The sequence below is a fragment of the Leifsonia sp. GW821-FHT13C05 genome (assembly GCF_058806515.1).
The window spans coordinates 227,493-681,648 of sequence record NZ_JBXAPT010000001.1 but is presented as its reverse complement, the minus strand read 5'-3'; the positions used below and the strand labels follow the sequence as shown (position 1 = coordinate 681,648).

General features: G+C 69.4%; 436 protein-coding genes, 9 tRNA genes and 1 other RNA gene (1 of these 446 running past the window's edge). 203 read left to right on the top strand and 243 right to left on the bottom strand.

The annotated features are described in order from the left end of the window. Positions 1-387: 387 nt before the first annotated feature. The 6 genes from AC1ROC_RS03290 (at position 388) to AC1ROC_RS03265 (ending at position 7,389) form a co-directional block, all read left to right on the top strand. Positions 388-2,037 (top strand): glycoside hydrolase family 13 protein, encoded by a 1,650-nt coding sequence (locus AC1ROC_RS03290; protein ID WP_492998912.1) that lies wholly within the window; start codon positions 388-390, stop codon positions 2,035-2,037. Continuing rightward, positions 2,034-3,413, top strand: a complete 1,380-nt coding sequence (locus AC1ROC_RS03285) for an extracellular solute-binding protein (RefSeq protein ID WP_492998073.1) — start codon at positions 2,034-2,036, stop codon at positions 3,411-3,413. The genes AC1ROC_RS03290 and AC1ROC_RS03285 overlap by 4 nt, the downstream gene beginning before the upstream one ends. Before the next feature lie 85 nt (positions 3,414-3,498). Beyond that, positions 3,499-4,440, top strand: a complete 942-nt coding sequence (locus AC1ROC_RS03280) for a carbohydrate ABC transporter permease (protein WP_247597386.1) — start codon at positions 3,499-3,501, stop codon at positions 4,438-4,440. After that, positions 4,437-5,483, top strand: coding sequence for a carbohydrate ABC transporter permease (locus AC1ROC_RS03275; protein WP_247597387.1), 1,047 nt, complete (start codon positions 4,437-4,439; stop codon positions 5,481-5,483). The genes AC1ROC_RS03280 and AC1ROC_RS03275 overlap by 4 nt, the downstream gene beginning before the upstream one ends. Before the next feature lie 47 nt (positions 5,484-5,530). Continuing rightward, complete coding sequence (locus tag AC1ROC_RS03270) at positions 5,531-6,730, top strand: glycoside hydrolase family 3 N-terminal domain-containing protein (protein WP_168689368.1); 1,200 nt, start codon at positions 5,531-5,533, stop codon at positions 6,728-6,730. 107 nt (positions 6,731-6,837) lie between these two features. Then, the gene (locus AC1ROC_RS03265) at positions 6,838-7,389 is read left to right on the top strand and encodes a YceI family protein (protein WP_085368439.1); all 552 of its coding nucleotides are present in this window, start codon (positions 6,838-6,840) and stop codon (positions 7,387-7,389) included. Positions 7,390-7,478: 89 nt separating this feature from the next. Here the strand turns inward: AC1ROC_RS03265 and AC1ROC_RS03260 are convergent, their stop codons facing one another. From AC1ROC_RS03260 to AC1ROC_RS03245, 4 genes are read right to left on the bottom strand one after another with little or no spacing between them, the layout of a single operon-like run. Beyond that, positions 7,479-8,156 (bottom strand): TMEM175 family protein, encoded by a 678-nt coding sequence (locus tag AC1ROC_RS03260; protein ID WP_168689369.1) that lies wholly within the window; start codon positions 8,154-8,156, stop codon positions 7,479-7,481. 28 nt (positions 8,157-8,184) lie between these two features. Then, positions 8,185-9,255 carry an FUSC family protein gene (locus tag AC1ROC_RS03255; RefSeq protein WP_247597388.1) on the bottom strand — a complete coding sequence of 357 codons (1,071 nt, stop codon included), beginning with the start codon at positions 9,253-9,255 and terminating at the stop codon, positions 8,185-8,187. An 18-nt stretch (positions 9,256-9,273) separates the two neighbouring features. Beyond that, positions 9,274-10,404, bottom strand: coding sequence for a winged helix DNA-binding domain-containing protein (locus AC1ROC_RS03250; protein ID WP_492998069.1), 1,131 nt, complete (start codon positions 10,402-10,404; stop codon positions 9,274-9,276). Between the two features lie 55 nt (positions 10,405-10,459). Further along, positions 10,460-11,527, bottom strand: a complete 1,068-nt coding sequence (locus tag AC1ROC_RS03245) for an App1 family protein phosphatidate phosphatase (RefSeq protein WP_085368436.1) — start codon at positions 11,525-11,527, stop codon at positions 10,460-10,462. A gap of 204 nt (positions 11,528-11,731) precedes the next feature. Here AC1ROC_RS03245 and AC1ROC_RS03240 point away from each other — a divergent pair, with 204 nt between their 5' ends. The 5 genes from AC1ROC_RS03240 to AC1ROC_RS03220 all read left to right on the top strand — a co-directional run bounded on the left by AC1ROC_RS03240 (position 11,732) and on the right by AC1ROC_RS03220 (position 15,933). Further along, positions 11,732-12,391 (top strand): TetR/AcrR family transcriptional regulator, encoded by a 660-nt coding sequence (locus AC1ROC_RS03240; RefSeq protein ID WP_492998067.1) that lies wholly within the window; start codon positions 11,732-11,734, stop codon positions 12,389-12,391. Positions 12,392-12,631: 240 nt separating this feature from the next. Then, complete coding sequence (locus tag AC1ROC_RS03235; RefSeq protein ID WP_434948511.1) at positions 12,632-13,522, top strand: ABC transporter ATP-binding protein; 891 nt, start codon at positions 12,632-12,634, stop codon at positions 13,520-13,522. Continuing rightward, entirely contained in the window at positions 13,519-14,205 is a 687-nt protein-coding gene (locus AC1ROC_RS03230; protein ID WP_168689373.1) for an ABC transporter permease, read from the top strand. The genes AC1ROC_RS03235 and AC1ROC_RS03230 overlap by 4 nt, the downstream gene beginning before the upstream one ends. Next, complete coding sequence (locus AC1ROC_RS03225; RefSeq protein WP_168689374.1) at positions 14,202-14,951, top strand: ABC transporter permease; 750 nt, start codon at positions 14,202-14,204, stop codon at positions 14,949-14,951. The genes AC1ROC_RS03230 and AC1ROC_RS03225 overlap by 4 nt, the downstream gene beginning before the upstream one ends. A 49-nt stretch (positions 14,952-15,000) precedes the next feature. After that, a complete protein-coding gene (locus tag AC1ROC_RS03220; protein ID WP_168689375.1) occupies positions 15,001-15,933 on the top strand; it encodes an ABC transporter substrate-binding protein in 933 nt (310 codons plus the stop codon). Positions 15,934-15,961: 28 nt separating this feature from the next. Here AC1ROC_RS03220 and AC1ROC_RS03215 read toward each other — a convergent pair whose 3' ends face one another. The 4 genes from AC1ROC_RS03215 to AC1ROC_RS03200 are packed head-to-tail and all read right to left on the bottom strand — an operon-like array spanning position 15,962 to position 18,629. Further along, entirely contained in the window at positions 15,962-16,654 is a 693-nt protein-coding gene (locus AC1ROC_RS03215; protein WP_085368428.1) for a DedA family protein, read from the bottom strand. After that, positions 16,651-17,268 carry a TetR/AcrR family transcriptional regulator gene (locus AC1ROC_RS03210; RefSeq protein ID WP_085368427.1) on the bottom strand — a complete coding sequence of 206 codons (618 nt, stop codon included), beginning with the start codon at positions 17,266-17,268 and terminating at the stop codon, positions 16,651-16,653. The genes AC1ROC_RS03215 and AC1ROC_RS03210 overlap by 4 nt, the downstream gene beginning before the upstream one ends. A 41-nt stretch (positions 17,269-17,309) precedes the next feature. After that, a complete protein-coding gene (locus AC1ROC_RS03205; RefSeq protein ID WP_434948514.1) occupies positions 17,310-18,254 on the bottom strand; it encodes a M56 family metallopeptidase in 945 nt (314 codons plus the stop codon). 6 nt (positions 18,255-18,260) lie between these two features. After that, on the bottom strand, positions 18,261-18,629 hold the full coding sequence (locus tag AC1ROC_RS03200) for a BlaI/MecI/CopY family transcriptional regulator (protein WP_085368425.1): 369 nt from the start codon (positions 18,627-18,629) through the stop codon (positions 18,261-18,263). A gap of 96 nt (positions 18,630-18,725) precedes the next feature. On the opposite strand from AC1ROC_RS03200, the gene AC1ROC_RS03195 reads away from it, so the two are divergent. Genes AC1ROC_RS03195 through cydC form a run of 4 tightly spaced genes read left to right on the top strand, consistent with a single transcriptional unit; the run spans position 18,726 to position 24,540 of the window. Next, positions 18,726-20,138 (top strand): cytochrome ubiquinol oxidase subunit I, encoded by a 1,413-nt coding sequence (locus AC1ROC_RS03195; RefSeq protein WP_168689378.1) that lies wholly within the window; start codon positions 18,726-18,728, stop codon positions 20,136-20,138. A gap of 9 nt (positions 20,139-20,147) precedes the next feature. Next, positions 20,148-21,170, top strand: coding sequence for a cytochrome d ubiquinol oxidase subunit II (cydB, locus tag AC1ROC_RS03190; protein ID WP_492998061.1), 1,023 nt, complete (start codon positions 20,148-20,150; stop codon positions 21,168-21,170). Between the two features lie 3 nt (positions 21,171-21,173). Continuing rightward, positions 21,174-22,823, top strand: a complete 1,650-nt coding sequence (gene cydD / locus AC1ROC_RS03185) for a thiol reductant ABC exporter subunit CydD (protein WP_492998059.1) — start codon at positions 21,174-21,176, stop codon at positions 22,821-22,823. A 7-nt stretch (positions 22,824-22,830) separates the two neighbouring features. Beyond that, complete coding sequence (gene cydC, locus AC1ROC_RS03180) at positions 22,831-24,540, top strand: thiol reductant ABC exporter subunit CydC (protein ID WP_492998910.1); 1,710 nt, start codon at positions 22,831-22,833, stop codon at positions 24,538-24,540. A 245-nt stretch (positions 24,541-24,785) separates the two neighbouring features. On the opposite strand, the gene AC1ROC_RS03175 is transcribed toward cydC, so the two are convergent. From AC1ROC_RS03175 to AC1ROC_RS03165, 3 genes are all read right to left on the bottom strand, one after another. Beyond that, on the bottom strand, positions 24,786-25,025 hold the full coding sequence (locus AC1ROC_RS03175) for a hypothetical protein (protein ID WP_168689380.1): 240 nt from the start codon (positions 25,023-25,025) through the stop codon (positions 24,786-24,788). Continuing rightward, positions 25,022-25,423 (bottom strand): hypothetical protein, encoded by a 402-nt coding sequence (locus AC1ROC_RS03170; protein WP_168689381.1) that lies wholly within the window; start codon positions 25,421-25,423, stop codon positions 25,022-25,024. The genes AC1ROC_RS03175 and AC1ROC_RS03170 overlap by 4 nt, the downstream gene beginning before the upstream one ends. Positions 25,424-25,564: 141 nt before the next feature. Then, positions 25,565-26,347 carry an aminotransferase class IV gene (locus AC1ROC_RS03165; RefSeq protein WP_492998056.1) on the bottom strand — a complete coding sequence of 261 codons (783 nt, stop codon included), beginning with the start codon at positions 26,345-26,347 and terminating at the stop codon, positions 25,565-25,567. A 17-nt stretch (positions 26,348-26,364) separates the two neighbouring features. Here AC1ROC_RS03165 and pabB point away from each other — a divergent pair, with 17 nt between their 5' ends. The 4 genes from pabB to AC1ROC_RS03145 all read left to right on the top strand — a co-directional run bounded on the left by pabB (position 26,365) and on the right by AC1ROC_RS03145 (position 33,855). After that, the gene (gene pabB / locus AC1ROC_RS03160; protein ID WP_492998054.1) at positions 26,365-27,807 is read left to right on the top strand and encodes an aminodeoxychorismate synthase component I; all 1,443 of its coding nucleotides are present in this window, start codon (positions 26,365-26,367) and stop codon (positions 27,805-27,807) included. 8 nt (positions 27,808-27,815) lie between these two features. After that, a complete protein-coding gene (leuS, locus tag AC1ROC_RS03155; protein ID WP_492998052.1) occupies positions 27,816-30,485 on the top strand; it encodes a leucine--tRNA ligase in 2,670 nt (889 codons plus the stop codon). Between the two features lie 251 nt (positions 30,486-30,736). Beyond that, the gene (locus tag AC1ROC_RS03150) at positions 30,737-31,279 is read left to right on the top strand and encodes a helix-hairpin-helix domain-containing protein (protein WP_492998050.1); all 543 of its coding nucleotides are present in this window, start codon (positions 30,737-30,739) and stop codon (positions 31,277-31,279) included. After that, positions 31,276-33,855, top strand: a complete 2,580-nt coding sequence (locus AC1ROC_RS03145) for a ComEC/Rec2 family competence protein (protein ID WP_492998048.1) — start codon at positions 31,276-31,278, stop codon at positions 33,853-33,855. The genes AC1ROC_RS03150 and AC1ROC_RS03145 overlap by 4 nt, the downstream gene beginning before the upstream one ends. A gap of 295 nt (positions 33,856-34,150) precedes the next feature. Here AC1ROC_RS03145 and AC1ROC_RS03140 read toward each other — a convergent pair whose 3' ends face one another. From AC1ROC_RS03140 to AC1ROC_RS03125, 4 genes are all read right to left on the bottom strand, one after another. Beyond that, a complete protein-coding gene (locus AC1ROC_RS03140) occupies positions 34,151-34,342 on the bottom strand; it encodes a hypothetical protein (RefSeq protein ID WP_143466101.1) in 192 nt (63 codons plus the stop codon). 25 nt (positions 34,343-34,367) lie between these two features. Beyond that, positions 34,368-35,330 carry a sporulation-delaying protein SdpB family protein gene (locus AC1ROC_RS03135; RefSeq protein ID WP_085371420.1) on the bottom strand — a complete coding sequence of 321 codons (963 nt, stop codon included), beginning with the start codon at positions 35,328-35,330 and terminating at the stop codon, positions 34,368-34,370. Continuing rightward, complete coding sequence (locus AC1ROC_RS03130; protein ID WP_085371419.1) at positions 35,324-35,866, bottom strand: SdpA family antimicrobial peptide system protein; 543 nt, start codon at positions 35,864-35,866, stop codon at positions 35,324-35,326. The genes AC1ROC_RS03135 and AC1ROC_RS03130 overlap by 7 nt, the downstream gene beginning before the upstream one ends. Before the next feature lie 70 nt (positions 35,867-35,936). Then, positions 35,937-36,545: a sporulation delaying protein family toxin gene (locus AC1ROC_RS03125; protein WP_492998045.1), complete on the bottom strand. Its 609-nt coding sequence runs from the start codon at positions 36,543-36,545 to the stop codon at positions 35,937-35,939. A 227-nt stretch (positions 36,546-36,772) separates the two neighbouring features. On the opposite strand from AC1ROC_RS03125, the gene holA reads away from it, so the two are divergent. After that, positions 36,773-37,816, top strand: a complete 1,044-nt coding sequence (holA, locus tag AC1ROC_RS03120) for a DNA polymerase III subunit delta (RefSeq protein WP_492998043.1) — start codon at positions 36,773-36,775, stop codon at positions 37,814-37,816. Between the two features lie 207 nt (positions 37,817-38,023). On the opposite strand, the gene rpsT is transcribed toward holA, so the two are convergent. Next, complete coding sequence (rpsT, locus tag AC1ROC_RS03115) at positions 38,024-38,284, bottom strand: 30S ribosomal protein S20 (RefSeq protein WP_085371417.1); 261 nt, start codon at positions 38,282-38,284, stop codon at positions 38,024-38,026. Between the two features lie 198 nt (positions 38,285-38,482). After that, the gene (locus AC1ROC_RS03110) at positions 38,483-39,382 is read right to left on the bottom strand and encodes an NAD-dependent epimerase/dehydratase family protein (protein ID WP_085371416.1); all 900 of its coding nucleotides are present in this window, start codon (positions 39,380-39,382) and stop codon (positions 38,483-38,485) included. A 180-nt stretch (positions 39,383-39,562) separates the two neighbouring features. On the opposite strand from AC1ROC_RS03110, the gene AC1ROC_RS03105 reads away from it, so the two are divergent. The 4 genes from AC1ROC_RS03105 to hemW all read left to right on the top strand — a co-directional run bounded on the left by AC1ROC_RS03105 (position 39,563) and on the right by hemW (position 44,630). Next, positions 39,563-40,786 carry an amidohydrolase gene (locus tag AC1ROC_RS03105; protein WP_492998040.1) on the top strand — a complete coding sequence of 408 codons (1,224 nt, stop codon included), beginning with the start codon at positions 39,563-39,565 and terminating at the stop codon, positions 40,784-40,786. Between the two features lie 47 nt (positions 40,787-40,833). Continuing rightward, positions 40,834-42,687, top strand: a complete 1,854-nt coding sequence (gene lepA, locus AC1ROC_RS03100) for a translation elongation factor 4 (protein WP_085371236.1) — start codon at positions 40,834-40,836, stop codon at positions 42,685-42,687. A gap of 67 nt (positions 42,688-42,754) precedes the next feature. Next, positions 42,755-43,402: a DUF1990 domain-containing protein gene (locus AC1ROC_RS03095; RefSeq protein ID WP_492998038.1), complete on the top strand. Its 648-nt coding sequence runs from the start codon at positions 42,755-42,757 to the stop codon at positions 43,400-43,402. Position 43,403: 1 nt separating this feature from the next. Next, positions 43,404-44,630, top strand: a complete 1,227-nt coding sequence (gene hemW, locus AC1ROC_RS03090) for a radical SAM family heme chaperone HemW (protein WP_492998036.1) — start codon at positions 43,404-43,406, stop codon at positions 44,628-44,630. A gap of 99 nt (positions 44,631-44,729) precedes the next feature. On the opposite strand, the gene AC1ROC_RS03085 is transcribed toward hemW, so the two are convergent. Both AC1ROC_RS03085 and AC1ROC_RS03080 read right to left on the bottom strand, forming a co-directional pair. Further along, a complete protein-coding gene (locus tag AC1ROC_RS03085; protein ID WP_492998034.1) occupies positions 44,730-45,110 on the bottom strand; it encodes a DUF4870 domain-containing protein in 381 nt (126 codons plus the stop codon). Between the two features lie 151 nt (positions 45,111-45,261). Then, a complete protein-coding gene (locus AC1ROC_RS03080; RefSeq protein ID WP_492998032.1) occupies positions 45,262-45,816 on the bottom strand; it encodes a DUF4870 domain-containing protein in 555 nt (184 codons plus the stop codon). Positions 45,817-45,974: 158 nt separating this feature from the next. Here AC1ROC_RS03080 and hrcA point away from each other — a divergent pair, with 158 nt between their 5' ends. The 15 genes from hrcA (at position 45,975) to leuA (ending at position 63,850) form a co-directional block, all read left to right on the top strand. Next, on the top strand, positions 45,975-46,994 hold the full coding sequence (gene hrcA / locus AC1ROC_RS03075) for a heat-inducible transcriptional repressor HrcA (protein ID WP_085371231.1): 1,020 nt from the start codon (positions 45,975-45,977) through the stop codon (positions 46,992-46,994). A 28-nt stretch (positions 46,995-47,022) separates the two neighbouring features. Beyond that, positions 47,023-48,129 carry a molecular chaperone DnaJ gene (gene dnaJ, locus AC1ROC_RS03070; RefSeq protein ID WP_085371230.1) on the top strand — a complete coding sequence of 369 codons (1,107 nt, stop codon included), beginning with the start codon at positions 47,023-47,025 and terminating at the stop codon, positions 48,127-48,129. Positions 48,130-48,136: 7 nt separating this feature from the next. Next, positions 48,137-48,865: a 16S rRNA (uracil(1498)-N(3))-methyltransferase gene (locus AC1ROC_RS03065; RefSeq protein WP_492998030.1), complete on the top strand. Its 729-nt coding sequence runs from the start codon at positions 48,137-48,139 to the stop codon at positions 48,863-48,865. Between the two features lie 24 nt (positions 48,866-48,889). After that, positions 48,890-49,243 carry a histidine triad nucleotide-binding protein gene (locus AC1ROC_RS03060; protein WP_085371228.1) on the top strand — a complete coding sequence of 118 codons (354 nt, stop codon included), beginning with the start codon at positions 48,890-48,892 and terminating at the stop codon, positions 49,241-49,243. Next, complete coding sequence (locus AC1ROC_RS03055) at positions 49,233-50,318, top strand: PhoH family protein (RefSeq protein ID WP_434948530.1); 1,086 nt, start codon at positions 49,233-49,235, stop codon at positions 50,316-50,318. The genes AC1ROC_RS03060 and AC1ROC_RS03055 overlap by 11 nt, the downstream gene beginning before the upstream one ends. A gap of 9 nt (positions 50,319-50,327) precedes the next feature. Next, positions 50,328-50,789: an rRNA maturation RNase YbeY gene (ybeY, locus tag AC1ROC_RS03050; RefSeq protein ID WP_085371226.1), complete on the top strand. Its 462-nt coding sequence runs from the start codon at positions 50,328-50,330 to the stop codon at positions 50,787-50,789. A gap of 7 nt (positions 50,790-50,796) precedes the next feature. Continuing rightward, a complete protein-coding gene (locus tag AC1ROC_RS03045; protein ID WP_492998027.1) occupies positions 50,797-52,095 on the top strand; it encodes a hemolysin family protein in 1,299 nt (432 codons plus the stop codon). Then, complete coding sequence (era, locus tag AC1ROC_RS03040) at positions 52,092-52,985, top strand: GTPase Era (protein WP_085371224.1); 894 nt, start codon at positions 52,092-52,094, stop codon at positions 52,983-52,985. The genes AC1ROC_RS03045 and era overlap by 4 nt, the downstream gene beginning before the upstream one ends. An 80-nt stretch (positions 52,986-53,065) precedes the next feature. Further along, positions 53,066-54,967 carry a sensor histidine kinase gene (locus AC1ROC_RS03035; RefSeq protein WP_492998025.1) on the top strand — a complete coding sequence of 634 codons (1,902 nt, stop codon included), beginning with the start codon at positions 53,066-53,068 and terminating at the stop codon, positions 54,965-54,967. After that, entirely contained in the window at positions 54,964-55,674 is a 711-nt protein-coding gene (locus AC1ROC_RS03030; protein WP_492998023.1) for a response regulator, read from the top strand. The genes AC1ROC_RS03035 and AC1ROC_RS03030 overlap by 4 nt, the downstream gene beginning before the upstream one ends. A 91-nt stretch (positions 55,675-55,765) precedes the next feature. Continuing rightward, a complete protein-coding gene (locus tag AC1ROC_RS03025) occupies positions 55,766-56,563 on the top strand; it encodes an ABC transporter ATP-binding protein (protein ID WP_492998021.1) in 798 nt (265 codons plus the stop codon). After that, positions 56,560-57,999 carry an ABC transporter permease gene (locus tag AC1ROC_RS03020; protein ID WP_492998019.1) on the top strand — a complete coding sequence of 480 codons (1,440 nt, stop codon included), beginning with the start codon at positions 56,560-56,562 and terminating at the stop codon, positions 57,997-57,999. The genes AC1ROC_RS03025 and AC1ROC_RS03020 overlap by 4 nt, the downstream gene beginning before the upstream one ends. Before the next feature lie 129 nt (positions 58,000-58,128). Beyond that, on the top strand, positions 58,129-59,415 hold the full coding sequence (locus AC1ROC_RS03015) for an alpha/beta hydrolase (RefSeq protein ID WP_492998017.1): 1,287 nt from the start codon (positions 58,129-58,131) through the stop codon (positions 59,413-59,415). Then, on the top strand, positions 59,412-61,916 hold the full coding sequence (locus AC1ROC_RS03010) for a phosphatidylglycerol lysyltransferase domain-containing protein (protein WP_492998015.1): 2,505 nt from the start codon (positions 59,412-59,414) through the stop codon (positions 61,914-61,916). The genes AC1ROC_RS03015 and AC1ROC_RS03010 overlap by 4 nt, the downstream gene beginning before the upstream one ends. Positions 61,917-62,074: 158 nt before the next feature. Continuing rightward, the gene (gene leuA, locus AC1ROC_RS03005) at positions 62,075-63,850 is read left to right on the top strand and encodes a 2-isopropylmalate synthase (protein ID WP_168689396.1); all 1,776 of its coding nucleotides are present in this window, start codon (positions 62,075-62,077) and stop codon (positions 63,848-63,850) included. Positions 63,851-63,953: 103 nt separating this feature from the next. Here the strand turns inward: leuA and AC1ROC_RS03000 are convergent, their stop codons facing one another. Then, positions 63,954-64,706: a trimeric intracellular cation channel family protein gene (locus tag AC1ROC_RS03000; RefSeq protein WP_085371218.1), complete on the bottom strand. Its 753-nt coding sequence runs from the start codon at positions 64,704-64,706 to the stop codon at positions 63,954-63,956. A 60-nt stretch (positions 64,707-64,766) separates the two neighbouring features. Here AC1ROC_RS03000 and recO point away from each other — a divergent pair, with 60 nt between their 5' ends. The 4 genes from recO to AC1ROC_RS02980 are packed head-to-tail and all read left to right on the top strand — an operon-like array spanning position 64,767 to position 67,148. After that, the gene (gene recO, locus AC1ROC_RS02995; RefSeq protein ID WP_085371217.1) at positions 64,767-65,507 is read left to right on the top strand and encodes a DNA repair protein RecO; all 741 of its coding nucleotides are present in this window, start codon (positions 64,767-64,769) and stop codon (positions 65,505-65,507) included. Next, positions 65,504-66,313 carry an isoprenyl transferase gene (locus AC1ROC_RS02990; protein ID WP_492998011.1) on the top strand — a complete coding sequence of 270 codons (810 nt, stop codon included), beginning with the start codon at positions 65,504-65,506 and terminating at the stop codon, positions 66,311-66,313. The genes recO and AC1ROC_RS02990 overlap by 4 nt, the downstream gene beginning before the upstream one ends. A gap of 20 nt (positions 66,314-66,333) precedes the next feature. Further along, on the top strand, positions 66,334-67,005 hold the full coding sequence (locus AC1ROC_RS02985) for a DsbA family oxidoreductase (RefSeq protein WP_492998009.1): 672 nt from the start codon (positions 66,334-66,336) through the stop codon (positions 67,003-67,005). Continuing rightward, positions 67,002-67,148, top strand: coding sequence for a hypothetical protein (locus tag AC1ROC_RS02980; protein ID WP_168689399.1), 147 nt, complete (start codon positions 67,002-67,004; stop codon positions 67,146-67,148). Before AC1ROC_RS02985 ends, AC1ROC_RS02980 begins: the two co-directional genes overlap by 4 nt. On the opposite strand, the gene AC1ROC_RS02975 is transcribed toward AC1ROC_RS02980, so the two are convergent. After that, complete coding sequence (locus AC1ROC_RS02975) at positions 67,132-67,674, bottom strand: aminoacyl-tRNA deacylase (protein WP_492998005.1); 543 nt, start codon at positions 67,672-67,674, stop codon at positions 67,132-67,134. The two genes, AC1ROC_RS02980 and AC1ROC_RS02975, sit on opposite strands and share 17 nt — an antisense overlap. A 32-nt stretch (positions 67,675-67,706) precedes the next feature. On the opposite strand from AC1ROC_RS02975, the gene dusB reads away from it, so the two are divergent. Beyond that, positions 67,707-68,897 (top strand): tRNA dihydrouridine synthase DusB, encoded by a 1,191-nt coding sequence (gene dusB / locus AC1ROC_RS02970; RefSeq protein WP_085371213.1) that lies wholly within the window; start codon positions 67,707-67,709, stop codon positions 68,895-68,897. Continuing rightward, on the top strand, positions 68,890-70,218 hold the full coding sequence (locus AC1ROC_RS02965) for a deoxyguanosinetriphosphate triphosphohydrolase (protein ID WP_492998002.1): 1,329 nt from the start codon (positions 68,890-68,892) through the stop codon (positions 70,216-70,218). The genes dusB and AC1ROC_RS02965 overlap by 8 nt, the downstream gene beginning before the upstream one ends. Before the next feature lie 17 nt (positions 70,219-70,235). Here the strand turns inward: AC1ROC_RS02965 and AC1ROC_RS02960 are convergent, their stop codons facing one another. After that, positions 70,236-70,670: a hypothetical protein gene (locus AC1ROC_RS02960; protein ID WP_492998000.1), complete on the bottom strand. Its 435-nt coding sequence runs from the start codon at positions 70,668-70,670 to the stop codon at positions 70,236-70,238. Here AC1ROC_RS02960 and AC1ROC_RS02955 point away from each other — a divergent pair. From AC1ROC_RS02955 to AC1ROC_RS02895, 13 genes are all read left to right on the top strand, one after another. Further along, a complete protein-coding gene (locus AC1ROC_RS02955; protein ID WP_492997998.1) occupies positions 70,657-71,520 on the top strand; it encodes a DUF4282 domain-containing protein in 864 nt (287 codons plus the stop codon). The genes AC1ROC_RS02960 and AC1ROC_RS02955 overlap by 14 nt on opposite strands. Before the next feature lie 45 nt (positions 71,521-71,565). After that, a complete protein-coding gene (gene dnaG / locus AC1ROC_RS02950) occupies positions 71,566-73,479 on the top strand; it encodes a DNA primase (RefSeq protein WP_492997996.1) in 1,914 nt (637 codons plus the stop codon). A 199-nt stretch (positions 73,480-73,678) separates the two neighbouring features. Continuing rightward, positions 73,679-75,313: an ABC transporter substrate-binding protein gene (locus AC1ROC_RS02945; RefSeq protein WP_085370857.1), complete on the top strand. Its 1,635-nt coding sequence runs from the start codon at positions 73,679-73,681 to the stop codon at positions 75,311-75,313. Between the two features lie 88 nt (positions 75,314-75,401). Then, positions 75,402-76,502 carry an ABC transporter permease gene (locus tag AC1ROC_RS02940; protein ID WP_085370856.1) on the top strand — a complete coding sequence of 367 codons (1,101 nt, stop codon included), beginning with the start codon at positions 75,402-75,404 and terminating at the stop codon, positions 76,500-76,502. Position 76,503: 1 nt separating this feature from the next. Beyond that, a complete protein-coding gene (locus AC1ROC_RS02935) occupies positions 76,504-77,553 on the top strand; it encodes an ABC transporter permease (RefSeq protein WP_085370855.1) in 1,050 nt (349 codons plus the stop codon). Next, on the top strand, positions 77,550-79,241 hold the full coding sequence (locus tag AC1ROC_RS02930) for a dipeptide ABC transporter ATP-binding protein (protein ID WP_434948544.1): 1,692 nt from the start codon (positions 77,550-77,552) through the stop codon (positions 79,239-79,241). Before AC1ROC_RS02935 ends, AC1ROC_RS02930 begins: the two co-directional genes overlap by 4 nt. A gap of 9 nt (positions 79,242-79,250) precedes the next feature. Further along, positions 79,251-80,105, top strand: coding sequence for an ATP-binding cassette domain-containing protein (locus tag AC1ROC_RS02925; RefSeq protein ID WP_492997992.1), 855 nt, complete (start codon positions 79,251-79,253; stop codon positions 80,103-80,105). Next, positions 80,102-81,136: a D-isomer specific 2-hydroxyacid dehydrogenase family protein gene (locus AC1ROC_RS02920; RefSeq protein ID WP_492997989.1), complete on the top strand. Its 1,035-nt coding sequence runs from the start codon at positions 80,102-80,104 to the stop codon at positions 81,134-81,136. Before AC1ROC_RS02925 ends, AC1ROC_RS02920 begins: the two co-directional genes overlap by 4 nt. Positions 81,137-81,232: 96 nt before the next feature. Beyond that, positions 81,233-81,305: transfer RNA gene (locus AC1ROC_RS02915), tRNA-Asn, on the top strand. A gap of 177 nt (positions 81,306-81,482) precedes the next feature. Further along, positions 81,483-82,682 (top strand): sensor histidine kinase, encoded by a 1,200-nt coding sequence (locus AC1ROC_RS02910; RefSeq protein ID WP_492997987.1) that lies wholly within the window; start codon positions 81,483-81,485, stop codon positions 82,680-82,682. Then, positions 82,679-83,341, top strand: a complete 663-nt coding sequence (locus AC1ROC_RS02905) for a response regulator (RefSeq protein ID WP_492997984.1) — start codon at positions 82,679-82,681, stop codon at positions 83,339-83,341. Before AC1ROC_RS02910 ends, AC1ROC_RS02905 begins: the two co-directional genes overlap by 4 nt. A gap of 141 nt (positions 83,342-83,482) precedes the next feature. Beyond that, a complete protein-coding gene (locus AC1ROC_RS02900; RefSeq protein WP_085370849.1) occupies positions 83,483-83,803 on the top strand; it encodes an SHOCT domain-containing protein in 321 nt (106 codons plus the stop codon). A 112-nt stretch (positions 83,804-83,915) separates the two neighbouring features. Further along, complete coding sequence (locus AC1ROC_RS02895) at positions 83,916-84,827, top strand: sensor histidine kinase (RefSeq protein ID WP_434948550.1); 912 nt, start codon at positions 83,916-83,918, stop codon at positions 84,825-84,827. 38 nt (positions 84,828-84,865) lie between these two features. On the opposite strand, the gene def is transcribed toward AC1ROC_RS02895, so the two are convergent. Beyond that, complete coding sequence (def, locus tag AC1ROC_RS02890; RefSeq protein WP_492997981.1) at positions 84,866-85,432, bottom strand: peptide deformylase; 567 nt, start codon at positions 85,430-85,432, stop codon at positions 84,866-84,868. Between the two features lie 40 nt (positions 85,433-85,472). On the opposite strand from def, the gene AC1ROC_RS02885 reads away from it, so the two are divergent. The 4 genes from AC1ROC_RS02885 (at position 85,473) to AC1ROC_RS02870 (ending at position 88,538) form a co-directional block, all read left to right on the top strand. Next, the gene (locus AC1ROC_RS02885) at positions 85,473-86,441 is read left to right on the top strand and encodes a DMT family transporter (protein WP_085370847.1); all 969 of its coding nucleotides are present in this window, start codon (positions 85,473-85,475) and stop codon (positions 86,439-86,441) included. Positions 86,442-86,531: 90 nt separating this feature from the next. Next, a complete protein-coding gene (locus AC1ROC_RS02880) occupies positions 86,532-87,794 on the top strand; it encodes a glycosyltransferase (RefSeq protein WP_085370846.1) in 1,263 nt (420 codons plus the stop codon). Positions 87,795-87,803: 9 nt separating this feature from the next. After that, positions 87,804-87,877: transfer RNA gene (locus AC1ROC_RS02875), tRNA-Ile, on the top strand. A 67-nt stretch (positions 87,878-87,944) separates the two neighbouring features. Further along, positions 87,945-88,538: a hypothetical protein gene (locus AC1ROC_RS02870; RefSeq protein WP_492997976.1), complete on the top strand. Its 594-nt coding sequence runs from the start codon at positions 87,945-87,947 to the stop codon at positions 88,536-88,538. 66 nt (positions 88,539-88,604) lie between these two features. On the opposite strand, the gene AC1ROC_RS02865 is transcribed toward AC1ROC_RS02870, so the two are convergent. After that, positions 88,605-89,042 (bottom strand): VOC family protein, encoded by a 438-nt coding sequence (locus AC1ROC_RS02865; protein WP_492997973.1) that lies wholly within the window; start codon positions 89,040-89,042, stop codon positions 88,605-88,607. Positions 89,043-89,111: 69 nt separating this feature from the next. After that, positions 89,112-89,585, bottom strand: coding sequence for an NUDIX hydrolase (locus AC1ROC_RS02860; protein ID WP_492997971.1), 474 nt, complete (start codon positions 89,583-89,585; stop codon positions 89,112-89,114). A 91-nt stretch (positions 89,586-89,676) separates the two neighbouring features. On the opposite strand from AC1ROC_RS02860, the gene AC1ROC_RS02855 reads away from it, so the two are divergent. After that, positions 89,677-90,135, top strand: coding sequence for an NUDIX hydrolase (locus AC1ROC_RS02855; protein ID WP_168689413.1), 459 nt, complete (start codon positions 89,677-89,679; stop codon positions 90,133-90,135). A gap of 45 nt (positions 90,136-90,180) precedes the next feature. On the opposite strand, the gene AC1ROC_RS02850 is transcribed toward AC1ROC_RS02855, so the two are convergent. Then, positions 90,181-90,516, bottom strand: coding sequence for a hypothetical protein (locus AC1ROC_RS02850; protein WP_085370840.1), 336 nt, complete (start codon positions 90,514-90,516; stop codon positions 90,181-90,183). A 109-nt stretch (positions 90,517-90,625) separates the two neighbouring features. Here AC1ROC_RS02850 and AC1ROC_RS02845 point away from each other — a divergent pair, with 109 nt between their 5' ends. Together AC1ROC_RS02845 and AC1ROC_RS02840 are read left to right on the top strand one after the other, a co-directional pair. Next, complete coding sequence (locus tag AC1ROC_RS02845; protein ID WP_085370839.1) at positions 90,626-92,314, top strand: bifunctional 3'-5' exonuclease/DNA polymerase; 1,689 nt, start codon at positions 90,626-90,628, stop codon at positions 92,312-92,314. Between the two features lie 76 nt (positions 92,315-92,390). After that, entirely contained in the window at positions 92,391-93,239 is an 849-nt protein-coding gene (locus AC1ROC_RS02840; protein ID WP_085370862.1) for a DUF1684 domain-containing protein, read from the top strand. An 11-nt stretch (positions 93,240-93,250) separates the two neighbouring features. Here the strand turns inward: AC1ROC_RS02840 and AC1ROC_RS02835 are convergent, their stop codons facing one another. After that, a complete protein-coding gene (locus AC1ROC_RS02835) occupies positions 93,251-93,814 on the bottom strand; it encodes a PadR family transcriptional regulator (protein WP_492997968.1) in 564 nt (187 codons plus the stop codon). Positions 93,815-93,997: 183 nt separating this feature from the next. Here AC1ROC_RS02835 and AC1ROC_RS02830 point away from each other — a divergent pair, with 183 nt between their 5' ends. Then, positions 93,998-94,501, top strand: a complete 504-nt coding sequence (locus AC1ROC_RS02830; protein ID WP_085370837.1) for a DUF3145 domain-containing protein — start codon at positions 93,998-94,000, stop codon at positions 94,499-94,501. 142 nt (positions 94,502-94,643) lie between these two features. Here AC1ROC_RS02830 and AC1ROC_RS02825 read toward each other — a convergent pair whose 3' ends face one another. The 6 genes from AC1ROC_RS02825 to aceE form a co-directional block, all read right to left on the bottom strand. Further along, positions 94,644-95,879, bottom strand: coding sequence for a beta-ketoacyl-[acyl-carrier-protein] synthase family protein (locus AC1ROC_RS02825; protein ID WP_168689415.1), 1,236 nt, complete (start codon positions 95,877-95,879; stop codon positions 94,644-94,646). 119 nt (positions 95,880-95,998) lie between these two features. Continuing rightward, positions 95,999-96,247: an acyl carrier protein gene (locus AC1ROC_RS02820; RefSeq protein WP_055893767.1), complete on the bottom strand. Its 249-nt coding sequence runs from the start codon at positions 96,245-96,247 to the stop codon at positions 95,999-96,001. Between the two features lie 42 nt (positions 96,248-96,289). Next, on the bottom strand, positions 96,290-97,294 hold the full coding sequence (locus AC1ROC_RS02815) for a beta-ketoacyl-ACP synthase III (RefSeq protein ID WP_085370835.1): 1,005 nt from the start codon (positions 97,292-97,294) through the stop codon (positions 96,290-96,292). A 9-nt stretch (positions 97,295-97,303) separates the two neighbouring features. After that, a complete protein-coding gene (locus tag AC1ROC_RS02810) occupies positions 97,304-98,224 on the bottom strand; it encodes an ACP S-malonyltransferase (protein WP_085370834.1) in 921 nt (306 codons plus the stop codon). Positions 98,225-98,313: 89 nt separating this feature from the next. Beyond that, on the bottom strand, positions 98,314-99,522 hold the full coding sequence (locus AC1ROC_RS02805; protein ID WP_085370833.1) for a PucR family transcriptional regulator: 1,209 nt from the start codon (positions 99,520-99,522) through the stop codon (positions 98,314-98,316). A 32-nt stretch (positions 99,523-99,554) separates the two neighbouring features. Next, a complete protein-coding gene (gene aceE, locus AC1ROC_RS02800) occupies positions 99,555-102,281 on the bottom strand; it encodes a pyruvate dehydrogenase (acetyl-transferring), homodimeric type (protein WP_085370832.1) in 2,727 nt (908 codons plus the stop codon). A 203-nt stretch (positions 102,282-102,484) separates the two neighbouring features. Here aceE and AC1ROC_RS02795 point away from each other — a divergent pair, with 203 nt between their 5' ends. The 7 genes from AC1ROC_RS02795 (at position 102,485) to AC1ROC_RS02765 (ending at position 107,017) form a co-directional block, all read left to right on the top strand. After that, positions 102,485-102,958, top strand: a complete 474-nt coding sequence (locus tag AC1ROC_RS02795) for a peroxiredoxin (RefSeq protein WP_085370831.1) — start codon at positions 102,485-102,487, stop codon at positions 102,956-102,958. A 14-nt stretch (positions 102,959-102,972) separates the two neighbouring features. Then, positions 102,973-103,045, top strand: a tRNA-Val gene (locus AC1ROC_RS02790). A gap of 208 nt (positions 103,046-103,253) precedes the next feature. Continuing rightward, the gene (locus tag AC1ROC_RS02785) at positions 103,254-104,036 is read left to right on the top strand and encodes a DUF1295 domain-containing protein (protein WP_492997963.1); all 783 of its coding nucleotides are present in this window, start codon (positions 103,254-103,256) and stop codon (positions 104,034-104,036) included. A gap of 45 nt (positions 104,037-104,081) precedes the next feature. Then, positions 104,082-105,149 carry a zinc-ribbon domain-containing protein gene (locus AC1ROC_RS02780; RefSeq protein WP_492997960.1) on the top strand — a complete coding sequence of 356 codons (1,068 nt, stop codon included), beginning with the start codon at positions 104,082-104,084 and terminating at the stop codon, positions 105,147-105,149. A 132-nt stretch (positions 105,150-105,281) separates the two neighbouring features. Beyond that, positions 105,282-105,710, top strand: coding sequence for a VOC family protein (locus AC1ROC_RS02775; RefSeq protein ID WP_492997959.1), 429 nt, complete (start codon positions 105,282-105,284; stop codon positions 105,708-105,710). Positions 105,711-105,778: 68 nt separating this feature from the next. Continuing rightward, positions 105,779-106,396 (top strand): universal stress protein, encoded by a 618-nt coding sequence (locus AC1ROC_RS02770; RefSeq protein WP_492997957.1) that lies wholly within the window; start codon positions 105,779-105,781, stop codon positions 106,394-106,396. A gap of 66 nt (positions 106,397-106,462) precedes the next feature. Beyond that, the gene (locus tag AC1ROC_RS02765) at positions 106,463-107,017 is read left to right on the top strand and encodes an isochorismatase family protein (RefSeq protein ID WP_492997954.1); all 555 of its coding nucleotides are present in this window, start codon (positions 106,463-106,465) and stop codon (positions 107,015-107,017) included. On the opposite strand, the gene AC1ROC_RS02760 is transcribed toward AC1ROC_RS02765, so the two are convergent. Then, entirely contained in the window at positions 107,007-107,966 is a 960-nt protein-coding gene (locus AC1ROC_RS02760; RefSeq protein WP_492997952.1) for a zinc-binding dehydrogenase, read from the bottom strand. The genes AC1ROC_RS02765 and AC1ROC_RS02760 overlap by 11 nt on opposite strands. A 73-nt stretch (positions 107,967-108,039) precedes the next feature. On the opposite strand from AC1ROC_RS02760, the gene AC1ROC_RS02755 reads away from it, so the two are divergent. From AC1ROC_RS02755 to AC1ROC_RS02710, 10 genes are all read left to right on the top strand, one after another. Continuing rightward, positions 108,040-108,492, top strand: a complete 453-nt coding sequence (locus AC1ROC_RS02755; RefSeq protein WP_168689423.1) for a MarR family winged helix-turn-helix transcriptional regulator — start codon at positions 108,040-108,042, stop codon at positions 108,490-108,492. Positions 108,493-108,539: 47 nt separating this feature from the next. Further along, positions 108,540-108,791, top strand: a complete 252-nt coding sequence (locus AC1ROC_RS02750; RefSeq protein WP_492997949.1) for a hypothetical protein — start codon at positions 108,540-108,542, stop codon at positions 108,789-108,791. A 25-nt stretch (positions 108,792-108,816) separates the two neighbouring features. Beyond that, the gene (locus tag AC1ROC_RS02745) at positions 108,817-109,824 is read left to right on the top strand and encodes a prenyltransferase/squalene oxidase repeat-containing protein (RefSeq protein ID WP_492997947.1); all 1,008 of its coding nucleotides are present in this window, start codon (positions 108,817-108,819) and stop codon (positions 109,822-109,824) included. A gap of 171 nt (positions 109,825-109,995) precedes the next feature. Beyond that, positions 109,996-110,358, top strand: coding sequence for a hypothetical protein (locus AC1ROC_RS02740; RefSeq protein WP_492997945.1), 363 nt, complete (start codon positions 109,996-109,998; stop codon positions 110,356-110,358). A 32-nt stretch (positions 110,359-110,390) separates the two neighbouring features. Next, positions 110,391-110,636 (top strand): hypothetical protein, encoded by a 246-nt coding sequence (locus AC1ROC_RS02735; protein WP_168689427.1) that lies wholly within the window; start codon positions 110,391-110,393, stop codon positions 110,634-110,636. Between the two features lie 5 nt (positions 110,637-110,641). Beyond that, on the top strand, positions 110,642-111,535 hold the full coding sequence (locus AC1ROC_RS02730) for an alpha/beta fold hydrolase (protein WP_492997943.1): 894 nt from the start codon (positions 110,642-110,644) through the stop codon (positions 111,533-111,535). A 47-nt stretch (positions 111,536-111,582) separates the two neighbouring features. Further along, the gene (locus tag AC1ROC_RS02725; protein WP_492997940.1) at positions 111,583-112,023 is read left to right on the top strand and encodes a hypothetical protein; all 441 of its coding nucleotides are present in this window, start codon (positions 111,583-111,585) and stop codon (positions 112,021-112,023) included. Then, positions 112,020-113,249: an NRAMP family divalent metal transporter gene (locus AC1ROC_RS02720; RefSeq protein WP_492997937.1), complete on the top strand. Its 1,230-nt coding sequence runs from the start codon at positions 112,020-112,022 to the stop codon at positions 113,247-113,249. The genes AC1ROC_RS02725 and AC1ROC_RS02720 overlap by 4 nt, the downstream gene beginning before the upstream one ends. Then, positions 113,246-113,647 carry a hypothetical protein gene (locus AC1ROC_RS02715; RefSeq protein ID WP_492997936.1) on the top strand — a complete coding sequence of 134 codons (402 nt, stop codon included), beginning with the start codon at positions 113,246-113,248 and terminating at the stop codon, positions 113,645-113,647. The genes AC1ROC_RS02720 and AC1ROC_RS02715 overlap by 4 nt, the downstream gene beginning before the upstream one ends. After that, complete coding sequence (locus tag AC1ROC_RS02710; protein WP_492997935.1) at positions 113,634-113,981, top strand: PRC-barrel domain-containing protein; 348 nt, start codon at positions 113,634-113,636, stop codon at positions 113,979-113,981. The genes AC1ROC_RS02715 and AC1ROC_RS02710 overlap by 14 nt, the downstream gene beginning before the upstream one ends. 4 nt (positions 113,982-113,985) lie before the next feature. On the opposite strand, the gene AC1ROC_RS02705 is transcribed toward AC1ROC_RS02710, so the two are convergent. Together AC1ROC_RS02705 and AC1ROC_RS02700 are read right to left on the bottom strand one after the other, a co-directional pair. Then, the gene (locus tag AC1ROC_RS02705) at positions 113,986-114,792 is read right to left on the bottom strand and encodes an SDR family oxidoreductase (RefSeq protein ID WP_492997933.1); all 807 of its coding nucleotides are present in this window, start codon (positions 114,790-114,792) and stop codon (positions 113,986-113,988) included. Positions 114,793-114,797: 5 nt separating this feature from the next. Further along, a complete protein-coding gene (locus AC1ROC_RS02700; RefSeq protein ID WP_492997932.1) occupies positions 114,798-115,052 on the bottom strand; it encodes a hypothetical protein in 255 nt (84 codons plus the stop codon). A 76-nt stretch (positions 115,053-115,128) separates the two neighbouring features. Between AC1ROC_RS02700 and AC1ROC_RS02695 the strand changes: the two genes are divergently transcribed. Beyond that, positions 115,129-115,851 (top strand): histidine phosphatase family protein, encoded by a 723-nt coding sequence (locus AC1ROC_RS02695; protein WP_492997931.1) that lies wholly within the window; start codon positions 115,129-115,131, stop codon positions 115,849-115,851. Positions 115,852-115,861: 10 nt separating this feature from the next. Then, positions 115,862-116,764 carry an ADP-dependent NAD(P)H-hydrate dehydratase gene (locus AC1ROC_RS02690; protein WP_492998907.1) on the top strand — a complete coding sequence of 301 codons (903 nt, stop codon included), beginning with the start codon at positions 115,862-115,864 and terminating at the stop codon, positions 116,762-116,764. 29 nt (positions 116,765-116,793) lie between these two features. Here the strand turns inward: AC1ROC_RS02690 and AC1ROC_RS02685 are convergent, their stop codons facing one another. From AC1ROC_RS02685 to AC1ROC_RS02670, 4 genes are all read right to left on the bottom strand, one after another. Further along, entirely contained in the window at positions 116,794-117,375 is a 582-nt protein-coding gene (locus tag AC1ROC_RS02685) for an isochorismatase family protein (protein WP_085370816.1), read from the bottom strand. A 41-nt stretch (positions 117,376-117,416) separates the two neighbouring features. Continuing rightward, positions 117,417-117,611: a multidrug transporter gene (locus tag AC1ROC_RS02680; RefSeq protein WP_492997929.1), complete on the bottom strand. Its 195-nt coding sequence runs from the start codon at positions 117,609-117,611 to the stop codon at positions 117,417-117,419. Positions 117,612-117,702: 91 nt separating this feature from the next. Further along, entirely contained in the window at positions 117,703-118,341 is a 639-nt protein-coding gene (locus AC1ROC_RS02675) for a GyrI-like domain-containing protein (RefSeq protein ID WP_492997928.1), read from the bottom strand. Continuing rightward, positions 118,338-118,736 carry a hypothetical protein gene (locus AC1ROC_RS02670; protein ID WP_085370813.1) on the bottom strand — a complete coding sequence of 133 codons (399 nt, stop codon included), beginning with the start codon at positions 118,734-118,736 and terminating at the stop codon, positions 118,338-118,340. Before AC1ROC_RS02670 ends, AC1ROC_RS02675 begins: the two co-directional genes overlap by 4 nt. A gap of 271 nt (positions 118,737-119,007) precedes the next feature. Between AC1ROC_RS02670 and AC1ROC_RS02665 the strand changes: the two genes are divergently transcribed. After that, a complete protein-coding gene (locus tag AC1ROC_RS02665) occupies positions 119,008-120,612 on the top strand; it encodes an ABC-F family ATP-binding cassette domain-containing protein (RefSeq protein ID WP_492997926.1) in 1,605 nt (534 codons plus the stop codon). Positions 120,613-120,614: 2 nt separating this feature from the next. On the opposite strand, the gene AC1ROC_RS02660 is transcribed toward AC1ROC_RS02665, so the two are convergent. Next, positions 120,615-121,160 (bottom strand): putative immunity protein, encoded by a 546-nt coding sequence (locus AC1ROC_RS02660; RefSeq protein WP_492997924.1) that lies wholly within the window; start codon positions 121,158-121,160, stop codon positions 120,615-120,617. Positions 121,161-121,537: 377 nt separating this feature from the next. Between AC1ROC_RS02660 and AC1ROC_RS02655 the strand changes: the two genes are divergently transcribed. The 5 genes from AC1ROC_RS02655 to AC1ROC_RS02635 all read left to right on the top strand — a co-directional run bounded on the left by AC1ROC_RS02655 (position 121,538) and on the right by AC1ROC_RS02635 (position 131,464). Then, complete coding sequence (locus AC1ROC_RS02655) at positions 121,538-122,194, top strand: hypothetical protein (RefSeq protein WP_247597069.1); 657 nt, start codon at positions 121,538-121,540, stop codon at positions 122,192-122,194. A 176-nt stretch (positions 122,195-122,370) separates the two neighbouring features. Further along, positions 122,371-129,306, top strand: coding sequence for a DUF5979 domain-containing protein (locus tag AC1ROC_RS02650; RefSeq protein WP_492997922.1), 6,936 nt, complete (start codon positions 122,371-122,373; stop codon positions 129,304-129,306). Further along, the gene (locus AC1ROC_RS02645) at positions 129,303-129,509 is read left to right on the top strand and encodes a hypothetical protein (RefSeq protein ID WP_168689439.1); all 207 of its coding nucleotides are present in this window, start codon (positions 129,303-129,305) and stop codon (positions 129,507-129,509) included. The genes AC1ROC_RS02650 and AC1ROC_RS02645 overlap by 4 nt, the downstream gene beginning before the upstream one ends. A 12-nt stretch (positions 129,510-129,521) precedes the next feature. Further along, the gene (locus AC1ROC_RS02640) at positions 129,522-130,022 is read left to right on the top strand and encodes a DUF6941 family protein (protein ID WP_492997920.1); all 501 of its coding nucleotides are present in this window, start codon (positions 129,522-129,524) and stop codon (positions 130,020-130,022) included. 11 nt (positions 130,023-130,033) lie between these two features. Continuing rightward, positions 130,034-131,464 carry a DUF1254 domain-containing protein gene (locus AC1ROC_RS02635; RefSeq protein ID WP_492997918.1) on the top strand — a complete coding sequence of 477 codons (1,431 nt, stop codon included), beginning with the start codon at positions 130,034-130,036 and terminating at the stop codon, positions 131,462-131,464. On the opposite strand, the gene AC1ROC_RS02630 is transcribed toward AC1ROC_RS02635, so the two are convergent. Then, positions 131,447-132,652, bottom strand: coding sequence for a low temperature requirement protein A (locus AC1ROC_RS02630; RefSeq protein WP_492997915.1), 1,206 nt, complete (start codon positions 132,650-132,652; stop codon positions 131,447-131,449). The two genes, AC1ROC_RS02635 and AC1ROC_RS02630, sit on opposite strands and share 18 nt — an antisense overlap. Before the next feature lie 85 nt (positions 132,653-132,737). Here AC1ROC_RS02630 and AC1ROC_RS02625 point away from each other — a divergent pair, with 85 nt between their 5' ends. Continuing rightward, positions 132,738-133,367: a septum formation family protein gene (locus tag AC1ROC_RS02625; protein WP_492997914.1), complete on the top strand. Its 630-nt coding sequence runs from the start codon at positions 132,738-132,740 to the stop codon at positions 133,365-133,367. Between the two features lie 25 nt (positions 133,368-133,392). Here the strand turns inward: AC1ROC_RS02625 and AC1ROC_RS02620 are convergent, their stop codons facing one another. Continuing rightward, entirely contained in the window at positions 133,393-134,655 is a 1,263-nt protein-coding gene (locus AC1ROC_RS02620; protein ID WP_492997912.1) for an APC family permease, read from the bottom strand. A gap of 162 nt (positions 134,656-134,817) precedes the next feature. Here AC1ROC_RS02620 and AC1ROC_RS02615 point away from each other — a divergent pair, with 162 nt between their 5' ends. The 3 genes from AC1ROC_RS02615 (at position 134,818) to AC1ROC_RS02605 (ending at position 136,468) form a co-directional block, all read left to right on the top strand. Continuing rightward, positions 134,818-135,123, top strand: coding sequence for a hypothetical protein (locus AC1ROC_RS02615; RefSeq protein ID WP_085370803.1), 306 nt, complete (start codon positions 134,818-134,820; stop codon positions 135,121-135,123). Positions 135,124-135,186: 63 nt separating this feature from the next. Beyond that, positions 135,187-135,459 (top strand): hypothetical protein, encoded by a 273-nt coding sequence (locus AC1ROC_RS02610; protein WP_492997910.1) that lies wholly within the window; start codon positions 135,187-135,189, stop codon positions 135,457-135,459. 70 nt (positions 135,460-135,529) lie between these two features. Next, entirely contained in the window at positions 135,530-136,468 is a 939-nt protein-coding gene (locus AC1ROC_RS02605; protein ID WP_492997908.1) for an SDR family oxidoreductase, read from the top strand. 39 nt (positions 136,469-136,507) lie between these two features. On the opposite strand, the gene AC1ROC_RS02600 is transcribed toward AC1ROC_RS02605, so the two are convergent. Further along, positions 136,508-137,287, bottom strand: a complete 780-nt coding sequence (locus AC1ROC_RS02600; RefSeq protein WP_492997906.1) for an SDR family NAD(P)-dependent oxidoreductase — start codon at positions 137,285-137,287, stop codon at positions 136,508-136,510. Then, positions 137,284-137,988 carry a hypothetical protein gene (locus AC1ROC_RS02595; RefSeq protein ID WP_492997904.1) on the bottom strand — a complete coding sequence of 235 codons (705 nt, stop codon included), beginning with the start codon at positions 137,986-137,988 and terminating at the stop codon, positions 137,284-137,286. The genes AC1ROC_RS02600 and AC1ROC_RS02595 overlap by 4 nt, the downstream gene beginning before the upstream one ends. A gap of 53 nt (positions 137,989-138,041) precedes the next feature. Between AC1ROC_RS02595 and AC1ROC_RS02590 the strand changes: the two genes are divergently transcribed. The 3 genes from AC1ROC_RS02590 to AC1ROC_RS02580 all read left to right on the top strand — a co-directional run bounded on the left by AC1ROC_RS02590 (position 138,042) and on the right by AC1ROC_RS02580 (position 141,279). Continuing rightward, positions 138,042-138,509: a MarR family winged helix-turn-helix transcriptional regulator gene (locus AC1ROC_RS02590; RefSeq protein ID WP_492997901.1), complete on the top strand. Its 468-nt coding sequence runs from the start codon at positions 138,042-138,044 to the stop codon at positions 138,507-138,509. Positions 138,510-138,589: 80 nt separating this feature from the next. Next, positions 138,590-140,287: a SulP family inorganic anion transporter gene (locus tag AC1ROC_RS02585; RefSeq protein ID WP_492997900.1), complete on the top strand. Its 1,698-nt coding sequence runs from the start codon at positions 138,590-138,592 to the stop codon at positions 140,285-140,287. Then, positions 140,284-141,279 carry a DUF389 domain-containing protein gene (locus AC1ROC_RS02580; protein ID WP_492997898.1) on the top strand — a complete coding sequence of 332 codons (996 nt, stop codon included), beginning with the start codon at positions 140,284-140,286 and terminating at the stop codon, positions 141,277-141,279. Before AC1ROC_RS02585 ends, AC1ROC_RS02580 begins: the two co-directional genes overlap by 4 nt. A 67-nt stretch (positions 141,280-141,346) precedes the next feature. On the opposite strand, the gene AC1ROC_RS02575 is transcribed toward AC1ROC_RS02580, so the two are convergent. The 4 genes from AC1ROC_RS02575 to AC1ROC_RS02560 all read right to left on the bottom strand — a co-directional run bounded on the left by AC1ROC_RS02575 (position 141,347) and on the right by AC1ROC_RS02560 (position 145,190). Next, on the bottom strand, positions 141,347-143,596 hold the full coding sequence (locus tag AC1ROC_RS02575) for a cell wall-binding repeat-containing protein (protein ID WP_492997896.1): 2,250 nt from the start codon (positions 143,594-143,596) through the stop codon (positions 141,347-141,349). Between the two features lie 135 nt (positions 143,597-143,731). Further along, on the bottom strand, positions 143,732-144,196 hold the full coding sequence (locus tag AC1ROC_RS02570; RefSeq protein ID WP_085370586.1) for an SRPBCC domain-containing protein: 465 nt from the start codon (positions 144,194-144,196) through the stop codon (positions 143,732-143,734). Positions 144,197-144,205: 9 nt separating this feature from the next. Then, complete coding sequence (locus AC1ROC_RS02565; RefSeq protein ID WP_492997893.1) at positions 144,206-144,850, bottom strand: dihydrofolate reductase family protein; 645 nt, start codon at positions 144,848-144,850, stop codon at positions 144,206-144,208. A gap of 1 nt (position 144,851) precedes the next feature. After that, entirely contained in the window at positions 144,852-145,190 is a 339-nt protein-coding gene (locus AC1ROC_RS02560) for an ArsR/SmtB family transcription factor (RefSeq protein WP_492997891.1), read from the bottom strand. Between the two features lie 117 nt (positions 145,191-145,307). Between AC1ROC_RS02560 and AC1ROC_RS02555 the strand changes: the two genes are divergently transcribed. Beyond that, positions 145,308-145,481, top strand: coding sequence for a hypothetical protein (locus AC1ROC_RS02555; RefSeq protein WP_492997889.1), 174 nt, complete (start codon positions 145,308-145,310; stop codon positions 145,479-145,481). Between the two features lie 4 nt (positions 145,482-145,485). Here AC1ROC_RS02555 and AC1ROC_RS02550 read toward each other — a convergent pair whose 3' ends face one another. After that, entirely contained in the window at positions 145,486-145,995 is a 510-nt protein-coding gene (locus AC1ROC_RS02550) for a hypothetical protein (RefSeq protein ID WP_492997887.1), read from the bottom strand. Between the two features lie 120 nt (positions 145,996-146,115). Beyond that, positions 146,116-146,589 carry an iron chaperone gene (locus AC1ROC_RS02545; protein ID WP_492997885.1) on the bottom strand — a complete coding sequence of 158 codons (474 nt, stop codon included), beginning with the start codon at positions 146,587-146,589 and terminating at the stop codon, positions 146,116-146,118. 165 nt (positions 146,590-146,754) lie between these two features. Here AC1ROC_RS02545 and AC1ROC_RS02540 point away from each other — a divergent pair, with 165 nt between their 5' ends. Then, complete coding sequence (locus tag AC1ROC_RS02540; protein ID WP_492997883.1) at positions 146,755-147,390, top strand: HdeD family acid-resistance protein; 636 nt, start codon at positions 146,755-146,757, stop codon at positions 147,388-147,390. A 101-nt stretch (positions 147,391-147,491) separates the two neighbouring features. Here AC1ROC_RS02540 and AC1ROC_RS02535 read toward each other — a convergent pair whose 3' ends face one another. Then, on the bottom strand, positions 147,492-149,489 hold the full coding sequence (locus AC1ROC_RS02535; RefSeq protein ID WP_492997881.1) for a S9 family peptidase: 1,998 nt from the start codon (positions 149,487-149,489) through the stop codon (positions 147,492-147,494). Beyond that, positions 149,486-150,256, bottom strand: coding sequence for an SDR family oxidoreductase (locus tag AC1ROC_RS02530; RefSeq protein ID WP_492997879.1), 771 nt, complete (start codon positions 150,254-150,256; stop codon positions 149,486-149,488). The genes AC1ROC_RS02535 and AC1ROC_RS02530 overlap by 4 nt, the downstream gene beginning before the upstream one ends. 109 nt (positions 150,257-150,365) lie before the next feature. Here AC1ROC_RS02530 and AC1ROC_RS02525 point away from each other — a divergent pair, with 109 nt between their 5' ends. From AC1ROC_RS02525 to AC1ROC_RS02510, 4 genes are all read left to right on the top strand, one after another. Then, entirely contained in the window at positions 150,366-150,869 is a 504-nt protein-coding gene (locus AC1ROC_RS02525) for an NfeD family protein (RefSeq protein ID WP_085370594.1), read from the top strand. Continuing rightward, positions 150,866-152,002, top strand: coding sequence for an SPFH domain-containing protein (locus AC1ROC_RS02520; protein ID WP_492997877.1), 1,137 nt, complete (start codon positions 150,866-150,868; stop codon positions 152,000-152,002). The genes AC1ROC_RS02525 and AC1ROC_RS02520 overlap by 4 nt, the downstream gene beginning before the upstream one ends. Next, complete coding sequence (locus tag AC1ROC_RS02515) at positions 151,999-152,748, top strand: glycerophosphodiester phosphodiesterase family protein (RefSeq protein WP_492997875.1); 750 nt, start codon at positions 151,999-152,001, stop codon at positions 152,746-152,748. Before AC1ROC_RS02520 ends, AC1ROC_RS02515 begins: the two co-directional genes overlap by 4 nt. 98 nt (positions 152,749-152,846) lie before the next feature. After that, positions 152,847-153,218, top strand: coding sequence for an RNA polymerase-binding protein RbpA (locus AC1ROC_RS02510; RefSeq protein WP_085370597.1), 372 nt, complete (start codon positions 152,847-152,849; stop codon positions 153,216-153,218). A 22-nt stretch (positions 153,219-153,240) separates the two neighbouring features. On the opposite strand, the gene lnt is transcribed toward AC1ROC_RS02510, so the two are convergent. From lnt to AC1ROC_RS02460, 10 genes are all read right to left on the bottom strand, one after another. After that, positions 153,241-154,770, bottom strand: a complete 1,530-nt coding sequence (gene lnt, locus AC1ROC_RS02505) for an apolipoprotein N-acyltransferase (protein WP_492997872.1) — start codon at positions 154,768-154,770, stop codon at positions 153,241-153,243. Between the two features lie 46 nt (positions 154,771-154,816). Continuing rightward, complete coding sequence (locus tag AC1ROC_RS02500) at positions 154,817-157,246, bottom strand: DEAD/DEAH box helicase (protein ID WP_492997870.1); 2,430 nt, start codon at positions 157,244-157,246, stop codon at positions 154,817-154,819. Between the two features lie 10 nt (positions 157,247-157,256). Then, a complete protein-coding gene (tatC, locus tag AC1ROC_RS02495; protein ID WP_085370600.1) occupies positions 157,257-158,009 on the bottom strand; it encodes a twin-arginine translocase subunit TatC in 753 nt (250 codons plus the stop codon). Between the two features lie 42 nt (positions 158,010-158,051). Then, on the bottom strand, positions 158,052-158,282 hold the full coding sequence (gene tatA, locus AC1ROC_RS02490) for a Sec-independent protein translocase subunit TatA (RefSeq protein ID WP_168689466.1): 231 nt from the start codon (positions 158,280-158,282) through the stop codon (positions 158,052-158,054). A 3-nt stretch (positions 158,283-158,285) separates the two neighbouring features. Beyond that, positions 158,286-158,636 (bottom strand): hypothetical protein, encoded by a 351-nt coding sequence (locus tag AC1ROC_RS02485; RefSeq protein ID WP_492997865.1) that lies wholly within the window; start codon positions 158,634-158,636, stop codon positions 158,286-158,288. 29 nt (positions 158,637-158,665) lie between these two features. Continuing rightward, positions 158,666-159,640 carry a helix-turn-helix transcriptional regulator gene (locus AC1ROC_RS02480; protein ID WP_492997863.1) on the bottom strand — a complete coding sequence of 325 codons (975 nt, stop codon included), beginning with the start codon at positions 159,638-159,640 and terminating at the stop codon, positions 158,666-158,668. Further along, positions 159,633-160,661: a helix-turn-helix transcriptional regulator gene (locus AC1ROC_RS02475; protein ID WP_492997861.1), complete on the bottom strand. Its 1,029-nt coding sequence runs from the start codon at positions 160,659-160,661 to the stop codon at positions 159,633-159,635. The genes AC1ROC_RS02480 and AC1ROC_RS02475 overlap by 8 nt, the downstream gene beginning before the upstream one ends. A gap of 17 nt (positions 160,662-160,678) precedes the next feature. Next, on the bottom strand, positions 160,679-161,584 hold the full coding sequence (locus tag AC1ROC_RS02470; RefSeq protein WP_085370605.1) for an FKBP-type peptidyl-prolyl cis-trans isomerase: 906 nt from the start codon (positions 161,582-161,584) through the stop codon (positions 160,679-160,681). A 63-nt stretch (positions 161,585-161,647) separates the two neighbouring features. Continuing rightward, the gene (locus tag AC1ROC_RS02465; protein WP_492997859.1) at positions 161,648-162,709 is read right to left on the bottom strand and encodes a tRNA (adenine-N1)-methyltransferase; all 1,062 of its coding nucleotides are present in this window, start codon (positions 162,707-162,709) and stop codon (positions 161,648-161,650) included. Beyond that, on the bottom strand, positions 162,706-163,392 hold the full coding sequence (locus AC1ROC_RS02460; RefSeq protein WP_492997856.1) for an HAD family hydrolase: 687 nt from the start codon (positions 163,390-163,392) through the stop codon (positions 162,706-162,708). The genes AC1ROC_RS02465 and AC1ROC_RS02460 overlap by 4 nt, the downstream gene beginning before the upstream one ends. A gap of 88 nt (positions 163,393-163,480) precedes the next feature. Between AC1ROC_RS02460 and AC1ROC_RS02455 the strand changes: the two genes are divergently transcribed. Further along, complete coding sequence (locus tag AC1ROC_RS02455; protein ID WP_085370608.1) at positions 163,481-164,422, top strand: proteasome assembly chaperone family protein; 942 nt, start codon at positions 163,481-163,483, stop codon at positions 164,420-164,422. 31 nt (positions 164,423-164,453) lie between these two features. Here the strand turns inward: AC1ROC_RS02455 and AC1ROC_RS02450 are convergent, their stop codons facing one another. Further along, positions 164,454-165,317, bottom strand: coding sequence for an undecaprenyl-diphosphate phosphatase (locus AC1ROC_RS02450; RefSeq protein WP_085370609.1), 864 nt, complete (start codon positions 165,315-165,317; stop codon positions 164,454-164,456). A gap of 36 nt (positions 165,318-165,353) precedes the next feature. Further along, positions 165,354-166,667, bottom strand: a complete 1,314-nt coding sequence (locus AC1ROC_RS02445) for a M20/M25/M40 family metallo-hydrolase (protein WP_492997854.1) — start codon at positions 166,665-166,667, stop codon at positions 165,354-165,356. Between the two features lie 145 nt (positions 166,668-166,812). Here AC1ROC_RS02445 and AC1ROC_RS02440 point away from each other — a divergent pair. The 4 genes from AC1ROC_RS02440 to AC1ROC_RS02425 all read left to right on the top strand — a co-directional run bounded on the left by AC1ROC_RS02440 (position 166,813) and on the right by AC1ROC_RS02425 (position 170,040). Next, a tRNA-Leu gene (locus tag AC1ROC_RS02440) sits at positions 166,813-166,897 on the top strand. A gap of 83 nt (positions 166,898-166,980) precedes the next feature. Then, positions 166,981-167,922 (top strand): cation diffusion facilitator family transporter, encoded by a 942-nt coding sequence (locus tag AC1ROC_RS02435; RefSeq protein ID WP_492997852.1) that lies wholly within the window; start codon positions 166,981-166,983, stop codon positions 167,920-167,922. Positions 167,923-167,968: 46 nt separating this feature from the next. Then, positions 167,969-168,925: a helix-turn-helix transcriptional regulator gene (locus AC1ROC_RS02430; RefSeq protein WP_085370612.1), complete on the top strand. Its 957-nt coding sequence runs from the start codon at positions 167,969-167,971 to the stop codon at positions 168,923-168,925. 14 nt (positions 168,926-168,939) lie between these two features. Continuing rightward, complete coding sequence (locus AC1ROC_RS02425) at positions 168,940-170,040, top strand: VIT1/CCC1 transporter family protein (RefSeq protein ID WP_085370613.1); 1,101 nt, start codon at positions 168,940-168,942, stop codon at positions 170,038-170,040. On the opposite strand, the gene AC1ROC_RS02420 is transcribed toward AC1ROC_RS02425, so the two are convergent. Further along, the gene (locus tag AC1ROC_RS02420) at positions 170,037-170,549 is read right to left on the bottom strand and encodes a DUF1707 SHOCT-like domain-containing protein (protein WP_492997849.1); all 513 of its coding nucleotides are present in this window, start codon (positions 170,547-170,549) and stop codon (positions 170,037-170,039) included. The two genes, AC1ROC_RS02425 and AC1ROC_RS02420, sit on opposite strands and share 4 nt — an antisense overlap. Positions 170,550-170,636: 87 nt before the next feature. Between AC1ROC_RS02420 and AC1ROC_RS02415 the strand changes: the two genes are divergently transcribed. From AC1ROC_RS02415 to AC1ROC_RS02385, 7 genes are all read left to right on the top strand, one after another. Further along, on the top strand, positions 170,637-170,927 hold the full coding sequence (locus AC1ROC_RS02415; RefSeq protein WP_085370615.1) for a DUF6504 family protein: 291 nt from the start codon (positions 170,637-170,639) through the stop codon (positions 170,925-170,927). A gap of 47 nt (positions 170,928-170,974) precedes the next feature. Next, a complete protein-coding gene (locus AC1ROC_RS02410; protein WP_492997847.1) occupies positions 170,975-171,811 on the top strand; it encodes a DUF3097 domain-containing protein in 837 nt (278 codons plus the stop codon). Between the two features lie 195 nt (positions 171,812-172,006). Further along, positions 172,007-172,210, top strand: coding sequence for a cold-shock protein (locus tag AC1ROC_RS02405; RefSeq protein WP_055893908.1), 204 nt, complete (start codon positions 172,007-172,009; stop codon positions 172,208-172,210). A gap of 363 nt (positions 172,211-172,573) precedes the next feature. Further along, entirely contained in the window at positions 172,574-173,269 is a 696-nt protein-coding gene (gene imuA', locus AC1ROC_RS02400; RefSeq protein WP_492997845.1) for a DnaE2-dependent mutagenesis accessory factor ImuA', read from the top strand. A 1-nt stretch (position 173,270) separates the two neighbouring features. Next, positions 173,271-174,821 carry a DNA polymerase Y family protein gene (locus tag AC1ROC_RS02395; protein ID WP_085370618.1) on the top strand — a complete coding sequence of 517 codons (1,551 nt, stop codon included), beginning with the start codon at positions 173,271-173,273 and terminating at the stop codon, positions 174,819-174,821. 90 nt (positions 174,822-174,911) lie between these two features. Further along, positions 174,912-178,304, top strand: coding sequence for an error-prone DNA polymerase (locus tag AC1ROC_RS02390; RefSeq protein WP_492997843.1), 3,393 nt, complete (start codon positions 174,912-174,914; stop codon positions 178,302-178,304). A 135-nt stretch (positions 178,305-178,439) separates the two neighbouring features. Then, complete coding sequence (locus tag AC1ROC_RS02385; protein WP_492997842.1) at positions 178,440-179,165, top strand: tyrosine-protein phosphatase; 726 nt, start codon at positions 178,440-178,442, stop codon at positions 179,163-179,165. A gap of 27 nt (positions 179,166-179,192) precedes the next feature. On the opposite strand, the gene AC1ROC_RS02380 is transcribed toward AC1ROC_RS02385, so the two are convergent. After that, positions 179,193-179,981, bottom strand: coding sequence for an AMP nucleosidase (locus tag AC1ROC_RS02380; RefSeq protein ID WP_492997840.1), 789 nt, complete (start codon positions 179,979-179,981; stop codon positions 179,193-179,195). Positions 179,982-179,998: 17 nt separating this feature from the next. Beyond that, on the bottom strand, positions 179,999-180,727 hold the full coding sequence (locus AC1ROC_RS02375) for a VIT1/CCC1 transporter family protein (RefSeq protein WP_085370622.1): 729 nt from the start codon (positions 180,725-180,727) through the stop codon (positions 179,999-180,001). Positions 180,728-180,905: 178 nt separating this feature from the next. On the opposite strand from AC1ROC_RS02375, the gene gdhA reads away from it, so the two are divergent. Continuing rightward, positions 180,906-182,258, top strand: coding sequence for an NADP-specific glutamate dehydrogenase (gene gdhA, locus AC1ROC_RS02370; protein ID WP_492997837.1), 1,353 nt, complete (start codon positions 180,906-180,908; stop codon positions 182,256-182,258). A gap of 93 nt (positions 182,259-182,351) precedes the next feature. Then, on the top strand, positions 182,352-182,939 hold the full coding sequence (locus AC1ROC_RS02365) for a dihydrofolate reductase family protein (protein ID WP_492997835.1): 588 nt from the start codon (positions 182,352-182,354) through the stop codon (positions 182,937-182,939). Between the two features lie 10 nt (positions 182,940-182,949). On the opposite strand, the gene AC1ROC_RS02360 is transcribed toward AC1ROC_RS02365, so the two are convergent. Next, positions 182,950-184,767: a DEAD/DEAH box helicase gene (locus tag AC1ROC_RS02360; protein WP_085370625.1), complete on the bottom strand. Its 1,818-nt coding sequence runs from the start codon at positions 184,765-184,767 to the stop codon at positions 182,950-182,952. A gap of 138 nt (positions 184,768-184,905) precedes the next feature. On the opposite strand from AC1ROC_RS02360, the gene AC1ROC_RS02355 reads away from it, so the two are divergent. Then, positions 184,906-185,688, top strand: a complete 783-nt coding sequence (locus AC1ROC_RS02355; protein ID WP_492997833.1) for an SGNH/GDSL hydrolase family protein — start codon at positions 184,906-184,908, stop codon at positions 185,686-185,688. Between the two features lie 25 nt (positions 185,689-185,713). Here the strand turns inward: AC1ROC_RS02355 and AC1ROC_RS02350 are convergent, their stop codons facing one another. Continuing rightward, positions 185,714-186,955 carry a D-alanyl-D-alanine carboxypeptidase family protein gene (locus AC1ROC_RS02350; RefSeq protein ID WP_492997831.1) on the bottom strand — a complete coding sequence of 414 codons (1,242 nt, stop codon included), beginning with the start codon at positions 186,953-186,955 and terminating at the stop codon, positions 185,714-185,716. Between the two features lie 48 nt (positions 186,956-187,003). Next, positions 187,004-187,807 (bottom strand): TrmH family RNA methyltransferase, encoded by an 804-nt coding sequence (locus tag AC1ROC_RS02345; RefSeq protein WP_492997829.1) that lies wholly within the window; start codon positions 187,805-187,807, stop codon positions 187,004-187,006. Positions 187,808-187,928: 121 nt separating this feature from the next. On the opposite strand from AC1ROC_RS02345, the gene AC1ROC_RS02340 reads away from it, so the two are divergent. Further along, positions 187,929-188,774, top strand: coding sequence for a Sir2 family NAD-dependent protein deacetylase (locus AC1ROC_RS02340; RefSeq protein ID WP_492997828.1), 846 nt, complete (start codon positions 187,929-187,931; stop codon positions 188,772-188,774). Between the two features lie 38 nt (positions 188,775-188,812). Then, positions 188,813-189,412 carry a histidine phosphatase family protein gene (locus tag AC1ROC_RS02335; protein WP_492997826.1) on the top strand — a complete coding sequence of 200 codons (600 nt, stop codon included), beginning with the start codon at positions 188,813-188,815 and terminating at the stop codon, positions 189,410-189,412. An 18-nt stretch (positions 189,413-189,430) separates the two neighbouring features. Here AC1ROC_RS02335 and AC1ROC_RS02330 read toward each other — a convergent pair whose 3' ends face one another. The 3 genes from AC1ROC_RS02330 to AC1ROC_RS02320 are packed head-to-tail and all read right to left on the bottom strand — an operon-like array spanning position 189,431 to position 193,539. Further along, a complete protein-coding gene (locus AC1ROC_RS02330; RefSeq protein WP_492997824.1) occupies positions 189,431-191,482 on the bottom strand; it encodes a cell wall-binding repeat-containing protein in 2,052 nt (683 codons plus the stop codon). 54 nt (positions 191,483-191,536) lie between these two features. Then, positions 191,537-192,628, bottom strand: a complete 1,092-nt coding sequence (locus AC1ROC_RS02325; RefSeq protein WP_492997822.1) for a glycosyltransferase family 4 protein — start codon at positions 192,626-192,628, stop codon at positions 191,537-191,539. Continuing rightward, a complete protein-coding gene (locus AC1ROC_RS02320) occupies positions 192,625-193,539 on the bottom strand; it encodes an alpha/beta fold hydrolase (RefSeq protein WP_492997821.1) in 915 nt (304 codons plus the stop codon). The genes AC1ROC_RS02325 and AC1ROC_RS02320 overlap by 4 nt, the downstream gene beginning before the upstream one ends. 134 nt (positions 193,540-193,673) lie before the next feature. Here AC1ROC_RS02320 and treS point away from each other — a divergent pair, with 134 nt between their 5' ends. The 3 genes from treS (at position 193,674) to AC1ROC_RS02305 (ending at position 196,530) form a co-directional block, all read left to right on the top strand. Beyond that, positions 193,674-195,383 (top strand): maltose alpha-D-glucosyltransferase, encoded by a 1,710-nt coding sequence (gene treS / locus AC1ROC_RS02315; protein ID WP_085370634.1) that lies wholly within the window; start codon positions 193,674-193,676, stop codon positions 195,381-195,383. A 61-nt stretch (positions 195,384-195,444) separates the two neighbouring features. Then, on the top strand, positions 195,445-196,131 hold the full coding sequence (locus AC1ROC_RS02310; protein WP_168689489.1) for a 3'-5' exonuclease: 687 nt from the start codon (positions 195,445-195,447) through the stop codon (positions 196,129-196,131). A gap of 66 nt (positions 196,132-196,197) precedes the next feature. Beyond that, positions 196,198-196,530 (top strand): DUF4190 domain-containing protein, encoded by a 333-nt coding sequence (locus AC1ROC_RS02305; RefSeq protein ID WP_085370636.1) that lies wholly within the window; start codon positions 196,198-196,200, stop codon positions 196,528-196,530. Positions 196,531-196,593: 63 nt separating this feature from the next. Here the strand turns inward: AC1ROC_RS02305 and AC1ROC_RS02300 are convergent, their stop codons facing one another. From AC1ROC_RS02300 to glgA, 3 genes are all read right to left on the bottom strand, one after another. Then, on the bottom strand, positions 196,594-196,845 hold the full coding sequence (locus AC1ROC_RS02300) for a type B 50S ribosomal protein L31 (RefSeq protein WP_085370637.1): 252 nt from the start codon (positions 196,843-196,845) through the stop codon (positions 196,594-196,596). Positions 196,846-196,963: 118 nt separating this feature from the next. Beyond that, positions 196,964-197,761, bottom strand: a complete 798-nt coding sequence (locus AC1ROC_RS02295; protein WP_434948647.1) for an ABC transporter ATP-binding protein — start codon at positions 197,759-197,761, stop codon at positions 196,964-196,966. A 22-nt stretch (positions 197,762-197,783) separates the two neighbouring features. Then, positions 197,784-198,968, bottom strand: coding sequence for a glycogen synthase (gene glgA / locus AC1ROC_RS02290; RefSeq protein ID WP_492997816.1), 1,185 nt, complete (start codon positions 198,966-198,968; stop codon positions 197,784-197,786). Positions 198,969-199,014: 46 nt separating this feature from the next. Here glgA and AC1ROC_RS02285 point away from each other — a divergent pair, with 46 nt between their 5' ends. Further along, complete coding sequence (locus AC1ROC_RS02285; RefSeq protein ID WP_492997814.1) at positions 199,015-200,256, top strand: glucose-1-phosphate adenylyltransferase; 1,242 nt, start codon at positions 199,015-199,017, stop codon at positions 200,254-200,256. Then, positions 200,253-200,921 carry a phosphoserine phosphatase SerB gene (gene serB / locus AC1ROC_RS02280; RefSeq protein WP_492997812.1) on the top strand — a complete coding sequence of 223 codons (669 nt, stop codon included), beginning with the start codon at positions 200,253-200,255 and terminating at the stop codon, positions 200,919-200,921. The genes AC1ROC_RS02285 and serB overlap by 4 nt, the downstream gene beginning before the upstream one ends. Here the strand turns inward: serB and AC1ROC_RS02275 are convergent. The 5 genes from AC1ROC_RS02275 to fabG form a co-directional block, all read right to left on the bottom strand. Continuing rightward, entirely contained in the window at positions 200,827-201,462 is a 636-nt protein-coding gene (locus AC1ROC_RS02275; RefSeq protein ID WP_492997811.1) for a S24/S26 family peptidase, read from the bottom strand. The two genes, serB and AC1ROC_RS02275, sit on opposite strands and share 95 nt — an antisense overlap. Beyond that, a complete protein-coding gene (locus AC1ROC_RS02270; protein ID WP_492997809.1) occupies positions 201,462-202,631 on the bottom strand; it encodes an RCC1 domain-containing protein in 1,170 nt (389 codons plus the stop codon). Before AC1ROC_RS02270 ends, AC1ROC_RS02275 begins: the two co-directional genes overlap by 1 nt. Next, positions 202,631-203,188 carry an LPXTG cell wall anchor domain-containing protein gene (locus AC1ROC_RS02265; protein WP_492997808.1) on the bottom strand — a complete coding sequence of 186 codons (558 nt, stop codon included), beginning with the start codon at positions 203,186-203,188 and terminating at the stop codon, positions 202,631-202,633. The genes AC1ROC_RS02270 and AC1ROC_RS02265 overlap by 1 nt, the downstream gene beginning before the upstream one ends. 30 nt (positions 203,189-203,218) lie before the next feature. Then, on the bottom strand, positions 203,219-203,773 hold the full coding sequence (locus AC1ROC_RS02260; protein ID WP_492997806.1) for a TasA family protein: 555 nt from the start codon (positions 203,771-203,773) through the stop codon (positions 203,219-203,221). A 160-nt stretch (positions 203,774-203,933) separates the two neighbouring features. Then, complete coding sequence (gene fabG, locus AC1ROC_RS02255; protein WP_168689496.1) at positions 203,934-204,644, bottom strand: 3-oxoacyl-ACP reductase FabG; 711 nt, start codon at positions 204,642-204,644, stop codon at positions 203,934-203,936. 60 nt (positions 204,645-204,704) lie between these two features. Between fabG and AC1ROC_RS02250 the strand changes: the two genes are divergently transcribed. The 3 genes from AC1ROC_RS02250 to AC1ROC_RS02240 are packed head-to-tail and all read left to right on the top strand — an operon-like array spanning position 204,705 to position 206,103. Beyond that, positions 204,705-205,019 (top strand): DUF3099 domain-containing protein, encoded by a 315-nt coding sequence (locus AC1ROC_RS02250; RefSeq protein ID WP_085371178.1) that lies wholly within the window; start codon positions 204,705-204,707, stop codon positions 205,017-205,019. Then, the gene (locus AC1ROC_RS02245) at positions 205,016-205,249 is read left to right on the top strand and encodes a hypothetical protein (RefSeq protein WP_085371177.1); all 234 of its coding nucleotides are present in this window, start codon (positions 205,016-205,018) and stop codon (positions 205,247-205,249) included. The genes AC1ROC_RS02250 and AC1ROC_RS02245 overlap by 4 nt, the downstream gene beginning before the upstream one ends. After that, on the top strand, positions 205,246-206,103 hold the full coding sequence (locus AC1ROC_RS02240; RefSeq protein WP_085371176.1) for an SURF1 family cytochrome oxidase biogenesis protein: 858 nt from the start codon (positions 205,246-205,248) through the stop codon (positions 206,101-206,103). Before AC1ROC_RS02245 ends, AC1ROC_RS02240 begins: the two co-directional genes overlap by 4 nt. 10 nt (positions 206,104-206,113) lie before the next feature. On the opposite strand, the gene AC1ROC_RS02235 is transcribed toward AC1ROC_RS02240, so the two are convergent. The 6 genes from AC1ROC_RS02235 to sufB form a co-directional block, all read right to left on the bottom strand. Then, positions 206,114-207,712, bottom strand: a complete 1,599-nt coding sequence (locus AC1ROC_RS02235) for an ABC-F family ATP-binding cassette domain-containing protein (protein ID WP_492997803.1) — start codon at positions 207,710-207,712, stop codon at positions 206,114-206,116. A 121-nt stretch (positions 207,713-207,833) separates the two neighbouring features. After that, on the bottom strand, positions 207,834-208,163 hold the full coding sequence (locus tag AC1ROC_RS02230) for a metal-sulfur cluster assembly factor (protein ID WP_055893974.1): 330 nt from the start codon (positions 208,161-208,163) through the stop codon (positions 207,834-207,836). A 9-nt stretch (positions 208,164-208,172) separates the two neighbouring features. Further along, positions 208,173-208,967, bottom strand: a complete 795-nt coding sequence (gene sufC / locus AC1ROC_RS02225) for a Fe-S cluster assembly ATPase SufC (RefSeq protein WP_085371174.1) — start codon at positions 208,965-208,967, stop codon at positions 208,173-208,175. A gap of 3 nt (positions 208,968-208,970) precedes the next feature. Continuing rightward, positions 208,971-209,294: a non-heme iron oxygenase ferredoxin subunit gene (locus AC1ROC_RS02220; protein WP_373270206.1), complete on the bottom strand. Its 324-nt coding sequence runs from the start codon at positions 209,292-209,294 to the stop codon at positions 208,971-208,973. Next, positions 209,294-210,481, bottom strand: a complete 1,188-nt coding sequence (gene sufD / locus AC1ROC_RS02215; RefSeq protein ID WP_492997800.1) for a Fe-S cluster assembly protein SufD — start codon at positions 210,479-210,481, stop codon at positions 209,294-209,296. The genes AC1ROC_RS02220 and sufD overlap by 1 nt, the downstream gene beginning before the upstream one ends. Beyond that, complete coding sequence (gene sufB, locus AC1ROC_RS02210) at positions 210,482-211,900, bottom strand: Fe-S cluster assembly protein SufB (protein ID WP_168689502.1); 1,419 nt, start codon at positions 211,898-211,900, stop codon at positions 210,482-210,484. A 292-nt stretch (positions 211,901-212,192) separates the two neighbouring features. Between sufB and AC1ROC_RS02205 the strand changes: the two genes are divergently transcribed. Further along, positions 212,193-213,140 carry a COX15/CtaA family protein gene (locus tag AC1ROC_RS02205; RefSeq protein ID WP_492997798.1) on the top strand — a complete coding sequence of 316 codons (948 nt, stop codon included), beginning with the start codon at positions 212,193-212,195 and terminating at the stop codon, positions 213,138-213,140. Here the strand turns inward: AC1ROC_RS02205 and AC1ROC_RS02200 are convergent. Together AC1ROC_RS02200 and AC1ROC_RS02195 are read right to left on the bottom strand one after the other, a co-directional pair. Beyond that, a complete protein-coding gene (locus AC1ROC_RS02200) occupies positions 213,111-213,668 on the bottom strand; it encodes a GNAT family N-acetyltransferase (protein ID WP_085371169.1) in 558 nt (185 codons plus the stop codon). The two genes, AC1ROC_RS02205 and AC1ROC_RS02200, sit on opposite strands and share 30 nt — an antisense overlap. 2 nt (positions 213,669-213,670) lie before the next feature. Next, a complete protein-coding gene (locus AC1ROC_RS02195) occupies positions 213,671-214,591 on the bottom strand; it encodes a heme o synthase (protein ID WP_085371168.1) in 921 nt (306 codons plus the stop codon). Positions 214,592-214,886: 295 nt separating this feature from the next. Here AC1ROC_RS02195 and tkt point away from each other — a divergent pair, with 295 nt between their 5' ends. The 6 genes from tkt to pgl are packed head-to-tail and all read left to right on the top strand — an operon-like array spanning position 214,887 to position 223,022. Then, a complete protein-coding gene (tkt, locus tag AC1ROC_RS02190) occupies positions 214,887-216,980 on the top strand; it encodes a transketolase (RefSeq protein ID WP_085371167.1) in 2,094 nt (697 codons plus the stop codon). A gap of 26 nt (positions 216,981-217,006) precedes the next feature. Further along, entirely contained in the window at positions 217,007-218,119 is a 1,113-nt protein-coding gene (gene tal / locus AC1ROC_RS02185) for a transaldolase (protein WP_085371166.1), read from the top strand. Beyond that, positions 218,116-219,726, top strand: a complete 1,611-nt coding sequence (locus AC1ROC_RS02180; RefSeq protein WP_085371165.1) for a phosphoglucose isomerase-related protein — start codon at positions 218,116-218,118, stop codon at positions 219,724-219,726. Before tal ends, AC1ROC_RS02180 begins: the two co-directional genes overlap by 4 nt. Before the next feature lie 28 nt (positions 219,727-219,754). Continuing rightward, on the top strand, positions 219,755-221,296 hold the full coding sequence (gene zwf, locus AC1ROC_RS02175; RefSeq protein WP_085371164.1) for a glucose-6-phosphate dehydrogenase: 1,542 nt from the start codon (positions 219,755-219,757) through the stop codon (positions 221,294-221,296). Next, the gene (locus AC1ROC_RS02170; protein ID WP_085371163.1) at positions 221,293-222,255 is read left to right on the top strand and encodes a glucose-6-phosphate dehydrogenase assembly protein OpcA; all 963 of its coding nucleotides are present in this window, start codon (positions 221,293-221,295) and stop codon (positions 222,253-222,255) included. Before zwf ends, AC1ROC_RS02170 begins: the two co-directional genes overlap by 4 nt. Further along, complete coding sequence (gene pgl, locus AC1ROC_RS02165) at positions 222,252-223,022, top strand: 6-phosphogluconolactonase (protein ID WP_085371162.1); 771 nt, start codon at positions 222,252-222,254, stop codon at positions 223,020-223,022. Before AC1ROC_RS02170 ends, pgl begins: the two co-directional genes overlap by 4 nt. Positions 223,023-223,100: 78 nt before the next feature. Here the strand turns inward: pgl and AC1ROC_RS02160 are convergent, their stop codons facing one another. The 22 genes from AC1ROC_RS02160 to polA all read right to left on the bottom strand — a co-directional run bounded on the left by AC1ROC_RS02160 (position 223,101) and on the right by polA (position 249,739). Then, the gene (locus AC1ROC_RS02160; RefSeq protein WP_085371161.1) at positions 223,101-223,469 is read right to left on the bottom strand and encodes an RNA polymerase-binding protein RbpA; all 369 of its coding nucleotides are present in this window, start codon (positions 223,467-223,469) and stop codon (positions 223,101-223,103) included. 28 nt (positions 223,470-223,497) lie between these two features. After that, the gene (secG, locus tag AC1ROC_RS02155) at positions 223,498-223,749 is read right to left on the bottom strand and encodes a preprotein translocase subunit SecG (RefSeq protein ID WP_055894015.1); all 252 of its coding nucleotides are present in this window, start codon (positions 223,747-223,749) and stop codon (positions 223,498-223,500) included. A gap of 69 nt (positions 223,750-223,818) precedes the next feature. Further along, positions 223,819-224,622, bottom strand: a complete 804-nt coding sequence (tpiA, locus tag AC1ROC_RS02150) for a triose-phosphate isomerase (protein WP_085371160.1) — start codon at positions 224,620-224,622, stop codon at positions 223,819-223,821. Further along, positions 224,610-225,827, bottom strand: coding sequence for a phosphoglycerate kinase (locus AC1ROC_RS02145; protein WP_085371159.1), 1,218 nt, complete (start codon positions 225,825-225,827; stop codon positions 224,610-224,612). The genes tpiA and AC1ROC_RS02145 overlap by 13 nt, the downstream gene beginning before the upstream one ends. Before the next feature lie 15 nt (positions 225,828-225,842). Next, the gene (gap, locus tag AC1ROC_RS02140; RefSeq protein ID WP_085371158.1) at positions 225,843-226,853 is read right to left on the bottom strand and encodes a type I glyceraldehyde-3-phosphate dehydrogenase; all 1,011 of its coding nucleotides are present in this window, start codon (positions 226,851-226,853) and stop codon (positions 225,843-225,845) included. A 103-nt stretch (positions 226,854-226,956) separates the two neighbouring features. Then, on the bottom strand, positions 226,957-227,583 hold the full coding sequence (locus tag AC1ROC_RS02135) for a superoxide dismutase (protein WP_055894023.1): 627 nt from the start codon (positions 227,581-227,583) through the stop codon (positions 226,957-226,959). Positions 227,584-227,699: 116 nt separating this feature from the next. Further along, positions 227,700-228,680, bottom strand: coding sequence for a DNA-binding protein WhiA (gene whiA, locus AC1ROC_RS02130; RefSeq protein WP_085371157.1), 981 nt, complete (start codon positions 228,678-228,680; stop codon positions 227,700-227,702). A gap of 58 nt (positions 228,681-228,738) precedes the next feature. Beyond that, positions 228,739-229,614, bottom strand: a complete 876-nt coding sequence (gene rapZ / locus AC1ROC_RS02125) for an RNase adapter RapZ (protein WP_085371156.1) — start codon at positions 229,612-229,614, stop codon at positions 228,739-228,741. A gap of 36 nt (positions 229,615-229,650) precedes the next feature. Further along, positions 229,651-231,657 carry an excinuclease ABC subunit UvrC gene (uvrC, locus tag AC1ROC_RS02120; RefSeq protein ID WP_085371155.1) on the bottom strand — a complete coding sequence of 669 codons (2,007 nt, stop codon included), beginning with the start codon at positions 231,655-231,657 and terminating at the stop codon, positions 229,651-229,653. A gap of 9 nt (positions 231,658-231,666) precedes the next feature. Continuing rightward, complete coding sequence (uvrA, locus tag AC1ROC_RS02115; RefSeq protein WP_492998905.1) at positions 231,667-234,543, bottom strand: excinuclease ABC subunit UvrA; 2,877 nt, start codon at positions 234,541-234,543, stop codon at positions 231,667-231,669. A 179-nt stretch (positions 234,544-234,722) separates the two neighbouring features. Continuing rightward, the gene (locus AC1ROC_RS02110) at positions 234,723-235,280 is read right to left on the bottom strand and encodes a hypothetical protein (RefSeq protein WP_085371153.1); all 558 of its coding nucleotides are present in this window, start codon (positions 235,278-235,280) and stop codon (positions 234,723-234,725) included. Further along, positions 235,277-236,728, bottom strand: a complete 1,452-nt coding sequence (locus AC1ROC_RS02105) for a DUF58 domain-containing protein (RefSeq protein ID WP_492997785.1) — start codon at positions 236,726-236,728, stop codon at positions 235,277-235,279. The genes AC1ROC_RS02110 and AC1ROC_RS02105 overlap by 4 nt, the downstream gene beginning before the upstream one ends. Continuing rightward, positions 236,725-237,795, bottom strand: coding sequence for an AAA family ATPase (locus AC1ROC_RS02100; protein ID WP_085371452.1), 1,071 nt, complete (start codon positions 237,793-237,795; stop codon positions 236,725-236,727). The genes AC1ROC_RS02105 and AC1ROC_RS02100 overlap by 4 nt, the downstream gene beginning before the upstream one ends. Then, the gene (locus AC1ROC_RS02095; protein ID WP_492997782.1) at positions 237,792-238,460 is read right to left on the bottom strand and encodes a hypothetical protein; all 669 of its coding nucleotides are present in this window, start codon (positions 238,458-238,460) and stop codon (positions 237,792-237,794) included. The genes AC1ROC_RS02100 and AC1ROC_RS02095 overlap by 4 nt, the downstream gene beginning before the upstream one ends. Then, complete coding sequence (locus tag AC1ROC_RS02090) at positions 238,457-239,176, bottom strand: DUF4129 domain-containing protein (RefSeq protein WP_256921833.1); 720 nt, start codon at positions 239,174-239,176, stop codon at positions 238,457-238,459. The genes AC1ROC_RS02095 and AC1ROC_RS02090 overlap by 4 nt, the downstream gene beginning before the upstream one ends. A gap of 70 nt (positions 239,177-239,246) precedes the next feature. Further along, on the bottom strand, positions 239,247-241,313 hold the full coding sequence (gene uvrB / locus AC1ROC_RS02085) for an excinuclease ABC subunit UvrB (RefSeq protein ID WP_085367679.1): 2,067 nt from the start codon (positions 241,311-241,313) through the stop codon (positions 239,247-239,249). Positions 241,314-241,375: 62 nt separating this feature from the next. Next, positions 241,376-241,972 (bottom strand): dephospho-CoA kinase, encoded by a 597-nt coding sequence (gene coaE / locus AC1ROC_RS02080; protein WP_085367680.1) that lies wholly within the window; start codon positions 241,970-241,972, stop codon positions 241,376-241,378. Between the two features lie 96 nt (positions 241,973-242,068). Beyond that, entirely contained in the window at positions 242,069-243,523 is a 1,455-nt protein-coding gene (gene rpsA, locus AC1ROC_RS02075) for a 30S ribosomal protein S1 (protein WP_085367681.1), read from the bottom strand. A 108-nt stretch (positions 243,524-243,631) separates the two neighbouring features. Further along, the gene (locus tag AC1ROC_RS02070; RefSeq protein WP_492997779.1) at positions 243,632-244,615 is read right to left on the bottom strand and encodes an epimerase; all 984 of its coding nucleotides are present in this window, start codon (positions 244,613-244,615) and stop codon (positions 243,632-243,634) included. Beyond that, positions 244,612-245,241, bottom strand: a complete 630-nt coding sequence (locus AC1ROC_RS02065; protein WP_085367683.1) for a DUF4166 domain-containing protein — start codon at positions 245,239-245,241, stop codon at positions 244,612-244,614. The genes AC1ROC_RS02070 and AC1ROC_RS02065 overlap by 4 nt, the downstream gene beginning before the upstream one ends. A gap of 7 nt (positions 245,242-245,248) precedes the next feature. Continuing rightward, entirely contained in the window at positions 245,249-246,919 is a 1,671-nt protein-coding gene (locus tag AC1ROC_RS02060; protein WP_085367684.1) for a DUF885 domain-containing protein, read from the bottom strand. Between the two features lie 147 nt (positions 246,920-247,066). Then, positions 247,067-249,739: a DNA polymerase I gene (gene polA / locus AC1ROC_RS02055; RefSeq protein ID WP_085367685.1), complete on the bottom strand. Its 2,673-nt coding sequence runs from the start codon at positions 249,737-249,739 to the stop codon at positions 247,067-247,069. Between the two features lie 67 nt (positions 249,740-249,806). Between polA and AC1ROC_RS02050 the strand changes: the two genes are divergently transcribed. Next, the gene (locus AC1ROC_RS02050) at positions 249,807-250,211 is read left to right on the top strand and encodes a hotdog fold thioesterase (RefSeq protein ID WP_085367686.1); all 405 of its coding nucleotides are present in this window, start codon (positions 249,807-249,809) and stop codon (positions 250,209-250,211) included. Positions 250,212-250,290: 79 nt separating this feature from the next. Here AC1ROC_RS02050 and AC1ROC_RS02045 read toward each other — a convergent pair whose 3' ends face one another. Further along, positions 250,291-250,896 (bottom strand): ANTAR domain-containing response regulator, encoded by a 606-nt coding sequence (locus AC1ROC_RS02045; RefSeq protein WP_055894059.1) that lies wholly within the window; start codon positions 250,894-250,896, stop codon positions 250,291-250,293. Positions 250,897-250,934: 38 nt separating this feature from the next. On the opposite strand from AC1ROC_RS02045, the gene AC1ROC_RS02040 reads away from it, so the two are divergent. Together AC1ROC_RS02040 and AC1ROC_RS02035 are read left to right on the top strand one after the other, a co-directional pair. Next, a tRNA-Leu gene (locus tag AC1ROC_RS02040) sits at positions 250,935-251,017 on the top strand. 127 nt (positions 251,018-251,144) lie between these two features. Further along, a complete protein-coding gene (locus tag AC1ROC_RS02035) occupies positions 251,145-253,148 on the top strand; it encodes a cell wall-binding repeat-containing protein (protein WP_143465541.1) in 2,004 nt (667 codons plus the stop codon). Between the two features lie 127 nt (positions 253,149-253,275). Here AC1ROC_RS02035 and AC1ROC_RS02030 read toward each other — a convergent pair whose 3' ends face one another. Next, entirely contained in the window at positions 253,276-253,776 is a 501-nt protein-coding gene (locus tag AC1ROC_RS02030; protein ID WP_085367689.1) for an FBP domain-containing protein, read from the bottom strand. Between the two features lie 68 nt (positions 253,777-253,844). Between AC1ROC_RS02030 and trxA the strand changes: the two genes are divergently transcribed. Next, on the top strand, positions 253,845-254,171 hold the full coding sequence (gene trxA / locus AC1ROC_RS02025; protein ID WP_085367690.1) for a thioredoxin: 327 nt from the start codon (positions 253,845-253,847) through the stop codon (positions 254,169-254,171). An 8-nt stretch (positions 254,172-254,179) separates the two neighbouring features. On the opposite strand, the gene AC1ROC_RS02020 is transcribed toward trxA, so the two are convergent. Continuing rightward, complete coding sequence (locus AC1ROC_RS02020) at positions 254,180-254,989, bottom strand: MBL fold metallo-hydrolase (protein WP_492997770.1); 810 nt, start codon at positions 254,987-254,989, stop codon at positions 254,180-254,182. 52 nt (positions 254,990-255,041) lie between these two features. On the opposite strand from AC1ROC_RS02020, the gene AC1ROC_RS02015 reads away from it, so the two are divergent. Further along, positions 255,042-256,076, top strand: a complete 1,035-nt coding sequence (locus tag AC1ROC_RS02015; protein WP_492997768.1) for an LLM class flavin-dependent oxidoreductase — start codon at positions 255,042-255,044, stop codon at positions 256,074-256,076. A 24-nt stretch (positions 256,077-256,100) separates the two neighbouring features. Beyond that, entirely contained in the window at positions 256,101-256,643 is a 543-nt protein-coding gene (locus AC1ROC_RS02010; protein ID WP_492997766.1) for a sugar O-acetyltransferase, read from the top strand. Between the two features lie 16 nt (positions 256,644-256,659). On the opposite strand, the gene AC1ROC_RS02005 is transcribed toward AC1ROC_RS02010, so the two are convergent. Genes AC1ROC_RS02005 through AC1ROC_RS01995 form a run of 3 tightly spaced genes read right to left on the bottom strand, consistent with a single transcriptional unit; the run spans position 256,660 to position 258,700 of the window. Continuing rightward, positions 256,660-257,430 (bottom strand): ABC transporter permease, encoded by a 771-nt coding sequence (locus tag AC1ROC_RS02005; protein WP_492998903.1) that lies wholly within the window; start codon positions 257,428-257,430, stop codon positions 256,660-256,662. Further along, on the bottom strand, positions 257,430-258,356 hold the full coding sequence (locus AC1ROC_RS02000) for an ABC transporter ATP-binding protein (RefSeq protein WP_085367695.1): 927 nt from the start codon (positions 258,354-258,356) through the stop codon (positions 257,430-257,432). Before AC1ROC_RS02000 ends, AC1ROC_RS02005 begins: the two co-directional genes overlap by 1 nt. After that, a complete protein-coding gene (locus AC1ROC_RS01995; protein ID WP_218775125.1) occupies positions 258,353-258,700 on the bottom strand; it encodes a PLD nuclease N-terminal domain-containing protein in 348 nt (115 codons plus the stop codon). The genes AC1ROC_RS02000 and AC1ROC_RS01995 overlap by 4 nt, the downstream gene beginning before the upstream one ends. Before the next feature lie 75 nt (positions 258,701-258,775). Here AC1ROC_RS01995 and AC1ROC_RS01990 point away from each other — a divergent pair, with 75 nt between their 5' ends. Together AC1ROC_RS01990 and AC1ROC_RS01985 are read left to right on the top strand one after the other, a co-directional pair. Beyond that, entirely contained in the window at positions 258,776-259,318 is a 543-nt protein-coding gene (locus tag AC1ROC_RS01990) for a helix-turn-helix domain-containing protein (protein ID WP_492997764.1), read from the top strand. Between the two features lie 89 nt (positions 259,319-259,407). Then, on the top strand, positions 259,408-260,340 hold the full coding sequence (locus AC1ROC_RS01985) for a hypothetical protein (protein ID WP_492997762.1): 933 nt from the start codon (positions 259,408-259,410) through the stop codon (positions 260,338-260,340). A 33-nt stretch (positions 260,341-260,373) separates the two neighbouring features. Here AC1ROC_RS01985 and AC1ROC_RS01980 read toward each other — a convergent pair whose 3' ends face one another. Next, positions 260,374-260,847, bottom strand: a complete 474-nt coding sequence (locus AC1ROC_RS01980; protein WP_492997760.1) for a VOC family protein — start codon at positions 260,845-260,847, stop codon at positions 260,374-260,376. 72 nt (positions 260,848-260,919) lie between these two features. On the opposite strand from AC1ROC_RS01980, the gene AC1ROC_RS01975 reads away from it, so the two are divergent. Beyond that, on the top strand, positions 260,920-261,705 hold the full coding sequence (locus AC1ROC_RS01975) for an SGNH/GDSL hydrolase family protein (protein WP_492997758.1): 786 nt from the start codon (positions 260,920-260,922) through the stop codon (positions 261,703-261,705). A 22-nt stretch (positions 261,706-261,727) separates the two neighbouring features. Here the strand turns inward: AC1ROC_RS01975 and AC1ROC_RS01970 are convergent, their stop codons facing one another. Then, the gene (locus AC1ROC_RS01970) at positions 261,728-264,157 is read right to left on the bottom strand and encodes a phosphoketolase family protein (RefSeq protein WP_492997756.1); all 2,430 of its coding nucleotides are present in this window, start codon (positions 264,155-264,157) and stop codon (positions 261,728-261,730) included. Between the two features lie 55 nt (positions 264,158-264,212). On the opposite strand from AC1ROC_RS01970, the gene AC1ROC_RS01965 reads away from it, so the two are divergent. From AC1ROC_RS01965 to AC1ROC_RS01955, 3 genes are read left to right on the top strand one after another with little or no spacing between them, the layout of a single operon-like run. Beyond that, a complete protein-coding gene (locus AC1ROC_RS01965; RefSeq protein ID WP_492997754.1) occupies positions 264,213-265,061 on the top strand; it encodes an alpha/beta fold hydrolase in 849 nt (282 codons plus the stop codon). 9 nt (positions 265,062-265,070) lie between these two features. Continuing rightward, positions 265,071-265,652, top strand: a complete 582-nt coding sequence (locus AC1ROC_RS01960) for a GNAT family N-acetyltransferase (protein WP_492997752.1) — start codon at positions 265,071-265,073, stop codon at positions 265,650-265,652. A gap of 17 nt (positions 265,653-265,669) precedes the next feature. Next, the gene (locus AC1ROC_RS01955) at positions 265,670-266,554 is read left to right on the top strand and encodes an EamA family transporter (protein WP_492997750.1); all 885 of its coding nucleotides are present in this window, start codon (positions 265,670-265,672) and stop codon (positions 266,552-266,554) included. Positions 266,555-266,563: 9 nt separating this feature from the next. Here the strand turns inward: AC1ROC_RS01955 and AC1ROC_RS01950 are convergent, their stop codons facing one another. The 27 genes from AC1ROC_RS01950 to AC1ROC_RS01820 form a co-directional block, all read right to left on the bottom strand. Continuing rightward, positions 266,564-267,469, bottom strand: a complete 906-nt coding sequence (locus AC1ROC_RS01950; RefSeq protein WP_492997748.1) for an ABC transporter permease — start codon at positions 267,467-267,469, stop codon at positions 266,564-266,566. Further along, entirely contained in the window at positions 267,456-268,436 is a 981-nt protein-coding gene (locus AC1ROC_RS01945) for an ABC transporter ATP-binding protein (protein ID WP_492997746.1), read from the bottom strand. Before AC1ROC_RS01945 ends, AC1ROC_RS01950 begins: the two co-directional genes overlap by 14 nt. Beyond that, positions 268,433-269,530, bottom strand: coding sequence for a LolA family protein (locus tag AC1ROC_RS01940; RefSeq protein WP_492997744.1), 1,098 nt, complete (start codon positions 269,528-269,530; stop codon positions 268,433-268,435). The genes AC1ROC_RS01945 and AC1ROC_RS01940 overlap by 4 nt, the downstream gene beginning before the upstream one ends. A 115-nt stretch (positions 269,531-269,645) precedes the next feature. Next, the gene (pyk, locus tag AC1ROC_RS01935) at positions 269,646-271,061 is read right to left on the bottom strand and encodes a pyruvate kinase (protein WP_492997742.1); all 1,416 of its coding nucleotides are present in this window, start codon (positions 271,059-271,061) and stop codon (positions 269,646-269,648) included. Between the two features lie 85 nt (positions 271,062-271,146). Next, positions 271,147-272,604 (bottom strand): glutamate synthase subunit beta, encoded by a 1,458-nt coding sequence (locus tag AC1ROC_RS01930; protein ID WP_085367708.1) that lies wholly within the window; start codon positions 272,602-272,604, stop codon positions 271,147-271,149. Beyond that, complete coding sequence (gene gltB, locus AC1ROC_RS01925) at positions 272,597-277,174, bottom strand: glutamate synthase large subunit (protein WP_492997740.1); 4,578 nt, start codon at positions 277,172-277,174, stop codon at positions 272,597-272,599. Before gltB ends, AC1ROC_RS01930 begins: the two co-directional genes overlap by 8 nt. Positions 277,175-277,320: 146 nt before the next feature. Next, positions 277,321-278,310, bottom strand: coding sequence for a prolipoprotein diacylglyceryl transferase (lgt, locus tag AC1ROC_RS01920; RefSeq protein ID WP_492997738.1), 990 nt, complete (start codon positions 278,308-278,310; stop codon positions 277,321-277,323). A gap of 100 nt (positions 278,311-278,410) precedes the next feature. Beyond that, complete coding sequence (trpA, locus tag AC1ROC_RS01915) at positions 278,411-279,205, bottom strand: tryptophan synthase subunit alpha (RefSeq protein WP_492997736.1); 795 nt, start codon at positions 279,203-279,205, stop codon at positions 278,411-278,413. Next, the gene (gene trpB, locus AC1ROC_RS01910) at positions 279,202-280,413 is read right to left on the bottom strand and encodes a tryptophan synthase subunit beta (protein WP_168689538.1); all 1,212 of its coding nucleotides are present in this window, start codon (positions 280,411-280,413) and stop codon (positions 279,202-279,204) included. The genes trpA and trpB overlap by 4 nt, the downstream gene beginning before the upstream one ends. Next, positions 280,413-281,183 carry an indole-3-glycerol phosphate synthase TrpC gene (trpC, locus tag AC1ROC_RS01905; protein ID WP_085367713.1) on the bottom strand — a complete coding sequence of 257 codons (771 nt, stop codon included), beginning with the start codon at positions 281,181-281,183 and terminating at the stop codon, positions 280,413-280,415. The genes trpB and trpC overlap by 1 nt, the downstream gene beginning before the upstream one ends. Positions 281,184-281,186: 3 nt before the next feature. Further along, positions 281,187-281,417, bottom strand: a complete 231-nt coding sequence (locus AC1ROC_RS01900; RefSeq protein ID WP_085367714.1) for a DUF6704 family protein — start codon at positions 281,415-281,417, stop codon at positions 281,187-281,189. Between the two features lie 82 nt (positions 281,418-281,499). Further along, positions 281,500-282,234 carry a Trp biosynthesis-associated membrane protein gene (locus tag AC1ROC_RS01895; RefSeq protein ID WP_492997732.1) on the bottom strand — a complete coding sequence of 245 codons (735 nt, stop codon included), beginning with the start codon at positions 282,232-282,234 and terminating at the stop codon, positions 281,500-281,502. Continuing rightward, entirely contained in the window at positions 282,218-283,765 is a 1,548-nt protein-coding gene (locus AC1ROC_RS01890) for an anthranilate synthase component I (protein ID WP_492997730.1), read from the bottom strand. Before AC1ROC_RS01890 ends, AC1ROC_RS01895 begins: the two co-directional genes overlap by 17 nt. Further along, complete coding sequence (gene hisI, locus AC1ROC_RS01885) at positions 283,762-284,142, bottom strand: phosphoribosyl-AMP cyclohydrolase (RefSeq protein WP_085367717.1); 381 nt, start codon at positions 284,140-284,142, stop codon at positions 283,762-283,764. Before hisI ends, AC1ROC_RS01890 begins: the two co-directional genes overlap by 4 nt. Continuing rightward, positions 284,139-284,903: an imidazole glycerol phosphate synthase subunit HisF gene (gene hisF / locus AC1ROC_RS01880; RefSeq protein WP_085367718.1), complete on the bottom strand. Its 765-nt coding sequence runs from the start codon at positions 284,901-284,903 to the stop codon at positions 284,139-284,141. Before hisF ends, hisI begins: the two co-directional genes overlap by 4 nt. Further along, positions 284,903-285,742 carry an ATP phosphoribosyltransferase gene (hisG, locus tag AC1ROC_RS01875; protein WP_492997727.1) on the bottom strand — a complete coding sequence of 280 codons (840 nt, stop codon included), beginning with the start codon at positions 285,740-285,742 and terminating at the stop codon, positions 284,903-284,905. The genes hisF and hisG overlap by 1 nt, the downstream gene beginning before the upstream one ends. 48 nt (positions 285,743-285,790) lie before the next feature. Next, positions 285,791-286,054, bottom strand: a complete 264-nt coding sequence (locus AC1ROC_RS01870; protein WP_055894116.1) for a phosphoribosyl-ATP diphosphatase — start codon at positions 286,052-286,054, stop codon at positions 285,791-285,793. Positions 286,055-286,066: 12 nt separating this feature from the next. After that, complete coding sequence (locus AC1ROC_RS01865; protein ID WP_492997725.1) at positions 286,067-286,906, bottom strand: IclR family transcriptional regulator domain-containing protein; 840 nt, start codon at positions 286,904-286,906, stop codon at positions 286,067-286,069. A 54-nt stretch (positions 286,907-286,960) separates the two neighbouring features. Beyond that, positions 286,961-287,617, bottom strand: coding sequence for a 3-oxoacid CoA-transferase subunit B (locus tag AC1ROC_RS01860; RefSeq protein WP_492997723.1), 657 nt, complete (start codon positions 287,615-287,617; stop codon positions 286,961-286,963). Beyond that, positions 287,614-288,282, bottom strand: coding sequence for a 3-oxoacid CoA-transferase subunit A (locus AC1ROC_RS01855; protein WP_492997721.1), 669 nt, complete (start codon positions 288,280-288,282; stop codon positions 287,614-287,616). Before AC1ROC_RS01855 ends, AC1ROC_RS01860 begins: the two co-directional genes overlap by 4 nt. After that, positions 288,279-289,559 carry a thiolase family protein gene (locus AC1ROC_RS01850; RefSeq protein ID WP_492997719.1) on the bottom strand — a complete coding sequence of 427 codons (1,281 nt, stop codon included), beginning with the start codon at positions 289,557-289,559 and terminating at the stop codon, positions 288,279-288,281. The genes AC1ROC_RS01855 and AC1ROC_RS01850 overlap by 4 nt, the downstream gene beginning before the upstream one ends. A gap of 54 nt (positions 289,560-289,613) precedes the next feature. Beyond that, a complete protein-coding gene (gene pcaDC, locus AC1ROC_RS01845; protein ID WP_492997717.1) occupies positions 289,614-290,813 on the bottom strand; it encodes a bifunctional 3-oxoadipate enol-lactonase/4-carboxymuconolactone decarboxylase PcaDC in 1,200 nt (399 codons plus the stop codon). Further along, on the bottom strand, positions 290,810-292,225 hold the full coding sequence (locus AC1ROC_RS01840) for a lyase family protein (RefSeq protein WP_492997715.1): 1,416 nt from the start codon (positions 292,223-292,225) through the stop codon (positions 290,810-290,812). The genes pcaDC and AC1ROC_RS01840 overlap by 4 nt, the downstream gene beginning before the upstream one ends. Further along, on the bottom strand, positions 292,222-292,791 hold the full coding sequence (pcaG, locus tag AC1ROC_RS01835) for a protocatechuate 3,4-dioxygenase subunit alpha (RefSeq protein WP_168689544.1): 570 nt from the start codon (positions 292,789-292,791) through the stop codon (positions 292,222-292,224). The genes AC1ROC_RS01840 and pcaG overlap by 4 nt, the downstream gene beginning before the upstream one ends. Next, entirely contained in the window at positions 292,788-293,603 is an 816-nt protein-coding gene (pcaH, locus tag AC1ROC_RS01830) for a protocatechuate 3,4-dioxygenase subunit beta (protein WP_168689545.1), read from the bottom strand. Before pcaH ends, pcaG begins: the two co-directional genes overlap by 4 nt. 32 nt (positions 293,604-293,635) lie before the next feature. Then, positions 293,636-294,844, bottom strand: coding sequence for a 4-hydroxybenzoate 3-monooxygenase (locus tag AC1ROC_RS01825; RefSeq protein WP_168689546.1), 1,209 nt, complete (start codon positions 294,842-294,844; stop codon positions 293,636-293,638). A gap of 43 nt (positions 294,845-294,887) precedes the next feature. Beyond that, entirely contained in the window at positions 294,888-295,676 is a 789-nt protein-coding gene (locus AC1ROC_RS01820; protein ID WP_492997711.1) for an IclR family transcriptional regulator, read from the bottom strand. A gap of 160 nt (positions 295,677-295,836) precedes the next feature. Here AC1ROC_RS01820 and AC1ROC_RS01815 point away from each other — a divergent pair, with 160 nt between their 5' ends. Further along, a complete protein-coding gene (locus AC1ROC_RS01815; RefSeq protein WP_492997709.1) occupies positions 295,837-297,069 on the top strand; it encodes an MFS transporter in 1,233 nt (410 codons plus the stop codon). On the opposite strand, the gene rpe is transcribed toward AC1ROC_RS01815, so the two are convergent. From rpe to AC1ROC_RS01665, 30 genes are all read right to left on the bottom strand, one after another. Then, positions 297,059-297,733 (bottom strand): ribulose-phosphate 3-epimerase, encoded by a 675-nt coding sequence (gene rpe / locus AC1ROC_RS01810; RefSeq protein ID WP_085367730.1) that lies wholly within the window; start codon positions 297,731-297,733, stop codon positions 297,059-297,061. The two genes, AC1ROC_RS01815 and rpe, sit on opposite strands and share 11 nt — an antisense overlap. 35 nt (positions 297,734-297,768) lie before the next feature. Beyond that, positions 297,769-299,214 (bottom strand): RsmB/NOP family class I SAM-dependent RNA methyltransferase, encoded by a 1,446-nt coding sequence (locus AC1ROC_RS01805; protein ID WP_492997707.1) that lies wholly within the window; start codon positions 299,212-299,214, stop codon positions 297,769-297,771. Next, positions 299,211-300,128: a methionyl-tRNA formyltransferase gene (locus AC1ROC_RS01800; protein ID WP_492997705.1), complete on the bottom strand. Its 918-nt coding sequence runs from the start codon at positions 300,126-300,128 to the stop codon at positions 299,211-299,213. The genes AC1ROC_RS01805 and AC1ROC_RS01800 overlap by 4 nt, the downstream gene beginning before the upstream one ends. A 142-nt stretch (positions 300,129-300,270) precedes the next feature. Then, on the bottom strand, positions 300,271-302,304 hold the full coding sequence (locus tag AC1ROC_RS01795; RefSeq protein WP_492997704.1) for a primosomal protein N' family DNA-binding protein: 2,034 nt from the start codon (positions 302,302-302,304) through the stop codon (positions 300,271-300,273). A gap of 2 nt (positions 302,305-302,306) precedes the next feature. Next, positions 302,307-303,500 carry a methionine adenosyltransferase gene (metK, locus tag AC1ROC_RS01790; RefSeq protein ID WP_085367734.1) on the bottom strand — a complete coding sequence of 398 codons (1,194 nt, stop codon included), beginning with the start codon at positions 303,498-303,500 and terminating at the stop codon, positions 302,307-302,309. Positions 303,501-303,550: 50 nt separating this feature from the next. Next, the gene (locus tag AC1ROC_RS01785; protein WP_492998901.1) at positions 303,551-304,909 is read right to left on the bottom strand and encodes a bifunctional phosphopantothenoylcysteine decarboxylase/phosphopantothenate synthase; all 1,359 of its coding nucleotides are present in this window, start codon (positions 304,907-304,909) and stop codon (positions 303,551-303,553) included. 102 nt (positions 304,910-305,011) lie between these two features. Next, positions 305,012-305,269: a DNA-directed RNA polymerase subunit omega gene (gene rpoZ / locus AC1ROC_RS01780; protein WP_085367736.1), complete on the bottom strand. Its 258-nt coding sequence runs from the start codon at positions 305,267-305,269 to the stop codon at positions 305,012-305,014. Positions 305,270-305,351: 82 nt separating this feature from the next. Beyond that, complete coding sequence (gene gmk / locus AC1ROC_RS01775) at positions 305,352-306,314, bottom strand: guanylate kinase (protein ID WP_085367737.1); 963 nt, start codon at positions 306,312-306,314, stop codon at positions 305,352-305,354. Next, a complete protein-coding gene (pyrF, locus tag AC1ROC_RS01770) occupies positions 306,307-307,164 on the bottom strand; it encodes an orotidine-5'-phosphate decarboxylase (RefSeq protein WP_085367738.1) in 858 nt (285 codons plus the stop codon). The genes gmk and pyrF overlap by 8 nt, the downstream gene beginning before the upstream one ends. Continuing rightward, positions 307,161-310,448, bottom strand: coding sequence for a carbamoyl-phosphate synthase large subunit (gene carB / locus AC1ROC_RS01765; protein ID WP_492997700.1), 3,288 nt, complete (start codon positions 310,446-310,448; stop codon positions 307,161-307,163). Before carB ends, pyrF begins: the two co-directional genes overlap by 4 nt. After that, positions 310,448-311,611 (bottom strand): glutamine-hydrolyzing carbamoyl-phosphate synthase small subunit, encoded by a 1,164-nt coding sequence (gene carA / locus AC1ROC_RS01760; protein ID WP_247597075.1) that lies wholly within the window; start codon positions 311,609-311,611, stop codon positions 310,448-310,450. The genes carB and carA overlap by 1 nt, the downstream gene beginning before the upstream one ends. Before the next feature lies 1 nt (position 311,612). Next, on the bottom strand, positions 311,613-312,149 hold the full coding sequence (locus tag AC1ROC_RS01755; RefSeq protein ID WP_434948748.1) for a PH-like domain-containing protein: 537 nt from the start codon (positions 312,147-312,149) through the stop codon (positions 311,613-311,615). Beyond that, positions 312,142-313,497 (bottom strand): dihydroorotase, encoded by a 1,356-nt coding sequence (locus AC1ROC_RS01750; protein ID WP_492997698.1) that lies wholly within the window; start codon positions 313,495-313,497, stop codon positions 312,142-312,144. Before AC1ROC_RS01750 ends, AC1ROC_RS01755 begins: the two co-directional genes overlap by 8 nt. Continuing rightward, positions 313,494-314,450 (bottom strand): aspartate carbamoyltransferase catalytic subunit, encoded by a 957-nt coding sequence (locus AC1ROC_RS01745; protein ID WP_168689556.1) that lies wholly within the window; start codon positions 314,448-314,450, stop codon positions 313,494-313,496. The genes AC1ROC_RS01750 and AC1ROC_RS01745 overlap by 4 nt, the downstream gene beginning before the upstream one ends. Further along, the gene (pyrR, locus tag AC1ROC_RS01740) at positions 314,447-315,037 is read right to left on the bottom strand and encodes a bifunctional pyr operon transcriptional regulator/uracil phosphoribosyltransferase PyrR (RefSeq protein WP_492997696.1); all 591 of its coding nucleotides are present in this window, start codon (positions 315,035-315,037) and stop codon (positions 314,447-314,449) included. The genes AC1ROC_RS01745 and pyrR overlap by 4 nt, the downstream gene beginning before the upstream one ends. A gap of 79 nt (positions 315,038-315,116) precedes the next feature. Then, entirely contained in the window at positions 315,117-315,863 is a 747-nt protein-coding gene (locus AC1ROC_RS01735) for a DsbA family protein (protein WP_492997694.1), read from the bottom strand. Positions 315,864-315,941: 78 nt separating this feature from the next. After that, complete coding sequence (gene nusB, locus AC1ROC_RS01730; protein WP_085367746.1) at positions 315,942-316,358, bottom strand: transcription antitermination factor NusB; 417 nt, start codon at positions 316,356-316,358, stop codon at positions 315,942-315,944. Next, the gene (gene efp, locus AC1ROC_RS01725) at positions 316,359-316,922 is read right to left on the bottom strand and encodes an elongation factor P (protein WP_085367747.1); all 564 of its coding nucleotides are present in this window, start codon (positions 316,920-316,922) and stop codon (positions 316,359-316,361) included. A gap of 113 nt (positions 316,923-317,035) precedes the next feature. Next, on the bottom strand, positions 317,036-317,473 hold the full coding sequence (locus AC1ROC_RS01720; RefSeq protein WP_492997691.1) for a type II 3-dehydroquinate dehydratase: 438 nt from the start codon (positions 317,471-317,473) through the stop codon (positions 317,036-317,038). A 77-nt stretch (positions 317,474-317,550) separates the two neighbouring features. Further along, on the bottom strand, positions 317,551-318,678 hold the full coding sequence (gene aroB / locus AC1ROC_RS01715) for a 3-dehydroquinate synthase (RefSeq protein ID WP_492997689.1): 1,128 nt from the start codon (positions 318,676-318,678) through the stop codon (positions 317,551-317,553). Then, entirely contained in the window at positions 318,675-319,166 is a 492-nt protein-coding gene (locus tag AC1ROC_RS01710; RefSeq protein WP_085367750.1) for a shikimate kinase, read from the bottom strand. The genes aroB and AC1ROC_RS01710 overlap by 4 nt, the downstream gene beginning before the upstream one ends. Positions 319,167-319,177: 11 nt before the next feature. Further along, positions 319,178-320,386 (bottom strand): chorismate synthase, encoded by a 1,209-nt coding sequence (aroC, locus tag AC1ROC_RS01705; protein WP_492997686.1) that lies wholly within the window; start codon positions 320,384-320,386, stop codon positions 319,178-319,180. A gap of 29 nt (positions 320,387-320,415) precedes the next feature. Beyond that, entirely contained in the window at positions 320,416-321,561 is a 1,146-nt protein-coding gene (locus tag AC1ROC_RS01700) for a shikimate dehydrogenase (protein ID WP_492997684.1), read from the bottom strand. After that, positions 321,554-323,167: an endolytic transglycosylase MltG gene (mltG, locus tag AC1ROC_RS01695; RefSeq protein ID WP_492997682.1), complete on the bottom strand. Its 1,614-nt coding sequence runs from the start codon at positions 323,165-323,167 to the stop codon at positions 321,554-321,556. Before mltG ends, AC1ROC_RS01700 begins: the two co-directional genes overlap by 8 nt. Before the next feature lies 1 nt (position 323,168). Next, entirely contained in the window at positions 323,169-323,636 is a 468-nt protein-coding gene (gene ruvX / locus AC1ROC_RS01690; RefSeq protein WP_179150701.1) for a Holliday junction resolvase RuvX, read from the bottom strand. A gap of 6 nt (positions 323,637-323,642) precedes the next feature. Further along, positions 323,643-326,300 carry an alanine--tRNA ligase gene (gene alaS, locus AC1ROC_RS01685; RefSeq protein WP_085367755.1) on the bottom strand — a complete coding sequence of 886 codons (2,658 nt, stop codon included), beginning with the start codon at positions 326,298-326,300 and terminating at the stop codon, positions 323,643-323,645. Positions 326,301-326,342: 42 nt separating this feature from the next. Next, complete coding sequence (locus AC1ROC_RS01680) at positions 326,343-326,534, bottom strand: hypothetical protein (protein WP_055894169.1); 192 nt, start codon at positions 326,532-326,534, stop codon at positions 326,343-326,345. Between the two features lie 75 nt (positions 326,535-326,609). Next, positions 326,610-326,987, bottom strand: coding sequence for a DUF948 domain-containing protein (locus AC1ROC_RS01675; protein ID WP_085367756.1), 378 nt, complete (start codon positions 326,985-326,987; stop codon positions 326,610-326,612). 144 nt (positions 326,988-327,131) lie between these two features. Beyond that, positions 327,132-327,761 carry a 30S ribosomal protein S4 gene (gene rpsD, locus AC1ROC_RS01670; protein ID WP_085367757.1) on the bottom strand — a complete coding sequence of 210 codons (630 nt, stop codon included), beginning with the start codon at positions 327,759-327,761 and terminating at the stop codon, positions 327,132-327,134. 174 nt (positions 327,762-327,935) lie between these two features. Next, a complete protein-coding gene (locus tag AC1ROC_RS01665; RefSeq protein ID WP_085367758.1) occupies positions 327,936-329,276 on the bottom strand; it encodes a replication-associated recombination protein A in 1,341 nt (446 codons plus the stop codon). 171 nt (positions 329,277-329,447) lie between these two features. On the opposite strand from AC1ROC_RS01665, the gene AC1ROC_RS01660 reads away from it, so the two are divergent. The 3 genes from AC1ROC_RS01660 (at position 329,448) to AC1ROC_RS01650 (ending at position 332,255) form a co-directional block, all read left to right on the top strand. Further along, entirely contained in the window at positions 329,448-330,221 is a 774-nt protein-coding gene (locus AC1ROC_RS01660) for a peptidylprolyl isomerase (RefSeq protein WP_085367759.1), read from the top strand. 106 nt (positions 330,222-330,327) lie between these two features. Next, a complete protein-coding gene (locus AC1ROC_RS01655) occupies positions 330,328-331,557 on the top strand; it encodes a DUF349 domain-containing protein (protein ID WP_168689565.1) in 1,230 nt (409 codons plus the stop codon). A gap of 86 nt (positions 331,558-331,643) precedes the next feature. After that, on the top strand, positions 331,644-332,255 hold the full coding sequence (locus tag AC1ROC_RS01650) for a type IV toxin-antitoxin system AbiEi family antitoxin (RefSeq protein WP_492997677.1): 612 nt from the start codon (positions 331,644-331,646) through the stop codon (positions 332,253-332,255). On the opposite strand, the gene AC1ROC_RS01645 is transcribed toward AC1ROC_RS01650, so the two are convergent. The 11 genes from AC1ROC_RS01645 to pdxS form a co-directional block, all read right to left on the bottom strand. After that, complete coding sequence (locus tag AC1ROC_RS01645) at positions 332,242-334,494, bottom strand: RelA/SpoT family protein (RefSeq protein ID WP_085367762.1); 2,253 nt, start codon at positions 334,492-334,494, stop codon at positions 332,242-332,244. The two genes, AC1ROC_RS01650 and AC1ROC_RS01645, sit on opposite strands and share 14 nt — an antisense overlap. A gap of 69 nt (positions 334,495-334,563) precedes the next feature. Beyond that, entirely contained in the window at positions 334,564-334,917 is a 354-nt protein-coding gene (locus AC1ROC_RS01640) for a rhodanese-like domain-containing protein (RefSeq protein ID WP_085367763.1), read from the bottom strand. Positions 334,918-334,926: 9 nt separating this feature from the next. After that, on the bottom strand, positions 334,927-335,946 hold the full coding sequence (secF, locus tag AC1ROC_RS01635) for a protein translocase subunit SecF (protein WP_085367764.1): 1,020 nt from the start codon (positions 335,944-335,946) through the stop codon (positions 334,927-334,929). Continuing rightward, entirely contained in the window at positions 335,946-337,691 is a 1,746-nt protein-coding gene (gene secD, locus AC1ROC_RS01630) for a protein translocase subunit SecD (protein WP_492997673.1), read from the bottom strand. The genes secF and secD overlap by 1 nt, the downstream gene beginning before the upstream one ends. Positions 337,692-337,760: 69 nt before the next feature. Next, positions 337,761-338,168, bottom strand: a complete 408-nt coding sequence (gene yajC, locus AC1ROC_RS01625) for a preprotein translocase subunit YajC (protein ID WP_085367766.1) — start codon at positions 338,166-338,168, stop codon at positions 337,761-337,763. 57 nt (positions 338,169-338,225) lie between these two features. Beyond that, positions 338,226-339,266, bottom strand: coding sequence for a Holliday junction branch migration DNA helicase RuvB (gene ruvB, locus AC1ROC_RS01620; protein ID WP_168689567.1), 1,041 nt, complete (start codon positions 339,264-339,266; stop codon positions 338,226-338,228). Beyond that, entirely contained in the window at positions 339,263-339,910 is a 648-nt protein-coding gene (ruvA, locus tag AC1ROC_RS01615; RefSeq protein ID WP_085367768.1) for a Holliday junction branch migration protein RuvA, read from the bottom strand. Before ruvA ends, ruvB begins: the two co-directional genes overlap by 4 nt. Further along, positions 339,907-340,500 carry a crossover junction endodeoxyribonuclease RuvC gene (gene ruvC / locus AC1ROC_RS01610; protein ID WP_179150707.1) on the bottom strand — a complete coding sequence of 198 codons (594 nt, stop codon included), beginning with the start codon at positions 340,498-340,500 and terminating at the stop codon, positions 339,907-339,909. Before ruvC ends, ruvA begins: the two co-directional genes overlap by 4 nt. Before the next feature lie 15 nt (positions 340,501-340,515). Then, entirely contained in the window at positions 340,516-341,277 is a 762-nt protein-coding gene (locus tag AC1ROC_RS01605; protein ID WP_085367770.1) for a YebC/PmpR family DNA-binding transcriptional regulator, read from the bottom strand. A gap of 109 nt (positions 341,278-341,386) precedes the next feature. After that, on the bottom strand, positions 341,387-342,001 hold the full coding sequence (gene pdxT, locus AC1ROC_RS01600) for a pyridoxal 5'-phosphate synthase glutaminase subunit PdxT (protein WP_085367771.1): 615 nt from the start codon (positions 341,999-342,001) through the stop codon (positions 341,387-341,389). Beyond that, positions 342,002-342,904: a pyridoxal 5'-phosphate synthase lyase subunit PdxS gene (gene pdxS / locus AC1ROC_RS01595; RefSeq protein WP_492997670.1), complete on the bottom strand. Its 903-nt coding sequence runs from the start codon at positions 342,902-342,904 to the stop codon at positions 342,002-342,004. It abuts the gene before it with no gap. An 87-nt stretch (positions 342,905-342,991) separates the two neighbouring features. Here pdxS and AC1ROC_RS01590 point away from each other — a divergent pair, with 87 nt between their 5' ends. After that, positions 342,992-344,299, top strand: a complete 1,308-nt coding sequence (locus tag AC1ROC_RS01590; protein ID WP_492997668.1) for an aminotransferase class I/II-fold pyridoxal phosphate-dependent enzyme — start codon at positions 342,992-342,994, stop codon at positions 344,297-344,299. A gap of 48 nt (positions 344,300-344,347) precedes the next feature. Further along, a complete protein-coding gene (gene pdxY, locus AC1ROC_RS01585) occupies positions 344,348-345,199 on the top strand; it encodes a pyridoxal kinase PdxY (protein ID WP_492997666.1) in 852 nt (283 codons plus the stop codon). Positions 345,200-345,212: 13 nt separating this feature from the next. Here the strand turns inward: pdxY and AC1ROC_RS01580 are convergent, their stop codons facing one another. From AC1ROC_RS01580 to AC1ROC_RS01570, 3 genes are all read right to left on the bottom strand, one after another. Then, complete coding sequence (locus tag AC1ROC_RS01580) at positions 345,213-345,836, bottom strand: HIT family protein (protein ID WP_492997664.1); 624 nt, start codon at positions 345,834-345,836, stop codon at positions 345,213-345,215. Then, entirely contained in the window at positions 345,824-347,806 is a 1,983-nt protein-coding gene (thrS, locus tag AC1ROC_RS01575) for a threonine--tRNA ligase (RefSeq protein WP_492997662.1), read from the bottom strand. Before thrS ends, AC1ROC_RS01580 begins: the two co-directional genes overlap by 13 nt. Positions 347,807-347,879: 73 nt before the next feature. Next, positions 347,880-348,158: a hypothetical protein gene (locus AC1ROC_RS01570; protein ID WP_492997660.1), complete on the bottom strand. Its 279-nt coding sequence runs from the start codon at positions 348,156-348,158 to the stop codon at positions 347,880-347,882. Between the two features lie 104 nt (positions 348,159-348,262). Here AC1ROC_RS01570 and AC1ROC_RS01565 point away from each other — a divergent pair, with 104 nt between their 5' ends. Then, the gene (locus AC1ROC_RS01565; RefSeq protein ID WP_492997658.1) at positions 348,263-348,649 is read left to right on the top strand and encodes a hypothetical protein; all 387 of its coding nucleotides are present in this window, start codon (positions 348,263-348,265) and stop codon (positions 348,647-348,649) included. A 58-nt stretch (positions 348,650-348,707) separates the two neighbouring features. Here the strand turns inward: AC1ROC_RS01565 and AC1ROC_RS01560 are convergent, their stop codons facing one another. The 3 genes from AC1ROC_RS01560 to AC1ROC_RS01550 form a co-directional block, all read right to left on the bottom strand. Beyond that, a complete protein-coding gene (locus AC1ROC_RS01560; protein ID WP_492997656.1) occupies positions 348,708-349,121 on the bottom strand; it encodes a MarR family winged helix-turn-helix transcriptional regulator in 414 nt (137 codons plus the stop codon). A gap of 22 nt (positions 349,122-349,143) precedes the next feature. After that, a complete protein-coding gene (locus AC1ROC_RS01555; protein WP_085367779.1) occupies positions 349,144-349,794 on the bottom strand; it encodes an MBL fold metallo-hydrolase in 651 nt (216 codons plus the stop codon). A 66-nt stretch (positions 349,795-349,860) separates the two neighbouring features. Continuing rightward, the gene (locus AC1ROC_RS01550) at positions 349,861-350,703 is read right to left on the bottom strand and encodes a helix-turn-helix transcriptional regulator (protein ID WP_492997653.1); all 843 of its coding nucleotides are present in this window, start codon (positions 350,701-350,703) and stop codon (positions 349,861-349,863) included. A 58-nt stretch (positions 350,704-350,761) separates the two neighbouring features. Here AC1ROC_RS01550 and AC1ROC_RS01545 point away from each other — a divergent pair, with 58 nt between their 5' ends. Next, the gene (locus AC1ROC_RS01545) at positions 350,762-351,838 is read left to right on the top strand and encodes a zinc-binding dehydrogenase (RefSeq protein WP_492997651.1); all 1,077 of its coding nucleotides are present in this window, start codon (positions 350,762-350,764) and stop codon (positions 351,836-351,838) included. A gap of 91 nt (positions 351,839-351,929) precedes the next feature. On the opposite strand, the gene AC1ROC_RS01540 is transcribed toward AC1ROC_RS01545, so the two are convergent. The 3 genes from AC1ROC_RS01540 to AC1ROC_RS01530 all read right to left on the bottom strand — a co-directional run bounded on the left by AC1ROC_RS01540 (position 351,930) and on the right by AC1ROC_RS01530 (position 352,221). Then, a tRNA-Val gene (locus AC1ROC_RS01540) sits at positions 351,930-352,001 on the bottom strand. 20 nt (positions 352,002-352,021) lie between these two features. Beyond that, positions 352,022-352,095: transfer RNA gene (locus AC1ROC_RS01535), tRNA-Cys, on the bottom strand. Between the two features lie 53 nt (positions 352,096-352,148). Then, positions 352,149-352,221, bottom strand: a tRNA-Gly gene (locus AC1ROC_RS01530). A gap of 164 nt (positions 352,222-352,385) precedes the next feature. Between AC1ROC_RS01530 and AC1ROC_RS01525 the strand changes: the two genes are divergently transcribed. Beyond that, positions 352,386-352,458 (top strand) — tRNA-Val (locus AC1ROC_RS01525). Positions 352,459-352,521: 63 nt separating this feature from the next. On the opposite strand, the gene AC1ROC_RS01520 is transcribed toward AC1ROC_RS01525, so the two are convergent. Further along, positions 352,522-353,067: a type II toxin-antitoxin system PemK/MazF family toxin gene (locus AC1ROC_RS01520; RefSeq protein WP_492997650.1), complete on the bottom strand. Its 546-nt coding sequence runs from the start codon at positions 353,065-353,067 to the stop codon at positions 352,522-352,524. Between the two features lie 102 nt (positions 353,068-353,169). Between AC1ROC_RS01520 and AC1ROC_RS01515 the strand changes: the two genes are divergently transcribed. Further along, the gene (locus AC1ROC_RS01515; protein ID WP_492997649.1) at positions 353,170-353,805 is read left to right on the top strand and encodes a hypothetical protein; all 636 of its coding nucleotides are present in this window, start codon (positions 353,170-353,172) and stop codon (positions 353,803-353,805) included. Positions 353,806-354,130: 325 nt separating this feature from the next. On the opposite strand, the gene AC1ROC_RS01510 is transcribed toward AC1ROC_RS01515, so the two are convergent. From AC1ROC_RS01510 to zapE, 3 genes are all read right to left on the bottom strand, one after another. Further along, positions 354,131-355,372, bottom strand: a complete 1,242-nt coding sequence (locus tag AC1ROC_RS01510; protein ID WP_492997647.1) for an ammonium transporter — start codon at positions 355,370-355,372, stop codon at positions 354,131-354,133. A 122-nt stretch (positions 355,373-355,494) separates the two neighbouring features. Next, positions 355,495-356,769, bottom strand: coding sequence for an ammonium transporter (locus AC1ROC_RS01505; protein ID WP_085367784.1), 1,275 nt, complete (start codon positions 356,767-356,769; stop codon positions 355,495-355,497). Positions 356,770-356,968: 199 nt separating this feature from the next. Next, complete coding sequence (gene zapE, locus AC1ROC_RS01500) at positions 356,969-358,018, bottom strand: cell division protein ZapE (RefSeq protein ID WP_085367785.1); 1,050 nt, start codon at positions 358,016-358,018, stop codon at positions 356,969-356,971. A gap of 154 nt (positions 358,019-358,172) precedes the next feature. Between zapE and AC1ROC_RS01495 the strand changes: the two genes are divergently transcribed. Both AC1ROC_RS01495 and AC1ROC_RS01490 read left to right on the top strand, forming a co-directional pair. Continuing rightward, entirely contained in the window at positions 358,173-359,072 is a 900-nt protein-coding gene (locus tag AC1ROC_RS01495) for a sulfurtransferase (RefSeq protein ID WP_492997644.1), read from the top strand. A gap of 9 nt (positions 359,073-359,081) precedes the next feature. Then, entirely contained in the window at positions 359,082-359,537 is a 456-nt protein-coding gene (locus AC1ROC_RS01490) for a SufE family protein (RefSeq protein ID WP_085367787.1), read from the top strand. On the opposite strand, the gene AC1ROC_RS01485 is transcribed toward AC1ROC_RS01490, so the two are convergent. Further along, the gene (locus AC1ROC_RS01485; RefSeq protein ID WP_492997642.1) at positions 359,534-360,754 is read right to left on the bottom strand and encodes an alpha/beta hydrolase family protein; all 1,221 of its coding nucleotides are present in this window, start codon (positions 360,752-360,754) and stop codon (positions 359,534-359,536) included. The two genes, AC1ROC_RS01490 and AC1ROC_RS01485, sit on opposite strands and share 4 nt — an antisense overlap. Before the next feature lie 100 nt (positions 360,755-360,854). Between AC1ROC_RS01485 and AC1ROC_RS01480 the strand changes: the two genes are divergently transcribed. From AC1ROC_RS01480 to AC1ROC_RS01470, 3 genes are all read left to right on the top strand, one after another. Then, positions 360,855-361,448, top strand: a complete 594-nt coding sequence (locus AC1ROC_RS01480; protein ID WP_085367789.1) for a DUF3000 domain-containing protein — start codon at positions 360,855-360,857, stop codon at positions 361,446-361,448. Continuing rightward, the gene (locus tag AC1ROC_RS01475; protein WP_492997639.1) at positions 361,441-362,637 is read left to right on the top strand and encodes an HRDC domain-containing protein; all 1,197 of its coding nucleotides are present in this window, start codon (positions 361,441-361,443) and stop codon (positions 362,635-362,637) included. The genes AC1ROC_RS01480 and AC1ROC_RS01475 overlap by 8 nt, the downstream gene beginning before the upstream one ends. A 71-nt stretch (positions 362,638-362,708) precedes the next feature. Then, on the top strand, positions 362,709-363,899 hold the full coding sequence (locus AC1ROC_RS01470; protein ID WP_168689583.1) for a thiolase family protein: 1,191 nt from the start codon (positions 362,709-362,711) through the stop codon (positions 363,897-363,899). Between the two features lie 84 nt (positions 363,900-363,983). On the opposite strand, the gene AC1ROC_RS01465 is transcribed toward AC1ROC_RS01470, so the two are convergent. Continuing rightward, entirely contained in the window at positions 363,984-364,199 is a 216-nt protein-coding gene (locus tag AC1ROC_RS01465) for a PLDc N-terminal domain-containing protein (protein WP_492997637.1), read from the bottom strand. A gap of 35 nt (positions 364,200-364,234) precedes the next feature. Beyond that, positions 364,235-364,963, bottom strand: a complete 729-nt coding sequence (locus AC1ROC_RS01460; RefSeq protein ID WP_492997635.1) for a hypothetical protein — start codon at positions 364,961-364,963, stop codon at positions 364,235-364,237. A 322-nt stretch (positions 364,964-365,285) separates the two neighbouring features. Between AC1ROC_RS01460 and AC1ROC_RS01455 the strand changes: the two genes are divergently transcribed. After that, positions 365,286-367,424: a 3-hydroxyacyl-CoA dehydrogenase NAD-binding domain-containing protein gene (locus AC1ROC_RS01455; protein WP_085367794.1), complete on the top strand. Its 2,139-nt coding sequence runs from the start codon at positions 365,286-365,288 to the stop codon at positions 367,422-367,424. Between the two features lie 57 nt (positions 367,425-367,481). Here the strand turns inward: AC1ROC_RS01455 and AC1ROC_RS01450 are convergent, their stop codons facing one another. Beyond that, on the bottom strand, positions 367,482-368,102 hold the full coding sequence (locus AC1ROC_RS01450; RefSeq protein ID WP_085367795.1) for a TetR/AcrR family transcriptional regulator: 621 nt from the start codon (positions 368,100-368,102) through the stop codon (positions 367,482-367,484). Between the two features lie 77 nt (positions 368,103-368,179). Here AC1ROC_RS01450 and AC1ROC_RS01445 point away from each other — a divergent pair, with 77 nt between their 5' ends. Genes AC1ROC_RS01445 through AC1ROC_RS01430 form a run of 4 tightly spaced genes read left to right on the top strand, consistent with a single transcriptional unit; the run spans position 368,180 to position 374,392 of the window. After that, on the top strand, positions 368,180-369,529 hold the full coding sequence (locus AC1ROC_RS01445; RefSeq protein ID WP_085367796.1) for an extracellular solute-binding protein: 1,350 nt from the start codon (positions 368,180-368,182) through the stop codon (positions 369,527-369,529). After that, the gene (locus AC1ROC_RS01440) at positions 369,526-370,467 is read left to right on the top strand and encodes a carbohydrate ABC transporter permease (RefSeq protein ID WP_085367797.1); all 942 of its coding nucleotides are present in this window, start codon (positions 369,526-369,528) and stop codon (positions 370,465-370,467) included. Before AC1ROC_RS01445 ends, AC1ROC_RS01440 begins: the two co-directional genes overlap by 4 nt. Next, positions 370,464-371,402 (top strand): carbohydrate ABC transporter permease, encoded by a 939-nt coding sequence (locus AC1ROC_RS01435; protein ID WP_085367798.1) that lies wholly within the window; start codon positions 370,464-370,466, stop codon positions 371,400-371,402. The genes AC1ROC_RS01440 and AC1ROC_RS01435 overlap by 4 nt, the downstream gene beginning before the upstream one ends. Before the next feature lie 2 nt (positions 371,403-371,404). Next, complete coding sequence (locus tag AC1ROC_RS01430) at positions 371,405-374,392, top strand: glycoside hydrolase family 2 TIM barrel-domain containing protein (protein WP_492998899.1); 2,988 nt, start codon at positions 371,405-371,407, stop codon at positions 374,390-374,392. Positions 374,393-374,464: 72 nt separating this feature from the next. On the opposite strand, the gene AC1ROC_RS01425 is transcribed toward AC1ROC_RS01430, so the two are convergent. Further along, the gene (locus AC1ROC_RS01425) at positions 374,465-375,442 is read right to left on the bottom strand and encodes an aldo/keto reductase (protein WP_168689590.1); all 978 of its coding nucleotides are present in this window, start codon (positions 375,440-375,442) and stop codon (positions 374,465-374,467) included. After that, positions 375,439-375,819 (bottom strand): MerR family transcriptional regulator, encoded by a 381-nt coding sequence (locus tag AC1ROC_RS01420; protein ID WP_085367800.1) that lies wholly within the window; start codon positions 375,817-375,819, stop codon positions 375,439-375,441. The genes AC1ROC_RS01425 and AC1ROC_RS01420 overlap by 4 nt, the downstream gene beginning before the upstream one ends. 72 nt (positions 375,820-375,891) lie before the next feature. Between AC1ROC_RS01420 and AC1ROC_RS01415 the strand changes: the two genes are divergently transcribed. Continuing rightward, positions 375,892-376,428, top strand: coding sequence for a dihydrofolate reductase family protein (locus AC1ROC_RS01415; protein ID WP_085367802.1), 537 nt, complete (start codon positions 375,892-375,894; stop codon positions 376,426-376,428). Positions 376,429-376,472: 44 nt separating this feature from the next. Here AC1ROC_RS01415 and dxs read toward each other — a convergent pair whose 3' ends face one another. Next, positions 376,473-378,410: a 1-deoxy-D-xylulose-5-phosphate synthase gene (dxs, locus tag AC1ROC_RS01410; protein ID WP_085367804.1), complete on the bottom strand. Its 1,938-nt coding sequence runs from the start codon at positions 378,408-378,410 to the stop codon at positions 376,473-376,475. Between the two features lie 135 nt (positions 378,411-378,545). On the opposite strand from dxs, the gene AC1ROC_RS01405 reads away from it, so the two are divergent. Then, positions 378,546-379,235: a DsbA family oxidoreductase gene (locus AC1ROC_RS01405; protein ID WP_492997630.1), complete on the top strand. Its 690-nt coding sequence runs from the start codon at positions 378,546-378,548 to the stop codon at positions 379,233-379,235. Here AC1ROC_RS01405 and AC1ROC_RS01400 read toward each other — a convergent pair. After that, positions 379,198-379,641 (bottom strand): winged helix-turn-helix transcriptional regulator, encoded by a 444-nt coding sequence (locus AC1ROC_RS01400; protein ID WP_492997628.1) that lies wholly within the window; start codon positions 379,639-379,641, stop codon positions 379,198-379,200. The genes AC1ROC_RS01405 and AC1ROC_RS01400 overlap by 38 nt on opposite strands. Positions 379,642-379,726: 85 nt before the next feature. Between AC1ROC_RS01400 and AC1ROC_RS01395 the strand changes: the two genes are divergently transcribed. Further along, the gene (locus AC1ROC_RS01395; protein ID WP_085367809.1) at positions 379,727-380,407 is read left to right on the top strand and encodes an SDR family NAD(P)-dependent oxidoreductase; all 681 of its coding nucleotides are present in this window, start codon (positions 379,727-379,729) and stop codon (positions 380,405-380,407) included. Between the two features lie 67 nt (positions 380,408-380,474). Here the strand turns inward: AC1ROC_RS01395 and acnA are convergent, their stop codons facing one another. The 5 genes from acnA to dut form a co-directional block, all read right to left on the bottom strand. After that, positions 380,475-383,288, bottom strand: a complete 2,814-nt coding sequence (acnA, locus tag AC1ROC_RS01390) for an aconitate hydratase AcnA (protein WP_085367811.1) — start codon at positions 383,286-383,288, stop codon at positions 380,475-380,477. A gap of 145 nt (positions 383,289-383,433) precedes the next feature. Next, a complete protein-coding gene (locus AC1ROC_RS01385; RefSeq protein WP_492997625.1) occupies positions 383,434-385,809 on the bottom strand; it encodes an HAD-IC family P-type ATPase in 2,376 nt (791 codons plus the stop codon). 3 nt (positions 385,810-385,812) lie between these two features. Next, positions 385,813-386,586, bottom strand: coding sequence for a DUF3159 domain-containing protein (locus tag AC1ROC_RS01380; protein WP_492997623.1), 774 nt, complete (start codon positions 386,584-386,586; stop codon positions 385,813-385,815). 10 nt (positions 386,587-386,596) lie between these two features. Then, the gene (locus AC1ROC_RS01375) at positions 386,597-387,223 is read right to left on the bottom strand and encodes a DUF3710 domain-containing protein (RefSeq protein ID WP_085367818.1); all 627 of its coding nucleotides are present in this window, start codon (positions 387,221-387,223) and stop codon (positions 386,597-386,599) included. Continuing rightward, positions 387,220-387,678, bottom strand: coding sequence for a dUTP diphosphatase (dut, locus tag AC1ROC_RS01370; RefSeq protein ID WP_492997621.1), 459 nt, complete (start codon positions 387,676-387,678; stop codon positions 387,220-387,222). Before dut ends, AC1ROC_RS01375 begins: the two co-directional genes overlap by 4 nt. 38 nt (positions 387,679-387,716) lie before the next feature. On the opposite strand from dut, the gene AC1ROC_RS01365 reads away from it, so the two are divergent. Beyond that, positions 387,717-388,163 (top strand): DUF3093 domain-containing protein, encoded by a 447-nt coding sequence (locus tag AC1ROC_RS01365; RefSeq protein ID WP_168689598.1) that lies wholly within the window; start codon positions 387,717-387,719, stop codon positions 388,161-388,163. A gap of 10 nt (positions 388,164-388,173) precedes the next feature. Here the strand turns inward: AC1ROC_RS01365 and AC1ROC_RS01360 are convergent, their stop codons facing one another. Next, positions 388,174-388,467, bottom strand: coding sequence for a DUF4193 domain-containing protein (locus AC1ROC_RS01360; protein ID WP_026307201.1), 294 nt, complete (start codon positions 388,465-388,467; stop codon positions 388,174-388,176). Positions 388,468-388,673: 206 nt separating this feature from the next. On the opposite strand from AC1ROC_RS01360, the gene sepH reads away from it, so the two are divergent. Together sepH and AC1ROC_RS01350 are read left to right on the top strand one after the other, a co-directional pair. Further along, positions 388,674-389,819, top strand: coding sequence for a septation protein SepH (gene sepH, locus AC1ROC_RS01355; RefSeq protein ID WP_492997617.1), 1,146 nt, complete (start codon positions 388,674-388,676; stop codon positions 389,817-389,819). Positions 389,820-389,872: 53 nt separating this feature from the next. Further along, positions 389,873-391,153: an acyltransferase family protein gene (locus AC1ROC_RS01350; RefSeq protein WP_492997615.1), complete on the top strand. Its 1,281-nt coding sequence runs from the start codon at positions 389,873-389,875 to the stop codon at positions 391,151-391,153. On the opposite strand, the gene AC1ROC_RS01345 is transcribed toward AC1ROC_RS01350, so the two are convergent. Further along, the gene (locus AC1ROC_RS01345; protein WP_492997613.1) at positions 391,101-392,237 is read right to left on the bottom strand and encodes an alkaline phosphatase family protein; all 1,137 of its coding nucleotides are present in this window, start codon (positions 392,235-392,237) and stop codon (positions 391,101-391,103) included. The two genes, AC1ROC_RS01350 and AC1ROC_RS01345, sit on opposite strands and share 53 nt — an antisense overlap. Positions 392,238-392,302: 65 nt before the next feature. Between AC1ROC_RS01345 and AC1ROC_RS01340 the strand changes: the two genes are divergently transcribed. After that, on the top strand, positions 392,303-394,780 hold the full coding sequence (locus AC1ROC_RS01340; protein ID WP_434948794.1) for a DNA gyrase/topoisomerase IV subunit A: 2,478 nt from the start codon (positions 392,303-392,305) through the stop codon (positions 394,778-394,780). Positions 394,781-394,870: 90 nt separating this feature from the next. On the opposite strand, the gene AC1ROC_RS01335 is transcribed toward AC1ROC_RS01340, so the two are convergent. Continuing rightward, complete coding sequence (locus AC1ROC_RS01335; protein ID WP_085367832.1) at positions 394,871-396,955, bottom strand: DNA gyrase/topoisomerase IV subunit B; 2,085 nt, start codon at positions 396,953-396,955, stop codon at positions 394,871-394,873. 212 nt (positions 396,956-397,167) lie between these two features. On the opposite strand from AC1ROC_RS01335, the gene AC1ROC_RS01330 reads away from it, so the two are divergent. Genes AC1ROC_RS01330 through AC1ROC_RS01320 form a run of 3 tightly spaced genes read left to right on the top strand, consistent with a single transcriptional unit; the run spans position 397,168 to position 399,215 of the window. Then, positions 397,168-397,404, top strand: a complete 237-nt coding sequence (locus AC1ROC_RS01330; protein ID WP_055896232.1) for a DUF7455 domain-containing protein — start codon at positions 397,168-397,170, stop codon at positions 397,402-397,404. Between the two features lie 54 nt (positions 397,405-397,458). Beyond that, complete coding sequence (locus AC1ROC_RS01325) at positions 397,459-398,142, top strand: alanine racemase C-terminal domain-containing protein (RefSeq protein WP_085367835.1); 684 nt, start codon at positions 397,459-397,461, stop codon at positions 398,140-398,142. Beyond that, on the top strand, positions 398,139-399,215 hold the full coding sequence (locus tag AC1ROC_RS01320) for an alanine racemase (RefSeq protein WP_492997610.1): 1,077 nt from the start codon (positions 398,139-398,141) through the stop codon (positions 399,213-399,215). Before AC1ROC_RS01325 ends, AC1ROC_RS01320 begins: the two co-directional genes overlap by 4 nt. Positions 399,216-399,554: 339 nt before the next feature. Here the strand turns inward: AC1ROC_RS01320 and AC1ROC_RS01315 are convergent, their stop codons facing one another. The 5 genes from AC1ROC_RS01315 to AC1ROC_RS01295 all read right to left on the bottom strand — a co-directional run bounded on the left by AC1ROC_RS01315 (position 399,555) and on the right by AC1ROC_RS01295 (position 405,420). After that, positions 399,555-400,271: a type 1 glutamine amidotransferase gene (locus tag AC1ROC_RS01315; protein ID WP_492997608.1), complete on the bottom strand. Its 717-nt coding sequence runs from the start codon at positions 400,269-400,271 to the stop codon at positions 399,555-399,557. Beyond that, positions 400,268-401,542: a MurT ligase domain-containing protein gene (locus AC1ROC_RS01310; RefSeq protein ID WP_492997606.1), complete on the bottom strand. Its 1,275-nt coding sequence runs from the start codon at positions 401,540-401,542 to the stop codon at positions 400,268-400,270. The genes AC1ROC_RS01315 and AC1ROC_RS01310 overlap by 4 nt, the downstream gene beginning before the upstream one ends. A gap of 9 nt (positions 401,543-401,551) precedes the next feature. Continuing rightward, the gene (locus AC1ROC_RS01305) at positions 401,552-402,883 is read right to left on the bottom strand and encodes an RNA polymerase sigma factor (protein ID WP_492997604.1); all 1,332 of its coding nucleotides are present in this window, start codon (positions 402,881-402,883) and stop codon (positions 401,552-401,554) included. Between the two features lie 223 nt (positions 402,884-403,106). Further along, positions 403,107-404,447, bottom strand: a complete 1,341-nt coding sequence (locus AC1ROC_RS01300) for an MFS transporter (protein ID WP_168689609.1) — start codon at positions 404,445-404,447, stop codon at positions 403,107-403,109. A gap of 40 nt (positions 404,448-404,487) precedes the next feature. Continuing rightward, a complete protein-coding gene (locus AC1ROC_RS01295) occupies positions 404,488-405,420 on the bottom strand; it encodes a proteasome assembly chaperone family protein (protein ID WP_085367847.1) in 933 nt (310 codons plus the stop codon). Positions 405,421-405,529: 109 nt separating this feature from the next. Here AC1ROC_RS01295 and AC1ROC_RS01290 point away from each other — a divergent pair, with 109 nt between their 5' ends. The 3 genes from AC1ROC_RS01290 (at position 405,530) to sucB (ending at position 410,193) form a co-directional block, all read left to right on the top strand. After that, a complete protein-coding gene (locus tag AC1ROC_RS01290) occupies positions 405,530-407,056 on the top strand; it encodes a leucyl aminopeptidase (protein WP_492997600.1) in 1,527 nt (508 codons plus the stop codon). A gap of 109 nt (positions 407,057-407,165) precedes the next feature. Then, on the top strand, positions 407,166-408,539 hold the full coding sequence (lpdA, locus tag AC1ROC_RS01285) for a dihydrolipoyl dehydrogenase (RefSeq protein ID WP_085367851.1): 1,374 nt from the start codon (positions 407,166-407,168) through the stop codon (positions 408,537-408,539). A gap of 64 nt (positions 408,540-408,603) precedes the next feature. Beyond that, positions 408,604-410,193: a 2-oxoglutarate dehydrogenase, E2 component, dihydrolipoamide succinyltransferase gene (sucB, locus tag AC1ROC_RS01280; RefSeq protein WP_492997598.1), complete on the top strand. Its 1,590-nt coding sequence runs from the start codon at positions 408,604-408,606 to the stop codon at positions 410,191-410,193. 6 nt (positions 410,194-410,199) lie between these two features. On the opposite strand, the gene AC1ROC_RS01275 is transcribed toward sucB, so the two are convergent. After that, positions 410,200-412,125 carry a hypothetical protein gene (locus AC1ROC_RS01275; protein ID WP_492997596.1) on the bottom strand — a complete coding sequence of 642 codons (1,926 nt, stop codon included), beginning with the start codon at positions 412,123-412,125 and terminating at the stop codon, positions 410,200-410,202. A 110-nt stretch (positions 412,126-412,235) separates the two neighbouring features. On the opposite strand from AC1ROC_RS01275, the gene lipB reads away from it, so the two are divergent. Genes lipB through AC1ROC_RS01260 form a run of 3 tightly spaced genes read left to right on the top strand, consistent with a single transcriptional unit; the run spans position 412,236 to position 414,617 of the window. After that, on the top strand, positions 412,236-412,883 hold the full coding sequence (gene lipB / locus AC1ROC_RS01270; protein WP_492997594.1) for a lipoyl(octanoyl) transferase LipB: 648 nt from the start codon (positions 412,236-412,238) through the stop codon (positions 412,881-412,883). Then, positions 412,880-413,869 (top strand): lipoyl synthase, encoded by a 990-nt coding sequence (gene lipA / locus AC1ROC_RS01265; protein ID WP_168689615.1) that lies wholly within the window; start codon positions 412,880-412,882, stop codon positions 413,867-413,869. The genes lipB and lipA overlap by 4 nt, the downstream gene beginning before the upstream one ends. Before the next feature lie 49 nt (positions 413,870-413,918). Beyond that, on the top strand, positions 413,919-414,617 hold the full coding sequence (locus tag AC1ROC_RS01260) for a DUF4191 domain-containing protein (RefSeq protein WP_085367860.1): 699 nt from the start codon (positions 413,919-413,921) through the stop codon (positions 414,615-414,617). A 137-nt stretch (positions 414,618-414,754) separates the two neighbouring features. Here the strand turns inward: AC1ROC_RS01260 and AC1ROC_RS01255 are convergent, their stop codons facing one another. Continuing rightward, a complete protein-coding gene (locus AC1ROC_RS01255; protein ID WP_085367861.1) occupies positions 414,755-415,192 on the bottom strand; it encodes an RDD family protein in 438 nt (145 codons plus the stop codon). Positions 415,193-415,331: 139 nt separating this feature from the next. On the opposite strand from AC1ROC_RS01255, the gene glnA (AC1ROC_RS01250) reads away from it, so the two are divergent. Further along, positions 415,332-416,756 carry a type I glutamate--ammonia ligase gene (gene glnA, locus AC1ROC_RS01250; RefSeq protein ID WP_085367863.1) on the top strand — a complete coding sequence of 475 codons (1,425 nt, stop codon included), beginning with the start codon at positions 415,332-415,334 and terminating at the stop codon, positions 416,754-416,756. 94 nt (positions 416,757-416,850) lie between these two features. On the opposite strand, the gene AC1ROC_RS01245 is transcribed toward glnA (AC1ROC_RS01250), so the two are convergent. From AC1ROC_RS01245 to glnA (AC1ROC_RS01235), 3 genes are all read right to left on the bottom strand, one after another. Continuing rightward, positions 416,851-417,180, bottom strand: a complete 330-nt coding sequence (locus AC1ROC_RS01245) for a hypothetical protein (RefSeq protein ID WP_256921840.1) — start codon at positions 417,178-417,180, stop codon at positions 416,851-416,853. A 121-nt stretch (positions 417,181-417,301) separates the two neighbouring features. Next, positions 417,302-420,325: a bifunctional [glutamine synthetase] adenylyltransferase/[glutamine synthetase]-adenylyl-L-tyrosine phosphorylase gene (locus AC1ROC_RS01240; RefSeq protein ID WP_492997589.1), complete on the bottom strand. Its 3,024-nt coding sequence runs from the start codon at positions 420,323-420,325 to the stop codon at positions 417,302-417,304. Between the two features lie 5 nt (positions 420,326-420,330). Further along, entirely contained in the window at positions 420,331-421,668 is a 1,338-nt protein-coding gene (gene glnA / locus AC1ROC_RS01235) for a type I glutamate--ammonia ligase (RefSeq protein ID WP_085367867.1), read from the bottom strand. 104 nt (positions 421,669-421,772) lie between these two features. On the opposite strand from glnA (AC1ROC_RS01235), the gene panB reads away from it, so the two are divergent. Further along, a complete protein-coding gene (gene panB, locus AC1ROC_RS01230) occupies positions 421,773-422,624 on the top strand; it encodes a 3-methyl-2-oxobutanoate hydroxymethyltransferase (protein ID WP_085367869.1) in 852 nt (283 codons plus the stop codon). A 4-nt stretch (positions 422,625-422,628) separates the two neighbouring features. Here panB and AC1ROC_RS01225 read toward each other — a convergent pair whose 3' ends face one another. Next, the gene (locus AC1ROC_RS01225) at positions 422,629-422,841 is read right to left on the bottom strand and encodes an SPOR domain-containing protein (protein WP_085367872.1); all 213 of its coding nucleotides are present in this window, start codon (positions 422,839-422,841) and stop codon (positions 422,629-422,631) included. Between the two features lie 12 nt (positions 422,842-422,853). Here AC1ROC_RS01225 and map point away from each other — a divergent pair, with 12 nt between their 5' ends. The 8 genes from map to AC1ROC_RS01185 all read left to right on the top strand — a co-directional run bounded on the left by map (position 422,854) and on the right by AC1ROC_RS01185 (position 432,421). Further along, complete coding sequence (gene map / locus AC1ROC_RS01220) at positions 422,854-423,720, top strand: type I methionyl aminopeptidase (protein WP_492997585.1); 867 nt, start codon at positions 422,854-422,856, stop codon at positions 423,718-423,720. 38 nt (positions 423,721-423,758) lie between these two features. Beyond that, entirely contained in the window at positions 423,759-424,511 is a 753-nt protein-coding gene (ppgK, locus tag AC1ROC_RS01215; protein ID WP_085367876.1) for a polyphosphate--glucose phosphotransferase, read from the top strand. 206 nt (positions 424,512-424,717) lie between these two features. Then, the gene (kdpF, locus tag AC1ROC_RS01210) at positions 424,718-424,807 is read left to right on the top strand and encodes a K(+)-transporting ATPase subunit F (protein WP_247597084.1); all 90 of its coding nucleotides are present in this window, start codon (positions 424,718-424,720) and stop codon (positions 424,805-424,807) included. Between the two features lie 2 nt (positions 424,808-424,809). After that, a complete protein-coding gene (kdpA, locus tag AC1ROC_RS01205) occupies positions 424,810-426,453 on the top strand; it encodes a potassium-transporting ATPase subunit KdpA (protein WP_492998897.1) in 1,644 nt (547 codons plus the stop codon). A gap of 3 nt (positions 426,454-426,456) precedes the next feature. Next, the gene (kdpB, locus tag AC1ROC_RS01200) at positions 426,457-428,586 is read left to right on the top strand and encodes a potassium-transporting ATPase subunit KdpB (RefSeq protein ID WP_492997581.1); all 2,130 of its coding nucleotides are present in this window, start codon (positions 426,457-426,459) and stop codon (positions 428,584-428,586) included. 30 nt (positions 428,587-428,616) lie between these two features. Next, positions 428,617-429,225 (top strand): potassium-transporting ATPase subunit KdpC, encoded by a 609-nt coding sequence (gene kdpC / locus AC1ROC_RS01195; protein ID WP_085367882.1) that lies wholly within the window; start codon positions 428,617-428,619, stop codon positions 429,223-429,225. 5 nt (positions 429,226-429,230) lie between these two features. After that, entirely contained in the window at positions 429,231-431,732 is a 2,502-nt protein-coding gene (locus AC1ROC_RS01190) for a DUF4118 domain-containing protein (protein WP_492997579.1), read from the top strand. Next, positions 431,729-432,421 carry a response regulator gene (locus tag AC1ROC_RS01185; RefSeq protein ID WP_492997577.1) on the top strand — a complete coding sequence of 231 codons (693 nt, stop codon included), beginning with the start codon at positions 431,729-431,731 and terminating at the stop codon, positions 432,419-432,421. The genes AC1ROC_RS01190 and AC1ROC_RS01185 overlap by 4 nt, the downstream gene beginning before the upstream one ends. Here the strand turns inward: AC1ROC_RS01185 and AC1ROC_RS01180 are convergent. From AC1ROC_RS01180 to AC1ROC_RS01160, 5 genes are all read right to left on the bottom strand, one after another. Further along, the gene (locus tag AC1ROC_RS01180; protein WP_085367887.1) at positions 432,394-432,798 is read right to left on the bottom strand and encodes a hypothetical protein; all 405 of its coding nucleotides are present in this window, start codon (positions 432,796-432,798) and stop codon (positions 432,394-432,396) included. The two genes, AC1ROC_RS01185 and AC1ROC_RS01180, sit on opposite strands and share 28 nt — an antisense overlap. A gap of 49 nt (positions 432,799-432,847) precedes the next feature. Continuing rightward, an RNA gene (gene rnpB / locus AC1ROC_RS01175) (RNase P RNA component class A) lies at positions 432,848-433,230 on the bottom strand. 24 nt (positions 433,231-433,254) lie between these two features. Continuing rightward, positions 433,255-433,989 carry a zinc ribbon domain-containing protein gene (locus AC1ROC_RS01170; protein WP_492997575.1) on the bottom strand — a complete coding sequence of 245 codons (735 nt, stop codon included), beginning with the start codon at positions 433,987-433,989 and terminating at the stop codon, positions 433,255-433,257. A gap of 46 nt (positions 433,990-434,035) precedes the next feature. Next, positions 434,036-434,860 (bottom strand): Nif3-like dinuclear metal center hexameric protein, encoded by an 825-nt coding sequence (locus AC1ROC_RS01165; RefSeq protein WP_492997573.1) that lies wholly within the window; start codon positions 434,858-434,860, stop codon positions 434,036-434,038. A 10-nt stretch (positions 434,861-434,870) separates the two neighbouring features. Beyond that, a complete protein-coding gene (locus AC1ROC_RS01160; protein WP_492997571.1) occupies positions 434,871-437,000 on the bottom strand; it encodes a purine-cytosine permease family protein in 2,130 nt (709 codons plus the stop codon). Between the two features lie 58 nt (positions 437,001-437,058). Here AC1ROC_RS01160 and AC1ROC_RS01155 point away from each other — a divergent pair, with 58 nt between their 5' ends. Together AC1ROC_RS01155 and AC1ROC_RS01150 are read left to right on the top strand one after the other, a co-directional pair. Next, on the top strand, positions 437,059-437,868 hold the full coding sequence (locus AC1ROC_RS01155; protein WP_085367895.1) for a thymidylate synthase: 810 nt from the start codon (positions 437,059-437,061) through the stop codon (positions 437,866-437,868). Next, positions 437,865-438,347, top strand: coding sequence for a dihydrofolate reductase (locus AC1ROC_RS01150; protein ID WP_085367897.1), 483 nt, complete (start codon positions 437,865-437,867; stop codon positions 438,345-438,347). Before AC1ROC_RS01155 ends, AC1ROC_RS01150 begins: the two co-directional genes overlap by 4 nt. On the opposite strand, the gene AC1ROC_RS01145 is transcribed toward AC1ROC_RS01150, so the two are convergent. After that, positions 438,340-438,942: a DUF1345 domain-containing protein gene (locus AC1ROC_RS01145; protein WP_085367898.1), complete on the bottom strand. Its 603-nt coding sequence runs from the start codon at positions 438,940-438,942 to the stop codon at positions 438,340-438,342. The two genes, AC1ROC_RS01150 and AC1ROC_RS01145, sit on opposite strands and share 8 nt — an antisense overlap. A 107-nt stretch (positions 438,943-439,049) precedes the next feature. On the opposite strand from AC1ROC_RS01145, the gene AC1ROC_RS01140 reads away from it, so the two are divergent. Both AC1ROC_RS01140 and AC1ROC_RS01135 read left to right on the top strand, forming a co-directional pair. After that, positions 439,050-440,354: an aspartate aminotransferase type Ic gene (locus AC1ROC_RS01140; protein WP_492997566.1), complete on the top strand. Its 1,305-nt coding sequence runs from the start codon at positions 439,050-439,052 to the stop codon at positions 440,352-440,354. Next, a complete protein-coding gene (locus AC1ROC_RS01135) occupies positions 440,351-440,857 on the top strand; it encodes a GNAT family N-acetyltransferase (RefSeq protein WP_492997564.1) in 507 nt (168 codons plus the stop codon). The genes AC1ROC_RS01140 and AC1ROC_RS01135 overlap by 4 nt, the downstream gene beginning before the upstream one ends. Positions 440,858-440,936: 79 nt before the next feature. Here AC1ROC_RS01135 and AC1ROC_RS01130 read toward each other — a convergent pair whose 3' ends face one another. The 6 genes from AC1ROC_RS01130 to trpD all read right to left on the bottom strand — a co-directional run bounded on the left by AC1ROC_RS01130 (position 440,937) and on the right by trpD (position 447,738). Further along, the gene (locus tag AC1ROC_RS01130) at positions 440,937-442,457 is read right to left on the bottom strand and encodes a leucyl aminopeptidase (RefSeq protein WP_492997562.1); all 1,521 of its coding nucleotides are present in this window, start codon (positions 442,455-442,457) and stop codon (positions 440,937-440,939) included. A gap of 4 nt (positions 442,458-442,461) precedes the next feature. Beyond that, entirely contained in the window at positions 442,462-444,174 is a 1,713-nt protein-coding gene (locus tag AC1ROC_RS01125) for an MFS transporter (RefSeq protein WP_492997560.1), read from the bottom strand. 100 nt (positions 444,175-444,274) lie between these two features. Then, positions 444,275-445,009 carry a dihydroxyacetone kinase phosphoryl donor subunit DhaM gene (gene dhaM, locus AC1ROC_RS01120; protein ID WP_492997558.1) on the bottom strand — a complete coding sequence of 245 codons (735 nt, stop codon included), beginning with the start codon at positions 445,007-445,009 and terminating at the stop codon, positions 444,275-444,277. Further along, entirely contained in the window at positions 445,002-445,640 is a 639-nt protein-coding gene (gene dhaL, locus AC1ROC_RS01115) for a dihydroxyacetone kinase subunit DhaL (RefSeq protein ID WP_492997556.1), read from the bottom strand. Before dhaL ends, dhaM begins: the two co-directional genes overlap by 8 nt. A 26-nt stretch (positions 445,641-445,666) precedes the next feature. Then, a complete protein-coding gene (dhaK, locus tag AC1ROC_RS01110) occupies positions 445,667-446,668 on the bottom strand; it encodes a dihydroxyacetone kinase subunit DhaK (protein WP_168689634.1) in 1,002 nt (333 codons plus the stop codon). A gap of 20 nt (positions 446,669-446,688) precedes the next feature. Beyond that, on the bottom strand, positions 446,689-447,738 hold the full coding sequence (gene trpD, locus AC1ROC_RS01105) for an anthranilate phosphoribosyltransferase (RefSeq protein WP_492997555.1): 1,050 nt from the start codon (positions 447,736-447,738) through the stop codon (positions 446,689-446,691). A gap of 132 nt (positions 447,739-447,870) precedes the next feature. Here trpD and ctaE point away from each other — a divergent pair, with 132 nt between their 5' ends. The 5 genes from ctaE (at position 447,871) to AC1ROC_RS01080 (ending at position 452,998) form a co-directional block, all read left to right on the top strand. Further along, positions 447,871-448,509 (top strand): aa3-type cytochrome oxidase subunit III, encoded by a 639-nt coding sequence (gene ctaE / locus AC1ROC_RS01100; protein ID WP_179150703.1) that lies wholly within the window; start codon positions 447,871-447,873, stop codon positions 448,507-448,509. Between the two features lie 25 nt (positions 448,510-448,534). Further along, positions 448,535-449,356 carry a cytochrome bc1 complex diheme cytochrome c subunit gene (gene qcrC, locus AC1ROC_RS01095; protein WP_085367918.1) on the top strand — a complete coding sequence of 274 codons (822 nt, stop codon included), beginning with the start codon at positions 448,535-448,537 and terminating at the stop codon, positions 449,354-449,356. A gap of 39 nt (positions 449,357-449,395) precedes the next feature. Beyond that, positions 449,396-450,469 (top strand): cytochrome bc1 complex Rieske iron-sulfur subunit, encoded by a 1,074-nt coding sequence (gene qcrA, locus AC1ROC_RS01090; protein WP_085367920.1) that lies wholly within the window; start codon positions 449,396-449,398, stop codon positions 450,467-450,469. Continuing rightward, positions 450,466-452,085 carry a cytochrome bc1 complex cytochrome b subunit gene (gene qcrB, locus AC1ROC_RS01085; RefSeq protein ID WP_085367922.1) on the top strand — a complete coding sequence of 540 codons (1,620 nt, stop codon included), beginning with the start codon at positions 450,466-450,468 and terminating at the stop codon, positions 452,083-452,085. Before qcrA ends, qcrB begins: the two co-directional genes overlap by 4 nt. An 82-nt stretch (positions 452,086-452,167) precedes the next feature. Beyond that, complete coding sequence (locus AC1ROC_RS01080; RefSeq protein WP_492997552.1) at positions 452,168-452,998, top strand: methyltransferase domain-containing protein; 831 nt, start codon at positions 452,168-452,170, stop codon at positions 452,996-452,998. Here the strand turns inward: AC1ROC_RS01080 and AC1ROC_RS01075 are convergent. From AC1ROC_RS01075 to ctaD, 3 genes are all read right to left on the bottom strand, one after another. Beyond that, entirely contained in the window at positions 452,995-453,468 is a 474-nt protein-coding gene (locus AC1ROC_RS01075; protein ID WP_492997548.1) for a DUF6194 family protein, read from the bottom strand. The two genes, AC1ROC_RS01080 and AC1ROC_RS01075, sit on opposite strands and share 4 nt — an antisense overlap. Before the next feature lie 92 nt (positions 453,469-453,560). Then, the gene (locus tag AC1ROC_RS01070) at positions 453,561-453,983 is read right to left on the bottom strand and encodes a cytochrome c oxidase subunit 4 (protein WP_085367928.1); all 423 of its coding nucleotides are present in this window, start codon (positions 453,981-453,983) and stop codon (positions 453,561-453,563) included. Between the two features lie 3 nt (positions 453,984-453,986). Then, positions 453,987-454,156: the 3' portion of an aa3-type cytochrome oxidase subunit I gene (gene ctaD / locus AC1ROC_RS01065; RefSeq protein ID WP_085367930.1), read on the bottom strand. It continues 1,582 nt past the right edge of the window; only the last 170 of its 1,752 coding nucleotides appear in the window; the start codon falls outside the window, past its right edge; the stop codon is at positions 453,987-453,989.

Genomic DNA, 454,156 nt, shown 5'->3' with positions numbered 1-454,156 from the left:
TGTTGTGCAATTCAATGCAAATGTGCGCAAACGAATTACTCAGTGTCGCGTTCTTGCAGTGAACTGTCATTAACGCTACATTCGGCTCCACGACGACGGAGCCGGCAGTTCGGACACGTCATCGCGACGACCGAACCGCCGACCTGAGCGGCGCGGACGCGCCACGGATGATCGGTGCGCGCCGCACCGCGGGAGGTCGCCCGACCGAAGGGCACATCCGTGGACCTCCCCGTGCTGAGCGCGCAGCCCACCGCCCCCACCGCTGATGCTGCAGACGCCGCCGCTGCTGACGCCGTAGAGACCGCCGACGCCGCCGAGCAGGCCGCAGGCCCCGCCGCGCCAGCGCTCTCGCCGTCCACGGCCGACCCGCTCTGGTGGCGCAGCGCGGTGATCTACCAGATCTACCTCCGCAGCTTCGCCGACGGCAACGGAGACGGCATCGGAGACCTCGCCGGTGTCAGGAAGCACCTCGGCTACCTGCGCGACCTCGGGGTCGACGCGATCTGGTTCACGCCCTGGTACGAGTCGCCGCTCGCCGACGGCGGCTACGACGTGGCCGACTACCGCACCATCAACCCGGCGTTCGGCGACCTGGCGGAGGCGGAGACGCTGATCCAGGAGGCGCTCACCCTCGGGATCCGCACGATCGTCGACGTCGTCCCCAACCACATCTCCGACCAGCACCCGTGGTTCCAGGCCGCGCTGGCCGCCGGTCCAGGCTCTCCGGAGCGCGAACGCTTCTGGTTCCGCCCCGGCCGCGGCGAGAACGGCGACGAGCTCCCCACCGGCTGGGTGTCCAACTTCTCCGGGGAGACCTGGACCCGCACCACCAACCCGGACGGCACGCCGGGCGAGTGGTACCTGCACCTGTTCACGCCGCAGCAGCCCGACCTCAACTGGAACCATCCGGATGTGCGTGCCGAGCACGAGGCGATCCTGCGGTTCTGGTTCGACAGGGGCGTCGCGGGTGTCCGCATCGACTCGGCCGCGCTGCTCGTGAAGGACGAGAGCTTGCCGGAGGTGCCCGAGCATCCGGGGCCGGGGGAGCACCCCAACCAGGACAGGGACGAGCTGCACGACATCTACCGGGGCTGGCGCGCCATCGCGGATTCCTACCCGGGCACCCGCGTGCTGGTCGGCGAGATCTGGCTGCCCGAGATCGACCGGTTCGCGATGTACCTGCGGCCGGACGAGCTGCACACAGCGTTCAACTTCGACTTCCTGGCGAGGCCCTGGGATGCGCGCGAGCTCCGCGCATCCATCGACCAGACGCTCGCCGCACACGCCCCCGTGGATGCGCCGAGCACCTGGGTGCTGTCGAACCACGACGTGACGCGGCCGGTCACCCGCTACGGCCGGGCAGACTCGTCGTTCGCGTTCGCGAAGAAGCGCGTCGGCACGCCGACGGATCTGGCGCTCGGCCGTCGCCGTGCCCGTGCCGCCGCCCTGCTGACCGCCGCACTGCCCGGCTCGCTGTACCTCTACCAGGGCGACGAGCTCGGCCTCCCGGAGGTCGAGGACCTGCCGGCGGACCGGCTCGAAGACCCGATGCACTTCCGTTCCGGCGGGGTGGATCCCGGCCGCGACGGCTGCCGCGTTCCTCTGCCGTGGCGGGGCGTGCATCCACCGTTCGGATTCAGTCCGCGTGAGGCGTCCGCCGAACCGTGGCTGCCGCAGCCGGAGGCGTGGGCGGGCCTGACCGTCGAGGCCCAGCAGTCCGACGCCAGCTCGATGCTGTGGCTGTACCGCAACGCCCTGCGGCTGCGGCGGTCGGAGCCCGGGCTCGGCGACGGACCCCTGCGCTGGATCGACGGCCCTCCCGGCACCCTGGCGTTCTCCCGCGGCGACCAGTTCGTCAGCGTCACCAACCTCTCCACCGACGCGGTGGCTCTGCCGGAACACACCGCCATCCTGCTCAGCAGCGACCCGCTCGTCGACGGTCTGCTGCCCCCGGACTCCACAGCCTGGCTGCGCACGCAGCTTCCATCCCCGCACCACACCGCATCACACCACACCACCGAAAGGAACCGACAATGAGGTCACCACGAACGATCGCAGCACTCGCAGCGATCACGATCGCCGGGGTCGGCCTGCTCGCAGGATGCTCAGGCTCCGGCAGCGGCGATTCGAGCGACGGGAAGGTGCACATCACCGTTGCCAGTCTCATCCCCGGCAGCGACAAGGCCGCGTTCAAGGCGTTCGACGACCGCGTGAAGGAGTTCGAGAAGGCGAACCCGAACATCGTGGTCAAGTCGGAGGAGTACCAGTGGACCGGGCCGACGTTCTCGACCCAGCTCGCCGGCGGCACCCTCCCCGACGTCTTCAACGTGCCGTTCACCGACTCGCAGTCCCTGCTGCAGGCCGGCCAGCTCGCCGACATCACCAAAGAAGTCTCGGCTCTCTCCTACGCGGGCAAGTTCAACGAGAACGTGCTCGCCGTGGCGAAGAGCGGCGACAAGATCTACGGCATCCCGTACGGTCCGTACGCGATGGGCCTCTCGTACAACAGGGAGATCTTCCAGAAGGCCGGGCTCGACCCGGACAAGCCCCCGACGACGTGGGACGAGGTCCGCAAGGACGCGAAGACCATCTCCGAGAAGGTGCCTGGAGTCGCCGGATACATGCAGATGACGCAGGGCAACACCGGCGGCTGGGAGCTGACCACCACGACGTACGCGCGCGGCGGCCGGATGGAGACCACCGACGGCGGGAAGACGAAGGTCACCACCAACAACCCGGTCACCAAGGACGCTCTGCAGTTCCTGCACGACCTGCGCTGGGAGGACAACTCGGTCGGCAGCAACTTCCTGCTCGACTGGAGCGGCATCAACCAGGCGTTCGGTGCCGGGCAGATCGCCATGTACCCGTCCGGCTCCGACGTGCTCACCGCGCTGGTGCAGCAGAACAACGTCGACCCGAAGAACTACGGGCTCACCATGCTGCCGATCGACGCGAGCAACAAGGATGCCGGTGTGCTGGTCGGCGGCAACGTCGCGGCGGTCAGCCCCAAGTCGAACGAGGCGCAGAAGACGGCTGCCGTGAAGTGGATCGACTTCTACTACATGCAGAAGCTGCTCAACGAGGACCAGGCCGTCGCGGACGCGAAGGTGCTCGCGAAGTCGAACCAGCCGGTCGGCGTCCCGACGCTGCCGGTGTTCGACAAGGCCACGTACGACCAGACGATGTCGTGGATCAAGCCGGAGGTGAACATCCCGCTGGAGAACGTCGCGCCGTTCACCGACAAGATCTTCGACGCGAACCTCGTGCCGGAGCCGAACAAGCACACCCAGGAGCTCTACGGAGCACTGGATGCGGTCGTCCAGGCCGTGCTGACCGACAAGAACGCGAACATCGATCAGCTGCTGACCAAGGTCGACTCCGACATCCAGAAACTGGTCGACGCCGACAAGTAGTGCACCAGGCCGGTCGGCGGGACGCAGCACGCGTCCCGCCGACCGTGCAGCCCGCCGACCGACACCGACAGAAAGCACCGACCCCATGACAGCGATCGACCGCCAGCGACCGACAGCGCGCCGCGTGGCGCGGCGCACCCCGATCACCTGGCTGCGCGGAGGAGGCCTCAGCAACCTCCTCTTCCTGCTGCCGATGATCGTCATCTTCGGCGTCTTCTCCTGGTGGCCGATCGTGCGCAGCGTGGTGATGAGCTTCCAGCACACCAATCTGGTCTCCGCCCCCACCTTCGTCGGCTGGGACAACTTCGTGCAGGTCGTCAACGACCCGCTGTTCTGGACCGCGATCGGCAACACGGCCTGGTTCGCGTTTCTCGCGCTCCTCCTGGGCTACCCGATCCCGCTGATTGCCGCCGTGCTGATGAGCGAGGTCAAGCGCGCGAAAGGGCTCTACAGCGCCCTGGCGTATCTGCCAGTGGTCGTGCCGCCGGTGGTGGCCGTGCTGCTGTGGAAGTTCTTCTACGACGCGAGCCCGACCGGCGTGTTCAACACGATCCTCGGCTGGGTGGGCATCCCGCCGCAGCCCTGGATCCAGGATGCGACCCAGGCGATGCCGTCGCTGGTGGTCGAGGCGACCTGGGCGGCCGCCGGCGGCACCATCATCATCTACCTGGCGGCGATCACCGGCGTCGCGCCGGAACTCTACGACGCCGCCGAAGTGGACGGCGCGAACATCTGGCAGAAGATCTGGCACGTAACGATGCCGCAGCTGAGGAGCATCCTGCTGATCACCCTCATCCTGCAGATCATCGGCACGGCGCAGGTGTTCCTGGAGCCGTACCTGTTCACCGGCGGCGGCCCGGTCAACTCGACCGTGACCGTACTGCTGCTCATCTACCGCTACGCGTTCCAGAACTCGCTGGGCGGCGACTACGGGGCGGCGACCGCCCTCAGTCTGATGCTCGCCGCGTTCCTCGCCGTGCTCTCGCTCGTGTACTTCCGCCTCACCAAGTCTTGGAGCCAGAATTGACCACCTCGACCGATTTCACGCCGGAGGTCATGAACGTCATGACCGACGAACTCGACGACGCCGGGCTGCAGCAGGGCGGCCGGAGAGGCGGAGGGCGTCGCGGGCGCGGTGGCCGCGGCAGGCGCGGCCAGGGGCGACGGGGCCAGGCGCGATGCGGTGACGCTGCGGGGGACCGCGGCATCCTGTCGCCGTCCGACTGGCGCAAGCCGGGCATCCGGTGGGGGACGCGCATCACCCATCTAGTGCTGTTGCTGCTGCTGATCGTCGTCGGGCTCGGGCCGCTGCTCTGGCTCGCGAAGTCGGCGATCACGCCGACGCAGGACACGCTCAGGACCCCGATGGCGCTGTTCCCGAACGGCGTCGACTGGGCCAACATCTCCACCGCGTGGTCGACGGTGCACATCGACGTGCAGTTCATGAACACGATCTGGGTGGCGCTCGGCTCCTGGGTGATGCAGATCGTGGTGGCGACGACGGCCGGATACGCGCTGAGCGTGCTCCGGCCGAAGTACGGCAAGGTGCTCTACGGACTGATCCTCGGCACCCTGTTCGTGCCGTCGGTGGTGCTGCTCGTCCCGCTGTACCTCACCATCCTGAACCCGCCGCTGCTCGGCCAGTCGCTGATCAACACGTTCTGGGCGGTGTGGCTGCCGGCGGGCGCGAGCGCGTTCAATGTGGTGCTGATCAAGCGGTTCTTCGACAACCTGCCTCGCGAGGTGTTCGAGGCGGCGCGGACGGACGGCGCCGGACCGTTCCGGTTGTTCTGGTCGATCGTGCTGCCGATGTCGAAGCCGATCCTCGGTGTGGTGTCCGTGTTCGCGATCATCGCGGCATGGAAAGACTACCTCTGGCCATTGCTCGTGCTGCGCGATCCGGCCATCCAGCCGCTGTCCGTGCGCCTGCCGACGTTGCAGGCGGCGATCCAGCTGGACGTGTACCTCGCGGCGCTGGCGATCTCCACGCTGATCCCGATCGTGCTGTTCCTGGTGTTCCAGGGGCTGTTCCTGCGCTCGGCGGGACTAGGCGGCGCCGTGAAGGGCTGACCGGCGGCCGACCGGCGGCCGCCCCGCTGCGCGACTACCATCGAGAGGTGAGGAGTCGACGAGGAACCCGGACGGCAGCGCTTGCGCTGACGGTCGCGGCCGCCGTCGCCGTCACGGGATGCGCGACCGGCGCGCCATCCGGAGCAGCGGGTCGCACAGCGTCCGCCGCACACAGCTCCACGGCCACGCCGTCGCCGACAGCCACCGCCGATCCGGTGGCCGCGTACGCGCGGGCGCGGCTGGCGAACATGACGCTCCGGCAGAAGGTCGCGAGCCTCCTGATGCTGCACCAGCCCGGCACGGACGGGTCCGCTCTGCGCGGCTTCGTCGACCGGTACGGCGTCGGCGGCATGATCCTGATGGGCGACAACATCCCGGCGAGCCCGGCCGCCCTGGCCGCCCAGAACGCGACGATGACGGCCTCCGATCCGGAGCTGCCCCCGCTGGTGGCGATCGACGAGGAGGGTGGAGACGTCACCCGGCTGCCCTGGGATTCGCTGCCCGGCGCCGACGCGCTGAAGTCCGAGCCGCCGGCGGCGACCCAGACGGCGTTCGCCCAGCGCGGCGCCCTGCTGAAGCAGGCGGGCGTCACGGTCAACTTCGGCACGGTCGCCGACACGACGGCCGACCCCGGCTCGTTCATCTTCGACCGCGTGCTCGGCACGACGCCCGCCGCGGCCGCCGAGCGCGTCTCGGCGTCGGTGACCGGGGAGCGCGGCCAGGTCTACAGCACGCTCAAGCACTTCCCTGGGCACGGCGAGACGGAGGCGGACTCGCACACGAGCATCCCGGCCACCGGCCTCAGCGTCGCCGACTGGCAGACCAGGGATGCTCCACCCTTCGCCGCAGGGATCACGGCGGGGGCCGAGCTGGTCATGTTCGGCCATCTCGTCTACAGCGCGGTGGATGCGGCTCCCGCGTCGCTCTCCGCGCCCTGGCACCGCATCCTGAGCGACCGGCTGGGCTATCGAGGGGTGACGATCACCGACGACATGCGGATGCTCCAGGACTCCGGCCTCGCGCAGTACGCCGACCAGCGGGAGAACGCGATCCAGGCGCTTGCCGCCGGCAACACGATGCTGCTCTACGTGCTCCCCGCCGATCCAGCGGCGGCCGGCCTCGACCCGGATGCGCTGGTGGATGCCGTCGTGGCGGCCGTCGGTTCCGGCCGCATCCCAGCCGCCCAGATCGATGCGGATGCCAGGAAACTCCTGGAACTGCGGCGCTCGCTCGCGGTAAAAGAGTGACGCGTCAACTTTTTTTCGGATTTCCGGAATAGCGGAACGGTCCATACGCTTGCATGTACCTGTACGGCGTGCGGAGCGCCGCAGACAAACTTCAAGGAGATCAACGAATGACCATCGACATCCCCGGATACAAGGCAGGCACCTGGACCATCGACCCCGCTCACTCGGAGGTCGGCTTCAGCATCCGTCACCTCATGATCAGCAAGGTCAAGGGCGTCTTCGAGAACTTCGACGCCACCTTCGTCACGGCGGAGAACCCGCTCGAGTCCACCGTGACCGCCAAGGCCGACGTCGCCTCTGTCAACACCAAGGACAAGAACCGCGACGCGCACCTGCGCACCGGTGACTTCTTCCTCGCGGACGAGTTCCCGACCATCGACTTCGTGTCCACCGGCGTCCGCCACGAGGGTGGCGACTTCCTCGTCGACGGAAACCTCACCATCAAGGGCGTCACCAAGCCGGTCACCTTCGACTTCGACTTCGGCGGCTTCGGCCAGGACCCGTACGGCAACTACAAGGCCGGCGCGACCGCCAAGGCCACGATCAACCGCGAGGACTTCGGCCTCACCTACAACGCGGCCCTCGAGACCGGCGGCGTGCTCCTCGGCGAGCAGGTCACCATCACGCTCGAGCTCCAGGCGGTCCTCGCCGACGCGTAAGCGCCGCGACACCGTACAGACAGGGACTCCGCTTCGGCGGGGTCCCTGTCGTCGTTTCGGGTCAATGGTGCCGGGTCAATGACGCCACATCAGTGGTGCCGCTTCCGCACACCGGGCGGCCTCGCAGCACGGAAGCGGTCGAACACCGGGTTGAGGAACTGCACCAGGAAGGCGAGCGAGCCGAACCACGGCGCGAGCGCGACCGTCAATGCCGCCAGGACCAGGGCGACGATGGTGCCAGCTCTCGTCGAGTGCACAGCGGCGGGGGAGAGGCCGGCGACCAGTGAGCGCTTCGGCGACGTGAGATAGAACCAGTGCAGCGCCGTGAGACCGATCACGAACAGGAAGTTGATGGGCAGCAGGATGCGCCCGGCGACGAAGCCGTTGTACTCGCTGGCCAGGCTCGTGGTGAACGGGATCAGCACGACGCCGAGCAGCCGCACCGTGTTGAGGAGCGTGGCGCGCGGGTCCACCTTGACCACGTACTCGAACTGCCAGACGTGGATGCGCCACAGCGTCGCCAGCAGCAGGAAGCTGATGATGAGGCTGACGAACCCGAACGACTGATCGCCGAGGGCGGCCCAGAGTTGCGCATCCGTGTGGATGTCGCCGAGCTTCGTGACGTCGAGGTCGAGGACCAGCAGCGTCGCCGCGATGGCGAAGACGCCGTCGGTGAACGCTTCGAGTCTTCTGGTGGAGACCGGGGCGTCGTCGGTGTCGGCCACCTCGGCCGCCGAGCCTCGAGGAGGGCTGCTGTCAGCGGACATGCGGCCATGCTACGGCCACACTCGCCGATCAGGCGGTCTCTTCCCCGGTGATCTCGTCGTGCACGCGGCGCAGGTCTTCCATCAGCGAGCCGAGCAGCACCCAGTGGCGCGGGTCGGGCGTCGCGATGACGAGGGGAGCGGTGAGCACGGGCAGCCCTGCGGTCTCCGTGCCGGGTTCGACGACCGGCGCATCCGGATCGCGGGCGAGCAGCCGCAGGTCGTGCGCCGACCTCCGCAGCTCCTCCGCGATGGCCTGGATGGTGGGCTCGCCCGCGAGCGTGTCGTCGTAGTGATCGCGGTAGGCGCGCGTCATGCCGAGCGCGCGCGTGATGATCGGCCGGAACCGGGCGAACAGCTCGAGGTCGTGGTCGAGGGCCACCCGGTGCTTGCCCTGTCGTGGATTGAGGGTGAGGCTGTCCTCCGCCTGGGCGACGGCGGCGTCCGCCTTCTTCTCCATCGGGCGCAGCAGCCGCGCCTCGATGAGCAGCGCGTTCAGCTGCGACGGGGTCTGCGGGGTGGTGAGCGCGGTCGCCAGCCGGTCGAGGGTCGCCGCCAGTTCGGAGCCGAGCCCCAGGATGGCGCGGTGAGCGGGCTCCCACTGCACAGGGGGCACGATCGCGATGTTGATGATCACGCCGATGACGGCGCCGATGATCGTCTCCACGATGCGCGCGAGGGCGTACTCCGGGTTGGACGCGCCGACCGCGAGCACGAGCATCGCGGTGATCGGCACCTGGTTGGCGGTGCCCGGCGTGAGCTTCAGCGCCCAGGCCAGGATGATCGACACGACGACCGCCACCAGCACGATCCAGCTGTTGGTGCCGAACGCGAGGCCGATGCCGTACGCGATCAGCACCCCGACGATCACGCCGATGCTGCGCTCGATGGCCTTGCCGACCGACTGGTTCACGCTCGGCTGCACGACCAGCAGCGCCGCGATCGTCGCGAACACGGGAAGCTCGCCGGGGAGCAGCAGACTCGCGATCACCCACGACAGGATCATGGCGACCGCGGTCTTCGCCACCTGCAGGAAGGGAACCCTGCTCGCTGTCCTGATGTTGGCAGGGATGCGGATGCTGGCGGGAAGTCGTGGAGCCACGATCCCAGGCTACCGGCGTCAGCCCTCCGCGGTGACCGTCGCTGGCAGGCCGAGGAAGCGCCCGTACGCCGTCGCCGCGCGCTTCACGCCGGCGCGCTCGGCCGCGGTCAGCCGCCCGAACGGCAGCGGCTCGACGGCCACCGACGTGGATGCCGTCGTGCGCCTCCACGTGCCGGCCACCCGTCCTTTGGAGACCAGGATGGGCGCGAACACCCCGTTCTTGCCCGGCACGACCACGGTGAAGTGCGCGTCGTCGATCACCGGCGACCTGTCCTGGTAGCCGAGCAGGTATTCGTCGAACGCGGGCAGCAGGTCGACGGCGGCACGGGATGCGCCGCGTCTTTCGTTCGCGTGTTCCGCGTGCTCCCCGCCGTCCGCGTGCTCCGCCGCGACCAGGTACTCGACGCCGTCCACCTCCAGCCGGCCGATGCGGTCACCGAGCACCGCGATGGCTGTCTTGGCGCCCGCCATCGTGCCCTTGGTCCACCAGACGAAGTCTTTGACGGTCGCCGGGCCGTGCCCGAGCAGATACTGCAGCAGGAACTCGCCGAGGGCCTCGTCCGGCTCCAGCTGCCTGGCTGTGGCGGGCGGCGCCCACTCGTCCAGCAGCACGAGCGCCTGCTGCGTCTTGTGCGTCGGGCCCCAGCAGAGCACGCCGGTCTGGGCCAGGAAGTAGATGAGGTGATAGCCGCGCTGCCCGGCCGTCGCGATGCCGTTCGCCTCCCACAGCGCCATCAGCTCCGCTCTGCCGATGCGTCCTCCGCCCGCGAGGGCGTCGGTCACGATGTCGCGCGCACGGACGAAGTCGGCGGACTCGAGCTCCAGCTGCCGGTGTCTGGCCGTGAGACCGGCGACCATGCGCGTGGTCGTGACCCCGAGCATCCAGCGCAGGTCGGCGGGAGGGACGAAGTGGAGCGTGCCGCGCATCGGCCAGGACCGGATGATGCTGCCGGCGTCGAGCGCGGCGAGCACGTCGTCGCGCGTGCTGCCCGGGCTGCGGGCGCCGAGCGCCCAGCACGCGGCGCCGAAGTCCTGTGCCTGGACTGCGAGCATCCGGTGCACGACGGCGGTCGGATCGCCCGCTGCGGGAGGATCAAGCAGTTGCGCGCGTCTGCGCATCCTGAGCAGGTCGGCGCGGCGTGCTGTCATGGCCCCAGTATCCCGGACACCGCCGACACGCCAGGCGCAGCCACGGAAGGCCTGACTAGTGCAGCAGCCCGAGGTCGTTGAGCTGCTCGCTGAGTCCGGCGCCGTCCGGTGCGTACACCCACGGCGCGCCACTCAGCTCGGTGTGCTTCTCGGCCTTCGACCGGCCACCGGCGAGGACCGCCTCGCTGTTGGACAGCTGCCGGATCGCGACGGCGGTGACGCTGTCCGGGTGCGCGGTCGTGAACTCGCCGTACAGGATCTCGTCATGCTGGCCGTCGTCGCCGATCAGCAGCCACTTGAGGCCGGGGAACTCATGGGCCAGCCGTTCCAGGCTGACGCGCTTGTGCTCGCGCCCGCTGCGGAACCAGCGGTCGTGCGTCGGTCCCCAGTCGGTCAGCAGCAGGGGACCGGCCGGGAACAGGTTGCGGGAGAGGAAGCGGGTGAGCGTCGGAGCGACGTTCCACGCCCCCGTCGACAGGTAGATCACCGGCGTGCCGGGATGCGTGGCCGCCAGCCGTTCGAGCAGCACGGACATGCCGGGCGTGGCGACGCGGGCGTGCTCGTCGAGCACGAAGGTGTTCCAGGCGGCGAGCAGCGGGCGGGGGAGCGCCGTGACCATGACGGTGTCGTCCACGTCGGAGATGATGCCGAAGGTCGCCTTCGGGTCGACGATGAAGACCGGGGCCTCGAACACGCGCGTCGACTGCTCGGTGAACATCCTGACCGTGTGCCAGCCGGGCGTGAGCTGCACGGGGATGACCGTGTCGATCACGCCGCCGCGGTCAGGCATCACCGTGTGCCGGTCGCCCTCGATCTCGATGGTGACCGGGGTGTCGGAGACGGGGACGCTGGTGAACGACCGCCAGCCCCGGATGCTCTCCTCGCGCTTGCGGTGCTTGCGCTCCGCCCTGCTGCCCGGCTTCGGCTCCTTGGCGAGAACCACCCTGCCCAGGATGCGCGCCCAGGTCGGAGCTCCGTAGCCCGCGTACGGCACGACGGTCGCCAGATATCCGCGCTTGCGGGCGCGGCGGGCGCGGAAATCGTGGAACGCATCCTCGATGCGCGCCGCGCGATGCATGATGGGCTCGACGCTCGCGCCGCGTTTGTCAGGGGTGGCGGGCATATCTGACTAGTTTCTCATGGACGCTGGACACCCGTGTGCGCATCCCCCAGATCTGGGGATGCAGTATGCGGCGAGTCGGAGCGAATTCCCCGGCATAAATGAGGTTTCCCCGAATATGATCCGATTATCACGGTACTGAACGCCGTGGGGCTGGGGACCCGACAGACGTATTGTTGATCTGCAGGAAAAAAAGGAGTAGCCCTCGTGCCCATCAACGACCTCGTGGCCGGTCAGAACACATCCGGAGCACCACTGGTGCGAACCGAACCCATCCAGGAGCGGAGCGCAGCACGCATCGACGCGCTGCTCGATGCCGCTGCGGAGGTGGTGGACGAGATCGGTTTCGACCGCCTCACCACCGCGATGGTGGCCGAGCGGGCCGGCGCATCCATCGGAACCGTCTACCGCTACTTCCCGGACCGCATCGTGCTGCTCCAGGCGCTGCGCGACCGCGCTGTGGTGCGCTACCGCCAGGCGGTCGTGCAGGGCATCAGGGCGCAAGAGCCCGAGCACTGGTGGATGGCCGTCGAGTGCGCGATCGACGCGTTCGTCGGCATGTTCCGCGCAGAGCCCGGCTTCCGCATCATCCGCTTCACCGACGCGGAGCGCTCGGGAGCGCCTGAGGACGAGCAGGGCCAGGACGACGACTTCTTCGCCCACCGCTTCGCCGAGATCCTCTCCGACGAGTTCGGCCTCCCGGCCGGCGACGAGCTCACCTTCCACCTCGAAGTCGTGGTGGAGATGATGGACTCCCTCATCAACAGGGCCTTCGTGCTCGACCCCGCCGGTGACGAGCGCTTCATCGCCGAGGCCAGGGTCGTCGCCCGCGAGTACCTCGAGAAGCGCTACGGCGACAAGGCCTGAGTAGTTCGCAACACCTCCTCTAGTTGGGAATGTCAGTGGGTGGTGGCATGTTGCCATCCGATACGTCCTCCACACCGAACAGAGTGTGCAGTGCCACTGACACGGAAAGGGGGTTCGGTTGTTCCGGACCGCCCGCGCCACATTTCGACGCAATCCTTTGCCAAAGCGCCTCAATCGTGTTTGGCTGAAAGGACAGGCCTGTGTCGATCCGATGCCAACTTCGAGGAATGAGCCGCACACATGATCGAGTTCCGCTCGGTAACGAAGCAGTTCCCCGACGGTACGGTCGCTGTCGAAGACTTCTCCCTCGTCATCCCGTCGCGTGAGATCACGGTGCTGGTCGGTTCGTCCGGCAGCGGCAAGACGACCATCCTGCGCATGATCAACCGGATGGTCGACCCCACCAGCGGCACCGTCGAGATCGACGGCCAGGACGTGATGTCGCTGAAGCCCGTGCAGCTGCGCCGCAGCATCGGCTACGTGATGCAGAACTCCGGGCTGCTGCCGCACAGGAAGGTGGTCGACAACATCGCAACCGTTCCTCTGCTGCGCGGCGACAAGAAACGGGATGCTCGGCAGCGCGCCCTCGAACTCATGGACACGGTCGGTCTGGAACGCTCCCTGGCCGACAAGTACCCCAGCCAGCTCTCCGGCGGCCAGCAGCAGCGCGTTGGCGTCGCCCGCGGGCTCGCGGTCGACCCGAACATCCTGTTGATGGACGAGCCGTTCGGCGCGGTCGACCCGATCGTGCGCGACGAACTGCAGAATGAGCTGATCCACCTGCAGCGGGAGCTGGACAAGACCGTCGTGTTCGTGACCCACGACATCGACGAGGCGTTCCGGCTCGGCACGCAGGTGGTCATCTTCCGGAAGGGCGGCATCGTCGCGCAGAAGGGCACGCCCGCCGAGATCCTGGCCAACCCCGCCGACGAGTTCGTCGCGTCGTTCGTCGGCGCAGACAGGGGCAAGCGCGCCCTGCACATCGAGGAGACCCCGACGGGCAGCGTGCTCGTGGACAGCGACGGCCGCACGGCCGGTGTGCTGCGTTCGGAGGGCTCGGCCCTCCCCGAGGCAAAGGCCACGACCGCACAGGTCGTGGGTGCTCCGGCGCAGGGTGAGGAAGCGTCGTGAGTTGGCTGTGGTCGAACATCGGCCTGGTCTGGGACCTCACGGTCGCTCACGTCACGCTGAGCGTCTTCCCGATCATCATCGGGTTCATCGTCTCGTTGCCGATCGGCTGGGTGGCGAACCGCTACCGGGGAGCCCGGGGCCTGGTGCTGACCCTCGGCGGCATCCTCTACGCGATCCCGTCGCTTCCGCTGTTCGTGGCGATGCCGGCGCTGATCGGCACGAAGATCCTAGATCCGAAGAACGTGGTCGTCGCGCTCAGTCTCTACGCTCTCGCGCTGATGGTGCGCACGACCGCTGATGCACTGGCAAGCGTGCCAGGAGACGTCATGCAGTCGGCGACGGCGATCGGCTTCAGCACCTGGCGCCGATTCTGGGCTGTCGAGCTGCCGCTCTCCGGACCGGTGCTCCTCGCCGGGCTGCGGGTGGTGTCGGTCAGCACGGTGAGCCTGGTGAGCGTCGGGTCGCTCGTCGGAGTGAGCAACCTCGGAACCATGTTCATCCAAGGCCTCAACCAGTACAACAACGCCGAGGTCGTCACGGGCATCGTCGGCATCATCGTGATCGCCCTCGTCTTCGACCTCGCCCTCGTACTGCTCGGCAGGCTGCTGATGCCGTGGACGAGGCTCGGAACGACCAAGCGCGCCGCCCGCCGGGCGGCGCTGAAGGCGGTGACCGGCGCATGACCGACATCCTCGCGGCATTCGCCTGGGTCTTCGATCCCGCGAACTGGGCAGGGCCGAGCGGGATCGCCGCCCGGCTGGGGGAGCACGTCTGGTATTCGCTGCTCACCCTCATCCTGGCCGCGGTGATCGCTCTGCCGATCGGGTTCGCCATCGGGCACACCGGCCGGTTCCGCGGGCTCGCGATCGGCGTCTCGGGTGCGCTCCGCGCCATCCCGACCCTCGGTCTGGTGGTCTACCTGGCGCTGATCACGCTCAACCTGAGCATCGTCCCCCCGCTGATCGCGCTGACCATCCTGGCGATCCCTCCTGTTCTCGCCGGAGCGTACTCTGGCCTCGAATCCGTCGACAGGCGCACTATCGACGCGGCGCGCGGCATGGGGATGACCGAGCTGCAGATCCTGTTCAAGGTCGAGCTCCCGCTGTCGCTGCCGCTGATCATCGGTGGCCTGCGTTCTGCTGCGCTGCAGGTGGTCGCCACCTGGACGGTCGCCGCGATCCTGCCGGTCGGCGGCCTCGGCCGCTACCTGTTCGACGGGCTGGCCGTGCAGAAGTACGACGAAATGCTCGGCGGCTCGATCCTGGTGATCGCGCTCGCCCTCGTCACCGACGGGCTGTTCGCCATCGTGCAGCGGCTCGTCGTGCCCCGCGGCGTCGCGGCCGGCAAGGTCCAGGATGTGCGCACGAAGGACCCCTGGCGTCCGCTCGGGCCGTCCGTCCCGAACCGCCCGCTCGGCACCAACCTCTGATTTTTCCATCCCACAGTCCCAACGCACCCACCGAAAGAGAGAAACGAACATGTTCGCATCGAAGAGAGGCCGCATCGCGGCCGGCGTCCTCGCGGCGGGAGCCCTGCTGGCTCTCAGCGCGTGCTCGTCCGGCGGCGGAGCACTGGACAATTCGTCCACGTCGTCGTCGTCCGGCGACACCGTCACCATCGGCTCCGCCGCGTTCGGCGAGTCCGAGATCCTCATGCAGATCTACGGCCAGGCTCTCGAGGCCAACGGCGTGAAGGTCAACCTGAAGCCCAGCATCGGCCAGCGCGACGTCTACCTGAAGGCGCTGCAGGACGGCTCGATCGACCTCATCCCCGAATACTCCGGCAACCTGCTGCAGTTCTACGACAAGTCCAGCACGGACACCTCCAGCGACGACGTGTACGCGGCGCTCTCTAAGGCGCTGCCGTCCGGCTTCGAGGTGCTCGACCAGGCCAAGGCGCAGGACGCGGACTCGTACAACGTCACCAAGGAGTTCTCGGAGAAGTGGGGCGTGAAGAGCCTCTCCGACCTGTCCAAGGTCACCGAGCCGCTCACGGTCGGTGCCAACCCCGAGTTCGGTGAGCGCCCGTACGGCATCCCCGGGCTCAAGAGCGCGTACGGCGTGACCGCCACGCTCAAGCCGATCAGCGACTCCGGCGGCCCGCTGACCGTCGCAGCCCTCAAGAACGGCGACGTGCAGCTGGCGGACATCTACACCACGACGCCCGCGATCAAGGACAACGGCTTCGTCACGCTGGAAGACCCGAAGAGCCTGATCGCCGCGCAGAACATCGTGCCGCTGATCAACTCCAAGAAGGCCAGCTCCACGGTGAAGGACGTGCTGAACAAGGTGTCGGCCGAGCTCACCACCGAGGACCTGATCGACCTCAACGGCAAGAACCAGGGCGCGAGCAAGACCCAGCCGGATGCGCTGGCGAAGGAGTGGCTGTCCAGCCACCCCATCAAGAAGTAGCAGGAGCGCCGGAAGGCGACAGGCGGGGTTAGGCCTCGTCGAGGTGCGGCGGTTCGGGTTCCCGGACCGCCGCATCCGTGTGTCCGGCGTCCATGTGCCTGGCCTCGCGCTTCTGCAGCACCTTCTTGACGATGTACGCCAGCACGATGAAGGCGGCGATGATGGCGACGAACACGTAGCCGGCGCCGTGCAGCTCCTGCGACAGCTCGCGATAGCTGCCGGCGGCGGCAGACCCGACGGAGACGTAGGCGAACGCCCAGATCACGCAGGCCGGAGCCGTCCAAGCCATGAAGGTGCGGTAGCGCATCGGGCTCATGCCGACGGTGAGCGGGATGAGGGAGTGCAGCACCGGCAGGAAGCGGGACAGGAACACCGCGATCCCTCCGCGCTTGGCGAGGTAGGCCTCCGCCTTGTCCCAGTTGCTCTGGCCGAGCTTCAGGCCGAGTCTGCTCGCCCGGATCTTCGGGCCGAAGTACCGGCCGAGGGCGAAGCCGATGCTCTCCCCGGCCAGCGCTCCGATGATCACGACGACCACGAGCGCGAAGTACTCGATCGGGCTCGCTACGGCGGTGCTGGCGACCAGCACGATGGTGTCGCCCGGCACGATCAGGCCGATCAGGATCGAGGTCTCCAACAGGATTCCGACACCGGCGAGGAGGGTGCGGAGCACGGGGTCGACGCTCTGGACGATGTCCAGGATCCAGGTCAGCGCCTCGTTCACGGCGTCGCCGTCCGCGCATCCCGGGGCTCGCGCCGGATGAGGGTGAAGAAGTACTCGAGGGTGGCCGCCATGTCCGCGCTGTCGTCGAGCATCCACTGCACCTGCATCCCGTCGGCGACGGCGATGGCCAGGCGCGCCACCTGCAGCGGGTCGAGCGACGGGTCGATGCGGTCTGCGCTCTGCTCGGCGCGCACGTGCTCCTCGATGGCGCGGATCAGCATGGCGTAGCGCTCGACGAAGTATGCGTGGCCGGGGTGGTCCTCGTCCGCCGCCTCCGCGGAGATGGTCGCGTACAGCTGGACGAGGCCGGGCACGTCGGCGTTGTGGCGCACGATGTCGACGAGCGTGTCGAAGCCGCGGACGCTGCCGCCCTCCGGATGCGCGTGCTCGTCCACCTCGTCGCGCTTGCGGAGCACCTCGGCGAACAGCTCCTCCTTCGACGAGAAGTGGTGCAGGAGCCCGGCCTGGCTGAGGCCGACGGAGCTCGCGATCTCACGGAGAGACGCGCCGCGGTAGCCCTTCTGGGCGAAGACGTCGAGCGCCGTCGTGAGGATCTCCTCGCGCTTGGCGATTCCCTTGGCGTACGAGCCCTTCTGCGGCCCCTTCTTCGGCATGGGGAAATGCTACTGGGCGCGGGCTGAACGAACGCGCAGTGTCAGCTGGTGAGCACCAGGACGGGCGGCACGATCACCAGGGCGGCGGTGAGCACGACCACGGTCAGCCGGAGCGCGGGGCTCACGGGCCGGTTCGCCGAATCGAGGCGCTCGACCCGCGCAGCGATGGCGTGCCTGCGCTCCTCCGGGGTGCGGCTGTCCTTGGGCGCGCCGAGCACAGCTCCGGCCGTGCCGGTGTCGTCGACGACCCGGATGGCGTCGGCGAGCACCCGGTCGCCGGCCGCCGGCCTGGCGGCGTCGTCGGCCAGCATCTCGATCAGCAGGGCGACGGCATCCTGAGCCCTGTTGGCGATGGGGAACCAGGGGAGCGCCCGCTTCCAGGAGCGGAACGCGTCGAGCAGCAGGTGGTGCTTCTGGCGCAGGTGGGCGTGCTCGTGGGCGACCACCGCATCCAGTTGCTCCGGGGTGAGCAGCGCGATCATGCCCTCGGACAGCACGGTCACGCTCTTCGCGCCCGGCAGGCAGTACGCCGCGGGGGCCGGGTGGTCGATGATGCGCGTGCTCGGTGTGTCCGGCAGCGGTTCGCTGAGCAGGCTGAGGAGTTCCCGGTGGCGGTGGCGCTGGCGTCTGCTGCGCGCCGAGGTGAGTGCGAGGTTGAGCAGCAGGTGCACGGTGAGGAGGACGGCTGCGCTCAGGGCGAAGGTGTTGAGCAGCGACGCCCCGGCGGGCAGCGGGCCGGAGAACACGGTCGAGGCCGCACCCTGGATGCGCGACCAGAGGTCGTGCCCGAACGGCTGCAGCCCGTAGAGCAGCAGGGAGCCGATCATCGAGATGCCACCGGCGAGCGCGATTGACTGCCAGAGCGCGAGGGCGAGCACCGGGGCGGACGCCGGCCACTTCGCGCGGGCGAGGAGCACCGGGACGGGCCAGGCGAGGGCGACGGCGAGCACGCCGAGCAGCACGGCGATCTCGTTGACGGGTGGCACGGGAGGCTAGGAGGTGCGGGCGTCGAGGAGGTGGCGCAGCGTCTCCGCCTCCGACTCGTCGACCGAGCCGACGAAGTACGCGAGCGCCGCGTTGCGGTCGCTGGAGGTCTCGAGGACTTCGCGCATCAGGTCGGCGACGTGGCCGGCACGGGAGACCGCTGCGGTGTAGAGGTGCGGGCGCGCATCCCTGTCTCGTTCGGCGAAGCCCTTCTGCTCCAGCCGGGACAGCACGGTGAGCACGGTGGTGAGGGCGGGAGTCTTGCCGTCGGTTCTGGATGCCGCTAGCTTGTCGCGTAGTTCGTTGGCGGAGAGCGGGGCTCCGCTGTTCCACAGAGCGTCCATGATCGCTCGTTCCAGTTCTCCGAGATTGGCCACGGATCCAGGGTACCGCGGCACGCTGAGAATGTTCTACACTTTGTAGAAGTTGAGTTCTACAGAGCGTAGAAATCGACGAGGAAGGTGGACACACCCGTGCACGAACTCCTTGACCCGCTTCTGCTCTCACGGTGGCAGTTCGGGCTGACGACGATCTACCACTTCCTGTTCGTCCCCTTGACGATCGGGCTGGTCACCTCCGTCGCGATCTTCCAGACGGCCTGGTACCGCACGGGGAAGGTGCACTACCTGCAGCTGACCCACTTCTTCGGGAAGCTGTTCCTGATCAACTTCGCGATGGGTGTCGTCACCGGCATCGTGCAAGAGTTCCAGTTCGGGATGAACTGGTCCAACTACTCCCGCTTCGTCGGAGACGTCTTCGGCGCACCGCTCGCGCTGGAAGGCCTGCTCGCCTTCTTCCTGGAGGCGACCTTCATCGGGCTCTGGATCTTCGGCTGGGACAAGCTCCCGCGGGGCCTGCACCTGGCGACCATCTGGGTCACGGCCGCCGGCAGCATCCTGTCGGCCTACTTCATCATCGCGGCCAACGCGTTCATGCAGAACCCGGTCGGATACAGCATCAACGCCGAGAAAGGGAGGGCGGAGCTCACCGACATCGGCGCCGTGCTGACCAACAAGGTGGCCCTCGCCGCCTTCCCGCACACGATCTTCGCCTGCTTCATGGTGTCCGCCGGCCTCATCATCACGGTGGCGGCCTGGCACCTGTCGAGGAACCAGCACCTCGACACGATGCGCCCGGCCCTCAAGTTCGGCCTGTGGGTGATGGTGGGCGCCGGTGCGCTGACCGTGCTGAGCGGCGACCAGCTCGGCCTCGCGATGGTCCAGACCCAGCCGATGAAGATGGCGGCGGCGGAAGCGCTCTACAAGACCTCCACCGGCGCGGACGCGTCATTCTCGATCTTCACCCTCGGCACCCCGGACGGGGTGCACGAACTGTTCTCGATCCGCATCCCGTATCTGCTGTCGTTCCTCTCGACGCACACCCTGAACGGCACGGTCGAGGGCATCAACGACCTGCAGGCGCAGTACGTGCAGCTCTACGGCCCCGGTGACTACACGCCGACCATCTGGATCACCTACTGGGCGTTCCGCTGGATGATCGGCCTCGGGATGCTCCACGTCCTGGTCGCGGTCGTGGGCCTCTGGCTCACCCGCAAGGGCAGGATGCCCACCAACAAGTGGGTCTGGAAGGCCGCGATCTGGGCGTTCCCGCTCTCGATGCTCGCCATGATCGTCGGCTGGGTCTTCACCGAGATGGGCAGGCAGCCCTGGATCGTGTTCAGCCTGATGAAGACGGAGGACGGGGTGTCGCCCGGGGTCACCGGCCTCACCGTGCTGATCTCGCTGATCGCGTTCACCGCGGTCTACGGCACGCTCGCCGTCGTCGAGTTCTCGCTGATGAAGCGCGCGGCCCAGAAGGGTCCTGCTCCCGCGGAGGAGCACGTCGACGACGACGGCAACCACGTCCCTGTCACGACGGTCTACTAGGAGTCTCTGATGGATCTCGCAATTCTCTGGTTCGGTATCGTCGCGTTCTTCTTCGTCGGATACTTCGTGCTCGACGGTTTCGACTTCGGCGTCGGGATGGCGCTGCCGTTCCTCAGCAAGGACGACGTCGACCGCCGCGTGATGATCAACACCATCGGCCCGGTCTGGGACCTCAACGAGACCTGGGTGATCGTGGGCGGGGCTGCGCTGTTCGCGGCGTTCCCCGAGTGGTACGCCACCCTGTTCAGCGGGTTCTACCTGGCCCTGCTGCTCATCCTGCTCGCGCTGATCGTGCGCGGCGTCTCGTTCGAGTACCGGCACCAGCGACCGGACTCGCGCTGGAAGAAGTGGTTCGACGGCATGATCTTCGTCGGCTCGCTGCTGCCTGCACTGCTCTGGGGCGTCGCGTTCGCGAACATCGTGCAGGGCGTCGCACTGGATGCGCAGTACAACTACACCGGAACGCTCTTCGACCTGCTCAACCCGTATGCGCTGCTCGGCGGGCTGACCACGCTCCTGCTGTTCTTCACGCACGGGGTCGTGTTCATCTCGCTCAAGACGGACGGCGAGATCCGCGAGCGTGCCAGGAAGCTGGCGGTGAAGTCCGGGCTCGCCGCGATCGTGGTGGCCGCAACGTTCCTGCTCTGGACGGCCATCGCTCACTTCTCGGTGGTGTTCGTGGTGTTGGCCCTGCTCGCCGCCCTGGCGCTGATCGCATCCTGGGTCGCGAACCTGCGCGGGGCGGAGGGCTGGTCGTTCACGTTCATGGCCGTCACCATCGCGCTGGCGGTGGTGTCGCTGTTCGCCGCGCTGTTCCCGAACGTGATGCCGTCGTCGCCGAACCCGGAGAACAGCCTGACGATCGCGAACGCGTCCAGCTCGCAGACGACGCTGACGGTGATGACCTGGGTCGCGGCGATCTTCCTGCCGCTGATCCTGCTCTACCAGGCGTTCACGTACTGGATCTTCCGCAAGCGCGTCACCCGGGCGAGCATCCCGGCCGAGGCGCCGGTGCCCGTCGAGGCCGGCTGACCCGTGCGTCCCCTCGATCCCCGGCTGCTGCGCTACGCGGCGGCGGCGCGCACCACTCTCGCGGTAGGCGGCGTGCTCGCCGTGGCGCAGACGGCGTGCGTGGTGCTGTTCGCCTGGCTGGTGACGCAGCTGGTGGTGCGCGGCGTCGCGGGGGAGCAGCCGGCGGCGCTGGCCGGGCTGCTGGGCTGGCTGGCGCTGGTGGTGCTCGTGCGCGGGGCGGTGGGCTGGCTTGCGGAGTCCGCCGCCGCTCGCGGAGGGGCGACAGTGGTCGGTCAGTTGCGCAGCGCGCTGGTCGCGGCCATCGGCCGACTCGGTCCTGGCTGGCTGCGCACGCGGAGCACGGCCGACGTGACCGTGACGGTCGGCCGCGGCCTGGATGCGCTGGACGGCTACTTCACCAAGTACGTTCCCCAGCTGATCCTGACGGCCATCGCCACGCCCATCCTGGTGCTGGTGATCTTCTGGCAGGACCCGACCAGCGGGCTGATCGTCGTGATCACGCTGCCGCTCATCCCGGTGTTCATGATGCTCGTCGGCTGGGCGACCCAGGCTGCGCAGAGCAAGCAGTGGTCCGCGCTGTCCCGGCTGTCGCGCGGCTTCCTCGACGTCGTCGACGGACTCTCGACGCTCAAGCTGTTCGGACGTCAGCACCGGCAGGAGGCGCGCATCCGGTCGGTGAGCGACGACTACCGGGTGCACACCATGAAGGTGCTGCGCATGTCGTTCCTCTCCGGCTTCGTGCTGGAGCTCGCCGCGAGCCTGTCGGTGGCGCTGGTGGCTGTGGCCATCGGGCTGCGGCTGCTGAACGGGCAGCTGGACCTGTCCGTCGGCCTGTTCGTGCTGCTGCTCGCTCCGGAGGCGTTCCTGCCGCTGCGGAACGTGGGCGCGAGCTTCCACGCGGCGACGGAGGGGATCGAGGCGGCGCAGGCGGCGTTCGCGGTGCTGGATGAGGACAGGGCGGCTGCGGGTGCTGCGGCCGGTGCTGCTTCGTCATCCGGACGGCCCGGACTCGTGTTCGACGACGTGACCATCTCCTACGACGACCGGGAGGTGGTGACCGGCTTCTCCGCGGACATCCCGCCCGGCACCCTCGCCGTGCTGGCCGCGCCGAGCGGCAGCGGGAAGTCCTCGCTGCTCGCCGCGGTGCTCGGGTTCGTGCCGTTCACCGGGAGCATCAGCGCGGGCGGAGCAGTGGATGCGGCCGGTCGCCGCGATGCCGTCGCCTGGGCCGCGCAGACCCCGGGCCTGATCGCGGGCACGATCGCATCGAACGTGGCGCTCGGCTCCGCGCATCCCGACCCGGCGCTGGTCGTCGAGGCGTTGCGGCTGGCCGCCGCGGACGAGCTGGCGCCGGAGACGGCGCTGGGCGTCGGGGGCGCCGGGCTGTCCGGAGGGCAGGCGCAGCGGGTGGCCGTCGCGCGTGCGGTGTACCGGTTGCGCGCATCCGGTGCCTCTGTATCTTCTGGCGGGACTGTGCTGCTTCTGGACGAGCCGACCTCGGCCCTGGATGAGGCCGCTGAGGCGCGGCTGCTCGGCACGCTGCGCAGGATCGCCGACGACGGTGTGGCCGTGCTCGTGGTGAGCCACCGAGAACAGGTGGCCGACGCCGCCGACCTGGTGCTGAGGATGGAGGCCGGAAGCCGTGTCGAGTGAACGAGTGATGGAGGCGGGTGTCCCGTCCTCCGCTGGCCTGCACCGCGCGTCGCCTGGCGCCCGCCGGGTGTTGCGGCTCGCGCTGCCTCCCGTGCGGCGGCTGTGGTCGGCCATCGCGCTCGGCGTGCTGAGCGGCGGCAGCGCCGTGGCGCTGCTCGCGTCGTCGGCCTGGCTGATCGCGCGCGCCGCCGAACAGCCGGCGTTGATGTACATCTCGCTCGCCGTCGTCGGGGTGCGGGCGTTCGCCCTCGGGCGCGCGTTCTTCCGCTACCTCGAACGGCTGGCCGGGCACGACGCCGCCTTCCGGCAGCTGCCGGAGGTGCGCACGGAGCTGTACCGGCGGCTCGTGCCGCTCGCACCGGACGGCCTCGGCGGCACGCGCCGCGGCGACCTGCTCTCCCGGCTGGCGAACGACGTGGACGAGCTGCAGAACTACCCGCTGCGGGTCGTCCAGCCGCTGGCGACGTCCGGCCTGATCGCGCTGCTCACGGTCGTGGGAACGTTCCTGCTGCTCCCGGAGGCGGCGCTCGGCCTGCTCCTGACGCTCGCGCTCGCGTTCGTCGTCGGCACCCTCGTGAACACCTGGGCGTCCGGCCGGGCGGAGCGGAGGCTCGCCCCGCTGCGCGCCGACCTCAGCGATGCCGTCAGCGATCTCGTGCGCAACCTCGACGTCCTCACCGCCTTCGGCGCGCTCGACACCGCGCGCAGGAGGGTCGACGACGCGAGCGCCGCCCTCACCGCGGCCGTGCGTTCGCGGGCGGTCGGGGTGGCGCTGACCGGCGCTGTCGTCTCCGTGCTGGCGGGCGCCGCCACGGCGATCGCCCTGGCCACGGGCATCCCGGCCCTGGGCGCCGGACGGATCGACGGCCCGGAGCTCGCGGTCGTCGCGCTGCTCCCTCTCGCGGTGTTCGAGGTCTTCGGGATGGTGCCGCTCGCGCTCGGTTCGTGGCGTCAGGTCGTCGCGAGCGCCGAACGCATCGCGGAGACGGCCCCGGAGACGCTTCCCTCCGGCATCCCCGTCGACCGGGATGCGCCGGTCGAACTCGTGGTGCGGTCGGTCCCCGAGCTGCGCCTGACCGGGGTCGGCGCGCACTGGCCCGGCGCATCCATCCCGGTGCTGACCGACGTGGATGTGCGGATCGCGCCCGGAGAGCGGGTGCTGCTCACCGGGCCGACGGGCGCGGGCAAGACCGCCATCGCCCACGTCCTCACCCGTCTCATCGATTACTCGGGCAGCTACACGATCGACGGCGTCGAGGCCTCTTCGGCGCGGCAGGACGATGTGCGCCGGATCGTCGGCCTCTGCGAGCAGCAGCCGTTCCTGTTCGACGCCGACCTCCGCCAGAACCTTCTGTTCGCGAGGGACACCGCGACGGACGCCGACCTCCTGGCCGTCCTCGACCGCGTCGGCCTCGGCGAGTGGACGGCCGAACGCGGCGGCCTCGACGCGCCGGTGGGGGAGCGCGGCGCGCTCGTCTCCGGCGGTCAGGCGCAGCGCATCGCGCTCGCCCGCGCCATCCTGGCCGACTTCCCCGTGCTCATCGTGGACGAGCCGACGGCCAACGTCGACGGCGCTGTGGCCGACACGGTCGTGCGCGACATCCTCACGACCGCGGCCCAGGACGGGCGCAGCGTCCTGATGATCTCGCACACGCGGGTGCCGTCCGAGCTGGTCGACAGGAGCGTCAGGATCGAGGACGGGCGGGTGGTGGCGTAGGAGATTCTGGTATCCGGAAGGCTGCGTCTCGAGGGGCGGCTAGGCTGGTGCGAGACGCCGAGCGGATCGAGGAATCAATGAGTCGACCCAATCGAGTGACCGGAGTGGCTTTCCGGCATTGGCTCTCGAGAGTCGGCGAAGTCTGTGTTGCTGTTGCGGACAGTTTCCTCGGCAATTTCCGCCGCTAGCGAAGGGTGACGAACGGAGAGGCGCGGACGTGCGCCTCTCCGATACGCCTTTCCTGTTCAGTCCCCGCGACGCTGCGTAGCCACCGCATCCCGTCCGGCCCAGAAGTTACCCAGGGCGAGGAAGATCGTTCCGTCGACAGCGAGCACAACGAGCCAGATCCACCACGGAACGACCGCTCCGAAGGTGAACGCCAGAACAACCAGCAGGAGCATCGATGCGAACGATGCGACCTTGCGCGGCATCGTGGCGTTGAGTGCTTGCCGCACCTCGGGTCGGAACGCGTCGACGATGGTCACTTGCAGTAGCCACCCGAATACGCGAGGCTCCCGATGACGCCGGGGCCGATCAAGAGCTGTTCGCACTTGCCAGCGTTGTATGCGCGCTGACTGTTGACCAGGATGGACCCGGCGTTCGCTCCACACAGCGCTCCTCCGACATAGCCTGTGAGCCGCGTCACCCAGCCGCAGACGGTTGCCATTCCGGTCATGGTCGTCGCGGTTTTGGTCTCGGCACGATTGAGCTTGACCGAAGGGAGACCCATCTCCCACACGAACGCCGGATCGGCCACGATCGGGTAGTTCGCTGTGCCCCTGTGGTCGACAACCTGGGTGAGCGTCGTGTCGTTCAGCTCATAGTGTGTCGGTACGGCAACGCCGCGTGCGTCCTTGGCCCACGGCTCAGCGATAAAGGTCACCGGGTCACCCTCCCCATTGACCACGAAATAGCCTCGCCCTGCAGGAACGATCTGACCGCCGGACGGGAGGGTCAGCTGGTAGCTGTAGCGCGAAGGGGCATTACAGCGACAATGCACGGGGCGTAGCGAGCGGCGCTCCGCTCACACCTCCCGCGCCAGCGCGGCCAGCCGGGTGCGCCAGGCGGTCGCGCGGGCGGCATCCTGAGCCAGCTGCGGCCCGTCCACCCACGACGTCACCGCCCGGATGCCGTGCAGCGCGTTCACGGCCCAGACCACCGTTCCCTTGAGTTCGGCGGGGGTCACGGCCTCCTCGTCGACAGGGATGCGCAGCGCAGCCGCCACCCCGCGGACCGTGCGCGCCGCCACGCTGTCGACCTTCGCGAAGGTCAGCGGAGGGGTGGCGAGCGTGTCGCCGCGCCACCACAGCAGGGCCGTGGTCGTTCCGTCGGAGATGAGGCCGTTGTCGAGGATGACCGCCTCGTCGGCTCCGACCTGCTGGGCGCGCTGGCGGAGCACGCCGAGCTGGGCGATGTCCGGACCCTTGATGTCCGGCACGCGGCGGGGGTCGCCGTCGGCCGTCGCGAGGACGACGGAGTCGGTCAGCGGGGGAGCGGGACGCAGGCGGAAGCGGAGGCGGTGCGCATCCCGGATCGTCGCCAGCTCGAACCGCGGGAACCAGGCGCCGGTGCGGGGGATCGTCGCGACGGCGGCGTCCCAGAAGCGTTCGGTCTCGGCGCGGTCGCGGAAACCCTGCTCGCGGGCGGAGTCGAGGAACCGGGAGCGGTGCAGGCCGAGCGCGAGCACCCGGCCGTCGTCCACCAGGAACGAGTCGGCCACGTCGAGCGTCTGCTCCACCACCTCGCAGTCGTCGAGTGCGACGAGTTCGCCGTCGCGCCAATCGGAGAGGGTGGTGCGCGCATCCATTCGCCTAGGCTAATGCAGTGCCAACCCGTCTCCGTGTGCAGCAGTTCGACGGGCGACCGGACGCCGCAGACGCCTTCGTCGCGCTGTTCGCCGACGCGCCGGATGCGGTCTGGCTGGACGCCGGACCGGATGCGGAGAGCGGGCGGAGCATCCTCGCGACCGGGACGATCGTGGCGACGGCCGCGTTGGACAGCGGCTCGGTGCAGGTGACGGACGGCGACGGGTCCACGACGCGTCCTGGCACCATGCTCGACCTGCTTCGCGCCGACCTCTCCACCCGTGAGCTGGTTCCGGCGCGCACGCGCGAACCGTCGTTCGCGCTCGGCTGGGTGGGCTGGCTGGGCTACGAGACCGGGGCAGCGGCGCTCGGGGTGCCGTTCGCGGCGGAGGACGGGCCTGTGGCAGCGATGTTGTTCGCCGACCGTGCCGTCGTGTTCGACCACGGCACCGGAGGCGTGGAACTGCTGGTGCTGGAGGACGCGGACGGACAGGATGCAGACCGCTGGCTCGCCGAGTCGGCCGAACGCCTGCACGCGGCCGACGGCGCAGCGGCGCGCTACGCGGACGCGCATCCACTGCCCGAGCGCACAGCGGCGCACTGGCGGCACGACGACGCCGCATACCTCGCCATGATCCGCTCCTGCCAGGACTCCATCCGCGCGGGCGACGCCTACCAGCTCTGCCTCACCAACCGGGCCGACGCCGTCAGCGACGCCGACCCGCTCGCCGTGCACCTGCGGCTGCGCAGCGCCAGCCCGGCACACCACGCCGGGTTCGTGCGCATCGGGGGCACGACGCTGGTGAGCTCGTCGCCCGAGCAGTTCCTCGCGGTGACCGCCTCCGGCGGGGTGCTCAGCAAGCCGATCAAGGGCACCAGGCCGCGTGGCGCCACCGTCGCCGCCGACATCGCCCTGCGCGCCGAGCTGGAGGCCAGTGAGAAAGAGCGCGCGGAGAACGTGATGATCGTGGACCTGATGCGCAACGACATCGGCCGGGTGAGCGAGGTCGGGTCCGTCGGCGTGCGGCACCTGCTGGCCGTCGAGAGCTACGCGCAGGTGCACCAGCTGGTCAGCACGGTCGAGGGGAGGCTGCGCGCCGGCCTCGGCGCGGTCGACGCGGTGGCGGCGTGCTTCCCGGCCGGTTCGATGACGGGAGCTCCAAAGCTCAGCGCCATGCGCATCCTGGCCGGGCTGGAACGCGGCCCGCGCGGCGTCTACTCGGGATGCTTCGGCTACCTCGGCCTCGACGGCGCCGCCGACCTCGCGATGGTCATCAGGAGCGTCGTGTTCCGCGACGGGCGGGTGAGCATCGGCGCAGGCGGCGGGATCACGGCGCTGTCCGTGCCGGAGGAGGAACTGGAGGAGGTGCGGATCAAAGCGCGGGCGTTGTTCGCCGCCGCCGGGCTGTTCGCAGCGGACGCACAGCCACCAGGGAACGGATCGGCCGACCGCAACGTTTAGTAGTGTGGATGTTTGGGCGCACGCCGCCCGACGTCTTCCCGGCCGCATCCACTCGACAGCGGCCAAGCACCTTCAAGAATGAGAGTCACGTGGCACACGAGCACGATTCAGCGAACGCGCCGGCCGAGGGCGCGCACTACGACTTCGCCGCCATCCAGGACAAGTGGCTTCCGGTCTGGGACGACCTGAAGCCGTTCGCCACGGACGACCCGGCGGACACCCGTCCGCGCAAATACGTGCTCGACATGTTCCCCTACCCGTCCGGCGACCTGCACATGGGTCACGCCGAGGCGTACGCGCTGGGCGACGTGATCGCCCGCTACTGGCGTCAGCAGGGCTTCAACGTGCTGCACCCGATCGGCTGGGACTCCTTCGGTCTGCCGGCGGAGAACGCCGCGATCAAGCGCGGGCTCGACCCGAATGGCTGGACCAACGACAACATCGCGCAGCAGAAGGCCAGCATGCGCCGTTACGCGCCCAGCTTCGACTGGGATCGCGTGCTGCAGACCAGCGATCCGGAGTATTACCGCTGGAACCAGTGGCTGTTCCTGAAGCTGTACGAGAAGGGGCTGGCGTACCGCAAGGCCAGCTCGGTCAACTGGTGCCCGTTCGACCAGACCGTGCTGGCGAACGAGCAGGTCGTCAACGGCCGCTGCGAGCGCTGCGACAACCTGGTCACCAAGAAGAAGCTGACCCAGTGGTACTTCCGGATCACCGACTACGCCGACCGCCTGCTGGACGACCTGAACCAGCTGGAGGGCGCGTGGCCGTCCAAGGTGCTGTCGATGCAGCGCAACTGGATCGGCCGCTCCACCGGCGCGGACGTGCAGTTCGCGATCGAGGGACGCGACGAGCCGGTGACGGTGTACACGACGCGTCCTGACACGCTCTACGGTGCGACGTTCATGGTGGTCGCCCCCGACTCCGACCTGGCCGCCGAGCTGGTGAAGGATGCGCGTCCGGAGGTCAAGCAGCGTTTCGACGACTACCTGGATGCTGTCCGCGGCACCACGGAGATGGACCGCCTCTCCACCGAGCGCGAGAAGACCGGCGTCTTCCTGGAACGCCACGCGATCAACCCGCTGACCGGCGAGAAGCTGCCGATCTGGGCGGCGGACTACGTGCTGGCCGACTACGGTCACGGCGCGATCATGGCCGTGCCGGCGCACGACCAGCGCGACCTGGACTTCGCCCGCGCCTTCGACCTGCCGGTGCGCGTGGTCGTCGACACGAACCAGCCCGTCACCGGCGCCATCCCGGTCATCCACACCGACCCGGAGACCGGCGAGCCGATCCTGCCGGACGACCTGCCCCTGCAGAACCCATCGGAGACCGGCGTTGCGCTGACCGGCGAGGGCCGTCTGATCAACTCCGGGCCGTTCGACGGGCTGAGCAAGTCGAACGCGATCCGTCGCGTCACCGAGGCGCTGCAGGCGAGCAGCCTGGGCGTGCCGGCGAAGAACTTCCGCCTGCGCGACTGGCTGATCTCGCGCCAGCGGTACTGGGGCACCCCCATCCCGATCATCCACTGCGAGGTCTGCGGCGAGGTTCCCGTGCCGGAGTCCGACCTGCCGGTGCTGCTGCCGCCCGCGGAGGGCCTCGACCTGCAGCCGAAGGGCACCAGCCCGCTGGGAGCGGCGTCGGACTGGGTCAACGTGGCCTGCCCGAACTGCGGTGGCCCTGCCACGCGCGACACGGACACGATGGACACGTTCGTGGACAGCTCGTGGTATTTCCTGCGCTTCCTGTCCGCCCGTGACTCCACGCAGGCGTTCGACCCGGCAGAGGCGGAGAAGTGGGCGCCCGTCGACCAGTACGTCGGCGGCGTGACCCACGCCATCCTGCACCTTCTGTACTCCCGGTTCATCACCAAGGTGCTGTTCGACCAGGGCTACCTGAGCTTCACTGAGCCGTTCACGGCGCTGCTGAACCAGGGCATGGTACTGATGGACGGCTCCGCGATGAGCAAATCGCGCGGCAACCTGGTCAAGCTGTCCGAGCAGCTCGACGAGCACGGCGTGGATGCGGTCCGCCTCACCATGTCGTTCGCCGGACCGCCGGAGGACGACATCGACTGGGCGGACGTCTCGCCGTCCGGCAGCGCCAAGTTCCTGGCCCGCGCCTGGCGCGTCGCCCACGACGTGACCAGCAGCCCGGACGCGGTCTGGAAGAACGGGGACACGGCCCTGCGCCGCGTCACCCACCGCTTCCTCGCCGACGCGCCCGGACTGGTCGAGGCGTTCAAGTTCAACGTCGTCGTCGCGCGCCTGATGGAGCTGGTGAACGCCACCCGCAAGACCATCGACAGCGGCGCGGGCCCCGCCGACCCCGCCGTGCGCGAGGCGGCAGAGGTCACGGCGATGGCCCTGAACCTGTTCGCGCCGTACGCGGCGGAAGACATGTGGTCGATGCTCGGCTACGAGCCCGCGGTCGCGCTGGCCCAGTGGCGCAAGCCGGACCCGACGCTGCTGATCGAGGAGTCGGTCACCGCGGTCATCCAGGTCGACGGCAAGGTCCGCGACCGCCTCGAGGTCTCCCCGAAGATCTCGACGGACGAGCTGGAAGCCCTCGGACGCGCCTCCGAGGCCGTGAAGCGCTCGGTGGGCGACCGCGAGATCGTGAACGTGATCGTGCGCGCGCCGCGCCTCGTGAACATCGCGACGCGGGCGCGCGGGTAGTACGTTCGCGCAGGCTTCGACGGCCGCTCTCCACAGGGAGGGCGGCCGTCGGTGTTTTCCACGGGTTTTTCGTGGGGCGCTGGGGGAGTGTGCCTAGTTCGTAGCGTGAGGGGATGCGGGAGACGGATGCGGATGGTGACGCGGGTGCTGCGGGTGTTGCGGAGGACGTGGCGGATGTCGTTGTGCCACGGTCGGGGCGGGTTCGTCTCGGGGTAGGCGCTGCGGTCGTCCTGCTGCTGGGAGCTCTGGTGGTGACGGTCGTCGTGTCGGCGTTCGGCCAGCAGGGCTCCACGACCACGGTCGATGCGCCTGCACCGTCTCCGTCAAGTGCTGGTGACCCTTCGCCCACGCCGGGCAGGGAACTGCTGGTGCACGTGCTCGGAGCCGTCGCCAACCCGGGGCTGGTCACCCTCGCAGCGGGAGCGCGCGTGCTCGACGCGGTTGCCGCGGCGGGCGGTCTCACCGAGGATGCCGACCTCAGCACCGTCAACCTCGCCCGCCCTGTCACCGACGGCGAGCAGCTCGCGGTCCCGCGCGTCGGGGAGCCGCTTCCGCCGCCGCCCGCTGCCGGTTCGGGTGCTGCCGCGTCTGGCTCGTCCGCGTCCACGGTCAACCTCAACACCGCCACGCAATCCGACCTCGAGACCCTCCCACGCATCGGCCCCGCCCTCGCCTCCCGCATCCTCGACTGGCGCGCCGCGAACGGCCGCTTCACCTCGCCCGCCGACCTCCTCGCCATCACCGGCATCGGCCAGAAACTCTTCGACGGCCTCAAAGACCGGGTGACCGTATGAGGCCCGACCTCCGCCTGATCCCACCGGCGGTCTCCCTCTGGGTCGCCGCCGCGCTCACCATCGGAGCCCCGGATGCCGCCCGCCCGCTCGCGGTCGCCTGCTGGATGCTCGCCGCCGGCGCCCTGCTCGTCGCGGTGTTGGTCGGGCGCGCGCGGGCGACCGCTCGACGGCGTCCGCCTCGAGCGCGCACGAACCACCGCGCAGCGCTCCTCGCAACGCTCTGCAGCGTGTCCTTCGCGTCCGTCGCTCTGGTTACCAGCGTGGTCGCCACGCAGGCTCAGACGAGAACGCCGCCGATCCTCACCGACGGTGCCGACCGTCAGCGAGTCACCATGACCGTGCGCGTCGACAGTACCCCGCACCACATCTCACCCGGCTTCGACGGTGCCGAGCGCGCGCGCTGGCGCGGAACCGCCCAATCGGTTCTTTTACCTTCACCCACACCCACCCCCATCTCCGCCCCCGTCACCGTCATCGCCCCACTCCCACTATTCGCACCCCCACCACCGTTCGGCGCCCTCGTCCGTGTCACCGGCACCCTCACCTCGAACGCCCCAGGCGAGCCCACCGCCTTCACCCTCTCCGCCACCGCGCCCACCACCCCGCTCGACGACCCACCCTGGTGGCTCGCCTGGACAGAGCAGGTCCGGCACCGTTTCGCCGCCGCCTCCTCCACCACCCCTGGCAACGGAGGCGCGCTCCTCCCCGGTCTCGCGATCGGCGACGAGACGGCCGTCCCCGCCGACCTCGACACCGCCATGAAGGCCGCCTCCCTCAGCCACCTCACCGCGGTCAGCGGCGCGAATTGCGCGATGATCACCGCCGTCGCCTTCTTCGTCTCCGCACGACTCGGACTCGGGCGCCGCACCCGCGTCCTCGTCGCCCTCCTCGCGCTGGCCGCATTCGTCATCCTCGTGACCCCGGGCGGAAGCGTCATCCGTGCATCCACGATGGCCGTGGTGGTCCTCGTCGGCATCGCCCGGGGACGCCCCTCCCAGGGACTCCCGCTGCTCGCACTCGCGGTCATCGTCCTCCTCGTGCACGACCCCTGGCTCGCCCGCGACTACGGCTTCGCACTGTCGGTCCTGGCCACAGGGGGGCTGATGCTGCTCGCCGGCCCGCTCGCGCGCATCCTGAGCAGGTGGCTGCCGCGAACCCTGGCGGTCGCACTCGCGGTACCCGTGGCGGCCCAGCTCGCCTGTCAACCGGTCCTCATCCTGCTCTCGCCGACCCTTCCGCTCTACGGCGTCGCCGCCAACCTCCTGGCCGCACCAGCGGCACCGGTGGCGACGCTCCTCGGCTGCCTCGCCTGCGTAGCGTTGCCGTTCATCCCCGCGCTCGGTCAGGCGCTCGTCTGGGCGGCGTGGGCGCCGTCCGCCTGGATCGCCCAGGTCGCGACCGCCACCAGTGCCCTCCCGGGCAGCGCGCTCCCGTGGGCCGACGGCATCGTCGGCGTCCTACTCTGCGCGGCGGCCCTGGTCGCGGTCACGGTCCTGGCGCTGGCGCGCCCACGTGTCGGACGGGGGATGCTCGCCACCGTGGCCGCCATCTCCCTCGTTCTCGGCACCGTCGGCTACCTGGGCATCCTCGGCGGAACCGTCGTCGGCCGCGCCGTCGCTCTTCCGGACACCTGGCAGCTCGCCGCCTGCGATGTCGGGCAGGGTGACGCACTCCTCGTCCGGGACGGCGACCATGTCGCCATGATCGACGTCGGACGCGAACCCGCCCTCGCCACCGCCTGCCTCGACACTCTCGGCATCGCACACATCGACCTGCTGATCCTCACCCACTTCGACGTCGACCACGTCGGCGGCCTCCCTGGCGTCCTCGGCCGGGTGGAGCGCGCACTCGTCGGGGAGCCGGGCCGAGAGCTCGACACCCGCGCCCTGGACTCCCTCCGCGAATCGGGCGCGACGGTCGAGCAGGTCGTCGCCGGCGCGCACGGAACGCTCGGCGCCGCCACCTGGACGGTCCTCTGGCCGCCCCAGCCGCCACCGGGAACACCGGCGCTGGCCGGCAATCCCGGCAGCATCACGGTCGCCCTCGATGGCCACGGGATGCGCTCGATCTTCCTCGGCGACCTCGGCGAGACCAGCCAGGATGCGCTTCTCGCCACGGGAGACGTCCGCCCGGTCGACGTCGTCAAAGTCGCCCATCATGGCTCCGCTGACCAAAGCCCACGCTTGTACTCGGCCCTGAACGCGAGCCTCGCCCTCGTCTCGGTCGGCGCGGACAACGGCTACGGACACCCCACCCGCTCCGCCCTCGGGATGCTCGCCGCCACGGGCAGCACCGTCGCCCGCACCGACCACTCCGGCCTCCTCCTCGTCTCACCCGGCCCCGTCCCCGGCCGCGTCGATCTCTGGACAGAACGCGAACTCGCACCATCGCCCACCACCAGCGATGCCGCGCGTGACGTCCCTCCCCGTGTTCGCAGTCGCACCCGAACACCCCGCTCACAGCGCGCTGCACCCGTCGCGGAAGGCCCGGCGTCGTATCCCAGGCACTGGTCGGCGCGCCGCGGCTCACCAAGCTTCGCGCGAACATCCTCGGCGTGTCGGTCACCGCCGAGCTGAGTTCACGACCGCCGTGTCTGCGCAGGATGCTCGACACGTGCAGGCAAATGAACGAGATGCTGCGCGATCGGCCGCGTTTTTCGGCACCGTATCTGTGCGGAGGATTCGATTCCGTGAGCGTCGGTCAAGAGGTTTGCGTGCGGCAGAGTATCGATGGCGCGTTTCGCTCGGTGGGTCCGTGCCGGGTTGAGGTGACAACGACGCGAAAACGTCGCCTCGTTTATCTGGCAGAGTCACTGCGTTTTCAGCCCATGCGGATGCACGCGTCGTTACGGTTGTGTGGCCCTCGCCGAGGCTACCCGACGGTATCCTTCACGTCGTTCGCGCCCTTCCGCACCTCATAACGGATCCCAAGCTGGGTGATCACTCCGATGAGGCCGAGAGCCATGAAGATCCATCCTTGGCGCGGGCTGTCTGAGAAGCAGAGCACGATGAGCCCGAACATAAGCAGCGCGGCACAGACGCTGTAGGAGATCCACCTGATCATGTAGAGGAACCGCAACCACATCTTCTTATGCTCCGCGTCTGCTCAGTCTTATTTTGGGACGCCAAGTACTGAACAGCTTTGGTCTCCTGAGCGGGGAATCCCATGGGTGGAGCGAGACGATGTTGAGCGCAATCATCACCATCGAGAAACTGGTCAAGCCCATGGTCAGGGCAATACCGAGATGGAACACTACCGCCAAGGGAAGCATGACGAGCCGGACCCTCGCAGTTGCGAAAAGCATGAAAGCGAGAGCGATTTCAAACGCGATCGTTCCCCACGAAAGGAGAGCAAGTATGGTCGCACTTTGCTGAATCGGTGTCAGGAACGGTTGTAGCCAGCCGGGAGCGCCAAATACGGGGTGCCCCATCCAGTAATAGAGCGCAGTTCCGTTCTGCCAATCGGTTTCTGCGACCTTCGCTACGCCTGCTACGAGGTAGATGATGGATGCTTGGAGCCGAACCATGAACAAGAAACTCAAGGCGAGCAGCCGTCCGGTCTCCGTGTCAGCCAGTTTGGAGCCTCCCGGAAGCCAGTGATTCCATCGCCCGTCAATGATTGATGGAACGATGATGAGGAGTGCGACGATAGATGCGACCTGGTCGCCGCCCTCGATTGTGCTTGCAGACTGTTGATAGCTCAACAGCACCCACCAGAAGGGAACTGCGGTCCACCTCGGGGAGATCCCAACCAGCACGAGACTGAGAACGAGCACCGCAATGATGCGGCCAAGCTCAAGAGACGGGGCAACACAGTACAGCGACGTTGCTGTGAACCCCTCACACTTCATAGAAGCGGTCCCCGCCGAGGTTCTTACGAACAGGTTGTCGAGAGGATTGAGAGCCAGGGTAAGAAGGGCGGCGAGCGCGATCAAGGAGCGTGCGGCACCGTAGACGTTGGTGAGCGGATTGTGAGCAACCAGGACCCTGAGCCAAACTTCAGTTGGCCATGGAGTTTGGAGCCTTGTGAGCGCCGTGTCTGATCTCAGCATGCGACGTTATATCTCTGCAGAGACACGGGCATTATCTCGTCCGCCCCCTTGGAAGCCCACACCCAGGGAAGTGGCTTCTGAAGCACCAGAGCAAACTCACCGCAGGTCTTCCACGCCAGTGCCTTCCGGTTCAGCCTTATTGCCACCGCGTTTGTGAGGCACTCGTGCACGGTGATTACGAACGTGCTCTTGGGATCGCACTGAGTGGCCACTTTCGACGCGGCCTCAAGATCAGCCCCCTGCTGGATCGCGTTCGCCCGGGGGCCGCGACCAAGGCCGAGGAACTCGGACGGCGAGGCGTTGGGGATGGTCTGCTCCGCTGCCCACGTGCCGTCCAGTTCTCTCCAAACGCTGATCTGCTCTTCCTGGGCGTCTCGCGTGAAGAAGGCCCAACCCTGAGGGGCTATCTTTTGCGTATCGATGATCTGAGCTGCTGGGGGTTGAATTATCGCATCGGGGACAAGGCTCTTTGCCACGTAGATGCCGAGCACTGCAAGCACAACGCACAGTGCTGCACTGATGAGTGAGAGCTTCATATGATTTGCCGCATTGTTAGCCGATGCGTGAGCCAGGGGCAGATTCCCCTAACCCACGCGCAGGATAGAGCTAGGTACGACCAACCTCTTCCTTCAAGTTGAAAACGAGTTCCTGAAGCGCGATGTCACCGGCCGGGCTGACCCGAGCCATTTGGTAGTTCCGCGGTTTGCTCTGGTCGATGTCCACCGTCACCCAGACAGAAACGACGACGGTCGCGGCTGCAACGATGAACACGACCAGGCACCGACCATTAGCGTCGGAGTTCACAACTTCACCGGAGTCACCGATGACATCAACCAGTGCAGCAGACGTCGAGCGGATCTCGTTCCTGATATCGGTCAGGGACCCAGTTGTGGCTGCGGCGTGGAGCCTCTCGATCCTCTCTGGGGAGTGCTCGAGCACCTTCTGGTACAGCGCGTCTTGAGCCTTCTTCTCGCCCGCGCTTCGGTTCGTGTCGACACGTCCGTGCTCCGGCGCGATCTTCTTCCCGAGGTCGCCTCGCCCGAAGAAGACTGCTGAGAAGACATCTTCTTTGGTCGGCCCGGACGCGGCGGCGGACTCAGTCCGCGCTTCAATGGTTGATGGAGTCGTCGGCAACACAGCGTTGGCGATCCCAGGCGTCGTGAACGCCAATCCGGCGGCAACAGTCGCCGCTGTGATGATTCTGGCCTTCTTCATGAGTCTCCTCCAGGTTGGGGCGCTGACGGAAGCCAACTCGTTCAGCCTATAAGCGACATATGGATTGAACGTACAATATTACAGATATGTTACTGTACTGACACCTGTATTCCCCTCGCCCGCATCGCCCGCACCGCTCGCGCGCTCTCGCGCGTCAGCGCCCCTTCACCCACCCCGGCGCCCGGTGACGGTGGCCGCCCGTACACTGGAATGGACCGAGGAGGAACGTGGCGGCACGAGGCGGCAGCAGGGCGAGCGCGAGCAAGGGGCGAGCGCCGAGCGCTGTCATCCCGCAGCTCGCGTGGAACCAGATCAGGACGGCGCCGGTGGTGCTGGTGTCCGGTCCGGAGGGGTTCCTCGCCGACCGGTCCATCCGGATGCTGCGCGACGCTCTCAAGGCCGAGGACGCGAGTCTCGAGATCAGCGACATCAACGCGGCGGACTACGCGCCGGGGGAGTTGCTCACGCTTGCGAGCCCCTCCCTGTTCGGCGAGCCCCGACTGATCAGGGTCGAGGCGGTCGAGAAGTGCAACGACGCGTTCCTCAGCGACATGCTCGACTACTTGCCGAGCACCGCCGACGGCACGGTCGTGGTTCTCCGCCACGGCGGCGGCGTGCGCGGCAAGAAGCTGCTTGACGCCATCCGGGCCGGCGGCGGCGGCGGGATCGAAGTGGTGTGCACCGAGCTGAAGAAGGACTCCGACAAGTACGACTTCGCCCAGGCGGAGTTCCGGAACGCCGGCAAGAAGATCACGGCAGGAGCGTTGCGCGCGGTCACCTCCGCGTTCGCCGACGATCTGGCCGAACTGGCTGCGGCGTGCCAGCAACTCATCTCCGACACCGCCGCGGAGGTCACCGAGGCGACGGTCGACAAGTATTACGGAGGCCGCGTCGAGACGAACGCCTTCCACGTCGCAGATGCTGCGATCGCCGGACGCTACGGAGAGGCCCTGGTCACGATGCGGCACGCCCTCGCGTCCGGCGCCGACCCTGTACCGATGGTCGCGGCATTCGCGAGCAAGGTCCGGACGATGGCGAAGCTGTCCGGCGCGCGCGGAGGCTCCGGCCAGCTCGCGCAGCAGCTCGGCCTCGCCCCCTGGCAGGTCGACCGCGCCAAACGCGACCTCCAGGGCTGGACGGAAGACGGCCTCGGCCGCTGCATCGAGGTCCTCGCCGAAACCGACGCCAATGTCAAGGGCGGCGGCCGCGACCCGGTCTTCGCCCTCGAACGCATGATCCGCATCGTCAGCGCCCGCGGCCGCGGCGCCTGACGCAGCGCGCCACGCCCGGCTGAGCCCGCGTCCGACCCATCCTGCACGTCCGGCCGATCCACCACATCCCCCGTTTCCTCAGGCGCGGCCGTGTGATCCCACCACCCGATCCCACGCGCCCCGACCCACCCACCACAAACGCGAAGAGCCCCCGTCGTCACGACGGGGGCTCTTCGCTGCCGGACGAGTCCGGGATGCTGGTGCTGCTTAGAGGGCTGCGACCTGCTTGGCGATCGCCGACTTCTTGTTGGCGGCCTGGTTCTTGTGGATGACGCCCTTGCTGGCCGCCTTGTCGAGCTTCTTCGTAGCGAGCTTCAGCGCCGAAGTCGCCTTGTCCTTGTCGCCGGCTGCAACGGCCTCGCGGGTCGCGCGGACCGCGGTCTTGACCTCGCTCTTGACAGCCTTGTTGCGCTCCTGGGCCTTCTTGTTGGTGCCGATGCGCTTGATCTGCGACTTGATGTTTGCCACGTGGTTACTTTCGTTCGAAGTGAGTTTCGGATGAGCCGCTCAGCGAGAGAGGGCGCCTTGCGGCAGTCGTGCGGAAGAACCCACACGCAAGCCAACAAACAACTTTACCAGCGAGCGGGCTCTGCGCCAAACCGGTCCGGGGGCGCTGCACGCGAGGTCAGGCAGGCGGAGCACCCCCGGAGTCGATGAGGCGGACGCTCAGTCCGCCGTGCCCGCTCCGACGGCGGCCGGAGCGTACGACCCGCTCACCAGCTCGTCGAGCAGGGTCGGCCCGTTCGGCTCCCAGCCGAGGTCGATGCGGGCCTTCGTTCCGCGTGCCTGCTGGTCGAGGAACAGCGCGTCGGCGAAGTCCGCGCCGAGGCGGGCGCGCGTCTCGTCCGCGCTCTCCGGCTCAACGCCGCCGGAGACACCGGCCGCCGACGCCGCTGCCTCGCCGAGCTCGCGCACGGTCGGGTTCGCGCCGCTCGCGCCGAGGTAGACCGCGCCGGCGTCGCCGTTCTCGAACACCAGCACGTACAGCGCGGCCAGGTCGTCCACGTGCACCGTCGTCCAGTGCTGCTCGCCGTCGCCGACCAGGCGGATGGCGGGTGCGACGCCGGAGCCGCGGGGCGCATCCACGAGCACGTTGGCGATTCCTGCGCCGTGGCCGTAGACGACGGCGGGCACGACGACCGCCGTGCGGATGCCCTCTGCGGCGAGGACGCGCTCCTCCGTCGCCCGGCGCCACGCGGTCAGCGCTGGCGGGGCGGAGGGGGAGTCCTCGGTGATGTCCGGGTTGGAGCCGTACGACCAGATGCCTCCGGTGTGCACGAACGGCTTGCCGCTTCCCTCGAGGCCGCGCAGGACGGCGTCGACGAAGACCGGGTCGACGTCCTTGGCCGATGCGAGGTGGATGACCCCGTCGCTCTCGCGCGCCGCCCGCTCGACGAGCTCGGCGTCGCTCGCATCGCCGATGAGCGCGGTCGCCCCGGCTGCCTCGACTCGCGCGGCCTTCTCCTCGTCGCGCACCAGTGCGGTCACGCTGTGACCCTCCTCGAGGAGGCGGGGGAGGACGGATGATCCGATGAAGCCGGTCGCGCCGGTCAGGAGAATGCTCATGCTCCCGTGAAACGCCGTCGCCGCCGATCCATTCCCGCCACGTGATATTCATTCGCCGGCCTCGCCCGTCTCGGCGCACGCCACCGCACCGCCCGTGGTCCCGCCCACTCCGACGCCCCGCTCCACGCCACCCGCGGCCACCCGCCTCACCACCCCCACCCCAGGCGTATGGTCGAAGCCATGACCACAACCTCTTCCGTCGCCATCGTCAACGCATACCTCGTCCCGGTCGCCGGTGACCCGATCGAGAACGGCACCGTCCTCATCCAGGATGGGAAGATCGCCGCCGTCGGCACCAGCGCGGACATCGCGATCCCGGATGGCGTCCGCACGGTCGACGCGAGCGGCAAGTGGGTGCTTCCCGGTTTCATCGAGTCGCACGGTCATGTCGGCATCCACGAGGAGGCCAATGGCCCCGCCGGCGACGACACGAACGAGATGACGACCCCGAACACGGCCGCGGTGCGCGCCATCGACGCCATCAACATCGACGACGAGGGGTTCCGGGATGCGCTGTCCGGCGGCGTCACGTCCATCGTCGTGAAGCCGGGGTCCGGCAACCCGATCGGCGGCCAGACCGTCGCGATCAAGTCGTGGGGCGGCCGCACCATCGACGAGCAGGTGCTGCGTGAGGCCGTGAGCGTGAAGTCCGCGCTCGGCGAGAACCCGAAGCGGGTCTACGGCGGCAAGAACGTCACCCCGAGTACGCGGCTCGGCGTCGCGATGATCATCCGCGAGGCGTTCGTCGACGCCCAGAACTACCGCGCCCAGCGCGACGACGCCGAGAAGGAGGGCAAGCCGTTCGCCCGCGACCTCGGCAAGGAGACGCTGGTGCGCGTGCTCGACGGCGAGCTCGCCTGGGACCAGCACACCCACCGCCACGACGACATCGCCACCGCCATGCGCCTCGCCGACGAGTTCGGCTACCGGCTCGTCATCAACCACGGCACGGAGGCGCACAAGCTCGCCGACGTGATCGCCGACCGCGACATCCCGGTGATCTTCGGCCCGATGTTCACCTCCCGCTCGAAGGTGGAGCTGCGCGACAGGGCCATCGCCAACCTCGCGAAGATCGCCGCGGCGGGCGTGCGCGTCGCCATCACGACCGACCACCCGGTCGTGCCGATCAACTTCCTGGTGCACCAGGCGTCGCTCGCGGTGAAGGAGGGCCTCCCGCGCGAGACCGCGTTGGAGGCGCTGACCGTGAACCCGGCGTCGTTCCTGAAACTGGACGACCGCGTCGGCTCCCTCACGCCCGGCCTCGACGGCGACGTGGTGGTCTGGTCCGGCGACCCGCTCGACGTCAACTCGCGGGCCGAGCGCGTCTTCATCGAGGGCACGGAGGTCTACCGCTGGGAGGACGGCGCCGGCGTCGTGGTCGAGCGCTCCGAGCGCTTCGCCTGAACCTCGAATAGGAGACGCGCCGGTCCGCATGGGAGAATCGCAGCACAATGTCACCACGAGCTCTGAAGGCCCTCGAGCCCGCCGCGACCGATCCGGCGTTCATCCGCAATTTCTGCATCATCGCCCACATCGACCACGGCAAGTCCACCCTGGCCGACAGGATGCTGCAGATCACCGGCGTCGTCGCCGAGCGCGACATGCGCGCGCAGTACCTGGACCGCATGGACATCGAGCGTGAGCGTGGCATCACGATCAAGAGCCAGGCCGTGCGCATGCCGTGGGGCGACGACGACGGTCAGGCGTTCACGCTCAACATGATCGACACGCCTGGACACGTCGACTTCACCTACGAGGTGTCCCGGTCGCTCGCCGCGTGCGAGGGCGCGATCCTGCTGGTCGACGCCGCGCAGGGAATCGAGGCCCAGACGCTCGCGAACCTCTACCTGGCGCTCGAGAACGATCTCACGATCATCCCGGTGCTGAACAAGATCGACCTGCCCGCCGCAGATCCGGACAAGTACGCCGCAGAGCTCGCCAGTCTCATCGGCGGCAAGCCGGAGGACGTGCTCCGCGTGTCCGGCAAGACCGGGATGGGCGTGGATGCGCTGCTCGACCGGGTCGTGGACCTCATCCCGGCCCCGGTGGGCGTCAAGGACGCTCCGCCGCGCGCGATGATCTTCGATTCCGTGTACGACAGCTACCGCGGCGTCGTCACCTACGTGCGCATGATCGACGGCAAGCTGTCCCCGCGCGAGCGCATCCAGATGATGTCGACCAAGGCCACCCACGAGATCCTGGAGATCGGCGTCTCCGCACCGGAGCCGACCCCCTCGAAGGGTCTGGGCGTCGGTGAGGTCGGCTACCTGATCACCGGCGTGAAGGATGTCCGCCAGTCGAAGGTCGGTGACACCGTCACGTCGGCCGCGAAGCCCGCGACCGAAGCGCTGCCCGGCTACACCGAGCCGAAGCCGATGGTCTTCTCCGGCCTCTACCCGATCGACGGCAGCGACTATCCGGAGCTGCGCGAGGCGCTCGACAAGCTCAAGCTGTCGGATGCCGCCCTCGTCTACGAGCCGGAGACCTCCGTCGCCCTTGGCTTCGGGTTCCGCTGCGGCTTCCTCGGTCTGCTACACCTGGAGATCGTCACCGAGCGCCTCGAACGCGAGTTCGGCCTCGACCTCATCACCACCGCTCCGAGCGTGATCTACGAGGTGACCACCGAGGACAAGAAGGTCATCACGGTCACCAACCCGAGCGAGTTCCCCGGCGGCAAGATCGCCAAGGTCGAGGAGCCGATGGTGAAGGCCGCGATCCTCGCACCCAAGGACTACGTCGGCGTCATCATGGAGCTCTGCCAGAGCCGCCGAGGCTCGCTGCTCGGGATGGAGTACCTCGGCGAGGACCGCGTCGAGATCCGCTACACGATGCCCCTCGGCGAGATCGTCTTCGACTTCTTCGACCAGCTGAAGAGCCGCACCGCCGGCTACGCCTCTCTCGACTACGAGCCCACCGGCCAGCAGGAGGCCGACCTGGTCAAGGTCGACATCCTGCTGCAGGGCGAACAGGTGGATGCGTTCAGCGCCATCGTCCACCGCGACAAGGCGTACGCGTACGGCGTGCTCATGACCGGCCGGCTGCGCGAGCTGATCCCGCGCCAGCAGTTCGAGGTCCCCATCCAGGCCGCGATCGGCGCCCGCATCATCGCCCGCGAGAGCATCCGGGCGATGCGCAAGGACGTGCTCGCCAAGTGCTACGGCGGCGACATCACCCGCAAGCGCAAACTCCTCGAGAAGCAGAAGGAGGGCAAGAAGCGCATGAAGATGGTCGGCCGCGTGGAAGTGCCCCAGGAGGCGTTCATCGCGGCGCTGAGTGGCGACGTGGAGAAGAAGGACAAGAAGTAGGCCATCGTCGCCCGCACCCGATCCGCAGCGTTTTCCCGCACGCAACGCGCCAAGTAAAGTTGTCACCATGCGTCGCTCCACGTTCACCGATGAGCCGGTCACCTATGGTGCGGTCGGTGGGACGCAGGCTGCCGACCTGCTTTACTACCCGCCGAAGGGCTACAAGTCGTTCATCCGCCAGGCGCGCATCGGCAGCGGGGAGGAGCGGTTCGCGTCGACCGTCACTGCGCTGATGACCTGGGGTGTGCAGCGGGGGAGCGGCATCAAGGTCACCGAGACCCACGAGGGCACCGGCGTCCAGTATGAGGGTGTCGTGTTCAACCCGGACGGCACGCCGGCGAAGATGCAGGAGCACCGGCCGTCCGAGGCGACCTTCGCCGACGACGGGTCGCCGTATATCGCCAACGGGATGACCGCCGTGCTGAAGATTCCGTTCTGGCCGCTGACCGTGTCCGCGCCGGTCAGGGTGGTGTACGTCATCGACGAGCCGCAGCGGGCCGGGTTCGCGTATGGGACGCTGCACGGGCATCCGGAGTCCGGCGAGGAGGCGTTCATCGTCGAGCTGAGGGATGACGGGTCGGTGTGGTTCGTCGTGCGGGCGTTCTACCGGCCGTCGACCACGTTCTACCGGCTGGCGTCGCCCGTTCTTCGGCTGGCGCAGCGGCGGTACACCGCCCGGTATCTGCGGTCGTTGCTTCCCGCCAGGGCGGCCTGAGGTGCCGAGCGCTCTTCCCCTCGGCGACCCTGCACCCGCCGACGGACTGCTGCCGTCCAGCGTGCTCGACGGTGTCGGCGAGCGTGCGTTCGGGGTGTACCTGCACGTTCCGTTCTGCCGCGTGCGCTGCGGGTACTGCGACTTCAACACGTACACCGCCACCGAACTGCGCGGCGTCTCCCAGTCCGAATACGCCGGCCACGCCCAGCGGGAGGTCGCGTTCGCGGCCGCAGCGCTCGACGGCAGCGGACTGCCCGCCCGCTCCGTGTCGACCGTGTTCTTCGGCGGGGGAACGCCGACCATGCTGCCCGCCTCCGACCTGGCCGGGATGCTCGGCGCGGTCCGGGATGCCTGGGGGCTCGCACCGGGGGCCGAGATCACCACGGAGGCCAACCCGGACTCGGTCGACGCCGACTACCTGCGCAGCCTCGCCGACGCCGGATTCACGCGCGTCTCGTTCGGGATGCAGTCGGCCGTGCCGCACGTGCTGGCGACGCTCGAGCGCACCCACGATCCGGAGCGGGTGCCGCTTGTGGTCGAGTGGGCGAGGGACGCCGGGCTGCAGGTGAGCCTCGACCTCATCTACGGGACGCCGGGGGAGTCGCTGGCCGACTGGGAGCGGTCGCTCGACTCGGCCGTCGCCTGCCGTCCTGACCACCTCTCGGCGTACTCGCTGATCGTGGAGACCGGCACCAAGCTGGCCAGGCAGATCAAGTCCGGCGTCGTCGCCGAGCCGGACGAAGACCTGCAGGCGGACATGTACGAGCTCGCGGATGCCCGCCTCGCTGCTGCCGGATACGGCTGGTACGAGGTGAGCAACTGGGCGACCGACGACGACCACCGGTCCCGCCACAATCTCGCGTACTGGCAGGGCCACGACTGGTGGGGCGTCGGACCGGGCGCGCACAGCCACGTCGGCGGCGTCCGCTGGTGGAACGTGAAGCATCCCGCCGCCTACGCGGGCCGCGTGCTCGCCGGGGAGTCGCCCGCAGCGGGCCGCGAGACCCTGGATGCGGAGACCAGGCGCGTGGAGCGCGTGCTGCTGCTCACGCGCATCCGGGACGGGATCGCGACCGCCGAGCTCGACCAGTACGGCCGCACGGCGGTGGCCGGGCTGATCGCCGACGGACTGGTGGATGCGCGGGCCGCGCTCCGCGGGACCATCGAGCTCACGCTGTCCGGCCGCCTCCTCGCCGACGCGGTCGTCCGCAGGCTGCTCGACGACTGACACCGGCGCCCGGCGCCGACGACACGCGCCCGGCACACACCCCGGAAACGACGAACGCCCCGGCTCGGAAGCCGGGGCGCACGACGGAGCGGTCGAACGTCAGCTGACGAACTTGATCGCCACCGGGTAGACGTAGTACTGACCCTGGTTGGCCTTGATCGCCGCGATGATGCTGAAGACGATGTTCAGGATGGCCGCAGCAGCGATGATCAGCACGCCGACGAACACGATCGTCAGGATTCCGCCCACGATGTACGCGATGAAGATCGTGATCTGGAAGTTCAGCGCCGTCGCGGTGTGCGCGCGGACGAACGGGCCCTTGTCCTTGAGGACGAGGTAGCCGACGAGCGCCGGGATCCAGTTGAAGATGATGCCACCGATGTGGACCAGGGTCGCCCACAGCTTCTCATCCGAGGGGCTGAGCTGCTGGGCCTGGCCTCCGTACGGTGCACCAGGCGGCGGCGGGGGCGTTGCGGACATGTTCTCTCCTTGGCTGCGCCCGGGGTCCGGGCGGGTCGTGGACGGGATCGTCAGCCATAACAGTAGGGCAAACATGCCGAAACTGGGAAGACGCCGAGAGACCTGGTCCCTCGGCGTCCTCCGGCGGTGCTCTGCGGACGCGGTCTGCGCGCTACTTGATGAACCGGAAGTTGACCGGGTAGCGGTAGGTTCCTCCGCTGTTCACCTTCACGAATCCGAGAATCGAGAACACGAGGTTCACGACGTAGAGGATCCACGGGATGAGCAGGCCGAAGATCAGCCAGCCGAAACCGGTGAACGCCAGGACGGCGCCGACGATCTGGGAGGCGATCCAGACGATGATCCAGGTGATCTGCCAGTTGAGGGCTTCCTTCGACTCCTGGTTGGTCAGCTGACCGCGGTCTTTGAAGACGAGGAAGATGATCAGCGACGGCAGGATCCAGAGGATGCCGCCGAGGTGCGCGAACGACGCCCACTGCTTGTCGGACGCCGCGTCGAGCGGAGCGGCGGCAGGAGCGCCTGCGCCGCCGTACGGCTGCTGCGGTTGCTGACCGTACGGCTGCTGCGGCTGCGCCGGAGGAACGTTCGGCTGCTGCGGCGGGACCTGACCGTATGGCTGCTGCGGCTGCGCCGGGGGGACGTTCGGCTGCTGCGGGGGAACGCCGTTGCCTTCCGGGTTGACCGGCGGCTGGTTCGGGTCACTCATGGTCGGAGCCTTTCGTGAGGGGCAGGCACGTATTCGGACCTGTGCGCATACCGTACTGCCGCCGCTCCCGGCGGGGCAATGATCGTGTGGGCGTGTCAGCGCGTTATGATTAGCACTCAGGTTCAGTGAGTGCTAAAGGTCTTCGGGAGGCGGGTCGCATGGTTTCTGAGCGGAGCCTCGAGGTGCTGCGCGTCATCGTGCAGGACTACGTCGCGTCACGCGAACCGGTCGGCTCGAAGAGCATCGTCGAGCGGCACGCGTTCGGCGTGTCGGCGGCGACGATCCGCAACGACATGGCCGCGCTCGAAGAGGAAGACCTGATCGCAGCCCCGCACACCTCGTCCGGGCGCGTCCCCACCGACAAGGGCTACCGGCTGTTCGTCGACCACCTCGCCGAGATGCGTCCGCTCAGTCAGGCGCAGCGGCAGGCGATCGAGGTGTTCCTCGGCGAGTCCGTCGACCTCGACGACGTGCTGGCGCGCACCGTGCGGCTGCTGTCGCAACTGACCAACCAGGTCGCGCTCGTGCAGTATCCGTCTGTGACAAGGTCGCGCATCCGGCACATCGAGCTGGTGACGCTGGCGCCGCGCAGGCTGCTCAGCGTGCTGATCACCGATTCCGGCGCCGTCGAGCAGCGCGTGATCGAGCTCGGCGCCGAGCTGTCGGACGAAGAGGTCGCCGAGATCCGCGGCGCCATCAACGGCGCTGCGGCCGGACTGTCGCTCAGCGACGCGACCGCCAGGCTCTCCCAGCTCCCGGATGCGCTGACCGAGCGCACCAGGGCGCTGGTCGACCCCGTCGCGACGGCGCTCATGGAGCAGATCGCCGCGAACCGCCAGGACAAGCTGGTGATGGCCGGAGCCGCGAACCTCGTGCGTACCGAGCACGACTTCACGGGGAGCATCTTCCCCGTCCTCGAAGCCATCGAGGAGCAGGTCGTGCTGTTGAAGCTGTTCGGCGAGATGGCCGGCGATCAGCACGGGGTGGCGGTGAGCATCGGGCGCGAGAACGCGTCGTTCGGGCTCGCGGAGACCTCCGTGCTGTCGAGCGGCTACACCGCATCCGGGTCGGAGCTGGCGCGTCTCGGCGTGCTCGGCCCGCTCCGCATGGACTATTCGAGCAACATGGCCGCCGTGCGAGCGGTGGCCCGCTACCTCTCCCGCCTGCTCGGCGAATAAGACAACGAACGAGAAGGAAAAGCCGTCTGTGGCCGACCACTACGAAGTCCTGGGCGTTGAGCGCAACGCCACCCCCGATGAGATCAAGAAGGCGTACCGCCGCCTCGCCCGCGAACTGCACCCGGATGTGAACCCGTCCGCCGAGGCGTCCGAGCGTTTCAAGCTGGTCACCCACGCGTACGACGTGCTGAGCGACCCGCAGCAGCGCGAGCAGTACGACCTCGGCCCGCAGGCCGGCTTCGGCGGAGGCGGCCAGAACTTCGGCGGCTTCGGCGACATCTTCGAGACGTTCTTCGGAGGGGGCGGCCAGACCAGAGGGCCGAAGTCCCGCCGCGAGCGCGGCCAGGATGCGCTGCTGCGCGTCGAGGTGGACCTCGACGAGGTCATCTTCGGCACCCACCGCGACCTCGAGGTCGACACCGCCATCGTCTGCGAGACCTGCAACGGCTCGTGCTGCCAGCCGGGCACCGCTCCGGTGACCTGTGACATCTGCCACGGCACCGGCAGCATCCAGCGCTCCGTGCGTTCGCTGCTCGGCAACGTGATGACCTCCACCCCCTGCGGCACCTGCCGTGGCTACGGCACCGTCATCGCGACGCCGTGCGTCACCTGCCAGGGCCAGGGCCGCGTGCGCGCCCGCCGCACGGTTCCCGTGGACATCCCCGCCGGTGTCGACACCGGCCTCCGGCTGCAGATGCCGGGCAGCGGCGAGGCCGGTCCCGCCGGCGGCCCGAACGGCGACCTCTACCTGGAGATCAAGGTCAAGCACCACGACGTGTTCAGCCGCGACGGCGACGACCTGCTCTGCACGCTCGAAGTGGCGATGACGGATGCGATCCTCGGCACCACGGCCACGGTCAAGGCGCTCGACGGCGACATCAAGCTGGAGCTGAAGGCGGGCATCCAGAGCGCGGACATCATCACGGTGAAGGATCGCGGCATCACGCACCTGCGCGGCAGCGGCCGCGGCGACCTGCGGGTCGGCATCCAGGTGGTCACCCCGACGAAGCTCGACCACAAGGAGCGTGAGCTGATCAAGCAGTTCGCCTCGACGCACAAGCAGGAGGAGCCGTCGCTGGCCCGCTTCCAGCAGGGTCTCTTCGCCAAGCTGCGCGACCGCTTCCTGAACGTCTGATCCCGGCATGAGCTCGCTCTACCTGCGGGAGGACCTGGAGACGGCGACGGTCGGGGAGCGCCTGTCGATCACCGGTGCTGAGGCGAAGCACGCGGCGACGGTCAACCGCACCCGGCCTGGCCAGTCGGTGATGATCGGCAACGGCCGGGGTCTCGTGGCGACGGGCGAGGTGGTGGAGGCGACCAACGCCGCGCTGACCATCGACGTGGCCACGGTGCAGCAAGTCGAGCGCGGTGCGCCGGCGATCACGCTCGTGCAGGCCCTCGCGAAGGGCGACCGTGACGAGCTCGCCATCCAGGCCGCGACCGAATTGGGCGTGGATGCGGTGATCCCGTGGGCGGCATCCCGCTCCGTCTCCCGCTGGGAGGGCCAGAAGGTCGCCAAGGGCCGCGAGCGCTGGGCGACCATCGTGCGCGAGGCGGCGAAGCAGTCGATCCGGGCCTGGGTGCCGGAGGTCGGGGAGCTGGCGTCGACCAAGCAGGTCGCTGCACACTGCGCCGACGCGCGCGTGCTCGTGCTGGAGCCGGACGCGGATGTGCCGCTCACGTCGCTGCAGCCGGATGCGCGCCCTCTCGTGCTGGTGGTCGGCCCGGAGGGCGGCATCGCGCCGTCCGAGCTCGACGCGTTCCGCGGCGCGGGCGCCGAGCTCGTGCGCCTCGGCTCGACCGTGCTGCGCACCTCGACGGCCGGGCCGGCGGCCCTGGCCGTGCTGAACGCATCCATCGGCCGTTGGTGAGGCGTGGCGCTTAAGATGGGAGACATGGAAACCGAGCAGCCTTCGATCTTCTCCCGCATCATCGCGGGCGAGATCCCGGCCGACATCGTCTACGACGGCGAGCGCATCATCGCGTTCAGGGACATCGCGCCCAAGGCGCCCGTGCACCTCCTGGTCGTACCCAAGACGCAGCAGTACCGCGACGTGACCGAGTTGGCGGCGGGGGATCCCGCCCTGCTGGCCGAGCTGGTCGCGACGGCGAAATCGCTGGCGGAGGAACACTCCGACGGTGATTTCCGTTTGATCTTCAATACCGGGGCCAATGCGGGACAGACCGTGTTCCATGTGCACGCCCACGTTCTGAGCGGAGAGCTCGAGGAAGGAAGCCTTGCCGACTAGCGAATCAACGCCTGCAGCGGGAGCATCGGAGTCCGAAGCGCGCCTGCACGTCGACGGCGTGCAGATGGTGCGGTTGCTCGGCCCGCAGGATCGTCTGCTCACCACGTTGGAGCGGCAGTACCCGCAGGTCAGCGTGCACGTTCGCGGCAACGAGATCTCGCTCACCGGCGACGCGTCCCAGGTGGATGCGGCCCGCCGGCTGATCGAGGAGCTGCTGCTGATGGTGCGCAACGGCCAGGAGATCAGCCCCGCCGAGGTGACCAGTTCGGCGAAGATGCTGGACACCGGCCTGAACCTGAGCCCGTCCGACGTGCTCAGCCAGGCCATCCTGACCGCGCGCGGCAAGGCGATCCGGCCGAAGACCCTCGGTCAGAAGCAGTACGTCGACGCCATCGACCACAACACCATCGTGTTCGGCATCGGACCGGCAGGCACGGGCAAGACCTATCTGGCGATGGCGAAGGCCGTGCAGGCCCTGCAGCGCAAAGAGGTCAACAGGATCATCCTGACCCGCCCGGCCGTCGAGGCCGGCGAGCGGCTCGGCTACCTGCCTGGCACGCTCACTGACAAGATCGACCCGTACCTGCGTCCGCTGTACGACGCGCTCAACGAGATGATGGACCCGGACATCGTGCCGAAGCTGCTCGCGGCCGGCACGATCGAGGTCGCTCCGCTGGCGTACATGCGCGGACGCACGCTGAACGACTCGTTCATCGTGCTCGACGAGGCGCAGAACACCACGCCGGAGCAGATGAAGATGTTCCTCACCAGGCTCGGCTTCGGCTCGCGGATGGTCGTCACCGGCGACATCACGCAGGTGGACCTGCCGACGGCGGCCAGCGGCCTCCGGCTGGTGACGCGGGTGCTGAAGGACATCGACGACATCTACTTCGCGCGTCTCACCAGCGACGACGTCGTCCGGCACACGCTGGTCGGCCGCATCGTCGACGCATACACCGAGTACGACGCGCAGAAGCAGGCGCTGCACTACGAGCGCGAGCAGGCGGCCGAGTTCGCCAACCGCGCAGAGCGCCGCTCCGCCGTCCCGCGCGACCGCTTCCCGAAACGACGTTAGGCCCGGCCCATGAGTATCGAAGTCAACAACGAGTCGGCCATCGAGGTGGACGAAGCTGCACTGCAGCGGCTCGCCGGGTACGCGTTCGACATCATGCACGTGCATCCGGATGCCGAGCTCGCCATCGTCCTGGTGGACGAGGCGGCGATGGAGCAGCTGCACGTGCAGTGGATGGACGAGCCTGGGCCGACCGACGTGCTGAGCTTCCCGATGGACGAGCTGCGCCCCGGCACGGAGGAGGAGCCTGCTCCCGCCGGGCTGCTCGGCGATGTCGTGCTCTGCCCACAGGTCGCTCAGGCCCAGGCGGAGACGGCCGGGCACTCCCTGATGGAGGAGCTGCTGCTCCTGACGACGCACGGCATCCTGCACCTGCTCGGCTTCGACCACGCCGAGCCGGCCGAGGAGCGCGAGATGTTCGGCATCCAGCGCGACATCCTGGTGGGCTTCTCCCGCTACGACCGACAGCGATAGGCGCCGGATGCTCGCAACGCTGTTCTTCATCGTCGCGTTCCTGCTCGTCGCGTTCGGCGGCCTGATGGCCGCCGTGGACTCCGCCCTGTCCGTGCAGTCCAGGAACGACATCGCCGAGCTGGCCGAGACCTCGCGGTCGAAGACGTCGCTGCTGGCGATCGCCGCCGATCCTGGTGCGTACTTCAACGCGATCAACTTCAGCCGCATCACCGCGGAGACCACCGCGGCCGTGCTCGTGACGCTCGCCTTCGAGCAGACCTTCGACGAGTGGTGGATCTCGCTGCTGCTGTCCGCGCTCATCATGACGGCCGTGTCGTTCGTGCTGGTCGGGGCGAGCCCGCGCAGCGTCGGACGCGCCAACTCCACGATGCTGTTGCGGCTGACCGCGCCGCTCGTGCGGTTCATCCGGGTGCTGCTCGGCCCGATCGCCGGCGGCCTGGTGGCCCTCGGCAACCGGGTGACGCCGTCGCGGGCGCGCTCCGCGCCGGTCGCGAGCGAGGAGCAGCTGCTCAGCATCGTCGACGAAGCCACCGAGTTCGACGTGCTGGAAGAGGACGACCGCGAGCTCATCCACTCGATCTTCGAGTTCAACGAGACGGTGGTGCGCGAGGTGATGATCCCGCGCACCGACATGGTCGCCATCGACAAATCGGCCGGACTCGGCACCGCGATGGGCCTGTTCTTCAGCAAGGGCGTGTCCAGGATGCCCGTGATCGACGGCGACCCCGACGAGGTCGTGGGTGTGCTGTACCTGCGGGATGTGGCCAAGCTCAGCTTCGAGAGCCCGCTCGGCGCCGACGAGCTGACGATGGGCGACATCGTGCGGCCCGCGCTGTTCGTGCCGGAGTCGCAGAAGGCGGACGCGCTGCTGCGGCAGATGCAGCTGGAGTCCAACCACCTGGCGATGGTGGTGGACGAGTACGGCGGCATCGCCGGGCTGGTGACCCTGGAAGACCTGATCGAGGAACTGGTCGGAGACATCTCCGACGAGTACGACCACGAGGTGGAACTGGTGCAGCAGGTGGGCGAGGGGCGCTATCGCGTGAGTACCCGCCTCCCCATCGACGAACTGGGCGAGCTGTTCGACCTGGAACTGGACGACGACGACGTCGACAGCGTCGGTGGCCTCGTCGCCAAGGCGCTCGGCCGCCTGCCGGAGGTCGGCTCGACCGCATCCACTCACGGACTGCGGTTCACGGTCGACCGCACAGAGGGCCGCCGCAAACACGTCAGCACCGTGCTCGTCGAACGCGACGCAGCACTGATCTCGGCGCCTGGCGCGCCGGAAGAGGAGAACCACTCGTGAACGACTTCCACGCCGGCTTCGCGTCGTTCGTCGGCCGCCCCAACGTCGGCAAGTCCACGCTGACCAACGCGCTCGTCGGCGAGAAGGTCGCGATCACGTCCTCCAAGCCGCAGACCACGCGCCGCGCCATCCGCGGCATCGTGCACCAGAAGAACGGGCAGCTGATCCTGGTGGACACGCCGGGCATCCACCGGCCGCGCACCCTGCTCGGCGAACGGCTCAACTCGCTCGTGCAGTCGACCCTCGGCGACGTGGATGTGATCGGCTTCTGCATCCCCGCCGACGAGAAGATCGGCCCGGGCGACCGGTTCATCAACGAGCAGCTGGATGAGTACCCGCGCGCCAAGAAGGTCGCGATCGTGACAAAGATCGACGCGGCGAGCAAGGCGGCTGTGGCCGAGCAGCTGCTCGCGGTCTCCGCGCTGCGCGAGTGGGAGGCGATCGTGCCGCTGTCGGCGACCAGCCACATTCAGCTGGACACGCTGACCACCGAGCTGATGCGTCTGCTCCCGGTCTCTCCCGCACCGCTGTACCCGTCGGATGCCGTCACCGACGAGGGCCTGGAGGACCGCATCTCCGAGTACATCCGCGAGGCCGTGCTGGAAGGCGTCGAGGACGAGCTGCCGCACTCGCTGGCCGTGACCATCGACGACATCATCGAGCGCGACGACAAAGACCTGGTGGAGGTCTACGCCAACCTGTTCGTCGAGCGCGACAGCCAGAAGGCGATCGTGATCGGCAAGGGCGGCAGCCGCATCCGGGAGGTCGGCGCCACCGCGCGCAAGCCGATCGAGGAGCTGCTCGGCAAGCACGTGTTCCTGTCGATCAGGGTGAAGGTGGCGAAGGACTGGCAGCGCGACCCGAAGCAGCTCGGCCGGCTCGGGTTCTAGGAGCGCCGCGGCGTACATCCCTGGGATGAAATCGGCCGTTCGAGGCGGTGCGGCGCCCGTCGGCCCCGTACCGTAGAGGGATGCCGTACCGTACCCGCCTGGTGGAGAGGATCGTCCCGTACCGCTGGGTCCTCGAACCTGCGCTCGGTGTGGTCCTCTTCCTCTCGTGGGTGATCGCCGGACTTCCGTTCGAGTTCCAGTCGGCGCTCGCGCTCACGTTCTACTGCGCGGCGGTCGCCGTCTCCCGGGTGCTTCCGCCCGTCTCGCTCGGGCTGCTCTGGCTCGCGGTGCTGGGGGAGGCGACGGAGTCGGTCTCGATGCCGATGCCGTTCCGGGTGCTGTCCGCCGTGGCCGTGCTGATCGCGGTGTTCGGCATCGCCGCGCACTCCGGGCCGGTGGTGCGCTGGCTCGACTTCGCGTCCGCCATCCTGGTCGCGCCGATGCTGGCCTACCTCTTCACGGTGCGCGGCGAGCTGAAGTTCCCGCTGATCGGGCCGGTGATCGGCGGCTACTACACCAGCCAAGGTGTCGGGCTGCTGCTGATGAGTCTGCTGCTCGCGGTGACCTTCGTGGCGGGCTGGCTGCTCGGCTTCCTCGTCGCCCGGCAGCGCGCGAGCAGTGTCGGCGCCGGTGCGGAGGAGGGTGCAGTTCCGGGTGCCGAGACGGGCAACCACTCCGTGCTCGTCTGGCTCGCCTCCTCCGGCGGCACCCCCGTTCCCGAGAGCGACCCCAACCGCACGGGCCTCGTGCGCCGCCTCACCAGACGGCAGTTGACGTTCGACATCGCCGGCGCCGTGCTGTTCGCCGTGCTGTGCCTGCCGTTCGACTCGGCGGGGCTGTTCGGCATCTCCGGAGACGGCGGAGCCCGGTCGGCGATCGTGGTGGTGATCGGCTTCACGGTCGCGGTCGCCGTCCGCCGCATCTCCCCGGCCGTGGCCCTCGCCATCGCCTGGCTGACCGCGGTGCTGCAGATGACCACCGGCCACAGCATCCAGTTCAGCGATGTGGCCATCCTGGTCGTGCTGTACGCGACGGCGGCGTACGGGGACAGGATCGTGCGCTGGTCCGGTCTCATCTCCGCCGGGCTCGGCGCGGTGGTCGCCGCGCTCTACCTCTCGCTCACCGCCGCCCTCAACCAGAGCTACCTCGACCTGCTCTCCGGTGCCATCTCGCGGCTGGCGCTCGAGTTCGTCTTCCTCGTGGTGGTCAGCGCCACCGTGCTCGGCCTGTCCTGGGTGCTCGGCCTGCTCATGCGCACCTGGCGCAACGCCAGGATGTCCAGGCGCGCCCAGGTGGTCGCGGAGTTCGACCGGGCGCGCGCCGTCGAGGACGTGGTGGTCGAGCAGGAGCGCACCCGCATCGCCCGCGACATGCACGACGTGGTCGCGCACTCGCTCGCGGTGGTGATCGCGCAAGCGGACGGCGCACGCTACGCCCGGCACGCCGACCCGGATGCGGTCGACGTCGCGCTCAAGACCATCGCATCCACCGCCCGGTCCGCACTCGGCGACGTACGGGTGCTGCTCGCCGAACTGCGCCACGCCCAGCCGGAGGGTCCGCAGCCGTCCCTCGACGACCTCGACCGAACGGTCGAGCAGGTGCGCGCGGCCGGGCTCGACGTCACCGTCGAACGCATCGGCGGCTACCGGATGCTCGGCTCGGCCCAGCAGATCGCCGCGTACCGCATCGTGCAGGAGGCGCTCACCAACGCCCTCCGGCACGGAGACACCAGTATGCCGGCCACCGTCGTCCTCGCCGAGGTCGCGCAGCGCGACGGAGGACCCGGCATCACCATCACCGTGAGGAACACCATGAAGACCGTCCTGACCGACACCCCGGCCACCGGAGCGCTTCCGCGCGTCGGCCATGGCCTGCCAGGGATGCGCGAGCGGGCGACGCTCGCCGGAGGGAGCCTCGCGGCCGGCCCGGCCGGCGGCGAGTTCCTGGTGAACGCGTTCCTGCCGGCGGGGGAGACGGCGTGAGCGGCGACCAGCTGACGGAAGCCGTCGAGGCCGCGACCGGGCGCATCCGGGTGCTGCTGGTCGACGACCAGCCGTTGTTCCGCGCCGGGGTCAGGATGCTCGTGGGGTCGCAGGCCGACCTGGAGTTCGTCGGGGAGGCGGCCAACGGGGCGGAGGGCGTGCAGCTCGCCAGGGACACCGCGCCGGACGTGGTGCTGATGGACATCCGGATGCCCGTGATGGACGGGATCGCGGCGACGACCGAGATCATCGAGAGCGCGGCCCGCGAGGCCAGGAGTGCGCCGCGGATCGTGGTGCTGACCACCTTCGACCTCGACGAGGCGGCCGCCCGTGCCATCCGGGGCGGGGCGAGCGGCTTCGTGCTGAAGGATGCGGAGCCGGAGTTCCTGCTCGCGGCGATCCGCACGGTGCACGCGGGGAGCGCCGTGATCGCGGCGGGGGCGACGCGCGAGCTGTTCCAGTACTTCTCGTCCAGCGAGCCGGTCAAGCCGGAGCCGGAGGAGTTCGGCAGCCTCACCGCGCGGGAGCGGGAGATCTTCGTGCTCGCGGCGCGCGGTCTCAGCAACGCGGAGATCGCGGCGACGGAGTACCTGAGCGAGGCGACGGTGAAGACGCACATAAGCCGCATCCTGAGCAAGCTCGGGCTGCGAGATCGCGTGCAGATGGTCGTCTACGCGTTCGAGCACGGCCTCACCGCGGCGGAGTAAGGAACGGGCGCAAGAATCATCCTTCCGGCTGATCGCGGATAGCCCTGCCGCCCGATCCGGAGACCCTGCCCGCGTCCCTAGCGTGGTGAGCATGGACAACATCACCACCGAGACCGTGACCTCCGCCTCTCCGATCACACCGCCGGAGGAGCCGCTCGTGGCCCGCGTGGTCGATGCGACCAAGTCGTACGGCACGGGTGCTGGACGGGTGAACGCGCTCGACGGCGTCTCGCTCGGCATCCCGGCCGGCCGTTTCACCGCCATCATGGGCCCGAGCGGATCGGGCAAGTCGACGCTGATGCACGTCATGGCCGGACTCGACACGGTCACCGGCGGCCAGGTGTTCCTCGGTGACACCGACATCACCCGGCTCGGGGATGCGGAACTCACCGTCCTGCGGCGCCGTCGCGTCGGTTTCGTGTTCCAGTCGTTCAACCTTGTGCCGACGCTCGACGTCGCCGCGAACATCCGGTTGCCGTTCGAACTCGACGGCCGCCGCCCGACGCGCACCCAGGGCGAGTGGATCGACCACCTGATCAACTCCCTCGGCCTGCGCGCCCGGCTCACCCACCGCCCGCACGAGCTGTCCGGCGGCCAGCAGCAGCGCGTGGCCATCGTGCGCGCGCTCGCCACCCGCCCCGACCTGATCTTCGCCGACGAGCCGACGGGCAACCTCGACTCGCGCACCGGCCGCGAGGTGCTCACCCTGCTCGCCGAGGCGAGCCGCACATACGGGCAGAGCATCGCAATGGTCACCCACGACCCCATCGCGGCGAGCTACGCCGACCGCATCGTGTTCCTGGCCGACGGCCGCGTCGCCGCCGAGCGCGGGCGCTCCGCGGCGGAAGAGATCTCGTCGTACATGCTGGGAATGGAGCAGCACGCGTGAGCCGCCCGTTCTCCGCGTTCCGCGCGAACGCCCGCGACCACCGCGCGAGCATCCTGGTCGCCGCCCTCAGCGCCGCGTTCGGCGTCGCCCTGCTGTCCACCACGAGCGTGCTGTCCGCATACATCGCCGACAGCCCGGTCGCCGAGCACGGCGCCGTCGGGGTCGCCCTCGGGATCGTCGCCGGGGTGTTCTTCATCATCGCCGTCTACGTCGGAGCCATCGTCACCACGAACACCTTCGCGACGGTGATCGCCGGGCGCACGCGGACCATCGCGCTGCTGCGCCTGATCGGGTCGAGCGCCCGCGCGCAGCGTCGCTCGGTGGCGAGCGAGGGGCTCGCGGTCGGACTCGTCGGCGCGAGCATCGGCGGTGTCGCTGCAGCGGTGCTGTCGCTCGCGGCGGTGCGTCTCTTCGTCGCCGTCGGGGTGCTGCCGGATGTGCTCTATCCGGTGATCACGCCCGCGCTGCTCGCGCCGGTCGCCGTGGTGATCGTCACCACCTGGCTCGCCTCCTGGGTCGGCAGCCGCCGCGTGCTCACCGTCACGCCGGTGCAAGCGCTCGGTGCCGCGGAGGAGCGTCCGGCCGCCGCCGTGCGCCAGCGTGGTCGCCTCGTCGTCGCGATCGTCCTGCTCGTCTCCGGCGTCGGGTTGCTCGTGTTCGGCCTGCTGCTCGGGCTGGGCGTCCTCGCCACGAGCGGGATCCCGATCGCCAGCGGGTACGGTGTGCTGATCGCGCTGCCCGGCGGGGTGCTGTCGTTCACCGGGATCGTGCTGTCGGCTCCGTTCTTCATGCCGGGCGTGCTGCGCGCGGTCGGGCTGCTGTTCGGCCGGGGAGCGGCGGGCAGGCTCGCCGCCGCCAACGCCGTCAGGAACCCGGAGCGCAGCTCGCGCACCACCATCGGGCTCGTCATCGGCGTCACTCTCATCACGATGTTCGTGGTGGCCGCGCAGTCCTACCTCCAGATGATCCGTGAGGCGGCGAAGAACGAGCCCGGGATGTACGAGGGAGCTGAAAGTGTCCTCACGGTCACGATGCTGATCTTCACCGTGCTCGTCGGGTTCTCGGCGATCATCGCCGGGGTCGGTGTGATCAACAGCCTGTCGCTCAGCGTGCTGCAGCGGCGGCGCGAACTCGGCCTGCTGCGCGCGCTCGGCTTCAGTGCCGCCCAGGTGCGCAGGATGATCCTCGCCGAGAGCGCCCAGCTGACCATCGCGGCCGTGGTCACCGGGCTGGTGCTCGGCACGGCGTACGGCTGGGTGGGCGCGCAGTCTCTGCTGGGGAGCATCCCGGGCGGCGGGCTGCTTGCTCCGGTGCTGCCCTGGCCGTTCCTCGTGATCATCGTGGTGGCGGCCGCGGCCCTCGCCCTGCTCGCCTCGCTCGCGCCGACACGGCGGGCCACCGCGGTCGCGCCGGTCGCCGCCCTGGCGGTCGACTGAACGAGCGCTCAGGCTGCGAAGCCTCGGAGTCGGCTGAATGTCAGCCCGGCTACAGCTTTCCGCAGCCTGAGCGCTCCATAATCGAACCGCTTTGCATGCTTTTGGAGAGGAACGGCCCTGAACTGGCTCATGACCCTGCGCATCGACAAGCCGCCGTTCCTGGTGGCCGTCGATGTGCTCTCCGCCGTCCTCGTGCTCTATCTGCTGGTGCGGCCGACGCTGCGCCGAACCGTCGCCGGGCTCCTCTCCGCCGCCGCGGGCGCGCTGATCGGCTGGCTCGTCTCCTGGCTGCTCGTCGACGTGTTCGACGTGTTCGGGGTGACGCTCACCCCCGTGACCAGGATGTGGGCGATCCTGGCATTCGCGGGGATCGGGCTCGCCATCGCGAACCTGTTCCGCTCGCGCTGGTGGAGAAAGGTCGTCGCGGTGCTGAGCATCCCGGTCTTCGTGCTGACGGCCGGCGCGGGGATCAACGTCGACTTCGGCGAGTACCGCGACCTCAACGACGTGCTCGGCGTCGTGCCGTACCCGGCGCTGTCCTTCCACGCCGAGAAGGGTGAAGTGGCGGACATCGGGACCGACTACGCCTCCACCTGGACGCCGCCCGCCTCCATCCCCGCGAAGGGGAAGGTCGGCGTCGTGCGCATCCCGGCCACCGAGTCCGGATTCGCCGCGCGCAAGGCCGTCGTCTACCTCCCGCCCGCCGCACTCACCGCGCACCCTCCCGTGCTTCCCGTGCTCTACGCGTTCCCCGGCCAGCCGGGCGCTCCCGCCGACGTGTTCACCGCGGGACGGATCAACCAGACGATGGATGCGTTCGCCGCCCAGCACCACGGCATCGCGCCCATCGTGGTGGCGGCCGACCAGCTCGGCGGCCCCGGGCGCAACCCGATGTGCGTGAACTCGGCAGCGTTCGGCAACTCGGCGACCTACCTGCTGAAGGACGTGCCCGCCTGGATCACGGCGCATTTCCGGGTGAGCAGCGACCCGGCCGCCTGGGGCGTGTTCGGCTACTCGCAAGGCGCCACCTGCGCCGTGCAGTTCGCGACGGGACACCCCGAGCGGTTCGGATCGGCCCTCGCGTCGTCGAGCGAGCTCGGACCGACCCTCGGCGACCGCGCCACGACCATCCGGATGGGCTTCGGCGGGTCCGCGCAGGCGTTCGAGGACGCCCAGCCCGCCCACCAGCTGGCGCAGCACGCTCCGTACCGCAACTCGACCATCGTGCTCGGCGTCGGCCAGAACGACGCGAAGTACACGGCGTTCGCCCGTACCCTGGAGGCGGACGCGACGAAGGCCGGTGTCCGCGCCACCCTGCTCATCTCGCCGGGAACGGCCCACGATTGGAACACGGTGCGTCACACCCTGCAGTACGGCTTCCCGCTCATCGCGGCGCAGATGGGACTCACCTCGTGAAGGACGCATCCGCACGGCTCGGCAGGCTCGGCCGGCGCACGGGCGCACTGATCGCGACCCACCCGTTCACCACGGCGATGACCGGGCTGATCCTCGTGCTCGCCCTCGTCACCGGCCCCATCCACGGCCCTCGGCGTCCGCTGCACATCTGGCTCGGCACCGGGCCCGGCCCGCTCATCGACGGGCACTGGTGGACCCCGATCACCTCCGTGCTGTTCACCGACGACCTCGCCGAGCTGATCGTGGCGCTCATCCTCACCGTCGTGCTGGTCGGGGCCGCCGAGCAACTGATGGGCACCTGGCGGACGGCGCTGGCGTACTTCGCCACCGCTGTGGTCGGGACGGTCGGCGGCGTCGCACTGCAGCTGCTCGCCTCGACGACGGGGGAGATGTGGGCGCGCAACGTCCACAACCTCGTCGTGCTCGACGTCGTCACCGCCCTCGGCGGAACGATCATGACCGCGAGCGCGTTCGCCGGCGCCCTCTGGCGGAGGCGCATCCGGGTGCTGACTGTGCTGATCGCGGTGATGTACGTGCTCTACTCTGGGATGCCGTCCGACGTCTACCGGCTGCTGGCCGTGCTCGCCGGGCTGGGGCTCGGCGTGCTGCTGCGACCGGGGGCGCGGCTCGCCGGCTGGGTGCGCAGTTCACACCACGAGATCCGGGTGCTGCTCGCCTCCGCCGTCACGATCACCGCGGTCGGGCCGGTGATCGGACTGCTCACCACGTCGCGCTACGGCCTGCTGTCGCCGATCGCGCTGCTGTTCACCTCCGACGTGCCGGACCGCGGCTCGCTGCTCGAACGCTGCCAGGCGTTCGCCGTGACCAGGCAGTGCGTCCACGACCTCACCATCGAGCGGATCAACGGGCTCGGCCCGATCCTGCTCTCCGTGCTGCCGCTCCTCGTGCTGCTGGTCGCCGCATACGGTCTGCTGCGCGGCAACCGCTTCGCACTCTGGCTCGCCGTCGCGGTGAACGCGCTGCTCGCCCTGCTCTCCGCGCTCTACTTCGGCATCCTCCCGCTCGGCGCAGCGCCGCGGCCGCACGTCGGCGCCCGCTACTGGGAGGTGACGGCGATCCTGGCGCTCTCGGCGCTGCTGCCGCTCGCCATCGCCATCCTGCTGATCGCCTTCCGGCAGCACTTCCCTGTGCGTCCGCCGGCGAAGAGCGTGCGCCGCTACGTGCTCACGGTGCTGGTCTCCGGCGTCGTGCTCGCCGGTCTCTACGTGCTCATCGGCTACCTGCAGAAGGACACCGGGTTCACCAGGCCGCTCGACCTGAGCGACCTGCTGGACGATGTGCTCGAACGGTTCGTGCCCGTCAGCTTCCTGCGCAGGGAGCCCGTGCAGTACCTGCCGACCACCCCGCTCGCGATCTTCGTCTACCGCAACATCGGCACCGTGTTCTGGCTCATCGTGATCCTCGGCGCCCTGCCCGTGATGCGCGGCCGCGCATCCTGGCGCAAGGGGGCGACGGACGCCGGCCGCGTGCGCAGCCTGCTCGAACGCGGAGGGGGAGACCCGATCTCGTTCATGGCCACCTGGCCGGGGAACGACTACTGGTTCGACCCCGTCGACGGCCGGGCCATCGCATACCGGGTGGTTGGCAGGGTCGCCATCACCCTGGGAGGCCCGTTCGGCGGGCAGCCCCCGCACGACCGCTCCATCGACCGGTTCGCCCGGTTCTGCGACGACAACGGCTGGACGCCCGTGTTCTACAGCGTGGACGCCGGCCTGCAGCCGCTCTTCGACGAGATGGGCTGGTCGACGATGGTGGTGGCGGAGGAGACCGTCATCCGCCCGCAGCAGTGGGAGACGACGGGCAAGAAGTGGCAGGACGTCCGCAGCTCCATCAACCGGGCGCAGCGGGCGGGCATCCGGGCGGAGTGGACGACGTTCCAGGCTCTGCCGCTCAGCGCCGCCGTGCAGCTCTCCGACATCTCCGAGCAGTGGGTTGCCGAGAAGGACCTGCCGGAGATGGGCTTCACCCTCGGCGGCCTCGACGAACTCCGCGACCCGGCCGTGATGCTGATGCTCGCCGTCGACGAGGCGGGCAGGATCGAAGCGGTGACCAGCTGGCTGCCCAGCTACCGCGACGGGCTCGTGGTCGGCTGGACCCTCGACTTCATGCGCAGGCGTCCCGGCAGCATCAACGGCGTGATGGAGTTCCTGATCGCCGAGGCCGCCACCCGGATGCGCGACGAGGGGGTCGAGTTCATGAGCCTGTCCGCCGCACCGCTTGCGCACACCGCGGCGGGAGGCGAGGCGGATGCGCGCGGCATGGACCGCATCCTGAACTTCCTGAGCGTGTCGCTGGAGCCGGTGTACGGGTTCCGGTCGCTGCTGAAGTTCAAGCGGAAGTTCCAGCCGGAGCTGCACCCGCTGATCATGGCGTACCCGGATCCTGTGGCTCTTCCCGCCATCGGGATCGCGCTGGTGCGGGCATACCTGCCGCAGCTGTCCGTGCGGCAGGCGGTGGCGCTGGCGAGCGGGCGGAGCTGACCGAGGCGGCCGTTCCGCGCTCCGGGGCCCGTGCTACGCTTGTTTCTGTGTACGGTCTGCTCCTCCTTAGCTGCCGCGACGAGTCCTAGTTCTGGGCCTCACTCGTCGCGGAGTTCGTCGTTGGCTCTCCACCACACCTCGCGAGGAGAAGACAGACCATGAAGAACACTCAGGCGCCGAGCGCCATGCCGATCCACAAATACCGCCCGTTCCATGAGCAGATCCGGGTGGAGCTGCCCGATCGCACCTGGCCGGACAACCGCATCACGGTCGCACCGCGCTGGTGCGCCGTCGACCTGCGCGACGGCAACCAGGCACTCATCGACCCGATGAGTCCCGAGCGCAAGCGCATCATGTTCGACCTGCTGGTCCGGATGGGCTACAAGGAGATCGAGGTCGGCTTCCCGTCGGCCAGCCAGACCGACTTCGACTTCGTGCGCAGCCTCATCGAAGAGGGCGCCATCCCGGACGACGTCACCATCCAGGTGCTGACCCAGGCCCGAGAGCACCTCATCAAGCGCACGTACGAATCGCTGGTCGGCGCCAAGCAGGCCATCGTGCACCTCTACAACTCCACGAGCATCCTGCAGCGGGATGTGGTCTTCCGCACCGACAAGCAGGGCATCGTCGACATCGCGCTGGAAGGCGCGCGCCTGTGCCGTCAGATGGAGTCCGTGGTCCCCGGCACGCAGATCTACTACGAGTACTCGCCCGAGAGCTACACCGGCACCGAGCTGGAGTTCGCCGCGGACATCTGCAACCAGGTGCTCGAGATCTTCGAGCCCACCCCGGAACGCAAGGTCATCATCAACCTGCCGGCCACCGTCGAGATGGCCACCCCGAACGTCTACGCCGACTCGATCGAGTGGATGTCCCGCCACCTGAACCACCGCGAGAACGTCATCCTGTCGCTGCACCCGCACAACGACCGCGGCACCGCCGTCGCCGCCGCCGAGCTCGGCTACATGGCCGGAGCCGACCGCATCGAGGGCTGCCTGTTCGGCAACGGGGAGCGCACGGGCAACGTCGACCTGGTGACTCTGGGCGTGAACCTGTTCACGCAGGGCATCGACCCGCAGATCGACTTCAGCGACATCGACTCGATCAAGCGCACCGTCGAGCACTGCAACCAGCTGCCGGTCGGCGAGCGCAGCCCGTGGGGCGGCGACCTGGTGTTCACCGCGTTCAGCGGCTCGCACCAGGATGCGATCAAGAAGGGCTTCGAGGCGATGGCCGCGCAGGCCGAGCGCGAGGGCGTCTCGGTCGACGACCTCGTCTGGGCCGTTCCATACCTGCCGGTCGACCCGAAAGACCTGGGCCGCAGCTACGAGGCGGTCATCCGGGTCAACTCGCAGTCCGGCAAGGGCGGCGTCGCCTACCTGCTGAAGACGGACCACGCGCTCGACCTGCCGCGCAAGCTGCAGATCGAGTTCTCCGGCGTCGTGCAGGCGAAGACCGACGCGGAGGGTGGAGAGGTGTCGAGCGACGACATCTGGGCCATCTTCCAGGACGAGTACCTTCCGGCACCTGTCTCCGACGCGGACGCCAAGTGGGGCCGCTTCGAGCTGGGCAGCACCAGCACCACCAACGAGACCGGCGACCACGTGGCTCTCACGGTGACGCTGCGCGACGGGGATACCGTCTCCAAGGCATCCGGCGAGGGCAACGGCCCGATCGCGGCGTTCTTCGACATCCTCAACGATCGCGGCATCAACGTGCACCTGTACGACTACTCGCAGCACACGCTGTCCGCGAGCGAGTCCGCTCTGGCCGCCGCGTACGTCGAGGTCGATGTCGACGGCACCCGCCTCTGGGGCGTCGGCATCGACGCGGACACGACCACCGCCTCCTTCAAGGCCGTCGTCTCCGCCGTCAACCGCGCGATCCGCGCCACCTCCGGGTCCGCGGCCCCCGCCGACCTCGTCTCGGCCTGACCCACCCGCCCGCGCACACACACACACACAATCGAGTCCGAAGTTATTCACGCGACACGCCGGTCGTGACCGTGAACAACTTCGGACTCGATTGCGTCGGGCGTCAGTCGGGGCGGTCGAGCTTGTAACGGGGGATCGAGCCCGTCTCTGTGCGCTCGGCGGTGCGGGCTTCGGCGGTGCGACGGCCGAGCGGGATGCGCGGCCAGCGTGGACGCGGGATGCGCCCCAGCTCGCGCTGCTCGGGCAGGCTCCAGCCGAACCGCACCGCCAGCAGCCGGATCACCAGGGTGACGGCGACGCAGACCGCCGCGGCCACCGTGAGCGGCACGCCGAGGTCCACCAGCACCACGAGCACCACCGTGCCCGCACCCGCGGCGACGGCGTAGAGCGAGCCGACGTGCATCAGCGCGATCGGCAGGTTCAGCAGCATGTCGCGCAGGATCGACCCGCCCACCGCGGACACCACGCCGACGAACACCGCCGGCACCTCCGGCAGCCCGAGCGCGAGGGCCTTGCTCGCACCGATCGCGCCGAACAGCCCGATGGTGAGCGCGTCGAGGAAGGTGATGATCGGGTCGAGCCTCCGGAACAGCCGGATGAGCAGCATCCCGAGCAGTGCGGCGACGACGGTGGTCAGGAGGTACCAGTTGGAGAGCAGCGCGACGGGCCGGGTGACCAGCAGCAGATCACGCAGCAGACCACCGCCGACGCCGGTCGCGACGCCGATGATGGCGACGCCCAGCAGGTCGAGCTTACGGTCGCGGAACCCGGAGGCGAACATCGCACCCTGCAGGCTGCCGACGCCGACGGCCACCAGGTCGGCCCACAGCGGAATCGTGAAGGCCGTCGTGCTCATAGGTCACTTCTACCATGCGCGGCTTGACGGGACTGTCGGCGTTACGCGGGATACTGGAGTGTGCCTGTCTACCGTGATGAAGCCGTCGTGCTCCGCACCCACAAACTGGGGGAAGCCGACCGCATCGTCACCATGCTCACCCGGCAGCACGGCAAGGTCCGTGCGGTCGCGAAGGGCGTGCGGCGCACCGCATCCAAGTTCGGGTCGCGGCTGGAGCCGTTCATGGTCGCCGACGTGCAGCTGTACGAGGGCCGCAGCCTGGATGTGGTCACGCAGGCCGAGTCGCTCGGAGCGTACGGCGCGCTGATCGCCGACGACTACGCCAGCTACACGGCGGCGAACGCGATGGTGGAGACGGCGGACAGGCTTACCGAGGCCGAGGCGTCCCTGCAGCAGTACCTCCTGCTGGTCGGCGCCCTGCGGTCGCTGTCCAAGCGCGAGCACGGCGCATCCCTGACTCTCGACTCCTACCTGCTGCGCGCGCTGTCGCTGGCCGGCTGGGCGCCGAGCTTCCTCGACTGCTCGCGTTGCGGAGCGCCCGGACCGCACGACCACCTCGTCGTGCAGCTCGGCGGCGTAGTCTGCGACGACTGCGCCCCGCAGGGCGCTCCCCGGCTGGATGCGCAGACCATCGCGCTGCTCGGCGCCCTTCTCACCGGGGACTGGGCCTCGGCGGACGAGACGGACGACGCAACGCGGTCGAAGGCGAGCGGCGTGGTCGCCGCGTACACGCAGTGGCACCTGGAGCGCGGCCTGCGCTCGCTCCAGCACGTGCAGCACGAACGGAAAGCGAACGGATGAGCCCCAAGCCTTACACGCACAAGGATGCGGTGGAGTTCCGCCCGCTCGACTGGACCGGCCTGTACCCGCCCGCGATTCCCGTCGCGGCGGTGCCGAACCACGTCGCCATCGTGATGGACGGCAACGGACGCTGGGCGAACGGCAGAGGGCTCACCAGGATCGAAGGCCACAAGGCCGGCGAGGCGTCGCTGCTCGACGTCGTCGCGGGCGCCATCCAGCTCGGCGTGAAGCACCTCAGCGTCTACGCGTTCTCGACCGAGAACTGGAAACGGTCGCCCGACGAGGTGCGCTTCCTGATGGGCTTCAACAGGGATGTGCTGCACCGCCGCCGCGACCAGCTCAACGAGTGGGGAGTGCGAGTGCGCTGGGCGGGGAGGAAGCCGCGCCTCTGGTCGTCGGTGATCAAGGAGCTGCAGTTCGCCGAGCAGCTGACCGCGGGGAACGACGTGCTCACCCTGACCATGTGCGTCAACTACGGCGGCCGCACCGAGATCGCGGATGCGGTGCGCAGCATCGCGGAGGAGGTGGCCGCCGGCCGGCTCAAGCCGTCCGCGGTGAGCGAGAAGAGCATCCAGCACCACCTGTACGCGCCCGACCTTCCGGACGTCGACCTGTTCGTGCGGAGTTCAGGGGAGCAGCGCACGAGCAACTTCATGCTGTGGCAGAGCGCGTACGCCGAGATGGTCTTCCTCGACACGCTCTGGCCGGACTTCAGCCGCACCGACCTGTGGAACGCCGTCGACATCTACGCCAGCCGCAACCGGCGCTTCGGCGGGGCAGTGGATGCTCCGGGAATGAAGGCGTGACCGCATCCGTTGGCCCTGGTGTGAGTGAACCCATCAAGATCGACATCTGGTCCGACATCGCCTGCCCGTGGTGCTACATCGGCAAGCGCAAATTCGAAGCGGGGAGCGGCCTGTTCGCCGGTGGCGGCGACGACCGCGCCGTCGAGGTCGAGTACCATTCCTTCGAGCTCTCTCCGGACACCCCCGTCGACTTCGACGGCAGCGAGATCGACTTCCTCGCCGGGCACAAGGGCATGCAGGCCGAGCAGGTCACCCAGATGCTGGAGCGCGTCACGGGCATCGCATCGTCGGTGGGCCTGGACTACGACTTCGACATCCTCAAGCACACCAACACCGTCAAGGCGCACGAGCTGCTGCACTTCGCGAAGGCGAACGGCAAGCAGCTGGAGCTCGCGGAGCGCCTGTTCAAGGCGTACTTCGTGGAGGGACGCCACGTCGGCAGGATCGACGACCTGGCCGACCTCGCCGCAGAGGTCGGGCTCGACCGCGCGGCGGCCGTCGCAGCGCTGGAGTCGGAGGAGTTCCTCTCCGACGTGCGCGGCGACCAGGCGCTGGCGCAGGAGTACGGCATCCAGGGCGTCCCGTTCTTCGTGATCGACGGACGCTACGGCGTCTCCGGCGCGCAGGACGCGGCCACCTTCGCGCAGGTGCTCGAACAGGTGTGGACCGAGCGCGCGGAGGTCACGGCGTGAGCGCGGCGGAGCCGGTCGAGGCGACCGCCTCGGACGCACCGAAGTTCCCGCTGATCGCGTTCGGCGACGTGAACGCCGCCGCCTGCGAGGGCGATTCGTGCCTCATTCCCGGCGCGACCGGTCAGGTCACTCCGGGTCTGTGATGTCGGCGACGGTCGCCGCGTATGCGGCGACCACGTCGTCGGCGTCGACGAACAGCGAGTATCCGTGCTCGCCCGCACCCATCGAGACGGTGCGGCCCTGGACGCTCGTGTCCGCGACGACCGGCCACGCGGTGGTGGAGCCGAACGGGGTGATGGTGCCGCGTTCGTAGCCCGTCGCCTCGAGGGCGACCGCAGCATCCGGAAGCTGCAGCTTGTTGACGTGCAGCACGGCGCGCAGCTTGGGCCAGGAGATCTTGCGGCCGCCGGGCACCAGCGCGAACACGAAGGTGTCGTCGCTGCGCTTGACCACCAGGGTCTTGACGATGTCGGACGGCTGGATGCCGAGCAGCTGGGCCGCTTCCTCGAGACTGCGGGCTGCGGGACGCTCGATCACCCGGATGCTGACCCCGCGCGCTGCGGCGTCGGCCTCGACGCGGGCCCGGCCGGTGGGTGCCGTGCCTGCTCCGTCGCCCTGCACAGCTGCGTCTCCGCCGTGATTCTCCACAGCTTCTGGTCCGTCGGTCATGCTGCTCCGCTCTATCTGGGAGAATTGGGGAAATGTCTACTACAGCAACGATAAGCCACGCGCCACAGCTGACCATCGGTCCGCTGGCCCTCGACGTGCCCGTCGTGCTGGCGCCGATGGCCGGGATCACGAACACCGCGTTCCGCAGGCTCTGCCGCGAATTCGGCGCCGGTCTCTACGTGAGCGAGATGATCACCTCGCGCGCCCTCGTCGAGCGCACCCCGGAATCGCTCCGCCTGATCACCCACCACGAGTCGGAGACGCCGCGCTCCATCCAGCTCTACGGGGTCGACCCGAAGACCGTCCGCGAGGCGGTCACCATGCTGGTCGCGGAAGATCGCGCCGACCACATCGACCTCAACTTCGGCTGCCCGGTGCCCAAGGTCACCCGCAAGGGCGGGGGAGCTGCACTGCCGTGGAAGCTCGGACTGTTCCGCGAGATCGTCGAGGGAGCAGTGCAGGCGGCCGGGTCCATCCCGCTCACGGTCAAGATGCGCAAGGGCATCGACAGCGACCACCTCACCTACCTCGAAGCGGCGAAGGCCGCTGAGGGCGCGGGAGTCGCCTCCATCGCGCTGCACGCCAGGACGGCCGCGGAGTTCTACTCCGGCCACGCGGACTGGTCCGCCATCGCCAAACTCAAAGAGACCATCACCGGCACCCCCGTGCTCGGCAACGGCGACATCTGGTCGGCGGCAGACGCCATCCGGATGGTCGAGGAGACCGGGTGCGACGGTGTCGTCGTCGGGCGCGGCTGCCTCGGCCGGCCGTGGCTGTTCGGCGACCTCGCCGCGGCGTTCCGCGCTCGGGCAGGGCAGATCGACGCCGCCGAGGCGGAGCGGGCGCAGGCGCATCCCTCGCTCGGACAGGTCGCCGCGACGTTCCGCAGGCACGCCGAGCTGCTCGTCGAGTTCTTCGACAGCGAGGAGCGGGGCTGCCGCGACATCCGCAAGCACGTCGCGTGGTACTTCAAGGGATACCCGGTGGGCGGCGACCTGCGGGCGAGCCTTGCGACGGTCGACACGCTCGCGCACCTCGACGACCTGCTCGCCACGCTCGACTGGGATCAGGAGTACCCGGGCGAGGCGGCAGAGGGCCAGCGCGGACGCGCAGGCACCCCGAAGAAGCCGGCGCTGCCGGACGGCTGGCTCGCTAGCCGCGACCTCGACGGGTTCGAGCGCGCAGAGGTCGCGGACGCGGAGGTGCACAACAGTGGTGGATAGTCCGGTGGGGCACGGCGCGGGCGATAGCCACGACAGCCACGCGGGTCATGATGGCCGCGCGTCTGGCCAGGTTGCGGAGGCGTCCGGGTACAGCGAGCACGACCGTGAGCGCTGGCTGCCCGAGCAGCATTCCAGCAGGCGCAGCGACTTCGCACGCGACCGCGCGCGGCTGCTGCACTCCAGCGCGCTGCGGCGGCTGGCGGCGAAGACCCAGGTGCTCAGCCCGACCGCCGGCCTCGATTTCGCCAGGAACCGGCTGACGCACTCGCTCGAAGTCGCCCAGGTGGGCCGGGAGCTGGCCAACAGTCTCGGTCTCGATCCGGACATCGTCGACACCGCCTGCCTCGCGCACGACATCGGCCACCCGCCGTTCGGTCACAACGGCGAGCGCGCGCTCAACAGCTGGGCCGACGACATCGGCGGCTTCGAGGGCAACGCGCAGACGCTGCGGCTGCTCAGCAGGCTGGAGCCCAAGGTGTTCGGCCGCGACGGCCGGCCATACGGGCTCAACCTCACCAGGGCCAGTCTCGACGCCAGCTGCAAGTACCCGTGGCCCGACAGCTCCTCCGTCGCCGACCCGAGCGGCAGGGCCAAGTTCGGCTTCTACGCCGACGACCGCGCTGTCTTCGAGTGGATGCGCGCCGGTGCACCCGACCGCGTGCGCTGCATCGAGGCCCAGGTGATGGACCTCAGCGACGACATCGCATACTCGGTGCACGACTTCGAAGACGCCGTGGTGAACGGCTACATCGACGTCGCCGCCCTCGGCAGCAGGGTCGACCACGACGACCTGGTGCGCTCGATGTACGACTGGATCGGCGGAGAGTTCAGCCACGACGAGCTGATCGCGGCGTTCGACCGGCTCGACAACCTCGACATCTGGCTCGACGGGTGGGACGGCAGCCGCCGGTCACAGGCGAGGCTGAAGAACCTCACCAGCCAGCTGATCGGCCGGTTCGCCCACGCCGCTGTGCACGCCACCAAGGAGACGTCGGGCAGCACGGATCTCATCCGGTTCGGTGCGGACGTGGTCGTCCCGTCCGCCATCCAGGCCGAGATCGCGGTGCTCAAGGGCATCGTCGCCACCTTCGTGATGTCGCGGAACACCCGGCAGCCGATCTACGCGCAGCAGCGCCAGATCCTCACCACCCTCGCCGACCTGCTCTACTCGCGCGGACCGGCCGAACTGGACCCCGGCTTCGCCGAGGACTGGAAGGACGCAGACGACGACACCCAGCGCAAACGCGTGATCGTCGACCAGGTTGCCAGCCTCACCGACCAGTCTGCGCTCAGCTGGTACGAACGGCTGGTGCAGCACTGAGTCGCCGATGAGTTCACTCAGCGGGCTTGAAACGCCGACCCCAGTGCAGAATGCTGGTGTTCTCGGCATCGAGAGGAAAAGATGAGCACCCCACTACCCCCGGCGGACGGCGACCAGCCGACCCCACCCGATGCCACCACCCCGGCGCCCGCCAAGCGAGCACCCCGGTCCCCGCGCGCCACCACGCCGAAGACGACGACGCCGGCGGCGGGTGCGCCCGAGCCGACGACGCCGCAGACGGCAACGCCGCCGACTCCTGCCTCGAAGACCACCACGCCGCGCGCCTCGGCGGCCAGACCGGCCACCGGCACGAAAGCCTCCGCGACTGCGAAATCCGCAGCCGCGAAGCCGGCGGCAGCGAAGTCCGCAACGGCGAAGCCTGCCTCGGCGAAGCCTGCCACGGCGAAGCCTGCCACGGCGAAGCCTGCGGCCGCGAAGGTGCCGTCCGCCACGCGCACCAGGCGTGCCGCCGCGAACAAGCCGGCTCCGGCCGCGCCCCAGGGCGAGGCTCCCTCGATCATGGATGCTGCGCTCGGCGCCGCGAACCCCATCGCCGACACCTCGTCGTCGCCCGTCGAGCCGCTGTCCGAGGCTGAGGCTTCGCCATCCGCGACCAGTGCTCCAGGTGTCGACGCGCCTGCCGCTGCCGACCAGCCTGTCCTGGGCGCTGTCCACCCCACCGCAGTGATGGAGCCCACGGCGACCGTTGAGCCCACCCCCGCTGTCGAAGCAACGCCGGTGGTAAGTCCCACCGCGCCCGCCGCCACCGCCGAACCCACCGCCGAGACCGTCCGTCTCCCGGAGGCGACCGCAGCCGAGCCGACCTTCACCCCCGGAACCACACCTCCCGCGCCTCCGGCTCCACCCATCCCTCCCACCGGCCCCACCGGCGGCACTTACCCGCCGCCCACCCCGGGCTCGGGCGTAGGCGCGGGCGCACCCTCCGCCGCGCACGGGCGCACCGTCACCGACTTTGCCGACCGGCTCGATGACACCCGGTTCTTCTCGTCGCTGTTCGACTTCACGTTCACGAACTACGTCACGAGGAAGCTGGCAGGGCCCGTCTACGTCGTCGGGCTCGTGCTGATCGGGCTGAGCACGCTGCTGTCGCTGATCTACAGCCTCACGCTCGCCATCGGCACGCACTCCGTCGTCGGCGCGTTCGTGTTCCTGTTCGGCGTCATCATCACCCTCGTCGGCGCCATGCTGAGCGTGCTGCTGCTGAGAGTCGGGATCGAAGTGTTCGTCGCCATCATCGAGATCGCGCAGAACACGCGGAAACGGTCCAAGCAGCGCGACTGACGGCGACGCGACAGGAGAGTCGGCGCGGATCACTAGAATCGTTGTATGGCCGGCCGAATTCGACAGAGTGACATCGAAGAGGTCAAAGCCCGCACCAACATCGCCGACATCGTCGGCGACTACGTGAGCCTCAAGTCCGCCGGCGTCGGATCGCTGAAGGGGCTGTGCCCGTTCCACGACGAGAAGAGTCCCAGCTTCACCGTCCGGTCCGCCGTCGGCCGGTACCACTGCTTCGGCTGCGGCGAGGGCGGCGACGTCTACGAGTTCCTGCAGAAGCTGGACCACGTCTCGTTCACCGAGGCCGTCGAGCGGCTGGCCGCGCGGATCGGCTACCAGCTGCGCTACGAAGACGGCACGGGCGGACCGTCCGAGCACGGCAACCGGGCGCGCATCCTGGCCGCCAACGGAGCTGCTGAGGAGTTCTTCCGCAGCAAGCTCGGCTCTCCGGAGGCCGAGATCGGCCGCCGGTTCCTCGGCGAGCGCGGCTTCGACGCCATCGCCGCCGGCCGGTTCGGGGTCGGCTTCGCGCCGAAGAGCTGGGACGAACTCACCAAGCACCTGCGCAGCAAAGGCTTCACCACGGAGGAACTCACCACCGCCGGGCTGGTCTCGCAGGGTGACCGCGGCGTCTACGACCGGTTCCGCGGGCGGCTGATCTGGCCCATCCGGGATGTCACCGGCCAGACCATCGGGTTCGGCGCGCGCCGTCTGCTCGACGACGATAAGGGCCCCAAATACCTCAACACCCCGGAGACACCGGTCTACAAGAAGGCCCAGGTGCTCTACGGGCTCGACCTCGCCAAGCGGGACGTGTCCAAGCTCGACCAGGTGGTCGTCGTCGAGGGCTACACGGACGTGATGGCCTGCCACCTCGCGGGCATCACCACCGCCGTCGCCACCTGCGGAACCGCGTTCGGCGTCGACCACATCAAGGTCATCCGGCGCATCATGGGCGACGACAACAGCCAGGGCTCCGTCATCTTCACCTTCGACCCGGATGCGGCCGGCCAGAAAGCCGCGACGCGCGCGTTCGGCGAAGAGCAGCGGTTCTCCGCCCAGACCTACGTCGCCGTCGGTCCGGAGGGCCTCGACCCCTGCGATCTGCGCCTCGCCAAGGGCGACGACGCCGTGCGCCGGATGATCGACGCCAAGAAGCCGATGTTCGAGTTCATGATCAGGCAGGTCGTCGAGAAGTACGACCTGGACACCGTCGAGGGCCGCACCTCCGCCATGCGCAGCGGGGCGCCCATCGTCGCCACCATCCGCGACCCAGCGTCCCAGAACGGCTACGCCCGCGAACTCGCCCGGCTCTCCGGCGCCGACCTGCAGGACACCCTCCGCGCCGTCCAGGCGGCCCGCAGGGGAGAGCAGAGGGCCGAGCAGCGCGGGCAGGCCGACCGCGGCCAGGCGGACCGCAGCCAGGGCGGCGGCGGCAATGGGCAGGCAGGCGGCGGAGGCAACGGCCAGGGCGACGGAGCAGCATCCACGCCGGTCGTGCAGCAGGCAGACCTCCGCGATCCCGCCCAGCGCACGGAGCGCGAGTCGCTGATGGTGATGCTGCAGCTACCCGCCGAGGTCGGCCAGGAGCGGGCGGCCCGCGCCGTGCAGGTGCCGTTCGTGAATCCGACGCACGCCGTGATCCGGGATGCGATCGCCAGCCAGCTCACGACCATGACCGATCCTGGCTGGGTCGACAGGGTGATGGCGGAGGTCCCACAGGGCTACCGTCCCACCGTGAACGCCCTCGCCGTTGCCGCCCTCCCGCAGGCGGCGGGCGACGTGTCGCGCTACGCCCGCTCGATCGTCGACGGCCTGATCGACCGCGACCTGCTCAGGGAGAAGGCGGAGCTGACCAACCGCCTCGCCCGCACCGACCAGCAGGAGGTCGAGCTGCGACGCTCCCTTCAGGTGGCGATGGCGTCGATCGACGCCGAGCGCATGCGGTTGCGCGGAGAATAGGGCACAAAAGCTCGATTCCTGTGCACGGTGCGCGCATGAGCGCAGTTATGTTGCACTAACGTAAAGATCTCGCTACGAAGTGCAGCAGGATTCCTCGATCGCGCGCATTTCGTGTTAGGACATACCTACGCGATTCGGCACAGCTGCAGATCTCTGCGCGCCGAGTCGGTGACCCCACACCAGGAAGAGGTACTCGGATATGAGATCCGCACACATCAGCGGCAAGCGCCTGCTGGCCGTGTCCGCCGCACTCGCGGCGACGGCGTTGGTGCTCGCCGGCTGTTCAGGGAGCAACAACAACGGCTCCAGCGGCGGCGGTGGAGCACTGACCATCGGAACGACGGACAAGATCACCTCGATCGACCCGGCCGGTTCGTACGACAACGGTTCGTTCGCCGTGATGAACCAGGTTTACCCGTTCCTCCTGAACTCGCCGTACGGCAGCCCGGATGTGAAGCCCGACATCGCCGAGAGCGCCGACTTCACCTCGCCGAACGAGTACACGGTGAAGCTGAAGCCCGGACTCAAGTTCGCGAACGGCCACGACCTGACCTCCTCCGACGTCAAGTTCACCTTCGACCGTCAGAAGAAGATCAACGACCCGAACGGCCCGGCCTCGCTGCTGGCGAACCTGGACAGCGTCTCGACGCCGGACAAGACCACGGTCGTGTTCAAGCTCAAGATCGCCAACGACCAGACCTTCGCGCAGGTGCTGTCGAGCCCGGCAGGCCCGATCGTCGACGAGCAGGTCTTCTCCGCCGACAAGGTGACGCCGGACCAGACCATCGTCAAGGGCCACGCGTTCGCCGGCCAGTACGACATCACCAGCTACGACTTCAACAACCTGATCGCGTACAAGGCGAACCCGGACTACAAGGGTCTTCTCGGCAAGGCTGCCACCGACAAGGTGAACGTCAAGTACTACGCCGAGTCGTCGAACCTCAAGCTCGACATCCAGAAGGGCGCGATCGACGTCGCGTTCCGCAGCCTCACGGCGACCGACATCGACAGCCTCTCCGGCGACAAGAACGTCAAGGTCGTGAAGGGACCGGGTGGCGAGACCCGCTACATCGTGTTCAACTTCAACACCATGCCGTACGGCGCGACCACGCCGGAGGCCGACGCGAAGAAGTCGCTCGCCGTCCGTCAGGCGGCCGCCGACCTCGTCGACCGCGAGACCATCGCCAAGCAGGTGTACAAGGACACGTACACGCCGCTCTACTCCTACGTGCCCCAGGGCCTGACCGGCGCGACCACCGTGCTCAAGGACCTCTACGGCGACGGAAACGGCGGACCGAGCCTCGACAAGGCGAAGGCGGCCCTCCAGGCAGCAGGCGTCACCACGCCCGTCGCACTGAACCTCCAGTACAGCCCCGACCACTACGGCCCGTCCTCCGGTGACGAGTACGCCCTGGTCAAGGAGCAGCTGGAAGCCGGCGGCCTGTTCAAGGTCAACCTGCAGTCCACCGAGTGGGTCCAGTACTCCAAGGACCGCACGGCCGACGTGTACCCGGCGTACCAGCTCGGCTGGTTCCCGGACTACTCCGACGCTGACAACTACCTGTCGCCGTTCTTCATCAAGGAGAACTTCCTTGCGAACCACTACGACAACCCGGAGGTCCAGGCCCTCATCGAGAAGCAGCTCGGCGAGACCGACGCCGCCGCGCGCACCAAGCTGATCGAAGAGATCCAGGCGAAGGTCGGAGCCGACCTGTCCACCCTGCCGCTGCTGCAGGGCGCACAGGTCGCCGTGGTCGGAAAGACCGTGAACGGCACGGACAAGACGCTCGACCCGTCGTTCAAGTTCCGCTACGCTGCCCTTTCCAAGGGCTGACAGCCGAGGCTAGCCGGCTAGCCGAACCGGGGGGCGGACCGCAGCGTGCGGTCCGCCCCCGCTCTCGAAACACCCACGATTGGCTCCCATGACATTCACTGTCACCGGTGCGGCCGCGCCCGGAGCGCCCGCGCCAGAACAAGCGAAGACGAAGCAGCGACGATCGGGGGGCGGTCTCGGCCGTTACCTCGTGGTCCGTGCCGTCCTCATCATCCCGACGATCTTCATCCTCGTCACCCTCGTCTTCTTCCTGATGCGCTCGACCGGTGACCCCATCACCGCCGCGCTCGGCGGCAAGCTGCCTCCCGCGCAGCTGCAGCAGCGCATCCACGAGGCCGGATACGACCGGCCGCTCATCGTGCAGTACTTCGACTACCTCGGGCAGATCCTGCGGGGCGATTTCGGCACGAGCTTCACCGACCACCAGCCGGTCACCCAGATCCTGCTCACCTACGGGGCGGCGACGCTGGAGCTCGCGTTCTACGCGCTCATCGTCGCGTTCATCGTCGGAATCCCGCTCGGCATGGTCGCCGCGTACTTCCGCGACAAGGGCCAGGATGCGTCCCTCCGCGTCTTCGCGATCCTCTGCTACGCAACGCCGGTGTTCTTCGCCGGCATGCTGCTCAAGCTGGTGTTCTCGATCTGGCTGAACTGGCTGCCTGTCGCCGGCCGCGCATCCACCAGCTCCGAGCTGGAGATGCAACTGTTGCCCAACAAGACGGGCATCTACCTGATCGACGCGTTCCAGACCGGCGATCCCGCGGTGGTGAGCGATGTGCTCATGCACGCGATCCTGCCCGCGGTCGCGCTCGGCCTGCTCACCGCCGGCGTCTTCCTCCGCCTGGTGCGCACGAACGTGATCGGCACGCTCTCCACCGACTACGTGGATGCGGCGAGGTCGCGCGGAGTGAGCGAGTACCGGCTCGTGCGCAAGCACGCGTACCGGCCGGCCCTCATCCCGATCATCACGGTCATCGGCCTGCAGATCGCGCTGCTCCTCGGCGGAGCGGTGCTGACCGAGACGACCTTCGAGTGGAAGGGCCTCGGCTTCCAGCTGGCGCACTACCTGCAGGCGCGCGACTTCGTCGCCGTGCAGGGCATGGTCGCCCTGCTCGCTGTGGTGGTGGCGCTCACGAACTTCATCGTCGACGTGATCGCGGCGCTCATCGACCCGAGAGTGAGGTACTGAGATGGCCAAGCGCAGCATCATGGACAGGCTGCCTATCGTCCACCAGCTCCGGCAGAGCGTCGGCCTCCAGCGCGGGATGCTCGTGGCCGGCCTCGTCATCACCGGCATCTTCATCCTGGTCGCCATCTTCGCCCCGCTGATCGCGCCGTACGGTTTCGCGCAGCTGCGGGATGCGAACGGCCAGTTCGGTTCGCAGCAGCCGCCGAACGGCGCCCACATCTGGGGCACTACCGTCGGCGGGTACGACGTGTTCTCGCGCACCATCTGGGGCGCGCAGACCGCGATCTCGGTGATCATCGTCGCGGTGATCCTGTCGATCTTCATCGGCATCTTCCTCGGCCTGGTCTCCGGCTACCTCGGCGGCTGGCTGGACAGGGTGCTCGTGGTGGTCTGCGACGCGATCTACGCGTTCCCGTCTCTGCTGCTCGCCATCGTCATGGCCATCGTCATCTCCGGCGGCCAGTCGAACCTGTGGGGCGGCATCCTGGCGGCGGCGATCTCGATCACCGTCGTGTTCATCCCGCAGTACTTCCGGGTGATCCGTGCGGAGGCCGTGCGGATCAAGGCGGAGGCGTACGTCGAGTCGGCGAAGGTGGTCGGTGCGAGCAACACCCGCATCATGTTCCGCCACGTGCTTCGGAACTCCACGCGCACGCTGCCGCTGATCTTCACCCTGAACTCGTCGGAGGCGATCCTGACGCTGGCGGGCCTCGGCTTCCTCGGCTTCGGCATCGAGCCGACCGCCGCCGCCGAGTGGGGCTACGACCTCAACAAAGCGCTGTCCGACGTGACGAGCGGCATCTGGTGGACCTCGGTGTTCCCCGGCGTCGCCATCGTGCTGGTGGTGCTCGGCATCACGCTCGTCGGCGAGAGCCTGAACGACCTGGCCGACCCGCGCCTGCGCGGACGCAGGGCCGTCGCCAAGGCGTCCGGCCTGGTGGCCGAGACCTCCGTGGTCCCCGGGGGCACGCTCTCCGCCGGACCGGGCGGGGTGGACGGCCTCGAGGGCGGGGAATCATTCGACGAACACGGAATCGAGGTCAAGCCATGAGCGACGTCGTACAGATCGACAACCTGATGGTCTCGTTCTCCACCGACGCCGGCGCCGTCAAGGCGGTCGACGACGTGAGCCTGCGCGTCGCCCCCGGCGAGGTGCTGGCGATCGTCGGAGAGTCCGGAAGCGGCAAGACCGTCACGGCCAAGACCATCCTCGGGCTGCTCCCGGAGACCGCGACCGCTTCCGGCGCCGTCATTCTGCGCAGCAGGGACGGCCAGAGCGAGGCCGACGTGATCAGCCTCAGCAAGCGCCAGCTCCGCGAGGTGCGCGGCACGGATGTCGCGATGGTGTTCCAGGAGCCGTCCACCGCGCTCAACCCGGTGTATCCGGTGGGCTGGCAGATCGCGGAGGGCCTGCGCGCCCACAGCAACATCTCCAAGAAGGCCGCCCAGCAGCAGGCGATCGAGATCCTCGAACGCGTCGGCATCCCGGAGCCGGAGAAGCGGGTCAAGTACTACCCGCACCAGTTCTCCGGCGGCCAGAAGCAGCGCATCGTCATCGCGATGGCACTGGTGCTGAACCCGGGCCTGATCGTCGCGGACGAACCGACGACGGCACTGGATGTGACGGTGCAGGCCGAGATCCTCGACCTGCTGCGCCGCTGCCGCGACGAGTTCGGCGCCGCCATCGTGCTCATCACGCACAACATGGGCGTCGTGGCCGACCTGGCGGACAGGGTGGCCGTGATGTACCAGGGCAAGCTGGTCGAGGAGGCGGACGCGCGCACGCTGTTCGCGTCCCCGCAGGCCGAATACACCAAGAAGCTGCTGGCGTCCGTTCCGAAGGTGGGACAGGGCCTGTCGTCCACGCAGGACAGGGCCGCCTCGCGCGGCGACGAGTGGGCGAAGGCCGTCCCGGTGGTCAAGGCGGACGGCCTGCGCATCCAGTACCCCGGCAGGCTCGGGCGTCCAGGGTTCGTGGCGGTCGACGGCGTCGACTTCGAGATCCGCGCCGGCGAGGTGCTCGGCCTCGTGGGAGAGAGCGGATCGGGCAAGACGACGATCGGGCGTGCCATCGGCGGCCTGAACAAGGTCACCGGCGGATCGCTCTCCGTGCTCGGGATCGAGATGAACGGCGTGAAGGAGCGGCAGTTCAAGCCGGTCCGCAGCGACATCGGGTTCGTCTTCCAGGACCCGGCGTCGAGCTTCAACCCGCTGCTGACCATCGCGGACTGCGTCGCTGAGCCGCTCGTGGTGCACGGGCGCGCATCCAGCCCGTCGGATGCGCGGGGCAGGGTGGACGACCTTCTGGAGGCCGTGCAGCTGCCGAAGAGCTACGGCGACCGGTTCCCGCACGAGCTGAGCGGTGGCCAGCGTCAGCGCGCCAGCCTCGCGCGCGCCCTCGCGCTCGAACCGACCCTCCTGATCGCGGACGAGCCGACCTCGGCGCTCGACGTGTCCGTGCAGGCGCGCGTGCTCGAGCTGTTCGCCGAGCTGCAGAAGGAGTTCGGCTTCGCCGCCCTGTTCATCAGCCACGACCTCGCCGTGGTCGACCTGCTGGCCGACCGCATCGCGGTGCTGCACCGCGGCAAGTTGGTGGAGGAGGGCACGGGAGCGCAGGTGCTCGGCAATCCGCAGCAGGCGTACACGCAGCGGCTCCTCGCCTCCCTTCCGGTGCCGGACCCGGTCGAACAGGCCGACCGGCGGGAGGCGCTGCGCGTTTTGCGGGCGGAGAGCGCCTAGGGTCGTTGTGTGAGTTCCAACCCCGCCATCGTCGTCAGCGACCTGTCCGTCGAATACCCAGCGCGGGGCCCGAGCGCCTCCTGCGTCGCCCTCCGCGGAATCAACGTCCGCGTGGAGACGGGGGAGGTGCTCGGCGTGCTCGGCGAGACGGGCTCCGGCAAGTCGACGCTGGCGGCGATCCTGGCTGGACGCGGCCTGCCGCTGCGCGCCTCTGAGCCCGGTCCGAGGATCAGCGGGGGAGACGCCACCGTTCTCGGCAAGTCGCTCCGCAAGGCGAAGAAGCGCGACCTGGCCGAGGTCACCTTCCACGTCGGCTACCTGGCTCAGGATGCGGCGAACACGCTCGAGCCGTCGCTCACCATCTCCGACAACGTCGCTCTGCCGATCTTCGAGCGCGACGAGCACTACAGCAGGAGGGCGGCGGGCGCCAGGGCGGCGACGATGCTCGACACCGTCCACCTGCCGCTCAGCGTGCTGAGCAAATACCCGTACGAGCTGAGCGCCGGCCAGCGGCAACGCGTCGCCCTGGCCCGCGCCCTGGTGCTCGGGCCGTCCGTGCTCGTCGCCGACGAGCCGACTGCGGGCATCGACGCGACCGTGCGGGATGCGGTGATCGACCTGCTCGCGCAGCTGCGCGACCACGTGGGGTTCTCCGCCGTGATCGTCAGCCACGACCTATCCGTGCTGCGCAGGGCGAGCGACAACACGATCGTGCTGCAGGGCGGCCGCGTCGTCGGCTACGGTCCGATCGAGGACGTGCTCGCCGACCCGCAGCATCCCTTCGTCGACGGGCTCGCGAAGGCACTCAAACCACCGCAGCGGCGCACCGAGCGTCGCACGAGACGTACGGAGAAGAACCGATGACAGGATCAGCGTCCGCCCAGTCAGGTCAGGCGTCGCAGGCCGCCCAGCAGCACCGCGCCGTCCTCGCCGTCGAGGCAGATCCGGTGCCTGCGGACCGGCGGCCGGAGCCCGGCCCCATCGCCGTCCTGCCGGAGCCGGAGCAGACGTTCGTCGACGCCGTGCACGCCGGGGGAGGCACGGTCGCAGAGCTCTCCGACGAGACGCGCGGCCTGGTGTGGCTCACCTACCGGGATGCGCACGGTCTCGCCGACGTGCTGGAGACGCATCCACAGATCGGCTGGGTGCAGCTGCCGTACGCCGGGGTCGACGCGTTCGCCGACGTGCTCGCCGCCGAGGACAGGCCGGGCCTGCTCTGGACGAGCGCCAAGGGCGCGTACGCCCAGCCGGTCGCCGAGCACGCCCTCGCGCTCACTCTCGCCCTGCTGCGGGTGCTGCCGAAGCGCGTCGTCGCCCGCTCCTGGGCCACCGAGCAGGAGGGCAGGTCGCTCTACGGGCTGCGCGTGGTGATCGTCGGGGCCGGCGGAATCGCGCTGGAGCTCATCCGGCTGCTCGAACCGTTCGGCGCGGACATCACCATCGTCCGCCGGTCGCCGGAGCCCGTCGTCGGGGCGTCCAGCACGGTGACCGCCGACCGGCTCGGCGATGTGCTGCCGGACGCGGACGTCGTGGTGGTCGCCGCAGCCCTCACCGGCGGCACCAGGCACCTGTTCGGCGCTCCGGAGTTCGCCGCGATGAAGGACACCGCGTATCTGGTGAACATCGCGCGCGGCGGGCTGGTCGACAGCGACGCACTCGTGACGGCCCTCGCCGACGGCACGATCGCCGGGGCGGGGATCGACGTCACGGATCCGGAGCCGCTCCCGGACGGCCACCCGCTCTGGGACGAGCCGAACTGCCTGATCACCCCGCACCAGGCGGACACGCCGGAGATGACGGCGCCGCTGCTGGCGGAGCGCATCCGGCTGAACGTGCGCGCCTTCCTCGACGACGGACGGTTCGTCGGGGTGGTCGATCCCGCCGAAGGCTACTGACCGTCGACGCCGATCGGCCGCGACGCGCGCGGGCGTCACGCTCGATTTTTGTGGGGCGATGATTCCTTGCTAGAGTAGCTACGCTGATTCAAGCATTCCTCGATAGCTCAATTGGCAGAGCAGCCGGCTGTTAACCGGCAGGTTGATGGTTCGAGTCCATCTCGGGGAGCAGTATCCAGAGCAGTGAAACCCCCGGACTTCCACGGAAGTCCGGGGGTTTCCTCGTTTCCGCACGCGTGTATGTCCGCGACGGCATACGCGCCGGCGGGTGTGTACTCCCGGGGGAGTACCCGTGAACCTCCCACCGGCGGTCGTGGCGCCCAGGTGCGCTCGTTAGCATGGACGGATGGCCTGGACCGCGGACGAGCAAGCGCGGCTCTCGCGCGCCGAACGCGGCTGGGCCAACCGGCCCCGGCCACCGGCGGCCCGCTGGTTCCCGGTGATCCTGTCCGCGATCATCCAGGTGCCCGGCGTCATCATCGCCCTGCACGACGCGCGCCAGGATGCGCTCTCCCTGGTCTTCGTGCTCGTCGCCTTCGCTGCGTCGTTCGTCCTGCTGGCCGCCCGCGAGCATCCCGGTGTCGTGGTGGCCGTGATCGGCCTGCTCTGCGCCCCGGCCATCGCGGTCAGCGCCGGACCGCCGTTCGCGGCCGTCCCGCTCGCCCTCGCGGTGGTGAGCGCCGTCGTGCGCGGCGCGAGGGTCTGGGCGTGGGGGACACTCGCCGGGCTGGCGGTGCTCGGCCCGCTCGCGGCGTATCTGCTGAGCGCGCAGCCGACCGCGAGCATTCGGCCGTTGATCGTCGCGCTCATCCTGCTGCTGCTCGTGGGCGTCGGGGAGGCCATCCGGAACAGGCGCGACCGCTACCGGGAACTGTCGCGGACGATCGCCGCGCGGCGGGAGAGCGCCGCGGAGGCCGAGCGTCTGCGCATCGCCAGGGAGCTGCACGACGTGCTCGCGCACTCTCTGTCGCAGATCAGCGTGCAGGCAGGGGTCGGCCTTCACCTGTTCGAATCCCGGCCGGAGAAGGCAAGGGAGAGCCTGGAGGCGATCAAGGCCACCAGCAGTCAGGCCCTCGAGGAGGTGCGCGGCGTGCTCGGCTTCCTGCGGTCGGAGGGCGACGGCGCCGCGCGCGCCCCCGAGCCGGACATCGACCGCATCCCGTCGCTGGTGGAGACCTACCAGCGCGCAGGGCTCGACGTCCGCTACGACAACGCGCTCACCAGCGTCCCCGCTCCCGCCATCCAGCTCGCGATCTACCGCATCGTGCAGGAGTCGCTGACCAACGTCGGGCGTCACGCCCAGGCGAGCACCGTCCACGTCTCGCTGCGCCAGGACGACCGCGACTACATCGTCTCGGTCGCCGACGACGGCCGGGGACTGCCGGAGGGCATCGAGGAGCCGGGCGGCAAGGGCGTGCTCGGGATGCGCGAACGCGCGGAACTGCTCGGCGGCCGGTTCGAGGCGGTGCCCGGCGGTCCGGCCGGCGCGGCCAGAGGCGTCACCGTGACCGCCCGCATCCCGATCCGCACGGCGGCGACCCCGTGATCCGGGTGCTCCTGGCCGACGACCAGCACCTCGTCCGCGCGGGCTTCCGGGCGCTGCTCGAAGCGGAGGACGGCATCGACGTCGTCGGCGAGGCGGCGACGGGCAGAGACGCCGTGGCCCTGGTGAAGCAGCAGCATCCGGATGTGGTGCTCATGGACATCCGGATGCCGGACGGCGACGGGCTGTGGGCGACGGAGGAGATCGTGCGCGACCCCGAGCTGGGAGGCACGCACATCGTGATCGTGACCACCTTCGAGCTGGACGAGTACGTTGCGCAGGCCATCACGGCGGGCGCGAGCGGCTTCCTGGTGAAGGACACGGAGCCGGTCGACCTGATCCGGGCCGTGCGGGTCGCGGCGGCGGGGGATGCGCTGCTGTCTCCCGGGGTCACCCGGCGGCTGCTGGAGCGCGTCGCCGGCGGCCTGCGCCCAGCCCCTCCGACCGCTGCGCTCGACGCGCTCACCGAACGCGAGCGCGAGGTGCTCGCCCTGGTCGGCCAGGGACTCAGCAACGGCGAGATCGGCGAGCGGCTCTTCCTCAGCCCGCTGACTGCGAAGACGCACGTGTCCCGCATCATGCAGAAACTGGATGCGCGCGACAGGGTGCACCTCGTGGTGCTGGCGTACGAGAGCGGTCTCGTGCAGCCGGGGTGGCAGTGAGCGCAACCCGCTCGGCCACTGCTGCTCCCGCCGGAGTACGGCGATTCACTCCGCCGGGCGGATTCGCGGAACAGCGGAGACGGCGAGGCTGATGGTGACGGTTCGCATCCGACGCGGGCCGCACTCACGATTGGAATCATCATGCTCAGCACCATCGCCGCGACCACCGTCGCCGCCCACTGGGTCGGCCCGTGGGCGGGAGGGTTCGGCTTCCTGTTCCTGCTCATCCCGTTGTTCTGGATCGCCTTCTTCGTGCTCCTCTTCGTCTTCCTCGGGCGCCGCTGGCGTCGAGCGGCCGCAGCGGGCTACGGCCCTGGCTACGGCCGCGGCTGGGGTCACGACGGCGGCACACGCTCCGCGGAGGCCACCCTCGCCGAGCGCTTCGCCCAGGGCGACATCGACGAGGTGGAGTACCGCGCCAGGCTCGAAGTCCTGCGCGCCAACCGCCCGTCCGGGCAGTAGCGGCAGGGCGGCAGCAACGCGGACCGGCGACGGCGGCACGACAGCGCGGGGGCGGGCGGACGGATATGATCGTCCGGGCCGGAGACCCCCGTCACGGCCGGAAGGATAGGCCATGAACGCTCTGTCAGCGACAGAGGCCAGGAGCCTCGTGCTCGTGCTCGCCATCGCCGGAGCCGTGCTGCTCGTCGCCGCCGTCGTCTTCCTCGTGCTGTGGCTGCTCGCCCGCGGTTCCCGCGCCAGGCTCAGCAACCAGCGCGAGGAGAGCGAGTGGGACAGGATCGACCGCGAACTGGAGTTGGCCGAGCAGGCCGGCCGGTTCCGCATCGTGCGTGAACTCGGCGACGTGGCCATCCAGTCGGTGTCGAGGCTCGCATCGCAGGCCGAGGGCATCCGGTACGCGGCCGCCACCGACCGGGAGGCGGCCGACCGCTCCGTCGCCGCTCTGGAGACGTCCGCCCGGGATGCGCTCGGCGACCTGCGGCGCATCCAGACCGTCGTGCGCGACGGGGAGAGCGCCGCGATGCCGCAGCCGAGTCTGCACTCCGCCCGCGACCTGTTCCGGGTGATGCGGGATGCGGGACTCGACGTGACGTTCACCGAGAACGGCGACCGGTTCGAGCTGCGTCAGGGCGCCGAGCTCGCCGTGTTCCGCATCCTGCAGTCGAGCCTCGAGAATGCGCTCAAGCACGGCGGGCCCGGCACCGCCGTCGCCATCGCCTTCACCTGGACGGGCGACGGCCTGCAGGTCAGCGTCGACGACGACGGCATCCGCTCCGCCGCCCGCAGGATGGGCCTCGACGGCGCCGCCGTCGACCAGGCGACGCAGTACACGATCGAGGAGGACCTGCGCGCCCTCACCGAGACGTACGACGGCGCCGGCCTCACCGGGATGCGTGAACGCGCGGCACTGTTCGGGGGAGTGCTGAACGCATCCACCGTTCCTGGCGTCGGTTTCTCGCTGTCTGTGGTGTTCCCCGCGCTCAAGTTCCACAACGGGGTGCACGGGGTCGACCTGGGCAAGTAGCCCGCGTCAGGGCCCGGACGTCCGGGGCCAGGCGGCGGTCAGTCGTCCAGGTGATCGCGGCCGGGCAGCCAGCTCAGCCCGGGCACGCCCCAGCTGTTCTTCTTCTGCACCTTTCTGGCGGCCTTGCCGTACGGGTGGTCGAGCCTGTCGACGTAGAGGATGCCGTCCAGGTGGTCGAACTCGTGCTGGAAGATGCGGGCAAGCCAGCCGTCCGCGTGCACCTCGAACGGCTCACCGGCCAGGTCGACCGCCTGCAGGATGGCGCTCTCGGCGCGGCGCAGCGGGAATCGCTCGCCGGGGAACGACAGGCAGCCCTCCGCCTCCGCGTCCTCGTCGAGCTCGTCGATGGTCGCCGGGCTGATCCAGAGCACCGGGTTGATCGCCACACCGCGGTGCACGACGTCGTCGTCGTCCGTCCAGCCGTAGACGAACAGGCGGAGCGGGACACCCACCTGCGGGCCGGCCAGACCGACGCCGGGCGCAGCATCCATCGTCTCGAACATGTCGTCGACGAGGGTGTGCAGGGCGTCGTCGAACTCCGTGACGGGAGCGGCGGGCGTGTGCAGAACAGGGTCTCCGGTGATCCGGATGGGAAGGACGGCCATTCAGCAAGAATATCGGGGTGAAACTGGATAGGGTCGTGGGGTGGGTACGGAACTGATGGATGCGCTCGACCTGGCCTATGAGCCGAGTCAGCTCCTCGGCATCCCGATCGCGCTCATCGGCGCGTGCTTCCTGTCCATCGGCGCGCAGTTGCAGCACCACGGCGTCGCCAAGGTCGAGGCCAACACGCAGGGGTCGCAGCAGTCCGGCCTGAACCTGCGCCAGCTCGGCCTGCTGCTCGCGCGGCCCTCCTGGGTCATCGGCACGGTGCTGCTCGGGCTCGCCATCGTCTTCCAGCTGGTCAGCCTGAAACTGTCCCCGATCATCCTGGTGCAGCCGCTCGGCGTCGTCGGGCTCGTCATCACGAGCATCCTGAACGCCAGGGTCAGTGGGGTGAAGCTCAACCACCGGTCGGTGATCGCGGTGAGCCTGTGCGTGGGCGGTGTCGGAGCGTTCGTGCTGATCGCGGCGGTGTTCGCGCGCGACCGGCCGGTCACCTCGCGGGCGCTGATCGAGATCCTGATCATCCTCGCCGTCGTACTGCTGGCCTTCGCGGTGATGTTCTACTTCTTCCGCAGCCGGTTCAAGGCGATCATGTACATCATCGGCGCCGGCGTGCTCTACGGTTTCGTGGCGACGCTCGCGAAGGTGGTCATCGACCGCATCTCCCGGCAGGAGTGGGACTGGCTGCTGGTGCTGTGTATCGTCGCGCTGCTCGCTGCAGCGATCCTGGGCGCCTACTTCGTGCAGAACGCGTACTCGTCCGGCCCTCCGGACCTGGTGATCGCCGGGCTCACCGTGGTGGATCCACTGGTCGCCGTGACCATCGGCATCGTCATCCTGGACGAGGCGGCGGGCGCCCCGTGGTGGGCGATGGTCGGCTTCGTGCTCTCCGGCGCCGTGGCCATCTACGGCGTGTTCCAGCTCGCCAAACACCACCCGCAGGCGGCGTCCGCCGCGCCGGTGGCCGCCGCTGTTACCGACAAAGCAGCGGAATCCGGCTTAGACTAGGCCGTTGAATCAGCCGGTCGGGCCCCGATCGGCGAGCGAAGACCGTCGCCGGATTCACCATCCCGGCCCACTAACGTAGGGATTCACCACGTGCCCGATACGAGCGGACAGCCGAGCAGTACGCCCGCCCAGCCTTCCGACACGACGAAGAAACCGCTGACCGTCGTCATCGGGGCTGACACTTTCGCCCCCGATGTGAACGGCGCAGCCCGCTTCGCGGAGCGCCTCGCAGCCGGTCTCGTCGAGCGCGGCCACAACGTGCACATCGTCGCTCCCGCGGCGAGCCGCAAGCACGGGACGTGGACGGAGGAGCACGAGGGCCAGAAGATGACGGCCCACCGGCTCTACAGCTGGCGCTGGTACCCGCACGACTGGCTGCGGTTCGCCATCCCGTGGCGGATCAAGCAGAACAGCGCGCGCATCCTGGACGAGGTGAAGCCGGACGTCGTGCATTTCCAGTCGCACATCGTCGTGGGCCGCGGCCTGTCCCAGGAGGCCCAGAAGCGCGGCATCCGGATCATCGGCACCAACCACTTCATGCCGGAGAACATGCTGGAGTTCACCCTCCTGCCGCGGTTCATCCAGGACTACGCGATCGGACTCGCCTGGAAGGCGGCCCGCCGCACCTTCGGTCGCGCAGAGGCCGTGACGACGCCGACCGCGAAGGCCGCGCAGTTCCTCGAGAAGTACACCGGCCTCCGCAACGTGCACGCGATCTCCTGCGGCATCGAGGCCCACAACTACACGCCGGACTTCACCCCGCGCACCGAGAACCGCATCCTGTTCGTCGGCCGCGTCACCGGCGAGAAGCAGATCGACGTGCTGCTCAAGGCGGTCTCCCTGCTCCCGTCCGACCTGGATGCGAAACTCGAGATCGTCGGTGGCGGCGACCAGCTGAAGAACCTGCAGTCCCTCGCCGAACAGCTCGGGATCGCCGACCGCGTCACCTTCACCGGCTACGTCACCGACGAGGAACTGCGCCAGGCGTACACCCGCGCCACGGTGTTCGGGATGCCGTCGATCGCCGAACTGCAGTCGATCGCGACGATGGAGGCGATGGCCTCGGCCCTCCCCGTCGTCGCCGCCGACGCGATGGCGCTCCCGCACCTCGTCCACGACGGAGAGAACGGCTACCTGTTCGAGCCCGGCAACGCCCAGAACCTCGCCGACCGCCTGCAGCACGTGCTCACGATGCCGCAGGAAGAGCTGGATGTGCTCAAGAACGCGTCGCTCCGCATCGTCGCCGCGCACGACATCCAGCGCACGATCAGCACCTTCGAAAGCCTGTATCGTGGGGAACCGGTGGCCGACCCTGTGACGGACGCGGCCCCACCGGTGCCCAGCAGCGACTGACGGGCACACGGGGCGGTAGCTCAGCTGGTTAGAGCATCGGACTCATAATCCGCCGGTCACGGGTTCAAGTCCCGTCCGCCCTACTGCAGTGCGAGGGGGAGTTCGTTGTTCGCTACTGAGCCGATGCCGGGAAACCCGTGGCCGCGGGACATGCTGATCACTGTAGAGGACGACCTGCAGTCTCCGCTGGAGTTGCTGTGGATCAGGGAGGCGTGGCGCCTCGATCCGCACGGCGATGATCTGCCGCCTCTGCTGGTCGACGCACCTACCCTCCTGGGAGCCACGCAGCGGGAGTCTGCGCCGATCGCAGCCTGGGAGGAGGCGTGGCCCGACGTCTGGGAGCAGGTGCTGCGCCACGCGGGCACCGTCCGCGACCCGGATGTCTTCGATCGATTGCAGGCGACCGCGAACGGGTCGGACGAGCGTGCCGAACTCCTCCGCGAGCTCGTCGGTCCGTCCTGGAGAGACGAGCTCGGCGACGAGGCGATCACGCACGACGCGGAGCAGTGGATTCACGCTCAGTTCGAGCGTCGAAAGGCTCGGCTGACCGACCCGGGAGCGCAGCCGGAGCGCTCCTCTCTTGCGGCGCTGGTCGATGCGTGGAAAGGCGGCTTGACGAAGGTCGTGGAGATCCCCTGCAGCGGTACTTTCACTCGACGCATCGGCTCTCACGCGATCCTCGTCACCGCGGAAACGCGCGCAAGCCCGGAGCGGTACAGCGCCGCCCTGCGGGAGTTCGCCTGAGAGATTCTAGGGCGCATCCGGGTGGCGACGGCGCCGAGGGCGGCGACGGAGTGCTGCGCCGCCCGCTCAGCCCTTCCGCAGGTCCTCGGCGAACATCACGATGATGCCGCTCGGGCCGCGCACGTAGCTGAGCTTGTAGACGTCCTCATACGTGGCGATGCCGCGCAGCGGGTGGAAGCCGTGCTTCGCGGCGGTGGCGATGGCGGCGTCGATGTCGTCGACGGAGAAGGCGACGCGGTGCATCCCGATCTCGTTGGGCAGCGTCGGCTCCGTCTGGATCGCGTCGGGGTGGATGTACTCGAACAGTTCCAGCTGGCCGCTGCCGTCCGGGGTCTGCAGCATGGCGATCTTGGCGTGGTTGCCGTCGAGGCCGACGGCGGTGTCCGCCCACTCGCCGCTGATCGTGTCGCGGCCGACGACCGTGAGGCCGAGGTCGGTGAAGAAGGAGATGGTCGCTTCGAGGTCGCGCACGGCGATCCCCACGTTCTCGAATCTGATGGCCATGTGCGGCATGCTACGCCCACCCGGTGACGGGAGCGGGCGCGCAGGTTCGTGGGCGGCGGCACCCGCGCGTCACGACCCGAGGTGCGCGACCAGGGCGTCGAGGATCGGGCGCTGGCCCTTGGTGAGCTTCGCATGCGCCAGTTCGAGCGGCATCCAGCGGGCGTCGTCGATCTCCGGGAACGACTGGATGCGCCCGGAGCGCGGCGGCCACTCCAGTTCGAAGGCGTTGCTGGTGACCGACTCCGGATCGAACCCGTCGGCCTCCGCGGCGAACACCACGACCTTCTTGCCCGACGAGAGCGGGAAGTCGCCGAGCGATACGTAGTCCGTCTCGGGCGGCGGCGAGCCGATCTCCTCCTCGAACTCGCGCATGGCGGCGGCGAGCTCGCCCGAGACGTCCGTGGCCTCCACGATGCCTTTCGGGATCGACCACGCCCCCTCGTCCTTCCGCGCCCAGAACGGGCCGCCCATGTGCGCTATCCACACCTCCACCGCATCCCGTCGGCGGTAGAGGAGGATGCCCGCGCTGCGCACGGCGGGCATCAGGCCGGCATCCGGGGACTCGTCATGGCACCACTGTAGAACGGTGACAGCGTGTGACAAGGCCCGGCCGAACGGCGACTAACGTTGAACCGTGAACAGTGGCGATGCGTGGGTCGAGGGTCCGGACGGTCAGCGGTTCTGGGGCCGGTTCGGGGCGGCGGGGCTGCTGGTCCACGACAGCCGCAGGGGCATCCTGTTGCAGCACAGGGCCGACTGGAGTCACTTCGGCGGCACCTGGGGGCTGCCGGGCGGCGCGAGGCACGACGGGGAGTCGGCGGTGGACGGCGCGCTGCGCGAGGCGGCGGAGGAGGCGTCTGTGCCCCGGGATGCGGTGAGCGTGCTTTTCACGAGCGTGCTCGACCTGGGGTTCTGGTCGTACACGACCGTGGTCGCGGAGGCCGTGCGCCCGTTCGAGGCGCTGGTGGCCGACCCGGAGAGCATCGAGCTGCGGTGGGTGGACGTGGGCGGCGTGACCGAGCTGCCGCTGCATCCGGGGTTCGCGGCGTCCTGGCCGGAGCTGCGGGCACGGCTTGCGGGTCTCGCGGACTGAGGCTCGGGCGGAGGCGCAGACTGACTCAGCGACCACCGACGACGCTCAGGATGCGATGCGCGGCCACAGCAGCGCGCCCGCCACATCCTGGTACCCCACGGGCATGCTCACGAAGGCGGCGGCTCCCGGATAGCTGACCTGGCCGGGGTAACGCGGCGCGCCCGGATAGTCCGGCGTCCCGCGGAAGCGGCGGTCGTCCTGGGCGAGCAGCCGGTCGCCAACGACGGTGCCGAGGTAGCGGCCGTCCGGGGTGGTCGCCTCGTCGTCGCCCCAGGGGAACCAGCCGATCCAGTCGCCGTCCGGGTTGAACAGGAAGCGTCCGCCGTCGCCGGCGCGGAACGCGATCCAGGTGCCCTGGCTGTCGTGCAGGTATGCGGTCATCGTCGATCGCCTTTCGGGTTGGCATCGTCGCTGACTGAATTATCCTCACCTTGACGACCGGGGGCAAGACACGGCGGGGAATGTCGCACGAGGGCCGCAGAATGGATGGGTGCACCTCGTTCTCGACCGGCCGTCGCCCGGCAGCGTCCTGGCGACCAGGGTCGACGGCGACGGCACGGTGATCGGCGAGCAGACCATCCCGGCGGGGGAGCTCGCCGCGTTCGTCGCGGCGGAAGAGGCGGACAAGGCCGACCGCCCGCGCTGGGTGTGGAGCGACACCCGCAGCTGGTATCCGCCACTGCTCGCCGCCGGCGTCCGGGTGGAGCGCTGCGACGACCTGCAGCTCAGCCACACGATCCTCCGGCTCTCCACACTGTCCGCCGGTTCCGCGCTCGCGACCGCGCCGCTCGGAGCCTGGGATGCGCAGCCCGCCTTCGCCGAGGAGCAGCCGGCCTCGCACACCGCCCTGTTCGACCTGGACGAGCAGGCCCACGGCGAGCAGGCGCCGTCCGCGCTGGAGGAGTTCCAGGCGCAGCGGGCCGCCGTCGCAGGCAGCACAGCGCCGGGCCGCCTGCGGTTGCTGCTCGCCGCCGAGTCGGCCGGGGCGCTGATCGCGGTCGAGATGCGCGCCGCCGGGCTGCCGTACAGCGCGGAACGGCACGACGCCCTGCTGACCGGCCTGTTCGGTCCTCGCCCGCCGGCGAACGGACGGCCCGGCGTGCTCGAAGACCTGGCCGCCGAACTCCGCGCCGCGCTGGAGAGCCCGGACCTCAACCCGGACAGCCCGCCGGAGGTGCTCAAGGCGCTCAAGCGCGCAGGGCTCATGGTCACCTCCACCCGCTCCTGGGAGCTGCGGGAGATCGACCACCCGGCCATCGCCCCGCTGCTGCGGTACAAGAAGCTCTCCCGCCTGCTCTCCGCGAACGGCTGGACCTGGCTCGACACCTGGGTGCAGGATGGGCGCTTCCACCCGGACTACGTGCCAGGCGGCGTGGTCACCGGGCGCTGGGCGACCCGCGGCGGCGGCGCGCTGCAGCTTCCGCGGCAGGTGCGCGGAGCGGTGGTCGCCGACCCCGGCTGGAAGCTCGTCGTGGCCGACGCCGCCCAGCTGGAGCCCCGCATCCTGACCGGGCTGGCGGGCGATCAGGCGATGGCGGCGGCCGGACGGGGGAAAGACCTGTACGAGGGCATCGTCGCGTCCGGGGCCGTCGAGGAGCGCTCTCAGGCGAAGGTGGCGATGCTCGGAGCGATGTACGGAGCGACCACGGGGGAGAGCGGCAGGCTGATGCCGCGGCTCACCCGGGCATTCCCGCGCGCGATCCGGCTCGTCGAGGAGGCGGCGCGGGCCGGTGAGCGCGGTGAGGTGGTCACGTCGCGGCTGGGACGCAGTTCCCCGCGGCCGGGAGGCAGCTGGGCGCAGACGCAGGCTGCGGCGTCCGCACCGGACTCGACGGAGGCCGACGAGCGCAGGGCGCGCAGCCAGGCGCGCGACTGGGGGCGGTTCACCCGCAACTTCGTGGTGCAGGGGAGTGCGGCCGAGTGGGCGCTGTGCTGGATGGCCGACCTCCGTCAGCGGCTCACGGCGCTCGGCGGGGACGCACCCCTGCTGCAGAGCCCGCACCTGGTCTACTTCCTGCACGACGAGGTGATCGTGCACGCTCCCGCCGAGCTCGCCGAGCAAGCCGCTGCTGCGGTGGTCGCCTCCGCGGAGGCAGCGGGACGGCTGCTGTTCGGCACGTTCCCCGTCGAGTTCCCGGTGACGGCGGCCGTGGTCGACACATACGCGGAGGCCAAGTGAGCCTCACGGCCGTCGGCACGGAATGAAGCTGTGTCGGAGTTGGTTGTGGAGGGTGATCTGACCGAGGATGGAGACCATGACAGACACCGCCACAGCGCCAGCAGACCCCCGCGACATCCTGGCGAGGTACCGGCAGCGCCGCGAACAGGCCGTGACGGCGCCGAAGGGCAACCTGGCGCTCGTGAACACGCAGTGGATCACTGGCGACCCGGAGGCGGCGGCGCAGCCGGTGTGGGGCGTCCCCGGCCTGTGGGCTCCACTGCCGAAGGGGCAGTCCGGCCTCAAGGTGGTCGCGACGGCGGCCGACGGCATCGTGGTCGACGGCACGCCGGTCGACGGCGAGGCCATCGTGCGCGGCAAGGACGACGCGAACCCGAGCGAGATCGTCTTCAGCGACACGGTCACCGGGTTCGTCATCGCCAGCGAGGACGGCGACTATGCGCTGCGGGTCTGGGACGCGAACTCGGAGGCCATCCAGGAGTTCGGCTCCATCGACGCCTTCGACTTCAACCCGGAGTGGATCATCCAGGCGCAGTTCACCCCGATCGAGGGCGGCAAGACGCTCGGCTTCGAGCACCTCAAAGACGACGGGAGCACCCGCGAGAAGGTGATCCCGGGCGAGATCACGTTCAGCAAGGACGGCGTCGACTACAACCTCGCCGCGTTCAAGGCGGGCAGGGCGCTGCAGCTGGTCTTCGCCGACAGCACCAACGGCGACTCCACGTACTCGGTCGGCCGCTTCCTCTTCGTGGCCCCGAACCCGGACGGCACGGTGACGCTCGACTTCAACCTCGCCGTCCTGCCGCCGTGCGCGTTCAGCTACAACTTCAACTGCCCGCTGCCGCCCGCGCAGAACCGCTTCGCCGTCCCCATCGAGGCCGGCGAGAAGAACGTCCTCGCCAAGTCCGGCGACCTCCTGCACTGACCCCGAGCGGGTCAGGAGGCGTCGGCCGGGCGGCGGCCACGGCGGGGACGGTCGGGGGAGCGGTGCTGCAGCAGCGCATCCGGATGCGCGGTGAGGGTGGAGGCGACCTCGTCCAGCCACTCGATGGCGGCGAGGGCGCCCAGCTCGGCCGCGCGGTTGGCGGCGAGTACGGCGCGCGAGTCCGCGTCGTGGGTCAGTTCCCGGATCTTCTCGGCGAACGCCCGGCGGTAGTCGGCCACCACGGCGGGCGCGTCTGCACCGGTGAGGGAGGCCGCGATCAGCACCTGGTCCTGCATCTCGTCCCAGTCCGGGCGCGCATCCACCGGCCCGGAGGTGAGCCAGTCCTCGGCGGCGGCCGCGCCGTCGGCGGTCAGCGCGTAGAGCGGCAGGCCGTCATCCGTGGTGCCCGCGGGCTGCACGAGCCCCTGGTCGACCATCCGATCGAGCGTGGAGTAGACCTGCCCGGCGTTGAGCTGGCGGCGGTGGGCCGCCCGCGCGAGGAACTCGCCCTGCAACTGCGAGCCGTATGCGGCGCCCTGGGTGAGCAGGGCGAGAAAACCGTTCTGGACCGACATACTCAGTATGCTATTCCGTTTCGCCGCCACGCCGCTGCAAAACCGTTGCAATCTTGTGACATCCGATAGTTCTACGGCATAATTCACAAGAGCAGCCCTCGGGCTGCGGCAAACTTCATACCGTGCCGGTGAGACCGCCGATTGGTCGTTGGGGAAGACGCATCCAATCGAACGGAGGACATCATGGCGGCACACGCAAGTCGAGGAGTGCTCTACGTGCACTCTTCCCCTGGCGCGCTCTGCCCCCACATCGAGTGGGCGGCGGGACGCGCTATCGGTCGCGCCGTGAACTTCACCTGGGAGGCGCAGCCGGTGCTGAAGGGCGCCCAGCGCACCGAGTTCTTCTGGGAGGGCCCCCAGGGCACGGGCGCAGCCATCGCGTCCGCCCTGCGCGGCTGGGAGCACCTCCGCTACGAGGTGACGGAGGACGCCGGCCTCGGCAGCGACGGCGGCCGGTGGATGCACACCCCCGACCTCGGGATCTTCTTCGCCCAGACCGACACGGCGGGCAACATGGTCATCCCCGAGGACCGGGTGCGCTACGCGATGGAGATCGCCGGGGCGAACGCCCGCGAACTGCACCGCGAGTTGCGGCTTGCGCTCGGCCAGGCGTGGGACGACGAACTGGAGCCCTTCCGGCACGCCAGCGACGAGACCAGCGTGGTCTGGCTGCACAAGGTCGGCTGAGGCACCGGCTCTCAGAGGCACGAGACTCCCGCGGCGGGCCGGCCCAGGCATCATGCGCTGCCGCCCGCACGCGGTGAAACGCGAAAGGCCCCGACCGGTGTTGACCGGTCGAGGCCTTCGTGCGTGCTGCGCAGGGTCCGGATCAGACCGAGCGGAACGCCACGACGGCGTTGTGGCCGCCGAAACCGAACGAGTTGCTGATGGCGAGCAGGTCGCCACCGCCCAGCGCGCGCGGCGCGGTGACCACATCCAGTGGGATCTCCGGGTCTTTCTCGGTGAGGTTGATCGTCGGCGGTGCGACGCGCTCGTGCAGCGCCATGACCGTGAACAGGGCCTCGATCGCCCCGGCGCCACCGAGCAGGTGACCGGTGGAGGCCTTGGTCGCGGACACCGGGATGCCGTCGAGCAGGTCGCCGAACACGCGGCGCAGCGCGTTGTACTCCGCGATGTCGCCGACCGGCGTGCTCGTGGCGTGCGCGTTGATGTGCGCGACGTCGGACAGCGACGCTCCTGCACCCTCGACGGCGGCGATCATCGCGCGCGCTGCGGCAGAGCCCTCGGGGTCGGGAGCGGTGATGTGGTAGGCGTCGCTGGTGACGGAGCCGCCGACCAGTTCGGCGTAGATCTTGGCGCCGCGGGCCTTGGCGTGCTCCTCGGTCTCGAGCACCAGGGCTGCTGCGCCCTCGCCGAGGACGAAGCCGTCACGGGTGACGTCGTACGGCCGGGATGCGGTGGCCGGGTCGTCGTTGCGCTTCGACAGCGCCTGCATCGCGGCGAACGACGCGATCGGCAGCGGGTGGATGGCCGCCTCGGAGCCACCGGCGATGACGACGTCGGCGAGGCCCTGCTGCAGGTGGTCGTACGCGTTGGCGATGGACTCGGTGGACGACGCGCAGGCGGACACGACGGTGCGGATGCCGGCACGGGCGTGCAGGTCCATTCCGATCGCCGCGCCCGGGCCGTTCGGCATGAGCATCGGCACGGTCATCGGCATGACGCGGCGCGGGCCGCGCTCGCGCAGGGTGTCCCACGCGTCGATGAGGGTCCAGACGCCGCCGATGCCGGTGGCCCAGTCCACGGCGAGACGCTCGGGCTCGACCTCAGGGGAGCCGGCGTCCGCGTATGCCTCACGTCCGGCGATGAGCGCGAACTGGCTGGACGGGTCGAGGCGCTTCACCTCGTGGCGTTCGAGCACGGAGGCTGCGTCGACCCTCGCCTGCGCGGCGAACGTGACGGGGAGCTCCAGCTCGGAGACCCACTCCTTCTCGATGGTGCTGGCGCCGGATTCGCCGGCGAGCAGCGCCTTCCAGCTCTCAGCGGCTGTGCCACCGAGAGGCGACGCTGCGCCCACGCCGGTGACGACGATCTTCTTGGTCATAACGGCAACTCTCCGTAGATGGAACACGGCACGCGCTCGTGGCGCGGCCAACCGCGGGGGACCGGACACCGGGGATGCCGGGCCGGTCCCGACCGCGAAGGACGTTTCTCGTGCGGGGTTTAGGCCTGAGCCTTGACGATGAACTCGACGGCGTCGCCGACAGTCTTGAGGTTCTTGACCTCTTCGTCCGGGATCTTGACGTCGAACTTGTCCTCGGCGTTGACCACGATGGTCATCATCGAGATGGAGTCGATGTCGAGGTCGTCGGTGAACGACTTGCCCAGCTCGACAGTGTCGGTCGCGATGCCGGTCTCGTCGTTGATGAGCTCGGCCAGGCCGGCGAGAACTTCTTCGGTGGACAATGCCATGGTGTTTTCTCCTTGAGGGGTGTCGTTTGACCGTTGAACAGTTTAGGGCAGCACGACGACCTGTGCGCCGAACACGAGGCCCGCGCCGAAGCCGATCTGCAATGCCAGTCCACCGGACAGCTCGGGATTCTCCTGCAGCAACCGGTGGGTCGCCAGCGGGATGGAGGCGGCCGAGGTGTTCCCGGTCGTCTCGATGTCACGCGCGATGGCGACGGTCTCCGGCAGCTTGAGCTGCTTGGCGAACTCGTCGACGATGCGCATGTTGGCCTGGTGGGGGATGAAGGCGGCGAGCTGGTCCGGGGTGACCCCGGCGGCATCCAGTGCCTGCTTGGCGACCTTGGCCATCTCCCAGACCGCCCAGCGGAAGACCGTCTGACCTTCCTGGCGGAGTGTCGGCCACGGCTTCTCGCCGTCGCGGAACTCGACCAGGGTGCCGTCCATCCCGACCGCGTCGGCCTTCGAGCCGTCGGAGCCCCAGATGGTCTTCGAGATGCCCGGGTACTCGCTCGGTCCGATGACGACGGCTCCGGCGCCGTCCCCGAGGAGGAACGAGATGGTGCGGTCGGTCGGGTCGACGACGTCGGAGAGCTTCTCGGCGCCGACGACGAGGGCGTAGTGGGCGACGCCCGTGCGGATGAGGGCGTCGGCCTGCGCGACGGCGTACGCGTATCCAGCGCATGCGGCATTCATGTCGTATGCGGCTGCAGGGTTCGCACCGACCCGGTCGGCGAGCACAGCGGCGAGCGACGGCGTCTGGCGGGCGTTGCTGATGGTGGCGACGATCACGAGGTCGATCAGCGCGGGGTCGACACCGGATGCGGTGATCGCCTCCTTCGACGCCTCGGTCGCGAGATCGACGGCGAGCACGTCGTGGCTCGCCCTGGTGCGGGTCACGATGCCGGTGCGCTGCCTGATCCACTCGTCTGAGGAGTTGATCGGGCCGACCAGGTCGTCGTTCGGCACGACGAGGTCGCCGCGTGCTGCGCCGATCGACAGGATGCGGGTGTACTGCGGGCCGTGGGCCTGCTGCAGGGTTGGCTTGGTCATCTGCGTCTCCTAGGCGGCCTGGTCGATGAGCTCGAACGCGGCGGGCAGGTCGTCCGGCGTCTTGACGGCGACGCTCGGGATGCCCTTCAGCCCGCGCTTGGCGAGGCCGACGAGAGCGCCGGCCGGGGCCACCTCGACGATACCCGTCACACCGGCGGCCTGGAACGCCTCCATGCAGAGATCCCAGCGCACGGGGGAGGAGACCTGGCCGACCAGCAGGCGCAGGAACTCGGCGCCGGAGGAGACGAGCGAGCCGTCCTTGTTGGTCCAGAGCGGGAGGGTGGGGTCGCTCGTCGCAAGGGTGGCCGCGAACGCTTCGAGAGCGGGGACGGCCGGGGCCATGTAGCGGGTGTGGAACGCGCCGGCGACCTGCAGCGGGATGACGCGTGCGCGGGCGGGCGGGTTCTCGGAGAGCGCCGCGAGCGCATCCAGTGCACCGGCGACGACGATCTGGCCGCCGCCGTTGTAGTTGGCGGGGGAGAGGCCGAGCTCGTCGAGCTTCGCGAGCAGCTCGGTCTCGTCGGCGCCGATGACGGCGCTCATGCCGGTGGGCGTCTGCGCGGCGGCCGCGGCCATCGCGGCACCCCGCTCGCGGACGAACGCGACGGCGTCGGTCTCGCTGAGCACGCCGGCGCCGGCCGCAGCCGTCAGCTCGCCGACCGAGTGACCGGCGATGCCGCCGATGCGCTCACGGCGGCCGTCGGCGAAGAGCGCGGACAGAGTGAGGAGGCCGGCCGACACGATGAGCGGCTGAGCGACGGCCGTGTCGCGGATCGTGTCTGCGTCGCTGACCGTTCCATGTGCGACCAGGTCGATGCCGACGGCGTCAGAGATGCCGGTGAGCTGGTCGCGGAACCGCGGCTCGGTGAGCCAGGGGTCGAGGAATCCAGGGGTTTGGGAGCCCTGCCCAGGGCACACGATGACGATCACGGGTTCCAGTCTGCCAATCTTCCGCGCGGCGGATGTGTCGAGGAGGTACTAAGTATCTTGGAAACGTTTGTTTGAACGAGACAAGCCGGTCAGGCGCGGCGGGGCGCATCCGGTTCGTTGATGGAACCCACGATGAGCGCCGCCTGCAGGATGAGCGCCTCGCGCGCCCCCGTGGCGTCCCAGCCGATGACCTCGGAGACGCGCTTCAACCGGTAGCGGACCGTGTTGGGATGCACGAACAGCTCGCGCGCCGTCGCCTCCAGGGACCGTCCGTTGTCGAGGTAGCACCAGAGGGTGGTCAGCAGCTCGGTCGAGTGCGCCTGCAACGGCCGGTAGATGCGGTTGATCAGTGTCGCTCGCGCGAGCCCGTCGCCCGCGAGGGCACGCTCCGGCAGCAGGTCGTCCGCGTGCACGGGACGCGGGCAGTTGCGCCAGGCGCGAGCTACCGCGAAACCGGCGAGGGCCGCCTTCGCACTCTTCGACGCATCCACCAGGCTCGGGACCTCGTGGCCGAGCACCAGGTGCCCTGCACCGAAGCCGGGCTCCAGCTGCTGCGCGATCTCGAGGAAGCCGACGACCGGGGTGGCCCCGATGGCGTCGTCCGGCGTGGAGGCGCTCGGCCAGGCGCGCCCGATCACGAGCACCAGCCTGCTGCCCTGCACACCGATCAGCACGTCCGCCGACATGTGCCGCGCCGTGCGGCGCAGCTGGTCGACGTCGAGGAGCTTCGGCGCTGTGCCGACGAGCACGCTGACCTCGCCGTGGCCGTGCCAGCCGAGCGCGGCGATCCTGCTGGGCAGCTCGTCGTCGTACTCGCCGGTCAGGATGCTGTCGACCACCAGGGCCTCCAGACGCGCATCCCACAGCCCGCGTGCCTCGGCGGCGCGGGCGTAGACGTCCGCCGCTCCGAACGCGATCTCGCGCGAGTAGAGCAGGATCGCCTCGCGGAGAGCCTCCCCGCCGTTCTTCACGCGGTCTTCGACGACCTCGACCGTCACCTTGATCAGCTGCAGCGTCTGCTGCAGGCTGACGCTCCGGAGCAGCTCACGAGGAGCCGCCCCGAAGACGTCAGCGGCGATCCACGGCGTCGACCGCGGATCGTCGAACCAGGAGATGAACGATGAGATGCCTGCCTGCGCCACGAGGCCCACCGCGGACCGCCTGCCCGGAGGCATGTCGCGGTACCACGGCAGGGTGTCCTCGAGGCGCTTCAGCGTTGCGGTGGCGAGTTCGCCGGAGATCTTGCGCAGCCAGGCCAGCGTGTCGGCCTTCGACCTCTCCGCGGGCTTGCCCGGCACCCGATCCGGCGTCTTCGGCACGGTGCCCGGCGTCAGCTCTCGCCGCCGGCGCTGCCGGTGGTGCCCGCGTTGACGTCGTGCAGCAGGTACTTCTCGATCGCCCACGCCGGAGCGTTCGGGTCGACCTGACCGCGGGCCGCAAGCAGCTCCAGGGTCCGGACGACCATCGACGGGCCGTCGATCTTGAAGAACCGGCGCGCGGCGGGACGGGTGTCGGAGAAGCCGAAACCGTCTGCACCGAGCGTCGCGTACTCGCCGGGGACGAACTGCCTGATCTGGTCGGGGACCGCGTGCATGAAGTCGGTCACGGCGACGAACGGGCCGTCGGCATCCTGCAGCTTGCGGGTGACGTACGGCACCTGCTTCTCCTGCTGCGGGTAGAGGAAGTTGTGCTCCTCCGCTGCCAGGCCGTCGCGGCGCAGCTCCGACCACGAGGTGACGGACCAGACGTCGGCGGACACGCCCCAGTCCTGCGCGAGCAGGTGCTGGGCCTCGAGCGCCCACGGCACGGCGACACCGGATGCGAGCAGCTGCGCCTTGGGGCCGGCCACGTCGGACGCGCGCAGGCGGTGGATGCCCCGCACGATCCCGTCGGCGTCGACGCCCTCCGGCTCCGCCGGCTGCACGATCGGCTCGTTGTACACCGTGAGGTAGTACATGACGTTGGGATCCGGGTGGTTCCCTCCGTACATCCGCTCCAGACCGCTGCGGACGATGTGGCCGATCTCGTAGCCGTACGCCGGATCGTACGAGACGACGGCCGGGTTCGTGTTCGAGAGGACGAGCGAGTGGCCGTCCGCGTGCTGCAGGCCCTCGCCGGTCAGCGTGGTGCGGCCGGCGGTCGCGCCGATCATGAACCCGCGCGCCATCTGGTCGCCCGCCGCCCACATGGCGTCGCCGGTGCGCTGGAAGCCGAACATCGAGTAGAAGACGTACACCGGGATGAGCGGCTCACCCTGCGTGGCGTACGACGTGCCGACGTTGGTGAACGCCGCGAGGGCGCCCGCCTCGTTGATGCCGACGTGGATGATCTGACCCTGCGGGCTCTCCTTGTACGCCAGGAGCAGCTCACGGTCGACCGAGGTGTAGTGCTGGCCGTTCGGGTTGTAGATCTTCGCGTTCGGGAAGAACGCGTCCATGCCGAAGGTGCGTGCCTCGTCCGGGATGATCGGGACGATGCGGTGGCCGAAGTCCTTCGACCGCAGCAGGTCCTTCAGCAGACGGACGAACGCCATGGTGGTGGCGATCTCCTGCGTGCCGGAGCCCTTCTTGGAGATGGCGTACGCCGAGTCGTCCGGGAGGTTCAGCTGCGTGTACTTGCTGCGACGCTCAGGGACGTAGCCGCCGAGCGCGCGGCGGCGGTCGTGCAGGTACTGGATGGCCTCGTCGTCCGCGCCGGGGTTGTAGTACGGCGGGAGGTACGGGTTCTCCTCGAGCTGCGCATCCGTCACCGGGATGCGCATGGCGTCGCGGAACGTCTTCAGGTTGTCGAGCGTCATCTTCTTCATCTGGTGGGTCGCGTTGCGGCCCTCGAAGCTCGGACCGAGGCCGTAGCCCTTGATGGTCTTGGCGATGATGACGGTGGGCTGGCCCTTGTGCTCGGTGGCCGCCTTGAACGCCGCGTAGACCTTGCGGTAGTCGTGGCCGCCGCGCTTGAGGCCCCACACCTGGTCGTCGGTGTAGTCCTTGACGAGCTCCAGCGTGCGCGGGTCGCGGCCGAAGAAGTTCTCGCGCACGTATGCGCCGTTCTCCGTCTTGTACGTCTGGTAGTCGCCATCCGGGGTCTGGTTCATCAGGTTGACCAGCGCGCCGTCGGTGTCGCGGGCGAGCAGGTCGTCCCACTCGCGGCCCCAGATCACCTTGATGACGTTCCAGCCTGCGCCGCGGAAGTAGCTCTCGAGCTCCTGGATGATCTTGCCGTTGCCGCGCACAGGGCCATCGAGGCGCTGCAGGTTGGCGTTGACGACGAAGGTCAGGTTGTCGAGCTTCTCGTTCGCTGCGACCTGCAGCTGGCCGCGGCTCTCGACCTCGTCCATCTCGCCGTCGCCGAGGAACGCCCAGACGTGCTGGTCGCTCGCGTCCTTGATGCCGCGGTTGGTGAGGTACTTGTTGAGCTGCGCCTGGTAGATCGCGTTGATCGGTCCGAGACCCATCGACACGGTCGGGAACTGCCAGAACTCCGGCATGAGGCGCGGGTGCGGGTACGAGGACAGCCCGCCGCCCGCGTGCGACTTCTCCTGGCGGAAGCCGTCGAGCTGGTCGGCGCTGAGGCGGCCTTCGAGGAAGGCACGGGCGTACGGGCCGGGGGAGGCGTGACCCTGGAAGAAGACCTGGTCTCCTCCGCCTGGGTGGTCCTGGCCGCGGAAGAAATGGTTGAAGCCGATCTCGTAGAGCGTCGCGCTGGACGCGTAGCTCGAGAGGTGGCCGCCGACGGCGATGCCGGGGCGCTGTGCGCGGTGCACCATGACGGCCGCGTTCCAGCGGATCCAGGCACGGTACTTGCGCTCGATCTCCTCGTCGCCGGGGAATTCCGGCTCGTTCTCGGGGGAGATGGTGTTGATGTAGTCCGTTGTCGGGACCATCGGAACACCGAGCTGCAGTTCTTTGGAGCGCTTGAGCAGGCTCAGCATGATCTCACGAGCGCGCTCGTGGCCATGGGCCGCAACCAGTGCGTCGAGGGATTCCTGCCATTCGGCGGTCTCCTCCGGGTCCGAATCGATGTGATTCACCGAGTACGGGTCCTGGTCGTTTACAGTCACCCTCGACCTCTTTCTTGTGTCGGATAGATGGTAGACGGAGCTGATCGCTGTCGGGTCACAACAAGGGCGATGGCACCATCTGCCAGCCTAGCCTCACTCCGAGCCTCCCGGTGACCGTGGCATTTGACTCCACGGGCACGAGGTCTAAGCTGTGTCCTCGTGCGTGCGCGGCATTCCGGGCCGCGAGCGTGAAAGGACACACAATGGCTCTGGAGAACGACACCCAGGCACCCGACTTCGAACTCGTCAACCAGTACGGCGAGACGGTCAGACTCAGCGACTTCCGTGGAAAGAAGGCGGTAGCGCTCGTCTTCTTCCCCCTCGCGTTCTCCGGAACGTGCACCGGAGAACTGTGCGCGCTCCGCGACAACCTCAACCTGTTCAAGGACCACGCCGTCGAGCTCATCGGTATCTCCGTCGACTCGAAGTACACGCTGCGCGCGTGGGCGGAGCAGGAGGACTACGACTTCGCGCTGCTGGCCGACTTCTGGCCGCACGGCGAGATCGCCAAGGAGTACGGCGTCTTCCTGCAGGAGAAGGGATTCGCCAACCGGGCGACCTTCGTGATCGACGAATCCGGCATCATCCGCGCCTCGTTCATCACCGCGCCGGGAGAGGCCCGCTCGATCGAGGCGTACCGCGCCGCACTGGAATTGCTGCCCGCCCACGTCGGCTAGGCTGACGCGTTGAAGGGCCTTTAGCTCAGCTGGTAGAGCGCCACGTTTACACCGTGGATGTCGTCGGTTCGATCCCGGCAGGGCCCACCCTCCACTTTTCTCGCACGCCTCTGGCGCAAACCGGCTGATCCCGCGGCGCGAAACGGCTTTTTGCGCGCATTGCACCCGCATACGGTTGCAGGACCGAGGCTTTCTGGCTCCTTCCGAGCGGCTTCGTTCGGTGGTGGTGTGCTGATCGGGTCGGCGCGCCACCACCACCCCTGCCCGCTGCGCGCGCCGCCGCTAGACTCCCGGCATGCCCGACGGCCCATACCGCTGGTTCGTGTACGCCGAGATCGCCCTCGCCGGCGTCACGTTCGTGGCCCTGTGTTTCATCGTCGCCCCGTACGGACGGCACGGCCGCTCCGGATGGGGTCCGACCGTGCCGGCGAGGGTCGGCTGGGTGGTCATGGAGAGCCCCGCGTCGATCGTCTTCCTGCTGTTCTTCCTGCTCGGCGACCACCGTTCCGAGCTGGTGCCGCTGCTGTTCCTCGCGCTCTGGCAGCTGCACTACGTGCAGCGCGCGTTCGTCTACCCGTTCCTGATGCGGACGGGCTCGCGGATGCCGGTGTCCGTGGTGGCGATGGCCATCCTGTTCAACCTGCTCAACGCGTGGGTGAACGCGCGCTGGATCTCGCAGTACGGGGAGTACGCGAACAGCTGGCTGGCCGACCCGCGGTTCTGGATCGGGGTGGCCGTGTTCCTCGCCGGGTTCGCGCTGAACATCGGCTCCGACCGCATCCTGCGCCGGTTGCGGGATGCGCGGGGCCGGGATGCGCGGGACGGCGGGGCCTCGGCCGGCGGCTACCGCATCCCGCACGGCGGCGGGTATCGCTGGGTGTCCAGCCCGAACTACCTGGGCGAGATGGTGGAGTGGACGGGCTGGGCGATCGCGACCTGGTCGCTGGCCGGGCTGGCGTTCGCGCTGTACACGATCGCGAACCTCGCACCGCGGGCGATGGCGAACCACCGCTGGTACCGCGAGACGTTCGCCGACTATCCGCCGGAGCGGAAGGCGATCGTCCCGTACCTGCTCTGACGGTGGTGCCGCGTACGCTGACGGCAGTGGTCGGAGGGAGTTGGCGTGCCGGAGAGCGTCGAGCAGTGGTGGGCGCGCCGCCAGTGGTCGAAGGGCGAGGCGACGCCGTACCCGATCGGTCGCTACCGCACGGACTGGGAGCGGTACCCGATGCTGATCCGGCAGTACCACCCCGACCTCAACCACGGCATCGTGCTCAGCCAGGTGCCGCCCGCCGCCGAGGTCTACCTGCTCTGGGAGTGCGACTCCGGGCACCGCTTCGTCGCGACCCCGGAGGAGCAGCGGTCCCGGCCGGGCGGCACCAGACGGCGCTCGGCGTGGTGCCCGGCCTGCGCCGAGGGAGCGGCCCCGCGCCGCATCCGGCAGCCGCAGCCCGACGACGGGATGCACGCCTGCGGTCACGCGCGCGACCCGCGCAGGATCGAGCACGAGCCGGGCGATGACCGCTGCTTCCTCTGCCGCAGGCTCGACACCGGGCGGCTCACCCGCGAAGAACTGGTCACTCTGGCGGCTCCGGGGTCGCGGGTGGCCGTGTCGGAGGAGAACGGCACGGCGGCGAAGCACTCCTGGCAGTGCGACAATGGGCATCCGGTGTACCAGGCGAGCATCGAGCGCATTCTGGGCGGCCGGCGCTGCCCGGTGTGCCGGCACGCCGCGGCGGGCGCGGATGCCGTGGCCGTCGGCGAGGCGTTCGTGAGCAGGTGGGCGCCGCGCCCAGCCTCCGCCGCCGAGCCGGCGCTCAAGCAGCGCATCGCCGACCGGCTCGACGTGGACCTCGGCAGGAACGCCGTGCGCGTGGCGCGGCCATTCTTCTCGCACCTGGAGGTCTGGCCCGACATCGTGATCCCCGAGCTGCGCGTCGCGATCGAATACGACACCACCGGGCGGCACGGTCTGGAGCACGTCGGTCCGCGGGAGGCGACGGACAGGAAGAAGGACAGGCTGCTGCGGGCGTCCGGCTGGGAGGTCGTGCGCATCCGGTGCGGCAAGCTGCAGCCGATCGGGCCGTACGACCTGATGGCGGGGTCGGTGAACGCCGCGCTGGTCGCGCGCATCCTGGATCGGCTGGGGGAGATCAGGGGCGAGCTGATCGTCGGGGCGTATCTGCGCTGACCGCTGCACACCCGGCCAAATGCCAGTAATTCAGCGGGAAATCTGCACTCATGCAACGTCGGTGGCCGTGGCTACGCTGAACCCGTACCGGCCCTTCGGCGGCCGGACGCACTCGACAGAAAGACAAGGCTCATGGCTTCCACGCTCAACCCATACATCAACTTCCGCACCCAGGCGCGCGAGGCGATGGACTTCTACCAGTCGGTGTTCGGGGGCGAAGTGCAGCGGAGCACGTTCGCCGAGTTCCAGGTCAGCACAGACCCGGACGAGAAAGACCTCATCATGCACTCCCAGCTGACCACCCCGTCGGGTTTCACGCTGATGGTGGCCGACGTGCCGAAGCACATGGACCTCGCGGAAGGCTCCAATATCTCGGTCTCGCTGAGCGGCGGCGACGAAGCCGAGCTCTCCGGATACTTCGCCAAGCTCATCGAGGGCGGCACGGTCATCGAGCCCCTCTCGAAGGCGCCGTGGGGAGACAGCTTCGGGATGGCGGTCGACAAGTTCGGCGTGTCCTGGCTGGTGAACATCGCAGGGTCAGCGCCCGCTCAGCAGGGCTGACCGGCGCATCCGGGGTCGCCCCGCCGCCGCACGGTTGCCCCGTCGCGGCGGCGAGGCGACAATGAGGCATGAGCGTGTCGACGATGACCGGCCCGATCGTCGCCGGGGTGTACCCGGGACAGCCGGTCGCGGTCGTGCAGGAGGCCGCGCTGGCCGCGCGCCTCGACCGGGCTCTGCTCTGCGGCTACGTGACGCCGGACAGCTACCTGACCGAGTGGGAGCGCGCCGACCTGCGCAGGGAGGCGTCGCTGCATCCCGAGGGTGTCGGACCGGACGACGAGCGGCTGGCCATCGACCTGGCGGCGGCGATCACGGATGCGCTGGCGGACACCCGGGTGGATGCCGCGGAGGCGGACGGTGATGCGGAGGCGGAGGCGTCCAGGGCCGGAGAGCCGGGTGGCTGGGCGGCGGGTGCAGGACCGTCGGGCGGCGGGATGGGGCGCGGCCTCAGCAACGGGTGGGTGCTGCGCATCCTGGCCGGGGACCCATCGCGGGCGCTCGCGCGGGTGGCCGAGGAGGTGGATGCTCCGCTGATCGTGGTCGGAACGCACCAGTCGGGATTCGGGCACGCGGTGGAGGAGTGGCTGTCCGGGTCGGTGGCGGTGCAGCTGACGCGGGCGCAGCATCGGTCGGTGGTGGTCGTGCCGATCGGGCACGCGAGCAGACGGACGCGGACGCTGGGCTAGCGCTGTCGGTAGCTGGGCGTAGCGTCTGGCACGAAGGCCGACGGCGGATTCGGGGAAGGGGCGGCAATGTCGACACTCGAGGGACGGGATGCGTCCGCACTGCTGGTGATCGACGTGCAGAACGGCGTCATCGGCGGGGCATACCGGAGGGACGAGGTGGTCGGCACGATCCGGTCGCTCGTCGACAGGGCGCGTGCCGAAGGGGTGCCGGTGGTGTGGATCCAGCACTCCGACGAGAACATCGAAGAGGGCACCGACGCCTGGCAATACGTCCCGGAGCTGGTGCGTGCCGAGAGCGAGCCGCTCGTGCCGAAGCACTACGCCGACGCGTTCGAGGAGACCGCGCTCGAACAGGTGCTCGCGGATGCGGGCGTCGACCGCATCGTCGTGACGGGCTCGCAGACGGACGAGTGCATCCGGTCGACCATCCACGGCGGCCTCACCCGCGGCTACGACGTGACGCTGGTCGGCGACGCGCACACCACGGAAGACCTCAGCGAGTGGGGCGCGCCGACGCCCGACCTGGTGGTGGCGCACACGAACCTGTACTGGGGCAACCACCGGGCGCCGGGGCGCGAGGCTGCGGTCGTGGATGCGGCGGACGTGCGGTTCACGGGGTGAGCACGATGCGCCTCGTCGTGGTCGCGGCGTCCGACCAGGCGGACGTGACCTCGGAGAGCGGCACGGCGACCGCATCCAGGTCGAACGCACCGGCAGTGATGAGGGATGCAAGCTCGGGGAGCGACGCGAGGATGTCGCGGGGCGGGACGGAGCCTTGGCCGCTGCCGATGATCCGCAGGTTCGCGGCGCGCAGGGCGGCGGACGGGATCGGGGCTGTGCTGCCCGCGACCGAGCCGATCTGGATCCAGGCGATTGCGCGACCTCTGTCCGGCCGGGCGGTGATCAGGCCCGTGAGCGCAGCGGCGGCGAGCTCTCCCCAGAGGTAGTCGAGGACCACGTCGACCTCGGCGGCCGACCGTCCGATGGTCTCGGCGATTCCGGCGGGGTCGCCGTCGAGCGACACGACGTCGGTGGCACCGAGGGCGGGGAGTGCCGCAAGTTTCGCGGCGTCGCGTCCGGCCGCGACGATCCGGGATGCGCCCAGGCGCTTCGCGAGCTGCACGGCCAGTCCGCCCGCGCTTCCGGTGGCGCCGAGCACCAGGACGCTCTGGCCTGGCTCGAACCGCATCCGGCTGCGGAGGGCGAGCCACGACGACATCGCGGGGTTCATGGCGGCGGCGACGGCGATCGGGTCGGCATCCGGGGCGAGGACGATGCTGCGGCGGCGATCGATCACGGTGCGTTCGGCCATCGAGCCGGCGGTGGTGTCTGCCAGGACGAAGTAGTGGAGCGCTCCGGACGCGTCGCGGCCCACTCCGTCGATGCCGGGGATCAGCGGGAGCTCGTCGGTGCTGGTGTAGTGGCTGCCGTCCGCCTGCGACCGCACGCGGGGGTGGAGCCCGGCGGCGATGACGTCGACGACCAGGTCGTCGGGAGAGGACGCCGAGGGATCGGGGACGTCGGCGTAGCTGGGTGGCGCGTCGAACGATGAGACGAGTGCTGCTTTCATGGGGACCTCCGTCGTATAGTTGGTAACACGAAGTATTATTAGTTCGTATTACCACCTATGTCAAGGAGGCGCGATGACGGCGACGGATCGGGAGAGCGGTGGCGGCGTTGGCGACCAGGATGCGCTGGTCGACGCCCTCGTGCAGTTCTCCTACCGGACGATGGGGGTGCTCAGCAGGCTCGCTGCCGAGAACGACCTGTCGCTGACGCAGTTGCGGGTGCTCGGCATCCTGCGCGACCGCCGGCTGCGCATCACCGCCATCGCCGACTATCTGGGCCTGGAGAAGTCCACGCTGTCCGGACTGGTCGACCGCGCGGAGAAGCGCGGCCTGGTCGAACGCGCCCCGTCCGCCACCGACCGGCGCGCCGTGGACGTGCTCCTCACGGCCAGCGGGCACGACCTGTCCTCCCGCCTCACGGCCGAGCTCAGGACCGAGCTGACGCCGTACACCTCGACGCTCGCGGCCGACGAGCAGCAGCAGGTGCGTTCGCTGCTCGAACGGATGCTCGGCGGGGACGCGCTCTGACCATCCCGCCCCTCCCGCCGCTCGGGCGACGGTGGCAGACTGCGGGCATGGGTATCGAGGAGTGGTGGGGGAGACTGGGCCCCTCCGAGCAGCAGTGGCTCATCGACAACAACGGCGACGCGCTCCCGGATGCGCTGGTCGCGTCGATCCTGGAAGCGGGCGGCGTGGTGCAGGTGGTCGGGGCCGAGGATGTGGCCGAGGACGTTCCTCCGGGCAGTTACCTCGCCGACGACGACGTGGACTGGATCGAGGAGACGGCGAACGAGGACGACGGCGCCGACCTCGACGAAGAAGAGTGACCGCCGCAGGTGTACCTTGCTGGGCATGAGCACGGACACCGCTGTTCTCGACTGGATGCTCGACTCCGATCCTGCGTTGCGCTGGCGGGTGGAGCGCGATCTGCTCGGCGCCCCGCCGGAGGTGTGGGCCGCCACGCGGGCCAGGGTCGCCACCGAGGGGTTCGGCGCGCGGCTGCTGGCCGAGCAGGACGCCGACGGGCAGTGGGCCGGAGGCGCGTACTTCCCCGGGGACGCCGTGTTCGACCATCCCGATGAGCGTGACGAGGGCGGCCAGCCGTACACCGCCACCACTTGGAGTCTGAACGCGCTGCGCGAGTGGGGTGTCGACGCAGACGCGCTTGCGGGCACCGCCGAGCTGCTGGCCGCGAACAGCCGGTGGGAGTACGAGGACCTGCCCTATTGGGGAGGCGAGGTCGACTGCTGCATCAACGCGTTCACCCTCGCCAACGGAGCCTGGCTGGGCGCCGATGTCTCGGGGATCGCGCCGTGGTTCCTCGAGCACCGGATGGCCGACGGCGGGTGGAACTGCGACTGGGTGGAAGGCTCGACGCGGTCCTCGTTCCACTCGACCCTCAACTCGCTCGACGGGCTCCTCTATTACGAAGGCGCGACGGGAGGCAGCGACGCACTCCGCGAGGCCAGGCACGCCGGAGAGGAGTACCTGCTCGAACGCCGTCTGCTGCGGAAGCAGTCGACGGGCGAGCTGGTCGCTCCGTGGGTGGCCAGGTTCGCGTATCCGTTCCGCTGGAAGTACAGCGCCCTGCACGCCGCGGACTACTTCCGCGCCGCCACCCTGCACGACGACACCCCGCCCGACCCGCGGCTGGCCGAGGCCGTGGAGCTGATCCGCGCATCCCGCACCCCGGAGGGGACCTGGCTGCAGGGGTACCGGCACCCTGGCAGGGTGTGGTTCGAGATCGACGCGGCTCCGGGCGAACCGTCGAAATGGCTGACGTTCCACGCGACGCGCGTGCTGGACTGGTGGGACGGGGCCGCACAAGGCACCCGCGGATCGGCCTCGCCAGGGGATTGACGGCGCGTCGTCCTGGGGGCACGGTGATCGGCGAGCCGGATGGCGGGTCGATCCGACGACAGGGGCGGCCGACGATACCGCACCCCCGGCTCCGGCGGCGACCGTGCCCCGACCGCACGGTCGCCGTTGCACCGCACGTCGGCGGCCGGGCGAGAGACGAGGGAGAACGCAGTGACGATTCAGCTCAACGAGAAGGCGCTCACGCACGCGCGCGGCTTGCTGCGCCGCGGCGAACTGGTGGCCGACGAGCGGGACGACTGGAGCGAGCACGCCCCGTCGGCCGACGAGGAGAACGCGTTCATCGAGAAGCACGGGATCGCCGAGTACGCCCAGTGGCATCTGGGCGAGGACCCTTCCAAGAACGAGGGCACGAAAGGCAGGTACTCGTTCCCGTACGGCGACTTCAAGAAACTGCACCGCTGCGCCGTCATCTCCGGCGAGAGCAGGGCAGGGCAGTACGACCACGCCAGCATCGAGAAGGCGTTGAAGGAATTGCTCGGCGGCATCGACCGCAAAGAGTCCGCAGGCAAGTAGTGAGCAGGATCGACAGGCGAAGGAGCACGATCATGAGTGACGCACGCGAGACAGCACCGGAGAGCCCGTCGGGGGAGCCCCTCGACACGGCACCCACCGACACCGGAGACACCACCGGCACCGGAGAGACCGAGGACGCCGACGAACTTCTCGACCCGCGGGAGCCGTACGACGCGGACGGCGTGTTCGAACCGCGCAGGGACGGCGCGGGGGCGGACGACCTCGACGCGGGCACCGACGACATCGCCGCCGAGCCACTCGACGACGACCAGCTCTGAGCCGGATGTTCGCGGGTTTCGAGGTCGACGACATCCCGGTCGACCCCGACGGCGTCGATGACGGCCCCACCGTCGTGCACGTACGCCACGCGGGCACCGGCCCGCCAGTGCTGCTCCTGCACGGCCACCCGCGCACCGGCTCGACCTGGTATCGGGTGGCGCCCCGCCTGGTGGAGGCCGGCTTCACCGTGGTGGTCCCCGATCTGCCGGGCTACGGCGCATCCACGGCCCCCGACCCTCAGCCCGACCACGCCCCGCACGCGAAGCGGGCGACGGCCGAGCGCCTGCTGGCGGCGATGGATGCGCTCGCGCACGAACGCTTCGCGGTGGTCGGTCACGACCGGGGCAGCTACGTGGCGTTCCGGATGGCGATGGACCACCCGGAGCGAGTCACCAGGGTGGCGCTGCTGGACTGCATCCCGATCGTGGAGCATCTGGAGCGGATCACCCCGGAGTTCGCGACCGCCTGGTGGCACTGGTTCTTCTTCGCGCAGCCCGGCACGCCGGAGCGGGTGATCCTGGCCGATCCTGACCGCTGGTACCACGGCGATCCGGAGGCGATGGGTGCGGAGAACCACGCTGAGTGGCGGGAAGCAGTGCGTCGGCCGAGCGTGGTGCGCGCGATGCTGGAGGACTACCGCGCTGGCCTCACCGTCGACCGCGCCGACGAGACGGCCGACCGAGCGGCGGGAAAGAAGATCGAGCAGCCGCTGCTCGCGCTGTGGTCGGGGCGCGACGACCTGGAGCAACTGTTCGGAGACCCGCTCGCGATCTGGCGCGACTGGGCGACCGACGTGCGCGGCTGGGCGATCGACTCCGGTCACCATGTCGCCGAGGAGCGTCCGGTCGAGCTGAGCGCGGCGCTGGCCGGCTTCCTGTCCGACCGTCCGGGCGTTTAGCACTCAGCCCCTACCCAGGGAACGCGCAGGGGGATACAGTGCGGGTCGTGAAAAGCGCGCGACTCCCTGCAGGCATCGCCGTCGCACTCGTGGCCATCGCCGGCTTCACGGGATGCGCGAGCACCACGTCGTCGTTGCGGCAGGCGGCCTCCGACGCGCGCTCGGCGGCCGAGACGGCGCAGCTGACGATGATCCAGCAGCGCGACGACAGCACCTTCCTGACCACCACGCAGACGGCGCTCGGCGACGCGATCACCGAGCTCGGCGCTGCCGAGCAGGCGGTGACGGAGCTGCAGGCGGCGACACCCGCTGGGACCGCGCAGCAGAAGAGCACGTTGCGCGCGATCCGGGATGCGACAGACGCCGTGCTCGCCGCACAGCGCTCGGTCGCGGCCGACGCCGGCCGTGCTGTGCCGGCCCTGCGCAGCACGGCCGCCACGCTGACGAAGCTCGCCGACAGCCTCGAACGGGCGGAGAAGCAGCAGTGAAGCGCCTGCTCGGGGTGATGCTCGGTGTCCTCACCGCCATCGGCGGCTTCCTCGACATCGGGGACCTCGTCACCAACGCCGTCGTCGGATCCCGGTTCGGGATGTCTCTGGCCTGGGTGGTGGTCGTCGGCGTGGTCGGGATCTGCCTGTTCGCGCAGATGTCCGGGCGGGTCGCCGCGGTCAGCGGGCGGGCGACGTTCGAGATCATCCGGGAGCGGCTGGGGCCGCGCACGGGACTCGCGAACCTGACGGCGTCGTTCCTCATCAACCTGCTGACCCTCACCGCCGAGGTCGGCGGCATCGCCCTGTCGCTTCAGCTGGCGAGCAGCATCGAGCCGACCCTGTGGATCCCGGTGGCGGCGTTCGCGGTCTGGCTGGTGGTCTGGCGCGCGAAGTTCTCCCTGCTCGAGAACGTCACGGGCCTCCTCGGGCTGACGCTGATCGTGTTCGCCGTCGCCGTGTTCCTGCTGCACCCGAACTGGGCCGTGCTCGCCGGGCAGGCCATCGCGCCGCACGTCCCGGCCAGCGAGCACGGCGCCACCTATTGGTATTACGCCATCGCCCTGTTCGGCGCGGCGATGACGCCGTACGAGGTGTTCTTCTTCTCCTCCGGCGCAGTGGAGGAGAAGTGGAAGAAGAAGGACATCGCGCAGTCGCGCATCAACGTGCTCGTCGGCTTCCCGCTCGGCGGTGTGCTGTCGCTCGCGATCGCCGCCTGCGCCGCGATCGTGCTGCTGCCGCGCGGGATCGAGGTGACCTCGCTCGCACAGGTGGCGCTTCCGGTGGCGGAGGCGGGAGGCAAGCTCGCTCTGGCGTTCGTCATCGTCGGCATGGTCGCGGCGACGTTCGGCGCTGCGCTGGAGACGACGCTCTCCAGCGGCTACACGCTGGCGCAGTTCTTCGGCTGGTCGTGGGGCAAGTTCCGGCGGCCTGCACAGGCGGCGCGGTTCCATATCACGATGATCGTGGCGCTGCTGGTCGGGATCGCGGTGCTCGCCACCGGCGTCGACCCGGTGGCGGTCACGGAGTTCTCCGTGGTGTTCTCCGCCATCGCCCTGCCGCTGACCTACCTGCCGATCCTGGTCGTGGCCAATGACAAGCAATACATGGGCGAGTCGGTGAACGGGAAGGTGACCAATGCGTTCGCGCTGGTGTACCTCGTGATCATCCTGATTGCATCCATCGCCGCCATCCCCCTGATGATCGTGACGGGAATGGGCGCATGACCGACGAACTCGAACCGGCCGTCTCGTACGCGGGACAGGTGCTGGATGCGGAACTCCACCTCCTCGACCGGCAGATCCTCGACAGGGACGACGTGCCGGTGGTGACGGTCGACGACCTGGAACTCACCGACATCCCGTACGACCAGCCGATCGACCCTGGCACCCCGCCGCCGGTGATCACCGCGCTGGTCAGCGGGTCGGCGCTGTGGACCAGGATGTTCGGCGGGCGGCCTCCGCGCTCCCGGCTGCACCGCATCCCGTGGTCGGACGTGGCCAGGGTGGCCATCGTGGTGTCGCTCGGGGTGCCGGGCGAGCAGCTCGACGTGACGTGGGTGGAACGCTGGGCGCGCGATCACATCGTCGCCCGCATCCCGGGAGGACGCCATGATCCTGAGTGACCTGATGCAGACGCCCGTGTTCGACGCGGACGGGCAGCGGCTCGGCCGGGTGATCGACGCGCGGTTCGTGGTGGACGGGACGCCGCGGCAGCTGTTGTCGGACGCGCGGCTCGACGGGTTCATCGTGAGCGCGCACTCCGGTTCGTCGTTCCTCGGCTACGAGCGCACCGATGAACCCTCGCCGTGGCTGATCGCGCACTTCCTGGCCTGGCGGCACCGCGGGGCGTTCCTCGTGCGCTGGGAGGACGTCGAGCGGCTGTCGCCGACCGCGATCAGGTTGCGGCCGGGCTACCGGCGCTACGCGCCCGGACTGGCGAGCACGCCGGCGGGGTGATCGGTCACGCCCTCCGCCACTCGTCGCCGGTGAGGTGCGAGCCGGCCTGCGGACCCATTTGCAGCATCCCGCCGTCGACGGTCCAGGATGCGCCGGTGACGTACGACGCCTGCAGGGAGGCGAGGAACGCGATCACGGCGGCGACCTCGCGGGCGTCGCCGGGGCGGCCGAGGGGGATGCCCGGCCGGTGCACCCGGCGTGGATCCTCGTCGTCCGCGTCGTTCATCGGGGTGGAGATCTCGCCGGGCGCGACGGAGTTGCAGGTGATGCCGTATTCGCCGAGTTCGAGGGCGAGCGTCTTGATCAGCCCGCCGAGGCCGTGTTTGGCGGCATCGTATGCGGCGGACCCGACCCGCGGCTGGTGCTCGTGCACGCTCGTGACGGCGATGATGCGTCCGCCGCGTCCCGCATCCACCATCCGCCTGGCGACGCGCTGGATGCACACGAACGGCCCGTCGAGGTCGGCGGCGACGGTCGTGCGCCAGGTGTCCCAGTCGGTGTCGAAGAACGCGGGGCCGCCGTTGACGCCCGCGTTGTTGACGAACACGTCGCAGCCGCCGAGCCGGTCGGCGAGCGCGTCGACCACGTCGCCGCAGGCGGGGGCGTCCGTGGTGTCCAGTCTGGTCGTGAACGCCTGGCGGCCGGCGTCCCGCACGAGCCGGGCGGTCTCCTCGGCGCCGTCCTCGTCGGAGTGCCAGGTGATGCCGATGTCGAGCCCGGCTTCGGCGAGCGCGACGGCCGTCGCCTTGCCAATCCCCGAATCCGAGCCGGTGACGATCGCGGTGCGCGGGGTGAAGTCCTGGTCGGCCATGCTCGTTACGGTTTCCCTTCCTCGCTGTACGGCGTCTCGCCCTCGTCGCCGTCACCCGGGTCGTCGGCCTCCCGTTCGGCGTCGCCGTCGCGCCGGGTGCCGAGGTCGTCGTCCGGGTCGGCGAGCGCGCCGATCACGTCTCCGATGACGTTCTTGTCCGGGGTGGGGTCGACGGCGCCTCCGTCGACTCCGTCGAGGCCGTCGGCCAGTCCGTTGGTCTGGTCGAAGCCGGTTTCTCTGTCGTCTCGTCGGTCTGTCATGACGGTCATCGAACACCGAATCCGCTGTTCGGCAAGCCCCCGCCGTCCGGTCCGGGTGCGGCGTACACTCCGCGCCATGACTGCCGGAAAGCTGATCTTCATCCGTCACGGCGAGAGCACAGCGAACGTGGCGGCCACCGCCGCAGAGCTGGCCGGCGCGGAGACCATTGCCGTGGAGGCGCGCGACCCCGACGTTCCGCTGACCCAGCTCGGCGAGCAGCAGGCCACCGCCGTCGGGCCGCGGCTGGCCGACGCGCTGGACGGACATCCGGAGCGCGCGCTGTTCTGGAGCTCTCCGTACCGGCGCGCCGTGCGCACGGCCGAGCTCGCACTGGGCGGCGGCCTGCCGTTCACCATCGACGAGCGTCTGCGCGACCGCGAACTGGGCATCCTGGATGCGCTGACCACCCGGGGCGTCGACGCGCGGCTCCCGATGGAGGCGGCCAGGCGGCGCTGGCTGGGGAAGCTCTACTACCGCCCGCCGGGCGGCGAGGCGTGGACGGACGTGGCCCTCCGGCTCCGCTCGTTCCTCCGCGACCTGGACACGGCCGACGGACGGCCGGTCGTGCTGTTCACGCACGACGCGGTGGTGAGTGTGTTCCTGTACGTGCTGTGCGGGTGGACGGAGCCGCAGCTGGACGACTTCCTGGTCTCCCGCATCGTCGGCAACGCCTCCCTGACTACGCTGGAACGCGACGGCGCCGGCTGGCGGCTGGACGCGTTCGCCGACGACGCGCACCTCCACGACGCCGGGCTTCCGGCGACGGCGCACCCGGGAGCGGCCCGTGTCGACGACTGAGCGGGGAGGCATGGCGGGCACGGGTGGCACAGCGGCTACAGCTGTCGAAGTGGATGCGGTGTACCTGCGTCGCTGGGAGCTCCCTGCCCCCGGCGCGTCGAAGCAGTCCCGCGGAGACGTGGTGGTGGTCGGCGGTGCCGAACGCTCGCCGGGCGCTGCCCTGCTGGCGGGGCGCGCATCCCTGCGGGTCGGCGCCGGCCGGCTGACGCTCGCGGTCGGGGAGTCCTCGGCCACGGCGGTGGCTGTCGCCCTGCCGGAGTGCGGGATCGTGCCGCTCGCGGAGAAGGCGGACGGCTCAGTGCGCGGCCGGTCGGTCGCGGCGGCCGCAGCAGACCTGGGCGGTGCCGACGCCGTGCTGGTAGGACCCGGCCTCGACGACATCGGCGAAACGAAACGGATGCTGACGACACTCGCCGGTGTCGTCTCCCGCGACGCGACCCTGGTGCTCGACGCGTACGCCCTCGGCGCCCTGGCGGTGGCCGGACGGAAGGTCCTTCGCGGGTTCGGCCGCGGCGCGCGCATCCTGACGCCCAACCTCGACGAGGCGGCGCTCCTGCTCGGACGCCCGCTGGACGACCAGCCGGCCGACCTGCTCCGCATCGCTCGGCGCTACCGCGCCGTCGTCACTTGCCACGGCTGGATCGCCGACCCCGACGGCACGATCCTGCACGTCCGCGACGGCGGACCGGGGCTCGGCACGTCGGGCAGCGGGGATGCGCTGGCCGGCGCGATCGCCGGGCTCGCGGCCCGGGGCTGCGGTCCGCTGCAGGCGGCGGCGTGGGGCACGTACCTGCACGCGGCGGCAGGGGAGTCGCTGGCGCGGGAGGTGGCGGCGCTCGGGTTCCTCGCAAGCGAGATCGTGGAACAGCTGCCGCGGGAACTGGCGGCGGTGGAGGACAGGGTGGGGGAGTAGCGGCGCCGCGCATCCGCCCCTGCCGGCGGCTACGCCCGCGTGCTCGCGAGCAGCTCGATGACCTCCGCCGTCGTGCCCGTCTCGCCGATTCGTGGGAACACGCTGCTCACCACGTGGTCGTGCGCCTCCGCGCTCCTGTCCGACATCGCGTCGGTGGCGAGGGTGACGTTGTAGCCGAACTCGTGCGCCTGCCGCGCGGTGGATTCGACGCCCGCGCTGGTCGCGATCCCGGCGATCACCACCTGCGTCACGCCCTCGGAGCGCAGGTACGCATCCAGATCGGTGGCGGTGAACGCACCCCAGGTGCGCTTGGTGACCACGTGGTCGCTCTCGGTGCGGTGCAGCTCCGACACGAATTCGAGCGCGTCGGCCGGGCGCTCGCCCATCGGGCTCTGGGCCTGGGCGCCGGGCTGCGCCTCGATGCGGCCGGGAGCGCGCCCCGCCACGTTCACCAGCACCACCGGAAGTCCGTAAGCGCGGAACGCGTCGGCGAGCGCCCCCGCGTTGGCGAAGACCTCCTCGACCGGGTGGGCGACGTGGTATGCGCGGATCGCGTTCTGCAGGTCGACCACGATGAGTGCGGTGCGGGTGTCGATGGTGCTGATGGTCATGCGTGGGGCCTTCCGGACGGGACTTCGAGCCTACGCCCGCGTCAGCCCCGTTCTGTGTCGGGCTTCCCCGGCCGCGCGTTCGCGTCGTCCCTGATGTCGATCCTGGTGACGCCGGGCTCCGGCTCCTCGGTGCTGATGCGCGGCTTCGCGGCCTCCTCGGTGGACTTCGGGGCCGTGGTCAGCTGGTCCTCGCGCTTCTCCGCTGGCGACAGCTCGTCCGCCGGGTCTGCAGGCATGGGTCTCTCCTCTGGTCGATGGGTGGGGGAGTCGGCTCGAACGGTATGCGGGAACGGGAGGAGACGCAAGGCCGCCCGGCCGCAGACCGCCTCAGCTCGGGATGCTCGGGATGCTCGGGATGCGCGCGACCGGCTGCCGCAGGATGGTCCGCAGCTTCTCCGGCGCCGTCCGCCGCGCGTCGCTCAGGTAGATCTCGTGGTGAAGGCCGACCATGCGCATCCCGTTGGCCGGCACGAACTCCGTGTGCAGCGCATCCAGCACGGGCGCCTCGTCGTCGTACGAGCCGACGTGCAGCGTCTGGACGCAGAGCCCCTCGTCCAGCCACTCCGCCCGCACCGCGTCGATCGCCGCGCCGCCCACCGAGCGGGCCACTGCGGAGCGGGCGGCGTCGAGATGCTCGTCGGTGATCCAGCCCGGGATGAGGTTCAGGAGCGTCCACGACCAGAGCGACTTGTCCCTGCCGGTGGTGAACGCTGCAGGATCGTCGGCCCACCAGAGCCCTTCGAGCGGCATCACCGTGTAGTCCTCGCCGAGCTCGTTCTTGCTGAAGAACTTGAGCTTGTACGCGAACGGGTAGAGCGCTGCGAGTGCCGCCTGGTATGCGGGGGCCGTGTTCGGGTCCCCGTGGCCGTCGACCATGAGATAGCGCAACGGGGGAACGGTGACGACGTCGAACCGTCCGCGTGGGGCGCTGTAGCTGGCGAGCTCCTTCCGGAGATCATGCTTCACGGCGTAGCGGAGGTGAAGCCGTCGGGGAACGACACCGTGCGGTCTGGTCCCATCGGACGGAGGCCGTCCGGCAGCGGGAACCCGACCGTGTACTCGACCAACGGGGCGTTCATGTCGCCCCAGTCGTCCTTCTTCACCCGGATGGCGTCGGTCGACACCTCGGTGATGCGCACGCGCAGCCAGCGGCCGTCGTCGAGGCGCAATTCGAACGGGTCGGCCAGGTAGCCGATGCCGAGCGCATCCAGGTGCTCCTCGGCGTCAAGCCAGTCGACAACGCCGGTCACCCGGCGGCCGAGCAGGTCGACGGCGACGAAGCCGTCGCCGTCCTGGTCCATCCAGCCGAGCAGTTCGCCGTCGGAGCGGCGGTGCTCGATCCAGGTCTCCTGAACGCTCATCGGCCCACCATACAAGGTGCCTGCCATGGGCAGAGATACCGTTACAGCGGACGCTGTGCTGATCCCCGAAATCGACAGAGCCTAGCCACCGACTTCTCGGTGGCGGCCCCGCAGCAGCGTCAGCGCGCAGCCCTCGGCAGGGGAGTCCTCTGCAGGGCAGCGCCGACGTGCGACGCCGTCGAACCCGCACACCGGCGATCCGCCGGGACGCGGGCAGGTTTCTGATCATTCCGCTCCCGTATCCCGTTGAGCGCGCACTTCTAGGGGATCCATGTCCAACGCATCCATCGTCCTGTCCACCCTCTCGTTCTCCTGGCCGGACGGCGAGCCGGCCATCGCCGGCGTCACCGGCAGCTTCGGCTCCGGCCGCACCGGCCTCGTCGGCGACAACGGAGCGGGCAAGTCCACGCTCCTGCGGCTCATCGCCGGCGAGCTCACACCCACAAGCGGCAGCATCAGCACCACCGGAGACGTCGGCTATCTCGCGCAGTCCGTCACTTGGCGGGATGCGACGACGCTGGCCGACCTGCTCGGCATCGCGCCCATCGTCAGCGCCCTGCGCGCCATCGAGAGCGGCGACGTCGACGAGCGGCACTTCGACACCGTCGGCGACGACTGGGACATCGAGTCCCGCGCCGACGAGCAGCTGCGCCGCCTCGGCTTCAGCTCCGCCGACCTCGACCGCAGCGTCGGCACGCTCTCCGGCGGCGAGGTCATGCTGATCGCCATCGCCGGCCTCCGCGTGCGGCACCTGCCGATCACGCTGCTCGACGAGCCGAGCAACAACCTCGACCGCGACGCCAAACGGATGCTCGCCGACCTGCTCGACACCTGGCCGGGCACCCTCGTGGTCGTCAGCCACGACCTCGACCTGCTCGACCGGATGGATCAGACGGCCGAACTCTACGACGGCAGGCTCACCGTGTTCGGCGGCCCGTACAGCCAGTGGAAGGAGAACCTCGACCGGCAGCAGGCGGCCGCCGTGCTCGCTGCCCAGGCGGCGGAGCACGCCGTGAAGGCGGAACACCGCCAGCGCGCAGAGGCGGAGAGCAAGCTCGCCAAGCGGGCGCGAACGGCGAAGACCGCGAACGAGAACAAGAAGGGGTCGAAGATCCTGATGAACGGGCTGGCGTCCCGGGCGGAGAACTCCGCGGGCAAACTGCGCGCCGGGCTCGACGACAAGCTGGACGCCGCGAAGGCGAACAGAGAGGCGGCGGCGGCGCGTATCCGGCCCGACCAGAAGATCAGCCTGCAGCTGCCCGACCCGGATGTGCCCTCCGGCCGACGCATCGGTGAACTGCACGGCACAGACCGCACGATCATCGTGCAGGGTCCGGAGCGCATCGCGATCGTCGGCGCGAACGGTGTTGGAAAGACGACGCTGCTCGAGAACCTGGTCGCCGGACGCGCCTCTGAGTCCGGCCGGGCCGGCGGGGTGCTGCACACCGACAGGGTCGGTTATCTCAGCCAGCGGCTCACCGGACTCGACGAGTCGCGCAGCGTGCTCGACACCCTGCGTGCGGTGGCGCCCCAGGTTCCGGATGCGCAGCTCCGCAACCAGCTCGGCCGCCTGCTGGTCTCCGGCAGCGACGTGAACCGTGCGGTCGGCACGCTCTCCGGCGGCGAGCGGTTCCGGGTGTCGCTCGCCCGGCTGCTGTTCGCCGACCCTCCCGCTCAGTTGCTGGTGCTGGACGAGCCGACGAACAACCTCGACCTGGTGAGCGTCGACCAGCTGGTGGCGGCGCTCACCGCCTACCGCGGCGCGGTGCTGGTGGTGAGTCACGACGACCGGTTCCTGGCGCGGCTCGGGCTGACGGAGGTGCTGGAGCTCGGGTCGGCGGGCGAGTTGCGGCGCGTGGAGGTGGCCGCGGGCTGAGGTCAGTCCCCGGCGCCCACCGCCACCGCAGCCTGCAGCCGCCGGATGACTTCGCCGCGCAGGCCGGAGGCGAGCAGCCCGGGCCCGAGCGGCCCGGCGGAGTCGTGGCCGAGCGGGGGCAGGGCCGCGAGGGCGGCCCTCGCCTCCCCGCTCAGCCGCGCGAGCTGCCAGGCGATCTCGGCGTCGAGCGCATCCGGTCGTTCCGGTGCGGCGAGCGCCGCCGCCGTGGCCGCGTACGCCGCGGCGCCGAGGGCGTGCGCGCCCATGTGCGCGACCCCGGCCGCTTGCGCTGCCGCCCGCGCGGCGGCGACCGCGGAGGGCGAGCTGACCGCCTTCGCCGCGCGACCCGCCACGAACCGGCGACGGATCTCCTCCGCGGCCCCGAGCTCGCCGCGCGCGAACGCCCTGGTTCTGGCGATCGCATCCCGGGCCCGGTCGTCGTCGGGCGCCTCCGCCTCGAACAGCGGCAGCACCCGCTCCGCGCAGTCAGCGGCCCACACCGCGACGAGACGGCGGTCCTCTTCACTCAGCGACTGCGGCGACGGCATACCGCCACCCTTTCACACCGGCCGCTGGCGCGTCCGCTCGAGAGTAGTTCACGCGGAGAACGCGCGCGACGCGCCGCCTGTTTCTCCGCCCGAACGGAGAACCGCGAGCAACCGGGCCGTTCATCCGTCCTCACCAAGGCGCGGCAGCGGACGCCGCCGTCTCCGTTCCAGCGGACACGCGGTCGCGCGGCGGTCCGGACTCCGCTTGTGCGGAGAGTACAGCGGCGTGTCGCCCTACGACTCCGCCGTTATGGCTCACACACCAGCACCCTGGACCGCGGAAACCGTTTGACCGTACGCTGTCATCCACGTGAGCTTCACGCGCTGAGCGCATCCAGGACCTGTTCGATCTCGAACACTCGAGAAGGGGGAGCACGATGGAGGAGCCGAGCGGCGCCGTGACCGGGGAGGCACCGCCGCAGCGGGTGGGGAGGAGGCGCCGGCCGACCGTCGACACCATCGCCGTCATCGTTCTCTCCACGGTCGCCGTGCTCACGGCGTGGTGCGGTTTCGAGTCCTCGAAGTGGGGCGGGGAGATGTCCATCGCGTTCAGCCAGGCGTCGAGCGCCAGGGTGCAGGCCGGCGACTATGCCAGCCAGGCACGGGATGCGCGGGCGCTCGACCAGGGCGTCTTCGAACAGTGGGTGCTCGCCGACGCCCGCGGCGACACCCAGCTGGTCGACTACATCGAGGCGCGGTTCTCGCCGGAGTTCGCCGTCGCCTTCGACGCCTGGACCGCTGAGGGACGCGTCGATCGTGGGCCGTTCGTCCGGTCCGACTACGTTCCTCCCGGCACGGCGGAGGCCAAGAAGCTCAACGACCGCGCCGACGAGCGCTACAACGCCGCACTGACGGACAACGCGCGCGGAGACAACTACTCGCTGCTCACGGTCATGTTCGCGCTGGTGCTCTTCCTCGCCGCCATGTCGCAGCGCGCCATCCCGCGCACGGGGCGCCTGGTCCTGATCGGCACGGCCATCGCCTTCGCCCTGTTCGGCGTCGTGCTTCTCGCCACCTTTCCGATCCGGATCTGACCGGTCCCGAATCCGCTGGGGTGGAAAGAGGGGTCTAGAGGGTTTCTGTACATCCTCGTATAGTTCGGAGCGCGTGACGAAGCGAATGGGGATTCGGTGTCATGATGCGCTCGGCGAGACGATCAGGGGCAGGTCGGCTGGCTGGAGGTGCGCTTGCTGCGCTCCTCGTTCTCGCGATGATCCCCGTCGCCGCGGCCCCCGCCGCCGCGGAAGGGCCGAGTGAGGTCACGCTCACCAAGACGGCGTCGGCGACGACCGTCGCGCCGGGGGAGACGTTCACCTACACCCTCGAAGTCGGCTGCTCGGCCGTGGACATCGGCACCGGATGCACGAACGCGACCCTCACGGATTCGGTCCCCGGCGCGTTCGAGGTCGTCAGCGTGTCCGTCGGCACCGGGCTGTCCGCCGAGACCCCGCAGGTGTCCGGTCAGGACGTCACGGTGGTCTTCAATTCGCCGCTGGACGATCCGCCCGGCGCCATCGGGCTGCCGGCGTCGGCCACCGGCGTCGTGACCATCACCGTCCGGGCGCGGGACGACCTGCCGTTCGAGGCGAGTGGCATCCCGGTCCCGAACTCCGCGGAGCTCACGGCGACCAACCAGCTGGCACCGGCTGATTCGACTGCGAGCGTCACCCCGATCGTGCCCCTCGACCTCGCGACGACGGCGAGTAAATCGTTCGACCCGACCGGCGCTCCCGCCGACCCCGGCACCCCGACGACGCTGACGCTCACCGGCACGAACACGTCCAATGCCGGCGTCGACAGCATCGTACTGACCGATCCGCCCGACCCGACGGCGACTCCCAATCCGTTCGACCACCTCGCGCTGGACTCGCTCGGCACCGTGACGTTCCCTGCTCCCGCCGATCAGGTGCAGGTCGATGTCTGGGACGGCACGCAGTGGGTGCTCGGCACCCCGGGACCGACCGCCGTGCTTCCGGGCGGCGTCCCGGCCGACGGCGTCTCCGGGGTGAGGATCACGTTCAGCAACTCGGCGGGCGAGCCGATCCCCGCAGATGCCAGCGGGTCCGTGGAGGTGAACCTGGTGCAGCGGCCGGACGTCGCCGACCTCACCGCTGCGTTCGTGGTCGACAACACCGTGCAGAGCGAGGTGACGCACGGCACGGACACCGCGACCGGCACCGCCTCCGCCGACTACACGATCCAGTCCAGCGTCGTCACGGTCGCCGCGACGAAGTCGTTCAATCCGAACCCGATCGTCGCCGGAGACCCGACGACGGTCACGATCGGCGGCACCAACCAGAGCGCCGTCCCGCTGACGGAGCTGAGCTTCACCGAGCCGACACTGACCGGCGCGGATCCCTTCGCAGACGGTTTCCCCGCCGGGACGTCGTTCGCCGGGTTCACGAGCGGCGTGGAGTGGCCGGACGGTGCCACCGGTGTGAGCGTCCACTATTACTACGCGGGCGGCACGGACGAGGTGCTCACCTCGACGACGCCGGACAGCATCCCGGCCCCCGACCCGGCGAAATCCGTCGCGCGGTTCTCCGTCACGTTCACGGGCACCCTCCCTCCCGGCGCGAGCGCGAGCATCCCGTTCACCCTCGACACCGACGCGGGGATCACCACGGATTCGACCACGATCAGCAACAGCCAGACGGTCGATGGGACGTCGGCGTCCGGCACGACCGGGACGGCGGCGGCCACCGCCGATCTCACGGTCTACACCTCGCGGCTCGACACGACGATCGGCAAGGTGATCAGCCCGAACGAGATCGCGTCGTCCGCCGGAGAGTTCGTGACGGTGCAGCTGCCCGCCTCCACCAGCCCGTTCCCGCAATCGACCGTGGATGCGACCACCATCGTCGTGCAGGACCCTCCCGGCGACCCGCCGGCGCTCACCGACTGGTGGAACCACTTCGACGCGACGGCGATCACGCAGACGGCCGTTCCCGCCGGCTCGACGCTGACCATCCAGTACTGGGACGGGACACAGTGGGTCGACCTGCCCGGTGCGGTCGGCATCGCGGGGCCGACAGTGTTCTCGATGGACATCCCGGCCGACCTGCAGGACGACATCCAGGGCCTGCGCTTCGTCTACACCGCACCGGATGGATTCCCCCCTGGCACCACCGTTCAGCCCAACGTGACGATGTCGTTGCGCGACCAGCTCCGCGATGGCAGCGGTCCCGCGACCGGCACCGACGAGACGATCGAGAACTGCGCGGCGTCCTCGGCGACAGGGGTCGGCGGCGAATCGGCATCGGCCGTGATCCCGTCGCCGTGCCCCGTCGTCGACCTGATCGCCGGAGGACTTCCTGGAGGCGACGACTTCCTCACCAAGAGCTGGGCGGCCCCGAAGGTGCTCACGGCCAGGAGCGAGGCGCAGACGACGGCCACCCTCGACTGGTCGACCGGCGGCAGGGCGAACCTGGGCACGATGGTGATCTCCGACCCGTCCGACCCGGCGACCACCGCACTGTCCGACTCGGTGTTTAACGCCTTCGACCTCGTCGGGATCCCGGCGATCACCGCAGCGCAGGACCCGCATCTGATCTACGACCAGGTCACCTCCGTTCAGCTCTACAACGGCACGGCCTGGGTCGACGCGGCGAACGACCCCTGCCCCGCCGCCTGCATCGGCACCTTCCCCGGCCTGACCCTCACCGCCGCCGAACAGGCGTCGACGGTCGGGATGCGGATGACGTACGCCGAGAGCCCCGATCGCGCGAGCGCATCGGCCGGCGACCCGACGGCGCCGCCGGTCGGCTCCGGCGTCGCCCGCTCCACGGGCAACGACCGCGCCATCGTGCTCACCTTCCAATTGCGCGACGAGGTCAGGGCGCCCGTCACCACGCCGGACCCCGTCATCGCGACGCGCCTCTACAACACGGGCACAGCGGGGGAGATCGAGAACACCGCCCGGGCAACCGGCACGTCGTCGGTCGACGGCTCGACGGTCACGGACACCGCCGCCGACATCGTGCGGCTCCTGGACGTCCCCCTCAACGTCACCCTGAGCAAGACGTGGGAGGGCGGTCCGCTCGGTGTTCCGCAGGCCGGCGTCGACCCCGCCCTGTACCCGTCCGGCCGGATCACCCTGGTCGCCACCAACACCACGGCGGCCAGCGTCGACAACCTGACCATCAGCGATCCGGCGCCCGGCAGCGCATCGACCCCGTTCGAGGTCTTCGACCTCGTGAAGTTCGAGAGCGTCGGAGTCCCCGCCGGGGCCACCGCCTCGACCGTGGAGCTGACGACGGCCGGGGGAGTGACCACCGGATACTCGATCGCCGACGCGCTCGCGTTGACACCGGCCCAGCTCGCGGACGTGGTGTCGCTGCGGGTCGTCCACACCGGGCGCATCCAAGCCGGCGAGGCGTCGACGGTCGTCTTCGACACCCGGTTGCGCGCGACGGCGCGCACGTCGGGGGATCCGGTGACCGCCGCGGAGTTCTCGCCGGTCGAGAACGTCGCCCAGGCGGGCGTGAGCGACGAGGGCGGCGCCGCGGGCGGCAGCCCGACCACCAACGCCTCCGGGTCGATCGAACTCGCCGACGGCGTCCTGACCGTCGCCACCTCGAAGACCATCGTCCCCGCTCAGCAGACGGAGCCGGACGATTCTCCGGTCACGGTCACGATGTCCGGTCAGCCAGGGGGCACGGTCCGGGCGAGGCGCATCACCCTGTCCGACGCCTCCGGCACGTTCTGGAACGCGTTCGACTTCCTGGGCTTCTCCACCCCGCTCGCTCTGACGGCCCCGATCGACCGGGTCCAGATCGACGTGTGCACCGGCCGCTCCTTCGCCGACCCGACCGCCGACTGCGTGGCCGACGGCGGCACCTGGATCCTCGGTGTGCGCCAGACGGAGGCAGACGCCAACGCGTCACCACTCCCCGCCGGGGTGACCGCAGACCAGGTGGAGGGCATCCGCTTCGTCTTCACCCAGCTGGACGGCGACCTCCTGCAGCCGTCTCCGCTGCAGACCGTCGCGATCAGCGCGCAACGCCGCGCCGACCTCCGCTCGGGCGGACAGGTGCCGAGCGACCTCTCCACGAACGCTCCAGCGCCCGGGGAGAGCGCGGCCGGCACCTTCACGAACACGGTCGACGCGCTGGCGGAGGGCACCTTCGAAACGGGAGGCCCTCCGTATACGGCTACGGATTCGAGCACCGCGACCGTGCAGTACCTGCACGCCACCAGCGCGGTGCAGGTGTCCAAGTCGCCCGCCGGCGTGCAGCAACCGGGCACGGTCATCCCGTACACCCTCACCGTGACAAACACCGGCGCCATCGCCGTCACCGACCCGGTGATCACCGACCAGCTGCCCACCGACGCCGTTGGACCGCTCCTAGTCTTCGACCCGTTCGCCGACCCGGGGACGAGCCCGTACAGCTACGCCCTGGCCGGGGCGGCACCCGCACCCCCGAGCGGACCTCCGATGCCCACCGACCCCGCCGACGTGGATGCGACCGTCAGCCAGGCCGGGGCGCGCATCCAGTTCACCTTCCCGCCGGGGACGGTGCTCGAAGTCGGTCAGACGTACACGATCACGATCGCGCTGATGTTCCGCACAGGGCTCGCGGCCGGTACGAACGTGACGAACACGCTGAGCGTCACCGGCGACCGTCCGTTCGACAGCTGCGGCGGCACCCTGGACCCCGCCACCGGGGCCTGCTCGACCGACACCACCGTCACCGTCGAGACCGCCGGCGCGCTCCGCGGCATCAAGGGCGTCCGCGCCACGGACACCGAGCTGGGCGTGGAGTCCACCAACCCGGCCGTCACCTGCGTTCCCGACGCCGACGGCTTCTACGCCGGACCGTGCGTCCCGATCACCAAGCCGGGCGGCACCGAGGTGTGGCGGCTCAACCTGATCAACACCGGCACGCTTCCGATGGACAGGATGGTGGCGATCGACAAGCTGCCGACGCCGGGAGACACCGGGGTGCTGACCCCGCTGCCCCGCGGCTCGGAGTTCCGGCCGACATACACCGGCAGTGCGGTGCTCGCCTCTGCACCGCCCGGCGCGACCCTCGCGCAGTACTACACGACGGACGCCGCTCCGTGCACCGACGACCTGTCGACGACGGGCGTCGCGTGCCCGCCCGGAGCGTGGACGCCCTGGGATGCGGCGGTCGACCCGACGACCGTGACCGGGCTGAAGTTCGTCGTCACGTTCGATCCGACCATCGCGCCGGGCGGCGCCATCGCGATCGACGTCACGACCAGGACCCCCGCCGTGCCTCCGACAGGGCTCGACGACCCGATCGCCTGGAACACCGTCGGCGTCGCAGGCCGGGTGCTCGTCGGCGCCACCCCGACCGTGACCGCGCAGACGGAGGGCAACAAGGTGGGCGTCGCCCTCGCGACCGGCCCGGTCTCCGTGATCAAGCAGGTGACCGGCGCCGGCGCAGGCTACGCGCCGGCCACCTTCACCGGCGAGCTCCGCTGCGTGTCGGCGGGCGTCGCTCTCGACCCGATCCCCGTCACCCTCACGCCCGGCACCCCTGTGACCGTCGACGATCTGCCTTGGGGGGCCGAGTGCACCGTCGTCGAGGACGACGCCGGCCAGACCTCCGGCACCGCGACCCAGGTCGTCGTCGGCACAGACACCGACCCCGTCCCGGTGATCTCGGTGACGAACGTGTACGACCTCGCCGGTCTGGTCGTGGTCAAGAGCGTCGATTCGAGCGCGGTCGATCAGGACGGCACCCCCATCGCGTACGGCCCGTTCACGGTCACGGTCGACTGCACCTTCCTCGGCGCCGCCGTGTACGCCGACGGCTACGGACCGCTGCGGCCGATGACGGCCGACCTGAGCGACGGGGAAGCCCTCACCCTCAGCGGGCTCCCGGCCGGCGCCTCCTGCGTGGTGACGGAGACCGACGCCAAGGGCGCTGCCTCGACCACGACGACCACGGTCACCTCCGGAGGAACCACCGGCCCGACCGCTGGCGACAGCGCGACGGTCGTGCTGACCCCGGATGCCGGGACGGACCCGACCTCGACAGTGACCGTCACGAACACGTTCGGCGTCGGCGCGATTCGCCTCGTCAAGGTGGTCGACGGCGCGGGCGGAGCGGCGTTCGGCGCCGGCCCCTTCGTGCTGCGCGTGTCGTGCACGCTCGACGACGCATCCGGATCGCGGAGCACCTGGGACGGAGACGTCACCCTCGGCGGCACGCAGCCGCTCCAGAAGGTCGTCGCCGGGATCGCGGCCGGCTCCGTGTGCGCCGTGACGGAGCCGGGCGCCGGGGGAGCGAACGCGTCCGTCGTCTCACCGGGCGAGGTCACCGTCGGCTCGGGCGACACGGTCACCGTGACCGCCACCAACACGTTCCTCACCGGGGCGATCCACGTCGACAAGGTGCGCACGGGGGACGGGGCCGACTTGTACGGCGCCGGACCGTTCACCGTGGCGCTGGCCTGCGTGCATCCGGTGGACGGGGTGCCGACTCCCGTGGTCGTTCCGGGCGGAGCGACGAGGACGCTCAGCGCGGACACCGCGTACTCCGCGGACTACGAGCTGCTTCCCGCCGACGCCGTCTGCCTTCTGCGCGAGACAGGAGCAGCGGGGGCGACGTCGACTCAGGTGCTCGACGAGAACGGCGAACCGGCCGGCCCGACCCTGGTCGTGGCGGGGGAGACGGTGACGCTGAACGTCGTCAACACGTTCGACGTCGGCTCGCTGACTGTGCACAAGGTCATCGCCGGCGACGGGGCGGCGGAACGCGGCGGTGGCTCCTTCGTCGTCCATCTGAGCTGCACCGCCGCCATCGACGGGATGCCGGCGCCGGTCGCGATCCCCGGCGGCCCCGACCGCACGCTCTCGCGCTCCACATCGCTGACGGCCGAGTACACGGACCTTCCGGCGGGAGCGACCTGCCGGGTCACCGAGAGCTCCGACGGCGGAGCGGACCGCACCACGATCACCCCGAACGACGGTGACGGCTCGGTCGGGGTGGTCACCGTCGGCGACGCCGTGCCCGTGGACATCACTGTCACCAACACGTTCGACCCCGCCGCTCCGGCGCTCTCCGACACCGGTTCCGACACGCTCCCGGTCGCCATCCTGGCGCTCGCGCTGCTCGGTGCCGGGCTACTGATCCGCAGAAGACACGACCGTGACGCTCGGGAGGAACGATGACGGAATTCGAGATCCCGCTGGGGAATGCGCCCCGCTGCGGCGAGAACATCCACCTGGTGCGGTGGACCAGGAGCGCCGACGGGTGGGCGGCAGAGACGCTGCTCGCCACCTATGTGTCGAGCACGCACGACGAGTGGGTGGTCGACCAGTCCGGTCAAGAGCGTCGCCTCTGCCGACCGGAGTGGGCGTTGTTCGCCCTGTGAGCCGTTCCCCTCATGGACGCGCGACCTGAACCGCTGTCGCCGGAACTCCCGGCGACGGTGTCGATGACGCTCGCCGACTTCGTCAACGTGGACGACACCGGCAAGGCGAACATGGTCGGGGCCGGGCTGCGCATCCTGACCGTCACGCCGGCCGGAACCGCGTCCGTGCCGTTCGCGGTGTGGGCGACGGTCGCGCTGCCCACCCGCCCCGCACATCCGGTGATCGTCGAGCTGACACTGGCTGCCGCGAACGGCGACAGCGTCCGGATCGCGGACGGGGACGGCGGCAGCATCGAGGTGCGGATCGCCAGGACGGTGCGGTTCACCGCTGGCGCGTCGCCCGGGATCGACGTGCCGGCCGGTGTGCTGCCCGCCACCCATGTCATCGCCGCCAACTTCAGTTCCGGCCTGCACTTCGCCGCAGGCGCCGGCTATCGCTGGCAGATCGAACTGGACGGCCAGGTGGCCGCGGTCTACCCGTTCTACGTCACAACCGAGTACCCACCCCAGTGAAAGGAACAAACATGAGCGACCAGCACGCCTCCCCGCTCGTCCGGCAGATCAACGACGGCAACTGGCTGCCCCAGGAGGAGGCCGAGGCGTTGCGGGCCGAGTTGTACTACCAGCGCGCGATCCACACGTACTTCACGATGCAGCCGGCGCTGAACGTGATCGGGATGCGCGACGGCTCGGAAGCGCAGTTCGGCAGCGGATACAACGTCCTGCCGATCTGGAAGGACAGGATGGACAGCCGCACCTGGGTGCCCACCCCCAACGCGGACGTGATCTACGCGATGAGCTACCTCGACCTGCGGGAGACCGGGCCGTTGGTGGTGAACGCACCGGCGAACGTGATCGGGATGTTCACCGACTTCTTCCAGCGCACCATCACCGACGTCGGCGCCATCGGTCCCGACCGGGCCCGCGGCGGGCTCTACCTTCTGCTGCCGCCCGGCTACGACGGGCACGTCCCCGGCGGGTACTTCACCTTCCACTCGTCGACGTCCAACGTCTTCCTGTTCTTCCGCACGATCATGGGCCAGGGGGACGGCGAGCCCGATCCCGCGGCCGGCGTGGCCGTCGCCGAGCGCACCAGGATCTTCCCGCTGTGGACGGAGGAGAAGGACGCCCTGCCGATGGAGTTCCCGAACGCCAGCGGCATCCGGCTCGACATGTACCCGACCGATGCCACGTACTGGACGAAGCTCAAGGAATTCGTGGACGTCGAGCCCGTCTCGGCGATCGACCCCGAACTGCGGGGCGTCCTCGCCTCGATCGGGATCGTCAAGGGTCAGCCCTTCGAGCCGACCGGCTGGCAGAGCGAGCAGTTGCAGCGCGCGGTCGAGACGGCGCCGAAGATGATCCTCGCCCTCGCCCAGCTCGGCAGGGACGACCAGCGCAATCGCTACTACCACGACCGGCAGTGGGAGCAGGCGTGGGCGGGCGGCACCGCGGAGTGGATGCAGGAGAGCTACCTCGACGTCAACACCCGTGCGCGCTTCTTCCAGTACGCGTACTCGTCTGCGCCGGCCATGAACATCCACTCGACCGGCGCGGGATCCAAGTACCCGTTCACCTACCGGGATGCGGACGGCGACTTCCTCACCGGTTCGTCCACCTACCGGCTGCACCTGCCGGCGAACATCCCGGCCGGGCTGTTCTGGGCGGCGACGGCGTACAACGTCATCGACGGCACGATGCCGGAGACCGAGCAGCTGCTTCCGTCGACGAACGGCTACTACGACATCCCGCAGAACGACGACGGTTCCATCGACCTCTGGTTCGGGCCGGCCAAGCCGCAGGATGTCACGGACGCCGCGTTCGTGCAGACCGTTCCGGGGCGCGACTTCATCGTCGCCTTCCGGCTCTACGGCACGACCACCGAGTTCTACGACCAGATCTGGCGGCCGGACGACCTGGTGAAGGTTCCCGACGGTTCAGACGTGGGCGGATGACGCATCCGGTGCCGGACGCCGCCGACGCCGGTTCAGCGCATCCGACAGCACAACGACGAGCAGCACCAGGTTCACCGCCCAGCTGAGTCCGAGCGGCGTGAGCACCGGGGTGAGGGCGAACAGCGCGAGCACCACTGCCGCGCCGATCAGCTGCGCGATCAGCCACGACCCGCCGACCGCGCGTCGGAAGAGCGCGTTCGCGACGAGGTAGAGCGCCGCAGCGCCGGTGAGCAGCCCGGCCGCCCAGAGCTCGGTCTCCCCGGTGGGGTCGTGCAGCACAAGCCCGTCGGCGACCGCCGTCAGCACGATGCCGAACACGAACAGGATCGGGATGTACGTGAACGCCGTCTGCGCGATCATCCCGCGCTCGTCCGCCTGTTCGAGGAACTCGCTGCCGCGACGCTGGTTGTGGGTGAAGTAGAGCAGCCACATCAGCACGGTCCCGGCGAACGCGGCGACGAACGCGCCGAACGTCGCCGCGTCGATCCTGCCGGTGCCGAAGGTGGACCCGGTGACGACGATGGATTCGCCGAGCGCGATGATCACGAACAGGCTGACCCGCTCGGACATGTGCTCGCCGGAGACGTTCCAGGTCTGCAGGTCCGATGTGCCGAGGCCGGGTGTCCAGAACCGGGCTCTCGGCCCGATCAGGTCGATCACGAGGGCCGCGAGCCAGACCCAGAGGCGTGCGTCCTCCGGCACGAAGGCCCCCGCGATCCAGACGGCTCCCGCGGCGGCGTGCCACACGCTGATGCGGACGAAGTTCACGGCGTGGTCGGGCTGGGTGCGCGCGAACGCGAAGATCGTGAACAGGCTGCGGCTCAGCTGCAACGCCACCATGCTCACTGCGAACAGGAGCGCACGGTCGCCGAACGCCTCCGGGATCGCGATCGACACGAGCATCCCGAAGAACATCATCACGATGAACAGCGCCCGCACGGCGCCGGTCTCGGGGTTCAGCCAGCTCGACGCCCAGGTCGTGTACACCCACATCCACCACACCATGCATCCCAGGACCAGGGTGTGCACGAGTTCGAGGCCGCTCTGCTCGTGGATCAGGATGTGCGACACCTGCGTGATGGCGAACACGAACACGAGGTCGAAGAACAGCTCGATATACGTGACGCGGTGCGAGGCGGCCCCGGTCGCCGGCCGCAGGAGGTCGGCGGAGAATCCGATGCGCGGCATGAGGTCAGAGTAGCCGCGATTGCCCGACGACGTTTCGGCTCATAGTCTGAGATCTCCCGTGCTGTGCCGACCGGAGGAGGCTGCGATGGAACGGCCTGTGAGGGTCACGCCCACCGGCGACGGGCTGTCGCGGCGGGGCTGGCTGATCCTGGTCGCCGTCACGGCCGCGATCGGCGTCGCCGTCCTGGTGGTCGGGATCGCCACCGTCGGGCTTCCCGCCGGAGGGGCGCGGGCCGCTGCCTCATCCTCCTCGCCTGCCGCCGCACCGCATCCACCGTTGCCGCCGCCCGCTCCGACTCCGCTCGGCCTCCCGCCGCGCCCGACCGCGACCCACGTCGCCACCGTGCCGTCGCAGCCGGTCGGCACACTGAAGCCCGGCGATTGCCTGCAGACCTACGACTCGAAGTGGGCGGACGCGTATCCGGTGGTCGACTGTGCCGAGCGGCACATCGCGCAGTTGCTGACCACGGGCTCGCTCCCGCAGCCGGCCGACGCGGCGTTCCCGGGCAAGGATGCGCTGGACACCCAGGTCAGCAGCCTCTGCGAACCGTTCCTGAACTGGGACTGGGTCGCCCGCTGGAACGAGGACGTCCAGCTCGACCTCCGCTACCCGGACACGAGCGAGAAGTGGGCGACCGGCGACCGCACGTACTACTGCATCGTCTACACGTTCTCCCGGCACGAACTCACCGGCAGCGCGGTCGCCGGCCAGTGACGCCGCCGGCGCACTCGGGGGAGCGTCACGCGCGCGCTCTGCGGCGGCGCAGCACCACGAGTCGCCCGACCGCCCCGACGACGAGCACGCCGATCCCCACCCCGATGGACACCAGCGGAAGCGTCGCGACGAGCACGATGCAGCCGAGCGCGCCCAGCACCTGCACCGGCTTCGGATACCGGCGGTGCTGCCGGTCCTGGGTGAACGCGGCGATGTTGGCGACGAAGTAGTAGAGCAGCACGCCGAACGACGAGAACCCGATGGCGCCGCGCAGGTCAACGGTCACCACGAGCACGCTGACAACGAGCGCCAGCGCGATCTCGGCGTGATGCGGCACCTTGTGCACCGGATGCACGGCAGACAGCCAGGCGGGGAGGTCCCGGTTCCTCGCCATCGCGAGGCTGGTGCGCCCGATCCCGGCGATCAGCGCGAGCAGCGCCCCGAGCGCGGCGGCCGCCGCGCCGATCCTGACGACGGGCGCCGCCCAGGTCCAGTCGGTGGCCGCGACGACATCGGCCAGGGGAGCAGAGGATGCGGCGAGCCGCTCCGGCCCGAGGACGAGCAGCAGCGTGACCGCGACCAGGATGTACACGACGAGCGCGAGCGCCAGCGCGCCGAGGATCGCGCGCGGGATGGTGCGTGCAGGATCCTTCACCTCTTCGCCCATCGTGGCGATGCGGGCGTACCCGGCGAACGCGAAGAACAGCAGCCCGGCCGCCTGCAGGATGCCGTACCAGCCGTGGTCGAACATCCCGAGCCCCAGGTCGGTGTGCGGTGTGCCGGTGGCGGTGAGCCCCGCGATGACGACCAGCGCGAGGACGGCGAGCACGAACACCACGATGATCCTGGTGAGCCCGGCGGTGCGGGAGACGCCGAAATAGTTCACGGCCGCCAGGGCGAGGATCGCGGCGACCGCGACGGGTTTCTCCCATCCGGCAGGGGCCGCATATGCGGCGAACGTCAGGGCCATCGCCGCGCAGCTGGCCGTCTTGCCGATCACGAACGCCCACCCGGCGAGGAACCCGGCCCACTCGCCGAGCCGTTCCCTCCCGTAGACGTACGTGCCGCCCGAGGTCGGGTACTGCGCGGCCAGCTGCGCCGACGACGACGCGTTGCAGTATGCGACCACCGCAGCGATCGCCAGACCGATCAGCAAACCGGCCCCCGCTGCGGCGGCCGCGGGAGCGAACGCGGCGAAGATCCCGGCCCCGATCATCGACCCGAGCCCGATGACGACCGCGTCGCCGAGGCCGAGCCGCCGCGCCAACGGACCGCTCCGGATGGTCATCGAGCGTCTCCGTTTCGCAAGGGGGTTCTCGCATCCACGGGCCGGACGGCCTGCCGCTGAATGCGCAGCACCAGAGTATCGGGCGCGTCGGACGGCAGGCTAGGCTCGACCACATCCGGATGCTGCACGGGGCTCCGGACGCTGCACCGGGGAGGGGAGCGCATGTCCGTCATCGAATGGGCGCTGCTCGAACTGCTCGTCTCGACCGACCCCGCCGCCCGGCTGTCCGCCCTGGTGATGGTGGCGACGGTGCTGGTGGCCTTCGCTCTTGCCGCGGTCGTGATCGCGAGTGCGGCGCGGGCAGTGGTGCGCACGGCCTCGGCGGGCACGGCCGTTCCGGGCGAGCGTCGCCGCGTCTCACCCCTCGGCGCAGCACCGCCACCCGCCGTCCGACGCGCTCCGCTCATCGGCCTCCCGGCGCCCCGCGCGCCCGGTCGCGCCATCGGCCGACCGCTGCGCGCGCTCTGACATCCCCGTCCGCGCGGTGCGATCGGCACGACGACCGATCACCCACCGACGACGGACGGACCCATGAACGACGACTCCCTCTGGCGACGCCTCCACACGCGCGCCACCCTCTTCAGCGGCTGGACCTGGGTGGCCGCCGCATCCCTCATCGGCTTCGAGACGCTCGACATCGTCTTCGGAGCCTTCATCCTCGCGCCCGAGCTGCTCCCGCTCGTGCTCGTGGGGCTGGCGCTGGTGTGGGTGTTCCGGGAGCGGCTGCGCTCCGGGCGCGCGCGGCTGCGGGCGCGCATCCGCGTGGCGCGGGCGCGGCGGCGGGAGGGGCGGGGTGGGCGGTGACGGAGTGGGCATGTACTCTGCCCGGGCGAACGCGCAGGATGGACTCCTGCCCATCACGAGGAGAGCGCCCATGCCCCGCACGCCCATCGACGTCGCCGTCCCGGACCTGCGCGGCCGGCTCGCGCTCGTGACGGGAGCGAGCGACGGCATCGGCTACAACATCGCCGCGCGGCTGGCTCGCGCGCACGCGGACGTGCTCATGCCGGTCCGCAACCGGGAGAAGGGCGAGGCGGCCGCGCAGCGCATCCGCGAAGCCACGCCGGGCGCGTCCGTGCAGGTGCGGATGCTCGACCTCTCGTCGTTGGACTCGGTCGCGACTCTGGCGAACGACCTGGTGGCGGCGGCACGACCCATCGACATCCTCATCAACAATGCCGGGGTCATGTCGCCGCCGACCAGGCAGGAGACCGTCGACGGGTTCGAGGTGCAGTTCGCGACAAACCACCTCGCACATTTCGCGCTGAGCGCCCGGCTGCTGCCGCTGCTGCGCGACGGCCGCGCCCACGTCACCACCCAGGTCTCGGTGTCGGCCAACCAGCACGCGGTCAACTGGGACGACCTCCAGTGGGAACACTCGTACGGCGCCTTCACGTCGTACTCGTCGTCCAAGATCGCGCTCGGGCTGTTCGCGATGGAGTTACATCGCCGCAGCGTCGCCGGCGACTGGGGGATCCGCAGCAACCTCTCGCATCCGGGCATCGCGGCGACGAACCTGCTGGCGGCGCAGCCCGGCATCGGCCGGCAGCACGACACGATGGCGGTGCGCAGCATCCGGGGCCTGTCGCGGCTCGGCGTCCTGTTCGGCACTCCGGAGACGGCCGCGCTCCCCGCGGTGTACGGGGCGACCAGCCCGGAGGCGCTGGGTGGTCGCTTCTACGGTCCGAAAGGCTTCAACCACCTGAGCGGCGCGCCCGCGGAGCAGCCGCTGTACAGCCGGCTCGCGAGCGCAGAGGACGGTGCGAGGATCTGGGACCTGTCCGAGCAGCTCGCCGGGGTGCGCTTCGGGTGACCGCCTGGCCCCGACCGCCGCTGTCCCGACGCATCCCGGCTAGCGCAGCACCGATCCGCCCGCGACGTCGAGGACGACGCCGCTGGTCCACGCCGACCGGTCGCTCGCGAGGAAGACGCACGCGTCGGCGACGTCCTGCGGGGTGCCGAGGCGACGCACCGGATGCGTGGCGATCAGCTGGGTCTGGACCTCGGCCGGGATCATGGCCTGGTTCCGGTCGGTCAGGATGGTCTCCGGCGCCACGCAATTGACGCGGATCCCGCTCGGCCCCGCTTCAGCCGCGAGCCACTTCGTGAGCAGTTCGATGCCCGCCTTCGCCGCCGCGTATGCCACAGGCGACTGCGGCGTCGGGCGGCGCGCCGCCGCAGACGACATGGTGATGATCGTGCCGGACCCGCGCTGCTTCATCACGGGCAGGACACCGGCGATGGTGGCGAACGTCGCCGTGAGGTTGGCGTCGACGGCCGAGCGCCACTGTTCGACGGTCATGGCCTCGAGCGGTCCGGGACGCACCGGGTTGCCGCCCGCGTTCGCGACGAGGACGTCGATCGGGCCGAGCTGCCACTCGACCTCGGCGACCATGCGCTCGATGTCGTCGGGCTCCGCCACGTCGCCGAGCACGACGGCCGCCCGGCCTCCGGCGGCGACGATCCGGTCGCGAACAACGGCTGCCGCCTCCGCGTCCCTGCCGTGCACCGCGACGGCAGCGCCCTCCTGCGCCAGCGCCGCCGCGATGGCCGCACCGATACCGCGCGAACTTCCGGTCACCCACGCGACCCTTCCGTCCAGCAGTGCGCCGGGGCGCGCAACAGCGTTCATCGCTCCTCCCGCCCTGGCACGTCGTGCCGGTTGCGCGGCAGCAGAAAACCGGCCGCCAGAAGCCACGCCAGACCGAGGAAGCGGCCGACTGGCAGCAGGACGGCGAGCGGGGGCAGGACGAGAGCGAAGAAAGAGAGCTCGCTGAGCGCGGCGACGACGAGGCCCGCCCAGGCGAACCAGCGCGGGGTGAGCCGCAGGATGAGGGCAGGGACGGCGATCCCGGCCATCAGCAGCCCCAGGCCGCCGACGAACCCGACCCCGCCGATGGCGTATGTGACGAACGCGAGCGTGTGCAGCAGCGCGGGGGACTGGCCGGAGACGGGCTGGCCGAGTGCCCAGGTCAGCAGCCCGGACAGCGAGAGCAGCACAGACGCGGCGATGCCGCCGAACAGAGCGATGGTGGGCCCCGGCACGCGCACCCCCAGTCGGAGCAGCCTCGCGTAGACGGTGGCAGCGTAGATGCCGATCGGAACGGAGGCGGCGAAGACGAGGAAGCCGGTGAGCGTGACAGCGTCGCGATGCCCCGAGAAATAGCCGCTCACGGCCGTGGTCGACCCCGTGGGCGACGGAAAGAAGGCTCCGGCGGCGAGAAGCGGCGGCACCGCGACGGAGGCGATGGTGAGAGCGAGGGCGACGATGCCGAGGACCCCAGCATTGGGCCCGTCCGGTCGGCGTCTGCGCGTCGCTGGGGTTTGCGTCATGGACAGAATGATTCACCATATGAATTAGTAAGTCAATGCTCTATTGTGGAGCCATGCCAATCCCGAGCCGACCGGCGCGCATCGGATTCCTGCTGACCCAGCTCGGCACACTCGCCGCAGAGAACTTCGCAGAGAAGACGCGCGCACTCGGGATCGCACCTCCGGAAGCGGGGGTGATGCGCATCCTGGGCAGGAACCCGGGGATGAACCAGCGCGAGCTCGCCGACAAGCTGGGGGTGGCGCAGAGCCGTGTCGTCGCCCTGATCGACTCCCTGGAATCCGCGGGCCTGATCGTCCGGGAGCGCAGCGCGACCGACCGCCGCAGCCAGATCCTGTCGGTAACGGATGCTGGTCGCCGCCTGCTCGGCGAACTGCGGACAGCGGCGGAGAGCCAGGAGGCCGAACTCGCCGACGGGTTGAGCAACGCCGACCGGAACCAGCTGTACGCGTTGCTCCTCAAGCTCAGCGCGGCGAGGGGTCTCGATCGCGACGTGCATCCGGGATACCGCGCCGGCGAATAGGGGAGCGGCGGGCAGGGGAGCGGCGGCGCCGGAGAACGTGGGGACTGCCCGGAAGCCGCCAGGCTGACTAGCGTGGGGCCATGCGGCACACGCTGAGGCGCTGGTTCAACCGTAAGACGCTCGGGAAAGACCTCATGGCGGGGCTGGTCTTGGGTGCGGAAAGCGTCCCGGACGGGCTGGCATCTGGTCTGCTGGCCGGCGTGAATCCGCTGGCCGGCCTGTACGGCTACCTCTACGGGATGGTCGGTGCCGCGCTCTTCACGAGCAGCACGTTCATGGCGGTGCAGGCGGCGGGGGCGATGTCGCTGGTGATCGCCGACGCCGAGCTGGCGGCCCGGCCGGATCCGGACAGGGCGCTGTTCACCCTGGCCGTGCTGACAGGGGTTGCGATGATCGTCGCCGGGCTCCTGGGTGGCGGCCGCCTGGTGCGTTTCGTGCCCACGGCGGTCATGACGGGATTCATCACGGCCGTCGGGCTGAACATCGTCCTCGGGCAGCTGCCGAATCTGACCGGCTACGACGCGCGGGGTGCGAACCGCATCGTGCGGACGGTGGACCTGCTCGTGCACATCGGCCAGTGGAGCGTGCCCGCCGTGATCGTCGGGGCGGTCACCATCCTCACCATCGTCGTGCTCCAGCCCACGCCCGTCGGCGGTCTGGGGCTCGTCGTCGCCGTCGTCCTGGGCTCGGTCGTCGCCGTGCTCCTCAACCTCTGGGTGCAGGCGCAGGTCACGGTGCTGGGCGACAGCGTCACCGTCCCGGCGGGGCTTCCCGGTCCCGTCCTCCCGTCGCTCGGGGACGTGCCGACCCTGATCATCCCGGCGATCTCACTCGCGTTCGTCGGCCTGGTGCAGGGTGCAGGCGTCTCGGCGGGCATTCCGACGGCGGACGGCAAACCGGCGGACGCATCCCGGGACTTCATCGGCCAGGGCGTCGGCAACATCGTCTCCGGCGTGTTCCGCGGGATGCCCGTCGGCGGGTCGATGTCGGCGTCGGCGCTCCTGGTGTCCGCGGGCGCACGCACCCGGCTGTCGCTGCTGATCTCCGGCGCGGTGATGGCGCTCGTGATCCTGCTGGCCTCCGTGCCCGTCGCGCACACCGCGATGCCGGCGCTGGCTGGACTGCTCATCGTGGTGGGCGTGACGTCGATCCGGCCCGCCCGCATCGCCGCCGTCGTGAAGGGCGGCGCACTGCAGACCGCCATCATGGCCGTGACCTTCATTCTGACCCTGCTGATCCCGTTGCAGTTCGCCGTCCTGGTCGGGGTCGGGCTGGGCATCGTCCTGTTCGTGGCACAGCAGTCCACCCGGGTCCGCGTCCGGCAGGTGATGATCGACGCCAGGGGCCGGATGCGCGAATCCGACCCGCCCGCCGAGATCCCCGGGCACTCCGTGGTGATCCTGCGGCCGTACGGGAGCCTGTTCTTCGCGAGCGCGCCGCTGTTCGAGCAGCAGCTGCCCGCTGTGACGGCTCGCTCGGCCGGGTCGGTGGTGATCATCCGCCTCCGCGGCGCCGAACAGCTCGACCTGGCGCTCGTGGAGGTGCTGCGCCGGCTCGCCGCGTCCCTCGCGGCGGTGGGGTCCTCGCTCAAGCTGGTGGTGAGCGAACCGGAAGTGCAGCTCCAGATCGTCGCCTCCGGTCTCGCGGACGAACTGGGCGCGCAGAACATCTACAAGGGCGACGAATGGGTGGGCCGCGCGGTCCGCCGCGCCAATCGGGATGCGCTCGCGTCGGTCGGCGTGCCGGGGGAGAGCGGTGCACAGGGGGAGAGCGAATGAACTCGGTCGCGGACATGCGTGCCGCCGTCTTCTTCGAGGGTGTGCAGGCGTCGTCGAAGTTCAGCCGGTTCTGGCTGCTGCTGTGCCTATCGTCCGTGATCGCCGCATCCGGTGTCGTCGGCGACTCAGCAGCCACCGTCATCGGCGCGATGATCGTGGCCCCGCTGATGACCCCGATCCTCGGGATCGTGCTGGCCACGGTCACCGGCGACAGACGCAACCTCCTGCTGAGCTGGATCCTGGTCGTTTGCGGCGCGGCCACGGCGGTCGCGATCGGCTACCTGGTCGGCCTGCTGGTCGCCGCCCCCGTGGTGGCCGCCACGAACAGCCAGGTCGCCGCGCGGGTCTCGCCGAGCCTGATCGACCTCCTGGCCGCGCTCGCGACGGGCGCGGTCGGCGCGGTGGCACTGGTCCGGAAGGACATCTCCGACACGCTGCCGGGCGTCGCGATCGCGATCTCGCTCGTTCCGCCGCTCTCTGTGGTCGGCCTGACACTGGAGTCCGGCTCGTGGAGCGAGGCCGCCGGCGCACTGCTGCTGTTCGGCGCGAACGTCGCGGCGATCCTCGCCACCGGGGTCATCATCCTCACCGGCTACCGGATCGGCTCGGCCGCACGCGACGCCCGGACCACCACGGGGGAGTCGCTGGTCAAACGAGGCTGGGGGAGGCGCCACCGTGCGATCCTCTCCATCGTGGTGACGCTGCTGATCATCGGCGTTCCCCTGGCCATCACCTCCGCCCGTTTCACCGACCAGGAACTGCTGGAGAACTCCATCCGGCAGGCGGCCCAGCCGTGGGCGCAACAGAACGGCTGGGAGATCACCCAGCTCACGGCGACCAGCACCGACGCCATCCTGACCCTCACCGGTGAGCCGCCGATCCCCGAAACGAGTTCGCTGGAGGACGTGCTGAAAGCGCAGGGGATCGACCCGGCGCAGGTCACGGTGCGGTTCGTTCCCGCGTACACGGTTCAGTTGGGTGGCGACGGGTGACGCCTTCGGCGTGACCTCAAGCTTCAACGTTCGGCTGGGTTCCCGTGACCCCGAAGCAGGGAATGCGTCAACAGTTGCGGAGCCAAGCGACGTCCGCTCCGACCGCGGATGTGCCGCCGAGAATCGTCACCGATGACGGTCGGAGGCGCTGGATTGCGCGGAAGGTGTCGACGGGGACGCAACCGCCCGGAACGGTGGCCAGCGTCGCGCCGGTCCGTCCGGCGAGCGGGGCGGCCGCGAGGGCATCCGGAAAATTTTGACCGGTGGTCAAATAGATATGCGTCGACGGTGTCCCGAACCCTTTGAGCACGGCCGCAGAGACGGCATACCGATCCGCACCGCCGTAGCGAGTGGTCGCAGCGATGCCACGCAATCCGGCCAGGATCCCGTCGCTGACGGCAACCGGGCCGCCGACGACGGCGATCGACGACGGGTGGAGACCCCGGATGAACGACGCGTATCCCGCAGGAAGTCCAGCCCAGCCTCCGGGGACGAGCAACAACTGCCCGCCGGATCGCGCCGCGGCCGCGCCGGCGGTGACCGCGTCCGCGTATCCCATGCCGGTCGCCACGAACAGCGGCTTCCCCGGGTGCTGGTTCGCCGCGACGATGCCGCGGGACACGGCATAGCGGTCCGGTCCGCTGACCCGTTGCACCGTGGGAGCGAGTTTCCGCAGTTGAGCGACCACGGCGTCCGAGACAGCGGCGGGTCCTCCGACGACGACGATCTTCGACGGCGCAAGGGTGACGATCCCTGCTCGAGTCGCAGCGGGCAGAGCACCCCCCAGCGTGAGGAGCAGTGGGCCGTGACTCGCTGCCGCGAGTGGGCCGGCAGAAAGGGCGTCCGGAAAATTCTCGCCCGATGCGACGGAGAGGACAGGGGCTCCGGAGGGGAACGCAGCTCGCGCGATGGCGACGGCGGCCTCGTAGCGGTCACCGCCGCCGAGGCGCTCTGCCGTGGCGTCGCCCACGGTGGCGATGCCGGTGCGGGTCACGAACCAGGGCCGCCCCTGCGCGTCGAACGCGGCGCGGAATACCGCAGTGTCGTCGACGGCGCCGCGCAGAAGCGCGCCATCCGGGCGCAGCGCAAGAACTTGTGAAGCGCCAGGGATGTCTCCGCCCCGGACGGTGTCACCCGTCAGGAGGATGGTGCCGTCCGGCTCGGCGGCGAGGGGCCAGAACTGACCGTCTGACAGCTCAGCGCGGTCCTGCACAGAACCATCGACCCCAAGCGAGAGAATGCGTGACATCAGCTTGCCGTCTGACGTCACCGAGTGATCGACGATCCAGAGACGCCCCCCGGATTCGATGCCCGTGAACAGTTGCGCACTTGAGACAGACAGGGGGATCGGTCGCAGATTCGCCGGGGTGGTGCCGACATAGACGGCCTGCGACCCATCCTGCTTCACCACATTGATCCACGTTTCCGATCGTTGCGCCTGCTGGGTCCCTGGCAACAGGCTGACGCCAGCGCCGAGCGGCCTCTCAACGACAGACCCATCGGCTTGTACCAGCCCGACTCGGCCGACCGAGTCGCCGACGATACCTCCGACGTACCAGAGAGAATTGCCCGTGCCAGGCCACAGGTTCGACGCCACGCGGCCTGCGACGCCGGGCGGAACGGTGACCGTCCCGTCCGGAGCGATGCGAGTGAGGGATCCACGCACGCCCACCCATGCGCCGCCATCGTCCGTGGGAACGATGGAGTATGCGTCCCCGGCCACAGCGAAGGGGCGGGCGACGCCGTGAGCGACTCGAACAACGATGTCAGAAGTGGCTGAATCCTGAGCCGACGAAGCCTCGTACCACGCCGTGCCGTCGCTTCCAGCGATCAAGCCGCCCGTCAACGTCGTCCCTTCCGGCTGGGGGATCTCGGAGACCGCACCATTGAGCGCGATATGCATGACGTGCGGGACGTACGCCTCGCCGACGGCGACCACATAGAGGAACCCGCCTCGGTCATCGCGAACGAGGTGGGCGCCCACCCAGGACAATCCGCCTGGGGGATAGGCCGCGAAGCGTGTATACACGCCGTCCGTCGTCATCCGACCGACGTCATCCGTCCCGTGGAGGAACCACAGAGCACCGTCAGGGCCGGTAACGAGCGGCGACTGCGTTTGGAATGTGTCGGTGGCCTGCGGAAAAGGGAACGTCTCCGTCACGAGCACCCGGTCGGCGGCCGGTGTGGTCACCGTACGGCTCGAGGCCGATTTCAGTTGGGCGGCGGATGCCGGGGCAGCCGCGCCCAGCAAGCCCGCCAGGATCGCCCCGATGGCGAGCGCGATGGGCGCGACCTGCCTCCAGCTTGTTCTGCTCATCTCCGGCTCCTTCTTCAACGCTGCCGTGAGTGATGCTACGCGAACGCACGCCCGCGCCGATGTCCCGCGAAGGGGGCGGGCTGGTCAACTAGCTGACATAATGTGCATTATCAGCTACAGACTGTCTGGAGTTGGCTACCGCGCGAGATACCGCTCCAACGCGTCGAGGAGGCCACGCGTGCCGGCCTCGCGTCCGTCGCCGTCCGCCCAGAATCGATCGAAGAAGATGCCGTGCTCGATGTGGGTGAAGCGCGTGCCCTCGGCAATGGGCTCGAACTCCAGTGAGGCGAGCGACGTGGACATGTGCTCTCCGTCGAGCCACATGTCGTACGTGGTGACGATGCGTGAGTGCTCGACGATGTCCGTGTAGGTCGCCTCGTATCGCGACAGCGGTCCGTTGTGGAACTGGCCTTCGTCGATGTCGCGCCCGCCGACGCGGAAATCGAAGGCCCACGCACGGGCCTCGGCCTCGTCACCTGCTCCCCACCAGCTCCGCTTCTGCTGTTCGTCCGCGAACGCTCCCCACACCTTCTCGACCGGTGCGGGATAGTCGCGGGTGAGGGTGAAGCCGGAGCGTGCAAGCCTGCGTTCATGTGTCACGTGGGTCTCCTATCGGGTCAGGGTGACGTGGATCACGCCACTCTCGGCGACTTCCGACGTCACGGTGTGCGTGGCGTCGAAGCCACTGAGGTCGTCCCAGAGCCGATGGCCGCGACCGAGGAAGACGGGAGCGATCATGAGGTGCAGGTCGTCGACGAGTCCGGCGCCCAGTGCTGCGCGCGCCGTGCCGTAGCCGCCTCCGATGCGCACATCCAGGCCAGCCGCCGCATCGCGCGCCTCGCGGAGGACGTCGTCGATGGCGGCGTCGCGGAAGTGGAACGTCGTGCCGCCCTCCATCGCGATCGAGGGGCGCGGTGCGGAGTGGGTCAGCACGTAGACCGGGGTATGGAACGGCGGATTCGGACCCCACCAGCCCGTCCAGTCTGAATCGGTGGGATGGGCGTGGAGTCCGAACATCCCGGCGCCCATGATTTCGGCGCCGATGCCGTCGAAGAACGCGGCACCGTAGCGGTCGTCGACTCCGGTGGTGCCTCGCCCACTGGTGTCGCCGAAGATCTTTTCGCGGAAGGTGCGGGTCGCGGTGTACGCGGCGGTGAGCCGGTTCCAATCCTCGCCCATCGGGTTGTCGGGCGTCTGGTCGGCTGGGGTGAAGCCGTCGATGGACGTGAAGAGATCCATGCGGACACGGGACATGTCAGTTCTCCTTCTGGGTTGCGCGGGCGAGGTGGATGCCGAGCCTGTCGGCCTGGTGTTCCGCGGGGGTGCGCTGCTCACCGAGCCACAGCTGCAGCACATCGAGAGCGCCCGGACGCAGGCTCACCGTACGGACACGCCCCTGCTTCTCCGACATGATCACCCCTGCGTCCTCGAGCACCCCGAGGTGCTGCACGAACGACGGCAGGGTCATCGCGAACGGCTCGGCCAGCTCAGACACCACCGCCGGAGATACGGCGAGACGCTCGACGACAGCTCGGCGCGTAGGATCCGCGAGCGCGCGGAGCACGGCGTCGACCTCATCGTAATACTTTGGCATTTGCCTAAGTATAGTCAGAGTGGCGGGTCGGTTCGCAAGCCCCATCCGTCAGCGGGTGATCCCCCCTCTGCCGCCGAAGAGCCGTTCCACACCTTCTCCCGCTGCAATACTGCGTGGATGCACATCGAGCACCTGCAGCACGAGGTCGAGTCGGTCTCGGAAAACTACGCCGAGCGTCACACGCTGGCACAGGTGCTGCTTATCGCCGAACGCTTCAGCATCGACCTCGCGGACGAGGTCGAGCGCAAATGGCTCGTGTGGAAGAAGCCCGCGCGCGACGCCGAGGCGTGATGGGTCACTGAGCGCATTCCTGCGACTGCTCGGTGATGATCCAGCTCGCTCCCCCACGTTTCATGACGACCGTGCCGCAATCGCCCGACGCCAGATAGGTGACGAAGAGTGTGGCATCCGTCGATGTCTCGTGCTGGACCGCGACGTCCACGGCGGCGTCATCGCCGACCGCTCGGTAGAGCGCAGCCGTCGCGGCGATCATCTCTTCACAACTGCCGACCGGCGTGGGCACTGTGCCGTTGAGTTCCGCGATCATGCGCGCAACGAGATCCGGTGAGAGTGCGGCACAGGCCGCATCGACGTCGGGCGTTCGTGAGGCCGTGAGCCAGGCGAGATAACTTTCGACGGCCCCTGACGCGGCCTGATCGGTCGGCGCGGGAGACGTCGGCGCCCGGGTCACCACAGCAGCAGGTGACGGCGTTGCGGTCGGCGCCGTCGCACACCCGCTCAGTGCCATTAGCGCGATGAGCCCTATGCCCGCCACATCCAGAGATCGCCTGCCCCACGAAGTCATGGCTCAATCATGGCAGACCCCGTTATCGCGTCCGCCTGACGGACACGTACGTGCCTCGACCGGAATAACCGCCCGCCTCAGAACATAAATATCACAATCCCATCGAGGCCGATCCACCACTCACCCCGCCGCCCGCCGCACCAACTCTACCGCCCGCGCCAGCACCGCGTCGCTCAACGTCTCCAGCGCGTACGCCACCGGCCACATCTCCCCCTCGTCCAGCCGCGCCGTCTCGTTGAATCCCAACGTCGCATATCGAGTCTTGAACTTCTCCGCGCTCTGGAAGAAGACGACGACCTTCCCGTCCTTGGCGTAGCCGGGCATCCCGTACCAGGTCTTCGGCGTCAGCTCCGGGATGTTCGCCGTGATCGCCGCGTGCAGCCGTTCGGCGAACTCTCGCTCGTCGCCGTGCATCTCGGCGATTTTCTCGAGCACGTCCGACGCGCCGTCCGCCGTCGTGGAGGCGCCGCGGCTGCGGCTGCGTTTGACCTCTTTCGCGCGTTCTTTCATGGCCGCGCGCTCTTCGGCGGTGAAGGGTGTCGACGGCGCGTTCTGCGCGTCGTCCGCGTCTGCTGCTGGCGATTTCGTGGTCATGTGGCGCTCCTCAGTGAGTCCCCCGCACTCGACGTTAGCGCGCCGCCCCCGTCCGCCGCTCCCCCTGGAAACGCCGCAACACCCTCCCGGCGGACACCCAGGGAGCGCTAGTGTCGGCAGCAGAGCCGCTCTCGCACGCGGCACCGAAGGATCAAGGGGATCAACATGACGTCACCAGGCTCCACCTCAGCTCCGTTTCAGGAGTTCGCCCTCAACGCCGCCGACCTGACCCGCGGCGCCATCAACGGAGTCAGGGCCGCCCTCGGCATCAGTGGCGCCGTCGCGGTCATCCTCGGCGTCGTCCTGCTGTTCTGGCCGGTCAAGACGCTCGCCGTCGTGGCGTTCTTCCTGGGGCTCTACTTCATCGTCGCCGGCATCATGCGGCTCGCCATCGGGATCTTCAGCAAGGGGATCACCGGCGGCATCCGCGCGATGCACATCGTGTTCGGCGCCCTGCTGGTGTTCGCCGGGATCATCGCCCTCAAGAACGTGACCGTCGCTGCGGCCACGCTCGTCATCCTCGCCATCGCCTTCGTCGGCGTCGCCTGGATCATCGAGGGCATCATGTCCATCGCGGAAGCCGGCCGTGCCGCGTCGTCCGGATGGGCGATCACCTTCGGGATCATCAGCATCCTGGCCGGGATCGTCGTGCTGTTCCTTCCCGCGTCGTCCGCGCTGTTCCTGCTCGTGTTCGCCGCGGTCGCGCTGATCGTGCTCGGGATCATCGGGATCGTGCGCGCGTTCACCTTCGGCAAGGACGTGCTCGCGGCAACGTCCGCAGCAACGACGGCTACCGCCTAAACGGCAACACAACGACAACGGTCCCTGACCACCGCGCGAAAGCTCGGCGGTCAGGGACCGTTCGTGTCTCCGGATGCGCCCGGATGCGCCAGACGCGCCGCTCAGCGCCCGTTCTGCTCGCTCGGCAGGTGCCTCGCCCACCAGTCCAGGATCGCGTCGAACCGCTGCTGCCGGTGGCGCGGCCGTCCGGCACGGCTGAGCTCGTGATCCTCTCCGGGGAAGATCAGCAGTTCCGCATCCACCCCGTTGCGCTTCAGCGCCGCATAGTAGCGCTCCGCCTGCCCGAGCGGGCAGCGCAGGTCGTTGGCGGAGTGCAGCACCAGCGTGGGCGTGCGCACCTCGCCGACGACGGCCTGCGGGCTCTGCGACCGGATGAGGTCGGCGTCCGTTCCCACGTATTCGTCGCCGAAGAAGCTGCCGATGTCGCTCGTCCCGACGAACCCTTCCGGGTCGAGGAATCCTCGCTCGACGATGGCGGCGGCGAAGCGGTGCTCGTGTCCGATCGTCCAGGCGGTGAGGTATCCCCCGTACGAGCCGCCCATGATGCCGACCCTGGAGGCGTCGAACGCCGGGTTCTGCGCGATGGCGCCGTCGAGGAAGTCGAGCACGTCGGTGAAGTCCACCGTGCCCATCACCTGCCGGATCACGCGCCCGTGCTCCTGGCCGTATCCTGCGGAACCGCGCGGGTTGCACATCACCACGGCGTACCCGGCCGCCGCATAGACCTGCGCCTCGTCGAACACGCTGCCGGTGTACGCCGCGAACGGCCCACCGTGGATGTTCAGCAGCACCGGATGCGGACCGTCGCCCTCCGGCGCGACCACCCAGCCGTGCACGGGATACCCGTCGCGCGCCGTCACGGTCAGCTCCCGGATGGGCAGCACGCCCGCCGCGCGCAGCCCGGCCGAGAAGTCGGTGAGCTTCCGCAGGCCGCCGTCGGCGACGATGGCGACGTCGCCGGCGGTCTCCGCGTCTGCGACGGAGGCGACGACCGCGTCTCCTGCCACCCCGACTCCGCCGACGACGGTCGCCGCGTCGGTCAGGCGCCGCACGTCGCCGCTCGCCGTGACCGCCGTGAGCACGAGCGCTCCCCTGCTGCGGTCGGTGACGAGCACCGAGTCGTCCTGGTACGCGACGATGGCGCTCTCGGTGAGGTCGACCGTCTCCGGGTCGGTGAGGCGGCGGGGCGCGTCGCCGGCCTGGTCGATCGCGTAGAGCGCCGCGTTGCGGCCGACGAAGTCCCTGCCGCTCTCCCCCACATCCTGGGCGGTGAAGTACAGCACACCGTTCAGCCCGTACGCGAGCTCGGAGACCGAGAAGCTGCCGTGCTCCGACGTGACGTCGCGCGGCTCCCCCGACCCGTCGGCGGCCAGCAGGAACACGCTGGAGCGCAGGTCGTCATCGCGGCTGTCGTGGCGGGCGGAGACGAACGCGATGGTCGCGCCGTCCGGTGAGAACGCGACGGAACCGTCGTCCCACTCCCCCGTCGTCAGCTGCTCCGGCTCTTCCACCAGTGGCGTGGATGCGGTGCTCCCGTCCGCCTCGGGCGCGGCCTCCGCGACCGGCTCGCCCCACACATCCGGCACGGGCACGCTGAACAGGTGCGCCCTCCGGTCGACGATGTAGCCGAGCCCGTTCGCCTGATATTTCAGTGTCCGGATGTGGCGGGGTGGCTCGGCGTTGGCCTCCAGGCCGTCGACCGTGCCGTACCTCCCCTGCTCGGGAACGCGACTGACGAACACGAGGGTGCGGCCGTCGGGCGACCAGGCGAACTCGGAGACGCCGAGCGTCCGGTCGGTGACCTGCACGGGCTCTCCGCCCGCCGCATCCACCACGTACAGCTGCGGCGCGGCCTTGGGCGCCGCGCGCAGGAAGGCGATCAGCCGCCCGTCCGGCGAGAACCGCGGAGCGGTGTCCCGGAAGCCGCGGGTGAGCCGCTTGGGCGCCGCGTGGCCGGTGAGCGGCACGGTCCAGAGCTGCCCGACCGTCGCGTCCGCCTCGAGCGACGGATGCGTCACAGACACCACGGCGCGCGCACCACCGGGATGCACGGTCGGCGTGGAGACGCCGGTCAGCAGTCCGAGGTCCGCGGCCTTCATTCGGCCACCGGCACGAAATCGGACACGTCACCGACCAGGCGGGTGTGGTCGGCCGGGATCGGGTCGACGACCGCCTGGGCGATCTCGGCCGCGAACTCGCTCACGTTGTAGAGCTTGCCCGCCGCCTCCTTGCGCGCGTCGATGGCGCCCGGGTTCAGGCGGTTGAGGAGCGTCGCGGTGATCGTTCCCTCGATCATGTCTCCGGAGACCACGACGAACTCGATCCCCTTCTCCTCGAGAGCAGGCAGCAGCGCGCGGAGCGCGTCCTCCCCCGCCCGCTTGCTCTCGGCGACGGCCGTGTACTCCGGCATCGTCGGCGTGGTGGTGATGAAGTGCGCCTGGTGGCTGGTCACGAACACCACGCGGGAGCCGGGGGCGAGCAGCGGGAGGGCGGCGTTCAGGGTGTTGACCTGCGCATCCCGGTTCAGCTGCATGGCGTAGTCCTCGGCCATGCCGGACTCCATGCCACCGGATGCGTTCAGCACCAGGATGTCGAGGCCGCCCCACTCCTCGCGGACCGTGTCGAACATCCCATCGACCGACGCGGGGTCGGTGAGGTCCGCCCCCACCGTGATGGCGGTGCCTCCCGCCTCCCGGATACTGTCCGCGAGCTTGACGGCGCGGGCCTCCTTGTTGCGGAAGTTGATGACGACGGCGGCCCCGGCCGACGCGAGATACTGCGCCGTGTCGGCGCCGATGCCGCGAGACGAACCGGTGACGAGCGCGCGCTTCCCGGCGAGGGAACCAGCTGCGAGAGGGTTGGACACGAAGACTCCTAGAAAGATGGGTTTCTCGTCCCTGAGACTACCAAGTGGGTTCCGCGCCGCCGGTTCGGCACCTGCTACGGTCGTCAGTACGACAGTGAAGGGAGTCGCCGTGGACATCGCATCCTTCGCATGGATCGCCTGGCTGGTCCTCATCCTGGTCTTCATCATCATCGAGATGCTCACCCTGGACTTCGTCTTCCTGATGATCGCCGTCGGAAGCGTCGGCGGCCTCGTCTCCGGCCTGGTCGGAGCGCCCTGGTGGCTGCAGCTGATCATCGCTGCCGCGCTCTCGATCATCCTGATCTTCTTCATCCGGCCGCCCCTCCTGCACGCACTGAAACGCGGGGGCGACCCGACCAAGAGCAACGTCGCCGCACTGATCGGCATGTCCGGCACCGTCGTCGACACCGTCTCCCGCACCACCGGCCAGGTCAAGCTGGCGGTCGGCGAGACCTGGACGGCGCGCCTCGCGACCGGCCTCACCGCCCCGCCGGCGCAGCTGGTGCCCGGCGAGCACGTCGTCGTCGTCTCCATCGAGGGGGCGACCGCCGTGGTGGCGCCCGCCCCGATCGCCGCGGGAGCCGACGACTTCACAGAAAGGAGCGCGTCGTGACAGACGCCAGTCAACTGGTCGTGGGGATCGTGGTGACGGTCATCATCGTCATCATCGTGATCTTCGTCCTGGTCACCCTGTTCCGGGCGATCCGCATCATCCCGCAGGCGCGCGCCGGCGTGGTGGAGCGGCTCGGCAGGTACCACAAGACGCTGAGCCCGGGGCTCAACGTGGTGGTGCCGTTCGTGGACAAGGTGCGGCCGCTCATCGACATGCGCGAGCAGGTGGTCTCCTTCCCGCCGCAGCCGGTGATCACCGAGGACAACCTGGTCGTATCGATCGACACGGTCGTCTACTTCCAGGTGACGGATGCGCGTGCGGCGACGTACGAGATCGCGAACTACCTCGGCGCCGTCGAGCAGCTGACCACCACCACGCTGCGTAACGTCGTCGGTGGCCTCAACCTCGAAGAGGCCCTGACCAGCCGCGACAACATCAATGGCCAGCTGCGCATCGTCCTCGACGAAGCGACAGGCAAGTGGGGCATCCGAGTATCGCGCGTCGAGCTGAAGGCGATCGACCCGCCCATCTCCATCCAGGACTCGATGGAGAAGCAGATGCGCGCAGAACGTGACCGCCGCGCCGTCATCCTCACCGCCGAGGGCACCAAGCAGTCAGAGATCCTCAACGCCGAAGGTATGCGGCAGGCCGCCATCCTCAAGGCAGAGGGTGACGCGAAGGCTGCTGTGCTCCGGGCCGAGGGTGAGGCGAAGGCGATCACGACTGTGTTCGGCGCCATCCACGAGGGGAACCCGGACAACCTGCTGCTGGCCTACCAGTACCTGCAGACTCTGCCGAAGCTCGCCGAGGGCCCGGCGAACAAGCTGTGGATCATCCCGAGCGAGCTGACCCAGGCGCTGCAGGGGATCGGCAAGGCGTTCGGCGACAAGGGAGTTCCCGGGATGCCCGGGATGCCCGGCTCGTCGGGAGCTCCTGCGCCGGTGGACCGGGATGCCGTGAAGGCCGCGCAGGCCGACGCGGCAGCAGCTGCCGCCGACGCGCACGCCGAGGCGGAGGCAGCCACGCGAGCGGCCGCCGAGGCTGCGGCAGCGGCAGCTCCGGATGCGGGTGTCACCCCCGCAGCGCCCTCGGAGGGCGACGCGGCGCCCGGAGAGCAGACTCCGCCGGCGTGACGTTCCTGAGCGGTCCTCTCCCCCGGATCATCGCGCACAGGGGCCTCGCCGTCGGGGCCCCGGAGAACACCCTCCTCGCGTTCCTCCGCGCGCTGAACGCGGGGGCGACGCACCTGGAGACCGACGTGCACGCGAGCGCGGACGGGGTCGCGGTCATCAGCCACGACCCCGACCTCTCCCGCGTCGCGGGGCGCGCCGTGCGCGTCGGCCAGCTCACCATGCCGGAGCTGAGGCGCATCCAACTCGGCGATGGTCAGTCGTACTGCTCGCTCGCGGACGCCCTCGACGCGTTTCCCGACGCCCGCTTCAACATCGACATCAAAGACCTGGCCTCCGCCGCCCCGGCCGCCGCGGCCATCCTGAAGGCGCGCGCCACCGACCGCGTCCTCATCACCAGCTTCGACGAGAAGCGCAGGAGGGCGGCCGTGGATGCGCTGCCCGGCGTGGCGAGCTCCGCCTCCGTCTCGCGCGTCCTCCCCGCGATCGCCGCCGCCAAGGCCGGTTCGACCTCCGCCGTGCGCCGCGTGCTGCGCGGTCTCGTCGCCGTGCAGGTCCCCGAGCGGCAGGGCCCGCTGCGGCTCGTCTCGCGGCGCACCGTGCGCATCCTGCACGACGCCGGCGTGGAGGTCCACGTCTGGACGGTGAACGATCCGGCCGACATGACACGCCTGCTGGACCTCGGCGTCGACGGCCTCGTCACCGACCGCTGCGACACACTGAAAGCGCTGGTCGACGCACGAATCTGACCTGAGAGGGCCCTGAGAGTACGGGTCCGACGGAAAGAGAACCCCCAGCTTGTGGGTTTATAACTGTGAAGCACGCGCGCACAGAGGAGAACCACACAATGGCAGATCGCAGTTTGCGCGGAATGAGGCTTGGCGCCCAGAGCTTACAGAGCGAAGAAGGCGTCGTGTACTCCCCGCGTTCCCGTTACATTTACCTATGCCCCGAATGCGGCAAGGAGACCGACATGGTCTTCTCCGCCGAGGCTGATGCACCCCAGACCTGGGAGTGCAAGCACTGCGGCCACGAGGCCACCCTGCTGGTCGGCGACACCCCCGTCGAGGTCGACCGCTCGGACGTGAAGGTGCCGCGCAGCCACTGGGACATGCTGCTCGAGCGCCGCACCCGCGCCGAACTCGAGGAACTCCTCGAGGAGAGACTCACCTACCTGCGCTCCCGGCGCGGCACGGGCGAGCACAAGATCGGCGCCTGACCCCGCCACACCGAGGCCGTTCTCACCCCACCGGTGAGGACGGCCTTTTCCGTGCACCCCAGGCGATGAGGAGACCGAAGAGGCCGAGGCCGGCGACGAGGAACTCGATGCCGCGGCTGAGCAGGGTGGCCGGCGTTGTGGTCGTGCCGAGCGGGACGTCGGCGATCATGTGGCCGGGCCTGAACGGCGGGATCTCCGCGATGGTCCGGCCGCTCGGCCCGATGATCTGGCTGCTGCCGACGGTGGAGATGTTCACCAGCGACCGGCCCGCCTCGATCGCGCGCAGGCGGGCGATGGCGAGCTGCTGCTCGTTCTCGTCGGTCTGCCCGAAGTCGGCGTTGTTCGTCTGGGCCAGGATGACCTGCGCGCCGCCCTGCATCATGTCGGTGAGCAGCTGGTCGTCCACGATGTCGAAGCAGATCGAGATCCCGGCGCGCACGCCGTTCACGTCGAAGACGTTGTCCCTGGTGCCCGGGGTGTAGTCGCGGCCGATCAGGTCGATCAGGCTGGGCGCGAACGGCCGCCAGAACGCCCGGTCCGGCACGTACTCGCCGAACGGCACGGGATGCTTCTTGTCGTAGTAGTCGACGGCGCCCTTGCCGTCCTTCCAGAGCAGCGAGGTGTTGAAGTACTTGCCGTCGCGGTAGGTGATCGTGCCGACGATGAACGGCGCGCCCATCTTGCGGCTCAGCGCATCCAGGATCGCCGCGGACTGCGGGTCGCGGGTGGGGTCCGGCTGGGCGGCGCCCTCCGGCCAGACGACCATGTCGGCCTTCTCGTCCTCGATCTTCTCCGTCTCGGCGATCTGCGAGTTGAGCACGGCATCCGGTGGCGCGTTGTCGAAGTACCCCGCCGGGCCGTTGCCCTGCACGGCGGCGATCCTGGTCGTGCCGCTGGTCGTCGCGGGCCACGCGGGCACCACCAGCACGACGGCGACGGCGCCGATGGCGATGGATGCGCGCCACGCGCCCCGCAGGTCCGCCACGAAACAGACCTCCAGCAGCAGCGCCACCAGCCACACCATCACGAAGCTGAGCCCGGAGATGCCGAGCCACGCCACGAGCGGCGCGAACGGGCTCTCGGCCTGGGACTCGGCGACGCGGCCCCAGGAGAACCCGCCGTACGGCCAGTTGCCGGACACGTACTCGCGCAGCGTCCAGAGGCCGCCGACGATCACCGGCAGCAGCCCGAGGCGTCCCAGCCTGGTCGGCCAGGCGCGCGGCACCCAGCGGTACGCGAGCGCGATGAGCATCCCGCCGAGGCCGTAGAAGATCGCCTCCAGCGTCGACAGCGCCACCCACGGAAGCGGTCCGAGGTACAGCGCCGTCCAGGCCACGTGGAACAGGAAGAACGACTCCCCCGCCACCCAGGCCACCAGGAACGCGCTGCCTGCTCTGCGTCCCCGCACGGCGAGCAGCACCATCGCGATGCCGACGAAGGTGAGCGGCCACCAGCTGCGATCGGGGAACCCCGCATCCAGCACGGGGCCGGCCCCCACGGCCAGGACCAGCGCGAGCCAGAGGGGCAGCACGGCGCGGGGGGTCTGGGTCACGAGTGGAGAGCTTAGAGGACGTGGTTCGGCGTTCGCCGCAGAAATGCTAGGCGACGGATGAGTAAGCAACGATGCCGCGCCTGATCGATTCGAGAGCCTGCCGTGCCGTGCGTCCCACCGGGCCCTGCGCGACGAGTGAGAGCTGGTCGAGCAGGTCGATGGTCTGCTTCGTCCAGCGCACGAAGTCGCCGGCGGCCATGTCCGCCTCGGAGAGCACCGTGTTCAGGCTGGTGCCCTTCGCCCACGCGTGCATCGCCATCGCCAGGCTGGTCGACGGCGGCTCACTGCCCGGCAGCCTGTTCTCGCGTTCGAGGTCGTCGAGCCTGCTCCAGATGTCGATGGTCTTGTCGAGGGCTGGCCGGAATGCTCCGCGCGGGAGGGTGCGCTCGTGCGCGAGACCTTCGTCGCGTCGCGGCTCGAAGACAAGGGCGCAGGCCATCGCTGCGAGGCTCGGCGCATCCAGCTGGTTCCAGATGTTCCTGCGCAGGCACTCGGCCACGAGCAGGTCGCGTTCGCCGTAGATGCGCTTGAGAGTGCGGCCGTGCACGGTGAGCGTCGTGACGTCGTCCTCACGGTTCAGGTAGCCGAGTTCGAGCAGCACGTCGGAGACGCGGTCGAACACCTTGGCGACCGCTCCGGTGCGCGACCGGATCTGCGAGCTCAGGGCGTCCGTCTCGCGCTTCAGCTTCCACCAGCGCTCCGCCCACCTGGCGTGGTTCTCCCTGTCCGGGCAGCGGTGGCACGGGTGCTCCTTCATCCGCTTGCGCAGCGCGGTCAGCCGACGCTGGCGCTTGTCGCGGTCGGCCCGGGAGGCGTGCTCCATCGAGGAGCCCTTGCGCTCCAGGTCGCTCAACTCGCGCCGGATGCCCGAATACTCGCGGAAGTCGCCCAGGTGGCAGGTCATCGCCTTCTCGTACCCGGCGAGCGACTCCTCCTGCTGGCGCACCTTGCGCGCCAGGTCGACCACCGCACGGTCGGCCTGGAACTGCGCGAACGACGACTCCAGGATCTCCCTGGTGCGCTCGCGCCCGAACTGGTCGATCAGGTTGACCGCCATGTTGTACGTGGGGCGGAAGCTCGAATTCAGCGGGTAGCTGCGGCGGGACGCGAGCGAGGCGACAGCCTGCGGATCGAGGCCGTCCTGCCACTGGATGACCGAGTGGCCCTCCACGTCGATGCCCCGGCGACCGGCGCGCCCGGTGAGCTGGGTGTACTCCCCCGGCGTGATCGGGACGCGCGCCTCCCCGTTGAACTTCTCCAGCTTCTCGAGCACCACGGTGCGCGCCGGCATGTTGATGCCGAGCGCGAGCGTCTCCGTCGCGAAGACGACCTTGACCAGCTTGCGGCGGAACAGCTCCTCCACGACCTCTTTGAAGGCGGGCAGCAGACCTGCGTGGTGGGCGGCGACACCGCGCTCGAGTCCTTCGAGCCACTCCCAGTACCCGAGCACGGCGAGGTCTTCGTCGAGCAGGGTCCTGCAGCGTTCCTCGACGATCGCGCGGATCTCGTCGCGCTCGTGCTGCTGGGTCAGCTTCACGCCGGAGCGGAGCGTCTGGCGCACGGCCTGGTCGCAGCCGTTGCGGCTGAAGATGAAGAAGATGGCGGGGAGCAGGTTGTGCTCGCCGAGCAGCTTGACCAGGTCGGCCCTGTCCATCCGGTACGTGTCCGGACGGCCGCCCCTGGAGTGGTAGCGCCCGACGTCCCGCATCTGCCTGCTGCTCAGCACCCGGCCGCCGTAGCGCGCCATCTGCACGAGCTCCGGGTTCACCCGGTTGGTCGCCGCGAGGCCGGACGAGTCGAACAGGTCGATCAGCTTCGACCGCATCAGGATGTGCTGCTCCAGCGGGACGGGACGCTCCTCCGACACGATCACGTCCGTGTCGCCGCGCACCGCCTGCAGCCAGTCGCCGAACTCCTCGGCGTTGGACACCGTCGCGCTCAGCGAGACCATCCTGACCGACTGCGGGAGGTGGATGATGACCTCCTCCCACACCGCGCCGCGGAACCGGTCAGCGAGGTAGTGCACCTCATCCATCACCACGTAGGCGAGGTCGGCCAGCAGGTCGGAGTCGGCGTAGAGCATGTTGCGCAGCACTTCGGTCGTCATCACGACGATGCGCGCGCGGGAGTTGACGTTGGTGTCGCCGGTCAGGAGGCCGACGGACTCCGGCCCGTACTCCTCCACCAGCTCCTGGAACTTCTGGTTGCTCAGCGCCTTCATCGGCGCCGTGTAGAAGACCTTCGCGTTCGGTTCGCGCATCGCGAGGAACACGGCGAACTCGGCGACGATCGTCTTGCCGGCTCCCGTCGGAGCGGCGACCAGCACGCTCTTGCCCTCTTCGAGGCTCGCGCAGGCCTCGCGCTGGAACGGGTCGAGGTCGAAGCGGAGCCCCGCGCGGAAGGCCTCGACGAGAGGCTGGCGGGTGCGCGTGCGCGACGCCGCGTAGCGTTCGGCTGGAGACAGCTGATCGGTCACACGACCAAGCCTATGCCGCCAGTTCGGCCTCCAGGCGCATGGCGGCCTTCGCGGCACGCCGATCGTGCAGCCAGGCGACCCCGTATGCGGCGAGATAGAGCACGACCATCGGCACCGCGAGGAGGAACATCGACAGCACATCGGCCGCCGGAGTGGCGATGGCGGTGAACAGCACGATCAGGATGATCGCCCAGCGCCACGACTTGATGATCGAGGATGCGCTCAGCACCCCGACGAAGTTCAGCAGCACCAGGAACACCGGGAGCACGAACGCGACGCCGACCGCCAGCGACAGTTTCAGGATGAAGTCGAAGTACGTCTTCGCCGAGATGATCGCCGAGTCGTCCGACGGCGCGAAGCTGGTCAGCAGTGACACGATGTGCGGCACCAGCAGCCAGCCGACGTATGCGCCGATCAGGAACAGCGGGACGGCGGTGAAGAAGAAGCCGAGGCCGTACTTCAGCTCCTTGCGGCTGAGCGCCGGGACGAAGAAGGACCAGATCTGGTAGAGCCAGACCGGGCTGGAGATGATGACGCCGATGGTGATGGCGATCTGCATCTTGAGGTCGAACGCCCCGGTGATGCTGTCGTAGTTGAGCGTGGCGACGCGGCCCTGCTGTGTGGCGATCTCGGTGATGGGGACGCGCATCGCGTCGAGGAGGTACCCGGACAGGAACCAGCCGGCGACAGCGCCGACGAGCAGCGCGATGGCAGAGCGGTAGAGGCGTTTGCGAAGCTCGACGAAGTGCTCGGCGAGCGTCATCCGTCCTTCGCGGTTCTTGCCTCGCTTAGTGGAGGCCACCGATTACGGTTTCGTGTGCGTCTCGGGCGAGGCGGTGGTGCTGCCGTCGGCCGGAGTGGTCGACGAGGCGTCCGGCTTGTCGCCGTCTTTCTTCATCTCGTTGACCTCACCTTTGAAGATGCGCATCGACTGGCCGATGCTCTTGGCGAGGGCGGGGAGCTTCGGCGCACCGAAGAGCAGCAGGATCACTGCGAGGATGATGAGCAGGTGCCATCCGGTAAGGCCGCCGAGCATGAGTTAGTCCTTCGTGATCAAGTAGGAATACCGAGCTGCGTCGGCATTGACGAGAAGTTTACCGCGTTTGACCCGTGCATCCCTGCGAAGTTGCCTCGCAACCGCGCGATCGGCGCTGGCTTGCACACGCTCCGCGCGCAGTGCGCCGGCGTCCGCGAAGACGGCGGGGTGGAACGCCGCCTCGGTGAGGTCTTCCGCACGCCGGGACAGGACATCGGCCTTCTCGATGAGCACAGACGCCTCCCTTCCGGCCGCGACGACCTTGCGGAACAGGTGGACGGCGAAGAAGGCGAGCATCCCGAGCAGGCCGAGCACGAGCACGACCCAGATCAGGACCCACGACCACCACGGCATGCCATCAGCATAGCGACAGGCCGCCGCCACTACTGGTAGCGGTCGGCGCCAGCCCGCGCCCAGCCGGCGACGACCGCGCGGGCCTCCGGCGGGTCGAGCACGGTGAGCACGCCGGACAGCCCGGCGACCAGCCGCTTCAGACCGTGGAAGTGCGCGACGCGCACGCTGGTGCGCACGAGCCCGGCCTGCTCCTGTCGTGGTGCGCCCTCCGGGATGTAGTCCTCGATGAACGGGATGGCCGAGGCGGACACCTCGATGGTGACCAGCAGGTCGTCCTCCGTGCCCTCGAACAGGGTCTCCGGGAGGGTGACGTCGCCCGGCCGGTACGTGATCGGCTGGTCGGTGGCCCGCAGGTCGTCGATGCGGTCGAGCCGGAAGGTGCGGATCGCGGTGCGGAGGTGATCCCAGCCGCGCAGATACCAGTCCTGGTCGATGGACTCGATGCGCAGCGGGTCCACCCTGCGACGCTCCCGCTCACCGCGGGAATTCCGGTAGTCGAAGTCGAGCTGCGTGCCGCCGGCCACCGCATCCCGGATCACGGCGAGCGTCGCGTCGGTCTCCGAGCCGGCGACGGCCACCTGGCTGGGCGCGGCAGACGCGCCGCGGGCGAGCTTGGCCATCAGGGAGCCGATCACGTCGCGGTCGGCGTTCTCCGGCAGGGCCGAAAGGTACTGCAGCCCGGCGATCAGCGCGGCGGCCTCCCGCGCGGAGAACCGCGGGGAGTCGTCGATGGCCACCTGGTGGGTGAGGACGATCTGGTCGTTGTCCTCGAAGTCGTCCCAGGCGATGTCGAACAGGTCGCCCGGCTGGTACTGGTTGGTCTCCCCCGGCACGCCCGAGACGGCGATCAGCCGGACGGCGTCGCGCAGCTGCGCTTTCTCCACGCCGAAGTGCTCCGCCGCCTCCGCGACACTCACCCTGTCCCTGTCCATCAGGTACGGCACGAGAGCGAGCAGGAAGGCCAGCTTGTCCTGCGCCTGCATGGGCTTGCGGCGCTCAGCCACGGTCGTTCCTCTCGTGGGCGGCCGCCGTGGCGACGAGACGGGCGCGCACGGCGTCGCGCAGCGCATCCGGTGCGAGCACCAGCACCTCCGGGCCGAAGCTCGCGAGCTGGTCGGCCAGGATGTTGATGTCGGAGTAGTTGACGGTGAGCACGAACGATTCGCCGTCGCCCTTCGTCGGGACGGCGTCGCCGTAGCGCTTGCCGAGTCGCGTGGCCGCGTCCGTTCCCGCCGTCACCTCGATGGTCGCGACGTTGGCCTGCCAGATGCTCTCCAGGTCGGCCAGGGCCTTCGCGGCGAAGTCGGAGCCCTCCGGCTCGAAGGTGCGGGCCGTGACCTTGACCGGGCCGACCATCCGCGAGAGCAGGAAGGTGCGCGAGCCGTGCGCATCCTGGTCGATGCCCTGCAGGTGCCACCGGCCCTGGTGCTGCACCAGGGCGAGCGGCGCGACCGTCCTGGTCCTGGATGCGCTCTCCCCCGGCTTGAGATAGGGGAACTGCACGATGGCGTTGCGTTCGAGTGCCTGGCTCAGCGGGTCGAAGGCGCTGTCCCTCGCCCGCAGCCGCGGCGCGTATCCGACGATCGGGTCGTTGGCCTCCACGCCGAGCGAGCGCAGCTTCATCAGCGCCCTGCGGGACTCGCCGGACAGCGAGCCCTCCTTCCAGACCGTGGCGGCCAGGCCGAGCAGCGTGATCTCCTGCGGGGAGAACGTCACGTCGGCCGGGAGATCGTATGCCCCCTTGGGAATGCGATAGCGCAGCAGCTGATTGTTGCCAGAGTCTCCCGGGGACTCCACGGTCTCGAGCGGGACGCCGAGCTCGCGGATGTCGTCTTTGTCGCGCTCGAACTGACGTTCCAGGCTGCTGTTGTCACCGTGGGTGACGAAGCGCTGGCGGTAGCCCTGCACGGTCGAGAGGATCTCGTTCTTGGTCAGACCCGTCTCGGTCGCGAGCAGCGCGAGCACGAGGCTGAACAGCCGCTCTTCGACCGGCACACGGGAGGGCGAAGACGAGGACGGAGGCACCCGTCCATCCTAATCGGCTAGCGCACTCCGAGGATGTCGACGACCCACGCTGCTGCCGGGATGCTGGAGTCCTTGGGTGTCTCGACGACCACCTGCGAGCCCACCTTCTGGCCGACGAGCTCCTTGAGCATCGCCTGCGGGAGGGCCTGGTTGGCGCTGGACTGACCGGACGCCATCGCCACGAGGTCGGGCGCGCCGTTCTGCCAGGTGCTGAACACGACGTTCTTGGCATCCCAGCCGACGGCCGTGTAGTGCAGGACGACGGTGCTGTCCTTCTTCACGGTCGCGCCGTCGCCGGCCTTCAGCGTCTCGCTGCGGACGGCCGTGGGGGCCGAGCCGGACGGGATGGTGATGCCGGGCTGGCCGGTGGGTGCGAGGACCACGGTCGGGAAGCCGGAGACCGACGGGCGCACGGCGCCGTCCGCCTTGGGCAGGAATGCGCCGACCAGGTCGATCACGGCGACGACCGAGCTGGTCGCGCCGTCGGAGCCGCTGTCTTTCGGGGCGATCGCGATGGCGATGCGCGAGCCGACGGTGGCGCACTGCAGCCCGTCGTTGATGCCGGGGATGTTCGTGGCGCCCACCGGGATGAGGGTCGGCTCGGACTTCGAGTACGAGCTCGCGCTGCCGGTCGCACCGGTCTCGCCGTCGAGCAGCGTGTACTGGATCTCGACCATCTGGCCCTTGCGGACCTGCTCGCCGCTGCCGTCGATGAGCGTGGTGCTCTGCGAGGTCTTCGTGTCGATCGGCGTCGGGAAGCTCACCTTCGGCTTCGAGCCGAGCTTTCCGGTCGCGGTGATGAGGTTGGATGCCGTACCCGGCTTGAGCGCGGTGTCGCAATTCGCGTTCGGGTCTGACGAGCATCCCGTCAGCGTGACGGCCAGCAGTCCTGCTGCTACGACGAGTGCGGTAGCTCTGCGCACGAGTCCTCTTTCGGTGCGATCGGTGGGGTTCCGGACGACACGATGGTCGCCCGGCTCCCCATGCTAGTTGATGGTGGAGTCGTCCTCGTGCGCGGCGTCTCCCGCCGCTTCCGCGGAACGGGCCTTCGCCAGCTCGGCGCTCGCGGCCGCCGCCCTGACCCGCTTGCGCAGGCTCTTCGGGCTCGACTGTCGCTCTCCGAGCGCTCCGGGCGTCCAGGCCTCGACGTCGTCGTCGCTGTAGTCGCTCTTCGACGGGCGGCGCTTCAGCTCGGGCAGGACGGAGCCAGGAGCGAGACGGCGCGCCGTGATGAGGAAGCCGGTGTGGCCGATCATCCGGTGGTCGGGGCGCACGGCGAGCCCTTCGACGTGCCAGCCGCGCACCATCGTCTCGCTCGACTGCGGATGCGTGTAGTCGCCGGAGGCCCGGATCGCCTCGGCGACGCGGGACAGCTGGGTGACCGTCGCGATGTAGCAGAGCAGCACGCCGCCCGGCTTGAGCGCGGCGGTGACCTCGTCGAGGCACTCCCACGGGGCGAGCATGTCGAGGACGACGCGGTCGACGCTCTGGTCGGTCACCGCATCCGGGAGCGCGTCCTGGAGGTCGCCGACGGTGACGGTCCAGTTCTCCGGGTCGTGGCCGAGGAAGGTGGCCGCGTTGGCGCGCGCCACGTCGGCGAACTCGTCCCTGCGCTCGAACGACCGCAGCGTGCCGGTGGGTCCGATGGCGCGCAGCAGCCAGAGCGAGAGGGCTCCGGAGCCGACGCCGGCCTCGACGACGTTCGCACCGGGGAAGATGTCGGCGAGCGACAGGATCTGGGCGGCGTCCTTCGGGTAGATGATCGCGGCGCCGCGCGGCATCGACATCACGAAGTCGCTGAGCAGCGGGCGGAGCGCCAGGTGCTCGACGCCGACGTTGTTGGTCACGACCGAACCGTCGGGCAGGCCGATGATGGTGTCGTGCTCCAGGATGCCGCGGTGGGTGTGGAAGACCTTGCCCGGCTCCAGCGTGATGGTGTTGAGCTTGCCCTTCGGCCCCGTCAGCTGCACGCGGTCGCCCGCGCGGAACGGGCCGCTGTTCTGCGGCTGCGGCGCGTATGCGGGCTGCGTGGTCGGCTGGTCGCTCACAGGAGCGCTCCCTTCGCTGCGGCGACGGCCGCGATGTCGTCGGCGGTCTTGCCGTCGAGGGTGTCCCAGATGGTGTGCTGATCGCCCTCCGGGATGGCGACCATGTGCGGCACCCCGATGGTGGCCGCACCGGATGCGACGGCGGAGGTGAGCCCGACCAGCGAGTCCTCGATGGCCACCGCATCCACCGGGTCGACCCCCAGCAGCTCAGCGGCGCGCAGGTACGGCTCCGGATGCGGCTTCGGCTCGGTGACCTCGTCACCGCTGACGATCACGTCGAACGCCTCGAACGGGATGTGCGCGACGATCTGCTCCGCCATCCTGCGCACGGACATGGTGACGAGGGCGGTCGGGATGCCGCGCTCACGCAGGTCGGCGAGGAGTTCCCGCGCGCCGGGACGCCACGGAACGCCGTCGCTGTCGAGCTTCTCCTGCACCCGGTTGGTGAGCCACTGCACGATCTCGTCCGCCGGCATGTCGACGCCGTGCGCGCGCAGGATCTCGGCGGAGTTCCAGAGGCCGAGGCCCACCATCTGCAGGCCGTCCTCGTGCGTCCATACACCGCCGAACGAGGAGACGAGCTCCACTTCGGAGGCCATCCAGTACGGTTCGGTGTCGACGAGGGTGCCGTCCATGTCCCAGAAAACGGCGGCCGGCGGGCTCGGAGGAGTCAGTGAGGTCACGGGCCACAAGCCTACCGGTGACCGGCGGGCCTATCCTGGATGGATGGCGTCCGCACGGTCGCTTGGAGAGGACAGAGGTACATCCACTGTGACTGACGGAAACGACTTCCTCGGCGGCCGCATCCTGGTCGTCGCCTTCGAGGGCTGGAACGACGCCGGAGAGGCAGCGAGCGGCGCCGTCAAGACGCTGAAGGACGTGCTCGACGTCGTGCCCATCTCCGAGGTCGATCCAGAGCTCTACTTCGACTTCCAGTTCAACCGGCCCGTCGTGACCGACGACGACGGGCACCGCCACCTCGTCTGGCCCTCGGCCGTGATGTACGGTCCTGCGCATCCCGGAGCCGCCGCCCACGACCTGGCGGGCGACCTCGCCGCCGACGCTGTGCGGGTGAGCGGCGACAACGTCGGCAACATCTACCTTCTGCTGGGCACGGAGCCGTCGCGCAGCTGGAAGAGTTTCACCGCCGAGATCCTGGATGCGGCCCTCGCGTCGGACATCGGCGTGATCGTCTTCCTCGGCGCGATGCTGGCCGACGTGCCGCACACCCGTCCGATCTCGATCTTCGCGTCGAGCGAGAACGCCGCCGTGCGCGCCGAGCTGTCGATTGAGCGCTCCACCTACGAGGGCCCTGTCGGCATCCTGAGCGCCATCGCGGAGGGCGCGGAGGCCGTCGGCATCCCGACGGTGACGATCTGGGCGTCGGTCCCGCACTACGTGCACAACGCGCCGAGTCCCAAGGCGATGCTGGCGCTCATCGACAAGCTCGAAGAGCTGGTGGACGTGACCATCCCGCGCGGCACGCTGGTCGACGAGGCTGCGGCGTGGGAGGCGGGCATCGACGCGCTCGCGGCCGACGACGATGAGATGGCCGCGTACATCGAGCAGCTGGAGCAGGCGCGCGACACGGTCGACTCCCCCGAGGCGAGCGGCGAGGCGATCGCGCAGGAGTTCGAGCGCTACCTCCGCCGCCGCGGAGACGGCCGCGACGGCCAGGCCGGCGGACGCCCAGACGAGCCCTGGCGCTCCTGACCCCGCGCCCGGGGTGCCGGAGCAGCGCGGGTCAGGCGGTCAGCACTCCGGTGGAGAGCAGGACGATGAGGAGCGCGCCGAGCGCGATCCGGTAGATCACGAACGGCAGGAAGCTGCGTCGTGAGATGTAGCCCATGAAGAACGCGATCACCACGAGGCCGACCACGAACGCCACGATGGTCGCCGCGGCGGTCTCCGCGGGGCCGAACACCTCGACGGTGCAAGTGTGCGCCGCGGCCAGCGCCTCCGTGCACGGCTCCTTGATGGCCTTGTAGAGCTGGTAGAAACCGCTGCCGAACACCGCGGGGATCGCCAGCAGGAACGAGTACCGCGCCGCCGCCCTCCGCTGGTAGCCCATGAACAGCCCGGCCGTGATCGTGCCGCCGGAGCGGGAGACGCCCGGGATGAGCGCGAGCGCCTGGGCGAGGCCGAAGATGATGCCGTGACCCCAGGTGAGCTCCTTGAGCCGCCTGGTCTTGCTGCCGACGTAGTCCGCGATCCCGAGCAGGATGCCGAACACGATCAGGGTGACGGCCACGATCCAGAGCGAGCGGAACGTGGTCTCGATCGCGTCCTGGAAGAACAGGCCGAGCACGACGATCGGCACGCTGCCGAGGATCACCAGCCAGCCCATCCGTGCATCCGGGTCGTTGCGCGGAACCTTGCCGAACAGCGAACGGAACCACTGCCCGATGATCCGGACGATGTCCTTCCAGAAGTACAGCAGCACCGCCGCCTCTGTGCCCAGCTGGATGATCGCGGTGAACCGGGCGCCGGGGTCGCCGCCCGTGCCGAGCAGTTCACCGACGATCCGGATGTGCGCGCTCGACGAGATCGGGAGGAACTCGGTGAGCCCCTGGACGAGACCCAGGATGAGGGCGTTGATGAATTCCATGCGGTGCTTTCGGTGCTGACGTGAGGCGGGGAACGGTCAGTAGCTGCGGAGGAGGTCGCGCAGCACGGACCTGCCAAACACTAGCGCGTCGAGGGGGACGCGCTCGTCGACGCCGTGGAACATCCCGGGGAAGTCGAGCTCCTTCGGCAGCTGCAGCGGTGCGAAGCCGTATCCGGTGATCCCGAGCTTGCTCAGCGCCTTGTTGTCCGTTCCGCCGGAGAGCAGGTACGGCAGCACGGGCGCGCCGGGGTCGTGCTCGCCGATGGTGGAGACGATCGCGTCGATCAGCGGTCCGCCGAACGCGGCCTCCAGGCCGACGTCGCGGTGCATGATCCTGATCTCGATGTCGTCGCCGACGATCTCCTGCACCTGCGCGAGCACGGCGTCCTCCTCGCCGGGCAGCGTGCGGATGTCGATGAGCGCCTCCGCCGTGTCCGGGATGACGTTGTGCTTGTATCCGGCGTCGAGGAGCGTCGGGTTCGTGGTGGTGCGGAGGGTCGCCAGGATGAACCCGGCGGCGGTGCCCGTGCGCAGCACGACCTCGTCCGGCCCGACCTGCTCCGGGTCGATGTCCAGGATGCGCGAGACCTCGGCCAGCAGCTGCGTGGTGGTGTCGGTGAGCTGGATGGGCCACTCGCGGCGGCCGATGGCGACCACGGCCTCCGCGAGCCTGGTGATCGCGTTGTCCCGCACCAGGCAGGAGCCGTGGGATGCGCGGCCGCGGGCGATCAGCTTGATCCAGACGAGCGACTTCTCCCCCGTCTGCATCAGGTATGCGCGCTGGCCGTCGAGGTCGATCGAGTATCCGCCGACCTCGCTGATGGCCTCGGTCGCTCCGGCGAAGAGCTCGGGGTGGTTGTCGACGAGGAAGTGCGAGCCGCGTCGCCCTCCGTCCTCCTCGTCGGCGAAGAAGGCCACGACGAGGTCGCGCTCCGGCTGCTCCCCCGCTGCCAGCAGGTCGCCGACGGCGGTGAGGATCATCGCATCCATGTTCTTCATGTCGACGGCGCCGCGACCCCAGAGCAGGCCGTCCTTGATGACGCCGCCGAACGGGTCGACCGACCAGTTGCGCGGGTCGGCAGGCACGACGTCGAGGTGTCCGTGCACGACGAGCGCCGGCTTCGCTGCGTTGCGGCCGGGTACGCGTGCGACGACGCTGGTGCGGCCGGGGTCGGAGTCGAACAGCTGCGGCTCCAGGCCCATCCCGCGGAGGCGGGCCTCCACGTACTCCGCGGCATCCGTCTCGCCGTTCGACTTCCCCTCACCGTAGTTGGTGGTGTCGAAGCGGATCAGATCGCGCGCGATGATCGCCGTCTCGTCCAGCTGCTCGTCGCTCAGGGCATCCGTCATACGCCCAACGCTACCGGCGCTTCCTGCCGTCGCCAACGCGGAGCGCGACGCCACGCCCGGGATGCTCGGCCAGGTCGAGCATGTGCTCGCAGACGTGCTAATGTCTTTCTTCGGCGGCCGGTTCGGTCGCTGGAATGAAACACCTGTCCGGGTGGCGGAAATGGCAGACGCGCTAGCTTGAGGTGCTAGTGCCCGTATAGGGCGTGGGGGTTCAAGTCCCCCCTCGGACACACAGGGAAACCCCGGTCGAAAGACCGGGGTTTTCGTCATTTCACGGGGCAGAGAGGCCGCCGTGCGGATTACTGTTGCCGCTATGCCGGACTCCCCCTCCTCATCGAGCCTCCTCACGGTCGTCATCGCGTTCGGCGCGAACGTCGTGGTCGCCGTCGCGAAGACCATCGCGGCGGTGCTCACCGGATCGGCCTCGATGGTCGCCGAGGCCGCGCACTCCTGGGCAGATGCGGGCAATGAGGTGTTCCTGTTGCAGGCGGAGCGCTCGGCGTCCCGGCCGCGCGACGCGGCGCATCCGGGCGGGTACGGGCGCGAGGCGTATGTGTGGTCGCTGTTCGCGGCGGTCGGACTGTTCACGGCGGGCGCCGTGGTGTCGATCACGCACGGCGTCTCGGAGCTGGGCGCGACCGACCGCGGCGCGGACTACGCCGTGGCGTATGTCGTGCTGGCTGTCTCGTTCGTGTTCGAGGGGTTCTCGTTCGTGCAGTCGTACCGGCAGGCGCGCCGGGGCGCGGACGAGCGAAGCATCGGGACGCTCTCGCACGTGTTCCGCACGTCGAACCCGACGCTGCGCGCGGTGTTCTTCGAGGACGCCGCCGCGCTGATCGGTCTGCTGATCGCCTTCCTCGGCCTGCTGCTGCACGAGCTGACCGGGAACGCGGTGTACGACGCGATGGGCTCCATCCTGGTCGGCGTGCTGCTCGCCGTCGTCGCGCTCGTGCTGATCGACAGGAACCGGCGCTTCCTGCTCGGCGAGCAGGGCTCCGACCAGGCGACGCAGGCCGTGCTCGCCGCCCTGCTCGCGCATCCCGAGGTGGAGACGGTGACGTACCTGCACCTGGAGTACGTGGGGCCGGAGCGCATCTACGTGGTCGCCGCCGTCGATCTGGTCGGGAACGACCGCGAGTCCGACGTCGCCGCCGACCTCGTCGCCATCGGCGGAGCGCTGGAGGCGGACCCGCACGTCGCAGAGGCGCTCCTCACCCTGTCCCGGCCGGGGGCGACGCCGCTCGTCCCGCACTGAGCGATTGCGGACACCGTTCGTCCGCAATCGGCGGGATGATGGCAGGGTGAACACCACGGGATCGCGCACCCTCCAACTGCTCTCCCTGCTGCAGACCCACCGCTACTGGCCGGGCCCGGAGCTCGCGGCACGCCTGGAGGTGTCTCCGCGGACGCTGCGCCGCGACATCGACCGGCTGCGCGACCTCGGGTACCCGGTGGATGCGAGCCGCGGCGTCGACGGCGGATACCAGCTGGCGGCCGGCGCATCCCTCCCTCCGCTCGTCGTCGACGACGAGGAGGCCGTCGCGCTCGCCGTCGGCCTGCGGACGGCAGCGCAGTCCGGCATCGCCGGGATCGAGGACGCCTCTGTTCGTGCCCTCGCCAAGGTGGTGCAGGTGATGCCGTCCCGGCTGCGCAGCCGGGTGGATGCGCTCCGTTCCGCGACCGTCGCCGGCGCCATGCGGCAGGGGCCGAGCGTGGACGCGGGGGTACTCACGGTGGTGGCGCAGGCCTGCAGGGACGAGGAGCGCATCCACTTCGTGTACGTCAGCCGCGACGGGGAGCGCAGCGACCGGCACGTCGAGCCGCACCGGCTGGTATCTGTGGAGCGGCGCTGGTATCTGGTGGCGTACGACCTCGGCAGGTTCGACTGGCGCAGCTTCCGCCTCGACAGGCTCGCCGAGCCGCGGACGACCGGGCAACGGTTCCGGCCGCGTGCCCTGCCGGCCGACGACGCGGCCAGCTATGTCTCCGCATCCCTCGGCGCCGCGACGGAGACGCTCGCGGTCGACGCGATCGTGCACGCGCCCGTCGCGCACGTCGAGAGCGCGATCGGCCGGTGGGCGACGGCCGAGGCCGTGGATGCCGAGACCACCCGCGTGCACCTGTCTGCGGACAGTGCGGAGTGGGCACTCTTCGGGCTGGCCGCCGCGGATGCGCCGTTCCAGGTTCTCTCGCCGCCCGAGGTGGTCGAGCTGGCGAGGGTGTGGGGCGAACGGTTCAGCGGCGCATCCATCGCCTAGACTTTCCAACCGTTATGACGACCGCAGCCGAGCGCAACCCGAGTCCAGCGGACATCCGCCGCTGGCGCCGCTACCTCGCCGACGAACGGGCGGAGGCCGCGGTCTACCGCGACCTCGCCGGACGCCGCACCGGCGAGGAGCGCGAGATCCTGCTCGCGCTCGCCGAGGCGGAGGGCAGGCACGAGCAGCACTGGCTCACCCTGCTCGGCGACGACGTCGGCCGACCGCTGCGCGGCGACATCCGCACGCGGCTCCTCGGCCTCCTCGCCCGACGGTTCGGCTCGGTCTTCGTGCTCGCGCTCGCGCAGCGCGCCGAGGCCCGCTCCCCCTACAGCGACGACGTGGATGCGACGCCGCAGATGGCCGCGGACGAGCAGATCCACGAAGAGGTCGTCCGCGCGCTCGCCGCCCGCGGACGGCAGCGGCTCTCCGGCACCTTCCGCGCCGCCGTGTTCGGCGCGAACGACGGGCTCGTCAGCAACCTCGCGCTCGTGCTCGGCATCAGCGCGAGCGGCGTCGCGACCCACGTGGTGCTGCTCACCGGCATCTCCGGCCTCCTCGCCGGCGCGCTGTCGATGGGCGCAGGCGAATACGTCTCCGTCCGGTCGCAGCGAGAACTGCTCGAAGCGTCCAGCCCCAACCCGGAGACGCGATCTGCCCTCCCCGACCTCGACGTCGACGCCAACGAGCTCACGCTCGTCTACCGTGCGCGCGGGATGGCGCCGGACGAGGCGAAGGCGCACGCCGCCGAGGTGCTCGCCGGCCTGAATGCGCGAGCCGTGGAGACGGCCCCGGTGCAGGCGGTGACGGGCGAGGTGATCGACGAGCACGAGTCGGTCGGCACGGGCTGGAACGCTGCGCTCTCGAGCTTCTGCTTCTTCGCATCCGGAGCGCTCATCCCGATCCTGCCGTACCTCTTCGGGCTGCAGGGCACGACGGCGGTGCTCGTGGCCGCGCTGCTGGTCGGGATCGTGCTGCTCGGGACGGGCGCCATCGTCGGGCTGCTGTCCGGGGCGTCGCCGCTCAAGCGCGCGCTGCGCCAGCTGGCGATCGGGTACGGGGCCGCCGCGGCGACGTACCTGCTCGGACTGCTGTTCGGCGCGACGGTCGGCTAGCGGCGGTCGCGGCCTCTGCCGCCGTCCCCGCCGTAGACGATCGCTCCGGCGATGGGGACCAGCAGGAACCAGAGCCAGCTGTACGCGTATCCCCACACCGAGCTCGTCACGAAGAACAGGATGAGCGCCACGAACGGCGCGATGGACACGATCGCGAGACCCCAGCGGCGGTCCCCGGTGCGTCCGGAGCGCTGCTCGTACGGGTCAGAGGGCTGCTGCGCGGCGTAGTCGGGTGCCTGATAGGCGGCGCCTGCCCCGGTGCCTGCAGCGGCACCGGCGCCTGCCGCGGCGCCCGTGCCGTCGAGGTCGACGCGCCCCGGGAGGTCGGCGAACAGCGGGGCGAGGTCGCCGCGCGTCACGGCGGAGCGGGCGGACTGCACGCGGGTCTGCACCTCGGCGTCGGTCAGGCGCCCCTGCGCCGCGTGGGCCTGCAGGGCGGCGACGGCGCGCTCCCGCTCGTCGTTGCTCAGTCGCAGGGCCGCGCCGGAAGGATCGGTCAGGTCGGTCATGCACACAGTATGGCGCAGGTGCATTCGTCGGTCGATGGCTTTACACTCGTTAATCGAACAAACGTTCGAACGAGCGAGGTGAGAGGCATGACCGACATCGGAGAGTCCGTCGCGGTGTGGACGACGGACGACGGCATCCCGACCAGGCTGGTGTGGCGGGCGACCAGATATCGCGTGACAGACACGCCGACGGTGTGGGCGGAGGTCTGCGCCTGGTGGAGGCCGTTCGGCGAGCACCGCTACGGCGTCGGCAGCCTGCCGAGGGAGATCGGCGGCTGGCGCTTCCAGGCCACGGACGACACGGGATGCGCGCACGTATTCGACGTGCGGCACGACAACACCAGCCGCAGCTGGCACCTGGTGAGGATCTTCGACTGATGGCGTGGCTCCCCCTCCACCTCCCCCGCACCCTCTAGTCTCTCCGGGTGAACGACGACCGCTACGGAGCCGATGTGCTGGCGACCGGCTGGAAGAACGCGGGCCGTGTGGCCGTGCCCGAGGTCGAGGCAGTGCGCGACCTCGTCATCGAGGATGCCGCGAGCGGCTTCTGCGGCGCCGTCACCCGCATCGAAGGGCAGACCGTCGAGCTGGAGGACTACTTCGGCAAGAAGCGCGTCTTCCCGTTCAGCGGATCGTTCCTGATCGACGGGTCGCCCGTCACGCTGGTGCACGCCGCGAAGGGCGGAGGGGCACGGGCGAGGACCGCATCCGGATCGTTCGCCGTCGCCGACCAGAAGGCCAGGGTCGCCCGCGCCAGCCGCATCTTCGTCGAAGGCCGGCACGACGCCGAGCTGGTGGAGAAGGTCTGGGGAGACGATCTGCGCGTGGAGGGTGTCGTCGTCGAATACCTGGAAGGCGTCGACGACCTGGATGCGATCGTGCGCGAGTTCGCGCCGGACCGGTCCCGCCGCATCGGCGTGCTCGTCGACCACCTCGTACCCGGCTCCAAGGAGAGCAGGATCGCCGACGCGGTGAAGCGCGGGCCGTACGGAGAGCACGTCCTGGTGGTCGGGCACCCGTACATCGACATCTGGCAGGCCGTGAAACCGGCGCGCGTCGGGCTGGACGCCTGGCCGAGCATCCCGCGCTCGATCGAGTGGAAGAAAGGGATCTGTGCCGCCCTCGGACTCCCCCACGAGACCCAGGCGGACACCGCCCGCGCCTGGAAACGCATCCTGGGCAGCGTCCGGAACTTCACCGATCTCGAGCCGGAACTGCTCGGCAGGGTGGAGCACCTGATCGACTTCGTCACCGAACCGTGACGAACCGCGACGGTCGGATTCTGCGTCACTGGTGTGTTTTTCGCGGTTGGCGGCTAGGCTAAGGCCAGTCGTGTGTTTTGCATGTGTTGGATAGGTGCGTCCCAAACCCGGAGCGTTGCCAGCTTTACAGGAGCAGGAGAACACGCGACGAGGCCCCGACAGTCGGGGTCGAGGAATATCGCTCCTGGAGGAGATATGGCTACTGGTACGGTCAAATGGTTCAACGCTGAAAAGGGCTTCGGCTTCATCGCTCCCGACGACGGCGGCGCTGATGTGTTCGCCCACTACTCGGCGATCGCTTCGAGCGGCTACCGCTCGCTCGAGGAGAACCAGAAGGTCGAGTTCGAGGTGACGCAGGGCCCCAAGGGCCTGCAGGCGGAGAACATCCGCCCGCTCTGACCTGAGCTTCGAACGGGGTCGCGCTTCGGCGCGGCCCCGTTTTCGTTTGCCTGCCGCCGCCCGCTTTCCAGCCCCGTCTCCGCTTGTACGGAGTTTCCGCCGCATCCCGGCCCCAGCTCCGCTTGAGCGGATGGATGCGCGGCGTGTCGCCACGCGCATCCGGTGTTGCGCGCGCCGCGGCTCTGCATCCGTTGCGCAGGAGATTTCCCTCGACACGCCGTCCGGCACTCCGCTGGAGCGGAGAAACGACGTGAAAGCGGCCGGTTCTCCGCCGGAGCGGAGTGCGCGGCGCGGGATGTGACGTGCCCGGCGCCGCCCGAAAATGCATTTGCCATCGTCGAACATATGTTCGAAAATAGAGGCATGCATTCTTCAGCAGCCACCGTCACCGAGCCGGTCGTCGACCGCGCGCAGGTGTACGAGCTGCAGTCGCGCATCCGGCAGATGCAGGCCACCACGCTGGAGAGCAGGCGACTGGAAACGCACCCGGCACTCTCTCCCCTGCTGCCGGGCGGTGCGCTGAAGGCCGGTGCCGCATACGCGGTGCGCGGGTCGACGACGCTCGTGATGGCCATGCTGGCCGGCCCGAGCGCATCCGGTGCGTGGTGCGGCGTGGTCGGGATGCCGGACTTCGGGGCGGAGGCGGCAGGCCGGTTCGGGATCGACCTCGACCGGCTCGTGCTCGTCCCGCACCCGGGCGAGCAGTGGCTGACCGTCACCGCCGCCGTCGTGGATGTGCTGAGCGTCGTGGTCGTCGCCCCCACCAGCCGGGCGCGCGACGGCGACATCGCCAGACTCACCGCCCGGCTGCGGCAGCGGGAGGCCACCCTGATCGTGGTGGGAGACTGGCCGCAGGTCGAGGCGACGCTCACGGTCTCCCGCAGCGGCTGGGACGGCCTCGGGGGCGGAACGGGCTACCTCTCCTCCCGCCGGGTGACCGTCGAATCCGCTCCGCGCGGCGGCTCCGGCCAGCGCCGCCGCGCGGAGCTCTGGCTGCCGGCCCTCGACGAGAGCTTCCGCTCGGCGTCCGGCACCACGCGCCTGGAAGCGGTGAGCTGAGATGCCGGCCGTCACCCGCGCGATCGTGCTGTGGTGCCCGGACTGGCCGGTGATCGCCGCCCTGCAGGCCGGCGACCTGCCGCAGGACACCCCGCTGGCGCTCCTCGACCGCAACCTCGTGTTCGCCTGCTCCGCCGCAGCGCGCGCGGAGGGCGTCACGCGCGGCCTGCGCATCCGGGAGGCCCAGGCGCGCTGCACCCAGTTGCAGGTGCTGCCGTACGATCCCGTCCTGGATGCGCGGGCCTTCGACCCCGTGCTCGCCGCGATCGAGGAGATCACCCCCGGCGTCCAGCCCATCCGGCCCGGCACCTGCGTGCTGCGCGCCCGTGGCCCAGCCCGCTACTACGGAGGAGAGGAGCAGGCCGCCGCCGAACTGTTGCGCTGCCTCGAAGGGCTCGGCATCCCGGACGCGCGCATCGGCATCGCAGACGGTCCGTTCGCCGCCGAGCAGGCGGCCCGCACGACCGGTGCAGAGCGCATCAGGGTCATCCCGCCCGGCGACTCCCCCGCGTTCCTCTCCCCCCTGCCCATCGCGCAGCTCGGGCAGGACGAGCTGACCCCGCTGTTCCGCAGGCTGGGCATCCACACCCTCGGCCACCTGGCCGCGCTCGGGGCGACGGATGTGCGGGAACGGTTCGGGGAGCGCGGCGCCTGGTGCCACACCATCGCGAGCGGGCTCGACAGCACGGCGGTGGTGCCGCGCACGCCGCCGAAGCAGCTGGAACGCGCGATCGAGTTCGAGCCGCCGCTCGACAGGGTGGACCAGGTGACGTTCGCGTTCCGGGGAACGGCGGAGGCGTTCATCGGCGGTCTCACCAAGGCGGGGCTGGTGTGCACGGCGCTGCGCATCGAGGTGACGGACGAGTCCGGCCGGGTGAGCGAGCGCAGCTGGCTGCACCCCCGGCTGTTCTCGGCGGCCGACGTGGTCGACAGGGTGCGCTGGCAGCTGCAGGGCTCCGGCAGCATCGAGAGCGGGCTCGGCTCCCCGATCGCGCGGGTGCTGGTGGAGCCGGAGGCCGTCGACGACATCGGCCACCACGAGGAGGGGCTGTGGGGCGGGGGCGCGGACGAGCGCATCCATCACGGGCTGTCGCGGGTACAGAGCATCCTGGGCCACGACGCGGTGCTCACGGCGACCATCGGCGGCGGGCGTGGGCTCGCGGAGCGGCAGGTACTCGTGCCGTGGGGCGACCGCGCCGTCGGGGTGGCGCGCGCCGACCAGCCGTGGCCGGGCAGCCTGCCCGCCCCGGCGCCGTCGACCGTGTTCGAGGCGCCGCGCCCCGTGGTGGTGCTCGGTGCGGACGGCGAGCAGGTCGGGGTGACGGGACGCGGCGTCGTCACGGAGCCGATCGCCCGGTTCTCATCGACGGGCACGGCACGGGATGCGCGCCCCGTCGACTCCTGGGCAGGCCCGTGGCCGGTGCGGGAACGCTGGTGGGATGCTGCCGCCTCGCGCACGGCGCACCGCTTCCAGGTGGTCGACGCGGACGGGAACGCGTGGCTGCTGGTGCTCGCGGACGGCGCGTGGCAGGCGGAGGCGCGGTATGACTGACCTGCCGCGCATGACTGACCTGCCGCGCATGGCTGACCCGGGCGGGATGGCTGACCTGCCGGGTGAGGCCGACCGGGGCGGAGGCCGCTGATGGGCTGGAACAACCCGCCGATCCCGTGGTCGGAGTTCGAGCGAAGGCTCTCCGGCCGGCGCACGGGCGAGCAGGCCGACGAGCGGCCGTCGTCCAGGAAACGACCGGCGTACACCCCTGCACCGATCGTGCAGGAGGAGGAGACGGACGGCCACGTGCCGTACGCCGAGCTGCACGCGCACACCAACTTCAGCTTCCTCGACGGCGCGAGCTCGCCGGAGGAACTGCTGGAGGAGGCGACCAGGCTGCGGCTGCACGGCCTCGCCGTCACCGACCACGACGGCCTGTACGGGGTCGTCCACCTGGCGGAGGCCGCCGAGGCGTACGAACGGGTCAAGACCGTGTTCGGCGCCGAGCTGTCGCTGGAGCTCAGCCGCCCCCAGAACGGAGAGGCCGATCCGGAGGGCAGCCACCTCGTCGTGCTCGCCAAGAAGCAGGAGGGCTACCACCGGCTGGCGGCGGCGATCACCGACGGCCAGCTCGCCGGCGAGGAGAAGGGGCGGCCGGTCTACGACGTCGCTGAGCTGGCGCGGCGCGCATCCGGAGAGTGGATGGTGCTCACCGGCTGCCGCAAAGGAGACGTGCGGCTCGCCCTCGCCTCCGACGGCGAACGGGCCGCTGAACGGGAGGTGGCGCGGCTCGGCGAGCTGTTCGGCCGCGACAACGTGCTGGTCGAGCTGATCGACCACGGCAACCCGCGCGACACCACGGACAACGACGTACTCGCCCGCATCGCCGCCAGGCTCGGGATGCCCGTGGTCGCCACCAACAACGTGCACTACGCCTCCCCTGCCCAATACCCGCTGGCCTCCGCGCTGTCCGCCGTGCGCGCCCGCCGCAGCCTGGACGAGATGGACGGCTGGCTGCCCGCCTCCGACGCGGCGCACCTGCGCTCCGGCCGCGAGATGGCGACGCGGTTCGCCCGCTACCCCGGCGCCGTCGAGCGCACGGTGGAGGTCGCGGACGATCTCGAGTTCCGGCTGCGCAGCGCCCGCCCGAAGCTGCCGAAGCAGGAGGTGCCGGACGGCCACACCCCGATGAGCTGGCTGCGCGAGCTCACCTGGCGCGGCGCGGAGGAGCGCTACCCGGACATCGCCACCGACCAGGCCAAGCGGGAGCGCATCGCCAGGGAGCTGGACGTGATCGAGGCCAAAGACTTCCCCGGCTACTTCCTCATCGTCTACGACATCGTGCGGTTCGCCCGCAGCCAGGGCATCCTCTGCCAGGGCCGGGGCTCCGCCGCCAACTCCGCCGTCTGCTACCTGCTCGGGATCACCGCCGTCGACTCGATCAAGTACGCGCTGCCGTTCGAGCGCTTCCTGTCGAGCATGCGCGAGGAGGAACCGGACATCGACGTCGACTTCGACTCCGACCGGCGTGAGGAGGTCATCCAGTACGTCTACCGCAAATACGGCAGGCACAACGCGGCGCAGGTGGCGAACGTCATCACCTACCGGCCGAAGAACGCGGTGCGCGACATGGCGAAGGCGCTCGGATACTCCACCGGGCAGCAGGACGGCTGGTCGAAGCAGATCGACTCGTGGGGTTCCATCCAGCCGACGGCCGACCACGACATCCCGGATGCGGTGGTCGGCCTGGCCAGCCAGGTGCTCAAGTTCCCCAGGCACCTCGGCATCCACTCCGGCGGCATGGTGCTCACCGACCGCCCGGTCGGCGAGGTCTGCCCGATCGAGCACGCCCGCATGGAGAACCGCACCGTGCTGCAGTGGGACAAAGACGACTGCGCCTGGATGGGCCTGGTCAAGTTCGACCTGCTCGGCCTCGGGATGCTGAGCGCCATCGACTACGCCATGACGACCATCGCGCAGTCGCTCGGCGAGCAGTGGACGCTCGACAGCATCCCGAAGGAGGAGCAGGGGGTGTACGACATGCTCTGCCGCGCGGACTCGATCGGCGTGTTCCAGGTGGAGAGCAGGGCGCAGATCGGCACGCTGCCCCGCCTGCAGCCGCGCGCGTTCTACGACCTGGTGATCGAGATCGCGCTCATCCGTCCCGGCCCCATCCAGGGCGGCGCCGTGCACCCGTACATCCGCAGGAAGCTCGGCCAGGAGGAGGTGACCTATCTGCATCCGGCGCTGGTGCCGGTGCTGGAACGCACGATGGGGGTGCCGCTGTTCCAGGAGCAGCTGATGCAGATGGCGGTCGCCGTCGGCGACTGCACGGCGGAGGACGCCGACCTGCTGCGGAGGGCGATGGGGTCGAAGCGCGGGCAGGAGAAGATCGGCTCGCTGCGCGACAAACTGTACGCGGGGATGGCGGGCAACGGCATCGTCGGCGACGACGCAGACGCCATCTACGCCAAGATCGAGGCGTTCGCGAACTTCGGCTTCGCGGAGAGCCACGCGATCAGTTTCGCGCTGCTCGTCTACGTGAGCTCTTGGCTGAAACTGCACTACCCGGGCGCGTTCCTCGCCGCCCTGCTGCGGGCGCAGCCGATGGGGTTCTACTCGCCGCGCACCCTCACCGCCGACGCGCGCAGGCACGGCGTGGTGGTCGAGCGTCCGGACATCGAACGCTCGATGGTGTTCCCCGTGCTCGAACCGATGGATGCGGCCGCCGCCGGCCCGACGGGGACCGACCCGTGCCTGGACCACGACCAGCCGGAGATCGCCCCGTTCGACCGCAGCGTGCCGCTCGACCACACACTGCACCGCAGGGACGCCGGCCATGTGGTGCGGCTGGGACTCGCGGGGGTGACGACCATCGGCGAGAAGCTGGCGGAGCGCATCGTCGCCGAACGCACATCCGGTGGCCGCTACCTGAGCCTCGGCGACCTGGCTCGGCGCGTCGGACTGAACGTGGCCCAGCTGGAGGCGCTCGCCGCAGCCGGAGCGTTCGAGAGCTTCGGCCTGAGCCGCCGCCAGGCGATCTGGGAGGCGGGGAACGCCGCCCAGGAGAAGCCGGAGTACCTGGCGGGCACCTCGATCTCCGTGCAGCCTCCCCTGCTGCCGATGCTGAGCCCGGCCGAACAGCTGGCGAGCGACCTGTGGGCCACCGGCATCTCCACCGACGACCACCCGATCGGCTTCCTCCGCCCGCACCTGCGCGCCCGCGGCGTCTACTCGGCCGACGGTCTCACCACGGCGGAGTCCGGCAGACGCATCGAGGTCGGCGGCGTGGTCACCCACCGGCAACGCCCGGCGACGGCGGCCGGGGTCACCTTCCTCAACCTGGAAGACGAGACCGGCCTGATCAACGTGATCTGCCCCGTCGGCGTCTGGAACCGCTACCGCCGCGTCGCCCGCGAAGCCCCGGCCATGATCATCCGGGGCATGCTGGAACGCAGCGAGGAGGGCGTCGTCAACGTGATCGCCGACCGCCTGGAGCCGCTCGACGCCGGGATGCGCACGGTGTCGCGCGACTTCCGGTAGGGGATGCGGGTCCGCCGCGCCGCCGCACTCCGCTCCGCCGGATAACCCGGCCGCCCAGGCCCGAAACTCCGCTCGAACGGAGCATCTGGCGGCGTGTCGCGCGACTTCTCCTCCTCAACGCCACATCGTGAACGGATGCGCGACCTCGCCTGGGACGGCTACCCAAACGCCCGCGACCTCGGCGGTCTTCCCACGCCGCACTCCCCCACCGGCGCCACTGTCTTCGGCCAGATCGCCCGCGGCCCCCGGCGCGAACTGCTCACCGACAGCGGCTGGGCGGCAGCGAACACCTGGGGCCTCCGCACCGTGGTCGACCTGCGCTGCGCGCACGAGGTCGGCCTCCGCGACGGCGATCCGGCGGTGTCGTCTGGGGCACTCACCGGCACAAACGTCATCTCCGCGCCGACGGAGGACCAATCCGACCCCGAGTTCCAACGGGTCTGCTTCCCGATCCTCGACTCACCCGAATACTGGCAGCACAACTGGCGCCTCCAGCCCCACCTCGTCCGCACCACCTTGGAAACCATCGCCGCCGCCCGGCCCGGGATGCTCGTGCACTGCAGCGCAGGACGGGACCGCACCGGCATGATCAGCGCCCTCCTGCTCGGCAACGCCGGGGTGCCACCGGACGTCGTCGCCGACGACTACGCCCGCTCCGTCCGGGCGATGGCAGGAAGCGCATCCCACGCGCCGACCACCGACCGCCAGGCGGCATGGACTGCCGCAGAGGTGGACGACTGGCTCACCACCGCCACCCCAACGGTGCGCGAGACGGCAGAGCGTGCCGCGGAGATCTTCGACACGCTCGGTGTCGCGCATCCGGTCACGACCCGCTTGCGCGACCTGCTCACGGCGCCCTGACCCGCGGCCCCGCCCGTCCCGCCTCCACTACTCGTCCTCGAACCGCAGGTGGCGCACGCTGCGGCCGTTGCGCCGCACCAGCCGCAGCGCCTCCACGCCGATCCGGATGTGCCGCTCCACGAACATCCCGGTCACCCCGCGGTCGCTCTCGGCGGTCTTCACGCCTTCGGGGATCATCGGCTGGTCGGAGACCAGCAGCAGCGCGCCGCACGGGATGCGGTTGGCGAAGCCGGCGGCGAAGATCGTCGCCGTCTCCATGTCCACCGCCATCACGCGGGTCTCGCGCAGCCTCGCCTTGAACTTCTCGTCGTGCTCCCAGACGCGGCGGTTCGTCGTGTAGACCGTGCCCGTCCAGTAGTCGTGGCCGAAGTCGCGGATCGTGGTGGAGACGCCGCGCTGCAGCTGGAAGGCGGGAAGCGCGGGCACCTCGGGCGGGAGGTAGTCGTTCGACGTGCCCTCCCCGCGGATCGCCGCGATGGGGAGGACGAGGTCGCCGAGCTGGTTCTTGCGTTTCACTCCCCCGCACTTGCCGAGGAACAGGGCCGCTTTCGGCTGCACCGCGCTCAGCAGGTCCATCACCGTCGCGGCGTTGGGGCTGCCCATCCCGAAGTTGATGATCGTGATGCCGTCGGCGGTGGCGTTCGGCATCGGCCGGTCGGCGCCGCGCACCTCTGCTCCGTACCATTCCGCGAAGCGCTGCACGTAGTCGCCGAAGTTGGTGAGCAGGATGTGGTCGCCGAAGTCCTCCAGGGCGGTCCCGGTGTAGCGGGGCAGCCAGTTGGCGACGATGTCCCTCTTGTCCTTCAAGACGGCCACGGCCTCTCCTTCCGCCATCACACCACTCCGCTCGTGCCGAGCAGCGCGCCGATCGCGAACGTCACGATCAGCGCCAGCGCACCGCCGATCACCACCCGCAGCGTCGCCTTCCCGCGCGGGCTGCCTCCGATGTACGCGGCGACGTAACCGGTGATCGCGAGCGAGACCAGCACCACCACGAACGTGACCGGGATGCGCACCGCCTCCGGCAGCAGCAGGATGGTCAGCAGCGGCAGCAGCCCGCCGATCGTGAACGCCACGGCGGAGGCGAGCGCGGCGTGCCACGGGCTCACCACGTCGTCCTGGTCGATCCCGAGCTCGGCGGACAGATGGGCGGCGAGCACGTCGTGCTCTGTCAGCTCGATGGCGACCTGCCGCGCCGTCTCCGGCTTCAGCCCTTTGGCCTCGTAGAGCCCGGTCAGCTCGGCGAGCTCCTGTTCCGGCATCTCGGCGAGCTCTCTGCGCTCCTTCGCGATGAGGGCGTGCTCGCTGTCGCGCTGGCTGCTCACCGAGACGTACTCGCCGAGCGCCATCGAGATCGCGCCGCCGACGAGAGCGGCGACACCGGCCGTGAGGATCGGGGCGATGTCTCTCGTCGCACCGGCGACGCCGACCACCACAGCGGCGACGGAGACGATGCCGTCGTTCGCGCCGAGCACTCCGGCGCGCAGCCAGTTGAGACGCTGCGCCAGACCCTCCCTGTGCGGTTCGTCGGCGTGCTGCCCGTCCACCTGTCGCTCGGTCATGCGCTCAGCCTAGGAAGTCGGAGCCCGCTGTGCCAGCATGCACAGGCTCACCTCACCCCGGCGAACCGGGCGCGAACCGGGCCCGAACCAGCCGCGCACCGGCTGTCGTCACACAGCGGAGAGGGTCAGGTTTCTGAGAGTAGACTCAGAAATCTTGTGCACCATCGAAAGGCCGCGAGTGACTACTGACCTCACAACCCTCCTCGACGACGTTCTGAAGCGGAACGCCGGAGAACCAGAATTCCATCAGGCGGCGAGGGAGGTCTTCGACTCTCTCGGCCCGGTGATCGCCAGGAACCCCCGCTACGCCGAGGCCGCCGTGCTCGATCGCCTCTGCGAGCCGGAGCGCCAGATCATCTTCCGCGTGCCGTGGACGGACGACGCCGGCCGCGTGCAGATCAACCGCGGTTTCCGCGTCGAGTTCAACTCGGCGCTCGGCCCGTTCAAGGGCGGCCTGCGGTTCCACCCGACCGTCACGCTGGGCACGGTCAAGTTCCTCGGCTTCGAGCAGATCTTCAAGAACGCCCTCACCGGCCTGCCGATCGGCGGAGGCAAGGGCGGCAGCGACTTCGGCCCCAAGGGCAAGTCGGACGCGGAGGTGATGCGGTTCTGCCAGTCGTTCATGACCGAGCTGTACCGTCACCTCGGCGAGTACACGGATGTGCCCGCCGGAGACATCGGAGTCGGCGGTCGCGAGATCGGCTACCTGTTCGGCCAGTACAAGCGCATCACCAACCGCTACGAGTCCGGCGTCCTCACCGGAAAGGGCATCGGCTGGGGCGGCTCGCTCGTCCGCACGGAGGCCACCGGCTTCGGCGCCGTCGTGTTCGCCGACCGGATGCTGTCCACCCGCGGCCGCTCGTTCGACGGCGCCCGCGTGCTCGTCTCCGGATCGGGCAACGTCGCGATCTACGCCATCCAGAAGGTGCAGCAGCTCGGCGGAACGGTCGTCGCCTGCTCGGACTCCTCCGGCGTCGTCTACGACCGCGACGGCCTCGACCTCGACCTCCTGCGCGAGATCAAGGAGCAGCGCCGCGGACGGCTGAGCGACTACGCCGAGGCGCGCGGCACCGCCTCCGACTACCGCGCGGGCGGCGACATCTGGGCGCTCGCCGCCGAGACCACGATCGACGTCGCCATCCCCTGCGCCACCCAAAACGAGCTCGGCGGCGATGCCGCGAAGACGCTCGCGAGCACCGGTGTCGCCGCCGTCGTCGAGGGTGCCAACATGCCGTGCACCCCGGAGGCGGTCAAGGTCCTCACCGCGGCCGGCGTGCTGTTCGCGCCCGGCAAGGCCGCGAACGCGGGCGGCGTCGCCACCTCTGCGCTCGAGATGCAGCAGAACGCCTCCCGGGATGCGTGGAGCTTCGACTACGCCGAGAGCCGCCTGGCCGAGATCATGGTCGGCATCCACGACCGGTGCGCGGAGACCGCCGACGAATACGGCGCCCCGGGCGACTACGTCCTCGGCGCGAACATCGCCGGGTTCACCCGTGTCGCGGACGCGATGATCGCGATGGGCGTCATCTAGGCGGCACACCGTATCCGGAACTGCCAACGGGCGGTCGCGCACTGCGGCCGCCCGTTGGCATACTGGGGGCACTCAGACGGAGAGGAGCACCACGTGGGCACGGTGGTCATGTACGCCTCAGTGTCGACGGACGGCTTCATCGCCGACAGCGACGACCAGCCTGGGCCGCTGTTCGACTGGCTCACCAGCGGGGACGTGCCCCTGGATGAGAGCGGCGTGCTGTTGGTGTCTCGGGCGTCGTACGACTACGTCCGGCCGTACTGGGACAGCATAGCGGTGACGATCGTCGGACGCCACGTCTTCGACCTGACCGACGGCTGGGACGGCCGGCCTCCCAGCGGGGTCGACCTCGTGGTCGTCGTGACGCACCGGCCGGCACCGGACGGCTGGGATCCCGCCGCGCCCCTCCACTTCGTCGACGACATCGAGACCGCGGTGGCCACGGCGCAGCGGCTCGCCGGCGACCGTGTCGTCGAGGTGGCTGCCGGGGACGTGGGCGGCCAGGTCTTCGCCGCCGGGCTGATCGACGAGGTGCGGATGGATGTCGCGCCCGCGGTGTTCGGCACGGGCAAGCGCTATTTCGGTGCGGCCGACGCGCAGCGCCTGCTCGACGACCCCGCGGTGATCCAGGGCGACCGCGTGCTCCACCTGCGCTACCGCGTGCGCGGCCCGCTGGACTGAGCGCGACCGGCTACGCGCGTCCGAGCCGCTTGCGCAGGTAGTCGATGCGGGCCTGCAGCTGGGTCACGCTCGCCTGCGCGACGGCGGGGCCGCCGCAGACGCGGCGCAGCTCGGCGTGGATGAGCCCGTGCGGCTCTCCCGTGTTCTTCGAGTACAGCCCGACCAGGCTGTTCAGCAGGCTGCGCTGCTCCTTGAGGTTGCGGTACAGCGGCGCGGGCGGGTGTCCCTCCGCGGACTGCGGGCGGGAGCTGGTGCGGCGCGCCTGCCGCTGCTGCCGCTGCGTGAGCAGTTCGTGCACCTGCTCGGGTTCCAGGATGCCCGGCAGCCCGATGAAGTCGAGCTCCTCGTCGCTGCCGGGAACGGCGAAGCTGCCGAACTCCTGCCCGTCGTAGAGCACCCTGTCGAAGTTGGCCTCGGAGCCGAGTGCTTCGAACGAGAACTCGTCCATCAGGCCCTCGGACGCGCGCTCCTGCCGGTTCGCCTCCGCCATCATGGCGTCTTCCGGGTTGAAGAAGTCGCCCTCGGCGTTCTCGTCGGTCGGCCGGTCGAGCGCGTGGTCACGCTCCAGTTCGAGCGCGTTCGCCAGCGCCATCAGCGTCGGGACGTTCGGCAGGAACACCGACGCCGTTTCGCCGCGACGCCTCGCCCGCACGAAGCGCCCGATCGCCTGCGCGAAGAACAACGGGGTGGATGCGCTGGTCGCGTACACGCCCACCGCCAGCCGCGGCACGTCGACGCCCTCCGACACCATCCGCACCGCGACCATCCACCGGGAGGTGCCTGCGGCGAACTCCGCGATCCTGTCGCTCGCCTCCTTCTCGTCGGAGAGCACGACCGTGACCGGCTCCCCCGAGATCTGCTGCAGCAGGTCGGCGTACGCGCGCGCCGCGTAGTGGTCGGTGGCGATGACGAGGCCGCCGGCATCCGGGATGGCGTTGCGCACCTCGGTGAGGCGGCGGTCCGCGGCGTTCAGCACGGCCGGGATCCACTCGCCGCGCGGGTCGAGGGCGGTGCGCCAGGCCTGCGAGGTGATGTCTTTGGTGTTGCCCTCGCCGAGCCGCGCCTCCATCTCGTCGCCGGTCTTGGTGCGCCAGCGCATGTGCCCGGCGTAGACGAGGAAGATCACCGGACGCACGACGCCGTCGGCGAGAGCGCGGCCGTAGCCGTAGTTGTAGTCGGTGAGCGAGGTGCGGATGCCCGCCTTGTCTGGCAGGTAGGTCACGAACGGGATGGGCGCCGTGTCGGAGCGGAACGGCGTACCGGTGAGCGAGAGCCGCCTGGTGGCCCGCTCGAACGCCTCCCGGATGCCGTCTCCCCAGCTGAGCGCATCCCCGCCGTGGTGCACCTCGTCGAGGATGACCAGGGTGCGGTAGTTCTCGGTGATGTCTTTGTGCAGGCTGGGCCGCATCGCGACCTGCGCGTACGTGACGGCGACGCCCTTGAAGTGGCGGGCGTACCGGCCGTCGGAGTTCTTGAACTCGGGGTCGAGGTGCAGGCCGACACGCTCGGCCGCCTCCGCCCACTGCCGCTTCAGGTGCTCGGTCGGGGCGACGACGGTGATCCGCTCGACGACGCGCCGCGCGAGCAGCTCGGTGGCGAGGCGCAGCGCGAACGTGGTCTTTCCTGCGCCGGGCGTCGCCGCCGCGAGGAAGTCGCGGGGTTCGTTCTCGAAGTACGCGTCGAGGGCCTCGGCTTGCCACGCACGCAGTTTTCCCGCTGTTCCCCAGGCCGCACGCTCCGGGAAGGAGGGCGACAGGTGTTCAGCAGCGAAGGTTCCGGCGTGCGCACCAGGGCGAAGCGAGGTATCGGGTTCGGTCGGCTGTTCCACTTGGATCAAATCTACCGGCTCCCACCGACACTCGCTCACCCGGCGGAACGGCCCGGGCGTGCCGTCTGCGTGCCTCCTGCGTCCCGTCTGAGTGCGGCCCGAACGTGCGCCCAGGATGCCAAGGTGCAGAATGAAGGTATGTCCGAAGCGCAGCATCCGTGGTCCCGCTACGTCGCCATCGGCGATTCGTTCACGGAAGGGATCGGCGACCCTGAGCCGGGCAGCCCGGGCGGACACCGCGGCTGGGCCGACCGCGTCGCCGAGGTGCTGAGCAGCCAGACCGACGACTTCGCATACGCCAACCTCGCCGTGCGCGGCAAGCTGATCAAGCAGATCCTGGATGAGCAGGTCGCCCCGGCGGTCGCCCTGCGTCCCGACCTGATCACCATCTCCGCCGGCGGCAACGACGTCATCCGGCCCGGTACGGACCCGGACCAGATCGCCGCGCTGTTCGACCAGGCCGTCTCACAGCTCAGCGCGGACGGGGCGACCGTCGTCGTGTTCACCGGTGTCGACGTCGGCTTCTCCCCCGTGTTCCGCGGCATCCGCGGCAAGGTCGCGATCTACAACGAGAACGTGCGCGCCGTCGCCGCCAAGTACGACGCGATCGTGGCCGACCAGTGGTCGCTCACCGATATCCAGGACCAGCGGATGTGGGCGCCGGACCGCCTGCACCTCGCCCCGCTCGGGCACCACACCGTCGCCCGCATGGTGCTCGCAGCGCTCAACGTCGAGAACGACCTGCAGCCGTTGCAGCCCGAGCCGCTGCCGCCGCGCACCTGGCGCCAGGCGCGCTCGGAAGACATCTCCTGGGCGCGCGAATACCTCGTGCCCTGGGTGGTCCGGCGCATCCGCCACCAGTCCTCCGGCGACCACGTCCTCCCCAAGCGCCCGGACGCGGGCCCCTTCCGCCTCCCCTAGCCCCGCCGACTGAGGCGCGCGCGGGTCAGGCGCCGAGGCCGCCCGGGTGGGCGAGGCGCCAGCCGAGACCGGGGTCAGGGACGTCCTTCGCGAGCGCGAGCTGGGCGGTCTGCGTCTTCCCGTTGAGGGTGAAGGTGACCTGACCGACCACGTCGCCCTTGCGGCCCGACTGGATGGTGCGGGTCTGCATGTCCACCTGGATGGGCGTGTCCGACCACACGACGAAGCTCTTCGTCGAGGTGGAGACGAGGGCGGATTTCGCTCCCCAGGGGGTCGAGTACGTGCCGTACTGCTGCCCGACGGTCGACGCATCCACTTGGTGGAAGCCGCCCTTCATGCTGACAAGCAGCGCCTTGACGGCCGCCCACAGGTCGTCGTGGGTCGGTGCGCCGAGCACGGCGCCGACCACGCGCACCTTGTTGCTTCCCACGCCGATCTCCGCGGAGAACAGGAGGCAGTTGCCCGCCTCGTCGGTGTTGCCCGTCTTGATCCCGTCGATGCCCTCGAAGCCGAGGAGCGTGTTCGTGTTGTCCTGCGCGCCTGCGCCGGGGAGGGTCGCGGACTTCTGCGACACGATCGAGGAGAGCACGGGGTCGGCGAGCACCAGCTTGCCGATGCCGATCAGGTCTTTCGTGGTGCTGACGCTGCCGGGGTCCAGGCCGTCCGGGCTGGTGAGGCGGGTGCCGGTGAACTTCTTGTCCGCCAGCCACCCGTTCGCCGCCTTCACGAACTTGTCCGTGGAGCCGTACGCCCAGTTGGCCAGAGAGATCGCGTAGTTGTTCGCCGACGGGAGCAGCATCGCGGTGAGCGCCTGCTTTTCGGTCATCGAGGTGCCGGCCACGACCGGCGCCCACGATCCGCCGTCGGCGATCACCTGGTTCCAGATGTCGACGTCCTTTTGCGTGAAGTCGATCGTCGGGCCTTCCGACCCTCCGCTGAGAGGCTTCGCGTCGAGCACGACGAGCGCGGTGATCGTCTTCGTCACGCTCGCGATCGGCAAGCTCTTGTCGCTGCCGTGGTATTCGGTGGCGCCGTCCACATCCGGTGCGGAGATGGCGCTCGCGCCCCAGCCCGGCCAAGCCAGCTGGGCCGCCGGCTGCGCGATGCTCTTCTCGTGCTGCACCACGGCGGCGGTCGCAGGCACCGGCCCGAACAGCGAGCCGGACAGGTACATCAGGCTGGCGAGGACGACCCCGACGAGGCTGAAGACGACGATCCGGCGACGGCGGTACACCTGGGGGGACACACGGCGAGGCTGGTCTGACACCCGAGAATTGTATGCGGGGCTACCGAGGCGTCGGCTGAGAACGCGCGGTCAACGCGTCAACGCCCAGAGTGCGACAGCACTCGCCGACGCCACGTTGAGCGAGTCGACCCCGTGCAGCATCGGGATTGTCACCACCGTGTCCGCCGCGGCCAGCGCCCTCCTGCTCAGCCCGTCCCCCTCGGAGCCGAGCACGAGCGCCACCCGCTCGGGAGCGTCGGACGCGTACGCCCCGAGCTCGACGGCGTCGTCGGCGAGGGCGAGCGCCGCGATCTCGAACCCGGCGTCGTGCAGGATCGGCGCGGCCTCGTCCCACTCCGGGATGCGCGTCCACGGCACCTGCAGCACCGTGCCCATGCTGACGCGCACACTCCTGCGGTACAGCGGGTCCGCGCAGCGCGGGCTCACCAGAACGGCGTCGGCGCCGAGGCCGGCGACCGAGCGGAAGATCGCGCCCACGTTCGTGTGGTCGACGATGTCCTCCAGCACGACGACGCGCCGGGCATCCCTGAGCAGGTCGGCGGGATCGGGCAGCACCGGACGGTGCATCGCCGCCAGGGCACCGCGGTGCAGGTGGTAACCGGTGAGCTCTTCGAGCACGCCGCTTTCTCCGACGAACACCGGCACCTCCGGGTAGTCGGCCAGCAGCGGCTCGATGTCTGGCAGCCACTGCTCCTGCAGCAGCACGGAGCGCGGGCGGTGCCCGGCCGCCAGTGCGCGCGTGATCACCTTCGACGACTCCGCGATGTACAGGCCTCCCTCCGGCTCGCTGACGCGGCGCAGGGCCACGTCGGTGAGCCGCGAGTAGTCGGCCAGGCCGTCGGCTGTCAGGTCGGTGATGCGGTGGATGCGCACGGCTGGTGCCTCTCTTCCTGCGCCGGAGAATCGCGGTGCAGCTTACAGATTGCCAGTCGTCGGAAACATTCCGGAAAACTCGCGTGTTTAGACTTCTGACAGAACCGACTGGAGGATGCCTGTGGCAACGGTGACGACGGAGCTCTCTCCCGAACTGGCCAGAGACCTGGACGCGACGGTCGACCTGCTGAGCGGCCGCCGCTTCGCCATGCTCACCGGGGCCGGCGTCTCGACGGACTCCGGCATCCCCGACTACCGCGGCGAGGGCGCTCCGAAGCGCACGCCGATGACGTTCCAGCAGTTCCTCGCCGATGACGGCTTCCGCAAGCGGTACTGGGCGGGCAGCCACCTGGGCTACCGCCGGTTCGCCGCCGCGGCCCCCAACGACGGCCACCGCGCCATCGCGGCGCTCGAACTCGGCGGTGCGGCCAACGGCGTCATCACCCAGAACGTGGACGGCCTGCACAAGCAGGCGGGCTCCCGCAAGGTGGTCGACCTGCACGGCGCGATGGATCGCGTACTCTGCCTGGTCTGCGGCCAGATCTTCGCCCGTGAGGCCATCGCTGCCCGCATCGAGACGGCGAACCCCTGGCTGGATGCGGACGGCGCCGTCGAGATCGCCCCGGACGGCGACGCGATCGTCACAGACGTGGATGCGTTCCAGGTGCCGGACTGCACGGTCTGCGGCGGCCGCCTCAAGCCGGACGTGGTGTTCTTCGGCGAGTTCATCCCGGCCGAGAAGTACCGGGAGGCGAGCGCGCTCGTCCGCAGTTCGGAAGCGCTGATCATCGCCGGGTCGTCCCTGGCGGTCAACTCGGGCATCCGGTTGCTGGAGGAGGCGAGGCGGCGCAAGCTGCCGATCGTCATCATCAACAGGGGCGACACCAAGGGCGACGGTCGCGCGACCATTAAGCTGAACGCAGGGACGACGGAGACACTCGTCGAACTCGCGGCGAGGCTCACCTAGCCCCGCCGCCTCCGCGTCCTCGCAGTGAAAGGACGCGCGTGACCAGAATCTCCCTTGTTCGCCACGGTCAGACCGACTGGAACCTCGCCAAACGCATCCAGGGGTCGAGCGACATCCCGTTGAACGACACGGGTCGCGAGCAGGCGGAGGCCACCGGTCGCGCGCTCGCCGGCGGCACCTACGACGCGATCTACGCGAGCCCGCTGAGCCGCGCGAGCGAGACGGCGAGCATCATCGCGTCGCACACCGGTCTGGATGCTCCCCTACCGCTGCCCGAGGTCGCGGAACGCAGCTACGGCGACGCGGAGGGCCTCACCGGCGCCGAGATCCTGGCCCGCTGGCCGGAGGGCACGCCCGTGCCCGGCCGCGAATCCCGCGACGAAGTCGTCGAGCGCGCCCTCCCTGCCCTGCTGGAGCTCGGGGAGCGGCACCAGGGCGAGTCCGTCATCGTGGTCAGCCACGGCGGCGTGATCGGCTCCCTGGTGCGCCACGTCACCGATCACGCGCTGCCCGGCCCCGGCGAGGTAATCCCGAACGGCTCCGTGCACGAGTTCGTCTACGAGGACGGCACGCTCACGCTCGACCGCTTCAACCTCCACCCGGAGGACAGGGACCTGTTCACGGCGTCGGTGCTCTGAGCCGCGCTCAGCCCTCCGCTACATCCCTCCGCACGGCGTGAGCCCCTCGACCTCCGTCGTCAGGACGGTCGGGCCACCGATCAGGGTGACCGTGCGGACGCCGAGGCGGCCCATGTCGGCCAGCACACCGGTCGGCACGCAGCTGCCGGGAGCGAGGAACAGCGGCGAGGACGTCTTGCCTGCCCAACTGCTCGCCGCGAGGGCATCCGGGTAGCCGAAGCCGGTGGCGATGATCGCCGTGGATGCGGTGGGGTACGTGGTCACGTTGACCGCCTCCGCCGTGGAGTACCTGTCCGATCCGGCGAGACGGCTGACCGTGAAGCCGCTCTGCGTCAGCGAGTACTCCATGCCGCTCGAGATCACCGACGTTCCGCCGACCAGTTCGACCTTCGTCGCCCCGAGCGACCTCAGCAGCGCCGTCGTCGCCGCGTCAGCGGAGTCCGCAGCGCCGTTGACGAGCAGCACGGGAGCGCCCTTCGACCCGGCTGCCCCTCCAGCCGACAGCGCATCAGGGAAGTTCAGGCCGGAGGCCAGGTACACGGTGGTCGCAGACGAGAACGCCCCCGTCACGACGGAGCGCGAGGTGGAGAACCGGTCGTCACCCGCTGCGCGGCTCACCGTCGCCGACGGCGCCGCCGAGCGCAGCTGGCTCAGCACGTGGTCGGAGACGGATGCTGCGCCACCGGCGACCACGATCTTCGCCGGCTTGAGCCGTGCAACCTCCGCCGCGACATCCGGCGTGAGCCCGGTCGGCGGTGTGAGCAGCAGCGGGCCGCCGCGCTTCGCAGCAGCCGGTCCGGCCGCCAGCGCATCCGGATAGTTCAGGCCGGAGGCGACGTAGACGACGGGCGCCGTGCCGGGGAAGGCCTTCTTCGAGACGGCCACCGAGGTCGCGAAGCGGTCGCTGCCCGCCACCCTGTCGGTGGTGAGTTTCCGCAGGACAGACACGAGCGTGTTGCCCGAGTTCGCACCGGAGACGTACACGGACCCTGTCGCCTGGTTCACGGCGATACCGGCGGGCGTCGGCACGGGGACATAGCCGACCACCGTCTTCGACGCGGTGGTGACCGCGAGCACCGCGTTCGCGGTTCCGCCCTCGAACGGCTGCGAGACGGCGACGTAGAGCGTGCCGGCCGTCTGGTCGACCTGGAGCGCTTCCGCCTGGGCGGGAAGGCCGATGGTCGCGGTCACCGCCGAGCCTCCGCGCGGCACGATCGCCACCTCGTACGCGGACGAGAACGCCGACGTGCGACGGGAGACGTACACGGTGCCGGTGGACGGGTCGACCGTCGCGACGTGCGCGATCCCCGTCAGCGGCACGGTGCGTGTCACCGTGTTCGTCGCCGTGCTGAGCGAGAACAGCGTGGAATCTGTGGGCGACGACGTCACCGCGTACACGACGCCGCCGGCGGGGTCGATGGCGATCCCGGCCGGTTGCTGCTGTGTGGCCGGGAGCGCGACCGGCGTCGGCGTGACAGCCGTACCGCCGACCGCGGTGGCGATCTGCGCGGCGGTCAGCACCAGGAAGGATGGCGTCTGAGCTGCGCCCACCTGGCGGTCCCCGACGACGTAGACGGAGCCCGTCGCGGTGTCGACGGCGATCCCGCTGTCCCCGCTGGAACCGATCAGATGCACGGCGCCGAGCTGGATGGTCGCCACCTGAGTCAGGCTCGTGGTGCTGAACACCGCGAGCGAGGTGGTCCCGGCGTCCAGGTCCTCGACCGTGACGTAGACGAGGTGCCGCGCCTCATCGATGGCGACCCCCAGCGGGATGACCGGCAGGGGCAGCGTCTTCGTCAGAGAGCCGTCGGTGAGGTCGAGCACGGAGAGGTCGCTGTGCGCGCGTTCCGTCACCAGCGCGAACAGGGTGTTCGTGCCCTGGTCGACCGCCATGGTGGGGATCGTCGCGATCCCGTCGCCGCCACCGGGAACGACAGGGATCGTGTTCACCACCCGGTACAGGTCTTGGCTCGCGTTCGCGGGCAGCGCCCCCAGCACGGCTCCCGCCATCGCGGTCACCGCCACGATCCCGACGGCAGCGGCCGTCCTCCCCCAGCGTCGCATCGACATTCCCCGTCCCCCTCTTCGAAATGTGCACCACTGCACATCGACGCGATTATGACATCAATCGAGCTTTCGTTTCGCCCTCGCGGCCGCCGCGGTGAGCACCGTGAGAAGATGTTCAGACGACGCGTCCCAGGTGAAGCGCTCCGCTTCGCGTTTCGACGCGGCCGATCGGGCGGCCCAGACGCCCTCCTCCTCCAGGTGCCGGATGCGCGCGGCGGCCTGCTCGGCGGAGTCCGCGTCGAAGAACAGTGCGGCCTCTCCCCCGATCTCCCGGAAGATCGGGATGTCGCTGACCACCACGGGCGTGCCGAGGGTCATCGCCTCGACCAGCGGGATGCCGAATCCTTCGTCGTGCGACGCCGTCACCAGCGCCGTTGCCGCAGCAACCGTGTCCGCATACTCCTCGTCGCTCGCCCCGTTGTGGAACACGATCCGTGCCTCCGGAGCGACAGCGGCCAGGCGGGCGCGCTCTGCGTCGCTCACCCTGCTCATCAGGTGCAGCTCGTAGTCGGGAAGCAGCGCTGCGGCGCGCACGAGCGTCTCGACGTTCTTGTACGGCATGAACGAGCCCATGTAGACCAGCGATTTCGTCTCCGGGCTGGTACGGGATGCGCGGACAGGGTCGAGCTCCGGCATGTCGGCCGCATTCGGCACCACGTGCACGGGCCGCCTGGTCAGCTTGTGCTCGGCGATCAGCTGCTTGGTGGTCTGCGAGACCGTCACCACCGCATCCGATCGGTTGAGCAGCAGCCGCTGCGGCCACCAGGCCAGGTGGTACAGCCGCCAGAGCAACCGGATGGGCGCTGGCAGATCGCGCGGTGGCGTGCGGTTTCGGTAGTAGATGAGGTCGTGCACAGTGAGCACCAGCCGGTAGCGGCGGCCCCAGCCGCCCATCGTCTGCATCGGCGTGAACACCACGTCCGGCTTCAGCCGGTTGACCTGCCTGGCCACCCACGGCTCTCCCGCGCTGGTCGGCGAGCCGATCAGCTCCCACGGCAGGTTCGGCAGCATCTCCAGCTGGCGGTGATCGCTGATCAGCATGGTGACGGGGTGGCGTTTCGCCAGGGCGGCGACGAGCCCGGCCGTGTACCGGCTGATCCCGTCGTGGCGGCCGATTCTGGTGTAGCGGCAGTCGAACACGATCTTCATGCCAGGAAGTCCTCGATCGCTCTTGCGGCCTCTGCCGGGGTCTCGTAGTGGATGAGGTGGCCGACGCCGGGGATGACGACGAGCCGCGCATCCGGGAACAGCTTCTGCAGCCGGTACTGGGCGGAGATGGGCGTGATGTCGTCCTTCTGCGCCGCCACCAGCAGGGTCCGCTCCGGGATGCGCGCCGCGTACTCGCTGACGTCGTGCGACACCGAAGCGGTGAACGCGTCGAGCACCACATCCCTGTCGCTGAACGCGCTGAAGTAGCGGTCGTGCTGGTCGTGGATCCAGCGCCGAAGCGATTTGTCCTTGGTCTTCGCCATCGTCACGCTCATCACGCGCACGATCGCGCGGTTGCGCAACAGGCCGAAGCCGAGGCCACGGGGCAGCGCAGCCGCGAGCCAGTAGTAGAAGATCGCGAGGCGCGTCATGATGCCGCGGGGTCCTTCGAGCGCCGGCTGGCCGATCGGGTTGACCAGGACGACGTCGTGCGGGTGCAGCGCATCCGGTGCCGCCTCGTCCGCCAGGGCCGCCGACACCACGATGGAACCGAACGAGTGGCCGAGCAACACGAACCTGCCGTCGATCCCGAGTGAGCCGACGAACGCCCGCAGCCAGCGCGCATACCCGTCGATGTCGTGCTTCGCCTGCGTCAGAGGGGTGGATGCTCCGAAGCCGGGCAGGTCGGGCGAGATCATCCGCACGCCGCGCAGCTGGGCGACCACCGGCTCCAGGCCGTGGTGGTCGCCGCGGAAGCCGTGGACCAGCACGAGCGTCGTCGGCGCCGACGGGTCTCCGTAGTCCCAGTACCTGGTGGTGCCACCGAGGATCGACACCTCGGCCGTGCGCACCGGTAGACGGTCGAGCGCGTCGGCGTATGGTGAAGCAGTATGTGCGGAGGAAGGGCTCATCGCAGACCAGTCTAGGCAGCGCGGATGCCACCCCCGGCAATGTGCTCACAGGACTGGACACGGCACTATCGCGACCACCTAGACTCGACTGGTTGTAATCGCTTGCAGTCGGCCACCGTGCCGGAAGGAGAACCGTGAGTTTCACTGCGCCCATCACGCTGCCCGGGCTCACCCTCGACCCGCAGTGGTACCGCCGGTCGGTGTTCTACGAGGTCATGGTGCGGTCGTTCGTCGACAGCAACGGAGACGGGTCGGGTGACCTCGCCGGGCTCACCTCGAAACTCGACTACCTGCAGTGGCTCGGCATCGACGCGCTCTGGCTCCCGCCGTTCTTCCAGTCGCCGCTGCGCGACGGTGGATACGACGTGTCCGACTTCCGGGCGATCCTTCCCGAGTTCGGCACGATCGACGAGTTCCGCGACCTCGTGACCAAGGCGCACGAACGCAACATGCGCATCATCATCGACCTGCCGATGAACCACACCTCCGACCAGCACGAGTGGTTCCAGCAATCCCGCTCCGACCCGGAGGGGCCGTACGGCGACTTCTACGTCTGGAACGACACCGACGACAAGTGGCCGGACATCCGCATCATCTTCGTCGACACCGAGGACTCCAACTGGGCGTTCGACGAGGCGCGCCGCCAGTACTACTTCCACCGTTTCTTCTCGCACCAGCCCGACCTCAACTTCGAGAACCCGGCCGTGCACGAGGCGATGTTCGACATCGTCCGGTTCTGGCTCGACCTCGGCGTCGACGGCTTCCGGCTGGATGCGATCCCCTACCTCTACGAGTCCGACGAGGGCAACGGCGAGGGCGAGCCGAAGACGCACGACTTCATCAAGAAGCTGCGCGAGATGGTCGACCGCGAGTACCCGGGCCGCATGATGGTCGCCGAGGCGAACCAGTGGCCGCGCGAGGTCGCCGCGTTCTTCGGAACGGAGGAGGAGCCGGAGTGCCACATGGCGTTCGACTTCCCCGTCATGCCGCGCATCTTCTACGCCCTGCGCTCGCAGCAGTCCGCCGAGCTGGTCAGGGTGCTGTCCGAGACGCTCGACGTGCCGGACGGCTCCGCCTGGGGCGTCTTCCTCCGCAACCACGACGAGCTGACGCTCGAGATGGTCAGCGAGGAGTACCGGCAGGCCATGTACGGCTGGTACGCATACGACCCGCGGATGCGCGCCAACATCGGCATCCGGCGCCGCCTCGCTCCCCTGCTCGACAACTCGCGCGCCGAGCTCGAACTGGCGCACGCCCTGCTGTTCTCCCTCCCGGGCAGCCCGTTCCTCTACTACGGCGACGAGATCGGGATGGGCGACAACATCTGGCTGCCCGACCGCGACAGCTCCCGCACGCCGATGCAGTGGACGCCGGACCGCAACGCCGGCTTCTCCACCGCAGACCCCGGCAAGCTCTTCCTGCCCGTCGTCCAGTCGCTGGTGTACCACTACAACCAGGTGAACGTGGAGGCGCAGCTGGCCCAGTCGCGCTCGCTGCTGCACTGGATCCGCAACGTGATCCACGTGCGGAAGGCGCATCCGGTGTTCGGGCTGGGCACGATCCGGGTGCTGCAGACCAACCACGAGTCCGTGCTGGCGTTCGTGCGGTCGTACGAGGGCAGCGGTTCGCACTTCGGCGACCAGCCGGAGGACGTGCTGTGCGTGTTCTCGTTCGCGCACAACCCGGTGTCGGTCTCGCTGGAGGCGCCGGAGTTCGCCGGAGCGACGCTGTACGACCTGTTCGGCGGCGCGGAGTTCCCGACCGTCGCGGAGGACGGCCGGTTCACGCTCACGCTCGGCACGCAGAACTTCTACTGGCTGCACATCGAACCCCGCCACAGCTGAGCATCCTGGGGAGGGCCGTGTCGGTCCCTGGCCTGACGGTGGTCGCTCATACGCTGAATCCATGAGTACGTGGCATCAGGAATTGGGCGTCTTCGATCTGGAGACCACCGGCATCGATGTGGAGACGGCGCGCATCGTCACAGCGCACGTCGGACTCCTCGACCACACCGGCACGATCGTGCAGCGCCAGGACTGGCTCGTCGACCCCGGCGTGGAGATCCCGGCCGGCGCCACGGCCGTACACGGCATCACCACCGAGCACGCCTCCACCAACGGGATGCCCGCCGCCGTCGCGACCGCCCAGATCGTGGATGCGCTGCGGGAGCTCTTCAGCCGCGGCATCCCGGTGGTGGCGTACAACGCGCCGTACGACTTCACCCTGCTCGACCGCGAGGCGCGTCGCCACGGCGTCTCCCCGCTCGTCTCCCCCGGCCCCATCGTCGACCCGCTCGTCATCGACAAGGCGGTCGACAAGTACCGCAGGGGCAAGCGCACCCTCGAGGTCACGGCCACGTACTACGGCGTCGACCTGACCGACGCCCACGATGCGGGAGCGGACGCCATCGCCGCCGGACGGGTCGCCCAGGCGCTCGCCCGCGTGCACACCGAGGCGCTCGCCTTCGAGGCCGCCGAGCTGCACCGGATGCAGGTGGACTGGTGCCGCGAGCAGGCCGCAGACTTCCAGGAGTACATGCGCCGCGTGCGCGACCCCGGCTTCACGACCTCCGGAGCCTGGCCCCTGCGCTGAGGTCCATGCCTCTACATGTATTTCTGTCGGTTGGCTTAGAATCTGCTGATTGGTACCATAACGGGTATGAGCGATTCAAACCTCAACCCGCAGCCACTTCCTCCTGAGCAGCAGCCGCAGAGCCAGCAGCCATACCAGCAGCCGTACCAGGGCGCTCCGGCCGCCCGCGGCTACAACACGATGGCGATCGTCGGCTTCATCCTGGCGTTCTTCGTCAACATCGTCGGCATCATCCTCGGCTTCGTCGCCCTCTCCCAGATCAAGCGCACCGGTGAGCAGGGCCGCGGCCTCGCCATCGCGGCGATCATCATCGGCTTCGCCGAGATCATCCTCGGCATCATCTTCTTCGTGATCCTCGTCGCGGTCGTCGCGGCGAACCCCAACACGTACACCTACTGATCCACCGACCAGAACGACGAAGGCCCCGACCAGAACGGTCGGGGCCTTCCTCGTTGGCGTGTGTTACTTGCCGAAGTTCTTGTAGCGCGAGTTGAACTTCTCGACGCGACCGGCGGAGTCCATGATGCGCTGCTTGCCCGTGTAGAACGGGTGCGACTCGGACGAGATCTCGACGTCGATCACCGGGTAAACGGTGCCGTCTTCCCACTCGATCGTCTTCTCGCTCGTGACGGTCGAACGGGTGAGGAACACCGCTCCCGAGGCCAGGTCGCGGAAAACCACCGGAGCGTAGTCGGGGTGGATGTCAGTCTTCATCAGGACTTCCTTGTTGCGTAGTGAATTGTCGGTTGTGGCCTGAGCATCGAAGGAATGCATCGAGCCCAGCGCGGAAAGTAGGTCGGCTGGTGGGCCAGCTATCGAGTTTAGCAGATGTTCAGTCAGCGGAGCCGCGACGCGCACGAACGCTGTAGCGGCCGTCCAGTTCGGTCAGCTCCACGTCCACGCCGAACGTCTCGCCGAGACGCTCCGCCGTGATGACCTCGTCGAGCGTGCCCTGAGCGGCCACGCCCCCGTTGGCCAGCAGGAGTGCCCTGTTGAAGCCGAGCGGGATCTCCTCCACGTGGTGGGTGACCATCACGATCGCCGGAGAGTTCGGGTCGCTCGCGTATCCGCCGAGCAGCTGCAGCAGCTCCTCGCGACCGCCGAGGTCGAGGCTGGCCGCCGGCTCGTCGAGCAGCAGGATCTCGGGGTCGGTCATCACCGACCGCGCGATCTGCACGCGCTTCTGCTCTCCGTCGCTCAGGCTGCCGAAGGTGCGCTCCGCGAGGTGGTCGAGGTTCCACTCGCCGAGGACGCGGCGGGCGCGCCTCTCGTCGATCTCCTCGTACTCCTCGTTCCAGCGACCGGTCACGGCGTACGCGGCGGTCATCACCACGTCGAGCACCGTCTCCGTGCGCGGGATGCGCCGGGCGAGCGCGCTCGACGCGAAGCCGAGGCGCGGGCGCAGCTCCGACAGGTCGCTGTGACCGATCGGCTCGCCGAGCACTTCCGCCTCACCGGAGGTGGGGTGCAGCGCGGCGGCGGCGATCTGCAGCAGCGTCGTCTTGCCTGCGCCGTTCGGGCCGAGGACGACCCAGCGTTCGTCGGGCTCCACCGTCCAGTTCACCGAATCGAGAACCGTATTCCCGTCGCGGACGACGGACACATCGTGAAGCTGAAGAACGCTGGACATACCCTCTAGCCTAGCGGCGCGATCAGGCCAGGACGGACCGGTACAGCTCCCGTGTCTGCTCCGCGATGGAGGCCCAGCTGAACGCCGTCTCGGCCCGCAGCCGGCCGGCACTGCCCATCAGAGCCGCACGCTCCGGGTCGCCGACCACGTCGGTCAGCGCCGCCGCCAGGTCGGCGACGAACGCATCCGGATCGGTGGGCGTCCCCGTGCCGTCCGTGGCCTGCTCGATGGGCACCAGCCGTCCCGTCACGCCGTCCACGATCACCTCGGGGATGCCTCCCGTCGCCGTGCCGACCACCGGCAGCCCGCAGGCCATCGCCTCGAGGTTCACGATGCCGAGCGGCTCGTAGATGGACGGGCAGACGAACACGGTGGACGCGGTCAGCGCCACCCGCAGCTCCTCCTGAGACAGCAGCCTGTCGATCCAGACAACGCCGTCGCGCTCCGCCTGCAGCTGCTCGACGCCGCTGCTGACCTCTGCCATGATCTCCGGCGTGTCCGGCGCTCCTGCACAGAGGATGACCTGCACCTCCTTCGGCAGCATCCTGGCGGCGCGCAGCAGGTACGGCAGGCCCTTCTGCCTGGTGATCCTGCCGACGAAGATCACGGCGGGACGGCCGGGGTCGATGCCGAGCGCTCTCGCCCGGTCGTCGTCGTCGAGCGGCTGCCAGCGGTCGAGGTCGATGCCGTTGTAGATCACGGTCACGCGCTCGGGGTCGAGCGCGGGATACGCGGCCAGGATGTCCCGGCGCATCCCCTCGCTCACCGCGATCACCCGGTCCGCGGCCTCGAACGCGGTCTTCTCCGCCCAGCTCGACACGCGGTAGCCGCCGCCGAGCTGCTCGGCCTTCCACGGCCGCAGCGGCTCCAGGCTGTGCGCGGTGACGATGTGCGGGATGCCGTGCAGCAGCTTCGCGAGGTGGCCGGCGCTGTTCGCGTACCAGGTGTGCGAGTGCACCAGGTCGGCTCCCCCGCAGTCCTGCGCCATCTGCAGGTCGACGCCGAGTGTGCTGATCGCGGCATTCGCGCCGGCGAGTTCATGCGGCACGCGGTATGCGTGCACGTCCTGTTCGGTGCGCGGCTCGCCGAAACAGCGCACCTGCACCTCCGTGTCCGTGCGCAACGCCCGGACGAGTTCGGTGACGTGCACACCGGCTCCGCCATAGATGTCCGGCGGGTATTCCCGGGTCAGAAGATCAACGCGCATGTCGTGAACGCTAGTACAGGTCGCATGTTGCCTCTACTGTGGTGGCATGGCAGGCAAGAAGATCTTCGGCATTGTTCTCGCGGGTGGCGAAGGGAAGCGGTTGATGCCGTTGACGGCAGACCGCGCGAAGCCGGCCGTTCCGTTCGGCGGGCAGTATCGACTCATCGACTTCGCGCTCTCGAATCTCATCAATTCGCAGCTGCGCCAGATCGTCGTCCTGACCCAGTACAAGTCGCACAGCCTCGACAGGCACGTCTCGCAGACCTGGCGACTCGACGGGATGCTCAACTCGTACATCGCGTCCGTCCCGGCCCAGCAGCGCCTCGGCAAGCGCTGGTTCAGCGGCTCGGCCGACGCGATCCTGCAGAGCCTCAACCTGCTGCGCGACGAGAAGCCGGACATCGTGGTCGTCGTCGGCGCCGACCACGTCTACCGGATGGACTTCGGCCAGATGATCGACGCGCACATCGCGTCCGGCGCTCCCGCGTCCGTCGCGGCGATCCGCCAGCCGATCGGCCTGGCCGACCAGTTCGGCGTGATCGAGGTCGACCCGGAGCGCCCGGACAGGATCGGCGCGTTCCGCGAGAAGCCGAGCGACCCGATCGGGCTGCCGGACTCGCCCGGCGAGGTGCTCGCCTCGATGGGCAACTACGTCTTCGACGCCGACGCGCTGATCGACGCGGTCGTGCGCGACGGCGACCGGCCGGACTCCAACCACGACATGGGTGGAGACATCATCCCCGACTTCGTGGCGCGCGACGAGGCGGCCGTCTACGACTTCAACCGCAACGACGTGCCGGGCTCGACCGACCGCGACCGCTACTACTGGCGGGATGTGGGAACGATCGACTCGTTCTTCGAGGCCCACCAAGACCTGATCTCCGCCCTCCCGGTGTTCAACCTCTACAACCGCGAGTGGCCGATCTTCAGCCAGGTGCTCAACTCGCCTCCCGCCAAGATCGTCCGCGACGGCCGCGGAGCGCTCGGCACGACCATCGACTCGATCGTGTCGCTCGGCTCGGTGATCTCGGGCGCCCACCTGGAGCGCAGTGTGCTCGGACCGTGGGCGACCGTCGACTCCGGCGCCAAGGTCGTCGACTCTGTGGTCTTCGAGCGCGCGGTGATCGGCGCGAACGCGTTCGTCGGCCGCGCGATCCTGGACAAGGACGTGGTGGTCGCGGAAGGCGCATCCATCGGGGTCGACCCCGAGCGCGACCGCGCACGCGGCTTCACCGTCACCGACTCCGGGCTCACCGTTGTCGGCAAGGGAGTGCACGTCGTTCCATGACCGGCAGGAGCACCACAGCAACAACAGCAGCACGTTTCCTCGTCGTCCTCGACGCAGACTCGACCCTCATCCACGACGAGGTCATCGAGCTGCTGGCCGAGGAGGCCGGCGCACGCCAGGAGGTGGCGGAGGTCACCGAGCGCGCGATGCGCGGAGAACTGGACTTCGAGCAGAGCCTGCGCGAGCGCGTCAAGACGCTCGCCGGACTGCCGTCCTCCGTGTTCTCGCGTGTCGGTGAGCGCATCACGGTGACGGACGGCGTTCCAGAGCTGATCGCCGGGGTGCACGCGGCGGGCGGGGTGGTGGGCGTTGTCTCGGGCGGCTTCCACGAGACGCTCGACCCGCTGGGCGAACGCCTCGGCCTCGACCACTGGCGCGCCAACCGGCTGGAGGTCGTCGACGGCGTCCTCACCGGAGCCGTCACTGGCGGGGTCGTGGATGCGGAGGCCAAGGCGTCCGCGCTGCGCGCGTGGGCGGACGACGCCGGCATCCCGCTGGCTCAGACTGTCGCGATCGGCGACGGCGCGAACGATCTCCGGATGATGGCGGTGGCCGGGCTGTCCGTCGCGTTCAACGCGAAGCCGGCGGTGCGGGCAGCGGCCGATGTGGTGGTGGACCGCCAGGATCTGTCCCAGGTGCTTCCGCTGCTCGGGCTGCGAGGCTGATCCACGTCGCGCGCCGGGTGGCGCGCGCGGATGCACGCTTCTTCGCCCGGTGCCTGGCGCGCCTGGTCGGCACGGCGATCAGCGCCAGCAGCGCGATCAGCCCGACGAACAGCCACGGGCTCCGGATGCTCGCCATCGCCTCCCCGACGCCCGGCACCGACCACACCAGTCGCTGGGCGCCGTCCGTCACGTCGTACGGGGTGGCGTCGTCCGCCTCGTTGGCATCGCCGCGCATCCGGATGAGCCGGAGGTCGCCGTGGCGCTCTGCACCGACCACGCGGTGCGTCACGAGCTTCCCGTCGCCGACGCGCGGCGCGCCGACGACGTCTCCCACCCGGATGTCGTCGGCGGTGACGGGCACGGTCAGCGCCAAGGAGCCCGCCGAAATGCCCGGCGCCATCGACCCGGTCTGGAAGATGATCGGACGCACCCCGGTGACGAACGCGACGGCGCCGACCACCACGCAGAGCACCCCGGCGACGGCGGCGGCGTTGAGCGGGATCCGTGCGATCCGCCCGAGCGGCCTCTGCCGTCTCGGCATCACGGCCACCGGTGGACGACGATCGGTGAGCTGAACGAGTTCCTGCCGACGGTGTCGTCCGTGCCGAGCTGCCCGGCCGTGTTCGACCCGGCCGCCGAATAGACGCCGTCGGTGCCGATGAGCAGCGAGTGCTGATTGCCCTCCGCGACATCGCCCACATCCATTCCGCCGGGTAGCGGCACAGGGGTCGGCGTCGCACGGTCGACGGAGTCGCCGAGGCCGAGCTGCCCCGAGCTGTTCAGCCCCCAGCCGTAGAGCACATGGTCGTCTCCCCACGCGAAGAACGAGCTCGGGCCCGACTGGGGCAGGCTGGCGACGGCATGCCGGATGGGGACGCCGGAGAGGGTGGCGTTCTGGGCGAACACGAACGTGCCGTCGCAGCTGTACAGGCGCCCGTCGGCCATCCAGGCGAACACGAAGGCGTCCCCGGCGTTGACGCCCGCGACCGTCCCGTCGGCCGGGAGTCCGCTGAACGTCACGCCGAGCTGGTTGTTGAAGAACGACCCCCAGCCCAGCACGGTCGTTCCGTCGTCGGTGACCGCGGTGCCGAAGTGCCTCACCGCCGCCGCGCTGGTCACGAACCGGCCGGCGAGGCCCTGCGCCGTCACCTGCTCCGGAACGGGCAGCACTCCCGCGCCCGCCCGCCCGAGCCGTCCTCCGCCGTTGTTCCCCCACGAGAACAGCCGTCCGTCGCTCGTCCACGCCAGGAAGTAGAACCCGCCGGCCGAGACGCCGATCACGTCCTGCCCCGAGAGTTCGGGGATGAGCCCGGGGACGGACCCGCTCGGCGCGTACTCGCTGTTGCCCCAGGTGTACACATCCCCCGTATCGGTCAGCGCCACGGAGCCGTCGACCCCCGCAGACGCGGACACCACCGCGGCGCCGCCGGGAATGGCCACACTGGTCGGCACATCCCGGGCGACGGTGTCGCCGAGGCCGAGCTGCCCGAGGCCGTTGGTTCCCCACGAGTACAGCTGCCCCGCCGCCGTCCAGCCGAGGGAGAAGTCCACTCCGGCCTCGACGCCCGCGAACAGCACCGGTACCCCCGCGGTCGACGCGAAGCGCGTCTCCACGCTCCCGCCGTCGACGAACCCCGCCGACGAGGCGGGAGTCAGCGCGGCTAGCAGCAGCCCGGCCACGGCCAGGAGGTGGATACGCCGTGGTGCCATCACTCGTGCTCCCTCCGTCCTTCCCTCCGCCGGAACGCCGCCCGTGCCGCGACGCCGAGCACGAGCAGGGCGACGGCCAGCACGACCACCCCGGACACCTCGATCCCGGTGTTCGGCAAGTGCGGCGGCGTGTCCGCGCGCGGGGGCCGCGCGACGACCGCGCCGTCGCACTGCTCCGGTGCGACCTGCGTCGCCGTGAAGAACAGCGTCGCCGTTCCGCTCTGCGCCTGGTACTCGTTCCCCGCCTCAGGGGGGAAGGCGGCGCTGACGTGCACGGTCACCGTGGCGTGAGCGGGCAGCGCGTCGTCCAGCGCTGCGCACCGGGCGCTGCCCGCATCCGGGGTCACGGTGAACGACACGACGAGGGAATGCGCGCCCTGGAAGAGCTGGCCGTCACGTGTCACGTGATCGCTCAGACGGACCGGGTACGGTGCGCTGTTGGTCACGGTGACCGTCGCGTCCACCGAGTCGCCGGGCTTCAGGTCGCCGAACACCAGCCCCGGCGGGTCTGAGATCAGCGACGTCCGCTGGGCCGGCACGTCTGCCTCCATGGTCATCCCCTCGTCCTCCTCGTCGTCGCTGCCGGCCTACGCCTGCGATGCAGTGAAGGGGAACACCACCGATACGCTCTGGCCGGCGACATCGGTGGCTGCCGTCGGGTCGAGCGTGACTTCGAGATGCAGCGTGCGCCCGTTGATCGATCCCCCGGAGGCGATGTCGAGCGCCGAGAACGCCGCGGCCGTCAGCGGTCCGCTGTAGAGCGTCGACGCGTCGCTCGTGTCGGTGATCACGATGCTCAGGCTGTCCTCCAGCGCGGCAGCCGGTGCGCCGGCGTCGTTCGTGATCTGCGGCACGCCGAGGTCGAGGTTCGCGTCGATCGTGCCGGAGTTGAAGACCTGCAGGTCGCGCTCGACCGTGTCACCCGGGGCCAGGTTGTCGAAGCCCGCGCTGAAGTCCACCAGGTAGTTGGTGGGATTGCCGTCCTGGTCCGCGTCGAACTTCAGGTCGAGCGAGCCCGACGTGAACTGCGTCTCCACGTTGCCGGTGTCCGTGAACGCCGCGAGCGTCATGCCGATGCCCGCCGTCAGGACGATGCCCATGGCCGCTAGGACCTTGACTCTGGGCGTGAGCGTCTTCGCCATTGTTGTGCCACCTCTGAATCGAGCGCTGTCGCGCTGTACGGGATGCGGAGGTGCCGGCGAAGATTCGCCGTCCGCATCCCGATTGCGCGTCAACCTATCCCGCGGGGTGACCACAGAGCTAGCTACATTGACATTTGTATGTCAGTATTCCGATATAGGTTTAGTGTCCCATACCAAGACCGCCGTCGACGGGAATAACGGCACCCGAGATGTAGCCGGCGTCCTCCCCCGCGACCCACGCGACGACCTTCGCGACCTCGCCGGCGGTGGCGAATCGTCCGGCCGGGATGTTGCGCTTGTATTCGGCCTGCTGCGTCTCCGGCAGCGCAGCGGTCATGTCGGTCTCGATGAAGCCGGGCGACACGACGTTGGCGGTGATCCCGCGCCCGCCGAGCTCCCTGGTGATCGAGCGGGCCATGCCGACCAGTCCGGCCTTCGACGCCGCGTAGTTCACCTGACCGGCGCTGCCGTAGAGCCCGACGACGCTCGAGATGAAGACGATGCGGCCGAACCTGGCCTTGAGCATCCCCTTGGATGCGCGCTTGACGACGCGGAACGAGCCGCCGAGGTTGGTGTCGACCACCGTGTCGAAGTCCTCGTCGGTCATGCGCATCAGCAGCGTGTCGCGGGTGATGCCCGCGTTCGCGACGACGACCTCCACCGGCCCGAGCTTCTCCTCGATCTCCGCGAAGGCCGCATCGACAGCCGCGGAGTCCGTGACATCGGCGCGGACGGTGAGCGCGCCGTCCGGGCCCTCCCCGGAGCGGGCCGTGACGGCCACCCGGTGGCCCTGGGCCAGGAACTCCTCCGCGATGGCGTAGCCGATACCGCGGTTTCCTCCTGTGACGAGCACGGTGCGCTGGGTAGTCATGCATTTTCCTCTCAATAGAAACGCTCACCAGTTTATGGACGTAGTCTTGGTGCAACGCACATGAAGCAACCACACCCGTCGATCACGAATCTTCCGCTCTCCCCCGACGAAGAGCGACGACACCGGATGATCAAGTATTCGGTCGCCATGGGCATCCGTGTGGTCTGCATCTTCGCGATCCTGTTCGTTCCGGGCTGGTGGGCGATCATCCCGCTGATCGGCGCCATTTTCCTGCCGTACTTCGCCGTGGTCGTCGCCAACGTCTCGACCGACCCGCGTCGAGCGGAAGTTCAGCGTCCGGGGAATATCCTTCCCATGACCCCTCCACCACCGGCGGGACGCGCAGACGACGATTCGAGAGGCACGCACGAGTGATCGGCTTCGGTGAACCGGAACCCCTGACCTGCTCGCGCGCGGGCTGCCGTGAGCAGGCCGCCTGGCGCATCGAATGGCGCAACCCGAAGATCCACTCGGAAGACCGCGTGAAGGTCTGGCTCGCCTGCGACGAGCACGTCGACTATCTGAGAGAGTTCCTGGGCGCGCGGGACTTCCCGCTGAGCGTGCATCCCGTTGTGCCCCCGGCGGCCGAGAGGACGACGGCGTGAGCGGCAGCGGTGGCTGGCGGTTCGCGTTCTCCCGTCGCTGGCTGGGCTACCTGGCGTTCGCCGTCGCCTTCGCGATCGCCTGCGGCTGCCTGTCCGCCTGGCAGTTGGCCCGCAGCAAGGAGGCGGCGGCGGCCAACGCGCTGATCTCCGACAACTTCTACTCGAAGCCCGTCCCCCTCACCGACGAGCTCGGCTCCCTCACCGCGTACTCCCCGAAGCAGGAGTGGACGCGCGTGCAGGTCACCGGCACGTACCAGAAGGACGACGAGCTGCTGGTGCGCAACCGGCCGTTCAACGGCAGCCCCGGGTTCGAGGTGCTCACTCCCCTGCGCACGGCAGACGGCGCCCTGTTCATGATCGACCGCGGCTGGGTGCCGACCGGCAACACCACGGATGCGCCGGACAACGTCCCCGCCGCCCCGTCCGGCACCGTCACCGTCGTCGCGCGTCTCAAGGCCAGCGAGCCGGCCATCCCGGGCCGCACGGCCGTCGGGCGTCAGGTGGGCACCATCCAGCTCTCCGTCGTGAAGCAGAAACTCGGCACCGACGACGTGTACACGGGCGCGTACGGCCTGCTCGACTCGCAGAAGCCGTCGCCGGCGTCGACGCCGACCCCCACGGTCACCGACCCGCCCACCCAGGATGAGGGGCTGCACTGGTCGTACATGATCCAGTGGATCATCTTCGCCCTGATCGGCTTCTTCGGCCTCGGCTACGCGCTGCTCACGGAGTACCGCAAGCGCAACGAGCACACGCCGGAGGAGCAGGCGAAGGCCGCAGAGCGCCAGCGGAAGCGGGCACTCAAGCGGACGGACTCCGACGTGGAGGACGAGCTGATCGACGCGACCCGCTAGGCGCGATGCGCTAGGCCAGCGAGATCAGTTCCAGGTAGTCCCTGTTCCAGTGGTCCTCGACGCCGTCGGGCAGGATGAGGACGCGCTCGGGGTTCAGCGCCTCGACGGCACCCTCGTCGTGACTGACCAGGACGACGGCGCCCTCGTAGTGCGCCAGCGCATCCAGGATCTCCTCGCGGCTCGCGGGGTCGAGGTTGTTCGTCGGCTCGTCGAGCAGCAGCACGTTCGCACCGGAGACGACGATCATCGCGAGGGCGAGACGCGTCTTCTCCCCGCCGGACAGCACGCCGGCCGGCTTGTGCGAGTCGTCGCCGGTGAACAGGAACGAGCCGAGCACGCGGCGCGCCTCGGTCTCGGCCAGGTTCGGTGACGCGGACATCATGTTCTGCAGCACGGAGCGATCGACGTCGATCGTCTCGTGCTCCTGCGCGTAGTAGCCGATGCGGAGGCCGTGACCGGGCTCCACCTGGCCCGTGTCGGGCTTGTCGACGCCGGCGAGCATCCGGAGCAGCGTGGTCTTCCCCGCACCGTTCAGCCCGAGGACGACCACCTTGGAGCCGCGGTCGATCGCGAGGTCGACGGCGGTGAAGATCTCCAGAGAGCCGTAGCTCTTGGACAGGTCGCTGGCCTGCAGCGGGGTGCGGCCGCAGGGTGCGGGCGTCGGGAAGCGCAGCTTGGCCACGCGGTCGACGGCGCGCACGTCCTCGAGCCCGGCCAGCAGCTTCTCCGCGCGCGCGACCATCTGGTGCGCAGCGGCGGCCTTGCTCGCCTTCGCGCCGAACTTGGCGGCCTGCAACTGCAGGACCCCCGCCTTCTTCTCCGCGTTGGCGCGCTCCTTCTTGCGGCGCTCCTCGTCGGCTGCGCGCTGGCGTTGGTAGTGCTTCCAGCCCATGTTGTAAATGTCGATGACCTGACGGTTCGCATCCAGGTAGAAGACGCGGTTGACGGTCTCCCCCACCAGCTCCACATCGTGCGAGATGACGATGAAGCCGCCGGTGTAGTTCTTCAGGAACTCGCGCAGCCAGATCACAGAGTCTGCGTCGAGGTGGTTGGTCGGCTCGTCGAGGATCATCGTGCGCGCGTCGGAGAACAGGATGCGTGCCAGCTCGATGCGACGCCGCTGACCACCGGACAGCGTCTTCAGCGGCTGGTCCAGGATGCGGTCCGGCAGGTTCAGGTTGCTCGCGATCGACGCGGCCTCCGCCTCGGCGGCATATCCGCCGAGCATCTGGAAGCGCTCTTCCAGCGACCCGTACTTCTTCATTCCGGCGGCGGACACATTCTCGTCCGAGCTGGCCATGTCGAGCGTCGCCTGCTGCATCCCGAGCACGATCGACCCGAGCCCGCGGGCGTCCAGGATGCGCGTGCGCGCCAGGTCTTCCAGGTTGCCGGAACGCGGGTCCTGCGGCAGGTAGCCGAGCTCCTCCGTGCGATCGACCTTTCCGCCGTTCGGCAGCAGGTCGCCGGCCAGCACCTTGGTGAGCGTGGTCTTGCCCGCTCCGTTACGGCCGACGAGACCGATCTTGTCGCCGGGCGCGACTCGGAAGCTCACGTTCTCCATGAGCAACCGGGCTCCGACTCGGAGCTCGAGGTCTTGCACGGCAAGCACAGTCAATCCATTCGTTCGTTCGGGAAGGTGTCGTTCGGGAAGGCGTCGTTCACGCCAGTGGTCCCGGAGCGCGCGCGAGCTGCTGCTCGCGGCGGTCCGGGACCACTCGCACGGTGTCTTGCTAGATGGCGAAGCCGAGCGCGCGCATCATGTCGCGCCCGTCGTCGGTGATCCGCTCGGGACCCCACGGCGGCATCCACACCCAGTTGATGCGGAACGCCTCGACGATGCCGTCGAGCGACTCTGCGGTCTGCTCCTCCAGCACGTCGGTGAGCGGGCAGCCTGCGCTCGTCAGGGTCATCGAGATGATGAGGGCGTTGTTCTCGTCATCCCAGGCCAGGTCGTAGATGAGGCCCAGGTCGACGACATTGATCCCGAGCTCGGGGTCCATGACGTTCTTCAGCGCCTCTTCGACCTGGTCGAAGAGCGCCGGGCTCAGCGTGGCGGGCATACCGGAAGCCTACGCCTCTGTCAGCTCGGCGGCGTCGGCCTTGGCCGGCTCCGGAGCATCCACGAAACGGTCGTAGCCCTCTTCCTCGAGCCGCTCTGCGAGCTCGGGGCCGCCCTGCTCCGCCACACGGCCGGCGACGAAGACGTGCACGAAGTCCGGCTTGATGTAGCGCAGGATGCGCGTGTAGTGCGTGATCAGGAGGATGCCGAGGCCGGTGTTCTCCTTGGCGCGGTTGACGCCCTCGGAGACGACCTTGAGCGCATCCACGTCGAGGCCGGAGTCGGTCTCGTCGAGCACGGCGAACTTCGGCTTCAGGAGCTCGAGCTGCAGGATCTCGTTGCGCTTCTTCTCTCCGCCGGAGAAGCCCTCGTTGACGTTGCGCTCTGCGAAGGACGAGTCCATCCTGAGCTTGCCCATCGACTCGCGGACGTCCTTGACCCAGGAGCGGATCGACGGAGCCTCGCCGTCGATAGCCGTCTTGGCGGTGCGCAGGAAGTTGGTGTTGGTGACACCCGGGATCTCGACCGGGTACTGCATGGCCAGGAAGAGGCCGGCGCGGGCGCGCTCGTCGACGGTCATCGCGAGGACGTCTTCGCCGTCGAGCGTGATGGTGCCGCCGGTGACGGTGTACTTCGGGTGCCCGGCGATCGTGTACGCGAGAGTGGACTTGCCCGACCCGTTCGGGCCCATGATCGCGTGGATCTCGCCTTCGCGGATGGTCAGGTCGACGCCGTTCAGGATGGGCTTGACGCCCTGCTCCGTCTCGACGGTGACGTGGAGGTCGCGGATCTCAAGGACTGACATGGACTAAATCTCTTTCGTTGCGTTCGGGTCGATGTAGACGTCACCGTCGATGAGCTCGACCTGGTAGACGGGGACCGGCTCGTACGCCGGTAGGTTCATGGGCTTGCCGGTGAGCAGGGAGAACTGCGAGCCGTGCGCCCAGCACTCGAGCGTGTCGCCCTCGACGAAACCCTCGGACAGCGAGATCTCGCCGTGCGTGCAGGTGTCTCCGATGGCGTGGATGTCTCCCGCCGAGTCCTTGACGACGGCGATGGGGGTGCCGTCGACGACGACGCGGGTGGCCTGATCGACCACCAGCTCGTCGGCGGAGCAGACGCGCGTGCCCATCAGCTCCCCACCGTGACGATGGACGAGAGCTCGGCCTCGATGGCGTCCTGCAGACGCTCCTGCAGCGCGGGAGAGCCGATCTGCTGAACGATCTCGCCGAGGAAGCCGCGGACGACCAGGCGGCGTGCCTCGTCCTCCGTGATTCCGCGGGACTGCAGGTAGAACAGCTGCTCGTCGTCGAAACGGCCGGTGGCGCTGGCGTGGCCCGCCCCGACGATGTCGCCGGTCTCGATCTCCAGGTTCGGCACTGAGTCTGCGCGGGCGCCGTCGGTGAGCACGAGGTTGCGGTTCTGCTCGTAGGTGTCGGTGCCGACGGCCTTCGGGCCGATCAGCACGTCGCCGATCCACACGGTGCGTGCTCCTTCGCCCTGCAGCGCGCCCTTGTACGTGACACGGCTGCGGGTGGCCGGTGCGTCGTGATAGACGTACACCTGCTGTTCGAGGTGCTGGCCGGCGTCGGCGAAGTATGCGCCGAACAGTTCGGCGTCCGCCCGCTCGCCCGCGAGGTGCGCGGACGGGTTGAGCCGCACCACGCCGCCGCCGAGGGTGACCGCGACGTGCTTGAGCAGCGCATCCTGGCCGATGGTGGCGAAGTGGGTGGCGACGTGCAGTGCGTCGTCGTCCCACTCCTGCACGGTCACGACGGTGAGCTGGGCGCCTGCGCCGAGCAGGAACTCGACGTTCTCTGTGAGGTGCGCCGCCCCGCTGTTCAGGAGGATGAGCGTCGCGCGGCTGCCTGGGGCCGCCTCGACGATGGTGTGCGCTGCGCGGGGTGCGCCGCCCAGGGCGGACCTGGTGAGGGTGAACTCCTTGGCGTCGTCTCCCGTGACGGAGATGAGCAGCGCCTCCTGGAAGGCGGTCCAGGCGTTGGCGGACGCGCGGTCTTCCGGGATGCCTGCGCTGCCGATGCGGGCGTCGTCGCGACCGACCCACTCGGCGGTGACGCCGGGTGCGACGCTCGCGTCGAACACGTACGGCGCGCCGTCCAGCTCGCCAGAGATGAGCTCGGCGAGACGGGCGACCGGCGTGTACTTCCAGACGGCCTCGCGGCCGGTGACGTCCGGGAACTCGGAGACGACGGTGGACTTGAAACGGTCGGAGCGGGTCTGAACGGGCACAGCGCTGCGCATGTGCTTCGGCGCTGCCGTTCCCTCGGTTTCGATTGTCTTCGGGGTGGCGGTGGTCATTTAGCCGACAGAGCCTTCCATGCCCATCTCGATGAGCTTGTTGAGTTCGAGTGCGTATTCCATCGGGAGCTCCCTGGCGATCGGCTCGATGAAGCCGCGCACGATCATGGCCATGGCCTCGTCCTCCGGAAGCCCACGGGACATCAGGTAGAAGAGCTGCTCCTCGCTCACGCGCGACACGGTCGCCTCGTGGCCGAGCTGCACGTCGTCGACGCGGATGTCGATGGCCGGATACGTGTCCGAGCGCGAGATCGAGTCGACCAGCAGGGCGTCGCAACGGACGGTGTTCGCGGCGTGGTGCGCATTCGCATCCACCCGCACCTCACCGCGGTAGCCTGCGCGGCCGCCACCCCGGGCGATCGACTTCGAAACGATCGACGACTGCGTGTACGGAGCCATGTGGATCATCTTCGCGCCGGCGTCCTGGTGCTGGCCGGGGCCGGCGAACGCGACGGACAGGGTCTCGCCCTTGGCGTGCTCCCCCATCAGGTAGATCGACGGGTACTTCATCGTGACCTTGGACCCGATGTTGCCGTCGATCCACTCCATCGTCGCGCCCTCAGCGGCGGTCGCGCGCTTGGTGACGAGGTTGTAGACGTTGTTCGACCAGTTCTGGATGGTCGTGTACCGGACGCGCGCGTTCTTCTTCACGATGATCTCGACCACAGCGGAGTGCAGCGAGTCGGACTTGTAGATCGGGGCCGTGCAACCCTCGATGTAGTGCACGTAGCTGCCCTCGTCCGCGATGATCAGGGTGCGCTCGAACTGCCCCATGTTCTCGGTGTTGATGCGGAAGTAGGCCTGCAGCGGGATCTCGACGTGGACGCCCTTGGGGACGTAGACGAACGAGCCGCCCGACCAGACGGCCGTGTTCAGCGCGGCGAACTTGTTGTCGCCGGCCGGGATGACCGTTCCGAAGTACTCCTGGAAGATCTCCGGGTGCTGCTTCAGAGCGGTGTCGGTGTCGAGGAAGATGACGCCCTGCTGCTCCAGGTCCTCGCGGATCTGGTGGTAGACGACCTCGGACTCGTACTGGGCGGCGACACCGGCGACGAGACGCTGGCGCTCCGCCTCGGGGATGCCGAGCTTCTCGTAGGTGTTGCGGATGTCCTCCGGCAGGTCTTCCCAGGTCTGGGCCTGCTTCTCGGTGGACCGCACGAAGTACTTGATGTTGTCGAAGTCGATCTCGGAGAGATCGGCGCCCCAGGTGGGCATCGGCTTGCGCTCGAAGAGCTGCAGCGCCTTGAGGCGACGCTCGCGCATCCAGTCCGGCTCGTTCTTGAGCGCGGAGATATCGGTCACCACCTCTGGCGAGATCCCTCGGCGCGCGGACTGCCCGGCTGCGTCGGAGTCCGCCCAGCCGAACTCGTATTGCCCAAGGCTGTCGAGTTCGGGGCGGTCGATCAGGATGTCTGACATATCTACCTCGTTTCCTTCCACTCGTAACCGGCTATCATTCCGGCTCATTCCCCCCGCCCCGGTCGAATTCACGACTGGCACGAGTGTCCTGATTGTGCGGGTGGCTGGTGTGCGTACCTAAACTGTTCGGAGACTCAGGCATCGTCGCCCCGGCTGCATGGCACTGCAGGCACGCGCCTTTCCAGCGCGTTTCTCGAACCCACCAATTCTACAGGTGCAGACCGGTAATAGTAGAGACGCGCCTGCGCGTTGCCCGAGTATCCGATCCAGAAGCAAGGAAACCAGACCCAGAATGAACCGCATCATCGCCTGGCTGCCCGACCGTGTCGATGTCCGGCTCAAGGTCATCGCGTGGATCTACCTCGTCGGGCAGATCATCCTGGTCGGCACGGGTGGTCTGGTGCGTCTGACGTCGAGCGGCCTCGGCTGCCCGACCTGGCCCAAGTGCACGGCCGACTCGCTGGTCAACACGCCCGAGATGGGCATCCACGGTGTCATCGAGTTCGGCAACCGCCTTCTCGGCATCCTGCTCGGGATCGTCGCCATCGTCGCGTTCGTCGCCATCCTGCGGCTGCGCAAGGAGCGTCCAGACCTGTTCTGGCTCACCCTGCTCGCCGGGCTCGGCATCCCGGCCCAGGCGGTCATCGGCGGTCTGAGCGTCCTCACCGACCTGAACCCGTACGTCGTCGGACTGCACTTCGTGGTGTCCATCGTGCTCGTCGCCCTCTGCACGACCTTCCTCTTCCGGCTCTACACGACACCCGGCCCCCGGATGCGCGCCGTGCCCGCCTGGTTCGCCGTCGTCACCCACATCACCAGCTTCGTGGTCGCCGTCACGATCCTGGTCGGCATCCTCACCACGGGATCCGGCCCGCACGCCGGAGACGCGAAGGCTCCCCGCAACGACCTGAACCCCGAGATCCTGCAGCACGTGCACGCCATCCCGGCCTACGTCACGTTCGCGCTGACGCTGGTGCTCGTGGTCGCATCCCTGCGCTTCACCGCCACCAAGGTCCGGCGCTACGCCGCCCTGCTCCTCGTGGTGGAGCTGGTGCAGATCGCGGTCGGCCTGATCCAGGCCAACACCGGGCTGCCCGGCGTGCTGGTCGGGGTCCACATGATGCTGGCCGCGAGCCTCGCCGCGGCGATGACGGCCGTGGTGCTGTCGCTGAAAGCGCCCGTCGCGGGCAACGCCGCGGCGGACGCAACGTCAGTCGAGCGCGGGGCCGCTGTCGCCTGACGCCGGTCGTTCGAGCACGCCGAACAGCGCCTCCCTGGCGTCGCCGCGGATGTCCACGGCGTGCGGGCTGCGCTCGTCGAACGCGAAGCCCACCGCGGTCGCGAGGCGCTTGCTCGCCTCGTTGCCGACCAGGTACTCCCAGCGCAGGCGGGTGAGGCCCAGTCCCTCCGGGGCGAAGGCGTACGACAGGATGCGCGCGAGCGCCTCCCGCATGTAGCCGTGACCCCGCGCATCCGGTGCCTGCCAGCAGCCGACGGAGGCGGAGCCCGTGGCCTCGTCCCTGCGCACCTCGATCGTGCCGAGCAGCGGTCCGTCGTCGATCCGGAGCGCCCAGACGCAGAAGCGTCCGCTCGCCGCGCCGTGCGGCACGTAGCTGCGGACGAAGAACTCCGCGTCCTCCCGCGTGTACGGAGACGGGATCGGGATCCACTGCTGCACGACCGCGTCGCTGCACGCGGCGAAGACCGCGTCGATGTCCGACTCGCGCGGCGCATCCAGAACGAGGCGTTCCGTGCGCAGCGCGGTCATGGTCAGAACGGCAGCAGCGGGTCGATCGCGACGGCCAGGAAGATCAGCGTCAGGTAGGCGATGGAGCCGTGGAACACGCGCATCGGCGAGACGGCGGCGTGGCGGATCGCCAGGTTGTACAGCCGGTGCGACTCGTAGAGGAACCAGCCGCCGACCACCACGGAGATCGTGGTGTAGACGAGACCCATGTGCGCCACCGGGATGAGCAGCAGCGAGCAGGCGACCATCGCCCAGGCGTAGAGGATGACCTGCAGACCAACCACGGCGCGGCCGCGGACGACGGCGAGCATGGGGACGCCGGCCTCCTTGTAGTCGTCGCGGTACTTCATCGACAGTGGCCAGTAGTGCGGGGGCGTCCAGAGGAAGATGACGCCGAACAGGATGAACGCCGGCCAGTCGAGCGAGCCGGTCACGGCCGCCCAGCCGATCAGCACGGGCATGCAGCCCGCGATGCCGCCCCAGACGATGTTCTGCGGGGTGCGGCGCTTGAGGATCAGCGTGTAGAAGACCACGTAGAGCAGGATCGCGACGAGCGAAAGCCCCGCTGCGAGCCAGTTCGTGAAGAAGCCGAGGACCAGCACGGAGGCGACGCCGAGCGCGTACGCGAAGACCAGCGCCTCACGGTCGCTGAGCTCCCCGGTGACGAGCGGGCGGTTCTTCGTGCGCTTCATCACGCGGTCGATGTCGCGGTCGATGTAGCAGTTGAACGCCCCGGCAGAACCGGCGGACATGTATCCGCCGACCACCGTCGCGAGCACCAGCAGCAGGTTCGGGATGCCGTGGGCGGCGAGGATCATCGTCGGCACCGTCGTCACGAGAAGTAACTCGACGACACGCGGTTTCGTCAGCGAGAAGTAGGCCTTGACCTTGCGGGCGACGCCGATTCGGCCCGATTCGACACGGCTTTCTACAGCGACGTCCATTGCTCCTCTAACGATTCGTCCGACTCCCCCAGTGATTCTAGGATACCCGTCCGATGACTCCTCCCCCGCCTACTCCGGCGACGGGTTATCCACAACCGGCTGAGGGAACACCCCACGTTTCGGGTGTGTTACCTATACTTGGAGGTGCTCGCCAGCCGGACCCGAACATCCATGCATCCTTTTGTAGGAGTCGCACGGATGCAGTCCGGCGCCGATGACGTCCACGGCGCGCACTACCTACACCGGTGCGGGACCACGACGGCCCTCACCATATCTACGAAGGGTCAGTTTTCACGTGGCAGCTCTGCAATGGGATCCCATTGACAACAAGGCAGTAGACACCGCTCGCGTTCTCGCGGCGGACGCGGTCGAGAAGGTGGGCAACGGGCATCCCGGAACCGCCATGAGCCTCGCTCCGGCCGCTTACCTGCTGTTCCAGAAGGTGATGCGCCGCGATCCGCACGACCAGCACTGGCTCGGACGCGACCGCTTCATCCTCTCGGCGGGCCACAGCTCGCTGACCCAGTACATCCAGCTGTACTTCGGCGGATACGGTCTCGAGCTCGACGACCTCGAGAAGCTCCGCACCTGGGGCTCCCTCACGCCGGGCCACCCCGAGGTCGGCCACACCGACGGCGTCGAGATCACCACCGGCCCGCTCGGCCAGGGCATCTCGTCCTCCGTCGGTTTCGCATACGCGAGCCGGTTCGAGCGCGGCCTGTTCGACCCGGACGCCGAGCCGGGCACGAGCCCGTTCGACCACTTCGTCTACGTCATCGCCGGCGACGGCGACCTGCAGGAGGGCGTGAGCAGCGAGGCATCCTCGCTCGCCGGCCACCAGCAGCTCGGCAACCTCATCGCGATCTACGACAGCAACCAGATCTCGATCGAGGACGACACAAACATCGCCTTCACCGAAGACGTCAAGGCGCGCTACGAGGCGTACCACTGGCACGTCCAGGTCGTCGACTGGAAGAAGACGGGCGTCTACGAGGAAGACGTGCAGGAGCTGCACGACGCCATCGAGGCGGCCAAGGGCGTCACCGACAAGCCGTCGCTGATCATCCTCAAGACGATCATCGGCTGGCCGGCCCCCAAGAAGCAGAACACGGGCAAGATCCACGGTTCGGCTCTCGGCACCGACGAGCTGCGCGCCGTCAAGGAGGTCCTCGGCTTCGACCCCGACAAGAACTTCGACGTCGCCCCCGAGGTCATCGAGCACACCCGCAAGGCCGTCGAGCGCGGCGCGGAGCAGCGTGCGGAGTGGCAGAAGGGCTTCGACGCCTGGGCGGCAGCGAACCCGGAGCGCAAGCAGCTCCTCGACCGTCTGCTCACCGGAGAACTCCCCGAGGGCGTCGAGGCTGCCCTCCCGGTGTTCGAGGCCGGCAAGGACATCTCGACCCGCGCGGCGAGCGGCAAGGTGCTCAACGCACTCGGCCCGATCATCCCCGAGCTGTGGGGCGGTTCGGCCGACCTCGCAGAGTCGAACAACACGACCATCGAGGGCGCGGCGTCGTTCGTCCCGTCCGAGCACTCGACGCACGAGTGGACGGGCAACCCATACGGTCGCGTCCTGCACTTCGGCATCCGTGAGCACGCGATGGCGGCCATCCTGAACGGCATCGTGCTGCACGGCCCGACGCGTCCGTTCGGCGGCACGTTCCTGATCTTCAGCGACTACATGCGCCCCGCCGTCCGTCTGGCAGCGCTCATGAAGGCGCCGTCGATCTTCGTCTGGACGCACGACTCCGTCGCCCTCGGCGAGGACGGCCCGACGCACCAGCCGATCGAGCAGCTCTCGACGCTCCGCGCCATCCCGCAGCTCGACGTGGTCCGCCCCGGAGACGCCAACGAGGTCGCGTACGCCTGGAAGACCATCCTGGAACGCCGCAAGGGACCGGCCGGCATCGCGCTGACCCGTCAGAACATCCCGGTGTTCGAGCGCGGTGACGGCGAGGCGAGCGGCGACACGTTCGCGTCCGCCGCCAACGTCTCCAAGGGCGCGTACGTGCTCGCCGAGGCGCCGAACGGCACCCCGGACGTGCTGCTGATCGCCACGGGCTCCGAGCTCCAGATCGCCGTCGAGACCCGCGAGGTCCTGCGGGGAGAGGGCATCAACGCGCGCGTCATCTCCGCACCGAGCCTCGAGTGGTTCGAAGAGCAGAGCGACGAGTACAAGGAATCCGTGCTGCCCTCCGCCGTCAAGGCCCGCGTCTCGATCGAGGCAGGCCTCGCGCTCAGCTGGCGCTCGTACGTGGGCGACCACGGCCGCAGCGTCTCGATCGAGCACTTCGGCGCATCGGCCGACTACAAGACGCTGTTCCGCGAGTTCGGGATGACCACCGAGCACGCCGTCGCCGCAGCCAAGGAATCGCTCGCGTCGCTCTGACGCGGGACAAGAGGAGATAGAAGAAAATGACAGACTCCACCCCCACCGCCCAGCTTTCGGCCGCAGGCGTCAGCATCTGGCTCGACGACCTGTCGCGTGAGCGCATCAACTCCGGCGGACTGCAGAAGCTCATCGCGGAGAAGAACGTGGTCGGCGTGACCACCAACCCGACGATCTTCGCAACGGCACTCTCCAACGGAGAGGCGTACGACGCGCAGGTGCGCGAGCTCGCAGCGGCCGGCACCAGCGTCACCGACGCGGTCTTCGAGATCACGACGGACGACGTCGCCACCGCCAGCGACATCTTCAACGAGGTCTTCGAGCAGACCGAGGGAACCGACGGCCGCGTGTCGATCGAGGTCGAGCCCGGCCTCGCACACGACGCAGCGGGCACCATCGCCGAGGCCAAGAAGCTCGCGGCCAAGGTGAACAAGCCCAACGTGCTCATCAAGATCCCCGCGACCGTCGAGGGCCTCGAGGCCATCACGGAGACCATCGGAGCCGGGATCAGCGTCAACGTCACGCTGATCTTCAGCCTCGACCGCTACCGCGGCGTGATCGAGGCGTACCTCGCCGGTCTCGAGAAGGCTCAGGCCGCAGGCATCGACCTCTCCGGCATCCAGTCGGTCGCCTCGTTCTTCGTGTCGCGCGTCGACACCGAGATCGACAAGCGCCTGTCCGCGATCGGCACCGACGAGGCGCTCGCGCTCAAGAGCAAGGCGGGCGTCGCGAACGCACGCCTCGCGTACCAGGTCTACGAGGAGGCGTTCGCGACCGACCGTGCCAAGGCACTCGTCGCAGCAGGCGCCAACGAGCAGCGCCCGCTCTGGGCGTCCACGGGCGTCAAGGACCCGAGCCTGCCCGACACCCTGTACGTCACCGAACTCGTCGCCCCGAACACGGTCAACACCATGCCGGAGAAGACGCTCGACGCGACCTTCGACCACGGCGTGATCACCGGCGACACCGTCACCGGCAACTACGCGGACGCGCAGGCCGTGCTCGACAAGCTCGCAGCGCTCGGCGTGGACTACGACGATGTCACCGCCGTCCTCGAGAAGGAGGGCGTCGAGAAGTTCGTCGTCTCCTGGAACGAGCTGCTGGACACCGTGACCGCAGCTCTCGAGGCAGCGAAGTGACGTTCCGCATCCACGTCACCGGCGCCACCGCCGATGCCGTGAAGGCCGTGGTCCCGCAGCTCGTCGCAGACCGCGTCGCGTCCGGGATCACCGCACAGGACCCCGCACTGTGGGGCCCTGCTGCCGAAGCCGAGGCGGCCAAGCGCCTCGGCTGGACGGAGGCCGTCGCGATCTCCCGTCCGCTGGTCGCCGAGATCACCGCCCTGCGCGAGGAACTCCACGCCAAGGGCGTCGACCACATCGTGCTCGGCGGCATGGGCGGCTCGTCGCTCGCTCCGGAGGTCATCACCAGGACGGCGGAGGCCGAGCTGACCGTGCTCGACTCCACCGACCCCGGCCAGGTGCTCTCCGCGCTGCGCGACCGCCTCGCCGCGACCGCCGTCGTCATCTCGAGCAAGTCGGGTTCGACCCTCGAGACCGACAGCCAGCGTCGCGTCTACGAGAAGTGGTTCCGCGACGCAGGTATCGACCCCGCTGAGCGCATCGTGGTCGTCACCGACCCCGGATCGCCGCTGGACGCCTCCGCTCGCGAGGCCGGCTACCGCGTGTTCAACGCCGACCCCAACGTCGGCGGACGATACTCGGCGCTCACCGCGTTCGGTCTCGTGCCGTCCGGGCTCGCCGGTGTCGACATCGCCGAGCTGCTCGACGAGGCAGAGGCCACGCTGATCGAGCTCGCCGTCGACAACGACGAGAACCCGGGCCTCGTGCTCGGCGCAGCGATCGCCGGCACGAACCCGCTCAAGGACAAGCTCGGCATCATCGCCGACGGCACGCACATCGTCGGCTTCGCCGACTGGGCCGAGCAGCTGATCGCGGAGTCCACGGGCAAGGAAGGCACCGGCCTTCTCCCCGTGGTCCTCGACCCGCTCTCCCCCGAGGTCGGAGAGAACCTCCCCGACCTGCAGATCGTGCGGCTCGTCGACAACGCGGAGGCTCACCACCTGTTCCCCGCCAACCGCCACGATGGCGAGATCCTCGTCTCCGGCAGCCTCGGCGCACAGCTCATCGTCTGGGAGTACGCCGTTGCCGTCGCCGGCCGCCTGCTCGGGATCAACCCGTTCGACCAGCCGGACGTGGAGGCCGCCAAGGTCGCCGCACGCGCGCTGCTCGACAGCCGTCCGGAGCCCGCCGCCCCCGCGTTCGTCGCGAACGGCGTCGAGGTCCGCACCACGGGCGACTTCCTGAACGGCGCGACCACCCTCGACGCCGCAGTGGATGCGCTGCTCGCCCAGCTCGGACCGGACGGCTACGTCTCCATCCAGGCATACGTCGACCGTCTCGCCCTCCCGCAGCTCGCCGGGATGCGCGACCTCCTCGCCGCCAAGGCCAAGCGTCCGGTGACGTTCGGCTGGGGACCCCGCTTCCTGCACTCCACCGGCCAGTTCCACAAGGGCGGCCCCGCCGTCGGCGTGTTCCTGCAGATCACGGCCGACGCGCCGGAAGACCTGGAGATCCCCGACCGTCCGTTCACCTTCGGCCAGCTCATCCAGGCCCAGGCGGCAGGCGACGCGAGCGTGCTCGGCGAGCACGGCCGTCCCGTCCTGACCCTGAACCTGACGAACCCCGAGGCGAGTGTCGTCTCGCTGTTCGAGGCCGTCAACTAACAGCGTCATCGTCCTGACTAGGAGCTCAATGTCCCCGGTGGAAATCACCCCGGAGTTCAATCCCCTGCGGTTGCCCTCCGATCGCCGACTGAATCGCATCGCCGGCCCGAGCAGCCTCATCATCTTCGGCGTGACAGGTGACCTGTCACGCAAGAAGCTGATGCCGGCTGTCTACGACCTCGCCAACCGTGGCCTGCTGCCGCCTGGCTTCTCGCTCGTCGGGTTCGCCCGCCGCGACTGGGAGGACCAGGACTTCGAGAAGGTCGTCTACGACGCCGTGAAGCAGTACGCACGCACGCCGTTCGAAGACGACGTCTGGAAGCAGCTGGCCCAGGGCATCCGGTTCGTGCCGGGTGAGTTCGACGACGACGCCGCGTTCGAGCGTCTCAAGAACACGGTCGAGGAGCTCGACAAGGAACGCGGAACGATGGGCAACCACGCGTTCTACCTGTCGATCCCCCCGAAGGCGTTCCCGCTCGTCACCGAGCAGCTGCGCAAGTCCGGCCTCGCCGACCAGTCGGAGACCGGCTGGCGCCGCGTCGTCATCGAGAAGCCGTTCGGAAGCGACCTCAAGACGGCACGCGAGCTCAACGCCGTCGTCGAGTCGGTCTTCCCGGCCGACTCGGTGTTCCGCATCGACCACTACCTCGGCAAGGAGACGGTCCAGAACATCCTGGCGCTGCGCTTCGCGAACGAGCTGTACGAGCCGATCTGGAACGCCAACTACGTCGACCACGTGCAGATCACGATGGCGGAGGACATCGGCGTCGGCGGCCGGGCAGGGTATTACGACGGAATCGGCGCCGCCCGCGACGTCATCCAGAACCACCTGCTCCAGCTGCTCGCGCTGACCGCGATGGAGGAGCCCATCTCCTTCGACGCGGCCGACCTGCGCGCCGAGAAGGAGAAGATCCTCGCGGCGGTGCGCCTGCCGAAGGATCTGGGCACCTCCACCGCCCGCGGTCAGTATTCCAGCGGGTGGCAGGGCGGCGAGAAGGTCGTCGGTTTCCTGGAGGAGGACGGGATGAACCCGGAGTCCACCACGGAGACCTACGCGGCGATCAAGCTGGAGATCGGCACCCGCCGCTGGGCCGGCGTGCCGTTCTACCTGCGTGCAGGCAAGCGGCTCGGCCGCCGTGTGACCGAGATCGCCGTCGTCTTCAAGCGCGCTCCGCAGCAGCTGTTCGCGGAGAGCCAGACGTCGGCCCTCGGTCAGAACGCGCTCGTCATCCGCGTGCAGCCGGACGAGGGTGTCACCATCCGCTTCGGCTCCAAGGTGCCGGGCGCCGGCATGCAGGTGCGCGACGTGAGCATGGACTTCGGCTACGGCCACGCGTTCACCGAGGCGAGCCCCGAGGCGTACGAGAGGCTCATCCTGGACGTGCTGCTCGGCGACCCGCCCCTGTTCCCCCGTCATGAAGAGGTCGAGCTCTCCTGGAAGATCCTCGACCCGATCGAAGAATTCTGGGCGACCCAGGGCCAGCCGGAGCAGTACCGGCCCGGCACCTGGGGCCCGAGCTCCGCGGACGAGCTTCTCGCCCGCGACGGCCGCGTTTGGAGGCGTCCATGATCGTCGATCTGCCCGATACCACCACGAGCAACATCTCGAAGGCCCTCGTCAAGATCCGTGAGGAGGGCGGCGCCGTTGCTCTCGGCCGCGTGCTCACCCTGGTGATCGCGACGCACCTCGGCCAGGAGGAGGAGGCCATCGAGGCCGCCAACGACGCCTCCCGCGAGCACCCGATGCGCGTGATCGTCGTCTCCACCGAGGAGGAGCGCACCTCCAACGGCGACGGCAGGCTCGACGCGCAGATCCGCGTCGGCGGAGACGCCGGCGCGAGCGAGGTCATCGTGCTCCGTGCATATGGAGAGACCGCCAGCGACGAGGAGGGCCTCGTGACGGGGCTCCTGCTCCCGGATGCCCCTGTGGTCGTCTGGTGGCCCGGGATCGCCCCCGAGGTGGTCTCGAAGTCTCCGCTCGGCCGCATCGCGACCCGTCGCATCACGGACGCGTCCGCGCAGCCGGACCCGCAGTCCGCGCTGCGTCACCTGTCGAAGACGTACGCCCCCGGCGACACCGACTTCGCCTGGACCAGGCTCACCCTGTGGCGCGCCCAGCTCGCCGCCGTGCTCGACCAGCCGCCGTACGAGCCGATCACGGCCGTCGAGGTCGCCGGCGCCGCCGACTCCCCGTCGACCATGCTGCTCGCGTCCTGGCTGGCGCTGCAGCTCCAGGTGCCTGTCCAGTACGACCTGACCTCGCGGGCCACCGGCTCCAGCGGCATCCACGGTGTGCGCATGCAGCGCGCATCCGGGGTCATCGAACTGGAGCGCGAGGTCCCGAACGTCGCCAGGCTGTCGCAGCCGAACCAGCCGACGCACGACCTCTCGCTGCCCCGCCGCAGCCTGCGCGACTGCCTCGCCGAGGAATTGCGTAGGCTGGACCCTGATGATCTGTACGGTGAGGTGATCACCAGAGGCCTCGACCAGCTCGAGACCGCCGACCAGGGAGCGGGCGCCACAGCATGACCAACGAACGCAGGGTGCTCGTCCACCCCGACAAGCAGGCGCTCACCGGATCGGTCGCCGCGCGTTTCCTCACCAAGACCGTCGACATCCTCGACGAGCTGGACGAGGCGAACATCGCGCTGACCGGCGGCTCCGTCGGCATCGCGGTGCTCGAAGCCATCAACGCGTCGCCCGCCAGGGACAGCGTCGACTGGTCGAAGGTCCACTTCTGGTGGGGCGACGAGCGGTTCGTCGAGAAGGCCAGCGAAGACAGGAACGAGCGGCAGGCCCGCGAGGCCCTGCTCGACCACATCGCCGTGCCGCCGGAGAACATCCACCCGTTCCCGGCGTCGGATGAGATCGCCGACATCGACGAGGCCGCCTCGGTGTACGCCGCCGAGCTGGAGGCGTTCGCGCAGGACGGCGCTCGCGCCCCCCGGTTCGACATCACCTTCCTCGGCGTCGGTCCGGACGGTCACATCGCGTCGCTGTTCCCCGACCGCGCCGGCATCCGGGAGACGGAGGCCACGGTGATCGCCGAGCGCGATTCCCCCAAGCCGCCGCCGGCCCGCCTCAGCCTGACGCGTCCGGTGCTCAACGCCTCCGACCGCATCTGGCTGGTGCTCGCCGGAAGCGACAAGGCCAGCGCGCTCGGGCTCGCCCTCGCGGGCGCCAGCTACACCGAGGTCCCCGTCGCGGGAGCCAAGGGACGCAAGCGCACGGTGTTCTTCGTCGACCAGGATGCGGCCGTCGACGTGCCGGAGAACCTGATCGCTCCGAGCTACTGACACCTCGCCGCGGCAACCCGCCACACCACGAAGAAGCCCCGCCGGTCATTGACCGGCGGGGCTTCTTCGTGTGTGCTGCTAGTTGGTGGGGCTCAGCTTGCCGCGGCGCGCGCGGAGCTGGTTGAGCGCGTCTTCGAGAAGCTGCTCCGCCTCTTCCTCCGTACGGCGCTCCTTCACGTATGCGAGGTGCGTCTTGTACGGCTCGAGCTTCGCCACCGACGGCGGGTTCTCCTTGTCGCGACCGGCGGGAAGACCCGACGACGGCGAATCGATGACCTCGGGGATCTCCTCCTCGGGGAGGTTCGCCGCGAAGTGACGGACCGTCTCGTTGCCGAGTGCGTCCCAGTAAGAGATGGTGATGCGCTCAGCGTGGAATCCACGATCCTGCTCCCCCATCGGGCCGGCGCCGACGCGCGAACCCCGAATTGCACTTCCTCCGGATGCCATGCTGCTCCTCGTTGTGACCTATGGACGCTTACGCGCCGGAATCGAACTTGGTGATGAGTCCGAGCACGACGATGCAGATGATCCAGACGAGCCCGAGAACCACGGTGATGCGGTTCAGGTTGCGCTCGGCTACACCGGATGCGCCGAGGTTGGACGTGACGCCGCCACCGAACATGTCGGAGAGACCGCCACCGCGCCCCTTGTGCAGGAGGATGAGCAGCGTCAGCAGGAGGCTGGTGATGCCCAGCAGGACCTGCAGGACGACCTGGAGAATTTGCACGACGTACCTTTCGCAAAGCACCCGGGGCTCAGCGCCCGGGAAGACCAACGACCAGTATAACCGGTGGGGTCAGAGTCCGACGTGCTTCTGGTATCGCACGATGCTCGCGAACTCGGCCACATCGAGGCTCGCGCCTCCGACGAGGGCGCCGTCCACGTTCGGTTCGCGCATGTAGCTCGCGATGTTGCCGGACTTGACGGAGCCGCCGTAGAGGATGCGCGTCTTGGCCGCGACGTCCTCACCGAGCACCTCGACCAGCACGGCGCGGAGCGCGGCGCAGACCTGCTCGGCCTGTTCCGGCGTTGCAGCCTGGCCGGAGCCGATGGCCCAGACCGGCTCGTAGGCGACCACCAGGTCGGCGGCGGAGGACACGTTCGCGAGTGCGGCGCGCAACTGGGCGACGGGCACGGCGCTCGCGCCGTGGACCTCCAGGTCTTCTGCCGTCTCGCCGACGCAGATGATCGGCGCCAGGTTGTGCGCGAGCGCTGCGGCGACCTTTCCTGCGACCTGCTCGTCGGTCTCACCGTGCAGCGTGCGCCGCTCGGAGTGGCCGATGATGACGTAGCGGCACTCGAGCTGCGCGAGGAAGGTCGCGGAGATCTCGCCGGTGTACGCGCCGGACTCGTGCTCGGAGACGTCCTGCGCGCCGAAGGCGAGCGGGAGCTTGTCGGCGGACACGAGCGTCTGCACGCTGCGCAGGTCGGTGAACGGCGGGAACACCGCGACCTCGACACTGGCGAAGTCGTGGTTGGCGTCCTTCAGGCTCCACGCGAGCTTCTGGACGAACGCGATCGCCTGCAGGTGATCGAGGTTCATCTTCCAGTTGCCCGCGATGAGCGGCGTACGCCGCACAGAAGAGCTCACTGCTGCCATCCGAGGACCTCCAGTCCCGGCAGGTGCTTGCCCTCGAGGAACTCGAGGCTCGCACCGCCACCCGTAGAAATGTGACCGAACTGGTCGTCTGAGAAACCGAGTGCGCGCACGGCGGCCGCCGAGTCGCCTCCGCCGACGACGCCGAGGCCGTCGACCTCGGTGAGCGCCTGCGCGACGGCCTTGGTGCCCGCCGCGAACGGCGCGAGCTCGAACACGCCCATCGGTCCGTTCCAGAACACCGTGCGCGAACGGCGGATGTACTCGCCGAACAGCGTGCCCGTCTCCGGGCCGATGTCGAGGCCGAGCCCCGCAGAGCCCCAGTCGGTGTCTTCGATGCCGTCGATCGGGCGCACGACGTGCTCGGCGTCCGCACCGAACTTCGACGCGACGACCACATCCCGTGGCAGCACGATCTCGACACCGAGCTCCTTCGCCGTGGCGAGGTAGCCCTTGACGGTGTCGATCTGGTCGGCCTCGAGCAGGCTGGAGCCGACCTTGTGGCCGAGAGCGGCGAGGAAGGTGAAGAGCATCCCGCCGCCGATCAGCAGGGAGTCGACGCGCGGGAGCAGGTGGCCGATGACGCCGAGCTTGTCGGAGACCTTCGACCCGCCGAGGACCACGGCGTACGGACGCTCCGGGTTCTCGGTGAGGCGGTCGAGCACATCCAGCTCGGTGGCGATCAGCTGGCCGGCCGCGCTCGGAAGAGCCTTGGCGAGCTCGTAGACGCTCGCCTGCTTGCGGTGCACGACACCGAAGCCGTCGGAGACGAACGCGTCTCCGAACGCGGCGAGTTTCGCCGCGAACGCCTGGCGCTCCGCCTCGTCTTTGCTGGTCTCGCCCGGGTTGAACCGGAGGTTCTCCAGCAGGGCGACATCGCCGTCCTGCAGGCCGGAGACCGCATCCTGGGCGCCGGAGCCGACGGTGTCCTTGGCGAAGGTCACCGGCTTGCCCAGCAGCTCGGAGAGCCGCTGGGCAACCGGCGCCAGGCTGTACTTCGCATCCGGGGCGCCCTCCGGGCGTCCCAGGTGGGAGATGACGACCACCTTCGCGCCCTGATTGATCAGGGCGTTCAGGGTGGGAATCGACGCTCGCACGCGGCCATCGTCCGTGATCTGGCCGTCCTTCAGAGGGACGTTCAGATCACAGCGGACGATGACCAGCTTGCCGGCGAGCGAACCGAGTGAATCAAGTGTGCGGAGCGTCACGTCGGTTCCCTGTCGTTAGAGGCGCTCGGCCACGTACTCGGTCAGGTCGACGAGACGGTTGGAGTAACCCCACTCGTTGTCGTACCAGGACGCGACCTTGACCTGCGTGCCGCCGATGACCTTGGTCAGGCCGGCGTCGAAGATCGACGAGTGCGGGTCGCTGACGATGTCGGTGGAGACGATCGGGTCCTCGGTGTACTTGAGGATGCCCTTGAGGGGACCCTCGGCAGCAGCCTTGTACGCCGCGTTGACCTGCTCGACCGTCACCGGGCTGCCGACCTCGACCGTGAGGTCGGTGATCGAGCCGGTGATGACCGGGACGCGGAGGGCGTAGCCGTCGAGCTTGCCGACGAGCTCCGGGATGACCAGGCCGAGAGCCTTGGCGGCACCGGTCGAGGTCGGGATGATGTTGGCAGCGGCTGCGCGCGCACGGCGGAGGTCGCTGTGCGGGCCGTCCTGCAGGTTCTGGTCTGCGGTGTACGCGTGGACCGTGGTCATGAGACCGCGCTCGATGCCGAAGTTGTCGAGCAGGACCTTGGCGAGCGGCGCGAGGCAGTTCGTGGTGCACGACGCGTTCGAGAGGATGTCGCTCACGGCGCTGTCGTAGGTCTCCTCGTTGACGCCGAGGACGATCGTGGCGACGTCGTCACCGGTCGCGGGGGCGGAGACGATGACCTTCTTGGCACCGCCGGCGATGTGCTTGCGCGCATCCTCCGACTTGGTGAAGCGGCCGGTCGACTCGATGACGATGTCGACGCCCAGCTCGCCCCAGGGGAGGTTGGCGGGGTCGCGCTCTTCGAGGACCTTGATGGCCTTGCCGTTGACGATGATGTTGTCGCCGTCGAGCTCGACCGTGGCGTCCAGACGACCGGTGATCGAGTCGTACTTGAGCAGGTGCGCAAGCGCCTTGTTGTCGGTCAGGTCGTTGACGGCGACGATCTCGAGGTCGCTGCCCTTGGCCAGAGCGGCACGGAAGAAGTTACGACCAATGCGACCGAACCCGTTGATTCCGATCTTTACGGACACAGATGTCTCCAGTTACTTGATGGGCGCCCGACGGGCGCGGTGTTGTGGGTAGGGAGCGGACGGCGGTGTCCCGGGCGGCGAACCATCCGGGACACCGTTCCCGCTATGACAGTAGCAGCAGGCCAGAGGTCTTCTCGCGCGCCCGCGTGAAGCGCTCCTGAACATCGCCCCAGTTGGTGATGTTCCAGAATGCCTTGACGTAATCCGCCTTGACATTCACGTAGTCCAGGTAGAACGCGTGCTCCCACATGTCGAGGAGCAGCAGCGGCACGGTGGCTGCTGCGAGATTGCCCTGGTGGTCGTACAGCTGCTCGATGATGAGCTTCTGGCCGAGCGAATCCCAGGCCAGGATCGACCATCCGGAGCCCTGGATGCCCAGAGCGGACGCCGTGAAGTGCGCGCGGAACTTGTCGAACGACCCGAAGAACTCGTCGATCGCGGCCGCGAGCTCACCGGTCGGCTTGTCGCCGCCGTCCGGCGACAGGTTGTTCCAGAACACCGTGTGGTTCACGTGACCGGCGAGGTTGAACGCCAGGTCTTTCTGGAGCTTGTTGACGTTGCCGAGGTCGTCGGCGTCGCGTGCTTCGGCCAGCTTGGCGATGGCGGTGTTCGCACCGTCGACGTACGCCTTGTGGTGCTTGTCGTGGTGCAGCTCCATGATCCGACCGCTGATGTTCGGCTCAAGCGCCGAATAATCGTATGGAAGGTCTGCGAGCGTGTAGTCAGCCATTACTCATCTCCTCATTTGGTTCCCGGCGCGATCCGTTCACACCGGGCTTCGAGCGACATTTCCAGTCTAGTAACGCCAACCGAGTTGGCCAGGGTTTGCTTCCCCGTCGAACAGACTCAGACTTCGTCGAGGTCGGACGGGAGGTTGGCCTCCGTGCCGGGGATGCCGAGGTCGACGGCCTTTTTGTCCGCCATCGCCAGCAGCCTCCTGATGCGCCCGGCGACCGCGTCCTTGGTCATCGGCGGGTCGGCGTGGTGGCCGAGCTCGTCGAGGCTGGAGTCGCGGAAGTTGAGGCGCAGCTCCCCCGCGTACCGCAGGTGCTCCGGCACGTCGTCGCCGAGGATCTCGAGTGCGCGCTCGACGCGGGCGCAGGCGGCGACGGCGGCCTGGGCGGAGCGGCGCAGGTTGGCGTCGTCGAAGTTCACGAGGCGGTTGGCCGTTGCACGGACCTCGCGGCGCTGACGCAGCTGCTCCCAGTTCTCGACGGTCTTCGCCGCGCCCATGTGCACGAGCATGGCGCTGATGGCGTCGCCGTCGCGGATCACGACGCGGTGCACGCCGCGGACCTCGCGGGCCTTTGCTGCCACGCCGAGGCGGCCGGCGGCACCGACGAGCGCCATCGCGGACTCGTTGCCCGGGCAGGTGATCTCCAGCGCGGCAGAGCGACCGGGGTCGGTGAGGGATCCGCTGGCGAGGAACGCACCGCGCCAGACGGCGGCGAGCTCCTCGCGGGAACCCGTGGTGAGACGGTTCGGGAGGCCGCGGATCGGGCGGCGGCGCGCATCCAGCAGTCCCGTCTGGCGGGCGAGGGTCTCTCCGCCGTCGAGCACGCGGACGAGGTACTGGCTGGTGCGCCGCAGACCGGACGCGGAGATGACGGAGACCTCGCTGCGGACGCCGTACAGCTCCGCGAGGTCTTTACGGACGCGGCGGGCGAGTTCCGGAGTGTCCAGCTCGCTCTCGACCGCGATGCGGCCGCTGATCAGGTGCAGGCCACCCGAGAACCGCAGGATGGTCGCGAGTTCGGCTGCCCGGACGGTGGTCTTGCTGACCTCGACCTTCGTGAGTTCGTCTTTGACGTCGGCGGTGAGAGCCAATCGGGTTCCTTTTCTGTTCGAACGGCCTGTCGTGGGGCCGTGGAGGCTGTGGCCGGCTTCATTCACGGCCGAGGTCGCGGTGTTTTGTGTTCACCGCGAGCCCAGGGATCTCTTTCAACCGGGTAGCGAGCTCTTCCGCAATCGCCACGGACCGGTGTTTTCCCCCCGTGCAGCCTACCGCGATCGTGGCGTGCCGTTTGTTCTCACGCTGGTAACCGTCGAGGATCGGGCGCAGAGCACTGACGTACGCGTCGATGAATTCCGCGGCGCCGCGCTGTTCGAGGACGAAGTCGCGCACGACGGCGTCGAGCCCCGTGAAGGGGCGCAGTTCCGGGTTCCAGAAGGGGTTGGGCAGGAAGCGCGCATCCGTCACCAGGTCGGCGTCGGCCGGCAGGCCGTACTTGAATCCGAAACTCATCAGCGTCACCTGCACACCCGCTGTGTTCTCCGCGGCGAAGGTCTCCGTGATGTTCGTGGCGAGCTGGTGGATGTTCAGGTCGGAGGTGTCGACGATGATGTCGCTCGCCTCGCGGATCTCGCGCAACCGCGTGCGCTCCGCGGTGATGCCGTCGAGGATCGTGCCGTCGCCCTGCAGCGGATGGGGTCTCCGCACCTGCTCGAACCGCCGCACCAGTACCGCGTCCGTCGCTTCGAGGAACAGCACGCGCACCTTGGTGCCCTCGCGCAGGCTCTGGATGAGGTCGCGCAGGTCGACGAAGAAGTTGCGGCCGCGCACATCCACCACCGCGGCGATGCGCGGCAGACCGGACTCAGCCCGATTGGCCAGCTCGATCAGCGGCCGGAGCATCTGCGGGGGAAGGTTGTCGACGACGTACCAGTCGAGGTCTTCGAGCGCGTTGGCGACCGTCGACCTCCCTGCTCCCGACATCCCGGTCACGATCAGCACTTCCTGCTGCTCGGTGTCGGTGCTCATCAGCCTTGTCCTCCGCTCGAAAGGTGTCCCCCAAGCCTAGCGACTGGCGAGTCGTTCATGGATGGCGGACGCCAGGGTCGGTCCGACGCCGCGCACGGCGGCGATCTCGTCCGGAGTCGCCTTCCTGAGCTGCGCCACGGAGCCGAAATGCTTCAGCAGCTCCTTGACCCTGGACGGGCCGAGGCCGGGGATCTCGCCGAGCACCGAGCCGATGTCGCGCTTGCGCTTGGCGCGCTGGTACGTGATGGCGAACCGGTGCGCCTCGTCGCGGATGCGCTGGATGAGGAACAGCGCGTCGCTGTTGCGCGGCAGGATCACCGGGAAGTCGGAGTCCGGCAGCCAGATCTCCTCGAGACGCTTGGCGATGCCGACCAGTTGGATGCCCTGCACGCCGGACTCCTCCAGCGCGCGCCTGGCCGCAGCCACCTGGGGCTGGCCGCCGTCGACGATGAGCAGGTTGGGCGGGTACGCGAACTTCTTGCGCCGCTTTTCCGCCGCCTCCGCGAGCTCGGCGTCGATGTCGATCTCTGGATCGTCGCCGGCGTCGTCGGTCTGAACGCCGGCGGCGCGAGCAGCACCCGTCTGCGCGCCCTCCGCCCCCGGCTCGGCGAACTCCGCCTCCGGGTTCTTCAGGTACGCCAGCCTGCGCGTGATCACCTGGTAGATCGACTCGGTGTCGTCCGTCGACTCCGGGATGCTGAACCGCCGGTACTGGTCCTTCCTCGGCAGCCCGTCCTCGAACACGACCATCGAGGCCACGATGTTGGTGCCGCTGAGGTGCGAGACGTCGTAGCACTCCATCCGGAGGGGAGCATCCGGCATGCCGAGCGCATCCTGGATGTCGTTGAGCGCCTTGGACCTGGCCACGAAGTCGGAGCTGCGCCTCGTCTTGTAGAGCACGAGAGCGTTCTTGGCGTTCATCTCGACGGTCTGGGCGAGCGCCGCCTTGTCTCCGCGCTGCGCCACCCGCAGCTCGACCCGTCCGGTGAGGCGTCCGCGCGGTGCTCCCGGGTCGCCGATCTCGTGGCGGCGGGCCGTGAGCCACTGCTCGAGTTCGATGGCGTCGTCCGGCAGCTCCGGCACGAGGATCTCGCGCGGCGGAGCATCCGATCCCTCGTACGCGTTCTGCACCACGGTCTCGACGAGGTCGCCGAGTTCGACGTCGAGCTCCTTGTCGACCACCCAGCTGCGCACACCCCGGATGCGGCCTCCGCGCACGATGAACTGCTGCACGGCGGCGGCCAACTCGTCGTGCGCGATACCGAACACGTCGGCGTCCACGTTGTCGGGAAGCACGACGGCGCTCTTGCCCATCGCCGCTTCGAGAGCCTGGATCGCGTCACGGTGGCGGGCGGCGGCCTCGTAGTCCTGCGTGCTCGCGGCCTGCTTCATCCGCTCGGTCATCACCCGGATGTACTTGGTGTCGTTGCCCGCCATGAACGAGACGAAGTCCTCGGCCAGCTCGCGATGATCCTCCGGGCTGATCCGCCCGACGCAGGGAGCTGCGCACTTGCCGATATCGCCGAGCAGGCACGGACGCCCGGTGAGCTCCGCCCTGCGGTAGACGCCGTCGGAGCAGCTGCGCATCGGGAACGCCTTGAGCATCAGGTCGACCGTGTCCCTGATCGCCCAGACCTTCGTGTACGGCCCGAAGTACCGCGCGTCCTTCACGCCACGGTTGCGCGTGACCATCACCCGCGGGATGCGGTCCCCCAGTGTCACCGCCAGGTACGGGTACGACTTGTCGTCCCGGAACTGCACGTTGAACGGCGGGTTGAACTCCTTGATCCAGGTGTATTCGAGCTGCAGCGCCTCGAACTCGGTCGCCACGACCGTCCACTCCACCGACGCCGCGGTGGTCACCATGCGCCTGGTGCGCTCGTGCAGGCTGCGGAGCGGCTGGAAGTAGTTGCTCAGCCGCGCCCGCAGGTTCTTGGCCTTGCCGACGTAGAGCACGCGCCTGTTGGCGTCGCGGAACCGGTACACCCCGGGCTGGGTCGGGATCTCACCGGCTTTCGGCCGGTAGCTGACGGTGTCTGCCACGCGCCCGGCCTACGCGGCGCCCCGGGCGCTCTCGCCCTGGAGGATCTCCTTGAGGAAGTATCCGGTGTGGCTGCCCGGCGTTTCCGCCACGCGCTCCGGCGTTCCGGTCGCGATGACTTCTCCGCCGCCTGCTCCGCCCTCCGGCCCCATGTCGATGATCCAGTCCGCGGACTTGATCACGTCGAGGTTGTGCTCGATGACGATCACGGTGTTGCCCTTGTCGAGCAGCCCGTTCAGCACCAGAAGGAGCTTGCGGACGTCTTCGAAGTGCAGACCGGTGGTCGGCTCGTCGAGAACGTACACGCTGCGCCCGTTGGAGCGGCGCTGCAGCTCGGTGGCGAGCTTGACGCGCTGCGCCTCGCCGCCGGAGAGCGTCGTGGCGCTCTGGCCGAGCCTGACGTAGCCGAGACCCACATCCACGAGGGTCTGCAGGAAGCGGTGGATCGCCGAGATCGGCCGGAAGAACTCCGCGGCCTCGCTGATCGGCATGTCGAGCACCTCGGCGATGTTCTTGCCCTTGTAGTGCACGGACAGGGTGTCGCGGTTGTACCGCGCTCCCCCGCACACCTCGCACGCCACGTAGACGTCGGGCAGGAAGTTCATCTCGATCTTGATCGTGCCGTCTCCGGAGCACGCCTCGCAGCGCCCGCCCTTGACGTTGAAGCTGAACCGGCCGGGCAGGTAGCCGCGCGACTTCGCCTCCATCGTCTCGGAGAACAGCGTGCGGATGCGGTCGAAGACGCCGGTGTACGTCGCCGGGTTGGAGCGCGGCGTGCGTCCGATCGGCGCCTGGTCGACGTGCACGACCTTGTCGAGGTTCTCAAGCCCGGTGACGGCCTTGTGCTTGCCCGGCAGCTTGCGTGCGCCGTTGAGCTTGTTGGCCAGCACCCGATACAGGATGTCGTTGACCAGCGACGACTTGCCGGACCCGCTCACGCCCGTGACGGCGACGAACGTGCCGAGCGGGAAGTCGACCGTGACCTTCTTGAGGTTGTTGGCCTCGGCGCCGACCACGGAGATCATGCGCTTCTTGTCGATCTTGCGACGCTTGGCCGGGATCTCGATCTCCTTGCGGCCGGAGAGGTAGTCGCCGGTGAGCGAATCCCTGTTCTCCAGCAGCTCGTCGTACGAGCCCGAGTGCACGACGTGACCGCCGTTGACGCCGGCGCCCGGTCCGATGTCGACCACCCAGTCGGCGGTGCGGATGGTGTCTTCGTCGTGCTCGACCACGATCAGCGTGTTCCCCAGGTCGCGCAGTGCGACGAGGGTGTCGATCAGACGGCGGTTGTCGCGCTGGTGCAGGCCGATGCTCGGCTCGTCGAGCACATAGAGCACGCCGGTGAGCCCAGAGCCGATCTGCGTCGCCAACCGGATGCGCTGGGCCTCGCCACCCGACAGAGTGGCGGCTGCGCGCGACAGGTCGAGGTAGTTGAGCCCGACCTGGATGAGGAAGTCGAGACGCAGCTTGATCTCGCGCAGCACCTGGGCGGCGATCTTCTCCTCGCGCTCGGTGAGGTGCAGCTTGTCCATGAACACCCGGGCATCGCTCAAGCTCAGCTCGGACGCGTCGGCGATGCTCGCGCCGTGCACGAGGACGGCGAGGACTTCGGGCTTCAGCCGCTTGCCGCCGCACACGGAGCACGGCACCTCGCGGAGGTACTCCGCCCAGCGCGCACGCTGCGTGTCGGTCTCGGCCTGCAGGTATTGGCGCTCGATGTACGGCACGACGCCCTCGAAGCCCGAGGTGTAGCTCATCTCACGGCCGTAGCGGTTCTTCCACTTGACCTTGACCTCGAAGTTGTCGCCGCGCATGACCGCGTTGCGCACCTCGTCCGGGAGCTTCTTCCACGGCGTCTTCAGCGAGAACTTGAGGTCGCGGGCCAGCCCGTCGAGCAGCTTCTCGTAGTACTGGAACAGCCCCTTGCCCTGCGTGGTCCACGGCACGATGACGCCGTCGGCGATGCTGAGGTCTTCGTCGCCGAGCAGCAGGTCTTCATCCACCGCCATGCGCGTGCCGAGGCCGGAGCACTCCGGGCAGGCGCCGAACGGCGCGTTGAACGAGAAGGTTCGCGGCTCGATCTCGGTGAGCTGGATGGGGTGGTTGTTGGGACAGGACAGCTTCTCGCTGAAGGTGCGCCACGCATCCGGGCCCTCTCCGTCGACGAAGTTGACCTGGACCAGCCCGTCGGTGAGCCGCAGCGCGGTCTCCAGGGAGTCGGTGAGGCGGCTCAGGATGTCCGGCCCGGCGACCAGACGGTCGACGACCACCGAGATGTCGTGCTTGTACTGCTTCTTGAGCGTCGGCGGCTCGCTGAGCTGGATCTGCTGGCCGTCGACGATGGCGCGCGAGTATCCGGATGCCGCGAGCTCCTTGAAGAGGTCGACGAACTCGCCCTTCTTCTGCGAGACGACGGGGCTGACCACCTGGTAGCGCCTGCCCGCTTCGAGCTCCATCAGCTGGTCCGCGATCTGCTGCACGGTCTGGCGCTGGATGGGCTCGCCGCAGACGGGGCAGTGCGGGACGCCGATGCGCGCCCAGAGCAGACGCATGTAGTCGTAGATCTCGGTGATCGTTCCGACCGTGGACCGCGGGTTGCGGTTGGTGGACTTCTGGTCGATCGACACGGCGGGGCTCAGGCCCTCGATGAAGTCGACATCCGGTCGGTCGACCTGCCCGAGGAACTGCCTGGCGTACGCCGACAGCGACTCGACGTATCGGCGCTGCCCCTCGGCGAAGATCGTGTCGAAGGCGAGCGACGACTTGCCGGAACCGGACAGCCCGGTGAAGACCACGAGCGAGTCCCTCGGGATCTCGAGGTCGACGTTGTGCAGGTTGTGCACCCGCGCTCCTCGCACGCTGAGGTGTGAACCCGTCACCTTGCCCATAACCACCCGATCAATTTCAGTCACTCGATCAATTCTCCGCTACTCGTCGCCCCAGGTCGGCTGTGTTCGCCCAGCGCAGATCGCACGCCGGCACAGATCGAAGATATGTTCGATTGTACCGGTTCATCGACAGGCCTGTCACCGCTCGCCGCCGAGTCTATGCCGGACCACCGACATTGCTACCGGGGATCGTCCTGCTGCCCCGCCGGACGGTGCGGACGGCGCAGCAACAGAGGCACCGCGACGAGGAAGAGCGCCACGACCGCGACTCCGGTGAGCACCGCCGGCCACACCGTCGCACCGCCCCCGGCACTCGTCGTGAGCGCGAGCAGCCCGACTGCGGCGAGCTGCACGGGCACCTGGACGATCACGAACCGCAGCAGCGACGACAGCAGCACGGCGGGCTGCAGCCGGGCGAGCGGCGGCACCACGAGCATCCACGATGCCGTCAGGTGCAGAGCGTGCGCCCCGGCGATCAGCGCATACACCCGCCACTCGCCGACGGACTGCGGATGCAGCAGCACGGTGAACGCGAGCGCCCCGATGAGGAACCACGCCGTCAGCCAGCGCGGAACGGCGACGGCCGCCGCGGTGAGGGCGAGCGACACGGCCAGCCAGAATCCGGAGTCTGCCACGGTCAGGCAGAGCGCGAGGGCGATCGCGCCGAACAGGGCACGAACGCTCCACCCGGGAACGGTGGCGCCGAGCACGGGTTCTGTGGCGTTTGCGCCGCTCACCGGGACCTCCTCGGCCTGCTCAGCTCGCGGAGGCGCGCATCCCGTGTGCCGGATTCGGCTCCGTTGTCGTCGCTGTCCTGCCAGGCGAGCACGTCGATGCCCGCCGCCGCCAGCCGGCGGAAACGTAGGGCGCGCTCGACCTCGACGACTTTCAGCGCCAGCCGCTCCCTCGGGGGAAGGTCGCGCGTGAGCCTGGCGGGCAGCACGTCCACGGCGATCACCCGGTGCCCGGCGGCCCGCCAGACGAGCGCGAGGCGCAGCGGCTGCTCATCGAGGAACGTCGACATCACATAGACGAGGGCGCCGGGGGCGAGGATCGGCGCGCGCACCCGCTCGGTGGCCGCGCCGCGCGGGCCGGTGAGCTCGACGGCGCGCGACACCCGGTGCAGGTGCCTGGCGCCCGCCCGGGGAGGGATGGCGCGGGCAGGGTCCGCCAGGTCGTCGAAGCCGACCCTGTCCCCCGCCGCGACGTACGCTCCGGCCAGCGAGACGACCGCCTCCCGCGCGAGATCCTGCGACGAGACGCCGGGCAGTGGATGCATGGCCGCCCAGTCCGCGACCCTCCCGGTGAGATCGTCCCTGCTGTCGATCACGAACTGGACGGCGGCGTCGGAGGTGGCCATCGTGCGGCGGACGAACAGCTCACCGGCGCTCTGCGCCCGCCGGGCGGTCGCCTTCCAGTCGATGCGGCGCAGCCTGTCCCCCGGCTGGAACCGGTCGACATCCCGGAACTCGCCCCCGTCTCCCGGCCGCGCGGACGGGTGCGGCCCGGTCAGCCCGATCAGCCGGGCGGGAAGCGGCAGGCTCCGCACCGGCACGATCCGCGGACGCACCACCCGGTCGAGCGCGGGCGCCGCCGCGGTGTCGCCGACGAACGACGCGTCTGCGCCGATGACGCGGGCGGTCAGCCGCAGCAGCCGCTGCGGTCCGGAGTGTACGACGACGATGTCGGCCGGGATGCGTGTAGCCGCGCGCGGGGTGAGGACCGTGTCCAGCGGCGCCCGGTTCGGGAGCGCGATGCGGACCCCGACGGCGTCGATGCCGGTGGGGGCGTTGGAGGTGGGGGTGGTGACGGAGCCGATGGCGCGGACGATGGCGCCTTGGGTGGTGCGGGTGGGCGCGGTGGTCTCGGTCGTGGGGATCGACGGGCTGGTGGAGGAAGCAGGAGCCGCTGGGGAGCGGCCAGTGGACCCGTCGCGTGCGGGCTCGACGGACGCCGAGAACGCGAGCGGGATGCGGTCGCCGGGGCGACGGTCCCAGCCGTAGGCCGCCGCGATGAGCAACGGGACACCGACCAGGGCCAGCTCGACCCTGCTCGCGATGAAACCGGCGCCGAGGCAGACGAGCGCGACGACCAGCGCGGCGACGACGGCCGGGCTGAGGTCCCACGGGGTGGATGCGGTGGTCGCCGGGGCTTGCGGTGGGCGGCCCGGCTCCTCGGCGGTCACCCGGGGAGCCCCGCATCCGGGACAGTCGCGCGGGCCGCATCCCGTGCTGCTCCGACCGACGGAGGACCGGGCACCGAGTTGACCACCTCGGTGACCACCTGGGAGGCCTGCACGCCGCTCGTCCAGGCCTGGACGGTGAGCGAGAGGCGGTGCGCGAGGACGGGGACCGCGACGGCTTTGACGTCGTCGGGGATCACGAAATCGCGTCCGGCCATCACGGCGCGAGCGCGCGCGACGAGCAGCAGCCCCTGCGAACCGCGCGGCGACGCGCCCACCTCCACCGACCGGTGACGGCGCGTGGCCGCGGCGAGGGCGACGCAGTATGCCGCGATGTCCTCGTCGACGTCGACCAGCTCGACGCCGTCCTGCATGGCACGGAGGGTGGCGGCGTCGATCACCGGCTCGACCGTCGCGACCTCCTTGCGCCTGCTCACCCGCGCGAGCAGCACGCGGCTCTCGCCCTGCGCATCCGGGTAGCCGACGCTCAGCCGCACCATGAACCGGTCGAGCTGCGCCTCCGGCAACGCGTACGTGCCCTCGAACTCGATGGGGTTGGAGGTGGCGACCACATGGAAGGGCTCCGGCAGCGGGAAGCTCTGGCCCTCGACGGTGACCTGACCTTCGGCCATCGCCTCCAGCAGCGCGGACTGGGTCTTCGGCGAGGTGCGGTTGATCTCGTCGGCGAGGAACAGGCCGGTGAAGATCGGCCCCGGGCGGAAGACGAACTCGGCCGACGCAGGTGCATAGACGAATGAGCCGGTGATGTCGGCGGGGAGCAGGTCGGGGGTGCACTGCAGGCGCCGGAAGTCGAGACCGATGGCCGACGCGATACTGCGCGCGGCGAGCGTTTTGCCGAGGCCGGGGACGTCTTCGAACAGCACGTGACCGCCGGCGAGGATGGTCGCCAGCGCCAGTTCGAGCGCCGGGCGCATCCCGACGACGACGCTGCCGACACGGTCGAGGATGTCGCCGCTCAGCCGGGCGATCTCGGCGACGGGGAGCGCAGCGGGACGTGCGGCGGGGAGGTCGCGGGAGGCGGCGGGCAGGTCGGGGGTGGCGGCGGTCATGGGTGCGGCTCCTGGGGCGGGGTGGGGGCGGTGGATGCGGTGGATGCTGCGTGTGGCTCGGCTCTGCCGACCCTGTGGTGGTCGTGGCCGTCGCTGTCGCTGTCGGGGTCGACGGGGCCGATGAGTGTTTCGGCGAGGCGGGCGAGGGAGGTGACGATCGCCTCGAAGGTGGCGGGTTTCGGGGACTCGGCGGTGCCGCGGCGGAGGAGGCGGACCGTGTCGGGGCCGAGGAGGCGGGCGATCTCGGGGGCGTCTGCGGGGTTGTCGAGGTCGAGGCCGTGGAGTTCGAGGGTGCTGGCCGTGACGGAGCGGAGGCGGCGGACAGCCTCGGGCGCGACTCCCCCGCCGCGGGTGTGCAGCGCCCAGCCGAGCTGGGACACGTCGCGGCGGGCGCCGTCGCGCGGGAGCACGGGGTCGGGAAGCCAGTCGACTCCTGCCTGCTCTCCAAGAACCGTCGCGCAGGCACCGGCGGCGAGGATGATCGCAGCCAGACCGATGGAGTGCTCGGGGTCGAGGCCGAAGAACCAGGCGACGAAGCCAGCGACTGCCGCGAGCAGGATGCACCCGGCGATGCGCCAGCGGAAACCGGCAGAGAACAGGAGACGCCTGCTCGGGGCGCGCGCGGGCGCGAGGTGCTCGGCGGCGGCGCGCTCGTCCCCGGTCACCGCGGGCCTCCTGCCGCGCTGCGGGGCGCCATGGTCCAGGACGCGCGGAGCGCATCCACTGCGGAGCGGGCGCGGGCGACCTCGTCGGCCGTGACCGGTGCCGCGCTGAAACGCGCGAGCAGGTAGAGGTCGAGGAGCGTGGTCGCGGCAGCCCGGTCGGTGGCAACGCGGACGACCACGCGGGTGGTGAACTCGCCGGGGGTCTCGGCGGGGAGTCTGCGCATCCCGGAGTCGGTGGCCGCCTCTTCGAGTCCGAGCCAGGCGCGTTCGATGGCGTCTCGGGGTTCGCGCGGTTCGGTCAGGCGGTCGTAGGCCAGGTCGAGGCCGCGGCGGACCTGGACGGGTTCCGGGGTGGGCACATCCTCGGGTGCCGCGTCGCCGAGGGCGTCGGGGAGGAGCGGCAATGCATCCCGTTCCGGGAGGGTGAGACGGCGACGGACCGCTCGCCAGATGAGGGCTGCGACGATGACGAGCACGATCACGGCGGCGGCGACCACGAACCAGGAGATGTCGAACCGGGTGACGTGCTGCAGCTCGCGCGGAGCCGGAGACCCGGAGGCGGTGGGGCCGGTGAGGTTCTGCGGGAGCGGGGGCTGGGATTCCGCGGGAGGGATCCAGCGCATCCCGGAGAATACCGGGGCGCCCTGCACGGCCAGCGCGACCACGGCGATGAGGGCGAGCGCCGAGCAGGCGAGCAGCATCCGATGACGCTTCATCGCCCCGCCGTCGTCATCGCGCTCACCCTGCCACCGTATACCGGTCGCCCGATGGACAGGCGAGGCCCGCTCAGCCCAGGTGGCCGGCCTTCTCCATCTGGCGGAGGTCGCGCTTGAGGTCGCCGAGTTCGTCGCGGAGGCGCGCGGCCAGCTCGAACTTCAGTTCTCCGGCGGCGGCGAGCATCTGGCCGTTGAGGTCGGCGATGAGAGCCTCGAGCTCGTTCGCGCCCTGCGCGGCGATGCCGCCCTTGCGGAGGTTGGGCGTCGGGCTCTTCTTCTTCGCCTCGCGGCCGGCCAGCATCGCTGCCGTGTCTGCGCCCTCGCGAGCGAGCACGTCGGTGATGTCGGCGATGCGCTTGCGCAGCGGCTGCGGGTCGATGCCGTTGACCCTGTTGTACTCGACCTGCCGCTCGCGGCGGCGCGTGGTCTCCTCGATGGCGTTCTTCATCGAGTCGGTCAGCACGTCCGCGTACATGTGGACCTGGCCGGAGACGTTGCGCGCCGCGCGGCCGATGGTCTGGATGAGCGAGGTCGACGACCGCAGGAAGCCTTCCTTGTCCGCATCCAGGATCGCCACGAGAGACACCTCGGGCAGGTCGAGACCCTCACGCAGCAGGTTGATGCCGACGAGCACGTCGTAGACGCCCGCGCGCAGCTCGGTGAGGAGCTCGACCCGGCGGAGGGTGTCGACGTCGGAGTGCAGGTAGCGGACCTTCACGCCCGCCTCGGCGAGGAAGTCGGTGAGCTCCTCCGCCATCTTCTTGGTCAGCGTGGTGACCAGGACGCGCTCGTCGCGCTCGACCCGCAGCCGGATCTCTTCGAGCAGGTCGTCGATCTGGCCCTTGGTGGGCTTCACGACGATCTCCGGGTCGACCAGGCCGGTCGGGCGGATGATCTGCTCGACGACGCCGTCGGCGATGCCCATCTCGTAGCGGCCGGGCGTGGCGGACAGGTAGACCGTCTGGCCGACGCGGTCTTTGAACTCGTTCCACTTGAGCGGGCGGTTGTCGAGCGCGCTCGGCAGGCGGAACCCGTGCTCGACCAGCGTGCGCTTGCGCGAGGAGTCGCCCTCGTACATCGCGCCGATCTGCGGCACCGTGACGTGCGACTCGTCGATGACGACGAGGAAGTCGTCTGGGAAGTAGTCGAGCAGACAGTTCGGCGCCTCGCCCGGCTGACGGCCGTCGATGTGGCGCGAGTAGTTCTCGATGCCGGAGCAGAAGCCGATCTGCTCCATCATCTCGATGTCGAACTGGGTGCGCATCCTGAGTCGCTGCGCTTCGAGCAGCTTGCCCTCGCGCTCCAGCTCGACCAGCCGGTCGTGCAGCTCGGTCTGGATGGTGCCGATGGCGCGCTGCATCGTGGCGGGGCTGGCCGCGTAGTGCGTCGCGGGGAAGATCGAGATCGCGTCGACCTTGGAGATGATCTCGCCGGTGAGCGGGTGCAGTGTGTAGATGGCCTCGATCTCGTCGCCGAAGAGCTCGATGCGCACCGCGTTCTCCTCGTAGACCGGGATGATCTCGATGGTGTCGCCGCGCACGCGGAACTTGCCACGCGAGAAGTCGATGTCGTTGCGCTCGTACTGCATGCCGACGAAACGACGGATGAGCTTGTCACGGCCGACGTTCTCCCCCACCTGCAGGGCCACCATCGCCTCGAGGTATTCCTCCGCGGCGCCGAGGCCGTAGATGCAGGACACGGTGGAGACCACGACCACATCGCGACGGCTGAGCAGCGAGTTGGTGGTGGAGTGCCGCAGCCGCTCGACCTCCGCGTTGATCGAGGAGTCTTTCTCGATGAAGGTGTCCGTCTGCGGGACGTACGCCTCCGGCTGGTAGTAGTCGTAGTAGGAGACGAAGTATTCGACCGCGTTGTTGGGCATGAGCTCGCGGAACTCGTTGGCCAGCTGGGCGGCGAGGGTCTTGTTGTGGGCGAGCACGAGCGTCGGACGCTGCACCTGCTCGATCAGCCAGGCCGTGGTGGCCGACTTGCCTGTTCCCGTCGCGCCGAGCAGCACGACGTCGGTCTCGCCGGCGTTGATGCGACCGGCGAGTTCGGCGATGGCCTGCGGCTGGTCACCGCTCGGCTGGTATTCGCTGACGACCTCGAAGGGACGGACGGCGCGCGTGGGTTGCATATGTCCAGTCTAGGAAGGACCGCCGACATTCCTGGCGGTGTGCGCTCTGAGCGGAACGGCTGTCAGCCGCGCAGCCTGTCCCACAGCGCGTCGGTCTGCGCGAGCGTCTGCTCCAGGGTGCCGTCGGTGTCGATCACCACGTCGGCGACCGCCAGACGCTCCTCGTCGGTCGCCTGCGAGCCGACCCTGCGCCGTGCCTCCGCCTCGTCCGTCCCCCGCAGCTCCACCAGCCTCCGGATGCGCGTGTCCGCGGACGCGTGCGCCACCACGATCAGATCGAACGGGTACTCGTTGGCCGACTCGACCAGCAGGGGCACGTCGTAGACGACGACGGCATCCGGATCGGCCTCCCCCGCCGCACGGAAACGCTCGGTGGACAGGGCGAGCACTGCGGGGTGGGTGATCGCGTTCAACCGCAGCCGCGCATCCTCGTCGGCGAAGATGATCGCGCCGAGCGCCGGCCGGTCGAGGCTGCCGTCCTCGCGGATCACCTGCGGCCCGAACGTCTCGGCGATCTGCGCGAGCGCCGGGGAGCCGGGCTCGACCACCTCCCTCGCGATGCGATCGGCGTCGACGACGACGGCCCCGTGTTCGGCGAGGCGGCGGGCGATGGTCGATTTGCCGGAGGCGATCCCGCCGGTGAGTCCGATCAGCTGCACCAGACCATGCTAACCGCGTCCTGCCGCCGCCGGCTCGCTCGCGTTAACGCCGGAACGGCCGGCCCCGTGAGGGACCGGCCGTTCCGGATGAACCGCTTAGGAGTTCGAGCTGAGCTTCTCGCGCAGAGCGGCGAGCGACTCGTCGTCGGCCAGCGTTCCGCCCGAGGTGGACTCGGAGGTGAAGGTCGAACCGCCGGTGGACGCGGTGCCCTCGGCTGCGGCCTCTTCGAGACCCTTGGCGACCTGCTTCTTGTGGGCCTCCCAGCGAGCCTGGGCTGCAGCGTAGTCCTGCTCCCACTTCTCGCGCTGGGCCTCGAAGCCTTCCTTCCACTCGTTCGTCTCGGGGTCGAAGCCCTCAGGGTACTTGTAGTTGCCCTGGTCGTCGTACTCCGTGAGCATTCCGTACAGCGCCGGGTCGAACTCGGTGCCCTCGGGGTCGACGCCCTCGTTCGCCTGCTTCAGCGAGAGGGAGATGCGACGACGCTCGAGGTCGATGTCGATGACCTTGACGAAGACCTCGTCGCCGACCGAAACGACCTGCTCGGCGAGCTCGACGTGCTTGCCCGACAGCTCCGAGATGTGCACGAGGCCCTCGATGCCGTCTGCGACGCGCACGAACGCACCGAACGGAACCAGCTTGGTGACCTTGCCCGGTGCGACCTGACCGATCGCGTGGGTGCGGGCGAAGACCTGCCACGGGTCCTCCTGCGTCGCCTTGAGCGACAGCGAGACGCGCTCGCGGTCCAGGTCGACCTCGAGGATCTCGACGGTGACTTCCTGACCGACCTCGACGACCTCGGAGGCGTGCTCGATGTGCTTCCAGGAGAGCTCGGAGACGTGGACGAGACCGTCGACGCCGCCCAGGTCGACGAACGCACCGAAGTTGACGATCGACGACACGACACCCTTGCGGACCTGACCCTTGTGCAGGTTGTTCAGGAACGTAGTGCGGCTCTCGGACTGGGTCTGCTCGAGCAGGGCACGGCGCGACAGGACCACGTTGTTGCGGTTCTTGTCGAGCTCGAGGATCTTCGCCTCGATCTCCTGGCCGAGGTACGGCGTGAGGTCGCGCACGCGGCGGAGCTCGATGAGCGACGCCGGGAGGAAGCCACGGAGGCCGATGTCGACGATGAGTCCACCCTTGACGACCTCGATCACGGTACCGGTGACAACGCCATCGGCTTCCTTGATCTTCTCGACGTCGCCCCACGCGCGCTCGTACTGCGCACGCTTCTTGGACAGGATGAGGCGGCCTTCCTTGTCCTCCTTCTGGAGAACGAGCGCCTCGACGGTGTCGCCGACCTCGACGACCTCGGTGGGGTCGACGTCGTGCTTGATGGAGAGTTCGCGGGAGGGGATGACACCCTCGGTCTTGTAACCGACGTCGAGGAGGACCTCGTCGCGGTCGATCTTGACGACGGTACCTTCGATGAGGTCTCCGTCGTTGAAGAACTTCAGCGTCTTTTCGACCGCGGCAAGAAAGTCTTCAGCAGATCCGATGTCGTTGATGGCGACCTGCTTGGGTGCCTTGTCGGTCGTTGCGGTTGTCATGTAGTGAGTGCTCCGTTATGGACATAATTCAGGCCGGTCGCGATGGTGCTTCTGTTTTGTTCCGCGAACGGCAGGCGGATAGAGGTGCCACAAATGTGACAGTCCAGTCTAGCTGTGTAAAGCGGTGGGCGGCAAGCCGCGGGCGGCGACGATCTCGGCGAGTGCCGGCTCGAGGTCCGGTTGAGCGAATTCGTAGCCGGCTTCGAGCAGCCGTTCCGGCACGACCCAGCGGCTTTTCAGCACGAGTTCGGTCTCGGTGCGGATCGCGATCGAGCCGACCTCGAGCATCCACCGGTATGCCGGGAACCCGAACGGCACGCCCAGGACGCGTCGCAGCGTGGCCATGAAGGTGCGGTTGTCGGTGGGGTTCGGCGACGACACGTTGACCACGCCGTCGAGCTCCGGATGCGCGCGCACGAACTCGATGACACCCAGCACGTCCCGGATGTGCACCCAGCTGAACCGCTGTTGCCCTCCGCGGGCGCGGAACTCGTGGAAGGTGCCGGCATTCCTGCGCGCGGCCGTCGCGAACCACGGCCCGTCGACCTGCGGGCCGCCGAGCCCGAACTGCGCGAGCCTGATCAGCGGGGCGAGCGCGCTCCCGTCGCCGAGCACGATGGCCATCCGCAGCGCGACGCGGCGGGTGTACGGCAGGTCTCGCTCGAAGCACGCCCTCTCCCACGCCGTGGCGACGTTCACCGAGAATCCCGTGCCGAGTTCACCGCCGCGCTCGGTCATCGCGCGGTCCTCCGCGTGACGGTAGATGGTGGCGGTGGACGAGTTGATCCAGAGCGGAGGAGTACTGTCGCTCGCGGCGATCGCGTCGCCGATGGCCCTGGTGGTGTCGAGCCGGGAGCGGAACACCTCGGCGCGGTTGGCGTCCGTGTAGCGGCAGTTGACGCTCTTGCCGGCCAGGTTGACGACCAGGTCGGCGCCGTCCACCACCCGCCGGATGCTGTCCTGGTCGGCCCAGGTGGCATCAGCGCCTCTGCGTCCGATGGTCTGCACGACGGCCCCGGATGCGCGGAAAGCCTCCGTCAGGTACTGGCCGATGAAACCGGATGCCCCGGCGATGACGATGCGGTGGCTCACGCGTCCCGCTCCCCCTGTTCGATCTGATAGCGGAACGTCCCCGCGTATTCGTAGAGCCTACCGACGCCCGGCAGGTCGAGCCTGATCGAGACGAGCTGTGCATCCCGTTCGTCGTCGTAGCGCTCGGTGAGCTGCACCCGCGGAGCAAGCAGCCGCGGCACCGGGATGCGCGCCCTCCCGAGCAGGAACGCCACTCTGGTGGACGTGAGCGTCAGCCCGCCGTCGATCACGGCGGCGGCGAAGTGCGCCGACACGCGGGCGGGTCGGCCGAGCGTGTCCACGATGACGCCGCCGTCGACGGTGATCTCGTCGACCATCGCGCGTCGCCCGGAGGCGAGCAGGAAGACCCGCGTCGCTCGCACGGACGGGACGCCGCCGGCCGTCACGCCGGGCGCGTTCCACACCGTGAATGCCACGTCGTGCTCCCACACGGGGAACACGACGTGCGCCCTGGCGAGCACCGCCAGGGCCGGCCACAGCCAGCGCCGGGGCGTGCCGACCGTGTCGAACACGCCCCGGCCGAAGCCGTGACCACCCTCCGGGATGCCGTCGAAGTACGCCTTCAGCCGCGGATGCAGGCCGTCGAAGGCGTCACCGAGGACGACCCGGTACGGCGAGGTCGCCATCCGGTGCTCAGTCGAGCAGGGCCGACTTCAGGGTGTCGAGGCCGACACCGCCGATGTCGAGCGCCTTCTTGTGGAACGCCTTGATGTCGAAGGACGCCCCCTCGCGACGCGCGTACTCGTCGCGCAGCTGCTCCCAGATGCGCTGACCGATCTTGTACGACGGCGCCTGGCCGGGCCAGCCGAGGTAGCGGTTCACCTCGAAGCGCACGAAGCCGTCGTTCATGTTGACGTTCTCGCCGAGGAACTGGAAGGCGTACTCCCCCGTCCACGGGCCCGAGCCGTCCGGCAGCTGCTTCTCGAGGTGCACGCCGATGTCGAGCACGACGCGGGCGGCGCGCATCCGCTGGCCGTCGAGCATCCCGAGCCTGTCGGCCGGGTCGTCGAGGTAGCCGAGCTGCTCCATCAGGCGCTCCGCGTACAGGGCCCAGCCCTCCGCGTGGCCCGAGGTGCCCGCGATGCGGCGCCAGGAGTTGAGCTGCGCCTTGTTGTAGGTGGCCTGCGCGATCTGGAGGTGGTGGCCTGGGACGCCCTCGTGGTAGACCGTGGTCAGCTCGCGCCAGGTGTCGAACTCGGTGACGCCCTCCGGGACGCTCCACCACATCCGGCCGGCGCGGGCGAAGTCGTCGCTCGGGCCGGTGTAGTAGATGCCGCCTTCCTGGGTCGGCGCGATCATGCACTCGAGCCTGCGGATCTCGGTGGGGATGTCGAAGTGCGACGTGCCGAGCTCCTCGATGGCGCGGTCGCTGGTCTCCTGCATCCAGCGCTGCAGGGCGTCCGTGCCGTGCAGTTTGCGGCTGGCGTCGCCGTCGAGGAACTCGATGGCCTCCGCGACGGTCGCTCCCGGCTTGATCTCGCGCGCGATCGACTCCTGCTCCGCGACCATGCGGGCGAGTTCCTCGATGCCCCACTCGTAGGTCTCGTCGAGGTCGACCGTGGCGCCGAGGAAGCTGCGCGAGGCGAGGGCGTAGAGCTCGCGGCCCACCGCATCCTTCTCGGGGGCGTGCTGCGCGAGCTCGTCTTTCAGGAAGCCGGCCAGCTTCGCGTACGCGGCCGCCGACTCCTTCGCGCCCGCTGCCAGATCGGCGGAGAGGGATGCGGGAAGCTCGGCGTCTCCGGCCTTCGCACCCTCGGTGAACTCGAAGAAGAAGCCGGTGTCCGCCACCTGCTTGTTCGCCTGCGCGAGCACCTCGCGCACCTGCCGGATGGCCGGGACGTTCCCGCTCGCGATCCCGCTGCGCAGGGTCTCGATGTAGCCGTCCATCGCGGCGGGCAGGTTGTGCAGTCGCTTCGCGATGTTGGCCCAGTCGTCTTCCGTGTCGGTGGGGACGAGGTCGAAGATGTCGCGCAGCTCCTGAGCCGGAGAGGCGATCACGTTGAGGTCGCGCTGGTTGAAACCGGCCTCGTGCTTCTCGACGGTGAGCTGCAGGTCGCGGGTGAGGTCCATCTTGGTGACCCTGTCGATGTCGTCGACGGGCTCGGCGGCCTGGATCTTGGCCAGGGTCTCCCTGACTTTGCCGACGGCCTGCTCGGCACCGGCCGGCGAATAGTCGGCGTACTCGCCCTCCCGGCCTGGGCGGCCGAGCCAGACGTGGAACTCCGGATACAACTCGAGCTGGGTGTCCACCCACTCCTCGGCGATCGTGTCGACCGGAGTGGGTGTGCGGTTCTCTTCTGTCATACCTCGACCCTATTGCGGCACCCCGCCTCCTCACCATGCCCGATCCGCGAGATGCCAGGAACTGTCGCGAAACGCCCGGGATTCGCGACAGTTACTGGCATCTCGCCGGGCCGCCGGAGGCGGGCAGGAGGGGCGGGAGCCGCAGGGTCAGTGGGCCGCCGCGTCCCAGTTGGGACCGCGGCCGACCTGCACATCGAGCGGCACGCGGAGGTCGGCGGCGTGCGCCATCCGGTTGCGGACGATGCCCTCCAGCGCGTCCCACTCGCCGCTCGCGACCTCGAAGATCAGTTCGTCGTGCACCTGCAGCAGCATCCGGGATTCGAGCTTCTGGTCGATCAGGTCGCCTGCGATGCCGAGCATCGCGATCTTCATGACGTCGGCAGCCGAGCCCTGGATGGGCGCGTTCAGCGCAGCGCGCTCCGCGTTCTCGCGCAGCACCCTGTTGGTGCTCGTGAGGTCGGCGAACGGGCGGCGGCGTCCGAAGATCGTCTCGGTGTATCCGTCGACGCGGGCCTGCTCGACGACGTTGCGCAGGTAGTCGCGCACGTTGCCGAACCGCTCGAAGTAGTCCGTCATCAGCTGGCGCGCCTCGGCCGTCTCGATGCGCAGCTGCTTCGACAGCCCGAACGCGCTCAGCCCGTATGCGAGGCCGTACGACATCGCCTTGACCTTCGACCGCATCGTGGAGGTGACTTCCTCCGGCGCGACGCCGAAGATGCGGGCGCCGACGAACCGGTGCAGGTCTTCCCCGGCGTTGAACGCTTCGATGAGGCCGGGATCTTCGGAGAGGTGCGCCATGATGCGCATCTCGATCTGCGAGTAGTCGGCGGTCAGCAGCGTCTCGAACCCCTCGCCGCTGCGGATGGCGGAGCGGATCTCCCTGCCCTCCTCGGTGCGGACCGGGATGTTCTGCAGGTTGGGGTCGTTGGACGAGATGCGGCCGGTGCTCGTGCCGGTCTGGTCGTAGGTGGTGTGGATGCGCCCATCCGGCTCGACGGCGCGCTCGAGCGTCTCGACGATCTGCTTGAGCTTCGTCGCATCCCGGTGCTGCAGCAGCAAGCCGAGGAAGGGGTGCGGGTTCTTCTCCTGCAGGTCGGCCAGAGACGCGGCGTCGGTGGAGTATCCGGTCTTGGTGGAGCGCGTCTTCGGCATCTGCAGGTCGTCGAAGAGCACCTGCTGCAGCTGCTTGGGCGAACCCAGGTTGACCTCGCGCCCGATCTCCGCGTATGCGCGGGCGGCGTAGTCGTTGGCTTTGTCTGTCAGCTCGCCGCGGAGACGCGCGAGCACCTCGCTGTCGATGCTGACACCGGTGAGCTCCATCTCGGCGAGCACGGCGACGAGCGGCAGCTCGATGTCGTCGAGCACGGCACGCGTGCCGTCGTCGAGCGCGATCATCTGCGCCTCGGCGACCCTCCGCATGTACCAGGCCTCGGTCGCCGGGCTCACCGCATCCGTGAGCGCGACCAGCTGGTTGGGGTCGGACACCGGCAGCGTCTCGCCGAGCACCTCGTACACCTGCTCGGCGAGCGACTGGGCAGCAGCGCCCGGACGCACCAGCCAGGATGCGATGCTCGTGTCGAAGGCGAGCCCGTCCACGATCAGCCCGGCGCGGCTCATCGCCTTGAACTGCGGCTTGGCGCGGAAGAAATACTTGGGCGCGCTGCTCGCGAACCACTCCTCGAGGGCGTCGTAGTCCTTGCGGCCGGCCGCCCACGGCACGTACACCGTGTCGTCGTCGGCGGCGAGACCGAATCCGGTGACGCCGGCCGGGCCGAGCTCGACCTGCACGCCCACGGCGTTGCCGTCCGCCGACGCCTTGGCGAGCCAGTTCGCGAGCTCCTCGTCGACCATCGTGCGCACCGGCGGGATGGCGATGGCGCCGGTCTCGATCGCCGCGCTCGCTCCGGATGCGCCGTCCAGCTGGCCCTCCTCCGCCGCGGTCTTGAGCAGCCGGTCGAGCAGGGTCTTGAACTGCAGCTTGGCGAAGATGTCGCGCACGGCGTTCTCGTTGAGCGGGCGGCGCTCGAGGTCGGCGGGGCCGACGGGCAGGTCGACGTCGGTCAGCAGCTTGTTGAGGCGGCGGTTGCGGAGCGCGTTCTCCTGCTGGTCGCGCAGGTTCTGCCCGACGACGCCCTTGATCTCGTCGGCGTGGGCGAGGAGGTTCTCGACGGTGCCGTACTGCTGCACCCACTTGACCGCCGTCTTCTCCCCCACCTTGTCGATGCCGATGAGGTTGTCGCTGGTCTCGCCGACGAGAGCGGCGATCTCCGGATACTGGTGCGGCTCGATGCCGTAGCGCTCGCGCACGGCGGCGGGGTCGTAGACCTTCAGCTCCGAGACGCCGCGAACATTCGGGTAGAGCAGCGTGACGTCGTCGTTGACCAGCTGGATGGTGTCGCGGTCGCCGGACACGATGAGCACCCGGTATCCCTGCTCGGCCCCCTGCGCGGAGAGCGTGGCCAGGATGTCGTCGGCCTCGTAGTCCTCCTTGGCGATGGTCGTGATGTTCATCGCGTGCAGCGCCTCTTCGAGCAGCGGGATCTGCCCGACGAACTCGGACGGGGTCTCGCCGCGGGTGCCCTTGTACTCCGGGTACTCCCGTGTGCGGAAGGAGTATCGCGAGATGTCGAACGCCACGGCGATGTGGGTCGGACGCTGCTGGGAGAGCAGGTTGATGAGCATCGCGATGAAGCCGTGGATGGCGTTCGTGTGCTGGCCTTCGCGGTTGACGAAGCTGTCCACCGGGAGCGCGTAGAAGGCGCGGAATGCCAGCGAATGGCCGTCGATGATCAGGAGGGTAGGCTTTTCGGAGTCTGACACCAGGACAGCCTACAAGGCACCTGTGACACCCAGACGACCGGACAGACGAAGGTGAGAAAGGCCGCCGATGACCGAGGACGCGCTCGCATACGTGAACCAGAGGGGACTCGGCAAACTGGCCGAGAAGATGGGGATCGAGATCCTCGAATTCACCATCGAACGGGCCGTGGCCAGGATGCCCGTCGAGGGCAACCAGCAGCCGGCCGACCTCCTGCACGGCGGGGCGTACGTGGTGCTCGGCGAGTCCCTCGGCTCGATGTCCGCCAACCTGCACGCCGGCGCCGACCGGCTCGCGGTGGGCATCGAGATCAACGCGACGCACACCCGCTCGGCCACGAGCGGCTATGTGACGGGCGTGTGCACCCCCATCCACCTGGGGCGCACGCTGACGACGCACGAGATCGCGGTCACCGACGAGCAGGGCCGCCGCTGCTCGACCATTCGGATCACGAACCTGATCAAGGATCGCTGACGCCAGGACCCCCCACACAAACACAGAAGCGCGGCCCCGGATGTTCCGGGCCGCGCTTCTGAACGTTCTGGGCTCTGCTCTACTTCTTCGGAGCGAGCTGCTCGATGATCGCCTGGGCGACATCGTGCATGGTGAGGCGGCGGTCCATCGACGCCTTCTGGATCCAGCGGAACGCCTCGGGCTCAGTGAGGCCCATCTTCTCGTTGAGGAGGCCCTTCGCGCGGTCGACGAGCTTGCGGGTCTCGAAGCGCTCGACCATGTCGGACACCTCGGCTTCGAGGGCGATGATCTGGGCGTAGCGCGCGAGAGCGATCTCGATGGCGGGCAGCAGGTCGTTCGGCGTGAACGGCTTGACGACATATGCGAGGGCTCCCGCCTCCGTCGCGCGCTCCACGAGCTCCTTCTGGCTGAACGCGGTGAGGAGGACGACGGGGGCGATGTGGCCCTTCGAGAGGCGCTCGGCCGCGGAGATGCCGTCGAGCTGGGGCATCTTGACGTCCATGATCACCAGGTCGGGACGCAGCTCGGTGGCCAGCGCGACGGCGGTCTCGCCGTCTCCGGCCTCTCCGACGACCTCGAATCCGTTGTCACGGAGGATCTCGACGATGTCGAGCCGGATGAGGGATTCGTCTTCGGCGACGACGACGCGCCGTGGTGCGGTGGGTGTAGCTTCCTGGTCAGTCACGGACAAAAGCCTACGGTATTGTTCAGGTGTTGTTGTGCGCCGGTGTGGCGGAATGGCAGACGCGGAGCACTCAAAATGCTTTGTCCGAGAGGGCGTGTGGGTTCGAGTCCCACCACCGGCACAATGACCTGGCCCCCGGAAACGCACCCCCGGATGTGGGGACAGCCCGCGCGTAGGGCTGTGCATCGGCCGAACCTCAACTAGTCTGCCTGGGACCGCACCGACAGGCGGTCAGGGGAGAAACAACCATGCGTTCCAGGCTCAGGGTCGGCCTTGCCACGACCTTCACACTCGTGACGACGGTCGGTCTCGTCGTGGCTGGAGCTCAGCTCCCCGCCACGGCGGCGCAAGAGCCGTCGCCGTCACCGTCCACGACATCCACGTCGCCTGCGGCACCTGCTTCCGGTTCGGAGGCGGCGCCCACCGCTGCTCCGACCGCGCAGCCGACGACGACACCCACACCGGATGCGGCACCCGCCACTCCACCGGCCGCAGCCTCGGATGCGAGCGCGCCCGCAGCGCCCGCGCCCACCGCAGCAGCGCCCGGTTCGACCGTGGCGGCCGATCCCGCCCTCGCGGAGATGAACGCCGCCCGCAACCACTCGATGGGTTCGACGTTCTCGCTCAGCGGTGCTGCCGCCGACGCGGCAGCGGGCAACGATGCGGGAAGCCAGGCGCGCACGTTCAGCGCTGCGGCCACCACGTTCCCGCCCGGCGTCCGCGGTCTGGACGTCAGCGGCTGGCAGACCAACATCAACTGGAACCAGGTCTGGGCGGACGGCGGACGCTTCGCGTACATTAAGGCGACGGAGGACCTCGACTACAAGAGCAGTCAGTTCTCAACGCAGTACAGCGGCGCGTACAACGTCGGCATCATCCGCGGCGCCTACCACTTCGCCACGCCGAACACCTCGTCGGGCGCCGCGCAGGCGCGCTTCTTCGTGCAGAACGGCGGAGGCTGGTCGGCGGACGGCCGGACCCTGCCCCCGCTGCTCGACATCGAGTTCAACCCGTACGGCGGCAGCAACACCTGCTGGGGCCTGAGCGCTCCGCAGATGGTCGCCTGGGTCGCCGACTTCGTGAACACCGTCACGGCGATGACCGGCATCGCGCCCGCCATCTACACGAACACCAACTGGTGGAACCTGTGCACCGGCGGGAGCGCGGCCTTCGGCGCATACCCGCTGTTCGTCGCCAACTACTCCAACATCAGCACCCCTCCGCTTCCGCCGGGATGGGGCTCGTACACGATCTGGCAGTTCGCGAACGGCGTCGGGCCGTTCCCCGGAGACCAGGATGTGTTCAACGGCTCGCTGAAGGACCTGCAGGCGTTCGCCCTCGGCAACCGTCTCGCCGGCGCCGACGCATTCGGCACGAGCGCTGCATTATCGTCCACCTTCTCCCCCGGCGTCCCCGTGGCGTACGTGGCGTCCGGATACAACTATGCGGACGCGTTGGCCGGCGGCCCGGCCGCCGGTAAACAGCGCGGGCCCGTGCTGCTCGTGCAGCCGTACGGCGTCCCCGACGTGATCGCGACGGAGCTCAAACGCCTGAGACCCGCACGCATCGTGGTGCTCGGCGGTCCGACGGCGATCTCGGACGGCACCGTGTCCGCGCTCCGCGCATACACGTCCGGCGGGGTGACCAGGCTGGCGGGCTCCGACCGGTTCGAGACCAGCGTCGCCGTGTCGAAGAGCGCCTTCGGGGCGAACCCGTCCGTCGCGTACATCGCGACAGGGATGAACTTCCCGGATGCCCTCACCGGCGCCTCCGTCGCGGCGGGCTCCGCGCACAGCGGGCCGCTCCTGCTCGTCACGAGTGTGAGCATCCCGCCCAGTGTCGCCGGCGAACTGCAGCGGCTGCGTCCGGGCAAGATCGTGGTGCTCGGAGGGACGGACGCGATCAACACGTCCGTCGAGGCGGCGCTGAAGTCGTACACGTCCGGCTCCGTCACGCGCATCTCCGGGGACGATCGGTACATCACCAGCGCGAAGGTGTCCCAGGCGAACTTCGCGCCCGGCGTCGCCGCCGCGTACATCGCGGTCGGGACGAACTTCCCCGACGCGCTCTCCGGGGCTCCGGTCGCCGGCATCGCGAACGCGCCGGTGCTGCTCACCCAGTCGACGGCCATCCCGCAGTCGATCGCCGCTGAGCTGACCCGCCTGAAGCCGAAGAAGATCGTCATCCTCGGCGGTTCGGCTGCCGTCAGCGCCTCGGTCGCCGCCGCGCTGAACGGCTACGTGGTGAAGTAGGGCTCCGTCCGGTCACGCCGGGCTCTGAGCGCGCATCCGGATGTTCCGGGCGGCGCGCCAGGGTCCGGCGTTTCCGTGCCCGGCCCGGAGTCACCGCCCCGATCCAGCGGCCGCGACAGCGGATGCGTCAGATGCGCGCGCCGACGACCGTGGCCGCGAAGCGCCGTGCCCGCTCGGCGAGCCCGGCGATCCTGTCGGCGACCACCGTGTCGGCGTCGAACCCGACGTACGCGGGAGGCGGCGTCCTCCGCACGTTCTCGCTGCACTCGAAGCCGCCGCACAGCATCGTGCCCACCGTGTCGCCGTTGCGACCGGCCTGACCGGCCCTCCTGGCCACGTAGAGGTACACGTCGCGGGTGGCGTGCACATCCTGGCACCAGCCGCACATCGACGGCGCGTGCGACCGCATCGACGCGTCGGAGGCGCGCAGCACGATGCCCACCGGGCCGTTCTCGGTCGGCACCACCACGTAGCCGCGCTGCGGGATGCGCGGGTCGCGCCAGCCGAGGTACTCCCGCCTCGACCAGTCCACCTCGTGCATGCCGGGCGGCAACGGCAGCTCGGCCGCCTCGCTCCTCGAACAGTTGACGAACGACTCCCGGATCTGCTCCTGGGTCAGTGTCTCCATGCGCACCTCCGGATTCCATGCTCGCACAGCTTGACCCTGACCCAGAGGTCACGGTCTAGCCTCGCCGCATGACAACACTCAACGCCGTCACAGACGCCACATTCCCGGAGGCCGTGCTCGCCGCATCCGGAACCACCATCGTCGAGTTCTGGGCGGAGTGGTGCGGCCCATGCCGCGCGCTCGGCCCCATCCTGGAACAGCTCGCCGACGAACACGCCGACCGCATCAGCATCGTGAAGATCAACGCGGACGACAACCCGCAGGCCTCGGCCACCTACCGTGCGATGTCGCTGCCGGTGATGAAGGTCTTCCAGAACGGCGAGGTGGTGAAGACCATCGTCGGGGCGAAGCCGAAGCCGGCGCTCGAGTTCGAGCTGGCCCCGTATCTCGCCTAGGTCTGCGCTCAGGTGAGGTCGTCGAACGCGCCGCTCACCCAGCCGATGTAGCGCTCGGCCGAGCGCAGCACCGCCGCGCGCGCATCCACGGGCACCACGTTGCCCAGGTTGCCGTACAGCCGGTCGAACGGCCGTTCGCAGACCCTGTCGGCCGTCCGCCGCACGACGGCGGCCGACAGCGGGATCGCATTGGGGAAGCTGCGCATGAACGTCACCCAGCGCTGCGACGGGCCGGGGAACACGGTGTCGCCGGCGAGCACCACCCCACGGTCCCAGTGCACGATCGCGCTGCCGGGGAAATGGCCACCGATCGTGCGCAGCGTCACGCCGGGCAGCACCTCCTCGTCTCCGCTCCAGGTCCGGATGCTCGGCTCGTCCCGCTGCACCCAGTCGCGGTCCGCGGTGTGAACCAGCACGGGCGGGTCGCCGAGCATCCTGGACCAGGAGGTCTGCGCACCGAACATGTGCGGGTGACTGGTGGCGATGACGGCGACGCCGCCGAGATCCTGCACGGCCGCGGCCGCAGCTTCGTCGACGTAGCCCGTCGGGTCCCAGAGCAGGTTGCCATCGGGCGTGCGCAGCAGCATGCTCTGCTGGCCGATGCCGATCTTCGGCTCGGACCGCAGCGCGTACAGATCCGGCTCGAGCTCGGTGACGGTCACCCGCTCCCCCGCACGCTGCAGCGCCTGCAGCGACGTCCACTCCTGCCCGCCGGGCGGCACGTACTGCCGCTCGTCCTCGCAGATCGGGCACGAAGCGGGAGGTTCGTCTCCCGCGGGGAACTCCACGGCGCACGCAGCGCACAACCAGTCGACCACCCTGCGACGATACGCCGCCGCAGGCGACCTGCGGAATACTCGGATCGGGGGCATGATTGTGTTCACTGTGAAACGCATCGGATTCCTTTCCTTCGGCCACTGGCAGCCGATCCCCGGCTCGGTGTCGCGCACGGCGGCGGACGCTCTGCAGCAGACCATCGAGCTGGCGGTCGCGGCGGAGGAGGTCGGCGTCGACGGCGCGTACGTGCGCGTGCACCACTTCGCCAGGCAGCTGGCGTCGCCGTTCCCGCTGCTCGCGGCGATCGGCGCCCGCACGAGCACCATCGAGATCGGCACGGGCGTGATCGACATGCGCTACGAGAACCCGCTCTACGCCGCGGAGTCCGCAGCGGCAGCCGACCTGATCAGCGGCGGGAGACTGCAGCTCGGCATCAGCAGGGGGTCACCGGAGACGGCGCTGCACGGCTACGAGTCGTTCGGCTACGTGCCGGCGGACGACGAATCCGACGCCGACATGGCGCGCCGCCACACCGAGGTGTTCCGCGCCGCGATCGCCGGGGCCGGGATCGCGATGTCCAACCCGCAGATGACCGGCGTCTCGCAGCCGCTCGCCATCGAGCCGCGCTCTCCCGGCCTGGACGAGCGCATCTGGTGGGGTGCCGGCAGCCGCGCCACGGCGGTGTGGACGGCCGAGCAGGGCATGAACCTGATGAGCTCCACCCTGCTCACGGAAGACACCGGAGTGCCGTTCGACCAGCTGCAGGCCGAGCAGATCCGGATGTTCCGGGATGCCTGGCGCGAGGCAGGTCACGAGCGCGAGCCCCGCGTCTCGGTCAGCCGCAGCATCATCCCGATCATCGACGACGAGACCCGCCGCTACTTCGGCGCGAGCGCCGTGGCGGAGTCGAGCGACCAGGTCGGTCACCTCGACGGAGGACTCGCCCGTTTCGGCCGCAGCTTCGTCGGTGAGCCGGACGTGATCGCGGCCGAGCTCGCGGCGGACGAGGCCGTGCAGGCGGCGGACACGGTGCTGGTGACGGTGCCGAACCAGCTGGGCGTCGAGTTCAACGCGCGCATCCTGGAGTCGATCGCGCGGGATGTCGCGCCGGCGGCCGGGTGGCGATGAGCGACGTGCGATGAGCGGTCGGCGATGAGCGGCGAGCGGCTCATCCCGCGGCATACCCCGGAATCGAGGGCGGTGACGGAGCGGGTGCAGACCGTGCTCGGTCTCACGTCGCGGCTCAACGCTCTGCCGTTCACAGACGAGTCCGGGCGGGCGGCGCTGCTGAGCGAGATCATCGGCGGCCCGCTCCCCGCCGGGCTGACCGTCTATCCCCCGTTCTACTGCGACCACGGGCTCGCGCTGACCCTGGGTGATCGGGTGTTCGTGAACCAGAACTGCTCGTTCTACGACATCGGCGGCATCACCATCGGCGACGGCACGATGATCGGCCCCGGCGTCACGCTCAGCACGGCCGGGCATCCCGTCGCGCCGTCCGAGCGCTACGACGGCATCACGGCCGCGCCCATCGTGATCGGCGCAGAGGTGTGGATCGGCGCGAACGTGACCGTGACCCCCGGGGTGACCATCGGCGACGGCGCGGTGATCGGGGCGGGCGCGGTGATCGCGAAGGACGTCGCACCGCGGACCGTCGTCACGGCGGGCAGCCAGGTGGTGCGGAAGGTCCTTTAGCGGCCCGCCGCGCGCCTCACAGCTCCTGCTGCCGGAACAGCGCGGCGGCGCCGAGCACCGCCAGCACGGCGACGCCCAGCGAGCTGAGCACCGACCACAGCACGGCGTCGCCGTCCGTGGGCGCCCCTGCCGCCAGCGACGTGGCCTGGCCGAGCAGCCCCGCGGGCGACCAGTCGGCGAGCGGCTTCCACACGCCGGCGACCGAGATCACCGCGAACAGGCCGAGCCCAGCGCCCGCCGCGCCCGCCGCCGACGGGATGAGCACCGAGAACAGCGTCATCACGGCCAGGTAGAACACCGCGAGCACCAGCCAGACCAGCGCCGACGACCACAGGGCGCCTCCCGGAGCCTCGCCGAACACGGCGGCGGTCACCGCCCAGGTCACGAGGGTGCCGGCCACCAGCAGCACCGCGAGGTAGACCGCGTTGACGATGGCCTTCACCACCACGAACGCCACCCGCGACACCGGTTTGGTGAGCACGAGGATCGCGGTGCCGCTGCGTCGCTCGCCCGACACGATCCCGCCGTAGATGATGACCAGGGCGAAGATTCCGATCTGGCCGAGGTTCTTGATCCACTGGCCGTATGCGTCGAGCACGGTCGGGGTCGGCAGCGGCAGGGACGAGAACTGGTCGCCGGCGACCGCGGCGAGGATCTCCGGCGTGTACTTGGCGAGCAGCGGACCGGTGAGTGCGAAGAGCAGCAGGATGGCCGGCAGCACGAAGACGCGCCAGGTGCGGAGGATCTCGAACGCCTCCTTGCGGGCGAACACGAGGGCGGAGCGCATCACGCCACCTCCCCGACCAGCTCGACGAACACGTCTTCCAGACCGGGTTCGACCGCCTCCAGCCGCACCAGTCCGGCGTGCTGCGCAGCGACGAGCGCCGGCAGTTCGCGCTGTGCGGCATCCTGATCGGCCACCAGCACCTCGATGGTGCCGTGGCCGCCACGGGAGACCGACGTGGCCCACGGCTGCGCCGTGATGGCGGCGGCCAGCGCGTCCGCACCGTCCGTGACCTCGAGCACGATGCGGTGGCCGCTGTGGCGTTCCTTCAGCTCGTGCATGCTCGCCTGGGTGAGCACGCGCCCGTGGTTCAGGATCGCGACGGTGTCGCAGACTCGCTCCACATCGCCCAGGATGTGCGAGGAGAAGAAGATCGTCGCCCGGCCGCGCAGCGCGTCGAGCATGTCGAGCACGTCCTTGCGGCCGATGGGGTCGAGGGCGCTCGTCGGCTCGTCGAGCAGCAGCAGCCGGGGCGCGTTGATCAGCGCCTGCGCGATCCCGAGCCGCTGCTTCATCCCTCGCGAGTACCCGCCGATCCTGGTGGTCACCCCGGCGAGCCCGGCGATGTCGAGCAGCATCGCCGTCCGCTGGTTCAGGATGCGGTGCTCCAGCCCGAACAGTCCGCCGACGAACCGCATGAACTCCGGCGCCGTCATCCACTCGTAGAACGCAGGGACGTCCGGCAGGAAGCCGAGCTGCGCGCGCACGGCGTTGCCCGCCGTCGCGACGTCCTGGCCGAGCACCCGCACCGTCCCGCTGGTCGGCCGGGCGAGGCCGGTGACGATGCGCAGCGCCGTGGTCTTGCCCGCACCGTTCGGGCCGAGGAAGCCGAAGATCGAGCCGTCGGCGACGCTCAGGTCCACGGCGTCGAGCGCGCGCTTCCCGCCGAACTCCTTGGTCAGCCCCACCAGCTCCAGCGCGGCGCTCATGCGTCTCCCCCGTCGTTTCGGCTGTCGTCTCGTGTGCCGTCTCGCCTGCCGTAGAGGGCGTCGGCGACCTCGGCCATCGTCACCCTGGCCACCGGAGCCAGCACCGGCTGCTCCTGCGCCACTCGCAGGCGCCCGACGACGAAGTACAGGATGGGCCCGATCAGGTTGACGAGCACGATGATCGCCACCCACACCCACTTGTTGCCGAACGCCACGGCGGCCGTCGGCCTCCGCACCAGATCGACCAGCGCCCACACCAGCAGCACCAGTTGCGCGACCAGGACGATGCCCAGGATCACGAGCACGGCCACGGGCAGCGAGCCGATGTCCAGATTCACATGCACCGTCGATCCCTCCACGATTGTTCTCGAATGCGAGAACATTATCACGGGCGAGAACAAAACCTCTAGACTGGGCGGATGAACAGCTCGGAGCTCCTCCTCCACCCGGTGCGGCTGCGCATCGTGCAGGCGTTCCTCGGCGACAGGACGCTCACGACCGCTCAGCTCGCCGAGCAGCTCTCCGACGTGCCGACCGCGACGCTCTACCGCCACGTCTCACTTCTCAGTAACGCGGGCGTCCTCGAGGTGGTCTCTGAGCGGCGGGTCCGCGGCGGGGTCGAGCGCACCCTCGCCCTCCGCGTGGATGCCGCACGCGTCACGCCGGACGAGCTGGCGACCCTGAGCACCGAGCAGCACGCCGCGATGTTCCGGGCGTACATCGCCCACCTCCTCACCGCGTTCGACGAGTACCTGGCCGCCGGGACGCCCGACCTGGTCGCCGACGGCGCTGGGTACAGCATGTCCGGGCTCTGGCTGAGCGACGCCGAGTTCGCCGAACTCGGCGCGGAGCTCGGACAGGTCCTCGCCTCCCGGATCGGAAACACCCCGACCGACGACCGGCGGCTCCGGATGTTCGCGAGCGTGGTCATCCCGCAGGATGTACCCCGGAATGAGGGTTAACGTCCCCCGCACCTCCTGCCACAATGGGACTGCTGCACACCCGAAATGACAGCGCCTTATTCGCTTGACGAAACAGGAGAGGGGTGTGCATGCGTATCCGAGGCATCAGGTCGGCCATCGCCGGCGCAGGCTTCGTCGTTCTGGCGGCCGCCGTGCTGGCACCCGCCGCCGCGAACGCGGTCGCCAACGTCTCCGAGGGCTCGTCGCCGTCCGCGATCACCAGCGTGTGGGCGTGGGGCAACCCCATCGACCCGGCGACCGACGCCCGTGGCCTCGGCCAGCAGCAGTTCCAGCCGGATGCACTCGCCGCCTTCGCCGCTGAGCATCACCTGACCAGCGTCTACCTGTCCGTGCCGTGGGCGCCGCAGGAGGGCGCGTTCGCCACCTGGCTGCCCCAGGCCGTCGAGGCGCTGCACGGCGCAGGCGTGACGACCGTCGCCGCGCTCGGCGGGGATCCGGAGTGGGCCAGGCAGCCGCAGCTCGCCGCGCAGTGGACCCACGATGCGCTCGCCACCGCCGACTTCGACGCGATCCAGTTCGACGTCGAGCCGTGGGCGTCTGCGGCAGGCGAACCCGACCTCGGCGTCATCGTGCCGCAGCTGAGCACGATGTTCGACGCGGCGGCCGCCGTCGCGAACGGCACGCCGATCGGCGCCGACCTGCCGTGGTGGCTGCAAGCGAAGCCGTACGGAGCCTCAACGGCGTTCGACAGCCTGCTCCCCCACCTCGACACGGTCGCGATCGTCGCGTTCTCCGATCACGCGGCGGGAGCCGACGGGATCGTCGCGCTCGCTCAGCCGGCCGCCACCGCTGCCGCAGCGCGCTCCGTGCCGTTCACCGTCGGCGTCGAGACGGACACGCCCGCCGTCGCGGGAGGGCCGCAGTACACGTTCGGCGACGACACCGCCGTCGCCCTCGAAGCCCAGACCGCGCTGGCGCGGCAGCAGCTCTCCGGGATCGCGGGATACCGCGGGGTCACCGCGGAGCACCTGCTCGCCTGGCAGGCGCTGATCGCGCAGTAGCGGCAGTGGCGGCGCCCGGCCGGCCCGGCCCGCTCAGCCGTCCGCTGCGGCGCGCAGGGCGGCGATGTCCAGCTTGCCCATGCTCAGCATCGCCTGCACGGCGCGGTTCGCCCTCGCCGGGTCCGGGTCGCTCAGCAGCTCGTCCAGGGCGGACGGCACGATCTGCCAGCTGAGGCCCCACCGGTCTTTCAGCCAGCCGCACTGGCCGGGCTCTCCCCCGTCGGAGGTGAGCGCATCCCACAGCCGGTCGACCTCCGCCTGGTCGTCGACGGTCACCGAGAACGAGAACGCCTCGGTGAACGGGTAGAGCGGGCCGCCGTTCAGCGCCATCACCCCCACGCCGTCGAGCTCGAACCGCACCCTGGACACCCCGGCCGCCTGACCGGGCGCATCCGGTGCGAACCTGCTGACGTCCAGCATCCGCGAGTTCGGGATGACCGAGACGTAGAACTCCGCCGCCTGCTCCGCCTGGTCGTCGAACCACAGGAAGGGACTGACTCGGGACATCGTGGGCTCCTCTGCTCGTCTGCACTGGCTGAACTGGCGCCCATGCTACTAGCGGGCGGGTAACGTAGCGATGTGTTCACGAGCTATATCGCCGTCGGCGACAGTTTCACAGAGGGTGTCGGAGACGACCTGCCGGACGGCCGCACGCGCGGCTGGGCCGACTTCGTCGCGCTGGGGCTGGCCATCGCTGCAGGCAGGGACGGCGGGGACGTGCGCTACGCCAACCTCGCCATCCGGGGGCGCAAGCTGAGTCCCCTGATCGAGGACCAGCTGCCGCCCGCCATCGCCCAGCACCCGCAGCTGATCAGCCTGAACGGCGGAGGCAACGACATCATGCGGCCCCGCGTCTCCATCGACGGCGTCGCGACCCAGCTGGTGGATGCGGCGAAGCGCGTCACGGCGGAGGGCATCCACCTGCTGCTGCTGAGCGGCGCGAACCCGTCGGCGCACCTGCCGATGGGCGGCCTCGTGCGCCGCCGGGGCAACGAGCTGGCGGATGCGGTGCGCAGCCACCTCCCGCTCGAGAACGTCACCTTCGTCGACAATTGGGCGGACGAGACCCTCTGGGACCTGCGCTACTGGTCGCCGGACCGCCTGCACCTCAACCCGCTCGGCCACGCGCGCGTCGCGAGCAACGTGCTCACCGCGTTCGGCGTCCCCGTTCCCGCGGAGTGGGGCGTGGAGGAGGTCGCCGCCGCTCCGCCGGGAGAACGCTCCCGCCGCACCGCGGACTACTACCGGCGCTACGTGCTGCCGTGGATCGGCCGCAGGCTCACCGGCCGTTCCTCCGGAGACGGCCGGGCGGCGAAGATCGCCGAGCTCACCGTCGTCGATCCGACGGCGGCCTCCCCGCTCTGACCGCGCAGGTCGTCCTCAGCTCTCAGTCGTTGTCGCCGCCCGTCGTGTCGAAGCGCGTCGTCCGCGTGCCGCCCGCCCAGGTCCACTCCGCGACCTCGGGGATGTCCTCGCCGTGTGCCCGCGTGTACTCGCGGGCGGCGATGCGCGCATCCTGCATCTCCTGGCGGAACGCACCCTCGCGGGCGGCGAGGCCCGGCACCCGGTCGAGCACGTCGATCACCAGGTGGTACCGGTCGAGGTCGTTGAGCATCACCATGTCGAACGGCGTCGTGGTGGTGCCCTCCTCCTTGTAGCCGCGCACGTGCAGGTTGTCGTGGCCTGCCCGCCGGTAGGTCAGGCGGTGGATCAGCCACGGGTAGCCGTGGTAGGCGAAGATCACCGGCTTGTCGGTGGTGAACAGGGCGTTGTACGCGTGGTCGTTGAGGCCGTGCGGATGCTCGCCCTCGCTCTGCAGCCGCATCAGGTCGACCACGTTGACCACGCGCACCTTCAGCGACGGGATGCGCTCCCGCAGGATGGATGCGGCGGCCAGCACCTCCAGGGTCGGGATGTCGCCCGCACAGCCGAGGACCACATCCGGTTCCTCCCCATCCACCTCGGTGCCCGCCCAGTCGAAGATGCCGATGCCGCGGGTGCAGTGGGCGATCGCTTCCTCCATCGTCAGCCAGTTCGGCGCTGGTTGCTTGCCGGCGACCACCACGTTCACGTAGTCGACGGAGCGCAGGCAGTGATCGTACGTCGACAGCAGCGTGTTCGCGTCGAACGGCAGGTACACCCGCACGATGTCGGCCTTCTTGTTGACCACGTGGTCGATGAAGCCGGGATCCTGATGCGACGCCCCGTTGTGGTCCTGCCGCCAGACGTGGGAGCTGAGCAGATAGTTGAGCGACGCCACCGGCCGCCGCCACTCGATCTCCCTGGACGACTTCAGCCACTTGGCGTGCTGGTTGAACATCGAGTCGACGATGTGGATGAACGCCTCGTACGAGTTGACCACCCCGTGCCTGCCGGTGAGCAGGTAGCCCTCCAGCCAGCCCTGGCACTGGTGCTCGCTGAGCATCTCCATCACCCGTCCGGAACGTGCGAGGTGGTTGTCCTCGTCGATCGGCCAGAACTCGGCGTTCCACTGCTTGGCGGTCACGTCGTAGACGGCCTGCAGCCGGTTGGAGGCCGTCTCGTCCGGCCCGAACAGGCGGAAGTCGCGCGGGTTCGCCTCCATCACGTCCCTGAACCACTCGCCGAGCACCTTCGTTGCCTCTGCCACGGTCTCGCCCGGCGACGGGACATCCACCGCGTACTCCCGGAAGTCGGGCAGCCGCAGGTCGCGCCGCAGCAGTCCGCCGTTGGCGACGGGGTTGGCGCTCATCCGCCTGTCGCCGTCCGGCGCGAGCGCGGTGACGAGTTCGACCGGGCCTCCCGACTCGTCGAACAGCTCCTCCGGCCGGTACGACGCCATCCAGCTCTCCAGCAGGCGCGTGTGCTCCTCGGTGTCGCGGGCGTCGGCGAGCGGCACCTGGTGGGAGCGCCAGTTGTTCTCGGCCGGATGCCCGTCGATCTCCTTCGGGCAGGTCCAGCCTTTCGGCGTGCGCAGGATGAGAATCGGCCAGGCCGGCCGCTCGGTCAGCTCACCGGCCGCGGCGGCCGCCTTGATGCCCGCGATCTGGTCCAGGATGCGGTCCATCGTCTCCGCCATCCGCTCGTGCACGGCGCGCGGGTCCTCCCCGTCGAAGCCGCCGGAGACGAGGTACGGCGTGTGGCCGTATCCCCGCATCAGGTCGAACAGCTCGCTCTCCGGGATGCGCGCCAGTACGGTCGGGTTCGCGATCTTGTAGCCGTTGAGGTGCAGGATCGGCAGCACGACGCCGTCGGTGACGGGGTCGAGGAACTTGTTCGAGTGCCAGGCCGTCGCGAGCGGGCCGGTCTCCGCCTCCCCGTCGCCGACGACGGCGGCGACCAGCAGGTCCGGGTTGTCGAACGCCGCACCGTACGCGTGCGAGAGCGCGTAGCCGAGCTCGCCGCCCTCGTGGATCGACCCCGGCGTCTCCGGAGCGGCGTGGCTCGGGATGCCGCCGGGGAACGAGAACTGCCGGAACAGGCGGCGGAGCCCGTCCGTGCTCCTGTCGATCGCGCTGTAGATCTCGCTGTACGTGCCGTCGAGGTAGGCGCTCGCCACCACTCCTGGGCCGCCGTGGCCGGGGCCGGCGACGAAGATCGTGTCCAGGTCGCGCTCCTGGATCACCCGGTTGAGGTGCGCATAGATGAAGTTCAGGCCGGGCGTCGTGCCCCAGTGGCCGAGCAGCCGCGGCTTGATGTGGTCGCGGGTCAGCGGCTCGCGCAGCAGCGGATTGTCCAGCAGGTAGATCTGGCCGACCGAGAGGTAGTTGGCGGCTCGCCACCACGCATCCAATCGGTCGAGAGTCTCGGGAGTGAGCGTGGTGGTCGGTGTCGTCACAGGATTCCTTCCCCTCGCTCGGCATCCTACGGGGGGACCGCTCCGAACAACAGGTATGGATGTCTCCACCGTCGACACAGCGCTCGGACCCGTGGCCGTGCGCCACACGCCCCGGGAGTCGCACACCGCCACGATCCTGCTGCACGGTGCCGCCGGCTCCTGGACCACCTGGCGCGCGGCCATCGGCGCCGCGGAGACGGGTGGCTCCGTGGCCGACCTGGTCGTGCCGGACCTGCCCGGCTGGGGAGACTCCCCCGTCGACGACCTGTCGGCGCTCGACGCGACCGGCCTGGCCGACGCGGTGGCCCAGGTCGCCCGCTCCCTCGGATACACCCGCTGGCGTCTCGTCGGCCACTCCCTCGGCGGCTTTGTCGCGCTCGAACTGGCCGTGCGCGAACCGGCGGCCACCGAGTCCGTGCTGCTGGTCTCCGCGACCACGTTCGGCGGCCGCGGCGACCGCCTCGGCCCGGTCGGCCGCCTCCTGAACTACGCGCCGCTGATGCTGCTCGCCGTGGGCATCCGGATGCTCGCGGGGCTCGGACCGTACGCCGCCCGGTTCGTCCGCGCGCTCGACGGCAGCGGGATCCTGACACTGCTGGCCGCTCCCCTGTTCACCGTGGTCGACCGCCAGGCCGTGCACGACCTCGCGCACGACCTGCGCCCCGGCGCGTTCCTCCGGGCACTGCACTGCGCGACGACGTACCCGGCGGCGGCCCGCTGGGCGCGTATCCGGTGCCCCGTGCTGGCACTGCACGGCGACAGGGACGTGTTCGTCGGTGCGGACGACGACGACCGGCTGGCGGCGATCATCCCGGACTTCCGCGCCGTGGTGGTTCCGGCGACCGGACACTTCGGGCACGTCGAGCACCCCACGATCCTCGCCGGGGCGCTGCACGCGCGGTAGCGTGGCGGCATGACACAGCCGTCGATCACCGTCGAATCCGTCGGAGCGGACACCTGGGACGACCTGCGCACCGTGTTCGGGGAGCGCGGAGACCCCTCCGGATGCTGGTGCCAGTGGTTCAAGCTGAGCGGCGGAGAGTTCCGCGCGACGTCCACCGACGAGAAGACCGCGCTGCTGCACACCTCCGTCGAGCAGGGATCCCCCGGCGTCATCGCGCGCATCGACGGCGAGCCGGTCGGCTGGTCCGCCGTGGAGCCGTACACCGCGTATCCGGGGCTGCGGCGCTCGCCGATCACCAAACGGCTGGCGGGCGACCCAGACGACCCGTGGGCGGTCACCTGCTTCGTCGTGCGCATCGACCACCGCAAGCGCGGGGTCGCCCGCGCGCTGCTCGCCGGAGCGGTCGAGCACGCGGCGGAGCGCGGCGCGGAGGTGATCGAGGGCTACCCGGTCGACCCGGGCGTCCGGCCGTCGCTCAGCGCTGCGGAGCGCTACCACGGCACCGTCTCGCTGTTCGAGTCCGCCGGGTTCGCGATGGTGCGGCGGCCGTCCGCCACGCGCGCGATCATGCGGCGTGAGCTGGTGCCGTGACCCCATAAGCTCGTCTGGTGACACCCAGACGCGACCGCCTGATCGGCGCAGGCACCCAGGTCGCGACCGAGGTCAGCATCAACTTCGGATCGTCGGTGGCCGGGCTGCTCATCCCGATCGTCGGGTCCGTGGTGGTCGTGGCGGTCAGGCAGGTCATCACCGCCATCGCGGTCCTCCCGTTCTACCGCCCGAAGCGGGCGGAACTCACCTGGCGGCGCCTCTGGCCGGCCATCGCGCTCGGCGTGGTGCTGGCGACCATGAACCTCAGCTTCTACGAGGCGGTCGGCAGGCTCGGGCTCGGCATCGCCGCCACCATCGAGTTCCTCGGACCGTTCGCGCTCGCGCTGGCCGGCTCCCGCCGGGTCGTGGATGTGGTGTGCGCGCTCTTCGCGGCGGGCGGCGTCGTGCTGCTCACCGGCACGGAGGGCGCGATCGACCCGCTCGGGGTCGTGCTCGCCCTGACGGCCGCCGCGAGCTGGGCGGCGTACATCCTGCTCACGCGCCGCGTCGCCACACGCCTGCCGGGGCTGGAAGGGCTGAGCGTCGCGAGCGTGGTCGCCACGATCATCCTGCTGCCGATCGCCCTGTTCGTGGTCGACTACAGCCGTCTCAACTGGCCGGTGCTCGGGATGCTCGTGGCAGCGGGCGTGCTGTCCTCCGCCATCCCGTACAGCCTCGACACCTTCATCCTGCGCAGGATCACCCCGCGGCTCTACGCGGTCATCACGAGCCTCGGGCCTGCCATCGCGACCCTGTTCGGCGTGCTCGTGCTGCACGAGTCGTTCAGCGGCGTCCAGCTGCTCGGGATCGCCGTGGTCTGCGTCGCGGCGGGCGTCACCATCGCCACGCAGCGCGACCATCCGAAGTCCGACCTCGAATCCGCCGCGGAGGCCATCCCGTAGGGCGAGCCCCTAGGAGAGGATGTCCTTCGTCGTGAACCGGCCGACCGCCAGCGCACCGAACACCGCGACGTACCCGAGCTGCAGCAGAGCGTTGCTGCCGAACGCGTCCCAGCTCACCGGGTCGCGCAGGAAGTCGGCGAAGCCGAACCAGTAGTGGCTGAACAGCCAGGGATGCAGCGCCTCCAGCTGCGGCAGCTGGTCGAGCACCTGCGACACCACCGAGAGCACGATGGTCGCCGCCATCGCACCGACCGGCACGTCGGTCAGGGTGGAGAAGAACAGTCCGATGGCGCACAGCCCGAGCAGGGACACGACCACGTACGCGCCGATCATGAGCAGGCGCCCGAACGCATCCCACGGCCCGACCTGCGTGCCGGACAGCAGGGTGACCGGCCCGATCGGGAACAGGATGGCGCCGATCGCCGACCCGGCGACGATCACCACCAGGGTCCCCGCGATGCAGAATGCCGCAGCTCCCGCGTACTTCACGGCGAGCAGCCGCAGCCGCCCGGCCGGGGCGATCACCAGGTAGCGCAGCGTGCCGTGGCTCGCCTCCCCCGCGATGGTGTCTCCGGCGACCACCCCGACGGTGAGCGGCAGGAACAGCGGAACGCACACCACCAGCGCCGTGAAGCCGACGAACAGGCCGTTCGCGGTGATCTGGTCGAGGAAGGCCGGACCACGCCCGGCGCGCGCCCCGCCGGTCAGCCGCACAGCAATGGCGATCAGGATGGGGATGGCGGCGAGGGCCGCGAGCATCGCCCAGGTGCGCCAGCGCCGGAACAGCACGGACAGCTCCGACCAGAGCAGCGACCACCCGGCCGCCGGACGCGCCCGATTCGCCGTCGGCACCGGATGCGGGGGCGCGGCTTCCGCCCCTGCTCCCCCGCCGGTCGCCGTCTCACTGCTCGACATCGAAGCCCTCCCCGGTGAGCTCCACGAAACGTTCCTCCAGCGTCGACCCGTGCACGCCGAAGCCGCGCACCCGCACGCCGCCGGCGACGAGGGCCGCCACGATGTCCTCCGCGGCGGGCGCGGGGACGGGGAGCGGCGCATCCAGGACGCTGCCGGACTCGGTGGTCGTGCCAGAGCCGGAGTTGGCCGCCGTGGCGGTGGCCGGGGCGATCCCGAGCCCGGTGAGGATGGTCGCCGCCGCCCGCGCATCCGGGGTCTCGACGCGCACGCGCGGTCCCGTGGCGCCGCGCAGCTCGTCGAGCGAGCCCTGCGCGACCAGCCGTCCGGTGCGCATGATCCCGGCGTGCGTGCAGATCTGCTCGATCTCGGCGAGCAGGTGGCTGGACACGAACACCGTGCGTCCCTCGTCGGCGAGGGAACGCACGAGCGAGCGCACCTCCCTGGTGCCCTGCGGGTCGAGGCCGTTGGTCGGCTCGTCCAGGATGAGCAGATCGCGGTCGGTGAGCAGGGCGCCGGCGATGCCGAGGCGCTGCTTCATGCCGAGCGAGTACGCGCGCACGTTCCTTCCCGCCGCGTGGGTGAGCCCGACTCGGTCGAGAGCGGCGGCGACACGCGCGCGACGCGTTGCGGACGGGGCGTAGCGGTCGGCGGAGTCGCGGCGCAGCAGGTTGGCCGTCCCGGACAGGTACGGCGCGAACGCCGGCCCTTCGACCAGCGCCCCGACCCGCGGGAGGACGGTCGCCCCGCTGGCGGGCATCAGCTGCTCGAACAGCCGGATCTCCCCGGCTGACGCGGAGACCAGCCCGAGCAGCATCCGGATGGTCGTGGTCTTGCCCGACCCGTTCGGCCCGAGGAACCCGAACACCGAGCCGCGCGGGACGTGCAGGTCGATACCGTCGACCACGGTGCGCGAGCCGAACCGCTTGCTGAGGCCGCTCGTCGTGATGGCGGCGGCTGCGTCGGTCACCGAGCGGCGGCCTGCAGGGCGGACACGGGCACCGCGCCGGCGAACACCCGTCCGTCGTCGGTGACGAGCACAGACACGAGAGAGGTGCTGAAGGCGCGTCCGCCGTCCACCGGGGTGGTCAGCTGAGCGAACAGCGGGGACGAGGTGAGGTCGGAGGGAACGGAGCCAGCCGGTGCGCTGACGACCGCGTCCCAGCCGGTGCCGGTGACGGTCGGCTTGGCGTGCGAGCCTGCCTCCGCCTTCTTCTCGCCCGGGGCGGGAAGCGCCTGCTCCGTCACCGTCGCGCCGCTCGGCGGCGTGAACGCGAACACGCTCGCGGACGGCGTCGCCGTGCTGAACTCGCTGAACCCGGCCTCGAAGGCGGGTGTGCTCTGGCCGCGTGCATCCACCTGCACCCGCAGCGGGATGCCCGTGGTGCCGTCGACCGCGATGGAGACAGAGCCGACGAGCGTCGCGTCGGTCTTCGGGGTGAGCACAAGGTCGTACGCGTCGCGTCCTGCGACCTTCACCGGGTCGCCGAGGGTGACCGACGTGCTGGGATCGACAGCCGCGAGGAAGCGCTGCGCCAGCTGCGACGGGGTCGTGGCCGCGCCCGTCGTTGCATCCGGGTCCGGTCGCTTGTTGTCCGGCGACTTCACGGTGGAGCGATCGGGCAGCGTCACGTGCGTGACCTTCTTGCCGGTCGACGTGTAGACCCAGACGTCGGAGCCGTTGCGGATCACATCCCGTTCGGCCAGCTGGTCGAGCACCTGGAGGCGCTGCTTCGCCGGGCCGTCCACGTACACCTTCGCCGTGTGGTCACCGGTCAGCAGCTCCAGGATGCTCGCGGCATCACCGGACGCAGAACCCGACGCCGAGCCGGAACCCGACCCTGGCCCGGTCGACGGGATCGACGGCAGCCCGAGCTCCGAGCTCTGCTCGACCGTGCCGGAGAACGCCTTCACGTCACTCGCCGCGACCAGCCGGAGCACCTCGTCCGGCGTCTTCGACGGAAGATCGGCGGCCCCGGCGGCGAGCGGCGCGATGATGACACCGGCCGCGATCGCGGCAGGCACGACAGCGGCGGGAAGCCAACGGACCCAGCGGCGTTTCATGGAGTCGAGACTACGCCTGTGGCGGGTCGGCGAACCCTCGGGGATGCTGCGAACTCCGTGGGAAACGCCGAACGGCCCCCGCACATCGCGGGGGCCGTTCGCACATCCTGACGTCTTAGAGGACGTCGCCCACCCTGTGGACGCGGATGTCGTTGGTGGTTCCGGGGATTCCGGGAGGGGAACCCGAGATGATGATGACCTTGTCGCCGTTCACGGCGCGGCCGGTCGACTTCAGAGCCTCGTCCACCTGCGCGACCATCTGATCGGTGTGGGTGACGCGCGACACGACGAACGACTCGACGCCCCAGTTCAGCGCCATGCGACGACGCACCGACTCCTCCGGCGTGAACGCCAGGATCGGAATCTTGTTCCGGATGCGCGACATGCGGCGGGCGGACTCGCCGGACTCGGTGAACACGCAGAGGTACTTCGCCTCGACGAACTCGGCCACCTCGACGGCGGCGAGGGTGATCGCACCGCTCTGCGTGCGCGGCTTGGTGCCGAGCGGAGCAATGCGGTCGAGACCGTGCTCCTCCGTCGACTCCACGATGCGCGCCATGGTCCGCACGGTGATCACGGGGTACTCGCCGACGCTGGTCTCGCCGGAGAGCATCACAGCGTCAGCACCGTCGAGGACGGCGTTGGCGACGTCGGAGGTCTCCGCGCGGGTGGGGACGGGGCTGGAGATCATCGACTCGAGCATCTGCGTGGCGACGATGACCGGCTTGGCCGCACGGCGGGCGAGCTCGACGGCGCGCTTCTGCACGATCGGGACGGCCTCGAGCGGCAGCTCGACGCCCAGGTCGCCACGGGCGACCATGATCGCGTCGAACGCCTCGATGATGCTCTCGAGGTTGTCGACGGCCTGCGGCTTCTCGATCTTGGCGACGACGGGGAGCTTGCGGCCCTCCTCCGCCATGATCTCGTGCACGCGCTCGATGTCGGCGGCGTTGCGCACGAACGACAGCGCGATGAGGTCTGCACCGAGCTTGAGGCCCCAGCGGAGGTCCGCCTCGTCCTTCTCGGACAGCGCAGGCACGTTGACCGCGACGCCGGGCAGGTTGATGCCCTTGTTGTTGGAGACGGGACCGGCGACGATCACCTTGGTGGTGACGACGGTGCCGTCGGTCTCCACGACCTGCACGCGCACCTTGCCGTCGTCGATGAGGAGGAAGTCGCCCGGCTTGACGTCCTGGGGCAGCCCCTTGAACGTCGTGGAGGAGATCTCCTTGGTGCCGATGATGTCTTCGGTGGTGATCTTGAAGATGTCGCCTTCGGCGAGGTCGTATGGACCAGCCTCGAACTTGCCGAGGCGGATCTTCGGGCCCTGGAGGTCGACCAGGACGGCGACCGGCTTGCCCGCGTCGTCGGCGGCCTTGCGCACGTTGGCGTAAACGCCCTCGTGGACGTCGTAGCTTCCGTGACTCAGGTTCATCCTGGCCACGTCAACACCCGCGTCGATGATCGCGCGGATATTGTCATAGCTCGAGGTCGCTGGCCCGAGGGTCGCGACGATTTTCGCCCTTCTCATACTTTTTGCTTGCTCCGTGATTCTGCGCCCCTGACGGCGCTCGATTCGGTGATGACGCCCGCGGGGTGCCGGGGAGTCCGTTCAGTCAGACGAGGATTCCCCTGTCGGTGGGGCGGACGGGGGACGGCAGATGCGTCTCCCCTTCAAGATACCGGTCAACGGCGGCGGCCGCTGCACGACCTTCTGCGATCGCCCACACGATGAGCGACTGTCCGCGCCCAGCGTCGCCGGCGACGAACACGCCGGGCTGGCTGGTCTGGTAGTCGGCGTCGCGGGTCACGTTGCCGCGCTCGTCGAACGGGAGGGCGAGCTGCGCATCCAGGTCGTCCTGCTCGGGGCCGGTGAAGCCGAGGGCGAGGAGGACGAGGTCTGCGGGGATCTCGCGCTCGGTGCCGGCCTTCGGCACGCGGCGTCCGTCGAGGTACTCGGTCTCCGCGACGCGGATGGCGCGCACCTCTCCGAACTCGTTGGAGAGGAACTCGACGGTGGAGGCGAGGTACTCGCGCTTGCCGCCCTCCTCGTGTGCGGAGGAGACCTCGAACAGCGTCGGCGTCATCGGCCACGGCTGGTGGCCAGGGCGCTCCGACGGCGGCTGCTTGCCGATGGCGAGGTTGGTGACGCTGGCAGCGCCCTGGCGGTGCGCCGTTCCGATGCAGTCCGCTCCGGTGTCTCCACCGCCGAGGACGACGACGTGCTTGCCCTCCGCGGAGATCTGGTCGGCGACCTGGTCGCCGGCGCCCGCCTTGTTCTGCTGGACGAGGTACTCCATCGCGAAGTGCACGCCGCTGAGGTCGCGGCCCGGGATGGGCAGGTCGCGCGGGACCATCGCACCGGTGGCGACCACGACGGAGTCGTAGCGGGCGCGCAGGTCGTCCCAGGTGATGTCGACGCCGATGTTGACGCCGGCGCGGAAGCGGGTGCCCTCCGCCATCATCTGGTTGAGACGCGCCTCGAGGTGCTTCTTCTCCATCTTGAAGTCCGGGATGCCGTAGCGCAGCAGGCCGCCGATGCGGTCGTCGCGCTCGTACACGGCGACGGTGTGACCGGCGCGGGTGAGCTGCTGGGCGGCGGCGAGACCGGCCGGGCCGGAGCCGACGACGGCGACCGTCTTGCCGGTGAGGCGCTCCGGCGGGTGCGGCTGCACCCAGCCGTTCTGCCAGGCCTGGTCGATGATCGACACCTCGACCTGCTTGATCGTCACCGCCGGCTGGTTGATGCCGAGGACGCACGACGACTCGCACGGAGCCGGGCACAGCCGCCCGGTGAACTCCGGGAAGTTGTTGGTGGCGTGCAGCCGGTCGATGGCCTGACGCCCCTCACCGCGGTACATCAGGTCGTTCCACTCCGGGATGAGGTTCCCGAGCGGGCAGCCCTGGTGGCAGAACGGCACGCCGCAGTCCATGCAGCGACCGGCCTGCCTGCGGAGCTGGGCGGGGTCGCCGGCCTCGTAGACCTCTTTCCAGTCCATCAGTCGCACCGACACGGGCCGGCGCTTGGGAAGCTCGCGCTCCGTAACCTTCAAAAAGCCCTTTGGATCAGCCACCGGTCACCTCCAAGATTCTGTTCCACACGATGTCGCCGTCGGGGTCCAAGCCCTCGTCGACGGCGTCTTGACGCATTTGCAGCACGGCCGCGTAGTCGCGCGGCAGCACCTTGACGAACCGGGCGACGGTCTCGTCGAAGCCCGCCAGCAGCCTCGCGGCCAGGTCCGACTCCGTCTCGGCCACGTGCCGTTCGAGCAGGTCGCGCACGATCTCCACGTCCGCGCTCCCGAGCGGCAGCAGTTCCAGTTCCCCGCTGGCGAGCGAATCGCGGTTGACGAGGTCCTTCTGTAGGTCGTAGACGTACGCGGTGCCTCCGGACATGCCTGCACCGAGGTTGCGCCCGGTCGAGCCGAGGATCACGGCGAGTCCACCGGTCATGTACTCGAGCGCGTGGTCGCCGACGCCCTCGACGACCGCTGTCGCCCCGGAGTTGCGGACCAGGAATCGCTCACCGACGATGCCCCGGATGAACATGCTGCCCTGGGTCGCGCCGTAGCCGATCACGTTGCCGGCGATCACGTTCTCCTCCGCGGGGAACACGCTGCCCTTCGGAGGGCGGACGACGATCTGGCCGCCGGAGAGACCCTTGCCGACGTAGTCGTTCGAGTCGCCTTCGAGCCGCAGCGTGATACCGCTCGGCAGGAAAGCGCCGAGCGACTGCCCCGCCGACCCCGTGAGGGTGATCTCGATGGACCCCGTCGGCAGGCCGTTCTCGCCGTGCCGCACGGTCACCTCGTGGCCGAGCATGGTGCCGACAGCGCGCTCGGTGTTCCGGATGGGCAGGTTCAGCTCGATGTGACCGCCCCGGGCGAGCACGTCCGCGCTCTCCTGGATGAGGTGGTTGTCGAAGTGCTTGTCCAGCTCGTGATCCTGCGTCCTCGCGTTCTTGCGCGGGACGTCGGCGGAGAACTCCGGGCCGGTGAGGATCGGCGCGAGGTCGAGACCGGACGCCTTCCAGTGGTCGATCGCTCCGTCGACGCCGAGCAGCTCGTTGTGGCCGATGGCCTCGTCGAGCGTGCGGAAGCCGAGCTCTGCGAGGTACTCGCGCACCTCCTGCGCGATGAACTCGAAGAAGTTCACCACGAACTCCGGCTTGCCGGAGAACCGGGAGCGCAGCTCCGGGTTCTGGGTGGCGACGCCGACGGGGCAGGTGTCGAGGTGGCAGACGCGCATCATGATGCAGCCGGAGACGACCAGCGGCGCCGTGGCGAAGCCGAACTCCTCCGCGCCGAGCAGGGCGCCGACGATCACGTCGCGTCCCGTCTTCAGCTGCCCGTCGACCTGCACGACCACCCGGTCGCGCATCCCGTTGAGCATCAGCGTCTGCTGCGTCTCCGCCAGGCCGAGCTCCCACGGGGTGCCGGCGTGCTTGAGCGAGTTGACCGGGGATGCGCCCGTTCCGCCGTCGTGGCCGGAGACCAGCACGACGTCGGCCAGGGCCTTCGCGACACCCGCCGCGACAGCGCCGATGCCGGACTCGCTGACGAGCTTGACGTGGACACGCGCATCCGGGTTGGCGCGCTTGAGGTCGAAGATCAGCTGCTTCAGGTCTTCGATCGAGTAGATGTCGTGGTGCGGGGGCGGCGAGATGAGTCCGACGCCGGCCGTCGCGTGCCTGGTGCGCGCCACCCACGGGTAGACCTTGGTCGGGGGCAGCTGACCGCCCTCGCCCGGCTTGGCGCCCTGGGCGAGCTTGATCTGGATGTCGTCGGCGTGCGTCAGGTACATGCTCGTCACGCCGAACCGGCCGGACGCCACCTGCTTGATCGCACTGCGGCGCTCAGGGTCGAGGAGACGGTCGAGGTCCTCCCCTCCCTCACCGGTGTTCGATTTGCCGCCGAGACGGTTCATCGCAATGGCGAGCGTCTCGTGGGCCTCGCGCGAGATCGAGCCGTAGCTCATCGCGCCGGTCGAGAACCGCTTGACGATCGACTCGACCGACTCGACCTCGTCGAGCGGAACGGCGGGCCGCACGCCGGTGCGCAGCGTGAACATGCCGCGCAGCGTCATCAGGCTCTCCGCCTGGTCGTCGACCAGCTTCGTGTACTCGCGGAAGACGTCGTAGCGCCGGGTGCGGGTGGAGTGCTGCAGGCGGAACACCGTCTCCGGGTTGAACAGGTGCGGGGCGCCGTCGCGGCGCCACTGGTACTCGCCGCCCGTTGCCAGCCGCTCGTGCGCGACGATGGCGCTCTCCGCCGGGTACGCGCTCTCGTGCCTGGACAGGTTCTCGGCCGCGATGACTTCGATGCCCACGCCGCCGAGCTTGCTCGTCGTTCCGGTGAAGTACAGGTCGACGAACTCCTGGCTGAGGCCGACGGCCTCGAACGCCTGCGCGCCCGCGTAGGACGAGACGGTCGAGATGCCCATCTTCGACATGATCTTCAGCACGCCCTTGCCGAGCGCCTTGATCACGTTCTTGACGGCCTTCTCCGGCGTCACGCCGGTGATGGCTCCGCTGCGGACCAGCTCCTCGCAGGTCTCCATCGCCAGGTACGGGTTGATCGCGGATGCGCCGTAGCCGATCAGGAGCGCGATGTGGTGCACCTCGCGCACGTCACCGGCCTCGACGATCAGGCCCACCTTCATGCGGTTCTCCGCTCGGATCAGGTGGTGGTGCACGGCCGCCAGCATCAGCAGCGACGGGATGGGCGCCAGGTCTTTCGTGGAGTCGCGGTCGCTGAGCACGATGAACTGCGCCCCCGCCGCGATGGCCTCGTCGACCTCGTCGCACATCTCCTTGAGCCGGAGCTGCAGCGCGTCGGGGCCGGCGTCGAACCGGTAAAGGCCCTTGACCGTGGTGGTCAGGCGGCTGCCCGGACGCGGGTCGATGTGCTGGATCTTCGCCAGCTCGTCGTTGTCGATCACCGGGAAGTCGAGCACGACCTGCTTGGCGTGCTCAGGACCGGCGACGAGCAGGTTGCGCTCTGGGCCGAGGCCCAACTTCAGCGAGGTGACGACCTCCTCGCGGATGGAGTCGAGCGGCGGGTTCGTGACCTGCGCGAACTGCTGCGTGAAGTAGTCGAAGAGCAGGCGCGGGCGGTCGGAGAGCACGGCGACCGGGGTGTCGGACCCCATCGCGCCGAGCGGCTCGGCACCCGTCGTCGCCATCGGCTTCAACAGGATGCGCACCTCCTCCTCCGTGTAGCCGAACGTGCGCTGGCGGCGCGTGATCGACGCGGGGGTGTGCACGATGTGCTCGCGCTCCGGGAGGTCTTTCAGGTTGATGCGTCCGGCATCCAGCCACTCGCCGTACGGCGCGCCGGCTGCCAGGTCTGCCTTGATCTCGTCGTCCTCGATCAGGCGGCCCTGGACGGTGTCGACGAGGAACATCTTCCCCGGACGCAGGCGGCCCTTGCGGACGACGCGGCTCGCCGCGATGTCGAGCACGCCGATCTCGCTGGCGAGCACCACGAGGCCGTCGTTGGTCACGACGTACCTGCCCGGGCGCAGGCCGTTGCGGTCGAGGGTCGCGCCGACCAGCGAGCCGTCGGTGAAGACGATCGCCGCCGGGCCGTCCCACGGCTCCATCAGCATCGAGTTGTACTCGTAGAAGTCGCGGCGCGACTTCTCGATCTCGGTCTGGTTCTCCCACGCCTCGGGAACCATCATCATGACGGCGTGCGGGAGGGACCGGCCGGACAGCGACAGCAGCTCCACGACCTCGTCGAACGAGGCGGAGTCGCTGGCGCCCGGCGTGACGATCGGGAGCACGGGAGACAGATCGCCGAGCAGCTCGCTCTCCAGCTGGGACTGGCGGGCGCGCATCCAGTTGCGGTTGCCCTGCACGGTGTTGATCTCGCCGTTGTGCGCGATCATCCGGAACGGCTGGGCCAGCGGCCAGGACGGGAAGGTGTTCGTGGAGTAGCGCGAGTGCACGAGCGCCAGCTTGGAGGCGAAACGCTGGTCGGAGAGGTCGGGGTAGAATGGCTCGAGCTGCAGCGTCGTGACCATGCCCTTGTAGACCAGGGTGCGGCTCGACAGCGACGAGAAGTAGATGTCGAGCTCGCGCTCCGCCCGCTTGCGCAGGAAGAACGTCTGCCGGTCGAGCAGGATGCCGCCGACCTGCTCTCCGTCGTCGCCCGTGCGGGTGCTCGACACGTAGAGCTGCTCGATGAACGGCATCGCGTTGCGGGCGAGGGTTCCGATCTCGCCGGCGGCGACGGGGACCTCGCGCCAGCCGAGGACGGTGAGGTCCTGCTCGGCGGCGATGGCCTCGATGGCCGCCTTCGCCTCTGCGCGCTCCGCCTCGTCGACGGGCAGGAACACGTTGCCGACGGCGTAGCGGCCGGCGGAGGGGAGCTCGAAGCCGGCGACGGCGCGCAGGAAGGCGTCCGGCACCTGCGTGATGATGCCCGCTCCGTCACCCGTTCCTGCGTCGGAGCCGACGGCGCCACGGTGCTCCAGGTTGCGCAGGGCATCCAGGGCGGCGTCGATGATGTCGTGACCGGCCGTTCCGCGGAGCGTCGCGACCATCGCGAGCCCGCAGGCGTCCTTCTCGTGGGCCGGGTCGTACAGACCCTGCTTCACGGGGGTGGTGCTGAATCGGGTGTGGGTGGGCTGAAGCGCCATCAACGACCGTCCTCACTTGTTCGGTGGTGCGGGGGGACGCCATCGGCCCTGGACTGAGGGAGGGGGTTCCGCCGCTCGCGACAGGCTCGGTGCAGCCTTGGGAGACGGTGAGGGTGATGAGGCTCGGGGATGGCCTCGACGAGTGATTACGAGCCGAGTGGGCTTGTGGCCTTGGCTGCGTCCTTTTCGGTGGGCTCCGCGGCGTCGGCGCCGGAAACCTCGTCATCCGAGTAGGTGTCGTCCGAGTCTACCTCAGCATCGGGCCGAACCCATTCACGACCGGGCCGGTACACGCTCGGCTCGAGTCCGGGGTGGCGGCGGCTCTGCACGATGAAGAGCACGATGCCGAGCACGACGGCGGCGAACGCGGCCCACACGTTGGTCGGGATGCCCAGGAAGCTGAACTCGCTCGGGTCGATGCGGATCGACTCCAGGTAGGAGCGGCCGAGGCCGTACCAGATGAGGTAGACGGCGAATGCCTTGCCCCAGCGCAGCTGGAACTTGCGCTCCAGCAGGATGATGACCGCGATGCCGATGACGTTCCAGATGATCTCGTAGAGGAACAGCGGCTGGAACAGGGTGTCGTCCGGCAGGCCGACCGGGATGGCCTTATTGCCCGCGTCGATCTGCAGGCCCCACGGGAGGTTGGTCGGCAGGCCGAACAGCTCCTGGTTGAAGTAGTTGCCGAGACGGCCGAGCGCCTGCGCGAGCAGCATGGCCGGCGCGAGGGCGTCCGCGAACGACCAGAACCGGATGCCGGACCAGCGGCAGCCGATGTACGCGCCGACGGCTCCACCGATCAGCGCACCGAAGATGGCGTTCCCGCCCTCCCAGATGTACAGGGTCTTGAGCAGGTCGGCGCCGGGGAAGAAGTAGTCAGCCGGGTGGGTGATCACGTGGTAGAAGCGTGCCCCGATGATGCCGAGCGGCACGGCCCAGAGGATGATGTCGAGCACGACGCCCGGCTCTCCCCCGCGCTTCGACAGCCGCCTCGACGTCCACATGGCGGCGACGACGATGCCGATCAGGATGCAGATCGCGTACGTCTGGATGCGCCAGTGCAGCCCGAAGATGTCGATCGGGATCTGCTGCCACTCCGGCCCGGGGCTGGGGATGCTCGCGTACCAGCTGCTCATCGTCGCAAACACCCGATGACTCACCTTTCGTGTTGATCAGACCGCGCGAAGACCACGCGCGGCCACCATAGTCTAATTCTGTTTGGAAGAGCCGCCGCGCCTAGGCGGCGGTGCCCTCTGCGAGGGCTGCCGCGAGGCGGGAGACGCCCGCGACGCTGTCGTCGGCCAGCGCTTTCACGAGCGCAGAGCCCACGATCGCGCCGTCGGAGTACTGGAGCACCTCGGCCACCTGGGCGGCCGTCGAGATGCCGACGCCCACGCAGGTGCTCGTCGCACCGGCGTCGCGCAGGCGCGCCACCAGGGCGCGGGCGGCGGAGTCGACGTCGGCGCGTGCTCCGGTGATGCCCATCGTCGAGACGGCGTAGACGAAGCCGCGGCTCGCCTCAACGGTCTGGCGCAGCCGCGCGTCGGTGGACGACGGGGCGGCGAGGAACACGCGGTCGAGCCCTGTGCGGTCGGAGGCGGCGAGCCACGCTGCTCCCTCGTCCGGGATGAGGTCGGGCGTGATGAGCCCGGCTCCCCCCGCAGAGAGCAGGTCGTCCGCGAACCGGTCGACGCCGTACTGCAGCACCGGGTTCCAGTAGGTCATGACCAGGACCGGCACATCCACCTGGGCGGTGATCTCGCGCACGGCGGTGAAGCCGTCCCGCAGCCGGAATCCGTTGGAGAGCGCCTGCTGGGTGGCGGCCTGGATGACCGTGCCGTCCATGACGGGGTCGGAGTACGGCAGGCCGAGCTCGATCGCGTCGACGCCGTTCTGCGCGAGCGCGACGGCCGCATCGATGCTGGTCTTCAGGTCGGGGAACCCGGCGGGAAGGTAGCCGATCAGGGCACCGGATGCGTCGGCGTTGCGCCGGGCGATGACGCTCTCGACGCCGTGCTGCGCGCCGGTCACGACTGCACCGCGTCGGTGTCGATCAGGTCGAAGTACCGTCCTGCGGTCTCCATGTCCTTGTCTCCGCGGCCACTGAGGTTCACCAGGATGACGGCGTCCTTCCCGAGCTCCTGGCCGAGCTTCAGCGCCCCGGCGAGAGCGTGTGAGGATTCGATGGCGGGAATGATGCCCTCCGTGCGGCTGAGCAGGCGCAGCGCATCCATCGCCTCAGCATCCGAGATCGGCAGGTACTGCGCTCGGCCGATGGAGGCGAGCCACGCGTGCTCCGGTCCGACGCCCGGGTAGTCGAGCCCGGCGGAGATCGAGTGGGACTCGATGGTCTGGCCGTCCTCGTCCTGCAGCAGCATGCTGCGCGCGCCGTGCAGGACGCCGGGGCGTCCCTTGGTGATGGTGGCGGCGTGGCGCGGGGTCTCCGCTCCCTCGCCCCCGGCCTCGTAGCCGATCAGGCGCACGTCTTCGTCGTCGAGGAAGGCGTGGAAGATGCCCATCGCATTCGATCCGCCACCGACGCAGGCGACAACGGCATCCGGGAGGGATCCGGTGAGGTCGATGACCTGCTGGCGCGCCTCTTCGCCGATGATCTTCTGCAGGTCGCGGACCATCGCCGGGAACGGGTGGGGGCCCGCGACGGTGCCGAAGATGTAGTTGGTGTTCTCGACGTTGGTGACCCAGTCGCGCATGGCGTCGTTGATCGCGTCCTTGAGGGTGCGCGATCCCGTCTTGACGGCGACGACCTCCGCGCCGAGCAGGCGCATCCTGGCCACGTTGAGCGCCTGGCGCTCGGTGTCGACCTCGCCCATGTAGATGGTGCATTCGAGCCCGAACAGCGCTGCAGCCGTCGCGGTGGCGACGCCGTGCTGCCCGGCGCCGGTCTCCGCGATCACGCGCGTCTTGCCGATGCGCTTCGTGAGGATCGCCTGGCCGAGCACGTTGTTGATCTTGTGCGAGCCCGTGTGGTTGAGGTCTTCGCGCTTCAGGATGATGCGTGCCCCACCGGCGTGCTCCGCGAACCGCGGCACCTCGGTGATGATCGACGGACGCCCGGTGTACGAGCGGTTCAGCTCGTCGAGCTCGGCGTGGAACGCCGGGTCGGCCTTCGCGGCCTCCCAGGCCGCCGACAGCTCGTCGAGGGCTGCGACGAGGGATTCGGGGACGAAACGCCCTCCGAAGTCGCCGAAGTACGGGCCGGTTTCGGAACGCAGGGACATCAGGCCACCAGGAATTCTTCGAGCGTCGCGACGGGGTCGCTCGTGACGAGAGCCTCGCCGACGAGGACGACGTCTGCGCCGGCCGCCCGATAGTGCGCGACGTCGTCCGCCGACTTCACGGCGGACTCCGCGACGCGGATGACACCGGACGGGATGCGGTCGGCCAGCCGGCCGAACAGGTCCTTGTCCAGTTCGAACGTGGAGAGGTTGCGGGCGTTGACGCCCACGAGACCTGCGCCCGTGTCGAGCGCACGGCTGAGCTCGTCCGCCGTGTGCGCCTCGACGAGCGAGGTCATGCCGAGCGAGGTGATCAGCTCGTGCAGCTCGACGAGCTTCCGCTGGTCGAGCGCAGCGACGATGAGCAGCACGAGGTCGGCTCCCGCCGCGCGCGCCTCGAACACCTGGTACGGGTCGGAGACGAACTCCTTGCGCAGCACGGGGATGGAGACGGCGTCGCGCACGGCCTCCAGATCGGCGAGCGATCCCTTGAACCTGCGCTCCTCGGTGAGGACGCTGATCGCACTCGCTCCCCCCGTCTCGTACGAGACGGCGAGGGCCGCTGGATCCGGGATGTCGGCGAGCGAGCCGCGGGACGGGCTCGCGCGCTTCACCTCGGCGATGATCTTGACGCGGTCGGCAGGGGCGAGGTGGCTCAGCGCATCCAGAGCGGGAGCACGGTCGGCCGCCTCGGCCTCGACAACGGACAGCGGGCGCTCTGCCCGGCGCCGCTCGGCGTCTTCACGGGCGCCGGCGACGAGGTCGTCCAGCACGCGTCAGTGGCCCTTCGGCTGGTACTTCGTGCCGTCGACGCCGTACCCGGCCTTCTTCATGGCCCAGCCGACGATGAGACCGACGATCGCGAGTCCAGCGGCCGACCAGACGACGATCGGCGCCTCGAAGAAGAACGCGACGGCGCCGATGGCGAAGGCCACCAGCATGATGATGACGGCCGTCCACGCCGCCGGCGAGTGACCGTGGCCTGGCTCGACTGACTCGGTGCTCATGGGACTCCTGCTTCGTGAGGTGCGCGGCGCTCAGCGTCGCGCACGATGGATCGGGGTGGTGCTGTTCAAGTCTAGCGGTGGGTCAGCGGGTGGGGTCTTCGCCACGGCTGAGGTCGTCCCAGCTGTCGATGGCGGTGTCCTTGTCGATGGCCGCTGCACCGGATGGGGTCTCTCCGTCCGCGGCGGCACGTGCCTCCGCGTCGTCGGAGACGGTCGCGCCGGATTCAGCGTCCGCGTCGTGGTCGAGGAGGAGCGTCGTACCGTCCTCGTCCTCGAAGCGCGTCTGGTACTTGCGCGACGAGCCGGGCCAGAGCCGGTTCGTGACGACGACGGCCGCGCTGGCGAGGACGAGCACTACCCCGCCCGCCACGGCGACACCCGGCCAGAACTCGGCGGCAACCGTGTCGACCAGGCGCGCGATCGACGCGGACCCCGCGACGCCTGTGGCCGTGGTGATCGTCGCCGTCGAGGCGCGGAGCGCGTCCGCCAGGGCGCTGATCGAGGAGATGAGCACCGAGGCGCCGAGCAGCAGCCCGAGCAGCGCGAGGACGATGCGGAACGCCGGACCGGCGATGGCCAGGGCGGCCGCGAGGGCCAGCCCGGCCAGCGAGAGCGCGGTGAGCGCCGGCGCAGCCGCTGACCCGGGCACCGCGAGCGTCGTGGTGTGCTCCGCGACGTCGGTGAGGTGCACCGTGAACCAGGTCTGCGTGGATGCGAGCAGGGCGAGGCCGCTGCCGACCACCAGCGCCAGCAGCGTCAGGTACTTCGCCCTACGGGAGACGGGACGCTCGACGACGGGCTCAGACTGCTCGCTCACCGGTCACCCGCCTCATCGCGTTCGCCACGGCGACCGCGCGCAGCGGGGCAGCCGCCTTGTTCTGCGACTCCTCGAACTCGCTCTGCGGCACGGAGTCCGCCACCAGGCCGCCTCCGGCCTGCACGCGGGCGACGCCGTCCATGATGGTCGCCGTGCGGATGGCGATGGCGAGATCGGCGTCCCCGGAGAACCCGAAGTAGCCGATCACGCCGCCGTACACACCGCGCTGCGCCGGTTCCAGCTCGTCGATGATCTCCAGCGCCCTCGGCTTCGGAGCCCCGGAGAGGGTGCCGGCCGGGAAGGTGGCGCGGAACACATCCACCGCCGACTTGTCCGGCAGCACGTCGCCCTCGACACTCGACACGATGTGCATGATGTGGCTGAACCGCTCGACGCGCATGAACTCCGTCACCTCGACGGAACCGGCGGCACAGACCTTGAGCAGGTCGTTGCGGGCCAGGTCGACGAGCATCAGGTGCTCGGCGCGCTCCTTGTCGTCGGCCAGCAGCGAGGTCTCCAGGTCGAGGTCCTCTTCCGGCGACGCACCGCGCGGGCGGGACCCGGCGATGGGATGCGTGAACGCGCGCCCGTCCTGCACCTTCACCAGCGCCTCCGGGGACGACCCGACGATGGAGTACTCCCCGCCGTCCGGCCGTTCGAGCGCCAGGAGGTACATGTACGGGCTCGGGTTGAGCGAGCGCAGCACGCGGTACACGTCGAGCGGCGCGGCCTCACAGTCCAGCTCGAAGCGCTGCGAGATGACGACCTGGAAGATGTCACCGTCGACGATCCGCTCTTTCGCGGTCACCACGGCGGCCAGGAAGTCGTCCTTCGCCGTGCGCGACACCGGATGCGCGGGCGTGCCCAGATCGACCTGGGCGAGCCACGCCTCCGACGGCCGGGCTAGACCGGCCTGCATCGCGTCGAGCCGCTCTTGAGCGGCCTCCCACATCGTGTCCGCGTCGTCGACGCCGTCGTTGAGGACGGTGGCGATCAGCTGAACGGTGCCGTACCGGTGGTCGATCGCGACCAGGTCGGAGCAGAACGCGAGGGCCTGACCGGGCATGTCGTAGTCCGCGGGCGGCTGGTGCGGCAGCCGCTCGATCTGGCGGATCGCTTCCCAGCCGATGAAGCCGACCAGTCCCCCGGTCAGCGGGGGCAGGCCGGGGATGCGCGGCGTCTGCCACCGCGCATACAGCGCGGCGAGGGCTTCCAGCGGCGGCAGGTCGGCGGTGGAGCCGATGGCCCGCTCCGCCGGGATGCCGTAGTCGAGCCAGCGCACCGCATCCCCCTGCTGGGTGAGCACGCCGAACGACGAGACGCCGACGAACGAAAACCGCGACCAGATGCCGCCCTGCTCCGCCGATTCGAGCAGGAAGGTGCCAGGGCGTCCGTCCGCGAGCTTGCGGTAGATGCCGACAGGGGTCTCTCCGTCCGCGAACAGCTCGCGCACGACCGGGACGACCCTGTGGTCGTCGAGCAGCCGCGCGAACGCGTCGCGGGTGGTGGAGCTGGTGACGGTGTCGATCACGAATCCTCCGTGGGGCTCGCCTCGACGTGGCCGACCACGGGTGTGAGCTGGTCGGCGTCGAAGCAGGTGCGGGTTCCAGTGTGGCAGGCGGCGCCGATCTGCTCGACGGTCACCAGCAGGGTGTCTCCGTCGCAGTCGAGCGCAGCGCCCTTGACGTACTGTGCGTGCCCGGACGTGTCCCCCTTGCGCCAGTACTCCTGGCGGGAGCGCGACCAGAACGTGACGCGCCCCTCGGTGAGCGTGCGGCTGAGCGCCTCCGCGTCCATCCAGCCCATCATCAGGACCTCTTTGGTGTCCCACTGCTGGATGATCGCCGGGACCAGGCCGTCGCCGTTGAAGGCGACGCGCTCGATGATGGCGGGGTCTGCTGCGGTCATGCCCTGATCTCCAACCCGGCGCGGACGAGTTCGTCCTTCACGTCGCCGATCGTCATCTCACCGGAGTGGAACACGCTCGCGGCGAGTACCGCATCCGCCCCCGCCTCGATGGCTGGAACGAAGTCTGCGACCTTTCCCGCGCCGCCGGAGGCGATGACGGGAACACTGCTGATGCCGCGCATCAACCGGATGAGTTCGGTGTCGAAGCCCTCCTTGGTGCCGTCGGCGTCGATCGAGTTGACCAGCAGCTCGCCGGCCCCCAGCCCGATCGCGCGCTCGGCCCACTCCAGGGCGTCGAGGTCGGTCTCCGTTCGGCCGCCGTGCGTGGTGACCACGAATCCGGATGCGGTCGCCGCCGACCGCTTGACGTCGAGCGAGAGCACGAGCACCTGCGCGCCGAACCGGTCGGCGATCTCGGCCACCAGCTCGGGCCGGGCGATGGCGGCGGAGTTCACGCCCACCTTGTCCGCCCCGCTGGCGAGCAGGCGGGAGACGTCCTCCGGGCTGCGCACGCCGCCGCCGACGGTGAGCGGGATGAAGACCTGCTCGGCCGTCGCGCGCACCACGTCGTAGGTGGTCGAACGGTTGTCGACCGTCGCCGTGACGTCGAGGAAGGTCAGCTCGTCCGCCCCCTGCTCGTAGTACCGGCGCGCGAGCGCGACAGGATCGCCCGCGTCACGCAGGTTCTGGAAGTTGACGCCCTTGACGACGCGGCCGTCTGCCACATCGAGGCACGGGATGACCCGGACGGCGACGGACATCAGATCCGCGCAGCGTGGATCGACGTGACGAGGATGGCACGCGCTCCCAGCTCGTAGAGCGCATCCATGATGTGGTTGACCTGGTCGCGCTTGATCATCACGCGCACGGCCAGCCAGTCCGGCTCCCCGAGCGGGGACACGGTCGGCGACTCGACCCCGGGGGTGAGGGCGACGGCCCTGTCGAGCAGCACGGCGGGCAGGTTGTAGTCGATGAGCACGTACTGGCGGGCGACCATGACGCCCTGCAGCCTGCGCAGCAGCGTGTCGACCCCGGCGGCGGGCGAGGCGGAGGAGATCAGCACGGCCTCCGACTCGAGGATGACCGGGCCGAAGATCTCCAGGCCCTGCTTGCGCAGCGTCGTGCCGGTCTCGACGACGTCGGCCACGGCGTCAGCGACGCCGAGGCGCACGGCGGACTCCACGGCGCCGTCGAGCTTGATGAGGGTGGAGGCGATCCCGTTCTCGGCGAGGAACGCTCCGACGAGTCCCGGATAGCTGGTGGCGACGCGCTTGCCGTCGAGGTCGGCCAGCGCGGAGAACGCGCCGGTGGGGCCCGCGAACCGGAAGGTGGACGCTGCGAAGTCGAGCGAGGCGATCTCGCCCGCCGTGGATCCGGAGTCGAGCAGCAGGTCGCGGCCGGTGATGCCGACGTCGAGCGCGCCGGAGCCGACGTACGTCGCGATGTCGCGCGGGCGCAGGTAGAAGAACTCGACGTCGTTGCGGGCGTCGGTGACGATCAGCTCTTTGGGGTCGCGGCGGCCGACGTATCCGGCCTCGTGCAGCATCTGCGCCGCGGTCTCGGAGAGGGAGCCTTTGTTGGGAACGGCGATCTTCAGCATGGGTGGTCTTTCGTGTACAGGGGGACGATCAGGACGCGGGTGTACCGGTCACAGATGTCGGTACACGTCCGCGGGGCTGAGGCCCTTCGCGATGAGCAGCACCTGGAGGTGGTAGAGCAGCTGCGAGATCTCTTCGGCCGTCTCTTCGTCCGACTGGTATTCGGCGGCCATCCAGACCTCGGCCGCCTCCTCCACGATCTTCTTTCCGATGGCGTGCACGCCAGCATCCAGCTCACGAACCGTGCCGGAACCCTCCGGGCGGGTCGCGGCCTTCTCGCTGAGCTCGGCGAAGAGGTCGTCGAAGGTTTTCACCACTACAGGCTACTAGCTTGCGAACGGCCCGCCGGACATCGGCGGCGGAACGGCGACGGTCCGCTGGATGTCGAGCAGCCGATCGGCCGCGGACAGCAGTGCACTCCGGATGCGCGTGGTGCGCTCCCCGTCGTCCTCCGGGGGCAGCAGCCCGGCTGAGAGCGACACGTTGATCGCGGCAACGACGGCGCCGGCCGGGTTTCGCACCGGCACCGCGATGGACCGCAGCCCGGGTTCCAGCTCCTGGTCGACGGACGCCCAGCCGTCCCGCGCGACCGCAAGGATCGCATCCAGGAGCGCCGCCGGGTCCGTCGTGGTCCTGGGGGTCAGCTTCCGGAGGTCGCTGCGGGCGAGCACGGCGCCGATCTGTGTCTCGGTGAGCCCGGCGAGCAGGACGCGTCCCATCGAGGTCGCGTATGCGGGAAACCGGGTGCCGACGGCGATGGCGACCGACATGATCCTGCGCGTGTGCACCCGGGCGACGTAGACGATGTCCGTGCCGTCGAGCACGGCCATCGAGACGCTCTCCCCCAGTTCGGCGGAGAGCTCCTCCAGCACCGGAGTGGCGAGCTGCGGGAGGGACTGGCCGGAGAGGTACGCGTATCCAAGTTCCAGGACCTTGGCCGTGAGCTGGAACTCGCGGCCGTCCGTGCGCAGGTAGCCGAGGTCGATCAGGGTCAGCAGGAAGCGCCGGGCCGCCGCGCGGCTCATCCCGGTCTTCCTGGCCACCTCGCTGAGCGTCATGGCCGGGTCGTCCGCGTCGAAAGCGCGGATGACAGCGAGCCCGCGCGCGAGCGACTGCACGAAGTGGTCGTCGCCGACCTCCGCCGGCTTCGCGGACGGGTCGTCCACTGGCCTCTCCGCCTGCGCCACTGGCTCCCCTTCCGTGCCCTGCGACGCCCCCGCTCAGGTCCCGGCGAGTCCGGGCGCGACGTCGAGGGGGACATCGAGCCTCGATTGTAGTTCAGCGACGGTCACGCCGAAGGTGTCCGTCACCGTGACCCGCCCGTCCGCCAGCTCGAACACGGCGACGTCGGTGTACACCCGGCTGACGCATCCGATGCCCGTGACCGGGTAGTCGCAGACCGGAACCAGCTTGCTCCTGCCGTCTTTGCCGAACAGATTCATCATGATGAAGATCTGCTTGGCGCCGGTCGCCAGGTCCATCGCCCCTCCGACGGCCGGGATCGCATCCGGCTCCCCGGTGTGCCAGTTGGCCAGGTCGCCGGAGGCGGACACCTGGAACGCGCCGAGCACGCACACGTCGAGGTGGCCGCCGCGCATGATCGCGAACGAGTCTGCGTGGTGGAAATACGACGCGCCCGGCAGCTCGGTCACCGGGATCTTGCCCGCGTTGATCAGGTCGTCGTCGACCTCGGCGCCGACCGCCTGCCGCCCCATGCCGAGCATCCCGTTCTCGGTGTGCAGGATCACGTCCTGACCGGGGGCGAAGTAGTCGGAGACGAGCGTGGGCTGGCCGATCCCGAGGTTCACGAATGATCCTGGCGGGATGTCGGCAGCCACGCGCTCGGCCAGCTCGGCCCTGGTCAGTGGTGCGTTCACAGCGACTCCTTCAGGTCGACCACGATGTTGACGAAGATGCTCGGGGTGACGACGGTCTCCGGGTCGATGGCGCCGGTCGGCACGACCCAGCCGACCTGAGCGATCGTCGTCGCGGCCGCGGTCGCCATGATCGGGCCGAAGTTCCTGGCGGTCTTGCGGTAGACGAGGTTGCCCTGCCGGTCGGCGGTGCGCGCGGTGATGAGGGCGGCGTCGCCGTGGATGGGCAGCTCGAACACCTGCCCGACGCCGCCGAGCATCCTGGTCTCCTTGCCGCCGGCGAGGGTGGTGCCGTAGCCGGTCGGCGTGAAGAAGCCGCCGATGCCCGCGCCCGCCGCCCGGATGCGCTCGGCGAGGTTGCCCTGCGGAACGAGTTCCAGCTCGATCCTGCCCGCTCGGTACTCCTCGTCGAAGCGGTGCGAGTCGGACTGGCGGGGGAAGGAACAGATGATCTTCCGCACCCGGCGCGCACCGATCAGTGCCGCGAGACCTTCGTCGCCGTTGCCCGCGTTGTTGTTCACGACCGTCAGGTCGGTTGCGCCGTGTTCGAGGAGCGCGTCGATCAGCTCGACCGGCTGCCCGGCCTTGCCGAAGCCGCCGATGAGCACCGTGGCGCCGTCCTGGATGCTCGACACGGCCTCCAGCGCGCTGTCGGTGATGGTGGTCATGCGGTGTCTCCCTGCGTGGTGCTGACGGCGGTAGCGCTGACGGCGGTGGTGCTGACGGCCGTTCCGCTCACGTTCTCGAGCACGATCGCGAGCCCCTGGCCGACGCCGATGCACAGGGCGGCGACGCCCCAGCGCTGGTTCTCGGCGACCAGCCGCGCGGCGAGCGTCCCGAGCAGACGGGTGCCCGTCGCGCCGAGCGGGTGGCCGATGGCGATGGCGCCACCCCAGGCGTTGACGATGGCGAGGTCGATGGGCCAGGCGTCCAGGCAGGCGAGCGACTGCGCGGCGAACGCCTCGTTCAGCTCGACGGCGCCCACCTCCGCCCAGGTGATGCCTGCACGCTTCACCGCACGGTTCGCCGCCTCGACGGGAGCGAAGCCGAACAGCTGCGGCTCGTTCGCCCACGCTCCTCGCCCGGCGACGCGCGCGAGCGGTGCCCGGCCGAGCCGGTCGGCCGCGGCCTCCGAGCCGACGAACAGCGCGCCGGCTCCGTCGGTGAGCGGAGAGGCGTTGCCCGCCGTCACCGTGCCGCCCTCCGCGGTGTCCCCCGCCGGGCGGAACACCGTCTTCAGCCCGGCGAGCACCTCGACCGTGCTCCCCGGCCGGATGCTCTCGTCGCGTTCCAGCGCGACCCCGTCCATCCCGAGCACCTGGGCGTCGTATCGTCCTGCGCGCCAGGCGGCGTCCGCGAGCCGGTGCGAGCGGGCGGCGAACGCGTCCTGCCGCTCGCGCGTGACACCGCATTTCTCGCGCAGGATCTCCGTGGCCTCGCCGAGCGACACCGTCCACTCCGCCGGCATGGCCGGGTTCACCAGCCGCCAGCCGAGCGTGGTGGAGGCGAGGCCCAGGTCGCCCGCGGGATACGGGCGCTCGGTCTTCGGCAGCACCCAGGGCGCGCGCGTCATCGACTCGACGCCGCCGACGACGAGCAGGTCGGCGTCGCCCACCTCGATCTCCCGGCTCGCCATCATCGCCGCGTCGAGCGACGAGCCGCAGAGGCGGTTGACCGTCGTGCCGGGGATGCTCGTGGGCAGCCCGCCGAGCAGTGTCGCCATCCTCGCCACGTTGCGGTTCTCCTCGCCGGCGCCGTTCGCGTTGCCGAACACCACGCCGTCGATCCGCTCAAGGTCGAGAGCCGGGCTCCGTTCGACGATCCCGGAGACCACCGCCGCGGCCAGGTCGTCCGGCCTGATCGCGGCGAGCCCGCCGCCGAACCGGCCGAACGGTGTCCGCACCGCGTCGTAGAGGTATGCGTGCTGCACCGGGGTCTCCTTCACTGCGTGTTGCTCGCGATGTTCGCTCTGCGAACACGCGTGCGTCTGGTGAACATCCTACCGCGCGCTGTCGGGCGCCAGGATGCCGCTGGCTATGGAGAACGCGTGATTGGCCGCGGGGACGCCGCAGTACACGGCGCTCTGCATGATCACCTCGCGGATCTCGGCGACGGTCAGCCCGTTCCGCAGCGCAGCGTGCAGGTGCAGCTCGAACTCCTCCCAGTGCCCGCCCGCGATCAGCGCCGTGAGGGTGATGGCGCTGCGCATCGTGCGCGGCAGGCCGGGCCTGGTCCAGATCGAGCCCCAGGCGTACCGGGTGATCAGCTCCTGGAAGTCCTCGTCCACCGCTCCGGCGCTGCGCGCGGTGGCCCGGTCGACGTGCTCGGCGCCGAGCACCTGGCGGCGCACGCGCATCCCGGCCCCGTAGCTGTCAGCCGCGGTGCTGTCGGCGCCCGCGGCCCGCGCGAAGTGCCGCATCAGTATCTCGGCCACGCGCTCCGGCCGCTCGGCCGATGCGAGATGCCCGGCACCCGGCACCCACTCGGCGGAACCCACAGCGACACCGCTGGCCACGATCCACGCGTCCTCACCGGTCACGACCCCGTCGTGCTCCCCCGCGATCGCCACCACCGGCACCGGGATGCGCGGCAACTCGGCCACCAGGTCGGCCTCCGCCAGCACGTCGCAGCACGCAGCGTATCCGTCCTTGTCCGCGTCGGACAGCGAGTGCAGCAGGCGGCTGGACACCGCGGGCTCCCGTTCCAGGAAGCCGGGCGCGAACCAGCGTTGTGCCGACCCGGCCAGCATGGTCGGCGTGCCCTGCGCACGCACCGTCTCCGCCCGAGCCCGCCACGCGCCCGGTTCGCCGATCCTCGCGCCGGAGCAGACGAGTCCGATCCCGGAGAACAGGGCCGGCGCATCCAGGGCCAGGCGCAGCGTCGTGATGCCGCCGAGCGACACCCCCGCGGCGAACAGCGCGCCGTCGCCGAGGTCGCCGGCGGCACGCGCCGCGTCGAGCGCCGCCCGCACACCGGAGGCGAGTTCGGCCAGCGTGAACGGCGCATCCGGCCGGGGACTGCGCCCGTGACCGGGCAGATCCCAGCCGATCACGGTGTAGCGTTCGGCCAGGTACGGCACGGCCGGTGCCCAGACGGCGCTGACCGATGTTCCGAGCGACGGCCCGAGCACCAGCACGGGCGTGGCGGGGTCGCCTGCCCGCTGTGCGAGGGCGGTGAGGACGACGGTGGGAACGCTCATGCGCGTGGCTCCTTGCCGAGGGGTGTCCGTGTGGTCGCCTCCGCCACGATCCTGGCGCAGAAGTCGTCGGCCCTGCCGAGGTAGCCCGCCGAATCGAGCAGGTCGCTCAGCGTCGTGCCGCCGAGCGCGGCGGCGAGCCGGTCCGCCCCGAGCGTAGCGAGCAGGGAACGCTCGATGGCGCCGGCGTCGCCATCCCGCGCTGCGGTCATCGCCGCCCGCACATCGCGCGGACCGTCGTGGTCGCCCCGGTCGGCGAGAGCCCGGCCGAGCACGGCGACGACGCGCTCGCTCAACAGAACGGGACCGGCCAGCCCGAGGTTCTGCCGCATCCGCTCCGGATGCACGCCCAGCCCGCCGGCCAGTTCGTCCGCGAGTTCCGCAGACACCACCGCCGAGCGCACGAGCGACCGCAGCGGCGTCCACTCGGCGTGCCAGCCGCCGTCCGAGCGCTCGTCGACGGTCGCGGTGGCGGCGGCGGTCAGCGCGCCGAGGTCGGGCCCGACCCGCAGCCCCTCCCGCTTGAGCAGCACGGAGAGCACCGGGTTCTGCTTCTGCGGCATCGCGGACGACACCCCGCGGCCGTCGGCGCGCGGCTCGGACAGCTCGCCGAACTCCGGACGGCTGAGGAGCGCGACATCCGTGCCGATCACCGCGCACGCCGCCACCGCCTCGGCCGCCGCTCCTCCGGCGCGCAGCACCGGCCACCTGTTCGTCTGCCAGGGCGCGACCGGCGCGGCCAGCCCGAGACGCGCGGCCAGCGCATCCACCAGGGCGAGCGTGTCCACGCCGCGCAGGGTGTCGAGCGACGCCAGCGTGCCCGCCGCGCCACCCCACTGCAGCGGGAGCGTCGGCAGCAGCGCGCCCAGCCGGCTCCGCGCTGCCGTGATCCCGGCCAGCCAGTGCGCCGCCTTGAGGGCGAAGGTGGACGGCAGCGAGTGCTGCGCCAGCGTCCGCGCGACCATCAGCGTCGACCGGTGCTCGCCCACCAGCGTCACCAGGGCGTCGGCCGTCGCATCCAGAGCGGACGCGGCCGCAGTGAGCGTCCGGGCGGCGACCAGCATCAGCGCCGTGTCGACGATGTCCTGGCTGGTCGCCCCGAGGTGCAGGAACGCCGCGGCCTCCGGCGACCGCTCGGCCGTCGTCGCCCTGAGCCGCGCGAGCAACGGGATGAGCGCGTTGCCCCCGCCCGCCGCGTCCGCGGCGATAGCGGCCAGATCGTACAGCTCGACGGCGCAGGCGTCCTCGATGGCCGGCAGCCAGGCCGCGTCGCCGACGCCGTGCTCGACCAGCACCTGCGCCCAGGCGAACTCGGTGTCCAGCATCGCCTGCACCACGGCCAGGTCCGTGCAGAGCGCCGCGCCACCGGATGCTGCCACCGCCGGATCGAGGATGCCGACGTCTCCGTCCGTCATCGCCGGTCGCCGCCGAAGTCGATGAACACGGTCTCGTCGTCGCCCTGCAACCGGATGTCGAACAGCAGCGAGCCGTCCGGCTCCCGCTCGGCGATCAGCGTGCCTCGCCTGTCCTCCGGCAGCGCGGCGAGGAAGGCGTCTGCGGCGAGCGCCGTCTCGTCGTCGGGGAGGTATGCGCGGGTGTGCAGCTTGTCGAGGAGCCCCCTGGCGAACACCAGCACGGCGAAGAAGGCGGGCGCGCCCTGCTCGGTCGGTCCCGGCGTGCGGGTACTGAAGGTGTAGTGGCCGTCGTCGTCGGTGGCCGCTCGCCCCCATCCGGTGAAGGTGTGGCCGTCCCGGCGGAGGGAGCCGGTGGCGCGGGGCACTGCTCCGTGCTCGTCGGCCTGCCAGAGTTCGAGGATGGCGTCCTGCACGGGCACGCCCGCTCCGTCGGTGACCGTGCCGTGCAGCCGGATGGTGCCTGCCGCCCCCGGCGGGGTGAGCTCGGAATCGCCGGCGAACGGGAGGGCGTAGCCGTAGAACGGGCCGACGGTCTGGCCGGGCGTGGGGGCGAGCGCTGTGCTCATTCGTCGTCTCCTTCTGGTTCCATCCAGGTACGCCCCGAGCCGCTGAGCACGATGTCCCAGCTGTACCCGGTCGCCCACTCGTGCGTCGTGACGGCGTGGTCGTACCGGGCGACGAGCCGGTCGCGCGCCCCCTGGTCGACGATCGACTGGTAGATCGGGTCGAGGGCGAACAGCGGATCGCCGGGGAAGTACATCTGCGTGATCATCCGCTGGGTGAAGTCCGTGCCGAACAGGGAGAAGTGGATGTGGGCCGGACGCCACGCGTTGTGGTGGTTCTTCCAGGGGTACGGGCCCGGCTTGATCGTCGTGAAGCGGTAGCTGCCGTCCGCCCCCGTGATGCAGCGTCCCACCCCGGTGAAGTTGGGGTCGAGCGGGGCGGGGTGCTGGTCGCGCTTGTGGATGTATCGCCCGGCGGAGTTGGCCTGCCAGATCTCCACCAGCTGGCCGCGCACCGGTCTGCCGTCCCCGTCGAGCACCCGGCCGGTCACGACCATCCGCTCGCCGAGGGGCTCCCCGTTGTGCTGGATGGTGAGGTCGGCCTCGAGCGGGTGCACATCCCGGTGGCCGAACGCGGGCGACCACAGCTCGATGGTCTCCGGGTCGGTGTGCCGGAGGTCTTTGGTCGGATGGCGCAGCAGGGAGCTGCGGTACGGCGGGAAGTCACGCCGCGTGCCGCGCTCCTCGGGCGTGCCTGCCGCCCGCCCGTCCGCGTATGCGGCGTGGATGGCCTGGATCTCCGCGCTCAGCTCCGACTGCGGCCGGAGCGGGTTCGGTGGCGTGGGTGGCGTCGTGGGTGGGGTCGTGGGTGACATCGGCGTCCTTTCGTGGAGGAGGGTGTTGCTGGTCAGGCGACGGGCTGCGCGACGGCGGCATGCTGCCAGCCGGTGTAGCCTTCCGCGAGGAACGCCGAGCCTGCGCGGGAGGAGGCGATGGACTCCAGCTCGCCGCGTTGCCTGCGCCTGTCGAAATCGCTCGCGCCCGGCTGCTCGTGCAGGAGCGTCGTCATCCAGTACGAGAAGTGCTGGCTCTTCCACACCCTGGCCAGAGCACGGTCGCTGTAGCTGTCCACGCCGGACGCGCTCCCGCCGAGCAGCAGTTCGGCCAGCGCCTCGTGCAGCACTCCCACGTCGGCGAGCGCCAGGTTCAGCCCCTTGGCGCCCGTCGGAGGCACGGTGTGTCCGGCGTCGCCCGCGAGGAACAGCGAACCGTGCCTGAGTGGTTCGCAGACGAAGCTGCGGAATGGGAGTACGACGCGGTCGGTGATCGGTCCCTCGGCGAGGGAGAAGCCGTTGCCGGCGACGCGGCTCTGCAGCTCGTCCCAGATGCGTGCGTCACTCCACTGGTCGGCGTCCTCGCCGGGGTCGCACTGGAAGTACATGCGCTGAACGGTCTCGCTGCGCTGGCTGATGAGCGCGAAGCCGCGGTCCGATGCGGCGTAGATGAGCTCCTCCGCGCTGTGCGGCGCCTCAGTGAGGATGCCGAACCACGCGAATGGGTACTCACGGAAGTAGCTGCGGCGCTGCGCATCCGGGATCAGCTTGCGGCAGGCGCTGCGCGAGCCGTCGGCGCCGATCACCACGTCGCAGCTCAGCTCGACGGCAGAACCGTCGTCCTCGGTGAACACGACGAGCGGATGCGCGTCCGTCACCCCTACCACCGTCACGTCCTGCACCGCGTAGCGCACGTCGCCGCCGTCGCGTTCGCGGGCGTCGGCGAGGTCGGCGAACACGTCGGTCTGCGGGTAGAGCCACGCCGACTGGCCGACGAGGTCCTGGAAGTCGATCCGGTGGCCGTCGCCGTCGATGCGCAGTTCGATGCCGTCGTGCCTGTCGCCCTTCTCCAGCACGCGTCGGGAGGCGCCGGACTCCACCAGCATCCGGACGCTGCCGGGTTCCAGGATGCCCGCACGCACCGTCGCGTGAATCTCGGCCCGTGTGCGCCGCTCGACGACGACGCTGTCGATGCCGTCTCTCGCGAGGAGGTGCGAGAGCATCAGACCGGCCGGGCCACCGCCGACGATCGCGACCCTGGTCGATTCTTTGCGCGCTGCCATAGCTGCACTCCTCCTGATGGTTCTGACGAGTGCGGTCAGTTTGTCAGGACGGCCGAGCGGCGGAGCGCCCTTCTCGTTCATTGAGAACGGCGAGCGCGTCGACCCGCAGCGCTGCGGTGATCCGCTCAGCACCCTCGGTCAGCGGCCCGATCACCGCGGCGATCACGGCGAGGTCCCGCGGCACGACCACGCTGAGCGCCGCCACCACCTCGAGCCCTGGCTCGCGCACCGGCACGGAGACCCCGGCGGTGTCCGGATGCATCATCCCCTCCACGACGGCGTGGCCGCTCGTGCGCACCCCGACCAGCCGGTGCCGGAGGCCGGGCAGACTCTGCTCCCAGTCCGCGATGAAGCCCTCCCGCACCGCGCGGTCGGCGAACGCGACGATCGCGTGCCCGGCCGACGACCGGTATGCGGGAAGCCGAGTCGCCGTCGTCGCCGCGTTCTCCACCGACCCCTCGCCCGCGTAGCACTCGAGGTAGAGCACCTCGTCGCCGTCCGCGGTGAGCACGCCGAGCTGGGTGTTCTGCCCGACCGCCCGCTGCACCTCCTGCATGGCGGGGCGCGCGATCGTGAGCAGGTGCGTGTACGGCGAGCGGGCACGGTGGGCGAGCTCCCAGAGGTCGAGGCCCAGGCCGATCCTGCCCTGCTCGTCCTTCACCAGCCAGCCGATCGCGCTCAGCTCGGCGACCAGCCGGTGCACGGTCGCCACCGGGAGGTCGGCGAGCCGGGCGACGGCGGTCGCGGTCATCGGCGGGTGCCCGGAGTCGAGCGTGCTCAGGATGCGGACGAGCCGCGTGATCAGCGACTCCCCCGACGGCGAATTGGCCACGTCGACTCCTTCCTGCGCGTCCCACCATGCTACGGTGCGTTCTGGTGGCGCACGAGCGTGCGCCTGGCGAACATCTGTTTGGCCATCGCGTCGCCGTGACGCACGAACCGCAGCACCACGCACCACCAGTACCACCCCGCATCACAGCAAGGAGGCTCCGATGACGAGCTCACCCCCGTCCACCGCCCGCGTCTGGCCCGTCATCCTCTGCTGGATCGTGGTGGCGCTCGACGGCTTCGACCTCGTCGTCCTCGGCACGGTCATCCCGACCCTGATCGGTACGGGCGCGCTCGGGTTCGACCCCGGCGGCGCGACGGCCGTGGCCACAGCGGGGCTCGTCGGGGTCGGGATCGGCGCGCTCGCCGTGGGCCCGCTCACCGACCGCTACGGCAGGCGCGCGACGCTGATCACCTGCGTCGCCCTGTTCTCGGTGTTCACGATCGCGGTCGTCGCCGCGCCGAACGTGTTCGTCTTCGGCGCCCTGCGACTGCTCGCCGGGCTGGGGCTCGGGGCGTGCATCCCGACCGTGCTCGCCTACGTGGGCGAGTTCGCCGGGTCCACCCGCACCGGGCGCTCGACGACGCTGACGATGACCGGCTACCACGCGGGCGCCGTCCTCACCGCGCTGCTCGCCCTCGCGATCGTGCCGAACTGGCAGCTGATGTTCCTGGTCGGCGGCCTCGCCGGGCTCGTGGTGCTTCCCCTGCTCTGGTTCACGCTGCCGGAGTCGGCAGCCGTCCTCGCCCGTCGTGCGGACGGAGCAGCCCGGCCGGCGGGGACCGTCGGTGTCCTCGTCCGGCGGCCGTACCTGCTCGCCAGCATCGGCATCTGGACGGCGTCGTTCATGGGGCTGCTGCTGGTCTACGGCCTCAACACCTGGCTTCCGCAGCTCATGAAGGTCGCCGGCTACGACACCGGGGACGCGCTCGGCCTGCTGCTCGTCCTCAACCTGGGCGCCGTCGCCGGGCTCGTGCTCGCCGGAACGCTCGCCGACCGCAACGGCACCAAGCGCGTCACCCTGGTCTGGTTCTTCCTCGCCGCGGTGTTCCTCGCGCTGCTGAGCATCCGGATGGACGAGGTCGTGCTGCTGTACGCGGCGATCTTCGTCACCGGCGTCTTCGTGTTCTCCGCGCAGGTGCTCGTCTACGCGTTCGTCAGCCAGCTCTACCCTCCGGAGGTGCGCGGCACGGCGCTCGGCTTCGCCGCGGGCATCGGGCGCATCGGCGCCATCGCCGGACCGGCCATCACCGGGGTGCTCGTGACGCTCGACCTGGCGTATCCGGGCGGCTTCTACGTGTTCGCCGTCGCCGCGCTGATCTCGGTGGCGAGCATCGCGACCGTGCCGGCCGTGATCCGCCGACGGGAGGGGGCGCCGGTCGTCGTCAGCGGCTGACCGGGTGACTGTGGCGCGCGGCCGTCTCACGGAGCAGCGCGATCTGCCGCTCGGTGTTCTCCGCCTTGAACACGCTCGATCCCGCCACGAAGGTGTCCGCACCGTTCTCGGCGGCGACGGCGATGGTCTCCTCGGTGATCCCGCCGTCGACCTGCAGCCACACGTCGGCGCCCGTTGCATCCACCGCCGCGCGCAGCCTGGCGAGCTTGGGCATGGTCTCCGGCATGAACGACTGGCCGCCGAAGCCGGGCTCGACGGTCATCACCAGCACCTGGTCGAACTCGGGCAGCAGGTCGAGGTAGTCGTCGACCGGCGTTCCCGGCTTGAGCGCGATCCCCGCCCGCGCGCCGATCTCGCGCAGGCGCCTGGCGAGCGTGACCGGCTCGGTGGCCGCCTCGGCGTGGAAGGTGACGGAGAACGCGCCGAGCTCCGCGTATCCCGGCGCCCAGCGCTCCGGGTCGTCGATCATCAGGTGCACGTCGAGCGGGATCGCGGACACATCCTGGATGCGCCCCACCATCTGCGGACCGAACGTCAGGTTCGGCACGAAATGGTTGTCCATCACATCCACGTGCACGAGGTCGGCAGTGGCGATGCGACCGAGGTCACGCTCCAGGTTGACGAAGTCGGCGGCGAGGATGCTGGGGTTGATCCGGACTGGCATGCCTCCAGCCTACAAAACCGGCGACCCCTGCCGGCTCAGCGCTTGGCGAGCAGCGCGATGAACATCGCGTCCGTGCCGTGGCGGTGCGGCCACAGCTGGGCGGCCAGGCCGTCGCCGGCGAGGTCGAGGCGCTCCAGCGCGAGCTCCTGCAGCACGAACGGCGTGTCGACGGCTTCGACGTCGTCGTGCGCGTCCAGCGCCGCCGCGACGATGCCCCGCGTCTCCGCGATGTGCGGGGAGCAGGTCACGTAGGCGATGAGCCCGCCGGGCTTCGCGGCGGCGATGGCCGCGTCGAGCAGCCGCGCCTGCAGTCCGGTGAGCTCTGCGACGTCGCGCGGGGTCTTGCGCCAGCGCGCCTCCGGCCGGCGGCGCAGCGCACCGAGCCCGGTGCACGGGGCGTCCAGCAGGATGCGGTCGAACTGTTCCGGGTGGGACTCTCCGACGGTCGTGCCGTCCAGTTCGAGCACCTCGACGGGCTCCGGCAGTGCGGCCAGCGCGCGCCGGACCAGCTCCGCACGCGCCGGAACGACTTCGTTGGCGGTGAGCGTCGCACCACCCAGCCGCGCCTCGGCGGCCAGCAGTGCCGCCTTGCCGCCCGGACCGGCGCACAGATCGAGCCACTGCTCACCCGGCACGATCGGGCGCGCCCTGCTGAGCGCGAGCGCCGCGAGCTGCGATCCCTCGTCCTGCACTCGCAGGCGTCCGCCCGCCTCCTCGACCCTGGCCTGCGGATCCCCGCCGCCCGCGGTGAAGCCGACGGGAGAGAACCTGTCCTCCGTCGCGTCGTCCGGCAGGTCGGCGAGCCCGGGAAGCACGACCAGGTTGACCCGGGGCGCCGCGTTGTCGGCGTTCAGCAGGTCGGCGAGTTCCGCCGCCCTGCCCTCCGCTTCGAGAGCGCGGCGGAAGGCACGCACAATCCACACCGGATGCGAGGTCAGCGCGGAGAGCTCCTGGTCCTGGCCTTTCGCGTCGGCCAGGATGCGCTGCCGCCACTCCTCCGGACTGTGCCGGCCGATCTCGCGGAGCACGCCGTTCGTGAAGCCGGTCGCCGAGCGCGAACCGACGCTGCGGGCGAGCGCGACGGACTCGTTGACGGCCGCGTGCGGCGCCACCCGCGTGGACAGCAGCTGGTGGGCGCCGAGCCGCAGCACATCCAGGATGGGCGGATCGATGCGGTCGACCGGACGCCCGGCCGCGCGGGCGATCACGAGGTCGTAGTATCCCTGCATCCGGAGCGTGCCGTACGTCAGCTCGGTGGCGAGGGCGGCGTCTCCGGGGTTGAGGCCGGCGCGCGCGATGCGCGTCGGCAGCAGCAGGTTGGCGTACGCGTCGGAGTCGCGCACGGCGGCGATCACGTCGTACGCGACCCTGCGCGCCGGCTGCACGTGGCCGCCCTGCGCTCCACGACCGCCCTGCGCTCCACGACCGCGCTGCGCTCCACGACCGCCCTGGCCGCTCTGGTTTCTGTTCCGCTCGCTCATCGCAGCACCATCCCGTCCGCCGCGGAGAGGCCGCGCCACCAGTCGGCGGCAGCCATCGCCTTCTTCCCGGCCGGCTGCACCGTCACCAGCTCCAGCGGATGCGTGCCCGTCCCGACCAGGACCCGCTTGCCCTGCAGCTCGACCGCGCCGGGGGCCAGCTCGTCCGCATCCGGGGCCGGACGGGCCGCGAGAACCTTGAACCGGTCGTCGCCGAGCAGGGCGAACGCCCCGGGCTCCGGCGTCACACCGCGCTGCCGGGCGTAGACCGCGGCCGCCGGCTGGTGGAAGTCGAGGTGCGCGTCGGCCAGCGACAGCTTCGGCGCGAGTGTGACGGTTCCGTCCTGCGGCACGGAGGCTGCCGTGCCGTCGGCCAGCGCATCCACCGTGTCCGCCAGCAGTTCGGCACCGGAGAGCGAGAGCGCACCGAGCACGTCGCCCGCCGTCTCGTCGGCGCCGATCGCGCGGGTCAGCTCGGAGAAGACGTCGCCCGCGTCCAGCTCCGGGACCAACTGGAAGACCGCGGCCCCGGTCACCTCATCTCCCGCGATCACGGCGTGCTGCACCGGGGCGGCGCCGCGCCAGGCGGGAAGCAGCGAGAAGTGCAGGTTCACCCAGCCGAGCCGCGGCGTCGACAGCAGCGGCTCGCGCACCAGACCGCCGTACGCCACGATCACGCCGAGGTCGGGCGCGAGACTCCGGATGCGCTCCGTCACCGTCTCGTCGAGCCGGTTGGCCTTGATCGTCTCGATGCCCAGCTCGTCCGCCGCAGCGGCGACCGGGGACGGCGTGAGCACGCGCTTGCGCCCCAGCTCCGCGTCGCGCCTGGTGAGCACGGCCACCACCTCGTGCCGCTCGGCCAGGAGCCGCAGCGCGGGGACGGCGACCGCCGGGGTGCCGGCGAAGACCAGCCTCATCCCTCGTTCTCCGTGCGGTGCGGCGTGGACGGGAATCGGGGCATCGCTGGTTCTTTCGGTCGGGAACGTCGGCCGCGTGCTCCGCGGCCACCGTCGATCCTACCGGCCGGGGTCGGCCGGCCAGGGATCGGAGGCACAGGGGTCAGATGATCTCCGGGTCGTCGAACTGCACGCGCAGCGTCGGCGCCGGGCGGAACCCGGTCTTGCCCGCCGGAGCCTTACGCCGCTTGCTCGCGTTGCGGACGATCGCGCCGCGCACCGCCGTCGCGACCTCCTGCCCTTTCGCGTACTCGAACCGCAGGATCGCGCGCACGGTGGCGTCGTCGACCGTCGCCGGGCCGAGCACGTCGATCAGCAGCGCCGGATCGACAGCGGCGACCGCGGCTTCCACCACGTCCGGCGCCCCTGCGATCGACGCGAGCCGCACAGCGGGAGGGAAGTGCAGGGCGCGGCGGTCCACCAGCTCGGCGTGCGCGAACTCCGCGACCCGACCGGTGGCGAAGTCACGCGCGAGACCGCCGGAGACCCCCACCAGCACGGTCGGCGCTCCCGGCGCGGCGAGCCCGGCCGCGTTCGTCCACCAGCGCAGGCAGTCCTCAGCGACACCCAGAGTCTCCCTCGCCAGCATCCGCTCGCCGTCGAGCAGCAGCACGGCACGGTACCCGCCCGCGGCGATCGGCTCAGCACCGCGGGTCGCCACGACGATGGCGCGCGCATCCGGCACGGACTGCACGGGATGCTCGCCGTCCGCCACGATCACGCGCACCCCGGGGAACGCACGCCCCAGTTCCTCCGCCGTGCGGCCGGACCCCAGCGTGACCAGCCGGAACCGGTCGTGCTCGCAGTGGTCGCAGTGCCAGTTGGTCGCGAGCGCCCCGCACCAGCCGCAGGACGGAACGCTTCCGGCCCTCCGCTGCCCGAGCGGGCCCGTGCAGCGGTTGCAGCGGGCCGCCTGCCCGCACTTCGCGCAGGCGATCTGCGGCGCGTACCCGGGCCTCGCCACCTGGATCAGCACCGGCCCCGCCGGCGTCTTCTCGTCGCCGTCGAGCGCCGCGCGCGCGGTCTTCCACGCCACGGACGGGATGCGCGCCGCCCGCGCCACCGGCTCCTCCGCCGTCTGGTTCGCGCTCAGGATCACCTTCGGCCACTCCATGCGCTCCGGGTCGACCGCCCGCAGCCAGCCGAGCTCCACCAGGCGCTGCGCCTCGACGCTCCGGATGCGCCCGGCCAGGATGAGCGCGCCGCCCTGCTGCTCCTGCCGCACGAGCGCTGCATCCCGCGTGTGGATGTACGGAGCCTGCCTGGCCGCGTGCAGCGGGTCGCCGTCGTTCCAGACGATCAGCAGGCCGAGGTCGTCGGCGGGCGCGTACACGGCGGACTGGCTGCCGATCACGATGCGCGGACCGGACAGCGCGCCGAGGAACGCCTTGTACCGCTCGGAGTCGGTCTGCCGGCCGTCCACCCGCACGACGGCCTCGGCGGGCGCCAGCGCGAGCAGCGTCGCGGCGAGCTGGTCGAGGTCGCGGTAGTCGGGGACGGCGATGATCGCGGTCTTCCCCGCCGCCCAGCAGGCCACGGCCGCCCCGGCGAGCGTCACGGCCCACTGGCCGACCCACTCGCCCTCCGGTGTGCGGACGACGCCGGGCATGGTGCGGAGCACGATCCGCTCCCCCGCGGCGACGGCCGCCTCCAGCACCCCGTCGCCGTAGCCGCCGATGGGTGCGGGGTGCGGGTGCGCCGCCTCCTGAGTGCTCGCGCTACCTGGCGCATCCGGCTGGTCGCCCGCGGCCACCGCCTCCTGGGCAGCCAGCCACGCCTTCTCCACCCGCACCGACCGCGGGGGCACCGCGAAGCGCAGGATGTCGTTCGCCGTCCCCGCGCTGCGATCGGCCAGCTTCCTGGCCAGCGCCCACACCGCGGGTGTCAGCACGCGCGCCGTCGACACCACCTGGTCGATCGGCGTCAGCTCGCCTTCGTAGTCGATCTGGTCGCGCGGCAGCACCTCCACCACGAACCCGGACACCATCCTGGCGCCGGTGCGCAGCGGCACCTTGACCCGCACCCCCGGATGCACGTCGGCGTCGAGCGCATCCGGCACGCCGTAGTCGAACAGGTGATCGAGTTGGGGAAGCGCCGAGTCGATCACGATGCGGGCGACCCGGCCGGCCGCCGCCATCGTCAGAGGCCTGCGGCCGACCGGAGGTCGTCGACGCGGTCCAGACGCTCCCAGGTGAAGTCCGGCAGCTCACGGCCGAAGTGGCCGTACGTCGCGGTCTTCGCGTAGATCGGGCGCAGCAGGTCGAGGTCGCGGATGATCGCGGCCGGGCGCAGGTCGAACACCTCGCGGATCGCGGAGATGATGCGGTCCTCCGGCACGTGGCCGGTGCCGAACGTCTCGACGTACAGCCCGACGGGCGCCGCCTTGCCGATCGCGTAGGCGATCTGCAGTTCGAGCCGGTCGGCGAAACCGGCGGCGACCGCGTTTTTCGCCACCCAGCGCATGGCGTACGCCGCGGAGCGGTCCACCTTCGACGGGTCCTTGCCGGAGAACGCGCCTCCGCCGTGACGGCTCGCGCCGCCGTAGGTGTCGACGATGATCTTGCGGCCGGTGAGCCCCGCGTCGCCCTTCGGTCCGCCGATCTCGAACCGGCCGGTCGGGTTGATGAGGGTGCGCACGTGCGCGGACTCCAGCCCGGCCTCGTGCAGCACGGGGGCGATGATCTCCTCGATCACCTCGGCCTGCAGCTGCTCGTTGGACACGCTCGGCGCGTGCTGGGTGGAGAGCACGACGGTCTGCACCGACTTCGGGACGATGCCCTCGTAGCCGATGGTCACCTGGGTCTTGCCGTCCGGCCGCAGGTAGTCGAGCGTTCCGTCCTTGCGCACGGTCGCGAGACGCTCGGAGAGGCGGTGCGCGAGCCAGATCGGCAGCGGCATGTACTGCGGCGTCTCCGTGGTGGCGTAGCCGAACATGATGCCCTGGTCGCCCGCGCCCTGCCGGTCGAGGTCGTCGTTGCTCTGCTCCGCGCGCGTCTCCAGCGCGTCGTCGACCCCCTGGGCGATGTCGGGAGACTGCGCGCCGATCGACACGGACACGCCGCACTGGGTGCCGTCGAAGCTCACGTCCGAGGAGTCGTAGCCGATCTCCACGAGCTTGGCGCGCACCAGGGCGGGGATCTCCACGTAGCCCTTGGTGGTCACCTCGCCGGCGACGTGCACGAGGCCGGTGGTCACCAGGGTCTCGACGGCGACGCGGCTGTGCGGGTCGACCGTGAGGAGCGCATCCAGGATGCTGTCGGAGATCTGGTCACAGATCTTGTCCGGGTGGCCTTCCGTGACCGATTCGGACGTGAAGAGGCGCAGATCTGCCATTGTTCTCCTTAGCCGGATTGTGGCTGCTCGGACGGTGCCCGAGATGCTCGTCAGGCGATGACGTCGAGAATACGATCGGCCACCGACAACTTGGTCCCCGAGGCCTCCATCACTATATCCCCGCCCCGGCGGAGGACCACGACTTCATTGCTGTCCGTTGCGAAGCCCTGCGACCATCCCACCTGGTTGATCACCAGGAAGTCGCTGCCCTTCGACGCGAGCTTGCTGCGGCCGAGTTCGATCAGCGCCGACGGGTCGGGCTCCGTCTCCGCCGCGAAGCCGACGATGACCTGACCGTCGCGCCGTGCAGCCGAGAGACCGGCCAGGATGTCCGGGTTGGCGACCAGTTCGAGCGTGAGGGTCTCCCCCGCGACCGCCTTCTTGATCTTGGTCTCGCGGACCTCGGCCGGCCGGTAGTCGGCGACGGCGGCGGTCATCACGACGATGTCGGCGGCGCGCGCTGCCTCGGTCGCGGCCTCCTGCAGTTCGAGTGCCGTCTGCACCTCGATCAGCTCCACGCCCTCCGGCGGCTCGACCTCGAGGTGGGCGGCGATCAGAACGACCTCCGCTCCGCGGGCGAGGGCCGCGCTGGCGACGGCGACGCCCTGGCGTCCGCTCGACCGGTTGCCGAGGAAGCGCACGGGGTCGAGCGGCTCGCGCGTGCCCCCGGCGGTGACGACGACGCGCTTCCCGGCGAGGTCGTCTCCTCCGCGCGGTCGGCGCGCGGCCTCGTTGGCCCTGCGGCGCTCGGAGAGCACGACGATGTCCGCACCGGATGCGGACGCCGCGACGGGGGAAGCGGGAGCAGTGGGGGCCTCAGTGGCGGGCGCTGCCGCATCCACTGCTGCCTGCGCTGCATCCCCTGCCGCTGCACGCTCGGGATGCGCGCCGACCGCGGCCAGCGCCTCCCGCACGATCACGGAGGGCTCCTCCATCCGGCCGGGGCCGGAGTCTGCGCCGGTGAGCTGACCGCTCGCCGGTCCGACGACGGTCACGCCGCGCGAGCGGAGGGTGGCGATGTTGGCGACGGTGGCGGCGTTGCGCCACATCTCCGTGTGCATCGCCGGGGCGATGACGAGTGGGGCCGTGCTCGCGAGCACGGTGTTGCCGAGCAGGTCGTCGGCGAGACCCGCCGCGAGCTTGGCGATGGTGTTGGCCGTCGCGGGAGCGATGACGATCAGGTCGGCCGACTGGCCGATGGCGACGTGCCGCACCTCGGCGACGCCCTCGTAGAGGTCGGTCGCCACCGGGTTGCGGCTGATCGCCTCCAGCGTCGGGCGTCCGACGAAGCGCAGGGCCGCCTCGGTGGCGACCACGTGCACCGAGTGCCCTTCGAGCACCAGCGAACGGATCACGCCGACGGCCTTGTACGCGGCGATGCCGCCGGTGACCCCGACGACGATGGTCAATCGTGCGCTCACGACGCCCTCCCCTTCAACGACGCCATCGCCTTGACGACGCGGCTCTCCCACGGCACTGCTCCTGCCCGGGCGCAGTGCCCGGGGGCGTCGCTATTCGGCGATCGGCTTGATGGTGAGCTTGTCCTCGTTGATCTCGTGCAGCGCGACGGACAGCGGCTTGTCGTCGACCGACGAGTCGACCAGCGGTCCGACGTTGTCGAACAGGCTGCCCTCGTGCAGGTCGGCGTAGTAGTCGTTGATCTGGCGTGCGCGCTTGGAGGCGAAGATGACCAGAGCGTACTTGGACTCGACCTTGGCGAGAACGTCGTCGATGGGCGGGTCGATGATGCCCTTGTTGCTGAGTGCCATGCGTGTATTGCTCCTTGCAGGTTGAACGGATCGTGGGTGGTCGCAGGCTGCGACGGCGTCTGAATGACGCGACGAAAACGGTCTACGGGCGCGACGGCGCCGCGCGGATCTTCATCAAGTCTACGACCTCGCGCGCCGCCTCGGCCACGTCGGTGTTCACGACGCGGTGGTCGAACTCGTCCTGAGCGGCCAATTCGACCTTCGCCGTCTCGAGTCTGCGCTGCTGTTCCGCCGGTTCCTCCGTGCCGCGGCCGATCAGCCTGCGGACCAGTTCCTCCCAGGTCGGAGGCAGCAGGAAGATCAGTCGCGCCTCCGGCATCGCCTTCCGCACGCTGCGCGCGCCCTGCAGGTCGATCTCGAGCAGCACGCTCTTTCCCTCGTCCAGCGCGCGCTCGATCGGCTTGCGCGGTGTGCCGTAGCGGTACGCGTTGTGCACCGTGGCGTATTCGAGGAGCTCGCCGTCCGCGATCATCCTGTCGAACTCCGCGTCGTCGACGAAGTAGTAGTTGACGCCGTCGACCTCGCCGGGCCGCGGGGCGCGGGTGGTCGCGGAGACCGAGAGCAGCACATCCGGGTAGTTCTCGCGGATGTACGTCGAGACCGTCCCCTTGCCGACGGCGGTGGGGCCCGCCAGCACCACGAGGTGGTTCTTCAGTCGCCCGGCCTTCGCCTCGCGGTCGATCAGGTAGTCGCGGAGGCGCAGGCGCTGGTGCCTGCCCAGGCCGCCCAGCCGTTTGGCGGGCGAGATCGCGAGCGTGCGCAGGGCATCCTGCATCTTGGTGGTGCCGATCGCGGGCACACTGAGCAGGAACTCGGTGACCCGCAGCCGCCCCTCGACGCCCTCCGGGTCGGCCGTCGCCTTGTCCAGGACGGTCAGCGGCGAGATCTCCTGGTGCGCGATAGCGGCCTTGACGGCCGCGCGTGCCCGGCGGGCGGCGACGGCGGCCTGCGATGCGGCGGCACGGTCGACCTCCGGCGGGGCCGGCCGGTGGGATGTTGCCGTGCCCGCCGCTGTCGTTCCCTCTGCTGTCGTCTGGTCAGACATGGCTCGCACGCACCTCCTCCGCCCGGCGCGCGATGGCGTCGGCCAGGCCGGACGGACCGGCGCCGAGCAGCCCGCGCGATTCGCTCACGATCACGCCGCCCGCGAACGAGCCGTACAGCCGGGGTGCGTCCTCCACCTTCGCGCCCTGGTGGCCGAAGCCCGGGGCGAGCACGGGAGCACGGTTGACGCCGGGCTCCCCCGCGATGTCGATGCCGAAGCCGGTGAGGTCGAGGGTCGCGCCGAGCACGAGCCCGACGGACCCGAATGCGCTGGGGGTCTGCGCCTGGTTGAACGATTGCACGTCTTCGATGATCGCACGAGCGACGGTGCTCCCCGCACGCCGGCCGTCCTGGACGACCGCGCGCTGGATGGCCGCCGCCTCCGGATTGGAGGTCGCGGCGAGCACGAACAGGCCCTTGCCGTTCGCCTCCGCCAGCCGCATCGGCTCCTCGATCGACCCGACGCCCTGGAACGCCGCGATGGTCATCGCGTCCGCTTCCAGCGGGGCGCCGGGGGTGAGCCACGCCTCCGCGTACGCCGTGACGCTGGTGCCGATGTCCCCGCGCTTCGCGTCGGCGATCACCAGCAGCCCGGCCGAGCGGGCAGCCCCGATCACCTCTTCGAGCGCCGCGTACCCCGCGGAGCCGTAGCGCTCGAAGAACGCGACCTGCGGCTTGACGACGCCCGCCCGGCCCTTCGTCGCCTCGACCACCGCGAGCCCGAACTCACGCACACCGGAGGCCGAGGCCGCGAGGCCCCAGCTCTCCAGCAGGTGCGCGTGCGGGTCGATGCCGACGCAGAGGCGCCCGCTGGCCGCGAAGACTCCGGCGAGCCGGTCACCGAAGCTCACGCGCGTGCGGCCCTCTCGATCGCGTACTGCTGCAGCGACTTGACGTCGAAGCCCTCGCGGATCGCATCCACCGATGCCACCGCAGCGCTCAGCTCGGCGATCGTGGTGAACAGCGGCTTGTCTCCGGCCACCGCAGCGGCGCGGATCTCGTAGCCGTCCGCGCGGGCGGAGCGGCCGCTCGGGGTGTTGATGACCACGTCCACCTCGTTGCGGTTGATCAGGTCGACGATGGATGGCGCATCCACGTTCTCCGTCTCGCTGAACTTGCGCACGACGCTGGCGGCGATGCCGTTGCGGTTCAGGACCTCCGCCGTTCCCTCGGTCGCGAGGATCGAGAAGCCGAGCTCCTGCAGGCGGAGCACCGGAAGCACGATCGAGCGCTTGTCGCGGTCGGAGACCGACACGAACGCCGTGCCGCCGAGCGGCATGCCGCCGTACGCGGCCGACTGGCTCTTGGCGAACGCGCGCGGGAAGTCCTTGTCGATGCCCATGACCTCACCGGTCGAGCGCATCTCCGGGCCGAGGACCGAGTCGACGACGTTGCCCTCCTTGGTGCGGAAGCGCTTGAACGGCAGCACGGCCTCCTTGACCGCGACCGGCGAGTCCATCGGGATGATCGAGCCGTCCTGCTGCGGAAGCAGGCCCTCCTCGATCAGCCCGGCGACGGTCGCGCCGACCATGATCCTGGACGCAGCCTTCGCCAGCGGGATGCCCAGCGCCTTCGACACGAACGGCACCGTGCGGGACGCACGCGGGTTCGCTTCGAGCACGTAGAGCACGCCGGCGCCGATGGCGAACTGCACGTTCAGGAGGCCGCGAACGCCGATGCCCTCCGCGATCTTCAGCGTCGCTTCGCGCACCCTGTCGATCTCGCGACGACCGAGCGTGATCGGGGGAAGCGTGCAGCTCGAGTCGCCCGAGTGGATGCCCGCCTCCTCGATGTGCTCCATCACGCCGCCGATGTACAGGGTCTCTCCGTCGTAGAGCGCGTCCACGTCGATCTCGATGGCGTCGTCGAGAAAGCGGTCCACCAGCAGTGGATGCGCCGGCCCGACGATGCCCTGACCGGCCACACGCTCGAAGTAGTCGGCCAGCGACGGGCTGTCGTAGACGATCTCCATGCCGCGGCCGCCGAGCACGTAGCTCGGGCGCACGAGCACCGGGTAGCCGATCTGCTCCGCCACCTGCACGGCGCCGGGGAAGTCGAACGCGGTGCCGTTGCGCGGCGCGAGGAGTCCGGCGTTCTCGAGGATCTCGGCGAACAGGCCGCGCTCCTCCGCCAGGTCGATCGCCTCGGGCGTCGTGCCGAGGATCGGGACGCCTGCGGCCTCCAGGCCCTTCGCCAGCCCGAGCGCCGTCTGGCCGCCGAGCTGCACGACGACGCCCACGAGCTCGCCGCTCTGGCTCTCCGCGTGGATGACCTCCAGCACGTCCTCCAGCGTGAGCGGCTCGAAGTAGAGCCGGTCGCTGGTGTCGTAGTCGGTCGAGACCGTCTCCGGGTTGCAGTTGATCATGACCGTCTCGTACCCGGCGTCACTCAGCGCGAACGACGCGTGCACGCAGGAGTAGTCGAACTCGACGCCCTGACCGATGCGGTTCGGGCCGGAGCCCAGGATGACCACCTTGCGCCTGTCGCTCGGCTCCACTTCGGTCTCCAGGTCGTAGCTGGAGTAATGGTACGGCGTGAGGGCCGGGAACTCGCCTGCGCAGGTGTCCACCGTCTTGTAGACGGGACGCACACCCAGGATGTGCCGGATCTCGCGCACGTCCGCCTCGCCGAAGCCGCGCAGCTGACCGATCTGCGCGTCGGAGAAGCCGTGGTCCTTCGCATCCCGCAGCGTGTCGGTGTCGAGGGTCTCCGCGGTGCGGATCTGCTCCGCGACCTCGTTGATGAGCACGATCTGGTCGAGGAACCACGGGTCGATCTTCGTGGCCTCGAACACCTGCTCGGGCGTCGCTCCGAGGCGGAGCGCCTGCTGCACATCCACGATCCGGCCGTCCGTCGGGGTCTGGATGCTCGTCAGCAGCTCCTCGACGGTGCGGCTCTCCGCACCCCAGTGGAAGGACGACCCGCGCTTCTCCAGCGAGCGGAGCGCCTTCTGCAGCGCGCTGCTGAAGCTGCGGCCGATGGCCATCGCCTCTCCGACCGACTTCATGGTCGTGGTGAGGGTCGGGTCGGCGGCGGGGAACTTCTCGAACGCGAAGCGCGGCACCTTGACGACCACGTAGTCGAGCGTCGGCTCGAAGCTCGCCGGGGTGACCTTGGTGATGTCGTTCGGGATCTCGTCCAGGCGGTAGCCGATGGCGAGCTTCGCGGCGATCTTCGCGATCGGGAAGCCGGTCGCCTTCGACGCGAGCGCCGACGAGCGGGAGACGCGCGGGTTCATCTCGATGACGATGATTCGGCCGTTCGCCGGGTCGACGGCGAACTGGATGTTGCACCCGCCGGTGTCGACGCCGACGGCGCGGATGATGTCGATGCCGATGTCGCGCATCCGCTGGTACTCGCGGTCGGTCAGCGTGAGGGCCGGGGCGACGGTGATCGAGTCACCGGTGTGCACGCCGACGGGGTCGACGTTCTCGATCGAGCAGACGACCACCGTGTTGTCGGCGGTGTCGCGCATCAGCTCGAGCTCGTACTCCTTCCAGCCCAGGATGGACTCCTCCAGCAGCACCTCGCTGGTCGGGCTCTGGTGGATGCCGTCGCCGACGATGCGGCGCAGCTCCTGCTCGGTGTACGCGAAGCCGGAGCCGAGGCCGCCCATCGTGAAGGACGGACGGACGACCAGCGGGTATCCGAGGTCCTCGGCGAACTCGACGGCCTCCTCGACGGTGTGCGCGATGTGCGAGCGCGCGACCTCCGCGCCGGCCTCGATCACCAGCTCCTTGAAGATCTGGCGGTCCTCGCCCTTCTGGATGGCCTCGAACTTGGCGCCGATCAACTCGACGTCGTACTTCTCCAGGATGCCGTGCTCGTGCAGCTGGATGGCGGCGTTGAGCGCGGTCTGGCCGCCCAGGGTCGGCAGGATCGCATCCGGCTTCTCCTTGGCGATGATGGTCTCGATGACCTCCCAGGTGATCGGCTCGACGTACGTGGCGTCGGCGAAGTCGGGGTCGGTCATGATGGTCGCCGGGTTCGAGTTCACCAGGATGACGCGCACGCCCTCCTCGCGGAGCACGCGGCACGCCTGGGTGCCGGAGTAGTCGAACTCACAGGCCTGCCCGATGACGATCGGGCCGGAGCCGATGACCAGGACGGAATTGATGTCGGAACGCTTCGGCATTACTCGGAGTCTCCCTGCGATGCGGTTGCGCCGTTCTCCCGAGCAGTGATCATGTCGAGGAAGCGGTCGAAGAGGTAGTTGGCGTCGTGGGGCCCTGCGGCCGCCTCGGGGTGGTACTGCACGCTGAACGCGTTGAGGTCGAGGCAGTTGAGCCCCTCCACCACGTTGTCGTTGAGGCTGAAGTGGCTGACCTCGACGCGGCCGAAGCCCGCCGGGGAGTCGAACACACCGTCGATCGGCGCATCCACGGCGAACCCGTGGTTCTGCGCCGTGATCTCCACCCGGCCGGTGCGCTTGTCGAGCACCGGCTGGTTGATGCCGCGGTGGCCGAACGGCAGCTTGTACGTGCCGAGGCCGAGCGCGCGGCCGAGCAGCTGGTTGCCGAAGCAGATGCCGAAGTACGGGACGCCGGCCCTCAGCACCTCCTGCAGCAGCGCGACGTGCTTGCCGGACGCCTGGGGGTCGCCTGGCCCGTTCGAGAAGAACAGGGCGGACGGCTGCAGTTCCAGCACATCCCTGGCCGACACCATCTGCGGGAGCACGTGCACGTCGAGGCCGCGTGCTGCGAGGTTCTCGAGCGTCGACTTCTTCACGCCGAGGTCGAGAACGGCGACGGAGCCGACCTTCTCGCCGACCGCGGGGACCGTGAACGGCTCGGGCGTCGACACCTCGGCGGACAGGTTGGTTCCCGCCATCGTCGAGGTGGACCGCACGAGTTCCAGCTGCTCCCCGTCGGTAAGGTCGAAGTCCTCGCCGGAGAAGATGCCGGAACGCATCGCGCCCGCCGACCGGATGTGCCTGGTCACCGCGCGCGTGTCGATCCCGCTGATGCCGACGACGCCCTGGGCGACCAGGTCGTCGTCGAGGCTGCGCTGGGCGCGGAAGTTGGACACGATGCGGCTGGGCTCGCGCACGACGTAGCCGGCGACCCAGATCTGGCGGGACTCCATGTCTTCGTCGTTCGTGCCCGTGTTGCCGATGTGCGGGGCCGTCATCAGGACGATCTGGCCCGCGTAGCTCGGGTCGGTCAGCGTCTCCTGGTATCCGGTCATGCCGGTGGAGAACACCGCTTCGCCAAACGTGCGGCCGACAGCGCCGTACGCCCGTCCGACATAGCGGGTTCCGTCTTCGAGGACGAGGACGGCGGGGGTTGCCTGCGCCACGTCACACCTCACTTTCCGTGCTGGTTCCCGCCTGATGGCCGGCGGGGAGAATGGATTCGACCGCGGCGATCACCGGCGCCCGGTCGGCCGGGTCGACGACCCGGAAGAAACTGTCTGCCGCCACGCCGCCGCTGGTGGTCCAGGAGAGACGGAGCAGTCCGTCCTTCTCGACCACACGGTCGATGGCGGTGGTCGCCGCCCCGAGGCCGGTGATCGCCGACGACGGGATGTAGACGGGCTGTTCGCCGGGGATGGCGACGCTGACGCCGTCCTCCGTCACGCTCAGTTCAGCCTTGCCGCGGAACGAGAGCCCGGGAAGCGCGAGGCGCTCCAGATGCTCCCCGCCCTTGGTGGTGGCGACGTAGAAGGTCGCGACGCGCGCGAGCGGCTGGGCTGCAGTGGTGGCCGCAGCCGGGGCAGCGTATCCGCCGCCCGCCGATCGGTCGCGTCGCACGCGTCGTCGCCAGCCCCAGACGATCAGCAGGACGGCGACGACCAGGACGGCCGCGACGACCAGGACGGGGACGAGCTTATCCACGCAGTGCCTCCTCGTAGTGTCCGGCGACCGCCCTCGCGCGGGCGGCGACCTCCTCCGCGTCGGAGACCGCGCCGTCGAAGACGGTCGGGTACCCGTGGTGGAAGGTCGCGACGACGCGGCCGGGGAGCGTCATCGACAGGTAGGGAGAGTTGATGCCCTTTCCGGCGAGGTCTCCGGTGGAGAACGACCGGGAGGCAGCGGGGTCGTAGAGGGTGAACTCCGCGGGAGCCCCCTGCTCGATCGCCTGGCCGTGACCGGCCAGCCTGCCGATGCTCGCGGGGGTGTGCGAGAGCACGCGGGCGACGTCCGCCCAGCCGAGCATCCCGTTCTGCACCACGGAGGCGTGCACCACCGAGAGCGCGGATTCCAGGCCGACCATGCCGAACGCGGCGGCGTCCCACTCGCAGTCCTTCGACTCGACGGGATGCGGGGCGTGGTCGGTGGCGACGATGTCGATGGTGCCGTCCGCGAGCCCTGCCCGCAGCGCCTCGACGTCCTCCGACCGGCGCAGCGGCGGGTTCACCTTGTATCGGGCGTCGTAGCCGCTCGCCAGGTCTTCGGTGAGGATCAGGTGGTGCGGAGTGACCTCGGCCGTCACGTCGATGCCGCGGGCCTTCGCCCAGCGGATCACGTCGACGGAACCGGCGGTCGAGACGTGGCAGACGTGCAGGCGGGAGCCGACGTGCTCGGCGAGCAGCACATCCCGCGCGATGATCGACTCCTCGGCCACGGCCGGCCAGCCGGCCAGCCCCAGCTCGCCGGACAGCGCGCCCTCGTTCATCTGCGCGCCGACGGTCAGCCGCGGCTCCTGGGCGTGCTGGGCGATGACGCCGTCGAACGCCTTGACGTATTCGAGCGCCCTGCGCATCAGCAGCGGGTCGGAGACGCACTTGCCGTCGTCCGAGAACACCCGCACGCGTGCGCGGGAGTCGGCCATCGCGCCGAGCTCGGCCAGCCGCTCGCCCTCCAGGCCGACGGTGACGGCGCCGATCGGGCGCACCGTGGCGTAGCCTGCGGCGTCGCCCAGGCTCAGCACCTGCTCGACCACACCGGCCGTGTCGGCCACCGGGGAGGTGTTGGCCATCGCGAACACCGAGGTGAAGCCGCCGGCCGCCGCAGCGCGGGTGCCGGTCAGGACCGTCTCACTCTGCTCGTAGCCCGGCTCGCGCAAGTGCGTGTGCAGGTCGACCAGGCCGGGGAGCGCGAGCAGCCCGTCCGCGTCGACCACCGTCGCGCCGGCAGCGGACAGCCCGGTGCCCAGCTCCGCGATCCTGCCGTCGCTCACCAGCAGGTCGGCACGCGCGCCGTCTGCGAGCGTCGCTCCCGCGATCAGATACTTCTCGTTCATGCCAAGTCCTCCCGATCTCCACCGGACAGCAGGAGGTACAGAGCGGCCATTCGAACGGAAACCCCGTTGGCCACTTGTTCCCTGACCGTCGAGCGGGGCGAGTCCGCCGCCGCCGCCGAAATCTCCAGACCCCGGTTCATCGGACCGGGGTGCATCACAATGCTACCGTCGCCGAGCCGGGCGAGACGTTCGTCGTCCAGCCCCCAACGGCGCGAATACTCCCTGGTGTTCGGGAAGAACGCCGCGTTCATCCTCTCGCCCTGGATGCGGAGCATCATCACCACGTCCGGTCCTGCGTCGATCGCGGCATCGAGGTCGTAGCCGATCCTCGCCGGCCAGCCGGACGCATCCACCGGCAGCAGGGTGGGCGGCGCCACCAGCGTGACGTCGGCGCCGAGGGTCTCCAGCAGCCAGACGTTCGAGCGCGCCACCCGGGAGTGCAGGATGTCGCCGACGATGGTCACCGTCACGCCGTCGAGGTCGCGACCCCTGGATGCGGCGCCGTGCAGCCTGCGCCGCATGGTGAACGCGTCGAGCAGCGCCTGGGTGGGGTGCTCGTGCATCCCGTCTCCGGCGTTGACGATGCCGGCGTCGATCCAGCCGCTGGCGGCGAGCGTCTGCGGGGCGCCGGATGCGCTGTGCCGGATGACGACGGCGTCTGCGCCCATCGCGGCGAGCGTCTGCGCGGTGTCCTTCAGGCTCTCGCCCTTGGAGACGCTGGAGCCCTTCGCGCTGAAGTTGATCACGTCCGCGGAGAGCCGCTTGGCCGCGGCCTCGAACGAGATGCGGGTGCGGGTCGAGTCCTCGAAGAAGAGGTTGACGACGGTCTTGCCGCGCAGTGTCGGAAGCTTCTTGACCTCGCGCTCCTGCACGTCGGCCATGTCCTCGGCCACGTCCAGGATGCGGATGGCGTCGTCGCGCCCGAGGGTGCGGGTGGAGAGGAGGTGCCTCATGCTCCGGCCTCCGCACTGCCCTGGGCGTCCGCGGCGTCCGTCAGGCCGTCCTCGATGGTCACGGCCTCGTCCCCGTCGATCTCGGTGAGCAGCACGTTGATGCGCTCCGAGGCGGCGGACGGCAGGTTCTTGCCGACGAAGTCCGCCCGGATCGGCAGCTCGCGGTGGCCGCGGTCGACCAGCACGGCGAGCCGGACCGCGCGCGGCCTGCCCAGGTCGCTCAGCGCATCCAGTGCCGCCCGGATGGTGCGCCCCGAGTACAGCACGTCGTCGACCAGCACGACGGTCTTGCCGTCGATGCTGCCCGGCAGCGAGGTGGGCGCCGGGGTGCGGGTGGGGTTGCGGGAGAGATCGTCGCGGTACATCGTCACGTCGAGCGCGCCGACGAGGTCGGCCGGCGATGCGACCGCCTGTGGCTCGATCCGCTGGATGTTCTCCGCGATCCTCCGCGCGAGGACGACCCCGCGCGTGGGGATCCCCAGGATGATGAGATCGTTCGTACCCCGGTTGGACTCCAGGATCTCGTGGGAGATCCGAGTCAACGCCCGGGTGATGTCAGCGTGTTGCAGCACTGTTCGTACTGTCATGCCGACCTCCTTCCCCGCCTCACAGGACGGCTGTTAAAGGATGTCTACCGCGAACGAGCATAGCAGGAGCCCGCGATGCTCAGTTCTTCGCGAGGAACGAGGTGAACGCGGCGCTGTCATCGACCTTGCCGGTGAACTGTTTGCCGTCCACGAGCACGGTCGGCGTGCCCTGGATGGTGTCCAGCACCTTCTTCCCGTCCACGGTGATGGGGCCGGTCTGCGAGTGCGCGGTGTTCGCCTGCGCCCACGCCTGGTACGGGCCGCTGCGGCCGAGGCAGTCGGTGATGTCGGTCATCCCGCCGTCCGTGGCGAGCTTCGCCAGCTGCTCGTTGGTCAGCCCGTTGGAGTTCTCCTCCGGCTGGTTGGCGAACAGCGCCGTGTAGTAGTCGAGAGCGCTGTTCGGCTCCTTCACCGCCACGCAGGTGAGCGCCGCGGAGGCGCGGGTGGAGTATCCGGTGCCGTTCGATGCCCGGTCGAGGAACGTCAGCGGGTGCAGGCGGAGCGTGATCGTGCCGTCCGAGACCGCCTTCGCCAGTGTGTCTCCGTTGGCCTTCTCGAACGCGCCGCAGACCGGGCACATCGGGTCGAACCAGATGTCGACGTGCTTGGTTCCCGTGCCCGCCTTGATGTAGCCGTCGTCGAAGTTGACCGCGCCGTCCGTGCCGGTCGGAGCCTTCGCCGTGGCGACAGGGACCGAGCCGTTGCCCCCGACCAGCGAGCACGCGGCCGTGCCGGCCACCAGGGCGATGGCGATGAGCGCAGCGCCGAGTGCGCGCACCCCCGCTCGCCGTCCGGATGGGCGTCGAAGGGAGGTGGTGCTGCGCATGGCTCTCGTTCCGCTGGTCTGGCGCTCCCCTGCCGGGATGCGCCTGGTCGGGCGCTCCCTGCGGGCGGGCGGCTGGTCTTACTTCGGTTTGTTCTGCGCGATCTTCGCGAGAAGACCGTTGATGAAGCCGGCCGAGTCGTCCGTGGACAGCACGGTCGCCGCCTCGACGGCTTCGGAGATGGCGACGCCGTCCGGCACCTGTTCGTTGAAGAGCAGCTCCCAGACGCCGATGCGCAGGATGGCGCGGTCGACGATCGGCATGCGCGCGAGGGTCCAGCCCTGCGCGTACGTCTCGATCTGCTCGTCGATCTCGTCCTGGTTGTCGATGATGCCGTCGACGATCTCGCGGGCGTACAGCCACGACGCTTCGCGCTGCGGCTCACTGGCCGCGCGCTCCGCCTCGGTCGCGAGTGCCTGGTTCAGCGCGATCTGCCGGACGTCCGCTCCGTAGAGCACGTCCAGAGCACGCTTGCGGGCTTTGGTCCTGGCGCTCATCTAGTCGTTGACGCGACCGAGGTAGTCACCGGTGCGGGTGTCGACCTTGACCTTGGTGCCGGTCTCGAGGAACAGCGGGACCTGGATCTGGTAGCCGGTCTCCACGGTCGCCGGCTTGGTGCCGCCGGTGGAGCGGTCGCCCTGCAGGCCCGGCTCGGTGTAGGTGATCTCCAGCACGACGGAGGCGGGGAGCTCGACGTAGAGCGGCTCGCCCTCGTGCAGCGCGACGGTGACGTTCTGGTTCTCGAGCATGAAGTTGGCTGCGTCGCCGACGACGGTGCCGGAGATGCTGATCTGGTCGTAGTCGCTGGTGTCCATGAAGACGAAGTTCTCGCCGTCCTGGTACAGGTACTGGTAGTCGCGGCGGTCGACGTTCGACGTCTCGATCTTCGATCCGGCGTTGAAGGTGCGGTCGACCGTCTTGCCGCTGGTGACGTTCTTCAGCTTGGTGCGGACGAACGCGCCGCCCTTGCCCGGCTTGACGTGCTGGAACTCGATCACGGTCCAGAGCTGGCCGTCCATGTTGAGGACGATGCCGTTCTTGATGTCAGCGGTTGTTGCCATGCGTGAGTTCCGTTCGATTGTGGGAGAAGATCCGGGTGGATGCGCGCCGGAGCGGTCCACGGTGGCCGGCCACGCACGAAGGACGCGGCGGCAGCCTCAAGAGATTCTAGTTGTCAGTCGGCGTTTCGGCGAATGTGGGCGAGCGCCAGGCGGTAGGAGTCGAACCCGAATCCGGCGATCACCCCGCTCGCGACGGCGGAGAGGACGCTGGTGTGCCGGAACTCCTCGCGCGCGTGCGGGTTGGACAGGTGCACCTCGATGACGGTGCCGCCGGCCTTGGTCACGAGCGAGACCGCATCCCGGAGCGCGTAGGAGTAGTGGGTCCACGCGCCCGCGTTGAGGATGACGGGAGCTCCGCTGTCCGCCGCCTCGTGCAGCCAGCGCAGCAGCTGGCCTTCGTCGTCCGTCTGGCGGAGGTCGATGGTCGTCTCCGGCGCGTCGGACTGCAGGACGACCCGGAGGTCGTCCAGGGTCTCCGCACCGTAGACGTCGGGCTCGCGGGTGCCGAGACGCCCGAGGTTCGGGCCGTTGAGGACGAGAACACTGCTCATAGCGGATCAGCCTACCGGCGCAGCGGCGGCGGAGAGCGGACGCGCAGCCACCAGCTCGGTCACGGTCGTCGCGGTCGTCACGAACCGATCTCCTGGTACGCGGCGAACAGCAGGCTCTGGTCGGGACCGGCGAGCACGGTCGGCCGGGCGATGTCGTCGAGCACGATGAAGCGCAGCAGACTCCCCCGCGCCTTCTTGTCGCGCTGCATCGACGCGAGCAGCGTCTGCCACCGGCCGAGCGGGTAGCTCACCGGCAGCGTCAGGGACTCCAGGATGCGGCGGTGCCGGTCCACGACCTCGTCGCTCAGCCGTCCGCTCAGCCGGGCGAGCTCCGCCGCGAACATCATGCCGACGGAGACGGCGGCGCCGTGGCGCCACTGGTAGCGCTCGGCGTGCTCGATGGCGTGCCCGAGGGTGTGACCATAGTTGAGGATCTCGCGAAGTCCCTGCTCGGTGAAGTCCTCCCCGACGACGCGCGCCTTGATGCCGATGGACAGCTCGACCAGGCGGCGGAATTCGTCGGACAGCGGATCGGTGGCCCGGTCGACGTCGCGCTCGATGATGTCGAGGATCTCCGGCTCGGCGATGAAGCCGTACTTCACGACCTCGCCGAACCCGGCCAGGATCTCGTTGCGCGGGAGCGAGGTGAGCGTGTCCAGGTCGCAGATCACCGCGGCCGGCGCGTAGAAGGCGCCGACGAGGTTCTTGCCCTCCGCCGTGTTGATGCCGGTCTTGCCTCCGACGGCCGCGTCCACCATCCCGAGCAGTGTCGTCGGCACCTGCACCAGCCGGACGCCGCGCAGCCAGGTGGCCGCGACGAAGCCGGCGAGGTCGGTCACCGCGCCACCACCGAAGCCGATGACGGCGTCGGAGCGGGTGAAGTCGGCCTGCCCCATCACCTGCCAGCAGAACGCGGCGACCTCGACCCGCTTGGCCGCCTCCGCATCCGGGACCTCGGCCAGCAGTACCTCGAACTGCCCGACCAGCGACTCGCGCAACTCGGCAGCGGCCGCGCCCAGTGTCGGCGGGTGGACGATCAGCACCTTGGCGACGCCGCCGCCGAGGTGGTCGGCCAGCTGCGTGCGAAGCCCGCGGCCCACCACCACCGGGTACTGGTCTGCGCCGGGGACGAGGATCTCGGTCGGCCGGTCGTTGCCGGTCTGCTGGTCGTTCCCGGTGGGCTGGTCGTTCTCGATGGGGGTCATCGCTGTCCTTCCTCGACCCAGGCCGCGATCTCTTCCACGATGGTGTCGATCGGTCTGGTCGATGTGTCTGCCGTGTAGTCGGCGAGTGCTGTGTAGATGTCGGTGCGGGCGGCGACGAGTCGTTTCCACGATTCCACGTCGGTGACCAGCGGTCGCTTGCCGTTGCCGATCCTGGCCGCGATGGCCTCCGGGCTCACGGTGAGGAGAACGACCCGCGCGTCGGCCAGGTCGGCCTGCGTGCCCTGGTCGATGACGGCGCCCCCGCCGAGCGAGACCACGCCGTGCTCTCCGAGCGCCCTGGCCACGATCGCGCGTTCCAGCGCGCGGAAGTGCGGCTCCCCGTGCTCGGCGAAGATCGCGGAGATGGGCCCGTGCTCGGCGACGATCAGCGAGTCCGTGTCGACGAACGGGACCTTCAGGCGCGCGGCGAGCCGTTTTCCGATGCGCGACTTGCCCGCCGCCGGCGGACCGATCAGAACGATGGTCACGGGTGCGGTGCTCAGGCGTATGGCGCCGACAGGCGCTCCGTCGCGAGGTTCTGCGGAATGGCGTCGAGGTAGCCGCGCAGGTTCCTCGCCGTCTCCGCGATGGAGTCTCCGCCGAACTTCTCGACGACCGCGTTGGCGAGCACCAGCGCGACCATCGCCTCCGCGACCACGCCGGCCGCGGGGACGGCGCAGACGTCGGAGCGCTGGTGGTGGGCGGCCGCCGCCTCGCTGGTGGCGATGTCGATGGTGCGGAGGGCGTGCGGCACCGTCGCGATCGGCTTCATGCCTGCGCGCACGCGCAACACGGTTCCCGTGCTCATGCCGCCCTCGGTTCCACCGGCCTTGTCGCTGGTGCGGACGATCTCGCCGTCTTCCGCCACCAGTTCGTCGTGGGCCTCAGAGCCGCGGCGCGTCGTGGTCAGGAAGCCGTCGCCGACCTCCACGCCCTTGATCGCCTGGATGCCCATGAGGGCTGCCGCCAGCTGCGCGTCGAGCCTGCGGTCCCAGTGCACGTGCGAACCCAGTCCGGGCGGAAGCCCGTATGCGAGCACCTCGACGACGCCGCCGAGGGTGTCGCCGTCCTTGTGTGCGGCATCCACCTCCTCGACCATCAGCGCGCTGGTCGCCGGATCGAAGCAGCGCAGCGGATCGGCGTCGAGCACGTCGACGTCGCTCGGCAGCGGAAGGGGCGAACCCTCCGGAACGCGCACCGGACCGATCGACAGGGTGTGGCTGACGAGCGTGATGCCCAGCTCGGCCAGGAACGACCGGGCGACGGCGCCGAGCGCGACCCTGGCGGCGGTCTCACGGGCACTCGCCCGTTCCAGGATGGGGCGCGCCTCGTCGAAGCCGTACTTCTGCATCCCGACCAGATCGGCGTGACCGGGGCGCGGGCGGGTGAGCGGTGCTCCGCGGCCGCTCGCGAGCTTCTGCTCGTCGACCGGCTCCGCGCTCATCACGTCGACCCACTTGGGCCACTCGGTGTTCCCGATGCGCAGCGCGACGGGGCTGCCGAGGCTGTACCCGTGGCGGACACCGCCCGAGATGTCGAGCGCGTCCTGCTCGAACTTCATGCGCGCACCACGCCCATAGCCGAGTTTCCGGCGCGCGAGATCGGCGCGGATGGCGTCGAGGGAGACGGGCACCCCTGCGGGGAGCCCCTCCAGGAGGGCGATGAGTTCGGGACCGTGGGATTCCCCGGCCGTGAGCCAACGAAGCATGATTCGATTCTGGCACAGCGGCGGAGGGCTCAGTCCTCCAGCAGTGCTCCCGCAGCGTCGATCCCGACCGCGTCGAGCATCGCCGCCAGCACCGTCTCCTCGCCGTCCAGCGGCTGCAGAGGGTCGCCGGAGACGAAGATCCGCACCTGCAGCAGGGCCTGGTGCGCGAGCAGCGCCAGTCCGGAGACGACGTGGCCGCCGACGGCGTTCCACGACCGGCCGAGCGCGCTCGGCCACGGGTCGTACGACACGTCGAAGAGCACGGCCTTGCGGCGCGTGGAGTCGGTGTAGAGCGCATCCGTCGTCGCGCCACCCGGCAGGGTGCTGATCACCAGGTCGGGCACGTCGAGCGACCGGTCGGCCTGGCTGAGCGGCCGGATGCGCACCATGAGCCCCAGCTGGTGCGCGAGCGGTTCGAGCCACACGCTCCGCTCCAGCGACCGCACGTAGATGTCGACCTTCTCCGCCCCGAGCTCCGCGGCGGCGACGAGCGCGGACGCCGCCGTCGCGCCCCCGCCGAGGATGTGCACGAAGTGCGCGCTCTCGAGCCCTGCGGCGGACAGCGCGCGCACGAACCCGGGAACGTCGGTGTTGAAGCCGCGCACGGCACCGTCGTCGAGGAGGACGGTGTTCGCCGCTCCAGTCTGTTCGGCGATCCTGTCGGTCTCACCGAGCACCGGGACGACCGACTTCTTCAGCGGCATGGTCAGAGACAGCCCGCGCCACTCCGGTCCGAGGCCGTCGATGAAACCGGTGAGGTCGTCGGCGGTGACATCGACGGCGTCGTACTCCCAGTCGAGTCCGAGCACGTCGTACGCCGCGCGATGCAGGGCAGGCGACTTGGAGTGCTCGATCGGCGAGCCGAGAACCGCGAGTTTGCGAGTGACGGGCTTGGCCGCCTTCGACGAGGCAGCGCGCGGCTTGCTGGACGCTGCGGCCGGCTTCTTGGCGACGACAGGCGCGGGCTCCGGCTCAGCGTCTGCCTCAGCCTCAGCCTCGTCCTCCAGCTCTTCCAGCTCAGCCGCCTCTTCCGCTTCGGCGACGGCAGCCTCCTCGGCCTCCGCCGCGCGCTCCGCTTCGACGATGGCGGCGATCGTCGCCTCCGCCTCCGCCTCGGAGACGCCGTCTTCCTCTGCCGCTCCTTCGCTGCCGTTCACGCCGCGTTCGTCACTCATAGCCGGGGTTGTCCCTCATCCACTGTTGCCACTTCGCCACCGCGGCGTCGTGCTCTTCCACGGTCGTCGAGAAGATGGTCTCGCCGGTCTTCAGATTCCAGGTCACGAAGAACATCCACGGTCCGTCCGCCGGGTGGACCGCCGCTCCGATGGCGAGGTCGCCCGGGTTCGAGATCGGCCCGACAGGCAGTCCGGGATGCACATAGGTGTTGTACGGGTTGCCCGCGTCGGCGCGCTCGGCGTCGGTCGTCGTCACCGTGTGCGTGTTGCCGGTGCCGTACGCCACCGTCGCATCCGACTGCAGGTCCCAGCCCTGCGCCAGCCGGTTGAGGAACACCCTGGACACCTTCGGGTAGTCGGGGGCCAGCCCGGCCTCCCGCTGCACGATGGAGGCCAGCACCACGGTCTTCCAGCGGTCGGCGGGAGCGACGCCCGCCTCATCCAGCGCCTGGAAGCTGCGGTCGACCATCGTCTTGATCGCGTCGTGCGCGGTGATCCCCGGGGTGAACGTGTACGTCGCGGGGAACAGGAACCCTTCGAGCGTCTTCGCCTCGGCGGGGACCCCGAACTGCGCGGGGTTCGCCGCTGCCGCCTGCAGGTCCGCCACGGGCAGCTTGGTCGCCTCTGCCACGATCGGCAGGATGTCCTTCTCGGCCGTGCCCTCGGGGATGACCGCCGTGTTCTCCATCTTCGACGCCGGATCCTGCAGCGCGATGAGTGCCGCTTGGGCGCTCATCTGCTTGGCCAGCTTGAACAGTCCCGGCTGGAAGTTCGGCTCCGGCTTCTGCCGGAGGAGCAGCGTGTAGAACGCTTCGTAGCTCTTCGTCACACCCTTCTTCGCCAGGTTGTTCGCGATGTCCGAGCCGCTGTCGCCCGAGTTGATCGTGAACAGCACCTGGCCGGTGCCGTTGCCGGTGTAGTCGTTGTCGACCGGCGTGATGGCCTGCACGAGCTTCGCGATCTGGGGCTGGAACACCGCGTACGCTCCGCCGATCAGGCCGCCGAAGATCGCGACGATGATCAGAGTCACCCAGAGCGGCTTGAGGCTGCGCTTCTTCTTGGGCGGCTCGGTGTGCGAGAGGTAGTGCTGCTGCCGCCAGACCAGCGGGGAGTCCTGCTGCGCATCCGGTGCGTGCTCGTCGTGCTGGGCCGCGAGCTCTTCGAAGGTGGCGAACGGGTCGGAGGTCACCGGCTCCTGCGCAGCGTCCGCGGCCGGTCCTCGCGCGCTGATGAAGTTGGAGCGACGGGCGCCGACGGTCTCCCGCTCGCGCTCCTCCGCCTGCTCCGGGATGCTGCCGTCGCGCTGGGCGGCGATCGGGCCGGTGATCACGGCGTCGAAGTCGAGCGGAGCGACCGAGCGCGCGGGCGTGGCGGGTGCCGCGGGCACCGCCGGTGCAGGAGCCTGCTGCCCCGACGGGTCGACCGCGCCACTCTGCGCTGCGTCCGCGTCGGGTCCCGCCGCCGCTTTCGCCGCTGCCGCTTCTCTGGCCTTCGCCTCGCGCCGCGTCAGAGGCTGACGGTTGACCGACGGGAACAGCGGGGGTGCTGGCTGGCCGTCCGGCTGGCTGGTTTCGCCGTGCCCCGGGGTAGGAGGGTTCTGCGACAAACTAGGGTCCAATGTTCGGTTCAACGGGTGTGCCCGGCGGACGGTCTGAAGCGCGCTCCGCGTCGAGGGCGTGCTGCAAAATTATCGTGGCAGCCACCTGATCCACCACCGGACGCGCGCTTTTCGAGTTCTTTCCCGACGCCCGGAGTGCCGAATGGGCCGAAACGGTCGTCAATCGTTCGTCGACCAGCCGCACCGGCACACCCACCTCCGTGACGAGCGCTTCAGCGAATCCGACGGCGTCGGCCGTGGATGCGGTGTGCGCGCCCGAGAGCGCCAAAGGCAACCCGACGATAATCTCGAAAACTCCGAGTTCCGTCACAATCTCCGAGATCCTGCGGCGATCCGCAGCATCTTTGGAGCGTTGCACCGTCTCGACCGGGGTGGCGAGCATCCCGTGCAGGTCGGACCTGCTGACGCCGATCCTGACCTTCCCGACGTCGATGCCGAGGCGCACTCCCGAGCGCACGACGCCCTAGCCGCCGATCGCCGAGGTCACCGCGCTGAGCGCGGCAGGGATCGCGTCGACGTCCGTGCCTCCGCCCTGGGCGAGGTCGGGCTTGCCGCCTCCCCCGCCGCCGAGCACCCCGGATGCGGTCTTCGCGAGAGCACCGGCGTTGACGCCGGCGTCGCGCGCGCCCTGGTTGGTGGCGACGATCACGACCGGCTTGTCCGCCGCCCGCGCCGCGAGCGCGACGACGGCGGGGTCGGAGCCCAGGCGCTCGCGCACGGTGGTGGCGAGCAGTCGCAGGTCGTCCGCCGAGTTCAGCGTGCCTGCGTCGCTCGCGACGACCGTGACGGACCCGTGACGGGATGCGGACTCCAGCAGAGCGGGAACCTTGTCGAGCACGGCGCGCGCCTCGAACGCCGCGATGCGCTTCTCCGCGGCCTTCAGGTTGGCGAGCAGGTCGGCGATCTTCTCCGGCAGCTGCTCGCGCGGCGTCTTGAGCGACCCGGACAGCTGGGACACGATCGTGCGCTCGACCGCGAGGTCGCGGAACGCCTCCAGCCCGACGAGCGACTCGACGCGACGGTTCGTCGAGCCGACGGACGACTCGCTGACCAGGTTGATCATCCCGATCTCCGCACTCGACATCACGTGCGTGCCCGCGCAGAGCTCGCGCGACCACGGGCCGCCGATGTCGACGACGCGCACGGTCTCGCCGTACTTCTCGCCGAACAGCGCCATCGCGCCGAGCGCCTTGGCCTCGGCGAGCGGCAGTTCGCGCGTGGTGACCTCGAGGTTGTCGCGGATCGCGTTGTTCGAGATCTCCTCGATCTCGCTGCGCGTCTCCGCGGACAGCGCCTGGTTCCAGGAGAAGTCGAGACGCAGGTAGCCCGCCTTGTTGAACGAGCCGGACTGGTGCGCGTTGGAGCCGAGCACCTGGCGGAGCGCCGCGTGGATGATGTGCGTTCCCGAGTGCGCCTGGCGCGCGCCGCGACGGTAGTCCTTGTCGACCAGCGATGTCGCCGGAGCACCGACGCCGACCTCTCCGCTGCGCACGAAGACCTTGTGGCTGATCAGCCCCTTGACCGGCTTCTGCACATCCAGCACCTCGAGCTCGTAGCCGGGGCCGACGATGGTTCCCGCGTCGGCGTCCTGACCGCCGGACTCCGCGTAGAGAGCGGTCGCGCCGAGGATGACCTCGCCGATCTGCCCCTCGGTCGCCTTGTTCACCGACGCGCCGTCGACGATCAGGCCCAGGATGCTCGACTCCGTCTCCAGCTCGGTGTACCCAGTGAAGACGGTCTCGCCCTGCGAGCGGAACGCGCTGTAGACGGAGAGGTCGGCCAGTGCCGTCTTCTTCGCCTTCGCGTCCGCCTTCGCGCGGGAGCGCTGGTCGGCCATCAGGCTGTCGAACGCCGCGCGGTCGACGCTGAGGCCGGCCTCCTCCGCCATTTCGAGCGTGAGGTCGATCGGGAAGCCGTACGTGTCGTGCAGCAGGAACGCGGTGTCGCCCGCCAACTGCTCCTTGCCGGCGCGCTGCGTGTTCGCAACCGCGGTGTCCAGGATGCTCGTGCCCGCGACCAGCGTGCGGAGGAACGTCTCCTCCTCCGCGTACGCGAGCTGCGAGATGCGCGCGAAGTCGGCATCCACTTCCGGGTATGCGGCCTTCATCGCATCCCTGGACACGGTGAACAGCTCGGGGAAGGTGGGGTGGTCGACGCCGAGGAGGCGCATCGCACGCACGGTGCGGCGCAGCAGGCGGCGCAGGATGTACCCGCGGCCTTCGTTCGACGGCGTCACGCCATCGGACATCAGCATCAGGGCGCTGCGCACGTGGTCGGCGATCACGCGCAGGCGCACGTCGTCGTCGTGGACGGCGCCGTACTCCTTGCCCGCGAGCTGGGCGGCACGGTCGAGCACAGGGCGTACCTGGTCGATCTCGTACATGTTCTCGACGCCCTGCTTGAGGAACGCGACGCGCTCGAGCCCCATGCCGGTGTCGATGTTCTTCTTCGGCAGGTCGCCGAGGATCTCGAAGTCGGACTTGCCGGTTCCCTCGCCGCGGAGGTACTGCATGAAGACCAGGTTCCAGATCTCCACATAGCGGTCGTCGTCCGTCGCAGGACCGCCGTCGATGCCGTACGCGGGGCCGCGGTCGAAGAAGATCTCCGAGCACGGGCCGGCCGGGCCCGGCTGACCGGTCGACCAGTAGTTCGTGTCCCTGCCGAGACCCTGGATGCGCTCATCCGGAAGCTGCGCGACACGCTTCCAGATCTCCCGCGCCTCGTCGTCCTCCTCGTAGACCGTGACCCAGAGGTCCTTCGGGTCGAAGCCGAGGCCGCCGTCGTCCTCGGGCGTGGTCAGGAGCTCCCAGGCGTACGTGATCGCCTGCTCCTTGAAGTAGTCGCCGAACGAGAAGTTGCCGCACATCTGGAAGAACGTGCCGTGCCGCGGGGTCTTGCCGACCTCGTCGATATCGAGCGTCCTGATGCACTTCTGCACGCTCGTCGCGCGCGGGAACGGCGCGGGGACGAGCCCGGTCAGGTATGGCACGAACGGCACCATGCCCGCCACCGTGAACAGCAACGACGGGTCGTCGCTGACGAGAGAGGCGGACGGGACGACGGTGTGACCGCGCGTGGCGAAGAAGTCGAGCCAGCGGCGGTGGATTTCAGCAGTCTGCATGGTTTCCGAGCGGTAGTGAGCGGTGGTACGGGGAGGGAGGGGTCAGTCGCCGTCGATGGCGGAGCGGATCTCCGCCTCGCGCTGGCGGTAGCCGTCGGAGACGGCCTCGCCGAAGTCGCGCGCCTTCTTGTCGATGCTGCTGAAGAACTGACGCCCCTGCGGGGTCTCGTTCACCTTGTGCGCGACGACGAACCCGATCGCGACGCCGACGACGAGCCACAGAAAACTCTTCATGTCCTGATTCTCCCTCGATGGATACGACGCGGGCGCCGACCTCCTGCCGGCGGTCTCCCGCGCGCCTCGGTCAGTTTAGTGCGTGGTGTTGCGGGAACGTCGAGAGCCCCGTGTCCAGCCGAACGCGGCTCTGACCGCTGCGCTGAACCCGGCGAGCTTGATCAGTGGGCCGCCGACCGTTGCGGCGAACAACGACACGAGGGCGGAGACGTTGCCCGTCACGTCCGCGACGTTCTTGGTGATGACGTCGACGCGCGCCAGCTGTTTGTTGGTCTCGTGGATGGTCGTCGCCGTCTCGTCGAGGATCGGCGTGATGCCGTCGCTCGCCTCTTTGATCGCATCCCTGGTCTGATCGAGCACGCGCCCGAACTTCACCAACGGGATCGCGATGAAACCCACGAGCACAGCGAAGACGCCCGCCGCGATCAGTCCTGCGATATCGCCACCGGACACGAGGCCACCTTCCATTCCGTCAACGGCATACGGATCAAGCGTAGTCCCAGCAGGGCCCGATGCGACCAGGGCCGTTCACGGTGCCTGGAACGACAGCAGGGGCCGTGGCTGATGCCACGACCCCTGCCGTTCTGAGCGCTGTGCTTAGCGAGCCGCGTAGTACTCGACGACGAGCTGGACTTCACACGTCACCGGGACCTCGGCGCGCTTCGGGCGACGCACGAGGCGCGCCTGCAGCTTGTCGAGCTCGACCTCGAGGTAGCCAGGGGTCTTCGGCAGGACGTCGACGTGTCCGCCGGCCGCTGCGACCTGGAACTGCTCCGTGCCCTCCGAGCGAGCCTTGACGTGGATCAGCTGACCCGGCTTCACGCGGAACGAGGGACGGTCGACGATCTGGCCGTCGACGAGGATGTGGCGGTGCACCACGAACTGACGCGCCTGTGCGGTCGTGCGGGCGAACCCTGCACGGAGCACGAGGGAGTCGAGACGCATCTCGAGCAGCTCGACCAGGTTCTCACCGGTCAGGCCCTGCGTGCGACGAGCCTCTTCGAACGCGATCTTCAGCTGCTTCTCGCGGATGCCGTACTGGGCGCGCAGACGCTGCTTCTCGCGCAGACGAACGGCGTAGTCCGAGTCGGCCTTGCGCTTGGTGCGGCCGTGCTCGCCGGGGGCGTACGGGCGCTTCTCGAGGTACTTCGCTGCCTTCGGGGTCAGGGCGATGCCCAGCGACCGCGAGAGGCGGGTCTTGCTACGGGTACGTGACTTGGTAGACACGATTTCCTTTCGGTTGTCTCTCTAACAATGAACGCAGGCACACATGTTCGTCCTGCAAAAGTAGAGGGATGTGCCGGGGAGGCCCGGCTACAGGGCCTGTCCCTTCGAAGACGTTGCTCGACGCAGCCGCACGCGAGCACGCTTCTAGGCCAGAGAAGTCTAGCAGATCGCGGGTCAGCGCCCGCGCACGATCCGGCGCAGCTTCGCCAGCCGTGCGGACACGTCGCGCTCGTTGCCGTGTTCGGTCGGTGCGTAGTACGTCGCATCCCGGAGTTCGTCGGGGAGGTACTGCTGCTGCAGCACGCCGAGGGCGTCGTCGTGCGGGTACTTGTATCCCTTGCCGTGGCCGAGCCGTTTCGCGCCCGGGTAGTGCGCGTCGCGCAGATGCTTGGGCACGCGCCCGATGCGGCCGGCGCGCACGTCGGCGATCGCCGCATCCAGTGCCATGTACGCGGCGTTGGACTTCGGAGCCGTCGCCAGGTGCACCACGGCCTGCGCCAACGGGATGCGCCCCTCCGGCATCCCGATCAGCTGCACGGCGTCCGCCGCCGCCACCGCGACCACGAGCGCCTGCGGGTCTGCCAGGCCGATGTCCTCCGACGCCAGGATGATGATGCGCCTGGCGATGAAGCGCGGGTCCTCCCCCGCCTCGATCATGCGCGCGAGGTAGTGCAGGGAGGCGTCGACGTCCGAACCGCGCACCGACTTGATGAACGCGCTGATCACGTCGTAGTGCTCGTCGCCGTTCCTGTCGTAGCGCAGCAGGGCCCTGTCGACCGCCTGGGCGACGAGTTCGGCCGTGATCACCGGCTTCTTCTTCGACGTGGCCGGGGTCGACGACGCCGCGCTCACGGACGCGGCTTCGAGCGCGGTGAGCGCGCGCCGCGCATCCCCCGACGCCAGCCGGACGATCGCCGCCCGCGCCTCCGCGTCGAGCGTGTAGTGCCCGCCGAGACCGCGATCGTCGGCGACGGCCCTGTCGATGACCGTGCCGAGGTCGTCGTCGCTGAGAGTCTCCAGAGTCAGGAGGAGCGAACGGGACAGCAGTGGCGAGATGACGGAGAACGACGGGTTCTCGGTCGTGGCCGCCACGAGGATGACCCAGCCGTTCTCGACGCCCGGGAGCAGCGCATCCTGCTGCGCCTTGGTGAAGCGGTGGATCTCGTCCAGGAACAGCACGGTGGAGACGCCGTAGAGGTCGCGGGTGGAGAGCGCCTCGTCCATCACCAGGCGCACGTCTTTGACCCCGGCGGTCACCGCGGACAGTTCGACGAACCGGCGGCCGGACGAGTGCGCGATGGCCTGCGCCAGCGTGGTCTTGCCCGTGCCGGGAGGACCCCAGAGGATGACGGACACCGAGCCGGTCTCCCCGCTCTGGTCCGACGCCAGGCTGACCAGCGGCGATCCCGGGCGCAGCAGGTGCTTCTGCCCGGCCACCTCGTCGAGCGACTTCGGCCTCATCCGCACAGCGAGAGGCGTCGCTCCGGTGCGGAGCCCAGGTTGCACGTCGACCACCTGACCAGGCTAGTCGCTCCCACCGACACTCCCGCCGCCGCTCCCCTGCCGCCGAACCTGGGAGCGGCGACTTTGCCGCTCAGAGGCGGGTCCAATAGGGTTCATCCTGATCCTCGGGCGTTGCGCGACGGGTCGAGTATTTCGCACGACGGCGCGCTCCGGAGGACACACGTGGCACCAAACAAGCAGAACGACCGCGAAGCCAGGCAGGCACGGGAGCGGTTGCGCGCGTATCAGGCGCGGCAGACCGTCCACGAGAAGAAGGTCAAGCGGCGCGTCAGGGACAACTGGCTCGCCGGCGTCGCCGTCCTGATCGTCGTCGTCCTCGCCATCGGAACGCAGCTCCTCTTCTTCGCGAAGCCCGGCACGCCGACCGCCTCCGGCTCCCCGTCGCCGTCCGCGTCCTCCGCCGCCCTCACGCTTCCGCCGAAGACGCTCGCCGAGGACCGCACGTGGACCGGCACGATGACGATCAACGGCATCCCGCTCGGCGTCGAGCTCGACGGTGCGAAGGCGCCGCAGGCCGTCTCGTCGACCATCGCGCTCACCCAGAAGAAGTTCTACGACGGCCTCACCTGCCACCGCCTCACCAACGGCGGCTTCTACGTGCTGCAGTGCGGCGACCCGAAGGGCGACGGAAGCGGCGGCCCGGGATACTCGTACGGCCCGATCGAGAACGCGCCGAAGGACGACAAGTACCCGGCGGGCACGATCGCGATGGCCAGGCAGAGCAACAACGCCAGCAGCCAGGGAAGCCAGTTCTTCATCGTCTACAAGGACACGACGATCGGCTCGGACAGCGCGGGCGGATACACCGTGATCGGCAAGGTCACGAGCGGTCTCGACACCCTGATCTCGGACGTCGCCGACAAGGGAACGGCCAACGGACAATCCGACGGAAAGCCGGCGGTCGCCACGAAGATCGACAGCTTCACCGTGAAGTGACGCACGAGGTCGGGCCGACGGCTGCACGCCGCGCCCTCGTGCAATAGGCTATTTCGCAACCGTGGGGCGTTCTGCGCCCGCACCGCACATCAGCAAGGTGAGGCTCTTGGCTACAACTGATCAGCAACCGTGGGGTCGTGTCGATGAGACCGGCACCGTCTTCGTCCGCGAGGGTGAGAGCGAGCGGGCCGTCGGCCAGTACCCCGACGGAACTCCCGAGGAGGCGCTCGCGTACTTCGAGCGCAAGTTCACCGACCTCGCCGGTCAGGTGACGCTTCTCGAGCAGCGCGCCCGTCGCGGAGCCCCGGCCTCCGACATCGCCAAGGCCGTCGCGACCCTCCGCACCACCATCGACGGTGCGAACGCCGTCGGAGACCTGGCCTCCCTCGCCACCCGGCTGGATGCGCTCGGCGGCACCGTCGAAGAGCTCACCGAGCAGCAGACCGCAGAGGCCAAGGCCGCCGTCGAGCAGGCCGTCGCGGAGCGCACCGCCATCGTCGAGGAGGCAGAAGCCCTCGCCGCCGAAGATCCGGCCCGCACGCAGTGGAAGCAGACGACGGCAGCACTGGATGCGCTGTTCGCCCGCTGGCAGAGCCACCAGCACGACGGTCCTCGCATCCCCAAGAACGAGGCCAACGAGCTGTGGAAGCGGTTCCGCGCCGCCCGCTCCACCATCGAGCACAACCGCAAGGCGTTCTTCGCCGAGCTGGACAACCAGCACCGCGACGTGCGTGCCCGCAAGACGGCGCTCATCGAGCAGGCGGAGGCGCTCATCCCGCGCGGTGCCGACGGCGTGCCGGAGTACCGCCAGCTGCTCGACCAGTGGAAGCTCGCCGGTCGTGCGGGCAAGCGCAACGACGACGCGCTGTGGGCGCGCTTCAAGGCGGCCGGCGACGCCATCTACTCCGCGAAGGCGGAAGTGGATGCGCGCGACAACGTCGAGTACGAAGCCAACCTCCAGCTCAAGCTGGCCCTCCTCGACGAGGCGGAGCCGCTGCTGAAGGCCACGAACCGCGAGTCCGCCCGCAACGCGCTGGTCTCCATCCAGCAGCGCTGGGACGAGATCGGCCGCGTGCCGCGCGAGCAGGTGCGTCCGATCGAAGACCGTCTGCGCAAGGTCGAGGCCGCCGTCCGCAAGCTGGACGAAGAGCACTGGGAGAAGAACAACCCGGAGAAGAAGGCCCGCTCCGAGGGTCTGGCGAGCCAGCTCAACGCCGCCATCGCCAAGCTCGAGCAGGAGCTCGACGACGCGAAGGCGAGCGGCGACGCACGCAAGGTGAAGGAAGCGCAGGAGGCGCTCGACGCCAGGAAGATCTGGCTCGACGCCCTCGGCTGATCCGCCGAGTTCTTCACAGGCCGCCGAATCTGCACAGATTCGGCGGCCTGAGTCTTTTCCGCGTCCCCCCACCGCACAGTGGATGCATGACAGCACTCCTCCCCCGCCTCCTCGGTCCCGACGTCCTCCCTCTCGCCGAACTGATGGCGCTCTGCCTCGACGGCCAGCTCTACCGGGTGGGCGATTCGTTCGCCACGCTCGACACTCCGGAGTCCGCGGAGCTGCGCGCCCACGCGTTCACCGCGCAAGCCCCGCCGCACGTGATCGCCGACAGGGGCACGGCGGCGTGGATCCACGGGGCGCGCGCCTCTCCGCCCGCCCGCCTGCAGGTGTGCGTCGACACGCGCAACCGCGGAGGGCGCATCCCGACGGAATTCGACAGCAGACAGTCGACGTTCGCGCGCGGCGACGTTGAGCGCATCGGCGCTGCGCGGGTCACGTCACCGGAGCGCACGGCGCTCGACCTGATCTGCGCCGACGGACGGTTCCCTCCAGACACCGCAGCGCAGGTGCGCCACCTGCTCGGCATCGCCGGCGTCTCCGTGGCCGCGCTGCGCTCCCGGATGCGTGCATCACCCCGCTGGGGGTCGCGCCGCTCCCTGACGCGCGTCGACCGCCTCACCGCCCTGGCCGAGTTCGCGGTCCGGCCTCGGCGCCGCGCCCAGACCGCTCCGCGTCTCGCGGTCAGCCCGCGCTGACCCGGTAGACGTCGTAGACGGCGTCGATGCGTCGCACGGCGTTCAGCACGCGGTCGAGGTGGGTGGTGTCACCCATCTCGAACACGAACCTGCTGAGCGCGAGGCGGTTGCTCGACGTCGTCACCGTCGCAGAAAGGATGTTCACATGATGCTCGGACAGCACGCGCGTCACATCGGAGAGCAGGCCGGACCGGTCGAGCGCCTCGACCTGGATCTGCACCAGGAACACGCTCTTCGAGCTCGGCGCCCACTCCACGTCGATCATGCGGTCGGGTTCCTGCATCAGCGACTGCACGTTGTGGCAGTTCGACTGGTGCACGGAGACGCCGGCTCCCCTGGTGATGAATCCGACGATCGGATCGCCGGGCACCGGGGTGCAGCACTTGGCCAGCTTGACCAGGATGTCCGGTGCGCCGCGCACGAGAACGCCCGAGTCGCTGTCGCGCAGCTTCCGCGAACGCCCCTTGACGGGCAGGTCGATGTCGCCGGCGTCGGACTCCGCCTCGGTCTGCACGGAGGCGACGATCTTCTCGATCACCGACTGCGTGGAGACGTGCCCCTCGCCGACGGCCGCGTACAGCGACGAGACGTCGTCGTACTTGAGCAGCGAGGCCACCTCGATCAGCGAGTCCTGCGACATCAGCTTCTGCAGGGGCAGGTTCTGCTTGCGCATGGCGCGCGCGATCGCGTCCTTGCCCTGCTCGATCGCCTCGTCGCGGCGCTCCTTGGTGAACCACTGACGGATCTTGTTCCGCGCCCGAGGGCTCTTGACGAAGTTCAGCCAGTCCTGGCTCGGACCGGAGTCGGGGTTCTTCGAGGTGAAGACCTCGACGACGTCGCCGGTCGTCAGCGAGCTCTCCAGCGGCACCAGGCGGCCGTTGACCTTCGCCCCCATCGTGCGGTGGCCGACCTCGGTGTGCACGGCGTACGCGAAGTCCACGGGGGTCGCACCGGCCGGCAGGCCGATCACGCGACCCTTGGGCGTGAAGACGTAGACCTCTTTGGCGCCGATCTCGAAGCGCAGGGAGTCGAGGAACTCGCTCGGGTCCGCGGTCTCCGCCTGCCAGTCCGAGATGTGGGCGAGCCAGGCGAGGTCGGTCTCCGAGCGGGCCGGCCCCCCGGCGCTCTTGCCGGTGGTCTGTTCCTTGTACTTCCAGTGCGCAGCCACACCGAGCTCCGCGCGCTGGTGCATCTCCTCCGTGCGGATCTGGATTTCCACGGGACGGCCCTCCGGACCGACGACCGTGGTGTGCAGCGACTGGTACAGGTTGAACTTGGGGGTGGCGATGTAGTCCTTGAACCGGCCGGGCATCGGCGTCCACCTGGCGTGGATCTGGCCGAGCACCGCGTAACAGTCGCGCACCGAGTTGACCAGGATGCGGATGCCGACCAGGTCGTAGATCTCGTCGAACTCGCGGCCCCTGACCACCATCTTCTGGTAGATCGAGTAGTACTGCTTCGGGCGGCCGACCACCTTGCCGCGGATCTTGGCGGCCTTCAGGTCGTCGTTGATCGCGTCGATGACCTGCTGCACCAGGCGCTCGCGCTCCGGCGTGCGCTGACGCACGAGGCTCTCGATCTCGGCGTACAGCTTCGGGTAGAGCACCGCGAACGACAGGTCCTCGAGCTCCCACTTGATCGTCTGGATTCCGAGGCGGTGCGCCAGCGGAGCATAGATCTCCAGCGTCTCCGTCGCCTTGCGGGTGGCGGAGGCGGCGGGCACGAAGCCCCAGGTGCGCGCGTTGTGCAGGCGGTCTGCCAACTTGATGATCAGCACGCGGATGTCCTTCGACATCGCCACGATCATCTTGCGGACCGTCTCGGCCTGGGCGCTGTCGCCGTACTTGACCTTGTCGAGCTTGGTGACGCCGTCGACCAGCATCGCGATCTCGTCGCCGAACGCATCCCGCAGTTCGTCGAGCGTGTACTCGGTGTCTTCCACCGTGTCGTGCAAGAGCGCGGCGGCGATCGTCTTGGCTCCGATGCCGAGGTCGGCGAGGATCTGCGCGACAGCGACGGGATGCGTGATGTACGGCTCGCCGGACCGGCGCTTCTGGCCGGAGTGGGCGCGCTCCGCCACGGCGTACGCGCGCTCGATCAGCGAGAGGTCGGCCTTCGGGTGGTGCAGGCGCACCGTGCGGATCAGGGTGTCGACCGCGCCAGCGGGCTGAGCGCGGGAGAAGATGCGGGGAACGAGACGGCGCAGCGAAGCGGCCTGTGGTGTCGAAGTATCAACCATGTGCGCGCCTCCTATCGTCCATTATCGCCGTCCTCGCACCCTGTTCTGACACAGGGCGGATTCCGGCGGTCAGGCGACCGCCCCCGGCGAGCCGTCGTCGCGCACTACGGGCGCTCCGCTCGCCTGCCAGGCGTACATCCCGCCGGCGACGTTGGCCGTCGGATAGTCCGCGCGGTTCAACGCATCGGTCGCGAGCCGCGATCGGCCTCCGGAGAGGCAGACCACCAGGATCTGCTGATCCTCCGGCAGCTCGTGCTGGCGCGACTCGATCTCGTACAGCGGGATGTGGTGAGCGGCGGGTGCGTGCCCGGCCTCCCACTCGTGCGCCTCACGGACATCGAGCAGCCAGGCCGAACCCGACTCGACGAGCTCGTGCGCGCGCTCGGCGCTCACCTCGTCTTCCGACAGATAAGAACCGCTCACGCTCTCCTGCTATTCCGCCGCGACCGGCACGGCTTCGGGCTGCACAGCAGCCTTCGGACGGATGGCGAGCACCTTCTGGTCGTGCTTGCGCACGGCTGCCTCGCCCTCGCGGAACTGCGAGTACATCGGCGCGGCCAGGAAGATGGTCGAGTACGTGCCGACGATGATGCCGATGAGCAGCGCGAGCGAGATGTCGCGCAGCGTGTCAGCACCGAGCCAGAACGCTCCGATGAAGAGGATCGAGGCCACGGGGAGCACGGCGACGACGGCGGTGTTGATCGAGCGCACCAGGGTCTGGTTCACCGCGAGGTTCACCGACTCCGCGAACGTGCGTCTCGTGAGATCCATCTCCTCCTTGGTGTTCTCTCGCACCTTGTCGAACACCACGACGGTGTCGTAGAGCGAGTATCCGAGGATGGTCAGGAAGCCGATCATGGTCGCCGGGGAGATCTCGAACCCGACGAGCGCGTAGATGCCCGCCGTGATGATGAGGTCGTGGAACAGCGAGATGATGGCCGACGCCGACATCTTCCAGGTGCGGAAGTACAGCGCCATCGCAATGAACGCGAGGAGCAGGAACACCACGAGACCCTGGATGGACTGCTGCGTGACGTCGGCGCCCCACGACGGGCCGATGAACGTGGAGGCCACCTCGGTGACCGGAACGTCGTACGCCTTCGCCAGCGCGTCGGCGACCTGCTTGGTCTGCGCTTCGGAGAGCTGGTCGGTCTGCACGCGAACGGCGTCGGAGCCGACGGAGCTCACGTGGGCCACGGCGTCCGGAACGACGCTGGTGAGCGCCTCCTGGGCCTTCGCCTGATCGGTGGTCTCGACGTTCGTCACCGTGAACTGCGAACCGCCGCGGAACTCGATGCTGAAGTTGAAGCCACCCTTGAGCACGGGGATCAGGATGGAGATGATGACCATCGCTGCCGCGATGGCGTACCAGATCTTGCGCTTGCCGACGAAGTCGAACGAGCGTGCGCCGGTGTAGAGGTCGTTTCCGAACTTGGTGAGTCGGCTGGCCATCAGGAGTCCTTCCCCTCGGTCGAGCGATCAGAGGACGTCGATGACGACGACGCGGAAGCACCGGCGAGCTCTGCAGCCTTGCGCTCGGCGATGGTCTGGCGGCGAGCCGCCTCCTTGCCGCTGGACGCTGCCTTGCCCGCGCTGACGGTGACCGTCGGCTTGCGGAACTGGGCTGCGCCGCGGTACACGGCGCCGAGGGCCTGCGGGTCGAGACCGGAGGCCTTGTGACCGGTGCTGAAGAACTTGGTGCGCGCGAGCAACTGCAGCGTCGGGTGCGTGAAGAGCAGCACCACGATCACGTCGATGATGGTCGTGAGACCGAGCGTGAACGCGAAGCCCCGGACGTTCGCCGCGGCGAGCACGTAGAGAACGATGGCGGCCAGGAGGTTGGTGGCCTTCGACGCGTAGATCGTGCGGCGGGCGCGGGTCCAGCCCGCCTCGACGGCGGACTCCAGCCCTCTGCCGTCGCGCAACTCGTCACGTATTCGTTCGAAGTAGACGATGAACGAGTCGGCTGTGAATCCGATGGCGACGATCAGACCCGCCACACCTGCCAACGACAGTCGGTAGTCGTAGTGCCACGACAGCAGGGAGATCGTCAGCAGTGTGAGCACCGCGGCGACCACCAGCGAGATGATCGTCACGAAACCGAGCAGACGGTACTGGAAGAACGTGTAGATGGCGACGAGCAGGAGGCCGATCGCGCCGGCGATCAGACCGCTCATCAGCTGGGTCGATCCGAGGGTGGCCGAGATGGTGTCCTGGCTCTGCACCTTGAAGCTGAACGGCAGGGCGCCGAACTTCAGCTGGTCGGCCAGCGCCTTGGCGGTCGACTCGGTGAAGTTACCGGTGATCTGCGGGCGGCCGTCGGTGATGACCGCGTTCGTGGTCGGTGCCGAGATGACCTTGCCGTCGAGCACGATCGCGAACTGGTTCTGCGCACCCTGGAGACCGTTGAGGCGGGTGGTCACATCGGCGAACGCCTTGGTGCCTGCGTCGTTGAAGATGATGTTGACGGCCCACTGGCCGTTGCTGACACCGCTGGAGGACTGGGCGAGGCCGCTGTTCGCGTCCTTGATGTCCTGGCCCTTCACCTCGACGGGGCCGAGGAGGTACTTGACCGTCTTGGCGTCGTCACAGGTGATGAGGGGCTTGTCCGTCGGCGCCTGGTTGACGTTCTCCAGGTTGGCCGTGCTGCACGAGAACGCGTCGAACTGCGCCTGCAGCTCCGGGGTGACCCAGGCCAGGTCGCTGCCGTTCGTCGGCTTGGTGGACGGCGTCGACTGCAGTCCCGGAGCCGGGCTCGGGGCCGGGGTGCTCTTGCCGTCCGCTCCGACGACCTCGTTGGTCGGCCCGCTGGTGGCGAGGACGGGACGGAAGTCGAGGCGCGCGCTGGCCTTCACCCTGTCGAGCGTCGCCTGGTCCGGCGTGCCGGGCAGGGAGACCACGATGTTCCGCGATCCCTCTGTGGAAATCTGCGCTTCCGAGACGCCGGAGGCGTCGATGCGCTGGCGGATGATCGAGACGGCCTGGTCCAGCTGCTGCTGCTGGACGGTCTGACCGTTCTCCACCTGCGGGGCCAGGATGATCTGCGTTCCACCCTCGAGGTCGAGGGCGAGCTTGGGCAGCCAGGTGGCATTTCCCCAGATGACACCGGCCGTGAGGACTCCGAGGAGAACCACCACGATGGCGCCAAGCCAACTCAACGAACGCCAGGCTTTCTTGACCGGGGTCGACTTTGCCACCTAGGTACTCAGCTTTCTACGCGCGCGACGACGCCGGCACCGGCGCCGTCGCACAAAGGGATTAACGGATCAGTCGTCGCTCTTCGAGCCGGGCTTCTTCGAAGCGTCGTCGAGACGCTCGCCGAACTCGGGCTCGGACAGGGGGATGGCGTTGTCTTCGTTGAGCTGCGGCTCGGACGAGACCACGTCGGCCGCTGCCGGCTCCGGGGTCGTCGGCTCGACGACGCGGGCGAGCACCTGGCGGTGCACCTTGAGGACGGTGCCAGGGCTGGTCTCGACGAGGGCCGTGTTGTCGTCTTCGTTGACGGAGAGAAGCGTGCCGTACAGGCCGAAGTTGGTCATGACCTCTGCGCCAGGGACCATCTTCGAGCGCGTCTCAGCCTGCTCTTTCTGGCGCTTGCGGCTGTTGCGGAACATGAAGAAGATGAGGGCCGCCAGGATGACGACCATCACAATGGTTAACGGGTCAATGGGCATGAAATCTGCCAAACCTTCCGGTGGGGTTTGTGGGAGTGGCCGAGAGGCCAGCTTGAATTATATGTCATCTATCAGTGATGGTTGCTGTGAGAGTCCTAGCTTGGGGCCGGAGAGCCCGAAGTGACGCCACGCAGCGGGGGTCGCCACCCGCCCTCTGGGGGTGCGCGAGAGCAGTCCGATCCGCACCAGGAAGGGCTCGACGACCGATTCGATCGTCTCAGCCTCCTCTCCGACGGAGACCGCGAGGGTGTTCAGGCCGACCGGACCGCCCTCGAAACGTTCGAGGATGGCGGTGAGGACCGCGCGGTCGAGGCGGTCGAGACCGAGCGCATCCACGTCGTAGAGGTCGAGCGCCGCGCGGACGGCGGCGACATCGGCCTCTCCGCCGTGCACGAGCGCGTAGTCGCGCACGCGCCGCAGCAGGCGGTTGGCGATCCGCGGCGTTCCGCGGCACCGGCCCGCGATTTCGGCGAGAGCGGCCTTGTCGACCTGGAAGTCGAGCATGACGGCCGCGCGGGTGAGCACCTGGGTGAGCTCCGCCTCGTCGTAGAACTCGAGGTGGGCCGTGAAGCCGAAGCGGTCGCGCAGCGGGTTCGGGAGAAGCCCGGACCGCGTCGTCGCCCCGACCAGGGTGAACGGCGCGAGGTCGAGCGGGATGGACGTGGCGCCCGCTCCCTTGCCGACCATGATGTCGATCCGGAAGTCCTCCATCGCGAGGTAGAGCATCTCCTCGGCGGAGCGCGCCATGCGGTGGATCTCGTCGATGAAGAGCACCTCCCCCGGCGTCAGCGACGACAGCAGCGCCGCGAGGTCGCCGGCGTGCTGGATGGCCGGGCCGCTCGACAGCCGGAGCGGACGCTCGCTCTCGTGCGCCACGATCATCGCGAGTGTGGTCTTTCCGAGTCCGGGAGGACCGGCGAGCAGGATGTGGTCCGCCGTGCGGTCCTGCATCTTCGCCGCGGTGAGCAGCAGCTGGAGCTGACCGCGCACCTTGGCCTGGCCGACGAACTCTGCAAGGGAACGCGGGCGGAGCGCTCCCTCGAAGGCGAGCTCGGACTCCGACTCGAGTTCGGGGGTCGTGAGGTCGTCGTCGCTCATCGGGCCACCTGCCCTCGCTGCGACGATGCACCGGTCTGCGCCGCGGGCCCGAGTCGCGCCAGGGTGAGCCGAAGCAGGGTCTGGACGCTGTCACGCAGCTTCTCGTCCGTGTCGGCGACGACCTCGGCCACGGCTTCCGCCGCCACCTTCTCGGGCCAGCCGAGACCGACCAGCGCCACCAGCACACTGTCCCCCACCGACGACGGAGCGCCCGGCTTGCTCACGGCGACGGGAGCCCTGCGGGTCACGGCGAGCTTGCCTGCGAGCTGCACGACGATCAGCTTCGCCGTCTTCGGGCCGATGCCGGACACCTTGCGGAACGGCGCGTCGTCATCGGCGGCGACCGCCTCGGCGATCTGGTCGGGGGCGAGCACGGACAGCACGCCGATGGCGGACTTCGGACCGACGCCGGACACGCTCGTCAGGAGTTCGAAGACCTGCAACTGCTCGACATCGGCGAAGCCGAAGAGCTGCAGGGCGTCCTCGCGGACGATGAGGGAGGTGTACACGAACGCTTCGTCTCCGACGCGCAGGGACAGCACGTGGTCGGGAGTCAGCTGCACGGAGAACCCGACACCGCCGACCTCGATCACGGCCGAGCCGCCTGCCGCTTGGAGCACCGCGCCGCGGAGGGAGGAAATCACTTGGCCAGCCTACGGGGCACCGCCGACGCCCGGGTGGAGCGTTCCGCGGCGCGCCACGCGGCCTGCGCAGGGGTCAGCGACCGCGCATCCACTGCTCCGGCCGATGCGGGTGCTGCGGGGGCGCCGCGCCAGGCGTGGCAGATCGCGATGGCGAGAGCGTCGGCGGCGTCGGCCGGTTTCGGCACCTCCGCCAGGCCCAGGATGCGCGCGACCATCGTCTGCACCTGCCGTTTGTCCGCCGAACCGTATCCGGTCACAGCGGCCTTCACCTCGGACGGCGTGTGCAGCGCGACGGGAAGCCCGCGCTTCGCAGCGGCGTGCAGCGCGACCCCGCTCACCTGGGCGACCCCCATCACCGTGTGCAGGTTCTGCTGCGCGAAGACGCGCTCGATGGCGACCGCCGCCGGACGATGGGCGTCGAAGAGCCGTTCCAATTCGTCTCCGACGGCGAGCAGCCGCTGTTCGAGCGGCATCGTCGGCGGGGTGCGCACCACGACGACCTCGACCAGCGTCGCCGTGCGGTCGGGTCGCACATCCACGATCCCGACGCCGCAGCGGGTCAGACCGGGGTCGATGCCGAGTACGCGCACCGACATGGCCTGTCGCTACTCGTCTTCGCCGAGCTCGGCCTGAACCTCGGCGGTGAGGTCGAGGTTGGTGTAGACGTTCTGCACGTCGTCCGAGTCTTCGAGCGCGTCGATCAGGCGGAACACCTTGCGCGCGGTCTCCGCGTCCGCCTCGATGTTGAGGCTCGCGACGAACTCGACGTCGGCGGAGTCGTAGTCGATCCCCGCGTCCTGCAGGGCGGTGCGGGCGGCGACCAGGTCGGTCGCCTCCGTCTGCACCTCGAACGACTCACCGCGGTCGGTGACCTCTTCCGCACCGGCGTCGAGGACGGCCGTGAGCACGTCATCCTCGGTCAGGCCGTCCGCGTGCGGGACGACGATGACACCCTTGCGGTGAAAGTTGTACGCGACGCTGCCCGGGTCGGCCATGGTGCCGCCATTGCGCGTCATCGCCGTGCGGACCTCGGCGGCCGCGCGGTTCTTGTTGTCCGTCAGACACTCGATGAGGAGGGCGATGCCGTTGGGACCGTATCCCTCGTACATGATCGTCGCGTAGTCGATGGACTCACCGGTGAGTCCGGCACCGCGCTTGACGGCGCGGTCGATGTTGTCGTTCGGGACCGAGGTCTTCTTCGCCTTCTGGATGGCGTCGACCAGGGTGGGGTTGCCGGACAGGTCGGCGCCGCCCATCTTGGCCGCGACCTCGATGTTCTTGATCAGCTTGGCGAACGACTTGGCGCGGCGCTGGTCGATGACCGCCTTCTTGTGCTTGGTCGTTGCCCACTTGGAATGCCCGGACACTGGTGCTCCCTCAGTTACGTCTAAAGATCCTGACCATTGTAGGACGCGCCGGGCCCCACTTCCCCGCACGACGCCCGTGGATGCGCGACGCCGCGTGCCAGCGGGACGCTTAGGCCGCGCTCTCCGCGCGCTCGCGGACCAGCCCGAGGAAGTACTCGTGGAACCGCGTGTCCCCGGTGATCTCCGGATGGAACGACGTGCCGATCAGGTTGCCCTGCCGCACGGCGACGACACGCCCGTCGTCCAGTTGCGCGAGCGGCGTCGCCTTCTCGCCGACGCTCTCCACGATCGGCGCCCGGATGAACACGGCGTGCATCGGCTCCTCGCCGACCGCCGGGATGCGCAGGTCGGTCTCGAACGAGTCGAGCTGCGAGCCGAACGCGTTCCGCCGCACGGACACATCCAGCCCGCCGAGGCTCTCCTGGCCGCGGATGCCGTCGAGCACACGGTCGGCCAGCATGATGAGCCCGGCGCAGGTGCCGTACACCGGCAGCCCGCTCGCGATCGCCTGCTTCAAAGGTTCGGCCATCCCGAAGGTGCGGGACAGCTTGTCCATCACGCTGGACTCGCCGCCGGGGATGACCAGCCCGGCCACCTCCGCCAGTTCGGCGGGTCTGCGCACCGGCACCGCGTCGGCGCCCAGCCCGCGCAGGACCGCGATGTGCTCGCGGAAGTCTCCCTGCAGGGCCAGGACGCCGACCGGCGCCGTCGATTCCGCCGTCACTTACCAGCCGCGCTCGGCGAGACGGTGCGGTGCTGCGAGGTCGGCGACGTTGATGCCGACCATCGCCTCGCCGAGTCCGCGGGACACCTCGGCGATGACCCTGGGGTCGTCGTAGAAGGTGGTGGCCTTCACGATCGCCGCGGCGCGCTGCTCGGGGTTGCCCGACTTGAAGATGCCGGAGCCGACGAACACGCCGTCCGCGCCGAGCTGCATCATCATCGCGGCGTCCGCGGGAGTCGCGACGCCACCGGCCGTGAACAGCACGACGGGGAGCGAGCCGGTCTCCGCGATCTCGGCCACGAGGTCGTACGGCGCCTGCAGCTCCTTGGCCGCGACGTACAGCTCGTCTTTGCTCATCGCGCTGAGAGCGGCGATCTCCGACTTGATCTTGCGGATGTGCTTGGTCGCCTCGGAAACGTCTCCGGTGCCCGCCTCGCCCTTGGAGCGGATCATCGCCGCACCCTCGTTGATGCGGCGCAGCGCCTCACCCAGGTTGGTCGCACCGCAGACGAAGGGGACGGTGAAGCCCCACTTGTCGATGTGGTTGACGTAGTCGGCGGGCGAGAGCACCTCGGACTCGTCGATGTAGTCGACGTCGAGCGCCTCGAGCACCTGCGCCTCGACGAAGTGGCCGATGCGGGCCTTCGCCATGACCGGGATGGACACCTCGGCGATGATGGCCTCGATCAGGTCGGGGTCGCTCATCCTGGCGACGCCGCCCTGGGCGCGGATGTCCGCGGGAACGCGCTCGAGGGCCATGACGGCGACGGCGCCGGCGTCCTCGGCGATGCGCGCCTGCTCGGGGGTGACGACGTCCATGATGACGCCGCCCTTCAGCATCTCTGCCAGGCCTCGCTTGACCCGGTTCGATCCGGTGGCGGCGCTCTGTTCGGTGTCAGCCATCGTGGTCCTCTCGTCTGGAACTAATTCATCTTTGACCTATGCCAAACGATAGCACCCGGCTTCGCGCTCGCTAAACTCGGGAGCGTCATGGAACAGATCATCACAGGCACGACGGCCGCGGAGATCGCGGACAGCGTGCGCGGCCTGCACGAGCGCGGCGAACTCCGCACCGGGGACGCACTCCCCCCTGTCCGCGAGCTCGCCGCCCTGCTCGGCGTGAACCGCAACACGGCCGTCGCCGCATACCGGATGCTCGCCCAGGCCGGCGTCGTCGTCGCGCGCGGCAGGGCAGGCACGGTCGTCGCGGGGCACGAGGCCGTCGCCCAGGAGGGCTACGCGGCCGACACCGTGCTGCGCGACATCGGCACAGGCAACCCGGACACCCGCCGCATCCCGGACCCGAGCAGAGCGCTCGGGCGCGCGGCCGGCCGGCCGGTGCTCTACGGCGAGCCGGTGATCGACCCCGCCCTCGAACGCCACGCCCGCGACTGGGCGGCCGCCGACCTCCCCGGCGTCGACCTTCGGATCACCGTCACCAGCGGTGCCGTCGACGCCGTCGAACGACTGCTCGCCCAGGCCCTCCTCCGCGACGACGCCGTCGCGCTCGAAGACCCGTGCTTCCTGGCGAGCATCCACACGGTGCGGCTCGGCGGCTACCGGGCGGTGCCCGTCCCCGTCGACGCGGAGGGGATGACCGTCGCCGGCCTGAAAGACGCCCTCGACGCCGGCGTGCGCGCGATCATCTGCACCCCGCGCGCCCAGAACCCGACCGGCTCGACCCTCACGCCGCGGAGGGCCGCCGCCCTGCGCGAGCTGCTCGCCGAGCATCCATACGTCCTTGTCATCGAGGACGACCACTTCTCGATGCTGTCGCAGCGTCCGTACGAGACGCTGATCGGCCCGGCCCACCGCCGGTTCGCGCTCGTCCGCTCCGTCTCGAAATTCCTCGGCCCCGACATGTGCCTCGCCATCGCGGCGACGGACCCGGAGACTGCCGAACGCCTCGCCCTGCGGCTGAGTCCAGGAACCACCTGGGTGAGCCACCTGCTGCAGCGCCTCGTGCTCGCGCAGCTCACCGACGAGGCGGTGCAGGAGCAGATCGCGGAGGCCGGGCGCCACTACGCGGAGCGCAACGCGGCGTTCGCGGCACTGCTGGGCGAGCGCGGACTGCCGACCGAGGCGGGCGACGGCCTCAACCTCTGGGTCGAGCTGCCGATCGAGGCGAAGACGGTCGCCGAACGTCTCATGCGGCGCGGCTGGCTGGCACGCACCGGGGACGAGTTCCTGCTCACCGAGCGTGCTGCGCCCTCCCACCACCTGCGGCTCACCGTCCACGACCTCACCGAGGACGAAACGCTGCGGCTGGCCGACGACCTGGCCGACGCCGCACGCTGAACCTCGCCGCGGGATGGGCGCCACCCGAAGGGATGAGAGGATCGAGGGATGAAGATCCTCTCCATCCAGTCCGCGGTGGCGTACGGCCACGTCGGCAACTCCGCAGCCGTCTTCCCGCTTCAGCGCATCGGGGTGGAGGTGCTCCCGGTCTACACGGTGAACTTCTCCAACCACACCGGTTACGGCGCGTGGCGCGGGCCGCTGATCGCGCCGGAGGATGTGCGCGAGGTCATCACCGGCATCGAGGAGCGCGGCGTGCTCGGTCAGATCGACGCCGTGCTGTCCGGATACCAGGGCGGCGAGGGCATCGGCGACGTGATCATCGACGCGGTCGCGCGGGTCAAGGCCGCGAACCCGGATGCGGTCTACGCCTGTGACCCGGTGATGGGCAACGCGAAGTCCGGATGCTTCGTCGCCCCGGCCATCCCGGACCTGCTGCGCGACAGGGTGGTTCCGGTGGCCGACATCATCACGCCGAACCAGTTCGAGCTCGGGTTCCTCACCGGCACCTCGCCGGACACGCTCGAGTCCACCCTGGAGTCGGTGGATGCTGCGCGCGCGATGGGCCCGGACACCGTGCTGGTCACGAGCGTCGAACGCCCGGATGCCGAGCCGGACACCATCGAGATGCTCGCCGTCGACGGCAGCGGCGCCTGGATCGTGCAGACCCCGCGGCTGCCGATGAAGGCGAACGGCTCCGGCGATGTCACCGCCGCCCTGTTCACGGCACACTACCTGCGCGACCGCAGTGCGGAGTCCGCGCTCCGCAAGACGGTGTCGAGCGTCTACGACCTGCTGAGCAGGACCCTCGACTCCGGTGAGCGGGAGCTGCAGCTCGTCGAGTCGCAGGAGTTCTACGCGCACCCGCGCGAGCAGTTCGCCGTGCGCCAGGTGCGCTGAACGGGGCTGCCGGTCAGTCTTTCGGCCAGGCGTCCGCGATGGCTGCGCGGACGTCGCCGAGCAGCTGCGGCAGCGCCTTCGTCTTCGCGATGATGGGCAGGAAGTTCGCATCCTGTGCCCACCGCGGCACGATGTGCTGGTGCAGGTGCGCGGCGATCCCCGCGCCGGCGATGGCGCCCTGGTTCATGCCGATGTTGAAGCCGTCGTTCTTGGACACCTGCCGGATGACCCGCATCGCCGTCTGGGTGATGCTGCCGATCTCGGCGACCTCCTCCGGCGTCGCCTCGTCGTAGGTGGCGATGTGGCGGTACGGGCAGACCAGCAGGTGGCCGCTGTTGTACGGGAACAGGTTGAGCAGCGCGTACGCGTGCGTCCCGCGCGCCACGATCAGCGCATCCTCGTCGCTCATGCTCGGCGCGACGCAGAACGGGCAGTCGTCCGCGCCCGGCTGCTGGCCGTTCTGGATGTAGACCATCCTGTGCGGCGTCCAGAGGCGCTGGAACTCGTCAGGAACGCCGACGAGGTAGCCGGGGTCGTCGATGCGGACATCCCCGGCTCCCCCGGCTGCCCCGGATGCGGCGGGAGGCCCGTCCGCTCCGGAGGCGTCCGCGTAGTCGTCGAGGCTCAGTCGAGCCATGCCGTGACGACCTGCTCGTGCTTCTCGATCGCGGAGACGATCCTGTCGATCGCCTCGTCGACCGTGACGCCGTTGCGCTGCGTGCCGTCGCGGAAGCGGAAGCTGACCGTACCGGCCGACGCGTCCTCCTCGCCGACGATGAGCTGGAACGGCACCTTCGCCTTGGTGTGCGTGCGGATCTTCTTCTGCATCCGGTCGTCGGAGTGGTCGACCTCTGCACGGACGCCCTTCGCCTTGAGGCGCGAGATCACGCCGTCGAGGAACGGGCCGAACTGGTCGGCGACCGGGATGCCGACGACCTGCACCGGGGACAGCCACACCGGGAACGCCCCGGCGTAGTGCTCCAGCAGGATCGCGAAGAACCGCTCGATCGACCCGAGCAGCGCGCGGTGGATCATCGCCGGCTGCTTGCGCGTTCCGTCGGCCGCCGTGTACTCCAGCTCGAACAGCTCGGGCTGGTTGAAGTCGAGCTGCACGGTGGACAGCTGCCAGGTGCGGCCGATCGCATCCCGCGCCTGCACCGAGATCTTGGGCCCGTAGAACGCCGCCCCACCCGGATCGGCGACCAGTTCGAGACCGGACTCCACCGCGACCTGCCGCAGCGTCTCGGTCGCCTGCTCCCAGCTCTCGTCGGAGCCGACGTACTTGTCCGGGTCCTTCGTGGAGAGTTCGAGGTAGAAGTCGGTGAGACCGTAGCCGCGCAGGGTTTCGAGAACGAATTCGAGCTGGCGGGCCACCTCGTCCTTGATCTGCTCGTCGGTGACGTAGATGTGCGCGTCGTCCTGGGTGAGGCCGCGCACGCGGGTCAGGCCGGACAGCGTGCCGCTCTTCTCGTAGCGGTACACGGTGCCGAACTCCGCCAGACGCAGCGGAAGCTCACGGTAGCTGCGGCCGCGCGCCCGGTAGATCAGGTTGTGCATCGGGCAGTTCATGGGCTTGAGGTAGTAGTCCTGGCCCTGGCGGGTGACGTGACCCTCCGCATCCACCTCTTCGTCCAGGTGCATGGCGGGGAACATCCCGTCCTTGTACCAGTTGAGGTGCTGGCTGATCTCGTACAGCCGGCCCTTGGTGATGTGCGGGGTGTTGACGAGCTCGTAGTCGTTCGCGATCAGGCGCTCGCGCATGAAGTTCTCGATCTCGTTGCGGATGATGCCGCCCTTGGGGTGGAACACCGCCAGACCGGAGCCGATCTCCTCCGGGAAGCTGAACAGGTCCAGCTCGGAGCCGAGCTTGCGGTGGTCGCGCTTGGCGGCCTCCTCCATGCGGGTCTGGTATGCGCGCAGCTCGTCCTTGGTGGGCCAGGCCGTGCCGTAGACGCGCTGCAGCTGCTTGTTCTTCTCGTTGCCGCGCCAGTACGCCGCCGCGACGCGGGTGAGCGACCAGCCGTTCCCGATCATCCGGGTGTTGGGCAGGTGCGGGCCGCGGCAGAGGTCCTTCCAGACCGTCTCCCCCGTCTTCGGGTCGACGTTGTCGTAGATGGTGAGCTCTGCACCGCCGACCTCGACGGACTCGCTCTCGTCGAACGCCGCGGTGTCTCCGTGGACGACGCCGCCCTTGAGCCCGATCAGCTCCAGCTTGTACGGCTCGTTCGCGAGCTCTGCGCGCGCCTCGTCGTCGGTGACGACCCTGCGCACGAAACGCTGGCCGGCGCGCACGATGCGCGACATCTCCTTGTCGAGCGCCTTGAGGTCTTCCGGGGTGAAAGACTCTGCGACGTCGAAGTCGTAGTAGAACCCGTCGGTGATGGGCGGACCGATGCCGAGCTTCGCCTCCGGGTTGATCGCCTGGACGGCCTGCGCGAGAACGTGCGCGGTCGAGTGCCGCAGGATGTTCAGCCCATCCGGGGAGTCGATGGTCACCGGTTCGACGGTGTCCGTGGTCGTGACCTGCGTTGCGAGATCTTTCAGCTCGCCGTTGACGCGCATCGCGACAACGGAACGGTCGGTGAAGAGCTCGAAGCCGTCAGCCACCTTTTCCACTCCTTGGATCGATTGAATCGGAACCGTTCAAGCTTAGTGCGCGCGGGATGGGTGGCTTTTCCCGTCAGAAGTCGAAGAGGCCCCCGAACGGCTCCTCGTCGTCGCCGGTGTCGCGCGGGTCGAACTGGACGGTCTCGACGGAGATCACCACCTGGCTCCGCGGGGTGATGAGCACGCTCACCGCTCGATTGCCTACCACGGTGAAGCTGACGAACCGTCCGGACGACGCAGCGGCCGCCTCGATCCGATTCTGCAGGTCCTCAATATCCTGGCCCTGCGCCACGAAATAGCCGGTGCCATTGATCGCTACGGTCGTTCGGACCATTGTCTGCATTTCAATCATCACGGACAACGTACCCCTTCGGCCTGCTGCGATGAACCCGTGAACCATCCCAGCGGATGATGCGCATTCGCGCGTGGCCGCGAAGACTGGCAGGGAGGGGGAAGATGCACACACGGTCTCAGAGGCGGGGCCTTCGTGCCGCGTTCACCGTCGCCGGAGCACTGATGGTGGCGTACGGCCTGTATGCAGGCTTCATTATGATCGCGTCTGCGACGACCAACACCTGCCGGCAGGAAGGTCCGTCCTCACCCCTCGCGGTCATCAGCGAGGGCGGCGACGTCGTGAATCAGAGCCTCAGCGGATGGCCGCTGGGCCGCGCGTGCGAGTGGCGGCGTGCCGATGGCAACGGGACCGTCACGACACACAGTGGCAGCGCCGACAGCACGGCCGGCGTGTACGGCGCCATCCTGATCGGCGCCGGTCTGCTCGCGCGAGGAGTGTGGCGGGGGCCGACGGGCTGGTCGTACTCGGCGGGTTCGTCGTCGCGGTGATCGCACTGCTCGTGGTTGCGGGAGGTCGCGCTTCTGGCGGAGAGGCCCACCGCGGGAGTCAGGATCCGAGCTTGCGCAGCAAGGCAGGAATCTGCGCGAGCAGTGCGCGCTCGTTCGCGTCGAGCCGGTCCTCGATGCCGCGCGCGACGGTGTCCCGCCGAGCCGTCCGGTCGGCCTCGAGGGCCGCCTGACCTCGTTCGCTCAGGGAGATGACCCACCCGCGTGCATCGGCGGGATTGCGCATCCGGTGGACGAGCCCGTGCGATTCGAGTTCGGCGACCGCCCTGCTCATGCCCTGATGCCGGACGCCGCGGGCGGCAGCGAGTTGCGCGATGGTCTGCGGGCCCCTCCTCTCCAGTTGGCTCAGAGAGTCGGCCTTGACGCGAGGAAGAACATCGGTTTCGGCGCGCGTGGCACGGACGAACTCACCGACGGCGAGCCGGAGGTCCTCTGCGAGGTCGAGATAAGACATGGTCACCCTCCCATTCAACGCGTCAGAGCGCGGCTGATTCGCCCGGGCGAAGTGCGACGAGCGATACCCCGGTCACTCCGTCTGCGCCGAGAAACGTCGACGCCGATCCCCTGCCGATCTCGGAGAGCATGATGTCGTGCACGAGCACGGTCTGCGTGGGACTCACCGCTGCGATGAAGTCGATCGCTTCGCCGATCTTGACCCAGGGGCCGCTGACCGGCACAAGCAGGGTGTGGACCGCAAAGGGCGGAACGGCATATGAATCCCCGGGATGGAAGACAACCTCACCGATCAGGTAGCCGACATTGTGCGGCACCGGGATGCGCGGGTTGATGAGCGCATGATCGCCACCGAATGCACGAACGGAGATATCTCCGACGGCCCAGGCATCGCCGTCCTCAACGCGCACGAGCTGCGCCTTCCCCAGGCCGGCGGTCACGAGCGCGTCCACCACCGAACCCGGTCCGTAGAGAACGAGTCCTGGAACGGCCGCCAACGCATCCCGCACAGCATCGAGGTCGAAGTGATCGAAGTGATCGTGAGTGACGAGCACCGCGGTCGCGCCGGCGAGCAACTCGCGAGCATTGGGAGTGAAGACCCCCGGATCGACGAGCACGACGGTTTCGTCCTGCTCGATGACGACGGTGGCATGGGCGTGCCTGGTGAGTTCCACGGTGGCGACCTTTCAGATGTGCACGTCGGTTGTGTCCATCTAAATATACAACACTGTTGTATTCTCTCAGGACCCCGCGCGACCGCCCTCCGGCACTCCCGCCGCCTCGATCGGACGGTGGATCGTGAGGACCTGGTCCGGACGGTCCGCCACCCGGAACGAGGCGTAGCTGAGCAGCAGGATCTGTCCGGAGAGCGCGCGCACGCGTTTCGCTCCGGCGCGATTTTCGCCGATGTCGTAGCGGGGCCACCATTCCCGGGCTTCGGGGCTCGCGTCGAGGAGCTCGCTCTGGACGCGCGCGAGCGTGGCTGATCCCGGATGCCGCCCGGCGCTGGTGCGGAAGCGGGCGAGCACCCCTTGGGCGATCCCGCTCCAATCGCAGAGCGCATCTCGGGCCGCGGGCGCCAGGAACACCCAGAGGACGAGGTTGGGGTCGGGGGCGGTGGTGGCATCCCGGAACAGGTCAGCGGCCGATTCGTTCCAGGCGAGTAGCTCGAACGCGCTCCCCGTCACGTACGCGGGGTTGGGCTGCACCATGCGCAGCACGTCCGCGACCTCCGGGGCGACGCTGCGGTCGTCGCCCTCCTGGAGGGCGGGCACGTCCGTGGAGAGGGCCAGCACGTAGCTGCGTTCGGCATCGTCGAGCCCGAGTGCCTCCGCGATCGCGCCGAGCACCTGCTCCGACGGGTTCACATCCCGCCCCTGTTCGAGGAAGGTGTACCAGGTCACGCTGATTCCCGCCCGGCGGCAAGCTCCTCCCGGCGCAGGCCAGGGGTGCGCCGTCGAGAGGAACCGGGCAGACCGACCTGCTGCGGTGACCTGCGTTCGCGCCGCGACCGCAGGAAAGCGCCGAGCTCCCGTCGGCGCTGGATGCTCGGGTCGGTAAAGGTGATCGTCATACCAACACAACTAATACCAGCATGAAGCGGATCTGGTTAGCAGTGCTGGAACGCCGAAGACTGGGGGCATGAAGGCATGGATTCTCGAAGAGCCCGGTTCCGGTGTGCGCCTCCAGGAGGTGGCGGACCCACGATTGCGCAGCGGCGGAGCCATCCTGCGGATGCTGGCGGTCCAGGTCCCCGGTTACACACGCGCCCTGACCGAGGGCGCCCGCGGCGGCGTCGCGACGCCGACGGTCCTCGGCATCGGGGGCATCGGCCGCGTGGAAGCCGTCGCGGAGGATGTCCACACCGTCCGCCCGGGCGACATCGCGCTCTGCACGGGCTTCCTCTCCACGGGCCGGATCGCCCATCCGGAGGAGGTCCTCCTCGGCTGGACGGGCATCGGCGGGCGCGGTGTTCAGACCCCCGCGACCGACGCGATGCGCGCGGTGTGGCGGACAGGGACGTTCGCGGAGCGGGCCCTGATGCCGGGCTCGACGCTCGTGGCGCTCCCGGGAGCCGACGCGTACGGCGACTTCGACCGGCTGGCGTTCCTTCCGTGGCTGACCGTTGCCGCTTCGGCAGTGGAGAAGAGCGAGCTTGCCCCCGGCGGTCGCGTGGCCGTGATCGGCGGAAGCGGCCAGATGGGTGGTGCGGCCGTCCTCCTCGCCCTCGCCCGCGGAGCCGGCAGCGTCGCCGCTATCGGGCGCAACACCGCCGCCCTGGACCGGCTGGCAGCGCTCGACCCCCGCATACAGCCGGTGCGATCCGTCGGGAACCGCCGCGCCGACGCCGAGGCCATCGTCGCAGCTCTCGGCGGGGAAGCAGACGTCACCCTTGACGCGCTCGGACCGACGCCGACTGCCGACCTCACGATGGCCGGCTTCGACGCACTCGGCCTGGATGGCACGATGGTGCTGCTCGGCGGGGTGCAGCAGGATCTCCCGGTCGCCTACAACGAGGTGATGCGGCGACGGATCACCCTGCGGGGGTCGTGGATGGCGGCGAGCGAGACCGCGTACGCCGTCTGGCGACAGATCAGTTCCGGGGTGTTGGACCTCCGAGGGGTGGACGTCGTCCCCGCCACACTCGACGATCCCGCGACCGTACTCGACCGCGCCGAGCAGACCTCCGGCCTCAGCTTCGTCGCGCTCCGCCCGTGACCGGTGCCGCCAGAGCGCCGATGCGTCGTCCCGCGGAAACGACAAAACCCTCGGTTTCCCAAGGGTTTCTTCGTGTGGCGCCTTCTCTGTGTGGGCGATACTGGGATCGAACCAGTGACCTCTTCCGTGTCAGGGAAGCGCGCTACCGCTGCGCCAATCGCCCAAGCCTGGATGATTCCAGGTTGGAGGTGGATACGGGATTCGAACCCGTGTATACGGCTTTGCAGGCCGCTGCCTCGCCTCTCGGCCAATCCACCGTTTGGGTTCACCACCGTTGTGAGAAGCCCGACCTTTCGGTCGGGCTGACTCGAGCGGATGACGAGATTCGAACTCGCGACCCTCACCTTGGCAAGGTGATGCGCTACCAACTGCGCTACATCCGCATTTCGTTCCGCATCTCTGCGGCACTTGAATGACTTTAGCCGATGCCGACGCGGAAAACCAAACCGGGTCATGCAGCCGGGTGTGTCGCGTGCCGGATGTGCGCCGGGCCCCGTTCGTCGGCTAGTATCGAGTCTCGCAGCCGGTTCACGGCAGCGAAACCCCAGGGCGATTGGCGCAGTTGGTAGCGCGCTTCCTTCACACGGAAGAGGTCATCGGTTCGAGTCCGGTATCGCCCACAGCAGGCCACGGGAAACCGTGGCCTTTCCTGTTGCCCCGGTCAGCAGGGAGTGCAGCGCCGGTCAGCGCCAGCGGTAGCGGGCGACGAGGGCGGCGCGCACGGTGTCGTAGCGACGGCGGTCGAGGGCCGTCGCCTCGCGGCGCATCCCGGACTGGTGCACCCGGAAGACGCGGTCGGTGTTGACGTAGCTGGGCCTGCGCTGCGCATCCCACCCTCCCGTGCCGATCGGAACGTACTCCGAACGACCGGGATGCGCCTGGCTGGTGAGCTGCAAGGCCAGCACCGTGCCGCCCGGCTCGGCCGCGACGACGAGCACGGGGCGGTCCTTGCCGCGGCCGTCGCGCTCCTCGTACGGCACCCAGGTCCAGACGACCTCGCCGGGGTCGGCGTCGCCGTCGGTGGCCGGGCTGTACGTCATCGTCACCCTGCCGATGGCGCGCGGGTCGACCTCCACCGTGGCGGCCGGGCCCGTGCGGCCGGGCTCGGCGGCGTCAGCTCGGGATGCCGCCCGGGTCGTGGGCGTGGCGGGTGTCGTGTGCTGGGATTTCTTCGGCGTCGGCAGTAGCGCATTCACCATCGCGCGGAGCAGGTTCATCGGGGAGGCCATCGGTGGATGGTACCGGAGCGCTGCAGACTTGCCGAATTGAGGAATTGATAGCTAATATTTGTGCGGGTTACATCAGTAATGGTGACCATGCAAAGGAGCACAATGAAGTTCACCTCATTCGCCGCAGTTGCCGTTACGGCCGCGCTGATCGCACTCGCGTTTCCTTCGGCAGCGAGCGCTGCCCCCACCAGCGGGCCCGCTTCGGTCGAAATCGCCGCAGCATCAATGGAGCAGTTGCCGCCTGACGTGCGATCGCAAATCGAAGAACTCGAAGCCAACTGGTCCCGGATCGGCGCCGCGTCAACAACCGAGGGCGGCATCGTCACCTTCGACCTCGCCGGCGCTATCGGCAATGGCGTGCCGCGTGAACTCGCACGGGACTTTGCCGAGGGCGTCGCCATTGGAGGCGGTCACGTCGTGAACGACAATGGCGAGTTCCCCTCGCGGCTATCGGCTCGCGCTACCTGCCGTGGCCAGAACGCGTTCTGGTACGACTGGATCGGCTATCACTTCACGCTGGACTCGTGCATCACACCGAAGGTCGTGAAAGCCATCGCAGGCACAGCCGGAGTCGCGGGCGTACTCGGCGCGCTTTCTGCAGCGTTCCCGCCCACGTCTCTTCCTCTCGTCGCAGTCGGCGCGGTCGCGGCCTACTCGGCGTGGTCGATCGATCAGTGCAGCAGGAACGGAACCGGCGTCGAGATGTCCCTCGCCGGCTTCGTCTGCTGGGCGCAATAGCTGGAGGAGACCGTAAGAATAGGGATCGTCATGTTTCGAATCCATTGGATCACCGCCCTTCTGTCCGGCGTCGCACTCGGATTGATTGCTGCTGCGATCTGGCTGTCGATCGTGGCCGGACCCACCACTGAGAGCACCCTCCCCATAGGCGCAATGCTCACCGCGGCAATCGTCATTGCGGCGATTGCGTGGGTATTCGGCACGATCGTCAGCAGAACGGGCTCAAGAAGTCGTTCGAAGCGTTAGCCTCCACGCTGTCGCACGACGGAAACGCCCCGCGGATTGTCCATCGAATCCGCGGGGCGCAGTGCATCCACTGCCAGCGTCAGAGCGGATCGTCACGCCGAACCGGCTCAGCCTGCGACGGCATACCACGCGACGTCGCGCCATCGGCCAGACCATCGCTCGCACCATACCGGAGCCGCGTGAGGCCGATGGTGTGCCGCAGCACCGTCGCGATGACCAGCGACACCACGAATGAGTATGCGGCGACGCCGAGGGCGGCGACCGCCTGGGCAACGAACAGGTCGAAGTTGCCGCTGTCGACCATCCCGTCTCCGGTGGCGAACAGGCCGATGTAGAGCAGGCCGACGAGGCTAGCGACGATGTGGATGACGCAGATCGTCATCGGGACGCCGAAGCGTGCGCGGGCGGCCAGGTCGACCATGCTGGCGCAGGCGACGGCGGCCAGGGCGCCGAGCAGCAGGGACCAGCCGATGGTGAGCACGCCGGAGGCCGGAGTGATCGCCACGAGGCCGGCCACCGCGCCGCAGAGCGCGCTGGTGACCGTCGGCCGACGCAGCAGCACCCTGTCGACGACGATCCACATCAGCGCTCCCCCGGCGGACGCCATCAGCGTGTTCAGCGCGATCAGCGGGGCGAAGGCGTCGAGGGCGCCCTCCGAACCGACCGTGAGGCCGAACCAGCCCACCCAGACCAGCGCCCCACCGACCGCCACCAGCGGCAGGCGCCGCTCTCCGGCCACGGGATGGTCGCGGTGACCGCAGGCGAGGATCACCCCCGCCGCTCCGCTGCCCGCCGCCAGGCTGACCGGGATGGCGCCACCGAAGTCGATCACGTGCATCCCGGAGACCGCCCAGCCGTCGCTGAGCGCGAAGACCGCGTAGCCGGCGGGGAACAGCACCAGCACGCTCCACAGCGCGGAGAACACCGCCCAGGCCCGCAGGGTCACCCGGGAGGCGACAGCGGCGCCGAGGATCGTCACGGCGACGGCGCAGACCGCGATCAGGTAGCCGGCCCTCGCCAGCGGGTACATCGTGGATGCCGCCCCGCTGCCCGGGGTGAACTCCCTGGCGAGCCCCCAGTCCGGCCGCCCGACGACGTGGGCGATGAGCGGATCCCCCGCGAGCATCCCGTAGCCGCCGGCCACCGCCAGGACGACGACGATGGCCGACCCGGTGAGGGCTGCCCTGAACGCCTGGGAGGCCCCGCGCGCGCCGGTCATGCCGCCGTAGAAGAATGCCAGCCCCGGCACGACGGCCATCACGAACGTGGCGCTCACCAGGAGCAGGAGGGCGTCCACCTGCGCGCTCGTGGCTGGCGTCATCCGTCCTCCTCGTCGCGCGAACCGGGCATCAACACACTACTGGCGCGCACGCGAAGCGGGGCGCCGCCCGAAGGCGACACCCCGCTCGCGTGCTGTGGTTACTGCGCTGCTGGTCGGTCCGATCAGACCGTCTCGAGGGCGTAGCCCTCTTCGCCGTGCACGACCGTGTCGACGCCGGCCAGCTCGTCCTCGTTCTTGACGCGGAAGCCCATCGTCTTCTGGATGACCGTTCCGATGATCCAGGCCAGGACGAAGGAGTAGATCATCACGCTGAACGCGCCGATCGCCTGCGCGCCGAGCTGGGCGAAGCTGCCGCCGTAGAGGAGGCTGGAGAAGCCCTTCGTGGCGTCGCCGTCGATGTGGGTGAAGCCGAAGACGCCGATCCAGAGCGTTCCGATGAGACCGCCGATGAGGTGGATGCCCACCACGTCGAGCGAGTCGTCGAAGCCGAGCTTGAACTTCAGGTCGATGGCGACGGCGCAGACGGCACCGGCGACCAGGCCGAGGAGGATCGCGAACCCGGGGGTCAGGATGTTACAGGCCGGGGTGATCGCGACCAGGCCGGTGACCGCACCGGATGCCGCACCGATGGAGGTGGGCTTGCCGTCCTTGAATTTCTCGACGATCAGCCAGCCGATGGTGGCGGCAGCCGGAGCGGCGAGGGTGTTGATCCAGGCGATCGCCGCCACGCCGTCCACTGCGGCCTCCGAGCCGGCGTTGAAGCCGAACCAGCCGAACCAGAGGAGCGCGGCGCCGAGGAGCGTGAGCGGCACGTTGTGCGGCTTCGACATGCCCTTCTGGAAGCCGACGCGCTTGCCGAGCACCAGGGCGAGTGCGAGGCCGGCGGCTCCGGCGTTGATGTGGACCGCTGTACCACCCGCGAAGTCGTTGACGTGCAGGAGGGCGGGCGCCCAGCCGTCGGCCAGGTTGAACACCCAGTACGCGACCGGGAAGTAGACGACCGTGACCCAGATGCCGGCGAACACCATCCACGCGCCGAACTTGGCACGGTCGGCGATCGCACCGGAGATCAGGGCGACGGTGATGATCGCGAAGGTGGCCTGGAACCCGGCGAAGGCGAGGCCGCCCAGGTCGGGGGTCATGCCGTCCTTGCCCATCAGGCTGGACAGGAACCAGTCGGGGGTTCCGAGGAAGTGTGGGATGAGCGGCTTGCCGAACGCGAGGCCGTACCCGTAGAACACCCACAGGACGCCCACGATCGCCATCGCGCCGAAGCTCATCATCATCATGCTGACGACGCTCTTGGCGCGGACCATTCCTCCGTAGAAGAAGGCGACGCCGGGGGTCATCAGCAGAACAAGGGCTGCGGCGACGAGCAGCCACAGGGAGTTGACGGTCCCTGCCTCTGCGTAGTCCGCTGCTGTGTGTAGCAACATACGTTGGTCTACCTCTCTCATGAATGCGCACGGGCCCCGGTCTGGCTGATCGGTGAGCGTTTCGGGGTGTGCCCAGTTTCATCACGGGAGGTTTCCGTGGAGGGATGCTCGTGTTTCGGGTCTGTTACGCATCCACAATGCGTGTAAACATCGTGTTTCGTGCCGCCCGGAATCCGTCGAGCGTCGTCGTCGAGCGTCGTCAGTCGTGCGGGGGGAGCTCTCCGGTGGTCAGAGCGATCATGCGGGAGACGGAGCGCAGGTACTTCTTGCGGTATCCGCCGCCGAGCATGTCCTCGTCGAACACCTCGCTGAGCGGCACCCCGGTCTGCACGATCGGGATCTCCGCGTCGTAGACCCTGTCGATGAACGCCACCAGGCGCAGCGCCGCCATCTGGTCGTGCAGGATGCGCACGCCGGTGAGGCCGATGACGTCGACGCCGTCGAGCAGCTTGATGTAGCGGGAGGGGTGCACGGTGGCGAGGTGCGCGATCAACGTGTCGAAGTCGTCGCTGGTGACCGTCTCCCCGCGTGCACCGAGGGCTCCGGTGATCCTGTCGTACTCGTCCTGCTCGACGGTGACGGCCCTGCCCTCCGTGTCACGGCGGCGGTAGTCGAGTCCGTCGATCCTGATGGTCTCGAAGTTGGCGGACAGCGACTGGATCTCGCGCAGGAAGTCGCTCGCCGCGAACCGACCCTCGCCCAGCGCGTTCGGCGGGGTGTTGCTGGTGGCCGCGATCCTGGTGCCGGATGCGACGAGCTCGCCGAGCATCCTGGTCATCATCATCGTGTCGCCCGGGTCGTCGAGCTCGAACTCGTCGATGCAGATCAGTGTGGAGCCACGCAGCAGGTTGACAGCGCCCGCGTAGCCGAGCGCGCCGACCAGCGCGGTGTACTCGATGAACGTGCCGAAGTACTTGGGGCCGGGAGCCTCACGCCAGAGCGCGGCGAGGAGGTGCGTCTTCCCGACACCGAAGCCGCCGTCGAGGTAGACGCCCGGCTTGGTCTCCGCCTTCTTGCGGTTGCGGCTGAACAGCCCGGCCGGGCGCTGCGGCTCCCACGACTTCGCGAAGGTGCGCAGGATGCCGACCGCCTCCGCCTGCGACGGATAGTCGTGATCGGGACGGTACGACTCGAACGTCGCGTTCTCGAACTGCGACGGCGGGACCAGCGACGACGCGATCTCGGCCCCGGTGATCTGCGGGGCACGGTCGGCGAGGCGCACCAGAGCGCCGGTCTGGTCGATCGTCATGGAAGCTGCACCTTTGTGTCGAAGTCTTACCGCACCGGTTTACGCGCAGATAGCCTGGTACGTAAGTTCGCACAGTGTCGGGGTGTCCAGCCTAAACCGACCGAGCCGATAGTTCCCCTCGCGCCCACGAGGCGCCCCCTGGAGGTAATGCACGATGTCCATCGAGGTCGACCAGTCCCCCGCTTTCGCCGATTACGCACATCCAGAACGGCTGGTGAGCACGGAATGGCTCGCCGAGCACCTCGGGCAACCCGGACTGGTCGTCGTGGAGTCCGATGAGGACGTGCTGCTGTACGAGACGGGTCACATCCCCGGCGCCGTGAAGATCGACTGGCACACCGACCTCAACGACCCGGTGCAGCGCGACTACGTCGACGGCGAGCGCTTCGCCGAGCTGCTCGGCTCGAAGGGCATCGCCCGCGACTCGACCGTGGTCATCTACGGCGACAAGAACAACTGGTGGGCCGCGTACGCGCTCTGGGTGTTCACCCTGTTCGATCACGAGGACGTCCGCCTGCTCGACGGCGGCAGGGACAAGTGGATCGCCGAGGGCCGCCCGATCACGAAGGACAAGCCGAGCGTCACCCCGGTGGAGTACCCCGTGGTGGAGCGCGACGACACGGTCATCCGCGCCTTCAAGGACGACGTGCTCGCCCACTTCGGGAAGCCGTTGATCGACGTCCGCTCCCCCGAGGAGTACAGCGGAGAGCGCACCGAGATCCCCGGCTATCCGACGGAGGGCGCGCTGCGGGCAGGGCACATCCCGTCCGCCGCGTCCGTGCCGTGGGCGCGGGCTGCCGCTCCGGATGCGACGTTCAAGCGCCGCGCGGACCTCGAGGCCATCTACCTCGGCGAGGCGGGCCTGAAGGAGGGCGACGACGTGATCGCCTATTGCAGGATCGGCGAGCGCTCGAGCCACACCTGGTTCGTGCTCACGCACCTGCTGGGGTTCGAGAACGTGCGCAACTACGACGGGTCGTGGACGGAGTGGGGTTCCGCTGTGCGCGTACCGATCGTCACGGGCAGCGAGCCGGGCGAGGTCCCGGCGAAGTAGCCTTGTCGTATGACTGATCCGGCTTCGACGTCACCCGCCCTCGCACCAGCTCTGGCGGAGATCCGCGACGACTTCCTCGCGCTGGAGCAGCCGGACAGGCTGCAGCTGCTGCTGGAGTTCTCCGAAGAGCTTCCCGACCTCCCCGAGCGGTACCGCGACCATCCGGATCTGTTCGAGCGGGTCGTCGAATGCCAGTCACCGGTCTACATCTTCGTGGAGGTGGACGAGCACGACATCGTCCACCTCTACGCGACCGCGCCGGAGGAGTCCCCGACCACGCGCGGGTTCGCGTCGATCCTGGCCCAGGGCCTCGCCGGTCTGACCGCCGAGGAGGTGCTGGCCGTTCCCGACGACTACCCGCAGACGCTCGGGCTCACCCAGGCGGTGTCTCCGCTGCGCATCCGGGGCATGACGGCGCTGCTCGGCCGCACCAAGCGACAGGTGCGGGAGAAACTGGCGGCCTAGCCCGCGGCTTCTGCGGCTTCTGTCGCTTCCGCCGCCGTCGGCGCAGCCACGTCAATGTGCTCGCTGAGCCAGCCGGCGATGGAGGTGCTCCAGCGTTCCTCGTCGTAGTTCCAGAGCTTGGTGTGCAGGGCGGTCGCGAACGGCACGAGGGTGACGATGTCGCTGCGCGCTGCGGCGAGCGCCCGGGATGCGGTGGACGGCACGAATCCGTCGTCGTCGCTGTGCAGGATCAGCGTGGGCAGGCTGAGGTCGGCCGCGCGGGCGACGAAGTTCATGCTGGTCAGGTCGATCGGCGCTGCCTGGCCGGTGAACGGGCCGCCCCAGGTGGACTCGATCAGGCGCAGGGCGCCCTGGGTGATCGGGTCGGGGAGGCGGAGCATCCTGGCCTGGTATTCGAGGGTGTCGATCCAGTCGATCACCGGCGATTCGAGGATGATGCCGCGGAGCAGTCCGAGCGCCGACGAGCGCGTGATGGTCTGCAGCACGACGGCTCCGCCCATCGACCAGCCCATCAGGACGATGGAGGTGGCGCCGTGGTCCTCCGCATACCGGAGCGCCGCGTCGATGTCGTGCCATTCGGTGCCGCCGAGGCCGTAGCGGCGGTCTGCGCTGTTGGGGGCGTCCCCGTCGTTGCGGTACGACGCGAGCAGGGTGGTGTATCCCTGGTCGTGGAAGGTGCGGACCGCGCGCAGGCCCTCCTGCCTCGTGGCTCCCCAGCCGTGCACCTGGATGACCCAGCGGTCGCCGGGTCCCTCGGCCGGCGGGAACAGCCAGGCGGGGGCCTCGCCGAGCTCGGTGTCGATGGTGACGCTCTCGACGGGAAGGCCGAGTTCCGACGGTTCGAGGTAGTAGTAGCCGCTGATGCGTCCCCGGCCGGGGCGCAGGTCTCCGAAGGCGACGGACTCCAGCGTGCGGGTCACCGAGCCGTCCTCGCGGGAGATCACGCCGCCGATCTTCGCGTATCCGGTCTCCTCGGCGAACCACAGGCCGTAGCGGCCCGGCACCGACGAGTCCGGTGTTTCGCGCAGCGTCACCGTCCCCGCATCCAGGTCGACAGCCCGGATGCTCTGGTTCTGCGGCCGCTTGCGCACCGGCGTGACCACGGTGCGCGCCACCCTCGTCATGATGAGGACGGCTCCCGCTCCGGCCGCGAGGCCGAGGACGGCGGCCGCGACGACGGCCGTGCGGACGGATTTCGCGAACGTCGAACGCGCCATGCCGTCAGCGTAACCCCGATACGGCGACGGGGTGTTCAGGACTTCCCCAGGCGGCGTGCCTTACCGTCGCCACCCGGCAAAGGACCCTAGTGTTCCTATCGTGCCGACAACACCCTCGACCCCACGCACTCCCCCGGAGTTCGCCGCGGCGTTGGAGACGATCCGCCACGCGACGTCCCGTCCGGAGCTCGTGGTCACCGAGATCCCAGCGCCCGGCCAGCTCGCGCCGTACTCCGTCGCGCTGGCGGCCGACGTGCGGCCGACCAGGCACGGCAGCGACTCCGACCTCGGCACCGGCCGGTTCATCCTGCTCTACGACGAGGCGGAGCCGGAGGCGTGGGGCGGCCCGTTCCGCATCGTCTGCTTCGCGCAGGCGCCGCTCGAGACCGACATCGGGCTCGACCCGTTCCTGGCCGACGTGGCCTGGTCGTGGCTGGTGGATGCGCTCGACGCCCGGCAGGCGAAGTACACCGCGGCGAGTGGCACGGCCACCAAGATCATCTCCACCGGTTTCGGGGAGCTCGCCGCCCAGGGCGACGGGTCGCAGATCGAGCTGCGCGCATCCTGGAGCCCGCTGGAGAGCGACATCTCCGCGCACGTCGAGGGCTGGGGCGAGCTGCTCTGCATGCTGGCTGGGCTCCCGCCGACCGGCGAGGGTGTGAGCCTGCTGACGAGACGGACCCCGCGTGGCTGATCATCACGTCATCGACACCAGGGACGAATACCTCGACGCGGTCGAGACCATCGCGGCGGGCAACGGACCCGTCGCCGTCGACGCGGAGCGGGCGAGCGGCTTTCGATACTCGCAACGGGCGTACCTCATCCAGGTCTTCCGCCGTGATGCTGGCACCTTCCTCTTCGACCCTCCCGCCGTCGGCCGTTTCGACGAGCTGAACGCCGCCATCGCCGACGAGGAGTGGGTGCTGCACGCCGCCACCCAAGACCTCACCTGCCTGCGCGAGGTCGGGCTCGACCCGCACCACGTCTTCGACACCGAGCTGGCCGCCCGCCTGCTCGGGATGCCCAGGGTCGGCCTCGGCACCGTGGTGGAGGAGTTGCTCGGCATCCACCTCGCCAAGGAGCACTCCGCCGCGGACTGGTCGACCAGGCCGCTGCCGGAGCCGTGGCTCGTCTACGCCGCTCTCGATGTCGAGCTGCTCCCCGACCTGCGGGATGCGATCGCCGCCCTCCTCGATGAACAGGGCAAGACCGCGATCGCGCAGCAGGAGTTCGACGACGAGCTGGCCCGCGACCTCAAGGTGGTGCGCAACGAGCCGTGGCGGCGCCTGTCCGGCATCCACTCGATCAGGGGCATCCGCAACCTGGCCGTCGCGCGGGAGCTGTGGCTGAGCCGCGACGAGCTGGCCCGCACCACAGACATCGCGCCCGGCCGCCTGGTGCCGGATGCGTCGCTCACCGCCGCGGCGAAAGCCATGCCGGAGACCAAGCGCGGTCTCGCGTCGCTCCGCGAGTTCAACGGTCGCGCCAGCCGCACGGAGCTGGACCGCTGGTGGGAGGCCATCGAGGCCGGCCGCACCACCGACGACCTTCCTGTGATGCGCGGCAACGGGGACACCCTGCCTCCCCCGCGCGCGTGGGCGGACAGGAACCCGGAGGCGGACGCCCGGCTGAAGACGGCGCGCGCCGCTGTCACCTCCCTCTCCGAGGAGCTGTCGATCCCTGTCGAGAACCTGCTCACGCCGGAGACGCTGCGCCGGGTGGCGTGGGCGCCGCCGGAGTCGCTGGACAGCGCATCCATCGGCGCGGCCCTCGCCCAGTGGGGTGCACGGCCCTGGCAGATTGAGGCAACCTCACAGGCGATCGCCCAGGCCTTTGTGGAAGCCAGCCAAAACGGCCCGGACGCCACGGAAGCGGATTCGTAGAAAGAATCAAACGATTCTTCCGGCGCGCATCGCATCCCTAGGATCGAATCCGACCTGATTTGGGAGGCATTGTGGCCGATAGAGCTGATGTCGTCTTCGTCGATGGAGTGCGCACTCCGTTCGGGCGAGCCGGCGAAAAAGGGCAGTACTGGAACACGCGCGCGGACGATCTGGTGGTCAAGGCCATGATCGAGCTGCTGGAGCGCAACCCGAATGTGCCCAAGGACAGGATCGACGACGTGGCCATCGCGGCCACCACGCAGCAGGGCGACCAGGGCCTCACCCTCGGACGCACGGCAGCACTGCTCGCCGGCCTGCCGAAATCGGTGCCCGGCTTCGCCATCGACCGGATGTGCGCGGGCGCCATGACCAGCGTCACCACGCTCGGCTCCGGCATCGCGTTCGGCGCATACGACCTCGCCATCGCCGGTGGCGTCGAGCACATGGGGCGCCACCCGATGGGCTTCGGCGCGGACCCGAACCCGCGCTTCCTCTCCGAGCGCCTGGTCGGTGAGGACGCCCTCAACATGGGCATGACCGCCGAGCGCATCCACGACCGGTTCCCCGCGCTCACCAAGGAGCGCTCCGACCGCTACGCGATGCGCAGCCAGCAGAAGACCGCCGCGGCGTACGCGGCAGGCAAGCTACAGCCCGACCTGGTGCCCGTCGCCATCCGCTCCGAGAGCGGCTGGGGTCTCGCCACCCAGGACGAGGGGATGCGCCCGGAGACCAACATGGAGTCCCTCGCGACCTTGCGCACCCCGTTCCGCCCGCACGGCCGTGTCTCGGCCGGCAACTCGTCACCCCTGACCGACGGGGCGACGGCGAGCCTGCTCGCCTCCGGCGACGCGGTGAAGGAGTTCGGCCTGCAGCCGAAGATGCGCATGGTGAGCTTCGCGTTCGCCGGCGTCGAGCCGGAGATCATGGGCATCGGCCCGGTGCCGTCGACCGAGAAGGCGCTCCGCAAGGCCGGTCTCACCATCGACGACATCGGCCTGTTCGAGCTGAACGAGGCGTTCGCCATCCAGGTGCTGTCGCTGCTCGACCACTTCGGCATCGACGACGAGGACCCGCGCGTCAACCAGTGGGGCGGCGCCATCGCCGTCGGCCACCCGCTCGCCGCCAGCGGCGTGCGCCTGATGATCCAGCTCGCCCGCCAGTTCGAGGAGCACCCGGAGGTCCGCTACGGCCTCACGGCGATGTGCGTCGGCCTCGGCCAGGGCGGAAGCGTCATCTGGGAGAACCCCCACTACCGCGGCTAGTCGTGCCCTCCTGCACGACAACGCGAATGCGCCCGATGAAGACATCGGGCGCATTCGTGTTTCCGTGGCTGGCTTCGGCTGGCGCTACTTGGTCGTCCGCGTCACCCGCCCGCGCGTCCGCTCGACCGCAACGGTCGCGAACCAGGCGATGGCGCCGAGAGCGGGCAGAAGGAGCACTGCGAGGAGCCACGCGACTCGCTGCGGGGGCGTCACCGACCTCGAGACCGACACGCTGACGAGCGCCGCAACCACGAGAACAGCCGCGACGAGCGCGATGGCGACCCCGGCAACGTCAAACACCGCGGGAATCTCAGGATTGCTCACCGCAGATCCCTTCAGGAGTTGGTCTGCCAGGCGCGATCGCCGCCGACATTCAACTGTACCCAGACGTTCCAGCTGCCCAGATAGCCGCCGCTCACATCAGCCTGCCACCGCTGGTACGCAGCGGAACTGTTCTCGGACTTCTTCCACGAGACGCGGACAGGCGAACTGCACGACGTCGGGTAGACGCAGCGCTGGAACCCATAGCCGCCGTCGATCATCTGATCCGACCCGCCCTGGACCAGGGTGTAGCCCACATTGATCGCGCCGACGAAGATGGTCCCCCACGCGCCATCGATCTGGCAGCCGGTCGCGTTCGAGTAGCCGGACCCGCTCTGATAGCGACACTGCGAGATCGCCCGTCCTTGGGGTCCGCCGCCCTGTTCCACAGCGGGAATCTCGAGCCCGACGTATGCGACAGAGCCGTCGGCGAACCGCTTCACGTCATACTCGAATCCGTCCTTGACGACACCGCGTTCTTCCGAGACCGGGACGGCATTCGTAGTGCTGGCATCCCACACCTGGCCTGCTCGGGCGCGTGCGATGAGCTCATCTTGCGTCGCGACGGGCACGTCGAACTTCGCGAGCGTTGCGCGAAGAACCTGCGCCTCAGCCGCTGACAGAGGCGACGCCGTCCCTTCGGCAGGCGCTCCCGTAGCGCTCGCTGCGCCCGTCAGCGCGAGGCAAAGAGCCCCCGCTGCCGCCGCGATGGAAAAGAGGGGCCGTCGAATTGCTGTGGTCATTTTCACCTCGTTGTGTCGCATCAGCCTCATTACTGATACGCCGCACTGTAACGTTAATGTTCCAGATGTGACAATTTTACGCATCACAAACGGTCAAATCCGACCCCACGCCGCTCAGCGCCCGTCACCCCAGCCGGACTGTAAGGTTCCGCCAATGCGAAGCACCATCCACGCCCGCGCCGTTGTGCACAGCGGCAAGCGATGTGCGGCACGCCGCCCGGCTCGATAGCCTCCTCCGAGGACATCAGGGCTCTACGACGGCGTCAGTCAGCGCGTGTCGGAGACCCTCACATCACAAAGCGCGCTCGGAAGGCATAAAGACGTGACCGACTATTCCAAGATCGACTTCAGCCCGCTCGTCGACCTCACCTCCGACGAGGTCGTCACCCACTCGTTCGTCAAGGACATCCCGCTGCCGAGCGGCAAGACGCTCGCGCTGGTGACCCTCGACAACGGGCGCGACCACACGCGCCCGAACACGATGGGACCTGCGACCCTCCTCGAACTGGGGAAGACCTTCGACGAGCTGACGGAGCGTGCGGGCCGCGGCGAGATAGACGCGGTCGCCGTCACGGGCAAGCCGTTCATCCTCGCGGCGGGCGCCGACCTCTCCCGGGTGGGCGACATCCCGAGCGTCGAGGTGGCGAAGCTGCTCCCCCAGCTCGGTCACTACGTGCTCGGCAAGCAGGCCACCCTCGGCGTCCCGTCGTTCGTCTTCACCAACGGGCTCGCGCTCGGCGGCGGTGTGGAGATCGGCCTGAACGCCGACTACCGCACCATCGACAGGTCGGCGGCGGCGTTCGCGCTGCCGGAGGTCTTCCTTGGCCTCATCCCCGGCTGGGGCGGCGCGTACATCCTGCCGAACCTGATCGGCATCGAGAACGCCCTCAAGGTGATCGTCGAGAACCCGCTGAAGCAGAACAGGATGCTGAAGCCGCAGGACGTCTTCGACCTCGGCATCGCCGACGCGATCTTCGACTCGGCGAACTTCCTGGAGGACTCGCTGCGCTGGGCGGACAGGGTGCTCACCGGCGAACTCACCGTGAAGCGCCCGAACGTGCCGGGCAAGGTCGAGCGGATGGTCAAGTGGGATGCGGCCATCGGCATCGCCCGCAAGATGCTGGAGAGCCGCATCGGCACCGTGCCGAAGTCGCCGTACGCCGCGCTCGACCTGCTGAAGGCCGCCAAGTCCGGCACCAAGGAGGAGGGCTTCGAGCGCGAGGACGACGTGCTCGCCGAACTCATCTCCGGCGACCAGTTCCAGGCCAGCATCTACGCCTTCAACCTGGTGCAGAAGCGGGCGAAGCGCCCGGCGGGTGCTCCGGACAAGAAGCTCGCCAAGAAGGTCACCAAGGTCGGCGTGATCGGCGCGGGATACATGGCCAGCCAGTTCGCGCTGCTGTTCGTGCGTCGCCTGCGGGTGCCCGTGGTCATCACCGACCTCGACCAGGCGCACGTCGACAAGGGCGTCGCGTACATCCACGACGAGATCGGCAAGCTGCAGGAGAAGGGCCGTATCTCCCCGGATGAGGGCAACCGCCTGCGCGCGCTCGTCACCGGCACGACGGACAAGTCGCTGTTCGCCGACGCCGACTGGGTGATCGAGGCCGTGTTCGAGGAGCTGTCCGTCAAGCAGGACGTGTTCGGGGAGATCGAGCAGTACATCTCCGACGACGCCGTGCTCGCCACCAACACCTCCTCGCTGTCCGTCGAGAAGATCGGCGCGAAGCTGAAGCACCCGGAGCGGCTGGTCGGCTTCCACTTCTTCACCCCGGTGGCCGTCATGCCGCTGATCGAGGTCGTGAACACACCGAACACCGACGAGGCGACCCTGTCGACCGCGATGGTCACGGCGGCTGCCCTGAAGAAGAACGCGGTCATCACCGCCGACACCCCCGGCTTCGTGGTCAACCGCGTGCTGGCGAAGGTCCTCGGCGAGGCGATGCACGCGGTCGACGACGGAACGCCGTTCGAGACGGTCGACGAGGCGTTCGCGCCGCTCGGCCTCCCGATGCCCCCGTCGGCACTGCTCGACCTGGTCGGCCTCAAGGTCGGTGCGCACGTCCTCGACACGCACCACGCCGCGTTCCCCGACCGGTTCTACCGCAGCGAGAACCTGCACAGGCTGGCCGAGCACGGCACCCTCCTGGAGAAGGACTCGAAGGGCAGGGTCAAGGGCATCGACAAGCAGGCGGCGAAGATCGTCTCCGGCGGCAAGAACCCGTGGACCAAGGACCAGATCCTGCGCGGGCTCGAGGACGGCCTCGCCGACGAGATCCACCGGATGCTCGTGGACGACCACGTGGTCGCCGCCCCGGAGGACATCGACCTCTGCATGATCCTCGGCGCGGGCTTCCCGTTCCAGATGGGCGGCATCACGCCGTACCTCGACAGGGTCGGTGCGTCCGAGCGCGTCTTCGGGGACACATTCCAGCATCCCCCCGTGAAGGGCGTCGCGTAGCAGCAGCTGCCAGCGAGATGCCGGTAACTGTGCCGATTTCACCCGATTTCGGCGAAGTTACCGGCTTTTCGTCGTCGCGGGCACGATCACCAGGTCGAGGTAGGCACGCAGTGCGGCCGCCGCATCGATCCGCTCCGGCGTGTACAGCCACTGCAACTGGATGCCCTCCCACAGCGCGATCACGGACGCCGCGGCGAGCGCCGGGTCGACGCCGTCGCGCAGCCGCCCGTCGGCGCGGAGCGCGGCGAACTCGGCCTCGTACTCCGTGCGGAGCGCGTCGTAGCGTCCGAGGAAGTATTCGCGGCCGGGGTGGTCGGCGGTGACCGCCTCGGCGGAGAGCACGCTGTAGAGCGCGATCAGCCCCGGGATGCGTTCGTTGGCCGCCGCCTGCGCGACGATGTGCGTCTCGAACGGCTCGTCGTGCGCCCTGCTCGCCTCCCCGGCTCCGAGTTCGTCGCGGAGTTCGAGCACGGCCAGCAGCACGTCCTCCTTGCCGGAGAAGTAGTGCTGCAGGTTGGAGAGGCTGATCCCGGCCGCCGTCGCGATCTCGCGCAGGGAGCTGGCGTGGTAGCCGCGCGTGGCGAACACGCGGTACGCCTCTTCGACGATCTGGCGGCGGCGCGCTGCGCTCTTCGCGTACGGCCCACGGCGTCGGGGGCGGGAGGTCTGGATGTCCACGAAACCAAATTAGGTCACCCGAGCTAGTTTTGTATATGGTCGGCATACACGTTTCCACTCACGACGAAGTGAAGGACATGACGCAACTCACACGACGAAGTCTCCTCACCCTCGGAGCCGCGGCGGGAGCCACGGCCCTTCTCGCCGGGTGCAGCACCCCCGGCACCACTTCGGTCAACAGCAGGCCGCTCGTGCAGCCGGCAGCGGCCGGCGAGAAGATCACGCTCACGTACTGGGCCTGGCTGAAAGACCTGCAGAGGGTCGCGGACGTGTGGAACGCCACGCATCCGGATGTGCAGGTCGAGGCCGTCTGGATCCCCGGCGGCAACTCGGGCGGATACCAGAAGCTGTACTCGGCGCTGGCCGCGGGAGGCGGTCCAGACCTCGCCCAGGTGGAGCTGCGCTCCGTTCCGGAGTTCATGCTCGTCAACGGGCTGGTCGACCTGGCCAGGTACGGCGCGAACGACTACGCCAACCGCTACGACCCCACGCTGTGGAAGCAGGTCAGCTACGTGGACGGCGTCTACGCCATCCCGCAGGACTCCGGGCCGATGGCCTTCTACTACCGTCCAGACCTGTTCGAGAAGATCGGCGCCTCCGCCCCCGCCACCTGGGACGAGTGGATGCGCACCGGAGCGGAACTCCGCAAGGCCGGCTCCTGGATCGACACCTTCAACTACGCGGACCCGTCCTGGTTCGCCGCGGTCGCCGGGCAGGCCGGCGCATCCTGGTTCGCCGTCGACGGCGACCGCTGGACCATCGACATGACCGACGACGCGACGCTCACCGCCGCCCGCTTCTTCGACACGGCGATCGACGACGGCGTCATCCAGACCGCATACGGCGCGTACACGACGCCGTGGTTCGCCGCCGCCGCCTCGAACACCATCGCCGGGCTGACCAGCGCGAGCTGGGGCGACGCGCTCCTCGAAGGCGTCTCCGGCGGGGAGGGCAAGTGGCGGGTCGCGCCGATGGCCCGCTGGGGCTCCGGCGACGCGGTCGGCTACGGGTCCAGCTACCTCGGAGGGTCGACCGCCGCGGTGCTCGCGAACAGCAAGCATCCCAAGGAGGCGCTCGAGTTCGCCGTGTGGATGACCACGAGCCACGAGGGCATCGACGCGATGATCGCCAACAGCGGCATCGGCTGGTCGCCGTCCGCCGACTACATCGGGGCGAGCAGGCAGAAGCCGTCGAAGTTCTTCGGAGGACAGAACTACAACGAGGAGGTCTTCCTCCCCGCCTCCCGCCAGCAGAACCAGGACTGGTCGTGGTGGCCGATCACGCAGCAGTCGTTCAACATCCTCGCCGACGGCTTCCGGAAGAAGGCGTCAGGGCTGTCCCTCGTGGATGCGATCGCGCAGAGCGAGAAGAACATCATCACCGCGTTCCGCAACAAGGGGCTCAGCATCGAGAAGGTGAACTCGTGAAGGGCGTCCGCACCGCGTGGGCGCCGTGGGTGCTGCTCGCGCCGTTCCTCGCGCTGTTCCTGCTCACGTTCATCCTGCCGATCGTCGTCGCGGTCGGCAGCAGCTTCACCAAGGTGACCAGGCAGGGCGTGTTCGGCGAGAAGGGCGTGACGAGCGAGTTCGCCTGGTTCGCCAACTACGCGCAGGCTCTGTCGAACCCGAACTTCATCGCCTCCATCGGCCGGATGCTGCTGTTCGGCGTCGTGCAGGTCACGTTCATGATCGCGCTCTGCACGGTGCTCGCCCTGCTGCTGGAGTCGGCGTCGGCGCGCTGGCCAGGGATGTTCCGGGCGGTGTACTTCCTGCCGTACGGCATCCCGGGGGTCGTGGCGACCATCCTGTGGTCGTTCCTGTACGTGCCTGGACTCAGCCCGCTGGTCGATCTGGCCGGTGCGTTCGGGCTCCAGGTCGATTTCCTCGGACCGGACACGGTGCTCTGGTCGATCGCGAACATCGTCACCTGGACGTACACCGGCTACAACATGATGATCATCATCGCGCAGCTGAAGTCGATCCCGACCGAGGTGTACGAGGCGGCGAAGGTGGACGGCGCGAGCCCGTGGCGGGTGGCCACGAGCATCCAGTTGCCGCTGATCAAGCCGGCGCTGATGCTGACCACGGTGTTCTCGATCATCGGCACCCTGCAGCTCTTCGCCGAGCCGCAGGTGCTGCAGACGGTCTCCCCCGCGATCGACAGCGAGTACACGCCCAACCTCAGCGCGTACACCACGGCGTTCGCGTACAACGACTACAACGTCGCCGCAGCGCAGGCGGTGCTCATCGCGCTGGTCGCGTTCCTGCTGTCGTTCGCGTTCCTCCGCCTCACGAGCAGCCGCGAGCCGAAGCCCGGCCGCGCATCGCAGCCCACCCTCGCATCGACCACCAGGAGGGCGAAATGACCGCCACAGAGACCCCGACCGGCAGCGTCGCCGCACCGGGCACCTCGTCGATCACCGCGCAGAAGGCGCACGGCACGGGACCGGACCGCTCCGCGGGACGCCGGCCGGGGATGCGCATCCTGGTCACGGGCATCCTGGTCGTCGTCGCCGTCTACTTCCTCGTGCCGGTCTACTGGGTGATCGTCGCGTCCACGAAGACCACGCAGGACCTCTTCGCCACCAACGGCTTCTGGTTCGCGCCGACCTTCGCGCTCTGGCACAACCTCGGGGAGGTGCTCAGCTACGACGGCGGCATCTTCGTGCGCTGGTTCGCGAACTCCGTCCTCTACGCCGGAGTGGGCGCCGTGCTCGCGACGTACTTCGCCGCCGCGGGAGGGTACGCGCTGTCGAAGTACGTCTTCCGCGGGCGCGGCCTGATCTTCGGGCTGGTGCTCGGCGGGGTGCTCGTGCCCGGCACGGCGACGGCGCTTCCGCTGTTCCTCCTGTTCAGCCAGCTCGGCATGGCGAACACGTACTGGTCGGTGCTGCTGCCCTCGCTCGTCTCACCGTTCGGCCTGTTCCTCTGCCGGATCTACGCAGACGCGACGGTCGACACGGCCCTCATCGAGGCGGCCAGGATCGACGGCGCGGGAGAGCTGCGCATCTTCCACACGGTCGGGCTCAGGATCATGGTGCCCGCGCTGGTGACCGTGTTCCTGTTCCAACTGGTCGGCATCTGGAACAACTACTTCCTGCCGCTCGTGATGCTCTCCGACAACACGCTCTACCCGATCACCCTCGGCCTGAACAACTGGCGCAGCCAGACCGACCGGCTGCCCGAGTTCTACGAGCTGACCACCGGCGGCGTGCTGCTGTCGATCATCCCCCTCGCCATCGCCATGATCGTGCTGCAGCGGTTCTGGCGCGGCGGTCTCACCGAAGGAGCAGTGAAGTAGTGCTGACACCCGCCTACCTGTCCGACACCGCGCCCGGACGCGGCGCACGAAGCGCCCCGCGGTCCTGGCTGCACACCGACGCGCCGTCGCTCTCGCTGAACGGCGACTGGGCGTTCCGGCTCTCCCCCACCGCCGCCGTGCAGGAGGACGTCGCGGAGACCGACTTCGACGACTCCGGATGGGCGCAGCTCCCTGTCCCGTCGCACTGGGTGCTGCACGGAGACGGCGCATACGGACGACCGATCTACACGAACGTGCAGTATCCGTTCCCGATCGACCCTCCGCACGTCCCCGACGAAAACCCGACCGGCGACCACCGGCGGCGCTTCACCCTGCCCGACGACTTCGACGGGGCGGAGCGGGTGCTGCTGCGGTTCGACGGGGTCGAGTCGCTCTACCGCGTCTGGCTGAACGGCGAAGAGGTCGGCATCGGCACGGGATCGCGGCTGGCGCAGGAGTTCGACGTGACCGGCGTCGTGCGTCCCGGAGAGAACGTGATCGTGGTGCGGGTGCACCAGTGGTCGGCCGCCAGCTATCTGGAGGACCAGGACCAGTGGTGGCTGCCCGGCATCTTCCGCGACGTCACCCTGCTCGCCCGCCCGGCCGGCGGGATCGACGACGTGTGGCTGCGCACCGGGTTCCTCGACGGGGCCGGCACCCTGGACGTGGAGCTGACCGCGGCGGCGTCCGCGTATCCGGTGACCGTGCGCATCCCGGAGCTGGGGGTGGAGCAGACCTGGCAGAGCGCAGCGGAGGTCGCAACGCTGACTCTGGATGCGGTCGAACCGTGGACGGCGGAGACGCCGCGCCTCTACGACGTCACCGTGTCGAACGCGGCGGAGATGATCACGCTGCGCGCCGGTTTCCGCACGGTCGAGATCGTCGGCGACCGCTTCCTCGTGAACGGCCGCCGCGTGGTCTTCCACGGCATGAACCGGCACGAGACGCATCCGGTGCGCGGCCGGGTGTTCGACGAGGAGCACGCCCGCGCCGACCTGGCCAGGATGAAGCGGTACAACGTCAACGCCATCCGCACCAGCCACTACCCGCCGCACCCCCGTCTGCTCGACCTCGCCGACGAGCTCGGCTTCTGGGTGATCGACGAGTGCGACCTGGAGACCCATGGCTTCGAGGCATCCGGTGCCGAGCACGGCGGCTGGGTCGGCAACCCGAGCGACGACCCGCGCTGGCGCGACGCATACCTCGACCGCATCCGGCGAACGGTCGAACGCGACAAGAACCATCCGAGCATCGTCATCTGGTCCCTCGGCAACGAGTCGGGCACCGGCGCGAACCTGGCGGCCAACGCCGCCTGGGTGCACGACCGCGATCCCGGGCGTCCCGTGCACTATGAGGGCGACTACACCGGGGAGTACACCGACGTGTACTCGCGCATGTACTCCTCCGTGCGCGAGACGGCGGAGATCGGCACGGACGGGTCCCGCTACCCCCTGCTCGGCACAACGCCCGGCCAGGGCGCCCGACAGCGGACGAAGCCGTTCCTGCTCTGCGAGTACGCCCACGCGATGGGCAACGGCCCGGGGGCACTGGATGCGTACGAGCGGCTGGTGCACGAGCATCCTCGCCTGCACGGCGGCTTCGTCTGGGAGTGGCGCGACCACGGCATCCTGACCGAGACGGACGACGGAACCCCGTTCTACGCGTACGGCGGGGACTTCGGCGAGGTGGTGCACGACGGCAACTTCGTGATGGACGGGATGATCCTGAGCGACGACACCCCGACGCCCGGCCTCGCCGAGTACAAGGCGGTCGTGCAGCCGATCCGCTTCGAGGTCGGAGACGGGACGGTGACGCTCACCAACCTGCGCCACACGGCAGACACCTCCGACCTGTCGTTCCGCTGGCGGGTCGAGCACAACGGGCGCCGGGTGGCGCGCGGCGAGCTGCCGGTGGATGCGCTGGCGGCCGGGGAGTCCGTGACGGTGCCGCTGCCGGCGGTGGAGGTCGCCGACGACGCGGAGACCTGGCTGACCATCGACGCCGTGTTGCAGGCCGCGACGCCGTGGTCGGAGGCCGGGCACGTGGTCGCGAGCGGTCAGGTGGACAGGAGCGCTCGCATCCCGAGCGTCGGCGCGCGTCCCGTGGCACCGGCTCTCGTCGCCGGGGTTCCCGCACGGCTGACGCTCGGCCCGGCCGAGTTCGAGGACGGAGCCCTGGTGCGCCTGAACGGGCGCGAGGTGGCCGGTCCGCGCCTGGAACTGTGGCGCGCCCCGACGGACAACGACGAGGGCGCGTCCCGTGCGGAGCCCGGCGAGGACGACGCGAGCGTCCCCGGGGTGTCGAGCGCTGCGCTCTGGCGGGCGGCGGGCCTCGACCGGCTGACGCACAGGATCGTCTCCGTCGAGCACGCTGAAGACGCCCTCCTGGTGCGCACGCGCGTGTCCGCCGCCAACTCGCCAGCAGCCGTGTGGGTGGATGCGCTCTGGACGCTCGACGCCGACGGCACGCTCACTCTGCGCACCGAGATCGTGCCGTCCACCGGCTGGGACACCGTCTGGCCGCGCATCGGCCTGCGCTTCGACCTGCCGGACGGAGACGCGCCGGTCGACCGCGCCGAGTGGTTCGGCCGCGGCCCGCTCGAGGCGTACCCGGACAGCATGACGGCCGCGCAGGTCGGTCGATACGGCGCGACCGTGGACGAGCTGAACGTCGCGTACGCCCGCCCGCAGGAGACGGGCCACCGGGCCGACGTGCGCACCCTCACGCTCGGAACGGACGGTGCGGACGCCCTGCGCATCACGCTGGTGCCGGATACGGCAGGCCGCCGCCCCGGCTTCAGCCTCAGCAGGCACACGCCGCAGCAGGTGGCTGCGGCCGGTCACCCGCACGAGCTGCCGCCCAGCGCGACGACCCACCTGTTCGTCGACGCCGCCCAGCACGGGCTCGGCTCGCGGGCCTGCGGGCCGGACGTCGCCGCCGAGCACGCGCTGCGCCCCGAGGCGAGGACGATCACGCTGCGGTTCGGCTGAGCCGGCCGCCGAGAACGACCGGGGCCCCGGATCGCGCGCTGCGATCCGGGGCCCCGGTCGTGAGGGTGCCCGCTAGCGGTTGAGCGGCGTCATGTCCGCGTACCGGTCCCCCACAGCGGGAGCGACGGCGGCGAGGCGTTCCAGCTGCTCCGGCGACAGCTCCAGCTGGTCGGCGGCGACGTTCTGCTCCAGGTTCTCCACACGGCGGGTGCCGGGGATGGGGGCGATGTCGTCGCCCTGGGCCAGCAGCCAGGCGAGCGCCACCTGGCCGGGAGTCGCCCCGACCTCGCGGGCCACAGCATCCACCTGCTCGACGATCCGGATGTTCGCCTCCAGGTTGTCGCCCTCGAACCGCGGGTTGAAGCGGCGGAAATCGTCGGGCGCCAGCTCGTCGAGCGTGCGGATGGTGCCGGTGAGGAAGCCGCGGCCGAGCGGCGAATACGGCACGAAGCCGATGCCGAGCTCGCGGACCGTCGGCAGGATCTCGGCCTCCGGGTCGCGGGACCAGAGCGAGTACTCGGTCTGGATCGCCGTCACGGGATGCACGGCGTTGGCGCGGCGGATCGTCTCCGGTGCGGCCTCCGAGAGGCCGTAGTGCCCGATCTTGCCCTCGTCGATCAGCTCGGCGAGCGCCCCGACCGTGTCCTCGATGGGCGTGTCCGGGTCCATCCTGTGCTGGTAGTAGAGGTCGATGTGGTCGGTCTGCAGGCGGCGCAGTGACCCCTCGACCGAGAGACGCACGTTCTCCGGCGACCCGTCCAGACCGCGCTCGTCGTTGGTCCTGTGCAGGATCGTGCCGAACTTGGTGGCGATGACCACCTGGTCGCGCTTGCCGGCGAACGCGCGGGCGAGCAGTTCCTCGTTGGCGTACGGGCCGTAGATCTCTGCGGTGTCGAAGAACGTCACCCCGAGGTCGATGGCGCGATGGATGGTGCGGATCGAGCCGGCGTCGTCGTCTCCTGCGCCGGTGTAGAACGCGGACATGCCCATGCAGCCGAGTCCGAGACGCGAGACTTCGAGCTTCTCCGTGCCCAGTGTGATCTTCTTCATGCGGTTACCTTCTCCTGATAGAGACCGATCTTGTGGTCGATGGCGGCGAGACTGGCCGTGACCTCCTCCAGCTGCCTGGACACGTTCATCCGGTGCACGAGCAGCAGTTCCAGCCGCTCGGCGGTGGTGTCGTCGCCGCGACGTGCGAGCTCGGTGTACTCGCGCATCCGGGCGATCGGCATGGCGGTGAGGCGCAGCTTGGTGAGGAACACGACCCAGTTGACGTCGGCCTCGGTGTACCGGCGGTGCGTGGACGACGCGCGCCCGACAGGCGCGAGCATCAGCCCCTCCCGCTCGTAGTAGCGGAGCGTGTGGGTCGTCAGGCCCGTGCGCTCCGCGACCTCGGAGATCGAGAGTTCCGTCGCTGTATCGGTCATGGTTGCCACGATAAGACTTCGAGTGCACTTCAAGTCAATTCCACTGTCGGATGCTCCTGCTAGCTTCACAGCATGGCTCTCACGAAGTACTACGTCGCGTCCTCCATCGACGGATTCATCGCAGACACCGACGACAGGATTGACTGGCTCCTGCAGTTCGGGTTCGAGGAGTTCGACGAGCACTATCAGCGCTTCATCTCCGGCATCGGAGCCATCGTGATGGGAGCGGCCACCTACGAGTTCCTGCTTGCCGACGACACCACGGAATGGCCGTACGCCGGCCTCCCCACCTGGGTGGTCACGCACCGCGTGCTTCCGCCGATCGCCGGCGCGGACATCACCTTCTTCGAGGGCGACCTCGCCGCACTGGATGCCGAACTGCGCGAAGCGTCGGGCGACCGCGACGTATGGGTGGTCGGCGGCGGGCAGATCGCCGCGCAGTTCGCCGACGCCGGCCTGCTCGACGAACTGCACATCACCTACGTGCCGGTGCTCGTCGGCTCTGGTAAGCCGCTGCTGCCCGTCACCCAGGCGAGCAGCCCGCTGGCGCTCGTCGGCACCACGGCGTTCCCGAGCGGCGCGGTGGAGCACGTGTACCGCGTCGGCTGACAGTAGTTAAGCGGCGCCGCTACGCGGCTCTGCCTCTACCGCCGCTACGCGTCGAGGTGCCGCTCGCTCAGTTCGTCCGCGGGCAGCGGGCGGGCGATCGGGATGCGGCTGCCGAGCACCTGCGCGACCAGGTCGCGAGCGATCTTCTGCGCGGTGAGCCCGGCGTCGTCGAGGATCTGCTCCCGCGTCGCGTGGTCGATGAACTCGTCCGGCAGGCCCAGCTCGTCCACCGCGGTGTCGATGCCCGCCTCGCGCAGGCTCTGCCGCACGCGCGTGCCGATGCCGCCCACGCGGATCCCATCCTCGATGGTCACCACGATGCGGTGCTCCGCCGCCAGGTCCAGGATGCTCGTGGCCACCGGGACCACCCAGCGCGGGTCGACCACGGTCGCCCCGATCCCCTGCGCGGCCAGGCCGTCCGCCACCTTGAGCCCCAGGTCGGCCATCGGGCCGACGGTCACGATCAGCACGTCCTTGCGGTCGGACTCGTGCAGCACATCCACGCCGTCGTCGGTGCGCCGGACGGCGTCGATGTCCGCCCCGACCGAACCCTTCGGGAAGCGCAGGACCGTCGGAGCGTCCTGCACGGCGACGGCCTCGGCCAGCTCCTCGCGGAAGCGGGCGCCGTCGCGCGGGGCGGCGAGCCGGATACCGGGCACCACCTGCAGGATCGCGAGATCCCAGATGCCGTGGTGGCTCGGGCCGTCCGGTCCCGTGACGCCCGCCCGGTCGAGCACGAACGTCACGCCCGCTTTGTGCAGGGCGACGTCCATGAGCACCTGGTCGAAGGCGCGGTTGATGAACGTGGCGTAGATGGCGACGACGGGATGCAGTCCCCCGAACGCCAGACCGGCGGCGCTCGTCGCGGCGTGCTGCTCGGCGATGCCGACGTCGTGCACCCGCTCCGGGAAGCGCTCGGCGAACTTGTGCAGCCCGGTCGGGCGCAGCATCGCCGCGGTGATGCCGACGATCTTCTCGTCCTTCTCGGCCAGCCGCACGATCTCGTCGGAGAACACGCTGGTCCAGGACGGCTTGCTCGAGCTCTCGATCGGCTCGCCGGTCTCCGGGTCGATCTGGCCGACCGCGTGGAACTGGTCGGCCGCATCCCGGAGCGCGGGCTCGTAGCCGCGGCCCTTCTGCGTGATGGCGTGGACGATGACCGGGGCGCCGTAGTTCTTCGCCTGGCGCAGCGCCTCCTCCATCGCCTCGATGTCGTGGCCGTGGATCGGCCCGATGTACTTGATGTCGAGGTTGGAGTAGAGCGCCTCGTTGTTCGAGAACCTGCTGAGGAAGCCGTGCAGTCCCCCGCGGATGCCGCGGTAGAACGACTGACCGGGTCCGCCCAGCTTGTCGAACGCCTTGCGGCTCGACAGGTAGAGGTTGCGGTAGCTGCGGCGGGTGCGCACGGTGTTGAGGAAGCGGGCCATGCCGCCGATGGTCGGCGCGTACGAGCGGCCGTTGTCGTTGACGACGATGATAAGGCGGCGCGTGTTGTCGTCGCTGATGTTGTTCAGCGCCTCCCACGTCATACCGCCGGTGAGGGCGCCGTCGCCCACCATCGCAATGACGTGCCTGTCGTCCTGGCCGGTCATCGAGAACGCGCGCGAGATGCCGTCCGCCCACGACAGCGAGCTGGAGGCGTGGGAGCTCTCGACGATGTCGTGCTCGGACTCGGACCGCTGCGGGTATCCGGCGAGCCCGCCGCGCTGGCGCAGCTGGGAGAAGTCCTGCCGCCCGGTGAGCAGCTTGTGCACGTACGACTGGTGTCCGGTGTCGAAGACGATGGCGTCGCGCGGTGAGTCGAAGACCCGGTGGATCGCGATGGTCGACTCGACGACTCCGAGGTTCGGCCCGAGGTGACCGCCCGTCTTCGCGACGTTCGCAACGAGGAACGCGCGGATCTCCACCGCCAACTGGACGAGCTCCTCTTCCGAGAGCCTGTCGAGATCGCGGGGACCGTGGATGGTCTCGAGGATGCTCATGGTTCGAGTCTAGGCGCGTGCAAATCGAAGGTCGCTCGGAATCGCCAGATCCACCCCATCGCACGCACGTCGATGTGCCTTTTGTACGCCTCGACGAACACACTCAGAATGTCGTTACGAACCAATCGTGAGGTGATGAGTGTGGAACAGAACAGCACGGCCGAACAGGACCAGATCGTCGTCGAGGTCTGGGCGGACCTCGGGTGTCCCTGGTGCTACGTCGGCAAGCATCGGCTCCAGCGGGCGATCGACGCCAGGCCGGATGCGGGACGATTCCAGCTCAAGATCCGCTCGTTCGAACTGAACCCGGACGCGCCGAAGGAGCCGGAGCCCATCGCCGCTGCGTTCATGCGCACGCACGGAGGCGACCCATCGGCCGTCCTCCAGGCGGAGGAGCGCATCCAGGGCATCGCGAACCGCGAAGGCCTGGAGTTCGACCTCGACAGGAAGAACGCCAACACGTTCGACCTGCACCGCGTGATGCACTTCGCCGAACAGTCCGGCCGGGGGTTCGAGTTCTTCTCCCAGCTCCAGGACCGGTTCTTCTCCGGCGAGATCGACCCATACGACGCGGACACTGTCGTCGAAGTCGCGCGATCCCTCGGCCTCGACGGCGACCGCGTGCGCGAGGTCCTCGCCGGCGACGAGTTCGCCGACGATGTCGTGGCCGACGTCTCCGAGGGCGCCGCGCTGGGCGCCCAGGGGGTGCCGTTCACGGTCTTCGGCCGCCGGATCGCGGCGTCGGGCGCTCAGTCCGTCGCCGTCTACGGTCAGGCTCTCGACCAGCTCACCGCGATCGTGCAGGCACCGGGCGCATCGGGCTAGGCCTGGCGGACTTCTCCCTGCCGACGCCGGTCAGCTCGTGCGCGCGGCGGCTGGCGGCCACGTCCTCGTGGTGGGAGGCCGCCCAGCCGGCGAGGGTCATCACGGCCTCCAGCAGTGACCGGCCCAGGGGCGTCAGCTCGTACTCGACCCGCGGCGGGACCTCGGCGTATGCCGTGCGGGTGAGGAGCCCATCGCGTTCCAGAGCCTTCAACGTCACCGTGAGCATCCGCTGCGAGATGCCCGGGATGCTCGCCTGCAGATCGGAGTATCGCAGCGGACCAGAGCCCAGCGTGCTGATGATCAGGACCGTCCACTTCTCCCCGATCCGGTCGAGCACCTCACGGATGAACGCGCTCTCCTCCGGCCACGCCTGACAGGGCCCGCTGATCGTCCTTGCTCGTGCCATCCCACTGTCCTCCTCCGCGAACGCATGCAGCACATCCAGTCTGCTGCCGCACCACAAGTATGTAAGCCATCGAAAGGAACCAGAAATGCCCACCATCGCCATCGTCGGAGCCGGATCCGGTCTCGGACTGTCCATCGCCAGGGTCTTCGGAAGCCAGGGCTTCTCCGTGGCCCTCGTCTCCCGCACGCAAGCGAAGCTCGACGACCTCGCCGCCCAGCTGACCGCCGCCGGTATCGACGCGGCCGGCTTCGCCGCCGACGTCATGGACCCCGCCTCCGTCGCCGCAGCCTTCGGCCGCATCACGGAGCGCTTCGGCCCCGTCGACGTGCTCGAGTATTCGCCCGCCCCGCACAACCCCGTGCCCGGGCTGCGGAACGCGATCGCCCTCGAAGCCGACCGCGACAGCATCCAGCCGCAGCTCGACTACTACCTCTACGGCGGTATCGCGGCGACAGAGCAGGTTCTCCCCGGCATGATCGAGCGCGGCGCGGGGACCATCCTCTACACGACGGGAGGATCGTCCATGGACCCGCTGGCCGGACACGCCGACTTCGCCGCCACCGCCATCGGATCCGGCGCCCTGCGCACCTACGCACTCACTCTCCACCGGGCCACTGCCGGAACCGGCGTCTACGTCGCCCACGTGCCGATCTTCGCCTGGATCGGATCCGGCGGCCCGGAGACCCAGCCGGACACCATCGCCCAGCACTACTGGAACCTCCACACCACCCGCGACGGGGCGGAGCTGCCGTACGCCGCCGCGTAATCGCGCGACCACCCGAACGAAAAGGGCCGGTGACCATTCGGTCACCGGCCCTTCACTGCTGCACCGCCTAGACGAGGCTCCGCAGCACGTACTGCAGGATGCCGCCGTTGCGGTAGTAGTCCGCCTCACCCGGGGTGTCGATGCGCACCACGGCGTCGAACTCGATGGTCTGTTTGCCGGCGGGCGAGTCTGCACTCGGCTCCGCGACGACGTGGACCGTCTTCGGCGTCGTGCCCTGGTTCAGCTCCTCGAGCCCGGAGATCGAGACGATCTCGGTGCCGTCGAGGCCGAGCGACGCCCAGCTCTCTCCAGCGGGGAACTGCAGCGGTACGACGCCCATCCCGATCAGGTTCGACCGGTGGATGCGCTCGAAGCTCTCCGTGATGACCGCGCGGACGCCGAGGAGGCTGGTGCCCTTCGCCGCCCAGTCGCGGGACGAACCGGAGCCGTACTCCTTGCCGCCGAAGATCACCAGCGGGGTGCCCTGCGCCTGGTAGTTCTGCGACGCGTCGTAGATGAACGACTGCGGGCCGCCCTCCTGCGTGAAGTCGCGGGTGTATCCACCCTCGACGCCGTCGAGCAGCTGGTTCTTCAGGCGGATGTTCGCGAACGTTCCACGGATCATCACCTCGTGATTGCCGCGACGCGAGCCGTAGGAGTTGAAGTCCTTGCGCTCGATGCCGTGCTCGTCGAGGTAGCGTCCGGCGGGGCTGTCCGCCTTGATGTTGCCGGCCGGGCTGATGTGGTCGGTGGTGACGGAGTCGCCGAGCTTGGCCAGGACGCGAGCGCCGGCGATGTCGGTGACCGGGGTGGTCTCCAGCGTCATGCCGTCGAAGTACGGGGGCTTCCGCACGTACGTGGACTTCTCATCCCACTCGAACACCGAACCGGTCGGGGTCGGCAGCGACTTCCAGCGCTCGTCGCCCTCGAACACGCTCGCGTACTCGTGGGTGAACATGCCCTCGTTGATCGACGAGTCGATGGTCTCCTGCACCTCGGCGGCGTCCGGCCAGATGTCCTTGAGGAACACGTCGTTGCCGTCCGCGTCCGTGCCGAGCGCATCCACCTCGAAGTCGAAGTTCATCGAACCGGCGAGCGCGTACGCGATCACCAGCGGCGGGCTCGCCAGGTAGTTCATCTTCACGTCGGGGTTGATGCGGCCCTCGAAGTTGCGGTTGCCGGACAGGACCGCCGTGACGGCGAGGTCGTTGTCGTTGACCGCCTGCGAGATCTCGTCGATCAGCGGGCCGGAGTTTCCGATGCAGGTGGTGCAGCCGTAGCCGACCGTGTAGAAGCCCAGCTCCTCGAGGTAGCTGGTGAGACCGGCCTTCTCGTAGTAGTCGGTGACGACCTTGGATCCGGGAGCCAGCGTGGTCTTGACCCACGGCTTGGCCTTCAGGCCCTTCTTGGCCGCGTTGCGGGCGAGCAGGCCGGCCGCGAGCATGACGGACGGGTTCGACGTGTTCGTGCACGAGGTGATCGCCGCGATGGCGACCGCTCCGTGGTCGATCGTGAACTCCGCGCCGTTCTCGGCCAGGGTGACCGGCGTCGGGTTGGACGCGGCCTTGGGAGCGTGGCTGTGGTGGTGGTGCTCGTGGGTGCTCCGCGAGTCCTCCGGGCTCAGCTCGCCGGGGTCGGAGGCGGGGAACGACTCCGAGATCGTGAGGTCGACGATGTCGTGCGAGATCTCGGCGTAGTCGACGAGGTCCTTCTCGAACTGCGCCTTGGCGCCGCTCAGCTCGATGCGGTCCTGCGGGCGCTTCGGTCCGGCGATCGACGGGACGACCGTCGACAGGTCCAGCTCGAGGTACTCGCTGAAGACCGGCTCGACGGAGGCGTCGTGCCACAGCGTCTGCAGCTTCGAGTACTCCTCGACCAGCTTGATCTGCTCCTCGCTGCGGCCGGTGAGGCGCAGGTAGTCGAGGGTCACGTCGTCGATCGGGAACATGGCGGCGGTCGAGCCGAACTCCGGGCTCATGTTTCCGATGGTCGCGCGGTTCGCCAGCGGGACCTCGGCGACGCCCGCTCCGTAGAACTCGACGAACTTGCCGACGACGCCGTGCTTGCGCAGCATCTGCGTGATGGTGAGCACCACGTCCGTCGCGGTCACGCCAGTCGGGATGGCGCCGGTCAGCTTGAAGCCGACGACCTTGGGGATGAGCATGGAGACGGGCTGGCCGAGCATGGCCGCCTCTGCCTCGATGCCGCCGACGCCCCAGCCGAGCACGCCGAGGCCGTTGACCATCGTGGTGTGCGAGTCCGTGCCGACGCAGGTGTCCGGGTACGCCAGGAGCTCGCCGCCGACCTCGCGGGTCATGGTGACGCGCGCCAGGTACTCGATGTTGACCTGGTGCACGATGCCGGTTCCCGGCGGGACGACCTTGAAGTCGTCGAACGCGGTCTGGCCCCAGCGGAGGAACTGGTAGCGCTCCCCGTTGCGCTCGTACTCGATGTCGGTGTTGCGCTCCAGCGCGTTCTCCGTGCCGAACAGGTCGGCGATCACCGAGTGGTCGATGACCATCTCGGCCGGAGCGAGCGGGTTGATCTTCTTGGGGTCTCCGCCGAGCGCGGAGACGGCCTCACGCATGGTGGCGAGGTCGACGATGCAGGGGACGCCGGTGAAGTCCTGCATGATCACGCGCGCCGGCGTGAACTGGATCTCGGTGTCCGGCTCCGCTGCCGGGTCCCAGCCCGCGAGGGCCTGGATGTGGTCGGCGGTGATGTTCGCGCCGTCCTCCGTGCGCAGCAGGTTCTCCAGGAGAACCTTGAGGCTGAACGGAAGTCTCTTGTATCCGTCGACCTTGTCGATCCGGAATACCTGGTAGTCGGTCGACCCGACCGTCAGGGTGTCTTTTGCACCGAAGCTGTTTACCGCAGACACGTTGCCCTCTCCTTCATCGGCAGGCCTGGTGACGCATGCCTTCGAATGTCCATCTTGGTTGTCCGTCGAAGTGTGTTTCCAGCAAGGCAATCCTAAGTCGTCCGCTGAAAAAGATATCTTGACGTCAAGATAAATCTACCACGCGTCAGACGCGGTCGAAGACCAGGCCACGCCGCTTGGCGAACCGGTAGAACAGCTCGATTCCCGCCGCTCCCACCGTCCCGACCGCGATCCCCCAGACCAGCTCGGGCGACAGCGGCACGTGCATCTGGAAGAACTCGGCCGTGAACGGGATCACGCAGACCAGCACCATCGCGGCGGCCACGGAGCCGAGCAGCGCGAGCCTCGGCCCGCTGAGCGGCCTGGTCAGCACGCAGAGGATCCAGAGCGACACGCAGAACAGCGCGATGGTGGTCACGCTCCTCGCCTCCCGCAGCGGGATGCTCCTGTACAGCGGCAGGTACGCCACGATCGCCGTCGCCCCGGCGATCAGCCCGGTCGGGATGGAGTACCTGAGCACGCGGTGCAGCACCCCCGGCGTGTAGATGCGCGCGTTCGGCGCCAGCGCCAGGAAGAACGACGGGATGCCGATGGCGAGCGTCGAGACCAGCGTCAGCTGGCGAGGGAGGAACGGGAACGGCAGCAGGAGCGCTGCGCTCACCAGCGCGAGCACGATGCCGTAGACCGTCTTCGCCAAAAAGATGTTGGACACCCGCTCGACGTTCGCGATCACCCTGCGGCCGAACGCCAGCACGTCCGGCAACCGGTCGAACCTGTTGTCGAGCAGCACCAGCCTGCTCACCGCCTTGGTCGCCGCCGTCGCGCTGCCCATCGCGATCCCGAGGTTCGCGTCCTTGATCGCCATCGCGTCGTTGACGCCGTCGCCCGTCATGGCCACGGTCCTGCCCTGCTCGCGCAGCAGGCCGACGGCCGTGCGCTTCTGCTCCGGGCTCACCCTGCCGAAGATGCTGGCGGTGGTGAGCGCCTCGGCGAGCGCCGCGTCGTCGGCGAGGGTGGACGCATCCACTGCCTCTCCGTCGAGGTGGAGGGTGCGAGCGATCGCGGCGACGGTGACCGGGTTGTCGCCGGACATGATGACGACGCGCACCGCCTGCTCGCCGAAATATGAGAGGGTCTGCCGTGCTTCCGGCCGCACCGTCTCGCTCAGCACGACGAGCAGCGCGGGATGCACGACCCTGCCGTCCAGCGAGACGTGCGAGCCAGGTGGCAGCGGCTCTGCGCTGCGCGCCAGGGCGAGCGTGCGCTGGCCGGTGGCCGCGATCGCGTTCGCCTTCGCGAGCTCGTCCTGGTGCGCGGCGAGCACGCGCTCCGGGGCTCCCAGCACCCACGACGACTCCTCGCCGTCGACGGTCATCACCAGGCCGCTGTACTTGGTGGCCGAGGAGAAGGGCACCCGCTTCAGCACCCGGAAGCGATCGGAACGGAACGCGCTCGACAGGATGCCCGATGTGGCGTTGCCCGCATCGTCGGCGCCGAACGCGGCGAGCGCGATCCTGGCCAGCTCCTCCGGCACGTCCTGGCCGGCGGGTTCCGTCCTGTCGAAGACGAGTTCCCCGGTTGTGAGCGTTCCCGTCTTGTCGAGGCACAGCACGTCCACCCTGGCGAGGACCTCCACCGCCGCGAGCTCCTGCACGAGCACCTTGCGGGCGGCGAGCTGGATGGCGGCGACCCCGAAGGCGAGGCTGGTGAGCAGCACGAGGCCTTCCGGGATCATCCCGACCACGGCGGCGACCGCATCCAGCAGCGCCCGGCGCCAGCGGGCGTCCACGAACAGCTCGCTCCACCCTCCGTATGCGAAGACGCGGCCGACGAGGGTGATCAGGATGACCGGGCCGAGGATCCAGGACAGGTACACCAGGATGCGGTTGGTCGCGTCGCGCAGTTCGGAGTGCACGAGCGAGTGGCGGCGGATCTCGCTGGTCAGCTTGCTCGCGTACGAGTCGGCCCCCACCGCGGTGACGACCGCGTATCCGGTGCCGGAGGCGACGAGCGATCCGGACAGCAACAGCGCGTCCTCGTCTTTGAAAACGGGGTCTGACTCCCCCGTCAGCATCGACTCGTCGAGCGACAGGCCCGTGCTCTCGACCACGCGGGCGTCGGCGGGGACCTGGTCGCCCGGCCGCAGCACGAGCAGGTCGTCGAGCACGACGCCCTCCACCGGCACGGTGACGACGGCGCCGTCCCTGCGCACCCTGCTCTCCGGCGCGGCGAGCAGTGCTGCACGGTCGAGGACGACCTTGGCCCGCACTTCCTGCACGATGCCGATCAGCGCGTTCACCACGACGACGCCGTAGAAGAACCCGTCGCGCAGGTCGCCGAGCACGATCACCGCCAGGAAGCACACGGTGAGGATGCCGTTGAACAGCGTGAAGATGTTCTCCCGCAGGATGTCGCCGATGGAGCGCGAACTCGGCTGGCGCTGGATGTTGCCGCGACCGTCCCTGTGACGTTCGGCGACCTGTGCGCTGGTCAGCCCCTCCCTGGTTCGCGCATCCAGCATGGCCTACCCCTCTGCTGGCTTCTTCTGCGGAGTCGGGAACTGTCCGCGCACGACGAACCAGGTGATCAGGAGGAGCGGCGCGTAGAGCGGGACCCCCATCAGCAGCTTGGTGAGCGCGAGGGCGCTCGTGGCCGCGTCGGTGTGCGCGAGGTAGAGCGGGACCTGCACGAGCAGTCGTGCGGCGAACAGCAGGAACCAGAAGAACGTGAGCGCCTGCATCACCCGGAATTTGCTGCGGACGCTGCGCCAGGCGAGCCCGTCGCCCATCAGGTAGCCGGCCGCGAGGCCGATCAGCGGCCAGCGGACCAGCATCGAGATCAGCAGTGCTGCTCCGTATGCGGCGTTCGTCCAGATCCCGAGGATGAAGTTGTCCTCGCCCCGCCCGGTGATGAGGGCCAGGATGGCGGAGATGCCGACGCCGAGGAGACCGGCGATGGCCTGGGTCACGGGCGTCTTGCCGATGATGCGGATCGCCGTGAAGATCACCGCGACGGCCACCGAGCATCCGATCGACAGCGGCACGTCCTTGGTGAACGTGAACAGGATCAGGAAGACGAGGCCCGGGATGATCGTCTCGGCCAGGCCGCGGAAGCCGCCGAGCGCACCGAGCAGCGCGACGCCCGTGGGGGTGTCGCTGTCCGCCAGCTGCCCGAGGCCGGACTTCTGCGCCGCGCGGGCGATGGACTCGCCGATGGACGCGGCAGCAGGATTCTCCTGCTCGGACGGGTGCCCGGACGGGCGCTCGTCGTCGTGCTCCCTGCCGGAGCGGTCAGTCACGGTGTCCTGCCTAGAGGGAGGTGTAGCTGTCCGGGCCGGACTCCGGCGCGGTCGGCATCCGGAGCGGGATGAGGTCCCTCGGCGGCATCGGGGAGTTGCCACGGACGACAACGATGCTGCGGAAGAGGTCTTCGACGAGAGCTGCGGCGTCCGGCTTGATGGCCGCATCTCCCGCGATCACGCCGCGGAGGAACCAGCGCGGTCCGTCGACGCCGACGAAGCGTGCGACGCGCGTCTCTCCCGGACCGCCGGCGGGAGCTGCGACCGGGATCTCGGCGACCAGCTCCGGCCCGAACACGCCGTCGCGCTCGGAGGTGCGGCCGCCCTGGCGGTTCACCTGCTCTGTGATCTGCTCGCGGATCTCGTGCCACAGGCCGCTCGACCGCGGCGCGGCGAACGGCTGCACCTGCAGCGTGGAGTTGGCGTAGTCCAGTCCGACGGCGACGACGCGCTGGGTCTCCTCCTCGACCTCGAGGCGGAGGTGCAGGCCTTCGCGCGGGAGGATCTTGACCCCGCCGAGGTCGACGTACGGACGCACGGGGTTGGCTTCGCTCTCGTCGAGCGGGCCCTCCGTCGCGCGATCCTCCGGCGCCGACTTCTCCCAGCTGTCGCCGGTGGTGTCGTTGGTGTCGCTCAAGCGTGTTCTCCTGACTGGGTGGTTCTGTAGCCGGACGACCCGAAACCCGCTGTTCCGCGGTGGCTCTCCGGCAGCCGGTCGACGGGCTGGAAGACGGCCCTGGTGACCGGCATGACGATCAGCTGGGCGATCCTGTCGCCGACGGCGATATCGTACGGCATCGAACTGTCGGTGTTCAGTACGGTCACCTGGATTTCGCCGCGGTACCCGGCGTCCACGGTGCCCGGCGCGTTCACGATGGTGATGCCGTGCTTCGCCGCGAGGCCGCTGCGCGGGACCACGAACGCTGCGAACCCGTCCGGGAGGGCGATGGAGACGCCCGTCGGCACCGTGTGCCGCTGTCCCGGCGCGAGCGTGACGGCCTCCGCCGCGCACAGATCGGCGCCGGCGTCGCCGGGGTGGGCGTAGACAGGGAGGGTGTTCGCGATGATCGGAACGTCAACGGTATCGGTCACGTGTCGAGGGTAGTGCAGAAGTCTGATCGAATAGGAGCATGGACCTGTACCGTGAGCGCCTCTGGCCCGCCCCGTGGCTCTACATCTCGACCGCCCTCGTGATTCCCGCGACCATCCTCGTGTTCGCGCCGATCAACATGATCGTGGGCATCGTCCTGGCGATCGTGTTCTACCTGGCGATCGTCGGGATGATCATGGCCTCCGCCGCGCCCGTCAGGGTCACCAGCACCGAGCTGATCGCCGGGCGTGCCAGCATCCCACTCGAGTTCGTCGGGGAGCCGACGGCGTACACCGGGGAGGACGCGTCGCTGCAGCGCGGCCGCCTGCTGGATGCGCGCGCCTGGATGCTCATCCGCGGCTGGGTGAAGCCCGTGGTCAAGATCCCGGTGCTCGACGCCAGCGACCCCGCGCCGTACTGGCTGATCTCAACAAGAAACCCGGACCAGCTGGTCCGGGTTCTCGGTGAGGCTCGACTCGCGTCGTGAGCGATCGCTGCTAGGCGGCGCACTCCACACAGATCGGTCCGAGCTTCGTCTCGTGATCGATCTGCGAACGGTGCTTCACCAGGAAGCAGTTCACGCAGGTGAACTCGTCCGCCTGCGGCGGGAGCACCACGACGTCCAGGTCGAGGTCCGACAGGTCGGCTCCGGGAAGCTCGTAACCACCAGGGTTGTCCGCGTCCTCGACGTCGACAACTCCGGACATCTTGTCCGGGACTCGCTCCTTGAGGGCCTCGATCGACTCGGAGTCGTCTTCGGTCTTTCGCGGTGCGTCGTAATCCGTTGCCATGCCCATCCACTTCTCGTACTTAACGGCCGATTCTTCGCAATCGGCGGCCATAGTTTGCATCATCGGGGTGCGAATAGCAAACCACTCGGGTGCCTCTCGGCTATTGCTCGGTTTTCAACTTCCGGCACGCCACGGTTATTCCCCGGAATCAGGCACTTCCCGTGGCATCCTGGGCCGGTACGTACGCAGCTGGGAAGGCATCCACCATGCAGGATTTAAAGGTCATCGGGGTCGAGAACGGCGCTCTGCTCGCCGTCGGTGACGACGGTGAGCGGTTCCGCATCGCCGTCGACGATGTGCTGCAGTCGAAGATCCGCCAGGTCAGGCAGGAGACGTCGGCCACGGCGCCCAAACTGTCGCCGCGCGAGGTCCAGGCCCACATCCGCTCCGGCATGTCCGCCGAGGACGTCGCGAGCGTCACCGGTGCGCCGCTCGACTACGTGCAGCGCTTCGAGGGACCGATCGTCGCCGAGCGCGAGCACATCGTCGCGAGCGCGCTGAGCGTTCCGGTCGTCACCACGGCGGACGTCGATCCGCTCGGCGAGGGCAACACGTTCGGCTCCGTCATCCGCGACAGGCTCGCCTCCCTCGGCGTCGCCGGCGAGCGCTGGGCGAGCTGGAAGGACAGCGAGGCCGGCTGGATCGTCAAGCTGGAGTTCACGGCCGACCAGATCGACCACGACGCCCGCTGGGGCTACGACGCCCGCAAGCACTCGCTCTCGCCGCTCAACTCGGAGGCGACCACGCTCTCCCAGGCGGGCGAGCTGAAGGGCGGCACCCTCATCCCGAGGCTGCGCGCCGTGATGCCGCACGAGGGGGAGCCGGACGAGTCGCGCTTCGACAGCGGGGCATTCACGTTCCCGGAGGCTCCCGACCTGCTCGGCCCGGAGATCACGCAGCCGCTCGAACCGCTGACGTACAACCGTGCCCCGAACGGCGCGAACAACTCGATCGCCGTCTCCGCCATCAAGCGCGCAGACGACGAGACGCCGCGCGACCTGCACCAGACCGCCGACCTGCTGGAAGCCCTGCGCCGCCGCCGCGGTGAGCGCGAGGCCGCCGTGTACGACGAGCCGGTGGATGTGATCCGCGACGTCCCGGAAGCGGGCGACGCTCCGTTCCGGGTGGTCGACGAGCCGATCGCGATCTTCGACACGCCCGTCGAGCAGGCACCGCCCGCGCCGGAGCAGTCTGCGCCGTCCGCGCCGTCGTCGCAGTCGTCGTCCGCGTCAGACCCGTCCGGATCGTCCGCGTCATCCGCCTCGGCCCGTGCGAGCAAGAAGGGCCGCGCATCCATGCCGAGCTGGGACGAGATCGTGTTCGGTGCCCGCACCGACGACGACCTCGCCTAGTCGCCGTGACCGCCCGGAGCATCCGCTTCGTGGCGGTCGTCTAGGATAATCGGATGCCATCCGCCGACGCCTCCCTGCGCTCCATCGGAGTCGGCCTCCGCGGCCACGACAACGCCCTGGGCTTCATCCGCCTGGTGCTGGCGTTCGTCGTCCTGGTCGACCACAGCTTCCCGCTCGGCGGCTTCGACGAGGGCTTCTCCCGCTACACCGGGGAGCAGGCGAATCTGGGCGCGCTCGCGGTCGGCGGCTTCTTCGCCATCAGCGGCTATCTCATCGCCAAGAGCGGCCTGTCGACCGACCTGCTGCAGTTCCTCTGGCGCAGGGCGCTGCGCATCTTCCCCGGCTTCCTCGTTGTGCTGCTGGTCGCCGCGTTCGCCGTCGGCCCGGTGATCTGGATGCTGGACGGGCACACCTTCCTGTCCTACTTCGCGCTCGCGCCCGGCAGCCCGTGGCACTACCTGGCGTCGAACTGGACGCTGGCGATCGGGTCGTACGGCATCCGGGACATCTTCGCCACGACCACGCCGTACGGACTGCTCACCGGCGCCAGCGTCTTCAACGGCTCGCTCTGGTCGCTGACCTACGAGTGGACCTGCTACCTCGTCATCGCCGTTCTGCTGGTCACGGCCGTGCTGCGCAAGGCGAGGCTCGTCGTCGCCGTCATCGTCGTCGCGCTGTTCGTGGCCCAGATCCTGCAGATCCTCCAGCCGCACGCCGTCGAGTCCGTCTTCCCCCTGCTGACCAGCGAGCTCATGCTGCGCCTCAGCTACCCCTTCATGGTCGGCGCACTCATCGCGGTGTATTCGCGTTCCGTCCCCCTCGACCACCGCCTCGGCGTGATCAGCGGAATCGTCTACTTCGCGACGCTGTTCACCGGCGGATACGCCGTCTTCGGCGTCCCCGCCGGGGTCTACTTCGTGCTCTGGTTGGGCGCGGTGCTCCCCGCTCCCCTCCGCAGGGTCGGCCGCACCAACGACTACTCGTACGGCGTCTACATCTACGGCTTCCTCGTGCAGCAGACGCTCGCGTACTTCAGTCTGTACAAGCTTGGCTTCTTCCCGTTCCTGCTCGGCGCTACCATCGTCACGGCGGCGTGCGCCTGGCTGTCCTGGCACCTCGTCGAGAAGCGGGCGATGATGCTCAAGGACTGGGGCCCCGGCCGCGGCATCGCGCACTGGTATCAATGGGCGCGCACCGTGCTGCGCATCCGGCCGCGCCATCTGCCGCCCGCTCCGGAAGACCCGAACGAGGCGAGCACGGACGAGGCGAGCGCGGAAGCTTCTAGCCCGCAGCCCCGAAGCGGAGAAGAGGAACCCGCGTCTCGTCGTCCGTGAGCGAGCCGTGCTGGCCGATCATGCCGCGTCCGGTGTCGAGGCGGTCGCGCGAGTCGTAGTACGCGACCCGTTTGCGTGCACCCACGAGCACGTCGCCGATCCGCTGTGCGACCTCCGGATGCACGGTCGGCCCGAACCAGCCGGCGTCGATCGCCTCCTGCCTGGTGGCGATCCACGCCCTGTCGCCCTCGGCGGAGCGCCACCGCTCTGCGACGGTTTCCGCGTCGTCCGCACGGTCGAGGTGCAGGTGCAGGAAGCGCGGCTCCCCCGCGATCAGGCGCACACCGTCGACCAGCTCCGGGGCGGTGTCGAAAAGGACGTGGCCGCTGACCGGAACGTCGACCACACCGTGGTCGGCCGTCAGCAGCACGGCCTGCCGGGGGCCGAGGCGGCGGGCGAGGGAGGCGACCAGCGCATCCAGCGTCTCCAGGGCGGACGTCCACTCCGGCGACTCCCAGCCCTTCGCGTGGGCGAGCTGGTCGAGTTCGGCGACGTAGAGGTAGGTGAGGCCGGGGCCGGGCGTCTGCAGGATCTGCTCCCCCGCGCTGAACCGGTCGGCCATCGTGCGGCCGCCGACGAATTCCGCCCCGCGCAGCACGGCGGCGGTGAAGCCGGACTCACTGTATTTCGGCAGCCCGATCGCGCGGGTGGCGACCCCCGCATCCCGAGCCTGCTGGAAGACCGTGCGCGACCGCTGCCAGGTGACGGGGTCGAGGCGGTCGTCCCAGCCGGAGAGCTGGTTGACGATCCTGTCGTTGGCGGTGTCGAGCACGCGGTAGCCCACCAGGCCGTGCTCGCCGGGCATGGTGCCGGTGGCGAGCGTGGCGAGCGCGGAGGCCGTCGTGGTCGGGAACCCGGCGTCGATGGTCGTCGTCTTGCCGAGCAGCGGGGCGAGCGTGCGGGCGTGCCCTGCGCGGGCGCGCAGCGACGATGCGCCGAGGCCGTCGACCACCACGACCACCACGTGGTCGAGTGGCGGGAGGCCGAGGGCGTTCTGCCCACCGCCCAGCGCCGCCAGGGAACTTGGCAGAACAGCGGCAAGGCTCGCTCGTGTGGTGAACGCGGCCGGTAGCATGGGGGGCATCCGGCCCAGTTTGTCACACCCGTGACCACCTCGCCGCCCCTCTCTCCCCTCCCGAGATTGCACGAATGACACCAGCAGACGACCAGGCCGCAGCGGGCACCACCGAACGCATCGAAGACGTCGACGTCACGACCGAGATGCAGGGCTCCTTCCTCGAGTACGCGTACTCCGTCATCTACTCGCGTGCGCTCCCGGATGCGCGCGACGGCCTGAAGCCCGTACAGCGGCGCATCCTGTACCAGATGACCGAGATGGGTCTGCGTCCGGACCGCGGCCACGTCAAGTCCGCCCGCGTCACCGGCGAGGTGATGGGAAAGCTGCACCCGCACGGCGACAGCGCCATCTACGACGCCCTCGTGCGCATGGCGCAGGACTTCACCCTGCGCGTTCCGCTGATCGACGGCCACGGCAACTTCGGCTCGCTCGACGACGGACCGGCCGCCCCGCGCTACACCGAGGCGCGCCTCGCGGCGGCGGCGCTCGCCCTCACGGAGGACCTCGACGAGGACGTCGTCGACTTCGTCCCCAACTACGACAACCAGCTGATGCAGCCGGATGTGCTCCCCGCCGCGTTCCCGAACCTCCTGGTCAACGGCGCGAGCGGCATCGCGGTCGGCATGGCGACCAACATGGCTCCGCACAACCTCATCGAGGTGGTCGGCGCCGCGCGTCACCTGCTCGCGCATCCGGATGCCACGCTCGACGACCTGATGGAATACGTGCCGGGCCCCGACCTCCCCACCGGGGGCACGATCGTCGGCCTGTCCGGCGTCCGGGACGCGTATGCGACCGGCCGCGGCAGCTTCAAGACCCGCGCCAAGGTCACCGTGGAGTCGATCACCGCGCGCAAGAGCGGCCTGGTCGTCACCGAGCTGCCCTACCTCGTCGGCCCCGAGAAGGTCATCGAGAAGATCAAGGACGGCGTCAACGCGAAGAAGCTCTCCGGCATCTCCGACGTCACCGACCTGAGCGACCGCCAGCACGGCCTGCGGCTCGTCATCGGCATCAAGACCGGGTTCAGCCCGGAGGCGGTGCTTGAGCAGCTGTACCGGCACACCCCGCTCGAAGACGGCTTCTCGATCAACAACGTCGCGCTCGTGGAGGGCGGCCCGCAGACCCTCGGCCTGCACGAGCTGCTGTCCGTGTATCTCGGGCACCGCATCCAGGTGGTCACCCGGCGCTCCCAGTTCCGGCTCGCCCGGCGCAAGGAACGCCTGCACCTGGTGGAGGGCCTGCTGATCGCGATCCTCGACATCGACGAGGTCATCCAGGTCATCCGCGCCAGCGACGACACCGAGCAGGCCCGCACCCGGCTGATGGATGTGTTCGACCTGAGCACCCTGCAGGCCGACTACATCCTCGAGCTGCGCCTGCGCCGCCTCACGAAGTTCTCCCGCATCGAACTGGAGACGGAGAAGGCCCAGCTCGAAGCGGAGATCGCCGAGCTCGAAGAACTGCTCGCCAGCCGCGACCGCATCAACGCGCTCGTCTCCGATGAGCTGGAGCAGGTCGCCGCGAAGTTCGGCACCCCGCGCCGCACCCTGCTCACCGAGGCGCGCCCGTCCATCGCGACGGCGTCTGCGCGCGGCAAGCAACAGGTGGTGCTCGAAGTGGCGGATGTGCCCTGCCGGGTGCTGCTCTCCACCACAGGCCGCATCCTGCGCGTCGACCAGCAGCCGGGCGACGACGGCGGCCTCGACCGCATCGCTGCCCCGGCGAGGCGCAGCAAGCACGACGCGATCCTGTCGCAGCTGGACACCACGACGCGCACCGAGATCGGCGCCGTCACCAACCGCGGGCGCCTCATCCGGTTCTCCCCCGTCGACCTGCCCGCCGCACCTGTCAACTCGATCCAGCTCGGCGCCGGCGTGAAGGTCGGCGACTACCTGGCGATGGCCGACCGCAAGGAGAAGGTGCTCGCGATCGTGTCGCTCGACGCGCCGCGGGCCATCGCACTCGGCACGAAGCAGGGCGTCGTCAAGCGGGTCTCCCCCGGCGACTGGGCCAACAAGCCGGAATTCGAGATCATCGCGCTGAAGGCGGGCGACGAGGTCGTCGGAGCCGTGCAGGGCGACGACACCGACGAACTGGTGTTCGTGGCCAGCGACACCCAGCTGCTGCGCTTCCCCGCCACCGCCGTGCGCCCGCAGGGTCGTTCGGCGGGCGGCATGGCCGGCATCAACCTCGGCGCGGATGCGCGGGTCGTCTACTTCGGCAGCGTGCCGGCCGACGAGAAGGACGAGACCGTCGTCGTCACCATCGCCGCCGGAGGGGACACCCTCCTCGGCGCGGACCCCGGCAGCGGCAAGATGAGCGAGTTCGCCGAGTTCCCGGCCAAGGGCCGCGCAACCGGCGGCGTGCGCTCCCAGCGCTTCCTCAAGGGAGAGACGGAACTGCAGCTCGCCTGGGTCGGCCGCGCGCCCGCCCTCGCGGTCGCCGCCGACGGCGCTGCACGCGCCCTCCCGGACACGCTCGTCCGCCGCGACGCCTCCGGCACCCCGCTCGACATGGTCGTCGCCTCCGTCGGCCGCCGCCTCGCCTAACTCCACCCCACGCCCCAAACAATCGAGCCGGGACTTATGCACGCGACACGCCGTGTCTAGGCGTGCATAAGTCCCGGCTCGATGGCTTCGCTAGGCGTCGATTCGGGAGCGGGAGAGGTCGTCGGCCCCGGCGATGATGAACTCCTTGCGCGGGGCGACGTCGTTGCCCATCAGCAGCTCGAAGACACGGGAGGCCTGCTCGGCGTCCGGGACGCGCACGCGCCGCAGGGTGCGGTGGTGGCGGTCCATCGTGGTGGTCGCCAGCTGGTCCGCATCCATCTCGCCGAGTCCCTTGTAGCGCTGGATCGGCTCCTGGTAGCGCTTGTTGCGCTTCTTCAGGTCGGCGAGCACCGCCTGCAGCTCCGCCTCCGAGTACGTGTAGATCGTCTCGTTCGGCTTGGAGCCCGGGTTCACGACGATCACACGGTGCAGCGGGGGCACGGCCGCGAACACGCGACCCTCCTCGATCATCGGCCGCATGTAACGGAAGAACAGCGTCAGCAGCAGCGTCCGGATGTGCGCACCGTCCACATCCGCGTCGGACATGATGATGACCTTGCCGTATCGCGCCGTCGCCAGGTCGAAGCTGCGGCCGGAACCGGCCCCGATCACCTGGATGATCGCCGCGCACTCCGCGTTGGAGAGCATGTCGGAGACCGACGCCTTCTGCACGTTGAGGATCTTGCCGCGGATCGGCAGCAGCGCCTGGTACTCGCTGTCGCGCGCACGCCGCGCGGTGCCGAGGGCCGAGTCGCCCTCGACGATGAACAGCTCGCTGTTGGCCACGTCGCTCGACCGGCAGTCCACCAGCTTCGCCGGCAGGGACGAGGTCTCCAGCGCGTTCTTGCGGCGCTGGGTCTCCTTGTGGGCGCGCGCGGAGATCCTGGACTTCATCTCGGCGACGACCTTGTCGAGCAGCAGGGCCGACTGCGCCTTGTCGTCGCGCTTGGTCGACGAGAACCGCTCGGCCATCGCCTTCTGCACCACCTGGGCCACGATCGCGCGCACGGCGGGCGTCCCGAGGATCTCCTTGGTCTGGCCCTCGAACTGCGGTTCGGGCAGGCGCACGGTGAGGACGGCGGTGAGGCCGGCCATCACGTCGTCCTTGTCCAGCTTGTCGTTGCCGACCTTCAGCCTGCGCGCGTTCTGCTCCACCTGTGCGCGGAGGAACTTGAGCATCCCCTGGTCGAAGCCGGTCTGGTGGCTTCCGCCCTTCGGCGTGGCGATGATGTTGACGAAGCTGCGCATCACCGTCTCGTATCCGGTGCCCCAGCGCAGGGCGATGTCGACCTCGCACTCGCGGGTGAGCTCGGTCGGGAGCATCGCGCCGCTGTCGGAGAGCACGGGGACGGTCTCGGTGAACGTGCCGCTGCCGGTGAGCCGCCAGGTCTCGGTGATCGGGCTGTCCGGCGCGAGGAAGTCGACGAACTCGGAGATGCCGCCCTGGTACTCGAAGGTGGTCTTCTCTCCGTCGTCGCTGCGCTTGTCGTCGATGCTGATGCTGAGGCCGGGCACCAGGAACGCGGTCTGCCGCGCGCGCCCCACCAGGTCGTCGGCCTGGAAGTCCGCACCCTTCGTGAAGATCTGCCTGTCCGCCCAGTACCGGATGCGCGTGCCGGTCGCGCCCTTGGCCGCCTTGCCGACCACGCGCAGTTCGCTGTTCTTCACGAACGGCGTGAACGGCGCATCCGGGCTCGGCTCGTTCTTCCCGTCGTCGAAGATGCCGGGCTCTCCCCGGTGGAACGACATGGCCCAGGTCTTGCCGTCGCGGTCGACCTCGACGTCGAGCCGCTCGGAGAGTGCGTTGACGACGGACGCGCCGACGCCGTGCAGGCCACCGGAGGCCGCGTACGATCCGCTGCCGAACTTGCCGCCGGCGTGCAGCTTCGTGAAGACCACCTCGACGCCGGACAGACCGGTCTTCGGCTCGATGTCGACGGGGATGCCGCGGGCCTTGTCTCGCACCTCGACGCTCTCGTCGGCGTGCAGGACGACCTCGATGGTCGACCCGTGCCCGGCGAGCGCCTCGTCGACGGAGTTGTCGATGATCTCCCACAGGCAGTGCATGAGACCGCGGGAGTCCGTCGATCCGATGTACATGCCGGGGCGCTTCCGCACCGCCTCCAGCCCCTCCAGGACGGAGAGATGTCTGGCCGAATAGTCCGAGCTCGCCACGAGCGCTCCTTGCGATTCCGATGCGCCGGATGGATGCCGACGTCACACACTCTCCAGCCTACGGAGTGCCGGCTGTGCGTCCCGTCACCGACACCCGCCTGAGTGTGTGCTACGCGTTCAGCGAAATAGCGGGCGAATCGGGCAGTGTTCCGTCCGGAACGTGGTTCTATATAAGTACCGAGTTCACGGTTGCGATCTGAAAGGAGCATCACATGTCGACGATCACCACGGAGAACGGTGCGGTTGACGAGCTCGCATCGGGGCCGCAACTGACGGCGGCCGACCGTTGCGACAGCTGCGGAGCCCAGGCATACATCCGCGTTGTCGTGAACAACGGCGAGCTCCTGTTCTGTGCCCACCACGGCAAGAAGCACCAGGAGAAGCTCTCGCAGATCGCGCACAGCTGGCACGACGAGACGGCACGTCTCTTCGAAGAGCAGCGCGCGTAACGCGTTCGCGGCACTGCAGCGAGTCACCCAGACATGAGTGGACGGCCGAGGGGCGTGCGTAGGCGCGCCGTCATCGACCTGAACGCCATCCTGGCGAACGCTGCGGCGACCGGGCCGCTCACCGACCTCACCGCCGATCTCCGCGCCGACGCGTACGGACACGGGCTCATCCCCGTGGCACGTGCGCTGTCGGATGCGGGGGTCGGCGGTTTTCTCGTCTCCCGGGTCGAAGACCAGGCCGCTCTGGCGGACGCCGGAGTCTCCGGCGCGCGTGTCGCCGATCCGGATGCCGCTGTCAACCCGCACGTCGCCGGGCCCGAGCTCTTCGGGCTGGCAAGCGGCGGGCGTCCGGCCATGCGGCTCTCCGGCGAGGTCATCGCCGTCAAGCGCGTGCACGCCGACAGCGGCGTCTCCTACGGCTACACCTACCGCACGCGGCAGGACACCACGCTGGCGCTGGTCGCGCTCGGCTTCGCCGACGGCATCCCGCGCGTCGTCTCGAACAAGGCGCCCGTCCGCATCGGAGACTTCGTGGGCCGTGTGACAGGCCGCATCGCGATGGACCAGTTCGTCGTCGACCTCCACGACTTCACCGCCGAGCCCGGAGACGACGCGGTGCTGTTCGGGGACCCGGCCCAGGGCGAACCGTCCGTGGGCGAATTGGCGGACCTCATCGGCATCGCCGCCGCCGTCATCACCTCGCGGCTCGGCCGCCGCATCGAGAGGGTCTACGAATGACCATCGTCGACGCCATCGCGGAGCCCCTGCCGCGCGCGGTCATCGACCTCGCGGCGCTCCGCCACAATGTCTCGCATCTCGCCTCCCTCATCGCACCGTCCGAGCTGATGCTCGCGGTCAAGGCGGACGCGTACGGCCACGGCCTGCTCCCTGTCGCGGAGGCCGGCATCGACGCCGGCGCAGCGTCGCTGGCCGTCCTCGAGATCCCGGTGGGCCTGGTGCTGCGGCAGGCGGGCATCACCGTCCCCCTGCTCGCCTGGCTGCACGGTGCGGACACCGACTGGCGCGCCGGCATCGAGGCCGACATCGAGCTGGGCATCTCCGCACGCTGGCAGCTCGACGCGATCGCCGCCTCCGGTGCCGACCGTCCCGCCGTCGTGCACCTCAAGGTCGACACCGGCCTCAGCCGCAACGGCGCCACCCGCGAAGACTGGCCGGGACTGGTGGATGCGGCCGTTGCCCTGCAGAAACAGGGCATCGTGCGCATCCGGGCGGCGTGGTCGCACCTCGCAGACGCCTCCATCGCCGACGACGAGGCGGCGCTCGCCCAGTTCCGGGAGGCGGTCGTCGTCGCCGAGGAGCGCGGGGCCACGTTCGAGATCCTGCACCTCGCGGCGAGCTCGGCGGGCATCCGGATGCCCGAGGCGCGGTTCGACCTCGTCCGGTTCGGGATCGCCGCATACGGCGTTTCCCCCTTCGACGACAGCACGGGCGCCGACCTGGGCCTCATCCCGGCGATGCGCCTCGAAGCGCCGGTCACCCGCATCCACGTCGGCGGCACCACGCACGCGCGCCTCGGCATCGGCTATGCGGACGGCGTGCCGACGCTCGGGATCGCGAAGGCGCACGTCTCCATCGGCGGGCTGCCCTGCCCGGTGCTCGCGGTCGACGCTGACTCGATGCTCGTCGACGTCGGCGCGAACCGCGTGGAGGTCGGCGACACGGCGATCCTGTTCGGCCCTGGCGTCAACGGGGAGGTCATCGCCGAGAAGTGGGCGGACTGGGCGGAGACGATCGCCGACGAGATGCTCACGGGCGTCGCGCAGCGCGTCCCCCGCGTCTACGTCGGCTGACCGCGCCACGCACCCCCACCGCCGCACATCTTTCCCTGCGCTGGCCCGCTCCGTTCAAGCGGAGATTCCAGCCGGATCGCCCCATATCTCCGCTGCACAGGATGCGCCCGCGGCGCGTCGGCTCAGACTTCCTCCTTTACGCAACACCGGAGAATCCGCGCGACACGCCGTCTGCGACTCCGTTCGTGCGGAGAAACGCTCGCGGGCCGGGTGGAACTCCGTTCGAACGGAGTTCGGGCGTGATGGGGGGGGTGAGCGGCGTGGTAGGTGGTGAGGGCGGCCGGTAGGGCAGGCGGGCGGCCAGGCAGCCAGCCGCCGGGGCCCGGGGCCGGACTCGGGCTAGAGCTTCACGCCGAGGCGGTCGGCGATGGCGCGGCGCGCGTTGGCCGCGTAGCGGTCGACGCTCTCGGTCTGCTGCACAGGCGCGAGTTCGGTGCGCAGGGCGGTCGCGAGCATCCGGTCGGCCAGTGCGGGGTTCATCGGCAGCACGGGGCCGTGCAGGTGCGTTCCGATGGCCGCGGCCAGCGCGACGCCCTCGGTCTGGCCGCCGTCGTTTCCGGTGCCGCTGACAACCTGGCCGAATGGCTCAGCACCCTCCAGCGTGGTCGTCGCCGAGTGGTTCTCGAAGCCGGCCACCGTTCCCTGCGCGGTGCGCACGACGATCTCGCCGACGTGCCTGGCCGCGCCCAGCTGGGCGCGCGTCGGGAAGACGCCGGCCCCGGCCAGACGCTCGCCGTCGGCCGTGACCAGTTCGGTGCCGAGCAGCTGCCAGCCTCCGGCGATCGCCAGGATCGGGGTGCCGGCGTCCCGCCAGTCCCGCAGCGCCGGGGCGATGCGCTGCACGTCCGCGAGCACCGCCCGCTGCGACGAGAGCGGTCCGCTGCCGATGTGCACGATGTCCACAGACTCCGGCAGCACGCCGCCGACCGGATGACGGACGACCTCGGCGTCGATGCCACGCCAGCGGGCGCGCTCGACCAGGGCCGTCACATTCCCGGCGTCGCCGTTGATGCCCAGCTCGGCCGGGTACAGGTGCAGGATGCGCAACACGCTCATCGTTCGCCGCCCTCCAGGTCGAGGAAGCCGAGCTGCTTGCGGATCAGCATCATCTGCTCGTAGTTGACGATCATGGTCTTGGTGCCGGTCGCGGGCTTTGGCAGCGCGAGGAACGCGGTCAGCGCCGGCTTCAGCTCCGGGACGACCTGGTCGACCGGGATGCCCGCGTACGCGAACCGCGTGGCGAACTGCCACGCCTTCGTGCCGGAGACCACATCCACGTGCTCGATGGAGGAGAGGTCGATGTCGTAGACCCAGGACGGGTCCGGCGTTCCCTCGTCGACGGCCACGAACACCTGCTCGGGCGGCGCGCTGAGGTAGTCGAGGTTCAGCTGCAGGCTCGGCGGGTTCTTCATCATGATGATCTCGATGTCCTCGTCGCCGACCCGCAGGGTCTCGCCACGTCCGTAGACCGTGCGCAGCGACGACATCGCGGCCACCACGGCCTCCGGGCGGAACCGGTCGCCGAGCAGGCGGCGGGCCATCGCGGTCGCACCGGCCGCATCCACGGCGTAGTGCAGTCCGCGGGCGGGGAGGGACACCTGCACGCTCTCGCCGCCGAACGCGAGGCGCGCACTGCGCGCGTCCAGTTCGCTGACGAACACGGAGGGCACGGGAAGCGTTCCCGCCGGCACGCCGGACACGTCTTTGACGTTGGCGAGCCCGTTCGGCGATGCGTCGATGATCGACGGCGCCACCGCGAACGTCGACACGTCGCGGCCCTCGGCGAGCAGTTCAGCGCCAACCCGCGCGAGGCTGTCGTCGTCGGCGTTCACCACGACGAACTCCGACGAGGATGCGCCGATCGAGCGGAGCATCCCGACCACCCTGGTCGGCTCGAAGAAGCGGTTGAGCTGGTCGATCTGCACGTTCAGCAGCAGCGAGCCGCGCGGCTTCAGGATGGTCGCCAGGTCGACGCCGTACGCCTCGTCCACCTCGATCACGCCGACGTCGGCGCGCACGCGTCCGTCCAGCGGGACGGTGGCGAGCAGCGCGGACGCGATCCCCTGCGGGAGGTTGCCTCCCGACGGGTTGGTGAACACGGTCAGCCCGTGCTCGCGCAGGATGCCCGTGAGCATGTTCGTCGTGGTCGACTTGCCGTTCGATCCGGAGACGAACACGACGCCGAGCGGAAGCTCGGCGACGGCGCGTTCCAGGAACTTCGGCGCGATCGCGAGCGCGACGCGTCCCGGCACAGCCGAGCCGCCGCCGCGCAGGCGCAGCAGCCAGCGGGCGAGACGACCGGCGACGACCGCTAGCCTGTAGCGCACTCCCCCGGCCTACTCGAGGTAGTCGCGGAGCGACTGCGACCGGGACGGGTGGCGGAGCTTCGCCATCGTCTTCGACTCGATCTGACGGATGCGCTCACGCGTCACCCCGAACGTGTCACCGATCTGGTCGAGCGTCTTCGGCATTCCGTCGCCGAGCCCGAAGCGCATCCGGATCACTCCGGCCTCGCGCTCCGAGAGCGAGTCGAGGAGGCTCTCGAGCTGCTTCTGCAGCATCGTGAAGCCCACAGCGTCGGCCGGGACGACCGCCTCCGTGTCCTCGATCAGGTCGCCGAACTCGCTGTCGCCGTCCTCGCCGAGCGGGGTGTGCAGCGAGATCGGCTCACGGCCGTACTTCTGCACCTCGATGACCTTCTCGGGGGTCATGTCGAGTTCACGGCTCAGCTCTTCCGGCGTGGGCTCGCGGCCCAGGTCCTGCAGCATCTGCCGCTGCACACGGGCCAGCTTGTTGATGACCTCGACCATGTGCACCGGGATGCGGATGGTGCGGGCCTGGTCGGCCATCGCGCGGGTGATCGCCTGACGGATCCACCAGGTGGCGTACGTGGAGAACTTGAAGCCCTTGGTGTAGTCGAACTTCTCGACGGCACGGATGAGGCCCAGGTTGCCTTCCTGGATGAGGTCGAGGAACTGCATCCCGCGACCGGTGTACCGCTTGGCGAGCGAGACGACCAGTCGGAGGTTCGCTCCGAGCAGGTGGCTCTTGGCCCGCTGGCCGTCGCGCGCGACCCACTTGAGCTCGCGCTCGAGCTCACGCGGCATGTTCGGCGTGTTGGCGAGCTTGTCCTCGGCGAACAGGCCGGCCTCGATCCGCATCGCGAGCTCGACCTCCTCCGCCGCGTTCAGCAGGGCGACCTTGCCGATCTGCTTCAGGTAGTCCTTGACGGGGTCTGCCGTGGCGCCGGTGATCGTGGTGGAGTACACCGGGATGTCGTCGTCCTCGTCGACGGCGCGGAGCACGAGTGCTCCCGTCGGCAGGGGCTCGTCGGCCGCAGCGGGCTTGGCGTCGTCGTCGTCCGACTTCTCTTCCGCGTCGTCGCTGTCGTCGGCTGCTGCCTCGACCTCGACCTCCGCGGTCTCCTCTTCGTCGATCTCGACGGCGTCGTCGTCGCCGAGCTCGTCGTCGCCCTTGGCCTTGCTCGCGCCCTTCTTGGCGGTCGTCTTCGCGGCCGCCTTCGAAGGGGCCTTCTTCGCGGGAGCCTTCGCTGCCGTCTTCTTCGCTGCCGGAGCGGCCTTCGCTGCGGTCTTCTTCGCTGCCGTCTCAGTGACCTCGGCCTCGGTCACCTCGGCTTCTGGAGCTTTCGTTGCTGCACGGGTTGCCATGTGAACACCTTTCATACCAAGCGGAGGGGCCGAGAATCCGAAGCGCCTTGGCCTGGCTCAGGTTGCGTGCGGACATTACTAAGACCCATGTCAAGTCCTGGGTCTGTGCGCGGTGCAGTTTTCCATGCTCCGAGCCCCTGGATATGAACGGGTCCGATCAACTATTATTGCACGATTCATGGCCGCCCCCGACCATCGGTGCTCCGCCGCCGCCCAGCCGCTTTCAGCCGGCCGCCCCTCGTCCGCGTCTCTTCCACGCGTCAGAGAGTAGAACCCACAAGGGGGCCACTTCTATTCCCTCGTCCTCGGACAACAGGCGGCGGGTGCGGCGTCTCGCACGCACCAGGAATCCGACGCCGATGCCCACGATCACGTACTGGATCGCGAACGCCCAGCGGAACGCATCCAGGGCATACAGGTCGGATGCTCCCCCCGCAGCGACGCGGGCGCCGTTCTGCCCGTCGAGCGCCAGCCCGATCAGGAACATCATCACGAAGCTGGCGAGGAAGCCGCCGACGTTGACGATGCCGTTCGCCGAGCCGAGGCTGCGCAGCGGGTTGGAGGTGCGGGCGAAGTCGAACCCGATCAGGGAGCCGGGTCCGCCGATCCCGATCGCGATCAGCAGCACGATCAGCAGCCAGAGCGGCGGCGTGCCCGGCCAGAGCAGCACCACGGCCCAGACAACGCCCATCATGGCGACGATCCCCAGCACCAGGTTGCTGCGCCGCAGCGGGTGGCGCGCGGTGAGTACGCCCAGGATGGGGCCGGAGATGAGGCCGGCCACCACGGCGACGATCAGCAGCCCTGACGCCTCCGCCGGGTCGATCCCGAGCGCGAACACCATGAACGGCAGCCCCCACATCAGGCTGAACACGGTGCCGGAGGACTGGGTGACGAAGTGCGACCAGAAGCCGAGCTGCGTGCCCGGCCGCGCCAGGCTCACCCGCAGCTGCCGGATGGACTCTCCCCAGGTGGCGGGACGCGGGCCCTCCGACGAGCCGACCGGCCTGTCCGAGATCGCGGCGACGATGCCGACGAGCGCGATCACCGAGAGCGATGCGGCGCTGAGGAACGCGGTCGTCCATCCCGCCTGGTGCAGGATGATCGCGAACGGGATGGCGGACAGCACCTGGCCCAGCTGGCCGATGTTGCCGATCCACTGGGACAGCTGCGGCACCAGGCGCCCGCGGAACCACGAGTTGATCAGGCGCATCAGCGAGGTGAACACCGTCGCATCCCCCGCCCCGACCAGGATGCGCCCCAGGATGGCGACCCCGATGGTCGGCGCGAACGCCACGGTTACCTGACCGACGATCATCAGCGCTGTGCCCACCGCCATCAGCCAGCGCGAGCCGACCCTGTCGATCAGCACGCCGACCGGGATCTGCATGGCCGCGTACACGATCAGCTGCACGACGGCGAGGGTCGAGAGCACGGACGCCGTGCTGTGGAAGCGCTCGGTCGCTGCTACTCCGGCGACGCCGATGCTCGTGCGCTGCATGACCGCGATCAGGTAGGCGAAGACGCCGATCCCGAAGATGAGCCAGGAGCGCCGCGAATTCACTCCTCCAGCGTATTACCGACCACGCCGGCCGGGATGCGCGTCAGGACGCGGTGGGCCCGTTCTCCTCGTCGCCATGGCGGCGGAACGCGAGGAAGTTCTCCAGCTCGGCGGCGATCTCGTCCGCGCTCGGCAGCTCGCCATCGCGGTCGGTCAGCGGCGACCGCAGCTGGTTGTCCTCCATATAGCTGTCGTGGCGTTCCTCGAGCGTTCCGACCAGCCGGCCGAGCTCGGCGTTCGAGTCGACCTGCTCGTCGATGTTCGCGATGAACTCCCTGTCCTCCTGGCGCAGCCGGTCGGTGGGGAAGATCAGCCCGGTGGCCGCGCTGATGCTGTCGAGCGCGGCGATGGCCGCGGCGGGGTACTCGGTGTCTGCCAGGTAGTGCGGGATGAGCAGGATGAACCCGGCGATCGGGTACGACAGCTGCTGCAGCCGGAACTCGAGCAGGTGCAGCGCGTTGGCCGGGACCTGCGTGTGCGGCTTCCAGATCGACATCGAGTCGATCAGGTCGGAGCGGTTGCCGCTGACGGTCACGCCGATCGGGCGCGTGTGCGGCACGGGCATCGGGATGGAGTGCACCCAGGTGACCGACTTCACCTTGAGTCTGTCGATGAGGTCGAGGATGGCCTGCGTGAACCGCTCCCACTGGAAGTCGGGCTCGAAGCCGGACAGAAGGAGGAACGGCTGGCGCAGCTCGTCGTACGCGAGGTAGAGCTTGAGCGTGGCCGGCTGGTAATCGGTGAGGTGGTCCTGGTCGAAGTAGATGATCGGCCGGCGGGCACGGTAGTCGAGCAGGATGTCGGCGTCGAAGGTGGCGACCACCTCGTTGTCGAGCGTTCCGAGCAGATAGGTGCCCAGCTGGCTGACGCCGGAACCCGCGTCGGCGAATCCGGTCAGGCCCGCGACCAGGTTGAGGCCAGCCGGCACCTCCGAGAGGGCCGCGTTGAGCTCGTACAGGTCACCCGGATCGCGCATATTTCAACTCTAAGCCGCCCGTTCCCGGCGGACCCTGCGAACCGGCCCGGAAGGCACACGCCCACAGCGAACACGGCTGCCGGCGCGCGGCAGCGGCTAGATTCGAGGCATGACCGTCCCTTCTCTCTCGCTTTCGTCCGCCTCCGCCGTGTCCCCGTCCGGTGACGTGCTCCTGATCGGCGCACGCGCATCCGGTGGCTCCGTCGACGTGGTGGCGAACTCCGCCGTCGACGCCGCCCTGACGGCCGCGGGCGATGTCGCCGCGCAGCTGCAGGCCGTCGGCTTCGGAGGGGGACGGGACGAGCTGGTCCGGCTCCCCGGCGGAGGAGGCGGACCGTCCATCGCCGTGATCGGATTGCCGGAGACCGTGGATGCCGACGCGCTGCGCTACGCGGCGGGCAGCGGCATCCGCCAGCTCGCCGGCACGGCGGCCGTCACCGTCGCGCTGCCCGCGGACGGCGACGAGCAGCTCGCCGCGGTGCTGGAAGGCGCTGCCCTCGGTTCGTACGCGTTCACGACGTACCGTGAGGCATCCAAGGCATCTGTGAAGGCGCCTGTCGCAGCCATCGAGGTCGTCGGGACGCCGGACGACGCATCCGGGGCGGACGCACGCGACGCGCTCGTCGCCCGCGCCGCTGCGGCAGCGGAGGCCGTCGCGCTCGTCAAGGACCTCGTCAACACGCCGCCGCTCGACCTCTACCCCGCGACCCTTGCCGACGCTGCGGAGCGCGCGGCGTCCGGGCTGCCGGTGGATGTGCGGGTCTGGGACGAGAAGCAGCTCGAAGCGGACGGCTTCGGCGGCATCCTCGGCGTCGGCCAGGGCTCGACCCGCCCGCCGCGGCTCGTCAAGGTCACGTACTCCCCCGCCGGAGCGGCCAAGCACCTCGCGCTGGTCGGCAAGGGCATCACCTTCGACACCGGTGGGCTGTCGCTCAAGCCGCCGACCGGGATGGTCGGCATGAAGTACGACATGACGGGAGCGGCCACCGTGCTCGCCGTCGTGCTCGCCGCGGCCAGGCTGGAACTGCCGGTGAAAGTGACCGCGTGGCTCTGCATCGCGGAGAACATGCCGTCCGGGTCGGCGATCCGGCCCAACGACGTGCTGCGCATCCGGGGCGGCAGGACCGTCGAGGTGCTCAACACCGACGCGGAGGGCCGCCTGGTGATGGCCGACGGCCTGGTCGCTGCGAGCGAGGAGCGCCCGGACGCGATCGTGGACGTCGCGACCCTGACCGGAGCGGCGATGGTCGCCCTCGGCACCCGCTACGCCGCCGTCATGGGCGACGACGAGCTGGTCGGAGACGTCGTCGACGCCGCGAAGACGTCCGGCGAACTGCTCTGGCCGATGCCGCTCCCCGGCGAGCTGCGCGCGACCATCAACTCCGAGGTGGCGGACATCGCCAACGCCAACCCGGGAAACACCGCGGGAGGGATGCTGCTCGCCGCCGTCTTCCTCCAGGAGTTCGTCGGCCGCACCGGCGATGCTGAGGATTCGCCGCGCATCCCGTGGGCCCACCTGGACATCGCGGGACCCGCCAAGGGACCCGCCTCTCCCTACGGTTTCACCGGGAAGGGACCGACCGCCGTCACCGTGCGCGCCCTCATCCGGTTGGCCGAGGACTTTTCCCGGAAGTAGTAGGGTCGTATGGGCAAGAAAAATTCTTGCCGCAAACAAACGCCTGCCCACGAGTGACCCCTCGGGGCAGGGTCGTGTCACGAATCCTGATGCGCGAGGGAGTAGCTGGGTGTCTGAGCAGAACTTTGACATTGTGGTGCTCGGCGGTGGGAGTGGAGGCTACGCAGCAGCGCTGCGTGCGGCCGAGCTCGGTTTCACCGTTGGGATGATCGAGAAAGACAAGGTCGGAGGCACCTGCCTGCACCGAGGATGCATTCCCACCAAGGCCCTGCTGCACGCGGCCGAGGTGGCGGACTACTCCCGCGAGTCGTCGAAGTACGGCATCGTCACGGAGTTCCAGGGCATCGACATCAACGGCGTGACGGAATACCGCCAGGGCATCGTCGCCAAGAAGTACAAGGGACTGCAGGGCCTGGTCAAGGCGCGCAAGATCACGGTCATCGAGGGTGAAGGTCGCCTGACCTCCCCCACCACGGTGCAGGTCGGTGACGACACCATCGTCGGCAAGAACGTCATCCTCGCCACGGGCTCGTACTCGCGCTCGCTTCCCGGTCTCGAGATCGGCGGCCGCGTCATCACGAGCGAGCAGGCCCTCGAGCTGGACTTCGTGCCCAAGAAGGTCGCCGTGCTCGGCGGCGGCGTCATCGGCGTCGAGTTCGCGAGCGTCTGGAAGTCCTTCGGCGCGGACGTCACCATCATCGAGGCCCTCCCGCACCTCGTCCCCAACGAGGACGAGACCATCAGCAAGTCGCTGGAGCGCGCGTTCCGCCGCCGCGGCATCGACTACCGCCTGGGCGTCCGGTTCTCCGGCGTGACCCAGAACGACGACGGCGTCGTCGTGACGCTCGAGAACGGCGACACGGTCGACGCCGAGCTGCTGCTCGTCGCCGTCGGCCGCGGCCCGTCGACCGCCAACCTCGGCTACGAGGAGGCGGGCATCACGCTCGACCGCGGCTTCGTCATCACCGACGAGCGCCTCCAGACGAGCGTTCCCGGCGTCTACGCCGTCGGCGACATCGTCCCCGGCCTGCAGCTCGCCCACCGCGGCTTCCAGCAGGGCATCTTCGTCGCGGAGGAGATCGCGGGCCTCAACCCGATCATCGTGCCGGATGTCAACATCCCGAAGGTCACCTACTGCGACCCCGAGGTCGCATCGGTCGGTCTCACGGAGGCCAAGGCCGTCGAGCAGTACGGCGCGGACAAGGTGTCGAGCTACGACTACAGCCTCGCGGGCAACGGCAAGAGCGAGATCATCGGCACCAGCGGCTCCGTCAAGGTCGTCCGCGTCGTCGACGGCCCCGTCGTCGGCGTCCACATGATCGGCGCCCGCGTCGGTGAGCTGATCGGCGAGGCACAGCTCGCGGTCAACTGGGAGGCATACCCCGAAGACATCGCCCCGCTCGTCCACGCGCACCCCACGCAGAACGAGTCGCTCGGCGAGGCCTTCCTGTACCTCGCTGGCAAGCCGCTGCACACCCTTTAGTCCGCCGCCGGTCGGCGCGACTGCAATAAACTACTGAACGAATTGGTTTGAAGGAGACAAGCTCATGAGCGAATCCGTCAGCCTCCCGGCACTCGGCGAGAGTGTCACGGAAGGCACGGTCACCCGCTGGCTGAAGAACGTTGGCGACCGTGTCGAGGTGGACGAGCCCCTGCTCGAAGTCTCGACCGACAAGGTCGACACCGAGATCCCCTCCCCCGTCGCGGGCGTCATCGAGGCGATCCTGGTGCAGGAGGACGAGACCGTCGAGGTGGGCACCGCGCTCGTGACGATCGGCGACGGCTCCGGCGGAGGCGAGGCCCCGGCCGCGCCCGCCGCTGAGGCCGAGGCCGCTCCGGCGGAGGCTGCTCCGGCTGCTGACGCTGCGCCGTCTCCTGCTGCTGAGGCTGCACCGGCACCTGCTGCTGAGGCGGCTCCCGCTGAGGCTGCTCCGGCCGCAGCACCGGCGCCCGCTGCTGAGGCTGCGCCGGCCCCTGCCGCGGAGGCCGCTCCGGCCCCCGCTGCCGAGGCTGCTCCGGCCCAGGCTGCCCCGGCTCCCACCGCGGAAGCCGCACCTGCGCAGGCCGCACCGGCGCCCGCCGCAGCGCCCGCACAGGCTGCTCCTGCCCAGGCTGCTCCGGCTCCTGCCGCTGCTGCTCCCGCCGCCGCACCCGCTCCGGCGGCTGCTCCGGCTCCCGCTGCTGCTCCGGCCCCCACCGCTGCTCCCGCAGCATCCGGTGGCGCGCACGCCGGTAACGCCGGCTACGTGACCCCGATCGTTCGCAAGCTCGCGAACGAGCAGGGCATCGACCTGTCGACGGTCACCGGCACCGGCGTCGGTGGGCGCATCCGCAAGGAGGACATCCTCTCCGCGGCTGCCGCACCCGCCGCCTCCTCCGCGTCGTCCTCCGCTGAGGCGGCCCCGGCTCCCGAGGTCTCGCCGCTGCGCGGTACGACCCAGCCGATGTCGCGTCTGCGCAAGGTCGTCGCCGAGCGCGCCGTCGTGTCGATGCAGTCGTCCGCTCAGCTCACCTCGGTGGTCGAAGTCGACGTGACCAAGGTCGCGGCCTTCCGCGACAAGGTCAAGGCCGACTTCCAGTCGAAGACCGGCGTCAAGCTGTCCTTCCTCCCGTTCTTCGCTCTGGCCGCCGCCGAGGCGCTGAAGACGTACCCCGTCATCAACGCCACCATCGACGGCGACTCGATCGTCTACCCGGACCACGAGAACATGTCGATCGCCGTCGACACCGAGCGCGGTCTGCTCACCCCTGTGGTGCGCAACGCGTCCGAGCTCGACCTCGCGGGCCTGGCCAAGGAGATCGCGGACCTCGCAGAGCGCACCCGCGAGAACCGTCTGAAGCCCGACGAGCTCGCCGGCGGCACGTTCACGCTGACCAACACCGGTTCGCGTGGCGCGCTGTTCGACACCCCCGTGGTGTTCCTCCCGCAGGTGGCCATCCTCGGCACCGGCATCGTCACGAAGCGTCCCGTCGTCATCTCGGCTGACGGAACCGACTCGATCGCGATCCGCTCGACCGTGTACCTGGCCCTCTCGTACGACCACCGGATCGTCGACGGCGCCGACGCGTCCCGCTTCCTCGTCGCGGTCAAGAACCGTCTCGAGGGCGGCAACTTCGAGGCGAACCTCGGCATCTAGTCACTGTCACGGGAACACCTCCCGCAGACGCCACCCGGCCTCGCTCCTGACCATCAGGAGCGAGGCCGGTTCGCTTTTCGGGGTGCGTGCGCGATCCGGTGCCACGGACACGAGCGCCGCCGCACCCCAGCGCTGCACGAGCTCGACGGCGGCTCCGGCGTAGTCGTACCCGTCGGCGGCCGTCCCGTCCTCGATCGCCGCCCGGTCGGTCGCGGCCACCGGCGAGCCGTCCTGGACGAGCTCGTCCACACACGAGACCTGCCGCACGCGTGCTGTGAAGCACGTGTGGCGGGCCCGCAGCAGATGTGTGGCAGCGGCCACCGGCTCGCCGGGCACGGTGGATTCCGTCTGCGCAGCGGTGGAGTTCGCTCCCCCGGCTGTTGTCGCGCCGTCGGGCTTCGCTGGTGGCGTGGGGAGGTGGGACGCGTCCAGCGAACCTTCTGACGCTGGTGCGCGAGTTGAGGGTGTTGCCCCGCTAGGCGAAGACCGGCCGTTCGACCCGGGCGTGCTGGGCGGGCCGGAGGTTTCGGCTGCGGACGGTGCACCAGTCGCGGAAGATGCACCAGTCGCGGACGATGCACCGGCGCCGGCAGAGGATTCGGACGACGTGTTCTGAGCCGGACCGCCTGGCAGCAGGAGGAGCGCGGCGCCGACGACGACGGCCGGGATCAGCACAATCGCGACGAGTTTCTTCCGCACTGCGAACCAGCTGCGAACACGCTCTGCGACGTGCGCGATGGGTCTGCCGTCCAGGAGAAGGTCGCTGAGCTCCGCGGCCGGTTCGAACGCCGAGACCGGGTTCAGCGCTGAGCTCGACACGGGGTGCACCATCGAGGTTCGCGGAAGCGAGGTTCGCGGAAGCGAGGTTCGCGTCGCAGACATCCGCCCGTTCGAATCGAACGACTGACGCGGAATGGTGTCGTGCAGACGGTCCGACGCCGCTGCGACCTGGCCAGACACAGGCTCGCGGCGGCCTGTGGGCTCAGCGTGACCATTGACCAGGCTGAGGCCCGCGTCGATCAGTTCCGTCGGCAGGGCACGGCCCCGGATCCCGCTGAGGCCCGCGTCGATCAGTTCGCCCTGCGATCGTCGCGGCGCGCCCGGTGGCTCGTCCGCCTCACCGGGTGGGAGGGCACTCGGTGCCACGGACGGTGGACGCGGCGCGTGCGGTGTTCCCGACTCCGTCACCCGCACCACGCCCGGCTCGATCGTGGCCAGCACACCAGCCAGCACCCGCTCCCACACGACGGTGGGCGGGTGGTCGCCACCGGAGCGCGGCGGCGCGAGTGCCGCATCCACCGCATCCAGCAGCCGCCAGCCGCCCGGCGCAGGGACCGCCGCGCAGAGGTGCTGCGCCACCGCGCGATACGCGAGCCGGTCCGCCGCGGCGCTCGACTCCGTCAGTGGGCAAGCTCGGCGGAGGGCGTCGATGGCCGGACAGCCGTCGCGGCGGAAGACCACACCCTCGAGGGCGAGGCCGCTCGCCGACCATCCGGCCTCGTGCAGGGCGCCGAGACCGGACGCGACCCCGATCAGGATGGTGGCCGCCTCGTCTGCGCGGATCAGGTGGCGCCGGGCAAGTAAGGCGGCAAGGGTTCCTCCTGGAGCGTGTTCCACGATGAGCCAGCCCTCCGGCAGACCGCGCGCGACCTCGCCGCCCACAACCCCCACGACGTGCTCCGAGTGGGAATCGCGTCTGGCAGTAGCCTCGCGCGCTGTCGCGTCCGCAGCATCCACGCCGGTGCGGAGGCAGGCCACCACGGGATGCGCCTGCTCCGGCGCCCGGATCAGCTGTCGCAATTCGTCCGGCTCGGCCGACAGCGTGCCGAGCACCTGCCAGGCCCTCTCCCTCGCCCGGGCGGCAGCGAGGCGGGCGAGGTCGGGCGTGCGGCTCAGCAGGGGCGGGCGGGACGTGGTCGGTGCAGTCGGCATGGACCAATTCCAGAGCATCCGGAACCCTCACGACGCGGCGCACCCGAACCCGTGGACAACTCGCCAAACAGCCGCCCTGTGGAGAGCGCGCAAGCACATAGACTTGCTGCGTGGTCGACTATGTCGTCACGGGGCTAAGCGCCAACTCCGTGCCGTATTTCGAGGCCCTTCAACAGCAGCGTGCCGTGCACGCCGATGTCGTTGCAGGCCGGGCGCCCGATACTGTCATCCTCCTCGAGCATCCCTCGGTGTACACCGCAGGGAAACGCACAGAGCCCGACGAAAGGCCGACCGACGGGACACCCGTCATCGATGTCGACCGCGGCGGGAAGATCACCTGGCACGGGCCGGGGCAGCTCGTGGGATACCCGATTCTCCGCCTTCCCGAGCCCATCGACGTCGTCGGATACGTCCGGCGGCTGGAGAGCATCCTGATCGATGTTCTTGCCGAAGTCGGGGTGCACGGTGAACGCGTGCAGGGACGCTCCGGCGTGTGGATCCGCGGGATCCAGCGCGACGAGAAGATCGCCGCCATCGGCATCCGCGTCGCAGAGGGCGTCACCATGCACGGGTTCGCGCTCAACTGCTCCAACGGGTTCGAGGCCTACGACGCGATCGTGGCCTGCGGCATCCGGGATGCGGGGGTCACCTCGATCAGCCGCGTCCTCGGCCGCACGGTCACCCCGGAGGACGTCGTCCCCCTGATCCAGGCACGCTTCGACAGAGAATTCGACACAGGACTGGAGACCGTCGCGTGAGCGCAGCGCCAGAGGGACGCAAGATGCTGCGCCTCGAAATCCGCAATGCAGAGACCCCCATCGAGCGCAAGCCCGAGTGGATCAAGACCAAAGCGAAGATGGGCCCCGAGTACCGCCAGCTGCAGAACCTCGTGAAGGGCGAGAACCTGCACACGGTGTGCCAGGAAGCCGGCTGCCCGAACATCTTCGAGTGCTGGGAGGACAGGGAGGCGACGTTCCTCATCGGAGGGGCCCAGTGCACCAGGCGGTGCGACTTCTGCCAGATCGACACCGGCAAGCCCGCCGACTACGACACCGACGAGCCACGCCGCGTCGCAGAGTCCGTCGCGAAGATGGACCTGCGCTACGCCACCGTCACCGGCGTCGCCCGCGACGACCTGGCCGACGAAGGCTCGTGGCTGTACGCCGAGACGATCCGCGAGATCCACCGGCAGAGCCCAGGCACGGGCGTCGAGATCCTGGTGCCCGACTTCTCCGGCAACCCCGACTATCTAGGCGAGGTCTTCTCCGCCGAGCCCGAGGTGTTCGCGCACAACGTCGAGACCGTCCCGCGCATCTTCAAACGCATCCGGCCGGCCTTCCGTTACGAGCGCTCGCTCGACGTCATCACGCAGGGACGTGCGGCCGGGCTCATCACCAAGTCCAACCTCATCCTCGGGATGGGCGAGGAGCGTGCAGAGGTCAGCCAGGCTCTGCGCGACCTGCACGACGCGGGGACGGACATCATCACGATCACCCAGTACCTGCGACCGAGCCCGCGGCATCTGCCGGTGGCGAGATGGGTGCATCCGGATGAGTTCGTCGAGCTGAAAGAGGAGGCGGAGGCGATCGGGTTCCTCGGTGTGCTCGCCGGTCCCCTGGTCCGTTCGTCGTACCGCGCCGGGCGACTCTGGGCGCAGTCGATGCACGCGAAAGGCCGCGAGGTGCCGGACGAACTCCGCCATCTGGCCGACGCGTCGCTCGGGTTCGCCCAGGCCGTATCCTGACCGCGAACAACGTCACTGCGCGGGCGGCCGAGCCGGTATCCTTGTGACTATGGCACGCAAGGACAAGTCCACCAAGGAGCCCGGTCGGCTCAAGCAGATGTGGCAGGTCTTCCAGATGACCCGCCGCTACGACAAGCGGGCGGTGTTGTACATCGTGGGCGGCATCGTGGCCCCGATCATCGTCGGCGTGCTTCTGGCGATCTTCCTGTCCGACGGCAACGGCTTCACGATGGCGATGTGGATCCTCGCCGGCGTGCTCGCCGGTGTGCTGATCGGCCTGATCATCCTGGGGCGTCGCGCCGAGCGTGCTGCGTACTCGCAGATCGAGGGCCAGCCCGGCGCCGTCGGCGCCGTGCTGCGCAGCTCCCTGAAGCGCAGCTGGCGCGGCTCGGAGATGCCGGTCGCCGTCAACGGCAAGACCCAGGATGCGATCTACCGCGCCACCGGCCGCGGCGGTGTCGTGCTCATCAGCGAAGGCCCGAAGACCCGCACCCAGCGGATGATCGACGAGGAGCGCCGCAAGGTCACCCGCGTGCTGCCGAACGTGCCCGTGACGACGATCAGCGTCGGACCGGATGCGGACGCCACCCCGCTGCACAAGATCCCGCGCGTACTCGCCAAGATCAAGCCCACCCTGACCAAGGCCGAGGTCATGGCGATCAGCAACCGTCTCCAGTCGCTGGAGAACTCGATGCCGATCCCCAAGGGCATCGACCCGATGAAGGTTCGCGCCCAGCGCGCTCGCTAGAGCCCGCTCGACCGCTTACCCCGCCCCGCGCATCCATCGAGCCGGGACTTCTGCACCAGCCCGACCGGCGTGTCGCGTGCAGAAGTCCCGGCTCGATGCTTTGGGTGCGGCGGGGAGGGACGGCAGTGGCGGCGCCGTCAGGCCCGGATGAGGACCGTGCCGGCGATCTTGTCGTGGAAGCCGCGCTGGTCGGAGTCCCAGACGAGCGCGGGGATCACGATCGCGAGCAGCAGTGTGCGGACGACGGGACGCCAGAGGCCCACCCAGCCGCCGCGGATCGCGACAACGCGCATCCCGAACACCCGGTGGCCGATGCCGCCGCCGATGGTCGGGATGAACAGGATCTGCATGAGCACGAAGATGCCGGTGGTGGCCCAGCCGTTCACGATCCCGTCAGTTCGGAAGAACGCGAAAGAAATCAGGTAGGCGATCGCCCAGTCGATGACGATGGCGCCGATGCGGCGGCCTGCACGCCCGACCGAGCCTCTGCCCGTCTCCGGCAATCCCAGTCGTTCACCGGGATAGCGGCTCGGCGCGATGTTGCCGGAGGCGGAGGATGGCGGGTTCTGTGGCACCAGACGAGTTTACCGGCCACGGGTATGCGTAACACGCCGGAAACATTTGCGTCACTCCGGGGAAACTCCTTCCCCGTACGGTGTTGTCTTGGGCTGCAGGTGCAGTCCACCACCTCAATCCATTTTGGGAGTCCTCCGCATGTTCCGTGATTCTTCCGAGGTGCTCAAGTTCATCAAGGACACCGACGTCAAGTTCCTTGATATCCGCTTCACCGATCTGCCCGGTGTGCAGCAGCACTTCAACATCCCCGCTTCGACCGTCGACGAAGAGTTCTTCTCCGTCGGTCAGCTCTTCGACGGCTCGTCCATCCGAGGCTTCGCGTCCATCCACGAATCGGACATGCAGCTCATCCCCGACGTCTCCACCGCGTACGTCGACCCCTTCCGTGCCGAGCGCACGCTCATCATGGTCTTCGACATCTACAACCCGCGCAACGGCGAGATCTACTCGAAGGACCCGCGCCAGGTCGCCAAGAAGGCCGAGAAGTACCTCGCCTCCACCGGCATCGCGGACACCGCGTTCTTCGCCCCCGAGGCCGAGTTCTACATCTTCGACGACGTCCGTTACGAGGTGAACCAGCACTCGAGCTTCTACTCGGTGGACTCCGAAGAGGGAGCCTGGAACACCGGTCGTGTCGAGGAGGGCGGAAACCTCGCCAACAAGACGCCGTACAAGGGCGGGTACTTCCCGGTCAGCCCCGTCGACAAGCAGGCCGACCTGCGCGACGACATCTCGCTGAAGCTGATCGACGCCGGCCTCATCCTTGAGCGCGCACACCACGAGGTGGGCACCGGCGGCCAGGCCGAGATCAACTACCGCTTCGACACGATGGTGCACGCGGCAGACGACATCCTGAAGTTCAAGTACATCGTGAAGAACACGGCCGAGCTCTGGGGCAAGGTCGCGACCTTCATGCCGAAGCCGCTGTTCGGCGACAACGGCTCCGGGATGCACACCCACCAGTCGCTGTGGAACGACGGCAAGCCGCTGTTCTACGACGAGGCGGGCTACGGCGGCCTCTCCGACATCGCACGCTGGTACATCGGCGGCCTGCTCAAGCACGCCCCGGCCGTCCTCGCGTTCACGAACCCGACGGTGAACTCGTTCCACCGCCTGGTCCCCGGCTTCGAGGCCCCGGTCAACCTGGTCTACTCGGCCGGCAACCGCTCCGCGTCGATCCGCATCCCGATCACGGGCACGAACCCGAAGGCGAAGCGCATCGAGTTCCGCGCCCCCGACGCGTCCGGCAACCCGTACCTCGCGTTCGCCGCGCAGCTCATGGCGGGCCTCGACGGCATCAAGAACCGCATCGAGCCGCACGAGCCGGTCGACAAGGACCTCTACGAGCTCCCTCCCGAGGAAGCCAAGAACATCCCGCAGGTCCCCGGCACCCTCGCCGAGGTCCTGGATGCGCTCGAGGCCGACCACGACTTCCTCCTCGCAGGCGGCGTGTTCACCCCGGAGCTCATCGAGACCTGGATCGACTACAAGCGCGAGAAGGAGATCAAGCCCCTCGCGCAGCGTCCCCACCCGTTCGAGTACGAGCTGTACTTCGGCGTGTGACGCTCTGACGTGCGGAAGGCCGCATCCCTTCGGGGGTGCGGCCTTCCGGCGTTTTCGGGCGCGGGAGTGAAATGAGCGCTTCGGCCGTCCGACGTCAGAGGCCGCCGCTGAGCGGGCACTCGACGATGCGTTTTCCGTCGCTGACGACGATGAACGTGTCCGGCTCGACGCTCGGCGCAAAGATGATGCCGCCACCGATGGTGTGGCCGCGCGCGGGCAGTCCGGTGGTGAAGCCGGGGCCGGCGCCGAAGCAGGTGTAGTTGCGACCGGCGTACTGCACCCGGGTGGGGATGGCGCTCGGCCACCAGTCCGCTGTCGCCTCGTGGACCTTCAGGAGGGCGATACCGCCGGAGACGACCAGGGCTGCGACGAGGAACGCGGCGATGAAGACGACGGTTCGACGGGGCGTCCACCAGGTCTGCACACCGTCACGATGCCGGTTGTTCGGCAGGAGATCCCGGACGACACGCCGTCGGGAACTCCGCTCGTGCGGAAAGAAGCGGCCCTCGGCGGCACCTTTTCCGCTTGAACGGAGACGGGGGCGGTCAGGCGGTGGGGGCCGGGCGGTCGGGCTGGCCGTAGAAGGAGCGCTCGAAGACGGCTCGGGCTCGGCGGGTGACGGCGAGGTAGTCCTCTTCGAGGCGGCTGGCGGAGCCGGGTGGGTATTCCATCAGGCGGGCGACGCCGTCGAGGGCGACGCGGTCGGAGGGGAGGACGTCGGCCGTCTTGTTGGTCCAGAGGGTCATCGCGGAGCGGGCGCGGGAGGCGAAGACCCAGGCGTCGCGGAGTTTGGCGGCGTCGTCGGTCGAGACGTAGCCGGTCTCTGCGGCGACGCGGAGGGCATCCAGGGTCGACGTGGTCTGCAGGTCGGGGACGGCGGCCGCGTGCTGCAGCTGGATGAGCTGCACGAACCACTCGACGTCGCTGAGGGAGCCGCGGCCGAGCTTGAGGTGGCGAGCCGGGTCCGCGCCCTGCGGGAGGCGCTCGCTCTCGACGCGCGCCTTGATCCGCTTGACCTCGCGGACCGCCTGCTCGGCGATCGACGCCGGGTAGCGCACCTCGTCGGCGACGGTCTCGAAGTCGTCGAGCAGGGCCGCATCCCCCGCCACCCCGCGGGCGCGCAGCAGCGCCTGGGCCTCCCAGGTGAGCGACCAGCGCTGGTAGTAGGCGCGGTACGACTCGAGCGAGCGCACCGGGGTGCCGTTCTTGCCCTCGGGGCGCAGGCCCATGTCCAGGTCGAGTGGGAGGACGTTGTCCTCGGTGAGTCTGCCGAGCTCCGAGACGACCTGCAGGGCGGCGCGGTGGGCGGCCTCCTGGTCGTCGCCGAGCGGACGGAACACGTACATCACGTCGGCGTCCGAGCCGAAGCCGAGCTCGCGGCCGCCGAAGCGGCCCATCCCGATCACGGCGAACTCGAACAGGTCGCGGTCGTCGCGGTTGTCGCGGATCGCCTCCAGCACCCCGGCGATCACGTTCTCGGTGACGGCCGTGAGGCCCTGCGCAAGCTCCTCGATGGTGCTGAAACCCAGGATGCCCGAGAACGCCAGCCGCAGCACCTCGCGGCGGCGGGCGGCCCGCAGCGCAGACGCCGCGGACTCCGCCGACGAGTGCCTGCCGAGGATCGCCCGCGTCTCCTCGCGCAGCAGCGCGGCCGAGCGGGGGCGCAGGTCGTCCTCCGACTCCAGCCAGGCCACCGACTCCGGGATGCGCCCGAGCAGCTCCCCCGCGAACCGGGAGCCAGACAGCACCCGCGTCAGACGCTCGGCCGCCCCTGTGGAGTCGCGGAGCATCCGGAGATACCAGTGGGTGGAGCCGAGGTCTTCGCTCAGCCGACGGAAGGTGAGGAGGCCGTAGTCGGGGTCGGCGCCGTCGGCGAACCACTGCAGCATCACCGGCAGCAGGTGGCGCTGGATGGTGGCGCGCCTGGACACTCCGCCGGTGAGCGCACCGATGTGGGCGAGCGCGCCGCGCGGGTCGCGGAAGCCGATGGCGGCGAGGCGCGCCTCCGCCTGCTCGCTGGTGAGCCCGGCCGCGCCGGTGAGCTTGGTGTCCTCGCTCGACGTGGAGGCGACCGCGCTCAGCAGCGGCCGGTAGAACAACCGCTCGTGCAGCCCGCGCACCCGGTGCTTGATCGCGTTCCAGCGCTCGAACAGCTGCTCGGCGCCCGGGGCGAGCCCGGTCGCGCGGGCGAGGACGCGCTGGTCTCCCTCGTCGCGCGGCATCAGGTGCGTGCGGGAGAGGTGCCGCAGTTGCAGCCGGTGCTCCATCAGGCGCAGGGTGCGGTAGTCGCGGGAGAAGTCCGAGGACTCCTCCCGGCCGATGTAGCCCTGCGCTGCGAGGGCGGCCAGGGCGGAGAGCGTGTCGCGCTGGCGCACCTGGTCGTCGGTCCTGCCGTGCACGAGCTGCAACAGCTGCACCGTGAACTCCACGTCGCGCAGACCGCCTGGGCCGAGCTTCAGCTGGTAGTGCACCTCGTCGTCCGGGATGTTGTCGGTGACGCGTTCGCGCATCCGCTGCACGGACTCGACGAAGTTCTCCCGGGACGCACTGCTCCACACCTTCGGGGCGATGGCGGCGACGTACCGCTCCCCCAGGTCCAGGTCGCCGGCGAGCGGGCGCGCCTTGAGCAGCGCCTGGAACTCCCAGCCCTTGGCCCACCTGTCGTAGTAGGCGATGTGCGATTCGAGGGTGCGCACGAGCGCGCCGTCCTTGCCCTCGGGGCGCAGGTTCGGGTCGACCTCCCAGAGGCCGGGTTCGATCGCCGGATCGTGGATGCCGCGCATGGTCAGCATCGAGAGGCGGGTGGCGATGTCGACGGCGCGGCCGGAGCTGACCCCGGCCTCCTCGTCGCCCTCCGCCACGTAGATCACGTCCACGTCGCTGACGTAGTTGAGCTCGCGGGCGCCGGCCTTGCCCATGCCGATGACGGCGAGCCGCGTGGCCCGCACCTCCGCCTCGGGGAACCGTCCAGGGCCCGTGCCGCTGACCTGCCGCCGGGCGATGGCGAGGGATGCTTCGAGCGCGGCCGCGGCGAGGTCGGAGATCGCGGCCGCAACGGCATCGAACCCGTCGACCGGGTCGTCCTGCTCCAGGTCGAAGCTCGCCAGCTGCACCAGCCTGCGGCGATACCGGATGCGCAGCGCCGTCCAGGCCGCCTCCTCCGTCACCGAGGCGAACCCGTCGACCGCGCCGACCGCATCCAGGAGGTCGTCGCGCAGCTCGGCGGCGGACGGGAGACGCTCGACCCGCTCGGTCAGCGCATCCAGCTGGTCCGGCTGGCGCAGGAAGAACTCGGCGATCCCCTCCGACGCGCCGATCACCCGCAGGATGCGCTGGGCCGCGTCCTGCCGGCGCAGGTACGGGGCGACGCGGTCCGGTGCGCGGCGCACCAGGGCGAGCGTGCAGCCGAGCGCCGTGTCAGGGTCGGCCGCGACCGCGAACGCGGGAAGCGCATCCTCGACCGGCACGCCGGTGAGCGCCGTCAGCTCGTCGAGCTGCGCCCGCACCGAGCTCAGACCGACGAACCCCGACCGCGCGAGCGTGGTCAGTGAGAGCTGGTCGCGCGGCACGGCGCCTAAAGGATCTCGAGGTTGGTGCGCAGCTCGTACGGGGTGACCTGCGCGCGGTACGCCGACCACTCCTGCCGCTTGTTCAGCAGCACGTAGTTGAACACCTGCTCGCCCAGGGTCTCGGCCACCAGCTCGGAGTCCTCCATCAGCGAGATGGCGTGGTCGAGGCTGGCGGGGAGCTGGTTGTAGCCGAGCGCGCGGCGCTCCGCGTCGCTGAGCGCCCAGACGTTGTTCTCGGCCTCCGGCGGCAGTTCGTACTGCTCCTCGATGCCCTTGAGGCCGGCGGCCAGCATGAGCGAGAACGAGAGGTACGGGTTGGCCGCGGAGTCGATGGCGCGGTACTCGACACGCGAGCTCTGGCCCTTGTTGGGCTTGTAGAGCGGCACGCGGACCAGCGCAGACCGGTTGTTGTGACCCCAGCAGACGAAGCTCGGCGCCTCGTCGCCGCCCCAGAGGCGCTTGTACGAGTTGACGAACTGGTTGGTCACCGCGGTGATCTCCGGCGCGTGGCGGAGCAGACCGGCGATGAAGTGGCGGCCGACCGTGGACAGCTGGTACTCGGCGCCCGCCTCGAAGAACGCGTTGGTGTCGCCCTCGAACAGCGACATGTGGGTGTGCATCCCGGAGCCGGGGTGGCCGGAGAGCGGCTTGGGCATGAAGGTGGCGTAGACGCCCTGCTCGATGGCGACCTCTTTGACGACCGTGCGGAACGTCATGATGTTGTCCGCTGTGGTGAGGGCGTCCGCGTAGCGCAGGTCGATCTCGTTCTGGCCTGGACCGGCCTCGTGGTGGCTGAACTCGACCGAGATGCCGAGGTCTTCGAGCATCCTGACCGAGCGGCGGCGGAAGTCGTGCGCCGTGCCGCCCGGCACGTTGTCGAAGTAGCCGGCGGAGTCGACGGGCTCCGGCCCGTTCTCGTCGAACGCCGACGACTTGAGCAGGTAGAACTCGATCTCCGGATGCGTGTAGAACGTGAACCCGCGGTCCGCCGCCTTCTCGAGCGTGCGCTTCAGGACGTTGCGCGGGTCGGACACCGACGGCTGGCCGTCCGGCGTCGTGATGTCGCAGAACATCCTGGCGGTCGGGTCGATCTCGCCGCGCCACGGGAGGATCTGGAACGTGGTGGGGTCCGGCAGCGCCAGCAGGTCGGACTCGTATGCGCGGGTCAGTCCCTCGATGGCGGAGCCGTCGAAGCCGAGGCCCTCGGTGAAGGCACCCTCCACCTCGGCGGGGGCGATGGCGACGGACTTGAGTGTGCCGACGACATCGGTGAACCACAGCCTCACGAACTTGACGCCACGCTCCTCGATCGTGCGAAGAACGAAGTCGCGCTGCTTGTCCATCCTGCCCCTTTCGTCAGCCTTCCCAGACTAGTGGTTTCCGCACCCGGATTCAGGCGAGGAACGCACCCCAATCGGTGGTCCTGGCGCGTCATTAGACTGAGGCCATGTCTGACATGTCCCCCATGCCGTCCACCCACCCGACGACGTCGTCGATGCAGTCGCTGAAGAGGGTGCGGACGCGCCACTTCCAGATCGCGAAGGAGGAGGGGACGAAGTTCACCGGCCTGACCAGTTACGACCAGCTGACGGCGCAGATCTTCGACGCGGCCGGAATCGACTTCCTCCTGGTCGGAGACTCGGCGGGGAACAACGTGCTCGGCTACGAGACGACGCTTCCGGTGACCGTGGACGAGCTCATCCCGCTCACCCGCGCGGTGGCCGGAGCCGTCAAGCGCGCGTTCGTGGTGGCCGACATGCCGTTCGGCTCCTACGAGACCGGTCCGCTCGAAGCGCTGCACACGGCCGTGCGGTTCATGAAGGAGACCGGGGCGCACGCGGTGAAGCTCGAAGGCGGCGTGCGCAGTGCAGAGCAGATCCGCCGGATCGTGGATGCGGGCATCCCGGTCATGGCACACATCGGCTTCACGCCGCAGAGCGAGCACGGGCTCGGCGGTCACATCATCCAGGGCCGTGGCGATGGCGCGGAGCAGCTGCTCGCCGACGCGCACGCCGTGGAAGAGGCCGGCGCGTTCGCCGTCGTCATGGAGATGGTGCCCGCTGCCGTGGCCGCGCGCGTCACCGCCGAGCTGCGCATCCCGACCATCGGCGTCGGCGCGGGCCCGGACGTGGACGGTCAGCTGCTGGTGTGGACCGACTGGGCCGGTTTCACCACCGGTCGCATTCCGAAGTTCGTGAAGCAGTACGCGGATCTGCAGGGCGTGCTGACGCAGGCGGCGACGGCGTACAAGGCGGACGTGCAGAACGGCACGTTCCCCGCCGAGGAGCACAGCTTCTAGAGGCTCAGCGGCCTTCCGCCGCGTCTTCCTCTGCCCACTTGGCGCTGTTCTCGCGCAGCTTCTCGAGGGCGTGCTCCGCCTCGGCGTGCGTGTCGAACGGGCCGACCCGGTCGGGAGCAGGAGACAGGAAGCCCTGCTCGACCTGGCCGGTCTTCATGTTGTACCAGAACTTGTGTTCAGCATCCTGGCTGATGCCGTGGTCATTCTCGCCGGTCATAAGCTTGATCCTATGCCCAAGGATTCCGCCGGTCACCTCATTCCCGGACGCGTCACCCCCGAGCGCCGCGTGCCGTCCGGCATCGCCAGGCCCGAGTACGTCGGCAAGAAGGCCCCGGCCCCGTACACCGGCTCCGACGTCTACACGCCTCGCGAGATCGAGCTGATCCGCGAGTCCGGCAGGATCGCCGCGCAGGCCATCGCCCTGGTCGGCGAGAACGTGCGCCCGGGCGTCACCACCGAGGAGCTGGATGTGATCGGGCACGACTTCCTGATCGCCAACGGCGCATACCCGTCGACCCTCGGATACCGCGGCTTCCCGAAGTCGATCTGCAGCTCGGTCAACGAAGTCATCTGCCACGGGATCCCGGACGACACCGTGATCGAGGACGGCGACATCGTCAACATCGACATCACGGCGTACAAGAACGGCTTCCACGGCGACAGCAACCAGACCTTCATCGTCGGCACGGCCACCGAGGAGGTCGCCCTCCTGGTCGAGCGCACCAGGGAGGCCCTGAACCGCGGGATCAAGGCGGTCGCCCCCGGCAGGCAGGTCAACGTGATCGGCCGGGCCATCGAGTCGTACGCGAAGCGGTTCGGCTACGGCGTGGTGCGCGACTTCACCGGTCACGGCGTCGGGGCGGCGTTCCACTCCGGGCTGATCATCCCGCACTACGACTCCGCTCCGCTGCACGACGACGTGATGGAGGTGGGCATGGTCTTCACCATCGAGCCGATGCTCACCCTCGGAACCCACGAGTGGGACATGTGGGAGGACGACTGGACCGTCGTCACCCGCGACAGGAGCATGACCGCCCAGTTCGAGCACACGCTCGTGGTCACCGAACGCGGCGCAGAGGTGCTCACCCTCCGTTGAGCGCGCGCCGCGCATCCCGGTACGGGTAGATTCGTGCCATGAGTTCGAAGAACCAGGCAATCGGAATCGACATCGGGGGAACCGGGATCAAGGGAGGTCTCGTCGACCTCGACACCGGAGAACTCATCAGCGACAGGGTCAAGCTGCCCACGCCGGAGGGCGGCAAGCCGGACGACATCGTCGAGACCACCAAGGAAATCGTCGACCGCCTCGCAGCGGAAGACCCGGATGCGGCCGTCGGCGTCTGCTTCCCGGCCATCGTCAGCCACGGGGTCACCCTCTCCGCGGCGAACGTGTCGAAGAAGTGGATCGACCTCCGCGCGGAGGACCTGTTCGAGAAGGCGCTCGCGCGCGACATCCACTTCGTCAACGACGCGGACGCCGCCGGATACGCCGAGTCCCAGTTCGGCGCGGCGAAGGGCAAGAAGGGGCTCGTCATCATGACGACGCTCGGCACCGGCATCGGCTCAGCGCTCATCTACGACGGCGTGCTCATCCCGAACGCCGAGCTCGGCCACCTGGAGATCGACGGCCACGATGCGGAGTCGAAGGCGGCGTACTCGGCGAAGGAGCGCGAGGACCTCAGCTGGGAGAAGTGGGCGAAGCGCCTGCAGACCTACTACTCGACGCTGGAGTTCCTGTTCACGCCGGACCTGTTCATCGTCGGCGGCGGCGTCTCCAAGAACTACCAGGAGTTCCTGCCGCTGCTCGACCTGAAGACCGAGATCGTCCCCGCGGTGCACCGCAACAACGCCGGCATCCTCGGCGCCGCGGCACTCGCGGTTCGTTAGGACGCCGTATACGTTCACCCGGCCGGCGTTAGGGATGCGTTAGGACGCGCATCCCGCGCCCCGCCAGGGTGTGGACTCTCCTCGGTCGCGTCGGATGGCGCGACATCCTGATGGATGGAGAGAGTCGTGCTGGACGTCGTCTACCTCCTCGGAATCGTCGTGCTCGCGCTTGTCGTCGGGCTCGTCGGCCGGGGGGTCGAGAAGCTGTGATCGTCTTCGATGTGATCAGTGCCCTGCTCGCGGTCGCCGCGATCGCGTACCTGGTCGTCGCCCTGGTGAAGCCGGAGCGCTTCTAGTGGTGGTGTGGCTGTTCGTCGCCCAGCTGGCGACGCTCGCGCTCATCCTCGCCATCGCGTACCGCCCCCTCGGCGACTACCTGGCCCGGGTGTTCACCTCGCAGAAGGACCTCCGCGTCGAACGCGGCGTGTACCGGATGATCGGGGTCGACCCGGCGTCGGAGCAGTCCTGGCCTGCCTACCTGCGCGGCGTGCTCGCGTTCTCGGTGGTCGGCATCCTGATCGTGTACGGGCTGCAGCGGCTGCAGGAGTTCCTGCCGTACGCGCTCGGCCTGCCCGCCGTGCCGGAGGGGCTCGCGTTCAACACCGCGATCTCGTTCGTCACCAACACCAACTGGCAGTCGTACTCGCCAGAGGCGACGGTGGGATACACCGTGCAGCTCGCCGGGCTCGCGGTGCAGAACTTCGTGTCCGCCGCCGTCGGCATCGCCGTCGCGGTCGCCCTGGTGCGCGGGTTCGCGCGCCGGTCGAGCGGCACCATCGGCAACTTCTGGGTCGACCTGCTGCGCGCGACCGTTCGCGTGCTGCTGCCCCTCTCGGTGATCGCGGCCGTCGTGCTGATCGCCGGGGGCACCATCCAGAACGTCGCCGGATTCCACGACGTGACGACGCTGACGGGAGCGACCCAGAGCATCCCGGGCGGACCGGTGGCGTCGCAGGAGGCGATCAAGCTGCTCGGCACGAACGGCGGCGGCTTCTTCAACGCGAACTCCGCGCATCCGTTCGAGAACCCGACCGCGTGGACGAACCTGGTCGAGATCGTGCTGATGCTGCTCATCCCGTTCTCGCTCCCCCGCGCGTTCGGCACGATGGTCGGCGACCGCCGTCAGGGCTACGCGATCCTCGCGACGATGGGCGTGCTGTTCCTCGGCTCGCTCGCCGCGATGACGGCCTTCGAGCTGTCGAGCGGGTCGATGGAGGGCAAGGAACAGGCGTTCGGCACCCTCGGCTCGACGCTGTTCACCACGACGAGCACGCTCACCTCGACCGGCGCGGTGAACTCGATGCTGGACAGTTACAGTCCGCTCGGCGGCATGATGGCGATGATCAACATGATGCTCGGCGAGGTCGCCCCCGGCGGCGTCGGCGCCGGACTGTACGGGATGCTCGTGATCGCCGTGATCGCGGTGTTCATCGCCGGGCTGATGGTCGGCCGCACCCCCGAATACCTGGGCAAGAAGCTCGGGCCGCGGGAGATCAAGCTGGCGAGCCTGTACATCCTGACCACCCCGACGCTCGTGCTCGTCGGCACCGGCCTCAGCTTCGCCATCCCCGCGATCAGGGCCGACGTGGAGAAGACCTCGATCTTCAACCCCGGCCTGCACGGCTTCAGCGAGGTGCTCTACGCGTTCACCTCCGCCGCGAACAACAACGGCTCGGCGTTCGCGGGTCTTACCGCGAACACACCGTGGCTGAACGCGGCGCTCGGCACGGCGATGTTCCTCGGGCGTTTCCTCCCGATCGTGTTCGTCCTGGCTCTGGCGGGCTCGCTCGCCGGGCAGGCGAAGATCCCGGCGACAGCCGGCACCCTCCCCACCCACCGGCCGCAGTTCGTCGGCCTGCTGGTCGGGACCGTGCTGCTCGTGTCCGCCCTCACCTATTTCCCCGTACTCGCGCTGGGTCCCCTGGCGGAAGGGCTGCAGTAGACCATGACCACCATCACCTCACAGCGGCAGACGGCCCGCGCGTTCTCGTTCGCGCAACTCGTCGCGGCGCTCCCCGGAGCGCTCCGCAAACTCGACCCGCGCTCGATGTGGCGCAACCCCGTCATGTTCATCGTGGAGGTCGGCGCTGCGCTGACCACCGTGCTCGCCATCGCTCAGCCGTTCCTCGGCGGTGCGGACAGCGCGGGCCACAGCGCAGGACAGCAAAACCTCGCGTTCACCTGGGGTATCGCCGTCTGGCTCTGGCTCACCGTGATCTTCGCCAACCTCGCCGAGGCGGTCGCGGAGGGGCGGGGCAAGGCGCAGGCCGCGAGCCTGCGGGCCACCCGGTCGACCACCGTCGCCAACCGGGTCACCGGTTACGACGAGACGGCAGACCCGGATGCGCTCAGCGCCACGGTCGAGCAGGTCGCGTCGAGCGAGCTCCGGCTGGGCGACCTCGTGGTCGTCACGGCCGGCGAGCTCATCCCCGGAGACGGAGACATCGTCCGCGGCATCGCGTCGGTGGACGAGTCGGCCATCACCGGCGAGTCCGCACCCGTCGTCCGCGAGTCCGGCGGGGACCGGAGCGCGGTCACCGGAGGCACACGCGTGCTCTCCGACCGCATTCTGGTGCGGATCACCAGCAAGCCGGGCGAGACGTTCGTCGACAGGATGATCCGCCTGGTCGAGGGCGCCTCCCGGCAGAAGACGCCGAACGAGATCGCGCTGAACATCCTGCTCGCGAGCCTGTCGATCATCTTCGTGGTGGTCGTGCTCACGCTGGCGCCGGCCGCCGGATACTCGGATGCCGCCCCGACCGTTCCCGTGCTGATCGCCCTGCTGGTCTGCCTCATCCCGACCACCATCGGCGCGCTCATCTCGGCCATCGGCATCGCCGGCATGGACAGGCTGGTGCAGAGGAACGTGCTGGCGATGTCCGGCCGTGCCGTCGAAGCCGCTGGCGACGTGACGACGCTGCTGCTCGACAAGACCGGAACCATCACCTACGGCAACCGCCGCGCGGCCGAGTTCACGCCGGTCGGCGGGGCGGACAGCATGGAGCTGATCCGTGCCGCCGCGCTCTCGTCGCTGAGCGACCCGACCCCCGAGGGTGTCTCCGTGGTGGCCCTCGCCGGGCAGCTGGGCTACAGCCACCAGGGCGACCTGCGCGGCGACATCGTCCCGTTCACCGCCCAGACCAGGATGAGCGGCCTCGACCTCCCGGATGGCACCAGCGTGCGGAAGGGCGCGGCGAGCGCCGTCGTCTCCTGGGTGCGGGAGTCCTCCTCCGCTGCGCCCGGCGCCCTCCGCGACCTCGACGCCGCCGTGGAGCGCATCTCCTCCGTCGGCGGAACGCCGCTGGCGGTGGCGACCAGGGATGCGAGCGGCGTCGCGACCCTGCTCGGCGTGATCTACCTGAAGGACGTCGTGAAGGACGGCCTGGCCGAGCGCTTCGCCGACCTGCGCAGGATGGGCATCCGGACCGTGATGGTCACCGGGGACAACCCGCTGACGGCGAAGGCCATCGCCGCGGAGGCCGGGGTCGACGACTTCCTCGCCGAGGCGAAGCCGGAGGACAAGCTGGCGCTGATCCGGCGGGAGCAGGAGGGCGGCAACCTCGTCGCGATGACCGGCGACGGCACGAACGACGCGCCCGCCCTCGCGCAGGCCGACGTCGGCGTCGCGATGAACACCGGAACGTCGGCGGCGAAGGAGGCGGGCAACATGGTCGACCTCGACTCCGACCCGACCAAGCTGATCGACATCGTCCGGATCGGCAAGCAGCTCCTCATCACCCGCGGCGCCCTGACCACGTTCTCCATCGCGAACGACGTGGCCAAGTACTTCGCGATCATCCCGGCGATGTTCGTCGGGGCGTTCCCCGGGCTCGCTGCGCTCAACATCATGGGGCTGCACTCCCCCGCGTCCGCGATCCTCTCGGCCGTGATCTTCAACGCCATCGTGATCGTGCTGCTCATCCCGCTCGCCCTGCGCGGCGTGACGTACCGGCCGTCGAAAGCGTCGGCGCTGCTCGGCCGCAACCTGCTGATCTACGGTCTCGGCGGCATCGTCGCCCCGTTCATCGGCATCAAACTGATCGACCTGCTGGTCGCGCTGATCCCCGGTTTCTAAGGCCGGATCCAGGAAGAGAGAACGACAACCATGAACGGAATGCGTGGCGCGTGGCGCCACTACTGGGTCGCCATCCGGGCGATGATCGTGCTGACCGTCGCACTCGGGATCGTCTACCCGCTGGTGCTGACCGGCATCGGCCAGGTCGCCTTCCCCGCGCAGGCGAACGGCTCGCTGATCTCGGAGAACGGCACGACGGTCGGCTCCGCGCTGATCGGGCAAGGCTTCACCGACAAGAAGGGCAACGCGCTCGCGGAGTGGTTCCAGTCTCGGCCGTCCGCCGCGGGCGACGGCTACGACGGGGCGGCGTCCTCGGGCAGCAACCTCGGCCCGAACAACCCCGACCTGCTGAAAGCGGTGAAGGAGCGCACCGCCGCCGTCGCGAAGGACGACGGGATCGCCGTCGCCGACGTGCCGATCGACGCGGTGACCGCATCCGGATCCGGGCTCGACCCGCACATCTCGCCCGCGTACGCGCTCGACCAGGTGCAGCGGGTGGCGCACGCCCGCGGGCTCTCCGTTGCAGCGGTCCGCGCGCTCGTCGAGTCTAAGATTCAGGGACGGGACCTCGGCTATCTGGGCGAGCCCACCGTGAACGTGCTCCAGCTGAACATCGCACTGGCGAAGATGGACGAGTAGAAGAAATGCCACGTGGCCACCTGCGGGTGATGCTCGGCGCCGCGCCGGGCGTCGGCAAGACGTACGCGATGCTCGAAGAGGGCAAGCGGCTGCTGGCGCTCGGCAAGGACGTGGTGGTCGCCGTCGTCGAGACCCACGGCCGCGCGGCGACGGCCGGCATGCTCGACGGCCTGGAGGTCGTTCCGCGCCGCACCGTCGAGCACCGCGGCGTCGAGCTGACCGAGCTCGACCTGGATGCGGTCATCGCGCGCGCCCCGCAGCTCGCGCTGGTCGACGAGCTCGCCCACACCAACGCGCCCGGCTCGGAGCACGAGAAGCGCTGGCAGGACGTGGATGCCCTGCTCGCCGCGGGTATCGACGTGATGTCGACCGTGAACATCCAGCACATCGAGTCGCTGAACGACGTGGTGGAGCAGATCACCGGCGCCCAGCAGCGGGAGACGATCCCGGATGCCGTGCTCCGCCGCGCCGACCAGATCGAGGTGGTCGACCTGGCGCCGCAGGCGCTGCGCGACCGGCTCGCCGACGGCGAGGTCTATCCGGCCGCCCGCATCGACGCTGCGCTCTCCAACTACTTCCGGCTCGGCAACCTCACCGCACTCCGGGAGCTGGCGCTGCTCTGGCTGGCCGACGAGGTCGACAGCGCGCTGCAGCAGTACCGGGCCGAGCACGGCATCGCGGGCACCTGGGAGGCCAGGGAGCGCGTGGTGGTCGCGCTCACCGGTGGTCCGGAGGGCGACACCCTGCTGCGCCGCGGTGCCAGGATCGCCGCTCGGTCGGCGGGCGGCGAACTGCTGGCCGTGCACGTGACCAGCCAGGACGGCCTCCGCGAGGCCACTCCCGGAGCGCTCGCGGCGCAGCGGGCACTGGTCGAGCAGCTGGGCGGCAGCTACCACCAGGTGGTCGGCAGCGACATCCCGCGCGCGCTGGTCGAGTTCGCGCGTGGAGAGAACGCGACGCAGCTGGTCATCGGCGTCAGCCGCCGCAGCAGACTCGCCGCGCTGCTGACCGGTCCGGGGATCGGGTCGACCGTGATCAGGGAATCCGGCGACATCGACGTGCACATCGTGTCGCACGCGCGGGCCGGCGGCCGGTTCTCGCTGCCGCGCATCCGGGGCGGCCTCACCGCTCGGCGGCAGGTCTACGGGTTCGCGCTCGCCCTCGTCGGCGGTCCGCTGCTGACCTGGCTGCTCACCAGCATGCGTTCGTCGGACTCGATGACGAGCGACGTGCTCGCGTATCAGCTGCTGGTGGTGATCGTCGCGCTCGTCGGCGGCATCTGGCCCGCGCTGTTCGCCGCCCTGCTGTCCGGGATCACCCTCGACTTCTTCTTCGTGGCACCGCTCTACACGATCACCATCAGCGAGCCGCTGCACCTGCTTGCGCTGGTGCTCTACCTGGTGATCGCCGCGCTCGTCAGCCTGGTGGTCGACCAGGCCGCCCGCAGGAGCAGGGCGGCGAAGCGCGCGGCGGCGGAGGCCGAACTGCTCGCGACCGTGGCCGGCGGGGTCATCCGCGGGGAGAACGCGCTGCAGGCGCTGGTCACCCGCACCAGGGAGGCGTTCGGGCTCTCCGGGGTGCACCTGCTCGACGGCGAGGACGTCGTCTCCACCGATGGGGAGCCGTCCGACGACGAGCACACCCAGAGCATCCCGGTCGGCACCCGCGGAACCCTCGAACTCTCCGGGCGGACACTCGAAGCGGGCGACAGGCGGCTGCTCGCCGCGATCGTCGCCCAGCTCGACGCCGCCCTGGAGCACCGCGACCTGCAGGCGACGGCCAGCGAACTCGGCCCGCTCGCCCAGGCGGACCGGGTGCGCAGCGCCCTGCTCGCCGCCGTCGGTCACGATCTCCGTCGCCCCCTCGCCGCGGCGACGGCCGCCGTCACCACCCTCCGGCAGACCGACATCACCCTCGCAGGAGCCGACAGGGATGCGCTGCTCGAGACCGCGGAGGACAGCCTCGGCAACCTGGCCCAGCTCGTCACCAACCTGCTCGACGTGAGCCGGGTGCAGGCGGGTGTGCTGGCGGTCTCGCTCGCGCCGACCGACATCGACGACGTCGTGCCCGCCGCGCTCGACGAGCTGGGCGTCGGACCCGCCGACGTGGAGTTGGACCTGCCGGACACCCTGCCGCCGGTCGCCGCCGACGGCGTGCTGCTGCAGCGCGTGCTCGTCAACCTGCTCGGCAACGCCATCCGGTTCAGCCCGGCCGACACGCGCCCGGTGATCGCGGCCAGCGAGTTCGGCGGGCGCGTGCAGGTGCGCGTGATCGACCACGGGCCCGGCATCCCCGGCGAGCGCCGCGACGCCGTGTTCGTGCCGTTCCAGCGGCTCGGGGACACCGACAACGACACCGGCATCGGGCTGGGCCTCGCGCTCTCCAAGGGCTTCGTGGAGGGGATGGACGGAACGCTCGAGGTGGAGGACACCCCGGGCGGCGGTTTGACGATGGTGGTGGCGCTTCCCGTCGCGTCCACCGTGCAGCACGGAGGAGAGCCAGCGTGAGAATCCTGATCGCCGACGACGACCAGCAGATCCTCCGGGCGCTGCGCATCCTGCTGACCGCGCGCGGCTACGAGGTCAGCGTGGCCACGAACGGGGCGGAGGCGCTCAGCCAGGCCGTCGAACACCACCCGGACCTATTGATGCTCGACCTCGGGATGCCGGAGCTCAACGGCATCGAAGTGATCCAGGGGCTGCGCGGCTGGACATCCGTGCCCATCCTCGTGGTCTCCGGCCGCACGGACTCGGCCGACAAAGTGGATGCGCTGGACGCCGGTGCAGACGACTACGTCACCAAGCCGTTCGCCGCCGACGAGCTGCTCGCGCGCATCCGGGCGCTGACCAGGCGGCAGACCCCGTCGACGGACGAGCCGGTCGTCACCTTCGGCGACATCGCCGTCGACCTGGCCGCCCGGCAGGTGACCAGGCGCACCGGCGGCGCGGAGGAGCCCGTGCGGCTGACCCCGACGGAGTGGGCGATCCTCGACGTGCTCGTGCGCAACCCGAGGAGGCTCGTGACCCGGCAGGCGCTGCTGACGCAGGTCTGGGGGCCGCAGTACACGAGCGACACCGGCTACCTGCGGCTCTACCTGGCGCAGCTGCGCAAGAAGCTGGAACCCGAGCCTGCGCACCCGCGGTATCTGCTGACCGAGCCGGGGATGGGCTACCGGTTCGTGCCGGACCCGGACTGACCCGGCCGGTTCAGGTCGAGCTTCGCCACGGTGGTCGCCGGGTCGGTGTCGTCCACCCGGTCGACGATCAGCGCATCCGGTGTGCACTGCCACAGCATCTGCACCGCGCGCACCCCGGCGACAGTGGTGAGCAGGGCGAGTCCCAGCGTCACCGCGAACGCGGCCACCCAGTAGACGAGGTTGCCGACGGCGCTCTGGAACATGTCGGCGCGGGCGGCGAACTCGAACGAGTCGACGGGAGGCGTCACGAACGACGGCATGGTGAAGAAGAACCAGACGCAGAACCAGTAGCCGATCGCGACGAGCACGATCACGAGCGCCGTGAGGGCACTCGCCGTCTCGGCGATCCGTCTGGTGTTCGGCTGCTTCGCTGTCACCCTGCCTCGATCCGTCCCCTCGAGTATTCCGGTTGGGCATCCCGGTGGAGGAATGGGCCGGCTGTTACGCCGGGTTCTGTCCTGGTGCGAAAGCACCGTGGACGGCCATCTATCTCGGGACGACGTTACCGCCGCCCTCTAGCGGTCTACCCGGAAACTCGGCGAGCAGCCTCAACGTTTCCTGTCTGACCTTGCTCCGGGCGAGGTTTACCGAGCCGACCGGGTCACCCCGGTCGCTGGTGGGCTCTTACCCCACCGTTTCACCCTTACCGCGGAAGCGACCCGAAGGTCGCATCCCGTGGCGGTCTGTTCTCTGTGGCACTGTCTCGCGGGTTGCCCCGGGTGGGTGTTACCCACCGCCCTGCTCTGTGGAGCCCGGACGTTCCTCGGCGGCCTGCCGAAGCAGACCGACGCGACCGTCTTGCCGGCCCATTCGCCTCCAGACTATCGCAGCGGCTAGAGCCCGGACTCCTCGTTCCTGATCAGGATGGCGCCGCTGTCCGGGCAGAGCACGACGTCGTCGTCCGCCGCGCGGCGGATCACGGACAGGTCGGATTCGGTGAGCTTCACGTTGCTGCCCATCGAGACGCCGCGCACGAGCAGGGCCGCTCCGATGCCGTAGCGGGCGCGCTGCTTCTCGTAGAGCTCGACCAGGTCGGCGGGGATGCCGGACACGATCGCTTCCCTGTCCTTCGCGAGGGCCGTGCGCTGCGCATCCACCTTCGCCAGCTCGTCGGCCTTGGCCGCCTCCAGCGCCTGCACTCCGCCGTCGAGCTCCGCGCGCTCCGCCTCGACGGCGGCGAGCGCCGCCTCCTGCTCCTCGACGCGCTCCATCACCGTGAGCTCGATCTCCTCGAGGTCGTCGCGGCGCTTGCCGAGCGCGGTCAGTTCGGCTTCGAGCGCCTGCACGTCCTTGGTGGAGGAGGTCTGCTGCAGGCGACCGCTGTCGCGTTCCATGCGCGCCTCGACAACGGCGACATCGGATTCGACGCGCTTCAGTTCTGCGCGGGAGTCCTCGAGTTCGCCCGTGCGAGCGATCCAGCGGGTGCGGAGCGCATCCACGTCGGGCTGCAGCGCTGCGAGCTCGGCGAGCTGCGGGAGGTTCTTGGCGACGTGGTTGAGCTGGTTCAGGCGGGTGTCCGCCGTCTGGAGGCGAAGGAGCTCGTTCTGGTCGGTGGGGCTGGCTTTCACGGTTGTCCGCTCTCTGTGGATGGCTGGTGTGTTCGTGGGGGCGCGATCACTGGAGGATCGCGAAGTCCCACGGGTCTGTTCGCAGGTCGCTGACCTCGACGACGACGCCGGGCAGCTCCCGCCTGAGCTGCTCGGCCGCCGTGTCGAGCCACAGCCACTCGCTCGCCCAGTGGGAGACGTCGAGAAGGGCAGGCCCTCCGCCGATGGCCGCCTGCTCGCGCGCCTCGGACGCCGGGTGGTGGCGGAGGTCGGCGGTGATGTAGACGTCGGCGGCGCGCACAGCGTCCGTGCCGAGCAGCGAGTCTCCTGCTCCTCCGCAGACGGCGACGGTGCTGACCGGCTGCTGGTAGTCGCCCGCCGCCCGGATGCCGCCCGCTGTGGCGGGCAGGATCTCGGCGAGGCGCCGGGCGAGCGTGCCGAGCGTCGTCGGCTCCGCGAGCGTCCCGATCCTGCCGATGCCGGTGTCGCCCGCTCCCCCGGCCGACGGCGCGATCGGCGTCGTGGCGGTGAGCCCGAGCAGCGAAGCGAGCACAGCGGAGGTGCCGTCGGCGACGACGTCGGCGTTGGTGTGCGCCGCGATCAGGGCGCAGTCCGCCTTGATCAGTCGTGCGAGGATCGCGCCCTTGTATCTGTCCTCCGCCACGCTCGTCACGCCGCGCAGCAGCAGAGGGTGGTGGGTGAGCAGCAGGTCCGCTCCCCCGTCGACGGCCTCCTCGACGGTCGCGGAGACCGCGTCGACGGCGAGCAGGATACGCTCGATGGGCGCTGCCGGATCTCCGGCGACGAGACCGGGCGCATCCCATGCCTCTGCTCCGGAGAGCGGCCAGAGCCGCTCGACGGTCTCGCGGACGGAAGCAAGCGTATGGGGCACGGGATAGAGCCTACTTGCCGAGGGACAGCGCCGCGGTGTCGATGGAGTCTTCCTGCTGGCGGAGCGCAGGCACACCCGCGACGATCGGGGTCAGCAGGCCGATGCCGAGCGCGACCACGACGCCGATGTCCGTCGTGCCGAGGTCGCTGCCCGGTGCCACGCCGAGCAGCCGGAACAGGTAGCCCTCCCAGCGCAGCCACGGCAGGTCGGACGAGATCAGGCCGAGGCCGATCACCGTGGCGGCGGCGAGCATCCCGAGGTTGGTCCAGCGCCAGTCCGGGTATGCTCCGCCGGCGTGCAGCAGGGACGGCTGGTGGAAGCGCCGGGTGCGCAGCATCATCTCCACGACGAACAGCCCGGCCCACGCGGCCACGGGCACGGCGAGCGTCGTCGGCAGACTCCGGACGACGCTGGACAGGTCGCTCACGGTCGCGGCGAGCACGAACCCGGCGAGCGCGATGGCGCCGCCGACGGCGACCGTGCTCCATCTCCTGCCCAGGCGAGCGCCCAGCGCCTCCAGGGTGAACCCGCCGGAGTAGATGTTCAGCACGAGCCCCGAGATCAGGCCGAGGCCGACGGCGAGCAGCAGCGGCACGGGATACCAGCCCGGGAGGCCGAGCCGGGAGAACGCGCTCACCGGGTTGCTCGCGAAGTCCTCGGCGAGCGCCCTGTTCGACGCGGCGAGCAGGCCGCCGTACGAGATGAGGACGAACGGCGGGAGGGCGGCCCCGAAGGTGGCCCAGAGCATCCCCGTCGCACCCGACGAGGTCGGCCGCTGGTAGCGGGCGACGTCGGCGCTGCTGTTCGCCCAGGCGAGCCCGAGGTAGCTGAAGACGAGCACGGCGCCGGTGATGACCCTCAGCCAGATCGCGTCGGGCGCGGCGAGCGCGGTCGGCAGGTCGACGAAGCGCCAGGTGACGGCCACCATCACGACGATGAGCACACCGGATGCGATGGTCAGCACCAGCTGCACGCGCGCGACGAGCGCGTAGCCGAAGTATGCGACCGCGAGCGCCGCGCCGATCGTCACCACGATGCCCGCGGTGGTCGGCAGCACGGGGTCGGCCGCCCAGCCCTCCGCGGTGAACAGCGTGCCGGCAGACGCTCCGGCCAGCCACAGCAGCACGGCGCCCCAGAACAGCCTGGTGAGCAGCGCGAGGGCTGCCGGCACCACGTTCCCGCGCAGGCCGAACGTCGCCCGGGACACCACCATCGTCGGCTGCCCGCTCCACTTCCCGGCGAGCGTGCCGAGTCCGAGCGGCAGGAACGACAGCGCCACCCCGACCAGCGTGGCGACCAGCATCTGCCGCAGGCTGAGGCCCAGGGTGAAGAGGGTCGCACCGACGCCGACGCTGATCAGCGACGACGTCGCCGCGAACCACAGCCAGAAGAGCCGGGATGCGCGCCCCACCCGCCGCTCCACCGGCGTCGGCCGCAGGTCGGCGTCCTCCACCTCGAACGGAGGGGCGGACACGGGTTCGTCGCCGAACAGGATGCGCTCGCCCGTCGCCACCCGCGCGCTCGCCACCGGAGCCGCGAGCGATCCGGTGGGCAGGCGCACGTCGTCGGCGTCGTCCACCAGGTCGTCGTCGATGGCGTCGCCGACCGGGCCTGCGACGCCGAGGTCGTGGGCGGCGATGGCGCCGGTGCCGACGAGCGGGAGCGGCACGGAGTCCAGGCTCAGCGCATCCGGATGCTCGACCGGCAGCGGGGCGAGCGGCACGACGGGCACGGGCTCCGAGTCCCGCGGCGCGAGTTCGAGAGGCACGAGATCGAGCGGCTCCGGCCTCCGCTGCTCGGCGGGCGGAATCCGCGCGGACGGTGCGATCCACGCACTGAAGGTCGGCTGGGCGCCGGGCTCGACACGCGGAGTGGGGAGGTCGTCGAAACTGATGAGCTGGGTGGGGAGGCCGTCGGTGTCCGACAGCTCTTCGGCGTCGGGGTCAGCGGCGGCGTCCGCGTCGTCAGCATCAGGCGGGTACTGGATCGGGATCGCAGCGGTCGCACGGGCCACCAGCACGCTCTCCAGGTGCTCGATCGCTGCGAGGGTGTCGTGTGCAGCCAGGTCGTGGCCGACGAGCTCCTTCACCTCGTCGTCGGTGAGGGAGCCGGGGTCCGGTTCGACCTCGTCGCCTTCCATGACGAAAGCCTAGCGATGTGACAGGTCCACACGCCGGTTCGGGGCTACGATCTACTCGATGAGCGAGACGATCGAGACACCGTACGAAGACCTGCTGCGCGACGTGCTCGCGAACGGCGCCCAGAAGTCCGATCGCACGGGCACGGGAACGCGCAGCGTGTTCGGCCGCCAGCTGCGATTCGACCTCGCGGACGGCTTCCCGCTGATCACCACCAAGCGGGTGCACTTCAAGTCGATCGCCTACGAACTGCTCTGGTTCCTCCGCGGCGACAGCAACGTGGGCTGGCTGCGCGAGAACGGCGTCACCATCTGGGACGAGTGGGCAGACGAGCAGGGCGAGCTCGGACCGGTCTACGGCGTGCAGTGGCGATCCTGGCCGGCCCCCGACGGCAGCCACATCGACCAGATCAGCCAGGTGATCGACACCCTCCGCAGCGACCCGGACTCCCGCCGCATCATCGTGTCCGCCTGGAACGTCGCGGACATCCCGCAGATGGCGCTCGCGCCCTGTCACGCCTTCTTCCAGTTCTACGTCGCGGACGGCAAGCTCTCCTGCCAGCTCTACCAGCGCAGCGCAGACATGTTCCTCGGCGTGCCGTTCAACATCGCCAGCTACGCGCTGCTCACGATGATGGTCGCCCAGCAGGTCGGCCTGGAGCCCGGAGAGTTCGTCTGGACGGGCGGTGACGTCCACATCTACGACAACCACGTCGCCCAAGTGGAGGAGCAGCTGTCCCGCGACCCGTACCCCGCACCGACGCTGCGGTTCGCCAGGAAGCCGGAGAGCATCTTCGACTACCGCTACGAGGACTTCGTGATCGAGGACTACCAGCACCACCCGGCCATCCGGGCGCTGGTCGCCGTATGACGGTCGCGCTCATCTGGGCCGAGGCGCACGACCGCGTGATCGGCTCCGGCGGCGCCATGCCCTGGCACCTGCCGGAAGACCTGAAGCACTTCCGCGCCCTCACCGGCGACGACACCGTCGTGATGGGCAGGCGCACCTGGGAGTCGCTGCCGGAACGGTTCCGTCCGCTCCCCGGCCGCACGAACATCGTGGTCACCCGTCAGGCCGACTGGTCGTCGCCCGGCGCCGTCGTCGCGCACAGCATCGACGAGGCGCTGGCCGCCTCCCCCAATGCGACCACCTGGGTGATCGGCGGCTCCGAGCTGTTCGCGCTCACCGCGCAGACCGCAGACCGCATCGAGGTCACCGAGATCGACATCGCCGTCGACGGGGACACCTGGGCGCCGGAACTCGATCCGACCGGCTGGACCGTCGAGCGGGAGGACTGGCTGACAGCGGCGAACGGGATGCGCTACCGCTTCGTCCACTGGATCAGGTGAGCCCGGCCACCAGATTCACGGTCGTCGCCAGGATCACGGAGCCGAACAGGTACGACAGCAGCGTGTGCCGCAGGATGGCACGCCGGATGTGCGGGTTGCCGATGTTGGTGTCGCTCACCTGAAACGTCATCCCGAGGGTGAACGAGAGATAGGCGAAGTCGCTGTACCGGGGCGGCGCCTCCTGGTTGAAGTCGATGCCGCCGACCGGGTTGTGGTAATACATCCGGGCGTACCGGAGCGTGTAGATGGTGTGCACCAGGGTCCAGGACAGCCCGACGGAGGCGATCGCGAGGAGCGCGAGCCAGGCCTGCGGGGCGCCGTGCACCTGCCGGGCGGCCACCAGCACGAAGACGATGGCGACGACGCCGGCCAGGCTGGCGATCAGCAGCAGCAGGTCGGAGGTCCTGGTGCCCGGATCCTCCCTGGTCGCGTGGCTGCGCGTCTTGTCCGCGTCCATCCGCCAGACGATGGCCCACACCCAGACGATGTAGACCACGCAGGCGGCTGCCCATCCGGTGATCGCCGCGAACGGCCATGCTCCGAGCACCCCGGTGATCATCGCCACGATGAAACCGACCAGGAACGCCGCGCTCATCCGCAGCCTCGAACGGCCGCGCGTCTTCACATCTTCCGCCACACCTGTGATGTTCGCACACGCTCGCCGCGGGAGGCCCACGCCACTGCGGGCGCGGCTACGATCGGATGGTGACTTCCGCGCCATCTGCCCTCGCTGCCCTGTCCCCCGACGCGCTCCGCGCCGCTCACGCCGAATTCGCCGCGGCGTACGACGAACTGCGCAGCGCCGGTCTGAAGCTCGACCTCACGCGCGGCAAGCCGTCCGCCGAGCAGCTCGACCTCTCGAACGACCTGCTGCACCTGCCGGACGGCGCGTACCGGGATGCGGCGGGCACCGACCTCCGCAACTACGGAGGAGCGGCGGGGCTGCCCGAGCTGCGCGCCATCTTCTCGGACGCGATGCAGGTTCCCGTGCCGCAGCTCCTCGCGCTCGGGAACGCCAGCCTCACGGTCATGCACGACGTCATCGTCCAGGCGCTGCTGCACGGCGTGCCGGGCGGCGAGCGTCCGTGGGGTGCCCAGCCGATCAGCTTCCTCGCCCCCGTGCCCGGCTACGACAGGCACTTCACGATCTGCGAGCGATACGGCATCCGCCTCATCCCCGTCCCGCTGAACGACGACGGCCCCGACGTGGATGCGGTGGCCGCCCTGCTCGCCGCGGACGACAGCATCAAGGGAATGTGGTGCGTCCCCGTCTACTCGAACCCGAGCGGGGCGGTGTACTCGGAGGAGGTCGTGCGCGCCCTCGTCTCCCTGCCTGCCGCGGACGACTTCCGCCTGTTCTGGGACAACGCGTACGCCGTGCACCACCTCACCGACGAGCGCCCGGCGCCGATCGACGTGCTCGCCCTGGCCGCCGAGGCCGGCAACCCCGACCGCCCTCTGGTGTTCGCGTCGACGTCCAAGGTGACCTTCCCCGGCGCCGGCGTCGCGTTCGTCGGCGGCTCGCCCGCCAACGTCGAGTGGATGCTGCACAACCTGTCGGCGCAGAGCATCGGCCCGGACAAGCTCAACCAGCTCCGTCACGTCCAGCTGCTCCGCGACGCCGACGGGCTGGCCGAGCAGATGGAGAAGCACCGCGCCATCCTCGAACCGAAGTTCCAGGCCGTGTCCCGTGCGTTCGAGCGCCGTCTGGCGCCGTACGGCGGCGGCACCTGGACGGCGCCGAAGGGCGGATACTTCGTCAGCCTCGACGTGCTCGACGGCTGCGCGAAGCGCGCGGTGCAGCTCGCCGCGGAGGCCGGCATCGCTGTCACCCCCGCCGGTGCGACCTTCCCGTACGGCGACGACCCGCGCGACACGAACATCCGGATCGCGCCGACGTTCCCTCCGCTCGCGGAGCTGGAGACGGCGCTGGACGGGCTCTGCACGGCCATCCTGCTCGCCGAGGCCGAGCTGCTGCTGGCGAACGGCGACGCCGGGCAGGCATGACCGGCTGGACGGTGCGCGCGAGCGTCGAAGACGATTGGCGCGCATACCGCGCCCTCCGGCTGGAGATGCTCGAGGACACGCCCATCGCGTTCCTGGAGACGCTCGACCACGCCCGCTCCCATCCGGACGAGCACTGGCGCAACCGGGCGGCGAACCCGACGACGACGAGTCGCCTGTTCGCCGCTGTCTCCGACGACGGCCGGTGGCTCGGCACGATGGGCGGCTTCCACGCTACGGGCGCTCCGGCCCCGCACCTGGTGGGCGTCTACATCACGCCGGAGTTCCGCGGCCGCGCCCACGGCATGGCCGACGCCCTTCTGGATGCGGTGATCGCCTGGGCGCGCCCGCGCGGCTCGCGCCTGCTCCTGCAGGTGCACGAGGCCAACACCCCGGCCCAGCGCTTCTACGCCCGCCGCGGCTTCGCGCTCACCGGCAGCACCGTCCCGTATCCGCTCGACCCCAGCACCCGAGAACTCGAGATGTCCCTCCCCCTCCTCCCCTGAAAATCGAGTCCGAACTTATTCACGCGACACGCCGGTGCAGGGCGTGAATAAGTTCGGACTCGATGGTTTGGGAGAGGCGTCAGCGGACCGGACGGAAGCCGAGCGCGAGGTCGGTCAGGAGGCGGGCGCCGAAGCCCGTTGCACCCTTGGAGCGCCAGGAGTCGTCCGTCTCGGAGTTCATCGTGCCCGCGATGTCGAGATGGGCCCACGGCACACCGTCGACGAACTCGTTGAGGAACAGCGCGGCCGTCGTCGCCCCCGCGAACGGGCCGCCCAGGTTGGCGATGTCCGCGATGTCGGAGTCGAGCGCCTTGCGGTATTTCTTCTCCAGCGGCAGCTGCCACACCCTCTCGTCCGTTGCCGTGGCTGCGGCGGTGGCCTGGTCGACGAACGCCTGGTCGTTTCCGAACAGCGCGGCGCGGATCGGGCCGAGCGCCATCAGCGCCGCCCCGGTGAGCGTCGCGATGTCCACGATCGCATCCGGCTTCTCCTCGGCCGCGAGCGCCAGTCCGTCGCACATCGCGAGCCTGCCCTCTGCATCCGTGTTCTTCACCTCGATCGTGGTGCCGTTGCGGGCGGTGAGCACGTCGCCGAGCTTGTACGCGCTGCCGGAGGGCATGTTGTCCGTGCACATCAGGAACGCGGTCACGCTCGTGGTGCAGCCCAGGTCGCGGAGGGACGTGAAGGCGCCGAAGATCGCCGCAGCCCCTCCCATGTCCATCTTCATCAGCAGGTGCATCGGATCGGACGGCTTGAGGCTGATGCCGCCCGAGTCGTACATGATGCCCTTGCCGACCATCGCCAGGTGCCCGGTCGGCTCGCCGTTCGGGGTGTACCGGAGCTTGATCATGCGCGGCTCCTCCGCGCTCCCCGCGTTCACCCCGAGCAGGCCGCCCGTTCCGAGCTCGATCAGCTGCTGCTTGTCGAACACCTCCACCTCGATGCCGAACCGCTCGGCCAGGGAGAGCGCCAGGTCGCCGAAGTCGGTGGCGGTGAGGTGGCCGGGAGGCGTATTCGCCAGGTCGCGGGCGACGTTCGCTCCCCGGGCGCTCACGACGCCGCTCGGGATGCCCGCCGTCACCCCGGACGCGTCCACGCCGTCGGCGAGCAGCTCGACCGCCGTGAGCTCTGTCACCTTCGGGTCGCGCTTCAGCTCGCTGAACCGGTAGCGGGCGAGCAGCACGCCCTCCGCCGCCACCTGTCCGACCCGCTCGGCGGGCACGGAGCCGACGTCGGTCAGCCGCAGCCCGATGCGTGCGGACGACGACGCCGCACGGGCGAAGGCGGCGGCCGCGTCGCGCAGCGCGTCGGCGTCGATCCCGGAGGCGTCCCCGATGCCGACCGCGTAGAGCAGCGGCGCCGAGCCGGTCGGCACCAGCAGCGTCTGGCCTGCCTTCCCGTCGAAGCCGGCGCGGGAGAGGGCGTCCCTGTCGAGGCCGATGGACGCATCCACCTCGCCGTCGGAGCCGACCGTGATGCCGACCGCATCCAGGTCGGAGGAGAACGAGGAGACGGCGTCGAAGTCGACGACCCGCTCCGGGACGATCGACGGTACGGGGGTGAACGAGCCGGGGATGAGTTTGTACGCGCTGGAAGTCATGGGTTCAGTCCTTCGAGGTTGCGAGGGTGGTCACGGTGTCGCCCCGTTCGGCGACGGGGTCGTCCGGGGACTGGATGTCTTCCGGATCGGACGGTTCGAGCTGCTCGGGCAGGTCGCCGGGTCGGCGGCCCGGCATCCTGCCCGCCGGGATGATCGCGAGGAGCGCGATTCCGGCGAGGCCGAGCAGCGAGATGTTGAGCGCCCGCAGACGTGCGTCGGCGTTCACGGCGACGGCTTCGTCGACCTGCGCGGGTGTCGCGTCCGTGTTCGTCGCCAGGAAGTCCTTCAGGTGATCGTTGGTGACGAAGTTGGCGTCGTCGAGGTTCACCTGCGCGACCAGCGCGGGCGGCAGGGTCGGGTGGTCGGCGAGGCTCGACGAGAGCAGGCCGCCCAGGATCCCGACCGCGAACACGCTCGCCACCGCGATCCCGACACTGCCGGAGAGGTTGTGCACGAGCCCTCGCCAGGCTCCGACATCACCGGCGAGCTTCTTCGGGGCGGCGGAGAGCAGAGTGTTGAAGACCAGGGCGACGATCGAGCCCTGGCCGATGCCGAGCACGATCAGCCCGACCACCACCACGAACTGCTCCCACTCGTTCCGCACGCTGAACGCGAGGATCACGAGCCCGGCCGCGACCACGATGAATCCGAACCGGGCGAGCACCCGCGGCGAGAAGCGCTTGTAGAGGGTCGCCACGAACGTGCTGGCCACGAAGATCGACAGCGTGTACGGGATGACGGCGATCGAGGTCTCGAAGCTGCTTCTGCCCTGAACCACCTGGATGTACAGCGGGATGAGGAAGTTGGCGGCCGTTCCGACGAAGAGCATCGTCCCCATGCAGATCGTCACGGCGCGCTCCGACCCTGTCGCGAGCACGCGCAGGTCGAAGATGCGCGGCTTCTTCTCCGTCTGTCGCTTGCGCAGCCAGACGAAGAAGAGCTGGCCGCCGATGAGGCCGAGCAGGATCAGCACGGGCGCCGGAGACAGCCCGAGGATGGTGAACGGCGCTCCGTCCGTCGCGAGCACGACGCCCCACGGCTCGAGGCCGCTGAAGCCGAAGCTCAGCAGGATGATCGTCACGGCGGCGATCAGAGCTCCGGTCCAGTCGATCGCGAGGTCGCGCTGCGGCGGAACGACCTTGAAGCGGAAGCTGAGCAGGAAGTTGATCACGCCGAGCGCCACGATCAGCCAGAACGACCAGCGCCAGCCGATGGTGGAGGCGAACGTGCCGGCGATCAGGAGGGCGAGAACACCGGCGGCGGGGATGGCGGCGGCGAGGAGTCCGATGGCGGTCGCCTGCTGCTCGCGCTTGTAGTTGGTGGCGATGAACACCGTGAGCGCCGGGGCCACGAGCGCGATCACGGCGCCGGAGACCGCCTGCGCGATGAACAGCATGGCCGGAGTGACGCTCAGCGCGACCACCGCCATCGCGACCGCGTGGATGACCACCGCGATCTGGAACACGCGCCGGGTGCCGAACCGCGCGCCCACCTTCGCACCGAGCAGGATGAACGCCGCCATCGCGAAGGTGCCGGCGGTGATCGCCGTGCCCACCGACGTCGCGGCCATGTGCAGGTCGGTGGTGATCCCGTGCATCGAGACGGTGAGGGTGTTGACGGCGAACGACGCCTGGATCTGCGTCAGCACGACCACGATGAGCGGCAGCCACGACGTCTTGGCTGCCGTCGTCGGGACTGTGGTAGCGAGTGAGCTCATCGCTCCGCCCTCCTCTGCTGTTCGGTTGTCTCCCTGGTGGGAACTGGCTTCATTCTGGCCGCGAGGAGGGCGGTCTGTCATTACATGTATTTAGCGGGTTTCAGGCCTCCCCGAAACCGGTCTCGATGAGGGCAGCCAGCGCATCCACTGCGGGCACGCCGTCGTCGTCGGAGGACGCGATCTCCGCGGTCGTACCCGCCGTGAGACCGAGCGACATGATGCCGAGCAGGCTCTTCGCATCCTTGCCGTTGACGGTGACGGACGCGCCGAAGGTGTTCGCGAGTTTCACGAACTCGGCGGCTGGCCTCGCGTGCAGCCCGTCCTTGTTGCGCAGGACGACCTCGCGCACGTAGCGGCCACCCAGTCCGGCGGATGCGGCAGCACCGGATGCGGGCGCGGCACCGGATGCTGGCGCGGCACCGGATGCGGACGACGCCGCCTCCGCCCACGCCGACCGCGCGTCCTCCGCCGCCGCGACGACGGCGGCCAGGTCGGCGCCGCTCTCCGCGGCCACGGCCGCGGCGACACCGCCCTCCACGAACGGCACGTCCACAACGGCCACCTGCGCGCGCTGCTCGTCGGTGAGCAGGTCGAGCACCGTCTCCGCCGTCAGCAGAGCGGAGCCGAGGTCGCTGATGACCACGACCCCCGCCCCGGCCTCGGCATCGCCGACCGCTGCGCTGACCTTCGCGAAGCTCGTCCCGATCCCGCCGTCGTCCGTCCCGCCGGCAGCGACGAACCGCACGGACGGCGCCATCTGCCCGGCCAGGGCGACGACCCCCTCCGCCAGCTGCACGCTGTGCGAGACGAACACGATCCCGACGCGCTCAGTCATCGGCTGCCGCCTCCGCCGCAGCGCGCAGCAGCAGCGCGGTCGACTGCGCACCGGGGTCCCGGTGCCCCGCAGACCGCTCCCCGAGGTAGCTCGCGCGCCCCTTGCGGGCGACGAGCGGCTCGGTCGCGACGGCTCCGGCCCCTGCGGCGTCCGCCGCCTCACGCAGGACGTCGGCGGCGGACGCCCCGGCCTCCTGCGCCGCCCTGGCCGCATCGACCGCCGGCGTCCAGGCGTCGATCATGGTCTTGTCGCCGACCTCGGCCTTGCCGCGCGACACGATGCCGTCGCGGGCGGCGGCGAGCACGGCGACGAGCGTCGCAGCGTCGATCTCCGTCGCGTCGCCGATCGGGTCCCCCGCCTTCAGGAACGCCGTGCCGTAGAGCGGGCCGGATGCGCCGCCGACGGTGGAGATGAGGGTCATGGCGATCGACCGGAACGCCGCGTTCGGCGTCGCGTCCTCCGGCAGCTTCCCGAGCGCATCCACCACGGCCTGCATGCCGCGGTCCATGTTCTCGCCGTGGTCGCCGTCGCCGATCTCGCGGTCGAGCGTGTTCAGCTCGTGCTTGTGCTCGGCGATGACCGCCGCAGCGGCCGTCATCCAGGCCTTCACCCAGTTCGTGTCGAGCGCCATGAGCGCCTCCTCTCCTCGTCGATTCTCTAGAGTCCCCAGCGGAGTGCGGCGGTGTGCACCGGCGCATCCCAGAGGGCGGTCAGTTCGTCGTCCAGCTTCAGCACCGAGATGGATGCGCCCTGCATCTCCAACGAGGTGACCAGGCTGCCAACGAGGGAACGGCCGAGCGTGATGCCGCGTTCGTCCAGGATCTGTGCAGCGCGCCGGAACACGATGTACAGCTCGGACAGCGGGGTGCCGCCCATCCCGTTGACGAACAGCAGCACCGAGTCGCCGGAGGAGAACGGCAGATCGTCGAGGATCGCCGCCATCATCCTGTCCACCAGGGCGTCGGCCGGCTGCACCTTCACGCGCTCGCGGCCCGGCTCGCCGTGGATGCCGACACCGAACTCGATCTCGTCGTCCGCGAGGTCGAAGCCCGGCTCTCCGGCGTGCGGCACCGTACCCGCGGAGAGCGCGAGTCCGATCGACCGGACGTTGGCGTTCACCCGCTCGGCGATGGCGGTGACCCCGGCGAGGTCGTCTCCTCTGTCGGCGGCCGCTCCGGCGATCTTCTCGACGAGCACGGTTCCGGCCACGCCGCGGCGGCCCGCCGTGTACAGGGAGTCCTGCACGGCGACGTCGTCGTTGGTGACCACCGAGGTGACCGTGATGCCCTCCGCGGCGACCAGGTCGGCCGCCGTCTCGAAGTTCAGCACGTCCCCTGTGTAGTTCTTGACGATGTGCAGCACCCCCGCCCCGCCGTCGGCCGCCTTAGTGGCCTCGACGATCGGCATGGGCGTCGGGGAGGTGAAGACCTCGCCGGGGACGGCGGCGTCCAGCATCCCCTTGCCGACGAATCCGGCGTGGAGGGGTTCGTGACCGCTTCCGCCGCCGCTGACCAGGCCGACCTTGCCCTGCACAGGACCGTCGGCCCTGGACACGAAACGCGGGTCGTGGGACACCTTCACGATGTCCGAGTGAGCTCGGGCGAATCCGTCGAGGGATTCGTCCACGACGTCGGGTACGCCGTTGATGAGCTTCTTCATCGAAACCCTTTCCACTGCTGTCAGTGCGTCGCCGCTATCCATTCCTCGAGCTTCGCGGCCGCAGCCCCGGAGTCGATCGCTTCGGCGGCGATCGCCATTTGCGAACGGAACCGATCCAGGATGGCTTCCTGAACCCTCGACGGGTCGGACGCGAGCTCGTATGCCACGAGCCCTGCCGCCGCGTTGAGCAACACGATGTCGCGCACGGGGCCTGTCTCGCCCGCCAGCACGGCACGTACGACGCCGGCGTTGTACGCGGCGTCCTTTCCGAGCAGATCGCTCATCTTCGCGCGCGGGATGCCCAGATCGCGCGGATCGATGTCGTGCTCGGTGACGAGGCCCCTGGAGACCTCCCAGACATGGCTGTGGCCGGTGGTCGACAGCTCGTCGAGGCCGTCGTCCCCGCGGAAGACCAGCGCCGTCGCCCCTCTGGTCTGGAAGACGCCGACGAACAGCGGAACCCGGTCGAGCGTCGCGACGCCGACGGCGGACGCTTCCGGCCTGGCCGGGTTGCAGAGCGGGCCGAGGTAGTTGAAGACGGTGGGGACGCCGAGCTGGGCTCGCACGGGCGCCGCATTGGCGAATCCGGGGTGGAAGGCGCTCGCGAAGGCGAAGGTGATCCCTGCGCGTTCGAGCACGTCGGCGACCTTCTCCGCGGGAAGCGTGAGGTCGATCCCGAGCGCCGCGAGCACGTCGGACGACCCGGAGGACGAGCTGGCCGCCCTGTTCCCGTGCTTGATCACCGGCACCCCGGCCGCGGCGGCGACGATGGATGCGGTGGTCGACACGTTCACGGTGCCGAATCTGTCGCCTCCCGTACCGACGATGTCAAGAGCCATCGGGTTGACGGGGAGGGCGACCGCGTGGTCGAGGATCGCATCCCGGAACCCGACGATCTCGTCGACGGTCTCGCCTTTCGCACGCAGCGCGATGAGGAATCCGGCGACCTGGGCCTCCGTCGCCTCGCCGGTCATGACCTGGTCCATCGCCCACGCCGCGTCCGCCACACTGAGGTCTTCTCCGGCGAGAAGCGTGGTGAGCACGGACGACCAGGACTGCATTTCCGACATGTACCGATCCTACTGAGCGGGCGACCAGGTGCGACAACCCGCGTGGAACCGGCGAATTTAGGGCATCCTAACCAAATTTAACCCCCATTCCGGCCTGTCGGATGAGAAAACCACGGCTTCTTTTCAGCCATAATGGTTACCGTGACGAGCACCTCAATATCTCCTACGGCGAGTGCGCCTACGATCAACCGGCCCAATGTCGTGGCCGTCGGCACCATTGTCTGGCTGGGCAGTGAGGTCATGTTCTTCGCGGGCTTGTTCGCGATCTACTTCACCCTCAAGTCGACGTCTCCCGACCTGTGGGCGGCCGAGACGGCGCACCTCAACATCCCGTACTCGCTGACGAACACGATCATCCTGGTCGCCAGTTCGTTCACCTGCCAGTTCGGCGTGTTCGCGGCGGAGCGCCTGCAGCCGCGTGCCACCGGCTGGAGCCCGGTCAAGTGGGGCATGGTCGAGTGGTTCACGCTGTCGTACGCGCTCGGCGCGATCTTCGTCTCCGGGCAGATCCTCGAGTACGCGACGCTCGTCTCCGAGGGCATCTCCCTCAGCTCCAACGCATACGGGTCGGCGTTCTACCTGACCACCGGCTTCCACGGCCTCCACGTCACGGGCGGCCTCATCGCGTTCCTACTCGTCATCGGCCGCGCGTTCGCGGTCAAGACCTTCGGCCACAAGGAGGCGACGAGCGCCATCGTCGTCTCGTACTACTGGCACTTCGTCGACGTCGTGTGGATCGGACTGTTCGCGGTCATCTACATCATCAGATAGAACAACAGGAGCTGACCCCACCACCATGCGTCCGAATATCCGTACCAAGACGAAGACAGTCCGCAAGGGCGGCCGTCGTCATCCCCTCGCCACCGTCGCGCTGATCGCCGTCGGCCTCGGCCTCACCGGAGGCGCGTACGCGGCGTTCAACACGACCACCGCCTCCGCAGAGACCCAGCAGGTCCAGGCCGCGTCCCAGGACACGGTCGACCAGGGCAAGAAGCTCTTCCAGTCGAACTGCGCCACCTGCCACGGCCTCGACGCCCAGGGAACGGTCAACGCGCCGAGCCTCATCGGCGTCGGTGCCGCCTCCGTCGACTTCCAGGTCGGCACCGGCCGCATGCCGATGCAGATGCAGGGCCCGCAGGCCCCGGAGAAGCCGGTCCAGTTCACCGACGAGCAGGTCAAGCAGCTCGCGGCGTACGTCGCCTCCCTCGCTCCCGGCCCGTCCATCCCGGAGCAGAAGTACCTCGACGGCAAGGGCGACGCCGCGAACGGCGCCGAGCTCTTCCGCATCAACTGCGCGATGTGCCACAACGTGGCCGGCGCCGGTGGTGCACTCACCGAGGGCAAGTACGCTCCCCCGCTCACCGGCGTGAGCGCCCAGCACATCTACGAGGCCATGGTCACCGGTCCGCAGAACATGCCCGTGTTCAACGACCTCAACATCACGCCCCAGGGCAAGGCCGACATCATCACGTACCTCAAGTACATCCAGAACAACCCGTCGCCCGGCGGCTTCGAGCTCGGTTCGCTCGGCCCGGTCGCGGAGGGTCTCTTCCTCTGGATCTTCGGACTCGGCGCCATCGTCGCGCTGACCGTCTGGATCACGGCGAAGTCGAACTAGCCGGTACTCGGGACATGTCACAGCGTAAGAAGGAGAACAATGGCACACGACGATAACAGCGGTCACGAGCTGACCTCTGCCAGTTCGTCAGCCGTCGACGTGCACAGGACGGGCGACCCGGGAACGGCGCTGATCATCCGCGACGAGCTGGAGAACCCCGGCTTCCCGCCGCACCGGCCACGCGTCACCGACCTCGACCCGAAGAAGGAGCGTCGGGCCGAGCGGACCGTCTACACGCTGTTCTACCTGTCGATCGTCGGAAGCGTCTGGGCCGTCGCGGCATACATGGCCTTCCCGATCAACGACAACGACCCGGGCTCCGTCCGTCTGAACAACCTGTTCATCGGTGTCGGGATCGCGCTCGCCCTCCTCGCCATCGGTATCGGCGCCGTGCACTGGGGCAAGGCCCTCATGCACGAGAAGGAGGGCGTCGACCTCCGTCACCCGGTCCGTGGATCGGAGACCACCACCGAGCGCGCGGCCGAGATCTTCCGCCAGGCAGACGAGGAGTCCGGCTTCAGCCGTCGCGTCCTCGTCCGCAACAGCCTGATCGGCGCGCTCATCGCCTTCCCGCTCCCCGCCGTCGTGCTCTTCCGCGGACTCGCTCCGATGAACGAAGACCCGGTGGAGCTGCTCTCGCAGACGATGTGGGCCAAGGGCACGCGCCTCACCCGCGACCCGTCCGGCACGCCGATCAAGGCGTCCGACGTCACGCTCGGCAGCGCCTTCCACGTCATCCCCGAGGGGCTGAACGAGAAGGAGAACCGTCTCGAGGAGAAGGCAAAGGCCGCTGTCCTCCTCATGCGCCTCAAGCCCGAAGACCTCCACGTCTCCAAGGGCCGCGAGGACTGGAACTACGACGGAATCGTCGCGTACTCCAAGATCTGCACGCACGTCGGGTGCCCCGTCGCACTCTACGAGCAGCAGACCCACCACCTTCTGTGCCCGTGCCACCAGTCGCAGTTCGACATCACGCACGAGGCCGAGGTGATCTTCGGCCCGGCCAAGCGTCCGCTGCCGCAGCTGCCGATCACCGTGGACGCCGATGGCTATCTGGTCGCTCGCAGCGACTTCACCGAGCCTGTCGGCCCGAGCTTCTGGGAGCGTCATTGAGCACCACGACCGCCGCACCTGCCGCGGCACAAGCACCGGCCAAGAAGGGCGGGTTCACGGCAGCAGCCGCGAACTACCTGGAAGACCGCACCAGCATCTCGGGCGCCGTCAAGGAGTTCGGTCGCAAGATCTTCCCCGACCACTGGTCCTTCCTCCTCGGTGAGGTCGCCCTCTACTCGTTCATCGTCATCCTGCTCTCGGGAACGTTCCTGACGTTCTTCTTCCAGGCGTCGATGGCCGAGGTCGTCTACCACGGCTCGTACGTCCCGCTGAAGGGCGTCGAGATGTCGGCCGCGATGTCGAGCACGCTCAACATCTCGTTCGAGATCCGCGGTGGACTGCTCATGCGCCAGATCCACCACTGGGCTGCTCTGCTCTTCGTCGCCGCCATCGGCCTGCACATGCTCCGCATCTTCTTCACGGGTGCGTTCCGCAAGCCGCGCGAGCTCAACTGGGTGATCGGCTTCGTGCTCTTCATCCTCGCGATGGCAGAGGGCTTCACCGGATATTCGCTCCCCGACGACCTGCTCTCGGGCAACGGCCTCCGCATCATCGACGGTCTGATCAAGGGTCTCCCCGTGGTCGGCACCTGGATCTCGTTCCTCCTCTTCGGCGGCGAGTTCCCCGGTACGGCGATCGTCGGACGTCTGTACACGCTGCACATCCTGCTGCTGCCTGCGCTGGTGCTCGCGTTCATCGCGCTGCACCTGATGTTCGTGGTCATCCACAAGCACACCCAGTACGCGGCTCCCGGCCGCACGCAGGGCAACGTGGTCGGCTACCCGGTCCTCCCGGTCTACGCGGCCAAGGCCGGCGGATTCTTCTTCATCGTGTTCGGTGTCGTCGCCCTCATGGCGTCGTTCTTCACCATCAACCCGATCTGGAACTACGGCCCGTACGACCCGTCACCGGTCTCCGCGGGAACGCAGCCCGACTGGTACATCGGCTTCGCCGACGGCGCTCTGCGTCTGGTGCCACCGGGCTGGGAATTCGTCTGGCTGGACCGCACCTGGTCGTTCAACATCATCGTGCCCGTCGCGATCCTGGGTCTGTTCATCGTGACCGTCCTGATCTACCCCTTCATCGAAGCGTGGATCACGGGCGACAAGCGTGAGCACCACATCCTGGACCGTCCGCGCAACGCCGCCACCCGCACCGCGATCGGCGCGGCCGGTGTCACGTTCTACGCGGTCTTCTGGGCGGCGGCCAGCTCGGACATCATCGCGACGCACTTCAAGCTCACGATGGAGGGCGTCATCCACGCCCTGCAGGCCCTGCTCATCCTCGGCCCGATCATCGCCTACTTCGTCACGAAGCGCGTCTGCCTCGCGCTGCAGAAGAAGGACCGCTCGATCGCGCTGCACGGCTACGAGTCCGGCCGCATCGTCAAGCTCCCCGGTGGCGAGTTCATCGAGGTGCACGAGCAGCTCGACGAGTACGAGCTGTGGCGCCTGGTCAGCTTCGAGAGCTACGAGCCGCTGATGATCCGCCCGAACAGCAAGGGCAAGATCACGGTCGGCAACCGGATGCGCGCAAGCATGTCCCGCTGGTTCTTCGAGGACAGGATCGTCCCGCCCACCAAGGGCGAGCTCGAGTCCGGCCACGGACACCACTGAGCCGCAGCAGCTCCCCCGACGTGAAAGCGCCGGCCGCGATCTTCGCGCCGGCGCTTTCGCGCATCCAGACGAGAGGCCGAGAATGAGCACGACCGACGGCGATCCGCTGTCCCGGCTGGCGGGCTGGCTGCGCTGTACGGTCTGCGCGGAGCCGCTGGAGCCCGCTGGACGCCTCAGGCTCGCCTGCGTGCGTGCTCATAGCTTCGACGTGAACAAACGCGGCTACGTGACGCTCCTGCCCGCGGAAACCAAGGTGCAGGGCGACAGTGCCGCCATGCTCGACGCCCGGGATGCGGTGCTCGAGAGCGACACGTACGCCGCAGTCGCCGCCGCGGTGGCGCGCGCGTCGACCGGCCCCCGCATCCTCGACGCCGGAGCGGGCACCGGCTACTACCTCCGGGCAGCGCTGGCCGAGCATCCGGAGGCGCACGGGCTCGCGATGGACCTCTCCCCCGCCGCCGTCGCCCGTGCCGCCCGCAGCTCCGACCGGATCGACGGACTGGTCGCCGACACCTGGCAGCCGCTCCCGGTGCGCACCGGCGCGGCCGACACGGTGCTCGACGTGTTCGCCCCGCGCAACCTGCCCGAGTTCCACCGGGTGCTCCGGCCGGGCGGCACGCTCGTCGTCGTGGTGCCCCGGGCCGATCACCTGGCCGAGCTGCGCGCCACCGGCGCCATGCTCGACGTTCCCGCCGACAAGGCGGACGACCTGATCGCGTCCGCGGAGCCCCTGTTCGCCCTCCAGACGCGCGAACACGTGGCCCAGGCCCTGACACTCGACGACGTTCTGCGCGCGGCGCTGGTCGGCATGGGACCCTCCGCACACCACGGGAGCGCTTCCCCCGTCGAGGACGTGGAGACGGCGACCCTCTCCGTCGACGTCTCCGCTTCACGCGACGCTAGCCGCCGCTAGCTGCCGCTTGCCCGGCGGCGCTCGACGCGCTGCCGGTCGGCGTCGTGCGCATCCCGGAGTGCGGCGATGGCGCGCGCCGTCGTGCGCTCCCCCGGGTTCACCACCGCGACCCAGCCGTATGCGCCGTACAGCGGATGCGGCAGGAACACGTCGGTCTCGCCATAGTCGACCGTCTCGGCGTCGATGTCCTCCGGCGCGGAACCCACGAGCTCGGTGAACAGGCGCGGCCCCGTGTGGATGTTCAGCCTCCACCGATCAGGCTCGGACAGCCGGGAGGCGGTGTCGTCCGGGTAGTCCTTCGTGACGATGGTGGCGTACGGCTGCCTGTTCTGCGGCACCGCGCCATCCGGGGCGTAGTAGAAGAAGTAATCGCCCCAGGACAGCTCCGGATGCTCGCTGCCCGGTTGCGGCGCCAGCTCCAGCACCCCGGGCAGACTCCGGAGTTCGGTGAGGATCAGGTCCATGCTCATGCTCCCAGTCTCGCGCGTCCCTCCGGGAACGCGAAAGCGCCGCACCCCGAACGGGATGCGGCGCTCCGTGCGTGCCGGCGCGTGCCGATGAATCAGCGCGCGAAGTATCCGCGGTAGTACTCGTAAGTCCAGCCGACGATGCAGATCAGCGCGAAGGCCACACCGATGAAGCAGATCCAGAAGCCGACCGCGAGGCCGAGCATCACGAGACCGGCGCCGAAGGCGAGGGCCACCGGCCACCAGCTCCACGGGCTGAAGTGTCCGAGCTCCGGGTCGCCGTCGTCGATGTTGGCATCGAGGCGGTCCTCCGGGAGCTCACCGCCCTGCGAGGCGTGCGAGCGGCCGACGTAGAAGGCGATGAAGGCGGCCAGGATCGCGCTCAGCAGCAGCGCGACGGTGCCGACCCACTCGACCTTCATGTGCATCGGGTCGAGCAGGCTCCACACCGTGTACACGATGGCGGAGAGCAGGAAGAAGATCGACAGAATCCAGAAGAGGATCGCGTTGGCTCTCATGGGTTACTTCACCTCGTTGTTCGCGATGTCGAGCACGGGGGCGTCAGGAGCATCCTTCGCACCGCCGACACCGATCGGGATGCCGGCCTCCGGGTGGTTCAGGTCGAACGCGGGAGACTCCGAACGGATGCGGGGGATCGACGTGAAGTTGTGGCGAGGCGGCGGGCAGCTGG

Bases quoted from the DNA above. Each gene is read 5' to 3' on its own strand.
- AC1ROC_RS03285 (WP_492998073.1), top strand. From the start codon at position 2,034: ATGAGGTCACCACGAACGATCGCAGCACTCGCAGCGATCACGATCGCC.
- AC1ROC_RS03280 (WP_247597386.1), top strand. From the start codon at position 3,499: ATGACAGCGATCGACCGCCAGCGACCGACAGCGCGCCGCGTGGCGCGG.
- AC1ROC_RS03265 (WP_085368439.1), top strand. From the start codon at position 6,838: ATGACCATCGACATCCCCGGATACAAGGCAGGCACCTGGACCATCGAC.
- AC1ROC_RS03260 (WP_168689369.1), bottom strand. From the start codon at position 8,156: ATGTCCGCTGACAGCAGCCCTCCTCGAGGCTCGGCGGCCGAGGTGGCC.
- AC1ROC_RS03250 (WP_492998069.1), bottom strand. From the start codon at position 10,404: ATGACAGCACGCCGCGCCGACCTGCTCAGGATGCGCAGACGCGCGCAA.
- AC1ROC_RS03245 (WP_085368436.1), bottom strand. From the start codon at position 11,527: ATGCCCGCCACCCCTGACAAACGCGGCGCGAGCGTCGAGCCCATCATG.
- AC1ROC_RS03235 (WP_434948511.1), top strand. From the start codon at position 12,632: ATGATCGAGTTCCGCTCGGTAACGAAGCAGTTCCCCGACGGTACGGTC.
- AC1ROC_RS03225 (WP_168689374.1), top strand. From the start codon at position 14,202: ATGACCGACATCCTCGCGGCATTCGCCTGGGTCTTCGATCCCGCGAAC.
- AC1ROC_RS03220 (WP_168689375.1), top strand. From the start codon at position 15,001: ATGTTCGCATCGAAGAGAGGCCGCATCGCGGCCGGCGTCCTCGCGGCG.
- AC1ROC_RS03210 (WP_085368427.1), bottom strand. From the start codon at position 17,268: ATGCCGAAGAAGGGGCCGCAGAAGGGCTCGTACGCCAAGGGAATCGCC.
- cydB (WP_492998061.1), top strand. From the start codon at position 20,148: ATGGATCTCGCAATTCTCTGGTTCGGTATCGTCGCGTTCTTCTTCGTC.
- cydC (WP_492998910.1), top strand. From the start codon at position 22,831: ATGGAGGCGGGTGTCCCGTCCTCCGCTGGCCTGCACCGCGCGTCGCCT.
- AC1ROC_RS03165 (WP_492998056.1), bottom strand. From the start codon at position 26,347: ATGGATGCGCGCACCACCCTCTCCGATTGGCGCGACGGCGAACTCGTC.
- leuS (WP_492998052.1), top strand. From the start codon at position 27,816: ATGTTTGGGCGCACGCCGCCCGACGTCTTCCCGGCCGCATCCACTCGA.
- AC1ROC_RS03145 (WP_492998048.1), top strand. From the start codon at position 31,276: ATGAGGCCCGACCTCCGCCTGATCCCACCGGCGGTCTCCCTCTGGGTC.
- AC1ROC_RS03140 (WP_143466101.1), bottom strand. From the start codon at position 34,342: ATGATCAGGTGGATCTCCTACAGCGTCTGTGCCGCGCTGCTTATGTTC.
- AC1ROC_RS03135 (WP_085371420.1), bottom strand. From the start codon at position 35,330: ATGCTGAGATCAGACACGGCGCTCACAAGGCTCCAAACTCCATGGCCA.
- AC1ROC_RS03130 (WP_085371419.1), bottom strand. From the start codon at position 35,866: ATGAAGCTCTCACTCATCAGTGCAGCACTGTGCGTTGTGCTTGCAGTG.
- AC1ROC_RS03125 (WP_492998045.1), bottom strand. From the start codon at position 36,545: ATGAAGAAGGCCAGAATCATCACAGCGGCGACTGTTGCCGCCGGATTG.
- AC1ROC_RS03110 (WP_085371416.1), bottom strand. From the start codon at position 39,382: ATGAGCATTCTCCTGACCGGCGCGACCGGCTTCATCGGATCATCCGTC.
- AC1ROC_RS03105 (WP_492998040.1), top strand. From the start codon at position 39,563: ATGACCACAACCTCTTCCGTCGCCATCGTCAACGCATACCTCGTCCCG.
- lepA (WP_085371236.1), top strand. From the start codon at position 40,834: ATGTCACCACGAGCTCTGAAGGCCCTCGAGCCCGCCGCGACCGATCCG.
- AC1ROC_RS03095 (WP_492998038.1), top strand. From the start codon at position 42,755: ATGCGTCGCTCCACGTTCACCGATGAGCCGGTCACCTATGGTGCGGTC.
- AC1ROC_RS03085 (WP_492998034.1), bottom strand. From the start codon at position 45,110: ATGTCCGCAACGCCCCCGCCGCCGCCTGGTGCACCGTACGGAGGCCAG.
- AC1ROC_RS03080 (WP_492998032.1), bottom strand. From the start codon at position 45,816: ATGAGTGACCCGAACCAGCCGCCGGTCAACCCGGAAGGCAACGGCGTT.
- hrcA (WP_085371231.1), top strand. From the start codon at position 45,975: ATGGTTTCTGAGCGGAGCCTCGAGGTGCTGCGCGTCATCGTGCAGGAC.
- AC1ROC_RS03065 (WP_492998030.1), top strand. From the start codon at position 48,137: ATGAGCTCGCTCTACCTGCGGGAGGACCTGGAGACGGCGACGGTCGGG.
- AC1ROC_RS03060 (WP_085371228.1), top strand. From the start codon at position 48,890: ATGGAAACCGAGCAGCCTTCGATCTTCTCCCGCATCATCGCGGGCGAG.
- ybeY (WP_085371226.1), top strand. From the start codon at position 50,328: ATGAGTATCGAAGTCAACAACGAGTCGGCCATCGAGGTGGACGAAGCT.
- AC1ROC_RS03045 (WP_492998027.1), top strand. From the start codon at position 50,797: ATGCTCGCAACGCTGTTCTTCATCGTCGCGTTCCTGCTCGTCGCGTTC.
- AC1ROC_RS03035 (WP_492998025.1), top strand. From the start codon at position 53,066: ATGCCGTACCGTACCCGCCTGGTGGAGAGGATCGTCCCGTACCGCTGG.
- AC1ROC_RS03025 (WP_492998021.1), top strand. From the start codon at position 55,766: ATGGACAACATCACCACCGAGACCGTGACCTCCGCCTCTCCGATCACA.
- AC1ROC_RS03015 (WP_492998017.1), top strand. From the start codon at position 58,129: ATGACCCTGCGCATCGACAAGCCGCCGTTCCTGGTGGCCGTCGATGTG.
- leuA (WP_168689396.1), top strand. From the start codon at position 62,075: ATGAAGAACACTCAGGCGCCGAGCGCCATGCCGATCCACAAATACCGC.
- AC1ROC_RS03000 (WP_085371218.1), bottom strand. From the start codon at position 64,706: ATGAGCACGACGGCCTTCACGATTCCGCTGTGGGCCGACCTGGTGGCC.
- AC1ROC_RS02990 (WP_492998011.1), top strand. From the start codon at position 65,504: ATGAGCCCCAAGCCTTACACGCACAAGGATGCGGTGGAGTTCCGCCCG.
- AC1ROC_RS02975 (WP_492998005.1), bottom strand. From the start codon at position 67,674: ATGACCGACGGACCAGAAGCTGTGGAGAATCACGGCGGAGACGCAGCT.
- dusB (WP_085371213.1), top strand. From the start codon at position 67,707: ATGTCTACTACAGCAACGATAAGCCACGCGCCACAGCTGACCATCGGT.
- dnaG (WP_492997996.1), top strand. From the start codon at position 71,566: ATGGCCGGCCGAATTCGACAGAGTGACATCGAAGAGGTCAAAGCCCGC.
- AC1ROC_RS02945 (WP_085370857.1), top strand. From the start codon at position 73,679: ATGAGATCCGCACACATCAGCGGCAAGCGCCTGCTGGCCGTGTCCGCC.
- AC1ROC_RS02940 (WP_085370856.1), top strand. From the start codon at position 75,402: ATGACATTCACTGTCACCGGTGCGGCCGCGCCCGGAGCGCCCGCGCCA.
- AC1ROC_RS02935 (WP_085370855.1), top strand. From the start codon at position 76,504: ATGGCCAAGCGCAGCATCATGGACAGGCTGCCTATCGTCCACCAGCTC.
- AC1ROC_RS02930 (WP_434948544.1), top strand. From the start codon at position 77,550: ATGAGCGACGTCGTACAGATCGACAACCTGATGGTCTCGTTCTCCACC.
- AC1ROC_RS02920 (WP_492997989.1), top strand. From the start codon at position 80,102: ATGACAGGATCAGCGTCCGCCCAGTCAGGTCAGGCGTCGCAGGCCGCC.
- AC1ROC_RS02910 (WP_492997987.1), top strand. From the start codon at position 81,483: ATGGCCTGGACCGCGGACGAGCAAGCGCGGCTCTCGCGCGCCGAACGC.
- AC1ROC_RS02900 (WP_085370849.1), top strand. From the start codon at position 83,483: ATGCTCAGCACCATCGCCGCGACCACCGTCGCCGCCCACTGGGTCGGC.
- AC1ROC_RS02895 (WP_434948550.1), top strand. From the start codon at position 83,916: ATGAACGCTCTGTCAGCGACAGAGGCCAGGAGCCTCGTGCTCGTGCTC.
- def (WP_492997981.1), bottom strand. From the start codon at position 85,432: ATGGCCGTCCTTCCCATCCGGATCACCGGAGACCCTGTTCTGCACACG.
- AC1ROC_RS02870 (WP_492997976.1), top strand. From the start codon at position 87,945: ATGCTGATCACTGTAGAGGACGACCTGCAGTCTCCGCTGGAGTTGCTG.
- AC1ROC_RS02865 (WP_492997973.1), bottom strand. From the start codon at position 89,042: ATGGCCATCAGATTCGAGAACGTGGGGATCGCCGTGCGCGACCTCGAA.
- AC1ROC_RS02860 (WP_492997971.1), bottom strand. From the start codon at position 89,585: ATGCCCGCCGTGCGCAGCGCGGGCATCCTCCTCTACCGCCGACGGGAT.
- AC1ROC_RS02850 (WP_085370840.1), bottom strand. From the start codon at position 90,516: ATGACCGCATACCTGCACGACAGCCAGGGCACCTGGATCGCGTTCCGC.
- AC1ROC_RS02840 (WP_085370862.1), top strand. From the start codon at position 92,391: ATGACAGACACCGCCACAGCGCCAGCAGACCCCCGCGACATCCTGGCG.
- AC1ROC_RS02835 (WP_492997968.1), bottom strand. From the start codon at position 93,814: ATGTCGGTCCAGAACGGTTTTCTCGCCCTGCTCACCCAGGGCGCCGCA.
- AC1ROC_RS02830 (WP_085370837.1), top strand. From the start codon at position 93,998: ATGGCGGCACACGCAAGTCGAGGAGTGCTCTACGTGCACTCTTCCCCT.
- AC1ROC_RS02825 (WP_168689415.1), bottom strand. From the start codon at position 95,879: ATGACCAAGAAGATCGTCGTCACCGGCGTGGGCGCAGCGTCGCCTCTC.
- AC1ROC_RS02820 (WP_055893767.1), bottom strand. From the start codon at position 96,247: ATGGCATTGTCCACCGAAGAAGTTCTCGCCGGCCTGGCCGAGCTCATC.
- AC1ROC_RS02815 (WP_085370835.1), bottom strand. From the start codon at position 97,294: ATGACCAAGCCAACCCTGCAGCAGGCCCACGGCCCGCAGTACACCCGC.
- AC1ROC_RS02795 (WP_085370831.1), top strand. From the start codon at position 102,485: ATGGCTCTGGAGAACGACACCCAGGCACCCGACTTCGAACTCGTCAAC.
- AC1ROC_RS02785 (WP_492997963.1), top strand. From the start codon at position 103,254: ATGCCCGACGGCCCATACCGCTGGTTCGTGTACGCCGAGATCGCCCTC.
- AC1ROC_RS02775 (WP_492997959.1), top strand. From the start codon at position 105,282: ATGGCTTCCACGCTCAACCCATACATCAACTTCCGCACCCAGGCGCGC.
- AC1ROC_RS02770 (WP_492997957.1), top strand. From the start codon at position 105,779: ATGAGCGTGTCGACGATGACCGGCCCGATCGTCGCCGGGGTGTACCCG.
- AC1ROC_RS02765 (WP_492997954.1), top strand. From the start codon at position 106,463: ATGTCGACACTCGAGGGACGGGATGCGTCCGCACTGCTGGTGATCGAC.
- AC1ROC_RS02760 (WP_492997952.1), bottom strand. From the start codon at position 107,966: ATGAAAGCAGCACTCGTCTCATCGTTCGACGCGCCACCCAGCTACGCC.
- AC1ROC_RS02755 (WP_168689423.1), top strand. From the start codon at position 108,040: ATGACGGCGACGGATCGGGAGAGCGGTGGCGGCGTTGGCGACCAGGAT.
- AC1ROC_RS02750 (WP_492997949.1), top strand. From the start codon at position 108,540: ATGGGTATCGAGGAGTGGTGGGGGAGACTGGGCCCCTCCGAGCAGCAG.
- AC1ROC_RS02745 (WP_492997947.1), top strand. From the start codon at position 108,817: ATGAGCACGGACACCGCTGTTCTCGACTGGATGCTCGACTCCGATCCT.
- AC1ROC_RS02735 (WP_168689427.1), top strand. From the start codon at position 110,391: ATGAGTGACGCACGCGAGACAGCACCGGAGAGCCCGTCGGGGGAGCCC.
- AC1ROC_RS02730 (WP_492997943.1), top strand. From the start codon at position 110,642: ATGTTCGCGGGTTTCGAGGTCGACGACATCCCGGTCGACCCCGACGGC.
- AC1ROC_RS02715 (WP_492997936.1), top strand. From the start codon at position 113,246: ATGACCGACGAACTCGAACCGGCCGTCTCGTACGCGGGACAGGTGCTG.
- AC1ROC_RS02710 (WP_492997935.1), top strand. From the start codon at position 113,634: ATGATCCTGAGTGACCTGATGCAGACGCCCGTGTTCGACGCGGACGGG.
- AC1ROC_RS02705 (WP_492997933.1), bottom strand. From the start codon at position 114,792: ATGGCCGACCAGGACTTCACCCCGCGCACCGCGATCGTCACCGGCTCG.
- AC1ROC_RS02700 (WP_492997932.1), bottom strand. From the start codon at position 115,052: ATGACAGACCGACGAGACGACAGAGAAACCGGCTTCGACCAGACCAAC.
- AC1ROC_RS02695 (WP_492997931.1), top strand. From the start codon at position 115,129: ATGACTGCCGGAAAGCTGATCTTCATCCGTCACGGCGAGAGCACAGCG.
- AC1ROC_RS02690 (WP_492998907.1), top strand. From the start codon at position 115,862: ATGGCGGGCACGGGTGGCACAGCGGCTACAGCTGTCGAAGTGGATGCG.
- AC1ROC_RS02685 (WP_085370816.1), bottom strand. From the start codon at position 117,375: ATGACCATCAGCACCATCGACACCCGCACCGCACTCATCGTGGTCGAC.
- AC1ROC_RS02680 (WP_492997929.1), bottom strand. From the start codon at position 117,611: ATGCCTGCAGACCCGGCGGACGAGCTGTCGCCAGCGGAGAAGCGCGAG.
- AC1ROC_RS02670 (WP_085370813.1), bottom strand. From the start codon at position 118,736: ATGAGCGTTCAGGAGACCTGGATCGAGCACCGCCGCTCCGACGGCGAA.
- AC1ROC_RS02665 (WP_492997926.1), top strand. From the start codon at position 119,008: ATGTCCAACGCATCCATCGTCCTGTCCACCCTCTCGTTCTCCTGGCCG.
- AC1ROC_RS02660 (WP_492997924.1), bottom strand. From the start codon at position 121,160: ATGCCGTCGCCGCAGTCGCTGAGTGAAGAGGACCGCCGTCTCGTCGCG.
- AC1ROC_RS02655 (WP_247597069.1), top strand. From the start codon at position 121,538: ATGGAGGAGCCGAGCGGCGCCGTGACCGGGGAGGCACCGCCGCAGCGG.
- AC1ROC_RS02650 (WP_492997922.1), top strand. From the start codon at position 122,371: ATGATCCCCGTCGCCGCGGCCCCCGCCGCCGCGGAAGGGCCGAGTGAG.
- AC1ROC_RS02645 (WP_168689439.1), top strand. From the start codon at position 129,303: ATGACGGAATTCGAGATCCCGCTGGGGAATGCGCCCCGCTGCGGCGAG.
- AC1ROC_RS02640 (WP_492997920.1), top strand. From the start codon at position 129,522: ATGGACGCGCGACCTGAACCGCTGTCGCCGGAACTCCCGGCGACGGTG.
- AC1ROC_RS02635 (WP_492997918.1), top strand. From the start codon at position 130,034: ATGAGCGACCAGCACGCCTCCCCGCTCGTCCGGCAGATCAACGACGGC.
- AC1ROC_RS02630 (WP_492997915.1), bottom strand. From the start codon at position 132,652: ATGCCGCGCATCGGATTCTCCGCCGACCTCCTGCGGCCGGCGACCGGG.
- AC1ROC_RS02625 (WP_492997914.1), top strand. From the start codon at position 132,738: ATGGAACGGCCTGTGAGGGTCACGCCCACCGGCGACGGGCTGTCGCGG.
- AC1ROC_RS02620 (WP_492997912.1), bottom strand. From the start codon at position 134,655: ATGACCATCCGGAGCGGTCCGTTGGCGCGGCGGCTCGGCCTCGGCGAC.
- AC1ROC_RS02615 (WP_085370803.1), top strand. From the start codon at position 134,818: ATGTCCGTCATCGAATGGGCGCTGCTCGAACTGCTCGTCTCGACCGAC.
- AC1ROC_RS02610 (WP_492997910.1), top strand. From the start codon at position 135,187: ATGAACGACGACTCCCTCTGGCGACGCCTCCACACGCGCGCCACCCTC.
- AC1ROC_RS02605 (WP_492997908.1), top strand. From the start codon at position 135,530: ATGCCCCGCACGCCCATCGACGTCGCCGTCCCGGACCTGCGCGGCCGG.
- AC1ROC_RS02600 (WP_492997906.1), bottom strand. From the start codon at position 137,287: ATGAACGCTGTTGCGCGCCCCGGCGCACTGCTGGACGGAAGGGTCGCG.
- AC1ROC_RS02595 (WP_492997904.1), bottom strand. From the start codon at position 137,988: ATGACGCAAACCCCAGCGACGCGCAGACGCCGACCGGACGGGCCCAAT.
- AC1ROC_RS02590 (WP_492997901.1), top strand. From the start codon at position 138,042: ATGCCAATCCCGAGCCGACCGGCGCGCATCGGATTCCTGCTGACCCAG.
- AC1ROC_RS02585 (WP_492997900.1), top strand. From the start codon at position 138,590: ATGCGGCACACGCTGAGGCGCTGGTTCAACCGTAAGACGCTCGGGAAA.
- AC1ROC_RS02580 (WP_492997898.1), top strand. From the start codon at position 140,284: ATGAACTCGGTCGCGGACATGCGTGCCGCCGTCTTCTTCGAGGGTGTG.
- AC1ROC_RS02575 (WP_492997896.1), bottom strand. From the start codon at position 143,596: ATGAGCAGAACAAGCTGGAGGCAGGTCGCGCCCATCGCGCTCGCCATC.
- AC1ROC_RS02565 (WP_492997893.1), bottom strand. From the start codon at position 144,850: ATGTCCCGTGTCCGCATGGATCTCTTCACGTCCATCGACGGCTTCACC.
- AC1ROC_RS02560 (WP_492997891.1), bottom strand. From the start codon at position 145,190: ATGCCAAAGTATTACGATGAGGTCGACGCCGTGCTCCGCGCGCTCGCG.
- AC1ROC_RS02555 (WP_492997889.1), top strand. From the start codon at position 145,308: ATGCACATCGAGCACCTGCAGCACGAGGTCGAGTCGGTCTCGGAAAAC.
- AC1ROC_RS02550 (WP_492997887.1), bottom strand. From the start codon at position 145,995: ATGACTTCGTGGGGCAGGCGATCTCTGGATGTGGCGGGCATAGGGCTC.
- AC1ROC_RS02545 (WP_492997885.1), bottom strand. From the start codon at position 146,589: ATGACCACGAAATCGCCAGCAGCAGACGCGGACGACGCGCAGAACGCG.
- AC1ROC_RS02540 (WP_492997883.1), top strand. From the start codon at position 146,755: ATGACGTCACCAGGCTCCACCTCAGCTCCGTTTCAGGAGTTCGCCCTC.
- AC1ROC_RS02535 (WP_492997881.1), bottom strand. From the start codon at position 149,489: ATGAAGGCCGCGGACCTCGGACTGCTGACCGGCGTCTCCACGCCGACC.
- AC1ROC_RS02510 (WP_085370597.1), top strand. From the start codon at position 152,847: ATGGCAGATCGCAGTTTGCGCGGAATGAGGCTTGGCGCCCAGAGCTTA.
- tatC (WP_085370600.1), bottom strand. From the start codon at position 158,009: ATGACGCTCGCCGAGCACTTCGTCGAGCTTCGCAAACGCCTCTACCGC.
- tatA (WP_168689466.1), bottom strand. From the start codon at position 158,282: ATGCTCGGCGGCCTTACCGGATGGCACCTGCTCATCATCCTCGCAGTG.
- AC1ROC_RS02485 (WP_492997865.1), bottom strand. From the start codon at position 158,636: ATGCCGTGGTGGTCGTGGGTCCTGATCTGGGTCGTGCTCGTGCTCGGC.
- AC1ROC_RS02450 (WP_085370609.1), bottom strand. From the start codon at position 165,317: ATGGAATTCATCAACGCCCTCATCCTGGGTCTCGTCCAGGGGCTCACC.
- AC1ROC_RS02445 (WP_492997854.1), bottom strand. From the start codon at position 166,667: ATGACGGATGCCCTGAGCGACGAGCAGCTGGACGAGACGGCGATCATC.
- AC1ROC_RS02435 (WP_492997852.1), top strand. From the start codon at position 166,981: ATGCCGGACTCCCCCTCCTCATCGAGCCTCCTCACGGTCGTCATCGCG.
- AC1ROC_RS02425 (WP_085370613.1), top strand. From the start codon at position 168,940: ATGACGACCGCAGCCGAGCGCAACCCGAGTCCAGCGGACATCCGCCGC.
- AC1ROC_RS02420 (WP_492997849.1), bottom strand. From the start codon at position 170,549: ATGACCGACCTGACCGATCCTTCCGGCGCGGCCCTGCGACTGAGCAAC.
- AC1ROC_RS02415 (WP_085370615.1), top strand. From the start codon at position 170,637: ATGACCGACATCGGAGAGTCCGTCGCGGTGTGGACGACGGACGACGGC.
- AC1ROC_RS02405 (WP_055893908.1), top strand. From the start codon at position 172,007: ATGGCTACTGGTACGGTCAAATGGTTCAACGCTGAAAAGGGCTTCGGC.
- imuA' (WP_492997845.1), top strand. From the start codon at position 172,574: ATGCATTCTTCAGCAGCCACCGTCACCGAGCCGGTCGTCGACCGCGCG.
- AC1ROC_RS02395 (WP_085370618.1), top strand. From the start codon at position 173,271: ATGCCGGCCGTCACCCGCGCGATCGTGCTGTGGTGCCCGGACTGGCCG.
- AC1ROC_RS02390 (WP_492997843.1), top strand. From the start codon at position 174,912: ATGGGCTGGAACAACCCGCCGATCCCGTGGTCGGAGTTCGAGCGAAGG.
- AC1ROC_RS02385 (WP_492997842.1), top strand. From the start codon at position 178,440: ATGCGCGACCTCGCCTGGGACGGCTACCCAAACGCCCGCGACCTCGGC.
- AC1ROC_RS02375 (WP_085370622.1), bottom strand. From the start codon at position 180,727: ATGACCGAGCGACAGGTGGACGGGCAGCACGCCGACGAACCGCACAGG.
- AC1ROC_RS02355 (WP_492997833.1), top strand. From the start codon at position 184,906: ATGTCCGAAGCGCAGCATCCGTGGTCCCGCTACGTCGCCATCGGCGAT.
- AC1ROC_RS02330 (WP_492997824.1), bottom strand. From the start codon at position 191,482: ATGTCGATGCGACGCTGGGGGAGGACGGCCGCTGCCGTCGGGATCGTG.
- AC1ROC_RS02325 (WP_492997822.1), bottom strand. From the start codon at position 192,628: ATGAAGATCGTGTTCGACTGCCGCTACACCAGAATCGGCCGCCACGAC.
- AC1ROC_RS02320 (WP_492997821.1), bottom strand. From the start codon at position 193,539: ATGAGCCCTTCCTCCGCACATACTGCTTCACCATACGCCGACGCGCTC.
- AC1ROC_RS02310 (WP_168689489.1), top strand. From the start codon at position 195,445: ATGAGTACGTGGCATCAGGAATTGGGCGTCTTCGATCTGGAGACCACC.
- AC1ROC_RS02305 (WP_085370636.1), top strand. From the start codon at position 196,198: ATGAGCGATTCAAACCTCAACCCGCAGCCACTTCCTCCTGAGCAGCAG.
- AC1ROC_RS02300 (WP_085370637.1), bottom strand. From the start codon at position 196,845: ATGAAGACTGACATCCACCCCGACTACGCTCCGGTGGTTTTCCGCGAC.
- AC1ROC_RS02295 (WP_434948647.1), bottom strand. From the start codon at position 197,761: ATGTCCAGCGTTCTTCAGCTTCACGATGTGTCCGTCGTCCGCGACGGG.
- glgA (WP_492997816.1), bottom strand. From the start codon at position 198,968: ATGCGCGTTGATCTTCTGACCCGGGAATACCCGCCGGACATCTATGGC.
- AC1ROC_RS02285 (WP_492997814.1), top strand. From the start codon at position 199,015: ATGGCAGGCAAGAAGATCTTCGGCATTGTTCTCGCGGGTGGCGAAGGG.
- serB (WP_492997812.1), top strand. From the start codon at position 200,253: ATGACCGGCAGGAGCACCACAGCAACAACAGCAGCACGTTTCCTCGTC.
- AC1ROC_RS02275 (WP_492997811.1), bottom strand. From the start codon at position 201,462: ATGCCGAGACGGCAGAGGCCGCTCGGGCGGATCGCACGGATCCCGCTC.
- AC1ROC_RS02270 (WP_492997809.1), bottom strand. From the start codon at position 202,631: ATGGCACCACGGCGTATCCACCTCCTGGCCGTGGCCGGGCTGCTGCTA.
- AC1ROC_RS02265 (WP_492997808.1), bottom strand. From the start codon at position 203,188: ATGACCATGGAGGCAGACGTGCCGGCCCAGCGGACGTCGCTGATCTCA.
- AC1ROC_RS02260 (WP_492997806.1), bottom strand. From the start codon at position 203,773: ATGGCGAAGACGCTCACGCCCAGAGTCAAGGTCCTAGCGGCCATGGGC.
- fabG (WP_168689496.1), bottom strand. From the start codon at position 204,644: ATGACTACCCAGCGCACCGTGCTCGTCACAGGAGGAAACCGCGGTATC.
- AC1ROC_RS02250 (WP_085371178.1), top strand. From the start codon at position 204,705: ATGAAGCAACCACACCCGTCGATCACGAATCTTCCGCTCTCCCCCGAC.
- AC1ROC_RS02230 (WP_055893974.1), bottom strand. From the start codon at position 208,163: ATGCCCGCCACGCTGAGCCCGGCGCTCTTCGACCAGGTCGAAGAGGCG.
- sufC (WP_085371174.1), bottom strand. From the start codon at position 208,967: ATGTCAGTCCTTGAGATCCGCGACCTCCACGTCACCGTCGAGACGGAG.
- AC1ROC_RS02220 (WP_373270206.1), bottom strand. From the start codon at position 209,294: ATGGGCACGCGCGTCTGCTCCGCCGACGAGCTGGTGGTCGATCAGGCC.
- sufD (WP_492997800.1), bottom strand. From the start codon at position 210,481: ATGACCACCGCCACCCCGAAGACAATCGAAACCGAGGGAACGGCAGCG.
- sufB (WP_168689502.1), bottom strand. From the start codon at position 211,900: ATGTCAGACATCCTGATCGACCGCCCCGAACTCGACAGCCTTGGGCAA.
- AC1ROC_RS02205 (WP_492997798.1), top strand. From the start codon at position 212,193: ATGAACCGCATCATCGCCTGGCTGCCCGACCGTGTCGATGTCCGGCTC.
- AC1ROC_RS02200 (WP_085371169.1), bottom strand. From the start codon at position 213,668: ATGACCGCGCTGCGCACGGAACGCCTCGTTCTGGATGCGCCGCGCGAG.
- AC1ROC_RS02195 (WP_085371168.1), bottom strand. From the start codon at position 214,591: ATGGACGTCGCTGTAGAAAGCCGTGTCGAATCGGGCCGAATCGGCGTC.
- tal (WP_085371166.1), top strand. From the start codon at position 217,007: ATGACAGACTCCACCCCCACCGCCCAGCTTTCGGCCGCAGGCGTCAGC.
- zwf (WP_085371164.1), top strand. From the start codon at position 219,755: ATGTCCCCGGTGGAAATCACCCCGGAGTTCAATCCCCTGCGGTTGCCC.
- AC1ROC_RS02170 (WP_085371163.1), top strand. From the start codon at position 221,293: ATGATCGTCGATCTGCCCGATACCACCACGAGCAACATCTCGAAGGCC.
- pgl (WP_085371162.1), top strand. From the start codon at position 222,252: ATGACCAACGAACGCAGGGTGCTCGTCCACCCCGACAAGCAGGCGCTC.
- AC1ROC_RS02160 (WP_085371161.1), bottom strand. From the start codon at position 223,469: ATGGCATCCGGAGGAAGTGCAATTCGGGGTTCGCGCGTCGGCGCCGGC.
- tpiA (WP_085371160.1), bottom strand. From the start codon at position 224,622: ATGGCAGCAGTGAGCTCTTCTGTGCGGCGTACGCCGCTCATCGCGGGC.
- AC1ROC_RS02135 (WP_055894023.1), bottom strand. From the start codon at position 227,583: ATGGCTGACTACACGCTCGCAGACCTTCCATACGATTATTCGGCGCTT.
- rapZ (WP_085371156.1), bottom strand. From the start codon at position 229,614: ATGAGCACCGACACCGAGCAGCAGGAAGTGCTGATCGTGACCGGGATG.
- uvrA (WP_492998905.1), bottom strand. From the start codon at position 234,543: ATGGGCAAGGTGACGGGTTCACACCTCAGCGTGCGAGGAGCGCGGGTG.
- AC1ROC_RS02100 (WP_085371452.1), bottom strand. From the start codon at position 237,795: ATGACCGCCGCCACCCCCGACCTGCCCGCCGCCTCCCGCGACCTCCCC.
- AC1ROC_RS02090 (WP_256921833.1), bottom strand. From the start codon at position 239,176: ATGAAGCGTCATCGGATGCTGCTCGCCTGCTCGGCGCTCGCCCTCATC.
- uvrB (WP_085367679.1), bottom strand. From the start codon at position 241,313: ATGCAACCCACGCGCGCCGTCCGTCCCTTCGAGGTCGTCAGCGAATAC.
- rpsA (WP_085367681.1), bottom strand. From the start codon at position 243,523: ATGACAACCGCAACGACCGACAAGGCACCCAAGCAGGTCGCCATCAAC.
- AC1ROC_RS02065 (WP_085367683.1), bottom strand. From the start codon at position 245,241: ATGGCGACCTCGCCGTACCGGGTCGTCCTCGGTGACGCCTTCGACGGC.
- AC1ROC_RS02060 (WP_085367684.1), bottom strand. From the start codon at position 246,919: ATGACAGAAGAGAACCGCACACCCACTCCGGTCGACACGATCGCCGAG.
- AC1ROC_RS02050 (WP_085367686.1), top strand. From the start codon at position 249,807: ATGACCGAGGACGCGCTCGCATACGTGAACCAGAGGGGACTCGGCAAA.
- AC1ROC_RS02035 (WP_143465541.1), top strand. From the start codon at position 251,145: ATGCGTTCCAGGCTCAGGGTCGGCCTTGCCACGACCTTCACACTCGTG.
- AC1ROC_RS02030 (WP_085367689.1), bottom strand. From the start codon at position 253,776: ATGGAGACACTGACCCAGGAGCAGATCCGGGAGTCGTTCGTCAACTGT.
- trxA (WP_085367690.1), top strand. From the start codon at position 253,845: ATGACAACACTCAACGCCGTCACAGACGCCACATTCCCGGAGGCCGTG.
- AC1ROC_RS02015 (WP_492997768.1), top strand. From the start codon at position 255,042: ATGATTGTGTTCACTGTGAAACGCATCGGATTCCTTTCCTTCGGCCAC.
- AC1ROC_RS02010 (WP_492997766.1), top strand. From the start codon at position 256,101: ATGAGCGGCGAGCGGCTCATCCCGCGGCATACCCCGGAATCGAGGGCG.
- AC1ROC_RS02005 (WP_492998903.1), bottom strand. From the start codon at position 257,430: ATGCGCTCCGCCCTCGTGTTCGCCCGCAAGGAGGCGTTCGAGATCCTC.
- AC1ROC_RS02000 (WP_085367695.1), bottom strand. From the start codon at position 258,356: ATGAGCGCCGCGCTGGAGCTGGTGGGGCTGACCAAGGAGTTCGGCGGG.
- AC1ROC_RS01990 (WP_492997764.1), top strand. From the start codon at position 258,776: ATGAACAGCTCGGAGCTCCTCCTCCACCCGGTGCGGCTGCGCATCGTG.
- AC1ROC_RS01985 (WP_492997762.1), top strand. From the start codon at position 259,408: ATGCGTATCCGAGGCATCAGGTCGGCCATCGCCGGCGCAGGCTTCGTC.
- AC1ROC_RS01980 (WP_492997760.1), bottom strand. From the start codon at position 260,847: ATGTCCCGAGTCAGTCCCTTCCTGTGGTTCGACGACCAGGCGGAGCAG.
- AC1ROC_RS01965 (WP_492997754.1), top strand. From the start codon at position 264,213: ATGGATGTCTCCACCGTCGACACAGCGCTCGGACCCGTGGCCGTGCGC.
- AC1ROC_RS01960 (WP_492997752.1), top strand. From the start codon at position 265,071: ATGACACAGCCGTCGATCACCGTCGAATCCGTCGGAGCGGACACCTGG.
- AC1ROC_RS01950 (WP_492997748.1), bottom strand. From the start codon at position 267,469: ATGTCGAGCAGTGAGACGGCGACCGGCGGGGGAGCAGGGGCGGAAGCC.
- AC1ROC_RS01940 (WP_492997744.1), bottom strand. From the start codon at position 269,530: ATGAAACGCCGCTGGGTCCGTTGGCTTCCCGCCGCTGTCGTGCCTGCC.
- pyk (WP_492997742.1), bottom strand. From the start codon at position 271,061: ATGAGAAGGGCGAAAATCGTCGCGACCCTCGGGCCAGCGACCTCGAGC.
- gltB (WP_492997740.1), bottom strand. From the start codon at position 277,174: ATGGCGCTTCAGCCCACCCACACCCGATTCAGCACCACCCCCGTGAAG.
- lgt (WP_492997738.1), bottom strand. From the start codon at position 278,310: ATGAGCAGCTGGTACGCGAGCATCCCCAGCCCCGGGCCGGAGTGGCAG.
- trpB (WP_168689538.1), bottom strand. From the start codon at position 280,413: ATGTCCCTGCGTTCCGAAACCGGCCCGTACTTCGGCGACTTCGGAGGG.
- AC1ROC_RS01900 (WP_085367714.1), bottom strand. From the start codon at position 281,417: ATGAGCACCGAGTCAGTCGAGCCAGGCCACGGTCACTCGCCGGCGGCG.
- hisI (WP_085367717.1), bottom strand. From the start codon at position 284,142: ATGACCGCAGCAGACCCCGCCATCATCGAGCGCGTCGCCTTCAACGGC.
- hisF (WP_085367718.1), bottom strand. From the start codon at position 284,903: ATGTCCGTCGCCGTCCGGGTCATCCCGTGCCTCGATGTGGCAGACGGC.
- hisG (WP_492997727.1), bottom strand. From the start codon at position 285,742: ATGCTGAAGATCGCCGTTCCCAACAAAGGCTCCCTCTCCGAGACCGCG.
- AC1ROC_RS01855 (WP_492997721.1), bottom strand. From the start codon at position 288,282: ATGACCACCATCACCGACAGCGCGCTGGAGGCCGTGTCGAGCATCCAG.
- pcaDC (WP_492997717.1), bottom strand. From the start codon at position 290,813: ATGAGCGTTCCCACCGTCGTCCTCACCGCCCTCGCACAGCGGGCAGGC.
- AC1ROC_RS01840 (WP_492997715.1), bottom strand. From the start codon at position 292,225: ATGACGGACGGAGACGTCGGCATCCTCGATCCGGCGGTGGCAGCATCC.
- pcaG (WP_168689544.1), bottom strand. From the start codon at position 292,791: ATGAGCACAGCGCTCGCCCCCACGCCCGGCCAGACCGTCGGCCCGTTC.
- pcaH (WP_168689545.1), bottom strand. From the start codon at position 293,603: ATGTCACCCACGACCCCACCCACGACGCCACCCACGCCACCGAACCCG.
- AC1ROC_RS01825 (WP_168689546.1), bottom strand. From the start codon at position 294,844: ATGGCAGCGCGCAAAGAATCGACCAGGGTCGCGATCGTCGGCGGTGGC.
- AC1ROC_RS01815 (WP_492997709.1), top strand. From the start codon at position 295,837: ATGACGAGCTCACCCCCGTCCACCGCCCGCGTCTGGCCCGTCATCCTC.
- rpe (WP_085367730.1), bottom strand. From the start codon at position 297,733: ATGCCAGTCCGGATCAACCCCAGCATCCTCGCCGCCGACTTCGTCAAC.
- AC1ROC_RS01805 (WP_492997707.1), bottom strand. From the start codon at position 299,214: ATGAGCGAGCGGAACAGAAACCAGAGCGGCCAGGGCGGTCGTGGAGCG.
- AC1ROC_RS01800 (WP_492997705.1), bottom strand. From the start codon at position 300,128: ATGAGGCTGGTCTTCGCCGGCACCCCGGCGGTCGCCGTCCCCGCGCTG.
- AC1ROC_RS01795 (WP_492997704.1), bottom strand. From the start codon at position 302,304: ATGGCGGCGGCCGGCCGGGTCGCCCGCATCGTGATCGACTCGGCGCTT.
- metK (WP_085367734.1), bottom strand. From the start codon at position 303,500: ATGGCAGATCTGCGCCTCTTCACGTCCGAATCGGTCACGGAAGGCCAC.
- rpoZ (WP_085367736.1), bottom strand. From the start codon at position 305,269: ATGGCACTCAGCAACAAGGGCATCATCGACCCGCCCATCGACGACGTT.
- gmk (WP_085367737.1), bottom strand. From the start codon at position 306,314: ATGTCTGACCAGACGACAGCAGAGGGAACGACAGCGGCGGGCACGGCA.
- carB (WP_492997700.1), bottom strand. From the start codon at position 310,448: ATGCCGAAGCGTTCCGACATCAATTCCGTCCTGGTCATCGGCTCCGGC.
- AC1ROC_RS01750 (WP_492997698.1), bottom strand. From the start codon at position 313,497: ATGAACGAGAAGTATCTGATCGCGGGAGCGACGCTCGCAGACGGCGCG.
- AC1ROC_RS01745 (WP_168689556.1), bottom strand. From the start codon at position 314,450: ATGAGGCACCTCCTCTCCACCCGCACCCTCGGGCGCGACGACGCCATC.
- pyrR (WP_492997696.1), bottom strand. From the start codon at position 315,037: ATGACAGTACGAACAGTGCTGCAACACGCTGACATCACCCGGGCGTTG.
- AC1ROC_RS01735 (WP_492997694.1), bottom strand. From the start codon at position 315,863: ATGCGCAGCACCACCTCCCTTCGACGCCCATCCGGACGGCGAGCGGGG.
- nusB (WP_085367746.1), bottom strand. From the start codon at position 316,358: ATGAGCGCCAGGACCAAAGCCCGCAAGCGTGCTCTGGACGTGCTCTAC.
- efp (WP_085367747.1), bottom strand. From the start codon at position 316,922: ATGGCAACAACCGCTGACATCAAGAACGGCATCGTCCTCAACATGGAC.
- AC1ROC_RS01720 (WP_492997691.1), bottom strand. From the start codon at position 317,473: ATGAGCAGTGTTCTCGTCCTCAACGGCCCGAACCTCGGGCGTCTCGGC.
- aroB (WP_492997689.1), bottom strand. From the start codon at position 318,678: ATGACCCCCATCGAGAACGACCAGCCCACCGGGAACGACCAGCAGACC.
- aroC (WP_492997686.1), bottom strand. From the start codon at position 320,386: ATGCTTCGTTGGCTCACGGCCGGGGAATCCCACGGTCCCGAACTCATC.
- AC1ROC_RS01700 (WP_492997684.1), bottom strand. From the start codon at position 321,561: ATGAGTGACGAACGCGGCGTGAACGGCAGCGAAGGAGCGGCAGAGGAA.
- alaS (WP_085367755.1), bottom strand. From the start codon at position 326,300: ATGCAGACTGCTGAAATCCACCGCCGCTGGCTCGACTTCTTCGCCACG.
- AC1ROC_RS01680 (WP_055894169.1), bottom strand. From the start codon at position 326,534: ATGAAGAGTTTTCTGTGGCTCGTCGTCGGCGTCGCGATCGGGTTCGTC.
- AC1ROC_RS01650 (WP_492997677.1), top strand. From the start codon at position 331,644: ATGACAGCACTCCTCCCCCGCCTCCTCGGTCCCGACGTCCTCCCTCTC.
- AC1ROC_RS01645 (WP_085367762.1), bottom strand. From the start codon at position 334,494: ATGGTTGATACTTCGACACCACAGGCCGCTTCGCTGCGCCGTCTCGTT.
- secF (WP_085367764.1), bottom strand. From the start codon at position 335,946: ATGGCCAGCCGACTCACCAAGTTCGGAAACGACCTCTACACCGGCGCA.
- yajC (WP_085367766.1), bottom strand. From the start codon at position 338,168: ATGCCCATTGACCCGTTAACCATTGTGATGGTCGTCATCCTGGCGGCC.
- ruvB (WP_168689567.1), bottom strand. From the start codon at position 339,266: ATGAGCGACGACGACCTCACGACCCCCGAACTCGAGTCGGAGTCCGAG.
- pdxS (WP_492997670.1), bottom strand. From the start codon at position 342,904: ATGGCTGACACCGAACAGAGCGCCGCCACCGGATCGAACCGGGTCAAG.
- AC1ROC_RS01590 (WP_492997668.1), top strand. From the start codon at position 342,992: ATGGAACAGATCATCACAGGCACGACGGCCGCGGAGATCGCGGACAGC.
- pdxY (WP_492997666.1), top strand. From the start codon at position 344,348: ATGAAGATCCTCTCCATCCAGTCCGCGGTGGCGTACGGCCACGTCGGC.
- AC1ROC_RS01580 (WP_492997664.1), bottom strand. From the start codon at position 345,836: ATGGCTCGACTGAGCCTCGACGACTACGCGGACGCCTCCGGAGCGGAC.
- AC1ROC_RS01570 (WP_492997660.1), bottom strand. From the start codon at position 348,158: ATGATTGAAATGCAGACAATGGTCCGAACGACCGTAGCGATCAATGGC.
- AC1ROC_RS01565 (WP_492997658.1), top strand. From the start codon at position 348,263: ATGCACACACGGTCTCAGAGGCGGGGCCTTCGTGCCGCGTTCACCGTC.
- AC1ROC_RS01560 (WP_492997656.1), bottom strand. From the start codon at position 349,121: ATGTCTTATCTCGACCTCGCAGAGGACCTCCGGCTCGCCGTCGGTGAG.
- AC1ROC_RS01545 (WP_492997651.1), top strand. From the start codon at position 350,762: ATGAAGGCATGGATTCTCGAAGAGCCCGGTTCCGGTGTGCGCCTCCAG.
- AC1ROC_RS01520 (WP_492997650.1), bottom strand. From the start codon at position 353,067: ATGGCCTCCCCGATGAACCTGCTCCGCGCGATGGTGAATGCGCTACTG.
- AC1ROC_RS01515 (WP_492997649.1), top strand. From the start codon at position 353,170: ATGAAGTTCACCTCATTCGCCGCAGTTGCCGTTACGGCCGCGCTGATC.
- AC1ROC_RS01510 (WP_492997647.1), bottom strand. From the start codon at position 355,372: ATGACGCCAGCCACGAGCGCGCAGGTGGACGCCCTCCTGCTCCTGGTG.
- AC1ROC_RS01505 (WP_085367784.1), bottom strand. From the start codon at position 356,769: ATGTTGCTACACACAGCAGCGGACTACGCAGAGGCAGGGACCGTCAAC.
- zapE (WP_085367785.1), bottom strand. From the start codon at position 358,018: ATGACGATCGACCAGACCGGCGCTCTGGTGCGCCTCGCCGACCGTGCC.
- AC1ROC_RS01495 (WP_492997644.1), top strand. From the start codon at position 358,173: ATGTCCATCGAGGTCGACCAGTCCCCCGCTTTCGCCGATTACGCACAT.
- AC1ROC_RS01490 (WP_085367787.1), top strand. From the start codon at position 359,082: ATGACTGATCCGGCTTCGACGTCACCCGCCCTCGCACCAGCTCTGGCG.
- AC1ROC_RS01485 (WP_492997642.1), bottom strand. From the start codon at position 360,754: ATGGCGCGTTCGACGTTCGCGAAATCCGTCCGCACGGCCGTCGTCGCG.
- AC1ROC_RS01460 (WP_492997635.1), bottom strand. From the start codon at position 364,963: ATGACCACAGCAATTCGACGGCCCCTCTTTTCCATCGCGGCGGCAGCG.
- AC1ROC_RS01445 (WP_085367796.1), top strand. From the start codon at position 368,180: ATGACGCAACTCACACGACGAAGTCTCCTCACCCTCGGAGCCGCGGCG.
- AC1ROC_RS01435 (WP_085367798.1), top strand. From the start codon at position 370,464: ATGACCGCCACAGAGACCCCGACCGGCAGCGTCGCCGCACCGGGCACC.
- AC1ROC_RS01425 (WP_168689590.1), bottom strand. From the start codon at position 375,442: ATGAAGAAGATCACACTGGGCACGGAGAAGCTCGAAGTCTCGCGTCTC.
- AC1ROC_RS01420 (WP_085367800.1), bottom strand. From the start codon at position 375,819: ATGACCGATACAGCGACGGAACTCTCGATCTCCGAGGTCGCGGAGCGC.
- AC1ROC_RS01415 (WP_085367802.1), top strand. From the start codon at position 375,892: ATGGCTCTCACGAAGTACTACGTCGCGTCCTCCATCGACGGATTCATC.
- dxs (WP_085367804.1), bottom strand. From the start codon at position 378,410: ATGAGCATCCTCGAGACCATCCACGGTCCCCGCGATCTCGACAGGCTC.
- AC1ROC_RS01405 (WP_492997630.1), top strand. From the start codon at position 378,546: ATGAGTGTGGAACAGAACAGCACGGCCGAACAGGACCAGATCGTCGTC.
- AC1ROC_RS01400 (WP_492997628.1), bottom strand. From the start codon at position 379,641: ATGGCACGAGCAAGGACGATCAGCGGGCCCTGTCAGGCGTGGCCGGAG.
- AC1ROC_RS01395 (WP_085367809.1), top strand. From the start codon at position 379,727: ATGCCCACCATCGCCATCGTCGGAGCCGGATCCGGTCTCGGACTGTCC.
- AC1ROC_RS01385 (WP_492997625.1), bottom strand. From the start codon at position 385,809: ATGCTGGATGCGCGAACCAGGGAGGGGCTGACCAGCGCACAGGTCGCC.
- AC1ROC_RS01365 (WP_168689598.1), top strand. From the start codon at position 387,717: ATGGACCTGTACCGTGAGCGCCTCTGGCCCGCCCCGTGGCTCTACATC.
- AC1ROC_RS01360 (WP_026307201.1), bottom strand. From the start codon at position 388,467: ATGGCAACGGATTACGACGCACCGCGAAAGACCGAAGACGACTCCGAG.
- sepH (WP_492997617.1), top strand. From the start codon at position 388,674: ATGCAGGATTTAAAGGTCATCGGGGTCGAGAACGGCGCTCTGCTCGCC.
- AC1ROC_RS01350 (WP_492997615.1), top strand. From the start codon at position 389,873: ATGCCATCCGCCGACGCCTCCCTGCGCTCCATCGGAGTCGGCCTCCGC.
- AC1ROC_RS01345 (WP_492997613.1), bottom strand. From the start codon at position 392,237: ATGCCCCCCATGCTACCGGCCGCGTTCACCACACGAGCGAGCCTTGCC.
- AC1ROC_RS01340 (WP_434948794.1), top strand. From the start codon at position 392,303: ATGACACCAGCAGACGACCAGGCCGCAGCGGGCACCACCGAACGCATC.
- AC1ROC_RS01330 (WP_055896232.1), top strand. From the start codon at position 397,168: ATGTCGACGATCACCACGGAGAACGGTGCGGTTGACGAGCTCGCATCG.
- AC1ROC_RS01320 (WP_492997610.1), top strand. From the start codon at position 398,139: ATGACCATCGTCGACGCCATCGCGGAGCCCCTGCCGCGCGCGGTCATC.
- AC1ROC_RS01315 (WP_492997608.1), bottom strand. From the start codon at position 400,271: ATGAGCGTGTTGCGCATCCTGCACCTGTACCCGGCCGAGCTGGGCATC.
- AC1ROC_RS01305 (WP_492997604.1), bottom strand. From the start codon at position 402,883: ATGGCAACCCGTGCAGCAACGAAAGCTCCAGAAGCCGAGGTGACCGAG.
- AC1ROC_RS01295 (WP_085367847.1), bottom strand. From the start codon at position 405,420: ATGCGCGATCCGGGTGACCTGTACGAGCTCAACGCGGCCCTCTCGGAG.
- AC1ROC_RS01290 (WP_492997600.1), top strand. From the start codon at position 405,530: ATGACCGTCCCTTCTCTCTCGCTTTCGTCCGCCTCCGCCGTGTCCCCG.
- sucB (WP_492997598.1), top strand. From the start codon at position 408,604: ATGAGCGAATCCGTCAGCCTCCCGGCACTCGGCGAGAGTGTCACGGAA.
- AC1ROC_RS01275 (WP_492997596.1), bottom strand. From the start codon at position 412,125: ATGCCGACTGCACCGACCACGTCCCGCCCGCCCCTGCTGAGCCGCACG.
- AC1ROC_RS01260 (WP_085367860.1), top strand. From the start codon at position 413,919: ATGGCACGCAAGGACAAGTCCACCAAGGAGCCCGGTCGGCTCAAGCAG.
- glnA (WP_085367863.1), top strand. From the start codon at position 415,332: ATGTTCCGTGATTCTTCCGAGGTGCTCAAGTTCATCAAGGACACCGAC.
- glnA (WP_085367867.1), bottom strand. From the start codon at position 421,668: ATGGACAAGCAGCGCGACTTCGTTCTTCGCACGATCGAGGAGCGTGGC.
- panB (WP_085367869.1), top strand. From the start codon at position 421,773: ATGTCTGACATGTCCCCCATGCCGTCCACCCACCCGACGACGTCGTCG.
- AC1ROC_RS01225 (WP_085367872.1), bottom strand. From the start codon at position 422,841: ATGACCGGCGAGAATGACCACGGCATCAGCCAGGATGCTGAACACAAG.
- map (WP_492997585.1), top strand. From the start codon at position 422,854: ATGCCCAAGGATTCCGCCGGTCACCTCATTCCCGGACGCGTCACCCCC.
- ppgK (WP_085367876.1), top strand. From the start codon at position 423,759: ATGAGTTCGAAGAACCAGGCAATCGGAATCGACATCGGGGGAACCGGG.
- kdpB (WP_492997581.1), top strand. From the start codon at position 426,457: ATGACCACCATCACCTCACAGCGGCAGACGGCCCGCGCGTTCTCGTTC.
- kdpC (WP_085367882.1), top strand. From the start codon at position 428,617: ATGAACGGAATGCGTGGCGCGTGGCGCCACTACTGGGTCGCCATCCGG.
- AC1ROC_RS01190 (WP_492997579.1), top strand. From the start codon at position 429,231: ATGCCACGTGGCCACCTGCGGGTGATGCTCGGCGCCGCGCCGGGCGTC.
- AC1ROC_RS01160 (WP_492997571.1), bottom strand. From the start codon at position 437,000: ATGGAAGGCGACGAGGTCGAACCGGACCCCGGCTCCCTCACCGACGAC.
- AC1ROC_RS01155 (WP_085367895.1), top strand. From the start codon at position 437,059: ATGAGCGAGACGATCGAGACACCGTACGAAGACCTGCTGCGCGACGTG.
- AC1ROC_RS01150 (WP_085367897.1), top strand. From the start codon at position 437,865: ATGACGGTCGCGCTCATCTGGGCCGAGGCGCACGACCGCGTGATCGGC.
- AC1ROC_RS01145 (WP_085367898.1), bottom strand. From the start codon at position 438,942: ATGAGCGCGGCGTTCCTGGTCGGTTTCATCGTGGCGATGATCACCGGG.
- AC1ROC_RS01140 (WP_492997566.1), top strand. From the start codon at position 439,050: ATGGTGACTTCCGCGCCATCTGCCCTCGCTGCCCTGTCCCCCGACGCG.
- AC1ROC_RS01135 (WP_492997564.1), top strand. From the start codon at position 440,351: ATGACCGGCTGGACGGTGCGCGCGAGCGTCGAAGACGATTGGCGCGCA.
- AC1ROC_RS01130 (WP_492997562.1), bottom strand. From the start codon at position 442,457: ATGACTTCCAGCGCGTACAAACTCATCCCCGGCTCGTTCACCCCCGTA.
- AC1ROC_RS01125 (WP_492997560.1), bottom strand. From the start codon at position 444,174: ATGAGCTCACTCGCTACCACAGTCCCGACGACGGCAGCCAAGACGTCG.
- dhaM (WP_492997558.1), bottom strand. From the start codon at position 445,009: ATGACTGAGCGCGTCGGGATCGTGTTCGTCTCGCACAGCGTGCAGCTG.
- dhaL (WP_492997556.1), bottom strand. From the start codon at position 445,640: ATGGCGCTCGACACGAACTGGGTGAAGGCCTGGATGACGGCCGCTGCG.
- dhaK (WP_168689634.1), bottom strand. From the start codon at position 446,668: ATGAAGAAGCTCATCAACGGCGTACCCGACGTCGTGGACGAATCCCTC.
- trpD (WP_492997555.1), bottom strand. From the start codon at position 447,738: ATGTCGGAAATGCAGTCCTGGTCGTCCGTGCTCACCACGCTTCTCGCC.
- ctaE (WP_179150703.1), top strand. From the start codon at position 447,871: ATGGTTACCGTGACGAGCACCTCAATATCTCCTACGGCGAGTGCGCCT.
- qcrC (WP_085367918.1), top strand. From the start codon at position 448,535: ATGCGTCCGAATATCCGTACCAAGACGAAGACAGTCCGCAAGGGCGGC.
- qcrA (WP_085367920.1), top strand. From the start codon at position 449,396: ATGGCACACGACGATAACAGCGGTCACGAGCTGACCTCTGCCAGTTCG.
- AC1ROC_RS01080 (WP_492997552.1), top strand. From the start codon at position 452,168: ATGAGCACGACCGACGGCGATCCGCTGTCCCGGCTGGCGGGCTGGCTG.
- AC1ROC_RS01075 (WP_492997548.1), bottom strand. From the start codon at position 453,468: ATGAGCATGGACCTGATCCTCACCGAACTCCGGAGTCTGCCCGGGGTG.
- AC1ROC_RS01070 (WP_085367928.1), bottom strand. From the start codon at position 453,983: ATGAGAGCCAACGCGATCCTCTTCTGGATTCTGTCGATCTTCTTCCTG.